Below are 461,373 nucleotides of genomic sequence, written 5' to 3'. Positions count from 1 at the left end.
TACTCCATCCCTCTGTTCGTGTATGGACAGGGGATCCCGACCATAAAAGAGGGCGCGCACCACGCGCTGGCGGAGACTCAAAACCTGAGCTGGCGGGTGACGCAGGCGGGGGGACAGCCTGCGCTGGAGGTCCGAAACCGGGGGGATGTCCATGTCAGGCTCAGCCAGGTCGCGCTTGAGCAGGGAGGGCAGAAACGCACGGTTGCGGAGGGATTACTGGGTTACGTCCTTCCGGGCAGCACCCGCAGCTGGCCGGTACCCGCTGGCGTTCGTCAGCCAGAGCGGATGAGCGCGCAGATTAATGCCAGGGACGCACAATGGCAGTCGACGCCCGTCAACTGAAGCCGGCGATGATGATACTGCTATGCGTCAGCTCCGCGACCCTGGCCGAGCCCGGTGACGACAGTTTACCGCCGCCTCCCCAGGCGCAGGCGATCAATGATGAAGCGGTTTTCCAGCTTTCTCTCGTGGTCAACCACTACGATACCGGCCTGGTGGTGCCCGTGACGCAGCGTAAAGGCGCGTTCTATATCTCGAGCGCCGATTTGCTGCGCGCGGGGCTGCCCCCGGCGCATGTTCCCGCCGGAGAGGTGAATCTTTCCTCGCTTGCCCAGGTTCGGGCGGAGTACGACAGCGCCGCGCAGCGCCTGCTGCTGACCGTTCCCCGCGACTGGGTGACGGCCCGGGTAACCCCTTTCAGCGCGCAAACGGCGCAGGCCAAACCGCACTACGGGCGCGGGGCGCTGCTGAATTACGATCTCTACACCAACCACACGGAACATATCGGCGGTCAGGCGTCGCTCTGGCACGAGTTCCGCTACTTCAACGAGAACGGCTCCTTTTCCTCCACCGGCTACGCGCGGGAAAATTTCAGCGGTAACGACGGCCAGCAGGAAGGGTATGTTCGCTATGACACGACCCTGCTGTTCACTAACGAAGATGACGCGATGAGCTGGAGCGTCGGGGATGTGATCAGCGATGCCCTGAGCTGGAGCTCCAGCGTGCGAATGGGTGGGGTAAGCGTCGGGCGGGATTTCTCCCTGCGTCCTGACCTGGTGACATGGCCGCTGCCCGAGTTCGCGGGGGAAGCCGCGGTTCCCACCTCGGTCGATCTCTTTATCAACGGCTATCGCTCCGGCTCAACCCAGCTTCAGCCGGGCCCCTTCACCCTGACTAATCTGCCCTATATCAACGGCGCCGGGGATGCGGTGCTGGTCACGACGGATGCGCTGGGGCGCCAGGTAAGCACTACGCTACCGTTTTACGTCACCAGCGACCTGCTTAAACAAGGGCTGAGCGACGGCGCCGTGACGCTGGGCGGCCTGCGGCGTAACTACGGTATCAAGAATTTTGACTACGGCTCCGCGGCAGGCAGCGGCTCGTATCGCTACGGGATGACGGACTGGCTAACGCTGGAGGGCCACGCGGAAGGGGCGCAGGAGCTGGCGCTGGGCGGCGCGGGGACGGTGATAAAACTCGGCCAGCTTGGCGTGGTGAATACCTCTTACTCGCAAAGCCGCATGCGCGGGGATGCTGGCGGGCAGATCAACTGGGGCTACCAGTACAGCACCAGCGCGTTTAGCGTCGCCACCCAGCACACGCGTCGCGACCGCGGCTTTGGCAACCTCGCCCTCTACGACCAGCCGACGGTGTATGACGAAAACGATAAACCCATCGCCAGCTTCAGCCGTAATACGGACCAGTATTCGCTGACCTTCAATCTGGGACAGTACGGCAACGTTGGTGCGGCCTGGATCGGCGTGGAGAGTTTTGACAGCCAAAAAACCGAGCTGCTCAATCTCTCCTGGAGCCGCAATCTGTGGGGGGCGAGCAGTATTTACCTGGCCGGCAGCCGGGATCGGCAGCGGGGAGACTGGACGGTCGCGCTGTCGCTGCAGGTGCCGCTGGGGGCGCGCGACAGCGCTGCCGTCACCGTTGAAAACACCCCGGATGCAGGCAGTACCCAGCGCATCAACTATAACCACTCCATGCCTTCTGACGGCGGGTTCAGCTGGAACATGGCCTGGGCCAACCAGTCAAGATCCAGTGATTATCAGCAGGGGACGTTGGGGTGGCGCAATAACAACATAGAGCTGCAGGGCGGCGGCTATGGCGAAAGGGACACCATGACCTGGTGGGGCGAGGCGATGGGTTCCGTTGTGCTGATGGACGGCGAGCTTTTTGCGGCGAATAAGATCAACGATGCGTTTGTGGTCATCAGTACCGACGGCCACCCGGACGTGCCCGTCAGCTATGAGAACCAGCCCGTCGGTAAAACTAATAACAACGGCTACCTGCTGGTGAGCGGGGTGTCGGCGTATTACCCGGCAAGCTACCGGATTGATACCCTGAACCTGCCGGCGGATACCCGTCTGAAAGAGACCGAGCGGCGAATCGCTATCCGCCGTCACAGCGGCTATCTGGTCGATTTCCCGATGGAGCAGGAGCGGGTGGCAAGCGTCATTCTGCATGATGCACACGGTCAGGCGTTGCCGGTGGGAAGCCAGGTCCGACGCGTCTCGCGCAGCAATGCGGTGGTGGGGTATGACGGCATCGCCTGGCTGGAAAATCTCAGCGATGTGAACCCGCTTGAGGTGATTACACCTGACGGAAAACGCTGCAAGGCTACCCTGACCGTGCGGGCCAATCCGGAGCACAAGCTGCAAACCTACGGTCCGCTGGTATGTCGGGAGGGGCCATGACGCGCCTGCTGCTGTTGATGCTGCTGCTTTTCTCCGGCGGCGGCTGGGCGGCGTGTACCGTCAGTACGGTTAATGCGTCGTTTGGCAGCGTCACCTCGTTCGCGCTCAGCGGAACCGGGGAGGTGGAAACCACCGGCAGGCTGGTGGTGGCGTGTGATACCGTGCTCAACGTCCTGACCAACGATTCGGTGACCCTGAGCTACACCGCGGCATCAGTGTCGGGCAACAGTCGCGCGACCATGAAACGTACGGATAATGCGGCCATTACGGACGTGATCCCCACCCGGCTGTGCGGATTATCGGCTTGTGCGAGCAGCAGCGAGGTACAGATAAGTAAAACGTATACCTGGAGCGGGAATACGCTGCTGGGGCTGCTGGGAACAAAGCAGTACAACATTCCGCTCTATTTACGCACCGTCGCCGGACAAAACGTCACTGCCGGTCCCTATCAGGTGCAGTTGACCTTCAGCATCAGCTACAGCGTCTGTGCCTTAGGTGTGGGAAGCCTTTGTACGAACCCCCAGACGGGAACCTCGACAACCACCATTCTGTTGGATATGACCGTTACCAACGACTGCAGCGCCATGACCACGCCAGATGTGAACTTCAACAGCGCGCCGCTGGTACAAAGTTTCCCCACCGTCTCGCAGGCGATTGCCGTCACCTGCACCAAAGGAAGTTCGTATACCATCGGCATTAATAACGGTGCCAACGCGCTGAACAACGTGCGGCGGATGGTGAGCGGCAGCAACACCATGAGCTACGACATCTATAAGGAAGCCACCACTAACCGCTGGGGCGGCAGCGGCAGCGAGCGCTGGTCCAGCGCGGTATCGTCACAGGTCAGTACTGACGGCTTACTGCGCACCTACAACTACACCGCGAAAGTCCTGACCAATCAGGCCACACCGTCCGCCGGAACCTATACCGATACGCTGATTGTCGACGTGGCGTTTTAACCCCGCGCTTTTCCCTTTCTCAAATGTAAAGTTCCTGTGGGCAGTGCCGATAACACCGTTAATAAATCTATGAGAAGGTGTTGTATGTTGAACCGTATCCGCGTTGTCACAATGCTCATGATGGTGCTGGTCATTTTCGCACTTCTTCAGCTTATTTCCGGCGGGCTTTTTTTCTCGTCATTAAAACAGAACCAGGACAGCTTCGCGGCCTCGAACGATCTCCGCTTGCAGCAGAGTGAGCTCACGTCGACGTGGGATCTGATGCTGCAAACGCGTATCAACCTGAGCCGCTCGTCCGCGCGCATGATGATGGATCCCAACAATCAGCAGAGCAGCGCGAAAACCGATCTGTTGAAAAATGCCCGTGCCACCCTCGCTGACGCCGCAAAACACTACGACGCCTTCAAGAAGATCGCCCCGCAGCCTGCTATGGAGCAGGTGAGCCAGAACATCGATGAAAAATACAATGCCTACCATACCGGTCTGACGGAGCTGATTCAGTTCCTGGAGAGCGGCAACATGGACGCCTATTTCGCGCAGCCTACGCAAGGGATGCAAAACGCACTCGGCGCGGCGCTGGGGGAATACGCGAAGACCAGCGGCGATCTCTATCACTCGGCCTTTACCGCAAGCCAGAATGACTACCGCTTTGCGAAATGGCAGATGGCCGTGCTGGCGCTGGCGCTGGTCATTGTGCTGGTGGCGGTCTGGTACGGCATTCGCCATATCCTGCTGAACCCTCTCGGCCGCGTCATTGCCCACATTCGTGAAATTGCCGGCGGGGACCTGACCAAAACGCTGACCGTTTCCGGGCGCAATGAGATCACCGAGCTGGCAAACAGCGTTGACCATATGCAGCGTTCGTTAATCGAAACCGTCGCCAACGTGCGCAACGGGTCGGAGGCTATCTATACCGGCACCAGCGAAATTGCGATGGGGAATAACGATCTCTCATCCCGTACCGAGCAGCAGGCGTCCGCCCTGGAAGAGACGGCCGCCAGCATGGAGCAGCTCACCGCGACCGTGAAGCAGAACGCCGATAACGCCCGCCAGGCGTCGCAGCTGGCAGAAAGCGCCTCCGAGACGGCGCAGCGCGGCGGTCGCGTGGTGGATGGCGTGGTGAAAACCATGCACGAAATCGCCGACAGCTCGAAGAAAATCGCCGACATCATCAGCGTCATCGACGGCATTGCCTTCCAGACCAACATTCTGGCGCTGAACGCCGCCGTGGAAGCGGCGCGTGCGGGCGAACAGGGACGCGGGTTTGCCGTGGTGGCCGGGGAAGTGCGTAACCTGGCCAGCCGCAGCGCCAACGCGGCAAAAGAGATCAAGTCGCTGATTGAAGATTCCGTCTCCCGCGTGGATACCGGCTCCGTGCTGGTGGAAAGCGCCGGGGAGACCATGAATGACATCGTGAATGCCGTCACCCGCGTGACGGACATCATGGGTGAAATCGCCTCTGCGTCTGATGAGCAGAGTCGTGGTATCGACCAGGTTGCCCTGGCGGTATCGGAAATGGATCGCGTGACACAGCAAAACGCCGCGCTGGTGCAGGAGTCCGCTGCGGCGGCCGCTGCCCTGGAAGACCAGGCGAGCCGTCTGAAGATGGCCGTCTCGGCGTTTCGTCTCGCTTCACTCGCTGGAAACACGGTCACCCCGCAGGCGACGTATCGCGCGCCAGCCGCTGAATCGGCTGTAAACCGTACGCGCACCGCGACGACCGGACAAGATGAAAACTGGGAAACATTTTGACTGACAATTAAACCGCGGCTGCTTGCCGCTTGATGGGAGCGTGGATGTTAAATCGTATTCGTATCTCGACCACACTGTTTTTGATTCTGATCCTTTGCGGTGTGTTGCAGGTTGGCAGTAACGGGTTGTCTTTTTGGGCGTTTCGCGATGGCTATCAGAATTTGCAGGAAGTTGAGGCGAGTAATCAGCAGCGCTCCGCACTGGCACAAACGCGTGCCGTGCTGTTGCAGGCAAGCACTGCGCTGAACAAGGCGGGAACCTTATCCGCGCTGAGTTATCCGCCGGATGACATTAAAGCGCTGATGGCGGCCGCGCGCGACAGCCTGAAGCAGGCTGACGCACAGTTTAAAGCCTTTACGGCGCAGGCCGCCGACAGCGAGAAAGAGAAAGCGCTGAAGGCCGCCATGAAGACGAACTTTGAACAGTGGTACAGCGATCTCGACCACCAGGCAACGTGGCTTGAGAACAACCAGCTTTCGGACTTTATGACCGCACCGGTTCAGGCGTCTCAGGCGGCGTTTGACGGCAGCTTTAACGCGTGGCAGCAGGATATTAACCAGTCTGTTCAGCGTGCCGGTGAACAGAGCCGTAGCAGCTATCACATGTCGGGCGTCATCTTTGCCGTGGTGGTGATCCTGGCAGGGCTGCTGACCGGCGGGGCACTGCTCTGGTCGCGCAGAATGATTGTGCAGCCGCTGGCAATCATCAGCAGCCACTTCGACAGCATTGCGAAAGGGGACCTGGCGCGTCCGGTAGCGGTGTTCGGCAAAAACGAAATTTCGGCGATCTTTGCCAGCCTGAAGGCGATGCAGAGTTCGCTGCGGGAAACGGTGAGCGACGTGCGGCAGGGCAGCTATGCCATGCACACCGGGATCTCCGAGATTGCGGCGGGTAACAACGATCTATCGTCCCGCACCGAGCAGCAGGCGGCCTCGCTGGCGCAGACGGCGGCCAGCATGGAGCAGCTGACCGCGACGGTAGGCCAGAACGCCGATAACGCGCGCCAGGCGTCCGACCTGTCAAAACAGGCGGCGATGACGGCGAAGAAAGGCGGCGACCAGGCCTCCCATGTCGCCAGCACCATGCAGGAGATTGCCACCAGTTCGCAGAAAATTGGTGACATCATCAGCGTGATTGACGGTATCGCGTTCCAGACCAACATTCTGGCGCTGAATGCCGCCGTTGAAGCGGCGCGTGCCGGTGAGCAAGGGCGCGGATTTGCGGTGGTGGCGGGGGAAGTGCGTAACCTGGCGAGCCGCAGCGCCAACGCGGCGAAAGAGATTAAGGTGCTGATCGAAGAGTCGGTCTCGCGCGTTCAGCAGGGCTCAACCCTTGTGGATACGGCGGCGAAAACCATGCACGAGATCGTCACCTCCGTGACGCGGGTGAACGACATCATGGGCGAGATTGCCTCGGCGTCGGACGAACAGCGTCGCGGCATTGAGCAGGTTGCCCAGGCCGTCAGCCAGATGGATCAGGTGACGCAACAGAACGCCTCGTTAGTTGAGGAAGCGGCAGCGGCAACCGATCAGCTGGCCGGCCAGGCCGATCGTCTGACCGGACTGGTCGCGGTGTTTAATGTGAAAGAGCACGTTGAAGCAGTAACAGAAGTCGGGCGGTCGCAGGCCGTGCCAGTTGTATCCTGAATGTAATTAAGAAGGCGCTATGACATCACCAATGCCCCCTGGGCAAACGTCATTACTGTTGCAGATGACACAGCGCCTCGCGCTGTCCGACGCGCATTTTCGTCGGATATGTCAGTTAATCTACCAGCGTGCGGGGATCGTGCTTGCGGATCATAAGCGGGACATGGTCTACAACCGTCTGGTGCGGCGCTTGCGCACGCTGGGGCTGGATGATTTTGGCCGCTATCTGAGCATGCTCGAGGCGAACCAGAACAGCGCAGAGTGGCAGGCTTTTATTAACTCGTTAACCACCAACCTGACGGCGTTTTTCCGTGAAGCTCACCACTTCCCGGTCCTGGCCGAGCACGCCCGCCGTCGCACCGGGGAGTATCGCGTATGGAGTGCGGCCGCCTCGACGGGTGAAGAGCCGTACTCGCTGGCGATCACCCTTGCTGACACCCTGGGCATGACGCCCGGGCGCTGGAAAGTCTACGCCAGCGATATCGATACCGAGGTGCTGGAGAAGGCGCGTAACGGCGTTTATCGCCAGGATGAACTGAAAACGCTGTCGCCGCAGCAGCTGCAGCGTTATTTCATGCGCGGGACGGGCCCGCATGAAGGTCTGGTACGCGTACGTCAGGAGCTGGCGAACTGCGTCGAATTCGCGCCCGTAAACCTGCTGGATAAGCAGTACAACGTGCCGGGGCCGTTCGACGCCATTTTTTGCCGTAACGTCATGATCTATTTTGATAAAACGACGCAACAGGACATTCTGCGTCGGTTTGTTCCGTTGCTCAAGCCTGACGGTTTACTGTTTGCCGGGCACTCGGAAAACTTCAGCAACCTCGCGCGTGAGTTTAGCCTGCGTGGGCAAACGGTATATGCGCTGAGTAAGGAAAAAGCATGAGTAAAATCAGGGTGTTGTCTGTCGATGATTCAGCGCTGATGCGTCAGATCATGACTGAAATTATCAATAGCCACAGCGACATGGAGATGGTGGCCACTGCGCCCGATCCTCTGGTAGCGCGGGATTTAATTAAAAAATATAACCCCGACGTGCTAACGCTGGATGTCGAGATGCCGCGCATGGATGGCATCGATTTCCTCGAAAAATTAATGCGGCTTCGGCCCATGCCGGTGGTAATGGTCTCCTCCCTGACCGGCAAAGGGTCGGAAATTACCCTGCGCGCGCTGGAGCTGGGTGCGGTGGATTTTGTCACCAAACCGCAGCTCGGCATTCGCGAAGGGATGCTGGCCTACAGCGAAATGATTGCAGAGAAGATCCGCACCGCGTCGCGTGCGAAGCTTGCCGCCCACACGCCGATGGCCGCGCCTGTGACCCTGAAGGCCGGTCCCTTACTCAGCTCGGAAAAACTGCTGGTGATTGGGGCGTCAACCGGAGGAACAGAGGCAATTCGCCATGTACTCCAGCCATTGCCGCTTTCAAGTCCGGGTATTCTGATCACTCAGCATATGCCGCCAGGCTTTACCCGTTCGTTCGCCGAACGCCTGAACAAGCTGTGCCAGATCAGCGTGAAAGAGGCGGAAGACGGCGAGCGCGTGCTCCCGGGACATGCCTATATCGCCCCGGGCGACAAGCATATGGAGCTGTCGCGCAGCGGCGCTAACTATCAAATCAAAATTCATGACGGACCGCCGGTTAACCGGCACCGTCCGTCGGTGGATGTGCTGTTTCATTCGGTGGCGAAACATGCGGGGCGCAACGCCGTTGGGGTGATCCTGACGGGGATGGGCAACGACGGTGCCGCCGGAATGCTTGCAATGCACCAGGCTGGCGCCTGGACGATTGCGCAGAATGAAGCAAGTTGTGTGGTGTTCGGCATGCCGCGCGAGGCCATCAATATGGGTGGCGTGAGCGAAGTGGTCGATCTTAGCCAGGTAAGCCAGCAGATGCTGGCGAAAATCAGTGCCGGACAGGCAATACGTATTTGACTCAGGAGTATTATTTTATGGCGGATAAAGAGCTTAAGTTTTTGGTTGTGGATGACTTTTCCACCATGCGTCGCATCGTGCGCAACCTGCTGAAAGAGCTGGGCTTCAACAACGTTGAAGAAGCAGAAGACGGCGTTGATGCGCTGAACAAGCTGCAGGCTGGCGGGTTTGGTTTTGTTATCTCCGACTGGAACATGCCTAACATGGACGGTCTGGAACTGCTGAAAACCATTCGTGCCGATGCGGGAATGGCGTCTATGCCGGTTCTGATGGTCACTGCAGAAGCGAAAAAAGAGAACATCATTGCCGCTGCACAGGCGGGCGCAAGCGGCTATGTGGTGAAGCCATTCACCGCGGCAACCCTGGAAGAGAAGCTCGGTAAGATCTTCGAGAAACTCGGCATGTGAGGTGATGGAAATGTTGCAACCTGCTATGAAACCCGTTGAAGAACACTCGCCGAGCGATATCATCGTCCGCATCGGCAGCCTGACGCGCATGCTGCGTGACAGCCTGCGCGAGCTGGGTCTGGATCAGGCGATTGCCGAAGCGGCGGAAGCCATTCCTGATGCCCGCGATCGTCTGGACTACGTTGTGCAGATGACCGCTCAGGCTGCTGAGCGTGCGCTGAACAGCGTTGAAGCGTCACAGCCGCACCAGGATGCGATGGAAAAGGGAGCGAAAGCGCTGAGCAAACGCTGGGACGAGTGGTTTGAGAACCCTATCGAGCTGGCGGATGCCCGCGAGCTGGTGACGGATACCCGTCAGTACCTGGGTGACGTGCCGGGCCACACCAGCTTCACCAACGCCCAGCTGCTGGACATCATGATGGCGCAGGATTTCCAGGACCTGACCGGTCAGGTGATCAAGCGCATGATGGATGTTATCCAGGAGATTGAGCGTCAGCTGCTGATGGTTCTGCTGGAGAACATTCCGGAACCGGCAGCCCGTCCAAAACGCGAGAACGAAAGCCTGCTCAATGGTCCTCAGCTCGACGCCAGCAAAGCGGGCGTCGTGGCAAGCCAGGATCAGGTCGACGACCTGCTGGACAGCCTCGGCTTCTGATTGCCAATTCCGCCTCAGGAGGTTTACGCCGCCTGAGGCGGTTTGCGACAAAATCACCGAAAAGAGCCCGAATAAACGGGCTTTTCCCGCCATTGGATTTCCGCTGCGCTGGCATGATACCCGTGACGTAATGGGCTGAGCATGCACTGTGGCAGAAGAGAACGACGACAAAACGGAAGCCCCCACACCCCACCGACTAGAAAAAGCGCGTGAGGAAGGGCAGATCCCCCGATCCCGAGAATTGACCTCCCTGCTGATCCTGATCGTAGGCGTGTGCATTATCTGGTGGGGCGGGGAGTCGCTTGCCCGCAAGCTGGCGGGAATGTTGTCCACCGGCTTACGCTTTGACCACAGCATGGTCAACGATCCGAATCTGATCCTCAGCCAGATTATTCAGCTTATTAAAGGGGCCATGGTCGCGCTGTTGCCCCTGATTACCGGGGTTGTGCTGGTCGCGCTGGTCTCTCCGGTGATGCTCGGCGGTCTGGTTTTTAGTGCCAAATCGCTGCAACCGAAATTTTCCAAACTGAACCCGCTGCCGGGCATTGCGAAAATGTTCTCTGCGCAGACCGGGGCTGAGCTGCTCAAAGCCGTGCTCAAATCGGTGCTGATGGGCAGTTCCGCGGGGTTTTACCTCTGGTACCACTGGCCGGAAATGATGCGTCTTATCAGCGAATCGCCGCTCACCGCGATGAGCAACGCGCTGAATCTGGTCGGGCTCTGCGCGCTGCTGGTGGTGCTGAGCATTATCCCGATGGTGGGTTTTGACGTGATCTTCCAGCTTTATACCCACTTCAAAAAACTGCGCATGTCACGGCAGGATATTCGTGACGAATATAAGCAGATGGAAGGTGACCCGCACGTGAAAGGGCGCATCCGCCAGATGCAGCGTGCCGTCGCCCGTCGCCGCATGATGGAAGATGTGCCGAAGGCCGACGTCATTGTTACCAACCCGACGCACTATTCCGTTGCGCTGCGCTACGACGAAAACAAAATGAGCGCGCCGAAGGTCGTCGCGAAAGGGGCTGGACTAATCGCACTGCGCATCCGGGAAATTGGCACAGAACACCGCGTGCCGATCCTCGAAGCCCCTCCGCTGGCGCGTGCCCTGTACCGCCATGCGGATATTGGACAACAGATCCCGGGACAACTCTACGCCGCCGTGGCGGAAGTGCTGGCCTGGGTATGGCAGTTGAAGCGCTGGCGTCTGGCCGGCGGTCAACGGCCTGTGAAACCTGAGAACCTTCCGGTGCCTGCCGCGCTGGATTTTATGAACGAGAAGGACACTGATGGCTAATCTGGTGGCAATGTTGCGCCTGCCCGGCAACCTGAAATCGACCCAATGGCAGATCCTTGCCGGGCCGATTCTGATCCTGCTAATTCTGTCGATGATGGTACTGCCGCTCCCGGCGTTCATCCTCGATCTGCTTTTCACTTTCAATATTGCGCTGTCCATTATGGTGCTGCTGGTGGCGATGTTCACCCAGCGTACCCTGGAGTTCGCCGCGTTCCCGACCATTCTGCTGTTTACCACCTTGCTACGACTGGCGCTGAACGTCGCGTCCACGCGTATCATCCTGATGGAAGGTCACACCGGTGCGGCAGCGGCAGGTAAAGTGGTGGAGGCGTTCGGCCACTTCCTGGTGGGCGGCAATTTCGCTATCGGCATCGTGGTGTTCGTTATCCTCGTTATCATCAACTTTATGGTTATCACCAAAGGTGCAGGGCGTATTGCGGAAGTGGGCGCGCGTTTTGTGCTGGACGGGATGCCGGGCAAGCAGATGGCGATCGACGCCGACCTGAACGCCGGTCTTATCGCCGAAGATGAAGCCAAAAAGCGCCGTTCGGAAGTGACGCAGGAAGCGGACTTCTACGGCTCCATGGACGGTGCGAGTAAGTTTGTGCGCGGTGACGCCATCGCGGGCATTCTGATCATGGTGATTAACGTGGTCGGCGGCCTGCTGGTGGGGGTATTGCAGCACGGGATGGACATGGGCCACGCGGCGGAGAGCTATACGCTGCTGACCATTGGTGACGGTCTGGTCGCGCAGATCCCGGCGCTGGTTATCTCCACGGCGGCGGGTGTGATTGTGACCCGCGTGAGTACCGATCAGGACGTTGGCGAGCAGATGGTTGGCCAGCTCTTCAGTAACCCGCGCGTGATGCTGCTGGCCGCTGCCGTTCTGGGTTTGCTCGGTCTGGTGCCGGGTATGCCAAACCTGGTGTTCCTGCTGTTTACGGCGGGCCTGCTGGGGCTAGCCTGGTGGATGCGCGGTCGTGAAACCAAACCGGCAGCGGAACCTGTTCCGGTAAAAATGCCGGAGAATACCCAGGCCGTCGAAGCGACCTGGAACGACGTTCAGCTGGAAGATTCCCTGGGCATGGAAGTGGGCTATCGCCTGATTCCGATGGTCGATTTCCAGCAGGATGGCGAGCTGCTTGGCCGTATCCGCAGCATCCGTAAAAAATTCGCGCAGGATATGGGCTTCCTGCCGCCGGTTGTTCACATCCGCGACAATATGGACCTGCCGCCCGCGCGCTATCGCATCCTGATGAAAGGTGTCGAAATTGGCAGCGGTGATGCCTATCCGGGCCGCTGGCTGGCGATTAACCCCGGCACCGCCGCAGGCACGCTGCCGGGCGAGCAAACCATCGATCCGGCCTTTGGCCTGGCCGCTATCTGGATTGAAAGTGCCCTGAAAGAGCAGGCGCAGATCCAGGGATATACGGTTGTTGAAGCCAGTACCGTGGTGGCGACCCACCTTAACCACCTGATTGGGCAATTCTCGGCGGAGCTGTTTGGCCGTCAGGAAGCGCAGCAGCTGCTGGACCGCGTCACGCAGGAGATGCCGAAGCTGACGGAAGATCTGGTCCCGGGCGTGGTGACGCTGACAACGCTGCACAAGGTGCTGCAAAACCTGCTCGAAGAAAAGGTGCCGATCCGCGATATGCGCACCATTCTGGAAACGCTGGCAGAGCATGCGCCAATCCAGAGCGATCCGCACGAGCTGACGGCTGTGGTGCGCGTGGCGCTGGGCCGCGCGATCACCCAGCAGTGGTTCCCGGGAACCGGAGAAGTGCAGGTTATTGGCCTCGATACACCGCTTGAACGTCTGCTGCTGCAGGCCCTGCAGGGCGGGGGCGGCCTGGAGCCGGGGCTGGCGGACCGTCTGCTGGCGCAAACGCAGGAGGCGCTGGCGCGTCAGGAAATGCTGGGCGCGCCGCCGGTGCTGCTGGTGAACCATGCGCTGCGTCCGCTGCTGTCGCGCTTCCTGCGTCGTAGCCTGAATCAGCTGGTCGTGCTGTCGAATCTGGAGCTGTCGGATAACCGTCATATCCGCATGACCGCGACGATTGGAGGAAAATAATGCGTAAATGGCTTTGGATTTTGCTCTTCCCGCTGGCGGCACAGGCTGGCGGGGAGGGGACCTGGCAGGCGAGCAGCATGGGGGTGACCCTCAGCAACCGGGGCGTCGCCATGTCCTCTAACCCGCTGTCGCCTTCTGACGGGGTTTCCGGTCAGATGGGCCTTGTGGTCTGGAACTACCGGCTGATTGGCCCAACCCCGGCCGGACTGCGGGTGCGCCTCTGTTCTCAGACGCGCTGCACGGAAATCGACGGCGAAAACGGCACGACACAGGCGTTCAACGGCGTACCGGCCATTGAACCTCTGCGTTTCATCTGGGAAGTGCCGGGCGGTGGACGCTTAATCCCGGCCCTGAAAGTACAGAGTAATTCTGTCATCGTGAACTACCGCTAACACCCTCTCTTTTCACCAGCCATCAGGCAATTCTGATGGCTGGCTCTCAAAATTGCCCTCGCCTTTTGAATAAATAGAAACGCTGTTTTATAAATCAGTGACGCGCGTGACGATACTCTTTGCATTTTTGCCATTCACCCGCCTGGTGATGGCAGAAACAGAAAGGTATCAACAGGCCGATGCATTTACTGTAGCCGTATAAAAGCTCCCGGATGAAGCTTGCTTGCAGGGAGTCTCCCAAAACTGATTAGGGTTGACGGCAATGAAAACACGTAAAATTGGACTCGCAAATTATCTTGCTTACGGGTCAGGCGATTTCCTCGGGGCGGGTACTACCGCCCTGACGGCGGCCTGGCTTTTATATTTCTATACCACCTTCTGCGGGCTCTCACCGATCGAAGCCACGTTCATCTTTGCCGCGGCAAGGGTGCTGGATGCCGTGGTTAGCCCGTTAATGGGCTTTTTAACCGATAACTTTGGTACGACCTGGCTCGGTAAGCGCTTCGGCCGTCGTAAATTCTTTATCCTGCTGGGGATTCCGTGCGTGTTCAGCTACTCGCTGATGTGGGTAGGGGACATGAGCTTCTGGTACTACCTGCTGACCTATCTGGTGTTTGATATTGTCTACACCATGATTCTGGTGCCGTACGAAACGCTGGTGCCGGAAATGACCGACGACTTTAAGCAGAAAACCAAGTTCTCCGGGGCGCGTATCTCTATGGCGCAGATGTCCGCCATTCTGGCCTCCTTCCTGCCGGGGATCCTGTTGACCCACTTCGGGAAAGACAACGCGGTTTCCTTCTTCTACGCAAGCCTGGTCTTCTCCGTGCTCTGCGCGCTGATGCTGACCTTCGTCTGGTTCTTCACCTGGGAACGCCCGCGCGAAGAGTGGTCTGAAGCGGCGCTGCGTGCTGAAGAAGAGAAGAAGAAACTGACGCTGGGGCAGAGCCTCAACCGCCTGTTCGTCGAGCTAAGCTCCACGCTGCGCATCAAGATTTTCCGTCAGCATCTGGGCATGTACCTCGGCGGCTATATCGCGCAGGACGTGTTTAATGCGGTATTCACCTACTACGTGGTGTTCGTGCTGATGCAGGAAGCGTCAATGGCGTCCAATCTGCTGGGCACGATGGCCATCTTCCAGTTCCTTGCGGTTATCGCCATGATCCCGCTGTGTATCCGCTTCGGGCCGGCACCGTCCTACCGCATGGTGGTGGTGCTGTTTGGTCTGGCATCAATTTCCTACGCCGTGCTCTATTACGCGGGTCTGAGCGACGTTTACTCTCTGCTGTTGCTGATCTCTGCGGTGGCCGGGCTGGGTCGCGGCGGTATCAACTACGTGCCGTGGAATACCTACACCTACATTGCTGACGTGGATGAAGTGATCACCGGCCAGCGCCGCGAAGGGATCTTCGCGGGCATCATGACCCTGACCCGTAAGGCGTCACAGGCCGGTGCGGTGATGCTGGTGGGCATTGTGATGCAGATGTCCGGTTTTGTCAGCGGTCAGAAAGTGCAGCCTGCGGAAGTGAGCCACACCATTTTGATGATCCTGAGCGTGGGCACCATCCTGGTGCTGTTCTGCGGCTTCCTCGTTTCCCTGCGCTTCAAGCTCAATTTGCAGACCCACAGCACGCTGCGCGAGGAGACCGCGAAAATGCGTGAGTGTGGTCATGCGATGCCTGAGTCAGCGACGCCACACGCCCGCGCCACCGTCGAGATGCTGGCCGGTATGCCTTATGAGTCACTGTGGGGCAATAACAACATCGGTTATCTGAATCGCAACAAGCCAGCGGCGCCTTCGCTGAAGGATCGCGCGGTACTGAATTCGACATACAACAGAGGTTAAGATAATGAAAGTTTGGCCTGTCAAACATAGCCCGTTACTGCGTCAGCCAGAGCGCTTTATCGCCCGGGACGAGCTGAAATCGCTGATTCAAAAAGTGACGCATAGCCTGGTCAATATCCACGACAAAACGGGTGAATTTTTGCTGCGGCTGGACGACGGGCGCGTGATCGACACCAAAGGCTGGGCCGGATGGGAGTGGACGCACGGCGTCGGCCTGTACGGTATCTGGCAGTATTACTGCCAGACCGGCGACGAAGGTATGCGAGACATCATCGACAGCTGGTTTGCCGACCGCTTTGCGGAAGGCGCGACCACCAAAAACGTGAATACCATGTCGCCGTTCCTGACGCTGGCCTATCGATACGAAGAGACCAAAAATCAGGCCTGGCTGCCGTGGCTGGAAAGTTGGGCGGAATGGGCGATGGCCGAGATGCCGCGCACTGAACACGGCGGGATGCAGCACATCACCCTGGCGGAAGAGAACCACCAGCAGATGTGGGATGACACGCTGATGATGACGGTGCTGCCGCTGGCGAAAATCGGCAAGCTGCTCAACAAACCGGAATACGTTGAAGAGGCGGTTTATCAGTTCCTGCTGCACGTGCAGAACTTGATGGACCGGGAGACCGGGCTGTGGTTCCACGGCTGGAGCTACGACGGTAATCACAACTTCGCCAATGCCCGCTGGGCGCGCGGCAACAGCTGGCTCACCATCGTCATCCCGGACTTCCTCGAGCTGGTGGATCTGCCGGAAAACAACGCCGTGCGTCGCTACCTGGTGCAGGTATTGAATGCGCAGATTGCCGCGCTGGCGAAATGTCAGGACGACAGCGGGCTGTGGCACACGCTGCTTGACGATCCACATTCGTATCTTGAGGCGTCCGCCACGGCAGGGTTTGCCTACGGCATTCTGAAAGCTGTGCGCAAGCGCTACGTTGGCGCGGAGTATGCCGAAGTGGCAGAAAAAGCCATTCGCGGTATCGTCAAGAATATCTCGCCGGAAGGCGAGCTGTTGCAAACCTCGTTCGGTACGGGGATGGGGAGCAATCTTGAGTTTTATCGCCAGATCCCGCTGACGTCGATGCCGTATGGGCAGGCGATGGCGATTCTCTGTTTGACGGAATATTTGCGAAAATACTTCTAATTAATATTGGCTGGAAAAAATCGCGTTCGATAATATCGGCGCGGTTTTTGTTTTAAAAAATATGAAAAATAAATAATTATCAATTATGTTAGTGCTTTATTTATTCAAGGTATTAATATTTTAGTAATAATATAAAATGTGACTGGGAGCGCAAAGTAAACTCTCATTAAGGCGTATTTTTAAATTGTGTTAGCGAATGCGCTAATACATAAAAATACAAGGAGATGTACTATGAGTAATGCCATGATGGGCGCTATTGTTATTACGCCTGCGGTTAATGAATCCGCTGATAAGATGTCGACTCAACAGCTTGAGATGTTTGAAACTGCGTTTAACAATTTTGACGGTGCCGGGTATAAGCCATTGATGTATGTGGGCCACCAGCTGGTAGCAGGGGAACTTCACAGCTATATTGCTGAACGCACCTTTATGCAGGCTCAGGGTGTCAAAAACTCTATCGCGAAAGTGATAATTTTTAAATCCCTTGATAATAATCTTGCTATTCACGCTATTACTGATATCTAACCAATAAGTTACTTCCATTTAAATAAGGATGTCATTATGTGGAAAGTTGCAAGCAAAAATGAATTTATTCCTTTAGATGCACCGGTCGCTGGATATGAAAATGGTGTACCTGGTATCGTCGGGCCGTCGCCATTATTTATCATTCGAGCCAAATACAAGGATGGCGTTCATCCAGGTAAATGGGTTCTGGGGAATACGGCCTGGATCCCATGGGGCGGAGCTGAACATATTTGTACTGATTTCGACATTTATACTGGCCCACTAAAATGGGTCGCGGTGAGTGGTAAAAAATTCCCACCAAATATGGTTGAGGCCGGGCGGGAAGATAACGGCGCACCGCTGTATGTGGCCCGTGCAAAATTTGAAAAAGGGTTGTTTGTTGGTAAAGCGGGTAGGCACTTGAGTAAAGGCTGCTGCATCGGCTACATGGGTAAAGAATACGAGCTGGACACATTCGAAGTTCTTGTTTGGGAATAATGATTGCCCGAAAAGAAAAAACCCGGCATTTGCCGGGTTTTTTGTATTACATGCGTTCTACGGTTTCGATACCCAGGGTATCCAGTCCCAGCTTCAGGGTCTTCGCCGTGAGCTGTGCCAGCTTCAGGCGGCTGTTGCGGACCGATTCGTTTTCCGCAGACAGAATAGGGCAGTGCTCGTAGAAGCCAGAGAACAGACCCGCCAGATCGTACAGGTAAGCACACATCACGTGCGGCGTTCCGTCACGCGCGACAACCGTCAGCGTCTCTTCGAACTGCAGCAGACGCGCCGCCAGCTGCGCCTCGCGATCTTCCGTGATGGTCACGGCAGCATTCGCCAGCGCGCTTTCGTCGATGTTTGCCTTACGGAATACGGAGAGCACGCGGGTGTAGGCATACTGCATGTAAGGCGCCGTGTTGCCTTCAAACGCCAGCATGTTATCCCAGTCGAAGATATAGTCGGTGGTACGGTTCTTGGAGAGATCCGCGTATTTCACCGCACCGATACCCACGGCGTTGGCCAGTTTTTCCAGCTCATCGGCAGGCATGTCCGGGTTCTTCTCGGCCACCAGACGGCGGGCGCGTTCCAGCGCTTCGTCCAGCAGGTCGGACAGCTTCACGGTACCGCCAGCACGGGTTTTGAACGGCTTGCCGTCTTTACCCAGCATCATGCCGAACATGTGGTGTTCCAGCGGAACGCAATCCGGCACGTAACCGGCTTTACGCACGATGGTCCACGCCTGCATCAGGTGCTGGTGCTGACGGGAGTCGATGTAGTACAGCACGCGGTCAGCATGCAGCGTTTCGTAACGGTATTTCGCGCAGGCGATATCGGTGGTGGTGTAGAGGTAGCCGCCATCCTTTTTCTGGATGATCACGCCCATCGGTTCACCTTCCTTGTTTTTGTACTCATCAAGGAACACAACCGTTGCGCCTTCGCTCTCAACCGCCAGGTGTTTGGCTTTCAGGTCGGCCACAATGCCGGGCAGCATTGGGTTATAGAGGCTTTCACCCATCACGTCGTCACGGGTCAGGGTGACGTTCAGGCGGTTATAGGTGAGCTGGTTCTGAGACATGGTGATGTCGACCAGCTTGCGCCACATCTCGAGGAAATACCGATCGCCGCCCTGCAGTTTTACCACGTAGCTGCGCGCGCGCTCGGCGAAGGCTTCGTCTTCGTCGTAGTGTTTTTTTGCTTCGCGGTAGAAGCCTTCCAGGTCCGCCAGCGCCATTTCACCCGCGTTTTCCTGCTGCTGTTTTTCCAGGTAAGCAATCAGCATGCCGAACTGGGTACCCCAGTCGCCCACGTGGTTCGCGCGGATCACCTTGTGACCGAGGAACTCGAGCGTGCGCACTGCGGCATCACCGATGATGGTGGAGCGCAGGTGGCCAACGTGCATCTCTTTCGCCACGTTCGGGGCAGAGTAGTCGATCACGACGGTCTGCGCCTCCGGCTGGGAAACGCCCAGACGGTCAGATTTCAGCGCCGCGTCAACGTGGCGTGCCAGGAACGCAGGCTCAAGGAAGATATTGATAAAGCCCGGACCGGCGATTTCGGTTTTGCTGGCAATGCCGGAAAGATCCAGATGCGTCAGTACCTGCTCAGCGAGCTGTCGCGGCGGCATGCCCAGTTTTTTAGCCACTGCCATCACGCCATTAGCCTGATAGTCGCCAAACTGTACTTTTGCTGACTGACGAACCTGCGGTTCGCAATCCGCAGGCGCACCTGCGGCAATCAGTGCCTGACTGACTTTTTCGGAGAGAAGAGCCTGAATATTCACCTGGATACCTTACGTTTTTGATGCGGGCTTACAACCGCCCGCGCCAGTTAAAGAATTTAGGGCGGGAGTATACTGCAAATGCCTTCTGGCGTCAGCATCGCGGGGCCTGAAGATTGCTCAGAATCCAGGCGGTGAAGGTGTGCATAATCATGCAGTCGCAAAAAGCCGGATTCTGCGGTTGGTCAAAACAGGTCAACAGAGTAAATTAGCGGCTTTGCGACACGAAAAGAGAGTGAATTATGGCGAACTGGCAATCCATTGACGAACTGCATGATATTTCCGCAGATTTACCGCGCTTCACCCAGGCGTTCACAGAACTTGCCACCCGTCTGGGTCTGGATATCGCACCGCTTGAGGCCGATCACATCTCTTTGCGCTGTCATCAGAATGCCACCGCCGAGCGCTGGCGTCGCGGGTTTGAGCAGTGCGGTGAGTTACTGTCCGAGAACATCATCAACGGTCGCCCCATTTGCCTGTTTAAACTCCATGAACCGGTGAGCGTGGCGCACTGGCAATTCACCGTGGTTGAACTGCCGTGGCCGGGTGAGAAACGCTATCCGCACGAAGGCTGGGAACATATCGAAATTGTTCTGTCGGGAGAGCCGGAGACGTTGAACGCGCGCGCGCTGGCTCTGCTTTCTGACGAGGGTTTAAGCAAGCCGGGAATTTTTGTGAAGACGAGTTCACCCAAAGGCGAGCGCGAGCGGTTACCTAACCCGACGCTGGCCGTCACTGACGGACAGGTCACGGTGAAGTTTCATCCGTGGACCATTGAGCAGATCGTTGCCAGTGAAGCGTAAGAGTTGTGAGTTCACGCCGGGACTGAAAACGGACGGCGTGGCATGATGGTTCGTTTAGTGGGATTTCAGGAGGATTAAATGGCGCTGCTGGAGATTTGTTGTTACAGCGTGGAGTGTGCCGTGACCGCGCAAAAGCACGGGGCTGACCGCATTGAACTGTGCGCGGCACCCAAAGAGGGCGGGCTGACGCCGTCCTTCGGCGTATTGAAGTCTGCCCGTCAGGCCGTCACCATTCCCGTTCACCCGATTATTCGTCCGCGCGGCGGTGATTTTTGTTACACGGCGGGCGAGTTCAGTGCCATGCTTGATGATATCGCGCTCGTTCGGGACCTGGGGTTTCCGGGGCTGGTGATCGGCCTGCTGGATGAAGACGGCAATATCGATCTACCGCGCATGCGTCAGATTATGAGCGCCGCACAGGGGCTGGCCGTCACTTTTCATCGCGCATTTGATATGTGTAAAGATCCGCTTCAGGCCTTTGAAACGCTTGCAGAACTTGGCGTGGCGCGCATTCTGACATCGGGCCAGCAGGCGTCAGCTGAAAAAGGACTGCAATTAATTACGGAACTAAAAGCACATTCCGGTGTTCCAATAATAATGGCGGGTGCGGGAGTCCGCGCCAGCAATCTGGAACGGTTTTTAAACGCCGGGGTAGAAGAGCTGCACAGCTCCGCGGGTAAATGGATACCTTCACCCATGCGTTATCGCAACACAGGATTGTCAATGTCGACGGATGCTGAAGCGGATGAGTATTCACGCTATGGCGTAGAGGGAGAGTCGGTTGCGGAAATGAAGTCGCTGATTGAGCGCCACCACGTGTAGCAACGTACCGATTTTTACCGCGCATCATGTCGCCCAATATGATGCTTGCTTGTACCAGGCCCCTGCAATTTCAACAGGGGCCTTTTTTTCTCCTTCATATTTCAAGCCGCAGCTGCGTTGGCCGCCTCGCTCACCCCGGTCACTTACTGATGTAAGCGCCCGGGGGGGCGCTGCGTTGCCGCCTTGCTGCAACTTGAACTATTTCGGAGAAAACGTGCTACGAGTAGGCCGGGTAAGGCGTAGCCGCCACCCGGCTAAAGGCTACGGCTTGGTCGCAATCAACACCGCGCGCATCGGGGCCGGATAGCCTTCGATGGTTTTGCTGTGGTCGGCCGGGTCGAGGAACTGCTCCAGCGATTCGGTGATCATCCAGTCGGTGCGGCGCTGTTCCTCAATTGAGGTCACGCTGACGTCGGCAATCCGCACATCCACAAACCCGCACTTCTCCAGCCAGTTCTTCAGCGCCAGCGCGGAAGGGATGAAGTAAACGTTGCGCATCTGCGCGTAGCGATCGCCCGGCACCAGAACGGCATGCTCATCGCCTTCAATCACCAGCGTTTCCAGCACCAGCTCGCCGCCGCTGACCAGCTGATCCTTCAATTGCCACAGGTGTTCAAGCGGAGAACGACGGTGATACAGCACGCCCATGGAGAAGACGGTATCAAACGCTTTCAGGGCAGGGAGCTGTTCAATGCCCAGCGGCAGCAGGTGCGCGCGCTGGTCGTTACCCAGCAGCTTGCGCACCGCTTCAAACTGGCACAGGAATAGCTGCATCGGGTCAATACCGACGGCCAGATGCGCGCCCGCGCCAATCATGCGCCACATGTGGTAACCGCTGCCGCAGCCCACGTCCAGAATGGTACGCCCGGTCAGGTCGGAAAGGTGGGGCAGAACGCGATCCCATTTCCAGTCAGAGCGCCATTCGGTATTGATGTTCACGCCGTAAAGTGAAAACGGCCCTTTGCGCCACGGCATCAGGTTACGCATCAGCGTTTCGATACGGTTGATCTGCCCGGCCGGAAGCGGCTCTTCGCTCTCGGCGGTTACGCTGTGCAGAAGATCCAGACGATGCGGGGTCAGTTCCGGCAGAAACTCCACCGCGTTTGACCACTGCTTTAACAGGCCGTGCTGCTGATCGCGCTGCCAGGCGGCAATCTGCGCGGGCAAGGTTTCCAGCCAGTGGGAGAGCTGGTTTTTGGCAATCAGCTGATAGAAGTTACTGAATTCGATCATGCGGATTCTCCCGCTTTTAGCGCCACCAGAGAGCCAAAGTTAAAGCACTGGAACCACAGTTCGCTGTGCTCAAACCCGGCTTTGCTCAGACGCGCTTTGTGGGTTTCTACGGAATCCGTCAGCATCACGTTTTCGAGCATACTGCGCTTCTGGCTGATCTCCAGCTCGCTGTAGCCGTTCGCCCGTTTGAAATCGTGGTGCATATTGAACAGCAGTTCACCAACCTCGGCATCTTCGAAGCTGAATTTCTCCGAGAGCACCAGCGCGCCGCCGGGATTCAGCCCCTGATAAATTTTATCCAGCAGCAGCTGGCGGTCTTCAGGCACCAGGAACTGAAGGGTGAAATTCAGCACCACCATCGAGGCGTTATTGATCTCAATCTCGCGGATATCACCTTCCACCACGTCCACCGGGACAGGGGCTTTGTACGCGTCAATATGGCGACGGCAGCGCTCAACCATGGCCGGTGAGTTATCGACGGCAATGATTCGGCAGCCTTCCTGGTGAATATTACGACGAACCGACAGCGTTGCCGCGCCGAGCGAGCACCCCAGGTCATAGACCTGCGTGCCGGGTTGAACGAAGCGCTCAGCCAGCATGCCGATCATAGAGATAATATTGGAATAACCGGGAACAGAGCGCTGGATCATATCCGGGAAGACTTCGGCTACCCGTTCATCGAAGGTCCAGTCGCCCAGGCTGGCGATAGGCGCGGAAAAAAGCGTGTCGCGATCTGACATAACGTAAAAATCCGGGAAAAATAAAGTGGCGTATTGTGCGCTAATGGAGGGAGAAAACCAACTCCCACGGCATATACCACAGGTTAGCTAGCACCATCAGCAAAAGCGAACACCAGGTCGCGCTCATGCCGGAACGACGCCAGCGGATTAAGCGGTGGTGAAAACCGTAATAGTGCATCAGGCGGCCAGCAATAAGAAGCAGGCCACAAATGTGCACCATCCAGGTTTCTGCGCCATTCATCTCCATAAACAGCAGCAGGATTAAGGCTGCGGGGATGTATTCGACCGCGTTGCCATGAATACGGATAGCGCTTTGTAGCTCTGAAAATCCGCCGTCACCGTAGGAGACACGGTACAGCGTTCTGAGGCGCACAACATCAAATGAAAACTTAATCAGCAGTAATGCACCTAACACCGCATACAGCGCGCTGACCATACAAACTCCCTGTTTTTGGCAGATGGCACTTCACTATGATAGGGGGTGATATCAGAAAAGAGAAGATTGTTGTGGGATGCCAGGGGCGCTGCCCACGGACGGCACCGCAGCCTGCAAGGCCTGCCACAGAGCATCGACCAGTTCGGGCGCCTGGGCGATATCCGGCGTGTGCAAAAAGAGATACGGCGTGGTGGAGTGTTCCCATTTCGCTAACGTTTGCAGCCAGACGGCGAACATCGCCTGATTTTGCTGCATGTTATCGCTGCCGATAAACCTGACCATTGGGTTATGTGCGGTGACAATGGCGTGGACCGGCACTTTCGGTTTTTTACGCTGCGCTTCGAGGATGGCTTCGCTATGGGGGACAGCGCTGTGCACCGGGCGGCTGTCGAGGATCACCCGGTTTACGGAACGCTCAAGCAGGCCGCGATTGAGCGCTTTTTCTGCTTCGCCCTTTGCAAAAAATTCAGGATGCCTGACTTCAACGCCGTAGGTGAACTCACGGGGCAGGACATCCAGAAACTGCCAGAGCGCAGGCAAATCGCGCGGGCCAAACGTGGCGGGTAGCTGGATCCAGTACTGACCGATGCGGTTCGCCAGCGGCGACATGCGCGTAAAAAATTCTTCGGTCAAATCGCCGCAGTTGCGCAGCGCGGCGTTGTGGGAAATGGTTGCCGGAAACTTGAAGCAGAAGCGGAAGTCGTCGGTCGTTTGTTCCCGCCAGCGCGCAACAATCTCGGCTTTGGGAAGCGCATACAGGGTGGTGTTGCCCTCGACACAGTTGAAGTGTCGGGCATACTCCTCAAGGCTGGTGATGCCAAGGCGCACCCATTTCGGGTGCGACCACTGGGGCAGGCCGACATACATCATAGCGCGCTGACAATCTCATCCGTGCTGCGCACGCGTCCGATGCGCGGGAATATATGGGTCATGCTGCCCTGATGCTGTTCCGCGGAGGCCGCGCTGCAGGCATCTTCGGCGATCACCAGGTTAAAGCCCAGCTCCCACGCGTTGCGGGCGGTAGACTCCACGCCGATATTGGTGGAAATGCCGCACAGGATGACGGTGTCGATGCCGCGACGGCGGAGCTGCAGTTCGAGATCGGTACCGTAAAATGCGCCCCACTGGCGTTTAGTCACTTCAATATCGCCGTCGCGTTTGCCGAGTGAGACCGGGTACGTCCACCAGTTTTCAGGCAGGGCGCGTGCAGGAGCCTGGGCATCAACGGGCTGTTTTAACGCTTCGGCGTAATCCGCAGACCAGCCGACGCGCACCATGACAACAGGCGCACCGCTGGCACGACATGTTTCCGCCAGGCGAGCGGCGCGGCTGACCACATCATCCGCGGTATGCGGGCCACCGGCGAAGGGCAGAATGCCTTCCTGTAAATCAATCACGACAAGTGCGGTTTTACTGGCATCAAGTGTTAACATCGTTACTCCCGTTAAATGAATCACTTCCAGACACCATACGACGTGATGGCCTGTTATTGGTCGGATAATTTTGTTAATTTTTGTGAGAATGCGCAATAAGAGTGCAGCAAACGACCGCCTGGCCGTGGTTCGCTCTTATCGTCCGGCGGAATTTCCAGTATAATAGCCGCCTTTTTTCATCCAGTTGTGACATACAGAAAGCTGCGACATAGTAGCCTGCATACCAGGCGACATTTAGCCTGCGGCTAATTAAGGGATATCTCATGCGTACAGAATATTGCGGGCAGCTGCGTCAGTCCCACGTCGGGCAGCAGGTAACCCTGTGTGGTTGGGTCAATCGTCGTCGTGATCTTGGTAGCCTTATCTTCATCGATATGCGCGACCGCGAAGGTATCGTTCAGGTGTTCTTCGACCCGGATCGCGCAGATGCGTTGAAGCTGGCCTCTGAGCTGCGTAATGAGTTCTGCATTCAGGTTACCGGCACCGTGCGTGCGCGTGACGAGAAAAACGTCAACGCCGACATGGCAACGGGTGCCATCGAAGTGCTGGCGTCCGATCTGGTGATTATCAACCGTGCAGAAGCGCTGCCGCTGGACTCCAACCACGTCAACACTGAAGAAGCGCGTCTGAAATACCGCTACCTGGATCTGCGTCGCCCGGAAATGGCTCAGCGCCTGAAAACCCGTGCGAAAATCACCAGCCTGGTGCGTCGCTTTATGGATGACCACGGTTTCCTCGACATCGAAACCCCGATGCTGACCAAAGCCACGCCGGAAGGCGCGCGCGATTACCTGGTCCCATCCCGCGTTCATAAAGGTAAATTCTACGCGCTGCCGCAGTCTCCACAGCTGTTCAAACAGCTGCTGATGATGTCCGGCTTCGATCGCTACTATCAGATCGTTAAATGCTTCCGCGACGAAGACCTGCGCGCTGACCGCCAGCCTGAATTTACCCAGATCGACGTGGAAACCTCCTTCATGACCGCCGAGCAGGTGCGTGAAGTGATGGAAGCCCTGGTGCGTAGCCTGTGGAACGACGTGAAAGGCGTTGAGCTGGGCGATTTCCCCATCATGACCTTCGCTGAAGCCGAGCGTCGCTACGGCTCCGACAAACCAGACCTGCGTAACCCGATGGAGCTGGTGGACGTTGCAGACCTGGTGAAAGGCGTTGAGTTTGCCGTATTCTCTGGCCCGGCTAACAATCCTAAAGGCCGCGTGGCGGCCCTGCGTGTACCGGGTGGTGCAGCACTGAGCCGCAAGCAGATCGACGACTACGGCAACTTCATCAAGATCTACGGCGCGAAAGGACTGGCCTATATTAAAGTGACCGAGCGTGCGAAAGGTCTGGAAGGTATCACCAGCCCGGTAGCGAAGTTCCTGAACGCCGACATCGTGGAAGCGATCCTTGAGCGCACCGGCGCGCAGGACGGCGACATGATCTTCTTCGGCGCAGACAACAAGAAAGTCGTGGCGGATGCGATGGGCGCGCTGCGTCTGAAGCTCGGCAAAGACCTGAGCCTGACCGACGAAAACAAATGGGCGCCGCTGTGGGTTATCGACTTCCCAATGTTTGAAGAGGACGGTGAAGGCGGCCTGACGGCGATGCACCACCCGTTCACCTCGCCAAAAGACATGACGGCAGCAGAGCTGAAAGCGGCGCCGGAAGACGCGGTCGCGAACGCCTACGATATGGTTATCAACGGCTACGAGGTGGGCGGCGGTTCCGTGCGTATTCACAGCGGCGAAATGCAGCAGACCGTGTTCGGCATCCTGGGCATTAACGAGCAGGAGCAGCGCGAGAAGTTCGGCTTCCTGCTGGACGCCCTGAAATACGGCACGCCTCCGCACGCGGGTCTGGCATTTGGTCTTGACCGCCTGACCATGCTGCTGACCGGCACTGATAACATTCGTGATGTTATTGCCTTCCCGAAAACCACTGCCGCAGCGTGTCTGATGACCGAAGCGCCAAGCTTTGCCAACCCGGCCTCTCTGGCCGAGCTGGGCATTGAAGTGGTCAAGAAGGAAGAGAAAAACTGATATGGCATATAAGCTTCCCGTTTCGGTCCTGGTGGTCATTTATGCAGAAGACACGAAGCGGGTGCTGATGTTGCAGCGGCGCGACGATCCTGATTTCTGGCAGTCGGTAACCGGCAGTCTGGAAGAGGGAGAAACCGCGTCGCAGGCCGCCGTGCGTGAAGTAAAGGAAGAGGTCACCATTGACGTTGCCCGCGAGCAACTGACCCTGAAGGACTGTCAGCGCACGGTGGAGTTTGAAATTTTTAGCCATTTACGTCATCGCTACGCGCCGGGTACCGAGCGCAATACGGAGTCGTGGTTCTGTCTCGCGCTCCCCCATGAACGGGAGATCGTGTTTACCGAACACCTGACCTACCGCTGGGTGAATGCGGCGGACGCCGCCGCACTGACCAAGTCGTGGAGCAACCGGCAGGCGATTGAAGAATTTGTAATTAACGCAGCCTGAGAAGGCGCGATTTTTGGAGAACTTTTTATGGCAGGTCATAGTAAGTGGGCCAACACCAAACACCGCAAAGCGGCACAGGATGCCAAGCGCGGTAAGATCTTTACCAAAATCATTCGCGAGCTGGTGACAGCAGCGCGTCTGGGCGGCGGCGATGCGGGTTCTAACCCGCGTCTGCGTGCAGCGATCGATAAAGCGCTGTCTAACAACATGACGCGTGACACCCTGAACCGTGCTATCGCACGTGGCGTGGGCGGTGATGAAGACGCGAACATGGAAACCATCATTTATGAAGGTTACGGCCCTGGCGGTACTGCGGTGATGGTTGAGTGTCTGTCTGACAACCGTAACCGTACCGTTGCGGAAGTGCGCCACGCGTTCACCAAAACCGGCGGCAACCTGGGCACTGACGGTTCCGTTGCTTACCTGTTCAGCAAAAAAGGCGTCATCTCCTTCGAGAAAGGCGATGAAGATGCGATCATGGAAGCGGCGCTGGAAGCCGGTGCGGAAGACGTTGTGACCTTCGATGACGGTGCTATCGACGTTTACACCGCCTGGGAAGAGATGGGTGCCGTGCGCGACGCGCTGGAAGCAGCTGGCCTGAAAGCGGACAACGCTGAAGTCTCCATGATCCCGTCCACCAAAGCGGACATGGATGCGGAAACGGCACCAAAACTGCTGCGTCTGATCGACATGCTCGAAGACTGCGACGACGTGCAGGAAGTGTATCACAACGGTGAAATCTCTGATGAGGTTGCAGCGACTCTCTAATGAGAGCGTATAAATCCGTTACGGGGGACGCGTGATGTCGATTATTCTCGGGATTGACCCAGGCTCACGCGTCACCGGTTATGGCGTTATCCGTCAGGTGGGACGCCAGTTAACCTACCTGGGCAGCGGCTGTATTCGTACCAAAGTTGACGATCTGCCGTCGCGCCTGAAGCTCATCTATGCGGGCGTGTCGGAAATCATCACCCAGTTTCAGCCGGACTATTTCGCCATCGAGCAGGTCTTTATGGCGAAAAACGCCGATTCGGCGCTAAAGCTCGGTCAGGCGCGCGGCGTTGCCATCGTCGCTGCCGTGAACCAGGATTTGCCGGTATTTGAATACGCGGCGCGTCAGGTCAAGCAGACGGTGGTGGGCATTGGTAGCGCGGAGAAAAGCCAGGTGCAGCACATGGTGCGTACCCTGCTGAAGCTTCCCGCGAACCCGCAGGCCGACGCCGCCGATGCGCTGGCGATTGCGATTACCCACTGTCACGTCAGCCAGAACGCGATGCAAATGAGCGAGTCGCGGCTTAATCTGGCGCGAGGCAGGTTACGATAATGAGAAATCAGGCTGGATAAACATCCAGCCTTTTTTTATTATGTCGGCAGTTAATTTCTCCCAGAACGCAGGAGCGTCACGTGATAGGCAGACTCAGAGGCATCATCATTGAAAAACAACCCCCGTTAGTGCTGCTGGAAGTGGGTGGCGTGGGCTACGAAGTCCATATGCCAATGACCTGCTTCTACGAGCTGCCGGACGCGGGCAAAGAGGCGATTGTCTTTACTCAGTTTGTGGTGCGTGAAGATGCCCAGCTGCTGTACGGCTTCAATAACAAGCAGGAACGGACCCTGTTCCGCGAGCTGATTAAAACCAACGGCGTCGGCCCGAAGCTGGCGCTGGCGATTTTATCCGGCATGTCTGCACCACAGTTTGTGAATGCCGTTGAGCGAGAAGATCCTGCGGCGCTGATTAAGCTTCCGGGCATCGGCAAGAAAACAGCAGAACGTCTGATTGTCGAGATGAAAGACCGCTTTAAAGGTCTGCATGGCGATCTGTTCACGCCGGCTGCCGACCTGGTACTGACCTCTCCTGGCGGCCCTGCTACGGATGATGACGCCGAGCAGGAAGCGGTTGCCGCGCTGGTGGCGCTGGGCTATAAACCTCAGGAGGCCAGCCGTATGGTGAGCAAAATTGCCAAACCGGATGCCAGCAGTGAAACCCTGATTCGCGAAGCGCTGCGCGCTGCATTGTGAGGTAAAGGATGATTGAAGCAGACCGCCTGGTATCGGCAGGCACAATTCAGGCAGAAGACGTGGTGGATCGTGCGATTCGCCCTAAGCTGCTTGATGAGTATATCGGCCAGCCGCAGGTTCGTTCCCAGATGGAGATTTTCATCCAGGCGGCAAAACTGCGCGGCGATGCGCTCGATCACCTGCTGATTTTTGGTCCTCCGGGTTTGGGGAAAACCACGCTGGCGAATATCGTCGCCAATGAAATGGGCGTCAACCTGCGCACCACCTCCGGCCCGGTGCTGGAGAAGGCGGGCGATCTAGCCGCGATGCTGACCAACCTCGAACCGCATGACGTGCTGTTTATCGATGAGATCCACCGCCTGTCACCGGTGGTGGAGGAAGTGCTCTATCCGGCGATGGAAGATTACCAGCTGGATATCATGATCGGCGAAGGCCCGGCCGCGCGCTCCATCAAAATCGATCTGCCGCCCTTTACCCTGATTGGCGCTACCACCCGCGCCGGGTCGTTGACCTCACCGCTGCGCGACCGTTTCGGCATCGTGCAGCGTCTTGAGTTTTACCAGGTGGCGGACCTCCAGCACATCGTTGGCCGCAGCGCCCGCTATATGGGGCTGGAGATGAGCGAAGAGGGCGCGTTTGAAGTGGCGAAGCGTTCCCGCGGTACGCCGCGTATCGCCAACCGCCTGCTGCGCCGCGTGCGTGACTTTGCCGAAGTGAAGCATGATGGCACGATTTCCGCCGAGATCGCCGCTCAGGCGCTGGATATGCTTAACGTCGATGCCGAAGGTTTTGACTATATGGACCGTAAACTGCTGCTGGCGGTGCTGGACAAGTTCTTTGGCGGCCCGGTCGGGCTGGATAACCTGGCGGCGGCTATTGGGGAAGAGCGCGAGACGATTGAAGACGTGCTGGAGCCGTATCTGATCCAGCAGGGCTTCCTGCAGCGCACCCCGCGTGGACGTATGGCAACGGTGCGGGCGTGGAATCATTTCGGCATTACGCCACCGGCAATGCCGTAATACATTGTTCCCTCTCCCTGTGGGAGTGTACGGTCCGGGGACATAGTGAACACTTGTTCGGGGACATGGTAGACACTTACAACTAAGGCATAAGAACCCGTTTATGGAGTCGCTTATGCCCTGGGATGCGAGAGATACCATGTCATTACGTACCGAGTTTGTTTTGTTCGCCTCGCAGGACGGGGCGAACATCCGTTCCCTCTGCCGTCGCTTCGGCATTTCACCTGCCACCGCCTACAAGTGGCTTCGCCGCTGGGCGGAGGAAGGTGCCGCCGGCCTTCAGGACCGGCCCCGCATACCGCACCATTCCCCGAACCGCTCATCTGACGACATCACAGCCCTGCTGCGCATGGCACATGACCGCCATGAGCGCTGGGGCGCACGCAAGATAAAGCGCTGGCTCGAGGACCAGGGGCACCGCATGCCCGCCTTCAGCACCGTCCATAACCTGATGGCCCGCCATGGCATGCTGCCGGGCGTTTCACCGGGCATTCCCCCCACGGGACGGTTCGAACATGACGCGCCGAACCGCCTCTGGCAGATGGATTTTAAGGGCCACTTTCCCTTTGGCGGCGGCCGCTGCCATCCGCTCACCCTGCTGGACGACCACTCCCGTTTTTCCCTGTGCCTGGCGCACTGTACCGATGAACGGCGCGAGACCGTGCAGCAGCAGCTGGTCAGCGTGTTTGAGCGTTACGGCCTGCCGGACCGGATGACGATGGACAACGGCTCACCGTGGGGAGACACCACCGGCACCTGGACGGCGCTGGAGCTGTGGCTGATGCGCCACGGTATCCGGGTGGGGCACTCCCGGCCTTATCATCCGCAGACGCAGGGCAAGCTGGAGCGTTTTCACCGCAGCCTGAAGGCGGAAGTACTCCAGGGGAAGTGGTTCGCAGACAGCGGTGAGCTGCAGCGCGCCTTCGACCACTGGCGCACGGTGTACAACCTTGAACGCCCGCACGAGGCGCTGGATATGGCGGTACCGGGCTCGCGGTATCAGCCGTCAGCGCGGCAGTACAGCGGCACCACAACGCCCCCGGAATACGACGAGGGCGTGATGGTCAGGAAGGTGGATATCAGCGGAAAGCTGAGCGTGAAAGGGGTAAGTCTGAAGGCAGGCAATGCGTTCAGGGGAGAGCGGGTCGGGCTGAAGGAGATGCAGGAGGACGGCCGCTACGAGGTGTGGTGGTACAGCACGAAAGTGGGGGTGATCGACCTGAAGAAAAAGTCGATCACCATGGGTAAAGGATGTTAAAAAGTGTTCACCATGTCCCCGAACACCTGTCTACCATGTCCCCGGACTGTACAGGGAGAGGGCCAGGGTGAGGGCATCAGCGCCCTCCATGTTAATTTGCGGTCCTCTTCATCATACTGAAGATAAACAGCACCGCCGCACTCAGCACCACGGACGGCCCCGCAGGCGTATCGTAGAACGCCGAGAAGGTTAACCCACCCGTTACCGCAACCATCCCGACGATAACCGCCACGCCCGCCATCTGCTCCGGCGTACGGGCAAAGCGACGCGCCGTGGCGGCAGGGATGATCAGCAGTGACGTAATAATCAGCGCGCCGACAAACTTCATCGCTACACCAATCGTTAACGCCGTCACCAGCATCAGCAGCAGTTTTACGCGCTGCAGCTTCACGCCGTCGACAAATGCCAGATCCGGGCTGACGGTCATGGCCAGTAAATTCCGCCACTGCCAGAGCAGAATAGCGAGCACCACCACCACGCCAATGGCGATAGAAATAAGATCTTCCGGCGTCACGGCCAGCAGGTCACCGAAGAGGTAGGCCATCAGATCCACGCGGATGTTCGACATCAGGCTGACCACCACCAGGCCCAGAGACAGGGCACTGTGCGCCATAATGCCAAGCAGCGTATCAATTGCGAGGTGAGGGCGCTTTTCCAGCCAGACCAGACCGGCGGCCAGCAGCAGCGTGACCACAATTACCGCGTAGAAGGGGTTCACATCCAGCAGCAGACCAAAGGCAACGCCCAGGAGAGACGCATGTGCCAGGGTATCGCCAAAATAGGACATTCTGCGCCAGACGACAAACGAGCCGAGCGGCCCCGCGGCGCAGGCAAGCATAATCCCGGCCAGCCAGCCGGGCAGTAACAGTTCAATCATGAGTGTCCATTTCCCCGACGCAGTACAATTCGTCCCTGTAAATCATGGCGATGATTATGATGATGGCGATAAATGCCCAGCTGTTCGGCGCCGCGAGGGCCAAACATGGAGATAAATTCCGGATGCATGGAGACGACTTCTGGCGTGCCGGAACAGCAAATGTGGTGGTTGAGACACAGCACTTCGTCGGTTTTTGCCATCACCAGATGGAGATCGTGAGACACCATCAGCACTGCGCAATCAAGCTCTCGACGTAGCTGGTCGATCAGATCATAAAGCGCAACCTGACCATTCACGTCCACGCCCTGAGTCGGCTCATCCAGCACCAGCAGCTGCGGGCTGCTCAGCAGCGCGCGGGCAAGTAAGACGCGCTGAGTTTCACCGCCGGACAGTTTTTGCAGCGGCGCATCGACAAGATGGCCCGCCTGCACGCGTTTCAGTGCCGGGAGAATATCGGCCTTACGTGTGCCGGGACGCAGACGCAGAAAACGGCTGACCGTCAGCGGCAGCGTGGCGTCGAGGTGAAGTTTTTGCGGCACATAGCCAATACGCAATTTTTCCTCGCGCTTGATCACGCCTTCATCGGGTGCGACCAGACCCAGCACCACGCGCACCAGGGTGGATTTGCCTGCGCCATTGGGACCGAGCAGCGTCAGAATTTTGCCGGGCTTCAGATCGAGCGACACGTCAGAGAGGACGCGGCGCTGCCCGAATGAGACCGAAATATTTTCAAGAGAAACCAATGTCGTCATGTCATTTTAAGCTTGAAGAAGTCAACGAATGTTATAATATCACATTCCACGCATTCACTACGATGATTAGTCGCATTATGTTACATAAAAATACGCTTCTTTTCGCAGCATTATCCGCTGCCCTTTGGGGTACAACCGCACAAGATGTTAACGCTGCGGTTGTCGCTTCGCTTAAGCCGCTTGGATTTATCGCCTCGGCCATTGCCGACGGGGTAACGGAAACCCAGGTTCTCCTCCCTGATGGTGCATCCGAGCATGACTATTCCCTGCGCCCGTCAGATGTAAAACGCTTACAAAACGCGGACTTAGTCGTCTGGATTGGCCCGGAAATGGAAGCGTTTATGCAGAAGTCAGCAAAACAGGTTGCTGGCGAAAAGCAGGTCGCGATTGCCGCACTCCCCGGCGTGAAACCGTTGCTCATGAAAGGGGCGGATGACGACGGCGACGAACATGACCATCATGCTGCAGACGGTGAAAAAGGTGATGGAGATCACCATCACGGCGAGTACAACATGCATCTTTGGTTATCCCCAGAGATAGCGCGGCTTTCAGCGGTTGCAATCCATGACAAATTAGTGGAACTTATGCCGCAAAGTCGAGCCAAACTAGACGCCAACCTGAAGGATTTTGAGGCACAATTAGCCGCAACCGATAAGCAGGTAGGTAATGAGCTCGCACCGTTGAAAGGTAAAGGGTATTTCGTTTTTCATGACGCCTACGGCTATTACGAAAAACATTACGGTTTGACCCCGCTGGGTCACTTCACCGTCAACCCTGAAATTCAGCCTGGTGCGCAGCGTTTACATGAAATCAGAACACAGTTGGTTGAGCAAAAAGCGACATGCGTTTTTGCTGAGCCACAGTTCAGGCCAGCGGTCGTAGAAGCCGTGGCCAGGGGAACATCCGTGCGCATGGGAACCCTTGACCCGCTAGGTACGAATATCCAGTTGAGCAAAGCGAGCTATTCGCAGTTCCTCAGCCAACTGGCGAACCAGTATGCGAGCTGCCTGAAAGGAGATTAACGAGGAAGTGAATACGTGCAACAGATAGCCCGCTCTGTCGCCCTGGCATTTAACAATCTGCCTCGACCCCACCGCGTTATGCTGGGGTCGCTTACAGTACTCACCTTAGCGGTCGCCGTCTGGCGGCCCTATGTTTACCACCCGAGTTCTGCCCCTATCATCAAAACCATTGAGCTTGAAAAGAGCGAAATCCGTTCTTTGCTGCCTGAAGCCAGTGAGCCTATCGACCAGGCGGCTCAGGAAGATGAAGCCATCCCGCAGGATGAACTGGACGATAAAACCGAGAACGAAGCGGGTATCCACGAATATGTTGTGTCAACCGGGGACACGCTGAGCAGCGTGCTGAACCAGTACGGCATCGACATGGGTAATATCAGCCAGCTGGCGGCTGCGGATAAAGATCTTCGTAACCTGAAAATCGGACAACAGCTCTCATGGACATTAACGGCGGATGGCGATCTCCAGCGTCTGACCTGGGAAATGTCCCGCCGCGAAACCCGCACCTACGATCGCACTGCAAACGGTTTCAAAATGACCAGCGAAATGCAGAAGGGCGACTGGGTTAACAGCGTTCTGAAAGGCACCGTGGGCGCGAGCTTTGTCTCCAGCGCGCGAGATGCAGGCTTGACCAGCGCTGAAATCAGCTCGGTGATCAAAGCCATGCAGTGGCAGATGGATTTCCGCAAGCTGAAGAAGGGCGATGAGTTCTCCGTCCTGATGTCCCGCGAAATGCTGGACGGCAAGCGCGAGCAAAGCCAGCTGCTGGGTGTACGTCTGCGCTCCGAGGGCAAAGATTACTACGCGATTCGTGCCGAAGACGGTAAGTTCTATGACCGCACCGGTACGGGCCTTGCGAAAGGCTTCCTGCGCTTCCCGACGGCAAAACAGTTCCGCGTCTCCTCGAACTTTAACCCGCGTCGTCTGAACCCGGTAACCGGGCGCGTCGCGCCGCACCGTGGCGTTGACTTTGCCATGCCGCAGGGTACACCTGTACTGGCGGTAGGGGATGGCGAAGTGGTGGTGGCCAAGCGTAGCGGTGCCGCCGGATATTATGTCGCGGTACGCCATGGTCGTACTTATACGACCCGCTATATGCACCTGCGTAAGCTGCTGGTCAAACCGGGCCAGAAGGTGAAGCGTGGTGACCGTATCGCTATCTCCGGCAATACCGGACGCTCTACTGGCCCGCACCTGCACTATGAAGTGTGGATCAACCAGCAAGCAGTGAACCCGCTGACGGCGAAACTGCCGCGCACCGAAGGCCTGACAGGTAAAGATCGTACTGATTATCTGGTGCAGGTGAAAGAGGTGATGCCGCAGCTGAGCCTAAACTAAGCTCTCTGTTTTTGTTAAAAAAGCCGGCGCACACTGACGCCGGCTTTTTCTTTTGTGCGTGGACGACTGCCTCGCTACACTATCTGAATAAAATTTTGCGTCATCAGACCCTGGATCCAGCATGGAAACCCAAAAAAACAATATTGAATACATTCCTGAGTTTGAAAAATCCTTCCGCCATCCGCGCAACTGGGGCGCCTGGCTTGGTGTTTACGCCTTTGCGGGGATGGCGATGCTGCCTGCCTCTGTTCGCGATCCCGTTCTCGGTAAAATTGGCCGTCTGGCCGGACGTTTAGGCAAGAGCGCCCGCCGCCGCGCGCAGATCAACCTCTACTACTGTTTTCCTGAGAAAAGCGACGCCGAGCGCGAGGCAATCATTGATGAGATGTATACCACCGCGCCGCAGGCAATGGCGATGATGGCGGAACTGGCGCTGAAAGGGCCGGATAAAATCGTCGATCGCGTTGACTGGAAAGGGCTGGACATCATCGAGGAGATGCGCCGCAACGACGAGAAAGTCATTTTCCTCGTCCCCCACGGCTGGGGCGTTGATATTCCGGCGATGCTCATGGCGTCTCAGGGTCAGAAAATGGCGGCGATGTTCCATAACCAGGGAAATAAAATCTACGATTTTGTCTGGAACACGGTGCGCCGTCGTTTTGGCGGACGTTTGCATGCGCGTAACGATGGCATTAAGCCCTTCATTCAGTCGGTACGTCAGGGGTACTGGGGCTACTATCTGCCGGATCAGGACCACGGCCCCGAGCACAGCGAGTTTGTTGATTTCTTTGCGACCTATAAAGCGACGCTCCCCGCGATTGGTCGCCTGATGAAAGTCTGTCGTGCTCGTGTGATCCCGCTATTCCCGGTCTATGACGGCAAAACGCATCGTCTGAGTATTGAGGTCCGTCCTCCGATGGACGATCTGCTCACCGCGGACGACCACACCATCGCGCGTCGAATGAACGAAGAGGTGGAAATACTGGTGGGGCCGCATGCCGAACAGTACACGTGGATACTGAAGCTGCTTAAAACGCGGAAACCGGGTGAAACAGAGCCCTATAAACGCAAAGAGCTTTATCCGCGGAAATAAAAAAAGCCCTCTCCAGATGGAGAGGGCTTTTTAACACAGACGTTATTACTCGACGGTCATAACGCGCGTGGTGTTGGTTGAGCCGATGGTGCTCATCACATCGCCCTGGGTCACAATGACGATATCACCGGACACCAGATAGCCTTTGTCGCGCAGCAGGTTTACGGCATCGTGTGCCGCCGCTACGCCGTCATTGGTGCTGTCGAAGTGAACCGGCGTCACGCCGCGGTACAGCGCGGTCAGGTTCAGGGTACGCTCGTGACGGGACATGGCGAAGATCGGCAGACCAGAGCTGATACGAGAGGTCATCAGCGCGGTGCGGCCAGATTCGGTCATGGTGATGATCGCGGTAACGCCCTTCAGATGGTTTGCCGCGTACATCGCAGACATCGCAATCGCTTCTTCCACGTTGTCGAACTGCACGTCCAGACGGTGTTTAGAAACGTTAATGCTTGGGATCTTTTCAGCGCCCAGGCAGACGCGCGCCATCGCGGCCACGGTTTCTGCCGGATACTGGCCCGCAGCGGTTTCCGCAGAGAGCATCACCGCATCGGTACCGTCCAGCACGGCGTTAGCCACGTCCATGACTTCTGCACGGGTTGGCATTGGGTTGGTGATCATAGATTCCATCATCTGAGTGGCGGTGATCACCGCGCGGTTCAGCTGACGTGCGCGACGAATCAGCGCTTTCTGGATACCTACCAGCTCAGGGTCGCCGATTTCCACGCCCAGGTCACCGCGCGCAACCATTACCACGTCGGACGCGAGGATCACATCGTCCATGGCATCCTGATCGCAAACGGCTTCCGCGCGTTCAACTTTAGCGACGATTTTGGCATCGCAACCTGCATCACGCGCCAGGCGACGCGCATAGTTCAGATCTTCGCCGCAGCGCGGGAAGGAGACGGCCAGGTAGTCAACGCCGATCAGCGCGGCAGTCACGATGTCCGCTTTGTCTTTATCGGTAAGCGCTTCAGCAGAGAGGCCGCCACCCAGTTTGTTGATGCCTTTATTGTTGGAGAGCGGGCCGCCGACGGTGACTTCGGTGAACACTTTCATGCCCTGAACTTCCAGCACCTTCAGCTGTACGCGACCGTCGTCGAGCAGCAGGATATCGCCAGGCACCACGTCAGCCGGCAGGCCTTTATAGTCGATACCGACTTTCTCTTTATCGCCTTCGCCTTTGCCCAGGTTGGCATCCAGCAGGAATTTGTCGCCGATATTGAGGAAAACTTTACCCTCTTTAAAGGTCGATACACGGATTTTTGGACCCTGCAAATCGCCGAGGATAGCCACGTGGCGGCCCAGTTTTGCTGCGATTTCACGCACTTTATCGGCACGTAATTTATGGTCTTCTGGCGTACCGTGAGAGAAGTTCATACGCACCACGTTGGCACCAGCGGCGATAATTTTCTCAAGATTATTATCGCGATCGGTGGCCGGGCCTAAGGTGGTTACGATCTTGGTTCTGCGAAGCCTTCTGGACATGTAATACTCCGTTGACTGAAACAACTTTGGTGTTGCGTGAACATTGAATCGGTCTTCATCTGCTGCAAGGCAGCGGAGAGTGGACCGAATGCCGTAAATCGTTACATCGTAATTATTGGTTACGTCTTCGTTATCAACTATCAGGGGACATCGCTCTTTATAAGCAATTCTTTATCAAAACGCGATTCCTTCAGCGCTTCCTTGACCCGCTTCAAGTTATCCCTGAATTTTGCGCCCCGACGTAAGGTAAAGCCGGTCGCCAGCACGTCAATCACGGTGAGCTGCGCCAGCCGGGAAACCATCGGCATATAAATGTCGGTGTCTTCCGGTACGTCAAGGGTGATCGCCAGCGTCGCCTCACGCGCCAGCGGCGTGCCTGCCGTGGTGAGGGCAATCACCATGGCATCGTTTTCACGGGCCAGCTGCGCCAGCTCTACCTGACTCTTGGTGCGGCCGGTATGCGAAATCAGTACCACGACGTCATCTTCACTGCAATTCATACAGCTCATGCGTTGCAGCACAATGTCATCGGAATAAATAACCGGGACGTTAAAGCGGAAAAATTTGTTCATGGCGTCATGCGCCACGGCCGCCGACGACCCGAGACCAAAGAACGCAATCCGCTTGGCCTGGGTGAGTAAATCCACCGCGCGATTCACGGAACTCATGTCCAGAGACTGGCGGACGTGGTCGAGCGAAGCCATAGCCGATTCAAAAATTTTCGCGGTATAGGCATCAACGCTGTCGTCTTCATCCACATTACGATTAACATAAGGGGTGCCGTTAGCCAGACTTTGTGCCAGATGCAGTTTAAAATCAGGGAAGCCGCGCGTTTCCAGGCTGCGGCAAAAGCGATTGACCGTCGGTTCGCTAACACCCGCTTCCTGTGCCAGAGCGGCGATGCTCGAATGAATCGCCTGAGCGGGGGAGGCGAGAATGACCTCGGCCACTTTTCGCTCGGATTTGCTAAGGTGTTCCAGTTGAAACTGGATTTTTTCCAGCATGTTCATGTTAACAGGACGCTCATGGGTGTAAACGATTTCATAAATTGATGAAATCGTGATTCGATTTAGCCGATATTACCCTTGTGGCTTCCATAAAGGGTAATAATCGACAAGATAATGTTGTTGTTTTTTTTCATTACTTGATCGGTGTCGGGTTTTGCCGTGACCCTGTTGCGCAAAGAAACGGCGGTTGTTGCGTCATTGCGCCGTCGTAATCCTCCAAAGGGGGAAAAATCGCGGTATCGCACGCGACGATAAGCGCTAATGGTTTCAGGAATGACGTAAAAGCAGTACAGTGCATCGTAATAAAATTACAACGATACCTGGCAGAAGTACCAGGTGATCCAACTGAGGAGAATGACATGGCGGTAACGCAAACAGCCCAGGCATGTGACCTGGTCATTTTCGGCGCGAAAGGCGACCTTGCACGCCGAAAATTGCTGCCTTCCCTGTATCAACTGGAGAAAGCGGGCCAAATTCATCCGGATACCCGTATCCTGGGTGTAGGGCGCGCCGACTGGGACAAGGACGCTTATACCAAAGTCGTCCGCGAGGCGCTCGAAACTTTCATGAAAGAAAAAATTGATGAAAGTTTGTGGGATACCCTGAGTGGACGTCTCGATTTCTGCAACCTGGACGTCAATGACGTCAGCGCGTTTACCCGCTTAGGCGCGATGCTGGATCAGAAAAACCGTGTCACCATTAACTATTTCGCCATGCCGCCAAGCACCTTCGGCGCCATCTGCAAAGGTCTGGGCGAAGCCAAACTGAACGCCAAACCGGCACGCGTCGTGATGGAGAAGCCGCTTGGTACGTCGCTGGCAACCTCGCGTGAAATTAACGACCAGGTGGGCGAGTTCTTTGAAGAGTGCCAGGTCTACCGTATCGACCACTATCTCGGTAAAGAGACGGTACTGAACCTGCTGGCGCTGCGTTTCGCTAACTCCCTGTTTGTGAATAACTGGGACAACCGCACTATCGACCACGTGGAAATCACCGTGGCGGAAGAGGTGGGGATTGAAGGCCGCTGGGGTTACTTTGACCAGGCTGGTCAGATGCGCGACATGATCCAGAACCACCTGCTGCAAATTCTGTGCATGATTGCCATGTCTCCACCGTCTGACCTGACGGCTGACAGCATCCGTGACGCAAAAGTGAAGGTGCTGAAGTCACTGCGCCGCATCGACCGCTCCAACGTGCGTGAGAAGACCGTTCGCGGCCAGTACACCGCCGGGTTTGCGCAAGGCAAAAAAGTGCCTGGCTACCTGGAAGAAGAGGGCGCGAACAAGTCCAGCAACACCGAGACGTTCGTGGCCATCCGCGTGGATATCGACGACTGGCGCTGGGCGGGGGTTCCGTTCTACCTGCGCACCGGTAAACGTCTGCCGGCCAAATGTTCCGAAGTGGTGGTTTACTTCAAAAACCCGGAACTGAACCTGTTCAAAGAGTCCTGGCAGGAACTGCCGCAGAACAAACTGACCATTCGTCTGCAGCCGGACGAGGGCGTGGATATCCAGATCCTGAACAAAGTGCCGGGCCTGGATCATAAACATAACCTGCAGACCACCAAGCTGGATCTGAGCTACTCCGAAACCTTCAACCAGACGCACCTGGCCGATGCTTACGAGCGTCTGCTGCTGGAAACCATGCGCGGTATCCAGGCGCTGTTCGTGCGCCGCGACGAAGTGGAAGAGGCGTGGAAATGGGTCGACTCCATCACCGAAGCCTGGGCTGCCGATCAGGATGCGCCAAAACCGTATCAGGCGGGGACCTGGGGACCTGTCGCGTCGGTTGCGATGATCACCCGCGATGGCCGCTCCTGGAACGAGTTTGAGTAAGATAATCCTCTAGCCCGAAAATGTTATTTTACCGGTAACATGATCTAACACAGCTAGTGGCACAATTTTCAACTTTTAAGCTCCGCGTGGATTCACCCGCGGAGCTTTTTTTATTACACTGCCGGAAGTGATTTTGCCCCTGAGCTCCGGACAGCAAGCGTTTCAGCGTTGTTAACAACTGCCATCGACTTTGTGAACTCCCGAGCCCGGACAGATAAATTAGAGGAGCTTTTATGAATCCGACATTGTTACGCGTAACACAGCGCATTATTGAGCGCTCGAAAGAGACCCGCTCGGCCTACCTCGCCCGGATTGAACAGGCAAAGCGCAACACCGTCCACCGATCTCAGCTGGCCTGCGGGAACCTGGCGCACGGCTTCGCCGCCTGCCAGCCTGATGATAAAGCGTCGCTGAAAAGCATGTTGCGTAACAATATCGCCATCATTACCTCCTATAACGATATGCTTTCCGCTCACCAGCCGTATGAGGTCTATCCCACAATCATCCGTAACGCGCTGCACAGCGTGAATGCCGTGGGTCAGGTGGCGGGCGGCGTACCTGCCATGTGCGACGGCGTGACGCAGGGGCAGGACGGCATGGAGCTGTCTCTGCTGAGCCGCGAAGTGATTGCGATGTCCGCGGCGGTGGGCCTGTCACACAACATGTTTGATGGCGCGCTGTATCTCGGCGTGTGCGACAAGATTGTCCCGGGCCTGGTGATGGCGGCGCTGTCGTTTGGCCACCTGCCTGCGATCTTCGTGCCGTCAGGCCCAATGGCGAGCGGTCTGCCGAACAAAGAAAAAGTGCGTATCCGCCAGCTGTACGCGGAAGGGAAAGCAGACCGTCAGGCGCTTCTGGAGGCGGAAGCCGCGTCCTATCATGCGCCGGGGACCTGTACGTTCTACGGTACGGCTAACACCAACCAGATGGTGGTGGAATTTATGGGGATGCAGCTTCCGGGCTCGTCCTTCATCCAGCCGGATGCGCCGCTGCGCAAGGCGCTGACCGAGGCCGCAGCCCGTCAGGTGACGCGTCTGACCGGCAACGGCAACGAATGGATGCCGATGGGCAAAATGGTCGACGAAAAAGTCATCGTCAACGGGATTGTCGCGCTGCTGGCAACCGGGGGGTCAACTAACCACACCATGCACCTGGTGGCCATGGCGCGTGCGGCGGGCATTCTGATTAACTGGGATGACTTCTCCGAGATCTCTTCCGTGGTGCCGCTGATGGCACGCCTGTACCCGAACGGTCCGGCGGATATTAACCACTTCCAGGCCGCAGGCGGCGTACCGCTGCTGATGCGCGAACTGCTGAAAGGCGGACTGCTGCATGAAGACGTAAATACCGTGGCGGGCTTTGGCCTTAAGCGCTACACCCAGGAGCCGTGGCTGAACAACGGCGAGCTGGACTGGCGCGAAGGGGCGATCGCGTCTCTTGATGCGCAGGTGATCGCTACCATCGACAAACCGTTCTCTCCTCACGGCGGCACCAAAGTGCTGAGCGGCAACCTCGGTCGCGCGGTAATGAAGACCTCTGCCGTACCGGAAGAGAACCAGATTATCGAAGCGCCGGCGGTGGTGTTTGAAAGCCAGCACGACGTGTTACCCGCCTTTGACGCCGGTCTGCTCGATAAAGACTGCGTGGTGGTGGTGCGTCACCAGGGGCCTAAAGCGAACGGGATGCCAGAATTACATAAACTTATGCCACCACTTGGTGTATTATTGGACCGCCGTTTCAAAATTGCGTTAGTCACCGATGGACGCCTCTCTGGGGCATCAGGTAAAGTGCCTTCAGCCATCCACGTAACGCCGGAAGCCTACGACGGCGGATTGCTGGCGAAAGTGCGCGACGGTGACACGATCCGCGTGAACGGCCAGACGGGCGAGTTAACCCTGCTGGTCGATGACGCCGAGCTGGCGGCACGTCAGCCCCATATTCCTGACCTGAGCGCATCGCGCGTGGGGACCGGACGCGAAATGTTCAGCGCGCTGCGTGAGAAACTCTCCGGTGCGGAGCAGGGCGCAACCTGTATTACGTTTTAAGACGACTTGATTTTAACGATCTGGCGAGAGAAAACTCTGATGAAAAACTGGAAAACAAGTGCAGAAGCAATCCTGACCACTGGCCCTGTCGTGCCGGTTATCGTGGTAAACAAGCTGGAGCACGCTGTACCGATGGCGAAAGCGCTGGTTGCGGGCGGCGTTCGCGTTCTGGAAGTCACCCTGCGTACCGCCTGCGCGATGGATGCTATTCGCGCGATTGCCAAAGAAGTGCCGGACGCCATCATCGGTGCGGGTACCGTTCTCAACGCGCAGCAGCTGGCAGAAGTGACCGAAGCGGGCGCGCAGTTCGCCATCAGCCCTGGCCTGACCGAGCCGCTGCTGAAAGCCGCCACTGAAGGCACCATTCCTCTGATCCCGGGCATCAGCACCGTCTCTGAACTGATGCTGGGCATGGACTACGGTCTGAAAGAGTTCAAATTCTTCCCGGCTGAAGCGAACGGCGGCACCAAAGCGCTGCAGGCGATTGCGGGTCCATTCTCTCAGGTACGCTTCTGCCCGACGGGCGGTATCTCTCCTGCCAACTACCGTGACTACCTGGCGCTGAAAAGCGTGCTGTGCATCGGTGGTTCATGGCTGGTTCCGGCGGATGCGCTGGAAGCGGGCGACTGGGATCGCATCACCAAACTGGCTCGCGAAGCGGTTGAAGGCGCGAAGCAGTAAGTTAATCGCAGCATGAAAAACGGGCCTTACGGCCCGTTTTTTTATCCTGCAACCTTGACGCTCGCAGCGGCCGCTTTCGCCCTCGCCACGGCGTCGTCAACGTTATCCCCGGTGGCTAACGCCACGCCAAGACGGCGGGTTCCGTCGATCTCCGGCTTGCCGAACAAACGTACCTGCAATCCTGCACCCACCGCCCCGTCGACGTTATCAAACGTGACGTTCTGGCTGGTTAACTGCGGCAGGATCACCGCCGAGGCGGCCGGGCCATACTGACGGACACCGCCGACTGGCAGGCCGAGGAACGCGCGCACGTGCAGGGCGAACTCGGAGAGATCCTGCGAAATCAGCGTCACCATGCCGGTGTCATGCGGGCGAGGGGAGACTTCGCTGAAAATCACCTCATCACCGCATACAAACAGCTCCACGCCGAACAGGCCATAGCCGCCCAGCGCCAGGACGGTTTTACGGGCGATCTCCTGAGCACGCTCCAGCGCCAGGGCGCTCATCTGCTGCGGCTGCCAGGACTCGCGGTAATCGCCATCCTCCTGACGGTGGCCAATCGGGTCGCAGAAATGGACGCCGTCAACGGCGCTGACGGTCAGAAGGGTGATTTCGAAATCAAACTTCACGACGCCTTCGACGATGACGCGACCGGCTCCGGCACGGCCACCCTGTTGAGCATAATCCCACGCGTTATCCAGGGTGCTGCTGTCGCGAATAAAGCTCTGTCCTTTTCCGGAGGAGCTCATCACCGGCTTAACGATGCACGGGTAGCCAATCTCCTCGACGGCCTTCAGGAATGCGGCCTTATCGCCAGCAAAACGGTAGCTCGAGGTGGGCAACCCCAGCTCTTCCGCCGCCAGGCGACGAATGCCTTCGCGGTTCATGGTCAGCTTTGCGGCTTTCGCGCAGGGCACCACGCGCTGGCCTTCCTGCTCCAGGGCGATCAGCGTATCGGTGGCAATCGCTTCAATTTCCGGTACGACAAAATCGGGTTTCTCGCGCGTAATCAATTCGCGAAGGGCATCGCCATCCAGCATGTTAATCACATAAGAACGGTGGGCGACGTGCATGGCGGGTGCGTCGGCGTAACGGTCTACGGCAATGACTTCCACACCTAAACGCTGGCACTCAATGGCGACCTCTTTCCCCAGCTCGCCCGATCCCAACAGCATCACTCGCGTCGCCGCAGGTCGCAGCGCAGTTCCTAAACGAATCATAACAATCCCCCTAAAAAAGTTGCGCGCAGTATAAACGAAAACGTTTGCGTATGTCTTGTGCACGGCTAAACGAGGGGGCAGAAATTTGCGCTTCTTTAGCCCGGCCAGACGTTTCCTGACGCCTGCTCGCTTACGCTGTGGAACATGTACACCGTTAAGTGAGGGAAACCATGTCTGGCTGGTTAAATCAACTGCAATCCCTGTTAGGGCAGAAAACATCGTCTGGCGAGCGGGACCTTAGCAAACTGCTGGTACCCGGGGCGCTCGGCGGGCTGGCAGGCCTGCTTGTCGCGAATAAATCCTCACGCAAGCTGCTGGCAAAGTATGGCACAGGCGCGCTGCTGGCCGGCGGCGGTGCCATCGCGGGCACCGTACTGTGGAATAAATACAAGGACAGGGTACGGACCGCGCACAGCGATGAGCCGCATTATGGCGAGCACACCTCGCCGCTGGATCTGCGTACCGAACGGCTCATTCTTGCGCTGGTTTTTGCCGCGAAAAGTGACGGACATATTGATGATAAAGAACGATCGGCGATCGAGCAGCAGCTGCGCGAAGCCGGTGTCGAAGAGAAGGGAAGGGTGCTGGTGGCGCAGGCGATAGAACAGCCGCTCGAGCCGCAGCGTCTTGCGCAAAGTGTGAAAAATGAGGAAGAGGCGCTGGAGCTCTATTTCCTCAGCTGTGCCGCCATCGATATCGATCACTTTATGGAGCGCAGCTACCTGAACGCCCTGGGCGATGCGCTAAAGATCCCTCAGGACGTGCGCGAGGGCATTGAGCGGGATATCCGGGAACAAAAACAGGCGCTACAGGGATAGCCTTCGCCGTCGCGACGCGGTTTCGCTTGCATCATGCGTGGGTTTTGCCAACCTTATAGGGTGTAAAACTTAAAAGAATGATGACATGCCACCGAAAGCCCGACGTACTCCTTATGCGATCACCAGGCATGGCGATACGCGTATAGACAACTATTACTGGCTGCGGGACGATTCGCGCTCCCGGCCAGAGGTACTCGACTACCTGCACGAGGAAAACGACTATGGCCGCAAGGTCATGTCCAGCCAGCAGACGCTTCAGGACCAACTGCTGAATGAAATGGTGCAGCGTATTCCTCAGCACGACATCTCCGCGCCCTGGACCAAAAACGGCTATCGCTATCGCCATATTTACGAGCCCGGCAATGAGTATCCCATCTACCAGCGTCAGTCGGTGTTAAGCGCCGAATGGGATGAGTGGGATATTCTGCTGGATGCCAACCAGCGCGCCGCCCACAGCGAGTTTTATACCCTGGGCGGCATGTCCATTTCGCCTGACAACGCGGTAATGGCGCTGGCGGAGGATTATCTCTCCCGTCGCCAGTACGGCCTGCGGTTTCGCAATCTGGACACCGGCAACTGGTATCCGGAAATGCTGGAAAACGTCTCCCCGGATTTTGTCTGGGCGAATGATTCCGAGACGGTTTACTACGTCAAAAAGCACGCGTCGACGCTGCTGCCTTATCAGGTGTGGCGACATACCGTGGGAACGGACTCCGCTGACGACGAGCTGGTTTATGAAGAGAAAGACGAAACGTTTTATGTCAGCCTGCATAAAACTTCCTCACGCCACTATGTGATTATCTTCCTTTCCAGCGCGACGACCTCGGAAGTTCTGCTGCTGGATGCCGAACTGCCCGATGCCCAGCCGCTCTGTTTCCTGCCGCGCCGCAAGGATCACGAATACAGCCTGGATCACTTCCAGCACAGCTTTTATTTGCGCTCCAATCGCGAGGGCAAAAACTTTGGTCTCTATAAAACCAAAGTGCGCGATGAGCGCAAGTGGGAGGTGCTTATCCCCGCGCGGGATCAGGTGATGCTCGAAGGGTTTACCCTGTTTACCGACTGGCTGGTGGTGGAAGAGCGTCAGCGCGGGCTGACCAGCATCCGTCAAATCAACCGTAAGACCCGGGAGGTGGTGGGGATTGCGTTCGACGACCCGGCCTATGTGACGTGGATTGGTTTCAACCCTGAACCCGAATCATCGCGGTTGCGCTACGGCTACTCATCCATGACCACGCCGGACACCCTGTTTGAGCTGGATATGGATACCGGGCAGCGCCAGGTGATTAAACAGACCGAGGTAAAAGGGTTTGAGTCCGAAAACTACCGGAGTGAGCACCTGTGGGTCACCGCCCGTGATGGCGTGGAGGTGCCGGTCTCTCTCGTTTACCATCGGGCACATTTCCTGAAAGGCAAAAATCCGATCCTGGTGTACGGCTACGGCTCGTATGGCTCAAGCATGGACGCCGATTTCAGCAGCAGCCGGTTAAGCCTGCTCGATCGCGGTTTTGTTTTCGCCATCGCCCATATTCGCGGCGGCGGTGAGCTGGGGCAGCACTGGTATGAAGACGGGAAATTCCTGAAAAAGAAAAACACCTTCAATGACTACCTCGACGTCTGCGATGCGCTGATTGAGCAGGGCTACGGGGATCCGCAGCTTTGCTTTGGAATGGGCGGCAGCGCGGGCGGAATGCTGATGGGGGCGGCGATCAACCAGCGGCCCGATCGCTTTAAGGGGATTGTCGCGCAGGTTCCGTTTGTCGATGTGGTCACGACCATGCTCGATGAATCCATTCCTCTTACCACCGGGGAATTTGAGGAGTGGGGGAATCCGCAGGATGAGATGTACTACCGCTATATGAAAGCGTACAGCCCGTACGATAACGTGGAGGCAAAAGCCTACCCGCATATGCTGGTCACCACCGGCTTGCATGATTCTCAGGTGCAATACTGGGAGCCAGCAAAATGGGTGGCAAAGCTGCGGGAGCTGAAAACCGATGACAATCTACTGCTGCTGTGTACCGATATGGATTCCGGACACGGGGGGAAATCGGGACGGTTTAAATCGTACGAAGGGGTTGCCCTGGAATATGCCTTCTTGATAGGCCTGGCGCAGGAGACGCTGCCAGGCCGTGCGGAGCGTTAGGCGTCGCCCAGATAATGTTTCAGCGTTAAGCGCAGCTCCGGGCTCATTCTGTCGAGGTTGTTATACAGCCAGCGCAGATAGCCCGGGTCTTTATCCGCCACCTCGGACACCGGCTTCCCTCGATATTTCCCAAAGGTAAACGTGGTCAGTAGCGCGGGGCGTCCGGTGATGGTTGCCATATCATCCGGCGTCCAGCCAGAGATATTCATAATATCAATCAGCAGCGCGGCGGTGATATAGCAGTCATACAGGGCGCGGTGATGGTGAAGCCCCTCAGGGGTACGGACGCTGAGCTTACGGGACTTGTACAGCGCCATGTTGCTGTATTTAATCCCCGGCCAGAGGCGACGCGCCAGCTTCATGGTACAAATCCATTCGCCCGGCATCTCAGGTAACACCCGGCGGTCAAAGCTGGCGTTATGCGCGACGTACCATGGGCTACCGTAGTAGTGCGGAATAATCTCTTCAATCCACGGCTTATCCGCCACCATCGATTCGGTAATGCGATGTATAGCCATCGCCTGAGGGCTGATGGGGCGATCGGGACGCACCAGATGGCTCATTGGGTTGACGATTTTACCGTCAACCACGTCGACAGAGGCCACTTCCACAATTCCGCCCTGAAGATCGCAAGTTTCGGTATCGATGACGCGCAGCATTGAAAACTCCTGAGCTTAAAACGCCTAGCCTAAAGGAATGATATCGCCTTGCCAACCCCGTCTGCTGAGCGTACCGGTCACCAGAAGCTCGCCTTTATCCGCGCGCACGATCAGCTGGCCTTTTTCATCCCACAGCGCGCTGCCGCCGCAGGCGTTTGCCATCAGTACCGCAATGGCATATTTATGCGCGAAGCGCTGCAGGGTACCGATGGACTGCCGCCAGCGGTTATCCCTTACTGACTGGCAGCTGGTGACAAGCGTGGCCCTGGGATCGAGATTGGGGGAATCGCCATGCGCATCAATGATGGTAAGGTGTTTATCCCCCGGCACCAGGCTGGCACCGTGACCTTGCGGGTAGAAAAGGATTCGGTGGCGAGCGGGCGTAAACAGCGCGAGGCCTTTCTGGCGCTGACCATTCCGCTCCAGGGGAATTCCGGCAATAACGGTAATCCGGTAAAAATGTGCCGCATTAAGCAGCGGTTCCAGCTGCGCGTCATCGGGCGGGGGAGGTAGCGTCGGCGCGCCTGAGCCCGTTAATGAGAGTTCAGGGAAGACCAGCAAATCACACCGCTGCCGTGCTGCTTCGGCGATGAAGCGCAGGTGGTGCGTAACATGGTCATCCACGCTCTGGTGCTGACCGCTATACTGGGCTGCCGCTATATTCCAATGTGACATCGTGACTTCCTTATACACTGAGTCGCAGAGATTTAAGAATACACCTAAATTTATCAGGGTTTTCTTATCCTGCCAGATTCCGCGTAAGGAAGTGTAACGACTCGTTAAGCTTATTTAACTTTTGGCTCGTACGGTAAACGGGAGAGGTTAACCGAGGCGAGACGGTGGGCGATTAATCTTTCGCGAAACCAGTCGCGCAGATGGGCGGGTTGTTCCCGTTCCACGACTTCAGCCACGATGGGCATGTTGTAACGCTCTTTAAACGCGACGCCAGCGGCAGCGAGATCGACATTCACTTTATCCATCTCGTCCTGCGGAAGGGCGGCCAGATTGATCTTCATTACCTTCTCCTTTTTATGCGGCGGCAACGTTACCGCGATTGCACGAAGATGACAAGCGGAGGCAGGATGATCCTCGACTCGTTTATTATACAGCGTTATTCTTTAGCTTACAGACATAACAAAAAGGAATGATTGCGATGGGTTTCTCCGCCTCCCGCGCGGTATGCGCACTGGTTTTTGTGGCCTCGACGATGATGACGCCCTCCGTGCTGGCACATGCACATCTTAAACAGCAGCTCCCGGCAGCAGACAGCGTAGTGACCGCACCGCAGGCACTTACGCTGAATTTTTCGGAAGGTATCGAACCTGGGTTTAGCGGTGTGGTGGTAACGGATGCGCAAAAGCAGGTCATCAAAACCGGAACCGCCGCGCGAGACGAAAAGAACAAGGCTCAGCTCACCGTTCCGCTGGAACAAACGCTGGCGTCAGGGACTTACCAGGTAGACTGGCACGTGGTCTCCGTAGACGGCCATAAAACCAAAGGCAGCTATCACTTTAGCGTGAAATAGCATGCTGGCGCTGTGTTATATCGGGGTACGCTTTATCCATTTTGGGGCGCTGATGCTGGTTTTTGGCAATGCGCTTTACAGCGTCTGGTTTGCGCCTTCCTCTCTCCACCGTCTGATGTCCCGGCGATTCCAGTCGCAGCAGAAAGTGGCGGCCTTAGTGGGCCTCGCGGCAGCATTCCTGATGTTTATGCTGCAGGGCGGATTGATGGGTAACGGCTGGGGAGATGTGTTTGCCCCGCAGGTCTGGTTCAGCGTGATGGGGACCCGGTTTGGTGGCGTCTGGCTGTGGCAAATGATCCTCGCGGCGATGATGGTCGGTGCGGCATGGCTTGCGCCGCTGAAAGGGTCGCGGCTGCTGCTGCTCGCATTGGGCCAGCTTATCCTGCTGGCTGGGGTAGGGCACGCGGCGATGAACGAGGGTCCGATGGGGGCGTTGCAGCGTCTAAATTATGCTTTTCACCTAATCTGCGCCGCAACCTGGGTTGGCGGATTACTGCCTCTGCTGTTCTGCATGCGCCTGGCGAAAGGACGGTGGCAGAATGCCGCCATCTTTACCATGATGCGCTTCTCGCGCGTGGGGCATTACGCCGTCGCGGGCGTGCTGCTCACAGGCGTGATAAATACGCTCATGATACTGGGTGTCCATATTCCCTGGCAGGCTGGCTACGTGCGGTTTTTGTTGTTCAAATGTGCGCTGGTGGCGTTGATGGTGGTAATTGCGCTGGCAAATCGGTATTTTCTGGTGCCACGGTTTCGTCCGGAAACCGGGCGAGCACAACAGATTTTTATCAGGATGACACAGGCAGAAGTGGTGCTGGGAGCGCTGGTACTGGCAACGGTCAGTCTGTTCGCCACCTGGGAACCCTTCTGACAAGGTTAAATATCATATGAAAAAGACAGTACTTTCTCTCATATTGCTGGCCTGCACGGGGAGCGCGCTTGCCGCCCCGCAGGTTATCACCGTTAGCCGTTTTGAAGTGGGTAAGGACAAATGGGCTTTCAATCGCGAAGAGGTGATGCTGACCTGCCGTCCGGGCCACGCGCTGTATGCGATCAACCCGAGCACGCTGGTGCAATACCCGTTAAATGATACCGCAGAGCAGCAGGTAGCCAGCGGTAAGAGCAGCGGCCAGCCGATTAGCGTTATTCAGATCGATGACCCGGCGCATCCGGGACAAAAAATGAGCCTGGCACCGTTTATCGAGCGCGCCGACAAGCTCTGCTAACGCTCAGGTTTCCAATAAAAAACCGCAGATGCTGGCGAAAGCACTGCGGTTTTTCACATTTTATGATGCTCTGGCGCTTTTTTTCCGACCGCTTTAGCTGTGGACTGGAAAACCTGGCGTCGTCATCTATTCTTAAAAGGCAAGGCGACTTAGCCTGCATTAATGCCAACTTTTAGCGCACGGCTCTCTCCCAAGAGCCATTTCCCTGGACCGAATACAGGAATCGTATTCGGTCTCTTTTTATCTGTATGTTTTTCAAAGCATTGTTCGGCGTTGACTCGAAATCACCCGAAACTTTCTCGAACTTTCCATATCCTGTCTAAACCATAACATACTCAGGACCGCGTGCGTCCAGGGTTTTTTGGGATCTTTGTTAAAATTTTGTGGCCGAGGGTTCGCTGAGCAAACGTCCTCTAAGAGCAAAAGGGCAGCCCGTAAGTTAAATAATGAATGCGCTGAATTTGTCTTTGTTGCGGACAATGTACTCCGGGAAGTTTTCAACCGTCAGCGCTTGCCTGATTAACGTTCTGTCGCGTCCCCAGATATCTTCCGCATTTTTAATGACCTTCATGATGTGTTCCGGGTTGTTAAACTCAGGAAGATCGTATTCAGTATGGGAAATGGTAGACATTTTTTCTGAGATGCGCTCCGGGGTCATCACCCATGAGAAATGCCAGCCACCATTTTCAATGATGCTGTTGTTAACCTTGAACCAGTTCCATTTTAGCCAGGACCAGCTTTTGACGCTTCGGGTGCGTTTAAGATTCCTGAATGATTCAGGTTCACCGCCAAAGAAATTAACGAGATTTTTATATTGGGTGGCTCTCGGTAATTTACATTTTCTTGGCGTGTTGTCAGTATTAAAAACCTGCAGGTTAAACTGATAATTATAGAAATTCTGATAAATAGTAGTGCACAGTTTTTTGGGATTTATCGATGCGACCACCCGAGGGGAAAATATCTCATCCACATCGGAAACTAAAATCAAATCATCATCGCTGGCCTGCGTCAAACCCTGCATGATAGCATTCCTCTGCGCGGCTTCATTTGCCCACGCATCCACTACCATGCCGTCTGGCAGCCCCGGAATGACCTCCCGAGCCGGATGTGATTCTTCAGCGGCTTTCGTAATCGGTTCTTTATCATGAACAACGTAAATAATTTTATCTTTAAATTGACTGTATTTATTTACGTCAAAATGCAGCTGCCTCTTTTTACCGGTAAAGGTATGCGTTGACTCAACGATAACGAAGCGATCGACAACGTCCGCTAGCGTGTTTAGCCTGATTTCGAGAAGCATATCTTCATCGTAATATAAGAAGCAGTCATAGATCATTACCGAAGTCCCTCATTCTTGCGCCGCATTGCGCTTTTCCCAACGCATTCGTCAGTTTCATTTCGCGCAATGCTAACTGAGCGCCCTCGCCCTGTGCAATAGTGGGCTGCTTTATCATTCCTCTTTTAAACAGAATGCATCCACTACGCAGTGAGCGAAAACGCCAGCCGGGCTTAAAAGTGGGACTTAACGGATGCCTCTATTTCATCGAGCAGCTCAAAGCGACGGCGGTATTCGGCACGTTTTTTACTGGCAATCTCTTCCAGGGATTTACGCTCCATGTGCAGCGGCAGCTGCCAGCAGAAGGCCGAAAGCTTTTTACCGTCCAGCGATCCCCAAAACTCATCGTAGCTGGCATGGAAATGGCGGCCTTTGCTCAGGCGATATCGCAACGCGCGGAAAACGTGTCCCTCGTCGCTGACGGCAAAAATCGCCCGGACAGAGGACTGCGCAGCCAGCTGGAAGAGGACTTCCATCAACACTCGTTTGGGGAACAGGCCGTGGCATGCGCGGGTGGCCTGTTTAATGACGTCTCGCGATACGCTGCGGCGGGGCCCCTGAAGGCCGCCGATGACCATCACTTGCTGACCATTGCTGCGCGCGACGCTGAAGGTCAGGCTGGCCAGCAGCGTATCCTCGTTGTCGCGTAGCCACAAGGTGCTTTCGCCCTCGCGCTCGGCTTTCCCCGCAGAGGAAGCATTGACCGTATAGGTTACACCGTCTTTAGCGTGGAACTGTACGACGGTTTGCTCCTGCGGGCTGGTCAGGGCCTGAGCGAGACCGCTCTCTTTCAGGCTATCAATCCAGTAGTAATGGTTGACGATAGCGTCGGCGCGATCGTTAGCCGTCAGGCCGCGCATCAGATACTGCCGGTGGGTCTTGCTGGGTAACGTAATCTGTGAGGCAAGCAGTTTGTCGAAATCGTCGCGCCCGGAAAGGGCCTCCAGCATGCGATGGGTAGAAGACCAGAACAGAAGCGAGCGTAAAAGGAACTTCAGGCGATATTCGCGTTTCCGCCAGATTGGCCCCGGCACGCGTTTGCCGTTCACCAGCTCGGAAATAATATTTGTGCGATGCGGATAAAAAACATCGTTATGCAGGTGCGTATTAGACACGTGAAGACCCCTCTTTTTTTTCTACCCTTATTCTAAAGAGCCAATAAAAAGGGATTAATAGCGCGAGGATCTTTATTTCTGTTTGGTTTACCGTTTGTTTCACTTCGTGAGGACCGCGCCTGTCTGTTGCCTTTTCTGCGGTGGCTATACTGTTAAAAGGAGGTCCTATGTATCAGCGAATTGAAGGTGGAATGTGGCGTCACGTCTGGGTTGTCAGCGATATACACGGTTGTTATCAGTGGCTTATGGATGAGCTTAAACGTCGTCACTTTAACCCGTATGAGGATTTGCTTATTTCTGTCGGGGATATGATCGATCGTGGCCCTGATAGCGTGAAATGCCTGCAGTTAATTCATGAAAAATGGTTTCGCGCCGTGCGGGGTAACCATGAGCAAATGGCTCTCGACAGTCTGGATAATAACGATTTTTCTCTCTGGACGATAAATGGCGGAATGTGGTTTGCGCAGCTTGAACGCGACCAGCAACAGCTTGCGCTGTCGTTACTCGAGGCCTGTCGGGAATTACCGCATATCATCGAGATAACCTGTGCGAACGGTCTGAATGTGATTGCCCATGCTGATTACCCGGCTGCAGAATACCGATGGCAAAAACCGGTTAGCGCCCAGCGCGTTTTATGGAACCGCGACAGGTTGATGGGATTTATGGTGGGCAAAGGGCAGGGCATCAGCGGCGCGGATCATTTCTGGTTTGGGCATACACCCCTCGACAGAAGGTATGATTTTAACAATCTTCACTACATTGATACGGGGGCTGTTTTTGACGGTTACTTTACGCTGGCTCAGTTGCAGTAATAAATAACCCGCCTTCGGGCGGGTTCTCTTTAGGTCAGGCAAGACGCATGACCCAGGCATCGGTTTTGCTATCGTAATGCTCACGGTAAAGGACAGAATGTTCGCCATCAAGTATTGCCGGGACGCTGGTGTCTGCATCCCATGCATCGAGCTGCATGCACAAATCCGGGTCGGATTTGCAGGGAATACTTAACGTTCGATCGCCCTGTGCTTCGCCGCGCAGCTCTGCGTCGTCGATCTCAAAAGCGCCAATACGCACGCTGGTTTTCGTCATAGTGCTCTCCGGGTCGGTTGTCAAAATCTGGTATGACCAGTGCGATCATCCATTTTTGATCGTAGACAAGGAGAGCAAAATCGCCAGTAAAAAAATGCGCTTTTTTTCAGCCCGTGCGATCGTTACCGGTAAACAAACGGCCGTCCCTAACCAGCTCGCGCGGATAGCTGTTTTTCAGCCTTGAGCCGACCTTTTTTGCCAGTCCCAGCGGGTATCCCTGATACGTCACTATCACTTCATCGCCTGATGGCGCGCTGTCCGGATAGACATCGCGACCACGGTACCACTCTTCGGCTTCCTGATGCGTCAGGGCAAAGGTATTCTCGCGTCCGGCAAGGGCGATAACGGCCTCATGCTGCCAGCGATACCCTTTGTTATGCACTTCCGCCAGGCGGATCCCGATTCGCGAAAAACGGACCTTTCCGATGAGTGGCTCGATCTCAGCCGGGAACAGCCATATCTCTTTATCACGCATCCAGAGATGCAGGCTCTCATCCCAGACCAGCCCAACCTTTTTGGCTGCGGCTTCAAGCTGTGCCGCATCGCGACCTTTAAGGGGGGCAAACGGGAAGTTGCCGACCTTGAATTTAGGTGCGGGCAGGGGAGCAACCGCCTGCGTTTTACGCAGACGCGCCACAAAGAACCCTTCGCAGTCGTAAATCTGCGGGAACACGTGAAGGAAACCCTCGGGGGTTACCGCCTCTTGTGCCGAGGCAAACAGATCGTTAAGCGGCAGAAACTCGACTGCATCCGGATAGTTCGCTTTCAACCACAGACAGACGTCTTCGTTTTCATCGCGGTTAAGGGTGCACGTTGAATAGACCAGCGTGCCGCCAGGCCGCAAAGCGTGAAATGCGCTCTCGATCAGCTCTCGCTGCGTGGCGGCGATCTCCAGATTGCTTTCCACGGACCAGTTCTTTAACGCATCGGGATCTTTACGCACCACGCCTTCGCCGGAGCAGGGGGCGTCCAGCAGAATGGCATCAAAAGCTTCCGGCAGGGCGGCGCCAAACACGCGTCCGTCGAAGTGCGTCAGGGCAACATTATGAATACCGCAGCGGCTGATGTTGGCATGCAGCACCTTCACGCGGCTGGCGGAAAACTCGTTGGCGAGGATCGCCCCGTGATTGCCCATCCGCGCGGCAATTTGCGTGGTTTTTGAGCCGGGCGCCGCGGCAACATCCATCACGCGCTCAGGCGCATTGCCATCGGCAAACAGGGCGGCAACCGGCAGCATTGAGCTGGCTTCCTGAATATAGAACAGACCGCTCAGATGTTCAGCGGTACTGCCCAGCGGCAGTGAGGCTTCGTCATCGCGTTCTATCCAGAACCCCTCGGCGCACCACGGTACCGGCGTAAGCTGCCAGCCGTACGGCGAGACCAGCGCCAGAAAATCATCAACGCTGACTTTCAGCGTGTTGACGCGAATGCTTCGGCGTAACGGACGCTGGCAGGCGGCGATAAAATCGTCAAACGACAGGTGAGAAGGAAGCGCCTCGCGCATCTGCGCCAGGAATTGTTCAGGAAGAAATACGGAGTTTTGAGCCACGGGCACACCACAGGGAAAAGTTCAGGCGCGCAGTGTAACATAAAGGCTCCGGTGCGTTGACACCGGAGCCTGTCGGATTAACGCGGCAGGGCGGTTCCCCACTCGCGCCACTCTTTCGGTTCGCTTTCGAGCAGCAGGAAGTGTTTACCCGGCTGCGCTTTTGGCGCCAGCGGCGTTCCCGGCGGCGTGGCAAACGCGATACCGCCGCGAATGAACTGGTTGAAGGTGCCGGTTTTCACCACGCCTCCCGTCAGGCCAAAGTCCAGAGAATAGCCGGATGCCAGCCAGAATACCGAGTTATTACGTACCAGGTGCTGATAGCGTTCGCTGATGCGCAACGCCACCATCACGCGGTCGGAGAGCGTACCGAGCGTCAGGCCCGTGACCGTACCCACTTCAATACCGCGGAACAGCACCGGGGTGCCGATGCTCAGCGAGCCCGCTTCCGGCACTTCCACCACGATGCTCAGGCCGCCAAGGTAGCGCGAGTCGGTGATCGTGGCTTCCTGCAGCTCGAAATCACGACGGGCATTGCCCTGGCCTGGCTCCACGTTGATGTACGGCTGCAGGATGGTGTCGAGATGCTCAACGCCCGCGGCCGAGATCTGCGGCGTCACCACCGAGAAGCGCGAACCCGTCCGGGCAAAGGTCTGCACATATTCCGGGTAAAGCACGGCGGTAGCCTGCACCTCGTTACGCGAGGTAATCAGCGTCAGCTTTTGGATCTGGCCGATATCAATGCCCAGATAGCGGATTGGCATGCCTTCCGCCAGCTTACCGGCATCAAACGCGTGCAGATTAATCTGTCCACCCACGGCACGTGCGGCGGTTTCGGACGGGAAGAGAATACGCTTATCACCTTTACGCAGATTCGCGCCCGCGCCGCTGAGGTTATCGAAGCTAATCGCCCCGCGCAGCGCGCGTGAGAGCGGGGAGGCCTGCACGGTCAGCCCGTTACCGTTAAGCTGAACTTTCGCGCCGCCTTCGGCCCAGAAGACGCTGTTTGGCGTCAGCAGCTTGCGGTACTCCGGCTTGATATGCAGTTCGATATCGAACGCGTCCGCACGCGGGCGAACGGTGATCACTTCCCCGACTTCAAACTTGCGATACAGCACCACGGATCCCGCCTGTACGTCCGGCAGCGTCTCGGCGCTCAGCGTCAGCGTGGTGGTAGGAAGATCGCTCAGGCTGTTTTCAATCGCTTTCTCCAGGTTGGCATACAGCGGATAGCTGTCGCGCACGGGGCCTTTATCGCCGGGCAGAATGCGGATACCGCCGTTAACCCATTCGCTGGCGCTGGCGCCGAGGAACTCCACGCCGTCCAGACCTACCTTCACGTCGACGCGACTGTTCACCACGAATTTGCTGTCACCGTGCACCAGATCGCTGTACTGCGGATCGATGGCGACCGAGAACGTCACGCCATCCGCGGAGAGCTTACGCTCCAGCACCTGACCGACCTGCACGCCGTGTAAAATTAACGGCTGTCCGGCTTCGATACCGTAACTTTCTGGCGCATTCAGCGTGACCGTCACCACGCCCGGCTTTTGCAGCAGGGCTTTATCCGCCGGGGCAATCACGAAGCTATTGCTGGGCTCACCTTCGCCGGGGATGAGCTCAAACGTATTTCCGGTCAACAGCGTGCTGAGGCTGGCATCGTTCAGAGAGAGCTTCGGACTGCGCATTTCGATACGCGTTTTCTCGCGCAGGAGATCGACCACGCTCGGGTCGACCGTCATTTCGCCGGTGACCGAACCGCCCGGGTTGAGCGTCATTTTGGTGAGCTGACCAACCTGCAGTCCCTGATACATCAGCGGCGTTGAACCCGCTTTTAGCCCTTTAGCATCGGGCAGGGCGAGTTTGACGATTACGCCGCGCTGGCTGTGCGCCAGGTCAGCGTACAATCCAAATGAATCATCAGCGGTGGCAGGGCTTGAGTTTTCCGGGGAGTCAAAGGCAATGGCGCCATTCACCAGCGCGGCCAGACTCTCCAGCTTCACTTTCGCACCGCTCAGGCTGAGGTCCGCATCCACGCCGGAGACGTTCCAGAAGCGGCTGCCTTTTTTCACCAGGTTGGTGAAGCGGCGCTCGATCAGCACGTCGATGGTGACGCCCTGTTTATTCGGGTTGATCGCGTAATCGTACACGCGGCCAACCGGGATTTTGCGGAAATAGACCAGCGAACCGCTGTTCAGAGAACCGAGGTCCGGCGCCTGGAGATGGATCATCAAATCGCCGTTATTGAGGCGGTACTTTGGCTGTGTATCCAGGGCAACAAAGTGATCCTGCGGCTCGCCTTTGCCTGGCATCATGCCGATATAGTTACCGCCCACGAGCGCATCCAGCCCGGACACGCCGGCCAGAGAGGCTTTAGGCGTCACCAGCCAGAACTGCGTTTCGCTGCGCAGGGCATCCTGCATGTCAGATTTAATACTGACCCGCACCTGAATCTTGTTCAGCCCTTTTCCAAGGGAGATGTCCTGAACCGTACCCACTTCAACCCCCTGGAAGCGAACGGGCGTTCGCCCGGCAACGATGCCGTCGGCGGTCTGGAAATCAATGGTGACTGTACTCCCGCGATCTTCATAGCTCGTCCAGATCAGCCAGCCTGCAATCATCAGGGCGATGACGGGCAGCAACCAGAATGGCGAAATGCGGCGTTTTGTTTTAATTCTCGCTTCAGTCGGCGAAGCGGGGGTTTCCTGACTCATGTGCATCCCAAAGTAAGCGGCTATCCAGCCATTCCACAGCAAGAATAGTCAATATCACCGCAGAGCCGAAATAAAAAGCCGCGGGTCCCATTGTAAAAGCAAGTAGCTGGTCGCGATTGATGAGCGACATCATCAGCGAAATCACGAACAGATCTAACATTGACCATCGGCCAATCCAGGTGACGAACCGCAGAAGCAGAATGCGGGTCCGTAAGCCTTGTTCACATTTAAAGTGAATGCTGATGAGCAGGGTAAACATCACCACCACTTTGGTAAAGGGAACCAGGATACTGGCAATAAAGACGATCGCTGCCACCCCGACGTTGCTGTGCGCAAGGGAGATAATCCCGGAGAGGATAGTATCCTCCTGACGCCCGCCATTCACGTAAATGATGGAAATCGGCAGCATATTGGCTGGGATCAGAAACACCAGGGAGGCGATCAGCGCGGCCCAGCATTTTTGCAGGCTGTTGTTGCGCCGCAGTCTCAACGGAATGTGGCACCGCGGGCAGCGTCCTCGCGTGTCGGGCAAGCCGGTATAGTGGCATCCCAGACAGACGCGCAGATTGTCGTCGGGACGCGTGGCGGGGCGCTGAGGGTAAAACCGTTCCCACAGCTGCTCAACGTTAAGGTGGATCAGCGTCAGGATGCTCAGCAATACCAGGCAGATGAAAGCAAAGAGCCCGATGCCGGGCTGCAAAAAGGCATAGTCCTGTACCTTTATTGACGCAACGCCCACGCCCACCAGATAAATATCCAGCATCACCCACTCTTTGAGCTTATCCAGCATCAGCAGCACCGGGCGAAGGTTCATGCCGAGAATATTGCCAAACCAAAGATAGGCAATGGCGGCGACCAGCACCAGCGGCGCGCCAACGGTGCAGAACAGCACCATGGCAGCGGTGATGGGATCGCCCTGACGGGTCATCTGCCAGATACCCTGCAGCACGTTGGCGTCAATACGTACCCCAAGCAGGTAGAGTTTCAGCAGCGGTTCGCTCCAGGCGAAGGGCATCAGCAGCAGCATGGTGACGGCCATGGCGGCGAGGCGGGTTAACGACCAGTCGCGACCATCACGAATTTTGGCGTCGCAGCGGGGACAAAAGGCACTTTGGTGCGATTTCATCTTCGGCAACATAAAAAGCGTATCGCACTGGGGGCAACGCTGATAATGTGCACGTGGCAAAGCTTCGCTTACCGTATGGACAGTTATCTTTCTTGTCGGCGTAATTTTGGTTGTTTTTAAGGCCATCAGCTGCGCACAAATAAGTATTGTTGAAAGTTATAATAACTCATGAATGGATTCATCTTGAGCATGAGCGCATTTAATGCTTATTTTAATAGGCTATGCGGTAAATTTGTAAGACAACTAAGTGATTGAATAATGAACAAAACAGAATTCTACGCGGATCTGAACCGCGATTTTAAGGCATTGATGGCGGGTGAGACCAGCTTCTTAGCCACTCTGGCAAATACTAGCGCATTGCTGTTTGAACGTCTCTCTGACGTGAACTGGGCCGGCTTTTACCTCCTGGAAGGTGAAACGCTGGTGCTTGGCCCGTTCCAGGGCAAACTGGCCTGCGTACGTATTCCGGTAGGGCGCGGCGTATGCGGCACGGCGGTGGCCGAGAATGAGGTCCAGCGTGTGGAAGACGTTCATGCGTTTGACGGGCACATTGCCTGTGATGCCGCCAGTAACTCTGAAATCGTTCTGCCGCTGGTGGTCAAAAATCAGATTATTGGCGTTCTGGATATCGACAGCACGGTCTTCAGTCGCTTTACAACCGAGGACGAACAGGGGCTGCGCGAGCTGGTGGCGAATCTGGAAAACGTACTCGCTGCAACCGATTATCAAAAATTCTTTGCGAGCGTCGCAGGATAATCAACGGATAACGTAGCATTTACTGATAGCGTCATTATAATGACGCCTGTTCATGCCTGCGCTTGTTGGCAACGTCCGTTGTAATCAGGAAATTTCATGGAAAATCAACCTAAGTTGAATAGCAGTAAAGAAGTTATCGCATTTCTGGCCGAGCGTTTCCCGCAGTGCTTCAGCGCGGAAGGTGAAGCTCGTCCCCTGAAAGTCGGTATTTTTCAGGATCTGGTGGCGCGTGTTGAAGGGGAAATGAACCTCAGCAAAACTCAGCTGCGTTCCGCCTTACGTCTTTATACTTCGAGCTGGCGTTACCTGTACGGTATCAAAGCTGGCGCGACCCGCGTGGATCTCGACGGTAACCCTTGTGGTGAGCTGGACGAGCAGCACGTTGAGCACGCGCGCAAGCAGCTTGAAGAAGCCAAAGCACGCGTTCAGGCACAACGTGCAGAACAGCAGGCGAAAAAACGCGAAGCCGCAGCGGCAAACGGCCAGGAAGAAGCGCCTCGTCGTGAGCGTAAACCACGCCCTGCGCCGCGCCGTCACGATAATAACGATCGCAAACCGCGTGCAGACAAACCAGCAGCAAAAGCCCCGCGTGCCCCTCGTGAAGAGCCGCGCCATACGCCGGTTTCTGACATTAACGCTCTGAGCGTAGGTCAGGCGCTGAAGGTAAAAGCGGGTAACAATGCTATGGACGCCACCGTACTGGAAATCACCAAAGATGGCGTTCGTGTACAGCTGACTTCTGGTATGTCAATGATTGTACGCGCAGAACACTTGTTGTTCTGAAACGGAGGCCAAGCCTGGCATGAACACTTTTTTTAAGCTCACCGCGCTGGCGGGCCTGTTTGCTATAACAGGTCACGCTTTTGCAGTGGACGATATCACGCGTGTTGATCAAATTCCGGTACTCAAGGAAGAGACGCAGCACGCGACGGTGAGCGAGCGCGTGACCTCACGTTTTACCCGCTCGCACTATCGTCAGTTCGATCTCGATCAGGCCTTTTCGGCCAAAATCTTTGACCGCTATCTGAACTTGCTGGATTACAGCCATAACGTTTTGCTCGCCAGCGATGTCGAGCAGTTCGCTAAGCGCAAATCCGAGGTGGGTGACGAGTTGCGTTCAGGCAAGCTGGATCTGTTCTACGATCTCTACAACCTGTCGCAAAAGCGCCGTTTCGAACGCTATCAGTACGCGCTGAAAGTGCTGGAACGTCCGATGGACTTCACCGGCACTGACACCTTTAATCTGGATCGCAGTAAAGCACCCTGGCCGAAAGATGAAGCCGAGTTGAATGCGCTGTGGGACGGTAAAGTTAAATACGACGAACTGAGTCTTAAGCTGACCGGCAAAGACGAAAAAGAGATCCGTGACACGCTGACGCGTCGTTACAAATTCGCCATTCGTCGTCTGGCCCAGACCAACAGTGAGGATGTCTTCTCGCTGGCCATGACCGCCTTTGCTCACGAAATCGATCCGCACACCAACTATCTCTCTCCGCGCAACACCGAACAGTTCAATACCGAGATGAGCCTGTCTCTGGAAGGTATCGGCGCGGTGCTGCAGATGGACGATGATTACACGGTGATCAATTCGATGGTCGCGGGTGGCCCGGCATCCAAAAGCAAAGCGATTAGCGTAGGCGATCGTATTGTGGGTGTAGGACAAACCGGCCAGAACATGGTCGACGTGATCGGCTGGCGTCTTGATGACGTGGTTGCGCTGATCAAAGGTCCGAAAGGCAGCAAGGTTCGTCTGGAAGTTCTTCCGGCTGGAAAAGGCACCAAAACCCGTATCGTTACCCTGACCCGCGAGCGTATCCGTCTTGAAGACCGCGCGGTGAAAATGTCGGTGAAAACCGTGGGTAAAGAGAAGGTAGGTGTTCTGGATATTCCTGGCTTCTACGTTGGGCTGACTGACGATGTGAAAGTTCAGCTGCAGAAGCTTGAAAAGCAGAACGTCAGCAGCATTATCATCGACCTGCGCAGTAACGGCGGCGGTGCGCTGACGGAAGCGGTTTCACTCTCTGGTCTGTTCATTCCATCGGGTCCTGTGGTTCAGGTGCGCGATAACAACGGTAAAGTGCGTGAAGATGCCGACAACGACGGTGTGGTCTACTATAAAGGCCCGCTGGTGGTCCTCGTTGACCGCTTCAGTGCTTCCGCGTCTGAGATCTTTGCCGCTGCAATGCAGGACTATGGCCGCGCGCTGATCGTCGGTGAGCCAACCTTCGGGAAAGGCACCGTTCAGCAGTATCGCTCTCTGAATCGTATTTACGATCAAATGCTGCGTCCGGAATGGCCTGCACTGGGCTCGGTTCAGTACACCATTCAGAAATTCTACCGCGTGAACGGCGGCAGTACGCAGCGTAAGGGCGTAACGCCGGACATCATGATGCCGACAGGCACGGAAGAGACGGAAACCGGCGAGAAGTTTGAAGATAATGCGTTGCCGTGGGACAGCATCAATGCCGCGACCTACGTGAAAGCGGGTGATATGACGCAATTTGGCCCTGAACTGCTGAAAGCGCATAACGACCGCATCGCGAAAGATCCGGAGTTCCAGTACATCATGAAGGACATTGCACGGTTCAATGCCCTGAAAGATAAGCGGAATATCGTTTCTCTGAACTACGCACAGCGTGAGAAAGAGAACAACGAAGACGATGCAACCCGCCTGGCGCGTATCAACGATCGCTTCAAGCGTGAAGGTAAGCCTCTGCTCAAGAAACTGGACGATCTGCCAAAAGATTACCATGAGCCGGATCCGTATCTGGACGAGACGGTGCATATCGCTCTCGACCTGGCGAATCAGGAAAAAGAGAAACCTGCCGTACAGCCCGCTCCGGCAAAATAATCACCCAACAGGCACAAGAAATTGTGCCTGTTTCTTTTTGTTCTTCATCCTTCCGTCAGCCAGATTTCCAATTGTGTAAAGTTGTGTCTTTCTGGTGACTTACGCCCGCCGGATGCTTGAAAATAGCCGCAATACCCATACGATGTGGGTAATCGCATAGTGCGTTTTGTTAAACTGAGGTAAAAAGAAAATTATGATGCGAATCGCGCTCTTCCTGCTCACCAACCTGGCGGTCATGGTGGTTTTCGGGCTCGTGCTAAGCCTGACAGGAATTCAGTCGAGCAGCGTTCAGGGTCTGTTGATTATGGCGCTGCTGTTTGGTTTTGGTGGCTCGTTCATCTCCCTGATGATGTCGAAGTGGATGGCACTGAAGTCGGTGGGTGGTGAGGTTATTGAACAGCCGCGTAACGATATGGAACAGTGGCTGATGAATACGGTGGCTCAGCAATCCCGTCAGGCCGGGATCGCCATGCCGCAGGTGGCGATTTATCATGCCCCGGACATCAACGCTTTCGCCACGGGCGCCCGTCGCGATGCGTCACTGGTTGCCGTCAGCACCGGATTGCTGCAGAACATGAGCCGTGACGAAGCCGAAGCGGTTATTGCCCACGAAATCAGCCATATCGCCAACGGTGATATGGTGACCATGACCCTGATTCAGGGCGTGGTGAACACCTTCGTGATCTTCATCTCCCGTATTCTGGCTCAGATTGCGGCAGGCTTTATGGGTGGCAACCGCGACGAAGGTGAAGAGAGCAACGGCAATCCGCTGATCTACTTCGCCGTTTCGATGGTTCTGGAACTGGTATTCGGTATTCTGGCCAGCATCATCACCATGTGGTTCTCCCGCCACCGTGAATTCCACGCGGATGCCGGCTCGGCGAAACTGGTTGGTCGTGAGAAGATGATTGCCGCGCTGCAGCGTCTGAAAACCAGCTACGAGCCGCAGGAAGCGAACAGCATGATGGCCTTCTGCATTAACGGTAAGTCCAAATCGCTGAGCGAGCTGTTTATGTCTCACCCGCCGCTGGATAAACGTATCGAAGCGCTGCGCAGTGGGGAATACCTGAAGTAACGCAAAGAACCTTAATAAGCCGGGCAGGAGAACACTCCGCCCGGCTTTTTTTATGCCTGAACCCTGGGTTGGGTCACGCGCAGGCCGCTGACAACCGCCGCGAGAGAGGCAAGGGCACCCGCGGTGAGAAGCGCAACATGGTTGCCGTTTTGTCCAGCGAGGTTAAACATCAGGGCGACCAGCGCCGCACCGCTGCTTTGCCCCAGAAGGCGCGCGGTACCCAGCATGCCGCTGGCACCTCCGCTGCGATGACGCGGCGCAGAGGTGATAATGGTGTGATTGTTGGGGGACTGGAACAGGCCAAACCCTGCGCCGCACAGGATCATACGCCAGATGATGTCCAGATCGGTTGGCGATGACGGTAGCAGAGCCAGCGCGAAAAGGCCTGTCGCCATCACCGCCAGCCCCAACGCTCCCAATAAACCGGCATGGACGCGTTCAATCAGGTAACCTGCCAGCGGCGCCATCACCATTGTCGCCAGCGGCCAGGGAGTTAACAGCAGGCCGGTCTCCACTTCTGAACGTCCTAGCACGCTCTGCAGAAAGAAGGGCAGAGAAACCAGAGCCAGCATCTGGGCGCAGAACGAGCAGACTGACGTGCAAATGGAGAGGGAAAAGAGGGGAATACGCAGCAGATCGACCGGCAGTAAGGGCACAGGGAGTGTGAGCTGGCGGCGAACAAAGAAGAAACCGATCGCCAGCAGGGCGATGAGCTCCGCGCCGGTAAGCATCAGAGACTGTCCCTGCGCAAAGCCGCTCAGCGCCGTAATCAGCAGGCCAAAGGTCAGGGCATTCATCACCGCACTCGCCACGTCGAAGCGCGGCATGGTGCTTTTAGGCCCGTTAGCGGGAAGAAAGCGCAGGGCAAAGAAGATGGCGATGATACCCAGCGGCACGTTAATGGCGAACAGCCATTGCCATGACGCAACGGAAAGGATCGCCGCCGCAATGGTAGGCCCGGCGGCGGAAGAGACGGCGACAATAAACGAGTTTATCCCCATGCCGCGCCCCAGATGACGCTGCGGATAAATTAAGCGGATCAACGCCGTGTTTACGCTCATGAGCGCCGCGCCGCCAAACCCCTGCGCAATGCGGGCAAGCGTCAGGGTATGCAGTGAATCTGAAAGGGCGCATAGCAAGGACGTGAAGGTGAAAACCACCAGACCGCACTGATACACCCGACGGTAACCGAACATATCGCCCAGGAAAGAGAACGAGAGCAGGGAAACCACAATCGCAATCTGATAGGCGTTAACAATCCATATCGAACTGGCGGGAGAGGCGTGCAGGTCGCTGGCGATGGTTGGCAGGGCGACGTTTGCGATTGCGCCGTCAAGGACGGCCATTGAGATACCGATAATGATGGTCGCTATAGCGCCATACCGCTGGGGTAAAGGCAGGCCATCGGAAAGGGTCTTTTCCATTAGGATTAAAAAAGCTCAGCGTGAAATTATTCTCAGGGTAACTATTTTAGCATTGTTACAGCCGCGATATGTCGCAGATTTGTAACGAAGTAAACGCGGATTGATTGCAGGTGACATGACGGGAACTTATAATAAAAACCGGTTCTGATTTTTATAAAACACTCTCTATGAGGTGGTAAATGGCTATTGCGGATTTGGATAAACAGCCAGATTCTGTTTCTTCCGTGCTGAAGGTGTTTGGCATCTTACAGGCGCTGGGAGAAGAGCGTGAAATAGGTATTACAGAGTTGTCGCAGCGCGTGATGATGTCAAAAAGCACCGTATATCGCTTTTTGCAAACCATGAAGTCGCTGGGCTACGTTGCCCAGGAAGGCGAATCTGAAAAATACTCTCTGACGCTGAAGCTGTTTGAGCTGGGTGCCCGTGCGCTACAAAACGTTGACCTGATCCGCAGCGCCGATATTCAGATGCGTGAAATCTCTCGCCTGACCAAAGAGACCATCCATCTCGGCGCGCTGGATGAAGACAGCATTGTTTACATCCATAAAATCGACTCCATGTACAATCTGCGCATGTATTCGCGCATTGGTCGTCGCAACCCGCTCTACAGTACCGCCATTGGTAAGGTTCTGCTGGCGTGGCGCGATCGTGAGGAAGTGAAGCAGATCCTCGAAGGCGTAGAATACAAGCAAAGTACCTCACGAACCATTACCAGCACGGACGCGCTGTTAACGGTGCTCGATCGCGTACGCGAGCAGGGGTATGGCGAAGATAACGAAGAGCAGGAAGAAGGGCTGCGCTGCATCGGCGTTCCGGTGTTTGACCGTTTTGGCGTGGTGATCGCGGGCTTAAGTATCTCCTTCCCAACCTTACGCTTCTCCGAAGAGCGTCTGCATGAGTATGTGGCTATTTTGCACACTGCCGCACGTAAGATTTCTGAACAGATGGGGTATCACGACTACCCGTTCTAATCTCTGTTTGCATAAAAAAACGCCGCAACAGATGCGGCGTTTTTTGTCGATCATTTACCCGGCTGATTAGCCATTATCAATCACGACGGATGTCTTACGCAGGACCGGACAGTGGGTTAAGCCCACGATCCCGCTTTCAGTATGCAGATATTGCGCAGTGCTCACGCCCTGTGCCGTTAAATATTTACACTGAATTCCTAACCCGGCTGCGTTCTCGGTGCTTCCCACAAGCACGCCATAACCCGTTAGCAGAAGGCCAATCCAGACAATGGCCAGTGCAACAATTGTTCGAATGATTAACCGCATCATTTCCTCTTTTATCGTTGTTATCATAATGCTAGCGTAAACGGTTTACGCGGCGAAACAAGTGCAGGAATCTGAAAAAAGCGCGATGGAGGCACAGTTAGTCCTTGTTTAAGATAAGCGTGATAACCTCGTTACATCAGGTCATTAGACGGAGTGTGGAGTGAAAAAAATACGCTGGGTAATTCTGATTATCGTGCTGATAGCGTGCGTGGTGTTATGGACGCAGACGATCAATGTGATGTGCGATCAGGATGTACAGTTTTTTAGCGGCGTTTGCGCAATCAATAAATTTATTCCGTGGTAACACGCATTTTTTCTCAAGGTGATTTCCTTCCTTCGCGCCAGTGGTAAAATAGACGTTTTTATTGAGGTGGTGAAATGGGTGAGTTACTGAATTCAGGGCTGCTGAATATAGCATCCCTGATGATTTCTTTGGTTGTTCTGCTTGTGGGGCTGGTCATTTGGTTTTTCGTGAACCGCGCCAGTTCCCGTACTAACGAGCAGATTGAACTGCTGGAAGCGCTGCTCGATCAGCAAAAACGTCAGAATGCGCTGCTGCGCCGTCTGTGTGAGGCTAACGAGCCGGAAGAGAAAGACGCGCCGAAAGACGTGGTCGCTGAAGATAACAAAGACGAAGACGACTTTATCCGCCTGGTGGCTGAGCGTTAATCTTTTGTCTGGGAGGTGGCTGTGGTCTGGAAAAATCCCTGGTATGACCCCTCCCTGAAACATCACACCCCGAACGGTTTTCGTAATACCGATCCTGTCGGACATCAGCCCGGCGATCTTGACCGCTGGCGTAAAGCGCGTAAAGAGGCCGGTTTACCGAAGCCGCCCGCGCTGGGTTATGAAGACTTTATCCACCAGTGGTGGCAACCGGTTGAGCTTACGAAATCTCATGAAGATGGGGTATGGTGGCTCGGACACGCGAGCGTGTTGCTGCAGCTGGACGGGAATATCCTCCTTACCGATCCGGTGTTTTCACGGCGCGCTTCTCCGCTCCCTTTCCTGGGACCACAGCGCAAAACGCCTCCCGCGCTGTCAGTCGAGCAACTTCATCAGCTTGATGCGGTCGTCATCTCCCATAATCATTACGATCATCTTGATGACGCGACCATTCGCCGTATCCTCAAACGCTTCCCCGACGTCAGTTTTTTTGTTCCGCTGGGGCTTGCCGACTGGTTTCGCCGCCAGGGGGCAAAACGCGTGGTTGAGCTCGACTGGTGGCAGAGTTTCACCTGGCAGGGGATGACGCTGACCGCCGTACCGGCACAGCACTGGAGTATGCGCACGCCATGGAACCGCAATCGCTCATTATGGTGCGGCTGGGTTATGGAAGGTCGACATCATCGTTTCTGGTTCAGCGGCGATACGGGGTATTCGCCCGAGCTGCTGTTGATACCTGAACGCCTGGGCCATATCGATGCTGCCGCGTTACCGATAGGTGCCTATGCCCCACGATGGTTCATGGCTGTCCATCATATGGATCCGCAATCCGCGGTGGCATTGTGGCAGCAGTTGGGTTGTCCGCTGGCGTTTCCCATTCACTGGGGCGTGTTTGAACTGGCAGATGAAGCCCTGGATGAACCTGTGCGGGAGTTAACTGACGCGCTAGATAATTTAGCACCAGTTAATCATTCTTTCAGGATACTGAAAATTGGCGAATATTTATCCTTATAAACGAAGCGATTAATTGTTGCATATATTCTGTATGTAAACGCGCGTAGAAATGTTTTATTTATATCGAAACGTTTTGCTTGCCTTCTTTTGATGCAGGTTCATAAAAATTTCATTATTTTGGTGCATAACGCTGTTTATTAACTGGTGCATTTTAATACAGTTGGGCGTGGGTTATTAACGGTGTTTTTTCTCTGAAACAATTTGGTCGCGTTACAATGATTTAAGCATAAGTTTTCACAAATTGTTCTAACTCAATCAAGACGTAAGATTTCTTTTCCCGGTTGCTGGACGCTTCGTTATGATTGAGCTATGTTAAAAAAGTCTTAGATTACAGCGGTTGTGAAAGCAATGCTGGGTCTTTGTTACGCAGCAGAGCTGTCTGTACGTGATGCGCATAATTGTGCAAAACCTGACAGGCACTGTTCGAATTTGTGCGGCGGATCGAGACATGTTTAAAAATGGCTTGCCATATTAAACATAGTGTGTGATAACACGTTTTGGGTCAAACGAGGTACAGTTCTGTTTATGTGTGGCATTTTCAGTAAAGAAGTCCTGAGTAAACACGTTGTCGTTGAATACCGCTTCTCTGCCGAACCTTATATTAGTGCCTCATGCAGTAATGTCTCAGTTTTATCTCAGTTAATGCCTGCGGGCTAAGAAAACACTCTAAGGAATTTTGCAAAATGGCAAAGATTAAAGGTCAAGTTAAGTGGTTCAACGAGTCTAAAGGTTTTGGTTTCATTACTCCTGCTGACGGCAGCAAAGACGTGTTCGTACACTTCTCTGCAATCCAGGGTAACGGCTTCAAAACTCTGGCTGAAGGCCAGAACGTTGAGTTCGAAATTCAGGACGGCCAGAAAGGCCCAGCTGCAGTTAACGTAACTGCTATCTGATCGAACCGCTGCTGACTGAAGCGCTTAGCACTTCATTCTCAGACATAAAGCCTCGCATAACGCGGGGCTTTTTTATGTCCCTTATCTTTCAAAATATTACCATTCGCGCTCTTGTTAGTAACTTGTTGCAAAGCTGCGAGGTTAGTAGCACTGTTTTGCCACCCTAAACCCATCTTTTCCCGTTAAATCAGGGCGTTGTTTAACAGTCCTGGGGTTCAGGTGAAGAATAAATTGATAACGACTGCCGGAAATTTCACGCCGGCGCGTTTTGTGCTGCTCTGTTTAGCTATTTTTTGTAGTCTGGCTTTTTTGCTGGGTCGCGTTGCCTGGCTGCAAATCATCAAGCCTGACAATCTGGTAAAGCAGGAAGATATGCGCTCCCTCCGGCAACTGGCGATTGATGCGCCGCGCGGGATGATAATGGATCGCGAAGGTCGCCCCCTGGCGGTGAGCGTGCCTGTCCGGGCCGTGTGGGCCGATCCTAAAACGGTGCTGGCAAAAGGAGGCGTTGGCGTTGACGAACGCTGGCAGGCGTTGGCAAACGCGCTGCATCTCTCCCTGGGCACACTCTCGGCGCGAATCAACGCCAACCCGCAGGGCCGTTTTATTTATCTTGCCCGTCAGGTCGATCCGGGCCAGGCAAAGTGGATCGATAAGCTCAACCTGCCCGGCATCAATTTACGTGATGAATCCCGCCGTTTTTATCCTGCCGGCCATGTGGCAGCGAACCTGATTGGCTTCACCAATATTGACGGGCAGGGTATTGAAGGCGTGGAAAAAAGCTTTAACACGCAGCTGACCGGCAAGGCGGGTGTGCGACAGGTCAGGGAAGACCGCTACGGACGCGTGGTTGAAAACCTGACGGAGGTGGCGCCCGCACCGGCGCATAACATCCAGTTAAGTATCGACGAGCGTCTGCAAACCATCACCGAAGATGCGCTCGATAATGCCGTGGCCTGGAACAAGGCCGAGTCTGGGGCATCAGTGCTAATTAATATCCCAACCGGGGAAATCCTCGCCATGGCGAGCTATCCGGATTTCAACCCCAATAACCGGGAAGGCGCGACGATAAACGATTTTCGCAACCGTGCGATCAGCGATACGTTCGAACCCGGCTCGACCGTCAAGCCGCTGGTGCTGATGACGGCCCTGCAGCAGGGGCTGGTCCAGCCGGACAGCGTGATTGACACGCACCCGTATACCCTCGACGGGCATCGTATCCGCGATGTGGGCTATTATCCTGAACTGACAATGACCGGGATCCTGCAAAAATCGAGCGACACCGGCGTGTCCCGGCTGTCCCTGGCAATGCCTGTCCAGCATCTTATTGATACCTATCGAAACTTTGGTTTTGGCACCAATACGGGGCTTGGCTTAACGGGGGAGAGCGCAGGGCTGCTGCCCCAGCGTAAATACTGGAGCCAGCTCGACCGCGCGACCTTCGCCTTCGGCTACGGGCTGATGGTGACGCCGCTCCAGCTGGCGCACGTCTACGCCACGATTGGCGGCTTCGGGCTTGAGCGACCTCTCTCGATTACGCGTATCGATCCACCCGTTATCGGGCACCGCGTCATGCCGGAAGAGATTGCGCACGAGGTGGAGCACATGATGGAGAGCGTTGCGCTGCCCGGCGGCGGCGGGGTTAAGGCCGCCGTTCGTGATTACCGGGTGGCGGTGAAAACCGGTACGGCGAAGAAAATTGACGACAGCGGGAAGTACGTCGATAAATACGTCGCCTATACTGCCGGCGTTGCGCCTGCCAGCGATCCGCGCTTTGCCCTAGTGGTGGTCATTAACGATCCGCAAAATGGCGCCTACTACGGCGGTGCCGTTTCCGCGCCTGTCTTCAGCGAGATTATGGGTAACGTGCTGCGTCTGGAGAATGTGAAACCTGACGGGTTACCGGCCGGTTCCGATCACCTTATCGTTATGCGTTAACCGGGCGTTTATAACCAGGGCGAATAGCGGTACACTTCGCCCTTTGATTATGCTCCGGAGTCACCATGTCCTTCAGTTGTCCCCTTTGCCACGCCCCCCTGACGCACACAGATAAAAGTTATACCTGTCCGCAGGGGCATCAGTTTGATATGGCAAAAGAAGGCTACGTGAATCTTCTGCCGGTGCAGCATAAGCGCTCCCGCGATCCTGGCGACAGTGCAGAGATGATGCAGGCGCGTCGCGCGTTTCTGGATGCCGCGCACTATCTGCCGCTGCGGGAGACCGTCGCGCAGATGCTGAATGACATTCTGCCGGATTCTGCCACCGCCATGCTCGATATCGGCTGCGGGGAAGGGTACTACACCGCCCGGTTTGCCGAGATTGCCCGTGAGAAGGGCGCGCTGACATTTGGTCTGGACGTGTCGAAAGTGGCCATTCGCGCGGCGGCAAAGCGTTACGCGGACGTGACGTTCTGCGTGGCATCCAGCCACCGGCTGCCGTTTGACGATGCCAGCATGGACGCTGTTATCCGCATTTACGCGCCCTGCAAGGCGGAAGAGCTGGCTCGCGTGGTGAAGCCGGGCGGATGGGTCGTCACCGTGACGCCAGGCCCGCGTCACCTGATGGAGCTGAAAGGCCTGATCTACGACGAAGTGCGTCTCCATGCCTCTCATTCTGAACAGCTGGCTGGTTTTAGCCTGAAGCAGGAGCAAAGCGTGGCGTATGAAATGACGCTGAAAGGGGAAGAGGCTACCGCGTTGCTGCAGATGACGCCGTTCGCGTGGCGGGCAAAACCGGAAGTATGGGAAGCGTTAGCTGCACACTTAACATTTCGCTGCCAGACGGATTTCAGTATCCACGTCTGGCAGCGCGAAGATTAACCGGCGAAGTGTGCCCAGAGGATCTGGGCACCAATGCCAATCAACACAATTCCCCCCAGGATCTCGGCGCGTTTACCCAGCAGCGGGCCGATAAACCGTCCAACCATCATGCCCAGCGTGGACATAATCAGCGTTGCGCAGCCGATGGCCAGCGCGGTGGCGATAATATTGACCTGCAGGAATGCCAGACCGACGCCAACGGCCATCGCATCAAGGCTGGTGGCAATGGCCGTGGTGACCAGCAGCCAGAACCCGTGGCGGTGCTGAGGTTCCTCGTCTTCTTCATCACCGCCGCGAAAACCTTCAATTACCATTCGACCACCGAGAAATACCAGCAGGACGAACGCAATCCAGTGGTTCCACTCCAGCACGAACTGGCTGGCGAGCATGCCAAGACCCCAGCCGATAAGCGGCGTCAGCGTTTCGATAGCACCGAAAATCAGGCCGGTACGCAGGGCTTCTGAGAACTTAGGTTTATGGAGCGTGGCGCCTTTTCCGATGGAAGCAGCAAACGCGTCCATGGACATGCCAAAAGCGAGGAGGATCGTAGCGGAGATATTCATAACAGCGTCCAGACCGGGGATATCCATATGACACATCACTGCCCCCAGTAAACAGCAGTTGATGTATCTATGGTCTCGCCTGATCGCGCCGCACATAAGATGTGCTGTAAGCGATCCGTACGCGCCACGTTTTTCAACGAGTATGTTGACACGTACATTTCCTGCGAGCAGGAAATCGGCTACTCCCCAACGACGGGCGCAACCTTAACATATTTTGAGAATATAAAACAACAATGAAGAGGCATTATTTAAAATGCTTAGTGATAACGATTTTCATTTGTCTTTAAGCGTGAAGATATCGTTAACAAATAGAGATCAAATTAACGGAGTGGATATAGCTTTGGCTATATTTCTTGCGCACGATAAACGCAGTATATAGCCATTGCTATATATATAACTTATTGAGTTTTAACGAGTAACTTGTATATCTTTTCCAGGTCGTCAATATTCTTCACCCGAACAAGCAGGCGACGTTGTTCTAATTGCATCACCAGCACACCGTCTTCGGATAAATTCATCTCTTTAATACGGTTATATTCTATCCACACATTGGCGAAGAAAAACCCGCGGGATTTAAAAATGATTTTCGGCGTGCGGATCCAGAACAGATAAACAGCCATTAATGCCAGCGCACATAATAACCATGTGGTTAATATTGCACCATGGCCGGTGACGTTATTGTAAATAAGAATAGCGATGAGACCCGCGAAGATAAACGCATCCACGCGCCCGCGTCGCAGAAGGGGAAGGGAGAGCAGCGTCTCGCCGTGACGGCGGGGCATGATGAACTCGTCATAGATCGCGTAAGCCAGAAGGGCAGCAATAAATAAAACCAGTACGATGTCCGTGACAGTCATTCATCCTCCAGATAAAAAAAACCGGGGGCAAGCCCCCGGCCTATAGCATTGAAACTTACAGACCCAGCAGGCCGACAGCGTAGCCCGCGATACCGATGACGAAGAAGCCAACGATAATCCACAGCGGGTTCACTTTCTTACGCAGCAGCCACATGCAGGCGAAGGTCAACAGCAGCGGTACCAGGCCAGGCATCAGCTGGTCCAGAATCGTCTGCACGGTGGTGACGCGCGTCTGTCCATCCTGCCCGGTGATGGTCGATACCACCAGCGGGATGTTCACGTGCGTCCACTTGTTAACCAGTGCCCCCATGACAAACAGGCCGAGGATTGACGCCCCCTCAGTCAGTTTCTGCAGGAAGCCGCCGCCCATGTCCTTAACGATATCTACCCCTTTACGGTAGCCGTAGGCCACACCGTAGTAGCGGGTCAGCAGGCGCACGGCGTTGAACAGGATGAAGAACAGCAGCGGGCCAAGCAGGCTGCCGCTCATCGCGATACCGGCACCCAGCGCCGCGAAGACCGGACGCACGGTACCCCAGAAGATAGGGTCACCGACACCGGCCAGCGGGCCCATCAGGCCGACTTTGATACCGTTGATAGCACCATCGTCAATCTCTGCGCCGTTCGCACGCTGTTCTTCCATCGCCAGCGTTACGCCCAGTACGGGGGCCGCAACGTAAGGATGGGTGTTAAAGAATTCCAGGTGACGCTTGATCGCCTGACGGCGCGCTTCGTTGTTTTCCGGGTACAGGCGTTTGATCGCCGGTACCATGGAGAAGCAGAAACCCAGCGCCTGCATACGTTCGAAGTTCCATGAACCCTGAAACAGGTTAGAACGGATGAACACGCCACGAATATCACCCGGAGTGAGTTTTTTCTCGGTGGTAGTTTTTGTCATATCAACCATTTCGCTCACCTGTTAGTCCAGTTCGTTATCGAGATCGTTGTTACCAGCAGCCTGCGCTGGGGCACCCGCGACGCGGTTGTATTTCGGGCTGAGCTGGATGTAGAGAATCGCCATCACCGCACCAATCACGCCCAGTGCAACCAGGTTGAAGTTGGTGAAGGCAGCGGTCACGAAGCCGAGGTAGAAGAACGGCATCAGGTAGCCTGCGCGCATCATGTTGATGACCATCGCATAACCGACGACCACGATCATACCGCCCGCGATGTTCAGACCGCCGGTGACCACTTCTGGAATGGCGTTCAGCATGCTCTGGACTTCACTGGTACCGACGGAGATCGCCACGATAACCGCCGGGATCGCGATACGCATCGCCTGCAGGAACAGGGATGAAACGTGGATCCACGACAGGGCCGTGAGGTTGCCGTTTTCGGCCGCCTTATCCGCCGCGTGCTGGAAGGCAACGGTGATAGTACGAACGATGATGGTCAGAACCTGGCCTGCTGCTGCCAGCGGGATCGCCAGGGCGATACCGGCACCAATACTCTGATGACCAGCAATAACCAGAACGGTCGAAATGATAGAGGCCAGCGCGGCATCGGGCGCAACCGCCGCGCCGATGTTCATCCAGCCCAGGGCGATCATTTCCAGGGTACCACCGATGATGATACCGGTTTTCATGTCACCCAGAACGGCCCCAATCAGCGTACAGGCCACCAGAGGGCGGTGGAACTGAAATTCATCAAGTACGGATTCCATACCCGCAATACATGCGACGACGAACACCAGCACAATCTGAAGAGTGGTAATCTCCATTGCACTTCTCCTATTACATAAGCTTTATGTGAGAACCGGCGCGGGCTTATTTCCCAACTTTGCCGATCAAATCCATCATTTTCAGTTTTTGATCCGTGGAGACCTTACGGGCTTCCAGTTCAATACCGCGCGCATTCAGCTTGTTGAATGCCTCGATATCTTTCGCATCGACTGAAATGGCGTTGTTGACCTGCGTTTTGCCCTGACGGAATGCCATACCACCAATGTTCACGGAGGTGATTTTCACGCCGCCTTCAACAATGCGCTCAACGTCTGTCGGGTTAGTGAACAGGAGCATCACGCGTTCACCCGCGTATTTCGGGTTGTTGTAAACGCGGATCATCTTGGCGACATCCACAACGTGCGCGGTAACGCCAGGAGGAGCTACCTGAGTCAGAAGGGTTTTACGTACGGTATCGGCGGCAACTTCGTCGCTGACCACGATAATGCGTCGAACGTTGGTCTCTTTGGTCCAGCGCGTGGCAACCTGGCCGTGGATTAAACGGTCATCAATACGCGCAAGGCCGATAACCATATAATCGTTCGGGCCCATCGGTTTTGCCGGTGCTGCCGCTTTTGGTGCCGCTGCAGGCGCAGGGGCGGGTTTTTCAACCGGCTGCGCTTTCAGGGCTTTTACCCCTTCGCGACCGGTTTCAACGGCCAGTGCCACCAGCTCATCGAACGCCGGATTGTCGTCGCGCGCCATGAAGGTTTCCACCAGCATGGGAATATTCACCCCGGCGACAACTTCATAGTGCTCTTTATCGACGACAATGCGGCTGGCGGCATTGAACGGGCTGCCGCCCCATGTATCAACGAGAAACAGCACGCCTTTGCTGGTATCCAGCTTCGCGAGTTGAGCGTTGTACTTCTCTATCAGCGTCTCGGCATTTTCACCGGGAACGAAATCGATCCAGCCGACGTTTTCCTGCTCGCCCAACAGCATCTCTGCCGTTTTGAGTAGCTGCTCAGCAGCCCAACCATGTGTGCCTATGACAATAGCAATGGTCACTTGCTACCTCCTTTTATTATCATTAATACGCCTGCCAGGCAGTCGTACTGAGAATCGTATTGGCGAACCGAATCGATTCAGATAAGGGTTAGAGTTCAAAAAAACTAAGACTTCCGCGAATTATTTTAGATAGTGAAAAAATAATTTATGTGATGAAGATCCGTAATTTAGCCACGCGTTACAGATTTATCTGTAGAGTAAAGCCGCTGTGTTACAGAACTTTGCAAAGGAACGTAAATCTTTGCTAAAAACACATTGTCTCTGATATGTTTAGCCTCCGTTTAATTGTTCAGGAGTATAGGGCTACAGCCCACTATATGGACCGTCACCGACGTCAGTCATCTACCAGGCCATTTCGCGCCTTATTCACCGGCGATCCTCGCCACGTATCGACTCTGTTTACCTCTGTTTTGCCCACGTTGAGTGGGGCACCGTTTCGTCATTCCTTTAGCAGGAGCTTGTCATGGAATTCTTAATGGACCCGTCAATCTGGGTGGGATTGCTCACGCTGGTGGTGCTGGAGATTGTTCTCGGCATTGATAACCTGGTGTTTATCGCCATCCTTGCGGACAAACTGCCGCCAAAACAGCGTGATAAAGCGCGCCTGATTGGTCTCTCGCTAGCGCTGGTCATGCGACTGGGGCTGCTCTCCGTCATCTCCTGGATGGTCACGCTGACCAAACCGCTGTTCTCCGTCATGGATTACACCTTCTCCGGGCGTGATTTAATCATGCTGATCGGGGGGATATTCCTGCTTTTCAAAGCGACGACAGAGCTACACGAGCGGCTGGAAAACCGTCAGCACGATGATGGGCACGGTAAAGGCTATGCCAGCTTCTGGGTGGTGGTGCTGCAGATCGTGGTGCTTGATGCGGTCTTCTCGCTGGATGCGGTGATCACGGCGGTCGGCATGGTGAATCATCTGCCGGTAATGATGGCGGCTGTCGTTATTGCGATGGCGGTAATGCTGCTGGCCTCGAAGCCGCTGACGCGCTTCGTCAACCAGCATCCAACGGTGGTGGTACTGTGTCTGAGCTTCCTGCTGATGATCGGCCTGAGCCTGGTGGCGGAAGGTTTTGGCTTCCATATTCCGAAAGGCTACCTGTACGCCGCGATTGGCTTCTCGATCCTGATTGAGCTCTTTAACCAGATTGCGCGCCGTAACTTTATTAAGCAGCAGTCGAATCAGCCGCTGCGCGCCCGTACCGCAGATGCCATTCTGCGCCTGATGGGCGGTCGTCGTCAGGTGAACGTCCAGTCTGATTCCGAAAACCACAACCCGGTTCCGGTCCCGGAAGGGGCGTTTGTGGAACAAGAGCGCTACATGATCAACGGCGTGCTCTCCCTGGCCTCCCGTTCGCTGCGCGGCATCATGACGCCGCGCGGGGAAATCAGCTGGGTTGATGCTAACCTGAGCGTGGATGAAATTCGCCAGCAGCTGCTCTCTTCACCGCACAGCCTGTTCCCGGTGTGTCGCGGTGAGCTGGATGAGATCATCGGCGTCGTGCGGGCGAAAGAGATGCTGGTGGCCCTGGAAGAGGGCGTCAACGTGGAAGCCGTTGCTGCCGCGTCGCCTGCGATTGTCGTGCCGGAAACGCTGGATCCTATCAACCTGCTCGGGGTGCTGCGCCGCGCTCGCGGTAGCTTTGTTATCGTCACCAACGAGTTTGGCGTGGTGCAGGGGCTGGTTACGCCGCTGGACGTGCTGGAAGCGATTGCCGGTGAATTCCCGGATGCCGACGAAACGCCAGAGATCGTAGCCGACGGTGAAGGCTGGCTGGTTAAAGGTACCACCGACCTGCACGCGCTCTCGCACACGCTGGGGCTGGAAAACGTGATCAACGATGAAGAAGACATCGCGACCGTTGCCGGTCTGGCGATCGCGGTTAACGGGCAAATCCCGCGCGTCGGAGATGTGATCGAGCTGGGGCCGCTGCACATTACGATCGTTGAAGCCAACGACTATCGCGTTGATATGGTTCGTATTGTTAAAGAACAATCAGCCCACGATGAAGATGAATAAGCCGGCTTAGCGCAGCGGCATTAAGGGCACGATGTGCCCGTTATGATGCGCTGGCGGGGGCGCGCCTCCCGCCAGCCACTTCGGAAAATCACGTAGCGGCATGGGCCGCGCATAGAAAAAGCCCTGCAGGACGGGCACACCATGGCGGCGCAAATAGCGCGCCTGCTCCTCTGTCTCGACCCCCTCAGCAACCAGTTCAATATTCAGCCGCTGACCCAGCGCAATAATCATATCCGTCACCGTCGAGTTCACGGCGTCGGTGCCGATGGCGGTGGTAAACGACTGGTCAATTTTCAGCACGTCCGGGTGCAGCTTTTCAAGCCAGGAGAGGGAGCTGTTGCCGGTACCAAAATCGTCGATGGCCAGCTTCACCCCTTTGCGATGCAGTTCGCGCACGATGCGATAGTCCGCATCCAGCAGCGCATCCCGTTCCGTGAGTTCAATCACCAGCTGCTGGTGCGGGAAGGCGCTGAACCAGAGGCGGTTCAGGTCCTGGATTAACATCGCGTGACGGAAATGGCTGGCGGCGACGTTAATACCGATGTGAAAACCGGCGTTGGCGGGGAAGTAGCCTATCTGGCGCACCGTTTCGGCGATGACATAGCGGGTCAGGGGGACAATCTGGTTATGTTCTTCTGCCAGAGGGATAAACACCTCCGGGGTGATCCAACCCTGACGCGGATTGTTCCAGCGCAGCAGGATCTCCACGCCGGTGCACGCCTGGGTACGGGCATTCACCAGCGGCTGGCAGAAAAGCTCAAATTCCCGCGCCGCAATGCCCATATCGATCTCCCACGTGAAGCTCATCCGGTTTGCCGTTGCCAGCCAGGCGAGATAGCCCAGCAGCAGGCTGAGCATCAGCCCCAGCGGCAGCTGGGCTGGCAGGCTTTTTAAGGCTAACTCTCCAGGACCTGGCCCGCTGACCGTAATGGTGAAAGGATTTCGGGTTGATGACTGCCGGAAAAGAGATCCCTCCTCATCAAAGGTCAGGCTGTCGCTGACGCGTTGTCCATAGCGCAGAAAGCGATCGCCCACGGTCAGCGCCACGTCATTGATGAGAGGGCGCTGGGGCTCGAGGATCATTTTGGCGATCAGATCGATATTGATGATTTCGATAACGCCAGCTTCACCATCCTGCGAGACGGGATACCACTGGACCAATATCGGGCTATCTTTAAGCAGCCACTGGTCGGTCGATAAAATCAGCTTAGCCGTGCTGGCGGGCAATTCTTTCAGGAAGTCGCGAACGGGCACGTTGCGGCTCCCGAAAATACTCGAGCAGTACAGGATTCCGTCGTTAATCAGGGCGATGGAGCGTACCGTCTGCAAAATGGCGGCCTGCTTTCGCAGCGCCAGGTGCGCCTGCGGGCAGGGCTGCCCCACCAGGGGTTGCAGCACGCTGCGGCGGTTCTCTAAAGAAAGCAGAACGTTATCAAGGGCGCGAACGGTGTGGCTGGTAAAATCGAGGATCCGCTGTTGGTTAACATTGCGCTGTGAAATAAAGCGAATGCCTAACGTCAGGATGAGCGTGAGGAGCGCAACCGTGACGCAGACGATAACGCGTTTTCGGCGATAGTTTTTAATGATCGTTTGTGCAGTTTGCATGAACGGTCGCCTGATAAGCCACCAGCCACAAAAGCCGGACGCAACAGTGAAAGTGTAGTGGGGAAAGCAGAAGGAGACGAGAAAGAAGAGGGAAATTCGCCCATCCGTTGCAGATGGGCGAAAGGCAGTATTAGTCGCACTGCACCTTAATGGCCAGGCCACCGCGGGACGTCTCGCGGTATTTCGCGTTCATGTCTTTGCCGGTTTCGTACATGGTTTCAATCACCTTATCCAGCGATACGCGAGGTTCACTGGTACGGCGCATCGCCATGCGTGAGGCGTTGATGGCTTTCACCGAGGCAATCGCGTTACGCTCGATGCACGGCACCTGAACCTGGCCCGCAACCGGGTCACAGGTCAGACCGAGGTTATGTTCCATACCGATTTCAGCGGCCACGCAGACCTGCTCAGGGCTTGCGCCCAGCAGCTCTGCCAGACCCGCCGCCGCCATGGAGCAGGCAACGCCGACTTCACCCTGACAGCCCACTTCAGCACCGGAAATGGAGGCGTTCATTTTGTACAGCGCACCGATGGCACCTGACGCCAGGAAATAGCGGATATAGATGTCCGGCGTCACGGGCTCAATAAAGTGATCGTAGTAGGCCAGCACTGCCGGAACGATACCGCAGGCACCGTTGGTTGGCGCCGTCACGACGCGGCCACCGGCGGCGTTCTCTTCGTTAACCGCCAGGGCAAACATGTTTACCCAGTCGACCACGTTCATCGGGTCGTTGGAGAACTTGTCCGTGGTCACCAGCATACGGCGCAGGGCGGAGGCACGACGCGGTACGCGCAGTGGACCCGGCAGAACGCCTTCGGTGTTCATCCCGCGATCGATACAGGCGCGCATGGTTTGCCAGACGTTCGCAAAATAGTCTTCAATCTCTTTTTTGCTGTGCAGGGCCAGTTCGTTCTGCATCACCATACCGGACAGGGAAAGACCGGTCTCTTTACAGTAACCCAGCATTTCAGTAGCCGATTTGAACGGGTACGGTACGTTGACGTCGCCGACGCTGTCTTTGCCAAAATGCTCTTCATCCACGATGAAGCCACCGCCGATGGAGTAGTACGTTTTGCTGTAAATCTCTTTTTCACCGCTATAAGCGTGAATGGTCATGCCGTTTTCGTGCAGCGGCAGGTTGTCGCTACGAAAACGCATGCCGTCATCCTGCGGGAAATCGACTTCCTGCTGGCCGTTTGCCAGCAGCAGGCGGCCGCGTGTTTCCACGTCGCGGATGAATGCCGGGATGGCATCAATATCAACGGTATCCGGCATATTGCCTGCCAGACCCATAATAATGGCGATATCGGTGTGGTGGCCTTTACCCGTTAATGACAGCGAGCCGTAAACATCCACGGCGACACGGGTAACGCGTTCCAGTAATCCTTTTTCGACCAGATCATCGACGAACTGTTTACCGGCCTTCATCGGGCCAACAGTATGGGAAGACGAAGGGCCAATTCCCACTTTGAACATGTCGAATATACTAATCACTTTCACACTCCTGACAGGGTTACCGGGGTTCCAGTAACGATGTTATAACTGCGCATAGTGTAAGAGGGAACACCGACCTCGGCTTAACTATTCACATGAATTAAACTAATGGTTAACGATGGGTTTTGCTAATAGCGCGACGCAGATCGCAAACCTGGCAGAAGAGGGCGGAATGTAAAGTATAGTCAAGGCTTCAGGCCGATTTGCAACGCCAGCTCACGAATAATGCCCGCCGTCATGCCCCAGACAAAATAATGCTGATACCAGGACAACCAGACCCGATGGTCGTGCCCGCGACGCTGAATATCCAGCGGGTGATAACGACTCAGTCGGAGGGCTTCATCCAGCGGCATTTCAAACACCGCAGAGACTTCATCGACGCTGGCGTGATACTGCAGGCCCGGCGGGATAATGCCCACCACCGGCGTGACCTGAAAACCGGTGACGCTGTCGACGGGGGGCAGCACGCCGATGACCTCCACAGCCTCCGGTGGAATGGCAACCTCTTCTTGCGCTTCCCGCAGCGCGGCGGCAATCAGCGAGGCGTCGGAGCTGTCTACGGCACCACCCGGAAAGGCGACCTGACCCGCGTGCTTACGTAAATGGGGAGAACGCTGGGTGAGCAGCAGGCCAGGCTGCTCGCGACGCACGACCGGGATCAGCACGGCCGCCTGTCGCTGATTCAGCGCCTCGCGGTTGACCTGCGGTCGTAATAGCTGAAAGCGAGATAAAAAGTCATCCAGCGTCAGGTTCTCTTTTTCCACCCGTGATTACTCCAGTTGTTTCAGGATACGGTTAACTTTATCAAAGGTTTCCTGATATTCCGCATCGACCTGGCTATCGGCGACAATGCCGCCCCCGGCCGAACAGTAAAGGTTTCCGTCGCAGGCGGTCAGCGTGCGAATGGTAATGCTGGTATCCAGCGTGCCGCACAGGCTGATATAGCCAATGCTGCCGCACCAGGCGTTGCGGCGCTGCGGCTCCAGCTCATCAATGATCTCCATCGCCCGCACCTTTGGCGCGCCGGTGATGGAGCCGCCCGGAAACGCCGCGCGCAGAAGATCGCAGGCCGTACGTGATGCCGGCAGCGTCGCGGTGATGGTACTGACCAGATGATGCACCGCCGGGAAAGGCTCGACGACAAACAGTTCCGGCACGCGCACGCTGCCCGGAACGGCCACCCGGCCAATGTCGTTACGCATCAGATCGACAATCATCAGGTTCTCGGCGCGGTCTTTCGGCGAGGCGGCCAGCTTTTCCGCCTGCTGGCGATCGGCGTCGGGATCGGCAAGACGCGGCAGGGTGCCTTTAATCGGACGGGTTTGAATCGTGCCCTCGGCCAGGTGAATAAAGCGCTCCGGAGACAGGCTGAGTATGGCCCCCTGTTCCAGACGGACAAACGCGCTGAACGGCGCCTTATTGCTGGCATTTAGGCGGGTAAACGCCTGCCACTCATCTCCCCGGTATGTCGCCTGGAAGCGCTGGGCGAGGTTAACCTGGTAGCAGTCACCGCTATGCAGATACGCCTGAACGCGCGCGAATTTTTCGGCATACTCCGCAGCGCTCATATTTGAGCGCCAGCCGGAGGTCAGCGTGAACGTCTGTGCCGGGGCAGGCTGCTGCGCCTCAAGCCACGCCCGGCGCGCCTGCACGTCACGATGGCTCAGCAGGGAAACCGTTTTTTTCTGGTGATCGACAATTAACGCCCAGTCATACAGCCCCACGGCCATGTCTGGCAGGGAAATATCAGCCTGCGCATGCTCCGGCAGCGTTTCGAAACGGCGGCCCAGGTCATAACCAAACAGGCCCAGCGCGCCCCCCTGAAAAGGGAGGTCCGGGTTTGGCGCGGCAGATAAGCCTAGCGCGTTAATGGCCTGCTGAAGCTGCACCAGCGGATCGTCCGTTAACGACAGGTCATCGGTTGTCAGCGTCTTTAGCGGATCGGCCACCAGAATATCGAAGCGGCTATAGGGATGGTCCGCATGGCCGGAATGCAGCAGCATCGCAAACGGAAGATGGCTCAGGCGGGCAAACCAGAATTCAGCGGCGTCTGCACGCCAGGGCAAGGTAATAACAGTGGGGAAGCGCATGTTCATGTGTGGCATACTACCGGGCAGCGTGAAATAATTAGCGCGAATAATTTAGCAGGAGTTGACGATGTTTGCAGGTTTACCTTCTCTCAGTCATGACCAACAGCAGAAAGCGGTTGAACGCATTCAGGAACTGATGTCCCAGGGGATGAGCAGCGGAGAGGCGATTACGGTTGTCGCTCAGGAGATTCGCGCCAGTCATTCCGGCGAGCGGATTGTGGCGCGATTCGAAGATGAAGATGAAGATCCAGAAGAGTAATCGGGCTTACACCGCCGCGATAATCTTGATCTCAACCTTATACTCCGGTTTCATCAGCGTGGCCTGTACGGTGCAGCGTACAGGCGCGTGACCTGCCACAACCCATGCATCCCAGGCTTTGTTCATCGCCGCGAAATCGTCTTTGTTTGCCAGGAAAATCGTCGCATCCAGAATGCGGGATTTGTCGCTGCCCTGTTTTTCCAGCACGGCGTCAATCTGCGCCAGGGTATTGGCCGTCTGCTCGAACGCATCCGCGTCCAGGTTAGCCGGTACGCCGGTGTAGTAAAGCGTCTGGTTATGGATCACCACATCAGACCAGCGGGCTTCGGCATCAATGCGCACAATTGTCATAAACGTTTCCTCGTTATTTTTCGTCGTCAGGCGGCAAGACTGCCATATTGTTCTCCTGTCGTCACTATTTGGGGTGGCACAGGAGAGGATGGGCTGACATAATCCCTGTGCAAAAATACAGTGAGAGAGCACCGTGGCAGACGATTTTTCCCCTGAAGGTCAATTAGCGCAGGCTATCCCCGGCTTCAAACCCCGTGAGCCTCAGCGTCAGATGGCGCACGCCGTTGCGCACGCCATCGATAAGGCTCAGCCGCTGGTGGTCGAAGCCGGAACCGGCACGGGTAAAACGTATGCTTACCTTGCTCCGGCGCTGCGCGCGAAGAAGAAGGTGATTATTTCCACCGGATCGAAGGCGCTGCAGGATCAGCTCTACAGCCGCGATTTGCCCACGGTGGCTAAGGCGCTGAAATACAAGGGGCGTCTGGCCTTGCTGAAGGGGCGCTCTAACTATCTCTGCCTGGAACGTCTTGAGCAGCAGGCGCTGGCGGGCGGCGACCTGCCGGTACAAACCCTCAGCGACGTCATTATCCTTCGCGCCTGGGCGAACCAGACCGAAGAGGGCGATATCAGCACCTGCGCGAGCGTGCCGGAAGATTCCCCGGCCTGGCCGCTGGTGACCAGCACCAACGACAACTGCCTCGGCAGCGACTGTCCGCTGTATAAAGACTGCTTCGTGGTGAAAGCGCGCAAAACGGCGATGGACGCGGACGTGGTGGTGGTGAACCACCATCTGTTCCTCGCGGATATGGTCGTCAAGGACAGCGGCTTCGGCGAGCTGATCCCGGAGGCGGACGTGATGATCTTCGACGAAGCCCACCAGCTTCCGGACATCGCCAGCCAGTATTTCGGCCAGTCGCTTTCCAGCCGCCAGCTGCAGGATCTGGCGAAAGATTTCACCATCGCTTACCGGACCGAACTCAAAGATACCCAGCAGCTGCAGAAGTGTGCCGACCGTCTGGCCCAAAGCGCGCAGGATTTCCGCTTACAGCTCGGCGAGCCGGGCTATCGCGGCAACCTGCGCGAGCTGCTGGCGGACAAAAACATCCAGCGCGCGCTGCTGCTGCTCGATGATGCCCTGGAACTCTGCTACGACGTGGCAAAACTGTCCCTCGGCCGTTCCGCGCTGCTGGATGCGGCCTTCGAACGCGCTACGCTCTATCGCGGGCGGCTCAAACGGCTGAAAGAGATTAACCAGCCGGGGTTCAGCTACTGGTATGAGTGCACCTCGCGGCACTTCACGCTGGCGCTCACGCCGCTGACGGTGGCGGATAAGTTTAAAGAGGTGATGGCGCAAAAACCGGGAAGCTGGATCTTCACCTCGGCAACCCTGTCGGTGAATGACGATCTACATCACTTCACGGAACGTCTTGGCATTGAGGAGGCGGAATCGCTGCTCCTGCCCAGCCCGTTCGATTACGAAAAACAGGCGCTGCTCTGCGTTCCTCGTAATCTGCCGCTGCCGAACCAGCCGGGTGCGGCGCGTCATCTGGCAGCGATGTTAAAACCGATGATCGAGGCCAACAACGGCCGCTGCTTTATGCTCTGCACCTCTCACGCCATGATGCGTGACCTCGCCGAGCAGTTCCGCGCTACTATGACCTTACCGGTGCTGCTGCAGGGCGAAACCAGCAAAGGCCAGCTGTTACAGCAGTTTGTCAGCGCCGGGAATGCCCTGCTGGTGGCAACCAGCAGCTTCTGGGAAGGGGTCGACGTGCGGGGCGATACGCTCTCGCTGGTGATCATTGATAAGCTGCCGTTTACCTCTCCGGACGATCCGCTGCTGAAGGCGCGCATGGAAGACTGCCGCCTGCGCGGGGGCGATCCGTTTGACGAGGTGCAGCTGCCGGACGCGGTGATTACCCTCAAGCAGGGGGTAGGGCGATTGATCCGCGACGTTACCGATCGCGGGGTGCTGGTCATTTGCGATAACCGGCTGGTGATGCGTCCTTATGGGGCAACCTTCCTCGCCAGCCTGCCGCCCGCGCCCCGGACGCGGGACATAAAACGCGCGGTGCGTTTCCTGGCAAACCCAACGGCGGAGTAATTTACCCCGGAGTGTGCTAAGATGCGCGCCATTTTGTGACTGACCCTTGCGAGAGCGCGACGACTGATGCGAATTCTGGCTATTGATACCGCGACAGAGGCTTGCTCTGTCGCTCTGTTGAACGACGGTGCTGTTTCTGCCCATTTCGAAGAGTGCCCACGGGAACACACCCAGCGCATTCTGCCCCTGGTAAAAGCCATTTTAACCCAGGGCAATACCTCCTTAACCGACCTCGACGCGCTGGCCTTTGGCCGTGGCCCTGGCAGCTTTACGGGCGTGCGCATCGGGATTGGGATTGCGCAGGGGCTGGCGCTGGGCGCTGAACTACCGATGATCGGCGTCTCTACCCTCGCCACCATGGCGCAGGGCGCATGGCGCATGACCGGGGCAACGCGCGTCCTGGCCGCAATAGATGCCCGCATGGGCGAAGTTTACTGGGCCGAATACACTCGCGACGAGCAGGGCGTGTGGCACGGTGAAGAGACGGAAGCCGTGCTTAAGCCGGAAGCGGTCACTGAACGACTGCAACAGCTCTCCGGTGAGTGGGCGACCGTCGGCACCGGCTGGCCTGCGTGGCCGGAGATGGCGAGCGGCACCGGCGTGACGCTGGTGGACGGCAACATGCTGCTGCCGGCTGCGGAAGATATGCTTCCGATTACCTGCCAGCTGCTCGCAGCAGGAAAAACCGTTGCCGTTGAACACGCGGAGCCGGTTTATTTGCGAAACACCGTTGCGTGGAAGAAACTTCCGGGCCGCGAGTGAATCTCAGTAACAGGAACTGAGAAAAAGGAGTCGCATCATGGCGGTTCAGACTAAAGTAGTACGCCTTATTATGGCAGGCGCGGTTGCCATAGCACTGAGCGGATGCGTTTCCGTTCCTGATGCGATTAAGGGCAGCAGCCCGACGCCACAGGAGGATCTGGTTCGGGTGATGAATGCGCCTGAGCTGTACGTTGGCCAGGAAGCGCGCTTTGGCGGTAAGGTCATCGACGTACAAAACCAGCAGGGGAAAACCCGTCTGGAGATCGCGACCGTTCCGCTGGACAGCGGCGCACGGCCGGTACTGGGTGAGGCCTCCCGCGGGCGTATCTATGCGGACATCAGTGGTTTCCTCGATCCGGTCGATTTTCGCGGACAGCTGGTGACCGTCGTCGGGCCGATTACCGGCGCCGTGCAGGGCAAAATCGGCAGCACGCCGTATAAATTTATGACCATGCAGGTCAACGGGTATAAACGCTGGCGGCTGGCACAGCAGGTGATCATGCCGCCTCAGCCGATGGATCCGTGGATGTGGGGTCCACATCCTTATCGTTACGGCTACCCGGGCTGGGGTTGGTACAACCCGGGTCCTGCACAGGTTCAGACGATCGTTACTGAGTAACTTACTGTTATTGTTAGAAAAGAGACAGCGGCTCAGCCGCTGTCTCTGTTTTTTTACGGATAAAACGAAAAAAAAGAGTGACGCGCTTCGCAACCTTAAATCTGAACAATTAATAAACTGGTACGCTGAGTTAATATAATGTTAACAAACTGTTTATTATCGTCATTGTGTCCAACTTCGCCCATACCCTGGAAAAAGTGGTCGACAAAACTCAGGTTAAACACGTCATCCTGACGCGCATGGGCGATCAGCTCTCCACCGCCAAAGGCACGCTGGTTAACTTTGTCGTCAAATACGTCAAACGTCTGGTGCCAAAATACCACCTGCCGGACGCCATCTCCTTCCGCCGCGCGCTGCATGCGGGCTACCGTATGCAGTATGTGAAACCCGAAGTGGTCGCGGAAGATCTTGCGTTTCTGCAATACACAGGCGGGACCACCGGCGTGGCCAAAGGGGCCATGCTTACCCACCGCAATATGCTGGCAAACCTTGAACAGGTGAACGCCACCTACGGGCCGCTGCTGCATCCGGGCAAAGAGGTGGTGATCACCGCGCTTCCGCTGTATCACATCTTTGCGTTGACCATGAACTGCCTGCTGTTTATTGAACTGGGTGGTCAGAACATCCTCATCACCAACCCGCGCGATATCCCGGGCCTGGTGAAAGAGCTGGCGAAATACCCGTTCACCGCTATGACAGGGGTAAACACCCTGTTTAACGCGCTGCTTAATAACAAAGAGTTCCAGCAGCTGGATTTCTCCACGCTGCATCTCTCTGCGGGCGGCGGCATGCCGGTTCAGCAGGCGGTCGCCGAGCGCTGGGTGAAGCTCACCGGCCAGTATTTGCTGGAGGGCTATGGCCTGACGGAATGTGCTCCGCTGGTCAGCGTTAACCCGCATGATATCGACTATCACAGTGGAAGCATTGGTCTGCCGGTTCCTTCCACAGAGGCCAAACTGGTCGATGATAACGATAACGAAGTTGCGCCGGGCGAGCCGGGCGAGCTGTGCGTCAAAGGTCCGCAGGTGATGCTGGGCTACTGGCAGCGCCCCGACGCGACCGACGAAATCATTAAAGACGGCTGGCTGCACACCGGTGATATCGCGGTGATGGATGACGAGGGCTTCCTGCGCATCGTCGATCGCAAGAAAGACATGATCCTGGTCTCCGGCTTCAACGTCTATCCGAATGAGATCGAAGACGTGGTTATGCAGCACAGCGGCGTGCTCGAAGTGGCGGCAGTCGGCGTCCCTTCTGGCAGCAGCGGCGAAGCGGTCAAGATATTTGTGGTCAAGAAAGACGCTTCACTCACGGAGGAGGAGCTGGTAACGTTCTGCCGTCGTCAGCTGACGGGCTACAAGGTGCCGAAGCTGGTTGAATTCCGCGATGAGCTGCCGAAATCCAACGTCGGAAAGATATTACGACGAGAATTACGTGACGAAGCCCGTGGCAAAGTAGACAATAAGGCCTGAGCTTCACGTTAATCGCCCAGACGCCGGTTAAGCCGGCGTTTTTTATGGGCGCAAACAAAAGAGAATCCGATTTGAATTACCAGATGATCACGACCAACGACGAGCTGGCTTCGCTGTGCGAAGTGACGCGCGACTTTCCTGCCATTGCTCTGGATACCGAGTTTGTCCGTACCCGGACCTATTATCCGCAGCTGGGTTTGATTCAGATGTACGACGGTAAACACGTCTCCCTGATCGACCCTCTCGGCATTACCGACTGGACGCCGATGCGTGACCTGCTGCTCGATACCGCCGTGACGAAATACCTGCACGCAGGCAGTGAAGATCTGGAAGTCTTTCTGAACACTTTTGGCATCATGCCCCAGCCGCTGATTGACACGCAGATCCTCGCGGCATTCAGCAATCGTCCGCTCTCATGGGGGTTTGCTGCCATGGTAGAGGAGTATACGGGCCTGACGCTGGATAAAAGCGAATCCCGTACCGACTGGCTGGCGCGTCCGCTAACCGAGCGTCAGCTGGAGTATGCGGCGGCAGACGTGTTTTACCTGCTGCCGATTGCCGGACAGCTGATGAAAGAGGCTGAAGCTTCCGGATGGCTGTCTGCGGCGCTCGACGAGTGTCGTATGACCCAGCAGCGCCGCCAGGAAGTGGTCGACCCGAAAGAGGCCTGGCGCGATATCAGCAACGCCTGGCAGCTGCGTACGCGTCAGCTGGCATGCCTGCAGCTGCTGGCAGACTGGCGCTTGCGTAAAGCGCGCGAGCGCGATCTGGCCGTTAACTTTGTGGTTCGCGAAGAACATCTCTGGGCGGTCGCGCGCTATATGCCGGGCAGCATGGGCGAGCTGGACAGCATTGGGCTTTCGGGCAGCGAGATCCGCTTCCACGGTAAAACCCTGCTGGCGCTGGTCGCAAAAGCGCAGGAGCTGCCGGAAGATGCGCTGCCGGAACCGCTGCTGAACCTGATGGATATGCCGGGCTATCGCAAAGCGTTTAAGGATATCAAAGCGCTGGTGCAGGACGTTGCAGCGGAACGCAAGCTGGGCGCTGAACTGCTCGCCTCACGTCGTCAGATTAACCAGCTGCTGAACTGGCACTGGAAGCTGAAGCCGCAGAGTGGCGTGCCGGAAATGATGGCGGGATGGCGCGGGAAATTGATGGCCGATCGCCTGAATACGCTGCTGGAAGGTTATCCGCGATAAAAAAATATGCCGGGCGATATACCCGGCATATTCCCCCGGTGGCGCTGCGCTTACCGGGGCTACGAAATCACAAATCTACGGACGCGACTCTTCCGCTTCCGGGAGCGTAACGTTCAGCTCCAGAATCGAAATATCCCCGTCTTTTTGTTCCAGCTGCACCGTGACCATCTCCGGGTCAATCTGCACATACTTGCAGATTACTTCCAGGATGTCCTTGCGCAGCTGCGGCAGGTAGTGAGGCTCGGCGTCGCTACGACGACGCTCCGCAACGATAATTTGCAGACGTTCTTTTGCGATGTTGGCGGTGTTCTTTTTCCGCGAGAGAAAAAAGTCCAGTAATGCCATAACTTATCCTCCGAACAGGCGTTTGAGGAAACCTTTCTTCTCTTCTTCAATGAAGCGGAAAGGACGTTCTTCTCCCAGCAGACGGTCAACGGTATCGGCGTAAGCTTTACCTGCATCTGCCAATGTATCAAGGATCACTGGCTCGCCCTGGTTAGACGCGCGTAACACGGACTGATCTTCCGGGATAACGCCCACCAGCTTAATGCGCAGGATCTCCAGCACGTCTTCCATGCTCAGCATGTCACCTTTGTTCACGCGGCCTGGATTGTAGCGGGTGAGCAGCAGGTGTTCTTTAATCGGGTCTTCGCCATTTTCCGCACGACGGGATTTAGAGGCGAGGATCCCCAGAATGCGGTCTGAGTCACGCACGGATGAAACTTCAGGGTTGGTGGTGATGATCGCTTCATCAGCGAAGTACAGCGCCATCAGGGCACCGGTTTCGATGCCGGCAGGGGAGTCGCAGACAATGAAGTCGAACTCCATTTTTTTCAGCTCATCAAGCACCTTTTCCACCCCTTCACGAGTCAGGGCGTCTTTGTCACGCGTCTGAGAAGCCGGAAGAATGTAGAGGTTCTCGGTGCGCTTGTCTTTAATCATCGCCTGGTTCAGCGTGGCATCGCCCTGAATGACGTTCACGAAGTCATACACGACGCGACGCTCACATCCCATGATGAGGTCGAGGTTACGCAGACCGATATCGAAGTCGATAACGATGGTTTTCTTTCCCTTCTGGGCCAAACCAGTAGCGATGGCCGCGCTGGAGGTGGTCTTGCCAACGCCTCCTTTACCCGAAGTAACAACAATAATGCGTGCCATAGAAATTCCTTGTTAAAAAGGGATCAATTCAACGGTTGAACGGTCAACGCGTCGTCTGCCAGAAGCAGGCGGGCCGCTTTGCCATAAAATTCGGCTGGGATCTTGTCGCTCAGCCAATATTCACCTGCGATGGACACCAGTTCCGCCGTCAGGTGAGTACAAAATATTTGCGCATCTCGATCGCCACTTGCACCTGCGAGCGCACGTCCACGCATCATACCGTATACGTGAATATTGCCATCTGCAATCAGCTCAGCGCCAGCACTGACGTGGCTTGTAACAATCAGATCACAGTTTGGTGCATAAATACGCTGACCGGAACGAACCGGCACATCAATCATTCGCGTTTTTGTGACGGTAGTAACGTTTTGCACCACAGGAGGGGGCGTTTGCACGGCAACGGGGGCCGCACGCGAGGCTTTTTCTTTGCCCTCATTCAGAAGAGGCAGCCCCGCACGCTCAATTTCCGCTTTCAGCTCAGTATCTTTGCAGCCGCTGATGCCCACGATACGCAGTCCGGTCGAGGAGACGGCCTGCTGGAGAAGTTTCCAGTTAACCGGAGCCTCAAGACCGCTGACGTTGATAACAACAGGGGCGTGCTTCAGAAAGGCGGGAGCCTGGGCGATTTTGTCTTCTAACGCCTGACGAATAACCTCGGGTTTTGCATCATGCAAATGTACCACTGATAAGGTGAAGCTACTGCCTTTAAGCTCGATGGGCGTGTTTGACATCCTGGCCTTACTCAATTTGCTATTAACCGCAACCACTCGCTGCGATATTCCGAAGAGTATCAGGCATGTTATAGTCAGGAGTATATTGAGGCAAGCAACCACCCATTAATTCAGAGTAAAAACATGTTTTGTGTGATCTACAGAAGTACAAGCCGTGACCAGACCTATCTTTATGTCGAAAAGAAAGACGATTTTTCACGCGTGCCTGACGAATTAATGAAGAACTTTGGCCGACCACAGCTGGCGATGCTGCTGCCGCTTGATGGTCGTAAGAAACTGATTAATGCCGATCTGGATAAAGTGAAAACGGCCTTAGCCGAGCAAGGCTATTATTTACAGCTTCCACCGCCACCCGAGAATTTATTAAAACAGCATCTTGAGGCGAACGGTAAAAAATAGTCTCAACTGTTTTTGGGCACAACACATCAACCGTTTAGGGGTCGACCATGTATCAACATCATAACTGGCAAGGTGCATTACTGGATTATCCCGTCAGCAAAGTGGTTTGCGTGGGCAGCAACTATGCAAAACATATTCAGGAGATGGGCAGCGCGACGCCAGAAGAGCCGGTCCTGTTCATTAAGCCTGAAACGGCGCTTTGCGATATCCGCCAGCCGCTGGCGCTGCCGCAGGGGCTGGGCTCGGTGCATCACGAAGTTGAGCTCGCCGTGCTGATCGGCGCGACGCTGCGCCAGGCCTCAGAAGAGCATGTTCAGAAAGCGATTGCCGGTTACGGCGTGGCGCTGGATCTCACGCTGCGTGACGTGCAGGGCAAAATGAAGAAAGCAGGGCAGCCGTGGGAAAAGGCCAAAGGGTTTGATAACTCCTGCCCCATCTCGGCGTTTGTTCCGGTGAGCGAATTTACCGGCGATCCGCAGGACACCCCGCTTAGCCTGAAGATTAACGGCGAGATCCGCCAGCAGGGCACCACCGCGGACATGATCCACAAGATTGTGCCGCTGATCGCCTACATGAGCCGCTTCTTTACCCTGAAACCGGGCGATGTGATCCTGACTGGAACCCCAGAAGGTGTTGGACCGCTGCTCAGCGGTGACGAGCTAGAGGTCGGTTTTAACGGCCTGTCGCTGAAAACCCGCGTGCTGTAACCCCATCTTGCCGCCTGAAGAGGGCGGCAAAACTTGCAACAACGTGCCAGACTCGTTATAAGGTGCGCTTCCTTTTGACGTGTGGACATCCTGATGAACGACATCCCTTTCTGGCAAAGCAAAACTCTCGACGACATGACCGATGCGGAATGGGAATCATTGTGCGACGGCTGCGGGCAGTGCTGCCTGCACAAGCTGATGGATGAAGATACGGATGAAATCTACTTCACCAACGTTGCCTGCAAGCAGTTAAACATTAAAACCTGCCAGTGCCGCAACTATGAGCGCCGGTTTGAATTTGAGCCTGACTGCATCAAGTTAACCCGGGATAATCTGCCAACGTTTGAATGGCTGCCGCATACCTGCGCGTATCGCCTGCTGGCGGAAGGGAAAGGTCTGCCTGACTGGCATCCGCTGTTAACCGGTTCAAAAGCGGCGATGCACGGTGAACGCATTTCTGTGCGCCACATCGCGGTGAAAGAGTCCGAGGTGCGTGACTGGGAAGACCACATCATGAACCACCCGACCCGTTGAGATTAAAAAACCCGCCGAGGCGGGTTTTTTATTGTGTTTGTGCGGCCTGATGCCCTCACCCCAACCCTCTCCCACGGGAGAGGGCGCAAACACTAAAAACGACAACCGAGGTTGCCGTTTTGCTTTTACCTTCCGAACAGATCGCGTTTCTTCGGTTTGAACGGCTGAGCGATCAGCACCAGCAGCGCCACGACGAAGTAGGCGGCAAAAATACCCACCAGCCACTGCGGCATCTCCAGCGTCAGGAATTCCCACTGACGAACGGAGCAGTCACCGGATGCGACAAACACCTGCGGCAGCCATTTGTCCAGCGGCAGCCAGCTCGGGAAGCGGGCGGCAAAATCACAGGTCATAAACGGTGACGGATGCAGTTGCATCATGGTGTGCTGCCAGGAGAGTTCAATCCCTTTCCAGGCGCTGTAGATCCAGATGGCAATACCGGCATAGCGAAGCGGCGATTTTGGGGCAATCGCGCCGACCAGGCCCGCACCCATAATGCCGAACAGCGCGCAGCGTTCATAAATACAAAGCACGCAAGGTTTCAGTCCCATTACGTGCTGGAACCACAGCGCGACCATTTCCAGCGCAAAGGCGGTCAGGGCCATTAACAACCACGCTCCGCGACCGCGGGAGCACTGGTTTAAAAATCTCAACATAATCATTTCCCTGGAACATGCTTAGAAAGCGCAGTGTAAACGAATTCGTTTTTCGCGCCACCTGTACCTGACGAAATAAAACGTAATTGGATGTTTATCGTGCGAAAAGGCAAACGGGCAGCGAACTGCCCGAGATGCATAGTTTACTGCGCCGCAAGTATACCCGCTTGTATCAACCATTGCGTACAGGGAATGAGGGTAATTTTGACGCAAAGCAATCCCACGATCGTGAGCACCAGCGTGTAGGGCAGCGCCATCCACACCATCCTGCCATAAGAAAGTCGTATGAGCGGCGCGAGGGCGGAGGTCAGCAGGAACAGGAAGGCGGCCTGGCCATTTGGCGTCGCCACCGACGGCAGGTTGGTGCCGGTATTGATTGCCACCGCCAGCAGCTCAAACTGTCCGGCGCTGATAACGCCTTGCTCCATGGCCGCTTTGGCCTCGTTGATGTAGACCGTCCCGACGAAGACGTTATCTGAGATCGACGAGAGCAGGCCGTTAAACAGGTAAAACAGCGACAGCTGAGCATCCGGTGACGCCCGTAATACAAAGGCAATAATCGGCGCGAACAGGTGCTGATCGATAATCACGGCCACGACGGCAAAGAACACCGCCAGCAGGGCGGTAAACGGTAGGGCTTCGGTAAACGCCTTGCCGATGGCATGTTCGTCCGTCACGCCGGTAAAGGTGGTGGCGAGAATAATGACCGACAGGCCAATCAGCCCCACTTCGGCAAGATGGAGCGCCAGCGCCGCGATAAGCCAGACGCCGATGATCCCCTGCGCAATCAGCCGTAGCGTCTCCTGGCGCGTCCGCTGGCTGCGGCTCTGCAGATCGAATTTATGCAGCTCCTGACGAACCGGCTCCGGGAGCTGCGCCCCGTAGCCAAAGAGGCGAAACTTCTCCACCAGCAGACAGGTCGCCAGACCGCAGATCAGCACCGGTACGCTCACCGGCGCCATTCTCAGGAAGAACTCACCGAAGTGCCAGCCCGCCGCTTTGGCAATGATCAGGTTTTGCGGCTCGCCCACCATGGTCATCACGCCGCCCAGCGCGGTACCGACGCCAGCATGCATCATCAGGCTGCGCAGGAAGGCGCGAAACTGCTCCAGTACGTCACGATTATGCGCATCGACGTGGCTGTCATCCTGCAAATCTTCACCCGGGCGAGAGGAGGCCACGCGGTGATATATACCGTAAAACCCAACCGCAACGCTTATCACCACCGCGACGACCGTTAGCGCATCCAGGAACGCCGACAGGAAGGCGGCCGCAAGGCAAAACGCCAGCGAGAGGAACATTTTCGACGGAATGCTGAGCAGCAGGCGCGTGAAGATAAACAGCAGCAGCTGTTTCATGAAGTAGATGCCCGCCACCATAAACATCAGCAGCAGCAGCACTTCGAGATTTGACGCCAGCTCAGCTTTGACATGCTCGGCGCTGGTCATGCCGATGACGACCGCCTCAAACGCCAGCAAACCGCCCGGCAGCAGGGGATAACATTTCAGCGCCATGGCCAGGGTGAAGATAAACTCCGCCACCAGCAGCCACCCGGCAATGAACGGGTTTACGCTAAAGAGGAGGGGGTTAACGACCAGAAACACCAGAAGTATAAGTTTGTACCAGTCCGGAGACTGGCCTAAAAAGTTGCGCCACAGCGCGCGCCCAAAAGAAATTTCCACGACAGACGTCCATCCCCGTCAAGTAAGACAAAACATCAGTATACGCAAAAATCGCGGCCTGGAGGCGGATAAGGCTGCATTGTAAATTTCACAAAAATGAAACGGCGATCCCTCTTTTCTCTCTTTGCCGTGCTACCTGCCACTGGCTGCCTCTGGTATGATGAGTCCAATTTGCTAAAGCTGTGTAATGGAAATCTCACTATGGTCATTAAGGCGCAGAGCCCGGCGGGTTTCGCGGAAGAGTACATCATTGAAAGCATCTGGAATAATCGTTTCCCTGCGGGGTCCATTCTTCCGGCTGAACGCGAACTCTCTGAACTGATTGGCGTCACTCGCACCACGCTGCGTGAAGTGCTCCAGCGGCTGGCGCGCGATGGCTGGCTGACGATCCAGCACGGCAAGCCGACGAAAGTAAACAACTTCTGGGAAACGTCCGGGCTGAACATTCTTGAAACGCTGGCGCGTCTCGACCATGAAAGCGTGCCGCAGCTCATTGATAATCTGCTTTCCGTTCGCACCAACATCGCGACGATCTTTATTCGTACCGCCTTCCGTCAGCATCCGGAAGACGCCCTTGCGGTGCTGGCCAGCGCGAACGAGGTGGAAGATCACGCCGATTCCTTTGCCACCCTCGATTACAACGTGTTTCGCGGCCTGGCGTTTGCCTCCGGCAACCCGGTGTACGGTCTTATCCTCAACGGTATGAAGGGGCTTTACACCCGCATCGGCCGCCACTACTTTGCCAATCCTGAAGCGCGTAGCCTGGCGCTGGGCTTCTACCATAAGCTGAGCAAGCTCTGTACCGAAGGCCTGCACGATCAGGTTTATGAGACGGTGCGCCGCTACGGTCATGATTCCGGTGAAATCTGGCACCGTATGCAGAAAACGCTGCCGGGTGATTTAGCGATTCAGAGTCGCTAAAGAAAAAACCTCTCATATGAGAGGTTTTTTTTGCCCGGTGGCGCTTCGCTTACCGGGCCTACAAAACCCGTAGGCCGGGTAAGGCGCAGCCGCCACCCGGCAAAAAACACTACAGCGTATTCAACCGCGCCGGGCAGCGTTCCAGCAGCTCGACGCTCCCGTCTTCATTCTGCTGCTCCAGCTGCACGTCAAAGCCCCACAGGCGATGCACATGCTTCAGCACCTCTTTACGCCCTTTATCCAGCGGCGCTCGATTGTGCGGGATATAGCGCAGCGTCAGGGAGCGGTCACCGCGCAAATCGACGTTCCAGACCTGAATATTCGGTTCAAGGTTGCTCAGGTTGTACTGGGAAGAGAGGCGAGAGCGGATCTCACGGTATCCCTCTTCGTTATGGATCGCGGAAATCTCCAGATAGTTGTTGCGGTCGTCGTCCAGCACGGTGAAGAAGCGGAAGTCACGCATGATCTTCGGCGACATAAACTGGCTGATGAAGCTCTCATCCTTAAAGTCGCGCATCGCAAAGTGCAGCGTTTCCAGCCAGTCAGAGCCGGCGATATCCGGGAACCAGTACTTGTCTTCTTCCGTCGGCGACTGGCAGATACGCTTAATATCCTGGAACATGGCAAAGCCAAGCGCATACGGGTTTATTCCGCTGTACCACGGGCTGTTGTAGGGCGGCTGGAACACCACGTTGGTATGGCTGTGGAGGAATTCCATCATGAACCGCTCGGTAACTTTCCCCTCGTCGTACAGATGGTTAAGAATGGTGTAGTGCCAGAAGGTCGCCCAGCCTTCGTTCATCACCTGCGTCTGCTTTTGCGGGTAGAAATACTGGCTCACCTTGCGCACGATGCGCAGGATCTCACGCTGCCACGGCTCCAGCAGCGGGGCGTTCTTCTCCATAAAATAGAGCAGGTTTTCCTGCGGCTCGGACGGGTAACGACGCGCTTCGGCGATCGTTTTTTCCTCCTCACGCTTCGGCAGGGTACGCCACAGCATGTTCACCTGGCTTTGCAGGTACTCTTCGCGGCTTTTCTGCCGGGCCTTCTCCTCCTGCAAAGAGATTTTCTGCGGACGCTTGTAGCGGTCCACGCCGTAGTTCATCAGCGCGTGGCAGGAGTCGAGCAGTTTTTCCACTTCGTCCACGCCGTAGCGTTCTTCGCAGTCGGTAATGTATTTACGGGCGAAGATCAGGTAATCCACGATGGAGCTGGCATCCGTCCAGCTGCGGAACAGATAGTTATTCTTGAAAAATGAGTTGTGCCCGTAGCAGGCGTGCGCCATCACCAGCGCCTGCATGGTAATGGTGTTCTCTTCCATTAAATAGGCGATGCACGGATTGGAATTAATGACGATCTCATACGCCAGCCCCTGCTGGCCGTGCTTGTACAGCCGCTCGGTTTCAATAAATTTTTTACCAAACGACCAGTGCGGATAGTTAATCGGCATCCCGACGCTGGAGTAGGCGTCCATCATCTGTTCGGACGTAATGACTTCAATCTGATGAGGATAGGTATCCAGACGATACAGCTTTGCGACCCGGTCGATTTCGGCGAGGTAAACATCCAGCAGCTCGAAGGTCCAGTCGGGTCCATCGCTCAGACGTGTGTTGTCCTTGTTCAGGGAATCAATAGTAGCCATTAGCGCGCCCTCGTTGTGGGTGCTCTCTCTGTCTGGAGAGCCTCCTTTCAAGCATAGATCAACGTGTTAAAAAGCGTGCTGGGGCAGAAATTTTTTCTTTGCGATTTCGCGTTTTTGATACGGCAAAAAAACGGTATGTCTCAGCATATTATGCTGGTTAAAAATAACGCGCAGCAGGAGATCCCAAATTAGCACTATCCCCTGATGCTGGGGGATGTGTGAGGTAAGTCACCATAAAAAAGTCGTATGTTGAATAATATTTTCAACTAGGTTATCAATCTGTAATTAGAAGATTGTTCTTTTGCACATAATGGAGTGGCTATGCGTGTTGTCATACTGGGAAGTGGTGTCGTTGGGGTAACCAGCGCCTGGTATTTAAGTCAGGCGGGACATGACGTAACCGTTATCGATCGTGAATCCGGTCCCGCGCTTGAAACCAGCGCGGCGAACGCCGGGCAAATCTCTCCGGGGTATGCGGCACCGTGGGCTGCGCCGGGCGTTCCGCTGAAAGCGATTAAATGGATGTTCCAGCGCCACGCGCCGCTGGCCATCAGCCTTGACGGCACGCAGTTCCAGCTGAAGTGGATGTGGCAGATGCTGCGCAACTGCGACACCCGCCACTACATGGAGAACAAAGGGCGCATGGTGCGCCTGGCGGAATACAGCCGCGACTGTCTGAAAGCGCTGCGCGCGTCGACGGGGATTGAGTACGAAGGCCGTCAGGGCGGGACGTTACAGCTGTTCCGCACCGAGCAACAGTACGAAAATGCCACCCGCGATATCGCCGTGCTGGAGGATGCCGGCGTACCGTACCAGCTCCTGGAAGCCAGCCAGCTTGGCCAGGTTGAACCGGCGCTGGCGGAAGTGGCGCATAAGCTGACGGGCGGCCTGCGCCTGCCGAATGACGAAACCGGTGACTGCCAGCTCTTTACGCAACGTCTGGCGCAAATGTGCGAGCAGGCGGGGGTGAAGTTCCGCTTCAACACCTCTGTCGACAAGCTGCTGTCGGAAGGGGAAAAGATTTACGGCGTGAAGTGCGGCGACGAGGTGATCAAAGCCGATGCCTACGTGATGGCGTTTGGTTCGTACTCCACCGCCATGCTGAAAGGCATTCTCGACATTCCGGTCTATCCGCTGAAGGGCTACTCGCTGACCATTCCGGTGAAAGAAGAGAGCGGCGCGCCGGTGTCGACCATTCTGGATGAAACCTACAAAATCGCCATTACCCGCTTCGATAACCGTATTCGCGTAGGCGGCATGGCGGAGATTGTCGGCTTCAACACCGAGCTGCTGCAGCCGCGTCGTGAAACGCTGGAGATGGTGGTGGGCGATCTCTTCCCGCGCGGAGGTTTTGTTGAACAGGCGACGTTCTGGACCGGCCTGCGTCCGATGACCCCGGACGGCACGCCGATCGTGGGCCGCACGCCGTATAAAAACCTGTGGACCAATACCGGACACGGCACGCTTGGCTGGACGATGGCCTGCGGATCGGGCCAGCTGCTGAGCGACCTGATTTCCGGGCGCACGCCGGCAATTCCGTTTGACGATTTAAGCGCCGCACGCTATCAATCGGGGTTTACGCCTTCGCGTCCACAGCATCTGCACGGCGCGCATAACTAAGGAGCTGTCATGTCCCGTCCTGTTCTGGCCCAGCTGAACCTGCAGGCCCTGAAGGATAATCTGCAAATTGTTCGTCGGGCGGCACCCGGTTCGCGCGTCTGGTCGGTGGTGAAAGCGAACGCCTACGGCCACGGTATCGACCGTATCTGGAGCGCGCTGAGCGCGACCGACGGCTTTGCGCTGCTGAATCTGGAAGAGGCCATTCTGCTGCGCGAGCGCGGCTGGAAAGGGCCCATACTGCTGCTGGAGGGCTTCTTCCACGCGGACGATCTGCCGCTGCTGGACAAGTATCGACTGACCACCAGCGTTCACAGCAACTGGCAGATTAAGGCGATTCAGGATGCGAAGCTCCATGCTCCGCTGGATATCTATCTCAAGGTGAACAGCGGCATGAACCGACTGGGCTTCCAGCCTGAGCGGGTGCATACGGTCTGGCAGCAGCTGCGCGGCATGAAGAACGTGGGCGAAATGACGCTGATGGCGCATTTTGCCGACGCGGAACAACCCGACGGAATTGCCGATGCCATGGTGCGCATTGAGCAGGCGGCAGAGGGGCTGGACTGCCCACGCTCGCTGTCGAACTCGGCGGCCACGCTGTGGCATCCCGAGGCGCACTACAACTGGGTGCGTCCGGGGATTGTTCTGTACGGTGCGTCTCCCTCAGGCCAGTGGCAGGATATCGCCAACAGCGGCCTGAAGCCGGTCATGACCCTGCGCAGTGAAATCATTGGCGTGCAGACGCTGAAGGCCGGTGACGCGGTGGGCTACGGCAGCCGCTACCGGGCAAAGGGCGAGCAGCGAATTGGCATCGTGGCGGGCGGCTATGCCGACGGCTACCCGCGCATCGCGCCGACCGGCACGCCGGTCTGGGTCGATGGGGTTCGTACGGGAACGGTGGGCACCGTATCAATGGATATGCTGGCCGTTGACCTGACGCCATGCCCGCAGGCGGGGATCGGTTCACCTGTGGAGCTGTGGGGTAACGAAATTAAGATTGATGACGTTGCTGCCGCGGCGGGCACGGTGGGGTACGAATTGATGTGCGCGCTGGCACCGAGAGTGCCGGTTGTGACGGTGTAACATATATTTATGTCGGGTGGCGCTAACGCTTACCCGACCTACAAAACCCTCGAACGTAGGCCGGGTAAGCGTTAGCGCCACCCGGCAAAAAACCGCTACTCCGTTTCCTCTTCCATCGGCCTGACGCCGACTTTTCTCACCGCGTTATCTTCTTTCTCCGCAACCGTCCAGATCATCCCTGCGAATTCTACCTGGTCGCCGACGACGGGGGCCGCCCCCAGCAGTTGTTGAATGATTTCCCCTAACGTTTGCTGCTTGTCGCGGTACTCCAGCCCTTCATCCAGGCCGTAAATCAGCGCCACATCGGCAAACTTGGCGCTGGCTTCCAGAATAAAATCGCCGAAGAAACGCTGATCTAGCGCCACCGGAGGGGACTGGCTGAACAGCTTGCCCAGCGCGGGCAGGTCGCGCTCGCGGCCAATGACGCAGAGAATATCCCCTTCGCGCAGGCGGGTGCTGCCGGTAGGATGCAGCAGGACATTATCGCGGAACAGGGCGGCAATGCGCGTTTCGGCCGGCATGTGCAAATCGCGCAGCGAGGCCCCCACGCACCATTTGTCGGCGCTCAGCTGATAGACGAACTGTTCCCACGGGTTCTCCGGGTGAATGTCGAGCCCCACGCGGGAGACCGGCCAGCCCACGGGAGGGACCACCACTTTGGCTTTTTTAGCCGCCCACCCGAGCGAGGTTCCCTGGAACAGCAGTGAAATCAGCACCACGAAGAACGCCACGTTAAAGAACAGCCGCGCGTTATCCAGACCGGCCATCATCGGGAACACCGCAAGGATAATCGGCACCGCGCCGCGCAGGCCCACCCAGCTGATAAACACACGCTCGCGCAGGTTGAAGCCGCGAAATGGCAGCAGGCCTGCAAATACCGACAGCGGACGGGCGAAGAAGATCATCCACGCGGACAGCAGCAGCGCCGGAACGGCGATCGGCAGCAGATCCGATGGCGTAACCAGCAGGCCCAGCACCAGGAACATGCCGATCTGCGCCAGCCAGGCCAGACCGTCAAAGTTCTGCAAAATGGCATGCCGGTTGCGAATAGGGCGGTTGCCCATCAGGAACCCGCAGAGGTAGACGGCGAGAATGCCGCTGCCGTCCAGCGCGGTGGTGACGGCAAAAATGAGGATACCGCCGCTCAGCGCCAGCAGGGGGTAAAGCCCCGCGGGCAGCGAGATGCGGTTGATCATCTGCTGTAACAGGTATCCCCCCGCGAGGCCGATAACAATCCCCAGCCCGAACTGCTGCAGGATATGCCAGACGAACATCCAGCTCAGGCCCGTCTCGTGCTGCTGGATCATCTCAATCAGGGTGATGGTGAGAAACACCGCCATCGGATCGTTACTGCCGGATTCAATCTCAAGCGTGGAGCCGACGCGTTCGTTAAGCCCTTTTCCGCCGAGCAGGGAAAATACCGCTGCCGCATCGGTTGAGCCCACGATGGCGCCAATCAGCAAACCTTCCATGATATTGAGATGGAAAAGCCACGCGGCCATCATTCCGGTGAGGCCAGAGGTAATCAACACGCCGACCGTGGCGAGCGACAACGCAGGCCCTAAGGCCACGCGGAAGGAGCTCGCCTGGGTGCGCATCCCGCCGTCCAGCAGGATCACCGCCAGCGCGAGGTTACTCACCATGTAGGCGAAGGGGTAGTTATCGAATGGGATACCGCCAATGCCATCAATGCCGGCGAGCATGCCGATGGCGAGGAAAATGACAAGAATAGGTATGCCGAGACGCGATGAAAATGAACTTAATAAAATACTGCTGGTTACAAGGACGGAACCCAAAATGAAAAGGCTGATTATCGCTGCGGCATCCAATGTTCTCTTACTCCCACCTCAATGTTAACGCTGTTACTAAAACCCTAACATATTAACAACGGCAACAGCGTTTTATTAAGGGGGTATAACGGCTTTTTTATGCCTTTATGACAGGATGGCCGCTGATGGTCAGCCGACTGCCGGAATCGTTGTGGATCAGGGAGGCGTGCGCCCCCAGCGCCAGGGTCACGGTTTGCTGCTCATGGCCGAAATCCAGACCGGTGATGACCGGAATATCCAGCCGCGAGCGAACGAAGTCGACCATGGTTTCAAGGGAGTAACCCGCGTCATAGTCATTCGGAGCAGAGCCGCTGAAGCTGCCCAGCACAATCGCGGACTGGCGTTCAAGAATACCGGCATGATAAAGCTGCAAGAGCATGCGCTCGACGCGGAACGGATGTTCGTTGATGTCTTCCAGCACCAGAATGCCGTCCTCGATTTGCGGCATCCACGGCGTGCCGATAAGCGAGACCAGCATCGCCAGGTTACCGCCCCAGAGCTGGCCTTCACACTCCCAGTGCGGTCCATTGCCTTGCCACTCCACGCTGTAGGTAGGGTTACGCAGCGCGCGCCAGAAGTGTTCCACGGTAAACGCATCCAGCTCCGGCGCGCCGAAGTTACCGGCCAGCATCGGACCGCTGAAGGTGATAACGTTATGCAGGGCCAGCAGCCCGAGCTGGATGACGGTGAAATCGCTGTGGCCGCAAATCAGCAGCGGATCGTGCTGCTGGCGCAGCGCCAGCCCCTGCCAGTCAATGCTCTCCAGCAGCCGGCTCGCACCGTACCCGCCGCGCACCGCAAGCACAATCCGGTTTTCGCCCGTCAGGTTCACCAGACTATTGATATCATTCAGCCTCTGCGCTTCAGTACCGGCAAAACGCTGCTGGCGGCGGGGGATAATCGTCTGATTTTCTACCTGATGACCCGACTCCAGCAAACGCTGAACGCCCCGCTGCGCCGCGTCCTGGTTAATGCAGTAGCCCGACGGCGCGATGAGATGAAACTGAGACATGGCAATTCCTTGCTGAATGAGAAACTAATTGTCTATATCATGCCGCTTATACGCCGCCTGCTTCAAGAGGCGGCGCACCGCGATGACCGGCTATAAGGATAGATGACGTGAAATTGAGATGGTTTGCTTTTTTGATTGTGTTGCTTGCTGGCTGTAGTTCAAAACATGATTATCAAAACCCACCCTGGAACCCGGAAGTGCCGGTGAAACGGGCCATGCAGTGGATGCCGATCAGTGAACAAGCCGGGAAGGCCTGGGGCGTCAGCCCGCGTCTCATCACGGCGATCATTGCGGTGGAGTCCGGCGGAAATCCTGCGCTTGTCAGCAAATCCAACGCGGTGGGCCTGATGCAGCTTAAAGCGTCAACGGCGGGGAAAGAGGTTTACCGCTATATGGGCTGGAGCGGCCAGCCGTCGACCAGCGAGCTGAAAAACCCGGAACGCAACATATCAATGGGCACGGCCTACCTGAGCATAATGGAGCATGGCGTGCTGAAGGGCATTAAGGATCCGGAGGTGATGCAATACGCGCTGGTGGTGTCTTACGTTAACGGTGCCGGCGCGTTGCTCAGAACCTTCTCCTCTGACCGCAAAGAGGCGATAGAAGAGATTAACGGCATGGACAAAGACGAATTCTTTGAACATGTGGCGAAAAATCACCCGGCACCACAGGCGCCTCGTTATATCTGGAAAGTACAGAAAGCGATGGATGCCATGTAATGCCGCAGACGGGCGGCGGTCACGCTGCCCGATTTTCCTTACAGAACTTTATTTGCGCGTTCCCGCGCCTCCCGCTCGAGAGAATAGATGATGCGCTGAAGCTCGCGCTCTGCGCCGGGCCCGACGTTCAGGAAACGGAAGCTCAGACGCGGCGTGGTGATGGTTTCATTTTTGCTGTCCACGACGGTACGGTCGCTGATGGCAATCAGCTGTGCATCGAAATAAAAGCGACCCCAGCCCCCCATATCCAGCTCAATTTGCGAAAACCGCATGCCCTCTACCAGGCCGTCGGGTTTCGGCGTATCCATCAGTGCGCCCATGCCGCCCAGCGACAGGTCGAAGAGGCGGAAGCGGATCTCTTTTTTGTCCGGCATTTTGGCCTTACAAAAATAGGCGGGATGGAGCGGGGCGCTGATGCGGAAATATTCACGACGCTGGACAAACCAGAGGTTGGTGGGAAGCGGGGTAGCAAAAGCAGGGAGTCCCTGGTATTCGCTCATTTCCAGCCGCGTCAGGACAAACTCCACTTTGGCACCCTGCGTTTCGGCCATTACCGCGACATTTTCCGCTTTCAGCGCCGCGCGGTTTTCATACTCCTGACTGCCTAAATCAATCACCAGCCGCTCCTGCGAGGCGTCAAGGATCTTGCTGATGAACTGATTATTCGACCAGCTGATGCGCAGCGGCACTTCACCTTTTTGCAGGTCGCGTAATACCCCTAATACAGCCAGCGGATTTTGCTTGAGGAACTGCTCACTGTAATGACTCACGCCGGATGGCTCCTTGATTGATGACAGACTGTCTTAGCGTTATCGGCAATCTGCAATGAAACTTAATACAAACCGGTGAGTTTTTTTTGCCTGTTTAAGCAAAGATAAGTCGGTGAGATGAAAATGGTTTTCCGGCGATGACCTATACTTAAGTTAGCTGTGCAGAAGGTTTTCTGCGCACGCGTTAAACCTGCAAGAGGGCATCGCTATGGGTATCATCGCCTGGATTATCTTTGGTCTTATTGCTGGCGCTATCGCTAAACTGATCATGCCGGGAAACGATGGCGGCGGCTTTATTTTGACCTGTGTACTCGGGGTCGTTGGTGCGGTTGTGGGCGGCTGGCTGGCGACGATGTTTGGTTTTGGAGGCAACATAAGTGGTTTCGACCTGCACAGTTTTCTGGTCGCTGTCGTGGGTGCCATTGTGGTGCTGGGCATATTCAGGTTACTGCGACGAGCATAAATTGACGTAAACGGCTCTCTGCGGAGGGCCGTTTTTTTGCCTGAGTATTGATTTGTTAATCTAAATGATAATAATTGTCGTTCCGTATTGCATCTAACAACAAGACGACATTATGAATACCTCACGCTTTACGCTTTGCGCCCTGGCAGGCGCCGTTACGCTGGCATTGCAGGTCCCGGCGTTCGCCGAAGAATCCACCATCGTCGTCACGGGCTCAGAGCAGGGCAGCGCGCTGCCGGCCTGGACGAACAGCGCTACGAAATCGGCCGTTGCCGAAAGTAAAACGCCGCAGGTCATCACGACCCTCTCTGCGCCGGAAATTGAAAAGCGTCACGCGAATTCGGTGAATGAAATCCTGCGCTATGCCCCGGGCGTCTCAACCGAGGTGCGGGGCAATACCTCCTACATGAGCGAATATAAAATTCGTGGATTTACCGTCGACCAGGAGTTCTACAACGGGCTGCAGCTGCCTTATAACGTCACCGGCAATACCAAAGCGCGCATCGATCCGCTGCTGATTGACAGTGTGGATATCCTGAAAGGCCCCTCATCGGTCCTTTACGGCGGCGGCTCGCCGGGCGGGCTGGTGAATATTCAAAGTAAAAAACCGCAGCGGGAAGCCCGAACCGAGATCGGCGTTAACACCGGAAACCGTAATCTGAAAGAGGGCTATCTCGATTCAACCGGGCAGATTGCCGACAGCGACTGGAACTACCGTCTGCTGGGCAAAGCCACGGAAAACGACGATCAGCCGCACACCACCCGGTATGAAAACTACCTGGTTGCGCCGTCCGTCACCTGGCAACCGGACAGCAAAACCCGCCTCACCCTGGACGCGCTGGCGCAAAACACCCCGAGCCTGACGCCGTCTAACCCGCTGCCGCTCGCCTACCTGCGCTCAAAATACGCGGGCAAGCGCGATTACGCCGGAGACGAATGGAGCGGGTTTAAGCAGCGTCAGTGGATGCTGGGCTACAGCTTTGAACATGAATTTGACAGCGGCTGGGGTTTTAACCAGAAGGCGCGCTATTTCGACGTCGATACCCACCAGCGCAGCGTCTACGCGACAGGGACGGGAAGCGAGGTGTATCAGCTCAACCGCTTTGCTTACACCACCGATGAAGACCTTAAGAGCTTCAACATCGACAACCAGGTGACCAAAACCGTTGCGCTGGGCGACTGGAAGCACCATCTGCTGGCCGGGTTTGACTATCAGAAGCTGAACTCCCATTTCCACTATCGCTACGCGTCGGCCACGCCGGGTATCGATATGCGTCATCCTGACTATTCGCAGATCGACGATAGCGCTCTTGGGCTGTATACCGCCCAGAAAAACCGCCTCAGCTATCAGCAGAACGGCTATTACTTACAGGATCAGGTAGAGTTTGGCGGCCTCAACCTGCTGGGCAGCCTGCGCTACGACGATTACCGCTCCGTCACCACCAACTACCTGCAAAACGGTGATAAAGCCTGGGTGTCGCAGGATCGCGTCACTAAACGCCTGGGTGCGCTTTACGCCTTCGATAACGGGATTTCACCATTTATCAGCTATTCAGAAGGTTTTGCGCCGGTGTCACCGCAGGGAACGCTCGTGGCGAAAGACGTCAAGCCGACCACCAGCAAGCAGGTGGAGGGCGGGGTGAAATATCTTCTGGCCGACTACGCCACCACCTTTACCGCCTCGGTGTTTAACATTCGTCAGAAAAATGTTGTCACCTCCGACCCGGGCTTCCTGAACTATCGTCAGACCGGGGAAGTGGAATCCAAAGGGGCAGAGCTGTCCGCCATCAGCCGTCCGACGGACAACCTGACGCTAATTGCCAACTATGCGTACACCCACGCGATCAACCGGGAAGATGACAAGTACAAAGGAAAACGTCCAACGCAGGTGCCGGAGAATGCCTTCAACCTCTGGGGGGATTACACCTTTGACAACACGCCGCTGAAAGGACTGATGCTGGGAGCGGGCGCACGCTACACCGGGCCGATGGAAATCTCTCCGGCAAACGATGCAGGAAAACTGGGCGGCACTACGCAGTACGATCTGGCGGCTTCCTACCGGATGGGCGAAATCCTGCCCTCGCTGGCGGGGCTAACGCTTAAGGCCAGCGCGCAGAACATCACCAATAAAGAGACGCTGACCTGCTACGACGCGACCAACTGCTGGATTGGGCGTGACAGGACGTATCAGCTAGGGGCGAGTTACAGTTTCTAAGTAACTCCCTGTGAGTTCAAAATGTAGGCCGGGTAAGGCGTAGCCGCCACCCGGCAATACACCCTTACTGCGCCGCAGCTTTCACCGGCGCAGCCTCATCATTCGCCGCAGGCTGATTCTCCGGCACGCTGTCGCACGGTTTTTCTTTCGGGCAGACCCGATCCAGCATTTTCAGCGTCACGCCGTTGCTCCAGCCGAAGCCATCCTGCAGCGGATATTCCCCGCCGCCGCCGCCCGTACCGGTTGTCGACACATCATATTTCTCGACCAGTTTCTTTTCCCGATCGTAAGTATGCTGAACGTTCTTCAGGAAGCGCCAGGTCACGTCCATCGAGACCTTCTCCTGGCCGTAGTTCTGCAGCCCTTCCGCGGCCACCCATTGCAGCGGGGCCCAGCCGTTTGGCGCATCCCACTGCTGGCCGCTGTTGACGGTGGTGGTCGCAATACCGCCCGGTTTCAACAGGCGCGATGAGGTTGCCGCGGCGACTTTATCGGCCCGCTCCTGCGCCGCCGCCTTCACGTAAAGCGGGAACAGGGCTGCCGCCGTGAGCTGATTGCGAACCTTCTTGCTCTTCAGATCGTAATCCGCGTACCAGCCCTCTTTATCATTCCACAGGTGGCTCTCGATGGCTTTCTGACGCGCCGTTGCCAGCGCCTCGTATTTGCTTGCGCTGGCGGCGTCGCCACTCTCCTGGCCTGCCCGCGCCAGCAGTTTTTCCATCTTGAACATCAGGGCGTTCAGATCCACGGGGACAATGCTGGTGGTCCGGATGGTGCCGAGCTTTTGCGGGTCGTCCATCCAGCGGGAGCTAAAATCCCAGCCCGAGGCCGCAGCGGAGCGCAGATCGCGGTAGATCTCGGTCGCAGGTCGGTTAGGGTTACTTTTGGCGGTATTCACATCGTCAAGCCAGGACTCCGGGCGCGGGGTATCGCGGTCGTCCCAGTAGCGGTTGAGGATAGCGCCGTCATCCAGCTTCACCACGCGCTTGTTATTCTGCCCCGGCTGAAGGGCATCGACGCCGTCCATCCAGTAGGCATACTCTTTCTCCATCTGCGGACGATACTTCTTCAGCGCATCGCTGTCGTGCGTTGCCAGCAGCTCCACCATCAGCGAGAAGAACGGCGGCTGGGATCGGCTCAGGTAATAGCTGCGGTTGCCGTTGGGAATGTGGCCGAAGGTGTCAATCTCATACGCAAAGTTATCCACCATGTCGCTGATTTTGTCCCAATGATCGCTCTCAGCCAGGCCCAGCATGGTGAAATAGCTGTCCCAGTAGTAGACCTCGCGGAAACGCCCGCCGGGCACAACGTAAGGTTTGGGTAACGGCAGCAGGGAATCCCATTTGTTGCTGGCTTTATCCGTGGTGCGCGTCAGTACGGGCCAGAGATCGTCGATGTGCTCACGTAAACTTTGTCCAGCAGGCGGAACATATTTTTCCCCTTCCGCAGGGAGCGTGAAGTTCATCTCGACAAAGTGGCGTAAGTCAAAGCTGGACTGCGTGTGCTGCATCCGATAGTCCGCCAGAATCATCAGCGGGTCGCTTTTGGGGACGGCATCAGCGAAGGTTTTCTGATCGGGAAACAGTTTGGCGCTTTGCACATCATTAAACAGGGGTCCCAGCAAAATATCGGGTGAGGCTGTCTGGGCTGCGGGGCTATCGTCGGCATAACCGAAAGTCGTTACGCCGAGCAGCGCGCCTCCTAACGCAAGGGGCAAGAACGCGGGGCGTAGTGTACGAGGTCTTATCATTAGTTCGTCTCCTGTCTTCACTAAACAGCGTGACCGCTGTTGTCAATCACCTGAAAACCTTAGACGAATATTGCTCGCTTCGCGTTAAAAATTGCTGGCCAGTCAAACCTCTTCCGGCGTCTGGCTGGCTTCCCGCAGCGTGCCGGGCGCATGCCCGATAATCCGCTTAAACGCCCGGCTAAATGCCGCCAGAGAGCCGTACCCCAGCCGCAGCGCGACGGTTTCAATCGGCTGATTTTCGTGGCGAATGTACTGGATGGCCAGCCGCATCCTCAGCTCGCTGAGATATTTTGCCGGGGTGGTTCCCGTTGCGGCCAGAAACCGTTCGGCGAACACGGAACGGGAGGTGCCCGCTTCTTTTGCCAGATCCGCCACGCTCCAGTTCAGGCCGGGCTGCTGGTGCATAGCGTAAATGGCCCGGCTCAGGCGCGGGTCGCGCAGAACCTGCACCCAGCCGGTGGCTTTACCACAGCCGCCTTCAACCCAGCCGCGCACGATTAACGCCGCCACCACGTCGGCCAGGCGCGCGAGGATCCCGGCGTACCCGGCCTGACGCGCCACGGATTCCCGCTCCATCGCCACCAGCAGCGGGTGGATCTCCGGCCAGGTGGACATCAGCCGGCTGACCATCATCACTTCCGGCATCGCCTTAATTAGCGGCTGCATCCCGCCCAGCTCAAAATCCATGCACCCGCTAAAGATGATGGTGTTCTCGCTTTCCGGGCAGGGCTCGCAGGTTATGGCGCAGACCGAGCTGCATATAGGCTCGCTGGGAAAGTCGCTGACCGGGGTAATGGTGGCCCGCTCGTCGGAGAGCAGGGCATGGGAATTGCCGCCAGGAATAAACAGGGCATCGCCGCTGCTCAGCTGAAAGGCCGCACCGCTCTCCATTCGCAGCAGGGCGCTGCCGTGGCTCACGAAATGAAACTGCGCTTTGCCGGGGGCGTGGTGGAACGCGACGCCAAACGGCGAGCTGGCTTCAATCCGCCGGTATTTCACCCCTGACAGGCGCATGCCGCGTAAAAGTTCGCTGATCAGATCGGGTGACTGTACGGTCATGGCGCAACTCCGGACGAATAATCAATAAGTGGAGATTATATGTCATAGATCGTCCAGGGTGAACCTTCTATGCTTTTGCGACAGTTGTCACATTTTTATAACGGGAGAAAAACAGATGAATTCATGTGTCGCGGCGAGCGAGGCGGTAGCGCCTGCAAAACCCGCCTGGCGGGCCGTATATTCACTGGGGCTGGGGGTGTTTGGGTTGATTACGGCAGAATTTCTGCCCGCCAGTCTGTTAACGCCGATGGCCGCGAGCCTGGGCGTGAGTGAGGGAATGGCCGGGCAGGCCGTCACCGCCACCGCGCTGGTGGCGCTGGTGACCGGGCTGCTGATTACGCCAGCCACCAAAAGTATCGACCGCCGCTGGGTGCTGATGTTTTTCTCGGTCCTGCAAATTATCTCCAGCCTGCTGGTGGCCTTTGCGCCGACTCTGCACGTGTTGCTGATGGGACGTCTGCTGCTGGGGGTAGCCATCGGGGGATTCTGGGCGATGTCGACGGCGACGACGATGCGTCTGGTTCCGGCGGATAAAGTGCCTAAGGCGCTGGCAGTGATCTTCTCCAGCGTATCGATTGCCACGGTGGTCGCGGCGCCGCTCGGCAGCTATCTGGGCAGCCTGATCGGCTGGCGCAACGTCTTTGTGCTCTGCATCCTGCCGAGCATGCTGGCGCTGCTGTGGCAGCTTTGGGTACTGCCGTCCATGAAGCCGGAGAGCAGCGGCAGCCTGAGTACGCTGTTCCGCGTGCTGCGTCGTCCGGGGATGATCGGCGGCATGCTGGCGACCATCCTGATCTTCAGCGGCCATTTTGCCTTCTTTACCTACCTGCGTCCGTTCTTGGAAACGGTGGGTCAGGCGAGCGTTGAGACCATTTCGCTGATCCTGCTCGGCTTTGGGCTGGCCAACTTTGTCGGCACCTCCGTTGCCGGGCATCTGCTGGCACGCAATCTGCGCCTGACGCTGGCGCTGGTGCCGTTCGCAATGGGCGTTCTCGCGCTCACGATGGTGGCGTTTGGTCATCTGGCTATGCTGGACGGGTTGCTGGTTGCGCTGTGGGGCTTTGCATTTGGTCTGGTTCCGGTGGGCTGGTCAACCTGGCTTGCTACCACCGTTCCGGATGAAGCCGAAAGTGCAGGAGGGCTGCTGGTGGCCTCAATTCAGCTGGCAATCAGTGCCGGTGCTGCCGGAGGCGGGGCGGTATTTGACCTCAACGGCGCCAGCGGCGTATTCGCGGGAAGCGGTTTCCTGCTGGTGATGGCGATGGTGATTGTGTTTATGGGTGTGAAAGTAAAAGCAGAGTGAGTGCTTTCCCTCTCCTTTGGGAGAGGGACTTAACGGGCGTCCATTGTTCTATGCTACCGCTCTTTCATTCCAGGTGTCTTTAAACATGATATTCCCATCGCAATATTTCCATTCAATCGATTCATAGCGAAGTTCGACTTCTTCCATATGTGCACTTGCGATACCGAGCGGGTGCAATACTGGCGAGATCCTCGTTATCTTTACGTTTTCCAGAGTGATATTGAAGTATTCGCGCTCAATACCGGCGTCATCAATTTTATACATTTTGATTAATGCACATTTGAATGTTTTGCCTGTACATACAGCACGAAATAAATAGGGTGTGATGCGATCTATTTCTTTTTCAAAGGTAATGGGAACATGAAGGCGCGTTCCTGTCAGTTTTCCCGTGTTGGAACTGGTGGGGATCCAGACGGAGTGATTAAACGATTTGAGTTCGGTAGAGCCCAATCTTGTAGGCATTAAACACTCGCCTAATACGGGAGCATTATTTTCGTCAGTAAACCATATATGTGCTGGTGTAGACATTTATTCATCCTTTGTTTTGTAACGAAATGCAATGAAGTAAACAACTAATACAATAATCCCAACGACTCGCAGTGCAATTTTTTCGTTTTCTATAAAACTCACTACGACAGCGCCAAGAATGATGGCGAATATTCCAGTGCCATACCAAAAAAAATCATCCATAATGTCTTGTAAGAAACTTTTTAAAAATTGTATCAAAATTTTTTTTATTGATTGCCACATTATCGCATCATTCTATTCAGCGCATCAGCAATTTCGCTATCGGATGCAGTGTTTAAGTTAAAATACCCGGCTTTCATTATCACCGGTTCAATAAGGAAATACATCATTTCCAGCTTTTCAACATATAGCGCATGGTAAAATAACGGTTGAAATTTTTTAAGTGTATTTGCGCTGTCTGCCGCATGCTGAACTATAGCGTAAAGGTTTAATACGGTAATTACACCTCCTGTGCTCAAACCAACCTTTTTCATAAATGCACTTTTTACGGCCGCGTTCATGTTATTACCATAACAGATGTATGACGTGACGGCATAAATCAAACCATTCTTAGATACTTGCTTTACTGAATAGTTTGTTGTAAATGGTATTAATTTTTCGAGAATGTTTTTTCTTTGAATAATGGATTTGTTCTGAAGCATCGTTTCAATATAAATCCTTACCATTCTAAAAATTACATCTCTATGCTTAACAAGTTCGGCGACTCCTGCTAAGAACCTCAAATCTTCCGAACCCAATTTTGTACAGACATCCTGATAATTGTCTGTAAAGCAAGACGTATAATAAAGCAATCGCGTGGTAGCATCACCAAGATTGTTTAAATATTCTATGGCACCATCCTTTACCCCCGCGACGGCACGATCGAGCCTTACTGCGAGATCTTTATCGGATCCAATTCTTTCTATAATTTCCTTGCTGTAGTACATAATAAGTCCCTGTTGTTTACAGGGTTTATCATGGTCTACGTTATCGTCTAAATAAAGTGATCGCACTCGCAATTTTAAAAGTAAAATAAAGAATAACCACCAACCTATTATTTAAGTTAATCGGTGCTTTTTTATAATTGATACGATGAATTGGAAAGCGTGGAATAAACGTAAGGTTATCTTGAATTATATATTCTGCGAGGCGTGGGGAGGTATTACTGAATGATGACATAATGTGTAGGCCGGGTAAGCGCAAGCGCCACCCGGCATCAAGGTATGGCTTACAGCCCTTTCTTATCCATCAGCACCGCCAAATCCACCAGTCGGTTAGAGAAGCCCCACTCGTTGTCATACCACGCCAGGATCTTCACCATATTCCCGCCAATCACCAGCGTGGAAAGCCCGTCGATAATTGAGGAGCGTGGGTCGCCCTGGTAATCGCTGGAGACCAGCGGCTCATCGCTATAGCCCAGAATGCCTTTCAGGGGCCCGCTGGCGGCAGCATTGCGGAACGCGTTATTCACCTCGTCGGCGGTCACGTTCCGGCTCAGCGTTACCGTCAAATCCACAATCGACACCACCGGTACCGGCACGCGCAGGGAGTACCCGGTCAGTTTGCCATCAAGAGAGGGGATCACTTTCCCCAGCGCTTTCGCCGCGCCGCTGGAGTAAGGCACAATCGACAGCGCCGCCGCGCGTGCGCCGCGCAGATCTTTCTCCGGCTGGTCGTGCAGCGCCTGGCTGTTGGTGTAGGCATGAGTGGTATTCATCAGGCCATGCTCAATCCCGAACTGCTGATGTAGCACCTGAGCGGCCGGTGCAAGGCCGTTCGTGGTGCAGCTCCCGTTACTCACCACAGCGTGTCGGGCGGGATCGTACTGCTCATGATTCACCCCCATCACAATCGTCAGGTCGTCGTTCTTCCCGGGAGCGGAAATAATGACGCGCTTAGCGCCGCCGTGGGTAATATGCACCGCCGCTTTTTCCCGCTCGGTAAAGAAGCCGGTGGCCTCAATCACCACGTCAGCGCCGACATCACGCCATGGGATATTCGCCGGATCGCGTTCGCTAAATACGGCGATCCGCTGCCCGTCTACCTGCAGCGCGCCGTCTGCCGCTTCAACGGGCGCGGGCAGCTTGCCCAGAAGGGAATCATGCTTCAGCAGGTGGGCGAGGGTTTTACTGTCCGTCAGATCGTTAATGGCCACAATCTGCAGATCCGGGTTACCCAGCGCAGCGCGCAGGAAATTACGTCCGATACGGCCGAAACCGTTAATACCGACCTTAACCATGGTGTACTCCTTATCTCTGTTGTCTGGAGTCACTGTAGGCGTCGGGCCGGTTGGCGTAAATGACAAAAAAGGATCAGATTACGCCATCTTGCGGCAGTGGAATCGCTGGCGGTACTCGCCGGGCGTGAGGTGAAGCTGTTTCTCAAAAATGCGGCGCAAATTAATGCTGGTGCCAAACCCGCTTTGCTCGGCAACGCGCTCAAGGGGATCCTGTGTCTGCTCAAGCAGCTGACGGGCCGCGGCCAGACGCGCCTCGGTCACGTAGCGGGCCGGAGAGACGCCCGCGTCGCGGGTAAACACGCGGGTGAAATTACGCGGGCTCATCGCCGCTTTCTCGGCCAGATTTTCCACGCACAGGTCGGCGGTGAGGTTCTGCAGGATCCAGGCTTGCAGTTCGCTTATCGGGCCCGATGCGCCAGGCTGCTGCAGGCTGTAACGGCTGAACTGCAGCTGGCCGCCGGGACGGCGCAGATACATCACCATATCCTGCGCCACGTCGCGGGCGAGGGTAAATCCGTAGTCGTCTTCCACCAGCGCCAGGGTCAGATCGAACCCGGAGCTCACGCCGCCGGAGGTCCAGATGGGGCCATCCTGAATATACAGCGGACCGCCTTCGACGTGGATAGCCGGATACTGCGTTTGCATCGTCTCCAGCAGCCGCCAGTGGGTGGTCGCGCGCCGACCGTCCAGCAAGCCGGTCTGGGCCAGCAGCATCGCGCCGCCGCAGATAGAGGCGACCCGTCGGGCATGCGGCGCAGCGAGGTGCAGCCAGTCCACCACCGCCGTGCTCTCCAGCTCGTTCATGCCGCGTCCGGTAATGATAATGGTATCCAGCGGTTCACGCGGATCCAGCTCCGGCAGACGATAGTCCGCCAGCAGATTCAGGCCGGACTGGCCGTGGATCACCTGGTGAGGCTGCGTGGTGGCGATAATAATCCGGTAGCGGGGGTGCGAAAGCCCTTCCGGATGCAGCCGGTTGGCCTGCATCAGAATGTCGGCGATACCGGCGGCTTCAAACAGCATGCCGCCGTCGGGAACGATAATCAGGATCTTCTTCATGTCCTGAAAAGTACCTTTATCACAGAATAAGTCAAGCGACGCGTACGCCCCACGTTTCTGGCAAAGCAAAGCGATTTAAGTTCTTTGTTATTTCAGGCGTTATCCCCGATCGTCAGAGAATTATCTCTGGCGAAACGGCGTCTGAAGGAATGAGTCAACGAAGCTCCCTCTATTTACATCCGCAACAACGCGAACAAATCCGCCATCTTGCATCGGGTTTTTTATGGCGAAGCGAACTGCCCACGTGGCTGTTGATCGTCTCTATTTATGCGGGCTGGTTTGCCACGCTGACCTTCTGGCAAACGCTCGGCCTGCTGCCCGCCACGCTGCTGCTGATCGGGTTTACCGCCTGGTTCATGTCCCTGCAGCATGAGCTGATCCACGGACACCCCACGCGTTTTGCCTGGCTCAACCAGCTGTTTGGCACGCTCCCGCTGGCGGTCTGGTATCCGTATGGCCTGTACCGGGACTCCCATCTTGCCCATCATCGCCACCATAGCCTGACCCATCCGGTGGATGACCCGGAGTCGTACTATTTTACCGACGAGAGCTGGGCGCGCTTTTCGCCGTGGCAGAAACGCGCGATCCGCGCCCGGAACACCTTCGCCGGGCGGCTGATGCTGGCGCCGCTGCTGGATATCCTTCAGACGCTGGGCAGCGCCGCGGCGGCGTTTCGTCACCTTCAGCTGCGGGCAATGACGATGTGGCTGGTTCACGTTTTGCTGCTGGTGGCGCTCTTCGCCTGGATGACGCATACCGGTTTTTCACCCGTCTGGTTCGTGCTGGCGGTCAGCTATCCGGCGCTGGCGCTGACCAAGATCCGATCGTTTTTCGAACATCGCGCGGCGGACGATCCCCTGGCGCGCTCCGTTATTAACGAGGCCGGGTTATTCTGGCGTGTACTGTTTTTGAATCTCAACTACCATTCAGTCCATCACGATCTGCCGGGCGTTCCCTGGTACGGGCTGAAGGCGATCTACCAGCAAAACCGGGAGGCGTACCAGCAGCGAAACCACGGTTTTCTCGTCAGGGGCTATGGTGAATGGCTGCGCCAGTTCTGGGTCAGACCCGTCGACGTCACCGTTCACCCCGGAAAACAACAGGGAGAAGGGTATGAGTAACCTGCTGGCGTTTCCCATGTATGCCGTGGATCGCGCCGACACCCGCGCCCTCTGGCTGGCGGTAAAGGGGCTGCTGGCTGCGCGCGGTGTGTCCGTCGATCGCGACCCCGGCTGGCCGGAGTCCGATCTCCTGACCCACTGGCAACAGCCTGCGCTTATCCTCAGCCAGACCTGCGGTTATCCGCTGGTCACGCAGCTCCCGGACGTGCAGGTGGTCGGCTGTTTTCACTACGCGGCACCGGGCTGCGAAGGGATCCAGTACCGCAGCTTTCTGGCGGTGCGCGAGGAGGATAGGCACCTGACGCTGGCGGATTTTCGCGGACGTCGTGCGGTCTGTAATTCCCCGGACTCGCAGTCCGGCTACAATGCGCTGCGAAAAAAAGTGGCTCCCCTGACCGCTGACGGTCCGTTTTTCGCGCAAACGTCCTTTAGCGGCAGCCATCGCCAGTCGCTGATTGATGTGAAACGCGGGGCAGGGGATATCGCGGCCATCGACTGCGTAACCTGGGCACTGCTGCAGCGCCATGAGCCGGAACGGCTTGCGGGGCTGGCGATCATTGACCGTACCCCGCTGACGCCGGGACTGCCGCTGATCACCTCGCATAACACCTCACCTGAAACGCTTAACGCCATTCGCGATGCGCTCCACGCGCTGGTCAGTTCACCGGAACATCTGGAGATTTGCGACGCGGTGCTGATCGGCGGTTTTAGCGAGGTGACGCGCGAAGCCTACGCCTCATTGACCGCGTGATAAATCTCCTGCGCGTCGGTAAAGCAGCGCAGCGCCAGCGAGGAGATGGGCTTCTGCCTGCGCATAATCAGGCCGACGGGAGCCTCAATGTTCGCATCGGCGATGGGGACAATCCTGAAATTGCCGTTCAGTGCTTCCAGCCCGTTGTTCAGCGGCATGACGGCGCAGCACACGCCGCTCTGAACCGCCTGAATGATCTGGAACGTGGAGTCGCTCTCGAAAACGGACGTCGGTTCGATGCCGGCAGATTTAAAGCTGGCCTCCATATGCGCCCGGTAGTGCATCCCTTTGGTCAGGAACCCCAGCGGAAAATCCGTCAGATCGTGCCAGGTCAGCGTTGCCTGGCCGAGCTGGAAATGGCGGACGTCGTGCAGCAGGCCCATCTTCGTTTTTGGCAGCTGGATAACGTCAAACAGGCTGGTGTCGATGCTGTTGAGGTAGCAAATTCCCAGCTCAAGCTGGTTGCGGCTGACGCCGTCGGCAATCTGCGCTGAGGACATGGAATAGAGGCTATAGGTCAGCTCCGGGTATTTTTGCGTCAGATGACGAATAAAAATCATCGGATCCACGCTCGCCAGCGGCACCATCCCCAGACGTAATTCGCCCACCACCAGGCCTTTGCACAGCGCGGCTTCCGCCTGTAACCCGTCGTGCGCGGCCAGCAGGGTGCGGGCCCACGCGAGGATGCGTTCACCCTCCGGGGTAAACCCTTCAAAGCGCTGCCCGCGCGCAATCAGCACCAGCCCCAGCTCCTCTTCCAGGCTGCGGATGCGCATGGAGAGGGTCGGCTGGGTGACGTTGCACTGCGAGGCCGCTTTACCAAAGTGCCGGGTCTCGTCGAGTGCGATTAAATATTTTAACTGTTTAATATCCATCATATTCTCTGCGCGAGCAGCCTTACAGCATGCGGATCTCTTTTGAGCGCAGGGTGATGCGAACCGGAACGGATTTATACGACGGCGTACCGCTGTCCTTATCCAGATAATCAAGCGGCACCAGCACGTTGGCCTCCGGGTAATAGGCGCCGACGGTGCCCGGTGCGATGCTGTACGCCACCACGGTAATGTCTTTCAGACGCTGAACGCTGCCGGGGAGGGCGGTTTCGATATCCACGCGGTCGCCGTGTTCCAGTCCTGACTGCGCCATATCGTCTTCGTTCATAAACAGCACGTCGCGGCGGCCAAACACGCCGCGGTAGCGGTCGTCCAGGGCGTAAATGGTGGTGTTGTACTGGTCATGGCTGCGCAGCGTGATCAGGCGCAGAACGTGCTCGCCTTCACCGCTGGCGTTCTCGTGAACGCCGTCGAACACCGAGAACATCGCTTTTCCCGTCGCCGTTGGCCAGATACGCTGCGTTGGCGGCAGCGGCATACGGAAGCCGCCGGGAACGCGGATCCGCGCGTTGTAGTTCTCAAAGCCTGGAATGGTCTGCTCAATCAGATCGCGGATCCGGTCGTAATCCTCAACCAGCGTTAGCCAGCCCACGCGGGTGTCCAGCAGGGTGGCTTTCGCCATGCCCGCGACGATAGCGGGTTCTGACCGAAGCAGCGGCGAGGCGGGTTTCAGCTTGCCGGACGAGGCATGCACCATCGACATGGAGTCTTCGACGGTAATGGACTGACGACCGGTGGCCTGGATATCCAGCTCGGTGCGGCCGAGACACGGAAAGATAAAGGTCTCTTTGCCCACCAGCAGATGGGTGCGGTTGAGCTTGGTGCCGACGTGCACGCTCAAATCCAGGTTACCCATCGCCGGAAAGCCCCGCTCGTGATCGGGCATCGCGACGGCAAAATTACCGCCGAGACAGATGAGTGCTTTCGCACGTCCGTCGATCATTGCCTGCGTGGCCTGCACCGCATCGTGTCCGTGGTGAGACGGCGGCTCAAAGCCGAAAACGTCCTTCAGACGGTTCAGGAAGGCCGGGGTAGGCTTCTCGCTGATCCCGACGGTTCGGTTCCCCTGAACGTTTGAATGGCCGCGCAGGGGGCAGATACCCGCGCCGGGCTTGCCGATATTCCCGCGCAGCAGCAGCAGGTCAGCGATCAGGCGGACGTTCGCCGTGCCTTTATTGTGCTGTGTAATGCCCATCCCGTAGGTAATGATGGTGGCATTTGATTTCGCATAGGCGTCGGCGACCTTCCCGAGCGCCGCCCGGTTCAGGCCAGACTCGCGCTCGATCTCGTCCCAGCGGGTTTGCGCGATATCGGCGGCGAAGTCCTCAATGCCCTGGGTGTGTTCGGCAATAAATGCGCGATCCAGCACGTCACCGCGTTCGGCCTCCATTTCGAGAAGGTGCTTGGCAATGCCTTTCAGCGCGGCGGCATCGCCCCCGGCCTTCACCTGGAAATAGGTCGAGGCGATATCCGTGGAGCCGTAGGTCGCCATTTCAATCACGCTTTGCGGGTCGGCGAAACGCTCCAGGGCACGTTCGCGCAGCGGGTTAAAGACGATAATCGGCACGTTGCGACGTGCCAGCTCGTGGAGCGTACCCATCATTCGCGGATGGTTGGTGCCGGGGTTGTGGCCGATGGAGATCACCAGCTCGGTCTTATCGAAGTCGTCCAGCGAGACGGTGCCTTTCCCGATGCCAATCGAGCGCGGCAAACCGACGCTGGTGGCCTCGTGACACATATTCGAGCAGTCGGGGAAGTTATTGGTGCCGTATTCGCGAGCGAACAGCTGGAACAGATACGCCGCTTCGTTGGAAGCTCGCCCGGAGGTATAGAACTCGACCTGGTCCGGTTCGAGCCCGCGCAATACTTCGCCGATGCGTTCAAACGCCTCGTCCCAGTCGACGGTCCGGAAGGTATCGCTTGCCCGGTCATAGCGCAGGGGATGCGTCAGTCGACCATAGCCTTCCAGTTCAAAGTCCGATTTTGCCAGCAGCGAGGAGACGCTGTTTTCGGCCAGAAACGCGGGGGTGACGCGTTTGCTGGTCGCTTCCCAGGTCACCGCTTTGGCGCCGTTCTCGCAGAACTGAAACGTCGATTTGTGTTCTTTATCGGGCCACGCGCAGCCTGGGCAGTCAAAACCGTCAGGCTGGTTGGTGCGCAGCAGCGTGGCGGGGGCATCAAGGGTATCCATTTGGGTACGTACCGCGATGGCCGTCGCTTTTAATGCCCCCCAGCCTCCGGCAGGACCGTCATAGTGTCGGATACCTGGCACTGAGCGTCTTTTCTTATTCATACCCACTCCTGATTTGTTCGGTCACGCACGTCTGAACCCATAGACAATAAGCGAAAGCAATGACGACCGGATGGCGATGCGCATGCGGTGCGGAAAGATGCTTTATCTTAAATTCTTTTATTACAGGGATTTATGGGAACTGACGTGTAAATATTTAAAGAAATTATAACGAATTTTTAGCATTTTAATAATAAATCTTATCTATCGACCGGTAGGCGAGATAGATGGCGGTGAGTAAGGAAGGATGTAGCACCGATAAAACTTCGAATGAAGCCTGCGAGCGGTAGAAATAGACAATGCTCGCGGCTGGCGGGGAATTGCGTGCATTTTTTGGTTGTGACAATGACGGGAAGGTTAACTCAGGCTTAATGATTGGTGGTTATATTTTATGCCTGACAGGGTAATTATCACATCGTGAAATATAAAGTTATTTTGTGCCGTGAAATTAACGTCGCGCTGCATAAGTGAAATAGGGACATTCATGGCGTAAAGTGCATTCAATATTAAAGATACCCTGTTAGTGCAACAAATAATTCATCGTCAATATATTCTGCTGACATCACCAATACGCCAATTCTACTAATTATGGTAGTGGCGATAATAGCAGTATTGCGTTAACGAAAGTGGTTCTCTTTTGTGTTTTTATTTTGTAAAACATCGTGTTATGTAGTTTTTCGATGAAAAAATAACGCCATTTAGGCTATGTAGGATTTTTTATTAGGATTAATCCTATAATCTACCGGCTGCTTCATTTACCAACAGTTACGTAACGGTAAATATTGAATTGATGCGAAGCTCATGTAAACTTGTTTACCGTTTGTCAAAATATGTCAGGAAGACGCTGGGCCTTATTCTGAAGGGCTCGTGCGGTAGCTATGCCCTTAAAATAGTAACGCCCCGAAAATATCCTGGCTATTTTAACAATAGCACTTAAGTCAAACTTCACTCCCTTATCTTCATCATCGAAATATCGCTACGGAAAAGCATATGAAAATGCGCGTACTGTTTTCACTTCTGTTTGTAATGGCGGTGGCGGGCTGTAAAGCGCCGCAGAAACCTGTGATCAACGACGATACGATCGAGACCAGCCAGGTCAACGGCGTAACCTTAACCCACCGTCACGCCGTTACGCCGCCGGCGGAATTCACGTCGGTTAACGAGCCGTATCGTGCCATGTATCCAGCCTCCCTGATGAGCCGTCCTGACTTCGGCGGCAAAGTTATCCGCAATCTCGAGACCGGAAAAACGTACGTGGTGCTGGGGCAGGTTGAACACTACTGGATGGCGCTTGCCGATGAAGGTAACGATCAGCTGATTGGTTACGTCCCGATGCGCGCCGTGATCAAGGCCGACCAGTACGACGCCGCCGTGCGTAAACAGGCCATTCGTCCAAAGGCGCGTAAAAAAGCGACCTGTGTCGATGTCGATGGCAACAGCAAAGCCTGCAAAGACAGCGCTAACGGTACCTGGATCCTGAACTAAACGGCTTTCATGAGCGCATTTTTATGAATAATAAAAATTTTCATAAGCTGTGGTTATTCTTTTACGCGGTGATTTTCGCCCTGGTCAGTGGTTGTACGTCGTCTTCACACAGCGACCCCTCCCGCTACAATCTGCAGTTTCAGGCTCATCCACAAATCAATGAATCTGCGCCGCTTAAGGTCCGGGTGCTGCTGCTGAAATCCGATGCGGATTTCATGTCCAGCGACTTCTACTCCCTGCAGAACAACGCGTCAGCCACGCTTGGCGCGAATCTGCTGAACAGCGACGTGTTCTTCCTGATGCCGGGACAGCTGTCCAAAACCCTCAGCGGGCAAAGCTCTCCGGAGGCCCGCTACATCGGCGTCATGGCGGAGTATCAGGTGCTGGATGGCAAAAAATGGCGCGTTTCACTCCCTCTGCCCGTGCCTGGCGAAAATCATATCTACCAGTTCTGGAAATGGTCCGCTGATGAACTTCAGGCCAACGTTTTTCTCGACGTGAACGGCATTCGGGTCATCAGCCAGTAACGCGCTTCAAAACAGGAAACACATCATCATGACGAAAGCAGAAAAGGTCGTCTGGACCGAAGGCATGTTCCTGCGTCCACACCATTTTCAGCGGACTGAAAGTTATCTGCTCAACCATGTTCGTGAATGGGGTGCGCTACAGCGGTCATATCTCTGGGGCTTTCTTGACGTTGAACTGGATGAAGCGATGCTTCGTCAGGGATGCATTGCCCTGAGCTACTGCAGCGGCCTGCTGCCGGACGGCACCTTTTTCCAGGTGCGCAACGGGCGAAACGGCCCTGCGCCGCTGAAAATTCCAGACAACCTCACCAACGAAAAGGTGGTGCTCGCGCTGCCGGTCCGTCGTGGCGAGAGAGAAGAGGTGATTTTTAGCGAAGAGCCGGCCTCGCTGGCGCGCTTCATCGCTTTCGAGCAAGAGGTGGAAGACGACAACGCCATGTCGGTGGGGGATGCCACCGTCCAGTTTGGTCGTCTGCGTCTGACCCTGATGCTGGAAAAAGACCTCACGGCAGAATGGACCGCCATCGGCGTGGCGTTTGTGACGGAGAAACGTAACGACAATCACGTGCGGCTCGACAACAGCTACATCCCGCCGATGCTCAACGCCAACAACAGCCCGCAGATCTACAGCATGATCAACGATCTGCACGGTCTGCTGGTGCAGCGCAGCCAGCAGATTGGCGGTCGTTTACGCCAGCCCGGCCGCTTTAATACCTCCGAACTGATTGAGTTCACGCTGCTGTCGCTGGTTAACCGTCATCTGGGCGAAGTATCTCATTTAAAAACCCTCCCGCTGCTGCATCCGGAAACGCTCTGGCGCAGCTGGCTGCCGTTTGCGACCGAGCTCGCCACCTGGACGTCCCAGCGTACCGCCGAAAGCGTGCTGCCGATTTACGATCATGACGATCTGGCTAACTGCTTCAGCAAGCTGATGCTGATGCTGCGTCAGGGGCTGTCGCTGGTGATGGAAGACCACGCGATTCAGCTGCCGCTTAACGAACGCTCTCACGGCCTGAACATCGCCACGGTGCCTGAAACCAGCATGGTGCGTGAGTTCGGCTTCGTGCTGGCGGTTAAAGCCAACGTGCCAGGCGAACACCTGCAAACCCATTTCCCGGCGCAGATGAAGGTCGCGCCGGTCTCGAAAATACGCGATCTGGTTCAGCTTCAGCTGCCGGGCATTATGCTGCGCGCCATGCCGGTCGCGCCGCCGCAGATCCCGTGGCATGCCGGCTACAGCTACTTTGAGCTGGAGAAGGGCAGCGAGCTGTGGCACGAGATGGATAAGTCCGGCGCATTCGCCCTGCATCTTGCAGGAGAATTCCCGGGGCTGGATATGGAGTTTTGGGCCATCCGTAGCCCGACAGAATAATAAAGCGAGCGCTTAATATGCAGGAACGACAGGACACCGGCAGTGATGCCGGGTTTACCGGAGCCAGTAGCAACAATCAGCTGGTGGCGGCCGCCAATCCGCTGCTCAACGCGATTCCGCAGATCCGTCATTCGGTCTCCCATGACGATCAGGTGGCGTTACGCCAGCGTCTGATCGATGAGATTCGCCGTTTCGAAGTCCGCTGCCAGCAGGCGGGGCTGCCCTACGAAGTGATCGTCGGGGCACGTTACTGCCTGTGTACGGCGCTCGATGAGGCCGCCGCGCTCACCCCCTGGGGCAGCAGCGGCGTCTGGTCAAGCAACGGTCTGCTGGTGACGTTCCACAACGAAACCTGGGGCGGCGAGAAGTTCTTCCAGCTGCTGGCGCGCCTGTCGCAGAACCCGCGCGAGCATATTCTGCTGCTGGAGATGATCAACTACTGCCTGCTGCTGGGCTTCGAAGGACGCTATCGGGTGCTGGACAATGGCCGCACCCAGCTTGAAACCATCAAGCAGCGGCTGTGGCAGATGATCCGCGGCGTGCGCGGCAGCTATCCGCCGCCGCTTTCTCCCCATCCGGAAGATCGTCCGGTGCTGCGCAAGCTCTGGCGGCCGATGGTTCCCCTGTGGGCCTGCGTGGCGCTGGCCGGGTTTATCGCCTGCCTGTTTTATATCGTGCTTAACTGGCGGCTTGGCGATAACACCAGCCCGGTGCTGGCGAAGATTTATCAGTCCCAGCTGCCGGAAACCACTATTCAGCAACCGGCCCGTCAGCTACCGGCGGTGCTGAACCTGCGCGGCTTCCTGAAGCCTGAAATCGAGGCTGGCCTGGTCGCGGTGAAAGACGAAGCGGACCGCAGCGTCGTTATCCTGAAGGGCGACGGGCTGTTTGCCTCTGCCTCTACCGTCGTGCGTGACCGCTATGAACCGGTCATCAACCGCATTGCGCAGGCGATGAATAACGTCAGCGGCAAAATTCTGGTGGTGGGCTACAGCGACAACGTGCCGATCCGCAGCGCGCGCTTTGCCTCTAACTATGAACTCTCTCTGGAACGCGCCCGCTCGGTACAGAAAATGCTGCAGGGAAGCCTCTCTCAGCCTGGCCGCGTGAAGGCGGAAGGGCGGGGCGAGATTAACCCGGTGGCGCCGAACACGACGCCTGAAAATCGCGCCCGTAACCGCCGTGTGGAAATTACTCTGCTGGTGTCGCCTGAAAACACTCAGGCTGAGCTGAACGGATTGCCGCAAGGAAACTAAGGATGCTGACTACACTTCTTTCCATCTTGACCAACCGCATTCTGTGGAGCTTCCTCGGCGTAACGGCGCTTGCGGCGGTGATCTGGATGATTGGTCCCCTGTTGTCCATCGTGGACACCCGACCGCTTGAGTCGGAACAGAACCGTATTATCAGCATTGCCGTGGTCTATCTGCTCTGGGCACAGGGCCACATTCTGCCGCGCCTGTACAATGCCTGGCTGAACCGCAAGCTGATGGACAAGCTCAAGGAGAATACCGCCAGCCCGGAAGCCGCGGATCCGCAGAAGCGGCTGAACAGCGAGGAGCAGATCCTCGCCAGCCGTTTTGATGAAGCCGCGCAGATGCTTAAAAAAGCGCACTTCAGCAAAGCGGGCCAGGGCGCCCAGTGGACGCAGCGCTTCAGCACGCAATATCTCTATCAGCTGCCGTGGTACGTCATTATCGGCGCGCCGGGCTCCGGTAAAACCACGGCGCTGGTCAACTCCGGGCTGCAGTTCCCGCTGGCCGATCGTTTCGGTAAGACCGCGCTGCGGGGCATTGGCGGCACGCGTAACTGCGACTGGTGGTTCACCAATGAGGCGGTGCTGCTGGACACGGCGGGCCGCTATACCACCCAGGAGAGCGAGCAGGTGCAGGACGCTGGCGAATGGCTGGAGTTCATGGGGTTACTGCGTAAGTATCGCCGCCGCCAGCCGATCAACGGCGTCATCATCACCATCAGCATTTCTGACCTGCTCACCCAGTCCGCCGAGGCGTCCCGCCAGCAGGCGGTAAACCTGCGTCAGCGTCTGTCCGAGCTGCATGAACAGCTGGGTATCCGCTTCCCGGTGTACGTGATGGTGACCAAGGCCGACCTGCTTAAAGGCTTCCGCGCCTGGTTTGCCGACTACGACAAAGCGCAGCGCGACCAGATCTGGGGCTTTACCCTGCCGTGGGAGCAAACCAAACACGCCGATTATGACCTGATGGGCAACTTCCAGCAGGAGTTTTCTCTGCTCCAGCAGCGCCTCGATGCCGGGCTGCCGGAAACCATGCTGAAAGAGCATGACGCGAAAACCCGCGCAGAAGCGTATCTCTTCCCGCAGGAGTTCGCCGCGCTGCGTCCGCTGCTGGCGGACTACCTGAGCACGGTATTCGCCCGCTCCAACTTTGAAACCGAGTTCTCTCCGCGCGGGATCTACTTCGCCAGCGGGACTCAGGAAGGCATGCCGTTCGACCGCGTGATGGGCGAACTGAACCGCGCGCTGTCGCTGCCGGAAGGGGGGGAGGCGGATAACTGGGATTCGGTCAGCAAAGAAGCGCCTATCCCGGGTGCTAAAGGTCAGAGTTTCTTCATTAAGAACCTGCTGCAAAACGTCATCTTCCAGGAAGCCGGGATCGCGGGCGAAAACCGCTGGTGGGAGCTGCGCAACCGGGCGGTGATCTGGTCCGGCTACGCGGCGCTGCTGGCCCTGCTGGCGATCCTCGGCGGGCTGTGGCTGACCAGCTATGCCAAAAACAAAACCTATCTGGCAGAGGTGGATGCGAAGGTGCCGCTGCTGGACCAGCAGAGCAAGGCGCTACAGAACCAGCCGCAGCGTGACCTGTTCGATCTGCTGCCGCTGCTGAATGGTCTGGTCGACCTGCCGAAAAGCGACGCGTTTGATGTGAACGATCCGCCTGTATCCCGCCGTATGGGGCTCTATCGCGGGGATGACGTCAGCGATGCCGCGCAGTCTCTGTACCAGAAAGCGCTGGATCAGATGCTGTTGCCTGCTGTCGCCATGCACATCACTACCTGGCTTCGCAACGACAACGGCAGCGATGTGGAATACAGCTATGAAGCGCTGAAAGCCTATCAGATGCTGTATCAGCCGAAGCACTATGACGGCAAATTCCTGCATTCGTGGGTGATGCTCAACCTGCAGCGGAATCTGCCGCAGAACGTCACGAAGGCGCAGCTGCAGCAGCTTGAATGGCACCTGACGCAGCTGCTGGAACCGAAAATTCAGGCCTCGCCGTACGCGCAGGATGAATCTCTGGTTGCCCGCGAAAGAGCGATGATCAACCAGCAGCCGCTCTCCACGCGCGTATACGGTCGTCTCAAACGCCTGCTGGAACATGATGACAACCTGAAGCCGGTCTCCCTTTCCGACCTGGGCGGACCGCAGAGCGAGCTGGTGTTTTCACGCAAAAGCGGCAAGCCGGTGAGCGAAGGCGTACCGGGTCTGTATACGCCGGACGGCTACTGGAAAAGCTTTAACGGCCAGATTGACAGCGTAACCACCGCCCTGCACGAGGACGACGCCTGGGTGCTGGGGGCCGCCACGGCGCAGGAAGATAAACAGCAGATCGATAACGCCGTGCGCCAGCTCTACATGCGCGACTTTATCGCTAACTGGGATCGCTTTCTCGCCGACATTCAGCTCAATAACAGCGCCGATCTTTCCCAGCGCATCAACACCGCGCGCCTGCTCTCCGGCGCAAACTCGCCGCTGCGCCGCCTGGTGCAGAACCTGAGCCAGGTCCTGACGCTGTCACGCAATGCGCCAGCGCCGGAAGATGCGGGTAAAGCGCAGGCGCAGAGCAACCGCGCCACCCGTACGCTGGAAGCCCTGTTCAGCAACAATGACGCTGCGCCGACCCAGGCCGCCGTGGTCACCCAGGCGCCGGAACAGCTGGTGACCGACCACTATGCGCCGATGATTGAGCTGGCGCAGCCGCTGGAGAAGGGCGGGAAGACCATCGTGTTTGATGATTTTCTCAAGCAGGTGGACGAGCTCTATCGCTACCTGACCGCCGTCCAGGACGCGGCCAACAGCGGTATGCCGGCACCGGGCGGCGAGGCGATCAGCCGTCTGCAGGCCAGCGCCGGTCGCCTGCCGGGCGGTCTGCAAACCATGTTCAGCAATATGGCGGTGGGCGCCAGCAGCGATACCCAGCGCCGTGACCTGGAAAACGTGCGTAAGCGGATTAACGTTGAGGTGGGCGGTTTCTGCCGTCAGGCGATTGCCGGTCGCTACCCGCTGGTGCGCAGCGCCAGCACCGAGGTCACCCCTGACGATCTCGCGCGCATGTTTGCGCCGGGAACCGGGCTGATGGACGCTTTCTTCCGCGACAATCTGACCAATAAAGTGGATACCACGCAGGCAAACTGGCGCTTTATGCCGGGCATCGACGGTAAAACGCTGCCGGGAAGTGAAGGGCTGCTGAGGCCGTTCCAGCAGGCCCAGTCGATTCGCGACGCCTTCTTTGCTAATGGCGCAACGACGCCGTCCTTCAAGGTGACGGTTCGCACCGTGCGAATGGATAACTCCATTCTGAACCTGACGCTGGACGTTGACGGCCAGCTGCTGCGCTACAGCCACGGTCCGCAGGCCGTGCAGATCATGAACTGGCCGGGGCCGGGCGGCACCAACCAGGTACGCATGCAGCTGGGGCTGGCTAACGGTAGCACGGCGACGCTGGTCACCAACGGCGCCTGGGCGCTCAACCGCTTCTTCGATAAAGCGAGCACCAGCCCGGGCGCGGGTAGCCTGAGCCGTCAGGCCACCTTCAGCGTCGACGGACATCAGGTCACGCTGGAGTTTGCGCCTAACAGCATTCGTAACCCGTTCCAGCTTCCCCGTTTCTCATGCCCATAACCGCAAGGACAGCCGTATGACGAATACCCCTGCGATGAACCGCTACAGCTGGTATGGCAAGTTACCCAGCGCCGGAGATTTTTTGCAGCGTCGCTTTCCTGACACTTTACAGCGCCAGTGGTCACACTGGTTCCAGGTCGGTCTGCTGGCCTGGCAGCAGGAAGAGCAGCGCAGCGGCGAGCGCCAGTTCCAGAAGGCGCCAGTCTGGAATTATGTGGTACCGCCTATGCTGGGCAGCCAGATGATCCAGATGGGCTGTCTGCTGCCCGGCCGCGACAGCGTTGGCCGACAGTACCCGGTTTGCCTTCAGCTGAGCTTCGCCCCGTCAGAGTGGTCGACCAGCCTGCTCAGCCAGGCCGAAAGCTGGTACCAGCAGATTGGGCGCCTGGGGCTGCACGCGGTGCGCAACAGTTTTTCCGCCTCGCAGCTGGATGAGATGCTGATGACCATTCCGGCGCCGCAGCCCGTCGAGCCGCAAAAGCGTTCCGACATCCTTGATGTAATTGGCTATGACGAGGATGGCCAGAGCACGCTGGGCTGGCCTCAGGCGGCGGAGTGTTTTGATCCGCTGCGTCAGACCAGCTACTGGTGGACCAACCGCTGCGACGGCTACCCGCTCTACACCCACGTGCACAGCGGTAACTTTACCGGGCAGCTTTTCACCCTGCTGTTCGACCCGGCAGGGGGCGCCCGTCCGGGGCGTCACGGTCTTTATCCGCCCATGTTTGAATAAGCAGGGATCTTATGAATATCGAAGAATTTCTCGCGCCAATAAGCCCCGAAAAACCCTGCGGTGAAAACCTGGAATACGACGCCGACTTCCAGATCATGAATCAGGCAAGTCTTGGGAAAGCGGAACAGCAGTTTGGCGACACCATTATCCCGGCAGAGCCCGCTGACTGGAACACGGTAGAAAAATTCGCCACCAGCCTGCTGACCCGCACCAAAGATCTTCGCGTACTGCTGGCGTTAACCCATGCCTGGACGCGCCGCCGCGGGCTTGCGGGCTACGCGGACGGATTATTGCTGGTGCAGGAGGCGATCGCCCGTTACTGGGAGACGCTCTATCCGCTGCTGGAAGAGTATGGCGAAACCGATCCGTTCTATCGCATTAACGCCCTGGCAGGGCTGAGCGATAAATCCGACCTCACCGTCGCCGTGCGAAACGCCTCGCTTCTGCGTTCAAACGGCGATGAAATTTCGCTCCGGGATGCCCAGGCGCTACTGGACGGCAGCAAGACGGAATGTCCGGACTATCCCGGCGGCCGTCCACGGCTGATTGATGAACTGGCCCGCGGCGACCAGCCGGGAACCGCAGCGGTTATCGTCATTAACGAACGTCTGCTGGCGATTCGCGAGCTGCTCACCGGGCATCTCGGTGAAAGCGGCGTGCCCGAGATGGAGCAGCTGCTGAAAACCGTCGGACTGGTCGCCAGCGCGTGTCAGGTGACCGACATCAGCAAGCTGCTGCCGAACCGTGAGGCGCAGGCAGAACCACAGGCCGAGCAGCAGTCGGCGGCAACGCAGCCCGCTCAGCCTGTCACCGACTGGCGAAGCGTGCAGGTCACCAGCCGCGCCGACGCGCAGCTGATGCTGGAAAAAGCGAAGCAGTATTTTGCGCAGTACGAACCGAGCCACCCCGCACCGCTGATGATTGAACGGGTGCAGCGGCTGTCAGAACTTAACTTTATGGACATTATTCGCGACCTGGCGCCAGACGGCGTTAACCAACTTGAAAACATCTTTGGGCGCCGCGAATAACGCGTCCAGGCATTATGACGACAGGCATGGAGCCTGCCGTTTCACCTTCACCGCGCATCTTTGATGGAGAACATCATGGCAATGAGTAACAGTGGGCAGAAATTCATCGCACGTAACCGTGCCCCCCGCGTGCAGATCGAGTACGACGTAGAGATCTACGGTGCAGAACGTAAGATTCAGCTGCCGTTTGTGATGGGCGTCATGGCCGATCTGGTCGGCAAACCGGTGGAAAATCTGCCGGCCGTCGACGAGCGTAAATTCCTCGAAATCGACATCGACAACTTTGACGAACGCATGAAGGCGCTGAAGCCGCGCGTGGCGTTCCAGGTGGATAACACCCTGACCGGCGAAGGCAAGCTCAACGTGGATTTGACCTTCGACAGCATGGACGACTTCCTGCCGGATGCGGTGGCCCGCAAGGTTGAGCCGCTGAACAAGCTGCTGGAAGCGCGTACCCAGCTCTCTAACCTGCTGACCTATATGGACGGCAAAAACGGTGCGGAAGAGCTGATCGCTAAAATTCTGCAGGATCCGACGCTGCTCAAATCCCTGAGCCAGTTGCCGAAAAATGACGAAAGCGCGAAAGGTAGCGAGGAATAATCGATGAGCAACCAGACTCAACAACATGAGCAGCAGGCGGGTCAGGCGTTCAGCCAGGATGAATTCAGCGCGCTGCTGAACAAAGAGTTCCGCCCGAAAACCGATCAGGCCCGTTCAGCCGTTGAAAGCGCGGTCAAAACCCTGGCGCAGCAGGCGCTGGAAAATACCGTCACCTTCTCCAATGATACCTACCGTACCATTCAGAACCTGATTGCCGGTATCGACGAGCAGCTGTCGCAGCAGGTGAACCAGATCATTCACCACGACGATTTTCAGAAGCTGGAAAGCGCCTGGCGCGGTCTGAGCTATCTGGTGAACAACACTGAAACTGACGAGATGCTGAAGATCCGCTTTATGAGCATCTCCAAGCAGGAGCTGGGCCGCACCCTGAAGCGCTTCAAGGGCGTGGGCTGGGACCAGAGCCCGATCTTCAAGAAAATCTACGAGCAGGAGTACGGTCAGTTCGGCGGCGAGCCGTTTGGCTGCATCGTGGGCGACTACTACTTCGACCACAGCCCGCAGGACGTTGAGCTGCTGGGCGAAATGGCGCGCATCGGCTCTGCGGCGCACTGTCCGTTTATCACCGGTACCGCACCGGGCGTGATGCAGATGGAGTCCTGGCAGGAGCTGGCTAACCCGCGCGACCTGACCAAGATCTTCCAGAACACCGAATACGCGGCCTGGCGTTCACTGCGTGAATCCGAAGATGCCCGCTATCTGGGGCTGGTGATGCCGCGCTTCCTGTCGCGCCTGCCGTACGGCATTCGCACTAACCCGGTCGACAGCTTTGACTTTGAAGAGCAGACCGACGGCGCGAACCACAACAGCTATTCCTGGGCGAACGCCGCGTACGCGATGGCCGCCAACATCAACCGCTCATTCAAAGAGTACGGCTGGTGCACCTCGATTCGCGGCGTGGAGTCCGGCGGGGCGGTTGAAAACCTGCCGTGCCACACCTTCCCGAGCGATGACGGCGGCGTGGACATGAAGTGCCCGACCGAGATCGCCATCAGCGACCGTCGTGAAGCCGAGCTGGCGAAGAACGGCTTTATGCCGCTGGTTCACCGCAAAAACTCCGACTTTGCCGCCTTCATCGGCGCGCAGTCGCTGCAGAAACCGGCGGAGTACCATGACCCGGATGCGACCGCTAACGCGCGTCTGGCCTCTCGTCTGCCGTACCTGTTCGCCTGCTGCCGCTTTGCCCACTACCTGAAGTGCATCGTGCGCGACAAAATCGGCTCCTTCCGCGAGCGCGAAGAGATGGAGCGCTGGCTGAACGACTGGGTCATGAACTACGTGGACGGTGACCCGGCTAACTCCTCTCAGGAGACCAAGTCCCGCAAACCGCTGGCGGCTGCGGAAGTGCAGGTTCAGGAAATTGAAGACAACCCGGGCTACTACGCCGCGAAGTTCTTCCTGCGTCCGCACTACCAGCTGGAAGGTCTGACCGTTTCCCTGCGTCTGGTTTCTAAACTGCCGTCGCTGAAGACGAAAGACGCGTAAAAGCGTCAGACTGCTGACAACGTGCGTTTAGTGAGTTTCGCCCGGCGGCGCTACGCTTGCACGGGCCTACGATGAAATGTGCAATCTATTGATATCGTTGCCCAATGTAGGCCGGGTAAGCACAGCGCCACCCGGCAAGAAAGACGGCTAAATTGTTAATGCTGTCCTTAACAGGTTCCAGAATAACGCACGGTAATAATGACTTCACATTCCTTCCGTTATTTCGAAGGAATGTAAGACTGTCAAATGACACGGGTCATTTGATGTGAGGCAGAGGTAAAATATGGACGGTTTTATTCAGCCCCATGCTTTCCTGTTTGCCATATAAGTGCTTTTTCGAAAGCAATATTGTTCATCCACGAAGAGTAGATATTATGGCTATTGATATGTTTCTGAAGGTCGAGGGTGTTACGGGCGAATCTAAAGATTCTAACCACACCGGCTGGACTGATATTACCTCCTTCTCCTGGGGCGCTTCCCAGCCGGGTAATATGAGCGTTGGCGGTGGCGGTGGTGCCGGTAAAGTTAACTTTAACGACCTGCACGTTAACGCGCTGATCGACAAATCCACCACAGCTGTACTGAAACACTGCGCTAGCGGTAAACACCTGACTAAAGTTGAACTGTCCGTCTGTAAAGCTGGCGGCCAGCAGGTGGAATACTCCCGCATTACGCTGGAAGATGTGCTGGTCACTTCTGTTCAGTACACCGGTGCAGACAACGGCGATACCGTTGGTGTGACCTATGCATTCCAGGCTGCGAAAGTCAAACAGCAGTACTGGGAGCAGACCACGTCTGGTGGTAAAGGTGCTGAAAGCAGCGCTGGCTGGAACATCAAAGAAAACAAAGAAGCGTAATAATAGTGGGCCCGAAAGGGCTCACTTTATCCTGAGCTTCTTATCAAGGAGAAATGAGATGTCTCAAATGCGTCCTGCTTTTGGCGCCGCCTGGAACCGATTCAGAGAAGTGAACGTAAACGTAGAACAGGTTGGCAAGTTATTGGGTGGAAAAGTTCAGCATAATATCGACGCCGGTATTTTTAAAAATGCGTGCCCAATACGTATGAGCTACGTCCTGAATTATTGTGGTATTCCGATTCCTTCTAATAGCAAATATGCGACAGTGACCGGAGACGACAAAAAGCGCTATATGTTCCGCGTTAAAGATATGATTGCATTTCTACCCACGGTACTGGGCAATGCAGATATGTCAGTCTCTTCCCCAACGCCTGCCCAATTTGCTGGCAAGCAAGGTATTATCATCTTTACCGGTCACGGCTGGAGCGATGCAACCGGGCATGTAACACTCTGGAATGGAAATATTTGCTCGGATGACTGTCATTTCCTTGGTTCTCCAGGAAATGGTTCATTTATTCCTACCAACGCAACATTCTGGAGCCTGAAATGAAACGTTTACTGCTGCTCGTGTTGGCATTAAATACCTCTGCTGTTTATGCCCAAACGCTGCCTGATATCAGCGCTTTTTCGCAGCAACAAATTTTTGAAAACTGGGTGCAAAACCGCTGTATCGGTAAGATTGCGGACAGCAAAGCCCTGAAAGCTGATGCAGAGGCCAGCGCCGCCGCCTGGCTCGAAGCAAGCAATCTCCCTTCTGAGAACTTTGAAAAAGCTGACAAGGTGATTGCTTCTCTACTGAAAGAGAAAGTGGGCGGCACTCAGCCGGGTCATTATCAGGTTTTGAAGTGCAGCTTAATCGCCAATAGCGACGCGATTCGTCCGCTCAAAACGCCAGAATAGAACAGATGGAATCGGCCCCAAACGCCGCCGTTCTCGTCCCGAGAGCGGCAGCGTTTGAGCGCTAATCATACCAGCAGGAATACGCCATGCGATTCACGATTATTTCTACGAAACCCGGTCATCAGCCGCCGCAAAGCAGCTGTGATTTTTACGCCCCGGGCGGCACCATTGGGCGCGGTACGGATAACAATCTGGTATTGCCGGATAATGACCGCACCATCTCTCGTCTGCAGGCCATTGTCCACGTTGACGCCCAGGGTGAATGCCGCGTGACCAACCGTGGCAGCGTCACCCGCGTGGTATTAAATGACATTCCGCTGGAGCGAGGGCGTCAGGTTGAACTGCAGGATGGCGACATTCTCGGTATTGATGACTACCGTATCGAAGTCACCGAACTGATCCACGATACCCAGCCCGTGAGCCGAATGGCGGCCAGCATGCATCAGCAGGCGCGTCCGACAGCCGCACCCGCGCCCGCTCCACAGCCGAAACCGGCGAGTGCCGCACCGCGCGGGAAGGCCGAGCCGACCGCCGTGCCAACGGAGATCTGGGATAGCCTGATGCAGGAGTTCTCCATCTCCGACAGCATCTCCAGCAACCGTACAAAACCGCAGCCTGCTGCATCGCACGATCCGTTCTCCCAGCCTGCGGCCCCGGAGCGTAACGCCGAAGATCCGCTGGCGATGTTCAACGACAGCGATCCAAAGCTCGAGCGTAAGAATGTTGACCCGGACACGCTGTTCAGCGACGAAGCGTTGTTCAAAAAAGAGAGTATTTTTGACGACGTCACCCCGTCAACGCTGGTGCCGCCGGGCGAGAATAGCCCCGTTAAGCCAGAGGAAGAGGCAACGGATGAGCTCGATCCGCTGGCTCTGTTTGGCGGTAAGGCCAGCGCGCCAGCCGCGCGTAATGACGACCCACTCGGGCTGATGGGCGGCGCGCCATTGACCCATCCGGATGACATTGTTGACGAAAAGCCTGCGCCAGTGCCTGAACCCGAGCAGAAAGAGGACGTGCTGGCCGATTCTCCGCTGTTCGCCCCCGAGCCGCAGGAAGAACCGCGTGCTGAAGAAGAGCCCGCGCGACCGGATTACGCAGGATTCACCATGCCAACGCCACAGGCCGTTGCGCGCAGCAGCGCTCAGACCCCGAAGGGCCGTCTGCGCATCGACCCGGTCAATAACGCCGCCGCCCCAACCGCCACGGCGAACAGCGGTGAGAAGGGCGAAGTGCTGCAGGGCGAGCTGCTGGAGGCGCTGCTGGAAGGGATGGGGCTGAGCGAAATGCAGCCCGTCCCGCAGTTTGACCGTGAAAACATGCGTCAGCTGGGGCAGATCCTCGGCATGTTCTCTCAGGGAACCGTGGCGCTGCTTTCTTCGCGCTCCATTCTCAAGCGCGGCGTGAAAGCCGATATGACCATGGTGCTGGACGATGCCAACAACCCGTTCAAGCTGTTGCCGACCGGCAAAACCGTGCTGATCCAGATGTTCGGCACCCCGATGCCGGGCTTTATGCCGCCGACAAAATCCGTGCGCGACGCGCTGATCGATCTGCAGGCGCACCAGCTGGGCATGATCTCCGGTATCCGCGCCATTATTGCCGCGATGCTGCAGTCCTTTAACCCGGAACAGCTGGAAGAGCAGGCGAAGCAGAACGGGATGACCTCTCGTCTGGCGCTTCCGGGCAGCCGCAAAGCCGCCCTGTGGGACTATTTTGTGCGCAGCTATGGCGAGACGGCTGGCGAGATTGAGGATGACTTCCACACCCTGTTCGGCGAGGCCTTCCTTCATGCGTACGACATGGAGGTGAATCAGTACAAAGACTCACAGAGCGGATCGGAAGACAAATGAATATCGCAACGGCTTCTCTCTCCCGCCAGGGGACGCGCGCCAGCAACCAGGATCAGACGGGAGAAACCATAGGGGAACGTTCAGCCTGCTTTGTCGTCTGCGATGGCATCGCGGGCCTGCCGGGCGGTGAGGTGGCTGCAGAGCTGGCCCGCAACAGCATCATCTCCCGCTTCGATGGCGACAAACATCTTAACGCGCAGCATATCCGCGACTACGTGCAGACGGCAAACCGCACTATCCTCAGCGAACAGCAGGCCGTGCAGGACTATCGCCGGATGGGCACGACGCTGGTCAGCCTGTTCATTGACCGCGATTACGGGCTGGCCTACTGGGCGCACGCCGGGGACAGCCGCCTGTACCTGTTTCGCCGGGGATGGCTGTGGCATGTGACCACCGACCACAGCCTGGTGCAGCAGATGAAAGATGCCGGGCACCAGACCGACAACCTGAACAGCAACCTGCTCTATCTGGCGCTGGGGATTGAAAACGGCGGGCCGGAAGCGAGCTACAGCGACGTGGTGCAGGTGGAAGACGGCGATGCATTTTTACTGTGCACCGACGGGTTCTGGCACGGCGTCAGCGAAGAGCAAATGAAGCAGTCGCTGCATATGGTCAATACGCCGCAGGAGTGGCTGACCTTAATGAACCAAATCATTCAAAAGAATGGCGAACAGGAGGGGAATGCTCAGGATAACTATACTGCCCTGGCGGTATGGATGGGCAACCCTCAGGACACCACTTTGCTGCACACCCTCTCTGACGCAGCACAATTTCTTCCCTGCGGAACTGATTAGACACACAAGGAACGATATGAAACTTTGGCTATCGGGTTTGGCACTTCTGGCGGTCACCTCCACCGCGCAGGCTGAGAATTTCCGCATCGTGCAGTCTCCTGCGCAGAAGCTGGATATCTGGATCGACAACATCAAAGACAACACGCCGCAGAGCTGGTGTAAGCCTGAGGTGGCGCTGCGAATCGTGGCGAACGGCAAGAAAGACGTCTCCGTGCTGGAGAACTTTGTGCCGCGTCTTGGCGCACTGCTGGAACACCAGTGCAGCAAAGTGAATAAACTAAGCTGGACGCTCAACGACCCGGCGGGTACCACGCTGGCGCAGGGCACGGCTGGCAAAGCGCAGGACTGGGCGCTGGTGGTGAAACAGGAGCAGGCCGCGCCTGCTGCGACCGTCACCGCAACCCCAGCCAGCGGCGCGTTGCTGCCGCCAGACCAGAACGTGGCATCCCGCACTGTTGCCGCTGACCGCACGCCGTGGCAGGAGTTTACCCTGCAGGACGGCTGCCACCTTCGGACCTTCTGGGAAGGCGGCGCGTCCGCTCCGGCACTCTTTATTCCGGATTCTGATACCACCCGCTGCGGTAACGGCAGCTGGCTGAGCGGACACACCGTTGTTTCGCAGTCCCGCAACGGCGGACAGAAAGAGATGGCGGTGACCTACATCCATGGCTTCCCGGTGACCGGACTGAATCAAAGCGCCGATCCTGAAAACGCGCTGATCACCTCCGTCAACAAAGAGCGCATGGTATTCAGCACGCCAAACAGCGACCAGAGCTGGATGATCCTGCCTTACGATAACGCCCTGAACAGCTGGAAAAGCAACGGCACCGTAGCGGTAGAGATTTCCCGTGAAATCGCCAGCGATGATGCAAAACTGCAGGCGCGCATCGCGGCGGTGAAAAAGACCTGGAGCGCCTGGGTCGCACCCGGCACGCCGCTGAATATCGTTCTGATTGACACCCTGCGTCCCCAGCTGCGCGATCCGGCCGTCGGCGCATGGCGCGCGGCGAATTAAGGAATGGCTATGAATACGCTCTATCAACGCCTGGCGGGCGAGTCGCTCAACGATGCGCTGGCGCGCCTTGAGGCTGAAATCAAAGCCCGTCCGGCGGATGCCGACCTTCGCGCCGCGTTCGTGCAGTTTTTAACCCTCAGCGGCAACTGGACGCGTGCGCTGACCCAGCTGAAAAGCTGGCTGGCGCTGAAGCCTCAGGCGAAGCCTACCGTCACGCTGCTGGAGCAATCCATTCAGGGCGAGCTGCAGCGCGCGCAGGTGATGGCGGGACAGGCGCGTCCGGCCATGCCTGAAGCCCAGTGGCCGTGGCTGACGGCTCTGGCCGCGGCGCTGAGCGAGGAGGGCGAGCGCGCCCGGGCGCTGCGTCTGGAAGCCCTCGATCGGGCTCAGGCCACCTCCGGCAACATTACCCTCGAAAATGAGGAGACGCAGACCTTTGACTGGCTGATGGATGGCGACGCCCGTCTCGGCCCGGTCTGCGAAACCATCGTGAACGGCCGCTATTTCTGGCTGCCGTTTAGCGCTATCGCGGAGATCCGTTTCCAGGCGCCTGCCAGCGTGACCGATCTGGTCTGGCGTCACGCGCTGGTGCGCCTGACCGACGGTACGGAGCAGGTGTGTCAGATCCCGGCGCGTTATCCTTTTGCTGCCGATGCCACTGATGCGGTCAAACTGGGCCGCACCACCGAATGGCAGCCGCTCGACGAAGACGGCACCCTTTACGAAGGTACGGGCCAGAAAGCCTGGCTGAGCGAGCAAAGCGAAAGCCCGCTGCTGTCCTTAAGCCTCGTGACGTTTGCGACGGATGGAGCCGATGAGTAATCCCGCTGGCGAAGGCGATCTGCTGCGCAGCGGCTGGCAAGCCCGCAGCAGGCAGGAGAAGGTGGGGGCGCGCGACAAAATGCAGCCCTCGCTGCTGGATCGCCTCACAGATAACGACCCGGAAAAAAAACGAGAGTCGGCCAACAGCAATCTGATCACCCACGCCGCGCTGCGCCGCAATGTCCTGCGGGATCTGCAGTGGCTGTTTAATACCATTAACCACGATGCCTCCGGCGATTTGAGCGCCTTGCCGCACGTGAACCGCTCGGTGGTCAACTTCGGCGTCGCGCCGCTGGCCGGAAAGAGAATGTCGGATATCGAATGGCACGATATCCAGCGCAAGCTCACCGAGGCGATCGTCAATTTTGAGCCGCGCATTTTGCCGCAGGGGCTGCAGGTCCGCTGCGTGTCGGATACCTCCTCGCTGGATCTGCACAACGTGCTCTCCATCGAGATCAAAGGGCGTCTGTGGTGTGTGCCGTACCCGCTGGAGTTTCTGTTTCGTACCGATGTCGATCTGGAAAACGGCCATTTTGAACTGAAAGATGCGGGGTAATCATGGAAAGTAAACTGCTCGAATACTACAACCGCGAGCTGGCCTACCTGCGCGAAATGGGGGCCGAGTTTGCCGAACGCTATCCTAAGGTCGCCGGGCGGCTGGGCATGCGCGGCATCGAAGTGGCGGACCCGTATACCGAACGTCTGATGGAGGGCTTCGCCTTCCTGACCTCCCGCGTGCAGATGAAAATGGACGCGGAGTTTCCGCGCTTCTCCCAGCGTCTGCTGGAGATGATTGCGCCTAACTATCTCGCGCCCACGCCGTCGATGGCGATCGCGGAGATTGAGCCCGACAGCAGCCGGGGCGACCTGAGCAAGGGCTTCATTGTGCCGCGCGGTACCATGATGGACAGCCTGGCGCTGAAAAAAACCGGCGTGACCTGCAGCTATACCACGGCGCACGAGGTCAACCTGCTGCCGCTGAAAATCGACAAGGTCGAGCTGGGCGGCGTGCCCGCCGATCTGCCGTTGGCACAGCTGGGGCTGAGCCAGCAGGGGATCAACAGCGCCTTACGGATCCGCATCGCCTGCGATGGCCCGCAAAACCTCGGGCACCTGGATTTCGACCGCCTGGAATTTTTCCTCGGCGGTCCGGATATTGAAGCGCTGAAGCTGCTGGAGCTGGTGATGGAGCACCACGCCGGGATCGTCTGTCAGACGGTCAGCCCGCAGCCGCAGCGACAGCTGCTGGCGTCGGATGCGCTGCGCCAGGAGGGCTTTGAGCCTGACCAGGCGCTGCTTCCGGACGATCTGCGTAACTTTGACGGCTATCGCCTGCTGCAGGAGTATTTCGCGTTTCCGGCCCGCTTCCGCTTCATCAGCCTCAGCGGTCTGAGCAAGCTCATCCAGCGCTGTGAAGGCGAAAAAGCCTTCGACATCTTCATTCTGCTGGATAAGTCGGATGAACAGCTGGAGCGCGTGGTCGATGCCAGCCATCTGGCGCTGCACTGTACGCCGGTCATCAACCTGTTCCCCAAGGTCGCGGCACGTCAGAAGCTGAATGAAGGCCAGCATGAATACCATCTGGTGGTGGATAACATCCGTCCGCTGGATTATGAAATTTACGCGGTCAAAAAAATCTTTGGCAGCGCGGACGGCCAGCGTGATGACCAGACGTTTCGTCCTTTCTGGAGCACCTGGAGCGGCGATGCGGGCAACTACGGGGCCTATTTTTCCCTACGCCGCGAACAGCGCGTGCTGTCCGAGCACGCCCTGCGCTACGGTACCCGCACCGGTTACATCGGTTCAGAGGTGTTTGTTTCGCTGGTGGATGAACAGCACGCCCCGTGGCAGGAAAACCTGCGCTATATCTCTGCCGAGGTGCTGTGCACCAGCCGCGACCTGCCGCTGATGCTGCAGCAGGAGCTTGGGCAGTTCATTATGGCCGACTCCATGCCGGTGAAATCCCTCACCCTGCGTAAAGGCCCAACGCCGCCGCGTCCGGCGCTGGCAGAAGGGTTCAGCACCTGGCGGCTCATCAGCCAGCTGCAGATGAACTACCTCAGCCTGATGGACAGCGAAAACGAAGAGGGTGCGGCCGCGCTGCGCCAGCTGTTAGGGCTGTACGCCAACCTGGCAGAAACGCCCGTTGCGCGTCAGGTGGAGGGGGTACGCCACTGCGTGCTGGAGCCGGTTCACCGCCGCGTGCCTGAACCCGGTCCGGTCGTTTTCGCCCGCGGGATCGGCATTACCCTGACTGTCGATGAGCGAGCCTTTTCCGGCGCCAGTCCGTGGCTCTTTGGCAGCGTAATGGAACGTCTCTTTGCCCGTCTGGTGTCCATCAACAGCTTTACGGAGTTCACCCTGAAGAGTCAGCAGCGCGGCGAGATTGGCTACTGGGCGCCGCGTATGGGTAAAAGGGCGTTGATATGAGTGACACTGCTGCACCGCTGCGCGTACATCGCCTGACCCGGCTGCCGGATGCGTTCTGGCACGGCGTCCGCGAGACGCCCTGGCGCTACGATCTGTTTCAGCTGTTAAGGCGCATTGATGCCCAGGGCGGCGAGCGCTACCCGCTGGGACGCGCGCCGCTGCCGAAATTTGAGCCGCTGCGCATCGGCCAGCAGCCGTCGATGAGTTTTGCGCCGTCGACGCTGGCCCAGGTACGTCAGCGGGAGGAAAGCGGGCTTCACGAGGTGTCTATCCTCAGCTTCGGCCTGTTTGGCCCAAACGGCCCGCTGCCGGTCCACATGACCGAATACGCCCGCGAGCGTATTTATCATCATCAGGACACCAGCCTCAGCGCGTTTGCCGACCTGTTCCATCACCGTCTGGCGCTGCTGTTTTACCGCGCCTGGGCGGATGCGCAGCCGGCCGTCTCTCTGGATCGCGCCGATAACAGGCGCTTTGAGGGCTACCTGGCGTCGCTGATTGGCATGGGGCAGCCGGGGCAGATGAACAAAGGTAGCCTGAGCTCGCATGCCCGCTTTACCCACGCCGGACACCTGACCCGCCACGGGCGGGATCCGGAGGGGCTGGAGAAGATCCTGCGCAACTATTTTAAAGCGCCGGTTAAGCTGGTGAGCAACGTACCGCAGTGGATGCCGCTCTCCACGCGCGAGCAGGCGCAGCTGGGAGCAGGACGCCGCATGCCGCGCATGGGTGAGTCCGCTTTTCTCGGCGTTGCGGTGCGCGACGTGCAGCATAAGTTTCGCATCGACATTGGCCCGCTGAGCGCGGAGGAGTACAACCGTTTTCTGCCGGGGGAAGCGTGGGTCACCGAGCTGCGCGACTGGGTGCGTCAGTACGCCGGGGTGGAGTTTGAATGGGAAACGCGGGTGATCCTGCATGAAGACGCGGTGCAGGGCACCACGCTCGGCAGCAATGGGCGATTAGGCTATAACACCTGGCTGGGCCTTCAGCCGCAGCCTGTCCCGCGTGGCGATCTGGTGTATTGCGCAGAGCGGTAATCCTTCCGTATACCGAATCATTGTTAATGGAAACTAACATGTCAGAAATTAGCCGTGCCGTGCTTTTCGGCAAACTGGATACGCTGTTATTTACCTCTCTGGAAAGCGCCACTGCGTTCTGCAAGCTGCGCGGCAACCCCTACGTTGAGCTGGTGCACTGGCTGCATCAGCTGATGCAGCAGCAGGATGGCGATCTGCAGCAGGTCATCCACCACTTTGCCCTTGATGAACAGCAGCTGACGCGCGATATCGTTGCCGCGCTGGATGTCCTTCCGCGCGGGGCGAGTTCCGTTTCCGATCTCTCCGAACATATCGACAGCGCCGTGGAGCGCGCCTGGGTCTTCGGCTCGCTGAAGTTTGGCGTCAGCCGCATTCGCGGCGGCCACCTGCTGATCGGCATGCTTAAAACCTGGAACCTGGCCAACGTCCTGAAAAGCATCTCATCGCAGTTCACCCGCCTTAACGTCGAGGTGCTGATTGAGCAGTTCGACGCCATCTGCGCCAACAGCAAAGAGACGCAGCAGGCCGCTGCCGCCGTCGATGCCCCGGCGGGTGCGGTACCGGCGGCGCAGGGGACGCTGGCCCAGTACGGTCAGGACCTGACCGCCCGCGCCCGCGAAGGGAAGATTGACCCGGTTGTCGGGCGCGACGAGGAGATCCGCCAGATGGTGGATATCCTGATGCGCCGCCGCCAGAACAACCCGCTGCTGACCGGGGAAGCCGGGGTCGGCAAAACGGCGGTGGTGGAAGGGCTGGCGCTGCGTATCGCCGACGGCGACGTCCCGGAGCCGCTGCAAAATATTCAGCTGTGGCTGCTGGATATCGGCATGCTGCAGGCAGGCGCAGGCATGAAAGGCGAGTTCGAGGCCCGTCTGCAGGCGTTAATCAATGAAGTGCAGTCCAGCGCCACGCCGATCATTCTGTTTATCGATGAGATCCACACCCTGATTGGCGCAGGCGGCCAGCAGGGGACCGGCGATGCGGCGAACCTGCTGAAGCCCGCCCTGGCGCGCGGTCAGCTGCGCACCATCGGGGCCACCACCTGGGCGGAATACAAAAAGTACATCGAGAAAGACCCGGCGCTGACCCGTCGTTTCCAGACGGTGCAGGTTTACGAGCCGGACGAAGCGAAAGCCATTCTGATGCTGCGCAGCACCGTGTCGCCGCTGGAGACTCACCATCAGGTGCTGCTGCTCGACGAAGCGGTCAGCGCGGCGGTGAAGCTGTCGCATCGCTACATCCCGGCGCGTCAGCTGCCGGACAAAGCCGTTGCGCTGCTCGACACCGCCTGCGCCCGCGTCGCGGTCAGCCAGAGCGCGCCGCCTGCGCAGCTCGAAGACTGCCTGCGCCACCTTGCCGCGCTGGACGTGGAGATTGAGATTGCTGAACGCGAAGCGCGCGTCGGTGCAGGTGACGCTGAGCGCGTAGCGACGTTACGCGTCGAACGCGACGCGTATGAAACAAAACGCGAAGCCCTGGCCCAGCGCTGGGAAGAAGAGCGCAGCCTGGTGCAGGAGATTATTCGCCTGCGCGCGGCGCTGTTCGCGGCGGGCGATGAAGACAGCGCCGAGCTGCGCGGCCAGCTGGCGGAGCAGCAGCAGGCGCTGAACGCCTTGCAGGGTGATGAACCGCTGCTGTTTGCGGCGGTGGATGAAAACGTGGTTGCCGCGGTGGTCTCTGACTGGACCGGGATCCCGCTGGGCCGAATGGTGAAAAACGAGATCGACGCGGTGCTCAACCTCGCCGACACGCTGAACCAGCGCGTTATCGGCCAGCGTCACGGTCTGGATCTTATTGCCCGCCGCGTGAAAACCTCGCGGGCGAAGCTCGACGATCCGAACAAACCGGTGGGCGTCTTTATGCTGTGCGGCCCGTCAGGCGTTGGTAAAACCGAAACCGCGCTGGCGCTCGCGGAATCCCTGTACGGCGGCGAGCAGAACGTTATCACCATCAACATGAGTGAGTTCCAGGAAGCGCACACCGTTTCCACCTTAAAAGGTGCGCCTCCGGGGTACGTAGGGTATGGTGAAGGCGGCGTGTTAACCGAGGCCGTGCGCCGCCGCCCGTACAGCGTGGTGCTGCTGGACGAAATTGAAAAAGCGCACCCGGACGTCCACGAAATCTTCTTCCAGGTCTTTGATAAAGGCTGGATGGAAGACGGCGAGGGGCGCCACATTGATTTCCGTAACACCATCATTATTCTGACCTCCAACGTTGGCACCGACCTGATTAGCGCCATGTGCGCCGATCCGGAGCTGATGCCGGAGCCTGAGGCGTTAAGCGGTGCCCTGCGCCAGCCGCTGCTGGAGGTATTCCCGCCGGCGCTGCTGGGCCGCCTGCTGGTGGTGCCGTACTACCCGCTCAGCGACGAGATGCTGGGGCAGATTGTTCGCCTGCAGCTCAAGCGCATTCAGCGTCGTCTGGAAGAGAATCACAGCATTATTTCTGAGTTTGACGACAGCGTGGTGGAACAGATTGTTCAGCGCTGTACCGAGGTGGAGTCTGGCGGCCGCATGGTGGACGCTATTCTGACCAACACCTTGCTGCCTCAGATGAGCCAGATATTACTTACCGCCAGCCGCAGCGACGAGCAGTACCGACGTCTGCACGTCACCTGCGAGCAGGGCGAGTTTCACTGTCAGTTTGCCGCGTAATAATCATCAAGAGAACTGTAAAAGATGACGGATAATGATAACAATCGGACTGTCCCAAACGCGCTCCCGGTCGGGTACCGCTTCAACGAGTTTGAAATCAAAGAGGTGATCGGCGGCGGCGGTTTTGGCATCGTCTATCGCGCGTGGGATCACCAGCTCGAACGCACTATCGCTATCAAAGAATTTATGCCTTCCTCGCTCGCGGTGCGCGGCGACGACATGACCCTGGTGCTGCGCAGCGAGCGCTTTGGCAAAGCGTTTTCCGCAGGCCTGAACAGCTTCATTCAGGAAGCCCGTCTGCTGGCGCGCTTTAACCACCCGAACCTGCTGCACGTCCTGCGCTTCTGGGTGCAAAACGATACGGCCTACATGGGGACGCTGTTTTACAGCGGCACTACGCTTTCGCGCCTGCGCGAAGAAAAGCCGGAGCTGATCAACGAAGCCTGGATCCGCCGCACGCTGCCGATGCTGTTCGGTGCGATCAAGACCATCCACAACGAAGGCTACCTGCACCGCGACATCTCTCTGGATAACATTCAGATCCAGGATAACGGCCTGCCGGTGCTGCTCGATTTCGGCTCCGCGCGACGCACCATCGGTAACCTCTCCGACGAAACGGAAACCATGCTGCGCCCGGGCTTTGCGCCGATTGAACAGTACACTGACGACAACGAAAGCGAGCAGGGCCCGTGGACGGATATTTACGCCCTCGGCGCGGTGCTGCGTACCCTGATTGTGGGCTCTCCGCCGCCGGTCAGCGTGGTGCGCTCGATTCAGGATACCTGCAAACCGCTGGTCGAGCTGATGCCGCAGGGCTATTCCATTCCGCTGCTGCAGGCCATCGACCGCGCGCTGGCGCTGCACATGGAGGACCGTCCGCAGTCAATCGACGAGTTCGCCGCGCTGATAGAGATGCCGGTCGCCGGGATCAACGACGTGCTGACGGCGAAAAAGCCCGGCACGATGCTGGTTCCGGTCGAAGACGAAAAACCGGCTTCGCTGCTCGACTGGCGTCGCTACAAGATCCCGGGCATGGTTGCCGCGGGCGTGCTGGTGGGTATTGTCGCCGGGGCGATGCTGTTCAGCGGCGGTAACGATGCACCTGAGCAGGCTGCACAGGCACCGGCGGAGACGCGCCCGGCTGAAACCGCCGCGAACGCGCCAGACGTGAAGCCGGAAACGGCGAAGGTTAGCGAGCAGGCGACGGCCCAACAGACTTCACCGCCTGTCGACACAAGCCCTGTTGCGTTGGTCTATATCCGCATCCTCGACGGCGAAACGCTGAAAGTGAACGGCGAGCCAAAAGCGTTGCGTCCGGCGACCAACGGTTATGCATCGCTCAAGCTGCCAGCCGGTGAGGTGAAGATTGAACTGCAGGGCAACGGAAGAACACGTGGCCAGACGCTGGATATCACCAAGCCGGGCACCTGGCTGGTGAATCCTTAGAATTACGCTCAGTCACAGATGCGAACCTCTTTTCTGAATCGCATAAGCTAGATGGAATAAAGATTATGCTCAACCGAATTACCGTTCAGCTCCCGGTGGAGGGGCTTCTGTTCTGGAAACTGACGGGCCGCGAGGCGATGTCCGAGTCGTTTGCGCTGACGCTGACCGTGCTCGGCACGGACGCGCGCATCGACCGCAGCAAGCTGCTGGGCCAGCCGGTCACGGTGACCATCCCGACGCAGAATCTGCTGACGTCCCGCTATGTCAACGGCAAGATTACCCGCGTGGCGGTCAGCGCCGTTGAGCTGACGGGCACCCGCTACGCGGTGTACCAGCTGACGGTGGAGCCGGACCTGTGGCCGATGAAGCGCGACCGTAACCTGCGAATCTTCCAGGGCCAGACGGTACCGCAGATTGTGAAAACCCTGCTGGATGAGCATCAGGTTAACGTTGAGGATAAACTCACCGGCAGCTACCGGGTGTGGGACTACTGCGTGCAGTATCAGGAGTCGAGCCTGGACTTCATCAGCCGCCTGATGGAGCTGGAGGGGATTGCCTATCACTTCCGCCATGAGGCCGACAAACACACCCTGGTGCTCACCGACGCTGCCACGCAGCATCAGCCGTTCAGCGGCTATGAGGTTATTCCTTACCACCAGACGCCGTCAGGCGGCAGCACGGACGAAGAGGGCATCAGCCAGTGGGCGCTGGAGGACAGCGTGACGCCGGGGATTTACAGCCTCGACGACTATGACTTCCGCAAGCCGAACGCGTGGCTGTTTCAGGCCCAGCAGAACCCGGCGTCGCCGAAGCCGGGCAGCATCGACGTGTACGACTGGCCGGGGCGCTTTGTGGATAAAGGGCACGGGGAGTTCTATGCCCGCATCCGTCAGGAGCGCTGGCAGGTTGAGCATCAGCAGATTCAGGCTACCGCGACGGCGGCGGGGATTGCGCCAGGGCACACCTTCACCTTAACCAACGCGCCGTTCTTCAGCGACAACGGTGAGTATCTGGTGACGGCGGCGGGTTACCACCTCGAAGAGAACCGCTACGCCAGCGGCGAGGGGGAGACCATTCACCGCACCGATTTCACGGTGATCCCGTCGGCGGTGGTGTACCGTCCGGCGCAGACCACGGCGTGGCCGCGAACCTACGGCCCGCAGACGGCGAAAGTCGTGGGGCCGAACGGCGAGAGTATCTGGACGGACAAATACGGTCGCGTGAAGGTGAAGTTCCACTGGGACCGCCTGGCGAAGGGCGATGACACCAGCTCCTGCTGGGTGCGCGTGTCGAGCGCGTGGGCGGGCCAGGGCTACGGCGGGGTGCAAATCCCGCGCGTCGGCGACGAGGTGGTGGTGGACTTTATCAACGGCGATCCGGATCGTCCGATTATTACCGGACGCGTGTACAACGACGCGAGCATGCCGCCGTGGGCGCTGCCGGCTGCGGCGACGCAGATGGGCTTTATGAGCCGCTCTAAGGGGGGCTCCGTGGACAACGCCAACGCCCTGCGCTTTGAGGACAAGGCGGGCGCAGAGCAGGTGTGGATCCAGGCCGAACGCAACATGGACACCAGCGTTAAAAATGATGAAACGCACAGCGTCGGCGGGGCGCGCAGCCATTACGTGAAGAAAAACGAGCTGCATCGCGTGGAAGCGAATCAAACCCAGGCGGTGAAAGGCGGAACCGAGATCCTGACGGGCAAAGGCAAGCTGGATGCGGCGGTGGAGCAGTATGTCATCGCTTCCGGGACGAAGCTGCGGCTGGTCTCAGGTGAAAGCGCGATTGAACTGAATGCTAACGGCAAGATTAACCTGATCGGCAAAGAGTTTAACTTCTTCGTGGAAGGGGATGGGTATATCACCACGGGCGGTAAGCTGCACCTGAATACCTCGGGAACCAAGCCGGGCACTACAGCACCGGGTTCTGAGCATAAAGGGGATATTGATGCGGCGGTGCAGGAGAAATTTGCGCCGGGAAAGGAGAGTAAGGCTGGTGTGGCTGCCAGCGCACCTGCCGAAACTTCTAAAAACGCTACGCCTCAAGCATCCAATGTTCCTTCAAGCGGATATGGAAAGGATGTTGATAGTCTTGTCGATAAATCACCTACTATGAAAAATGACATAGCTACGTTAAAGAAACGAGGCTGGACATTTGAAGAAGGTGAAGCAGGCAAGGGGACGTTTGCCAATCGTCAAAAGCGCGTTATTACCGTTGATAAAAATGAGCTCGGTAACCCGAATGCAGTCGTTCAGTCTCTGTCACATGAAAGTGGTCACGCTTTATATGAACCCAACATTGATTTTTCTTCGCGCGACGCCTATCTGAACAGCACACTCAGTGATGAAGGCGCTGCAACGTTGAACAATATCCGGGTCCAACGCGAAATCATAGCCAACAAGGGCGGGGATATCGGTATTGCAGGCAATCCAGCAAATCAGACACAATATAATCGTATCTATGATTCTCTCGAACGTGGGGCTATAAAGGAAAGTGAAGCGCGTACGCAGATAGGCCGTATCTTTGGCAAAGGCGAACAAACGTCTACCACAGGGCAATATTACGAAGATTATTATGGCGGTTGGTATGATAAAAATTATCCATAGTCTAAAAACGGGTGCGGTGCTTGCGGCTTTATTAACGACGGGAATGGCAGGTGGTAACATGCAGAAACAGGATCTTTGGCAGTTCATTTCAGAAATGAGCGCATCACTCAAAACGTTGTCCGTTAACAGTCTGGATAACGCTCCGTTATCATTCAAGCTAACGAAACAGAATGAATATATCAATTTCTACAATGCCGACGATATCAAACTGGCGGATGGAACGAACATTACTGCAATTGATTTACGTTTAAGTAAAGAAAGTGACGGTATGGCACCGTTACTGAATTTTTCACCGTCCGGCCAGTGCATCACTCTCGACACTGTTAAAAAACATTATCCGCAACTGACGTTAACTGATTATCCACGAGGCCGTTCGGAGAACGAAGTGACCAGTTATACAGCGGCAAAGGATATGAATGGACAAAAAGTAAGCTTCAGTTTCACGGTAAAAAAACCTGACTGCTTGGGTGGGGTCGCTATTAGCGCTGACTAAAATGCTTATTTCATTACTCACCGCTTTTTAAAGTGGTGAGTAGCATAATATTTATCCAGCAAATGACGATTAACGTGAAAAAACGCCTTTCTGTCTCTCTTTTTTTTACTCTCATGTCTACCTTTCTGAGCAGTTATGAAGTAGTGGCTCAGACTATGCCGCCCATTCTGGCTAAAGAGGATTTTTCTCTGCAGATAAAAGACCAGATTGTGGCACTGGGCGATAGATGGACTTCTGAGGTTGCGCGTAAAATTGCAGTTTCTGTGGAAGGTAGTTTTGTCGGTGAGGTTCCTTTTGACGGAACGAACTATAAATTCTACCAGCATCAGAAGACTGGTTTAAAAATATTCAGTTCCAATCTCTGGTGGGATAAAACCGAGCGAAGTGTTGACGATTATATTGTGGCGCAGATAACGCTAACTACTCCGGATGGCAAAACAGTTCGCGGGATCCATATTGGTTCAACAATAAATGAACTTGATAAAGCTTATGGTGGTGGCCATGTCGAAAATGACTCCGGGGAGCAGTGGGTTTCGTATGAATTGGGTAAGAAATTACTCTCTTTTGAGGTTAAGGACAGTAAGGTTGTAAAAATAACAATGAATTACGATAATGGTTCTTCAGAGTGATTTATGACCAAAAAATTTCTGGCAGTCGTATTGTTCACCGCTTTATTGGCAGGCGTCGTTGAAACGTCATATGCGATTGAATTATCGCAATACAATAAGCTCGAAACGGTAAGTCGCATCGTTAACGATAGCGAAGTGACAGACAATCTCAGGAAGACGCTGGGAAATCATTACCAGACCTTTATTGATAACTTTGATGTCTTCGGTGAACCGCATTCCACCCCAGGTGGCGGATTGTTTGTTGAGGGCTGGCTAAAGGATCTCTACCAGGAGAATGCGTCAGCGCTGGTCATCAATCCTGACGGAAAAATCTTTGCGGCCTGGGTGGTTCCGGAGTCGGACGTTATTCATTATCAGTCTTCTGATAAAAGCCCGGTTATTAATGCCGATATTCAGCAATGGGCTTCCAGATTCAATGCGAGGCATTTTGCAACGAACAGCCAATCAGGCCTCGCGTTTGACGGAGAATGGGCTGGCGAATACGAGAACGACTCAACGTTAACCCTGCGGTTAGCTGAATCAGGCAACCGTATCACCGGGTCTTATTGTTATATCTCCCAAAGAGGAAACCGCATAGATTGCCCGGAAGATGATGAGCGTAATCTTAGCGGTACGATCGCAGGCAATCGTGCCAACGTTGAGTTCAACTCATCGTTTGGCGGCGTAGGCGGACGGGCTGTTCTGGAAATAAAGGGGAGTGAAATGGAATGGCGTTTAGTGACTCCTCCTCAAAAAGGAAATTATTATGCTCCGCTGCGTTATACGTTGCGTAAAGCCGTTTCGGTTCATAGCGCTGAAACCAGAAAGCTCGACACCGAAAAGTTCTCTATTTCGCTGATAAACAAGTGCGGCCATTTTGATAGCGAATGTGACCAGATGGTTTATCTCGGCGTGCGCAAAAGCGATAACAGTACGATCTCCTTAAGGGGAAAAACGTTGCACGACTCCGCAGGTAAAATAATCGGCTCAACGTACAAGAATGGCGAGACCGTTTACACCGTGACGTATGCACCCGCGAAATTGGTTGTCAGCAAAGGCAGCCATGTTTTAGTCGAACAGTCAGGCCAGTGGCTTAAATAATAAAACAGCCAGCCAAAAGGCCAGCGTGGATTGGCCTTCTTGTTTCTCACCATATTAATCATCCCGAGTTCACTTATGAAATACACCCTCCAGGAAGGTTCGTTTTCCCTTTTTCCTGCTGCCTGGCAGGATAACAGCATGAACATTATTCGCGATGACGAAAGCGGGCTGTCCGTGGTGGTCAGTCGCGGCGTTATCCCTGATGGCAGCAACTATGAACAAGAGTTTCACCGCCAGTGGGATGTGCTGCGTCCTCAGATGGGCGAAATTGCCCAGAGCGAATTCCGGAACGTAAAGGCCGGGCCTGACGGAAAAATCAACGGGCTGGAAGTTGAGACGACGTTTGACCGTAACGGGCAGCGCCTGTGGCAAAAACAGCTGGCCATTCAGACGCCGGGCAAACCGGTACTGATGATTTTTACCCTTTCAGCACTCAGAGCATTCACCGAAGAGGACGAGGTGCGCTGGAGCGCGCTTAAGCAGAGTCTGACGCTAAACGACAACCGGAATGTGTAAGGCATGAGCGATAACAACGCGGCCCGTAAGGGCGACGAGATTATTCACTCCAGCATTTTTGCTGACATCACCAGCATCGTGGCGGAAGGTGCCGCCTATGCGGTGATCGGCGCGGCGGTAGGCGCAGCAGCAACCGTGGCGGCGCCATTGCTGGGGGCGGGGGCAGCGGCTGCAGGCGTGGCAGCAATTGGATCCAGCTGTCTGTTAAGCGGCATCATTGGCGGTGTGCTGGCGAACGTCGCGGGGATCACCGACGATATCAGCAACGCCGCTGAGGGATTAGGCAATGCGCTTTTTCCGCCGTCGCCTGCGGGTAAAATCACCACCGGTTCGAACAACGTTCTGACCAACGCAATCCCCGCCGCGCGCGCGGCGGGCACGCTGACGCCCGCCGATACACCGTCCCCTGAGCCACAGTCGCCGGGCAGCTTTGCCGATTACGCGGGCATGCTGCTTTCCGCCGCCGGACAGTTTGGCAGCGAAATGTGGCAGCCGAGCGTCGCCTCTGCCGCTGCGGGAACCTCGCCACTTGAAGAAGACAAGGTGGCGTGCGAAAAGCATTCCGGGCCGCAGTATCTGGCGGAAGGCTCTAAAAGCGTCTTTATCAACGGGCAGCCCGCGGTGCGTGCGAAAGATCGTACCACCTGCGAAGGCACCGTTTCCGACGACGTCTCCCCGAACGTGATCATCGGCGGGGACACCCTTACGGTCCGCGACATCAAAAGCGGTAAAACGCCGGGCCTGGCGCTAGGGATGATTGCGCTCTCCCTGCTGCGCGGGCGTCCGGGCAAGATCCTGAAAAACATGCCCTGCGCGCTGGCTTCAGCTGGCGGCGGGATGCTGGCCGATATGGCGGTCAACGCCGTGTTTGGTTCCTCGCACCCTGTTCATGCCGCCACCGGCGTGAAGGTGCTGAATGACGACGACGAACTCGATTTCTCGCTGCCGGGGCGCTTCCCGCTTCGCTGGCAGCGCAGCTACAACAGCCTGACCACCCGCGAAGGGCTGTTTGGACTGGGCTGGGCAACCACCTTTGACAGCTATCTGGCGCTGGAAGAAGACAACGCTACCTGGTTCGACGAAACCGGGCGCGAGCTGAGCTTCGAGCTGCCGCCTGTCGACCGCGCGTTTTACAGCATCAGCGAAGGCATCATTATCCGCCGTAATGAGAACGGCGACGTGGCGATTGCCGACGATGACGGTGCGGTATGGCGTCTGTACAAACCGACCCGGGCGAATCCATCCATCCTGCGTCTGGCCTCTCTCAGCGACGAATACGGCAACGCGCTGCTGACGGAGTGGGACGAGCAGGGCAGGCTGGTTGGTCTTCACGACGAGCCGCGGGTGATAGACGTTACCCTGCGCTATGAAGATGAACGATTCCCGCAGCGCGCTACCGCTGCCAGCCATTTCGACGGCAGCCAGACATGGCCGCTGATGCAGTGGGGCTACGACGCGCGCGGCCAGCTGGCGAGCGCGACGGATGCCTCCGGCGTGGTGACGCGTGAATACCGCTATAACGACCACGGCCTGATGGTCTGGCACCGGATGCCGGGCGGCCTGGAGAGCGAATATCGCTGGAAAAAATTCGACCACTGGCGCGTGGTGGAAAACCGCACCAGCACCGGCGACGGGTGCCGCTTTAGCTACGATTTAGCCGCCGGGCTGACGACCGTTGAGCACTACGACGGTCAGACGCGCCGCCACTACTGGAACGCGCAAAATCTGATTGTCCGCTACGTTGACGAGCGCGGTGAAAACTGGCGCTACGAGTGGGATGACAACGAACTTCTGACGCGTCGCATCGATCCGCTCGGAAACGCCGTCACCTTCGTCTACGACGAGATGGGAAACCGGGTTCAGGAGACCGACGCCGACGGCAATACCCGCACCACCGCCTGGCTGGAGCACCGCGCGCTTCCAGCGGCCATTATCGAAGCCGACGGCAGCGCCACCCGGTTCTGGTACGACGAACATCACGGGCTGAAGCGCGTGGTGGATCCGATGGGGCAGACTACGCAGCTGCGCCGGGACGCCTTCGGCCAGGTCATTGAAGAGGTTGATGCAGCCGGAAACAGCCGCTACCAGGAGTACAACGAGGCCGGGCAGATCGTTCGTGCGACGGACTGTTCCGGGCGTATTACCCGCTACCGCTATCATCCGCTGGGCTGGCTGGTGGCTGAAGTTAGCGCCGACGGTGAAGAGACCCGTTATCGCTACGACGCCGCAGGGCGTCCGGTACAGCTCGATCGTCCGGAAGGCTGGACGGAATCGCTCAAATGGAACGAACGTGGTCTGCCGGTGAAGCATGCGGGCGCTGACGGTAAAGAAAGTGAGTTCAGGTACGATGAGGCAGGGCGCTTAACCGCCACGCGTAACACTCTAGGCGAAGAGGTCCGTCGTCGCTGGGACAGCCGTGGGCGTCTGATTGCCCTGGAAAACGAAAACGGCGAAGCGTATCAGTTCCGCTGGGGCGCGGATTCGCTGCTGCTGGAAGAGATAGGGCTCGATGGCGTGGCCTCGCAGTATCGCTACGACGCCTGCGGACGCACGATAGCGCGCACGTTTGCCGCCGGTCATCCGGAGGCCATCACCCACGCCTTCGCCTGGAGCGCGAGCGGCCAGCTGGTCGCCCGTACCACGCCGGAAGGGCAGACACGCTACCGCTACACTCCTTCCGGGCTTTTAAGCCGGATAGGGCTGCATCCTGCGCTTTCAGCCGACGCGTGGACCACCGAGACAGAGCAGGAGCTCGCCTTTGACTATGACGCGCTTGGTCGCGTCACGCGCGAGGCGGGCGAGCACGGCGAGCTGGCGTGGGAGTATGACGCGCTGGGCAACCGCACCTCCGTCACGCTGCCCGACGGCCGCGAGCTGAAGCAGTTTTACTACGGCAGCGGGCATCTGCTCAGCATTGCTCTCGATAAGCTGTCGGTCTCTGATTTTACACGCGACGAACTCCACCGTGAGACCAGCCGCACTCAGGGGCTGCTGACCACCCGTAGCGAATACGACCGCCTTGGTCGGCTGCATCGCCGGGACGTCTTTACCGGCAATGCCCAGCGCCCGTCGCCGCGCCGCTGGTCCCGCCGCTGGGATTACGACTACCGCAATAACCTGGTGCGGGAAGAGCGGGACGATAATCCGTTCAGCTGGTACCGCTGGCAGTACGACAGCGCCGGGCGCCTGCTCGTTCAGGACGGCACGCTGCCCGGACAGGAGCAGTGGCGATGGGACGCTGCCGGTAACCCGCTCGAAGGGGCTGCTGAGAAGGTCACGCACAACCGCCTGACGCAGCTGAACGGCATTCGCTGGCGCTATGACATCCACGGCCGCACCGTGGAGAAAGATAACGGCCAGACCCGCTGGCACTACCGCTACGACGGCGAACATCGCCTGACGGAGGTCATCAGCCAGCCGCGGGACCGCAACAAGCCGCAGACGCAGGTCAGCTTCCGCTACGATCCGCTCGGGCGACGCATCAGCAAAACGCGACGCCAGATGCTGGGCGGACAGCCAACCGGCAAGCCGGTCACCACCCGGTTTGTCTGGGAAGGGTTCCGCCTGCTGCAGGAGGTGCACGGGGATGTGCCGCTCACCTACGTCTACAGCGATCAGGACAGCTACGACCCGCTGGCGCGTATTGATGGCGTTGATGCCCCTGAGATCTTCTGGTTCCACTGCCAGCCCAACGGCACGCCGGAGCGGATGACGGATATCGAAGGGCAGGTACGCTGGGAAGGCGTGAACAGCGCCTGGGGCAAGCTGCTGCGGGAAAGCGAGACGCAGGTATCAGGATATTCTCAGAACCTGCGGATGCAGGGGCAATACCTGGACCGTGAGACAGGGCTGCACTACAATCTGTTCCGGTATTATGACCCGGACTGCGGGCGGTTTACGCAGCATGACCCGATAGGGTTGGCGGGGGGGATTAACTTATATAAATATACTGTTAACCCTCTTACCTGGATAGATCCTCTGGGTTTAGCTGGTTGCACTTTAACAAAATCGAAGTCAAAAAATTACGAATACGTTTTAAAATTGAAACGCTCTGAATATCCTGCAACGTTTGGTCACATATCAGACGCGATCGATTTAGGACATGCAAAGGTTGTAACAATCCAACGAGGCTCTGCGAAAGCTAACAGGAAAACGAGTCTAAAAAATATCAAAACAAAGCCTGGTTATGATCGTGATGAATGGCCTATGGCGATGTTTAAAGAAGGCGGTGATGGCGCTAGCGTAAGATATATAGATCCTAGTGATAACCGTGGTGCAGGTTCAAGTATTGGTAATGTTTTATCAGAACTGCCAGATGGAACAAGAATAAAAGTCGAGGTAATATAATGAGTGATAAGAGCATGCAAACAGTAGATCTACTTATTTCGCATAGTCAAATATTGTTACGATCCCGAGATTATGACGAAAAGCTGAGTCAGTGGGGAAAAGGCAATGTTTCTCAAGGTGCTGTTCTACACAAGGATTATGTTATATTCGATCCATTACCAGAGGACGCGTTTGGAGCAAACGTCAATATCAAAATAGAGAATGCTTTTAAAATGGATGAAAATGCTCAGCGCTGTATTGTTGTGCCATTTTTCATTACGGATAAAGATAAGCTGCAAATCGCTTCTGCAACTGAGAAATTCGATTTAAATATAGATGTGAACGATAAGGTTTATTCACTCTTTTATGAGATTTGTGAAGGAGATGAAATTTACTATAATTTCACTCTTGTGCCGGCAAAAGAAGCTGTTGCTGCTAAGTTTTTGCTAGATGACCCTTGGGGAGGAATAAAAGATCATCCTCTCAAAGAAGGGGTTTTTTAAATTTAATATTAACCGGGAAATTTATCTCGGAAAAAAATCCACGCCTTGGCGTGGATTTTTTTTCATTCAAAACAAATCAGACGTTAAATAAGAAGTTCATCACATCGCCATCTTTAACGATGTAATCTTTCCCTTCCGCACGCATCTTGCCTGCTTCTTTCGCGCCTTGCTCACCTTTGTAGGTGATAAAGTCTTCAAACGCGATTGTCTGCGCACGAATAAAGCCTTTCTCAAAGTCGGTGTGGATCTTACCGGCCGCCTGAGGCGCGGTCGCACCCACAGGGATCGTCCACGCACGCACTTCTTTCACGCCAGCGGTGAAGTAGGTCTGCAGGTTCAGCAGCTCATAGCCTGCACGAATGACGCGGTTCAGGCCCGGCTCTTCCAGACCCAGCTCGGCCATGAACTCTTCACGGTCGGCGTCGTCCAGCTCGGCGATGTCGGATTCAACGGCAGCGCAAACCGCCACAACCACAGAACCTTCAGCCGCTGCGATTTCACGCACTTTGTCGAGGTACGGGTTATTCTCAAAACCGTCTTCGTTAACGTTGGCGATGTACATGGTTGGTTTCAGGGTCAGGAAGCTCAGGTATTTGATCGCCGCCTTGTCTTCTTCAGTCAGGTTTTTCAGCGCGCGCAGCATGCCCGCGTTTTCCAGCTGTGGCAGACATTTTTCTAGCGCAGCCAGTTCCGCTTTCGCGTCCTTGTCGCCGCCTTTGGCTTTCTTCTGCACGCGGTGAATCGCGCGTTCGCAGGTGTCGAGGTCAGAGAGCGCCAGCTCGGTGTTGATGACCTCGATGTCGTCAGCCGGATCCACTTTGTTGTTTACGTGGATGATGTTGTCGTTCTCGAAGCAGCGCACAACGTGGCCGATCGCTTCGGTTTCACGAATGTTGGTCAGGAACTGGTTACCCAGGCCTTCACCTTTGGATGCGCCTTTTACCAGGCCCGCGATGTCCACGAATTCCATGGTGGTTGGCAGAATGCGCTGCGGCTTCACGATTTCCGCGAGCTGGTCCAGACGCGGGTCCGGCATTGGCACAACGCCGGTGTTAGGTTCGATGGTACAGAACGGGAAGTTCGCCGCTTCGATACCCGCTTTGGTAAGCGCGTTAAACAGGGTGGATTTGCCCACGTTTGGCAGACCGACGATACCGCATTTGAATCCCATTTCTAAATCACCTTAATATCTTGATAATCAATCCGTTAACGTTAACCGATTGATGAAAAGTAAATAACTACGCCTATTATACACGTAACCCGCATGACGCGCGGTAAAAAAGCCGTATCGGGCGGATTATTGCGCTTTGAAAGCGTGCAAGCGGTTTGTCGCTTTGGTTAACCCATCTTTTAGCCAGATTTCGGTGCAGCGCGCCGCTTCGTCTACCGCCTCGTCAATCAGTTTCTGCTCAGAAACCGGGGGTTTACCGAGTACGAAACCGACAACTTTGCTTTTATCGCCCGGATGGCCGATTCCTACGCGCAAACGGTGGAAATTCGGGTTATTGCCCAGCTTGCTGATGATGTCTTTAAGACCGTTATGGCCGCCGTGCCCGCCGCCTAGTTTGAATTTTGCCACGCCGGGCGGGAGATCCAGCTCATCGTGGGCCACCAGAATTTCATCCGGATTGATGCGATAAAACGTTGCCATTGCCGACACGGCTTTACCGCTCAGGTTCATAAAGGTGGTGGGCACCAGTAAGCGAACATCCGCGCCAGCAAGGTTGATACGTGAGGTATACCCAAAGAATTTAGGTTCTTCACGCAGGGGAGCACGTAACCGCTCGGCCAGCAGATCGACGTACCATGCCCCGGCGTTGTGGCGGGTAGCCGCATATTCTGCGCCCGGGTTGGCGAGGCCGACAATCAGTTTAATCGTCACGATTCAATTCCTAATGGGTTCCAGATCTGGCGCGTAGTTTACTGTCTGGCGCGCCGCTTGACAAAATTCTGCGATCTTCTCAGCGAAATACGAATAATTTCTGATTTGAACAATTAGAATTTCAAGCTGTTCAAAGTCTTATTTGTAAACTTTTGTTTGGGAGTTATCTGTAATTGTGATCATTCACGCAACTCATAAAAGGGGCGTTGTCTATACTTTACACACAAGGATTAGGGGCTTTTCCCCTGACAACCCAAGGTTCCGGAGGTGACACATGAAACGCAAAAACGCTTCGTTACTCGGTAACGTGCTGATGGGATTGGGGCTGTTCGTGATGGTAGCCGGCGTGGGTTATTCAATTTTAAACCAGTTACCGCAGCTTGACCTCCCGCAATACTTTGCGCATGGCGCGATATTGAGCATCTTCGTTGGTGCGGTATTGTGGCTGGCAGGGGCTCGCGTGAGCGGCCATGAGGAAGTCTGTGACAAATACTGGTGGGTGCGCCACTACGATAAACGCTGTCGTCGCGACCAGCATAAGCACAGCTAGTGCTACGATAAAGAACGCCGAAACGGCTCCCGAGGGAGTCGTTTTTTTTTGCATCAAGGGTTGACCCTCACGTAACGTAAGGCTCCAGAGTGGCGCCACTGGCAAAGAAAAAGGAGCAGTTATGTTGATTCAGGTGGGTGAGCTGGCGAAACGTGCCGGGATCACCGTGCGGACATTGCACCACTATGAGCAAACAGGGTTGTTGCTGCCTTCTGCCAGAAGCGCGGCAGGTTACCGGCTTTACAACCTGGCGGATGTTCAGCGTCTGCACATGATCCAGGCGCTGGCAAAAGCGGGGCTGGAACTTGCTGAAATCAGGGATTTTCTGGAACAGGAGTCGCTGTCGTTAACCGAGTTACTCGATGCGCAAATCACGCTGCTGGATAAACAGCTGCGCAGCATACATACGCTGCGCGACCGTCTGGTGGAGCTGCGGACCGGGCTTATCGACGATGCGACGCCGGATCTGGAATCCTGGCTACAGACTCTGGAGTTAATGAATATGTACGATCGCTGGTTTAGCAAAGAAGAGTTACAGCAGCTGCCGTTTGCGGTGCAGAAGGATGCGCTGACGGCTATCTGGTCGGGGCTGGTTGCAGAGGCCAAAACGCTTCTGGAGCAACATATACCCGTTATGGACGCGCGAGCCATGGACCTGGCGACGCGCTGGATGGAACGTCTGGAGCAGGACACGGCGGGCAAGCCGGAGTTTCTCACCCGGCTGAACGAGATGCACAGCGTTGAACCGCAGATGCAGGTGCAGACCGGTATCACGCCTGAGATGACGGATTACATCACGCGCGCGTTTGCGGAATCTAAGCTCAGCATATGGGAGAAGTATCTCACTGCCGAAGAGATGGCCTATACCCGGGCACACTACTTTGACCGCATGATGGAGTGGCCGCCGCTGGTGGCGAAACTGCATCAGGCGCAGCGGGAAAATAGCGATCCTGCCTCGGAGGAGGCGCAAGAGCTGGCTGAAAACTGGCTGGTATTGTTCCAGTCTTACGCGGGCACGAACCCGGAGACCCAGCAAAAGTTTCGCACTGCCATGCAGCAGGAGGCGCACCTGATGAAAGGAACATGGATGACGCCTGCCGTGATTGCATGGCTCCAGCAGGCGATCGGGGTGATGATGCAGAGACGTTTCTCTGCATCAGGTCACTCACAGATCCGCTAACGCAGCTTCACGGTTAGGGTAGAAGGAGAGTCGGCCAGGGATAGGCTGCACGCCCGCGCGCGCCATGGTGCGCAGCGGCTGAAACTCCAGGTTACTCACCCGCAGCTCGCAGCCTTCCGGCAGACGTGCCACAAAGCGCTGGAAGGCATCCAGGCCGCCTGCATCCAGCACCGGTACAGCATCCCATTTCAGCACCACAACCCGTTTGCCCGCGATGCGGGACTCCAGATCGCTAAACAAACCTTCCGCCGCGGCGAAGAACAGCGGGCCAATCACGCGCAGCACCAGCACATCGTCAGGCACCTCGACGTTAACCGGGGAAAGGCGCGTCATCTGCGCGATGCGGCGCATAAACAGCAGGGACGCCAGCACGATCCCGACGCTGATGGCGATAACCATGTCGAACAGCACGGTCAGCGACATGCAGATCAGCATCACGATGATGTCGTCTTTCGGCGCGCGTCGCAGCAGGTTCACCACCTTATGCGCCTCACTCATGTTCCAGGCCACCATCAGCAGCAGGGCGGCCATGGCGGAAAGCGGCAGCCAGGAGAGCAGCGGGGCGAGGATCAGCAGAGCGAGGATCACCAGCACGGAGTGGATGACCGCCGAAACGGGTGAGGTTGCCCCCGCGCGCACGTTGGCCGCAGAACGGGCGATGGCTGCCGTTGCGGTAATACCGCCGAAGAACGGCGCGACGAGGTTGCCTAACCCCTGACCGACCAGCTCGCTGTTGGCTTTGTGTTTGGTGCCGGTCATACCGTCCAGAACGACGGCACAGAGCAGGGATTCAATTGCCCCCAGCATCGCCATAGAGAACGCGGCGGGAAGCAGGGCACGGAGGGAATCCCAGCTTAGGGTGAAGCTGGAGCCGGGCATGTCCCACGGGAGCACCAGCTGCGGTAACAGTTGCGGAATGCCGCTACCCTGTGAACCGTCCGCCAGAACATAGTGGAACTGTGAGCCGATAGTCGCGACATGGCCACCGAACATATTGACGAGGGCCATCACCGCGCAGCCCAGCAGCAGCGCGGGAAGGTGGCCCGGCAGACGGATCCCCAGACGAGGCCAGACGATCAGCGTGCCCAGCGTCACAATCCCAATGGCGGCGTCGCCCAGGTTGGCCGTCGGCAGCGCCATAAACAGCGCCCCTACTTTTTGCAGGTAGTGTTCCGGTACGTGGGGCATCTGTAGGCCGAGGAAGTCCTTGATCTGCATGGTTCCGATGGTGATACCAATCCCCGAGGTGAATCCCAGCGTCACGGAAAGGGGGATGTACTCGATCAGCCGCCCGAAGCGGGCCAGGCCAAACAGAATCAAAAAGACGCCGGACATCAGGGTGGCGACCAGCAGGCCTGCCAGACCAAACTGCTGCGAAACCGGGTAGAGGATCACCACGAAGGCGGCGGTCGGGCCGGAAACGCTGAAGCGTGAGCCGCCCGTCAGGGCAATGACGATCCCGGCAACGGCCGAGGTGTACAGGCCGTACTGCGGCGCAACGCCGCTGCCAATTGCCAGCGCCATCGCCAGCGGGATGGCGATAATGCCGACGGTGATCCCGGCAATCAGGTCACGGACAAAGCGTGACGAGGTGTACTTCTCTTTCCAGCAGGCGTCGATGAGGGCGCGAAAGGGCAGAACATGTGAGGAGGTTACGTTTTTCACAATTATCTATCATCCGTATGCGCATCATCTGTCATGTGAATGGCAGGTGAAGGAGGCATTAATCATACAAATAAAACCCAGAGACAAAAAAACCCGCCGCAGCGGGTTTTTCGGCCGTGTTCGATTAGTGTTCGAACATTGCTGAGATTGATTCTTCGTTGCTGATACGACGAATCGCTTCGGCCAGCATCCCGGACAGGGTCAACGTACGCACGTTTGGCAGGGCTTTGATCTCGTCGCTCAGTGGAATGGTATCGCATACCACCACTTCGTCAATGACGGAGTTGCGCAGGTTGTTTACCGCGTTACCGGAGAAGATCGGGTGAGTTGCGTAGGCGAACACGCGCTTAGCACCACGCTCTTTCAGCGCTTCAGCGGCTTTACACAGCGTACCGCCAGTATCGATCATGTCGTCAACCAGCACGCAGTCACGGCCAGCAACGTCACCGATGATGTGCATCACCTGAGAAACGTTAGCGCGCGGACGGCGTTTGTCGATGATCGCCATGTCGGTATCGTTCAGCAGCTTAGCGATAGCACGGGCACGTACCACGCCGCCGATGTCCGGAGAAACCACGATTGGGTTATCCAGGTTCAGCTGCAGCATGTCTTCCAGCAGAATTGGGCTGCCGAATACGTTATCAACCGGGACGTCGAAGAAGCCCTGGATCTGCTCTGCGTGCAGGTCAACGGTCAGTACGCGGTCAACGCCGACGCTGGACAGGAAGTCAGCGACAACTTTAGCGGTGATTGGCACACGTGCGGAACGGACGCGACGGTCCTGACGGGCATAGCCGAAGTAAGGGATTACAGCAGTGATACGGCCTGCTGAAGCGCGACGCAGGGCGTCGACCATAACAACCAATTCCATCAGGTTGTCGTTTGTTGGAGCACAGGTGGACTGGATGATGAAAATATCACCACCGCGTACATTTTCGTTAATTTGTACGCTGACTTCGCCGTCGCTAAAGCGACCTACGGCGGCGTCGCCGAGGGAAGTGTACAGGCGGTTGGCAATACGTTGTGCTAGTTCCGGGGTGGCGTTACCAGCAAAAAGCTTCATATCAGGCACGAGAAGAACCTCAGGCATGCGTCCAGTGGTGGATAGCGTTCGCCGCAAACTGTGCGGGCCAGGCAAATGCTATCCAGGCGGTGTATTAAAGAGCGCGATGCAACGTCTGGAACAGGGTGACGTTGTCACCGAAACTCAGTCTGCGCCAGAATGGCTTGCTGTAGGGGGGAGGTGTTCATCCCACGTGCTACAAAACCATGCAGCCAAACCGGCGCTTGCTCAAGCACCTGACGAGCGGCGGATTCGGTGTCAAATTCAGCAAAGACACAGGCCCCTGTGCCAGTCAGGCGCGACGGCGCGTATTCTAACAGCCAGGAAAGCACCGCATCAACCTCGCGAAAACGTTTTCTTGCGATATCCTCGCAATCGTTGCTGAATTCACAATTTAATAACGTTTCTATTGACCGAATCGGGGTATTCCTTTTCAGGTCAGGATCTTTAAAGATGACCGGGGTCGGAATGCTCACGCCAGGGTGGGCAACCAGATACCATTTCTCCGGCGGTTCAGCCGGGGAGAGGATCTCACCCACGCCCTCAGCAAAGGCCGCATGACCGCGAACAAACACTGGGACATCCGCTCCCAGCGTCAGGCCGAGGGCTGCCAGTTCGTCCTTCGACAGCCCGCAGTCCCAGAGATGGTTCAGCGCAACCAGCACGGTGGCGGCGTTGGATGAGCCACCGCCCAGACCGCCGCCCATCGGCAGGCGCTTCTCGATACGGATATCCGCACCGCTTCCCGCAGGCAGACGGCCCGATTCCGCCGCGGCTTTCATCAGCAGGCGCGAGGCGCGCACGATCAGGTTGTCCTCATGCGCCACGCCTTCCACCGGCGTTAGCAGGCAAATCTGCCCGTCCTGGCGCAGTTCAATGGAGATCGTGTCGCCATAGTCAATAAACTGAAACAGCGTCTGCAGGGTGTGATAACCGTCAGCACGCTGGCCGGTGATGTATAAAAACAGGTTCAGCTTTGCCGGAGAGGGCCAGTGGGTCATCATTTAACGATCCAGTTGTCCATTTTCAGCTTGATGCGCTGGCTGCCCTGAGTCAGTTCCATATTCGATGGCAGCGACGGTTTACTCTTACTGTCATAGGCGCTGTACACCACTTTCCAGGTTTTACCGTTCTGCGTGTAGTTCACCTGGCTCAGACGATACTGGTCGTCAAGGGTGTAGTCAGTTGCCTCACCCGGCAGGCCCAGGATCCACTGGCGCAGGCTGTTGAGCGGGATAGGCATCCCGGTCAGCTTGCCAATCATCTCTTCGGCATCGGTCGCGGTATAGTGCTGGCCTTTGTTATCGGTGATCTGCGCTTCACCCGGTTTCGCGATAAGCTCCAGCTCGGTGCTGCCCAGCGGGTTCAGCAGCAGCAGGCGATAGTTGTCCTGACCCGTCTGCTGCCAGAAGAAGCGGGCATAAACCTTTTGTTCGTCAGAGAGATAAGCGAAAGCGCCGCGGGTCTGGTACTGGTTCAAATTACGGATGTCCTGCTGGTGCTGACGCCACTGCGGTGAATCAGGGCTTTTGCCCGGGCCTTTTGGTTGGGTGACGGTACATGCGGTCAGAACCAGTGCTGCCAGCGGCAGCAGGCGAATCAGTCGGGTCATAATGAGGACAAATCCTTGAGAAACGTTGCAGTTATAACTGTTAATGCTAGCGTCGAAGGGGGCTACCGTCTACGTTCAAATTATCTCAAAGGGTTGTATCTACCCTAAATAATTCAAGCTGCATGAAGGCGGCAAGAGAGTGAATCCCCAGGAGCATAGATAACTATGTGATTGGGGTGAACGAGCGCAGCCAACGCGCATGCAGCTTGAAGTATGACGGGTATAAGCTATTACTCCGAAAGGGGGCAGTCCCTTTTATTGATCTCGCGCATCCTGTATGATGCGTTCTGCTAACCTTATTAACGCTGGTACTACTCCCGCTCAACATGACCCTATTAGCACTCGGCATCAACCACAAAACGGCTCCGGTTTCGCTGCGAGAACGCGTGACGTTTTCGCCGGATACGCTTGACCTGGCGCTGGACAGCCTGCTTGCACAGCCGATGGTGCAGGGTGGCGTGGTGCTCTCGACGTGCAACCGTACCGAGCTGTATTTAAGCGTGGAAGAGCAGGACAACCTGCATGAAGCGCTGATCCGCTGGTTATGCGACTACCACAATCTCAACGAAGACGAGCTGCGCAATAGCCTGTACTGGCATCAGGACAACGATGCCGTCAGCCACCTGATGCGCGTCGCCAGCGGGCTGGATTCGCTGGTGCTGGGCGAGCCGCAGATCCTGGGGCAGGTGAAAAAAGCGTTTGCGGACTCGCAAAAAGGGCACCTGAAGGCCAGCGAGCTGGAGCGCATGTTCCAGAAGTCGTTCTCCGTGGCGAAGCGTGTGCGAACGGAAACCGACATTGGTGCCAGTGCGGTTTCCGTTGCTTTCGCGGCCTGCACCCTTGCACGCCAAATCTTTGAATCCCTGTCTACCGTCACCGTGATGCTGGTGGGTGCGGGCGAAACCATCGAACTTGTGGCGCGCCATCTGCGCGAGCATAAAGTGAAAAAGATGATTATCGCTAACCGTACCCGCGAACGCGCGCAGGTGCTGGCGGATGAAGTGGGCGCAGAGGTGGTTGCCCTGAGCGACATCGATGAACGCCTGAAAGAGGCGGACATTATTATCAGCTCTACCGCCAGCCCGCTGCCGATTATCGGAAAAGGGATGGTGGAGCGTGCGCTGAAGTCCCGTCGCAATCAGCCGATGCTGCTGGTGGATATCGCCGTCCCGCGCGATGTTGAGCCGGAAGTGGGCAAGCTGCCTAACGCCTACCTCTACAGCGTGGATGACCTGCAAAGCATCATTTCGCACAACCTCGCCCAGCGTAAAGCGGCGGCGGTTCAGGCGGAAACCATTGTTGAGCAGGAAACCAGTGAGTTTATGGCCTGGCTGCGCGCGCAAAGCGTCAGCGAGACCATCCGCGAGTATCGCGGGCAGGCGGAGCAGGTGCGTGATGACCTGACTGCCAAAGCGTTAGCGGCCCTTGAACAGGGCGGTGACGCAAATGCAATTATGCAGGACCTGGCGTGGAAACTGACCAACCGCCTGATCCATGCACCAACCAAATCTCTTCAGCAGGCCGCCCGTGACGGGGATGATGAACGCCTGACCATTCTGCGCAACAGCCTCGGGCTGGAATAGCGCCCTATACCCATTTTCTAAGACAAGGTGCACTTACGCCTATGAAGCCTTCTATCGTCGCTAAACTGGAAGCTCTGCACGAGCGCCATGAAGAAGTACAGGCGCTGCTCGGGGATGCCGGGACCATCGCAGATCAGGAACGTTTTCGCGCGCTCTCGCGTGAATACGCGCAGTTAAGTGATGTTTCTAAATGCTTTACCGACTGGCGACAGGTTCAGGAAGATATTGAAACCGCGCAGATGATGCTCGACGATCCTGAAATGCGCGAGATGGCGCAGGAAGAGTTGCAGGACGCGAAAGCGCGTTCTGAAGAGATGGAGCAGCAGCTTCAGGTGCTTCTGCTGCCGAAGGATCCGGACGATGAGCGTAACGCGTTTGTGGAAGTGCGCGCCGGTACCGGCGGTGACGAAGCGGCCCTGTTTGCCGGGGATCTGTTCCGCATGTACAGCCGCTACGCCGAATCGCGTCGCTGGCGCGTGGAGATCATGAGCGCCAACGAAGGCGAACATGGTGGCTACAAAGAGGTTATCGCCAAGATCAGCGGCGACGGCGTGTACGGTCGTCTCAAGTTTGAATCCGGCGGTCACCGCGTGCAGCGCGTACCGGCCACCGAATCTCAGGGACGCATTCACACCTCAGCCTGTACGGTAGCGGTGATGCCGGAGCTGCCGGAAGCAGAACTGCCGGACATCAATCCGGCGGACCTGCGTATTGATACTTTCCGCTCCTCTGGCGCGGGCGGTCAGCACGTCAACACCACCGACTCTGCCATCCGTATTACCCACCTGCCAACCGGCATCGTCGTCGAATGCCAGGACGAGCGTTCACAGCACAAAAACAAAGCCAAAGCGCTGTCCGTGCTGGGCGCGCGTATCCACGCAGCTGAAATGGCGAAACGTCAGCAGGCGGAAGCGTCTACGCGTCGTAACCTGCTGGGCAGCGGCGATCGCAGCGACCGTAACCGCACCTATAACTTCCCGCAGGGCCGCGTAACCGACCACCGCATCAACCTGACGCTGTACCGTCTGGACGAGGTGATGGAAGGGAAGCTGGATATGCTGATCGAGCCTATCGTGCAGGAATACCAGGCCGACCAGCTGGCGGCACTGTCCGAGCAGGACTAATGGATTTTCAGCACTGGTTACGTGAGGCGGCCGGAGAGCTTTCAGAAAGCGAAAGCCCGAAGCGCGATGCCGAAATTTTGCTTGAGCATGTGACGGGTAAAGCCCGTACGTATCTGCTGGCTTTTGGCGAAACCGAACTGACCGCAGAGCAGGAAGCGCAGCTCGCCGCGCTGCTTGCCCGTCGTAAAACCGGCGAGCCGGTGGCGCACCTTGTCGGTGAACGTGAGTTCTGGTCGTTACCGCTGTACGTCTCGGCGGCGACGCTGATCCCGCGTCCGGACACCGAATGTCTGGTTGAGCAGGCGCTTGCGCGTTTACCGGCGGCGGCCTGCAGCATTCTCGATCTCGGTACGGGAACAGGTGCTATCGCGCTGGCGCTCGCCACCGAGCGGCCCGACTGCGCTGTGACGGCGGTGGACGTAATGCCCGACGCGGTGGCGCTGGCGCAGCGTAACGTGGAACGTCTCGGGCTCCGCAACGTGACGGTGCTGCAAAGCAGCTGGTTTGCCGCGCTGGAGAATCGCTCATTTACGATGATTGTCAGCAATCCTCCTTACATCGACGAACATGACCCGCACCTTGCCCAGGGAGATGTTCGCTTCGAACCGCTCACGGCGCTCGTGGCCGCCAACGCGGGATTAGCCGATCTTGATCACATTGTGACAACGTCACGGGAGCATTTACTTCCCGGCGGCTGGCTACTCGTGGAGCATGGCTGGACGCAGGGAGAAGCCGTGCGGGTACTGTTTACGCAAGCAGGTTACGCTGCAGTCGAAACCTGCTGCGACTACGGCGGCAACGAACGCCTGACTCTGGGGCAGTTGCTATGAAAACAGGCTATCTGCCATTTACTGATAAAGGCGCATGGCTGACTGAAAAGCTGTTTGGCGTTATCATCTACATCGTTTTGAGTTTTATCGCGCCTGAGCGTCATTGTTCGCTTAGTCGTTACTGGGGTAAGTCATGAGGTCCTTAGCCGATTTCGAATTTAATAAAGTGCCGCTTTGCGATGGCATGATCCTGATTTCTGAGATGATTCGCGACGATTTTACGTCGCAGTTTGTCTACGATGAGCTGGAGAATCTGGTCAGCCTGGCGCGTGAAGAGATTAATCAGGCTCGCCCGCAGGACTGGCAATTAGAGAAGCTGCTGGAGCTTTTCTACGGCGAATGGGGTTTCTGCGACACGCGGGGCGTATATCGTCTGTCTGACGCGTTATGGCTGGACCAGGTCTTAAAAAATCGTCAGGGCAGCGCCGTGGCGCTGGGCTCTATTTTGCTGTGGGTCGCGCACCGTCTGGATATTCCGCTGGTCCCGGTCATTTTCCCGACGCAGATGATCCTGCGTGCAGAGTGGCTGGACGGCGAAATGTGGCTCATTAATCCCTTCAACGGCGACACGCTGGATGAACATACGCTGGACGTTTGGCTGAAAGGCAATATCAGCCCGGTGGCTGAGCTCTTCAACGAAGATCTCGACGAGGCGGATAACGCCGAGGTCATTCGCAAGCTGCTGGATACGCTGAAGTCCGCGTTAATGGAAGAGCGTCAGATGGAGCTGGCGCTGCGCGCCAGTGAAGTGCTGCTGCAGTTCAACCCGGAAGACCCGTACGAAATTCGCGATCGCGGGCTGATCTATGCGCAGCTCGACTGTGAGCACGTGGCGCTGAATGATTTGAATTATTTCGTCGAGCAGTGTCCGGAAGACCCCATTAGCGAAATGATTCGTGCGCAGATCAACGCGATCTCGCACAAGCAAATTACACTGCATTAATCTTAATTCCGATTCACACCTGAATAAGGCGATCCTATGAAACAAAAAGTGGTTAGCATTGGTGATATCAAGGTAGCAAACGACCTGCCGTTCGTACTGTTTGGCGGCATGAACGTGCTGGAATCCCGCGACCTCGCCATGCGTATCTGCGAACACTACGTGACCGTGACCCAGAAGCTGGGCATCCCGTACGTGTTTAAGGCCTCTTTTGACAAAGCCAACCGCTCCTCCATCAACTCTTACCGTGGCCCGGGCCTGGAAGAGGGAATGAAAATTTTCCAGGAGCTGAAGCAGACCTTTGGCGTGAAAGTGATCACCGACGTGCATGAAGCCTCACAGGCGCAGCCGGTGGCAGACGTGGTCGACGTGATTCAGCTCCCGGCATTCCTGGCTCGCCAGACCGACCTGGTTGCGGCGATGGCGAAAACCGGTGCTGTTATCAACGTGAAGAAACCACAGTTCGTCAGCCCGGGTCAGATGGGCAACATCGTCGATAAATTTATCGAAGGTGGCAACGACAAGGTGATCCTGTGTGACCGTGGCGCTAACTTCGGTTACGACAACCTGGTTGTCGACATGCTGGGCTTCAGCGTGATGAAAAATGTCTCCGGCCAGTCTCCGGTGATTTTCGACGTGACCCACGCCCTGCAGTGCCGCGACCCGTTCGGCGCCGCGTCCGGTGGCCGTCGTGCCCAGGTGACCGAGCTGGCGCGTGCCGGTATGGCGACCGGCCTGGCAGGTCTGTTTATTGAAGCGCACCCGGATCCGGCAAATGCGAAATGCGACGGCCCATCTGCGCTGCCGCTGGATAAGCTGGAGCCGTTCCTGAAACAGATCAAAGCGATTGACGATCTGGTGAAGAGCTTCGACGAGCTGGATACCAGCAACTAATAAAAAACCCGCTTCGGCGGGTTTTTTTATGGGCATATTGCCGTGTGGCGCTGCGCTTACCCGGCCTACAAAACCCGTAGGCCCTGCAAGTGAAGCGCCGCTGGGCAAAAAGGCTACGCAAAAATCGTCATCAAATAGGCAATAAACAACGCCATATGCGCCGCGCCGTTCAGCACGTTGGTGCGTCCTGTGGAGAACGAAATCTGGCACAGCAGCAGAGAGGCGACCATCACAACCATCTCCGGCGCACCCAGCGCAAACTGCAGCTCGTTGCCCGTCATAAAGGCAATCAGCGTCACCACCGGGACGGTGAGTGAAATCGTCGCCAGTACGGAGCCGAAGAACAGGTTCATTGCGCGCTGCACCTGATTATTCAACACCGCTTTCAGCGCGCCCAGCCCTTCAGGGGACAGAATCAGCAGGGCCACCAGGAAGCCGGTAAACGCTACCGGCGCGTTCAGCTCGGTTAACAGCGTTTCCAGCGGGTTGGCATTCATCTTGGTGACCGCAATCACCGCAATCAGATGCACGATCAGCCAAACCGTATGCCATGCGCTGCTGTGGGCCGACGGCTTGCCGTGGTGCGGGTCATCATCATCGCCGTCATCTTCATGCTCGTACACAAACAGGCTCTGGTGCGTTTTGGTCTGAATCAACAGGAACACGCCGTACATGGCGGCTGAAATGAGCGCGACCAGCAGCGCCTGACCGGTAGAAAAATTCGCGCCCGGCAGCGCCATCGGGAAGACCAGTACGATAATAGCCAGCGGGAAGAGGGCAATCAGATACTGTTTGATGCCGAACAGGTTCATATACTGGGTCGCGAACTTGCGGCCGCCCAGCAGCAGAGAGAAGCCCACCAGGCCGCCCGTCACAATCATAATGATCGAGTAGAGCGTGTCGCGCATCAGCGTCGGCGCGGCATCGCCGGTTGCCATGAGCGCGGAAATCAGGCTGACTTCGAGAATCACGACGGAAAGGCTGAGAATTAACGATCCGTACGGCTCGCCCAGACGGTGGGCCAGGACGTCCGCATGGCGAACGACGCTAAACGCGCTGGTTAAGATGCCGACCAGGGCAAGAATATTGATACCAACCACCACTGGCAGTGACTGACTGCTTCCCCAGAAGAGCAGCACAGCCAGTGCCAGAACCGGGAAAATGAGTGACGTCTCCTTGTGGCGGGTCTTTACCGCCTCGTGTGTTGCTGTCATGTGCTTCTCCATCAATGCAGGTGCTTGTAATTATAGATAGATTTTTGAGGTCATTAAACTAACAGATCTCTGTTAAATACCCTTTATTTTTTACTTAATTTTACCCTTTGTCATAATTTTGTTTCTTGATGGGTAAAATGCAGAGTCTTTGTTTATTAGTCATTAAATAACAATGTATTAAAAATATAATGTCCTCATAAATTATTGCCGGGTGGCACCATGCCATATCGTCGTCCACACTTATCTCTTTAGCCAAAAGAGAGGTCAGTGATGCCCTATAAAACGAAACGCGAATTACCCGATAACGTGCAAAACGTGCTGCCCGCCCACACGCAGGATATCTACAAAGAGGCGTTTAACAGCGCATGGGATCAATACAAAGATAAGGACGATCGCCAGGATGATGCCAGCCGTGAAGAGACGGCGCACAAAGTCGCCTGGGCCGCCGTAAAACATGAATATGAGAAAGGAGACGACGATAAATGGCATAAAAAGAAATAGCCGTGAAATAATTCGCTGCCTTCATTTTGACTTTTCAGGCGGTTGAACTTCCGTTGTATTGCAACTGGTCCGCTAATTGCTTATCGTTATTTAACTGCTGGCAAAATGACCAGCACATAATGCCGGGAAGGCGAATTACAGATGTCGCAAGGAAGCATGCAGTGGCGGAGGTGTAAAGTGTTAACGCGTGATTTCTTAATGAAGGCAGATTGTAAGACGGCATTTGGTGCTATTGAGGAATCGCTTCTCTGGTCAGCTGAACAACGTGCGGCGTCACTCGCTGCCACGCTTGCCTGCCGCCCGGATGATGGCCCGGTATGGATTTTTGGCTACGGCTCCCTGATGTGGAACCCGGCTCTGGAATTTGTCGAATCGGCAACGGGCACGCTGCCTGGCTGGCATCGCGCATTTTGCCTGCGACTGACGGCCGGACGCGGCAGCGCGTGCCAGCCGGGGCGCATGCTTGCACTGAAAGAGGGCGGGCGCACCACGGGCGTGGCGTATCGCCTTCCGGATGCCACGCTGGAAGAGGAGCTCACGCTGCTCTGGAAGCGCGAGATGATCACCGGCTGCTATATGCCGAGCTGGTGCAAGCTGGAACTGGACGACGGTCGTACCGTCAATGCGCTGGTGTTTATTATGGACCCGCGCCATCCGCTGTATGAAGCGGATACTCGTACGCAGGTGATTGCCCCGTTGATTGCCGCCGCGAGCGGGCCGCTGGGCACCAACGCGCAGTATCTCTTCTCTCTCGATCAGGAGCTAACCCGCCTCGGCATGAAGGACGACTGTCTGAATGAGCTGGTGATGAAGGTGAAGGCGCTGCTGGAAGGGAACCCGCTCAACGGCACGCTGCGAGCAGGCTTTGCCTGATAATACGCCCGGCTCGCCGGGCGTTTAATCTTATGCGGCCACGTAGCTGACGGAATGCTCCAGCGACTGACTGTGGCTGTCGATCAGCACATCCCACGTGCCGGTATACGGCACGGTAAGCCACGCTTTATCATCCTGCACGGTCAGAATATCCGCCTGGGATTGTTTTTGTGCTTTCGCACTCATCAGATGAATACGACAGCGCTCTGAGCAACGCACCACTACCGTATCCCCGCCAAACAGTTTCAAACTTGTTTTTACCAGTGCCATTTTTTACCCCGTCGATTTTGCCCATCCCGAGCGTGATATTGTTCACAAATTACTCATTGCATAACACCAAAGCGGGGGGCGAGGGATGATGATTTTGATCAAAAAATGGCATAACGTTTAAACAAAAATGACAAAATGCCTGAAAGCATTCAGCTGGCGCGGGTTTTACCCGGTAAACCCGCGCCGAAATAAAATTAAATGCGGAAATGGCCAGCTGTTTCAGCAAGGTCGCCCGCCTGGCTCTGCAGGGCACCCGCGGCGGCGGCGGATTCCACCACCAGCTCGGCGTTCTGCTGCACCATGCGGTCGAGATGGGTCACCGCGTGGTTGATCTCGTGAATGCCTTTCATCTGCTCGCTGGTGGCGATGGAAATTTCGCGCATGATACCGGAGACGCTGCCGATGCTGGAGCGGATCTCATCCATGCTTTCCCCTGCCAGATGCACGTAGCGGGAGCCGGTTGCCACGCTGTCGGTGGTGGAATCAATCAGCGATTTGATCTCTTTCGCCGCCTGAGCGCTGCGGCTCGCCAGGTTACGCACTTCGCCGGCTACAACGGCAAACCCGCGCCCCTGCTCACCGGCACGCGCCGCCTCGACGGAGGCGTTCAGCGCCAGAATGTTGGTCTGGAAAGCAATGCCGTCAATTACGCTGGTGATATCGCCAATTTTTGCCGACGCGACTTCAATGGACTGCATGGTGCTGATTGCCTGCGATACCACCTCGCCGCCGCGCGCCGCGGCCGCAGAGGCTTTGCTCGCCTGATCGTTGGCTTCTGCTGCCGATTCATTCGACTGCGTCACGGAGGCGGTGATCTGCTCTACTGCGCTGGCCGTCTCGCGCAGGCTGGATGCCGCCTGCTCGGTGCGTCCGGAAAGATCCTGGTTACCTGCGGCAATCTCCTGCGCCGCGTTTTTCACCGATTCACTGGCATCCCGGAGCTGCACCATCACCACCGACAGCTTATCGCTGAAGGCGTTAAAGGCCTGGGCAATCTGCGCGACTTCGTCCTCGCCGCTGTCCGGCAGGCGCTGGGACAGATCGTTAGTCCCGTTGGCAATGTTGTGCATCGCGTCGCGAATGTCGGACAGACGCTTCAGCAGGCGGGCAATCAGGAAGTGAACAATGGCCGCGCTCAGGAGTGCCAGGATCACCAGCGAAATCGCCGATGCTTTGAGCAGGGAACGCATGCCGGAGGTGGCGTCACCATTGTCGAGCGCGACGACTAGCAGCCAGTTAGTGCCCGGTACGGCTGTCGCCACGAAGGTTTTTTCAGCGTCGTTCAGCGTTCCGTCAACCGGCGTACCGCTTTTCAGCGCAGCAAAATCAATGCCTTTGATCGTCTCAGCAAAGGGTTTGAGCGTCAGGGCCGGATCGTTAGCGGCAATCACGCTGCCGTCACTGTTCAGAAGCAACCCGCTGCTGGCCGGGGTTGGATGGATCCCGCGCACGTTAGCCACCACGCTGTCCATGGCCACATCGCCCGCCACCACCGCTTTCAGGGTGCCATTTTCTTTCACCGGCACGGCAAACGTCACCACCAGCTTACCGGTCCCCGCGTCAACGTAGGGTGCGGTGACAACCGGACCGTCCGTGCTGACCACCTGCTGATACCACGGGCGAATGGTCGGGTCATAATCCGCCGGGACGCCCGCCGGTTCAGAGAATTTCGCCGTTTTGCTGGCGTAGCCAACATAGACGTTGGTGAATCCACCCGCCTGCGCAAGCTGTTTAAACACCGGAACCGGATCGTCGCTCAGCGCAACGGTCTGCGCGGAGGCAATCACCGTCATCTTGCTTTTTACCCAGTCGGCAATCGCCATGTTATGGCTGGCGCTGGTGCTGGTCAGGATATCGCGCTGGGACTGCTGGTTATCCTGACGTGTGACCTGGAAGTTGATTACGGTATTAAGGAGGAGGGCGACGACCAGACAGCCTGCCGTCGCAACGATGATGCGTGCACGAATCGATCTGAACATAAGTGAAATACCTGCTGTGTTGTTTCCATGCCTATCGGCAACCCCGCAGGTAAACTTGATGCTGAAACCGCGTCCATAAGAAAATAATATTTTTACGAGTTTATTATTAAAAAGTTAATACTTTATCGGCGGTCAGGGTCCACTCCGCCAGCTCGACCAGCGTTCCGATTTCCACGCCATCAATCAGCGGCAGCGAGGTAATGCCGCGCCCGTCGGTGCAGGTCTTGCACAGCTTCACCGGCACGTTTTGCGCGGTCAGGATCTCCAGCATCTGCTGAATGTTATAGCCCTCTGCCGGTTTTTGACCCTTCAGCCCCGCGGTGACCGCGTCCGACATTAAAAAGAGCCGTAACGCCAGGTCGCTCTCTTTTTCACGAAGCGCAATGGCCAGGCGCAGGCTGTTAAAAAGGGATTCGCTGCCGTAGGCCGCACCGTTGGCGACGATCACAATCTTTTGCATGTTGACTCCTGTTCTTATAAAGGCACGAATAATATAGGGTTTACCGAGTTTACGCTGCTTGCAGCCGACAATAAACTTCAGGATATTCCTGAAATGTCCCGTAAGGCTGCAATTCTTTCCCAATGACGTTAAGGTAAGAGGGTCTTTAACAAAACTCAGGCGCAAATCCCGACGTTGATGGCTGTATCGTCCCGCATTCTTTTGCTGTTATTACTCCCCCTTCTTACGGCAGGAGCCGTTCACGGTGCGCCGAATTCCTTTATCCAGCAGGCACAACATCCGTTCGACAACAATGGGGACAGTTTGCCTGACCTCGGCATGGCGGCACCAACGGGCGAGGGGGAGAAGCACCTGGCCGAAATGGCGAAAGCCTTCGGTGAAGCAAGCATGACCGATAACAGTCTGACAACGGGCGAGCAGGCGCGTCAGTTTGCATTTGGTCAGGTGCGCGACGCGGTGAGCGGCGAAGTGAACCAGCAGATTGAATCCTGGCTTTCGCCCTGGGGTAACGCCAGCGTGAACTTGCTGGTAGATAACGATGGCAAATTTAACGGCAGCAGCGGGAGCTGGTTTATTCCCTGGAACGATAACAACCGTTATCTGAGCTGGAGCCAGCTTGGCCTGACCCAGCAGACGGATGGTCTGGTGAGTAACGCAGGAATCGGTCAGCGCTGGGTCGCCGGGAAATGGCTGCTGGGTTACAACACGTTTTACGATAACCTTCTGGATGAAAATCTGCAGCGTGCCGGACTGGGCGCGGAAGCGTGGGGGGAAAATCTGCGCCTGTCAGCCAACTATTATCAGCCCTTTGCCGGCTGGCGCGACCGCTCCGACGTCCAGGAGCAGCGCATGGCGCGCGGATATGACGTCACCGCTAAAGCCTGGCTGCCGTGGTTCCATCATCTCAATACCAGCGTCAGCTTCGAGCAATACTTTGGCGATAACGTCGACCTCTTCAATAGCGGAACCGGCTATCACAATCCGGTGGCGGTGAATCTGGGGCTTAACTATACCCCCGTTCCGCTGGTCACCTTGACCGCCGCGCATAAGCAGGGCGAAAGCGGCGTGAGCCAGAATAACCTCGGACTGAAGCTCAACTATCGCTTTGGCGTGCCGCTGGTTAAGCAGCTTTCCGCTGGTGAAGTTGCCGCCACGCGCTCCCTGCGCGGAAGCCGCTATGACTCGCCGGAGCGCAATAGCCTGCCGGTGATGGAGTTCCGCCAGCGTAAAACGCTGTCCGTGTGGCTGGCGACGCCACCGTGGGATCTGAAAGGGGGCGAGACCGTCATGCTGAAGCTTCAGGTTCGCAGTGCGAACGGCATTCGTCAGATCCACTGGCAGGGGGATACGCAGGCATTGAGCCTCACGTCGCCGGCTAAAAGCAACAGCAGCGACGGCTGGAGCGTGATTATGCCTGCCTGGGATGACCGTGAAGGGGCGACAAACCGCTGGCACCTGTCGGCGGTGGTGGAAGATGAGAAAGGCCAGCGCGTCTCGTCCAATGAGATCGCGCTGACCGTCGTGCAGCCGCTGGTCGCATTGCCGGACAACGACCCGCGCTGGAAGCTTCTGCCGGAGGAGTAATCCTTAAAAAATACGTTCCTGGTGCACCCACACCGCGGCTTCAACGCGGGATTTGAGCTTCATTTTCTTCAGCATATGCTTCACGTGCACTTTGACCGTGCTTTCGGTGATGTCCAGGCGGCGGGCGATCATTTTGTTCGGCAGCCCCTGAGCAATGAGTTTGAGAATATCGCGCTCGCGCGGGGTTAACTGGCTGACGTCACGGTCAGAGGTGGCGCGGTTGGCGCGCAGGCTGGCGGCCAGCACCGGCGTTAAGGCTTCGCTGAGAACCATCTCGCCCGCCGCGGCCTGCTGCAGCGCCTTAAGCAAGTCTTCCGGCTCCATATCCTTCAGCAGATAACCATCCGCCCCGCGCTTCAGCGCCGTGACCACATCCTCTTCATGGTTTGACACGCTAAAGACGACGATGCGCCCGGAAAGCGATTTTTCCCGCAGCTTGTCGAGGGTTTCCAGACCGTTCATGCCGGGCATATTCAGATCGAGCAGGATCAGATCGGGATCGAGGGATTCGGCAAGCTCAATGCCCTGTTCACCGTTGCTGGCTTCGCCAACCACGGTGATATCGGGTGCCATGCTGACCAGCTGTTTCACGCCAGTACGCAGCATCGGATGGTCGTCGATCAACAGGATGGATGCCGGTTCCTGATTAGTCATGGGTTTCTCCTTGAGCAGTTGTAAGCGGTTTCTCGGGAATAAAGGTGACGACAACTTCCGTGCCGCCCGTCTCTCTCCGGCGAACCTGGCAATCACCGCGCAGGCTTTGGGCGCGGTCTCGCATAATAATTAAACCATAGTGGTTAGTGCGTTCGGCATTTTCCGGCACGCCGCGGCCGTTGTCGTGAACCGTGAGCTTCACCTGATTGCCGTGCTGGCTAACGGTGACCGTTACCGCCGTCGCGCCGGAATGCTTGAGCACGTTGCTCAGCGCTTCACGGGCAATCTGCAGTAAATGTATGGCCTGGTGGGAGGGGACAAACCGCGGCGGCAGCTGGTAGTCCAGCTTCACCGGGAACCCCAGCCGGGCGCTAAATTCGTGACAGCTCGCTTCCAGCGCCGGGCGCAGGCCCGGCTCGGTCAGCTGCAGACGGAAGGTGGTCAGCAGCTCGCGAAGCTGTATCCAGGAGGTGTTCAGCTCGTTGCGGATCTGGCTGAGCAGCTGCTTATTGCTTTCCGGCATCTCCGCATCCTGCATCTGCAGGCAGCTCACCTGCATTTTCATACAGGAGAGCGACTGGGCGATAGAGTCGTGAAGCTCGCGGGCAATAGTCGCGCGCTCTTCCATGACGATCAGCTGCTGCTGCTTTTCCTGATGCCTGTCGAGTGCCAGCGTGGCCGTGAGCTGTTCGACCAGCGTATCAACCAGCTGCTGCTGGTCGTGGCTCAGGTGACGCCCGGCTGGTAACGTTGCCAGCAGAATACCGTACTGGGTGTGGCTGTCGGTCAGGCGCCACTTCAGGGTGGTGCCGCCGGACGTCAGCGGCGGCAGGCCGCGGGGGCAAAGATGGCAGCCTTTGTCATCGCAGGACATATCCGACTGGCAGGTAAATTCCTGGTGGTTATCTTCGTCTTCAACGTCGTAGACGCGCAGCTCAAGGTCGTGAAGCAGGGTCAGATTTTGCAGGCCGTTCAGTACCGGCGAGAGGCGTTCGCATAGCGGCACCTGCATGTGCAGACGACGGTTGGCCTGCCACAGGAAGGAGAGGATCTCGTTTTTCTGCTCAAGCCCGGCCGTTTTTTCCTGAACGCGCTGCTCCAGCACCGCGTAGCTCTCGGAGAGCTCTGCCGACATGGTGTTGAGCGCCTGGCCGAGCATGGCCATCTCGTTGCGCCCGCTGATGTGCGTGCGCTGGGTAAAATCGCGTGCGGTGACCGCGCGGGCCATTGCCAGCAGCTGTTTCCACGGGTTCAGCAGCCGCGCGCGGAGCCAGACGATGGTGAAAATCAGCAGCAGACCCATAAACAGCGCCATCGCGCGGTGCACCATCACCACCCGGTCGATGCGGAGTTCGGTGGTTTGGTCAAAAGAGGAGACCAGCGCATCAATGCGTGAGACGAACCCCGCCACGTCCTGCGCAACGGTTTCTGTGCTGCGCGCCTGCTTCAGCCCGGGCTCAAGCTGGGCGTGCCAGTAGCCCTGAAGGGCGTTAAGCTGGGACTGCTGACCGGCGCGGATGGCGGCGTTTTCCAGTTCGGGGCTGAAGACCGTGCGCTCCATTTCATCAATCAGGGGCCGATCGTCCTGCGTCAGGGGAACCGATGCCAGCAGGCGATAACTCTGCATGCGTAGCGAGCCTGCCTCGTTGATGGCATGCGCATTACCCTGTACTCCCTGTACCAGCCAGCCGGAGATCGCCATGCCGGTCACGCCGATGGCGGTGGACAGCAAAACGATAAGGGCTAGCTGATTCACGAGCGTCAGCGGAGATAAACATCTTTTTAACATAGAGGTGGCGTGCTCCTGACGTGGCCTGCTTGCAGGAATGGCGCTATTCTGGTGCATACCCTGGAGTATACCCATACCAATAAAGGATTACCCCTAAATTGCCAACGGAGTAGGGGGAAGGAGGTGGGGGTAGCCAGGAACCGTCAGTGCCGTGAAAAACCACGTCTTTTTTACCGAATTAGCCTACTCACTAAGGGTGAGGCCTTATTTTGCGCCGCAAAACCTCCCACTTTTCCTTTGATTTATATCAACTTACCGCCGCCCTAAAACCCTAATGTTTGCAGCATCATTCGAGAATCAGAGGTGTCTATGAGTCACTCATCCGCTCCCGAAAGGGAAAATGGTGCCGTTATTACAGACTGGCGTCCAGAGGATCCGGCGTTCTGGCAACAGCGCGGCCATCGTGTAGCAAGCCGGAATCTATGGATTTCCGTGCCCTGTTTGTTATTAGCGTTTTGCGTATGGATGTTGTTTAGCGCGGTGGCGGTCAACCTGCCGAAAGTTGGGTTTACGTTTACGACCGATCAGCTGTTCATGCTGACCGCGCTGCCGTCGCTGTCAGGCGCGCTGCTGCGTGTACCTTACGCGTTTATGGTGCCGGTATTTGGCGGTCGTCGCTGGACGGCGTTCAGTACGGGCATCATGATCGTCCCCTGCGTCTGGCTCGGCTTCGCGGTGCAGGATACCTCTACGCCGTTTAGCGTATTCGTGATTATCTCCCTGCTGTGCGGTTTTGCGGGCGCGAACTTCGCCTCCAGCATGGCAAACATCAGCTTCTTCTTCCCGAAAGCGAAGCAGGGCGGTGCGCTGGGCATTAACGGCGGTCTGGGGAATATGGGCGTCAGCGTGATGCAGCTCATTGCCCCGCTGGCGATCTCGGTCTCCATTTTTGCGGCCTTTGGCGGCGGTGGCGTTGAGCAGGCGGATGGTTCTTACCTCTATCTGCAAAACGCCGCCTGGATCTGGGTACCTTTCCTGGTGGTCTTCACCCTCGCAGCCTGGTTCTTTATGAATGACCTGTCCGCGTCGAAGGCGTCGCTGAGCGAACAGCTGCCGGTGCTGAAGCGTGGACACCTCTGGGTGATGGCGCTGCTGTATCTGGCCACCTTCGGCTCGTTTATCGGCTTCTCTGCGGGCTTCGCAATGCTGTCGAAAACGCAGTTCCCGGAGATTCAGATCCTGCACTTTGCCTTCTTCGGGCCGTTTATTGGTGCCCTGGCACGTTCGCTGGGCGGCATGGTGTCTGACCGTCTTGGCGGCACCCGCGTGACGCTGGTTAACTTCGTCGTGATGGCAATCTTCTGCGCGCTGCTGTTCCTCACGCTGCCCGTCGACGGACAGGGCGGTAACTTCATCGCCTTCTTCGGCGTGTTTATGGTGCTGTTCCTGACGGCCGGGCTGGGGAGTGCGTCTACCTTCCAGATGATCTCCGTGATCTTCCGTAAGCTGACGATGGATCGCGTGAAGGCGCAGGGAGGGAGCGAAGAGCAGGCGATGCGCGAAGCGGCGACGGATACGGCTGCGGCGCTGGGCTTTATCTCTGCCATCGGCGCGATTGGCGGCTTCTTTATCCCGAAAGCGTTTGGTATCTCTCTGGACCTGACCGGCTCACCGGCCGGCGCTATGAAAGTCTTCCTCGTCTTCTATATCGCCTGCGTTGTGATTACGTGGCTGGTATATGGCCGTAATACCAAGAAAAATAAGTAAGTGTGATTATCCGTTTACGCGGCCTTCGGGCCGCGTTTTTTTAGCCTGAATAATAGTTACAACATACTTACGGCTTTTACGGCAGACACCTGCGGTGACACTGCGATCGCCATCGCTTTGCAGGTGGGTCTACCCCTTAATACCTGAGATGTTAAATTTTGACTGGCTTTTTGTACGATAAAATAAAAATAACTTTATATTTCATATTGATAAGATTTTTTGGAAGATACCGCTTTGGTGGTATTCGGTATAACCCCTCGCCTGAAAGTCCCTCCTCGTCTTGATCGTTATCAATTCTCCCCCTCTTTCAGGGCGTTACCTTCGCTGCAAATCAGCAATGTCGATTTAGAGAGCCACAGGCTCCACACAGGAGATACCCGATGAGCAAATTTTTGGACCGGTTTCGCTACTTCAAACAGAAGGGTGAAACTTTTGCCGATGGGCACGGCCAGGTTCTGGATACCAACCGGGACTGGGAAGACGGTTACCGTCAGCGCTGGCAGCATGACAAAGTCGTCCGTTCGACCCACGGCGTGAACTGTACTGGCTCATGTAGCTGGAAGATTTTCGTAAAAAACGGTCTGGTGACCTGGGAAATGCAGCAGACCGACTATCCGCGCACCCGCCCGGATATGCCAAACCACGAACCGCGCGGCTGCCCGCGTGGCGCCAGTTACTCCTGGTATCTCTACAGCGCTAACCGTCTGAAATACCCTCTGATGCGCAAGCGCCTGATGAAGATGTGGCGTGAAGCGAAAGTGCAGCACAGCGATCCGGTGGATGCCTGGGCATCCATCATCGAAGACGCGGACAAAGCAAAAAGCTTCAAGCAGGCTCGCGGTCGCGGTGGTTTCGTTCGCTCCTCATGGAAAGAAGTGAACGAGTTGATTGCCGCCTCCAACGTCTACACCGTCAAAACCTACGGTCCTGACCGCGTGGCGGGCTTCTCGCCAATCCCGGCGATGTCGATGGTCTCTTACGCCTCCGGGGCGCGCTATCTGTCGCTTATCGGCGGGACCTGCCTGAGCTTCTACGACTGGTACTGCGACCTGCCGCCTGCGTCTCCGCAGACCTGGGGCGAGCAGACCGACGTGCCGGAATCCGCGGACTGGTATAACTCCAGCTACATCATCGCCTGGGGCTCTAACGTTCCTCAGACGCGTACGCCGGACGCGCACTTCTTTACTGAAGTCCGTTACAAAGGCACCAAAACCGTGGCGGTGACCCCTGACTACGCGGAAATCGCCAAGCTTTGCGATCTGTGGCTGGCGCCGAAACAGGGTACCGATGCCGCGATGGCGATGGCAATGGGCCACGTCATGCTGCGTGAATTCCATCTTGATAAGCCAAGCCAGTACTTCACCGACTACGTTCGTCGCTACACCGACATGCCGATGCTGGTCATGCTGGAAGAGCGTGAGGGCTACTATGCCGCTGGCCGTACGCTGCGCGCCGCCGATCTGGTGGATTCGCTGGGTCAGGAAAATAACCCTGAGTGGAAAACCGTTGCGTATAACAGCAACGGCGAGCTGGTGGCGCCAAACGGCTCTATCGGCTTCCGCTGGGGCGAGAAAGGCAAGTGGAACCTTGAGCAACGCAACGGCACCACCGGCGAAGAGACGGAGCTGCGCCTGAGCATGCTGGGCAGCCAGGACGAGATCGCTGAAGTCGGATTCCCGTACTTCGGCGGTGAAGGTTCAGAGCACTTCAACAAGGTTGAGCTGCAGAACGTTCTGATGCATAAGCTGCCGGTTAAACGCCTGCAGCTGGCCGACGGCTCAACCGCACTGGTCACCACCGTTTATGACCTGACCATGGCGAACTACGGTCTGGAACGCGGTCTGGGCGATGAAAACTGTGCAACCGGCTATGACGACGTGAAAGCCTACACCCCTGCCTGGGCGGAACAGATCACCGGCGTGCCTCGCGCGCACATTACCCGTATCGCACGTGAGTTCGCCGAAAACGCGGACAAAACGCACGGCCGTTCGATGATCATCGTCGGTGCAGGTCTGAACCACTGGTATCACCTCGATATGAACTATCGCGGACTGATCAACATGCTGATCTTCTGCGGCTGCGTCGGTCAGAGCGGCGGCGGCTGGGCGCACTACGTGGGCCAGGAAAAACTGCGTCCGCAGACCGGCTGGCAGCCGCTGGCGTTTGCCCTCGACTGGCAGCGTCCGGCACGTCACATGAACAGTACCTCCTACTTCTATAACCACTCCAGCCAGTGGCGCTACGAAACGGTCACCGCGCAGGAGCTGCTGTCGCCGATGGCGGATAAATCCCGCTACAGCGGCCACCTGATTGACTTCAACGTGCGTGCTGAACGCATGGGCTGGCTGCCGTCTGCGCCGCAGCTGGGCACTAACCCGCTGCGCATTGCGGAAGCGGCGAAGAAGGCGGGCATGTCGCCGGTTGATTACACCGTGAAATCCCTCAAGGATGGCTCAATCCGCTTCGCGGCAGAACAGCCGGAGAACGGTAAAAACCACCCGCGTAACCTGTTCATCTGGCGCTCCAACCTGCTGGGCTCGTCCGGTAAAGGCCACGAGTACATGCTGAAATACCTGCTCGGTACCGAAAACGGTATCCAGGGGAAAGATCTCGGCAAGCAGGGCGGCGTCAAGCCGGAAGAGGTGGAGTGGAAAGATAACGGTCTTGACGGCAAGCTGGATCTGGTTGTGACGCTCGACTTCCGTCTGTCCAGCACCTGCCTGTACTCCGACATCGTGCTGCCAACCGCGACCTGGTACGAAAAAGACGACATGAATACCTCGGATATGCATCCGTTTATTCATCCACTGTCTGCGGCCGTTGACCCGGCGTGGGAATCGAAAAGCGACTGGGATATCTACAAAGACATCGCGAAGAAATTCTCCGAAGTTTGCGTAGGTCACCTGGGTAAAGAGACCGACGTGGTGACGCTGCCAATCCAGCACGACTCCGCCGCCGAGCTGGCGCAGCCGCTGGACGTGAAGGACTGGAAAAAAGGCGAATGCGACCTGATCCCGGGCGTGACCGCGCCGCACATTATTCCGGTTGAACGTGACTACCCGGCAACCTACGAGCGCTTTACCTCTATCGGCCCGCTGATGGAGAAAATCGGTAACGGCGGGAAAGGGATCGCCTGGAATACCCAGAGCGAAATGGATCTGCTGCGCAAGCTCAACTACACCAAAGCGGACGGTCCGGCGAAAGGCCAGCCAATGCTGAACACGGCGATTGATGCGGCAGAGATGATCCTGACCCTGGCCCCGGAAACCAACGGCCACGTTGCCGTGAAGGCCTGGGCAGCGCTGAGCGAGTTCACCGGCCGTGACCATACGCACCTGGCGACGAATAAAGAGGAAGAGAAAATCCGCTTCCGCGATATTCAGGCGCAGCCGCGCAAGATTATCTCCAGCCCGACCTGGTCAGGCCTGGAAGATGAGCACGTGTCTTATAACGCGGGCTACACCAACGTTCACGAGCTGATCCCATGGCGCACCCTGTCAGGCCGCCAGTCGCTGTATCAGGATCACCAGTGGATGCGCGACTTCGGTGAAAGCCTGCTGGTCTACCGTCCACCAATCGACACCCGCTCCGTGAAAGCCGTGATGGGGGCGAAATCGAACGGTAACCCTGAGAAGGCGCTGAACTTCCTGACGCCGCACCAGAAGTGGGGTATTCACTCCACCTACAGCGACAACCTGCTGATGCTGACCCTGTCGCGCGGCGGTCCGATTGTCTGGATGAGCGAAGCGGACGCCAAAGATCTGGGTATTGAAGATAACGACTGGATCGAAGTGTTCAACAGCAACGGTGCCCTGACGGCGCGTGCGGTGGTGAGCCAGCGCGTACCGGCCGGGATGACCATGATGTACCACGCGCAGGAACGTATCGTTAACCTGCCGGGGTCAGAAATTACCGAGCAGCGCGGCGGGATCCACAACTCCGTGACCCGCATTACGCCGAAGCCGACCCACATGATCGGCGGCTATGCGCAGCTGGCCTACGGCTTTAACTACTACGGCACCGTAGGATCGAACCGCGATGAGTTCGTGGTGGTACGTAAGATGAAGAACATTAACTGGTTAGACGGCGAAGGTAATGACCAGGTACAGGAGAGCGTAAAATGAAAATTCGTTCACAAGTCGGCATGGTGCTGAATCTGGATAAATGCATCGGCTGTCATACCTGCTCGGTCACCTGTAAAAACGTCTGGACCAGCCGTGAAGGTATGGAGTACGCCTGGTTCAACAACGTGGAAAGCAAGCCGGGCACCGGCTTCCCGACCGACTGGGAAAACCAGGAGAAGTGGAAGGGCGGCTGGATCCGTAAAATCAACGGCAAGCTGCAGCCGCGCATGGGTAACCGCGCGATGCTGCTGGGTAAAATCTTCGCTAACCCGCACCTGCCGGGCATCGACGATTACTACGAGCCGTTTGACTACGACTACCAGAACCTGCACAACGCGCCGGAAAGCAAACACCAGCCGATCGCCCGTCCTCGCTCGCTGATCACCGGTCAGCGCATGGACAAAATAACCAGCGGTCCAAACTGGGAAGAGATTCTGGGCGGCGAGTTCGAGAAACGCGCCAAAGACCAGAACTTCGAGAACATGCAGAAGGCGATGTACGGCCAGTTCGAAAATACCTTCATGATGTATCTGCCGCGCCTGTGCGAGCACTGCCTCAACCCGGCGTGCGTGGCGACCTGCCCAAGCGGCGCCATCTACAAGCGTGAAGAAGACGGCATCGTGCTGATCGACCAGGACAAGTGCCGCGGCTGGCGTATGTGTATCACCGGCTGCCCGTACAAAAAAATCTACTTCAACTGGAAGAGCGGCAAGTCTGAGAAGTGCATCTTCTGCTACCCGCGTATCGAAGCCGGGATGCCAACCGTCTGCTCCGAAAGCTGCGTAGGCCGTATTCGCTACCTCGGCGTGCTGCTGTATGACGCGGACGCGATTGAAAATGCCGCGAGCACCGAGCACGAGAAAGATCTGTATCAGCGTCAGCTGGACGTCTTCCTCGATCCAAACGATCCGAAGGTGATTGAGCAGGCGCTGAAAGACGGCGTGCCGCAGAGCGTCATCGACGCGGCGCAGCAGTCTCCGGTGTACAAAATGGCGATGGACTGGAAGCTGGCGCTGCCGCTGCACCCGGAATACCGTACCCTGCCGATGGTCTGGTACGTGCCGCCGCTGTCGCCGATTCAGTCTGCCGCTGACGCGGGCGAACTGGGCAGCAACGGTATCCTGCCGGACGTGGAAAGCCTGCGTATCCCGGTTCAGTATCTGGCTAACCTGCTGACCGCAGGGGACACCCAGCCGGTCCTGCTCGCGCTGAAGCGTATGCTGGCGATGCGTCACTTCAAACGTGCGGAAACCGTAGACGGGGTTACCGATACCCGCGCGCTGGAAGAGGTCGGTCTGACCGAAGCGCAGGCGCAGGAAATGTACCGCTATCTGGCGATTGCCAACTACGAAGACCGTTTCGTGGTGCCGAGCAGCCACCGTGAACTGGCCCGCGAAGCCTTCCCGGAAAAAAATGGCTGTGGCTTTACCTTTGGCGACGGTTGCCACGGGTCAGACAGCAAATTCAATCTGTTCAACAGCCGCCGCATCGATGCTATGGATGTGACCAGCAAAACGGAGCCGCACCAATGATTGAACTCGTCATTGTTTCGCGTCTGCTCGAGTACCCGGATGCTGCGCTTGCGCAGCATCAGCAGGAACTCTTTGATGCACTCGCGTCATCTGAAAACCTGGATAAAGACGATGCCCAGAAGCTGGGCGTCTTCCTCCGCGATCTGCTCGCGCGCGACCTTCTGGATGCCCAGTCGGACTACAGCCAGCTGTTTGACCGTGGTCGTGCGACCTCGCTGCTGCTGTTTGAACACGTTCACGGAGAATCCCGCGATCGCGGTCAGGCGATGGTGGACCTGATGGCCCAGTACGAGCAGCACGGCCTGCAGCTCGACAGCCGCGAGCTGCCGGATCATCTGCCGCTGTATCTGGAGTACCTGGCGCAGCTGCCGAAAGAAGAGGCGCTGGGCGGTCTGCAGGACATCGCGCCGATCCTGGCGCTGCTCGGCGCGCGTCTTCAGCAGCGGGAGAGCCGCTATGCGGTGCTGTTCGATCTGCTGGTGAAGCTGGCCAACGCCGCGGTCGACAGTGAAAAAGTGGCGGAGAAAATTGCGGATGAAGCCCGCGATGATACGCCACAAGCGCTGGACGCGGTCTGGGAAGAAGAGCAGGTGAAATTCTTTGCTGACCAGAACTGCGGCGAGTCTGAAATCTCCGCTCACCAGCGTCGTTTTGCCGGCGCGATTGCCCCGCAATATTTGAATATCTCTAACGGAGGACGGCACTAATGCACTTCCTGAATATGTTCTTCTTTGACATTTACCCGTATATCGCGGGCACCGTGTTCCTGGTGGGAAGCTGGCTGCGTTACGACTACGGCCAGTACACCTGGCGTGCCGCCTCCAGCCAGATGCTGGATCGTAAAGGGATGCATGTGGGCTCTAATCTGTTCCACATCGGTATTCTGGGGATTTTTGCCGGTCACTTCCTGGGGATGCTGACGCCGCACTGGATGTATGAAGCGTGGCTACCGATTGAGGTGAAGCAGAAGATGGCGATGATCGCCGGCGGTGCCTGCGGCGTGATGACTCTGGTCGGTGGCCTGCTGCTGCTGAAGCGTCGTCTCTTCAGCCCGCGCGTGCGAGCGACCACTACTGCAGCGGACATCCTGATCCTCTCCCTGCTGATGGTGCAGTGCGCGCTCGGCCTGCTGACCATTCCGTTCTCGGCGCAGCATATGGACGGGAGCGAAATGATGAAGCTGGTCGGCTGGGCGCAGTCCGTGGTGACCTTCCACGGCGGAGCCTCCGCGCACCTGGACGGCGTGGCGTTTATCTTCCGCGTTCACCTGGTGCTGGGGATGACGCTGTTTGTGCTGTTCCCGTTCTCTCGTCTGGTGCATATCTGGAGCGCGCCGGTAGAGTACCTGACGCGCAAATACCAGATTGTACGCGCCCGTCGCTAATTCACCGTTTTGACACTCACCCCGCACTCGCGGGGTTTTTTTTCGCCCCAGCCCAGGTTGTTGCCCGCTGCAGCAAACAGGATCAGCGCGCCGCCCGCGAGCTGCGTCAGGTTCAGCGAGTGTCCGAACACCAGATTATCGACAACGATCGCCACCACCGGATAGATAAACGACAGGGAGCCGGTTATAGGCGTAGGCAGCTTCTGAATTGCGCTGTAGAGCAGCTGGTACATAATGCCGGTATGGACGATGCCCAGCGTCAGCAGGATCGGCCAGGGAAAATCACCGGAAAATGACGGCATGCTGGCAAACGGTAAAAGCATCACGACGCCCGTCAGCACCTGGATAAAGGCAATATGCTGCGGCGCAACGGATCTGAGTTTGCGGGCAATAATGGCCGTGACCGCATAGAAGAAAGCCGCAGCCATCGCCAGGCCGATTCCGGCGAGCCATTCACTGCCATGCGCGCCGGTCAGCTCGCTGGAGAGCAATATCACCACGCCGCCAAAGGCGAGGATCAGCCAGCCCCATTTCACGAGGCTGACACGTTCACCTAAAAACATTCCCATCAGGACCAGCATAAACGGCTGGGTGTTATAGACCACGGTCGAAAGACCAATGGAGATCCGCTCATAGGCTGCGAAGAGCAGCAGCCAGTTCACCACTAATGCCACGCCGCCGAGAATGGCCAGCAGCAGCGTGGTGCGGGTGAGGGGACTAAAGGGCTTTTGACTTACCCGGATAAAAATAAAAAGCGCTATTGCCCCGATAAGACAGCGCCAGAACACCACTTCCGTTACCGGCAGACCGCTGAGTAAAACAAACGCGCCGATAGAGCCGGAAATTAACATCGCCAGGCTCATTTGCCAGACGCCTTTATGTAAATCACGCATCATCCACCTCCAGATTAGTGACGTTATTGTCGAAAATAGCTGTCGGGTTTTACAGAGGTGAGATAAGGTTGAATACGTTAATGGCTTTTTAAAATTAGGTAAAAGCGATGGAATACCTTCTCGATGATATCGACCGACAAATTTTAGCCTGCCTGGTCGAGGATGCGCGCATGTCTTTGAAGGTGCTCAGCGGGCGCATCGGTCTGACTTCCCCCAGCACGGCAGAACGCCTGAAAAGGCTGGAAGAGCGCGGTGTGATTCAGGGGTATGGCGCACGGGTGAATCTGGCGGCGCTGGGGTATACGCTGCAGGCGCTGGTGCGCGTGCGGCCTTTGCCGGGGCTGTTGCATAAGGTGGATAAGTATATTCAGGCGATGCCGGAGTGTATTGAGAGCGACAAAGTCACCGGGGAAGATTGCTTTGTGATTAGGCTGGTGGTGCGATCGATAGAGCAACTGGATACGTTGCTGGACGGTCTGGCAGAGCATGCCCAGTGTAATACGTCGATTGTGAAAAGCTCGCCGGTGAAGCGCCGTTTGCCGCCGATGTAGGTTTTTGTCGCCGGGTGGCGGCTGCGCCTTACCCGGCCTGCAACGACGGATTCGGTTCAGTTTTATAATGATTTTTTTGGATTATTCGGGAAGTGATGGTGGTGGGGGAAGGATTCGAACCTTCGAAGTCGATGACGGCAGATTTACAGTCTGCTCCCTTTGGCCGCTCGGGAACCCCACCAGGGGTAATTCAAATTTTGATGTCGTGCTGAGAGATGGTGGTGGGGGAAGGATTCGAACCTTCGAAGTCGATGACGGCAGATTTACAGTCTGCTCCCTTTGGCCGCTCGGGAACCCCACCACGGGGTAATGCTTTTAACTGGCCTGCTTCCTGCTGGAAGCGGGGCGCATCATATCAAATGAGACGCCCCTGTAAAGCATTCCTTTAGGGAAATGAAGCTGTTTGCCTGCTTTTTATCCGTAAAGGCGCAAAGCTAATCAATTCATTTTCCGAAAGATTAAAGAATGATGGTTCTGTTGCCGTACACGAAGACCCGCTGCGCAAGCACCTGATACAGCGCACGACTCAATACGTTCTTCTCTACGTCACGCCCCGCACGCATCATGTCCTCGGCAGTGTAGGTGTGATCCACGTGAATCACGTCCTGCATGATGATTGGACCTTCGTCCAGGTTGTCATTCACGTAGTGCGCGGTCGCACCGATGATCTTCACGCCACGTTCGTACGCCTGGTGGTAGGGACGCGCGCCAATAAAGGCCGGCAGGAACGAGTGGTGAATGTTGATGATCTTGTTCGGGAAACGCGACACGAAGGATGGCGTTAACACGCGCATGTATTTCGCCAGCACCACGTAGTCCGGGCTATGCGCTTCAATGGCCTGTGCCATCAGATCGTCGTGTTCTTCGCGGGTATGGCCTTCGTGGCTCACCAGCTCGAACGGAATATCAAAACGCTCGACCAGCGTGCGCAGCGTCTCATGGTTGCCAATAACGGCAGCAATTTCAACGTCCAGACCGCCGTAGTTTGCTTTCATCAGCAGGTCGCCAAGGCAGTGTGCTTCTTTGGTCACCAGGATCACGATGCGGCGTCGACCTGCTGGGGTCAGTTCGCGCACGGAACCTTCAGGAAGCGCGCTGTCCAGATCGGCAAGCAGGGTGGTGTCGTTGAAAATACCTTCCAGCTCGGTACGCATAAAGAAGCGGCCGGTACGGTGGTCAACGAACTCGTTGTTCTGCACGATATTCAGTTCATGTTTGTAGCAAATGTTGGTAATTCGTGCGATCAGTCCTTTTTGATCGGGACAGATGGTGCGCAGAACTTTACGTTGTAATGATTGCATCGCCGGGAAATCCTGTTTGTATTTGCGAAGTCTGGGCTGTCAGGCATTACTGCCCGCAACACTTTTTAAATTTTTTACCTGAACCACATGGGCAGGGATCGTTACGACCAAACTGTGGGCGCGTTCCGTCAATATAATACCACTGCCCGCTTTCCTTTAAGAACCGGGAACGCTCGATAATGGCACCAGGTTTATTACTCTCGGTAAAACGGGCAACAAAGCTGACGTAACCTTCATCAGCATGACTGCCTGTTGCGGATTCATAGACGGTAAGGCCGAGCCACTGCGTGTTCGCGAACCCGGTTTCGATGTCCTGTCTGAATTCGTCAGCGTGGCAGGAGGGATGCCAGGTTTTGAGCAGGTAGTCTGCGTCTTTGATCACAAAAGCAGTGTACCGTGAACGCATGAGGTGTGACGGGTCTGGTGCAACCTGATCGCCAGACAGATATCGCTGGCAACATAGGCTATACTCCAGAGCGCTACCACAGGGGCAGAGTTGAGACACGATTCTCTTCCTGGAACAAAAAATAAAGGCGTTAAACGCTTCGGGTAGCACTATGTTAACTGAGCTATTGCGTTGACGCTATGTCAGGAATCCAGGGGAAGTAAAACAGGACTAATGAGAAAGGTTAAAATTGGACTGGCGCTGGGCTCAGGTGCAGCCCGGGGATGGTCACACATCGGCGTTATTAATGCCTTAAACAAGATGGGCATTGGCGTTGATATTGTCGCAGGGTGTTCAATAGGATCGCTTGTCGGCTCCGCTTACGCGTGCGGGAAGCTTCCGGAACTCGAGACGTGGGTGCGCTCCTTCAGCTACTGGGACGTGCTGCGTCTGATGGACCTCTCGTGGCAGCGTGGTGGGCTGTTGCGCGGCGAACGCGTATTCAACCAGTTCCGCCAGGTTATGCCTCTCGAAGACTTCACTGATTGTCAGATGCCCTTCGGTGCCGTCGCGACCAACCTCAGCACGGGTCGCGAACTCTGGCTGACCGAAGGGGATATTCACCTTGCCGTGCGTGCCTCCTGCAGTATGCCGGGGCTTATGGCGCCTGTGCCACACAACGGCTACTGGCTTGTCGACGGTGGCGTCGTGAACCCGGTCCCCATCTCTTTGACCCGTGCAATGGGGGCAGACATCGTGATTGCCGTCGATCTGCAGCACGACGCTCACCTGATGCAACAGGACCTCATGCCGGTCAATCTCCAGAGCGAAGATGCCGAAGGCGAGAAACTGGCCTGGCATGAGCGCCTGCGCGGAAGAATCGGGCGTATGGCCGCACGTCGCTCGGTTACCGCACCGACGGCAATAGAAATCATGACCACGTCAATCCAGGTACTGGAGAATCGCCTTAAGCGCAATCGTATGGCAGGCGACCCGCCAGATATTCTTATTCAACCCTACTGTCCGCAAATATCTACCCTTGATTTCCATCGGGCTGAGGCCGCCATCGCAGCGGGCTCGTTAGCCGTCGAAAAGAAAATGGACGAGTTGTTGCCTTTTGTGCAAGCAGCACGTTAAGCACCTTTTTTTGATTACTTCAGCAAAATCTGACAGGCGATAGTGCCGATAGCATGCCACTATTTAGTTACTGTCAGCCAGGGGAGGAACCATGACGCAGCCATTGGCCGGAAAACACATTTTGATTGTTGAAGACGAGCCCGTTTTCCGATCGCTACTGGAATCGTGGTTATCGTCGCTGGGAGCAATCACTTCTCTGGCTGAAGATGGTATCGACGCCCTGGAAAAAATGATCAGCATTACGCCCGATTTGATGATTTGTGACATTGCGATGCCGCGCATGAACGGGCTGAAGCTGGTTGAACATCTGCGCAACGAAGGCAACCAGACGCCGATTCTGGTGATCTCTGCCACAGAGAATATGGCGGATATCGCCAAAGCATTACGTCTTGGCGTACAGGATATTCTGCTTAAACCGGTCAAGGATCTGAACCGGCTTCGTGAAACGGTCTTAGCGTGCCTTTATCCCAATATGTTTAATTCCCGGGTAGAGGAAGAGGAGCGTCTTTTCCAGGACTGGGATGCCCTGGTGAGTAATCCACCTGCCGCAGCGAAACTGTTGCAAGAACTCCAGCCGCCCGTACAGCAAACTATTTCACACTGTCGCGTAAATTATCGCCAGCTGGTGGCGGCTGACCAGCCAGGACTGGTGCTGGATATCGCGCCTCTGTCTGATTCCGACCTTGCGTTTTATTCTCTGGATGTCACCCGGGCGGGGGATAATGGTGTATTAGCCGCGTTACTTCTTCGCGCGCTATTTAATGGTTTGCTGCAGGAACAGTTATCGCATCAGGGACAACGGCTGCCGGAGTTAGGCAGTTTACTCAAACAGGTAAACCAGCTTTTTCGCCAGGCCAATTTGCCCGGACAGTTCCCGCTGCTGGTCGGCTATTACCACAGCGGTTTAAAGAATCTGATCCTCGTTTCAGCAGGTCTCAACGCTTCACTGAATACCGGTGAACATCATATTCAGGTAAGTAACGGTGTGCCGCTTGGGACATTGGGAACGGCGTATCTTAATCAAATTAGCCACCGTTGTTCCTCCTGGCAGTGCCAAATTTGGGGCGCCGGGGGACGGCTACGCTTAATGTTGTCCACGGAATAAGCAATTGGATCTTAATTTTAAGATTGCTTTACCTGTGTTTTGCGGGGAGTGCTACTATCGCTGCCCAGTTTCATGCGTATTTATCCTAATTGATCGGCAACGCGTTCTTTTCAGACCCGGACTGCGGGGCGAGGCTGATATACTCAACGCGTTATTTATTGCATAAAAGTTCAAAACTTGAACAGCTCAGGAGAATTTGAATGGCTGCCCTAAATTCGAAAGTCAGAAAGGCCGTCATCCCGGTAGCGGGATTGGGGACCAGGATGTTACCAGCAACTAAGGCGATTCCTAAAGAGATGCTGCCTCTGGTTGATAAGCCATTAATCCAGTATGTCGTAAATGAATGTATCGCAGCCGGCATCACTGAAATTGTGCTGGTTACGCATTCATCAAAAAACTCTATCGAAAACCATTTCGATACAAGCTTTGAACTTGAAGCCATGCTGGAAAAGCGTGTTAAGCGTCAGCTGTTAGAAGAAGTTCAGTCTATTTGCCCGCCACACGTTACCATTATGCAGGTTCGCCAGGGCCTGGCTAAAGGTCTGGGCCACGCTGTTATGTGTGCGCATCCTGTTGTGGGTGATGAGCCTGTCGCGGTAATTCTGCCAGACGTTATTCTGGACGAATACGAATCCGATCTTTCTCAGGATAACCTGGCTGAGATGATCAAACGTTTCGACGAAACAGGCAGCAGCCAGATTATGGTTGAGCCTGTTGAAGACGTGACGGCGTACGGTGTGGTTGACTGCAAAGGCGTTAACCTTGAGCCGGGCGAAAGCGTGCCAATGGTAGGCGTCGTAGAGAAGCCTAAAGCCGACGTAGCGCCTTCAAACCTGGCCGTCGTAGGACGCTACGTTCTGAGCGCGGAAATCTGGCCTCTGCTGGCGAAAACGCCTCCAGGAGCGGGTGATGAGATCCAGCTGACGGATGCCATCGATATGCTGATCGAGAAAGAGACCGTTGAGGCTTACCATATGAAAGGTAAGAGCCACGACTGCGGTAATAAGCTCGGTTATATGCAGGCGTTTGTTGAATATGGTATTCGCCACAATACCCTTGGCGAAGAATTTAAAACCTGGCTCAAAGAGAGCGCTGGTTTTAAGAAATAAGCCAGGGCTGCAAATGTTCGAAACCGGTGAGGCGTTGCCCACCGGTTTTTTTATGCCCAAAACACCCTGGAATCAGCGTGGTTGTAAGCGTTGTGAAATAGCCGAATAACACGTTATGACAGAGTGTAAGGGGATGTTTGCGACAAATTTTGGTTAAAAAAAATCCCGCATTACGCGGGATTTTTCTGAATGTGGCGTGATTAATCCTTGATCAGGAAATCATCCAGCTGTTTACCTTGCTCATCCATGGCTTTCTTGATAACAGCAGGAGTACGACCCTGACCAGTCCAGGTTTTAGTTTCGCCGTTCTCGTCAACGTAGCTATATTTAGCAGGACGAGCAGCACGCTTGGCTTTGGTACCGGTTTTAGCGGCAGCCATGCTGTTCAGCAATTCATTTGGATCGATACCATCAGCAATCAGCATTTCACGATATTGCTGCAGTTTACGAGTACGCTCTTCGATTTCAGCAGCAGCAGCGCTTTCTTCTTCGCGACGTTCATTAACTACAACTTCTAATTTTTCCAGCATTTCTTCAAGCGTTTCGAGGGTGCATTCTCTTGCCTGCGCACGAAGAGTACGGATGTTGTTCAGAATTTTAAGTGCTTCGCTCATTGTAGTAATCTCAAACTTATAATGGGGGGTGGTTTGTTGACCTAATAATAGAGCCATAAATTCAGATGTGCAATAGCCAGGAATGTAAGGAATTCAAAAAATACTAAATAATGTCACTATTATTAATTACGCTAACTTAAATTTCATCACCCGACTGTCTCGCCTGTTATCACGTAAACCTGCTTAACCCGGTCGATTGCATCTTTTTTTTGTGACATTTACCGCAGGAATTATAGTTGCGGCGGATAAATATCAGCCTTTTGTATTAGTTCCCATCCGTGATGTTAAGACTGAAATAGTTAATAAATGGTGAATTTTAATGAACGGTGATTCCACTATAAAAAGAAGTGTTATGTTTGGCTGAACATATAACATATTGACCTGGCTGAATGCGTTTACTTCATGTTTTAACGGATTATTTTCGTAAACAGAAGGCGCTGAGCTCCGCGCTGAACCGCTTCCTCTGTGCGCTGTATCGCTGATGACCTGACAAAATATGGTACAATGACTCATCGGGAATATTACACATTGATTGGGGTTTTTACGGCCAATGGCACAACTTTATTTCTACTATTCGGCGATGAATGCCGGTAAATCCACCGCGTTGCTGCAATCCTCGTACAATTACCAGGAGCGCGGGATGCGTAGCGTTGTTTATACGGCGGAAATTGACGATCGCTTTGGCGCAGGGAAGGTGAGCTCCAGAATAGGGCTCTCGTCGCCTGCCAGGCTGTTTAACCCGAAAACCGATCTGTTTGAAGACATTCGCACAGAACATGCTGCTCAGCCCATTCACTGCGTCCTGGTAGATGAGAGCCAGTTTCTGACGCGTGAACAGGTTCACGCCCTTTCTGAAGTGGTTGATGAGCTCGATATCCCGGTGCTTTGTTACGGACTGCGCACGGATTTCCGCGGTGAGCTCTTTGCCGGGAGTCAGTATTTGCTTGCCTGGTCGGATAAACTCGTCGAACTGAAAACGATCTGCTTCTGCGGTCGCAAAGCCAGTATGGTGCTTCGTCTCGACCAGGCCGGAAAACCTTATGCAGATGGTGAGCAGGTGGTGATAGGCGGTAATGAACGCTACGTATCGGTATGTCGTAAGCATTATAAAGAAGCGCTGTCTGTAGGCTCGCTGACGGCGATCCAGCACGACAACAGGAAATAAGGTCAGCCTATTATTCAGACATAAAAAAACCCGCCATAAAGGCGGGTTTTTCATTTGCTGTCAGTTAAGCGCTTTTCTTCGCTTTCTTGTCAGCTTTGATGACAGGAACTTCTGTTTTCACAGCGGCAACGTCATTTTCTTTGAACTCACGACCGTAGAAGGTATCCAGCAGAATCTGTTTCAGCTCGGAGATCAGTGGGTAGCGCGGGTTAGCACCAGTACACTGGTCATCGAATGCATCTTCAGACAGCTTGTCTACGTGAGCGAGGAAGTCAGCTTCCTGAACGCCCGCTTCACGGATAGATTTAGGAATACCCAGTTCAGCTTTCAGGCTTTCCAGCCATGCCAGCAGTTTCTCAATCTTCGCAGCAGTACGGTCGCCCGGTGCGCTCAGACCAAGGTGGTCTGCGATTTCAGCGTAACGACGACGTGCTTGAGGACGGTCGTACTGGCTGAAAGCAGTCTGCTTGGTTGGGTTGTCGTTAGCGTTATAACGGATAACGTTGCTGATCAACAGGGCGTTCGCCAGACCGTGTGGAATGTGGAACTGAGAACCCAGCTTATGCGCCATAGAGTGGCAAACACCCAGGAAGGCGTTCGCAAACGCGATACCAGCGATGGTTGCTGCACTGTGAACGCGTTCACGTGCTACAGGGTTTTTAGACCCTTCGTTATAGGACGCTGGCAGGTTTTCTTTCAGCAGTTTCAGAGCCTGCAGAGCCTGACCGTCAGAGAACTCAGACGCCAGTACAGAAACGTAGGCTTCCAGGGCGTGAGTTACCGCATCCAGACCACCGAACGCACACAGTGACTTCGGCATTTCCATGACCAGGTTCGCATCAACAATAGCCATGTCTGGGGTCAGTGCATAGTCAGCCAGTGGGTATTTCTGACCTGTTGCATCGTCTGTTACAACCGCGAATGGTGTCACTTCTGAACCGGTACCGGAAGTCGTGGTTACCGCGATCATCTTCGCTTTTACGCCCATTTTCGGGAACTTGTAGATACGTTTACGGATGTCCATAAAGCGCAGCGCCAGTTCTTCGAAGTGGGTTTCAGGATGCTCGTACATGACCCACATGATTTTCGCGGCGTCCATTGGGGAACCACCACCCAGTGCGATAATCACATCTGGTTTGAAGGAGTTAGCCAGCTCAGCACCTTTACGCACAACGCTCAGGGTAGGGTCAGCTTCAACTTCAAAGAACACTTCAGTCTCAACGCCAGACGCTTTCAGCACAGAGGTGATCTGGTCAGCGTAGCCGTTGTTGAACAGGAAACGGTCAGTCACGATGAGCGCACGTTTGTGGCCATCAGTAATCACTTCATCCAGCGCGATTGGCAGTGAGCCACGGCGGAAGTAGATAGATTTCGGAAGTTTGTGCCACAACATGTTTTCAGCTCGCTTAGCAACGGTTTTCTTGTTGATCAGGTGTTTTGGACCAACGTTTTCAGAGATGGAGTTACCACCCCAGGAACCACAACCCAGAGTCAGGGAAGGTGCGAGTTTAAAGTTGTACAGGTCACCGATACCACCCTGAGAAGCAGGGGTGTTAATCAGGATACGTGCAGTTTTCATCATCTGACCGAAGTGAGCAACACGTTCTGGCTGGTTATCCTGGTCGGTGTACAGACAAGACGTGTGACCGATACCGCCCATGGCAACCAGCTTCTCGGCTTTCTCTACCGCGTCTTCGAAATCTTTCGCACGGTACATTGCAAGCGTTGGAGACAGTTTTTCGTGTGCAAACGGCTCGCTTTCGTCGACAACTTTCACTTCACCGATCAGGATTTTGGTTGTTGCCGGAACGGTAAAGCCTGCGAGTTCAGCAATTTTGTACGCTGGCTGACCCACGATGGCGGCGTTCAGCGCGCCATTTTTCAGGATGATGTCCTGAACCGCTTTCAGCTCTTTGCCCTGCAGCAGGTAGCCGCCGTGGCTGGCGAAACGTTCGCGAACAGCATCGTACACGGAATCAACAACAACAACAGACTGTTCAGATGCACAGATCACGCCGTTATCGAAGGTTTTAGACATCAGTACAGACGCAACGGCACGTTTGATGTCAGCGGTTTCGTCGATAACAACTGGGGTGTTACCGGCACCAACACCGATGGCCGGTTTACCGGAGCTGTATGCGGCTTTAACCATGCCAGGACCACCGGTCGCCAGGATCAGGTTAATGTCCGGATGATGCATCAGGGCATTGGACAGCTCAACGGAAGGTTGGTCGATCCAGCCAATCAGATCTTTTGGTGCGCCAGCAGCGATCGCCGCCTGCAGGACAATATCCGCAGCTTTGTTAGTCGCGTCTTTCGCACGTGGGTGTGGAGAGAAGATGATTGCGTTACGGGTCTTCAGGCTAATCAGTGATTTGAAGATAGCAGTAGACGTTGGGTTGGTAGTCGGAACAATACCGCAGATGATGCCGATAGGTTCAGCGATGGTGATGGTACCGAAGGTGTCGTCTTCGGACAGCACGCCACAGGTTTTCTCATCTTTATAGGCGTTGTAGATATACTCGGAAGCAAAGTGGTTTTTGATCACTTTATCTTCCACGATACCCATGCCGGATTCGGCAACGGCCATTTTAGCGAGAGGGATTCGAGCATCTGCAGCAGCCAGTGCGGCCGCGCGGAAGATTTTATCAACCTGTTCTTGGGTGAAATTGGCATATTCACGCTGGGCTTTTTTAACGCGCTCGACGAGTGCGTTCAGTTCAGCGATATTAGTAACAGCCATAATGCTCTCCTGATAATGTTTAAACTCTTTTAGTAAACCAGCGCTCGATACGTCACACAGTATAGACAGAGCCGATACGACTTGCGTAACACAAAGTAAAACAAAGAGTTACTTTCTGCGTCAGCACACTAATTTACTAAAAGAGCCTTACCTTAGCATCATCCCTTTTTGTCAGGCGATCTCCCTGGGGGCGTAACCAAGATTACTCACTTCTGAGTACGGAAATCATGATCTGCGTCAATTTTCCCCCAAGCTGATACCTTTCAGCAGGGTTATTTCGTTGAGATTTTTCCAGTGTTAAATAATTACGTAAGTATTGGAAGCGCCGCTATCATTGATTATACATATGTTTAACATCCTGAAATGATAACGTTTTGGCACAGATTTCGAGTGAAGTGTGCTAATAAAAAGGGTATCTTCAGCGCGATTTCTCATGACAAGTTGTCAGTCCCGGGCATGTGTATAAGCGGAGCAAAACGTGATCCAAACGCTCTTTGATTTTCCAACGTATTTTAAATTTTTTATTGGTTTGTTTGCCCTGGTCAACCCGGTGGGGATCATTCCTGTCTTCATTAGTATGACGAGTTACCAGACGGCGGCGGCCAGGAATAAGACCAACCTCACCGCTAACCTGTCAGTGGCTATCATATTGCTCACCTCCCTTTTTCTGGGTGACGCCATTCTCCAGCTCTTCGGGATTTCGATCGACTCTTTCCGCATTGCGGGTGGGATACTGGTCGTGACCATCGCCATGTCCATGATCAGCGGTAAGCTGGGCGAGGATAAACAGAACAAGCAGGAGAAGTCAGAAACCGCCATTCGCGAAAGTATTGGCGTGGTGCCGCTGGCCTTACCGCTCATGGCCGGCCCCGGTGCCATCAGTTCAACTATTGTCTGGGGCACGCGTTACCATAGCCTGATGCACCTGATTGGTTTTTCCGTCGCCATTGCGCTTTTCGCGCTCTGCTGTTGGGGCGTATTCCGCATGGCACCCTGGCTGGTGCGCCTGTTGGGGCAGACGGGCATTAACGTCATAACCCGTATCATGGGCCTGCTGTTGATGGCGTTAGGGATTGAATTCATCGTGACGGGTATTAAAAGCATTTTCCCCGGTTTGCTGCACTGATATTTCGTATGAAAGAACGGAGCGACGGCTCCGTTTTTTTTACGTCATTATCAGTAAATCCTATAACTAAAGTTGAAATGCTCACATATCATAATAAATTCTACTAATAATGTTCATTGCTTGTATTTCAACAAGTTATTAATTCCCCTAAAACCCGCCTGCGCAGAAAACCTGCGATCGCTCTGTTATTTTACTCACATGATACTCTGGGGCTTGCTGAGAGATAACCGAAATGATATTAGTAATTTCAACATTCCCCTAGATGAATGTGCTAAATAATAACCAGTTGTTAAATTTTTGTACAAAATCACTCGATGATAGCGCAGCGACGCGCTTGTAGAGAAAAATTTCTCTATCTTGTTGAATGCCATGCTTTTTTATAGGTATTCGATGTCCGGCAGGGCGGCCCTCAACGATGCGGTACTCACCGTAAAAGAGAATTGCTTAACAAATTTGCAAAATGTATTGGCGCGCGTTTACGCCATTTGATACTTTCCGGCCTAATATTTTGCAGCATAAAACAAGCAGATGAGAATTATTTTCATATGGTTCTCTTCTCAGATATCCAGCACAGGTCTCAAACAGGGGAGGCCTGTAAAGAATCGACGCAAGACGGCCATACGAGCGGTCAGTAATAAAAAAGTCGGTGATAGCAAGCAGTAAAAGAAGAACCTGACAGCAGCAAAAAAAACTCCTGCGCTGTACAGGCCCCAACAGGGGATTACACAGCTGGCGAAGGCCAGTCATTATAATGAGTGGAGTACCAACACAATGTCCATCATCACAAAAAAAAATCTGGTAGCGGCGGGGATTTTAACTGCGCTAATCACGGGCAACGCTGCAATGGCTGCGGACGTTCCTGCAGGTGTTCAACTGGCTGAGAAACAGACGCTGGTGCGTAACAACGGTGCGGAAGTTCAGTCTCTTGACCCGCACAAAATTGAAGGTGTTCCTGAGTCTAACGTTAACCGCGACCTGTTCGAAGGCCTGCTGGTGACAGACGTAGACGGCCACCCGGCGCCGGGTGTTGCAGAAAAATGGGAAAACAAAGATTTCAAAGTCTGGACCTTCCATCTGCGTAAAGATGCGAAATGGTCCGACGGTACACCGGTCACAGCCGAAGATTTCGTTTATAGCTGGCAGCGTCTGGCGAACCCAAACACCGCCTCTCCGTATGCGAGCTACCTGCAATATGGCCACATCGCCAATATTGATGACATCATCGCGGGCAAAAAGCCGATTACCGACCTGGGCGTAAAAGCGATCGATGCCAATACCTTTGAAGTGACGTTGAGCGAACCTGTTCCGTACTTCTATAAGCTGCTGGTTCACCCGTCCGTCTCCCCGGTACCAAAATCCGCCGTGGAAAAATTTGGTGAGAAATGGACGCAGCCTGCCAATATCGTAACCAACGGTGCCTATAAGCTGAAAGACTGGGTGGTCAACGAACGTATGGTGCTTGACCGTAACCCGCAGTATTGGGATAACGCGAAAACCGTCATTGACCAGGTGACCTACCTGCCAATCTCTTCCGAAGTGACTGACGTTAACCGCTACCGCAGCGGTGAAATCGACATGACCTATAACAACATGCCGATTGAACTGTTCCAGAAACTGAAAAAAGAGATCCCTAAAGAAGTTCACGTCGATCCGTACCTGTGCACCTACTACTACGAAATCAACAACCAGAAAGCGCCGTTCACCGACGTACGTGTCCGTACCGCGCTGAAGCTGGCACTGGATCGCGATATCATCGTGAACAAAGTGAAAAACCAGGGCGACCTGCCGGCGTACAGCTATACCCCTCCATACACCGATGGCGCAAAACTGACCGAGCCAGACTGGTTCAAACAGACTCAGGAACAGCGTAACGCCGAAGCGAAGAAACTGCTGGCCGAAGCGGGCTACACCGCAGATAAGCCGCTGACCTTCAGCCTGCTGTACAACACCTCCGATCTGCACAAAAAACTGGCTATCGCCGTCGCCTCGATCTGGAAAAAGAACCTGGGCGCGAACGTGAAGCTGGAGAACCAGGAGTGGAAAACCTTCCTCGACAGCCGTCATCAGGGCACCTTTGATGTGGCACGTGCTGGCTGGTGTGCGGACTATAACGAACCGACCTCCTTCCTGAACACCATGCTGAGCGACAGCTCGAACAACACCGCTCACTATAAGAGCCCGGCGTTCGACAAGCTGATTGGCGACACGCTGAAAACCACTGACGAAGCACAGCGTAAAGAACTGTACTCTCAAGCCGAGCAGCAGCTGGATAAAGATTCCGCGATCGTTCCGGTTTACTACTACGTTAACGCCCGTCTGGTGAAACCGTGGGTAGGTGGGTATACCGGCAAAGACCCGATGGATAATATCTACGTTAAAAACTTGTATATTATCAAGCATTAATGGCAATGAGTGGGGCGGGCGTGCTCGCCCCACGGTGTCTAACCAACGTCACATAATATAGGCACACGCCAGAAGGTACGGGCAATGTTGAAATTTATCCTACGTCGCTGTCTTGAAGCGATTCCAACGCTATTTATTCTCATCACGATTTCCTTCTTCATGATGCGCCTTGCGCCGGGAAGTCCATTTACCGGTGAGCGTACGCTGCCGCCTGAAGTCATGGCGAATATCGAAGCGAAATACCACTTGAACGATCCTATCTCGACCCAGTACTTCAATTACCTGAAGCAGCTGGCCCACGGCGATTTTGGACCGTCATTTAAATATAAAGACTATTCCGTTAACGACCTGGTCGCGTCCAGCTTCCCGGTTTCGGCTAAGTTGGGTGCTGCGGCATTTATTCTGGCCATCGTTTTCGGCGTCACCGCAGGCGTTATCGCCGCGCTCAGACAAAATACCAAATGGGATTATGCCGTAATGGGGGTGGCAATGACCGGGGTAGTGATACCCAGCTTCGTTGTCGCGCCATTACTGGTGATGATATTTGCCATCACGCTGAAGTGGCTGCCTGGCGGCGGCTGGAACGGCGGGGCATTGAAGTTCATGATTTTGCCGATGGTGGCATTATCTCTGGCGTACATCGCCAGTATCGCGCGTATCACCCGTGGTTCAATGATCGAAGTGCTGCACTCGAACTTCATTCGTACCGCGCGCGCTAAAGGGCTGCCGATGCGTCGGATTATCTTCCGCCACGCTCTCAAACCGGCGCTGTTGCCCGTGCTCTCCTACATGGGACCGGCATTCGTCGGGATCATCACCGGCTCTATGGTTATCGAAACAATCTACGGTCTGCCTGGCATTGGTCAGCTGTTCGTTAACGGCGCGCTCAACCGCGACTATTCGCTGGTACTGAGCCTGACGATTCTCGTCGGTGCGCTGACCATTCTCTTTAACGCTATCGTCGATGTGCTGTATGCCGTCATCGACCCGAAAATTCGTTACTAACGCTGGAGCACGCCATGATGTTGAGTAAGAAAAACAGCGAGGCGCTGGAAAACTTCAGTGAAAAACTGGAAGTAGAAGGTCGTAGCCTCTGGCAGGACGCGCGCCGTCGCTTTATGCACAACCGTGCAGCGGTTGCCAGTCTGGTTGTTCTGGTGATCATCGCGCTGTTTGTGACCCTGGCGCCGATGCTGTCGCAATTTACCTATTTCGACACCGACTGGGGCATGATGTCCAGCGCGCCGGATATGGAATCTGGCCACTATTTCGGCACGGACTCCTCGGGACGCGACCTGCTGGTGCGTGTCGCTATCGGTGGCCGTATCTCGCTGATGGTCGGTATTGCTGCCGCGCTGGTGGCGGTGATCGTGGGGACGCTTTACGGCTCACTTTCCGGCTATCTTGGCGGCAAAATAGACTCGGTAATGATGCGTCTGCTGGAAATCCTGAACTCCTTCCCGTTTATGTTCTTCGTCATCCTGCTGGTGACCTTCTTCGGCCAGAACATCCTGCTGATCTTCGTGGCCATCGGGATGGTGTCCTGGCTGGATATGGCGCGTATCGTTCGCGGCCAGACGCTGAGCCTCAAACGCAAAGAGTTTATCGAAGCCGCGCAGGTAGGCGGTGTATCTACCGGGAATATCGTGGTTCGCCATATTGTTCCTAACGTGCTGGGCGTGGTGGTGGTCTATGCCTCACTGCTGGTGCCAAGCATGATCCTGTTTGAATCTTTCCTGAGCTTCCTGGGTCTGGGTACACAAGAGCCACTGAGCAGCTGGGGCGCGCTGCTGAGCGATGGCGCAAACTCGATGGAAGTTTCACCGTGGCTGCTGCTTTATCCGGCGGGTTTCCTGGTCGTCACCCTGTTTTGTTTTAACTTTATCGGCGATGGCCTGCGTGATGCCCTCGACCCGAAAGACCGTTAAGGAGCGCCGTCATGACAATTATTGAAACGGCCACTGCGCCACAGGTGCAACAGCAGAACAATCTCCTGCTGGATGTGAAAGACCTCCGCGTGACCTTTAAAACGCCGGACGGGGATGTTACCGCCGTCAACGATCTCAACTTTAACCTGCGTGCGGGTGAAACGCTGGGGATCGTGGGTGAGTCCGGTTCCGGAAAATCCCAGACTGCCTTTGCGCTGATGGGCCTGCTGGCCTCTAACGGCGTGATTGGGGGATCTGCTAAATTCAACGGCCGTGAAATCCTCAACCTGCCGGAACACGAGCTGAACAAGCTGCGTGCTGAACAGATCTCGATGATTTTCCAGGATCCTATGACCTCGCTGAATCCGTATATGCGCGTAGGCGAGCAGCTGATGGAAGTCCTGATGCTGCACAAAGGCCTGGGCAAAGCGGAAGCCTTTGAAGAGTCGGTCAAAATGCTGGATGCGGTGAAAATGCCGGAAGCACGCAAGCGTATGCGCATGTTCCCGCACGAGTTTTCTGGCGGTATGCGTCAGCGCGTGATGATTGCGATGGCGCTGCTGTGCCGGCCAAAGCTGCTGATCGCCGATGAGCCTACCACCGCGTTGGACGTTACCGTTCAGGCGCAAATCATGACCCTGTTGAACGAGCTGAAGCGTGAGTTCAACACGGCGATTATCATGATCACCCACGACCTGGGCGTGGTGGCGGGCATCTGTGACAAAGTGCTGGTGATGTACGCCGGTCGTACCATGGAATACGGCAAAGCGCGCGATGTCTTCTATCAGCCTGCGCACCCGTACTCGATTGGTCTGCTGAATGCGGTGCCGCGTCTTGATGCGGAAGGGGAATCCCTCCTCACCATTCCGGGCAACCCGCCAAACCTGCTGCGTCTGCCGAAAGGCTGTCCGTTCCAGCCGCGCTGCCCGCACGCGATGGAAATCTGCAACAGCGCTCCGCCGCTGGAAGAGTTTGCACCAGGCCGTCTGCGCGCCTGCTTTAAGCCGCAGGAGGAGCTGGTATGAACGCATTAGATGAAAAACGCAACGTGCTGCTCGAAATCGCTGACCTTAAAGTGCATTTCGATATCAAAGACGGCAAACAGTGGTTCTGGCAGCCGCCTAAGACCCTGAAAGCGGTGGATGGCGTCACGCTGCGCCTGTACGAAGGGGAAACCCTGGGCGTGGTGGGAGAGTCCGGCTGCGGTAAATCGACCTTTGCGCGAGCCATTATCGGCCTGGTAAAGGCTACCGACGGAAAAGTGGCCTGGCTGGGTAAAGATCTGCTGGGCATGAAACCCGACGAGTGGCGCGAGGTGCGCAGCGATATCCAGATGATTTTCCAGGATCCGCTGGCGTCACTTAACCCGCGTATGACCATCGGCGAGATTATTGCCGAGCCGCTGCGGACCTATCATCCGAAGATGTCTCGTCAGGAAGTGCGCGATCGCGTTAAGGCGATGATGATGAAAGTCGGCCTGCTGCCTAACCTCATCAACCGCTATCCGCATGAATTCTCCGGCGGTCAGTGCCAGCGTATTGGTATTGCCCGTGCGCTGATCCTCGAACCGAAACTGATTATCTGCGATGAGCCGGTTTCCGCGCTGGACGTGTCCATTCAGGCCCAGGTGGTTAACCTGCTGCAGAAGCTGCAGCGCGAAATGGGGCTGTCGCTGATCTTCATCGCGCATGATCTGGCCGTGGTGAAACACATCTCTGACCGCGTGCTGGTGATGTACCTGGGTCATGCCGTGGAGCTGGGCACCTATGACGAGGTGTACCACAATCCATTGCACCCTTACACCAGAGCGCTGATGTCCGCGGTGCCGATCCCCGATCCCGACCTGGAGAAAAATAAAACCATCCAGCTTCTGGAAGGGGAATTACCCTCACCGATTAACCCGCCGTCGGGCTGCGTCTTCCGCACGCGCTGCCCAATGGCCGGGCCGGAATGTGCGAAAACGCGACCGGTTCTCGAAGGTAGTTTCCGACATGCGGTTTCCTGCCTGAAAGTAGACCCGTTATAATCGCAAGGGCTGACATGATGTCAGCCCTTATTTTTTGCGAGGTCACTGTGTCGCGTTTATTCACGTCAGCCCGTCGGCGGCTATATCATTTTTTATTCGATCCTGAAACGGTATCCGGACGACGCTTCGAAGGTCTTTGCGGTTTATTTGCGCTCCTCAGCGTGGTTGTCATCTTTATAGAATCAGGTGCCGGGACGCAATACCATCTGACGTTTGACGAATGGCATATCTTTGTCTGGCTCGAGCTGGCGATTACCCTGGTCTTCACCGCTGAATATCTCCTCAGAGTAATCGCCTGGCCCAACCCGGCCAGATATGTTTTCAGCTTCTGGGGATTTATCGATTTAGCCACCATCCTGCCGCTCTATGTGATGTGGCTTTGGCCGGAGATCAGCCTGAGCTATGTCTTTGCCTGGCGGGCGATGCGCGTGATTCGGGTATTACGTATTCTGAAATTACTGCGTTTTATGCCGTCATTACGCGTGTTCTGGAGTGCCATCGTCAGCGCGCGTCATCAGCTTATTCTGTTCTATTCGTTTATTGCCATCGTCATGATCGTTTTTGGCGCGCTGATGTATTTAATAGAAGGGCCGAAGTATGGCTTTACGACGCTCAATGCGTCCGTCTACTGGGCCATCGTGACCGTCACCACCGTGGGTTACGGTGATATCACGCCCCATACGCCACTGGGTCGCATTGTGGCATCAGTGCTGATTTTGATTGGCTATTCGGTGATTGCGATCCCGACGGGATTGATTACCACGCACATGAGCAGTGCCTTTCAGAGCCGCAAGCAGCAGCGCAAATGTCCTCATTGCCAGCAGGGCGAACATGAACACAGCGCGCGGTTTTGTTACCGCTGCGGCAGTGAATTGCCGGAGTAAATAAAAAAGGCTGCAATCGCAGCCTTTTTTATTATTCGCGCCAGAGTATATGGCACAGCTTGTGGTCTTTCTCACGACACAGCAGAACGCGCGCGAAGATATCGTTAATTTCGCCGCCGTCTTCATCGGCTAGCCCAATCACCACTTCGGCAAAGAAGTCAGGATTCAGGTCGAAATCCACATGCTCAGCCCAGTCTTCTGAAGGGTCGAACAATTCAGCGCCGCCGCGCTCTTCGAACTGCAGATTAAAGAGGATCACGTCTGCGGGATCGAGGTTATCAACCGCCAGTTCGAGAAAAATGTCATAGGCCTGCTCGAGCGTTTCGTCTTCGGTCAGGCGATTGTTCAGATCCATTTCCATGATGACTACCTGTTTAACATCGTTGGGCACGTTTTACAGCAACGGACTAAAGAAGTAAAACAGTCGTTCGGCAATTCTCTGCCACAGCGGACGTTTTACCCACAGTCTGGCATCCAGCAGCCGCGAGCGGGAGATATAATCATCCTGCACCGCGGCAAGATCGCCGCCAAAGCCGGCATCATCAATGACCAGCGTAATTTCAAAGTTTAGCCACAGGCTGCGCATATCCAGGTTGACCGTTCCCACCAGGCTCAGTTCACCGTCGACGAGAACGCTCTTGGTGTGGAGTAATCCGCCTTCAAACTGGTAAATTTTCACCCCGGCGGCCAGCAGTTCACTAAAGAATGCCCGGCTGGCCCAGCCTACCAGTAGGGAGTCATTTTTGCGCGGCAAAATGATGCTCACATCGACACCGCGCTGCGCGGCGGTACAGATCGCGTGCAGGAGGTCGTCGCTGGGGACAAAGTAGGGCGTCGTCATGATCAGGTATTCACGCGCCGAGTAGGTTGCCGTCAGCAGCGCCTGATGGATTAAGTCCTCCGGGAAGCCCGGCCCGGAAGCAATGGTATGAATGGTATGACCGCTGGCCTCTTCAAACGGCATAATGTTGCCGTCCGGCGGCGGCGGCAGGATACGCTTGCCGGTTTCAATCTCCCAGTCGCAGGAATAAACGATGCCCATCGAGGTGGCAATCGGCCCCTCCATTCGCGCCATCAAATCGACCCATTGACCTACGCCCGAGTCCTGCTTAAAGAAGCGCGGGTCAACCATGTTCATACTGCCGGTGTAGGCAATATAGTTATCGATCATGATCATTTTGCGATGCTGGCGAAGATCCATCCGGCGCAGAAACACGCGCAGGAGATTCACCTTTAACGCCTCAACCACCTCGATCCCGGCATTGCGCATCATGCCTGCCCAGGGGCTACGGAAAAATGCCACACTACCCGCCGAGTCAAGCATCAGGCGGCAATGAACCCCGCGCCGCGCGGCGGCCATCAGCGATTCAGCGACCTGGTCAGCCATCCCGCCGGGCTGCCAGATATAAAAAACCATCTCGATATTATGACGCGCCAGTTGAATATCACGGATTAACGCCTGCATGACGTCATCGGATGAGGTCAGCAGTTGCAGCTGGTTACCCTTCACACCGCCAATCCCCTGGCGGCGCTCGCACAGCTTAAACAGTGAGGAGGCGACGCTGCTGTTCTCCTCAGCAAAGATATGTTTGCAGGCTTTAAGGTCGTTCAGCCACTTTGCGGTTGAGGGCCACATGGCACGGGCCCGCTCGGCTCGGCGTTTACCCAGATGTAGTTCGCCGAAAGAGAGATAGGCAATAATTCCCACCAGCGGGAGGATATAAATGATCAGAAGCCAGGCCATGGCAGAGGGTACGGCTCTGCGCTTCATCAGGATGCGCAATGTCACACCCGCGATTAACAGCCAGTATCCCAAAATGACCAGCCAACTCACCACGGTGTAGAAGGTTGTCATAGGTAAAAAAATCCTTTTGAAAGCGTATTGTTATGAGTGTACGCATCAGGATTCATCTGGCAAATAAAAACGCCAGGTAAAAGCGCTGGTTTGCTGCCGGGTTGGGTTTATAATGGCCTTTCTTTTAGAGATAAAGTGTTAGTGAAAGAGTTGTAGACATGAAGCGCAGTAGAACAGAAGTAGGGCGCTGGCGCATGTTGCGACAGATGAGTCGTCGCAAGGCTCGTTGGCTGGAAGCACAATCCCGCCGCAATATGCGTATTCACGCCATCAGAAAATGTGGAATGACCCGGCACCGCAACGCGTTGCTGTTCGCAGTCCAGGATATCTGAAACCATGAGGGCACCGTAATGGTGCCCGCTGATTTTATAGCGTCTGATTTTTTGGGAATAGCGTATTTGCAGCGTTGTTCCTGCTGTGTTTAGCAAAAGGAGGGAGAAGTGTTTGCGGAGTTTGGCGTATTGAATTTCTGGACGTATGTTGTTGGTGCGTTTTTTATTGTGCTGGTGCCAGGGCCGAATACTCTGTTTGTGCTCAAAACCGGGATTGGTCACGGCGTTAAAAAAGGGTATCTCGCCGCGACAGGCGTATTTATCGGTGATGCGGTACTGATGTTTCTGGCCTGGGCGGGCGTCGCGGCATTAATCCAGACCACGCCGGTACTGTTTAATATCGTGCGTTATCTTGGGGCCTTCTACCTGCTCTGGCTGGGGGGCAAAATGCTCTGGTCGGTGGTGAACCGTCAAAAAAATGCCCATGAGAGCGGCCCTGAACCGGCCAGCATGATCATGAAACGTTCGCTGGTATTAAGCCTGACCAACCCCAAAGCGATTCTGTTCTACGTATCGTTCTTCGTTCAGTTCATTGACGTGAATGCACAGAGTACCGGTACTTCTTTCCTGATCCTCGCCACAACGCTGGAGTTAATAAGCTTCATGTACATGAGCTTCCTGATCTTCTCCGGCGCGTTTGTCACACGTTACCTGAAAACCAAAAAGAAACTGGCAAAGCTGGGGAACGGTTTGATAGGGCTGCTGTTTGTTGGATTTGCGGCGAGGTTGGCGTCGCTGCATTGATGGTTTGAAAGGCTCCTGAGGGAGCCTTTTTAAATGATTAGAACAAATTACCTACAGTCGTTGAAAATGGTACATAATTCGTTCAGGTTATAATTTTCTTTGTTTATAAACACATCTAATGGGATTTCAGGTTTCCCTAAAATAAATTTAGTATCACTTTTAGTATAAATGCCTATTATTTGCTGTCTGGGGGCCAAATGAGTAGCCGCATCAGATCGCAATAATTCATTAATTGATGGTCTGGTTTCATAAGGGATACAAAAAATAGACTCATTCGAAGCAATGATGAGAGGCGAATTGTCTTTATCAATCAAATCTTTTGTTGTGTTAGTATCAACAGGAACATTATTGCATGTGTTAAAATTGGCTAAGAGTTTTAGCTTTTTATTTTCTCCTTCCAGCTTATAAAAGTTCACTCCATATGGCATGGTTTGCTCCTGGATATTATCATTAATTCCTGTCTGGACATTAAGTGGTCCAGACGAAATGCCGATAAGTTTCTCAGTAAACAAAGGAGATACAACGTTGATTTCTCTGCGATTGAAAAGACCTGTTTCATTTATTTGGTACTGTACAGTACTATTACGAGTTAACTCATAACCACATAAGCCTTTTTTACTGTTGGATGTTATTGAACAATCATTTATATAAAAAAGAATATTATCTTCGGAAGTTACTTTTTGCGCGTTTAAGGCAAAGGCTTCAAAATAAATGTTTTTGATATTTTTATTCTTGTCAGCGGAACCGAAGAGAGGCCATTTATATTCTTGTTGACCAATTGTAAGTGTGCCATCTTTGAATGAGAATTTGTCATTCAGGGAAGGGTAATTCCATAGTGAAGACGAAAAACCTAGATAATCGCTGATATTTTTAGATTTTTCCCATGATTGCAATATCTGGCTTTTCTCATTGCGAAGTAAACTGTGACCAAATCCAAAATCAGGTTTATCAGCCGAAGAGATATCAAGTATAGTCGGCCAGACATCCAATAATGTTCCTGGTTTGGCGATTTTAGCGGGTTTAATACCTTTTTTAATAACAATAAAGTTGTTTCTACGCTTGTCCTGAATGCTGTCAAGTTCTTTACTGGCTGCGTTAGCCATCATCAAATGGTCTGAAACAAGAACAATCATTGTATTGTCAAAATGGTCTGAATTAATGATTTTTTTTATAAATGTACCAACAAGATAATCAGAGCAACTCGCTGATTTAAGCATCGGATTATTAATGGTAGCATTAATATGCCCATCACAGGCAGATAAATAGGTACCTGCTGGCGGGTGAGTGTTGACGGTTAAGAAAGAGAGGAGGAAATTACTTTTTGTGGCTGATAATTTCTCAAATTCATTATATACATGGTCAATGAGCGAATCATCATGAACACCCCATCCACTAATTTTATTTTCACCGACAACATGATGATTAAGTAAATATTGTTTATCATGTTGATAAAGCCAGCCATGTTGAGAAAAAAACTTATCCCCTCCAGCAAATTCTTTATCACTGCCACGTATAAATTCAGTAGTGTACCCGCTGTTTTTCAAATACGTTGCAATACAGTCGGCTCCAGCCAGGAAATGAGACATATTATTCGCTGAATTCCCCTGCGGGAGAACTAATGGGACAGCACATTGCGTATTGACCATTCCTGCCATTGTCCATCCCATACCAGGAATTTGCTGTATGTCCGTAAATTCAAGATATTGATCTGCAAGCCCACTAATGTTTGGAATATAATTAATACCATCAATGTTTCTCAGTGAACGCTCAAGGCTCTCAGCATATATAAAGACATAGTTGTACTTGCTTTTCATGTCGTAATCAATGCTATTATATTGCTTAGCCACGTTCATCCCATTCCCATAGGATAAATTTTGAAGAGAGTAATATATGTTTTGGGTGGCGTTCGATTTAAAAATAAAAAGTGAAAGAAATAAGGCGTATAATAAAGTAAATAATGGGGTGTTGCGGCGCGGTAGTTTGCTTCGGAATTTGAATGAAATAATTAATATTGCTATTGATATCGAAATAAATATACTGGCCGCAAAAATCTTAGGCAATATATCATCAATGGATGTTCCATGAATATTGCTTTTCAGGTGATAGTAAACTGCATCATTTACACCATTCCCGGTAAACATATCGGATATAAACCAAAAAGCAAATGTAAACAATGCAATAACTACAATTATTGATTTAATTCTGATAAATGCAGAATTAGAAAAACAAATGGCCAGCAATAATACTAAGAAGATATAATCCATAACGCAACTTTCTAAGTAAAAGAGATGGGGGGATTATATCTTTTTTCATTCAAAAAGGTAGTAGGGCAATGCAAAGTTAGTTTGCCGCCCTACATTTATACTACTGATTTAAAACACTTTCTTATACGGTCGAACCGTCACTTTCGCATACACACCTGCTGCAACATACGGATCTGCGTCAGCCCATGCCTGAGCGGTTTCCTGAGATTCAAACTCAGCAATCACGGTGGAACCGGCAAAACCGGCGGCGCCCGGATCGTTGCTGTCTACTGCAGGCATTGGGCCGGCGGTCAGTAAACGGCCTTCATCCTGGAGCAGCTGCAAGCGTGCCAGATGCGCAGGGCGCACGGCCTGGCGTTTTTCGAGCGAATCAGCAACATCTTCAGAGTAAATCACGTAAAACACGGCGAAGCTCCTTAACCGGTAAAAGTGTCAGTTACGTTATGTGAAAGGGCAAACGACTGCAATGTAAAATAAAAACAATGTTAATATCCTGACCTGAATGCGCCTTTTTTGGCCTCTCATGCGCTAAAGTTGCGTCAGAACAAAGTGTCTTATTGAATATGATTGCTATTTGCATTTAAAATCAGTGTTCGGTTTTTTAACGTTGATGATTATGACTTCGATGACCCTTGATTTACCTCGCCGCTTTCCCTGGCCGACGCTGCTTTCTGTCGTGATTCACGGTGCTGTTGTTGCGGGTTTGCTGTATACCTCGGTTCATCAGGTTATTGAAATGCCCGCGCCCGCGCAGCCGATTTCGGTGACGATGGTCTCGCCAGCGGATCTCGAACCGCCGCAGGTTGCCCCTCCGCCGCCACAGCCGGTGGCGGAACCAGAGCCAGAGCCCGAGCCTGTTCCGGCGCCACCGAAGGAAGCGCCGGTTGTGATCCACAAGCCTGAACCGAAGCCAAAACCTAAGCCGAAGCCAAAGCCGGTGAAGAAGGTCGAGGAGCGTCCAAAACGCGAAGAACGTCCGGTTGAACCGCGCGCGACCCAGACGGTCGAGAATGCGGCGCCTTCGCGTCCGGTGATGAATAACACCGCAACAGCGCCTAAGCCGACAGTCAGTGCCCCGGCGGGTCCGCGCGCGCTGAGTCGCAACCAGCCTCAGTATCCGGCGCGAGCGCAGGCCTTACGTATTGAAGGCCGCGTACGGGTAAAATTTGACGTCACTGCGGATGGCCGCGTGGATAACGTGGAAATCTTGTCCGCTCAGCCTTCTAATATGTTTGAGCGCGAAGTGAAATCGGCGATGCGCAGATGGCGCTATGAAGCCGGAAAACCGGGCAGCGGACTGATTGTGAACATTGTTTTCCGCCTGAACGGCGGGGCGCAGATGGAATAAAAAAAGCCTCCTGATGGAGGCTTTTTTTTGCCTGTCGATCAGGCCTGCGGAAGTTGGCGAGGTTTACCCTCGCTATCTACGGCGACATAAATAAACAGCGCTTCGGTGGCCTTATAACGCTGCCCAATAGGTTCAGAAGAGACTTTCTTAACCCATACTTCGATGTTGATTGAAATAGAGGTGTTGCCGCGTTTGACGCAGCGCGCGTAGCAGCAAACTACATCTCCCACCGCAACCGGGCGAAGGAAGGTCATGCCGTCCACTCGCACAGTCACCACGCGCCCGTGGGCAATCTCTTTTGCCAGAATTGCGCCGCCCATATCCATCTGCGACATCAGCCAGCCGCCAAAAATATCGCCATTGGCATTGGTGTCAGCGGGCATTGCCAGTGTGCGTAAAACCAGTTCGCCCTGCGGGGCGTTATTTGTTGTCATTGTTTTAACTCGTAACGGAAGACTTCAGGCGGGATGCTACTATGATTTCACAGCGGAGAGAATAGACCAGAACGCCTGTCGTTGACGTTCTGGTCAGTCGTTAATCAGTGCTTGTCGTCCTGCGGCATGTGGCGATAGATGTATACGCCGCTTAACAGCGTGAAGATAAGCGTCAGCGCGGTCAGGCCGAAGACCTTGAAGTTGACCCAGATATTCTGCGGCAGCCAGAAGGCGATATAGATATTGGCAAGACCACAGAGAATAAAGAAGACTGCCCAGGCGATATTCAGACGGGACCAGACTTCCTGAGGCAGCGTCAGCTCTTTGCCCAGCATGCGCTGGATCAGCGGCTTTTTCATGACCCACTGGCTGATTAACAATGCGCCCGCAAACAACGCGTAAATAACGGTCACTTTCCACTTAATAAATTCATCGTTGTGGAAGAACAGCGTAAGCCCGCCGAACACGGCGACCAGGACGAACGTTATCAGCGCCATTTTTTCGACTTTACGATAGCGAACCCAGCTGTAGATCAGTACAACAGCGGTCGCAACGATCAGCGCAGTGGTCGCGGCATAAATGTCATACAGCTTATAAAAAGCAAAAAAGACCACGAGCGGTAAAAAATCAAGAAACTGCTTCATTCTGTGATTCCATCTTCTGAGCGGGGCGGGAGGCTGCGATGCCCCCGCCTCAGGATTACTGACGAATTAACATATACAGGCGGAACAGATAGACCAGCAGTACCGCTGAAATCAGGTTGCTAAGCGTATTCGCCACTACCGCGCCAACATTTGGCGTTAATACCGCAAAATTCGGTGCAAACAACAGCAGGAGCGTTTTGGCGAGCAGCCAGCCGATCACGGCGGGAGCCACCAGACGCATATTAGCCCATGCCAGCCTGATGCTGCTGCGCATCGCGGTAAAAATCCCCATCTTATCCTGCACGACCATCACGGGCGCGAATGAGAGCACGATAGCCAGTAATACGCCCGGCACCACGACCAGCATAATTCCCATTTGCACCAGCAGGGTGGTTAAAAAGATCAGGATAAACAGCTTAGGTAAGACTGGCGCACTGGCACCAATCGCCCGTAAGGCGCTGACCCGGTGACCTGCCGATACTAGCTGAATCATCAGCAAAACGCCGCCCGCCAGAACCGCATTACCAATCAGGCCTGAGAACGTGGATGCGGCAGACGCCCGCAGCAGAATTTGCTGCTGTTCAGGGGTCATGTTTTGCACCAGTTCAAATAGTCCCACGCTTCCGGCAAGGTGGTCGCCCTGGCTCAGGCTGGCAATCTGTTCATCACTCGGTGAGAAGGCATGGCCCAGCACCACCGTGATAAAGGCACATAGCAACGCGATCAGTAAAAAGGTTATGAACTGATTGCGGAAAAAGTTTCCCGTGTCACGGTAGACAGACTTCGCCGTGATAGACATGCACTCTCCTTGAGTATTGCAGGTGTTAATTAGCCGGCAATTGTACACCGGATGCGCCTGCTGTGGCAGCATCAAGGCTTGTATGGAAAAGCATATCTTTGTAAAGCGGCGGTAATCCAACGCGCGCCCGGGCGCGATTGCAGGCTTCGTTGACCTGCCCATCTTCCCCCGACATGGCAAATTCCCGGCACGGGCTGGGCCGATCCTCATAGATGGAACACCGGGTAGAGACCCCGGGCTCACCCTGTAGCGCCATACAGCGGACCTGCTTTTGGTTAGTGCCGCTCATGCAGCGCAGAAAAGGCGTTAGCGGCTCTGTGAGATGAACCGGAACGGTACCGCCGCCATCGCTGGCTTCGGCCCAGTAGAAAGAGACTCGAAAATACGTACAACAGGCTCCGCACGTCATGCACGGGTTGATATCACTCATGGCACACCTGCTAAAGAAGAACGCATCAAATCAACTTGTAAGAGCGATAAATTATCCAGCCGCCAGAGGAAGAGCAAGAGGGGGAAAAGGGAAAATTTTGTAACTGTGAAATGCCAAAAATTGACATGGGAACAACTTATCGCTTTTGGATGCGTAACAAAAAATTAATCCAGATCAATGAATGTTAAGTTACTGGTTTTAATGTGATCTGTAGCAGATCACTTATTACTCATTTGTGAGTATATTCTCACCCGCGATTAAAACCACAACGATGGAGCGGATATGAAAAAATTAGCGGTGGCAGCCCTTGTATTAAGCAGTCTCTCTGGCGGCGCGTATGCGCATGAAGCAGGCGAATTCTTTATTCGTGCCGGTTCGGCTACGGTTCGCCCAACTGAAGGATCGGATAACGTGCTGGGTATGGGCGGTTTTAACGTCAGTAATAACACCCAGTTAGGGTTAACGTTCACCTATATGGCGACGGAAAACGTTGGTGTTGAGCTTCTGGCTGCAACGCCGTTCCGTCATCGCGTGGGTCTGGGCGCAACCGGTGATATCGCTACGGTTCACCATTTACCGCCAACGCTGATGGCGCAATGGTATTTTGGCGATGCCAGCAGCAAGGTGCGCCCTTATATTGGCGCCGGTGTGAACTACACCACCTTCTTTGACGAGAAGTTTAACGATACCGGTAAAGAGGCCGGTCTGACGGACCTCAGCCTAAAAGATTCATGGGGTATGGCGGGGCAGGTCGGTCTGGATTATCTGATTAACCGCGACTGGCTGATCAACGCCTCGGTCTGGTACATGGATATTGATACGGACGTACGCTTCAAGGCGGGCGGTCAGCAGCAGAGTATCAATACTCGCCTGGATCCGTGGGTGTTTATGTTCTCTGCGGGTTATCGTTTCTGATCCGCCGTCAAACTGGCCACAGGGTGGCCAGTTTGCTTTGCTCACTTCAAAACGACGGATAAACCGGCCGCTCATCAAGCTTTACGCAGTGCCTCAGGATCTTTTCCCCATCATATAAATAGCTGAAAGCGTCGCTGGACAGGGAATGAAAAAGAATATCGCCGTTGGCAAACGGGATAATTTCGGTATCACCCGCACGTTTATGTCCCGCACCGGTTTCAAAATGACCTTGCCATCGTTCCTGGGTATGGTCATAAACGTGCAGAATGACCTCGACAAGTCCTCTTTGCGGACAATTAAGGCGCAGGAAGGTAGAAGAGAAATTCAGGGACAGCGCATGGAAGGGAATCAATAAGGCGAAAACCAGTAAAGCTCGTAAATACATCAAACCGCGAAAACCTCCTTCAAAAGGGAAATGAGATTTTACTTAAGTCAAAAATTGCGTTTTTGCCGTGGATCAAGATGTCCTATAATTCAATAGGATAAAGGCCCCTTACGAGGCCCTTAGCGATCACTTCTGAATCAAATAGCGAATGGTCGGGCCATCCTGCTGGATATCCAGCACCGTGTAGCCGTGGTTTTTTGCATCCAGCGGAATGTTGTTAATGGACTGCGGGCAGTCGCTGACCACTTCCAGAATTTCCCCTTTCTTGAGCTGCGGTAGCGCTTCAAGCGTGGCAACAGCCGGATAAGGGCAGGGTTCACCGACCATATCCAGACGGTAATCGGGCACGATCTCTTTCATGCAGCATTCTCCTGGGTTTCTGTTTTAACACTCGCACGACGAAAGAAGCGTTTCTCCTGCGCGATAACCAGTAAAAAAGCGACCAGCAGCAGGGCGTAGGTAACGAGCAGGCCGCCGAGGGGGCCGAAGGTGCTCAGCAGGTTGACCTTGTCCCAACTCGTGGCAAGCGCCGGAGACAGATCGTCCCAGAAGTACGCCAGGATCGTCGAGCCGATAACATTCCCCAGTCCTACCCACCAGTAATGCACCTGACCTTCAACGGCGCGGTACATCCAGCCGGTTTCGCATCCGCCAGCCAGTACGATCCCGAAGCCGAACAGCAGGCCGCCAATGACCGCGTTAGGACCGGCCCACATGATTTTCGGTTCGACGCCGAGCTGAACATAGCTGAAGATACCGATGGCGCTGACCGCCATTCCGGCGATAATCGCCTTCGCCATCATCGTCCGACCGGTGATCCACATATCGCGAAACGCGGAGGTAAAGCAGATCTGCGCGCGTTCAATGAGCAGACCAAAACCCACGCCGAACAGCATCGCCAGGCCAAGTTTGGGCTGGTTCATCGCAGTGCACATTGCCCAAGCGACCATAGCAAAAAAGACCAGCATACCGAGGCGGAAACGGCGACGCGCCTGAGAGGGCTTTTGGGTTAACGGAGACGCTGCGCTGACTTTTGTCATTTTCACCGGAATGCGGAACAGCGGCAGCAGGGTGAATTTTGCGCCAAAGTAAGAGCCGATGGCCGTGGCGACAGCAAAAAACCAGGCGTGAAGCGAAAACTGAGGAATCCCCGTAAAGAAAGCGGCAAGGTTACAGCCCATCGCCAGACGGGCCCCAAACCCGGCAATGATACCGCCGACCACCGCCTGCATAATACGAATACGGCTTTTGGGCATACGCAACTTAACGTTGTTTGCCCACAGCGCCGCCGCGAAACAGCCGCCGAACATGCCGACGATCATCATCCCGTCGATGCGGGTAAGCGGTGTGCCGTCCAGATGAATGAGTTTAAAGTACCCCCACTCTTCGGTATGCACGCCAGCGAGCTGCAGCAATTGACCACCCCAGCGGGTGAACTCGCCGGTTACGGCCCAGAAGGTGCCGGTAATGCCGAAATAGTAGGTAGAGAGAATGCCTGCCGCGATAACGGCCGGAACGGGTGACCAGAACTTAACGAGGTAAGTCTGTTTGAAGTGTTGCCATGACATGAATAAGCCTCTGAACTCAGAAGGTGTAAGTGAATTTAACGGACTGGAATATATAACTTTTTTCCTTTCTCCAAAACCTCTCCAAAAAGTTTCTCCCAAATACCGACCTTTTTTATGACTTTTATCACTAAATCCTACGTCTTATCCCACGCGGATAAAGCGTCGTGAGGCGACTGAACAAGTGTTGAATAAATATTTAAATGGTTAATGTTATGTTAAGTCATGCTTGAATGGGATGTTGGCGTTTTCAATGGCGAAAACTGATTCTATAACTACCGATGAGTTCATGGTCATCCACCAGAGGTTATTCCGGATTTCAAAGACGTGGGGTGACTTATGGTTAACGTTATTTTTTTTACGTGCTGAAAGTTGTCGGGTCGTAAACATAAAGTATAGCGATATCAAAGATGACATATTGCATCTTGAGGCCACACCAAAATTTGAGTCGCGGACAATTAGACTGTGCAAGATACTGCGTCAGTTATTTAAGCAAAGAAAGGTATCTAACCCGCAGGATGTCTATGTTTTTCAGAGTAAATCCAATCGCGTGAAAGGGTATGCAAAGCCAGTTACAACGGTAGCGATGAACATCGCGCTAAAAGAGGCCGCCAGAGAAATTAGCAATAAAAACATTACCATGAAAAGCGCCCTGCAGGTAATGGGCTAATAAGGTGATAATGTCCCGAGCCGACGATTGTTAACCAGGTCTGGCTACTTTTAGCCAATCTCGGCAAAGCAGTGAAACGCGCAATTAAGTATTAGTGTGCTATTCATTACAATTAATATTAACGCGGAATAATATGTGTCGTGAAAATAAAAAAGTGAACCGTCTGGCTGAGATGCCAGACGGCAGAAGGATTATGCTTTACGCGTCGCCGCTTTCATTGCGGTCACAAATGCTTTCAGCTCGGCCAGCATCTGCTCGGGCTTGTCCACGTTCTTTTCGATGATCTTCACAATCGCGGAGCCGGAGATTGCACCTGCCGCCTTCGCGTCAATCGCTGCAGTGACCTGATCCGGGGATGAAATCCCGAACCCCTGCAGCGGAGGCGCGGCATGGTACTCGGCCAGCTTCTCCACCAGATGATGCAGCGGCAGTGCGGCTTTATTCTCGGCACCGGTCACACCAGCGCGGGAGAGCAGGTAGGTATACCCGCGTCCGTAAGAGGCAATCTGGCGCAGCAGTTCGTCATCAGCGTTCGGTGGGCAGATGAAAATCGGGGCGACGTTATGGCGCATTGCCGCCTGACGGAATGGAGCAGACTCCTCAACCGGCACGTCTGCCACCAGAACGGAGTCGACGCCCACGCGAGCGCACTCGGCGTAAAACTCATCGATACCGCGGTTGAACACCAGATTGGCGTACATCAACAGGCCAATCGGAATGGTCGGGTGCTTCTGGCGAATCGCCGCCAGCATCTCGAAGCACTGGGTTGGCGTCACGCCGGAGGCAAATGCGCGCAGCGTCGCGTTCTGGATGGTCGGGCCATCCGCCAGCGGGTCAGAGAACGGAATACCCAGCTCCAGCGCGTCGGCACCGGCTTCAATCAGGGTGTCGATAATCTTCAGCGACTGTTCCGGGCCCGGATCGCCCAGAGTGACGAAGGGAACGAACGCGCCTTCCTGGCGGGATTTCAGCTCTGCAAATACGTTATCGTAGCGTTCCATCAGATTTCCCCTCGTGCTTTCAGAATATCGTGAACGGTGAAGATATCTTTGTCACCGCGGCCGGAAAGGTTCACCACCAGCAGCTGTTCTTTTTCCGGGTTTTCTTTAATCATTTTCAGCGCATGCGCCAGCGCGTGCGAAGACTCCAGCGCCGGGATGATCCCTTCGCTGCGGCACAGCGTTTTAAAGGCTTCCAGCGCTTCATCATCGGTAATGGAGACATAGTCCGCGCGGCCGGTACTGTTCAGAAACGCATGCTGTGGCCCGACGGACGGGAAGTCGAGGCCGGCAGAAATAGAGTAAGACTCTTCAATCTGGCCCTCATCGGTTTGCATCATCGGGGATTTCATACCGAAGTAGATCCCCACGCGGCCATGCTTCAGCGGCGCGCCGTGTTCACCCGATTCAATGCCGTGACCGGCAGGCTCGACGCCAATCAGACCCACGCTGGTGTCGTCAATAAAGTCTGCGAACATACCGATGGCGTTAGACCCGCCGCCAACGCAGGCGATCACCGCATCCGGAAGGCGGCCCTCTTTTTCAAGGATCTGCGCTTTGGTCTCTTCACCGATCATGCGCTGGAATTCGCGCACGATAGTCGGGAACGGGTGCGGGCCCGCCGCGGTACCGAGCATATAGTGTGCGGTTTCATAGCTGCCGGACCAGTCGCGCAGCGCTTCGTTACAGGCATCCTTCAGCGTCGCGGAGCCGCTGTGCACAGGGATCACTTCCGCCCCCATCAGACGCATGCGGAAGACGTTCGGAGACTGACGCTCAACGTCTTTCGCCCCCATATAGATGCGGCATTTCAGGCCGAGCAGGGCGCTGGCAAGCGCAGAGGCCACGCCGTGCTGACCTGCGCCGGTTTCGGCGATGATTTCGGTTTTACCCATACGCTTCGCGAGCAGCGCCTGGCCCAGCACCTGGTTAGTTTTATGCGCGCCGCCGTGCAGCAGGTCTTCACGCTTCAGATAAAGCGTGGTTTTGGTGCCTTCCGTCAGGTTACGGCATTTGGTCAGCGCGGTCGGACGACCGGCGTAATTTTTCAGCAGGTCGGTAAATTCCGCCTGAAACGCCGGATCCTTCTGCGCGCTGACAAACGCTTCTTCCAGCTGGCGCAGTGCGGGCATCAGGATTTGCGGGACGTACATCCCGCCGAACTCACCAAAATACGGGTTAAGTAATGTCGTCATCTTCTCTTCCTTAATATGCACGCAGAGTTTTAAAAACCGAGGCCAGCTTGCTGGCATCTTTAATACCCGGTTGGGACTCTACGCCTGAATTGAAATCGAGGCCTGCGCAGCCGGTTTTGGCGGCTTCTACGCAGTTATCCGGGCTTAATCCGCCCGCCAGCAGGACGTTGTCCAGTTTTTCGCCGTTCAGCAGCGACCAGTCAAAACGCTGGCCGGTACCGCCCTGGCCGTTATCGAGGACGTATCTGTCCACATGGTTGAGGTTACGCGAGGGCAACGTATCGCCAACGCTTTGCGCTTTCCAGATCTGTACCTGTGGTGCCAGCGCGGCGCGCAGGGCATCAATGTAGCTCTGGTCTTCATCGCCGTGGAGCTGCACCGCACTCAGGGATAACGCGTCGGCTTTGGCCGCAACGTCTGCAATATCTGCGTTGCGGAAAACGCCCACGTAGCTGAGCGGAGCCGCTGCGATGACCTTACGCGCCCGTTCTTCGCTGACCGCGCGAGGGGAGGAATCGACAAAGATCAGCCCGCCGTAAATCGCCCCGGCTTCATACGCGGCCTGGGCATCCTGTTCACGGGTTAAGCCGCAGACTTTGTTTTCACCCAGCAGCACGCGGCGCACGGCAGCATTGAGATCGTCATGCTCCATCATGGCGGAGCCAATCAGGAAACCGTTGGCGAAGTGGCTCAGCTCGCGCACCTGGGCATAGCTGTTAATGCCGGATTCGCTGATCACCGTCACGCCAGAGCCCAGACGCGGCGCCAGCTGGCGGGTACGGTTCAGGTCAATGGACAGGTCGCGCAGATCGCGGTTGTTGATCCCGACCACTTTGGCTTCCAACGCAATCGCGCGTTCCAGCTCCTCTTCGTTGCTCACTTCGGTCAGCACGCCCATGTTCAGACTGTGCGCCACGGCGGAAAGCTGGCGATACTGCTCGTCGTTGAGCACCGAGAGCATCAGCAGGCAGGCGTCGGCCTGGTAAAAGCGCGCCAGCCAGATCTGATACGGGTCGATAATAAAGTCTTTGCACAGGATCGGCTGCGGCGCGATGCCGCTGACGATCGGCAGAAAATCGAAGCTGCCCTGAAAATATTTCTCATCCGTCAGCACGGAGATGGCTGACGCATGATGCTTATAAATGCCGGCAATACGCGCCGGGTCGAAATCGTCACGAATAACGCCTTTAGACGGGGAGGCTTTTTTGCACTCAAGAATAAACGCGGTGCGTGCACCCTGCAGGGCATCATAGAAACGACGTTGGCTTGGTACGACGTCATTCTGGAAACTGGCAAGCGGCTGCTGTTGCTTGCGGGCTTCCACCCAGATGGCCTTATCGGCAACGATTTTCGCTAAAACGGTCTGCATTCTTTACCCTCTTGCCGCAAGTGCGGTAACGCGATCGTAAGCTGCACCGGAGCGCAGTACATCCAGAACTTTTTGAACGTTAGCCTTCAGGTCTTCCTCACCGTGCAAACGCATCAGCATGGCGACGTTGGCAGCAACGGCGGCCTCATGAGCGACCTCTCCCTTACCTTGTAATAAGCGCGTCAGAATGTCACGGTTTTCTTCCGGCGTACCGCCAGCCAGCGCTTCCTGGTGATACGGCGCGAGGCCGAAGTCGGCAGCGTCCAGCTGATAGCTGAGGATTTCACCGTCGCGCAGTTCAGCCACCAGCGTCGGCGCATGAAGAGAAACCTCATCCATACCGCCGCTGTGCACCACGGCGGCACGTTGATAACCCAGCACGCGCAGCGTCTCGGCAATCGGCAGAACCAGTTCCGGGCTATAGACACCAATCAGCGCCAGCGGCGGGTGCGCCGGGTTGATCAGCGGGCCTAGCACGTTAAACAGCGTGCGGGTTTTAAGCTGCTGACGAACCGGCATCGCGTGGCGGAAACCGGTGTGATACTTCGGCGCAAACAGGAAGCAGACGCCCAGGTCATCCAGCGCTTCACGGGAACGCTCGGCGTTCATATCGAGATTAATACCGAATGCGGCGAGCAAATCGGAAGAGCCTGACCGGCTGGAAACGCTGCGGTTACCGTGTTTTGCGACCTTCAAACCACACGCCGCCGCCACGAAGGCGCTGGCGGTGGAGATATTGATGCTGTTACTGCCGTCTCCCCCGGTGCCGACAATATCGGCAAACTGATAGTCCGGGCGCGGGAACGGGGCGGCATTTTCCAGCAGGGCCGTAGCGGCACCGGCGATCTCCTGCGGGCTTTCGCCGCGCACCTTCATGCTCACCAGCGCGGCCGCCAGCTGTTCAGGTTTCAGCTCACCGCGAACCACAGCGGAGAAGAGCTGGTGGCTCTCCTGCTGGCTCAGGGTCTGCGCCTGGTACAGTTTTTCCAGAATCGGCTGCAGGGTATTGGTCTGCTCCAGCTTCTGTAACGCCCAGTCGAGCGTCTGCTCCAGCAGGCGGGCGCCGTGGGAGGTCAGGATAGATTCCGGGTGGAACTGCAGGCCGCAGACGCGGTCCGCATCGTGGCGCACCGCCATCACCATGCCTTCAAACGAGGCGTTGATGGTCAGCCCGGCTGGAATATTGCTGCCAACCAGCGAGTGATAGCGCGCGACCGGGAGCGGGTTCGGCAGCCCGGCAAACATTGCCTGGCCGTCATGTTCAATGCTGGACGCTTTACCGTGCAGGATCTCACCCGCCTGGCCAACGTAGCCGCCATAGGCTTCAACGATCGCCTGATGACCGAGGCAGATGCCGATAATCGGCAGCTTGCCGCGCATACGGGTCAGCAGCTCCGGCATACAGCCCGCTTCGCTCGGTGCGCCTGGCCCCGGAGAGAGCATCAGCACCGGGTTTTGCATGGTTGCCAGACGGTCAATCAGGGTCTGCGCCGGAACGTGGTTGCGATAGATAACGACGTTATGACCATTCGCACGCAGCTGATCTGCCAGGTTATAGGTAAAGGAGTCGATATTATCGAGCAGCAGAATGTCAGCCATCAGAAAATCTCCTGTGCATGGTGTGCGGTAGCAATGGCGCGAAGGACCGCACGGGCTTTACTGCGCGTTTCGTCAGCTTCAGACTGCGGAACAGAATCAAGGACAATCCCGGCACCCGCCTGGACGGTGGCAATACCGTCTTCAACATAGGCGGAGCGGATCACGATGCAGGTATCCAGGTCACCGTGGGCCGTGAAGTAACCCACCGCGCCGCCGTAGCTGCCGCGACGGCGTCCTTCGGCAGCGGCAATCAGCTGCATAGCGCGCACTTTCGGCGCGCCGCTCAGGGTGCCCATGTTCATGCAGGCGCGGTAGGCGTGCAGCACGTCGAGGTCGTGGCGCAGCTCGCCGACCACGCGGGAGACCAGGTGCATCACGAACGAATAGCGGTCGACTTTAGTCAGGTCCGCCACGTAGCGGCTGCCGGGGGTGCAAATGCGTGCCAGATCGTTACGCGCCAGGTCAACCAGCATCAGGTGCTCGGAGAGTTCTTTGTGGTCGGTACGCATTTCAAGTTCGATGCGGCTGTCCAGATCGCGATCCAGGGAGCCATCGGCGCGACGTCCGCGCGGACGGGTTCCGGCAATCGGGTAGATCTCAATCTGACGGCTGGTGGCATCGTACTTCAGCGAGCTTTCCGGCGAGGCGCCGAACAGCGTGAACTCGTTGTCCTGCATGAAGAACATGTACGGGCTTGGGTTGCTCTTTTTCAGCACGTCGTAGGCTGCGAGCGGCGACGGGCAGGGAAGGGAGAAGCGACGTGAAGGCACCACCTGGAAAATTTCCCCGGCGCGAATCGCCTTTTGCATCTGGCGAACCACGGCGCCGTACTGATCGTCGGTCTGGTTAACATCGCATGTCATTTTTTCCACCCGCTGCACCGGAAGTGCAGGCGGCGCTTCCGTCATCTGCTGCTGCAGTTGAGCGATGCGGTGCTCGAGACGGTTTTTCTCAGCGGGAGAGGACGTGAACAGGCTTGCCTGAATGCGGGTGTATTGCTTCTGGTGGTCGATCACCAGCAGGGTTTCAGCCAGATAGAAACAATAGTCCGGGCAGCGATTACCCTGCTCGGTTTCCGGCAAATCTTCAAATCCGGCGACCAGGTCGTAAGCAAACAGCCCACCAAAGAACATCGCCTCGCGCTCGTCTTCCGGAACGGTGACCAGGTTCTGCAGCAGGCGGAAGGCGTCGAAAACGGACAGGGAGCAGAGGCGCGCGTCTTCGTCCAGCAGCTGGCTCACCGGCGGGAAATGCAGAATGCGCATTTCTGGATGACGTTCGTTTTCAATGCCTGAAGGCAGGACGGCATCCAGCAGCGGCAGCAGCGATGCGCCATTGTCTGACAGTGCCTTGATTGTGACGGTGTCACCTAAAGCGGTAATGCGCAGCGCGCTGTCGACCAGCAGCAGGCTCTTGAGATCGTCCTTGCTGTCGATATCCGCAGACTCCAGCAGCAGCGTCGCCGGACGTGCACCGCAGACCTGATGAAACAGCGCGGTGGGGTTGTGGCGATAGGCCGCCTCGCAGGTCAGCAGTTCGAGGTGTGGTTTGGCTGTTTGCATGATTTTATTCTCATTTTCTGTTCAAAAAAAAGCCCGCTTGGAAGCGGGCTGGGTATCTGTTTGCATTTCGCAGACGCGTGACACTGCCCGAGGATCAGGAAGTACGCCACCAACCGTGCAGAGTGAAATGTGCTGTCATTTTCAGATACCTTTCTCGTGTGAACTTGCGTACTAGTTAACTAGTTCGATGGCAAGTTGTCAACCCTTGATTTCAGAATTTCGCGTTAAGTCGGTATCATGGTGTTTTCGGATGTCTCCAACCTGTTATGGGAAGTGCTTTGAGCGATACCACCTACGCCATTATTTATGATTTACACAGCCATACTCAGGCCTCTGATGGCCTGCTGACACCCGAAGCCCTGGTTCATCGTGCCGTTGAAATGCGCGTCGGCACGCTGGCGATAACCGATCACGATACGACAGACGCCATTCCGGCGGCGCGCGCCGAGATCGCCCGCAGCGGGCTGGCGCTGAATCTGGTTTCCGGCGTCGAGATCTCAACCGTCTGGGAAAACCATGAGATTCATATCGTTGGCCTGAACATCGATATAGACCATCCGGCACTGACTGCATTTTTGCAAGAACAAAAAACGCGCCGCACTCAGCGTGCAGAGATGATCGGCGAGCGTCTCGAAAAGGCGCATATTCCGGGCGCGCTGGAAGGCGCACAAAAGATGGCGAACGGCGGGGCGGTCACTCGCGGCCATTTCGCCCGTTTTCTGGTCGAAGCGGGGAAAGCGACAACCATGGCGGATGTTTTTAAAAAGTATCTGGCGCGCGGGAAAACCGGATACGTTCCGCCACAGTGGTGTACAATAAAACAAGCTATTGATGTGATTCATCATTCTGGCGGTAAGGCCGTGCTGGCCCATCCGGGACGGTATAATCTTTCTGCTAAATGGCTGAAAAGGCTGCTGGCACACTTTGCCGAATGCGGTGGCGAGGCGATGGAAGTCGCGCAGTGTCAGCAGGCGCCCAACGAGCGTGCGCAGCTCGCGACCTATGCCCGCCAGTTTGGCCTGCTTGGGTCACAGGGGTCTGATTTCCATCAGCCCTGCGCCTGGATCGAACTGGGGCGCAAGCTCTGGTTGCCCGCTGGCGTTGAGCCGGTCTGGCAGCTCTGGGAACAGCCGCAGCAAATTGAAGAGAGGGAAGTATGAGTCAGTTTTTCTATATCCATCCGGATAACCCGCAGCCACGTCTGATTAACCAGGCCGTGGAGATCGTCCGCAAAGGCGGCGTAATTGTCTACCCGACCGATTCAGGTTACGCGCTGGGCTGTAAAATTGAAGATAAAGGGGCGATGGAACGCATTTGCCGCATTCGCCAGCTGCCGGACGGCCATAACTTTACCCTGATGTGCCGCGATCTCTCTGAGCTGTCGACCTATGCGTATGTCGATAACGTGGCGTTCCGCCTGATTAAGAACAACACGCCGGGTAACTACACCTTCATCCTGAAGGGCACGAAGGAAGTACCGCGTCGTCTGCTGCAGGAAAAACGTAAAACCATCGGCATGCGCGTGCCTTCTAACCCGATTGCGCAGGCGCTGCTGGAAACCCTCGGCGAACCGATGCTTTCTACCTCGCTGATGCTGCCGGGAAGTGAATTTACCGAGTCCGACCCGGAAGAAATTAAAGATCGTCTGGAGAAGGTGGTCGAGCTGATTATTCACGGCGGCTATCTCGGCCAGCAGCCGACCACCGTGGTCGACTTAACCGAAGATGCACCGGAAGTGATTCGTGAAGGCGTGGGTGATGTAAAGCCTTTCTTGTAAATAAGGTTTTTAATGCCTGAAATTAAGGGAAGAGCGGAGGCTGGATCTCTCCAGCCTTTGGTGGTCATCTCACTTTTTTGAAGATGAGCAGGATCAGAGGGACGCATACAGCGAAACCAATGATAGAGGCTAAAGCCGAATCAGAGTGATTTTGCGAGAGCTCATTAACTAACCAGGTGCATTGAGAAGGGGTAAATTCTCCGCCCTGGCTCATTGTCTCTGAAAAGTTAAGAGCGAAGACAAGATCGAAATAAAGCACGATAACGTAATACGCTACGCAGATCAGCGCGATACTCATCCACCTGATCCAGAACTTTTTATTTATCATCGTAAGTGCTTCCCAATGAACCGCCTACTGTACCGCCTGAGTATGGGGATGTTGAGCCTACAACAGCAGCGGAATCGGCAGCAGCTTGTTGAATTTTTGCACTCCCTCCCATTGGTTGAGGTTTATTTTTCTCGGTGTTAGGGTACTGCTGTTTGAATGTATTAGTCATTTCGACAACGAGCATTGAGGAGAAGTCTGCACTCTTTGATTCAAGATAACTTTGCAGTGAAACCGGAATAGTAAAATCTTCTTCTATGTTGATTGGTAGCTGTGTTGTCGTGGATGTGTAACCGTGATCGAATAACTTTGAGCCAGCAAACTTGATCCCCTCAACTGAGTGGGTGGTACAGTTGCTACCAGTCACATCATACTTATCAATCGTGTGGCCTCTTCGCTTTGTACCGTCTTGCATGTTTGGCGTTTGAATTGGTGCTACACCGCCAATCCAAAGGTTTTCGAAGAATTTACGGGTTCTTTTAGAATCTGCATCATCAATGCGGAAAGCGCGAGCACCCATTTCATAAAGTTCGTATCGGTAATAATTACGCGCATCTTCATCTTGGAAAAAGTCTAAAATCCCATCCCCAGTGAAGGTACTTTTATCAGTGCGCCCATAGCGTCCATAGGTATATAGATAAATGCTGTTATTTTCATGCACCGAAACGAAAGCATGACCTGCACTTGTTGTTTCAATCCAGAGGTAAACGCCGTTAAGTAGCGGGTTATCTTCAGGCTTGCAGGGGTCAGCAAAGCTATTTTGCTTCTTCGCTGCCTGTTCATGTTGTTCAGGATCTGACTGTGGGAGAAATGTTGATGTAAGAATCTCTTCTGTGATACCTGAATGTTTCAACGATGAGAGAGTATCTTGTTCATAACAGTCGGGAATGGTAGGGATGAACCTGGCCTTGCACGGACAGGAACTGACGCTGTCCAGTGTTCCCGCCAGTCTTCTTCCATCGTTCCACATGTCAGATGTGCCACCCAATATTTTATATGTCCCCGGATGCTTGCCGCATGACACCTGGTCACCTTCTCGCGCTCCGGCTACACCATACCAAGTTAGCGTTTCATCCCCAGTCAGTATCTTCCCTTTGCAGGTAGTCTGATCACCTATCCGTAGATAGAAGCCCATTGCCATAAATCCCTCTACTTTGTATGAATATAACCAACCTGACTATTTTACACACAGTAATTTCATGAGCAATAATGTTCGAACGAAAGTAAATTATATCAATGCCCAATTCACGCTTTTGGGCAAGAGGGATGTTTCGGGAAACCGGGTTCGTACTCAAGAACCTGATCCAGCTTGCCAGTTGCTGGACTTAAACTAAAGAAACGTGAAGAAGCATTCCTAACGAAGTTAATGTAATATATCAGGCCACGTTTGTGTGGGTGTCCTAATTGTGATGCCCTTTAATGTAATAAGTACTTATATTACAATGAGATGCTTTTTAGCTGGCTCATTATTTCATAAAGTACACCAGACGCCTGTGAAGGCGACACCTGAGGAAGCTCAATGAGCGAGAAGTTACAGAAAGTGCTGGCGCGTGCCGGCCACGGCTCACGCCGTGAAATCGAAGCCATTATTGAAGCGGGCCGCGTGAGTGTGGACGGTAAAATCGCCACGCTGGGTGACCGCGTTGAAATCGTACCGGGGCTGAAGATCCGCATCGACGGTCATCTTATCTCCGTGAAAGAGTCTGCTGAACAAATCTGCCGCGTGCTGGCTTACTACAAGCCGGAAGGCGAGCTGTGTACCCGCAACGACCCGGAAGGTCGTCCGACGGTGTTTGACCGTCTGCCTAAACTGCGTGGCGCTCGCTGGATTGCCGTCGGTCGTCTGGACGTAAACACCTGCGGTCTGCTGCTGTTTACCACCGATGGTGAACTGGCAAACCGTCTGATGCACCCAAGCCGTGAAGTGGAACGTGAATACGCGGTGCGCGTATTTGGCCAGGTTGATGAGAATAAACTGCGCGATCTGTCGCGTGGCGTTCAGCTGGAAGACGGCCCTGCGGCGTTCAAAACCATCAAGTTTACCGGTGGGGAAGGCATTAACCAGTGGTACAACGTGACCCTGACCGAAGGCCGTAACCGCGAGGTGCGTCGTCTGTGGGAAGCGGTAGGCGTCCAGGTAAGCCGTCTTATCCGTGTCCGTTACGGCGACATTCTGCTGCCGAAAGGACTGCCACGCGGTGGTTATACCGAACTGGATTTGACCCAAACCAACTACCTGCGCGAGCTGGTCGGCCTGACGCCGGAAACCACCTCAAAAGTGGCGGTGGAAAAAGATCGTCGTCGCATGAAGGCGAATCAGATCCGTCGCGCGGTGAAGCGCCACAGCCAGGTGAGCAGCAGCCGCCGCTCCGGCAGCCGTAATAACAACGGTTAATATAAAAGCCCGGTCAACGCACCGGGCTTTTTTCGTTTAGTAATCAACGCCAATTTGCGCTTTGATGCCCGCATCAAACGCGTGTTTGACCGGGCGCAGCTCGCTGACGGTATCGGCCATCTCCAGAATATCCCGATGACACCCGCGCCCCGTGACGATAACCGTCTGGTGTACAGGACGGTTCTTCAGAGCATCCAGCACGGCTTCCAGCGGCAGGTAGTCGTAGGCGACCATATAGGTGATCTCATCCAGCAGAACCATATTCAGCGAGGGATCGGCCAGCATTCTCTTTGCATGCTCCCAGACGGCGAGACAGGCGGCGGTGTCCGTTTCCCGGTTCTGGGTATTCCACGTAAACCCGGTCGCCATGACCTGAAACTCGACGCCGTGAGGCTCGAGCAAATTCCGCTCGCCGTTAGGCCATGTGCCTTTAATAAACTGGATCACGCCCACTTTTTGCCCGTGACCGACGGCGCGTGTCGCCGTGCCGAATGCGGCGGTGGTTTTCCCCTTGCCGTTGCCGGTAAAGACGATGACGATCCCACGCTCGTCCTGTGCCGCCGCGACGCGCGCATCGACCTGTTCTTTCAGACGCTGCTGGCGCTGCTGATGACGTTCTTCACTCATTGCGAAATTCCTGGTTTACGGCCCGGCTGGGCGTCAAAGGTCATCCCTGTTTTGCGGCGGCTGTCGTCGCCCATCAGCCAGAGATAGAGCGGCATAATGTCTGCCGGGGTTTTCAGCTTCTGCGGATCTTCGCTCGGGAACGCGCTGGCGCGCATTTTGGTGCGCGTACCGCCCGGGTTAATGCAGTTTACCCGCAGATGGCGGCTCTGATACTCCTCCGCCAGCACCTGCATCATGCCTTCGGTTGCGAATTTTGATACGGCATAGGCTCCCCAGTTTGCGCGTCCCTCACGGCCAACGCTGGAAGAGGTAAAGACCAGGGACCCTGCTTCGGATTTCAGTAATAAAGGAAGCAATGCCTGTGTGAGGAAAAACGTACCGTTGACGTTGACCTGCATCACCTGCTGCCAGATATCAGGATCCTGTTCATCCATCGGACGCACTTCGCCTAACAAGCCGGCGTTATGCAGCACGCCGTCGAGTCTCGGATAGTGGGCGCTGATGCGCTGGGCTAACTCCTGGCACACCGCGGGCGTGCAGGTCAGCAAATCCAGTGTATACCACGGGGCCGGCGTGCCGCATACGGCCTCAATCTCCTGAGCGACGTTTTTCAGCTTTTCTTCGTTGCGCCCGATCAGAATGACGTTCGCGCCGTATTCGGCGTATGTCAGGGCCGCCTCGCGGCCAATCCCGTCGCTGGCACCGGTGACAAGAATAATCCGGTTTTGCAGCAGATTTTTTTGCGGTTGATAATGCACGGTGACTCCTCAGGCGACCGGTAACGCAATGGCGCCTTTATGATGACTTTTCGGCTTTATGCCCGAATTAGCCTAATAATTCAATCAGTCTACAGGACGCATTACTGTAAAATTAACAATTTGCAAATATTTAAACTCCAGACCGGGGATTCCTGAAGGCGGCTCGCAGAGGTAATGTCACGAGCGAGACGCATGGGCAGGGCTGTTGTACACTGCCGTGAAAGATTCGTGGTTAAATCAAGGTGGAACGCGTGGAATTACTTTCTCAATATGGGTTGTTTTTGGCCAAAATCGCGACGGTGGTGATTGCCATTGCGGTGGTTGCCGTTCTGATTGTCAACCTGACGCAGCGCAAGCGTCAGCGAGGGGAGTTACGCATCACCCGCCTGAGCGAGCAGTATAAAGAGATGCAGGAAGAGATGTCTCTGGCGCTGCTTGATAGTCATCAACAGAAACTCTGGCTGAAAGCGCAGAAGAAAAAGCATAAACAGGAAGCCAAGGCGGCAAAGGCAAAAGCAAAGCTCAATGCGCCGCAGGATAAGGCTGCTCCGCGTGTCTATGTGCTCGATTTTAAAGGCAGTATGGATGCGCATGAGGTTTCCTCTCTGCGGGAGGAAGTGACTGCCGTTCTGGCCGTGGCGACGCCGCAGGATCAGGTTGTCGTGCGTCTTGAAAGCCCGGGCGGGGTGGTTCACGGTTACGGGCTGGCCGCCTCACAGCTGCAGCGCCTGCGTGAAAAACAGATCCCGCTGACCGTGGCGGTGGATAAAGTGGCGGCCAGCGGTGGCTACATGATGGCCTGCGTGGCGGACAAAATTGTTGCCGCGCCGTTCTCCATTATTGGCTCGATCGGCGTGGTCGCGCAAATTCCGAACTTTAACCGCTTCCTGAAAAATAAAGAGATTGATATCGAACTTCACACGGCGGGTCAGTACAAACGTACCCTGACGCTGCTGGGAGAAAACACGGAAGAAGGGCGTCAGAAATTCCGTGAAGACCTCAACGAAACGCATCACCTCTTTAAAGATTTCGTGCACCGTATGCGTCCGACGCTCGATATTGAACAGGTCGCGACGGGGGAGCACTGGTACGGCGTCCAGGCGCAGGAGAAAGGGCTGGTGGATGACGTCGGAACCAGCGACGATCTGCTGCTCAACCTGATGGAAGGCCGGGAACTGGTGGGCGTGCGCTTTACCCAGCGTAAGCGACTCCTTGACCGCTTTACCAACAGCGCGGCAGAAAGCGCGGACCGCCTGCTGCTGCGCTGGCTACAGCGCGGACAGAAACCGCTGCTGTAAACAAAAACGCGAGGCATATGCCTCGCGTTTTGCATTAATCGACCAGGTGATATTTCTCGGAGAGCGTATGCGCCAGGTATTTGAACATGTTAAACACGGCGGTGCTTTTCGGGGTCGGCAACCCCTGTTCGTCAAGGAAGTATTCACCGCTGAAAATCAGCACGCCATTACGCTGCTCGACGCCGGTGGCTTCAATGCCCGCCAGCGTATCTTCATGGTCACGGATAAGCTTGTTTGCTTCGATAAGCAGAGAGGCTCGGTCAATAGGTTGGGTCGTATTCTGCATAATCCACTCCTTAAACAGTGACAATAGTCTACGCCGAGGGCGCTTTGGGGGCAAATTTTCCCTGTAATGTGAGGGGATAAGGTGCAGGGTCCCGGCTGGCGGGATTTGCTTTTGCATGCTAATAAAGTTGCGTAACGAATTTTATCAGGTAGAGTGTGCGCTTTCGTCATTCTGGCAACAGAATTGCTTGACATTCAACCGGGAATTCGTCACGAATTACACGAGATGTGAGAAAAATACCCGAAAACTCAATCACCTGGGCGTCTTTTCTTTAACGCCCGGTAAGACAAAGGGGTTGATATCCCCTGACGCAGTCGCAATATCATTGGCTCGTCGTCAGCGGAAGGGAAATCAACGTGCGGCGTATTCCTGGAAGAATTAAATTAGGTAAAGGTGAATATGGGTAAAGCTCTCGTCATCGTTGAGTCCCCGGCAAAAGCCAAAACGATCAATAAGTATCTGGGTAATGACTACGTGGTTAAGTCCAGCGTGGGTCATATCCGCGATTTGCCGACCAGTGGCTCAGCCAGCAAAAAGAGCGCAGACTCTACCTCCACCAAAGGGGCTAAAAAGCCTAAAAAGGATGAACGTAGCGCGCTTGTCAACCGCATGGGTGTGAACCCATGGCACAACTGGGATGCACAATATGAAGTGCTGCCCGGGAAAGAAAAAGTCGTTAACGAGCTGAAGCAGCTTGCTGAAAAAGCAGACCACATCTATCTCGCAACCGACCTTGACCGCGAAGGGGAAGCCATTGCGTGGCACCTGCGGGAAGTAATTGGTGGTGATGACAAACGCTACAGCCGTGTAGTGTTTAACGAAATTACGAAGAATGCGATTCGTCAGGCGTTTGAGAAGCCGGGCGAGCTGAATATTGACCGTGTAAACGCACAGCAGGCACGTCGCTTTATGGACCGCGTTGTGGGCTACATGGTTTCTCCACTGCTGTGGAAGAAGATTGCCCGTGGCCTGTCCGCAGGTCGTGTGCAGTCCGTCGCCGTGCGTCTGGTCGTTGAGCGTGAGCGCGAAATTAAAGCTTTCGTGCCGGAAGAGTTCTGGGAAGTTGACGCAAATGTGACCACGCCGGGCGGTGACGCTCTGCCGCTGCAGGTAAGCCATCACAACGATAAGCCTTTCCGTCCAGAAAACCGCGACCAGACCATGGCCGCCGTAGCGCTGCTGGAAAAAGCACGCTATCAGGTGCTGGAACGTGAAGACAAACCGACCAGCAGCAAGCCGGGTGCGCCGTTTATTACCTCTACGCTGCAACAGGCTGCAAGCACGCGTCTGGGTTATGGCGTGAAGAAAACCATGATGATGGCGCAGCGCCTGTATGAAGCGGGTTACATCACCTACATGCGTACTGACTCCACCAACCTGAGCCAGGACGCTGTTAATATGGTTCGCGGCTATATCAGCGACAATTTCGGCAAAAAATACCTGCCGGAAAGTGCGAATCAGTACGCCAGCAAAGAGAATTCCCAGGAAGCGCACGAAGCGATTCGTCCTTCCGACGTCTCCGTCCTCGCGGAATCGTTAAAAGATATGGAAGCGGATGCGCAGAAGCTGTATCAGCTGATCTGGCGCCAGTTTGTCGCTTGTCAGATGACGCCTGCGAAGTACGACTCCACAACGCTGACCGTCGGCGCGGGTGATTTCCGCCTGAAGGCGCGCGGTCGTATTCTGCGCTTCGACGGCTGGACGAAAGTGATGCCTGCGCTGCGTAAAGGTGATGAAGACCGGACGCTGCCAGCGGTGAACAAAGGTGACGAGTTGTCGCTTGTCGATCTGGTTCCGGCACAGCACTTCACCAAGCCGCCTGCGCGCTTCAGTGAAGCGTCCCTGGTGAAAGAGCTGGAAAAACGCGGCATTGGTCGTCCGTCGACCTACGCGTCCATCATCTCGACAATTCAGGACCGTGGCTACGTACGCGTTGAAAACCGTCGTTTCTATGCGGAAAAAATGGGTGAGATCGTCACCGACCGTCTGGAAGCTAACTTCCGCGAGTTGATGAACTACGATTTCACCGCGCAAATGGAAGACAGCCTCGACCAGGTTGCCAGCCATCAGGCGGAATGGAAAAAGGTACTCGACAGCTTCTTCAGCGACTTTACCGACCAGCTTGAAAAAGCGGAGAAGGATCCTGAAGAGGGCGGCATGCTGCCTAACCAGATGGTTCTGACCAGCATCGACTGCCCAACCTGCGGCCGCAAGATGGGGATCCGCACCGCAACCACGGGCGTGTTCCTTGGCTGCTCCGGCTACGCGCTGTCACCAAAAGAGCGCTGCAAAACCACCATCAACCTGGTGCCTGAGAACGAAGTTCTCAACGTGCTGGAAGGTGACGATGCGGAAACTAACGCTCTGCGTGCCAAACGCCGCTGCAAAAAATGCGGCACGGCTATGGACAGCTACCTGATCGATCCAAAACGTAAGCTGCACGTCTGCGGTAATAACCCAACGTGTGACGGGTATGAGATCGAAGAGGGTGAGTTCCGCATTAAAGGCTATGACGGCCCGATTGTGGAGTGCGAGAAGTGTGGCTCTGAAATGCACCTGAGAATGGGGCGTTTCGGTAAGTACATGGCCTGTACCAACGACGAGTGTAAAAACACGCGCAAAATTCTGCGTAACGGTGAAGTGGCTCCGCCGAAGGAAGATCCGGTTCCGCTGCCAGAACTGCCGTGCGAGAAATCCGACGCGTACTTCGTGCTGCGTGACGGCGCTGCGGGTGTCTTCCTCGCCGCCAACACCTTCCCGAAATCGCGTGAAACGCGCGCGCCGCTGGTGGAAGAGTTGCATCGCTTCCGCGATCGTCTGCCTGAGAAACTGCGTTATCTGGCCGATGCGCCACAGCAGGATCCGGAAGGCAACAAAACCGTGGTGCGGTTTAGCCGTAAAACCAAGCAGCAGTATGTTGCGGCCGAGAAAGAGGGTAAAGCGACCGGATGGTCAGCTTTCTTTGTCGATGGCAAATGGGTTGAAGGCAAGAAATAATCTTCCCTTACCGTAACTTACCTGTAAAAGGGCCGGATTTCCGGCCCTTTTTTATTGCCTTGTTATTATTTTTTGTTCCGTACTATACAGTCAGGCTATAAATGATATAGTGGTTATAGTTAACCTGTTTCTTATTATTAAATCGTCTTAATCGATTGACCGCATGCGCTAAATCGGATGGTCTGGCATGAAATTACAGCAGCTTCGTTATATCGTTGAGGTGGTGAATCATAACCTTAACGTCTCTTCAACTGCCGAGGGGTTATATACCTCGCAACCGGGCATCAGCAAACAAGTTCGTATGCTGGAGGATGAGTTAGGTATCCAGATATTTGCCCGCAGCGGTAAGCATCTCACTCAGGTGACGCCTGCGGGGCAGGAAATCATCCGCATTGCGCGGGAAGTCCTCTCCAAAGTCGATGCGATTAAGTCAGTGGCAGGGGAACACACCTGGCCGGATAAAGGTTCGCTGTATATTGCCACGACGCATACCCAGGCGCGCTATGCGCTTCCCGGTGTTATCAAAGGCTTTATCGAGCGTTATCCCCGCGTCTCTTTGCATATGCACCAGGGCTCGCCAACGCAAATTGCTGAAGCCGTTTCCAAGGGTAATGCAGACTTTGCCATCGCCACCGAAGCGCTTCACCTGTATGACGATCTGGTCATGCTTCCATGCTATCACTGGAACCGTTCTATCGTGGTGACTCCGGATCACCCCCTGGCGGGTAAAGGGTCGGTCTCTATCGAAGAGCTGGCGCAATATCCGTTGGTGACGTATACGTTTGGCTTTACCGGACGGTCCGAGCTTGATACGGCCTTTAACCGGGCAGGGCTAACGCCGCGCATTGTCTTTACCGCGACGGATGCCGACGTGATTAAGACCTATGTGCGGCTTGGTCTGGGGGTGGGCGTCATTGCCAGCATGGCGGTGGATCCGGTGTCGGACCCTGACCTGGTGCGTCTTGATGCGCACGATGTTTTCAGTCATAGCACCACCAAGATTGGATTCCGTCGCAGCACCTTCCTGCGCAGCTATATGTATGATTTTATTCAGCGCTTTGCCCCTCATTTAACGCGTGATGTGGTTGATACCGCCGTTGCATTACGCTCAAATGAAGATATTGAAGAGATGTTTAAAGACATCAAACTCCCCGAAAAATAATCACACCCGGTATCTTTCCCTTACGGAAAGATACCGAAATAACGCCTCAAAGCTAAATTAGAATTATCATCATCTACGCACTCCCTGTCATATAATGTCATTATCCATTTAACCTGTAAGGTTATAATGTCGTGAATTGGCGACAAAAGTAGAAACTAATTTACGCCTTCGCAAATTTTTCTTTTCAATTATTTATTTCTGGTCAAAAGATTGAATATTTCATACCTCCCGGTGCGTAAATTCACTGGCTTTTCGGCTAAAGTTTCTTTAGGATTTATCTCAACAGATGATTAATTGTACCAATTGTTTGGTCCTAAATGATAAGCGATATCGATTGTATGAGGTTAGCAATGCCTTCAGGAAGTGAAGAACCGCAAAGGGATCCTGCGCTCAAGCGTAAAGCCTGGCTGGCGGTCTTTCTCGTCTCTACCCTGTTTTGGGTGGTGGTTGCTCTCCTGGCCTGGAAATATTGGGGTTAAATATGGCAGTGACGGTACGTACAGAAACGGTAAAACAGATGTGTCAACATCGTGACAACGGCCACAGAGGGCGTAAAGCACCTGCGACTGTTGTACCCGCGTCCTGGAAACTGACGCCGCAGCAGCAAGCGTTTATTGATGTGTTCGCAGAAGACGAACCCAAAAAACAATAATTTAGTTAATTGCGTAATGATGCAAATAGTCTGAATATCGACTCTGCACTTTTGTACTCTTTAATAAATACACATCAGCAATATAGCACTGAGGACTTACCTCGGAACTTTTTATAAATAATGCCTGGTGTCCCTATGATGAATAACATGACGTCTCACAAATACTGGTCATGGATCGGCGTTTTTACCGTGTCGATTCTGTTCTGGAGTCAGCTCATCTGGTTGGCCCTCCACTAAATTGTAAAACCTCGCTGCGGCGGGGTTTTTTGTTTTCCCATTCTGGACCAATCCTAAATTTATCAATTTGGGTTGTTATCAAAACGTTACGACATCTTTGTGTTATCTTTAATTACGGCCCTGATGATTGTCGGGGCATCTCTGTGATTAAGGAGGAGCTTATGTCGTTAACCCTACGCGAAGCCAGTAAGGACACATTACAGGCAGAAAACAAAACCTGGCATTACTACAGCCTGCCGCTGGCTGCCAGAACGCTTGGGGACATTTCGCGTTTACCCAAGTCATTGAAAGTTTTACTGGAAAATCTATTGCGCTGGCAGGACGGTGACTCCGTCACCCTCGATGATATCCAGGCGCTGGCAGGGTGGCTTGAAAAAGCCCATGCCGACAGAGAAATCGCCTATCGCCCGGCAAGGGTGCTGATGCAGGACTTTACCGGCGTCCCTGCCGTCGTTGATTTAGCCGCGATGCGCGAGGCCGTTAAGCGTCTCGGCGGAGATACGGCAAAAGTGAATCCGCTTTCCCCCGTTGACCTCGTCATTGACCACTCCGTAACCGTTGACCGCTTTGGTGATGACGACGCCTTTGGCGAGAACGTGCGTCTGGAGATGGAGCGCAACCACGAGCGCTACGTGTTCCTGAAGTGGGGGCAGCAGGCGTTCAGCCGGTTTAGCGTAGTCCCGCCGGGTACCGGTATTTGCCACCAGGTTAACCTTGAATATCTGGGTAAAGCCGTCTGGAGTGAATTACAGGATAAAGAGTGGGTCGCCTATCCGGACACTCTAGTGGGCACGGACTCCCATACCACCATGATCAACGGCCTGGGCGTGCTCGGCTGGGGCGTCGGGGGTATCGAAGCGGAAGCGGCCATGCTCGGCCAGCCGGTGTCCATGCTTGTCCCTGACGTGGTGGGCTTCAAGCTCACCGGCAGGCTGTCTGAAGGCATTACCGCCACCGATCTGGTGCTCACCGTCACCCAGATGCTGCGTAAGCATGGTGTGGTAGGCAAGTTTGTCGAATTCTACGGAGACGGACTGGATTCGCTACCGCTGGCCGACCGCGCCACCATTGCCAATATGGCGCCGGAGTATGGCGCAACCTGCGGCTTTTTCCCCATCGATGAAGTCACGCTGGAATACATGCGCCTTAGCGGGCGCAGCGAAGAGCAGGTCGCGCTGGTGGAGGCCTATACCAAAGCGCAGGGCATGTGGCGAAACCCGGGCGATGAACCGGTCTTCACCAGCACGCTTGAACTCGATATGGGGAGCGTCGAGGCGAGCCTCGCCGGGCCGAAACGTCCGCAGGATAGGGTTTCGCTGAGTGACGTGCCAAAAGCCTTTGCCGCCAGCAATGCGCTGGAAGTGAACGTGGCGCAGAAAGACCATCGTCCGGTCGATTATGTTCTGAACGGACATCAGTATCAGCTCCCGGATGGCGCGGTGGTTATTGCCGCTATTACCTCCTGCACCAACACCTCGAACCCCAGCGTATTAATGGCGGCCGGTCTGTTGGCGAAAAAGGCGGTAGAGCTTGGGCTAAAACCTCAGCCCTGGGTCAAAGCCTCGCTGGCGCCGGGTTCCAAAGTGGTGTCGGATTACCTGGCGCAGGCCAAACTGACGCCGTACCTTGACGAACTGGGCTTTAACCTCGTGGGCTACGGCTGTACAACCTGTATTGGTAACTCCGGCCCGCTGCCTGAACCTATTGAAACGGCGATCAAGCAGGGCGACCTGACGGTAGGCGCGGTCCTGTCCGGCAACCGTAACTTTGAAGGGCGTATTCACCCGCTGGTGAAAACCAACTGGCTGGCCTCGCCGCCGCTGGTGGTCGCTTATGCCCTGGCAGGGAACATGAATATCAACCTGGTGACCGACCCGATTGGCCACGATCGCAAGAATGACCCTGTCTACCTGAAAGATATCTGGCCATCTTCGCGTGAAATCGCGCTGGCCGTTGAAAAGGTCTCAACCGATATGTTCCGCAAAGAGTATGCGGAGGTCTTTGAAGGCACGCCGGAATGGAAAACCATTAACGTTATTGGCTCAGATACCTATGACTGGCAGGATGACTCGACCTATATTCGTCTGTCGCCGTTCTTTGATGAGATGCTGGCCGAGCCGGCACCGCTTAAGGATATTCACGGCGCGCGCATACTGGCGATGCTGGGGGATTCTGTTACAACTGACCACATCTCTCCGGCGGGGAGTATCAAAGCCGATAGCCCGGCGGGTCGTTATCTGCAAAGCCGGGGCGTCGAACGTCGTGATTTTAACTCCTACGGATCGCGTCGCGGCAATCATGAAGTCATGATGCGCGGGACCTTTGCCAACATCCGCATTCGTAACGAAATGGTGCCGGGCGTAGAAGGGGGCATGACGCGCCATCTGCCGGGAACGGAAGTCGTTTCGATTTATGATGCGGCGGTCAAATATCAACAGGCAGGTACGCCGCTGGCGGTGATCGCCGGGAAAGAGTATGGTTCCGGCTCCAGCCGCGACTGGGCTGCGAAAGGTCCGCGTCTGCTTGGCGTTCGCGTGGTTATCGCCGAATCGTTCGAACGTATTCACCGCTCGAATCTGATCGGTATGGGGATCCTGCCGCTTGAGTTCCCGCAGGGCGTGACGCGTAAAACGCTGGGGCTGACCGGGGAAGAGCAGATTGAGATTAGCGGTCTGCAAAACCTGCAGCCGGGTAAAACGGTGCCGGTGAAGTTAACGCGGGCAGACGGGAAAACCGAGGTGCTGGACTGCCGGTGTCGTATTGATACGGCAACCGAGCTGACCTATTACCAGAACGACGGCATTTTACACTATGTGATTCGTAAGATGCTGGACTGATGAAACAAGCCCGGCACGCGTGCCGGGCTTTTAGCATCACTCTTTCAGCAGATGGCCCATCTTGGCGGCTTTGGTATCCAGGTAGTGGGCATTTTTCGGGTTACGGCCGACAATCAGCGGTACGCGCTCGACGATGTTGATCCCCGCTTCGGTCAGGATCTCCACTTTTTTCGGGTTATTGGTCAGCAGACGAACTTCGTCCACGCCCAGCAGCTTGAACATATCGGCGCACAGGGTGAAGTCGCGTTCGTCAGCGGCAAAGCCGAGCTGATGGTTTGCTTCAACCGTATCGTAGCCCTGGTCCTGAAGCGCGTAGGCGCGGATTTTATTCAGCAGACCAATATTACGGCCTTCCTGACGGTGATAAAGCAGCGCACCGCGTCCTTCTTCTGCAATATGAGACAGGGCGGCTTCCAGCTGGAAACCACAATCACAGCGCAGGCTGAACAGCGCGTCGCCGGTAAGACACTCTGAATGGACGCGGGAGAGCACCGGCGTCTGCCCTGAAATGTCGCCATACACCAGCGCGACATGATCTTGTCCGGTTGCCAGTTCTTCAAAACCCACCATCAGGAAATCGCCCCATGGGGTTGGCAGTTTGGCTTCTGCCACACGTTTAAGCTGCATGTGATTCTCCAGAGTAGGCTGACACGTTTCGTGCCTTTGCCCTGTTTTGCTTTCTGTATCAGTTCATTTTGCCACAAGCTCAGCAGGTTCGCCTAATCGGCACCATGCTATATGAACGTTAAACGCACGATCCGACATCTCCACCCGGAGGATTAATTTCAGTTATGATTGTGACGCTTAGCGAAAAAGGAGAAGACATGCTTTCAATCGCCAGACGTACGGCAGCAGGTGCGGCCATTTTACTGATTATGCCCCTGGCCGTATGGCTTTCAGGCTGGATGTGGCAGCCCGGGCAGAATGCTACGTGGCTTAAAACATTGTACTGGGTTACGGAAACGGTCACCCAGCCCTGGGGCATTATTACCCACGTCATCCTCTGCGGCTGGTTTCTGTGGTGCCTGCGCTTTCGACTGCGTGCGGCGCTGATGCTCTTTGCTATCCTCGGTGGGGCAATCGTTATTGGCCAGGGCGTGAAATCCTGGGTTAAAGATCGCGTTCAGGAGCCGCGTCCTTTTGTCGTCTGGCTGGAAAAAGCACACCATGTTCCGGTGGATGAGTTCTACACTTTAAAGCGTAAAGATCGCGGCGCGCTGGTGAAAGAACAGCTTGCGGAACAGGAAGATATACCAAAATTCCTGCGTAAACACTGGCAGAAAGAGACCGGGTTTGCGTTTCCTTCCGGTCATACCATGTTTGCGGCCAGCTGGGCGCTGCTGGGGGGCGGGCTGCTTTGGCCGAGGCGTCGCACGATCACCATCGCGGTGTTACTGGTTTGGGCGACAGGGGTAATGGGTAGCCGCTTGCTGCTGGGGATGCACTGGCCGCGGGATCTGGTGGTCGCCACGCTGATCTCATGGCTGCTGGTGACGCTGGCCACCTGGCTTGCTGAACGATTCTGCGGCCCGCTAACGCCACCGCCGGAAGAGAAAGAAGAAATAGCCGAAAGGGACCAAACGGACGCCTGACGGTTGATATTCCGTATTTTGCCCATAGATCCATGACCTGCGCGTCACTTTTTCCGTTTCGCGCTCGTCGCTAAAATGGTAGTTTATAAGGCTGATTGCGGTGAGTTGAACACACTTTATTCGCTTGAACCACATAACGGGAAGTAATGTGAAATATTTACTCATTTTCTTACTGGTATTGGCGATTTTTGTCATTTCAGTCACGTTGGGTGCACAAAACGATCAGCAGGTGACGTTTAACTATCTGCTGGCTCAGGGTGAGTATCGCGTCTCCAGCCTGCTGGCGGTCTTATTTGCTGCCGGCTTTGCCATTGGCTGGCTGGTTTGCGGTCTGTTCTGGTTGAAAGTCCGTGTTTCTCTTGCGCGCGCTGAACGTAAAATTAAGCGACTCGAAAATAACATTGCCCCTGCGTCTGACATCCCGGAAAGCTCTGGTGTGCCGGTCGTGAAGGAATAATCGACTATGCTGGAGTTGTTGTTTCTGCTTTTGCCTGTAGCCGCAGCCTATGGCTGGTATATGGGCCGCAGAAGTGCGCAACAAACAAAACAGGATGAGGCCAACCGTCTCTCCCGCGACTACGTTGCGGGGGTGAACTTCCTTCTGAGCAATCAGCAGGACAAAGCGGTAGACCTGTTCCTCGATATGCTGAAAGAGGATACGGGGACGGTTGAAGCGCATCTCACCCTGGGTAACCTGTTCCGCTCGCGCGGCGAGGTCGATCGCGCCATTCGTATTCACCAGACCCTGATGGAAAGCGCCTCGCTGACCTACGATCAACGTCTCCTTGCGGTGCAACAGCTGGGGCGGGATTACATGGCCGCAGGGTTGTACGATCGCGCAGAAGATATGTTCGCGCAGCTGGTGGACGAAACAGATTTCCGCATCGGCGCGCTGCAGCAGCTCCTGCAGATTTATCAGGCCACCAGCGACTGGCAGAAAGCCATTGATACCGCCGAACGTCTGGTGAAGCTGGGTAAAGATAAGCAGCGCGTTGAGATAGCCCATTTCTACTGTGAGCTTGCGCTTCAGCAGATGGGCAACGACGACATGGATAAAGCCATGGCGCTGCTGAAGAAAGGCGCCGCCGCGGACCGCAACAGCGCGCGAATCTCCATCATGATGGGGCGCGTCTTTATGGCGAGTGGCGACTACGCCAAAGCCGTTGAAAGCCTGCTGCGGGTAATCGACCAGGACAAAGAGCTGGTCAGTGAAACGCTGGAAATGCTGCAAACCTGCTATCAACAGCTCGACAAGCAGGAAGAGTGGGTAGCATTCCTGCGTCGTTGCGTGGAAGAAAATACCGGTGCCACCGCTGAGCTGATGCTCTCAGACGTTGTTGAGCAGTATGAGGGAAGCGACACCGCGCAGGTTTATATTACGCGTCAGCTGCAGCGTCATCCGACCATGCGGGTGTTCCATAAGCTGATGGACTACCACCTGAACGATGCTGAAGAAGGGCGCGCCAAAGAGAGCCTGATGGTGCTGCGCGACATGGTTGGCGAGCAGGTGCGCAGCAAGCCGCGCTATCGCTGCCAGAAGTGTGGTTTTACCGCGTATACGCTCTACTGGCACTGTCCTTCCTGCCGCGCCTGGTCCACCATCAAGCCAATTCGTGGCCTGGACGGGCAGTAATTTTTTAAAACACTTCATTTTAGTTACAACATACTGATAGCTTTTACCACATGCCGTACATCGTGCAGTTTGCTGGCCTGGCAGGCGCGTAAATGGATCCTGTCAATTTGCGGCGTCGGCAGGTAGAATGCTGGCCGTTTATCTGTTCCGCGCCGCTGCGCGCCCATAGACGAAAAGGGCTGGTCATGACGTCTGTTACATCCTCCACTTCCCGCGTAATTACGGATTCTCCTGTTGTTGTTGCGCTTGATTACAATAAGCGTGACGCCGCACTGGCGTTTGTCGACGGCATTGACCCTCGCGACTGCCGTCTGAAAGTTGGCAAAGAGATGTTCACGCTGTTTGGACCGCAAATCGTTCGCGATCTGCAGCAGCGCGGCTTTGACGTTTTCCTCGATCTCAAATTCCACGATATCCCGAATACCACGGCGCACGCCGTTGCCGCAGCCGCAGAGCTGGGCGTATGGATGGTCAACGTCCATGCATCGGGTGGGGCCAGAATGATGACGGCCGCCCGTGAGGCGCTCCTGCCGTTCGGTAAAGATGCGCCGCTGCTGATTGCGGTCACCGTGCTGACCAGTATGGACGAAAACGATTTACGCGACCTGGGCGTGACGTTGTCACCCGCCGAGCATGCCGAACGTCTCGCGCGTCTGACGCAGCATTGCGGCCTGGATGGCGTTGTTTGCTCCGCGCAGGAAGCGGTACGCTTTAAGTCAGAGCTAGGGAAAGATTTTAAACTGGTCACGCCGGGGATCCGCCCTGCAGGCAGCGACGTGGGCGATCAGCGCCGCATTATGACGCCTGAGCAGGCGCTGGCTGCTGGCGTTGACTACATGGTCATCGGGCGTCCGGTGACGCAGTCTGCGAATCCGGCTGAGACGCTTAAGGCTATCAACGCATCGCTGAAAAAGGGGGCGTAATGACCGATTCCAACAGCCGTCTGGTCTATTCAACCGATAGCGGGCGTATAGACGAACCGAAAGCGAAAGTGGAACGTCCTAAGGGAGACGGCATCGTTCGGATCCAGCGCCAGACCAGCGGGCGAAAAGGAAAAGGGGTTTGCCTTATCTCCGGCATTGACCTGGATGATGCTGAACTGACAAAGCTGGCGGCCGAGTTGAAAAAGAAATGTGGCTGCGGCGGTGCCGTGAAAGACGGCATTATTGAAATCCAGGGTGATAAGCGCGATTTAATAAAATCTCTGCTGGAAGCCAAAGGGATGAAAGTCAAACTGGCAGGCGGCTAAAATAAATGAGCCACGGCAAATGCCGTGGCTCGTGTTATATACGTGCGTATGTCAGACCTGAAATGCGTTCAAATATCGCAATACCGGGGAAGGCTTAGATAATAATTATTTGCCAACCTGGTGACCGATAATACCACCGACAGCAGCGCCACCTAATGTACCCAGCGTACTACCATCCGTTAATACTGCACCACCGAGAGCACCGGCACCGGCACCAATAGCGGTGTTACGGTCACGTTTAGACCAGTTAGAGCACGCGCTCAGGGACATTGCTACAGTGATTGCCAGAACAGCGGCGGCTAATTTTTTGCTGGTTAAGGTCATAATACTTTCTCCTGAATTATCGATTCACGGAAAGATGTACACGTTAAGTATAGACGAATCGAATACTTAATTCTGTTCTCCGTGAAAGCTGGTCGCGCAGGCGTTACGTAATCACGCAGGTGATAGTCACTTCCTGTTATATCGCTAACATTAATTTTACGACTTTAATGCAGGTTAAACAGGTAAAAACTCTTAAAGAAGTACCAGGAATCATCTCAGAGAAAGAAGGGCGTGTGCGCCCGAAATTCGGGCGCGGAGGGGACTCAGGCGGTCGTTTTAATAATATTGACGATCAGTCCGTCATCTTCCAGCTTATTACGGTGCGCGTCGCTCAATCTTTCGTCGGTAATCACGCGGCTAAAGCGTGAAACGGGGCCCATCGTATAAGGGTGAACGGCGCCAAATTTAGAACTGTCGGTGAGCACAATGGCTTCACACTCTTTTTCCAGCACGGCATTCACGACGTCAGAGCGCATCATATCCCGGCCGGTAAAACCCGTCTCCGGCTGCCAGCCGTCAATTCCGATGAAGGCCTTGCTGAAATGAACCTGCTGGACATACTGACGGGTCAGCGGGCCTACCATGCTTTCACTTTTTTTCTGGTAAATACCGCCGAGCAGAATCACCTCGCAGCGCGTCTCTTTGAGCAAATGCGCGATATAGCTGCTGACGGTGATGATAGTAACGTCCTTTTGATCGGCAAGCGTGCGCGCCAGAAGGGCATTACTGCTGCCGTTTTCAATAAAGACGGTCTCGCCGTTGTTCACCAGGGACGCGGCAAACTCCGCCAGTTCACGTTTGAGCGCGTAGTTATTCATCATGCGCGTCTCAACGTCATCGCTGTCCAGCGGGACAGCATATCCGTGCGCGCGACGCAGGTAGCTCTGTTTTTCCAGCAGATTAAGATCCTGACGGATTGTGACTTCAGACACGCCGGTGGTTTTAGCGAGATCGACTACGCTTACGCGTCCCTGATCGATGACCATCTGCAAAATGAGTTGTTGTCGGGAATTCATAGCATCCATTTAATAAAGCGAAACGAGGTCGGAAACGGTGGGATTAAACTTCCCACGGCGCTTTTGGCTGTCTGTTTTCAGGCGCATTGTCAGCACCATTCTGAGCAAGAAGTTCAGACTTCAGGATCTCGAGATTACGGATAGCAGAGTGATAATCGCCCGCCACCAGGATATCCAGCACGGTATCAATTCGTTGTGCTACAGCTTGTGCGTCAATAGTCGACATAATCTCACCCCAGGCGCGAAAAGTTAATATTTTCAATGATGCAGAAATTAGGATCAAAAGAGAAGGGAAAAAATGCAATAACTAAATTACATAAACGTAAGTGATAAATTTATTCCCCCTCATGCAGCGGGCTTATTGAGTGGATTAGTCTAAAACTGCGCGCAAGGCGCTTTTTTATAAGAGGAATTAGACTATGACAGTTATCAATCAGCCTACCTGCACACTGTTTACCGATACTGAACGGTTCACGCAGCTGTCAGGGTATTACGAGGCGGAGCGACACACGGTCTGGATGATGCTGCGGGCTCAGCCACGCCCTTGCTTTAACCATGCGTTAATTGAGGAGATCATGAACTTTTCATGGCTGGTACGCCAGTCTGGTTTTGCGGTTGATTTTTGGGTAACCGGTTCGCTGGTTCCTGAAATGTACAATGTGGGCGGTGATTTACAGTTCTTCGTTGAGTGCATTCAGAACGGACGTCGGGAAGCGTTACGGGCGTACGCTCGCGCCTGCGTTGATTGCGTCCATGCGGCCTCACGGGGGTTTGATACGGGGGCCATCTCTCTGGCGATGGTCGAAGGCAGTGCGTTAGGAGGCGGGTTTGAGGCCGCTCTGGCGCACCATTTCGTCCTGGCTCAGCGCGATGCCCGTCTGGGTTTCCCGGAGATTGCCTTCAACCTGTTTCCGGGTATGGGGGGATATTCCCTGGTTGCACGCCGTTCAGGCATGAAACTGGCGGAGGAACTCATCTACAAAGGGGAATCCCATACGGCTGAATGGTACGAACAGCACGGGCTGGTGGATGTCCTGTTTGAGCCCGGACAAAGCTATGTCTCCACCCGAACCTTCATCGATACGCTGCGGCCAAAACTGAATGGCGTAAGGGCGATGCTGCGCGCCCGTACGCGCGTTCTGCAATTGCCCCGCAGTGAACTGATGGACATCACGGAAGACTGGGTAGATGCCGCTTTCTGCCTGGAGCCGAAAGATATCGCCTACATGGAGCGTCTGGTCACGCTGCAAAACCGCCATCATGCGGCGGGCTTGCGTAAAGCCAGTTAACGTTGATTTCGCGCTTGATATCGTTTTAGCCATCGCTCGAATGCGGCAGCGGGCATCGGCTTAGCAAATAGAAAACCCTGCCGTTCGTTGACGCCGTTCTTGGTGAGAAAGGCGTCTTCTTTTGCACTTTCCACACCTTCGGCAATCACCTGCAGATTTAACGCCTGCGCCACCGCGACGATAGCGCGCACCAGAGACTGGGAGATGGACTGCTTATGAATATCCCTGACAAAAGATTGATCGAGTTTAATGGCGTCGATGGGAAAGCGGGCCAGTTGAGAAAGGGAAGAGTAGCCGGTGCCAAAATCATCCAGATGAATTTGCGCCCCGAGTCGGCTGAACTGCTGGATCACGGACAGCGCCAGCTCTTCGTTCTCAATAAGGCAGCTTTCGGTTAATTCGACGTCGACAGGGCAGTATTCAAAATTCAGATCCTTCAGCGCCTGCTTTAAGTCACTGAAGATGGTCTGGTCGGCCAGCTGGCGCGCAGAGACGTTCACCGCCACGCGCAGGTTTATTCCCTTATCGCGCCATTTCGCCACCTGGCGAACCACGTCGAGCATCACCCAGCGGCCCAGGGGCACAATCAACCCCGACTCCTCGGCATAAGAGATAAACTCCAGCGGCGGAATCAAACCGCGCTCTGGCGATTGCCAGCGGACCAGCGCTTCGAGGCTTCTGACTTCCCCGCGCCAGGTTATTTTCGGCTGATAGTGGATCAGAAGCTGATCGTTATCCAGGGCCTTACGCAGGTTGGTATCCAGCCAGAGATACTCAAATACGCGCTGGTTCATCTCGGGGGAGAAGACGCAGAACTTGCCCCGACCGTTCTCTTTGGCGGTGTACATGGCGGTATCGGCGTTACGAATGACGTTTTCCCGGTCGTTCCCATGCTGCGGGGCGAGGGCGATACCCAGGGAGCAGCCGGTATAAATCTCAATCAGCCCGATTCGGAACGGCTGTCGTAGACGGGTTAAAATGCGCGATGCCATCGCCTCCAGAGAGCCCTGCGAGGTATTGGTGGCCATGACGATAAACTCATCACCGCCAAGTCGCGCCAGCACCTGCTCCTCGTCCAGACAGCTTAAAATGGCGAGGGCGACGGCCTGTAACAGCTGATCGCCAAACATATGACCGTAAGCGTCGTTGACCTTTTTAAAATTATCCAGATCGAGATACACCACGCCCACCTGCGTGTCGCCGCGGTTATCGATGGCGTCAGAAATCAGGTCGTGGATCGCATTGCGGTTTGGCAGGCCGGTGATGGTATCGGTATTGGCCAGCACGCGCAGCCGCTCCTGAGCGCGGCGCTCCTCGGTAATATCGGTCCCGGAACAGATAAGGAAAATTTCATTTTTACCGCTGCCGCTGTGCACGAATTTGTTTCTGAACAGAAACAGTCGCTGCCCTTTACGCGTTTTGATCCAGCGTTCGACTTCGTAGGAGCTGCCGTTGCGAAAAAAACCGGTGATATTGCGCTTTGAAGCGGCCGCTTCGCTGCGGCTCATAAACAGTTTAAACACGTTCTGGCCAATGACTTCCTGCTCTTTCAGGCCGGTGTACTCTTCGCTAAGCCGGTTAAAACGCTGGATATTGCCGTGCCGATCGAGAATAACAATGACGGAGTTGGCCTCTGAGACAACCTGTTCCGCGAATGAGAGTCCCTGAGCCAGATCGCGCGCCACGGAGGGCGTATCGTTCCAGGCGGAAGCGGTTCCGGCCCACTCGTTACGGGTAATTTTACGGCCCACAAGATGAACCGGAACCTCTTCCCCGTACAGGGAGAGCGACATTGAAATGCTTGAGGTAATAACGGTTAAATGACGGATGAGATCGGCCTGTTCATCGTCCAGCGCCACGACCTGAGTGACATCGGCATTTTCGCTGGTGGAAAGGTGCAGAGCGTTGCTGTCGGCTGACAAGCGCCACCACGGGCTGTGAGTTCCCATGTAGCGAAACAGCAAATTCTGCTCCAGATCGTCCATCATGTTTTCTCCCGCAGCTTTCATTAGCGCACAAATTATTCATTTGCTGTCGACTTTTCCGTTGAGAAACAGCGGCAAAACCGAAGTGAACTTATTGTTTTTCCCTGTTTTCTTATAATAAAACGAGACAGGTTAAAAAGGATACTGAGCGTATAAAAATTCACGTAACCGAATATAACAACACTCTTTTACTGTAGATAATTATGGCGGGTTTGGGCGAAGGGATGCTGAAAATAGTAAGGAAAAATAATGATTTTGTGGCGGGGATAAAAAGAAAAATTGTCGGCCCTTCCGGAAAGGAAAGGGCCGACAATTGAACCGGTTATCAGGCGACAGGACGCGCGATAATACTGCGGGTTTCCATGCGAACTTCGGCGATAGTGACGTCAATCACGTCGGTGACTTTGTAAACTGTTTCACCTTTAATTTGCACGGTACCGTTTTCCTGGCTACAGACCATTTCGTCACGAACCGCGTGCAGGAACGGCGCAGGAATAAACGCGACAGCACCGTTATCGACCAGGCGGACGCGCATGCCCCCGCGGCTGATATCAATGATCTCTGCGGCGAAACGGGTATCCGTACCGGCTTTATCCTGCAGGAAGCGTGCGTACAGCCAGTCTCCAACGTCACGTTCTGCCATGCGGTTCAGACGGCGGCGATCGGCCATCTGCAGCGTGGTGTCCTCCTGCGGACGGGCAATGGTTTCACCTTTGATAATCGCTTTCAGCAGACGGTGGTTAACCATATCGCCATACTTACGGATTGGCGATGTCCAGGTGGCGTAAGCTTCGAGACCAAGACCAAAGTGCGGGCCCGGCTCGGTACTGATTTCCGCGAATGACTGGAAGCGGCGAATGCGGCTGTCCAGGAAGCCCGACGGCTGCGCGTCCAGTTCGCGGCGAAGCTTGCAGAAGCCCGGCAGCGTCAGCACTTCTTCCGGATCGACGTGCACATCGTGATTCTTCAGCAGGGCCGCCAGCGCTTCGGTATTCGCCGGATCAAACCCGGTGTGAACGTTGTAAATGCCAAAGCCCAGCTTGTCGCGGAGCACGCGTGCGGCACAGATGTTGGCGGAAATCATCGCCTCTTCAACGATGCGGTTCGCAATGCGTCGCGGTTCGGCCACGATGTCCAGCACTTCGCCTTTCTCGCCCAGCACAAAGCGATAGTCCGGGCGGTCTTTGAACACCAGCGCGTGGGTTTTACGCCACTCGCCGCGGTTCAGGCAGATGCGATGCAGCAGACGGATTTGCGCGGCAATGGCGTCGGATTCAGGTTTCCAGCTACCGGTATTTTCAAGCCAGTCGGAGACGTTATCGTAGGCCAGCTTGGCTTTCGATTCGATAGTGGCGGCAAAGAACTCGATATCGTCTTCAATCGCGCCATCTGCGGCGATGATCATGCGGCAGGCAAGCACCGGACGCACTTCATTTGGACGCAGCGAGCAGAGGTCGTCTGACAATTCGCGCGGCAGCATCGGAATGTTGAAGCCCGGCAGGTAGTTGGTGAAGGCACGGATTTTCGCCGCGTCATCCAGCTTGCTGCCTTCGGCAATCCAGGCGGTTGGATCGGCAATGGCCACGGTCAGATGCAGTTTGCCATCGGCGCTCTCTTCAGCGTACAGCGCGTCATCCATATCTTCTGTGCTGGCGCTGTCGATGGTGACAAACTCCAGCGCGGTGAGATCGCGGCGCGTCAGACCTTCGTCCTGCATCTCAGTCGCTACGCCGTTCGGCGCTTCTTTTTCAAGATTATGGCGTGCCAGCGTGACCCACCATGGTACGAAATGGTCGGCGCCAAAGGTGATGAACTGGGTCAACTCAGCATAAAAACCGCGATCGCCTTTCAGAGGATGACGGCGCATTTCTGCTACGGCCCAGTCACCCTCTTTAAAATCATGCTCAACGCCACGGGCGGCGCGGCAGGGAATGGCATCTTTCAGCAGGGGATGATCCGGCACGATAGAAAGACGATCGTTTTTTCCCTGCACCTTACCCACAAAACGGGTCAGGAACGGCTCGATCAGTTCTTCCGGCTCGGCAGACTCTCGGTCCTTCTCGGTATGAATGACGGCCATGACGCGATCGCCATGCATCACTTTCTTCATCTGCGGTGGCGGAATGAAGTAGCTTTTCTGCGCGTCAACCTCAAGGAAGCCAAAGCCCTTTTCCGTGGCTTTTACGACCCCTTCTGCACGCGGCGTCTGGGAATGCAGTTGCTGTTTAAGCTGCGCTAGCAGCGGGTTGTCCTGAAACATAATGTTCTATTTTCGTAGCCATTGAGCGGCTGACAGTTTTACGCGATTCTCACTGTCTCAGCAAGCGGTCTTTGGGTAATTAGTATGGTTATTCCTCTTTACCAAACGCGACTTTCAGACGATTGAGCCAGCCGTCAAACGCACTCTGGGTAAGCAGCGTGATGGCATGTTCGCCGGAGAGTCCTTGATCCGTGAGAGGGGTAAACTGCGCGGCGCTGAAGCGGTCCGGAGAGCGTGTCAGCAGTTCAACAGCAGCCGAAAGTGCGGGGGACGTCAGCGGGATCTCTTCGCGGGTGTTTACCAGGATCTCTCCGGTCAGGTCGAGCAGCGACGGCTCGTGGCAAAGGACCGGCGTCAGCGCCTCCAGCGCGGGTTCTGCCTGCCAGCGAGACAGCGACTCAAGCTGATGCGCACTCGCATAGCGCAGCTCGACGACGGGCAAAAGCGGCACCCACGCGGCGTGGCGCGTAGGCAGCGTGTGCGGCTGAATATGATGGCCTGGCAGCCAGCGAACAGGCTGTCCCAACAGCGCCTGAAAAATCGCGACGACGCGCGCCTGAAATCCGATAAACCCGATAATCTGGTTTATCACCACGATGTCATACGTTGACAGGCCCACCTCATCAAGCTGGTTCTGCGCTTTATCATCAATGACATCAGGGGAGCTGGCGAGCTGGCGAGCATACTGCGTAATTTGCGCCAGACGTCGGTTACTTTCGCGGGAGGAGTCCGGGCCTGGAAGCGGGGCGAGGAGGGCGGCGTAATGGTTACAGAGCCGCTGAACGCCACAGGCCTGTGCGACCGTTAACGCGGTACTGAGTCGATCGTAGGCGCTGAGCGTATGCAGGCGGTTCACGGGAATCGAGAGCGGAAACAGCTGGTGGCATAAGTCTCTGGCAGGGGTAAACCAGCCAGAACAGGCGGCGACAATCTCATCAGGCAAGGCTAAATCGAGCAAAAAACGATCGTCGACGTTAGCGGCTTCGGGCACCAGAGGCAGAACATCCGTCTGCGCGTGGTTCGACTGGGTTTCGTGATACCAGTGGCCTTTGCCGGAAAAACGGCGTTGTTCCATGTGCGTTCCTTGATCTCAAAATGGCGATCAATATCCTGGCGTAAGGCAGATAAAGGGAAAAATATTGTTAGGTGATAACAAATAGCAGAACGGAATAACGAAGGGGTGGCGCGGGGGGAAAACTCTCTTCCCGGGCGGGAAGAGAGCCACAGCTTATTTAATTTCCAGCTCGTTCATTGCAGCGATGTTGAAGCCGCCGTCAACGTGAACCACTTCGCCGGAGATACCAGCGGAAAGGTCAGAGCACAGGAATGCTGCAGAGTTACCCACATCTTCAATGGTAACGGTACGACGAATCGGGGTAACCGCTTCGCAGTGTGCCAGCATTTTACGGAAATCTTTAATACCGGAAGCGGCCAGGGTGCGGATAGGACCTGCAGAGATGGCGTTAACGCGCACGCCTTCAGGACCCATTGCGTTCGCCATGTAGCGTACGTTTGCTTCCAGAGACGCTTTAGCCAGACCCATAACGTTGTAGTTAGGGATAGCACGTTCAGCGCCCAGGTAGGACAGGGTCAGCAGGGCTGCGCCCGGGTTCAGCATCGCGCGGCAGGATTTCGCCATCGCCACGAAGCTGTAGGAGCTGATGTCGTGAGCGATTTTGAAGCCATCACGGGTAACCGCGTTCACGTAGTCGCCGTCCAGCTGGTCGCCAGGAGCGAAGCCAATGGAGTGAACGAAACCGTCGAATTTCGGCCATGCTTTTGCCAGTTCAGCAAACATGCCGTCGATGCTTTCGTCTTGTGCAACGTCACATTCCAGAACAATGCTGGAACCCAGCTGCGCGGCAAACTCTTCAACACGGCCTTTCAGCTTGTCGTTCTGGTAGGTGAACGCCAGCTCAGCGCCTTCGCGATGCATTGCCTGTGCGATGCCGTATGCGATGGACAGTTTGCTGGCAACGCCAGTTACCAGAATGCGCTTACCGGAAAGAAAACCCATAGCTTTAATCCTTATATTCATTGCTTATTTTGCCTTGTAATTCATAGCGTTACAGGCAGTATTTCAAAATCATTCGAAATTAGCTCGAAATTATAGCCCACTCACAGCCCCTTGTGTCACGATATTTCTCGCACTTCTCCGAAGACGCCTGCCCCGAAGAATGCACCGCGGACTCGCGGGGGCTCAAAATTTCAGCATTCGTCCAGTATATCACCCGGCAACAGCTTCGCCTCATCCAACCAGAGAAGGAGCGCGATTCCACCAGGGGTTTCACGCTTTCCTGATGTTGTCGACGAAACGCGCAATGACGATAAAGAAAACCGGTACGAAGAAGATCGCGAGAAGCGTACCGCTAATCATGCCGCCAAATACGCCGGTACCGATGGCATGCTGCGTACTGTCGCTCGCACCGCTGGCCAGCATCAAGGGAACAACCCCTAAGGTGAAGGCTAACGATGTCATCAGAATGGGGCGCAGGCGCTGGCTGGCGGCATGAACGGTTGCCGCCAGCAGGGGCTGCCCCTGGCGATGGAGCTGCCTGGCAAATTCAACAATCAAAATGGCGTTCTTGGCCGACAGGCCGATAAGCGTAATCAGGCCGACCTTGAAGAAAACGTCATTCGTCATGCCGGCAACAGACACCGCGATCACCGCGCCGATAAGACCCAGCGGAACGACCAGCATGACCGCAAAAGGAATAGACCAGCTCTCATACAGCGCGGCGAGAACCATAAATACGACAAGTATCGACAGGACGATAAGGCCCGGAAGCTGAGACTCCGATTTTCTCTCCTGCAATGAACTCCCGGCCCACTCGCCCGCCATGCCCTGAGGTAAATCTCTGGACAAACTCTCCATAACCTTCATTGCGGTGCCGCTGGACTCTCCCGAGGCCGCATTTCCGGTAATGCGAATAGCAGAATATCCCTGGTAACGCGTCAACTGCTGTGGCGCAACGTTCCAGGAAAGCGTGGCAAACGTCGATACCGGTACCATCTGACCCATCCGGTTTTTCACAGATAACGTCAGTATCTGCTCAGGCTGCATTCGGTAGGGCGCATCGGCCTGAATGATCACCTGCTGAACGCGGCCGCTATTCGTATAGTCATTGACGTAATTTGAGCCCAGGGTGACGGAGAGCGTCTGGTTGATTTCATCAAATGAGACGCCCATCGCTTCCGCCTTTTCTCTGTCCACCTGGAGCGCGAGGCTTGTTCCTTCCGGAAGACCGTCTATATACACGTCACTCAGTTCAGGACGTTCATTGGCTTGCAGGACCAGCGCGTCGGCAGCGCGCTTTAACGCCTCGTAGCCCAGTCCCGCGCTGTCCTGCACGTACCAGGTGAAGCCCGAGGAAGTGCCCATATCCGAAATGGCCGGCGGGAGCAGGCTCATCGTGACGGCATCAGTGACGTTCGCCATGCTGGCCTGTATATGGTCGGCTTCATCCTGGGCCGTCGAGCCCTGCCGGTTTTTCCAGTCCTTCAGCGTGGTGAAGGCCATAGCCGAATTCGGCCCTGAACCTGAAAACCCAAACCCCAGAATCATAATGTTGCTTTCAATATCCGGCCGGGCCGCAATTTCCTCTTCAAATTTTTTTACCACGTTGAGGGTGCGCTGCATCGTGGCATCAGAAGGCAGCTGGATTGAGGACATAAAGTAGCCCTGATCTTCCTCCGGCAGAAAGGACGACGGTAGCGAAGACAATCCCAAAAACAGCGCAGCGCAAAGCGCAACGTACAGGAGCAGCATACGTCCGGTTCGCTTCAGAACGGCTCCCAGCCCGGCTTCGTAACAGACGGTGAGCGAACGGAAGCGCGCGTTAAACCCGGTCGCGAACCGTCCACTTCCGCTCTCTCCTGCCTTGTGCGGCTTGAGTAACGTTGCGCACAGGGCGGGCGTCAGCGTCAGGGCAAGAAACGCGGACAGCAGTATGGAGACCGCCATGGAAATACAAAATTGTCGGTAGATAATCCCGACGGATCCTTCGGCAAACCCCATGGGGATAAAGACGGCGGTTAGCACCAGCGTGATCCCTATAATCGCCGGGGTGATTTCCTGCATGGCTTGCCGCGTGGCGTCACGCGGGGACAGGCTTTTTTCCTCCATCAGCCGTTCAACGTTTTCTACGACCACGATGGCATCATCAACGATAATCCCTATCGCCAGCACCATGCCGAACATCGTCAGAATATTGATGGAGTATCCGCTCAACAGCATCACCGTGAAGGTGCCAAGAAGTGCGACGGGAGCAACAATCGCCGGGATAAGCGTACAGCGTATCTTGTGCAAAAACAGCAGCATAACCAGGAAGACGAGGATCATCGCTTCCACAAATGTCTGAACAACCTTCACGATAGACAGTTTCACAAACGGCGCGGTATCGAAGGGAACCGTAAACGCCATTCCGTCGGGTAACACCCGGGAAAGCTCGTCGATGCGCGCGCGCACGCCTGAAGCCGTACTCATTGCGTTGGCGCCTGGCGAAAGCTGAATTGCCGCCGCCGTTGCGGGCACGCCATTTTCGCGAATACCAAAGGCGTAGCTTTGCAGGCCAGATTCAATCCGTGCAATGTCGGACAGTTTCAGGCGGGCGCCGGATGCGTCAGATTTCAGGGTGATATTCCTGAACGCCTCTACCGAGGAGAGTTGTCCCTTTACGGTGATGGGATACGTTACCGCTTGTCCTTCAGATGCTGGCTCATCTCCCGTTTTACCGGGCGAAACCAGGGCATTTTGCTGGCCAACGGCGGTAAGAACATCGCTCACCGAAAGCCCATAGCTATGGAGCTTCATGGGATCCAGCCAGATGCGCAGCGCTTTTTCGCCGCCAAACAGCTGAACTTTCCCTACGCCGGGCACGCGACGAAGCTCGTCACTGACGTTTCTGGCAAAATAGTCGCTTAAATCGGCTTCCTCAAATTGACCCATCGTGGACTTCAGCCCCACCATCATTAAAAAGCCAGAATTAGCGGCCTCGACGTTAATGCCGTTTTGTCTTACCGCCTGAGGCAGACGAGGCTCGACGATCTTAATCTGATTCTGCAGGTCCATCTGCGCCAGCTTGATGTCCGTGCCCGGTTTAAACGTGACGGTAATCGATGCCGAACCGGTTGTGTCACTGGATGATTCAAAGTAGAGCAAATTATCTACGCCAGAGATTTCGCGCTCGATTAACGACACCACCGACGTATTCATGATATCGGGGCTGGCCCCCGGGTAACTGACGGAAATAATGATTCCCGGCGGTGCCACCGCCGGATACTGCGCAACCGGTAAACGGGGAATAGACAGGAGTCCCGCCAGAACGATAAAAAGCGCCACTACCCAGGCGAAAACGGGGCGTTCGATAAAAAAATGAGGCATTGAGTTATTTTGTGCAAAAGAGTGAGGTAGAGACTCTACCGCGCGCCTGTTTAGCGGACATGGGCGGTTTATGGAGGACGTGTGGAGCAGCGGCTCAAATCATTCTCATAATGAGGTACAGCGGTGCTCCGCCAAAAAAAATGATCAAATAACACTCGTAGTAAAAGACCAGATCCTCGATATCGGGCATCGCGTTTAACAGCACGGTGAACGTAATAATGAGATAAACAAAAATCACTATTAGCCAGAAGGCGATGACAAGCAGCTCAGTCAACGCGCCAGCTTTATTTTGTATTATCAGAGAGACCACCGACAATGCGATGCAGCCATAGATAATGGGTGAAGAGAGCAGCGTCGAGGCGACTTTTTCATCCATTCTGTGCACCAGCACCAGCCAGGTATAAAGTAATCCCCACGACAGCAGCAGAAACAGGGAATATATACCCAGTTTTTTAGGAGAGAAATATTTTGAAAGTTCCATGTTCATTATTTCAGCCAACTTCATAAAATCTTTAAGAAACAGTGGTAATTTGCAACGCGCAATGCACAAAGGGTTATGCCTCAATAGCGATTATGAGCGGACATTGTCGAGTCTTTATTGACTGAATGTGTAGGCTGTGTGGAGAAATAACCGGGCATTTAAATTACCCGGGAAATTTTCGTGACCACGGCACTTTTTCGCGGAGGCTGTGTCTTATTGTGCTAAAGATATCTGATAGCGTGCTCAAAGGGATTTCACCCACGGAGATAAAATGCACAAAAATACGCTGATTCTTATTGTTGAAGATGAAGACGAAATCGCCGATATACTGATGAGCTACTTAGAGCGTTCGGGAATGAAAACGCTCAGAGCCAGGCAGGGCGAACAGGCCATAACGCTCAATCGCCTCCATAAACCGGATCTCATATTGCTGGACATTCACCTGCCCGTATGTGACGGCTGGAGCGTACTTACCACGCTTCGTCAGGAAAGTTCTGTCCCCGTCATCATGGTTTCCGCTCTCGATCAGGATGTCGATAAGCTCATGGGGCTGAGGCTGGGAGCGGATGATTACGTGATCAAACCCTTCAACCCTTCTGAGGTTGTCGCACGGGTTGAGGCGGTGCTGCGCAGGACAAAAACTGCGCTTCAGCAGTCGGGTTCCCTGCCGCTCAGAACGCCCTTTATTACGGTCTATCCGGATGACTTCTACGTGGAAGTCACCGTGGGCGAAGAGGTTATCTCCCCGGTATTAACGACGACCGAATTTAAATTACTTACCTGGCTGATGCGATATCCGCGAAAGGTCTGTTCCCGCGAAGAGTTACTCAACGCGTGTCTGCCGGAAGGTGACGCGCTCGACAGAACGGTCGACAGCCATATGAGCAAGCTGCGTAAAAAACTGGAGCTTGCCGGTCTTTACGGTGTTCCCGAGAGCATCAGAGGCATGGGCTACCGGCTTGGGGAAAAGAAATGAACAGAGAGTCTGTCCTGAGTCGTCAGATCTTAACGTATATGCTGTTGCTGACGTTTACGATAATTGCTATCGCCATACTGGGCTCCTGGTTTTTTTACTCCTTTATTCTGGATCACCTCCCGGGCGGCCCTGCTGCGGGCGATGACGAGCAGATGACGATGTGGGACTGGGCATGGATTGGGACCGCGACTACGATCAGTATGATTATTGCCCTCTTTTTCACGGTCAAGCTTTCATCGCGAATACTCACCCCGCTAAACGCGGTAGCGTCCAGCCTGAAAAGGATTTCTCAGGGCGATCTGGATGCCAGGGCATTTTGCGCCAGTTCCCGGCTGGGTGAGATCAATCACCTTGTGATGGATTTCAATGAAATGGCTGAAAAGTTACAGACGCTGGATATTCAGAGAAAATCCTGGAATGCCGCTATTGCGCATGAGCTGAGAACGCCGGTCACTATTTTACGCGGACGGCTTCAGGGGTTGGTTGACGGTGTTTTTACCCCGGACCCGGTGCTGTTTAATAATCTTCTCAAACAGACGGAAGGGTTAACCCGTCTGATTGAAGATCTCCGGGTTGTCAGTTCGGATGGCGGGGCGGGATACACGCTGTACCAGTCCCGCACGGATCTAAAAGGGACAATACAGAATGCACTCGATACATTTATGCCCGAGTTCAACCGTAAGGCATTTACCGTCAATACAGAACTGAGGGAGCAGCAATGCGTATTCGATCCGTTACGCATCAATCAGTGTCTGACCGTTTTATTTGACAATGCCTTACACTATTCAACCTCGCGCAAACTCATCGTGAAAAATGGCGTTTCTGATAAAGGCAATTATATCCTTATTCAGGACGGGGGACCGGGCATCCCCAGAGAGTTTCATGATTTCTTATTTCAGCCCTTTCAGCGCGATAATGGCGCCAGACGTGTGAACCCGGAAGGCTGTGGTTTGGGCTTGTCGGTGGTAAAAGCCATCATGCTGGCGCATGGTGGCGATGTTACCTATACCTTATCGACGCAAAACCACTCGATATTTAAGCTCACCTGGCCCGACTCGTGAGTTTCAGCGGCAGGTCAAATGCGCCTGCCGGCGATAAATGCCATATTTTTCCTAACTTAGCATCCCATTCCTGCGGGGTAATTGTCAGTTTACCGCGTCTCGGGCTTAAGGTTATTTCACTGAAATAGATTTCATCTTTCTTTAGCATCAGGTCAACGCGGCAGTAGTCAATTCCATCCGCCAGCTCCTGGGACGCCAGCAATGCCTGTCGGAACAAGACCGGTTCGTCAGGATCTGCTGAAGTATTCGGATATTCCATCTGGAAGGGTTGTAAGTTCCAGTGCCTGTCATAAACGTTGATAAAACCGTTGCCGTTATCATCCGTAAAATCCGCTTCAACATAGTGGGCAACGCCGTGAAAGCAATGGATCCTCAGCATTTCGGGCGTAGTGTTCCTGTCAGCATCATCGAAGAGATCGACGAACGGCTCGCAAAGTATACTCGGTGTAATGTTTTTGTACTGCCATTCGCGCGTGGTGTAGTACAAATTTTTCTTTAACGCGAGGCTCAGCTTTTTACACGCTTCCCTGACATTAAATTGCGCTTTATTTGTACATATTATTGTGCTGCCGCTGTCATGGTTGCACTTAAGGACGAATTTATCAGGGAGTACTGAAAAATCAATCTGCGACGGCCGGGAATACACACCAATTAATGGCACCGTTTTCACGCGCTTTGTTCTGGAGGAAACGTATGCCCGAACGGCGAGCTTATCGGCGAGCATCGTGTAGAGGTTATTATGGTCATAAACCAGACGATGACATATTTTTTCACTCAACGTCGTGGGTGATTGAATGTCAGGGGTTTTCCCGGATGTTTTCTTAAGCCTGACCGTATGAAAGTGCAGGTCCGTCATTAAAAATGAACGGCATTTTCTGATGAGATACTCGGTATATTTTAGAACGTAAGTGGTGGTGTCCATTTCTTCTCCTCCGTAATGTCCGGACATTCTGGAGAAGAACTGTTGATTTATTTTGCGTAGAATATGGAGCAGGCGTGGAGAAGAAAAAATTAAAGGATTAAACAGCGTGTAAAAGCTATTTAACCCTTATTGAACCGTGCAACGTTTGTTTAACGGTCTTTGCGCCATGCATCGGCGGTTAATGCTTCACCGAAATGACCGGCTATCAGTCGTTTCGTCAGCTCATGAAGCGGGGAGGCCATCACATCTGCCGTGCTGCCGCGCTCGACAACTTCACCCTGGTGCATGACCATCACCTGATCGCTGATGTGCTTCATCATTCCCAGATGTTGGGTGACGTAGATATACGAGATCCCCTGTTTTTCCTGCAATTCCAGCATCAGGTTAATCAGCTGTGAGCGCATCGACATATCCAGCGAGGCAAGCGCTTCATCCGCAATGATCACTTTTGGCCGCAAAATCAATGCACGCGCCAGACCCAGACGCTGTTTCTGGCCGGGGGCCAGCATATGCGGGTAGTAGCTTTCGTGATCCGGTAACAGGCCAACCATACGCAGGGTTTCAAATACGCGCTTACGGCGCGCCTCCGGCTCCAGGTCGGTGTTCAGACGCAGCGGAAAATCGAGGATCTGCGAAATGCGCTGGCGCGGATTAAGCGAGGTAGACGGATCCTGGAAGATCATACGGATGCGCTGGCTGCGGAAAGAGTAATCGCCGAACGTCAAAGGATGATCGTCAATCAACACTTCGCCTGCAGTCGGTTCAACCATGCCGGCGAGCATTTTCGCCAGGGTGGATTTCCCGGAACCGTTCTCGCCGATGATCGCCAGGGTCTGTTTTTCACGCAGCGTAAAGCTCAGCGGCTTCACCGCGTCGACAGTTTGACGATGAAACAGCCCCGTGCGGTAGCGAAAGGTCTTACTCAGGTTGCGAACTTCCAGTAAGGTTTCAACCATTTCACTCTCTCTCCATGTTCAGCGGGAAATGACAGGCGTAAAGATGATTTTTGGCCCCGGTTAGGCGCGGCGTCTCGATACATTTACGCTGAGCATAAGGGCACCGCGGACCCAGACGACAGCCTATCGGCAGGGATTCCAGCAGCGGAATCGCCCCCGGCAGGGTATTCAGGCGGCTTTTATGCGGCATGGCGCTGCCAAAATCCGGAATGGCGCGGATGAGCGCCTGCGTATACGGATGATGCGGGGCGTTAATCAGATCTTCACTCGGCGCGGTTTCGACCGTTTGCCCGCAGTACATCACGTCAATTTTATCCGCCCATTTGCTGAGCATTTGCAGGTCGTGGCTGATCAGCAAAATGGTGGTGTTGTTATTCTGGTTGAGGCGCGACAGCAGGCGGAAAATTTGCGCCTGCGTGGTGGGTTCCATCGCGTTGGTGGGCTCATCCGCAATCAGCAAACGCGGCTGATTTGCCAGCGCGATGGCAATCATCACTTTCTGACATTCGCCGTCGGTCAGCTCATAAGGGAAGCTGCGCATCGCATCTTTGTGATCTTTAATCCCAACGCGGTGTAAAAGCTCGATGGCGCGGCGCTTGCGCCAGCCAACGCGTTGCCACCAGCGGCCTTTATAGGTCCAGCCGGGAATGTTCTGCATGAGCTGTTTACCTACGCGTTCGGACGGGTCGAGACAGGACTGCGGTTCCTGGAAAATCATCGAGACGTTATGCCCGACCAGCTTACGCCGCTCGCGGGGGGAGAGGCGCAGCAGATCGATATCATCAAAACGCATACGGTCTGCGGTCACGCGCCAGTTGTCTTTCGCCACGCCGCAGATAGCCTTGGCTATCAGGCTTTTGCCAGAGCCGGATTCACCTACCAGCCCGCGAATTTCACCCTCCGCGAGGGTGATGCTGATGCGATCGACGGCTTTAACCCAGCCTTCACCGGTTTTGAATTCGATGGTGAGGTTGCGAATATCAAGAAGCGGCATTATTGCACCCCCGCGTTAATTGCACGGCGAATACCGTCGCCCAGCAGGTTGATGAGCAGCACGCTCACCATAATGGCCGCACCCGGCAGCATGACCGTCCACGGTGCCACGTAGATGAGTTCCAGCGCGTCGCCGAGCATCGCACCCCATTCGGGCGACGGCAGCTGTGCACCGAGGTCGAGGAAGCCGAGCGCCGCGATGTCCAGGATCGCCATCGACAGGGCGCGGGTGATCTCGGTGACCAGCCCGGCGGCGATGTTAGGCAGCACGGCAAACCACAGAATGTTGAAGGTCGTCGCGCCGTCCAGACGCGCGGCGACGACGTACTCTTTTTCCAGCTCATCATGCACCATGCTGTAAACCGAGCGCACGATGCGGGGCAGGATAGCCAGCCAGACGGCGAACATGGCATGCGACAGATGCGGACCGGCAAAGGCAACAACTATGATTGCCAGCAGCAGGGACGGAATCGACAGCAGCGTATCCAGAATGTGGTTAAGTACCGCCGAACGCAGGCCGTGCGTGGATCCCGCAAAAATACCGAGCGCCAGCCCACAGATCGTTGCCGCGAGCGTCACCACAAAAGCGCCGCCCACCGTCGGGGCTGCACCGCTCAGCAGTCGGCTCAACACGTCACGTCCGAGGTCGTCCGTTCCCAGGAAGAAAGAGACTTCGCCGTAGCGCGACCAGGACGGCGGAAGCAGCTGATAGCCAAGGAACTGCTGGTCGATGCCGTACGGCGCAAACCACGAGCCAAAGACGCAAAGCAACGCCAGGCCGGCACAGCCGTAAAGGCCGATCATTGCCGTGGTATCACCATAGAATTTACGCCACACGGTGCGCAGCACACCGGGCGTGCGCTTTTCACTGTATACGCTATCGTAAGGCATACCATTCCTTATGCTTCAATGGGTTGGCCATGGCACCCAGAATATCGGACAACACGTTAACAATAATGACCAGCGAACCAATCACCATCACACCCGCAGAAATAGCGGCGTAGTCCTGCTGGCGGATGGCGTTAATCAGCCATCGCCCGAGGCCTGGCCAGCTAAAGACCATCTCTGTGATCATGGCCAGCGTCAGCATGGTGGAAAATTGTAATCCCAGACGCGGAATAACCGGCGGCAGCGCGTTGTGCAGGACGTTGCGGCGCAGTATGGTCAGGCGTGACAACCCGCGCGTGGCGGCGGCTTTGACGTAGTTCTGGTCAAATACCTCAATAGTGCTCAGGCGCATCAGGCGGATCACTTCGGTTGTTGGCGCAACCGCCAGCGTCAGCACCGGCAATACCATATGGCGCAGGGCGCTGACGATCATCTCATGGCGCCACATCGAGTCGGACAGCCACGCGTCGATGATGGCAAAACCCGTCACCGTTTTAACCGTATAGAGCAGGTCAAAACGACCCGAAACCGGCAGCCAGCCCATCGTCAGCGAGAAGAACAGCGTCAGCAGCAGCGCCAGCCAGAATACCGGGATGGAGAAGCCGAACAGGGCGAGGGCGCTGATAAACTTATCCTGCCATTTATTGCGATAGATGCCGGCCAGCATGCCCACGGGGATCCCGACCATCAGGGCAAAGCCGAAGGCCAGAATGCAGAGTTCCATCGTGGCCGGGAACACCTCTTTCAGCTGCTCGGAAATCAGCTGTCCGTTAATGCTGGACACGCCGAAATCCCAGTGCAACAGCCCGTTAAACCAGAAGAGCCAGGCATCCCACAGGGACGACCCCTGGAGCGGGGCGTGGGGCGTGAAATAGCTCAGGCTGAAGCCGACAAAGTTCAGGAAAAAGAGCGTCACCAGCAGCAAAAGGAGCCGACGTAAGGTAAAAATAATCATGGTTTTTTCACCTCTTGTTCTTTTTCACGCGACACGCCGGCGAACGAGGCGTTGCCGAACGGACTCAGCACCAGACCTTTAATATCATAACGATAGGCCTGAAGACGCAGGGAAGAGGCCAGCGGCAGCACCGGCAGTTCCTGGGCGAGGATCTTCTGCGCTTCATCATAGGCGTCAATACGTGAGGCCAGCTGCTGGGAAGCCAGCGCTTTTTGCAGCACGGCGTCAAACTCCCGGTTACACCAGTGGGCGTAGTTGGTCTGCGAGTTTATCGCCGCACAGCTCAGCAGCGGCCGGAAGAAGCTGTCCGGATCGTTACTGTCGGTCGCCCAGCCGGTCAGGGTTAAATCATGATTCATGTCCATCAGGCGCGCCTCCTGGAAACGGCCCTCAACCGGTACGATGATCACCTTAACGCCTACCTGCGCCATATCCGCCTGCAGCAGTTCGGCGGTCTTGAGAGGGCTGGGGTTCCACGCCTGGGAACTGGTTGGCACCCAAAGCTGCAGCGTCAGGTTTTCCGCTCCCAGCGCCTTCAGCTGCTCACGCGCTTTTGCCGGATTGTATTCCGTAATTTTAGCTTCACCGTCATAGGCCCACGAGGCGCGCGGTAAAATTGAGGCGGCGGTTTCCGCCGTGCCGTAGTAGATCGACTGCATCAAACGCTGGTTGTTAATCGCCAGCGCCAGAGCGTGACGTACTGCAGGGTTATTCAATGGCGGCTTATCCGTGTTAAAGGCCAGATAAGCGATATTCATGCCGGGGCGCAACGTCAGACGCAGGCGCGGATCGTCGCGCAGAATGGTGAGCTGGCTGGCCGCGGGCCAGGCGAGCACGTCACATTCCCCGGTGAGCAGTTTCGACAGACGTCCTGTTCCACCTGAACCGAGATCGACCACCACCTGCGGCATCAGCGGGGTGCCGCGCCAGAAATGCTCATGGCGCTGCAGGCGAATATACTGCCCGGCGCGGTATTCGGCCAGCTGGAACGGACCGGTGCCGACCGGCTGACGATCGAGTAACTCCTGGCGATCTTTTTTCGTCAGGTTCGCGGCGTACTCAGCGGACATGACCGACGCATAGTGGGTCGCCAGGTGCCAGAGGAAGGAGGCATCCGGGCGCGTCAGCGAAAATTCTACCGTGCGATTATCCAGCTTGCGCACGCTCTTGACGGTGTCGGCAAACTGCAGGCTGTCGAAATAGGGGAAGTTGCTGCCGTTAACGTTATGCCACGGGTGGTTGCGGTTAAAGATGCGCTGGAAGGTGAAGACCACGTCATCTGCGTTCAGCTTGCGCGTGGGGGTAAACCACGGCGTGCGCTGAAACGCGACGTCATCGCGCAGGTGAAAACGGTAGGTTGCGCCGTTATCCAGCACTTCCCAGCTTTCCGCAAGCTCAGGCACCAGACGGTAGGTGTACGGGTCAACATCCAGCAGACGGTCGTAAAGCTGCGCGGCCAGGGTATCCACGATCAGGCCGCTGCCCGCTTTTTGCGGGTTGAAGGTATCCACCTGGCCGCTTACGCAATAGACGAAGCCGCTGTCACGAATGTCAGGCTGCGGAGTTAGCCCGGGCGCGGCAAAGGCCAGGCTGCTAAACAGACCGAGTGCAAAAAAGGACGATAAAACCAGACGCATAATTTTTAAGGTTTTTAGGTTCGATCTGCAAAGTGTATCGCACTTACGCCTGCTTCGTAAAAATGTCTGCGGGTAAGTGCTGATATTGTCAGCGCATTTGATGCTTTTTAAGCAATGCCCTTAACTGATGGTAGGTCAGACCCAGCAGTTCAGCCGCCCGTTTCTGGTTATATTTCGCCGTCTTCAGGCTTTGCTCCAGCAGCTGTTTCTCCTGGTCGTTCTGGAACTGGCGTAAATCAAGGGGGAGAGTAGGGAGATCGCCTGAAGACGTTGGTGCGGACAGCGGCGGCACGCTGCGCTGGAAAGGATCGATAATGATGTTGTCCAGCTCCGTCTCGCTGCTGCCGTGACGATAGACGGAACGCTCCACGACGTTTTTCAGTTCGCGGATATTTCCCGGCCAGTGGTAAGCAAGCAGTGTTTCCTGTGCATAATCGCTGAAGCCGGGGAACAGCGGCAGCCCGAGCTCGCGGCACATCTGAATCGCAAACTGGTCTGCCAGCAGCATGATGTCGCTTTTGCGCTCGCGAAGCGGAGGAAGCTGAACGACGTCAAAGGCCAGGCGGTCAAGCAGGTCGGCACGGAATTTCTCCTCCGCCACCATCTCCGGCAGGTTGGCGTTCGTGGCGCACACCAGGCGCACGTTTACCTGCAGCGGCTGGCTACCGCCGACGCGCTCCAGCTCGCCGTACTCAATCACGCGCAGCAGTTTTTCCTGCACCAGCATGGGCGCGGTGGCCAGTTCATCAAGAAACAGCGTACCGCCGTCGGCGCGCTCAAAGCGCCCGGGATGGCGCTTCTGGGCACCGGTAAACGCGCCCGCCTCATGGCCGAAGAGCTCGGTGTCGAGCAGGTTTTCATTCAGCGCCGCGCAGTTTAGGGAAATGAAGGGGCCGTCCCAGCGCCCGGATAAATAGTGCAGACGGTTGGCTATCAGCTCTTTCCCCGTTCCGCGTTCACCGACGATAAGCACCGGTTTGTTGAGCGGCGCCAGGCGAGAGACCTGTTCCAGCACTTCAAGGAAACTGTTTGCTTCACCGAGTAAATTGTCTTTGTATCCAGGCATGATGAAATTAACCACTCCTTAGCGATATTCACCAGGGAAGGATAGTTCTTCACTGCACGAAAATCAATCAGTGTCAGTGAAATCAACAAGATAAAAAGTTGGCATGATGTTTGTATTATCTCTACAGCAGGGCATAGCCCGATAACAGAACTATGAGGATTAGATTATGGGTATTTTTTCTCGTTTTGCCGACATCGTGAACGCCAACATCAACTCGCTGCTTGAGAAGGCGGAAGATCCGCAGAAGCTGGTACGCCTGATGATTCAGGAGATGGAAGACACGCTGGTTGAAGTGCGTTCTACCTCCGCCCGCGCGCTGGCGGAGAAAAAACAGCTTACGCGTCGTATTGAACAAGCTACCGCTCAGCTGAACGAATGGCAGGAAAAAGCGGAACTTGCGCTGCGCAAAGATAAAGAGGATCTGGCCCGTGCGGCGCTGATCGAAAAACAGAAGCTGGCCGATATGGTCGCGACGCTCGAGCATGAAGTGACGCTGGTGGACGACACGCTCACCCGTATGAAGAAAGAGATTGGTGAGCTTGAAAACAAACTGAGCGAAACCCGCGCGCGTCAGCAGGCGCTGACCCTGCGTCACCAGGCGGCAAGCTCTTCCCGCGACGTGCGTCGTCAGCTGGACAGCGGTAAGCTTGATGAAGCGATGGCGCGTTTTGAATCGTTTGAACGTCGTATCGACCATATGGAAGCCGAAGCCGAAAGTCACGGCATCGGTAAGCAGAAGTCGCTGGATCAACAGTTCGCCGACCTGAAGGCCGATGATGAAATCAGCGAGCAGCTGGCGGCACTGAAAGCCAAAATGAAGCAAGACAACCAATAATAATTCCTGCGGCACCTGAGCGTGCCGCATCGTAAGACAAGGAGTACACATGAGCGCGCTTTTTCTGGCCATTCCCCTGACAATTTTCGTGCTGTTCGTTTTGCCGATTTGGCTGTGGCTGCACTACAGCAACCGTTCTTCACGTGGCGAACTTTCCCAGAGTGAACAACAGCGTCTGGTACAGCTCTCCGATGAGGCGAACAAAATGCGCGAGCGCATTCAGGCGCTGGAAGCCATCCTGGATGCTGAACATCCAAACTGGAGGGACCGTTAATGTCTGGACTGAATCTGAACAAAAAGTTGTGGCGTATTCCACAGCAGGGCATGGTGCGCGGCGTTTGTGCCGGGCTGGCTCATTATCTTGACGTGCCGGTCAAACTGGTGCGCGTGGTCACGGTGCTATCGATCTTCTTCGGTCTGGCGTTTATTACCCTGGTGGCATACATCGTCCTGTCGTTTGTCCTTGACCCGATGCCGGAAGGAGAACTGGCTGCGGAAGGTGCCCCTACCAGCAGCGATCTTCTCAATGCGGTTGATGAGCAACTCGCCGCCGGTGAGAAGCGGCTACGGGAAATGGAGCGCTATGTCACGTCGGATACCTTTACGCTGAGAAGTCGTTTTCGTCAGCTTTAAGAGAGAGATGAGATGAAACAACACTGGCAACAGGCCGGTCAGAAGGTAAAACCCGGCCTGAAAATCGCAGGTAAATTGGTCCTGCTGACCGCGTTACGGTTTGGCCCGGCAGGTGTGGCGGGTTGGGCGATAAAATCCGTTGCCCGCAAGCCGGTCAGAATGGTGCTGGCCGTGGCGCTCGAACCGCTGTTGCAAAAGGTGGCAAAACGGCTTTCTCGCCGCTACTTATCCCAATAATTCCCGCCGGCGTTAGCCCTTTCCCTTCCGGGAGAGGGACTGGCGACGGTTAACCGCATTTCTCTTTTCCCTTGGCTTTCTTTGCGGCAGCTCACAATATTGCGCTGAGCTGCTTTGCAAACACCTTTTTCTCCTTCCTGGTCCGTTGACAGATATTTTTCATGGGAGTAGATTGCCACTTCGTGGGACCGCTACCATGGAAAATGAAATGAAGACAAAAATTAAAGAGCTCATTAATCTTATTTACGGGGAAACATTTTCTGAAGCCCATCTTAATGCGATGCTGGAAAATATTGGAAAGGCCGCTTCAGTTATTACAGAAAAACGTAAGATGGCCTGGGATGAAAAAGATGTTGTTCTGATTACCTATGCCGATCAGTTTTCAGCTAAAGGGGAGAAGGCGCTGCCGGTTTTTACACGTTTTTATAACAAATGGCTTTCTCATTCTTTTTCTCATGTCCATCTCTTGCCTTTTTATCCGTGGTCTTCGGACGACGGATTTTCTGTTATTGATTATCATGAGGTTGCACCTGAAACGGGTGCGTGGCGAGATGTTGCTGAGTTAAAACAGTCAGCCAGCTTAATGTTTGATTTCGTCTGCAACCATATGTCCGCCAAAAGCAAATGGTTCGCTAATTATCTGAAGCAAACGCCTGGATATGACGATTTCTTTATTTCTGTCGATCCTGAAACAGACTTATCTGCGGTGACGCGTCCGCGTGCCTTACCGCTTCTTACGCCTTTCACGCTGCATGATGGCAGCGTGCGGCACCTGTGGACCACCTTCAGCGAGGACCAGGTTGACCTCAATTTCGCCTCTCCGCAGGTGCTGATCGCGATGGTGGACGTGCTGCTGCATTACCTGATTGAAGGGGCGCGGTACATTCGTCTGGATGCTGTGGGCTTCATGTGGAAAATACCCGGAACAAACTGCATCCACCTTGAGCAAACCCACCAGCTCATCCAGCTTTTCCGCGCTATTACCGAGGCTGTCGCCCCGGGGACGGTGATAATCACCGAGACGAACGTTCCGCATAAAGATAACGTTGCTTACTTCGGTGACGGTGAAAATGAAGCGCAGATGGTGTATCAGTTCTCATTGCCCCCGCTGGTACTGCATGCGGTGCATAGTCAGAACGTACGGACGCTGAGCCAGTGGGCGGCGTCGCTGACGCTGCCTTCCGCGAATACCACCTGGTTTAACTTCCTGGCCTCGCATGACGGGATTGGTCTTAATCCGCTACGCGGCATTTTACCTGAGTCGGAAATCCTCTCGCTTGTGGAGAAACTCCAGGCTGAAGGGGCGTTAGTTAACTGGAAAAATAACCCGGATGGGACACGCAGTCCTTATGAAATTAATGTGACCTATCTGGATGCATTAAGTACGCGTGACAGTCTTGATAGCCATCGGATTGCCCGGTTTATTCTGGCGCATGCCGTCCTCTTAAGCTTCCCCGGCGTGCCCGCGGTTTATATCCAGAGTATTCTCGGCTCGCGTAATGATTATGCAGGTGTTGAACGCCTGGGATACAACCGCGCGATAAATCGTGAGAAATACGCTGCGGGACAAATTGATAGCGTGCTTGAAGATAAAAATAACCTGCGTTCTCAGGTCTATTTCTCGTTAAGCCAGTTAATCGCGCTGCGTCGGGCGGAAAAAGCATTCCATCCTGACAGTGAGGCTTATTTTAGTGCGTCAGGTGAACATGTTTTAAAAATCGTTCGCGTGGCGAGTTGTGGCGAGAAAATAACGGCGCTGTTTAATTTCAGTGATGGCATTCAAACGGTGGAATCGGATATTCAATCCGGAACGGAGTTGATTGCCGGAAAAGATATTACAGATAAAACGCTGACCCTACATCCATGGCAGGTGTTGTGGATTAAAGAAAACTAAAAAGGACCTTAAAAATGAAAATGCCCAAAATTGTGCTGATATCAGCACTGGTTTCGTGCGCCCTGTTATCGGGCTGTAAGGATGACAAAAAGTCTGCTGTCACCATCGAGTTTATGCACTCATCGGTCGAACAGGAGCGCCAGGCGGTTATCACGAAGCTGATCGAAAAGTTCGAGAAAGAGAACCCCGGCATCACGGTGAAACAGGTGCCGGTAGAAGAGGATGCCTATAACACCAAGGTCATTACGCTCGCCAGAACGGGCGCGCTGCCCGAGGTGATTGAAGTCAGCCATGACTACGCGAAAGTCATGGACAAAGAACAGCTGCTGGATCGCAAGGCTATCGGTGAAGCCATTAAAGCGGTAGGTGAAGACACCTTCTATGACGGCATTTTGCGTGTTGTTCGTACAGAGGACGGTTCTGCCTGGACGGGTGTGCCAGTCAGTGCCTGGCTTTCCGGCGTCTGGTATCACAAAGATGTGCTTGCTGCGGCGGGTATCCAGGAGCCCCATAACTGGGAACAGCTGCTGAAAGCTAGCCAGAGCCTTAACGACCCGGCCAAAAAACGTTACGGCATTGCGCTGCCCACCGCGGAAAGCGTGATGACAGAGCAGGCATTCTCCCAGTTTGCGCTTTCCGGCGGCGCGAACGTTTTTGATGTCAAAGGGAACGTCGACATCGAAACCCCTGAAATGGCAAAGGCCCTGGCGTTTTATAAATCCCTGGCCGCGACCACCATGCCGGGTTCAAACGACGTCATGGAGATCAAAGATGCCTTCATGAACGGGTCTGCGCCGATGGCGGTTTACTCCACCTACATCCTGCCGGCGGTATTCCATGACGGAAACCCTGCCAACCTGGGCTTCGTCGTCCCAACAGAAACCTCTTCTGCTGTTTACGGCATGGTCACGTCGCTGACGATTACCACCGGTCAAACCGAAGAGGAAACTCAGGCGGCTGAAAAGTTTGTCACCTGGATGGAGCAGGCTCAAAACGCAACCGACTGGGTCATGATGTCGCCGGGCGCGGCACTGCCGGTGAACAAGCTGGTGGTGGGCACCGATACCTGGAAAAACAACGATGTGATTAAAGCGTTTGGGCAGTTGCCTTACGAACTGATTGCGCAGTTCCCGAACGTGCAGGTCTTTGGCGCCGTGGGCGACAAAAACTTCACGCGCATGGGCGATGTAACCGGGTCCGGCATCATCAGTTCCATGGTGCACAACGTCACGGTAGGGAAACACGATCTCAGCAACACGCTTAGTGACAGCCAGAAGCGACTGACTGATCTGATTTCACAACGATAGGAGCGCTCTGCGGAAGGAAATTATGAAGACGTTGTTTTCTGGTCGTTCAGATATGCCTTTCGCCATGCTGCTGTTGGCCCCCAGCCTGATTTTGCTGGGGGGCCTGGTGGCCTGGCCAATGATTTCCAATATTGAAATCAGTTTCTTACGTCTGCCGCTTAACCCGCGTATTGATGCGGTATTCGTCGGGCTCGATAACTACATCCGCATTCTCGGTGATGCTGCTTTCTGGCACTCCCTGTGGATGACGTTCTGGTACACCGCGCTGGTCGTGCTCGGCAGTACCGGGCTGGGGCTTGCCGTCGCCATCTTCTTTAACCGGGAGTTTCGTCTGCGGAAAACGGCGCGTTCGCTGGTGATCTTATCCTACGTAACGCCGTCCATTTCGCTGGTGTTTGCCTGGAAATACATGTTCAACAACGGCTACGGCATTGTGAACTACCTCGGCGTTGACCTGCTGCATCTGTATGACCAGGCGCCCCTGTGGTTCGACAATCCTGGCAGCAGCTTTGTACTGGTGGTGCTGTTCGCCATCTGGCGTTACTTCCCGTACGCGTTCATTTCGTTCCTAGCGATTTTGCAGACCATTGATAAGTCGCTGTATGAAGCGGCGGAAATGGACGGCGCGAATGCCTGGCAGCGTTTTCGAATCGTTACGCTGCCCGCGATTATGCCGGTGCTGGCAACGGTGGTGACGCTCCGCACTATCTGGATGTTCTACATGTTTGCGGATGTCTACCTGTTGACTACCAAGGTCGATATTTTGGGCGTCTACCTCTACAAAACGGCATTCGCTTTCAATGATTTGGGTAAAGCTGCGGCAATTTCCGTCGTGCTGTTCGTGATCATCTTCGCGGTGATTCTGCTGACCAGAAAAAGGGTAAACCTCAATGGCAACAAATAAACGCGTACTGAGCCGCATTGGTTTTTATTTGGGGCTGGCGGTATTTCTGGTCATCACGCTGTTCCCGTTCTTCGTGATGCTAATGACGTCGTTTAAGAGCGCGAAAGAGGCGATATCGCTTAACCCGACAATATTGCCGCAGGCGTGGACGCTTCAGCATTATGTCGACATCTTTAACCCGCTGATCTTCCCGTTTGTGGATTACTTCCGCAACAGCATGGTCGTGTCGCTGACCTCCTCGGTAATTGCCGTATTCCTCGGCACGCTGGGGGCTTACGCCCTGTCCAAACTGCGTTTTAAGGGCCGCACGACGATCAATGCGAGTTTTTACACCGTCTACATGTTCTCCGGGATATTGCTGGTAGTGCCGCTGTTCAAAATCATCACCGCCCTTGGGATCTACGACACCGAGCTGGCGCTGATTATCACCATGGTGACCCAAACGTTACCGACTGCGGTGTTCATGCTGCGCAGCTATTTCGACACCATCCCGGACGAAATCGAAGAAGCCGCGATGATGGACGGCCTGAACCGCCTGCAAATCATCTTTCGCATCACCGTGCCGCTGGCGATTTCCGGGCTCGTATCGGTGTTTGTCTACTGCTTCATGGTGGCGTGGAACGACTACCTGTTTGCGTCCATTTTCCTGTCCAGCGCCAGCAATTTCACCTTGCCGGTCGGGCTGAACACGCTCTTTAGCACGCCAGATTATATCTGGGGTCGCATGATGGCGGCATCGCTGGTGACGGCGCTTCCGGTGGTCATTATGTACGCCCTGTCTGAACGTTTTATTAAAAGTGGTTTGACCGCCGGTGGCGTGAAGGGCTGAGGCGGCCAATTTTAACAAGGAGTCAGTCATGAAAAAATTAGTTGCGACAGCGCCACGCGTGGCGGCGCTGGTGGAATATGAAGATCGTGCTGTGGAAGCACATGAAGTGAAAATTCGCGCCCGCTTTGGCGCGCCGAAACACGGTACCGAAGTGGTGGATTTCCGCGCCGCCAGTCCGTTTATTGACGAAGAGTTCAACGCGGAGTGGCAGATGTTTACCCCTCGTGAAGAGGGGGCGGCTCGCGGGATCGAATTCGGTAAGTTCCAGCTGGGCAACATGATTGTTGGCGACATCATCGAATGCGGTGATGACGTCACTGAATACCAGATCGGCGACAGCGTCTGCTGCTACGCACCGCTGCAGGAGACGGTGATCGTTAACGCGGTTAACAACTACAAGCTGCGCAAAATGCCGCAGGGTGCCTCCTGGAAAAACGCCGTTTGCTACGATCCGGCGCAGTTCGCCATGAGCGGCGTGCGTGATGCCAACGTCCGCGTGGGCGACTTTGTGGTCGTAGTCGGTCTGGGGGCCATCGGGCAAATTGCGATTCAGCTGGCGAAAAAAGCCGGGGCGTCCGTTGTAATCGGCGTCGATCCTATCGAACACCGCTGCGAGATCGCGCGCCGTCATGGCGCGGACCACTGTCTGAACCCAATCGGCACCGATGTCGGTCTGGAAATCAAAAAGCTGACCGGCAAGCAGGGCGCGGACGTGATCATCGAAACCAGCGGCTTTGCAGATGCGCTGCAGTCCGCGCTGCGCGGACTGGCCTACGGCGGCACCATCTCCTACGTAGCCTTCGCAAAACCGTTCGCGGAAGGCTTTAACCTTGGCCGCGAAGCACATTTCAACAACGCGAAGATTGTCTTCTCCCGCGCCTGCAGCGAACCCAACCCGGACTACCCGCGCTGGAGCCGCAAGCGTATTGAAGAGACCTGCTGGGAACTGCTGATGAACGGCTATCTGAATTGTGACGATCTGATCGACCCGGTCGTGACCTTCGCCACCACCCCGGAAAGCTACATGACGTATGTCGATCAGCACCCGGAACTCAGTATCAAAATGGGCGTCACTTTTTAAGCTAAGGACAGCAAATCATGAAGATCGCAACACAAAACCAGGCCTTTTTCCCAACCAACATCATGGAAAAATTCGAGTACATCAAAGAGATGGGCTTTGATGGTTACGAAATTGACGGCCGCCTGCTGGTGGAAAACCTCGACGACGTAAAAGCCGCTATTAAAGCCACCGGTCTGCCGGTGACGACAGCCTGCGGTGGATACGATGGCTGGATCGGTGATTTCATCGAAGAGCGTCGTCTGAACGGATTAAAGCAGATTGAACGCATTCTGGAAGCGCTGGCTGAAGTGGGCGGCAAGGGCATTATCGTGCCTGCCGCGTGGGGGATGTTTACCTTCCGTCTGCCGCCAATGACCTCTCCACGCAGCCTGGACGGTGACCGCAAAGCGGTGAGCGCCTCCCTGCGCTGGCTGGATGAGGTGGCGGCGCGCACCGGAACAACCGTCTACCTGGAGCCGCTAAACCGCTACCAGGATCATATGATCAACACCCTGGCTGACGCGCGTCGCTATATCGAAGAGAACGGCCTGAAGCACGTGCAGATCATCGGCGATTTCTATCATATGAACATCGAAGAAGACTCGCTGACGGACGCGCTGCATCAGAACCGCGATCTGCTGGGCCATGTGCACATTGCAGATAACCACCGCTATCAGCCGGGAAGCGGCAGCCTCGATTTTGCCAGCCTGTTCGACCAGCTGCGTGCCGATAACTATCAGGGATACGTGGTGTATGAATGCCGTGTTCGCGCCGAGGATCCGGCTCAGGCATACCGAGACTCACTCACTTATCTGCGTGAGTGCTAAGGATGACGAGCGTGATGAGTGCTTCTACACCTTCGCCTCTGCGCGTTGCCATCATTGGCGCCGGGCAGGTCGCGGATAAAGTGCATGCCTCGTATTACGCTACGCGCAGTGATGTTCAGATGGTGGCTGTCATGGACAGCCATCCTGAACAGGCTCGGGCGTTTGCGGAACGTCATGGTATTTCCTCGGCATGGCAGGATGCGCGAGAGATGCTCGAGGCGGTTAAGCCGGATGCGGTGAGCGTCTGTTCGCCTAACCGGTTCCATTTCGAGCACGTCATGGCCGCGCTGGAAGCGGGCTGCCACGTGATGTGTGAAAAACCACCGGCTATGACGCCGCAGGAGGCCGATCGGATGCGCATGGCCGCGCGCAAGGCGGGAAAAGTGCTGGCGTATGATTTTCACCATCGTTTTGCGCTCGATACGCACCTGCTGCGTGAGGCTGTGACGAAGGGGGCGCTGGGAGAAATTTATTACACCACGGCGCAGGCGCTACGGCGCTGCGGGGTTCCAGGCTGGGGCGTCTTTACCAATAAAACGCTACAGGGCGGTGGGCCTCTGATTGATATCGGCATCCATATGCTAGACGCCGCAATGTATGTTCTGGGTTTCCCGGCGGTAAAACGGGTGACCGCACACAGCTTCCAGAAGCTGGGAAACCGTAAAAGCAGCGGCCAGTTTGGCGAGTGGGATCCCACGCAGTTTACCGTGGAAGATGCCCTGTTTGGCACCATTGAGTTCTGCAACGGCGGCATTCTGCGTCTGGACACGTCGTTTGCGCTCAACATCCGCGAGCAGTCGATCATGAACGTCGCATTCTGCGGTGAGAAGGCGGGGGCAACGCTGTTCCCGGCGCACATCTACAGCGACGAAGCCGGTGATTTAGTCACCCTCACGCAGCGTGAAGAGGCTGACGACCAGCGTCATATGCGCAGTATGGATGCCTTCGTACGCCATGTGTTGGGAGAGCCCGTGATGATCGCTGATGCGGAGCAGGGGCTGGTTATCCAGCAGCTTGTCGCCGCGCTGTATGAATCAGCAGAAACAGGGGAAAGCGTGACGTTATGCTAAACGTGTCTGTATTAACCGACCCGGGCTTTTGTCCACACAGCCTGAATAAATACGCCTCCATCATGGCCTGTGGTAATGGCTACATGGGGATCCGGGCTGCGCACGAAGAAGATTACACCCAGCAAACCCGAGGCATGTATCTTGCGGGTCTCTATCATCAGGCGGGTCGTAACGAAACCACTGAGCTGATCAATCTGCCGGATATCTCCAGTATTGATGTTGAGCTGGATGGCGTCAATTTCACGCTCCTGTCAGGCGAAATTCTTGAGTGGCAGCGCGAGCTGGCATTTGCCAATGGCGAACTTCGTCGCAGCGTCGTCTGGCGCTCGCCTGACGGGAAACGCTATCGTCTGGAAAGTCGTCGTTTTGTGTCGCTGGACCAGTTGCCCTTAGTGGCCATGCAGCTTTCGATTACACCGCTTGATGCCGCCGCGCAGGCCGTGCTGAAAACCGGCATTGATGCAACGCAAACGAACAGCGGCAGACAGCATCTGGATGAAATGTCGGTCAGAGTGTTCGACCAGCAATACATGCAGGGTGTATATGAAACGCAGGACCGTGCGTCAGAAGTTGTTGTTTCGGCGTTTTGTCAGCTCTCAGCGAAGAGCGACAGCTGTTTCACCGCCAAAAATCGTCGTCTCAGCGTTCATCATTCGCTGACGATTGCGATGGGTGACACTGTCACGCTCGAGAAAATCGTCTGGCTGACGCATCGCAGTGATAAAGCGCTGTCGCAGGCCTCTTTCGCCCGCAACGCGCTGGCCGATCTTAAGGTCTGTGCGGCAAGAGGCTACGACGCGTTGCTTGAGAGCTCATCGTATGCCTGGGAAGAGGTATGGCGTGACGCTCGGGTGGAAGTGGACTCTACGGAGTATCAGGATCAGATGGCGCTGGATTACGCCGTCTGGCACTTGACGACCATGACGCCTGCCCATGATGAGCGAAGCAGTATCGCCGCCAAAGGGCTGACGGGCGAGGGGTATAAAGGCCACGTCTTCTGGGATACCGAAATTTTCCTGCTGCCTTTCCATCTGTTCACCCGCCCGAAGATAGCTCGCAGCCTGCTTCGCTATCGCTGGCTTAATCTCTCAGGCGCACGGGAAAAAGCCCGTCGCAACGGCTGGCCCGGCGCGTTGTTCCCATGGGAAAGCGCCGCCAGCGGCCTGGAAGAGACGCCGGAGTTCGCGGCTATTAACATCCGAACCGGCACGCGCCAGAAGGTAGCCTCCGCGCTGGCGGAACACCACATCGTGGCGGACATTGCCTGGGCCGTCGTCGCTTACTGGCAGGCGACACACGATGATGCCTTTATGCGAAGTGAAGGCCTGACGCTGCTGATGGAAACCGCTGCGTTCTGGATGGGCCGCGCTACGGAAATCAATGGTCGTCTCGAAATCCATGACGTCATCGGACCGGACGAATACACCGAGCATGTGAACAACAACGCGTATACCAACTATCTTGCCTGGCACAACGTCGCCTGCGCTCGACGGTTTATGGCGATGTTTGGGCGCGAGGATGACGGTTTTACGCAGAATGCCACACGGTTCCTGACGCGCTTATGGCTACCGGAGGCCGATGCAGACGGTGTGATCCCCCAGGATGATACCTTCATGGCAAAACCTGCCATCGATCTGAGCCGCTACAAAGCCAAAGCGGGTAAGCAGACCATTCTGCTCGATTATTCCCGCGCGGAAGTTAACGAGATGCAAATCCTTAAGCAGGCCGATGTGGTGATGCTTAATTATCTACTGCCGGAGCGGTTTACCCCGCAGCAGTGTGCCACCAATCTGGCGTTCTACGAGCCCCGCACGATCCATGATTCGTCGCTGAGCAAGGCCATTCACGGCATTGTGACCGCCCGCTGCGGTGAGACCGAAGGTGCCTACGCCTTCTGGCGTGATGGCGTCGCCATTGACCTTGGGGACGACCCGCACAGCTGCGATGACGGGATTCACGCTGCTGCGACCGGCGCTATCTGGTCCGGCGTCATTCAGGGCTTTGCCGGTATGCAGATAGTGGAAGGAGAACTGCACCTTGCGCCCCGGTTGCCGGCCCACTGGCGAAGACTTGCTTTCCCCCTGCGCTGGCGGAACGCAACGCTGCACTTTACGTATGAAAACGAGGTTTTAACCATTGAAGCTTCGGCACCGGCCACGCTGACGCTGTGGGGCAAAACGCTTCACGTGTCGGGGCATAAAGTTTGCGCCTATAAGGACTTTCTTGCATCTGTAAATGGGACCGCTACCACGGAGGTGCGCCATGACGCTTAAGGCTGTTGTATTCGATCTGGACGGTGTGATCACCGATACCGCACACCTCCACTTTTTGGCCTGGCGTGCAGTAGCGGAGGAGATCGGCATTACCTTCGATGAAGTCTTTAACGAACAGCTGAAGGGGATAAGCCGCATGGATTCCCTTCAGCGCATCCTGAAGCATGGCGGGAAAGAGGGGACGTTTAGCGATGAGCAGTGCCTCGCGCTGGCGACGAAGAAAAACGCGCTCTATGTCCAGTCTCTGGCGTCACTGACGGAAGATTCTCTGCTTCCCGGTATTCGCGACGTGCTGGCGGATATCCGTGCGGCGAACGTCAAAATTGGACTCGCCTCCGTTTCACTGAATGCCCCTGGCATATTGCGTGCCCTTGGCATTCAGCACGCGTTTGATTTTTGCGCTGATGCTTCCCTCATTGTCTGTTCGAAGCCGGACCCGGAGATCTTCCTCGCCGCCTGTGCTGGCCTGAATGTGCGTCCTGAAGAGGCCATGGGTATCGAAGATGCACCTGCAGGCGTTGAGGCGATCAACGCGGCGGGAATGCTGTCGGTTGGGATTGGATCTGGCCTGAACCATGCGGGATTACAACTTCATTCAACGCGGGAACTGACCTGGAAATGCCTGACCGAGTTTTGGGCATCCCGGACGTATTGATAAGGAATTAACAATGGCTCAACTGTCTCTGAAACACATTCAGAAAATCTATGATAACCAGGTCCACGTGGTTAAGGATTTCAATCTCGAAATCGAAGACAAGGAGTTCATCGTCTTCGTCGGGCCTTCGGGCTGCGGTAAATCCACGACGCTGCGTATGATTGCCGGTCTGGAGGAGATCAGCGCGGGGGAACTGGTCATTGACGGGGTGTGCATGAATGACGTTCCCGCCAAGTCTCGCGATATTGCGATGGTGTTCCAGAACTATGCGCTTTATCCGCATATGACGGTCTACGACAACATGGCGTTTGGCCTGAAGATGCAAAAAATTGCGCCTGCGGTTATCGAAGAACGCGTTAACTGGGCGGCTCAGATCCTCGGATTACGCGAGTACCTCAAGCGTAAGCCGGGCGCGCTGTCCGGTGGCCAGCGTCAGCGCGTGGCGTTAGGCAGGGCGATCGTGCGCGAGGCGGGCGTGTTCCTGATGGATGAACCGCTCTCCAACCTCGATGCCAAGCTTCGCGTGCAGATGCGGGCTGAAATCAGCAAGCTGCACCAGAAGCTCAACACCACCATGATTTACGTGACCCACGATCAGACGGAAGCCATGACGATGGCGACCCGCATCGTTATCTTAAAAGACGGCATTATTCAGCAGGTCGGTGCACCGAAGCAGGTGTACAACGAACCGGCAAACATGTTTGTCGCGGGGTTCATTGGATCGCCTGCCATGAACTTCATTCGCGGCGCTATCGACGACCGCTATTTCGTCACGGAAACGCTGCGTCTTGAGATCCCGGAAGACACGCTCGCTTCACTGAATGCCGCAGGGTATCAGCGCAAAGCCGTGGTCTTTGGGATCCGCCCGGAAGATATTCTCGCGCTGCAGAGCCGAGGTGAAAACATCGCGGCGAAAGTCAGCGTAGCCGAACTGACCGGCGCGGAGTTCATGCTCTACGCCACCGTTGGCGGCCATGAGCTGGTTGTTCGCGCTGGCGCCGCGAATGATTATGCCGCTGGGGATAATATCGACATCCAGTTCGATATGAATAAGTGCCATTTCTTCGACGCTGAAACCGAAGCGGCTATTAGATAAGAAAGGTGTTCGCCGGAAATGCAAATTTCCGGTTTTTTTGTTTGTTACTTATAAAGGGAATATTTAATGGGTACTCTACTAAGAAGTGCTGCGCTCGTTCTGTGCGCAGGGGTTAGCTGTGCACAAGCATCAGAAACAGCTAAACAGTGGGAATTTAATATTGGTGCAATGTATGAAATCGAAAACGTCGAGGGGCAGGGCGACGATAAAGATGGATTATATGAACCTTCCGTGTGGTTTAATGCAACCTGGGATGCGTGGACTATTTCATTGGCGATGTATCAGGAGGGGCCGGTTGATTACAGCAGCATGACCCGTGGAACCTATTTTGACCGTCCTGAATTTGAATTACGCTATCGTTTTATCGGAACCGATGATTTTACTTTCGGTCTGACCGGCGGTTTCCGAAATTATGGCTATCACTTTAAAGATGAACACGGTGCCAAAGACGGCAGCGCGAATATGCAGCGCTACAAAGTTCAGCCTGACTGGGATATTAAATTAACCGACGACTGGCGTTTTGGCGGCTGGTTTGCCATGTATCAGTTTGCTAACGATCTGGAAAAAACCGGCTATGCTGACAGCCGCGTTGAAACCGAAACGGGCTTTACCTGGACCATTAACGAAACCTTTGCGGCTAAAGTGAATTACTATTTAGAGCGCGGTTTCAATATGGACAGTTCCCGTAATAACGGCGAGTTTTCGACCCAGGAAATTCGTGCCTATCTGCCCATTTCGTTAGGCCAGACCACCCTGACGCCTTATACCCGCCTGGGGCTTGATCGCTGGTCGAACTGGGACTGGCAGGACGATCCTGAGCGTGAAGGACACGATTTCAACCGACTCGGTCTCCTCTACGCTTACGATTTCAACAATGGTGTATCCATGACGCTGGAATACGCCTATGAGTGGGAAAACCACGATGAAGGCGACAGCGACCGCTTCCACTATGCGGGGGTTGGCGTAAACTACGCGTTCTGACCGGGGGCACGCCAGGGGCACTACGCCCCTGGTTTTAGCGAAGGGATGCAGCCAACAAAAAGTGGGTATCAACCAGCACTTTTTGCGGGGCGGGCTGACCGGCAATACGCCTGAAAAGAAGATCGCAGCTCTCTTCCCCCAGCTTACGGGTGGGGATATCAAAGCCGCCAGGTGCGGGCGTTAAAATGAGAGACAGCATCGGGTCACTGTATCCGGCTATCACCACCTGCTCCGGGATCATCAGATTTAACTCATCCGCCGCGCGATAGAGGCTGAGCAACTTCATGCTGTCGGTAGCAAATACCGCATCAGGCGGCGTGGGTGACGACAACATTTCCAGAGCCGCCGCAAGCGCGCTCTCATGCGTATAACCGCCATCCCTGATCCAGTCCGGGTTAATGGCGATATGGTGCTTTTCCAGACTGGCTTTATAACCCGCCAGACGATCGATAGAAACATGATAATCAAGCGGCGCATGCAGGCAGGCAATTTTTCGGCGACCGTTTTTTATAAAGGTTTCGGTCAGCGTGGCGCTGTCATGGAAATTATCCGTGTCGACGGAATAAATATTCTGATACTCACCTTCAACTTTGCCGATAACCACTACCGGTACGCCATACGCATCCAGCGTGGTGAAAAAGGATTCATTTGCCGGTGAGCTCAGCATAATGATCCCTTTGATCATCTTCTGTTTTATTTTACTCACACATTTCAGCAGATCGTCTTCGCTGCTTTTTGAGGTCTGTAAAATAACGTCAAAACCTTCTTCTTCCGCTTTTGCCGTAATGGCATGAAGGACATCGGAGAAAAAAGGATTACCGGCGGTGGTTTTGGTTGAACGGGTAGAAATAACCATAATGGCATCGAAGCCTGAAGAGGTCAGGGCGCGGGCCAGTTTGTTGGGCTGATAATTTAATTCGTCAATCGCCTTCAGCACTTTTTCACGCGCTTCGGGAGAAATATTCGTTTGTTTATTCAGAACGCGGGAAACGGTTGATTTCGATACGCCCGCAACCCGTGCGATATCATAGATGGTGGGTGACATACACCTTACTCACTCCGGACTGACAGCAATGTCGTTCATCTTACTGGAGAGAAAACGGCAATAGCAATAAATAAGAATTGATAATCAACGATCTGCCCCCATTTATTGTATTCTGAAGCCATGCATTCAAGGCTTCCAGGCAACGAAGGACGGCGATGAAGCGACTTAAAAACGAAATCAATTCACTGGTGAACCGCGGCGTTGACCGTCATCTGCGTCTGGCCGTGACGGGGCTGAGCCGCAGCGGTAAGACGGCGTTTATCACCGCGATGGTAAACCAGCTCCTGAACCTGCACGCCGGGGCGCGTCTGCCGTTGCTTAGCGCGGTGCGGGAAGAGCGCCTGCTGGGCGTGAAGCGCGTACCACAGCGTGATTTTGGTATTCCACGCTTTACCTATGACGAAGGGCTGGCGCAGCTCTACGGCGATCCGCCCACGTGGCCGACGCCGACGCGAGGGGTCAGTGAAATTCGCCTCGCGCTGCGTTTTCGCTCGAATGAATCCCTGATGCGCCACTTCAAGGATACTTCCACGCTGTACCTGGAAATCGTCGATTACCCAGGCGAATGGCTGCTCGACTTGCCGATGCTGGCGCAGGATTACCTCAGCTGGTCCCGCCAGATGACGGGCTTGTTGCAGGGACAGCGCGCCGGGTGGTCGGCCAAATGGCGACAGCTGTGCGAAGGCTTAGACCCGCTTGCACCGGCAGATGAGAACCGTCTGGCCGCCATTGCCGAAGCCTGGACGGCGTATCTGCATCAGTGCAAGCAGGAAGGGTTGCACTTCATTCAGCCGGGGCGTTTCGTTCTGCCGGGTGATTTAGCGGGCGCCCCTGCGCTTCAGTTCTTCCCCTGGCCGGATGTGGATGGGGTGGGCGAGTCGAAGCTGGCGCAGGCCGACAGGCACACTAACGCCGGGATGCTGCGCGAGCGTTACAATTACTACTGTGAAAAAGTGGTCAAGGGATTTTATAAAAACCACTTTTTGCGATTTGACCGTCAGATTGTGCTGGTGGATTGTCTGCAGCCGCTCAACAGCGGGCCGCAGGCCTTCAACGATATGCGCCTTGCGCTGACGCAGCTGATGCAAAGTTTTCACTACGGCCAGCGGACGCTGTTTCGCCGTTTATTCTCTCCGGTGATCGACAAGCTGCTCTTTGCGGCCACGAAGGCCGATCACGTCACGGTCGACCAGCATGCCAATATGGTGTCGCTGCTGCAGCAGTTGGTGCAAGACGCCTGGCAAAACGCCGCCTTCGAAGGGATCGGCATGGATTGCCTTGGCCTCGCGTCCGTGCAGGCGACGCAAAGCGGGCTGATTGACCTTAACGGCGAGAAAATACCGGCATTACGCGGGAACCGGCTCAGCGACGGTGAACCGCTTACCGTGTATCCGGGCGAAGTGCCTGCGCGGCTGCCGGGTCAGGCCTTCTGGCAGAACCAGGGCTTCCAGTTTGAAGCCTTCCGCCCGCAGGCAATGAGCGTCGATCGGCCATTACCCCACATCCGTCTGGATGCGGCGCTGGAGTTTTTGATTGGAGATAAATTGCGATGACGGAACCGTTAAAACCGCGCATAGACTTTACCGGAACGCTTGAGCAGGACCCTCAGGAAGCGTTCAAAACCGCGCAGACGTTCAGCGGCACGCAGGCTGATAACTTTGCCCCGGCCCTGACTGAGGAGCCTGGCATCGAGGAAGGTCCGGCAGAGGCGGTTGTGGAAGCCGCTCTGCGTCCAAAACGCAGCCTGTGGCGCAGGATGGTCACCGCCGGTCTGGCGCTGTTTGGCGTAAGCGTGGTTGGGCAGGGCGTGCAGTGGACGATGAATGCCTGGCATACTCAGGACTGGGTCGCGCTGGGCGGATGTGCCGCGGGCGCGCTGATTGTGGGGGCGGGCATCGGATCGGTTGCCACCGAGTGGCGTCGGCTCTGGCGATTGCGCCAGCGCGCGCACGAGCGTGATGAAGCGCGGGATCTGCTCCACAGCCACGGCACCGGGAAAGGTCGCGCATTCTGTGAAAAGCTGGCCAGCCAGGCCGGAATCGATCAGTCGCATCCGGCGCTTCAGCGCTGGTATGCCGCTATCCATGAAACCCAGAATGACCGGGAAGTGGTGACGCTCTACTCCCATATGGTTCAGCCGGTGCTGGATGCCCAGGCGCGACGGGAGATCGGCCGCTCTGCGGCGGAATCCACCCTGATGATTGCCGTCAGCCCGCTGGCGCTGGTCGATATGGCCTTTATCGCCTGGCGCAACCTGCGCCTGATCAACCGTATTGCAAACCTTTACGGTATAGAGCTGGGTTATTACAGTCGACTCAGGCTGTTCAAACTGGTCCTGCTCAACATCGCGTTTGCCGGGGCGAGCGAGCTGGTGCGCGAAGTGGGCATGGACTGGATGTCGCAGGATCTGGCGGCGCGTCTTTCTGCTCGTGCCGCCCAGGGTATCGGCGCGGGATTATTGACGGCGCGGTTGGGGATTAAAGCAATGGAGGTCTGCCGTCCGCTGCCGTGGATTGATGGCGATAAACCCCGGCTGGGGGATTTCAGGCGTGAGCTGATCGGCCAGCTCAAAGAGACGCTCAATAAAAAACCTGCTCCGTGAGGTTTTGTTCACTTATCGTGCTGGCTGTCAATATTTGTTGACAGCCATCTTCCGGATCGCCGTGTTCTGACATATCATTTTACTGTTATTGGCTTAAAACGGTGAATTTCCCATGCGTCTTGAAGTCTTCTGTGAAGACCGTCTCGGTCTGACCCGCGAATTACTCGATCTTCTTGTTTTACGTAGCATTGATTTACGTGGCATTGAGATCGATCCTGTCGGGCGAATTTACCTCAATTTTGCCGAAATTGAATTTAATACCTTCAGCAGCCTGATGGCGGAAATCCGCCGTATCGCTGGCGTTACGGATGTACGCACCATTCCCTGGATGCCCTCTGAGCGTGAGCACCTGGCGCTGAGCGCGCTGCTGGAAGCCATGCCAGAGCCGTTCCTCTCCCTGGATTTGAAAAGCAAAGTTGAGCGCGTTAACCACGCGAGCTGCCAGCTTTTCGCGCAGAGCCAGGAAAAGCTCAGCAATCATAACGCCGCGCAGCTGATCCCCGGCTTTAACTTCCAGCGCTGGCTGGACAGCAATCCGCAGAACACGCTTAGCGAGCATGTGGTGATTAACGGGCAGAATTTCCTGATGGAGATCACGCCGGTCTATCTGAAAGGGGAAGGGAATACCCGCGTGTTGACCGGGGCGGTGATCATGCTGCGCTCGACGCTACGCATGGGCCGTCAGCTGCAGAACCTCTCCAGCCAGGACGTTGGCGCGTTCAGCCAGATTATTGCCGTCAGCCCGAAAATGCGCCACGTGGTTGATCAGGCGCGCAAGCTCGCAAGCCTGACCGCGCCGCTGCTGATTACCGGAGATACCGGCACCGGGAAAGACCTGCTGGCTCACGCCGTGCATCTGGCGAGCCCGCGTGCGGCTAAGCCTTATCTGGCACTTAACTGCGCCTCTATTCCGGAAGATGCCGTTGAGAGCGAGCTGTTTGGTCACGCGCCGGAAGGCAAGAAAGGGTTCTTCGAGCAGGCTAACGGCGGCTCCGTGCTGCTGGACGAGATCGGCGAAATGTCGCCTCGTATGCAGGCTAAGCTGCTGCGTTTCCTGAACGACGGAACGTTCCGCCGCGTCGGTGAGGATCACGAGGTGCATGTGGACGTACGCGTCATTTGCGCCACCCAGAAAAACCTGGTTGAGCTGGTGCAAAAGGGGATCTTCCGCGAAGATCTCTATTACCGCCTCAACGTCCTGACGCTGAATATTCCACCGCTGCGCGATTGTCCGCAGGACATCATGCCGCTAACGGAGCTGTTTGTCGCCCGCTTTGCCGACGAGCAAGGGGTGCCGCGTCCGAAGCTGTCTGCCGATCTCGGTACGGTGCTCATGCGCTACGGCTGGCCGGGCAACATTCGCCAGCTCAAAAACGCCGTTTATCGTGCGCTGACCCAGCTTGAAGGCTACGAACTGCGTCCGCAGGATATTCTGTTGCCCGATTACGACGCGGGGACGGTGTCTGTCGGCGAAGAGGCGATGGAAGGTTCGCTGGATGATATCACCAGCCGTTTTGAGCGCTCGGTGCTGACGCAGCTGTACCGCAGCTATCCCAGCACCCGCAAGCTGGCAAAACGGCTTGGCGTCTCCCACACCGCGATCGCGAACAAGCTGCGCGAATACGGTTTGAATCATAAGAAAGGCGACGAATAAAAAAAAGCCTCTGCAAAGAGGCTTTTTACGTTACGTTTATTCCTTCGCCATCGGCGTGTTAACGATTTCTGTTTTTGTCTCTCCCTGAATCGACGCAATCCTGCTTTCGACGTCTTTCACCTGCTGCGGGCTGTGCAGCAGGGTATAGGTCAGATCAAACTGCGCGCTGGCACCGGGCTGCAGCTGCTTAACCCGCTTCTGCTCGCGTTCAATCGTAACGGGGTAGGCGTAGCTGGTACCTGGCTCAATGCCCGTGACGTAGCCCTGCTTCAGCGTGTCGGTGTTCTTCCATAAGGTCAGCACGGGCAGCTGGCGGGTATCAAACTGGATTGACGCGCCTTTATCTCCGGCTTTATTGACCACCGCCGCGAGCGTTTCGTGGTTATTGTCCGCGAGCGGTTTAATGTTAAAGACCATCTCATCAAAGCCTTTTGTCGGCCCGGCATAGGTTTGCCAGTCGTTAACGCCCGCTTTAGCGTAGTCATTGAATGGGCTCACGCTCACCGCTGGCGCAAGGAAACGGGCGCCTTCTTCGAGGATCGGCGTGCCGAAGTTGCTGTGATAGATGATTTGGTAATCATGAGGGTAATCAGCATGGTTTGTCAGAACATCATGCAGGCTGAACTGGTTGGTTCCGGGAACGTAGCGCAGTTCGGTCATGGTTTGCAGATCCGCTTTTTTAAACGTGCTCTCTTTGATCAAACCGCGAACGCGGATCTCATGCGGGGCGGCATCCGCAATTTCAACCTCGACCTGCGAAACGGGGGTATTACCGGCCCTGCCGTGGAGGGTGTAAATTTGCCCGTCCGCGGTGACCGGGTGCCCGGTCCACTCATAGCCACAGCGCACCATCATCTCGTTGAAACCATCCAGCCAGCCAAGGCCGTTGCGGCTTTCAAGATTGATATATGCCGGATTAACGACCTCTTTAACGGGTGAATTCCAACCGAGTCGGGTGCCAAAGCCCTCTACATGCAGAAGGTTCATCCCACGGGTTGGGCTCAGGGTAATGGTCAGGCCATCTTTGCTGCTAATAATGATGACTTTGCTGCCTTCCTGTTTACCGCCGTGCAAGACTTTTTGCTCAATGCTGAACGTTTGGTCTTTAACTTTCAGCTCATCGCTGGAAATCTTCCAGTTTCCTTTCTCTACGCTGCTTTCAGCGCTAGTCAGCACCCAGGTCTTGGCCGCTGCATGGCCAGAAATCAGTACCGCAAGGAGCGTAAAAGCGAATTTAATCTTCATATATTATCCTTTTTGCTGAAACGATTATTTTCTTTCGTAAGCAAATCTAATGTTTAGACAAAAAGGGAAATGTGATGTGCTTCACTGGGGATGAAAATAGGGAGTTTTAACGATTATTATGCGTTATTGATCACGCTCATGTTACATATTGTCTAAGTTATTGCATGATTAATGTGACTTGCGCGTATTTGTGCTTTAACGATTCAGCTTTGACGCAATAAAAAACCCCGCCGCGGCGAGGTTGAGAATAAGTTGTATAGAATGCTAAGTACTTATTATGCTTTCAGCACGTCCAGCGCGGCAGTGTAGTCCGGCTCGGTGGTGATTTCGTTAACCAGTTCGCTGAAGACGACGGTGTCGTTTTCATCAAGAACCAGTACAGCACGTGCTGCCAGACCTTTCAGTGGACCTTCCGCGATGCTGACGCCGTATTTCTCGAGGAAATCTGCGCTGCGCAGGGTGGAGAGGGTAATCACGTTGCTCAGGCCTTCGGCACCGCAGAAACGGGACTGGGCAAACGGCAGGTCAGCGGAAATGCACAGCACAACGGTGTTGTCCATTTCAGTCGCCAGCTGGTTGAATTTACGCACGGATGCGGCACAAACGCCGGTATCAATGCTTGGGAAAATGTTCAGCACTTTGCGTTTACCCGCAAACTGAGCCAGTGTGACGTCAGACAGATCTTTAGCCACCAGAGTAAAAGCCTGCGCTTTGCTGCCAGCCTGCGGAATGGAACCTGCAACAGCAACCGGGTTGCCCTGGAAATGAACGAGTTGTGACATAGATATCTTCCTGTTTACATATAGTTAACGTCGTGGCTAGTGTATGCCATCAGCGGATAACACGGCAAACCAAATTTTTCGCCTTTCCGGGCCGCAAGGAGTCAGTGATGAGAAGCGTTAAGGTCTATGAAGAAGCCTGGCCATTGCATACCCCGTTTGTGATCTCCCGCGGCAGCCGAAGTGAAGCCAGCGTGGTCGTGGTTGAAATCGAAGAAGAGGGGGTGAAAGGCGTCGGGGAATGTACGCCTTACCCGCGCTACGGAGAAAGTCCATCGTCGGTGATGGCGCATATCATGACCCTGGTGCCTGACCTGCAAAAAGGGCTCACGCGCGAGGCGATACAGCAGCGTTTACCCGCCGGGGCAGCGCGTAACGCCGTCGACTGTGCGCTCTGGAGCCTTGAGGCCGCTAAGCAGCAACAATCGCTGACGACTCTGCTGGGCGTGGCGCTGCCGGAGTCCGTCGTGACGGCGCAAACGGTCGTGATTGGTGAGCCGGAGCAGATGGCCGCCAGCGCAAAAGCGCTCTATGACGCCGGGGCCACGCTGTTAAAGGTGAAGCTCGACGATCGCCTGATCAGCGAGCGGATGGTCGCCATTCGCTCGGCGGTGCCCTCGGCCACGCTGATTGTTGACGCCAACGAGTCGTGGCATCCCGAGGGGCTTGCCGCACGATGCCAGCTGCTGGCCGACCTGGGCGTGGCGATGCTGGAGCAGCCTCTGCCAGCGAAGGATGATGCGGCGCTGAAGAATTTTATCCATCCGCTGCCCGTCTGCGCGGACGAGAGTTGCCATACCCGCGAGAATTTGAGCGCGCTTAAGGGCAGCTATGAGATGGTCAATATCAAGCTCGACAAGACCGGCGGGCTGACAGAAGCGCTGGCCCTGGCGGCGGAAGCGCAGGCGCAGGGCTTTTCCCTGATGCTGGGATGCATGCTCTGCACATCCCGGGCGATCGGCGCGGCGCTGCCGCTGGTCAATCAGGTCCGTTTTGCCGATCTGGACGGCCCGACGTGGCTGGCGGTTGACGTTTCACCTGCGCTTAATTTTACCAGCGGCGTGCTTCATCTCTGAGGCTGCCAGCGAAGAAGCTCCATCATCGCTTTCAGGTAAATTTCGCTGGCTTCGTCGGAGGATATCGGCGGGAATTCAGCGGTGATGCAGGGCAGGCTTAAATCGGCGCACCAGCTTCCAAAGGACCCGGGGGTTTCATAACCCACGCTGGTGACGAGCGGCAGGGCGAAAGCCTGCGCCAGCCACGCGCCCAGTTCGGAGTGACGCGGATCTTCAATACAGGCCAGCGGATCGTGGAAGGAGACAACCCATGCGGGGTGGATCTTATGGATAAGCTGGCACAGCGCCTGCGTTTCAGGCTCGGAACCGGGCTTGTCGCCCGTCAGCAGCACCACGTCCCGCTCCTCGGCGGAGCTGTTCCAGCGATAAACCGTTTCTCCTGCGCGCCAGTTTGCCGCCGGGAAATTACGGTTCAGGTCGACCCCCCTCGCATTCGCCCGTAGTCCAAGCTGACAGCCATCCGGATTCACGGCAAGAATCACATGATGGCGTCGCAGTGAAGGCGTCAGCGTCCGCAGCGCGCACGAAAGCGTGACGATGGACGAGTTCTCATCTCCGTGCGTGCCGGCAATGACCAAACCGCTGCTGCGATCGGCATCGGGCGCCGGGAACCAGATTAGCGATGCGCCTAAAAATGAGCGGCCATATTGCTCAGCGCCCGGCGGAAAGGCGCCGCGCTCCGCTCGTGGTCGGGTGATTGCCATACGAAATCCTGATAAAGAAGTCTCTACTGGCAGTGTTGTGCAAAACTCGCTGTTAATCAAATAGTTTCCGTGAAGGCTGAGAATTGCCTCAAATCACTATTCCGGACGAAGGTATTTGCATTTCTCTGTTTCGAAACAAATAATTACGCATCTGCTTGTTACCTGAATTCATTAAAGGGGATCTTATGAAGCATCCTGTTTCGCGTCTCTGTGCTGCACTTTACCTGTGCGGACTCTCTACACTCTCGTACGCTGCTGATGTGCCACAGGGCACGGTACTGGCGCAAAAACAGGAGCTGGTCAGGCATATTAAAGACGAACCGGCTTCGCTCGATCCGGCAAAAGCGGTGGGATTACCCGAGATTCAGGTGATTCGCGATCTTTTCGAAGGGCTGGTAAATCAGAACGAGAAAGGGGAACTGACCCCGGGCGTGGCGACGCGCTGGCAGAGCAACGATAACCGTATCTGGACCTTCACCCTGCGTAACAACGCGAAATGGTCTGACGGTACGCCCGTCACCGCGCAGGATTTCGTCTACAGCTGGCAGCGTCTGGTTGACCCGAAAACCACGTCTCCGTTTGCCTGGTTTGCAGCGCTGGCGGGTATCAACAACGCTCAGGCCATTATCGATGGTAAAGCGGCGCCTGACACCCTGGGCGTGACGGCGGTGGATGCCAGGACATTACGCGTCCAGCTGGACAAACCGCTACCGTGGTTTAGCAACCTGACGGCAAACTTTGCCTTCTATCCGGTGCAAAAAGCGAACGTTGAAAGCGGCAAAGAGTGGACGCGTCCGGGCGCCCTGGTGGGCAATGGCGCATACGTCCTGAACGACCGCGTGGTGAATGAAAAACTGGTTGTCGTTCCGAATACCCACTACTGGGACAATGCGAAAACGGTCCTGAAAAAAGTGACTTTTATTCCAATTAATCAGGAATCATCCGCCACCAAGCGCTATCTGGCGGGGGATATTGATATCACCGAATCGTTCCCGAAAAATATGTATCAGAAGCTCCTGAAGGACATTCCGGGACAGGTGTATACGCCGCCTCAGCTCGGGACCTATTACTATGCGTTTAACACGCAGAAGGGCCCGACCGCCGATGCCCGGGTTCGTCTCGCGCTGAGCATGACTATCGATCGCCGCATTATGGCGGAAAAAGTACTGGGCACAGGCGAGAAGCCGGCCTGGCATTTCACGCCTGACGTGACGGCAGGTTTCACGCCGGAACCTTCACCGTTCGAGCAGATGTCCCAGCAGGAGCTGAATGCGCAGGCGAAAACCTTGCTTCAGGCCGCAGGCTACGGTCCTCAGCGTCCGCTGAAGTTGACCCTGCTGTACAACACCTCGGAAAACCACCAGAAAATCGCCATTGCGGTGGCGTCCATGTGGAAGAAAAATCTCGGTGTGGATGTCAAACTGCAAAACCAGGAGTGGAAAACCTATATCGACAGCCGTAATACCGGCAATTTTGATGTGATCCGCGCGTCATGGGTAGGTGATTACAACGAGCCCTCGACCTTCCTGTCCCTGCTGACCTCAACCCACAGCGGCAATATCTCGCGTTTCAATGAACCGGCCTACGATAAAATTATCAACCAGGCAACGCTGGAAACCACGGCGAAAGCGCGTAATACGGACTACAACATGGCGGAGAAAATCCTCATGGAGAAAGCGCCCATCGCGCCAATTTACCAATACACCAATGGTCGCCTGATTAAGCCCTGGGTGAAAGGTTATCCCATCAATAACCCGGAAGACGTGGCGTATAGCCGGACGATGTATATTGAGAAGCACTGATGTTTACGAGTCCACTTCTCTAAAATCCAGAACTGGCGCGGAGTTCAGCGCCAGTTGCCCCTTCTGATGCTCTCCCGCCACAACAAAAAGCGGTACTTTCCTGACGATATTCACTGCTGATAATTGCATGAGTTGAAAATCGCCGTCTACACTTGAAAAAATAATATCCTGTGTCCTACGCATTTAAAACGAGCAGCAAACTCCAGTGAGGTCAACATGTCTGTCACCAACAGAGATTTGCGCGATCTTGTCGAAAAACAATTAAAATATACCCTATGTGTTAGCTTAGATAAGGCTACCAACGGCGATATATTCAATGCTGTTGCGCTGGCGGTGCGGTATTTTCAGCAAGATCACTTTCTTGATAGTCAGGCCCGTCAGCGCGCGGAAAAGAAAAAGCGCGTTTATTATCTCTCAATGGAATTTTTACTCGGGCAGTCATTACGCAATAATCTGATGAACATGAATTTGTTAGATGATATGCGTCAGGTTGTCAATGAACTCGGATTTGATTTCGATAATATTTTTGATGAAGAACCCGATGCGGCACTTGGGAATGGGGGGCTGGGGCGCCTGGCCGCCTGCTTCATCGATTCTATGGCTACGTTAGATATTGCTGCTTCAGGGCATGGTATCAAATACGAATATGGTTTATTCAGGCAGACGTTTGAGAATGGTCAGCAAGTCGAACATCCGGATGACTGGCATTCCAGGCACTCCCCATGGCTGGTTGAACACCATAGCCAGGCAATGCTGATCCCTATTGGCGGTTTTATTGAACACGCAGATGATGCCAATGGCAATTACAATCCAATGTGGATGGGATGGAATACCATCGTGGGCATCCCTAATGATTATTTCGTTTCTGGTTACAGAGGTAGTACCACAAATAAACTTCGGTTATACAGTGCCGTAGCCTCTAATTCCTTCAATATTCATATATTTAATCATGGCGATTATATAAAAGCAGTCAGTGAAAAAATTGCATCTGAAAATATTTCAAAAATACTCTATCCTTCTGATGAAATTCTCTCAGGCAAGGAGCTACGGCTTACCCAAGAGTATTTTCTTGTGGCATGTACTTTGCGTGATATTTTGCGTGAATATGCTGAAACTGAAACGGACATTTCGTTACTGCCGAAGCATGTTGCTATCCAGCTTAATGATACGCATCCCGCGCTGGCTGTTGTAGAGCTGATGAGGATGTTGGTAGATGAATATAGTCTTCCCTGGCAACAGGCCTGGGATATTACACAGAAAACCTGTGCATACACGAACCACACGTTGATGCCCGAAGCGCTGGAAACCTGGCCTGTGGCGCTGTTTGAAAAACTGTTGCCGCGACACCTGCAGATTATTTTTGAGATTAACCATCGTTTTCTTGATGATATCGCCTCCCGTTGGCCGGATAAACCGCATTTGTTGGCTTCCTTGTCTCTGTTTTCGGAGGATAACGATAAGAGAATCAGGATGGCAAATTTGGCCATCGTCGGGAGCCACTCTGTAAATGGGGTGGCGTTACTCCATTCCGAGCTTATCAAAACACACCTTGTCCCTGATTTTTACTTCATAACGCCAGATAAATTCATTAATCAGACCAACGGAATCACGCCGCGCAGATGGCTACAGCAGGCGAATACTCATCTCGCCGCATTTCTGAATCAACAACTAGGCACCCGATGGCCAACGGATTTACATCTGCTTCGCCAGTTGGAGAAACACGCAGATGATACGGGCATTATCGACCAAATTCGCGGCATTAAATTCAAAAATAAATCCACGCTGAGCCAGATCGTGTCACAGCGTTATGGGATTATGTTGGACCCAATGGCCATGTTTGACTGCCAGGTAAAACGCATTCACGAGTACAAACGTCAGTTGCTGAATATTTTGCATGTTATTTCACTCTATATTGATATCAAAGATAATGGGAGAACCATAGCGCCTAAAGTGCATCTCTTCGCAGGGAAAGCGGCTCCGGGCTATCGAATAGCAAAGCTAATTATTCAGTTAATTAATACTGTCGCGAATAAAATCAACAGCGATACACGTATTGCCGGGCAGTTGAAAGTCGTTTTTCTTGAGGATTACAAGGTTTCGTTAGCTGAAAGGATCATTCCGGCTACAGATCTTTCGGAGCAAATTTCTACTGCAGGTACTGAGGCATCGGGTACCAGTAACATGAAGTTTGCGTTGAATGGTGCATTAACAATGGGCACGTACGATGGTGCGAATATTGAAATACTTGATGCGGTAGGGGCGGAAAACTTCTATCTTTTTGGCGCTATTGCTGAAGATATCAATAAAATACGTTACAATGGTGAAAATAACCATTTTTATAACCAAAGTAATCCGCGAATGATGCGTATTGTGGACACGCTTACCTCTGGCGAGTTTACCTCCGATCGAGAACTTTTCGCACCTTTACACCATATGCTGACTACAGCCGATAATTATTGCCATCTGCTGGATTTTGACAGCTATAGCCAAACTCAACATCAGGCGATGACGGATTATGAACATCCGCATCAATGGCATCGAAAAGCATTGCTAAATATCAGCCGAATGGCGGAGTTTTCGAGTGATAGAACCATTCAGGGCTATGCAAGAGATATCTGGGGAATAAATTGCTGATGGTTATTTTCCAGGTATCTTTCGGGAGCGATGTCGGTGATTTAATAAGCTAGCATGCTGCAGCAAATACCGAGGGTGATTATGAACTTTGAAATATATAGTGAAAAAGGCGTACAGATAGTTGTTCCACTGGTTCGCCGGTTGGATACTTCTGTCGAGTTGGCCTTCAAGCAGCAGGTGCTGGAGGTTATTGAAAAGAACAATAAAAAGGTATTGCTGGATTTCAGTCACGTAGATTTTATTGACAGCAGTTGTCTCGGCGCACTGGTGTCGATACTCAAGAGTTTAAACGGCAAAGGTGAACTGGTGCTGTGTTCGCTCAATAGCAACATACATGACCTCTTTAAGTTGACCAGAATGGATCGTATTTTCTCCATCAAGGATAATCGGCAGGATGCATTGCTGATGTTGATGGACTGATATCACAGCGCTTTTTGGTGAAGCATGATGGATTTTTTGCCAACGATTAAAATGAGAACTGGCGCATTCTCGCGCCAGTTCTGCAAAACATGCCCGCTTAGCTGCCGTTATGAGTGGCCTGATGCTCGGTATCTATGATTCTAACAGCGCATTAAACTTCGCCAGCCACTGCGGATGCGCGGGCCAGGCGGGAGCCGTCACCAGGTTGCCGTCTACATGGGCCTGATCGATGCCGATAGTGGCGTAGTGTCCACCCGCGAGGCGTACCTCAGGCGCACAGGCCGGATAGGCGCTACAGGTTCGCCCTTTCAGGATACCCGCGGCAGCAAGCAGCTGTGGGCCGTGACACACTGCGGCAATCGGCTTACGCGCGGCGTCAAATGCCTGCACCAGCTTTAACACGTCCTCATTTAGCCGCAGATACTCGGGCGCTCTCCCTCCGGGGATGAGTAGCGCGTCGTAATCCTGTTCCTTGACGGTGGAAAAATCGGCGTTGAGGGTAAACCGGTGCCCCGGTTTTTCGCTATAGGTTTGGGCTCCGTCAAAGTCATGGATTGCCGTCATGATGTAGTCGCCCTTCGGTTTGTCGGGGCAGACCGCATCCACCTGATGGCCAATCATCTGCAAAGCCTGAAAAGGCACCATGGTTTCGTAATCTTCGGCGTAATCGCCAACCAGCATCAGGATCTTCTTGCTCATCATTCCTCACCTTTTTTAATAAAGATGATTAAGATATAGCCTGGCATGGCTGAATTGCCGGAAATAAAAAAGCCCGTCAGAGCACGGGCAACATAAGCAAATGAATAAGTGATTCGTTATCAACATTGTTGGAGGATAACGCTGCGCATTTTACGCGGCAGTAAGGGAAGCAGATACCTGACATATTCGGTAGGTGAAACAAGCGATTAAACGTGCGTTACGTTGCGTCGAAGGTCGGGTAAAGGCTATTTTCAAGAAATTCGACGAGATACCAGATCTCACCGCTAAAAATAAACCAGAAGCCCAATATAATAAGGAGTAAAATAATTAAGGTGAGTATTATTTCGGTTTTTCCCATTGCAGCTTTAACCCACCTGAAGCTAATTGATTCGAGGTGGGCATTGTAGCGGGGCTTTCCTGGATACTCCAGTTTCATGCAGCAAGGACTTTATTGCGTCCATCATTTTTAGCGCGATATAGCGCATCGTCCACACGCTTAAACAGCTCGTCAATATTCTCTCCCTGCTCGTGCCGCGCCACGCCAATGCTGACGGTAAAGCGCGGCAAGCCCGGGATCGTAATGCGGGCAACGGCTGCACGGACTGACTCGGCAATCTGCAACGCGGTATCGAGAGAGGTATGGGGCAGCAGGATGACGAACTCTTCACCCCCCCAGCGAAACACCAGATCGCCCTCTCGACTGCAGGCTTCCAGCGTTCGCGAGAGGGCGATAAGCACCTCATCGCCTTTCAGATGACCGAACAGATCGTTAATGTTTTTGAAATGGTCGGTATCCACCAGCAGCAGGCTAAATTGCTGCTGCGCAGGAAGTTTATTCAGGTTGCTTTGATCGGTAATCGCGTAGAACTGCCGCCGGTTGAGTAGCCCGGTCATGGAGTCACGTAAGGCCGCATGTTCCAGCTCCTGCTCCAGCCTTTTTTGCTCGGTGATGTCGTGGATGATGCACAGCATCAGCTTGTCACCGTAGATCTCAATGGGCCCGGCATACGTCTGAACGTGGCGGGTGGATCCATCGGCAAGGCGGTGAACAAAATTGAGCGGCTTATGTCCGCCGGGCAGCGCGGCAATCGCAGTCATAATGGGCATCACATCACGCCCCAGGGTATTGATTTCCCAGGTATGTTTACTGCACATATCATCATGTGAATAACCATAAAAATTGAGCGCGGCCAGATTGGCATCGACTATTTGACCATCGCGGGCAGGATCGATTAGCAGCATCGGGGCGCTGTTGGTCAGAAAAAAGCGCGCATAAAAACCCTGTTTTTTCCGCTGGTAGTTGGCGGAACGGCTGGCTTTCAAACCTGAGAGTATTTGTGGGGAGATCCCCTCGAAAACAATCACATCTCCCCAGGGAGCGTAGTGGGCAAGCGAGAGACGACAGGTTAACGGCGTATTCTGTCCATCCCGGCTTAGCGTCCAGATTTCGACGATCTCCTGCTCTGTTTTCAGCTCAGGAACATACATCGACAGGAGGGTTTGCGCACTGGCAGAGTAGATCCCTTTGCGCAGGTCATCGATCGTTTTATCCCCCATGATCTGCGTTGCGGCCACATTCGCAAAAATGATCTGTTCCGACACGGGTGAAATGAGCCACACGGGTGTTTTAATTACATTCAACGCATCAAAACAAGGTTGCGACATAGGCATTTCCTGTTCATCGGCACGCTGGGGCCGACAGTCATGACAGAATTGACTCGCGTGTACTCCTTTGAAACATACTCTACAAAATCCCGTCAGGCATGGTTTTTTTGTGAAGCAAATGCATGTTCCGAATGAATTTTACCAATTGGTATAATTTGCTTGTCGGAGTTTATTTGCAGAAGCAGCCACGGCACCTGTTCGGCAGGCAAGGGTCGGGAAAAAAGGTATCCCTGCAGGTAATCGCAGCCGAGACGGGTGAGGACCGCCTGCTGTTCCTCCGTTTCGATCCCTTCTGCCACCACATTCATCTCCATGGTCCGGGCGATACTGATGATGGTTTCAACCAGCTTGTAGCTTTTTTCATTTTCCAGCATCGAGGTCACAAAGCTTCTGTCGATCTTGAGTTCTTTAGCCGGCAGCACGCTCAGCATCAGCAGGTTGGAATAGCCCGTACCAAAATCATCAATCGAGACGACGATCCCCGCATGATTAAACGCATTGAGCAACTCAATGCTGCGGTCGAGATTTTTAAGCGCGGTGCTCTCCGTTACCTCAAGGATCAGCCGCGACGGAGACAGGTTATATTTTTCCAGCATCGACGAAATGATATGGAAAATGTCCGGCTGTTCGAACTGGACGGGGGATAGGTTGAGCGACAACGTCCACTGGCTGAACCCTTGTTCAGTCCAGAAATGAAGCTGTCGGCATGCCGCTTCAATGGCCCAGTTACCTACCGGAATAATTAAGCCTGTTTGTTCCAGCGAGGGGATAAAAAGATTAGGCAGTACAACGCCTTGCTCAGGATGTCGCCAGCGCAGAAGGGCTTCAAAACCGTGAATGGTTTTCTCTCCCGCATGCCAGGTTGGCTGGTACCACAGTTCAAACTGATCGCGTTCAAGCGCCTGAGAGAGCTCCTGCAGGAAACCGGGTTTCGCCGGGATCGCCGTTGACATCTCGGCCCGGTAAATCGCCCAGCCGTTGCGGCCATCTTCTTTGACATGATGTAAGGCTGCATCCGCCTTGAGCTTCAGCTCGTGCAGCGTTTCGCCATCCTGAGGATAGAGGCTGACGCCCGCGCTAATCGTCGTGCTTAACGTATGTCCGCAGATAGACAGGGGGCGTCGTACATCCCCGAGCAACGAGGTGAGCAGGGCGTTGAGCTTGTCGTCATCACATTCAGGCACCAGCAGGATAAAGGCGTCTCCTCCCAGCCTTGCCAGGGTCATCTCACGCGTGAGTCGGGCCGTGATGCGCTGCGCGACGGTGATCAATAGCTCATCACCGACGCTGTGACCCCACGTGTCGTTAACGCGCTTGAAGTGATCGACGTTCAGGAAAATAACGGCAAATGGCTTCTTGCTCAGCAGCGCGCTGCGCAGACAATCCTGCATGCGGAGATCCATCTGGTGGCGGTTTGCGAGCCCGGTGAGCGCGTCAAAACGCGCCTGTAGCTCAAGCTGGCGGTTGAGCTGCTGCAGATTATCCGTCAGCCGGCTGGTGCGCCGGTGAGAATCGATAAGTGAAATGAGCAACATCACGCCGAGCAGGCAGAGCGTGGTGACTGAAACCCAGATGGATAACCCCAGCTCGCCAATCCCACCGGGGAGGGTGTGCGCCATTTCCTGAAACTGCGCGGCGCTCATGCCGGTATAGTGCATCGCGCAAATCGCGGCGCCCATAACGAAAGCCGCGAGAAGGCGATCGATAAAGACGCCTTTTTGTTTATCCCGCAGACGGAAAGCCAGCCACAGCGCGGTGCCGGAGGCAACAACGGCAATAACCACGGATACCGCCACAATGCGGCGATCCCAGATGATGCTGTCCAGCATCAGGGCCGCCATACCGATATAGTGCATAGACACCACGCCAGCGCTCAGGATTGCCGTGGCGAGGATCAGTCGTAAGGGAGAACGTTTTTTGCCCGTGACGGCAATATTAAGGGCCGTGGCTGAAGCAACCACCGCGACGCCCAGTGACGCAAGGGTTAACCAGAGGTCGTAGCTCATCATCATGGGCATTTGCATCGACAGCATGCCGATAAAGTGCATTGACCAAATGCCAATGCCTAGCGTAACCCCACCGGCAATGCGCCAGAACAGGGCAGCCTTGCGGCTGGAAAGGGGGATCTTTCCGGCGCTGTCCAGCGCCACAAAGGAGGCGATAAACGCCACCAGATAAGAGATAGCGATTAACACAGGGTCCCACGATATATTGAGCATTATGCAATCCCACGCCTGAGAGGGTCACCGATTTCGCCTGCCGGGTACATCTTTATTGGGCAACGAACATGCGCATTCAAACCATATTAGTTATTTATCGTGAACTATGACCAGTCATATTAAAACTCTAAAACTTATTAAGAATATAAAATATATTCTATTTGTTAATGTATTAAGCATTGCTAAACAAAAACGAATAACAGTAGCAAAGCTCCTTAAATATGAGGGCGATCGTATCGTCTCACCGCGGGCGATACTATCGCTTAAGATGGCTGGAGACCAGTATCACAGCATCCTGCGCAGAACATTTTCACTAATACGCTCTTTTTATCTGACTTAAGACAAATCTCAGGATGCTAACGGCGAAACCAAAAACAAGCGTCGTTTGCGATGAAAAACTTCTGAGCCAATGCTATAAGTCTTAATGCCGACCAAAATATAAAATGTGGGTATTATCATGCTAAAAGATATTAGTGTCAGGACCTTTATTATTGGGTTCCTTTTATCTCTTTTTTTTGTGAATGCAGGTGTCGTTGTTCTATTTTCCAGCAATGCTTCTCTCTTTATTTCGCTTAATGTCATCAACTTCGTTGCGCTATTTTTGCTCTGGGTCTATATGACGAAGTATCTTGTGACGCCGATCAATACGGTGAAGAAAAGTATTGAAGAGGTGACAGCAGGTAACCTTGGCGTCTCTATCCCTGAGTTTGGCAACAACTGTGCGGGCCGACTCATCCCGGGGATCAATAGCCTTTCCGGCAACATTGCAACGCTGGTGCGCGAGATCAGGGCGTCATCGCAAACCGCCATGACCTTATCGGATCAGCTCTCGACACGGAGCGCTCAGCTTTCGGTGAAAACCGAGCAGCAGTCTGCGTCTTTAGTGCAAACCGCAGCCAGCATGGAGCAAATGGCCGCGAGCACCAGGAACAATGCCGATAACACCCGCCTGGCGAGCGAGCAGGCCACGGTGGCGACGTTACAGGCGCGCAAGGGCGGCGAGCTGATGGGGCAGGTCGCCAGCAATATGCAGTCTATTACCGAATGCGCACAGCAGATGACGGAGATTATTTCGCTCATTGACGGCATTGCGTTCCAGACGAATATTCTGGCGCTTAACGCGGCCGTTGAGGCGGCAAGGGCGGGCGATCACGGAAAGGGGTTTTCTGTCGTCGCGGAAGAGGTAAGACACCTGGCGCACCGCAGCGCAGAGGCCGCAAAGAATATCAAAACGCTGATTGACGTCACCAGCAATAACGTCACCCAGGGGGCCAGCGTTGTGTCACAGGCAGAGAAAAATATGCATGAAATCGTGACCGGCTCGGGGAATGTCAGCCGGTTAATGGACGACATTTCCGCATCGACGTCAGAGCAGGAGAAAGGAATCTCTCAGATTACGCTGGCGCTATCGGAGCTGGAGCGGGTCACGCAAAGTAACGTGGCAATGGCAGAAGAACTCAACGGCTCCTCTGACGTACTGCGCAATCAGGTGATTGAGCTACAGGCCCGAACGCGCAATTTCAGACTCGACCCGGGTTCCTCTTCCTTATCATCTACCGGCTCGCCATCCTTCCTTCAGCGGCCAGAGCACTCGCTCTGAAAACCCGCAATCATGTCACCGCTTTTCTTGCCGGGTGGCGCTGCGCTTACCCGGCCTACACTCTGCAACAATATCAATACATTACCCCCTTCACAGTAGGCCCGCGCAAGCGTAGCGCCGGCGGGCGAAACGCACGGCATGTACATTTCCTGAACGATATCAGCGCGATGGGATACATAGTTGTTGCTTAACCCCTGATGAAAGCTAGACTGACACCGAAAGAGCTAAAAAGGTGGAGGCGCGGTGGAAAGCATTAAAGGATCTGAACTTAACGTTCCGGACGCAGTTTTTGCATGGGTGCTGGACGGTCGCGGCGGTGCGCGACCGCTGGAAGATAATGATGTGATCGACAGTGCGCATCCCTGCTGGCTACATCTGAACTACACCCATACGGACAGCGCGGACTGGCTGGCCTCGACTCCGCTCCTGCCTAACAACGTGCGCGATGCGCTGGCGGGTGAAAGCCTGCGGCCCCGCGTGAGCAGAATGGGTGACGGTACGCTGATCACCCTGCGCTGTATTAACGGCAGCACGGATGAGCGTCCGGACCAGCTGGTTGCGATGCGTGTCTACATGGACGATGGGCTGATTGTCTCCACCCGGCAGCGTAAAGTCCTCGCGCTGGATGACATCGTCAACGATCTGAAAGAGGGCACCGGGCCGGTCGACTGCGGCAGCTGGCTGGTGGACGTCTGTGACGCTCTTACCGATCATGCGAGCGAGTTTATTGAAGAGCTTCACGACAAAATCATCGACCTGGAAGATAACCTGCTCGATCAGCAGATCCCGCCGCGCGGTTTTCTGGCCCTGTTGCGTAAGCAGTTGATTGTGATGCGCCGCTATATGACGCCGCAGCGCGACGTGTATGCGCGTCTTGCCAGCGAAAGACTCACCTGGATGAATGACGATCAGCGACGCAGAATGCAGGATATTGCCGACAGGCTTGGGCGCGGGCTGGACGAGATTGATTCCTGTATTGCCAGAACGGCGGTGATGGCGGACGAAATCGCGCAGGTGATGCAAGAGTCGCTGGCGAGAAGAACCTATACGATGTCCCTGATGGCGATGGTCTTTTTACCCAGCACATTTCTTACCGGGCTGTTTGGCGTGAACCTGGGCGGTATCCCGGGCAATGCCTATCGCTATGGCTTTACCGCGTTTTGCGTCATGTTAGTTGTTTTGATTGGTGGTGTTGCATGGTGGTTGCATCGTAGTAAATGGCTGTAAATTTACGCTTTTTTGTTCTTTTACCGGGATCAAAACGCTCTTTTAATTGAGCGAAGTCAATAAACATCTACCCCGTAAGGTGCAATATTACTCCCGCAGGTGAATGCAACGTCAAGCGATGGGCGTTGCGCTCCATATTGTCTTACTTCCTTTTTTGAATTACTGCATAGCACAATTGATTCGTACGACGCCGACTTCATAGTCGGCTTTTTTTTGCCTCCTGATTCTCAGCGTCTACCCTAAAAGGGACGACAGCAAATTCTGGAGGGAATGATGAGCATCCTGAACGCTCTGCTACTGCAACAATCGCGTCAATCCGATCCTATCCCCAGCGATCCGGTGCCAATGCCCGATCCCATCCCGCGCCCGCAGCCGATGCCCGACCCGCCGCCGGATGAAGAACCGATTAAATTGTCGCATCGGACCGCGAGATCTGCGAGGATACGCGCCATCTGACCGCAAAGATGACCACGAGAGACTACTGTGACCGCTTTTTCTACCCTGAATGTTCTGCCCGCCGCCCAACTCGATAACCTCAACGAGTTGGGATACCTCACGATGACGCCTGTTCAGGCGGCCGCGTTGCCCGCCATCCTCGAGGGCCGTGACGTGCGCGTGCAGGCGAAAACGGGCAGCGGGAAGACGGCGGCATTTGGCCTTGGCCTGTTGCAGCACATTGATGCGGCGCTTTTTCAGACCCAGTCTCTGGTGCTATGCCCGACCCGCGAACTAGCAGACCAGGTTGCGGGTGAACTGCGTCGCCTGGCGCGTTTCCTGCCCAACACCAAGATTTTAACCCTCTGTGGCGGACAGCCGTTCGGCGCGCAGCGTGACTCACTCCAGCATGCGCCGCACATTATAGTCGCCACGCCCGGACGCCTGCTGGATCACCTGCAAAAAGGCACCGTCTCACTGGACGCGTTACAAACGCTGGTGATGGATGAGGCAGACAGGATGCTGGATATGGGCTTCAGCGATGCGATTGACGAGGTGATCCGTTTCGCACCGGCCGATCGCCAGACGCTGCTGTTCTCTGCGACCTGGCCGGACGCTATCGCCGCCATCAGCGGGCGCGTGCAGAAAGATCCACTCACCATTGAAATCGACAGCGTAGATGCGCTGCCCGCTATCGAGCAGCAGTTCTTTGAAACCTCGCAGCAGGGGAAAATCCCGCTCCTGCAGAAATTGCTGAGCCAGCATCAGCCTGCATCCTGCGTGGTGTTCTGTAATACCAAAAAAGACTGTCAGTCGGTCTGTGATACCCTCAATGCCGCCGGGCAGAGCGCATTGTCGCTGCATGGCGATCTGGAACAGCGCGATCGCGATCAGACGCTGGTTCGATTCGCTAACGGCAGCGCCCGTGTTCTTGTCGCAACCGACGTCGCTGCGCGCGGTCTGGATATTAAATCCCTTGAACTGGTGGTGAACTATGAGCTGGCGTGGGATCCTGAAGTGCATGTGCACCGTATTGGCCGTACCGCACGAGCAGGGAACAGCGGTCTGGCGATCAGCCTCTGCGCGCCGGAAGAGGCGCAGCGCGCCAACATTCTCTCTGAGATGCTACAGATTAAGCTGAACTGGATGAATGCCCCTGCTGGCGTCCGCCTGGTGCCGCTGGAAGCCGAAATGGCGACGCTGTGTATTGATGGCGGTAAAAAAGCCAAGATGCGTCCAGGTGACGTATTAGGCGCGCTGACCGGGGATGTGGGTCTGGACGGAGCGGATATCGGTAAGATTGCGGTCCATCCGGCGCATGTCTACGTAGCAGTTCGCCAGGCGGTGGCCCATAAGGCATGGAAGCAGCTGCAGAACGGGAAAATTAAGGGTAAAACCTGTCGCGTACGCCTGCTGAAATAAAGAATTAAGCGTCTCAGAAGGTATTTCTGAGACGCTACTCGCTTACTTCACTTCAAGCACGTTCAGACGCAACTCTTCAAACTGACTATCATCTTCTTCCGGCTGCCAGCCGGCTGGCTGCATGGGAATATCTTCCCGGTCAAACGCCAGGTCGCCGCCATTCACCACGTCTGAGTCATGGTTGATGCCTTTAAAGTCGAACAGTTCAACATCCGCGAGATGGGAAGGGACAACGTTCTGCATCGCGCTAAACATGGTTTCGATACGACCCGGATAACGCTTATCCCAGTCGCGCAGCATGTCGCCAATCACCTGACGCTGCAGGTTCGGCTGAGAACCGCAAAGGTTACATGGAATGATCGGGAATCCTTTAGCCTGAGAAAAACGCTCAATGTCTTTTTCACGACAGTAGGCAAGCGGGCGGATCACAATGTGTTTGCCGTCATCGCTCATCAGCTTAGGCGGCATGCCTTTCATCTTGCCGCCGTAGAACATGTTGAGGAACAGCGTTTGCAGGATATCGTCGCGGTGATGGCCTAGCGCAATTTTGGTCGCGCCCAGCTCCGTCGCGGTACGATACAGAATGCCGCGGCGCAGACGAGAGCAAAGTGAGCAGGTGGTTTTCCCTTCCGGGATTTTCTCTTTCACAATGCCGTAGGTATTTTCTTCGACGATTTTGTACTCAACGCCCAGCTTCTCGAGGTATTCCGGCAGAATATGCTCCGGGAAACCCGGCTGTTTCTGGTCAAGGTTGACCGCCACCAGCGAAAATTTCACCGGTGCACTTTGCTGAAGATTACGCAGGATCTCCAGCATGGTGTAGCTGTCTTTACCCCCTGACAGGCAAACCATGATGCGATCGCCTTCTTCAATCATGTTGAAGTCTGCAATGGCTTCGCCCACGTTACGGCGCAGTCGCTTTTGCAGTTTGTTCAGGTTGTATTGCTCTTTTTTGTTAATCTCTTGATTCTCTTGCATTTAGTACTACCTTCGGAGCCAGCAGGGGCAAAAATTGTATGCCGCGTATGGTACGGATTCCGGCGGCGAATACCAGCACGTTTTACAGCGGGGTTATATCTGGCGTTGCTACGCGCTGTCAGCGTGCGCTGTGGTTTCAAGACCTATAGCATCTTACTCGTCCTGGTTTTCCATATTTGTTATATGACGGCAGGGAACTTATATGGCATAAGACTATTAAACGATTATCAAAAGGAAAGACGTTATGTCGCTTTATGACCTCAAAACTGAAGCACTTGCATTACCGGAGACCTGGCACTCTCAAGTATTAGGCCGCATTGGAACTGCGAATCTCAAAGTTTTACGAATGGATGAACGCTCAGTGATTGAAGAGGTTCATGAGTATGACGAGGGGCTACTGGTCATTGATGGACGTCTGGAGCTGAGCGTGAAAGGTAAAAAAATCTCTGTAACGTCTGGACAGCTTTATGTAGCCAAAGCTGGCAATCCCCATACTGTAGAAACAGGCAGTTTTGGCACACTGGTTATCATTGATTTACCAGAAGCGGAAGTGGGCTCACTTTAAGCGCGGCTTGCGATGAGGTCACAGATTGTCAGGATTGTTCGACGTGCTAATCCAAACTTTAATCAAACTCAACGTTATCAACCCCATCACAACGGCAACAGTGGTTACTACAATATAAGATGTCATAAAATAATCTTTTCTGGTAAAGGTCTTCATTCGACTCATTTCTTTTGCATTAGTTCCTGCAAAGAGCAAAATTTTAATGAAAAGAAGTGTCGGGTTTTAGTCTGTGTTATGTAAATAAAAGCGAGGAGGGGTGTGATTATAGGTTTTAAAAAAACGCCTGCATTTAGCAGGCTTTAATAGTAAGACCTTTTTATTATTTTAATTCAAAAGATAAATCCTAAAGGTGCTCTCTGAAAATACTGGCGATTTTACTGAGATTTAGCCGGAAACGCATATCACAAATGGTTTTTTGCGGCATCAAGTATCTTCTGAGAGGTGAGTTCTCTATCAGAGGCAACGTAGACAAAGCTGCGATCTCCGGTTAAAGATGGGAAACCAGCAGACATAATCTGAAGGTATATTTCTTCTCCATCCGGATACTCCTGCCTTACGGACGTAACGCCTTGTTGTACCGTGACAACTTTACCAGGCTTCCCATTGAAAAAAACGATGACATTCTTCATAAACCACCCTGTGTTTTTTGAGAACATACGAAAACTAAAGCAAGCATTTTTTAGCTTTAACGTGTATTGTGGCAGTCCGTAAAATCAGGAGATGCCTATGTCTGGACGTAAAAATACACAATCCCATCGAAATCATTTAGTCAAATGTTCATGCCCAAATTGCTCTAAAGATTCAGAGCATAGTTTTAATCGCGTGCAAAAGGGCGCTCAACTTGTCTGCCCGTACTGCCACGCTTTGTTTAAATCTACTCAACGATTCTAAACCAAAGTAGCCGACAAAATGAGTTAGCTTTGAGTTTTAGACCATTCATGCAGCAGTTCTGTACTTCATCACATTGGTAGCGCACTCGTTAAGAAAATATGCTGGCTGTTGATTAGAATAACAGTCATATTATCCAGGGCCCGTTTACTTAAGACAGCTTTTTGGTAATCACGGGCCATTGATAATATTATCTATCCAGAAGAATGACATTGGCAGCAGCAGGGCCTTTATCGCCGCTCAGAATCGCAAATTCGACCTTCTGGCCTTCAAATAGTGTATTAAAGCTTTCTCCCTGCAGGGCAGAGAAATGAACAGAAACATCCTTACTGCCATCAAGTGGGGAGATAAAACCAAAGCCTTTATCTTCATTAAACCACTTAACCAGACCTTGAATTCTTGAAGACATAAATACTCCTTTTAAAGACTCTTTAAATGATAAGAAGTGACAAAACGTATGGACTCAAAAGGAGGGGATATCAGCGATAGCGCCTGGTTATGAGGACTGCCTGGTAAAATAGTGTATTCGGTATTGCATCGAACTAACTAAATCATTAAGGCACGGACTGAGTTGATAAGCAAACGTTATTTTAGCCATCCGGGCGGCTGTCTTGGCGCGCTTCCAGTCACGTTGAATCTGGTTCAATTCTCGATAAAAAGTCGTCGGCTTGATGTTCGCCTTTGCGAATCCGGGGCACGAAAAAGGGCTGCGCGCATTGACCTTGTGAATATATTTTGATTAGGCTATGTGTGTCCAGCACCACGCTTTTTCTTAAAATTTTTATCCCATTGGAAGGGTTTTACGTGTTCAAGCTTAATTCATCTCTACTGGCCATTCTCCTGCTGTCAGGTTGTAGTTCTGATCTGGTTCTCAGTCCACCTCAACGACCCGAATACAAGGCTATGCCAGAAATAACCCAGTCTGTGACGCCATCACAGCAGCGTGCAATCATGGCTGGCGAGAGGCCTGACTGGTCAGAAAGAACGCCAGTCAACGCTACAAAGCGCTATTAATAAAAACGTCTCCGCAGGGCTGCCATTCGGTGGCCTTTTTGTTTCCCCTCGATTATGTCGTTTCTTGCGCCGTGGGAGCAGAATAACTATTCGGGTCTGAACGAAAATTTTCGACGCCTGACATGGTAATTATTACGTTATCTACCATGCTTAAGACGATGACAATTCAATCACTTCAGCATCGTTGAAGCGGTTACTTTACTTTAACCGAGAACCCTAAATGCGCCATGCATCTATCCCCGTAGCTGCAGCCACGGCAATATTTTTGCTGGGCGTTTTTATCATCAATTTACAGGTTTGGTATTCTGCACGGGCTGACAGCCTTGCAGGGGCGCACTATGTTGTGCGGAACATGAATGTCATTCTTAAAGAGGCCCGTCATGCAACTCAGCTGGCGAAGCAACTTGCTGAGAATGAGTGTGATGCTGAAGGACAATATCGGCTCGGCACCGAGGCTGCATTACAGCCTCACCTCAGAACGATCATTATTCTGAAAAATGATGCGGTCTGGTGCTCTTCTTTACCAGGAAACCGCGTGTTGTTGGTCAACAGCGCGGTGCTACCAGAATCATCATTGCTGCTCGTCCCTGCGGGAAGTACCGTCAACGGCCTGCCTGTGCTCTTATACCAGACAAATCACGCCGGAAGTCGAATCATCGTAAGCATCAGCGATAGCCATATCCGGGGTGCACTGGATATGCCATTAAATGGCGTTGAATATTCACTTCGAGTAGGCAATACCCTTTTGGGTATGTCAGGTGATGTGGTGACGGCAGGCCATTCGAAGAAAGAGGTATTGACGGTAAAAGCCTCTAATTATCCTTACGAGATACAGTTTAACTCTCCAGTCCTTTTCAGCCTTAAGAGATTATTTAATCGAGCCGGCGGCGTGGTGTTATTCCTGCTGATAATATCGTCTCTTTCTGCTTATATACTTCAGCGATATCTGTCAAAAGATGTTTCACCAGAAGAATCACTGCGTACCGCCATTTACAGAAATGAAATTACGCCCTATTACCAACCCGTTGTTAGCGGCAGGGAGGGAACTTTGCGAGGTGTGGAAGTGCTGGCCAGATGGAAGCATCCGCAGTCAGGATTTATTTCTCCCGCATCCTTCATTCCTCTTGCTGAAAAATCGGGTTTAATTATTCCTCTGACTCAGAGCCTAATGAAACAGGTTGCTAAACAAATGAACTCTATTTCAACATTGCTGCCAGAAGGGTTTCATATAGGGATTAACTTCAGCGCTTCTCATATCGTTGCGTCCACCTTTATGGAAGAGTGTCTCCACTACAAACACAGTTTTATTCAACAGGATCTTAACCTTGTTATTGAGGTAACCGAGCGCGAACCGCTCCACATCGATGAACATCTCGTCAGGACGCTGAATGAGCTGCATAACAACGGATTTGCCATTGCGCTGGATGATTTTGGCACGGGATATTCCGGTCTATCGTACCTGCAAGAACTGCATATTGATTACATTAAAATCGACCAAAGTTTTGTTGCCAGGGTTAACGCCAATGAGGACTCAACCCTGATCCTGGATTCGGTACTGGAACTGGCAAAAAAACTTTCAATTAGTATTGTGGCGGAAGGGGTTGAGACACAAGATCAACTTGATTACCTCATCCGCAATAACATCCGTTTTTTACAGGGGTTCTTCTTCTACAAACCTCTACCTTACAAGGAACTGGTCAAAGTCCTCTTGTCGAAGCCTAAAGTTAAAGTGAGGGTGGAGTGAGGTTTATCCAGCACATGACTAAGATAGGGTATAATGCGTCTTCCAAAACCGCTCAACAATCCAGTGACGCATTCAATGACCCTCAATCGCTTTTGTTACTTACTCTTGATTTTCGCTGCGATCGGCAGCCTTTTATCGTCGAATCCTGTGGTCGTGTGGTTTCTGCTGATCAATGTGCTGACGATAGTCATATATGGTGCCGATAAAATGGCGGCGCGTAAGGGGATGCGCAGGGTTCCGGAAGCGACGTTGCTGGTATTTGGCGTGACCGGAGGCTGGCCTGGCGCCATTGCGGGGCAACAGCTCTTTCGCCATAAAACCCAAAAGCAGCCTTTCAAGACCTATTTTTTCATCAGCATTGTCGTCAGCATCGCCGTGATGGCGGCGGTTTACCATTTATCGGCTTATTCTCCCTTATATTAATCCCTCGGTTACTGCCAATAGTAGTAGGACTATTCTTAAGTTGTTGCTGTTTTTTGCGCAATCTGAATAATACGTGCAACAACACGGACGACAACATCCCATGAAAATAGAATCTATGATGCTGGCAGTGCTGGTGGTCTTTTCTGCGCCTTCCTGGTCCGCTTTTCAGGAGCGGGAATATAATACCTGGTATATGAAAAATGCGGTGCTCTACGATATGACGCAGACCTCGGCAGGTTATCCCGTCCTGGTGAGCGTATCCCAGCCTGGAAGGAAATCCGCTAATTTGCTCGTGTCATATATTACGGAAGGACGCTGTGGTGAGAATAATCTGCCGCTAAATGTGAATGGTAAAGTGCTGCCCGCAAAATATAATTGTGTCCAGATAGGGCAAAACAGAATTGAGCATTTTTCAGTGGTGGATGCGGAAAGCGTCAATGGCATGGTGATGCACCTGAAATCTGATTTCACTATTCTCCTGCAAAATGATATTAAAATTTGGGCGGCAAATATCAAAACGCCAAAATATGGACTGGCACCGAGATTCTAACTATGAAATGCCTGTATTACGACAGGCATTTTTTTGGGATGTAACGCAATCATTTCTAAGTTAATAGTTTTAATGCATTACTAATCAATATAAAGGGTAAGTGGCCCTGGTTTTTTACGTATTTAAATGGACTGTATGCTAAACGGTACAAAACCGCATAAATAATCCTTTCTGACGTTATGGATAAAGCGCATTACCAGACTTACGCTTGCTAGCGGCGTTTTAGTTGTTCAACACATCCTTACTGGTAAGGAGCAGAAAATGTCGCAACGTAATAGTCTGGATTTACTAAGCCGTAAAGAAGGAATGTGTCTGTTAGAGCAAAGCATGGGTTTTGTCTGGCAGGCAGCGCTTCGGGCGGTCGCGGTATTAGGCGTCGCAGATCGTCTGGTTGAAGGAAAAAAATCCGTCAAGCAGCTGGCGAAGGAGTTGAATGTTGACGTCGACTATCTTCATCGAATCATGCGATTATTGTCCTCTCGTGGAGTTTTCAACGAATTATCTGAAGCTGAATACAGTCTCAGCCATTCAGCACAATTCCTCTGTTCTGAGCATGAATTTTCCTTGCGCGCGGCGGTGCTCATGCTAACAGACCAAACATTCTGGCAGCCAGCGGCTAAAATGGATGAGATATTGCAAGGCAAACCTGTTTTTAACGAATTGTTTGGTAAGCCTTTTTACGACTACTGGCAGCATGACGATAGGGGGCCTGACAGCAACGTTTTTCATGCCGGTATGGCCTCTATGTCATCCGTAGAGAATGAAGTCATCGCAGATAGCTATTCATTCCCTCAAAACGCTGTCGTTGCCGATATCGCCGGTGGGCTGGGTAATTTATTGCTGACCGTTTTACGTCGAAATCCGACCTTAACGGGGATCCTTTTCGATCAAAAAGACGTGCTTGAGCGGAATAGACTGCACCTGTTAAAGGATAATCGTCGATGGGAGACCGTTGAGGGCAGCTTTTTTGAAGCCTGTCCTGTAGCGGACATTTACCTGCTTAAGTATATTTTGATGGATTGGCCTGATGAGAAGGCCATTCAGATCCTTCAATGCTGCAGAAAAGCTATGAAAGAAAACGCCCGACTATTAATTTTTGAGCCGCTTATTAAAAAAGAAAATAATGAGCTGGGACGATTCGAAATTGACCTTCTTCTGTTAACAAGCTTTGATGGGGGGCGGGCACGAACAGAGTCTGCGTATCAGGCCTTGTTTGAGCAGACCAATCTGAAGTTGAACAAAATAATAGACACCCATTCGTATCTGTCGATTTTAGAAGTCGTACCTGTCTGAACTGTTTAAATAATATTCACAGAGCATGTGCCCAGCATTCCGTTTTACCGTATTCCTGCTACGCTTGTTTGTTGTACCAGGAGCATGAATATGAAAAACAAAGATGAACAAACCGGATTAGTGGGGCTGGCCATTGGAGCCGCCGTTATTGGGCTGGTTTCAGCGCAAAAACCGATCCACCGCAATAGTATTGTCGATGAGCTGGTCAGGCTCGGGAGGCAAAAAGGCGATGGTGTAGAAGACGAGGTTTTCGTGAAAGCCGCCGAGCTGGTGAGAAAAGGGGTATAGCCCATGGCTGAAAGACGTAATGCGAAGTGCCATTGCGGCGCGGTGGCATTCACCGTTGAGCTTACCGATGGCCTGAACACCGCGCGGCGCTGCAGCTGTTCTTTTTGTCGAATGCGAGGCGCGGTCGTCGTCTCTGCGCCGCTGTCGGGGATTACGGTGACCAAAGGTGAGGATAAGCTCACCGAGTATCGCTTTAACACGGGAACGGCACGGCATTTCTTTTGCTCGGTGTGCGGAATTTACACGTTCCACCAGCGGCGTTCTAATCCTAATGAATACGGCGTGAACGTCGCCTGTTTTGAAAGCGTTTCTCCGTTTGATTTCCCGCAGATAACCGTGATGGACGGCGTCAACCATCCCACGGATGGGGAAAGTGGAGTATTTGGCTATCTCACTTTTCGCGAGAAAGGGAAAGAGCAGGCATGATTGCCGCCTGGCCACTCTTTAATCAGCCTGGCTATAGTGGAAAGTGGTTATCTGAAACAGGAGAAACTATGCTCTGTGTTGAAAAAGACGATCCGCGTGAGGCCCCTGAATCAGGTGATAAAAAGCCTCAGCCTGTGAAAAAATAACGCGAGGTATGCGTTTACCCGCCACCGGCACTGCTGGTGGCTTTTTGTTTCCAGGGAACGCGGTTAACCGCCATCCAGGTGGTTTAACACTGTGCCGAGATGCCCGACAATATCACCAAAATCAAAAATTAACGCCATCCACAGCACGGCTAAAAGGGTAAGTACGGCAAGGGATACACGACCAAACAACGCTGTAATCCTTAGTGACGAAAGGGCTATCACCTGAGTTTAACCAGCTTTCTTTCAACTTACCCTCAACCAATCCCTTTCTGAAACTGTCTTTTGTGACGGACTTCAAAAAATGGGTGAGCCCGCATCATAATGCGGGCTCGGATAATCAGAACTGGTAAACCAGACCTAACGCTACTACGTCATCGGTGCCGATGCCGTTGTTTTTGTAGAAGCTGTCATCTTCATCCAGCAGGTTGATTTTGTAATCAACGTAGGTGGACATGTTTTTGTTGAAGTAGTAGGTCGCGCCTACGTCAGCGTATTTAACCAGATCCCGATCGCCCTGACCGTTGCCCAGGTCCTTACCTTTAGACTGCAGGTAGGAAAGGGTTGGACGCAGGCCGAAGTCAAACTGGTACTGTGCGGTCACTTCGAAGTTCTGGGTTTTGTTCGCTACGGCGTCGGTGTTATCACCATACGGGGTCATATTGCGGGTTTCAGAATACATTGCCGCCAGGTAGATGTTATTGGCGTCATATTTCAGACCCGCAGTCCATGCATCCGCTTTGTCACCACCCGCTGTGGTATTCATCACCTGCTCGTTGGTACGGTCAGAAGAGGTGTAGGCGGCACCCGCAGTAATCCCCATGCCGAAGTCATAGGTAGTAGAGATACCGAAGCCATCACCATTCTCGTGACGCGTGTCGCGACCGTTGTTGGTGCCTTCCTGATTGTTGCTGGCATCTTCATTTTTGCCCTGATACTGCAGTGCAAAGTTCAGACCCTGCACCAGACCATAGAAGTCGGTGTTACGGTAGGTTGCCACGCCGTTTGCGCGGCCCGTCATGAAGTTGTCAGCTTTGGTATAAGAGTCGCCACCGAACTCAGGCAGCATATCGGTCCAGCCTTCCACGTCGTACAGCACGCCATAGTTACGACCGTAATCGAAGGAACCGTAGTCGCCCACCTTCACACCGGCGAAGGCCAGACGCGTCCAGGACTGGTTATCAGACCCTTCGGTGTTGTTGGCCTGAATGTTGTATTCCCACTGCGCGTAGCCGGTCATCATGTTGTTGATCTGGGTTTCGCCTTTGAAGCCCAGACGCATATAGGTTTGATCTCCGTCAGCGCCTTTATCGTCGGAGAAATAGTGCAGACCATCTACTTTTCCGTACAGATCTAATTTGTTACCGTCTTTATTATAAATTTCTGCTGCATGTGCAGAGCCAGCCATTAACAGAGCCGGAATCATCAGAGCCAGTACTTTTCTTTGCATTGTGATATTCCTTTGCAGTTGTTTTTATTTAATTACCTGTTGAACTTTCAGAATGAGAAAGTTGTCTCATGCTAAATCACTCCTGTGTAAGAGTAATAAAGTATAATTGTTACGAACTAAGTAAAATCTAAACCGAATAAATCGGCGGAAATGATCATTGATTTGATGAATGATTTAAAGGTAAGTATATTAAATTGAAATTATTAATCAGGCGTTAATTAAGGTAATCTTCTTGGTGTTATATGCCTTTAAGATGATTCATCCATAATTAACGTGAATGCTATTAAGGAAACTTAATAGATATTCATTGATTATCTGGATTCGCCCGGTGTGAATACGCCGGGCTTTTTTTATGGCAAAAAAATGCCCGGACAGGCCGGGCAGAGGAACTAGTCGCTGGTCGGTTTTTCGGCTTTACCCGCCATTTGCGCCAGGAAGTCATAGCGTTTTTGCAGGTCAGCAGCGGCGTCTTTCCAGAGCTGTTCGGCCACTTCCGGCTGCTGCGCGTTAAGGCGACGGAAGCGCTGTTCCTGCATTAACGTCTCGGCCAGAGCATCTGAAGGCGGACGCGAATCCAGCGCCAGCGGTAATTTACCCTCGTCAGCACGACGCGGGTCGAACCGGTACAGCGGCCAGAAGCCGGTCGCGGTGAGCTGACGCATCTGGTCGTGGCTGAGCGCCAGGTCGTAGCCATGCTCTTCGCAAGGGCTGTAGGCAATGATCAGCGACGGGCCTGGATACGCCTCCGCTTCCTGAATGGCTTTTACCGTCTGGTTAAGCTGGGCTCCCAGCGAGATTTGCGCGACGTATACGTGACCGTACATCATCATGCTCACACCGAGATCTTTGCGCGCCTTGCGTTTACCGTGTTCACCGAATTTCGTCACGGCGCCTAACGGCGTGGCTTTCGATGCCTGCCCACCGGTATTGGAATAACACTGCGTATCCAGAACCAGGATGTTGACGTTTTCGGTCAGGCTCAACACGTGATCCAGTCCGCCAAAGCCGATGTCGTAGGCCCAGCCGTCGCCGCCAATCAGCCAGATAGATTTTTCGACCAGGGCGTCAGCGTCGGTCAGCAGCTGTTCAGCTCCCGCCACACCCTGAAGCACGCGACGCAGCTCGGCAACCTGCTCACGACGTTCTTCTGGCGTCGCGTCCGCATGAAGCGCGTCATTGAGCTCAGCAGGGATCTGCCCGGCAAACTGCTCCAGCAGGCGCATCACGCGCGCGCGGTGCTGATCGACGGTCAGGCGGAAGCCCAGTCCGAATTCGGCGTTATCCTCGAATAACGAGTTTGCCCACGCCGGACCGCGACCATTCGCGTCGGTGGTGTACGGAGTGGAAGGCAGATTACCGCCATAAATTGAGGAACAGCCGGTTGCGTTGGCAATCAGCATCCGGTCACCGTACAGCTGGGTAAGCAGCTTGATATACGGCGTCTCACCGCAGCCGGAGCAGGCCCCGGAGTACTCAAACAGCGGCGTAATCAGCTGTGACGTACGAATATCAATACGTTCCAGTTTGCTACGATCGATTTCCGGCAGATTCAGGAAGAAGTCATAATTGACCTTCTCCTCTTCAACGTGCTCCAGACGCGACATCATATTGATGGCTTTGATCTCCGGATCCTGCCTGTCTTTCGCCGGACAGACCTCGACGCACAGGTTACAGCCGGTGCAATCTTCCGGCGCGACCTGCAGAACGTATTTCTGTCCGCGCATATCACGAGATTTCACATCCAGGGAATGCAGGCTGGCCGGCGCGGCTTCCATCTCTTCCGGTGACACCACTTTGGCGCGAATAGCAGAGTGCGGGCAGGCCGCAACGCAGTGGTTGCACTGGGTACACAGCTCTTCTTTCCAGATGGGGATCGCTTCGGCAATGTTACGTTTTTCCCAGCGCGTGGTGCCCATCGGCCAGGTGCCATCCGGCGGGAGCGCAGAGACGGGCAGGGCATCGCCCAGACCGGCCAGCATCGCCGCCGTCACGGTCTTAACGAAATCAGGCGCCTCATCGGACACCACCGGAGGGCGATTCGGACTTGCGGCATTCACCGGCTGCAGATGCACCTCGAACAGCGATTCGCGCGCCAGCGCCAGCGCCTGCCAGTTTCGCTCGACCAGTTCCTGGCCCTTGCTGCTGTAGCTTTTGGCAATCGCACCCTGCAGTTCCACCAGCGCGCTGTCGCCCGGCAGGATATTGGTCAGGTGGAAGAAGGCCATTTGCATTACGGTATTAATACGCGCAGCAAGGCCACATTCTCGGGCAATTTTTGCGGCGTTGACCACATAGAAACGGGCTTTTTTCTGGTTCAGCACCGCCTGAACTTCCTGCGGCAGCCGCGCCCAGACTTCGTCCGCGCTGTAAGGCGTATTGAGGAGGAAAATACCGCCGGGCTTCAGGCGCTCGGCCATCTGGTATTTATCGATAAACTGCAGCTGGTGGCAGCCGACAAAGTCCGCCTGAGAAATAAGATACGCGGAGCGGATGGGCTGTTCGCTCACGCGCAGGTGGGAAACGGTCAGGCCGCCTGCTTTTTTGGAGTCGTAAACGAAGTACCCCTGGGCGTACCACGGCGTTGAGTTGCCGATGATTTTGATGTTGTTTTTGGTCGCGGAGACGCTGCCATCGCTGCCCAGACCATAGAACAGCGCCTCAAGTTTGGCGGTCGAGGGCAGGGTATTTTCCGGCAACGACAGGGACAGGTTTGTCACATCATCATAAATGCCGACGGTAAAGCGCGGCTTGGGCTTCGCTTCGCTTAACTCGTTGAATACCGCCAGCACGCAGTCCGGCCCAAACTCCTTGGAGGACAAACCATAGCGACCCCCGATTACGCGCGGCAGCGTTTCACGTTCGCCCTGATTAAAGGCTTCTGCCAGGGCGGTCATCACATCCAGATAGAGGGGTTCCGCCTGTGCGCCAGGCTCTTTGGTACGGTCGAGCACCGCCACAGCGCGGGCGCTTTCAGGCAGAGCCGAAAGCAAATGTTTAGCCGAGAACGGACGATAGAGACGCACTTTAAGCACGCCAACTTTTTCGCCGCGCGTCAGCAGCTCGTCAACCACCTCTTCACAGGTCCCAATGGCTGACCCCATCAGCACAATGACCCGTTCCGCCTGCGGATGGCCGTAGTACTCAAACGGTTTGTACTCACGGCCGGTCGCGGCGGCAAAGTCATTCATTGCCTGCTCAACATGGTCGTAAACCGCGTTGTACCAGGGGTTCGTGGCCTCGCGGGACTGGAAATAGGTATCCGGGTTCGCCGATGTCCCGCGAATAACCGGGTGTTCAGGATTCAGAGCCCGGGCGCGATGCGCGTCGATTTCCGCCTGCGGCAGCAGATTCAGGATAGTATCGTCGGCCAGCGGGACGATTTTGTTGATTTCGTGAGAGGTGCGGAAACCATCAAAGAAGTGAATAAACGGCACGCGGCTTTTGAGCGTGGCGATATGCGAAATTAAGGCAAAGTCCTGCGCTTCCTGAACGCTGCTGGCGCATAGCATCGCGCAGCCGGTCTGGCGCACGGCCATCACGTCAGAGTGATCGCCAAAGATAGAGAGCGCGTGGGTGGCAACGGTACGCGCGGCAACGTGCAGAACGAAGGGCGTCAACTGACCGGCGAGTTTGTACAGCGTTGGGATCATTAACAACAATCCCTGAGAAGAGGTAAACGACGTGGAAAGCGCGCCGGTCTGAAGCGCACCGTGTACCGTGGCAATCGCCCCGGCTTCAGACTGCATTTCAACCACTCTTGGGACATCGCCCCAGACGTTTTTTAACCCGTTACCCGCCCATGCATCTGCCTGCTCGGCCATGGTAGAACTTGGCGTAATCGGGTAGATGGCGATAACTTCACTGGTGCGAAACGCGACTGAGGCAACTGCACCATTACCGTCAATAGTTTGCATAGGACAACACCCTTACATTGCGCAAAAAATAGGGGTCTGTATTACGGCAACAAACCCTGAATATTATCTGTGTATTCTAGCAAATGCAGGATTTAACGATTTTCGCTTTTGTGTCCTTGGTATTCTCTCCATCAATGAGTAGATCAAACTTTTGGCGAAAAAATTGCGAGAAATTGTTTCTGGAGCGCATAAATACGCACTTCCGCTCTCGACGACACGGGATGTGATGCCTATTATGCATAGGTTTCGCATTATTCATGGGGGAGAGAGCATGCGCTCAGCATTTTTGGTAGGGTGTGCCGCATTATTGTTGTCGGCATGTAGCAGTGAGCCAGTCCAGCAGGCAACGGCAGCCCACGTGGCGCCGGGAATGAAGGCGGCGATGTCCAGTTCTGGCCAGGCCAACTGCGCAATGATTGGCGGTTCGCTGTCTGTCGCCCGCCAGCTTGATGGTTCTGCTATTGGGATGTGCGCTTTGCCAAACGGCAAACGCTGTAGTGAACAGTCGCTTGCCGTTGGAAGCTGCGGTAACTACTGATTATTCTGCACGCTTAAACATCAGCGTTTTATCGGCTGTCGCCAGGGTTAACTGGTCCTCAGTCAGGTCGACCTGCGCCCCTTTGCGCAGCATGTCGCCGATGGCCTGATCCAGCTCATTCAGCTGCGGTTCAGTACAGAGCTTGCGCGTCATGGCCAGCGTTTTAACCTTAAGCTCGCCTTCGGACAATTTCCCCTGTCCGTTGAAGCGGTTACACATCTGGCCAGAAACGCTGATGTTATTAACCAGGCTGATATCTGGCAGCGCGCTAAAACCAATCTCAGGTTGCGTTGTCGAGGTCTTTACGGCCTTACCGTTTACATTTTCCAGCACAAAGCGGTGGTTTTTAAGTTGCTCCGGCTGTACGGAGGCTTTACCCGGATTAACGCACCCGGTAAGGACAAGACTAATAACACTTAACGCAATGAGCTTTTTCATTTTTCTTCTCAAACTATAAATACTGTGAATCTTTCCAGTGTAACGATACTCTGCCGTGCGTTAATGGGGTTTATCTGAAAGTGCGGGGGTAAGTACCGGGCAACGCAGCGGTTGCCCGGAATGGCGTTAATGCGATTTAAACCCAGCCGCCGTCATCAGCATACGGAAGAGCATACTGACAGCAGCCAGCGCCAGTACGCTGCCTCCCCAGATAACGGCCAGCCACAGTAATCTTTTCCAGACCGGTTGTTGCATCAGTGATAACCCTCCCCATGCTGAACTTTGCCGCGAAATACGTAGTAGCTCCAGAAGGTGTAGACCAGAATAACGGGAATGATCAACAGCGCGCCCACCAGCATAAAGCCCTGGCTTTGAGTCGGTGCGGCGGCCTGCCACAGGGTGATCGACGGCGGAATGATATGCGGCCAGATGCTGATCCCAAGCCCGCTAAAGCCGAGGAATATCAGCCCCAGCGTCAGGATAAACGGACGGCTATGGCTGTCGGGATTATTCAGGCAGCGCCACTGGTACAGGCTAAAAATCACCACCAGGGCGGGGACCGGCAGCAGATAAAACAGATTCGGCAGCGTAAACCAGCGCGCAGCGATGGCCGGTTGCGCCAGCGGCGTCCAGAGGCTGATCGCCGCGATAAACGCCAGCAGCACGATTAACAGCGTTTTCGAAACCTCACGCATCCGCTGCTGCAGCGCGTTTTCGCTTTTCATCACCAGCCAGGTAGAGCCTAACAGCGCGTAAGCCACCACCAGCCCCGCGCCGCAAAACAGGTTAAACGCGGTAAACCAGTCAAAGGGGCCGCCGGTATAGGCCCGACCGGTGACGGTAAAGCCGTTAATGACGGCGCCTACCGTCACGCCCTGGGTAAACGTTGCCAGAATTGAACCGCCTATAAACGCCTTATCCCAGAAGGGGCGGTGGGCCGGTGTGGCTTTAAAGCGAAACTCAAATGCCACCCCGCGGAAAATAAGTCCGATCAGCATTAACGTCAGCGGAATGGTGAGAGCATCAACGATCACCGCATACGCCAGCGGGAATGCGCCGAACAGCGCGGCACCGCCAAGCACCAGCCAGGTTTCATTTCCGTCCCAGACCGGCGCGACGCTGTTGACCATCACGTCGCGATCGTCGGCGTTTTGCGTTGCCGGGAACAGAATACCGATCCCCAGATCAAAACCGTCCATCACGATATACATCAGCGTGGCAAAGACGATAATGACAAACCAGATAATGGAAAGATCGATACCCATTATGGCTGCTCCTTATGTTCAGTTGTGACGGCAGAAAGCGGGCGCGCCGGACGTCCGTCGGACTCGGTGGCGAATGATTCATGCGGCTGCGGGCCTTTTCGAATGAGGCGCACCATATAGCTGTAACCCACGCCGAATACCGAGGTATAGACGACGAAGAAGGCCAGCAGGCTAACGCTCATGTGCAGGTCACCGTGGGCAGACACCGCATCCTTCGTTCGCTGGAGTCCGTAGACCACCCACGGCTGGCGGCCCACTTCGGTAGTGATCCACCCGGCCAGGATGGCAATCAGCCCGGTTGGCCCCATCAGCAGCGCAAACCACAGGAAAGGGCGCGACGAATACACGCGTTTTTTGTAGCGCAGCCAGAGTGCCGTCACCCCGAGCAGCAGCATCAGCATGCCCAGGCCCGCCATAATGCGGAATGACCAGAAGACGATGGTGGAATTCGGACGGTCTTCCTTCGGAAACTCTTTGAGGGCCGGAACCTGTTTATCCAGGCTGTGCGTCAGGATAAGGCTCCCCAGCGCCGGGATCTCCAGCCCAAAGCGGGTGCGCTCCTGTTCCATATCCGGCCAGCCAAACAGCAGCAGCGGGGTAGGCTCACCCGGCGGATTTTCCCAGTGGCCTTCAATGGCGGCAATCTTGGCGGGCTGGTGCTTTAAGGTGTTTAACCCGTGCATATCGCCAACCATGGCCTGGATGGGGGCGACAATCAGCGTCATCCACAGCGCCATCGAAAACATCGCGCGGATAGCAGGGGTATTATTCCCGCGCAGCAGATGCCATGCCGCCGATGCGCCCACAAACAGGGCGCTGCTCAGGAATGCGGCTATCGACATATGCAGCAGGCGGTAAGGGAAGGAGGGGTTAAACACCACGGCGAACCAGTCCACCGGTACCACCTGACCGTTGACGATCTCGTAGCCCTGCGGGGTTTGCATCCAGCTGTTCGACGAGAGGATCCAGAAGGTGGAGATAATGGTGCCCAGCGCCACCATGCAGGTGGCGAAGAAGTGCAGACCCGGCCCGACCTTGTTCCAGCCAAACAGCATCACGCCGAGGAACCCGGCTTCGAGGAAGAAGGCGGTGAGCACTTCATAGGTCAGCAGCGGGCCGGTAATGCTGCCCGCAAACTGTGAAAATCCGCTCCAGTTGGTGCCAAACTGGTAGGCCATCACCAGCCCGGAGACCACGCCCATGCCAAAGTTGACGGCAAAAATCTTCGACCAGAAATGGTACAGCGAGCGCCAGACCGGATTTTTTGTTTTCAGCCACAGCCCTTCGAGTACGGCAAGATAGCTTGCCAGGCCGATGGTGATGGCCGGGAAAATAATGTGAAAGGATACGGTAAAGGCAAACTGTATCCGTGCAAGGTGAAAAGCATCCAAACCAAACATGCAAAACTCCGCGATGTAATTATGTCGATGCCATTCTAAGCCGCGCCAGCTCTGGGTTGCAGAAACAGACCTGTGTTATTTATCTATAACAGTTCTCTTGCCTGCCTGTGTGGTTGCTCGTGTTGGGCGGTAATATTTCCGCCCAGGAGAGGTTCATTTTCGTAATGCCCAGAGGTAAATCAACATGGCATTGAGCAAAAATGAAAAGATGAAAAGCAATAGTGTATAGCTTTCACTCCATTCAAGTTCAGTTACAAAGCCAAAATGTCTGGTGAAGAGACGATAAAGTAATACATCGGGCATGAAGAAACATACAAGGGAGTAAATAACAAACAGCATCAATGTTTCAATAACCCAGGTCAGGACATGCTTTTTTGCATTCATCAATATACCTGTATTGTTCCAAGTGCATCTAAGCCAGCAGCAACTTTAAACGTGCCGGATGCTAGCAGACCATGCATCAGTATTCTGTAATGGGAGTGATTTGGTAACGTAATACATCCATTACTAATTCCGGACTGTCCCGCAGGGTGTAACCGAAAAGAACCGCGTTCAACATTATTGATAAAAGTTCTGTCGTCAATGTGAGTATCATGGCGGTAAAGAGCAAACCAAAAGTCACGGTTTGAACCGCTTTCTAACCCTTTGATTGCGTCATGCCAATGAGTACCAAACCCGCCTCGTGGACGTGTTACGATATAATAAAGCCCTGGGGGTAAGGGGCCCACCTCAGGAGTCGCAACGGCATCAGGATTATTTCTGTTATTCCCCGAGTTTCCTGAATACGCGGGGAAAAAGCCTAAGCCAGGGCAGTTCAAAGTGGAAAGCTGATAGCCATTCAAATGAAAAGTACACCGAATCATCTGTCTTTCCACTCGTCAGAAAAAATAATATTACCGTCGCAGTGCTTCCAGGTTATTTTTTCGTAACGCAGTGCGACACTTTCCAGATGGTTATGTTTCTCTGTTGCCGGGTTTTTAACGTCGTGCATGAGTGGACATATAGATACCACCTTGACATTCTCTAGCTGCATATTGAAGTATTCAACCTCCTGCCCGGAATCGCTGATTTTATACCACTTAAATTCCGCACTTTTCAGCGTCTGACCTTTTGCAACGGCTTTGTAGAGATAGGGGCTGGAACTGTCGAATTCCTTCTCAAAAACGAGGGCTGAATGAATACGGGTACCAGTAATTTTCCCCGTCATGTTATCTGTTGGCAGATGCAGTCCATGACCGAATCCCAACACCTCAATACTTCCTTCCCGATCTTGTACATCAACAGCGCCTTTGATATCTGCGCCGCCATCATCTTTCAGCCAAAGGTATGCTGGAATGGCCATCTCAAACTCCTTTTTTCATTAACAATTCGTGTTTAACGAATGTTAATACTCCCTGTGAGTTCAGGTTATTAGGCAAAAAGTGTCATGCAAAATATTTATATTTCATTGATTTATAAGTATTTTATTTGTAATTGACCTAACCTATAGTTAGTGCCAGCCTTAGTGTTTCTGAATAAAAACTGTATTTTTATGATTTTTACGCATAAAACCGCTTGTCTTGTCGTCTGCGTCGTGCGTTAATGGTCTTCTGGTTTTGAGTCCAAATAAATATCTGACGTAGTTTTATAAAGCAGTTCTCATCACGTTGTGCCTCTCCGCAGCCTCTCTTGGGTCTTTATCTACTTTCCGATTCGTTTTGTTTAAAACCATTATTGCCCAATCGGCCCATTAGTAATTTACGTTTTACGTTTCAGGAGAATCCTATGACTTCTTATATTCATTTTCGCTGCCCATGCTGTCATGGCTCGCAGTACCGTACCTCAGTCTTTGACATGTCTGAGAAAAACCCACTCGGCGCGAAATGCATCTTTTGCAAATCGTCGATGATTACGCTCGATCACCTGGCCGCTGCGCGTCAGGCGCAAAGCCACGTTACCGAGTACCGTAAGTAATTCATTTCGCGAACTATAACAGTTAGCTAAATCTTCTCTTTTTCTCCTGCTGATATACACTGTCGGTCATAAGGAGAATCTGATGAAAAAATACCAGCGTCTGGCGCAACAAATTATCTCGCAGATTGAGCTTGGCGTATGGCTGCCGGGCGATAAGCTGCCTTCGCTGCGAGAGCAGGTGGCGAGCAGCGGCATGAGTTTTATGACCGTTGGCCACGCGTATCAGATGCTGGAAAGTCAGGGGCGCATTGTCGCCAGACCGCAGTCGGGCTATTACGTTGCCTCGCGCCCGACTGCACAACAGCCTGCTCCACCTGCCCAGGTGATGCGTGACGAAGTGGTGGATATTAACACCTACATCTTCGACGTCTTACAGGCCAGCCGCGACCCGTCCGTAGTTCCTTTTGCCTCCGCGTTTCCCGATCCCCGACTTTTCCCGCTGCAGCAGCTCAACCGCTCGCTGGCGAACGTCAGCAAAACCGCGACGGCGATGAGCGTGATTGAGAACCTGCCGCCGGGTAACGTCGATCTTCGCCACGCCATTGCTCGTCGCTACGCGCAGCAGGGAATGAACATCTCCCCGGAAGAGATCGTGATCACCGCAGGCGCGCTTGAAGCGCTCAATCTCAGCCTGCAGGCGGTGACCGAGCCGGGCGACTGGGTGATAGTCGAAAACCCGTGTTTCTACGGCGCGCTGCAGGCGCTGGAACGCCTGAAGCTTAAAGCGTTGTCGATTGCGACGGATGTCCGCGAGGGGATTGACCTGAATGCCCTTGAACAGGCGCTGAATGAGTACCCGGTTAAAGCCTGCTGGGTCATGACCAACAGTCAGAACCCGCTTGGCTTCACGCTGAGCGCGGAGAAAAAAGCGCAGCTTGTGGCGCTGTTAACGCAGCACAATGTCCCCCTAATTGAAGACGATGTCTACAGCGAGCTCTATTTTGGCCGCGAAAAGCCGCTCCCGGCGAAAGCATGGGATCGTCAGGACATGACGCTGCACTGCTCGTCCTTTTCAAAATGTCTGGTGGCCGGTTTTCGCATCGGCTGGGTCGCGGCAGGAAAACACGCGCGACGCATCCAGCAGCTGCAGCTGATGAGCACGCTCTCAACCAGCTCTCCCGTGCAGCTGGCGCTGGTGGATTACCTGGCGACTAAACGCTACGACGCCCATCTGCGTCGACTGCGGCGTACGCTCGCCGAGCGAAAGCAGCAGGCCTGGCAGTCTCTTCTGCGCCATATGCCTGCCGGCGTCAAAATCCACCATAACGACAGCGGCTACTTTTTATGGCTGGAGCTTCCGGCGCAGCTGGATGCGGGGCTGCTGAGCGAAAAAGCCTTAACGCACCACATCAGCATTGCCCCCGGAAAGATGTTTTCCACCTCTGACGCATGGACACCGTTCTTTCGTTTTAATACCTCCTGGGCCTGGGGAGAGCGAGAAGAGCAGGCGGTCATTCAGTTAGGAAAATTAATTAGCGCGATGCTGGAATAAACTTTTCTGCGTTATTTAAATAATCAATTCTTATCCTGATGACGGCACGGCGAATATTTCGCGGTGCCCAGTCATAGGAAATCTGCATAGCGTCTCTCGCGGCTAACTCCTTGTCTATAATCCAGTTAACAGGGAATGCGCCCTCGGTCACACCTTGATGAAATTTCCTGAAGCCGTACGGTGCGGCGCATTTGCGCGGTCTACGTTTAATAAGGGAGATATTTTTACGGCACGGCTGCCGCTAAATTTCATTGCGACAGGAGTAACTCTTATGAGCAAACATTTTGCCCGCAGCAGCCTGTGCGCGCTCGGCATGACTATCATGACAGCGCAAGCCGCAGAACCACCAAAGGCCATCGGCGACGGGGAAGGTCGGCTGGATATTATCGCCTGGCCGGGATACATCGAACGCGGACAGACGGATAAAAATTATGACTGGGTCACCCAGTTTGAAAAAGAGACCGGGTGTGCGGTCAACGTCAAAACGGCGGCCACGTCGGATGAAATGGTCAGCCTGATGGCGAAAGGGGGATATGACCTGGTTACCGCCTCGGGTGATGCCTCCCTGCGCCTGATCATGGGGAAACGCGTTCAGCCCATTAACCCCGACCTCATCCCCAACTGGAAAACCCTCGACGCGCGGATTGTGAAAGGGGAATGGTTTAACGTCGGCGGTAAAGTCTACGGCACGCCGTATCAGTGGGGGCCAAACCTGCTGATGTACAACACCAAAACCTTCCCGACGCCACCGGACAGCTGGAGCGTGGTCTTTACCAAACAGGATCTGCCTGACGGTAAAACCAACCTGGGACGCGTGCAGGCGTACGACGGCCCGATTTATATCGCCGATGCCGCGCTGTTCGTTAAAGCCACGCAGCCGCAGCTGGGGATCAAAGACCCTTACCAGCTCACCGAAAAACAGTATGCCGCCGTGCTCAAGGTGCTTCGCGACCAGCATGCGCTGATCCACCGTTACTGGCATGACACCACCGTCCAGATGAGCGACTTTAAAAATGAAGGCGTCGTGGCCTCCAGCGCCTGGCCGTATCAGGCGAATGCGCTGAAGGCTGAGAACCAGCCCATTGCTACCGTCTTCCCGAAGGAGGGGGTGACCGGCTGGGCGGACACCACCATGCTGCACGCGCAGGCAAAACACCCGATGTGCGCCTACAAATGGATGAACTGGTCGCTGACGCCTAAAGTGCAGGGCGATCTGGCGGCATGGTTTGGCTCCCTGCCCGTGGTTGCAGAAGGGTGTAAGGCCAGCACGCTGCTGGGTGATAAAGGCTGCGAAACAAACGGTTATAACGAGTTCGACAAAATCTTGTTCTGGAAAACCCCCATCGCAGAAGGCGGCAAATTTGTCCCTTACAGCCGCTGGACGCAGGATTACATCGCCATCATGGGCGGTCGTTAATTGCCCGGGAGCAGAACATGACGTACGCGGTAGAGTTTAACAATGTTTCCCGTCTGTACGGCGACGTACGGGCGGTGGATGGGGTCACCATTGCTATTCGTGACGGAGAGTTTTTCTCCATGCTGGGGCCTTCGGGCTCCGGCAAAACCACCTGCCTGCGTCTGATTGCCGGCTTTGAGCAGCTGTCAGGCGGCACGATTTCTATCTTCGGCAAAGAGGCGAGCGCGCTGCCGCCGTGGGAGCGGGATGTGAACACCGTCTTTCAGGACTACGCGCTGTTCCCGCATATGTCGATCCTCGACAATGTCGCCTACGGGCTGATGGTCAAAGGCATCGACAAGAAAAAACGCCATACGCAGGCCCGTGATGCCCTGGAAAAAGTGGGCCTGAGCTTTGCGGTTGCCCGCAAACCTTCGCAACTTTCTGGCGGCCAGCGGCAGCGTGTCGCCATCGCCCGCGCGCTGGTCAATGAGCCGCGCGTCCTGCTGCTGGACGAACCCCTGGGTGCGCTCGATCTCAAACTGCGTGAACAGATGCAGTTCGAGCTGAAGAAGCTTCAGCAGGAACTCGGTATCACCTTTATTTTTGTCACCCACGATCAGGGCGAGGCCCTTTCCATGTCAGACCGGGTGGCGGTGTTCAATAACGGGCGCATCGAGCAGGTGGACACCCCGCGCGATCTCTACATGCGTCCGCGCACGCCGTTTGTCGCCGGTTTTGTCGGCACCTCTAACGTCTTCGATGCGGGCCTTGCGCAGAAAATATGCGGCATGGAAGGCAGCTATTCCCTGCGTCCGGAACATATTCGCCTTGATGAGGGCGGAGACGTTCAGGTACAGGGCATCGTGCAGGCCGTTCAGTATCAGGGGGCGGCCACGCGGCTGGAGCTGAAACTCGCCGATGGTGCCAAGCTGCTGGTGAGCCAGGCTAATCTCAGTGAAACCTCGCCGCTGAGCGGCATTGCGCCGGGGCAGGCCGTCACGGCGTCGTGGTCACGCGAGGCGATGATTCGCCTGCTCGAGGAGAGGTGAAATGGATATGAGCGTTGCGCATCCTCCCGCCTCGCGCGGCCGCTTAAGCCGCATGACGGCGCTGTTCTGGCGTAAACCGTCGCTCGGCCTGTTCCTGCTTCTGCTCGCGCCGCTGATGTGGTTTGGCATCGTCTATTTAGGATCGCTTCTGACCCTGCTGTGGCAAGGGTTCTACACCTTTGACGATTTCACCATGGCCGTCACGCCGGATCTGACCCTGGCGAACATTCAGGCGCTTTTCAACCCGGCCAACTACGACATCATCCTGCGCACGCTAACGATGGCGATTGCGGTGACGATTGCCAGCGCCATCCTGGCATTCCCGATGGCGTGGTACATGGCGCGATACACCCACGGCAAGTGGAAAGCGTTTTTCTATATCGCTGTAATGCTGCCAATGTGGGCGAGCTACATCGTCAAAGCCTACGCCTGGACGCTGCTGCTGGCGAAGGACGGGGTGGCGCAGTGGTTTCTCAACCATATGGGGCTGGAGCCGATCCTGACCTCACTCCTTACGCTCCCGGCGATTGGCGGCAACACCTTGTCCACCTCCGGGCTGGGACGGTTTCTGGTCTTCGTCTACATCTGGCTGCCGTTTATGATCCTGCCGGTCCAGGCGGCGCTGGAACGCCTGCCTGCCTCGCTACTGCAGGCCTCAGCCGACCTTGGCGCGCGTCCTCGCCAGACCTTCCGCTATGTCGTTCTGCCGCTGGCGATCCCGGGTATTGCGGCAGGCTCAATATTCACCTTTTCCCTGACGCTGGGGGATTTCATCGTTCCACAGCTGGTGGGGCCGCCGGGCTATTTCATCGGCAATATGGTTTATTCTCAGCAGGGGGCTATCGGCAATATGCCGATGGCCGCCGCGTTCACGCTGGTACCCATCGTGCTGATTTCACTCTATCTGGCGTTCGTGAAACGTCTGGGAGCATTCGATGCACTCTGAACGCGCACCGCTGTTCCTGAAAGTGGCAGCCTGGGGAGGCGTCATCTTCCTGCACTTCCCGCTGCTGATTATCGCGACCTATGCCTTTAACACCGAAGACGCGGCCTTCAGCTTTCCGCCGCAGGGGCTGACGCTGAAGTGGTTTAGCGTGGCCGCGGGGCGCGGCGATATTATTGAATCCGTGACGTTGTCACTTCAGATTGCGTCGCTATCCACCGCAATTGCCCTTGTGCTTGGCACGCTTGCTGCAGCGGCGCTGTGGCGAAGCGAGTTTTTTGGCAAGAATGCGATCTCACTGCTGCTGCTGTTGCCAATTGCGTTGCCGGGGATCATCACCGGCCTGGCGCTGCTGACCGCATTCAAAACGATCGACCTTGAGCCGGGGTTTTTCACCATCGTGGTCGGACACGCCACCTTTTGCGTGGTGGTGGTGTTTAACAACGTAATTGCCCGGTTCAGACGCACCTCCTGGAGCCTGGTGGAAGCGTCGATGGATCTCGGGGCCGACGGATGGCAAACCTTCCGCTATGTGGTGCTGCCCAATCTGGGTTCCGCGCTGCTGGCCGGAGGAATGCTGGCGTTTGCCCTGTCGTTTGACGAGATAATCGTCACAACGTTTACGGCGGGACACGAACGCACGTTACCGCTGTGGTTGCTCAATCAGCTCGGTCGTCCGCGCGACGTGCCGGTCACTAACGTCGTTGCGCTGCTGGTGATGCTGGTGACAACTATCCCCATTCTGGGAGCCTGGTGGCTAACCCGCGACGGTGAGAACATCGCCGGCAGCGGGAAATAACAGTGAATTCAACAGGAAAATGCTATGCAAACACAACTGCTGATAGAGGGAAAACTGGTAACCGGAGAGGGAGAAAAACAGCCGGTCTATAACCCGGCCACTGGAGAGCTCCTGCTGGAAATTGCTGAGGCGTCAGCGGCTCAGGTCGACGCGGCGGTTCAGGCGGCCGACCATGCTTTTGTGGAGTGGGGACAAACCACACCGAAAACCCGTGCCGAGTGCCTGCTGAAGCTGGCGGATGCGATTGAAGCGCATGGGGAGGACTTTGCCCGGCTCGAATCCCTCAACTGCGGCAAGCCGCTGCACTGTGCTCTGGGCGATGAAATTCCGGCGGTGGTCGACGTTTTCCGTTTCTTTGCCGGGGCCGCCCGCTGTCTGAACGGGCTGGCCGCCGGGGAGTACCTTGACGGCCACACGTCTATGATCCGCCGCGATCCGGTGGGCGTGGTTGCCTCTATTGCCCCCTGGAACTACCCGCTGATGATGGCAGCCTGGAAACTGGCGCCCGCCCTGGCGGCAGGTAACTGCGTAGTGATTAAGCCCTCCGAGATCACGCCGCTGACCGCGCTGAAGCTGGGAGAGCTGGCAAAAGATATCTTCCCGGCAGGCGTTCTGAACGTCCTGTTTGGCCGGGGGAAAACGGTCGGCGATCCGCTTACCGGACATGAAAAAGTTCGTATGGTCTCGCTGACCGGTTCGATTGCTACCGGGGAACATATCATCGGCCATACGGCGTCCTCCATTAAACGTACCCACATGGAGCTGGGCGGTAAAGCGCCGGTTATCGTCTTTGATGATGCCGACCTGGATGCGGTTGTCGAAGGGGTGCGGACGTTTGGTTTCTACAATGCCGGGCAGGACTGTACGGCCGCCTGCCGTATTTATGCCCAGAAGGGCATTTATGCCGCGCTGGTGGAAAAGCTGGGCGCAGCGGTCGCCAGCCTTAAAATGGGTGCGCCGGAGGATGCCTCGACCGAACTGGGCCCGCTCAGCTCGGCCGCCCATCTTTCACGCGTCTGTAAGGCCGTCGATGACGCGAAAGCGCTCGGCCATATCCGCGTCGTCACGGGCGGGAGCAAAAAAGAGGGGGCAGGCTACTACTTCCAGCCAACCCTGCTGGCGGGGGCAAAACAGGACGACGCCATCGTTCAGCGCGAGGTGTTTGGCCCCGTGGTGAGCGTTACCGAGTTTGACGACGAGGCGCAGGTGCTGGCCTGGGCGAACGATTCGCAGTATGGACTGGCATCATCGGTCTGGACCAAAGACGTGGGCCGCGCCCATCGCCTGAGTGCGCGCCTGCAGTACGGCTGCACCTGGGTGAATACCCATTTTATGCTGGTGAGCGAAATGCCGCACGGCGGCATGAAATTATCCGGCTACGGCAAAGACATGTCGGTCTACGGGCTTGAGGATTATACGATTGTCCGGCATGTGATGATCAAACATTAAGCCCGTCATGCCTGGTCGCATTCGCGGCCAGGCGTTCGCCACGCCCGCCATGAGTGTTATGCAAGATACTCAATTGTTATTATCCATTAATTTTAAGTGGTTATTCTGTAACGAAAAAACTTGATCTGTATCAACATATGACGCATATTGCGTGCGGTTATTTTTTCGGCTCTGGTATACAGAATGACGTTGTATCAAAAGATGTTGGTTTTTTACGCAATCATGGCTTCCATCTGCGCATTAATTACCTGGTTCCTCTCCAAAGACCGCAAACGTATCCGCCTGCTCAGCGCTTTTCTGGTGGGGTCAACCTGGCCAATGAGCTTTCCCGTTGCGCTGCTGGTCTCGCTTTTCTGAAGCACGCTTCCATTTTTAAAAGATGAATATGGCATTCCAGATACGATAACTGTATAAATACACAGTGCATCGTAAAAGGAGTGCTTATGAACAGTTTTTACTCGCAGCAGGCCGGCTGTACCGTGCGCTGGCATGACCTGCCCGGCACCGGCGATCCCGTGGTGTTCATTCACGGGCTGGGCTGCGCCTCTTCCTATGAATATCCCCGTGTCGTTCATGACCCGCTGTTTGGCGCGCGCAGAGCGATTCTCATCGATTTGCCCGGCAGCGGCTACAGCGACAAGCCTGAGCACTACAGCTATAAAACCACCGACCAGGCGCACGTTGTGGCGGAACTGATTGACCACCTTCAACTGGATGCCTTCTGGTTATACGGACACAGCATGGGCGGCAGCATCGCTATCGAAACGGCGGGGCTGCTGGCCTCGCGCGTGAAGGGGCTGATGGTGTCAGAGCCCAATTTTCATGCGGGGGGAGGGATGTTTAGCCGGTCTATTGCAGCGCAAACCGAGCAGCAGTTTCTGAACCAGGGCTATGACGCCATGCTCAGCGCGGAAAAAACGGCGTGGGCGGGGTGTCTGCGGAGCAATGCGCCGTATGCCGTCTGGCGGGGCGCATCGAGCCTGGTGGCGGGCGTTGAGCCCGAATGGGAAGCGCTGTTCCTGTCACTTCCTTGCCCGGTAACGTTGATTTTCGGCGAGCTGTCTCTGCCGGATGACGATGTGGATAATCTGAAGCAAAAGGGCGTTGAGGTAAAAATTATCCCTGCGGCGGGGCATTCAATGTCATGGGAAAACCCGTCTGCGCTGGCACAGACCTTAGCCGGGTGTATGACGGAGTGATGAGCGCAAAAGTTTCGCCCGGCGGCGCTACGCTTGCACGGGCCTACAACGATGAAGAGTGTAGGCCGGGTAAGCGGCAGCGCCACCCGGCAAGAAATGCGGCTACATTGTTAATCAGTGTTTAGCGTAATAATGCGTGCAAGGCCTGACGAGCGTCAGGCTGAACATCATGCGGGTGCTGGTAATCAATGTTCTCTATCGCGCGGCTATAGAGGGCGACCAGCCAGTCGTAAACGTACGCGGTAGCCGCATGCACAGGCTGTTCCCCCAGTCGCATCAAGCGGGGCTCAGCGCTGCTGACCACCGGCGTAACGAAGATTGCCTGGCCCTTGCGGATGCGGCTTGCCGGACGTACCGCCACGGGCGTCTGGTCGTAACCCAGCCAGCCAATGAAATTGCCCATCACGGCATGCAGCTGTGCAGCGCTGCTTTTATCCGCTTCGACGATACGCTGAAGCTGTTGAGGCAGTTCAAGCCGGTAGCTGGTGACCACCAGGACATCTGCGATTTGCTGTAACACCGCAGGTTCCAGCCCAAGACGGACGGCCGCGGCCTCATTGCGGCTCCACTGGCGCAGATGATTTATCCAGACTCTGTGCGCCAGTCGCGCTTTGTCTTTTGTCTGGAACAGGCCGTTGCTTTCCTGCGCATTCTCGGCAAACAGGTCAATGGTGTCCGTAAACAGCCCGTTCACCTGCTCCTCGCGAGGCTGCTGAACGGCGAGCAGCGTTTCAAAGGCTTTCAGCGGCGGCAGCAGGCCTTCAAGCAGCTCACCGTGGCGGGCGGCGCTATTTTGCAGCGTGCGCACCATGCTTTCGGCCTGAGCACGTCTTGTCCCCGGTTCCTCAACCAGCGGCGCAAGATAGCTTTGCATCAGCGATGAGAGCTCCTGTCGCAGCAGGCCTTTCAGCGTGCTGAGACGCTTGTGTCGCTGCGCGGGCAGCGTGGCCTGAGAGAGCCACTCGATGACGCGCTGCATGCTGTGGCTGTCCAGCGCCTGCAGCGTGCCCCAGCGTAAACCCGGCTTTCCGAGCAGATGCTGTACGGCTTCATCGAGATTCTGCCGGGTGGTAAAGCGGGCGTCATGGGGGGTAATCGCCCACACCAGACCCGGAAGGGCAGACTCTTCAGCAGGCTGCGTCTCCTTCACCCATTTCATCAATACTTTTGCTTTTTTGGCCGTCTGTTCGTGCTGCGCCGTCGCATTACAAATCACCAGCACATCAGGCTGAAGCTGCTGACGGTAATGCTCGAGCAGCCACTGGGATTTCGCCTGGCGTAGCGGGTCGGCACGGTTATCTTCAAAAACCGGAATATCAATAATATCGATGTTATCCAGCGTGCCGTTCTCAACCGGCAGCACCAGCTCGCGGGTCAGGAAGGCCAGCACATCAACGGGGATGCTGATGGCGTTAAGCATTTCACCGCTGTTCAGCGGATGAAGCAGCGTCTCCTGCGCGTCCTGAAGGTCTAACGTGCCGTCGTGCGTCAGGAACCCTTCACCCGGCAGCCCAAAGCTGTCCACCAGCAGGCTAAGCGGGGCAGCAAGCTCACCGGCATGGCTGGTCTGGTGCAGCACATGGGCCAGTTTTAACCACTGCTGGGTCAACTCCTGCTGCTCGCCCCACAGCAGCGACCAGACGCTGGCCCGCGTGCTGAGATCGAGCGATGGTACCAACTGGGCAAATTCATGCCACAGGGCATCGTCAATTTGCTGTTTCGCGGCGGGTACGGTGCTTTGCCAGAAGCGGGCAATCGCACCCACTTCCTGACCCGTGATGCCGGGCACGCCCTGCGGCTGGCGCAGCCCGCGCCATTTCTCCAGACGTGTTTCAATGACCGCCTTATCCACGGCGCGCATCTGCGGATGGAGGGTCGTGCGGGCAATAAACAGCTGTACCAGCTCGGCCTCGGTGACCAGACGCAGACGCAGCGGGAACGCCTCATCAGCCACCTCCGGGTTATCCCGGGTGAAGCGGACGGCCATGTTGGTGAGGGCATGTCCCGGATTGATATGCGAAAAATAGTCAAAGGTGCGCTGGCCCGGCGTCACGTTCAGGCGTCCATTACCGCTGCCGCACAGAGACAACAGCAGATGTGCTTTCGCGCTCTGCGAATGACCGTAAAGCCCAATGCTGCTCTGGCGGGACATGGCGCGTTCAATGGCCTGCTCCCGCGCCTGCGCCGCGTTGATGCGAGCAAGCAGGGCGTCAGCATCGTTATCCAGCACAGGGGCGTTCAGGCGCGTCTCATTAATCCACCCGATTAAGGCCTGAGTGGTGGTCGTCGTCGCTGTCATTTCAGGTATACGCTCCCGCTGTCGATCCAGTAGTGGCTACCGCTGTGTCGGCGATCGGCCAAAGTATTCAGTTTGAAGGTTAATGCGTCAGGCGCAACCGGCGTGCCGTCCTGCAGCCAGGCATCGCTCAGCTCGAAGGCCTCCGGGCCTTCCTGCTTGCTGCCGCCGCAGAGTTTAAGCCGCACGTTCAGCACGCCGTCACCGGCAATGGCTTTCGCCAGTTCAGCCGAGTTAATGCTGAGCGTGTAGAGCGGCGTGGCGGGCCAGCGCGCGTTCGCCAGCTGGCGGAAGCCGAGAGTGACGTTACCGCGCAGCGGGAAGTGCAGGCGTGCGTCGAGCTTCGCGCCGGGTTTATCAAGATCGATATCCTGATACCAGACGTTTTCCTCGCGCAGGGTATTGACGGTGTTATCCAGCACGCCGAGATACCGCACGGTTGAATACGCGCCAATGTCCGCGGCTTTAAAGTTGAAGCGCGGCAGACGCAGGTCGAGCGCCAGGCTGCAGAGCATGGCCCCCACCGCGGCCGTCGATTTCGGGTTGCCAATGCGCCCCTGCTGGCTGAACGGATACCACTCGTGCACCTGGTATTTATCCAGCCAGACGATGCGGTTGACCGGCACCGGCTGCAGATGACGAATGAGCGCCTGAACGCCAGGCAGGCAGCCGGGGCGCCCGGTGATCAGCAGAATATCGCAGCTGTAATGGGATATCGCCTCACACACCGCGTGAAGCGGCGAGGCCAGCGTAAACTGCCCGCCGAGCATCGCATCCTGCATTTCGCGGAAATTCACGTGCAGCGGCACGGCGAAGAGGTCAAACGCGTCTGAACCCGCCGGCAGGGCATGATCGATCGCCTGCTGCAGGTAATTCATCACGTTACGGGTCGGCTTCTGCGGAAGGAGATCGCCAAAGGTGGCATGCAGACCGGCCAGCGGATCGTCAACGTCGCTCGATTCCCACGCGGCAAGAATGGCATGGCCAATTGGCATAAAGAGCTGAAGCGCCGTTTGCTGGCGGAGTACGGCCTGGGTATCAATGCGTCCGGAGTCGCCGAACAGCGACGCCATCAGCAGCGAGGCGTCCGCGATGCCGGATTTCTGCAGCTGCGTTTGCAGGGCAGGCAGCACGTAGCGCTGAATCACGTCCAGAAGCGTATCGTCACCCGCAACCTTAAAGCCTTCGCGGAACAGCAGCTGTGGGGTGATCTTGACGTTATTGCCGGAACCGTCATCCAGCTGATAATGGGTGATCGCCATATCCGTTGTGCCGCCGCCGATGTCGATGGACGCGACGCGCAGCGCGCGGCCCGGCTGGCTACCCGGCTCAGGCTCACGGTCCGGGCGAGCCAGGGACGCGAAGAAGGCTTCGGTCTGACCGCCAAAGCGGGAGATCGCTTCGTTATACAGCCAGACCAGTTGACCACAGCTGGCTTCATCCCACTCCATCTGGATTTCAGGCACCGGCACCACGCTTTTATCCTGCTGTTTGCGGGTGACAAAGTCCTCATCCTGCGGGTGCCATCCCATCGCTTTCCAGACGATGGCGATGGCTTCAAACATGCGGCGACGGAAAATCTCGCGCTCCTGCTTTGGCATGGCCGAGGGCAGCGTCAGGATCAGGGTGCGCAGCTGGCGCGGCGACGCCGGGAAGCCCAGACGCAGGCGCGTGGCGACACTGTTGATCTGCCCCAGCGCCTGCGCCAGCAGCTCGCAAAGCATGTGCGTCATCAGGGTGCTGCGGCTGTACTGCGGCGAGAAGACCGGCAGCCGCTCGTCCTGCGGCAGCGTGAAGAGCGGCTCTCCGTCATCGTTCATCAGGTTCATCAGCGGAAACGCGGTGGCAAGCGGTTCACGCTGGGTTTTGCTGTTCATCTGGCTAAAGCGCCAGTCCTGTACGACCGGCGTTTCATCCCACAGATAGCGGCGCGGGCTGGAGATGCCGCTATTGCCTTCCGTTCCCAGACGCTGCATCGCCAGCTTGCGGGCTTCATCGCCGACGCGAACAATCGACGGCCAGACAAAGGCGTCTTCGCGACCGCTTTCAACCGAGAAGTGCTGCTTGCCAAAACGCGCTTCCGAAAACTCGAGACGGCTGGTGAACAGCGGCTCGTTCAGGAACTGCGGCTCGCTTAACGAGCGTACCTGCAGCTCGGCGGTCTGGCGCAGTCCATCGTTGGCGTCGCCGTGGTCTTCAATAATGACGCCGCAGGTGTGGGTATTGCCCACGTCGAGGATCAGGTCGACCGGAATGGCAGGCGTGCTGAGCGTGTGGGTAACAAATTTCACTTCCGGCACGGTAAGCTGTTCACCGAGCATGGTCATCAGGTTGAGCCAGTGGGCCTGATATTCAAAACCGCGCATCGCCTGCTGGAGATCGCGTTCCGAGCGGTTTTCAACGCCGTCGGCATACTGGGTAAATGCCTCGCGCAGCCAGCCGTCAATCCAGGTCTGGTCGAGGAAACTTTCGACCTCATTGTCTCGCCAGGCCAGCGCGAAACGGGTCCCGTTCAGAATATCGTTTTCAACCGGAGACAGGGCGGACGTGGCGTGTTCAGCTATCTGGCTGTCGAGGGCGAGGGTGACGCGGTGCGTATTGCCTGCCGTATCGGGTGTATCCAGCCTGCGCACCTGAACGCGGGCCCAGTTATCCGGCCCCTCAACAAAGGTTCGCGGTGGGTTGAAGCGCAGGAACGGAACCGGAAGCCAGACGCCGTCCAGCACCGTCAGAGACTGATGCAGCGGGATGGTGGTTTCCGGTTTGACCACTTCAGGCTGCCCGCCGTTCGTCCCCGGCACGGTATAACGTCCGTTGACCAGGTCGAAATCGAGTCGCAAAAGCGGGCCGTTCGCGGTTTTACGTACGAAGCGCCCGTTGCTGGCGGTGTCCTGCGGCGTCAGACCGAAATCAAGGAACTGCACGCCGCTGTTGGCAATAAGCGTGACGCTTTGTTTATAGTCGCAAAGATTAACCAGCATAGGATCAGGCACCTGCTTTCTTGAACGTCAGAGGGACGACGGTATTGGCATCATAACGGGCGCGACATTCTGCGATATCGCTGGCGCCTGCTTTACAGGCAACCTCCGGCATCGGGTAGCGGGAGCCGTCGGTGCAGCGGGCAGTACCGCGACTTTTAATCATCAGCTCGCCGTTGCTGTGCAGCCCGGAGAAGACCTCCGCGCGGCAGACAACGTTGTCGCCATGGACAACCCGGGCGAAACCTTTGTTGTTCTGAATTTGATAGCGCATTGACGGCGGCTTGCCGGTGACCGGATCTTTCACGTCGAGAACCGCACGCCAGGTGCCGTTCAGGAAACGCGTCGATCCCGCTTTTACCTGATTCGCTTCCATTACCATGGCATCTTTCGGGATGGCGACAATCACCACCGGGGCGGGCTGTGGCGCAGGAACGGGTGCAGGCTCTTTTTCTTTGCTTGCCAGGACCTCAGCCTGATGCAGCGGTAACTTCATTGCCAGCGGCTCAACCGCTTTGATCGGCTTAGGCGCAATCTCGACGGGCACAGGCGCGGGCGCCGGGGCGGGCTCAGCGGAAGGCGACTGTTTTGGCCACAGCAGCGGTGCGGCAACGGCGGCAACGATCGCGACGGCAACCGGCAGCGTCCACAGGGGAACGCGGCGCTTTTTCGCGACGATCGGCACAGCCTGTTCCTGAACGGGTTGCGCCACGACCGGGGCTGGCTCTGGCTCATACAGGTCTTCCGGCGTAATGCGCACCACCGTGGAAGGGGCGATCAGCGGCTCGTCGGCGTGTTCAAAGGCCACGACCGGTTCTGGCTCGGGTTCTGGTTCAGGATCTTCAATGACAACGGGGGTAGGCTCAGGGACCAGCGATTCACGCAGGCAGTCGAGGACATCATCGCGCGCATTCTCGTTCAGGTTTACAAACCCCCAGAAGCTGATGACCGGCTTTCCGTCCACCAGAAAGAGGAAGTTTTCACCCGGGAACTGAAACGCCTTCGACAGCAGAGAACCAAAAAGCTGCTGCGCGGTTTTGGGGGACTGGAGGCATTTCTTGCTTAACGACTCGACGCTGGCCAGCGTGTTTTCCAGATAGCGCAGGGCGCGATAACGGTCATCTTCATCGGCCGCTTTCCAGCTGGTTACGCTCCCTTCCACAGGGGAATACCAGTCCACGCGGTCACCGCTGTCGTTGACCTGAGGAATAGCCAGACAGTCGACGATGGCCTGTTGTTTGCGCAACCGGAGCGCTTCCCGGATTTGTAACGCTGATTCAAAAACGGCTTGTCCGCCGCCGCCAACGGCCTGAAAGTCATCCAGGTTACCGCTGCGTAAAAGAGTTTTTGCCACGATTTGATCCCATATACTTCTTCACACCGTTACTTTAACGAAACGAGGAAGCAACCAAACGGGGGAAGAGACGCTAAAAGGGCCGATTTCTTGCGGCATAGAAAGTGACGGTTGTGCTTGACGAATAATGGCCCTTAAGGCAAATCACGGTTTAGGGCGCTGGCGGTTAAAACAGCAAAAAACGCGGCTTTAGAATAACCTGATAGTGTTTCGTTATTTGCCAGGTCAAACCGCCTGTGCTGTTATTACTGTCTTATATAATAAAACTGTCAGGGTTATAACCATGTCTACAGGGAAAACACTGCTCGCCCTTGCGCTGAGCGCTCTTCTACCAGCCGGTGCCGCATGGGCGGCAAACAACGACACGCTTATTTACTGTTCTGAAGCGTCCCCGGAGTCCTTCAACCCGCAAATCGCCAGCTCTGGCCCGTCATTTGTGGCCAGCTCTCAGGTGCTGTACAACCGCCTGATCAATTTCGACCCGGTGAAAAACACCCCGGTCCCGTCGCTGGCAGAGTCCTGGACGATTTCACCGGACGGCAAGATCTATACCTTTGCGCTGCGCAAAGGGGTGAAGTTCAACAGCAATAAATACTTCAAACCGACGCGCGACTTTAACGCCGATGACGTTATTTTCTCGGTCATGCGTCAGAAAGACCCTAAACACCCGTACCATAATGTGTCGCAGGGCAACTACGAATACTTTAACGATGTCGGGCTCGATAAGCTGATTCAGGACGTTAAAAAGGTCGACGATTATCACGTTCAGTTTACCCTCAGCGAGCCCAACGCCGCGTTTCTGGCCGACTGGGGGATGGATTTCGCCTCCATTCTCTCTGCCGAATACGCCGACGCGATGCTGAAAAAAGGCACGCCTGAAAACGTAGACACCTGGCCGATTGGTACCGGGCCTTATGTCCTGCAGCAGTACAAGGTGGATTCGCTGATCCGCTATGTTGCTAACCCGAACTACTGGGAAGGCGAAGTGCCGACGAAGCATCTCATCTTCTCCATTACGCCAAATGTGGAAACCCGCCTGGCGAAGCTGCAGACCAACGAGTGCCAGATTATTCCTGCGCCGTCCCCGGTTCAGTTTGACGCGATCAAGAACAACAAAGACCTGACTCTGCATTCGGTCGATGCGCTGAACGTCGGCTATCTGGCGTTTAATACCGAGAAAAAACCGTTTGATAACGTGCTGGTGCGTCAGGCGCTTAACTACGCGACCGACAAGAAGGCTATCGTCAATGCGGTCTTTATGGGTTCCGGTACGGTGGCAAAATCGCCGATCCCGCCAAATATGCTGGGCTTTAATAAAGACCTGAAGGACTACAGCTACGATCCAGAAAAAGCGAAAGCGCTGCTGAAGCAGGCGGGCCTGGAGAAGGGGGCGGAAGTCACGCTGTGGTCAATGCCGGTTCAGCGTCCGTATAACCCGAACTCGCGTCGTATCGCGGAGATGATCCAGAGCGATTGGGCCAAAGTCGGCGTGAAGGCCAAAATTGTCTCTTACGAGTGGGGTGAATATCTCTCCGGGATGCGTAAAGGCGAACATGACTCCGCGCTGTTTGGCTGGATGTCCGATAACGGCGATCCGGACAACTTTGCCGACGTGCTGCTGGGCTGTAACAGCATTAAAACAGGCTCCAACGCCGCGCGCTGGTGCGATAAGGGTTATGATGCTCTGGTGCAAAAAGCGAAGCTGACCAGCAGCCCGGCCGAGCGCGCGAAACTCTACGGCCAGGCTCAAGAGATTTTCTACCAGCAGGCGCCGTGGATCGCACTGGCAAACGGGAAAACGTTCTATGCAACCCGCAGCAACGTGACCGGATACAGCGTGAGCCTGATGGGCAGCGATTTCTCCAAAGCGAAGCTGAACTAAGCCTTTTATCGCCGGGTGGCGGCTACGCCTTACCCGGCCTACATTTGGAACCCTTAGGCCCGGTAAGCGTAGCGCCACCGGGCACATAACAAGGAGTGACAATGTCACATTTAAACGACGTTACCGCCCGTGTGGATGCCGCCATAGAAGAGAGCGTGATTACCCACATGAATGAACTGCTGATTGAATTAAGCGATGACGCAGAGCTCAGCCGTGAAGATCGCTACACCCAGCAGCAGCGGCTGCGTACCGCGATTTCACACCACGGTAAGCAGCATAAAGAAGAGATGGACGCGCGTGAGGAACAGCTGACCAAAGGCGGCACCATACTGTAACGATCAAAACTGGCGTCGCGCCACCAGCCAGGCCCCGACGACCAGCATCACAGCGCCGCACGCCGGGCCAATCAGGGCGCGAAGCGGAACGCCGTGGCTCCTCAGCACGTCCATCACCAGCCCGCCAATCAGCTGGCTTGCCACCAGCACGGCGATAGTCGTCGCCGCGCCAACGTTCTGATACCCGCTAATGCTGGCAAAAACGAAAAACGACCCCAGCAGCCCTGGTATAAGCGTCCACCAGCGTACCGTTGCGGCCAGTTCGCTAAACCCGGCGAAGCCCTGTTTCAGCAGCAGAATGCTGACAAATAGCACAATGCCGACCAGGGAGTTCAGCAGCATCGCGATAAGAATAGTGGAGGAGGACTGGGTGATACGCACCATTAAGGTGTTTTGCACCACCAGACCTATTCCCGCCGCCACCAAAAACGCCAGCGTCAGTGACTGATTCATGGGATGGCGTCCGGATCGCTGCGCTCGTCCAGCTGAAGCTGCATAAAGGTTAAGTCTAGCCAGCGGCCAAACTTGGTCCCCACCTGCGGCATCTGCCCCGTTGTCACAAAACCGAGCGTTTCATGGAGATGAATCGAGGCATGGTTTTGCGCTTCAATACCGGCCACCATCACGTGTTTACCAATGGTGCGGGCCTCGTTAATCAGCGCGTTCATCAGCGTGCGGCCAATGCCCTTGCCCTGATGATCCGGGTGGACATAGACCGAATGCTCAACCGTATGGCGAAAGCCGTCGAAGGCGCGCCAGTCGCCAAAAGAGGCGTAACCGGTAATCGCACCGTTTTCTTCACTCACCAGAACCGGGTAACCCGCGAGCGTGCGCGCCTCAAACCACGCGATGCGGTTATCGGTATCGACGGTTTTATCGTTCCAGATCGCGGCAGTATGCAGCACCGCGTGGTTGTAGATTTCTCCTATCGCGGCGCAGTCTTCTTTGCAGGCATGACGAACGATCATGATTAACCCTCTGTGTGTTGTTCACTATAGTATTACGTTATTCCTACGATATTACACAATGGCATTGCCCGAACGCTACGGCATAAGCCATATTTTTTTGTTATCAAAAGCCCATTGAAATGCCGTTCATACACTATAGTATGACGTCATGAACACCATAACAGACACGATGAATCAACGGATTAGCGCAAGAATTCGCCTTGAACGCGAGTCTCGCGGATGGTCCCTGAGCGAGCTTGCTGACCGGGCAGGGGTCTCGCGCGCGATGATCCACAAGATAGAACGCGGAGACAGTAGCCCGACGGCCACCTTGCTTGCCCGACTTTCCGGCGCGTTTGGCATCAGCATGTCCACGCTCATTGCCCGGGCCGAAATGCAGGAGGGCAAGCTGCTGCGCCTTGCAAACCAGCCCGTCTGGCGAGATCCACAGACGCACTACCTCCGCCGCCATGTTTCTCCCCGTACCGATCTGCCCATCGACCTTGTTCAGGTTGAACTGCCTGCGGGCAGCGATGTTCCTATGCCTGCATCTTCTTACGCGCTGGCACGTCAGCTTATCTGGCTCCAGTCCGGTGAGCTGGTGTTTCAGGAGGGCGATACCCGGCACGAGATGCACGCCGGAGACTGTCTCGAGCTGGGGCCGCCAAATGACTGCCGGTTCATCAACGAAACGAATGAAACCTGTATCTATCTGGTCGTACGGCTTAACCAGTCTGCCTCGTAATGCTAATGCGATAACGCCGATCGTGAGCCAGGCTGTAATGACATGTGTACCAGAAGGAGATCCCGATGAATCAACCTGTTTCGCAAAATCGCCGCTGGGTACTGGCCTCTCGTCCACAGGGCGCGCCGGTCGCGGAAAATTTTCGTCTCGAAACGCAGCCTGTTCCAGCACCCGCTGAGGGGCAGCTTTTGCTGCGCACCGTCTGGCTGTCGCTGGACCCGTACATGCGGGGCCGCATGAGCGATGCGCCATCCTATTCACCGCCGGTTGAGCTGGGCGCGGTGATGGTGGGGGGAACGGTCAGCCGCGTTGAACAGTCAAATCATCCCAACTTCAAAGCCGGAGAGTGGGTGCTGGGCTATAGCGGCTGGCAGGAGTATGAACTCTCAGACGGCAGCGGCCTGGTGAAGCTGGGCGAAAATCCGTCACACCCTTCCTGGGCGCTGGGTATTCTGGGCATGCCGGGCTTTACCGCCTATATGGGATTGCTGGATATCGGACAGCCAAAAGCGGGTGAAACGCTGGTGGTCGCCGCGGCGACAGGCCCGGTTGGCGCGACCGTCGGGCAGATCGGCAAAATTAAAGGTTGCCGGGTGGTCGGCGTCTCCGGTGGCGCTGAAAAATGCCGCCATGCCGTTGAGGTTCTCGGGTTTGACCTGTGTCTGGATCATCACGCGGCCGATTTTGCCGAACAGCTGAAGCGTGCCTGCCCGAATGGGATTGATGTCTACTATGAAAACGTCGGCGGGAAAGTGTTTGACGCCGTGCTGCCATTACTGAATACCTCCGCGCGCGTGCCGGTGTGCGGCCTGGTGAGCGGCTACAATGCGACGGGCCTGCCCGAGGGGCCGGATCGCCTGCCGCTTCTGATGGCGACCATCCTGAAGAAACGCATTCGTATGCAGGGCTTTATCATCGGTCAGGACTACGGGCACCGCATTAAAGAGTTCCAGGACGCGATGGGACGCTGGGTGCAGGAAGGCAAAATTCACTATCGTGAACAGGTCACGGACGGGCTGGAGAATGCGCCCGAGGCGCTGATTGGCCTGCTTGAAGGGCGTAACTTCGGCAAAGTCGTGATTCGCGTCGCGAGTGACAATAAATAAAACAGCATTATGGCGGGGTTTCCCGCCATATTTATTTGTGAAGATACGATATATTGTCTTTAATTAATGGACATGGCATTTCGCGCCCGCATCCCGGATGGGCCCGAAACCAATAAAAAACAAACTTTGCTTTTTTTGATGTTTTTACGTACTTCCCACCACCAGGCATGACGATACAGGATATATCGGACCAGCGTCGTTTTATTAAAACTGGCGTTTAAAAATAGCATTAAGTTTTAGCTACAGGAATTGAACATGCTTGATTTGGATCACTTAGAAAAAGCCCAAAGGATCAGTCTTACCATGCAAGTTGAACTCAGTTTGAAAGGCGCGTTAATTACGGGCTCCCTCAAACCTGGGGCACGACTGATTACGAAAGAGATCGCCGATAAATTAGGAACCAGTATTACCCCAGTTCGCGAGGCGCTTTTGCGTCTGGTGTCATCAGGGGCGTTACACGCCACGCCCGCGCAGGCATTTCTGGTTCCGGAGGTGACGCTGGAGCGTTATAACGAGATTAACGCCATCAGAAAACAGCTTGAGCCGATGGCGGTCGCCGCAGCATGCCAGAATATGTCAGAAGGCAAGCTGGAGGCGTTGCGCAAAATGTCAGAGGCATTCCATGAGGCCATGCGCAACGGAAACGTTCAGCAGGCGCTTCATGCAAATCGCGTCTTCCGCTTTACGCTTTATCAGTATGCGGAAATGCCGACGCTTAATGCCTTAATTGAACAGCTCTGGGTGCGCATCGGGCCCTGTATGAACTATCTGCATCAGGAGCTTAACGACATCAAAGCGTCGACATATCACTATGACGAACTCCTTTCCGCCCTTGAGCGAAGAGATGTTGCTGCCTGCCAGAAGGCGATTGATAAGGTGATTGATGAAGCGAATTTGCTTTTACAGCGACAATATTTTAACTGAGAGATTATTTAACAGAGCGACTATATACCGCACCTAATTATTTATCTGGTGAATAACTCCTGATGGCAATAAGCCATCAGGAGAGTTATTTCATTAATAAAATAAACGTTTCTTTTTGCTTACTCGAAGCGATAAGAGACCGACAGCCCGACCCCGTAGTTACGGCCTGGTGCTGGTTCGTAATAACGACCGTTGGACTCGTTGACAATAACCGAGCCCGCGTACTCTTTATCGAACAGGTTATCGACGCGGCCAAAGACGTCCATGCCCCAGTTGCCGTAGTTGAATTTATACCCGGTGTTCAGCCCGACCACCGTATACGATGGCGCTTTCGCCGTGTTCTCGTCGTCGGCCATGATATCGCTCATGTAGCGCACGTCAGAACCCGCGTACCAGCCTTCTTCAGGCTGCCAGCCAAACGAGGCGTAGCCCATGTTGCGGGCGATGCCCGGCATACGATTACCGTTACAGTCTGCGTCGCTGCAGACGTTGGTGCGGTAGGTCGCGTCCAGGTAGGTCCACGCCAGCTTCAGCTTCCAGTTCTCAGCAAACTGCTGGTCGAGGGAGACTTCCACGCCCTGACGACGGGTTTTACCGGCGTTTTTATAGCTGGTACGTCCGCCAGAGCTGGCATCCACCACGATCTCATCATCCGTATCGGTGCGGAACAGGGCAGCGGTCAGCAGGCCATTGCCGATGCGCGTTTTGCTGCCCACTTCGTACGTGTTGTTGGTGGACGGCTTAAGGCCAATGTTCAGACCGCCCTGGTTATCGGCACGATAGGAGAGTTCGTTGATGGTTGGCGTTTCGAATCCACGCCCTGCGGCAGCGTAAAGATTCCATGCGTCCGTCACCGCATACTTCACGGAGCCTGCCGGGAGCCACTTGTGATAGCTCGCGTCACCGCTGTCATCGCCGTTGCCCGGCGTAACGTAATGGTCGTTGGAATCAAACCAGACCGAGCTGTAGCGCACACCCGCATCCACCGACAGCTTCTGCGTCAGCTGCCAGCTGCTTTGCAGGTAAGGATCGACGTTCCACATCAGGTTACGTTCGTTTCGACGCTTGTCACCCTTCACGCCATAATCCGGTACGCCGTTGTTCATCACGAAGTTCTCGTATCCGCGACGATCTTCGCTCAGGTTTTCGTAGTTCAGGCCGGTGGTAAACGTCACCGGCACCAGCAGCTCGCCGCGGTGCGTCCAGCGGGTATCGATGCCCTGATAATGACGCTGCATATCAATCACCCCGCCGGAGTGGGAGGCTTTTAGCTGCGGCTGATAGGGAATCGACTGGTACTGCGTCATTTCACGCTCACCGGCGTACATCATCACGCTAAGGTCGTCCTGCGCGCTGAGCTGGCGATCGTAGCGCAGACCGGCCTGAGTCTGCTTGATGGTCTTGCGGGTGTTGTACTGATCGCCGCGCGGAGACTGACGCGGATTATTCTGCCACTCCTGATAGCTCAGCCCGCCCGGATCGTTGGCCTTCATGTCCACGCTGTTGAAAATCAGCGTCAGCTTGCTGACGTCATCAATACGCACGCCCAGCTTTGCATTAGCCAGATTCTTCCGCGCGCCGCTGTGGTCACGGTAGCCTTTGGTGGTGAAGCGGGTGGTGGAAACGGTGTAATCCACATCGCCCGCGTGGGTGCCGTCACCCATCGCACCGGTGGCCTTCATGCCGTAGCGCCAGGTACCGTAGCTGCCGTAATAGCTGCTGGCTTCAATGGTCGGCGGCTGCTGCCCGGTCTGGGTGTTGATGTTAATCACGCCGCCAGAGGCGTTGCCGTACAGGGCAGAGAAGGGGCCGCGCAGCACTTCAACGCTCTCCACGCTGGAGAGATCGATGTTGGAGGTCTGGCCCTGTCCGTCCGGCATAGTGGCAGGGATACCGTCGACGTACATACGGATACCGCGCACGCCAAACGTTGAGCGGGCGCCAAACCCGCGCATTGAAAGCTGGAGATCCTGAGCATAGTTCTGGCGGTTCTGAATTTGCAGTCCCGGGACGCTGCCGAGGGATTCAGACAGGTTGATGCGAGGCGCGGCGTGGCGCATGTCATCGCCGTTGACGACGCTGACCGCGGCCGGGGTATCCAGCTCCGATACGGTTTGCGGCGTAGCGCTGACGATCATGGTCTGTTCCTCCGCGCTCATTGCGGTTAGCGGCGCGAAAGTAACGGGAACCAGCAGCAGCGGGAGAGAGGCCTTACGGGCAGAAATGATTTTCATGAATAAAACCGGTTGTGGTGTATAAACGAACCAAATGGAACATGTCCATACATGTTAAAGGTTTTGTAAATGTTTTGAAAACTATAACCGCACATTGCGTTAATGAAAGGCGAGACGCGAAAGAAAAACTCCACATTCCCCTCATTAATGATTACTATTCTCATTATCAAAAGGCAATGCCATGACGTTGTCTGTCGGAAGTGATGTCAGCGGAAACCCCTCTTTTCAGAAAAGGAATTGTTATGTCTTTACGTCATCTGTGCTCGCCGCGTCTGAGCCTGTCACTGCTGTCTGCCACTTTACTGCTTGCCGGAACGTTCCAGGTGCATGCCGCCGAAGAGGTGCTGCGTAAAGCGGTGGGCAAAGGGGCGTATGAAATGGCGGTCAGCCAGCAGGAAAATGCGCTGTGGGTGGCGACGTCGCAAAGCCGTAAAACCGATAAGGGCGGGGTTATCTATCGCCTTGATCCGGTCACGCTGGACGTGACGCAGGCGATTCATAGCGATCTCAAACCCTTTGGCGCCACTCTCGACGGCGCGACGCAAACCCTGTGGTTTGGCAACACCATCAACGGGGCGGTGACGGCCATCGATGCGAAAACGGGCGACGTGAAAGGGCGTCTGGTGCTCGATAATCGCCAGCGCAGTGAAACCGTCAAACCGCTGCAGCCGCGCCAGCTGGTGGCGGATGACGCGAGCAACACGATTTACATCACCGGTGTCGGCAAAGAGAGCGTGATTTGGGTGGTGGATGGCGCAACGCTGAAGCTGAAAGAGACCATTGCCAATACCGGTACCTATAGCACCGGCCTGGCGCTGGATGCGCAGGCGAAACGCCTCTATACCACGAATGCGGACGGCGAGCTGGTAACCATTGATACGGCCACGAACAAAATCCTGAGCCGTAAAAAAGTGCAGGATGACGGTAAAGAGCACTTCTATCTGAACCTGAGCCTCGACGCTGCCGGTCAGCGTGCCTTCCTGACCGATTCAAAACAGCCTGAAGTGCTGGTGGTGAGCCTGAAAGACGGCAGCGTAATGGAGAAGATCGCCGCGCCGGAATCCCTGGCAGTCCTGTTTAACCCGGCCCGCAATGAAGCCTACGTGACGCACCGCGAAGCGGGCAAGGTGAGCGTGATTGACGCGAAAACCTACAAGGTGACCAAAACGTTCGACACGCCGGTTTACCCGAACAGCCTGGCGCTCTCTGCGGATGGTAAAACGCTGTATGTGACGGTGAAACAGAAGTCGACCCGCCAGCAGGAAGCCACTCAGCCTGACGACGTCATTCGTATCGCGCTGTAAGGTGGGAACTGCCCGGTGGCGCTGCGCTACCGGGCCGACAAAACCATGAAAAGTAGGCCGGGTAAGGCGAAGCCGCCACCCGGCTTTTTTATTAACGCGAGGTTTCTTCTACCAGCGGCGCGTCGTGTTTTTCATCATCGTGATGAACTGGCGCGGTGCTGTGGATCTCGTGAACGCGCTTACGCACGCCGAACCAACCGGCAATCAGCAGCACGGCCAGCAGCGGAATGGTCGCGATGGTGTAGGTACCGTTCGGGTAGTCGAACGCCATCAGCACCAGCACGCTGAACAGGAACAGCAGGGTGAGCCAGGAGGTCACCGGTGCGCCCGGCATCTTGAAGCTCACATCAGCCGCTTTGCCTTCTTTGATCGCTTTGCGCAGACGCATCTGGCAGACCACAATAAAGGCCCAGGAGGCGATAATCCCCAGTGCAGCCACGTTCAGAACGATCTCAAATACGCGGGACGGCACTAGATAGTTCAGGAACACGCCAAAGACGTAAACCACCAGCGTTGCCAGAATCCCCGCATAGGGAACCTGCTGCTTGCTCATCTTCGACATGAACTTCGGCGCGGAACCGCCCATCGACATAGAGCGCAGGATACGACCGGTAGAGTAAAGGCCGGAGTTCAGGCTGGAGAGCGCTGCCGTCAGAACCACGATGTTCATGATGCTGCCAACGTAAGGTACGCCCAGCTTAGAGAAGAAGGTCACAAATGGACTCTGACCCGCCTGATAGGCAGTCCATGGCAGCAGCAGAACCAGCAGCACCACGGAACCGACGTAGAACAGACCGATACGCCAGATCACGCTGTTGATGGCTTTTGGCACCATCGTCTGCGGATCTTTACATTCACCTGCTGCGGTGCCCACCAGTTCGATGGAGGCGAAGGCGAACACGACGCCCTGAACCAGCACCAGCGCAGGCAGCAGACCGTGCGGGAAGAATCCGCCGTTATCGGTTATCAGGTGGAAGCCGGTGGCATTGCCGTCCAGCGGCTTGCCGCTGCCGAGGAAGACGGTACCCACGACCAGGAAAATCACAATGGCCAGCACTTTTACCAGTGCAAACCAGAACTCCATCTCCGCGAACCACTTCACGCCGATCATGTTCATGGTGCCGACAATAGCCAGCGCGCCAAGCGCAAAGACCCACTGTGGAACGTCACCGAACGCGCCCCAGTAGTGCATGTACAGCGCAACGGCGGTGATATCGACAATACCGGTCATCGCCCAGTTGACGAAGTACATCCAGCCCGCAACGTAGGCCGCTTTTTCACCGAGGAATTCACGGGCGTAAGAGACGAAGCTTCCGCTGGAAGGGCGATGCAGTACCAGTTCGCCCAGCGCGCGTAGAATGAAGAAAGAGAAGATCCCGCACACCAGATAGACCAGGGCGAGAGCCGGGCCAGCCATTTGCAGACGCGCACCAGCACCTAAAAACAGACCCGTTCCGATAGCGCCGCCGATGGCGATCATTTGAACCTGACGGTTGCCCATCGCTTTGTGGTAGCCCTCTTCGTGGGAGTTCAACCAGCGACGTTTAGCAGCATGATGATCGGCTGCGCTTTTATTGCTTGTTTTCATTGAGTTACCTGTTTGCCTGTCTGAACCATTATCGTGATAGTCCTGCCTGGCAGAGCGCAATACAAACGATTGCTTCTGCGCAAACACATGTCGCCTTCCCAGTCATTCTGCGTATGGATAAGGCGAAACATGGCGAGGCATCCTACCTGCAATTCATAAGCGACGCAAAATATAACCGTGCCGAAAGTGATGCACGTCGAAGGAAATCGTGTGGTCAGAGCAGACGGCGATCACAACACGCTGAATCGTGGTGAGTTTTTAGACAAAACAGTTGGCGGGTTGATTATTTAATCATCAGATTTTCTTAATTATTACCAGGTGGTCAAGATTTTGATTGCTGCAGAGCATCTAGCAGTAACCTGAAAGCGGTAGTGTGCTGGCGACGGCTCGGATAATAAAGGTGATACCCCTCGAAAGTTGGGCACCACGCTTCAAGGACCCTGACCAGCCGTCCGTCACTCAGCGCTCCCAGAACCGACGCCTCCGGTACGTATGCGAGTCCGAGTCCACTCTCAGCGGCGTCGATGCGCTGCGACAGGTTGCTCAGCGTAAGCTGCCCCTCAACCCGCACGCGAAGCTCGCGCCCGTCGCGTTCAAATTCCCAGTGATACAATCCCCCGCGCGTGGGCAGGCGCATATTGATACAGCGGTGGTCAGCGAGCTGCTCCGGCGTCTGCGGAACGCCAAAGCGTGCCAGATAATTCGTGGAACCAACCACGGCCATGCGCATATCCGGCGCGATCCGTACCGCAATCATATCTTTTGCCACCTGTTCACCCAGGCGAACTCCCGCGTCGAAACGGCCATCCACGATATCCGTCAGGCCGTTATCTACCGTCACTTCGACGTTAATCTCAGGATACTGCACCATAAACGCCTTCAGTACCGGCCAGAGTACGACGTCCATCGCATGCTCGCCGGCGACGATGCGGATAGCGCCGGCGGGTTTGTTGCGCGCGCTGCGAAGCGCCGTGAGCTCCTGCTCAATCTCCAGCAAATGCGGGCTTAGGCGCGCAAAGAGCTGCTCACCTGCCTGGGTGGGAACAACGCTGCGGGTTGTGCGGGTTAAAAGGCGAACGTCGAGCCGCGCTTCAAGCTTGCGCATGGCATGGCTTAGTGCCGATTGCGAGACGCCCAGCTGCGCCGCTGCGCGCGTAAAGCTGCGCTCGCGGGCGACTACCATAAAAGAGAGCAGGTCGTTGAAATTATCTTTTAGCATTGCGATTGCCTCTATTTATGAATTTCAATCATATTTCCTATCTGATTATGCACCCTAATACTCCGGATTGCTTTGCGCTACTGTTAACGCAACAGTAAATGAGGAGCATAAGATGAAAATTATCCGCAGCGGGTCATTACCTTCAGTACGAGGACCGGAAGCCTGGTTCACCGGCACCGTCCGCATTGACGCGCCATTTCAGGCGAGCGAACCTGCCAGCGTCGGCGGGGCAACCGTAACCTTTGAGCCGGGCGCGCGCACCGCGTGGCATACGCATCCCCTTGGGCAAACGCTGATTGTGACGCAGGGGCGCGGCTGGTTACAGGAGTGGGGCAAAGAGGCGGAAGTATTGAATCAGGGGGATATCGCCTGGATCCCACCCGGCGTAAAGCACTGGCACGGCGCAAGCGCGCAAACGGCGATGACGCATATTGCCATCGCCGAATCCGTTAACGGCAGCCCGGTAGCCTGGCTGGAAAAAGTCACCGACGAGCAGTATCCGAACGGCTAACCGCCAAAAACGGCAATCGCCTGCTGCAGGCGCGTCGTGCGCTGCGTCAGGTGATTCGCGGCGTGAGCGACGTTATCCACCATCCCCGTATTGTTGTGGGTCATTGCGCCGATACGGGAGATGGATGCGTTGATGAGCGTCAGCGCCTGGGTTTGCTCCTGCGTGGCGTGGCCGATCTCCTTAATCAGGGAGGAGACCCGCAGCACGTTGTCGATCATAACCGTCAGCTGCGTTTCGGTCTGTTCCACTTTTTCCACGCCAGCGTTGACGCTGGCGACGTTTTTCTCAATCAGCGCTTTGATCTCTTTCGCCGCCGTCGCGGAGTGCTGCGCAAGATTGCGCACCTCGGCCGCCACCACGGCAAAGCCGCGCCCGGCTTCACCTGCGCGCGCCGCTTCCACGGCAGCATTCAGTGCAAGAATGTTGGTCTGGAAGGCGATACGATCGATAACGCTGATAATATCGACGATCTGGCTGTTATCCTGCGATACGGATTGCATCATACCGATGGTCTCTTTCATCATCGCTTCGCCGCAGTGGGCGCTGTCGCGGGTGCGATCCGCCATCTCCGTGGCTTCTTTCGCGGTTTCTGCCGTCTGCTTCACCGCGCTGGCGATCTCTTCCACCGCCGACGCGGTTTGCTGCAGAAAGTCTGCGGTCTCTTCTGAACGCGTCTGCAGCGCTGCACCTTCTTTCGCGACCTGCTGGCTGATGGTGCCAATCCCGCTGATTTGCGCCCCGACGTCATCGACCAGCGAATTCAGGTTCAAACCTGATTGATTGACCAGGCGCATCATCAGCCCGATGTCATCGATCCTGTCAAAATGGTAATAGTCCGTTTTACGCCCTGAAACCACGCGCTGCATCTGCTGTACAATAGATTTAACCGGCCGGGCGATCTGCGCATGAAGATAATAAGCCAGGGAAGTAAACAGCAGTACCAGACTCCCCGACTGCACAACTTTATCAGGGAATAAATACACCGCCAGGCAGGAGAGTAACGCCGTCGTCGCAATACCAAGATGGATTCGTTTGCCGGTGCTGAGACATTTAAAAAGCGACATAAACGAAAATAAACCGCGCCGAACCAGTAATCCTTTATAAAAGCGGTAATGTTTTAATTCGTTATTACGCACTTTTGCATACAGCTTTTCACTGGCCGCGATCTCTTCCCGCGCGGGTATATTTCGCACGGAAATATAGCCCGTCAGGGATCCACCCTGCCAGACCGGCGTCACGTTAGCCCGCACCCAGTAATGATCGCCATTATGGCGACGGTTCTTCACCAGCCCCGTCCAGGTCTCACCTTGCTGCAGGGTAAACCACATGTCGCCAAAGGCTTCGGCAGGCATATCGGGATGGCGGATGAGATTATGCGGCTCACCCAGAAGATGCTCTTCTTTATATCCGCTGGCTTCAATAAAAGTGGAATTAGCATAGGTAATATGACTTTTTGTATCGGTGGTCGACATTAACGTCGAACCATCGTTAAGCAAATACTCGTTTTGTGTAACGGGAGTGTTACGCCTCATGAGTAACTCCATGATGATGTGCAAGAATAATAAAGTCCGGAAAACGCTCCGGTAAGATGAATGTGATTATTTTTTATAACTGTCCGTTGCTTATTCTCTCTGAAATTCTGACCGCCTGAAATACCCGCTGTTCATTATTTTTAATCTGTTAACGCTAGCGAATGTAATAAAAATGAAAATATTTTCAGGGGCGTTTTTGTGGGGCGCTGCAAATAAATGACATAAGCCAAATTGAAAGAGGGAGATCGCCACCCCGATAAAATTGCCAAGCTGAAATAGCGTTTCGTTAACAGGATGAAAACGCTATCATTTGGTCAGTTTTCGTTAACACAGTGAGGCTGAGGTGAAAATTAACGTCATCGGAACCAGCGGGAGCGGAAAAAGCACGCTGGCGAAGCAGATTGCGACCGAACTGGCTATTCCCTATATCGAGATGGACAGACTCTACTGGCGACCCGACTGGCAGGGAACGCCGGACGATGTGTTTCAGGAAAAGCTGGAGCAGGCGCTACAGGCGTCGCCAGACTGGGTGCTCGACGGCAACTATAACCGCACGCGGCCCGTTAAATGGCGCAATGTAGACGTTGTGGTGTGGGTGGATTATGGGTTTGCCCGCACCCTCTGGCAGGCCGTCAACAGGGCAATCAAACGGGCCTGGCATAAACACGAGCTTTGGCCCGGAACCGGGAACAAAGAGAGTTTCCGGCGCGCGTTCTTCAGTAAAGAGTCCATTCTCATCTGGACGATGAAAACGTGGCGTAACAACCGCACGCGTTATGAAGCCGATCTGCAAAACCCGCAATATGGGCATATTCGTTTTGTCCGTATTACCCGCCGCGGGCAGGCGGAAACGCTGATTGCCGCCTTAAAGTCTTATTCTTAGCATGGTTTTATATATCTGATTTCCGGCAAACTAAATGTAAATTAATTGTTTCTCAGTGGTGAAATGCGCCTTTAATAATGTCGACATGTTAAGTCAAACGAGAACGCAACATGTCATGGCGAATCAGCATTCTGGATAAAAGCCCCATCGCTGAAAACGAAACGGCTGCCGATGCACTGGCGCGTACGCTGGCGCTGGCGCAGCAGGCAGAAAATCTGGGCTATCACCGCTTCTGGATTGCCGAACACCACAATACTCCCCATCTTGCCAGCCCCTCACCGGAGCTGCTGATTGCCTGGATCCTCGGGCAGACAACGCGCATCCGCGTCGGATCCGGCGGCGTGATGCTCCAGCACTACAGCCCTTATAAAGTCGCTGAGAATTTCAACGTGCTGGCCGCGCTGGCGCCCGGGCGCGTGGATCTCGGCGTCGGCAAAGCCCCCGGCGGTTTACCGCTCTCAACGCGTGCGCTGCAGCAGGGCTTGAATCAAGAGGAAAAGGGCAGCTTCGCCGAACAGCTGGCCCAGCTCGATCGCTGGATCCGTCCTGAACATCCGTCAACTGAGGATGCCGTCCGCGCCACGCCTCTGCCGCCGTCGCCTGCAGAACGTTTTCTGCTGGGCGCGAGTACCGATAGCGCGCTGCTGGCCGCCAGGCTCGGCTGGCACTTTGTTTTTGCCGCGCATCTGAACGGTGACCCGGAACTGCTGCGCGAGGTGGTATCGACCTGGCGTAAGAGCAGCACGCGGGACGTAATTGTGGCGGTACAGGCGATTGTCGCGCCGACGCAGGCCGAGGCAGAAGCCCTGGCGCAAAAGGTCGAAGTGTGGGGCGTTGAGCTGGCAAACGGCCAGCGCGTCACCGTGGCCAGCGAAGAGCAGGCCTACGCCTTTGCGCGTCAGGCGGGCAGCGAGCCGGTGCGCATTGCACGCCGGGCGCAGTCGCTGCTGGCCGGTACGGCTGAGTCGGTCCTGGAACAGCTTAACGCGCTGCACCAGCAGTGGGGCATTGACGAATTTATCATCGACACGCCGGTAGCGGAGGGAGCAACGCGCGTCGCGTCGCTGCGCCTGCTTGCCGAGGCGCGTCTTAACAGGGAGGTCACCGTATGAGCTTTGGCGAACAGCTGATTGCCTGGCGTCGCGAGCTGCACCAGAACCCGGAGCTTTCCGGCCAGGAAGTGGAGACCACGACGCGCCTGCGCCAGTGGCTGACGAATGCCGGGATTACCCCGCAGCCTTATGACCTGTCTACCGGACTGGTGGCGGAAATCGGCTCGGGCAGCAAACTGATTGCGCTGCGGGCGGATATCGACGCTCTGCCGATTGAAGAGCGCAGCGGCGTGCCGTTTAGCTCCCAGCGTGCAGGCGTAATGCATGCCTGCGGGCACGATATCCACACCAGCGTGATCCTCGGCGCCGCGTTGAAGCTGAAAGAGCGGGAAGCATCGCTTAACGGCCGGGTGCGGATCCTGTTTCAGCCTGCCGAAGAGAACTTTGGCGGTGCGAAGAGCATGGTGCGGGCCGGTGCCCTGCGCGACGTCAGCGCCATCTTCGGCATGCATAACGAGCCCGGCCTGCCGGTCGGTGAGTTCGCTACCCGCGGCGGGCCGTTTTATGCCAACGTCGATCGCTTCGTGATCCGCATTACCGGTAAGGGCGCGCACGCCGCACGTCCGCACGAAGGCAACGACGCGATTGTGCTGGCGAGCCAGCTGGTGACGGCGCTGCAAAGCGTCGCCAGCCGCAACGTCAATACGCTGGATTCGGTGGTGCTGAGCGTGACGCGCATTGCGGGCGGTAACACCTGGAACGTGCTGCCGGAAAGCGTCGAGCTGGAAGGCACGCTGCGCACCCATCGCACGGAGGTGCAGCAGAACGTGAAAGCCCGCGTGGGTGAAATCGCCGCCGGGTTTGCCAGCGCCTTTAGCGCGCAGATTGATATCACCTGGTATGCCGGGCCCACCGCGCTGGTGAATGACGAGCGCTGGGCCGATTTCGCCACCTCGGTCGCCCGGGACGCTGGATACGAAACCCGACACGCCGAGCTGCATATGGGCGGGGAAGATTTCGCGGTCTATCTGCAGCAGATCCCGGGGGCGTTTGTCAGCATCGGCAGCAACAGCCCGTATGGTTTACATCATCCGGCCTTCAATCCGGATGAAGCCTTAATTGAGCCCGCTGCCCGCTATTTTGCAGAGCTTGCGGAAAAAGCCCTGCAACACGTTTAATTCTTAAGAGGTGAATATGTCTGCACATCGTCAACTGCGGCTGGGGACCATTTTGCATGGTGCATCCGGAAATATGTCCGCCTGGCGTCACCCTGAGGCCGTCGCCGATGCCAGTATCAATTTTGATTTCGTCAAAGCGACGGCGTTAAAGGCGGAGGAGGGCAAACTCGATTTTTTATTCGTTGCCGACGGTCTCTATATCAACGAGAAATCGATCCCGCATTTTTTAAACCGCTTTGAACCGCTGACGGTGTTATCCGCTCTCGCCAGCATCACCTCGCGCCTGGGGCTGGTGGGAACTTTATCCACCTCCTACAGCGAGCCCTTCACCACGGCGCGCCAGTTCGCCAGCCTCGATCACCTCAGCAATGGACGCGCGGGCTGGAACGTAGTGACTTCGCCGCTGGAAGGGTCAGCAAAGAACTTTTCCCGTGAAAAACACCCCGAGCATGCGCTGCGCTACCGGATTGCGGATGAGTATCTCGACGTGGTGAAAGGGCTGTGGGATTCCTGGGAGGGCGACGCCTTTGTGCGTAATAAGGAGAGCGGTCAGTTCTTTGATTCGGCCAAACTGCATACCCTCGACCACCACGGTGATTTCTTCCAGGTCGCCGGCCCGCTGAATATTGGGCGTACGCCACAGGGACGACCGATTGTCTTTCAGGCGGGCGCGTCGGACGACGGGAAAAAGCTGGCGGCGAAACATGCCGACGCCATTTTTACCCATCACGAAACCCTCGACGAAGCGAAAGCCTTTTACCGCGACGTGAAGCAGCAGCTGGAAATTAACGGACGCCGCGCGTCAGATTTACATATTTTCCAGGGCGTCAGCGTGATTGTGGGTAAAGACGCCGATGACGTGGAAAACCAGTATCAAACCACGGCGGCGCTGGTGTCGATTAACGATGCCCTCAACTACCTCGGGCGTTATTTTGAACATCACGATTTCAGCCAGTATCCGCTCGACGAGCCGTTCCCGGATATCGGCGACTTAGGCAAAAACAGCTTCCGCAGCACCACCGATGAAATTAAGCGTAATGCCCGCGAGCGCAATTTAACCCTGCGTCAGGTAGCGCTGGAAGCCGCCTCGCCGCGTCCGCGCTTTTCCGGCACGCCGGAAGAGGTGGCAGACGGTCTGCAGGCCTGGTTTGAAGGCTATGCCGCAGACGGCTTCATCATTCAGGGCGGTACGCCGGATACCTTCCCGCGCTTTGTTGACCAGGTGGTGCCTGTTTTACAGGCGCGCGGCCTGTTCCGTACCGACTACCCGGGCACCACGCTGCGCGAAAGTCTGGGCTTAGACGAACCTAAAAACCAGTTCACACAACAATAAAAGAGAACCCCGCTATGCAGAAAACATCGCTTATTCTGGCGCTCGCGCTGGCCTTTACCCCTGCCGTCTGGGCAGAGAATGTGAATATTAACGGCACCGGCGTGAGCATCGAGGCCAATAAAACGCCGGTTAATACCGTCAAAAATGGAGAGGCGGTGGCACAGCTGCCGAAAGATTATCGCTTCGCCGTGCCGGGGAAATTTACCGTGGCGGTGGCGGGCCTCAATCAACCGCCGCTGACGGTGTTTTCCGATGACAACAAAACGCTGCTGGGGAGTGAAGTGGACGTCGCCCGCCTGGTCGCTGACAGCCTGGGGCTGGAGCTGAACGTGGTGCCGACCTCCTGGGAAGACTGGCCGCTGGGCGTGGCCTCCGGGAAATATGATGCCGCCATCAGCAACATCACCGTCACCAAAGAGCGTAAAGAGAAGTTTGACTTTGCCACCTACCGTAAAGATTCCCTCGGGTTCTACGTGAAATCAAGCAGCCCGATCAAGTCGCTTGAGAAGGCTGAGGACATCGCCGGGCTGCGGATTATCGTTGGCTCCGGCACCAACCAGGAGGCCATCCTGCTCGCATGGAACGCCGAAAACCTGAAGAAGGGGCTGAAGCCCTTTACCCCGATCTATACCAAAGACGATGCGGCACAAACGCTGGCGCTGCAGTCCGGACGCGCGGATGCGTACTTTGGCCCGAACGTGATCGGCGCGTGGAAAGCGGCGCTGAACGGGAAAACCAAACTGGTGGGTAGCGTCGACGGCGGCTGGCCGAAGGCGGCGCACATTGCCGTGACGCTGAAAAAAGGCAGCGGGCTGGTTGAGCCGGTGCAAACCGCGCTAAACGGCGTCATCAAAAACGGCGATTACGACAAAGTGCTGAACCGCTGGGGGGAAGGGGTTGAGCGCATTCCTCAGTCAGAAGTGAACCCGGCTGGCCTGGGCGATTAAGGAGGCGTGATGAGCGAACGATTTCGTGATGTTTCCCCGGAAGATGCCGAGCTTCAGCCCATCATTGAGGGGCTGTTCGGCGAATATGCCGCCCGTTACGGGGACTACTTCTCTAAAGACGCGGAAGTGGAACTCACCGAGTGGTATTTAGCGCCGCAGGGGCTGTTTATCGTGCTGGAGCGCGACGGGAAGATTATCGCCACCGGCGCGTACAAACCTTTCGACGAACGCACCGCGGAAATCAAACGCATCTGGACGGACAAAACCCTGCGTCAGCAGGGGCTTGCCGGGCGCGTGGTGCAGGAGCTTGAGCGCAGGGCGGTGCTGGCAGGATATAGCCAAATCTACCTGACAACCGGTTTTCGCCAGCCGGAAGCGGTCAGGCTTTATCTCAGCCAGGGCTATCAGCCGCAGTTCGATCTGAACCGGGATCCGGAAGAGTACAGCCAGCCGCCGTTTGACGGTCGGCTGCGCTTCACTAAAACGCTTGTACGCGAAGCGTTCAGTAAAACCGCATGAGGAACGACGATGAGCAACGTTGAAACCATTAAGGTGGTCCCGGCGCGTTATCCGCTGCGGACCGTCGGCGCCGCGGTGGCGCTGTTTGTCCTGGCGGTCGTGATTCAGTCCGTGGCCTTTAACCCGCGCTGGGAGTGGGCGGTGTTCGCCCGCTGGTTCTTTGACCCGGTGATCCTGGAAGGCGTAGGGCAGACCCTGCTGCTGACCCTGATTGGCACCGCGCTGAGCGTGGTGTTGGGCGGCATGCTGGCGCTGGCGAGACTGTCCTCGTCGTGGCTTCTGAGCAGCCTGGCGTGGGCCTACATCTGGCTGTTTCGATCGCTGCCGCTGATTGTGGTGCTGATCGTTCTGTACAACTTTTCCTATCTCTACGACACGCTCTCTCTCGGCGTGCCGTTCACCGGCATCACCTGGGGCAGCTTTGAAACCATCAACGTGCTGGGGCAGTTTTCTACCGCCGTGGTGGGGCTAACCCTGGTGCAGAGCGCCTATACCGCCGAGATCATTCGCGGCGGATTCCTCGGGGTCGACCACGGGCAGTACGAGGCCGCCGCCGCGCTCGGCCTCCCGGCCTGGCGCCGCACGGTGCGCATCATTTTGCCTCAGGCGCTGCGCACCATTCTGCCGTCGGGGTTCAATGAAATCATCAGCCTCGCCAAGGGCACGGCGATGGTGTATGTCCTGGCGATGCCGGAACTGTTCTATACCATCCAGATGATCTACAACCGCACGCAGGAGGTGATCCCGCTGCTGATGGTCGGTGCCGCCTGGTACCTGGCGATCACAACCGTCCTGTCCGCTATCCAGTATGGCGTCGAGCGCGCGCTTGCCCGCAGCGAACGCCGCTCTGCCGTTAACCAGAACCGTGCCACCCGTCGTACCCGTTCCGTCACCACCACGCCAGCACAGGAGCCCGTCCATGCAAGCCTCTCCTGAAGGACATATTTCGATTACCGGCGTCAGCAAGTTTTTTGGCCGCCATAAGGCGCTCGACAACGTTTCGCTTGAGATCCCGCCCGGGTCCGTGACGGTCATCCTCGGGCCGTCCGGCTCCGGTAAATCGACGCTGCTGCGCACCATTAATCACCTGGAGCGCGTCGACGAAGGCTTTATCCAGATTGACGGGGATTACATTGGCTATCGTCGTCAGGGCGATAAGCTCTATGAGCTGAAGGAGAAGGAGATCCTCAAACAGCGCGTCAACGTGGGCTATGTGTTCCAGAACTTCAATTTGTTTCCGCATCTCACCGTGCTGGAAAACCTGATAGAGGCGCCCATCGCGCACAAAAAGCTCAGCAAAAAAGAGGCGGTGGAAAGGGCGTACAGCCTGCTGGACGTGGTTGGGCTGCGGGATAAAGCCGATGCCTGGTCACGCCATCTTTCCGGCGGTCAGCAGCAGCGTATTGCCATTGCCCGCGCGCTGGCGCTGCGTCCCCGCGTGATGCTGTTTGATGAACCCACCTCGGCGCTGGATCCGGAGCTGGTAGGGGAAGTGCTGGACGTGATCAAAAAGCTGGCCCGGTCCGGCACCACGCTGGTGGTGGTGACCCACGAGATCGGCTTTGCCCGGGAAGTGGCGGATCAGGTGGTGTTTATGGTCGACGGAAAAATCGTCGAGCAGGGAAGCAGTGACGAGGTATTAAACCGTCCGTCACATGCGCGAACGCGCCAGTTTCTCTCCAAAGTCTTGTAAGGAGTGCCAATGAAATATGGACTTCTGGCGGGGCTGTTCTTCACGACGGCGAGCCACGCCAGCATTGATTTGAAAGCCAACGAACAGCCGCTGCCGGTGACGGTGGATCGGCAGGCCGTGGCGAAGATCCCCGCCAATTATAAATTCGTTGAGCCGGGTACGCTGACGGTTGCCGTTTCGGCGTTGAATTCTCCGCCGCTGGCGCTGCTGGCCAGCGATAACCGTACGCGCATTGGCAGCGATCCGGATATCGCCCGTCTGCTGGCGGGCAGCCTGGGGCTAAAGTTGAAGCTGGTGCCGACGGCGTGGGAAGACTGGCCGCTGGGGATCGCCTCCGGGCGCTACGACGTGGCGCTGGTGAACATTGCGGTGACCGAACAGCGTAAAGAGAAGTTTGATTTTGCGACCTACCGCGTCGATTCGCTGGCTTTTTCGGTGAAATCCACCAGCGAGATCCAGTCAATCAAAAGCGCGGAAGATCTGGCAGGGAAAAAGGTGATTGTTGGCTCCGGTACGAATCAGGAGCGCATTCTGCTGGGCTGGAACGAAGAGAACAAAAAGGCGGGGCGGACGCCTGCGCTGCCGGTCTATCTCCACGACGATGCCTCGGGCAATCTCTATATTCAGTCCGGCAGGGCGGATGTGTTCTTTGGCCCTCAATCGGTTTCAGCCTACAAAGCGGCGCTCACCGGCAAAACCCGCGTTGTCGGTTTAGGGCCGAAAAAAGCCTATGTCGCGACCACCACCAAAAAAGGCAATGAGCTGGTGTACGCGCTGCAGGCCGCGCTGGACGGCGCGATTAAGCGCGGAGATTACCAGAAGGTGCTGGCGCGCTGGGGCGAGCAGGGGGAAGCGGTGGTGCAGTCGGAGGTCAACCCGCCTGGGATAACCTACTAATGGTGCTCTACACTTAGGGTTTTCATCCCGCAGGGGGCAACATGATTAAACTCTATGGCGTACCCGGCTGGGGCTCGGCAATCGGTGAAGTGATGCTAACCCTGGCTGATATCCCTTATCAATTTATCAACGTGGACGGGTTTGACCAGCCCGGTCCGCAGCGTGAGCTGCTGCAAAAGCTCAACCCGCTGTGTCAGGTACCCACGCTGGAGCTGGAAAATGGCGCCATCATGACCGAAACGGCGGCGATTGCCCTGATGGTGCTCGACAGATGTCCCGATCTCGCCCCGCCCGTGGGGCAGGCCGAACGCCAGCAGTTTCAGCGTCTGCTGATCTGGTTTGTGGCCAACGTCTATCCCACGTTTACGTATGCGGACTATCCCGAGCGCTGGGTGCCGGACGCGCCGGAACAGCTGCAGAAAAACTGCATTGAATACCGGAAGTCCCTCTATTTGTGGTTCGAAACTCAGCTCAAGGCCGCACCGTTTGCGTTGGGTGAACCGCTGACGCTGCTGGACGTGTATATCGCGGTGGCGCGCACCTGGGGGCCACGCCATGACTGGTTTGCGGCCAATACGCCGAAACTGACGGCCATCGCAGATACCGTATGCCAGCTGCCGGAACTGCACAAGGTGTTAAAGGCCAACGGTATTATCTGATAACGTGGAGCCACGACTCACAACTGGAAGCCTGCATATGCCACACGTAGATATCAAATGTTTTCCCCGCGATTTGAACGACGAACAAAAAACCGCACTGGCCGAGGATATTGCTGAGGTCATTATTCGCCATTTCAACAGCAAAGACAGTTCGGTGTCCGTTGCGTTGAATCAGGTGGATCCTGAGGACTGGAAAGCGCAGGTCTGGGATACCGAAATAGGGCCGAAGCTGGACGAGTTAATCAAAAAGCCAGGCTATTCAATGTAAGCTCAACTGCCGGGGGGATCGCTCCTTCCCGGTTTTTCCCCGCCTCGCCTTCCCGCTTTTCGCAAAAATCGATAAAAATGCGTTTTGTCTTATCCGTTACACTTTACGTTTCTGACTGACAGCTCATCAATCCTTAGGAAAGATCTCCAACAGAATCAGTTAAGGACAGACACGTTAAAGGATAATTTTCTCATGACAAAATTACCCCGTTTTTCACTCGCCTTTCTTCATCCCCGTTACTGGCTAAGCTGGGCCGGCATTGCCGGACTGTGGCTTATCATGCTGCTCCCTTATCCGCTGTTGTTCAGCATCGGTCATGGCCTTGGTCGACTGGCAATGCGCCTGCTTCCGCGCCGCGTCGAGATTGCCCGCCGCAACCTTGAGCTTTGTTTTCCGGAGATGAAAAAGGATGAACGCGAGTCATTGCTGCAGCGTAATTTTGAATCGGTAGGAATGGGGGTGATCGAAACCGGAATGGCATGGTTCTGGCCTGCATGGCGGGTGCGGAAATGCTTTACGGTGACGGGTTATGAGCACATGGAAAAGGCCAGGGCGCAAGGAAAGGGCGTGGTGCTGGTGGGGATGCATTTTCTGACGCTTGAGCTGGGCGCGCGGATATTTGGCATGCTTAACCCCGGTATTGGGGTGTATCGTCCCAACAATAATGCGCTGCTGGACTGGCTTCAGACGCGCGGACGCCTGCGCTCAAATAAAACCATGCTCGATCGTCATGATTTAAAGGGGATGATCCGCTCGCTGAAGCAAAATGAGATTTTGTGGTACGCCCCGGACCATGACTATGGCAAAACCAATAGCGTCTTTGTGCCGTTTTTTGCGGTTCCGGATGCCGCCACGACCGCGGGTAGCTATATGCTGGTCAAAAGCGCTAAGCCTGCCGTCATTCCCTTTGTGCCGCGCCGCAGGGCGGACGGCACCGGCTACGAACTGATTATTCTGGAGGATATCAGCGAGGCGCTGCAGGGGGGAGATAAAGAATCTGTTGCGACGCAGATGAACAGGGCGATTGAGCAGGCGGTACGGATGGCGCCAGAACAGTATATGTGGCTGCACCGGCGCTTCAAAACGCGTCCTGAAGGTCAGCCTGACCGGTATGCCCGCCGCAAGAGCGTGGCACCACGGGCTGATATCCTGTCCGCCGCCGATCTTTCCGACCGGTCAGGCGTCCAGCACTAAGGCAGCAAACCTGCCCTCACCGTGCAATGAGGGCAGGCGCGAGATTTACAGCGCAGACCTGCGGTACGGCGCGTAGTCCGCCTGCCACCAGGTCTTCTCGATACGCGCCATCAGCGTCTCATCATCTATCGCCGGAGCCATGCCCTGTTCAATCGCGGCTCGGGCGACTGCGACGGCAATCTGGCGTGAGACCGTTTCAATCTGATCTACCGGCGGCAGCAATCCGCCTTTTTCCGTGGTGACCAGCGGAGACTGCGCGGCCAGGCTGCGGCTTGCTGCCATCAGCATCTCTTCCGTCACCCGGCGTGCGTTACAGGCCAGCACGCCCAGCCCCAGGCCCGGGAAAATATAGGCGTTGTTACACTGGGCGATCTCGTAGTGCGCATTCTCCCAGAATACCGGGGCGAACGGGCTGCCGGTGGCCACCAGCGCGGCACCCTGAGTCCAGGCGATAAGATCCTGCGGCTGGGCTTCCGCCCGCGAGGTCGGGTTCGAGAGCGGCATGATGATTGGGCGCGGACAGTGGCGATGCATCTCTTTGACAATCTCTTCGCTGAACAGCCCCGGCTGGCCTGAAACGCCGATCATCACCGTAGGATGCGCGTTCTTCACCACGTCCAGCAGGGAAATATTCTTCGCGTCTACCTGCCAGCTGCAAACGGCGTCGCGCGCGGTAAGCAGGTTTTTCTGGAAATCGAGCAGGTTAGTCATGTCGTCGGTCAGCAGGCCGAAGCGGTCGACCATAAAGATCCGGCTGCGCGCTTCCGGCTCGCTCAGGCCGTCATCCACCATCAGCGCCACAATTTTTTCAGCTATCCCGCATCCGGCAGAACCGCTGCCCAGGAAGACCACGCGCTGGTCGCGAATGCGCGTGCCCGCCGCATGCGCCGCCGCCATCAGCGTACCGGCGGTGACGGCGGCCGTGCCCTGGATATCATCATTGAAGCAGCACAGCTGGTCGCGGTAGCGCTGGAGCAGCCTGGTGGCGTTTTTCTGCGCGAAGTCTTCAAATTGCAGGAGAACATTGGGCCAGCGCGCTTTAACGGTGCTGACAAACATATCCATAAACTCAGCATACTGATCGTCGCTGATGCGCGGATGACGCCAGCCCATGTACATCGGGTCGTCGAGGTGCTGCTGATTATTGGTGCCGACATCCAGCATAATCGGGAGGGTAGAGGCCGGATGGATCCCCCCGCAGGCGGTATACAGCGACAGCTTACCAATTGGGATGCCCATTCCGCCGATACCCTGATCGCCAAGCCCTAAAATACGTTCCCCGTCCGTCACCACAATCACGCGAACGTCGTTGCGCGAAAAACTTTGCAGCATCTCATCAATACGATGGCGGTTAGGCCATGAAATAAACAGGCCGCGCGCGCGTCGATAAATCGTGGAGAAATGCTCGCAGGCTTCACCGACCGTCGGGGTATAGATAATCGGTAACGTCTCTTTCAGATGCAAACGCAAGAGGTTATAAAAGAGCGTTTCATTGGTGTCCTGGATATTTCGCAGGTAAACATGACGCGAAATATCGCTTTTAAAATGACAGAACTGCACCCAGGCGCGCTCGGTTTGTTCTTCAATAGTTTCAACGTTGTGCGGCAATAGTCCATGCAGATTAAAATTGTCACGCTCTTCTTTGATAAATGCGAGCCCCTTATTTAACAGCGGATTTTCCAGCAATACGGCCCCATTATAGGGGGTGTACAGAACTTCTTTCCGGGACATGGTTAACTCCTGAATTTTTTTAATAAAACAGATTAAGAGATGAAATAGATCATAATGCCTTCGGTCACGACCCCGACGGCAGTGCCAATTAATATGGAAGAGGATGCGGTATCAATATAGGTATCGCTGCGTAAAGCAAACATCCCCGCGGCAATAGCGGAAGGCGTTGCGCCAATAATGACGACCTGCTGCAGTAAGGTATGGCTCAGGCCAAAGGCGATCCCTGCGGCGGCCATCATTGCCGGCTGAATCAGGTTTTTAATACTGATATTGGTAAATGTCTGCACATTCAGTTTTGGACGCTCGCCGTAAAACAGCAGGCCGAGGGCAAACAGGGACAGTCCGCCTGAAACCTTTCCAACCATCTCAATAGGCATGCTGAGAATAGAAGGAATTTGCACACCGGCCAGACTGAGCAAGACGCCGGAGACCGGGATCCAGACGATTGGATTGCGTGCCGCTTTGATGAGGTTTTGCACGATCATCGCGCCCGGGTGCAGCGCCTCCAGGCCATCATGTCCGTTTTTATCACCCATACGAATCAGGACGATAGTCAGGGGGATCATGATAACGCTGGTAATAATGTTGCCGATCAGCACACCGATAAATCCTTCCGGCCCAATCAATACCGCCAGGACCGGTGCGCCAAAGTAGGCCATATCAGGAAAGGCGCAAACCAGAGACTGAATGGCGCTGGTTTTGATATCGTGACGAAAAACGTAGCGTGAAATAAAAAGCGTCAGTAAATACGACCCCATTAAACCGACAACTAAAACGGCCATAAAGGTCAGGTTCTTAATTTTATTGGGGTCGGTATGCAATGCACCAATAAAAAGATGGAAAGGAAGGGCGAAACGAATCACCACGGTTGCCATGACGTTTGCATCTTCACGCCGGGAATATCCCAGCTTTCCACTTAGCCATCCAAGTAACATTATAAAGACGAGCGGAAACAGTGACTGTAATAGTAATGAAGGCATAGTATTTCCTGTAGGGAATTTTATGTGTTTTATTGCAGCGCTAATCTAGCGCTTAGATAGCAGGGCAGGAGTGACAAGGGTCACACTCTCTCTGGTTTTATTAATTTCAAAAGATTGCATTAACCGTCACGAATACTTTAGTTACTTAATGATGAATTAAGTTATTTAAAGGGAAAGGGTAGTGTTGTTCACATTTCTCTCCGATACCTCATGTTAATTTCACCCTGAGTCTGTTTTTAGAAAAGGCCATCTACGTCATTATTTATATTTAAGAACATTTTTTCGTATCAGGAATAGTTTCAGTTATTCCTTTCTCTGTATATCCGAACACAATTTTCAGGTGATTATATGAAAGATAATCCTGTACCGACTTCTGAGCTGTCTACCTCGCGTTTTGCCTTTGGGCTCAACAATACCGAGGTGGGCACGGTCCCTTTGATGCTGTTCGTCGGGATTGCCGCCATTGTGGCGACGTCCGCCTGGGCAGGGCTGCTGCCGAAAAATATGATAGGTGGACTCGCGGTCATCATGACCCTTGGTTTCGCGTTTGCCAAAGTGGGGCGTCAAATCCCGGTGCTGAAGGATATCGGCGGCCCGGCGATCCTGTGCCTGATGGTGCCCTCCGTGCTGGTCTATTTTGGCGTATTCGGGAAACATACCCTTGATACCGTGCATCTGCTTATGAAAGAGGCGAATCTGCTCTATTTCGTCATCGCCTGCCTGGTGGTCGGCAGTATTCTGGGGATGAACCGGGTGCTGCTAATCCAGGGGATGATGCGCATGTTTGTTCCGCTGGTGGCGGGAACATGCATGGCCGTGCTAAGCGGCCTCATTGTAGGCTCACTGTTTGGTTATACGCCTTACCACACCTTCTTCTTCATCATTGTGCCCATCATTGGCGGCGGGATTGGCGAGGGGATTTTGCCGCTGTCCCTGGCCTATTCGGCAATACTGGGGCAGACGCCGGATGTCTACGTTGCGCAGCTGGCACCCGCTGCGGTCGTCGGGAATATCTTCGCCATTATTTGTGCGGGCTCGCTGGCGCGTCTCGGCGCGAAACGTCCTGCGCTTTCGGGAAATGGCATGCTCACGCGAAGTAAAGACGACGCCAGCCTGTTTGCCGGGGCGCAAAGCACGCAGCAGACGGATTTTCATCTGATGGGGGGCGGATTACTGATGGTGTGCGCGTTTTTCATCGTCGGCGGATTGTTTGAAAAACTGGTACACATTCCCGGCCCGGTGCTGATGATCCTGATTGCCGTTCTGTGTAAGTACTTCAGGGTGATCCCGGCCTCAATGGAGCAGGGCGCGCACAGTTGCTATAAATTCGTCTCGGCTGCGCTGGTCTGGCCGCTGATGATCGGCCTCGGAATGTTATACGTGCCGCTTGAGAGCGTGGTATCGGTCTTCTCGGTGGGATACGTGGTGGTATGCGGTTCGGTTGTGATTGCGATGGCGCTGAGCGGCTACTTTATCGCGTCGCGTCTGAATATGTATCCTGTGGAAGCGGCCATTGTGACCTGCTGCCACAGCGGGCTGGGCGGAACGGGGGACGTGGCCATTTTGTCCGCGTCTAACCGGATGTCGCTCATGCCGTTCGCGCAGATCGCCACCCGCATCGGCGGCGCGTCGACGGTGATTTTCGCCACGCTGCTGATGGGCTGGATTATGGCGCGCTGATCCGAAACGTCAGGATACTGAATCGCAACGACATTTTCAGGATGTCGCTGCGGTTCAGTCCTTTATAAATATCACCGTACTGTATAGAATTACCGCATCCACAGCGACGGGATACCACACGATGACCGGAAGAGTTGATTATCAGATTGAAAAATATCTCCTTACCGAAGCCGCCGAGCCGGAGCGTCTAACGCGCCAGTGGGCAGAGGTAATGGAGGAGTGTCGTGAGCAAAAGTCCGGTGCAGAGGAGCGGCTGCGCCTCGCGTTGCTTAATGTGGATTACGTCACCAGCTTCGAGCTGCCCTTCAGGCTGCTTCTTACCCGTGCGCCCCAGCTGATAGACGTTGTCAGAAAAGAGCTTCAGCTCAGCCAGAAAAATGTTCTGTTTAACGGCAAGCGCTTTGGCTGCGTCTATAGCCTGAAAAGGGATCTCGACGGAATACCTGACGAGTTTACCTATCAGCTGAAAACGCGGATCCAGCGAAGTGACGCGACGGGATGTAATGAATTACCTTACAGGCAAATTGCCCAGCAGGTTAAAGCCCCCCGCGAACGACTTAAGCTGGCGCTGGAAAATGGGTTAGCGGTAACGGCACTCGACGGGCTTTTCTGGTTTGGCATTCAGCGCATTGCGGCGGATGTACAGAGGTTAAGGAAAATGGGCGTGAGGATTGTGACGTCTGAGACCGAGGTCTTCGATACGCTTACAAAGACCAGCCGACGGATCCCTGTTTATAGCCTTGCTCGCCCTGAATGAGTATTCGCCGCTGACCTTCGACGGCCTCAAACATGACGGAAAATTGCGGCCAATTTTTTTACAGCGTCTTCTATTTCCCTCTCCGTGTAAGCGGCAAATCCCATTAAAAAACCGGTGGACGCGGGGGGACCTGCATATAAATCGGTAAGCCCAAGTATATCAACACCCGCGCGGCGGGCGGCGGTGGCTATCTCTTTCTCGGATATTCCGTGCTTCAGGTGACAAGGCATTTGCATCCCCCCCGCTGGCGTTTCACAGGCAACATACTCGGAAAGATACGTTTCTATCATGCTTGCCAGCGTGTTGCGACGAGCAACGTAAATACTCCGCATCTTTCGAACATAGGCGCCAAAATGGCCTCCCTCCAGAAATTTAGCCAGCGTCAGCTGGGTTATTGAGGCGGTGTGACCATCCATTAACGTCCTCGCCATGGTAAAGGGCTCTATCAGTTCTGAGGGAACGATGATGTAGGCAATTCGCAGCCCGGGGAAAAGAGACTTGGTGAACGTGCCGATATAAATTGTCCGGTTGTACGTATCAAGCCCCTGAAGACTGGCCATAGGCTTACCTTCGTAGTGAAACTCACTGTCATAGTCATCCTCAATGATCCAGGCTCCGTAACGGTTTGCCCATTTAACAACTGCCAGCCGTCGGTCAAGAGAGAGCGTCACCCCGGTAGGGTACTGATGAGACGGCGTAAGGTAGATCGCCCTGGCTGGCTCGGTCAGAGAATTAAGACCGTCAACCGAGATGCCTTTTTCATCAAGAGGAACCGGAATACAGCGAAGTCCTGCAGCCTTGAACGCTTTGTGTGCCCCTTGATAGGAGGGATCTTCAATGACAATGCCATCCCCGGCGTCCATCAGCACGTGGGAACAGAGCGCAAGCGCCTGTTGAGAACTTGTCAGAACGATGACCTGTTCTGCCCTCGCACGCGTTCCGCGCTCAAGGTTGACATATTCCGCAATGGCCCGTCGCAGGCGTTCTATACCCTGTGGTGGACTTTGCTCTAACGCCTGGTGCTGAAACTCCTTCATGACCTGTCGCTGAAGACGCTCCCAGATCGGAATGGGAAACATGCGGGTTTCAGGAATGCCGGGCGCAAGGGGGCGAGGGGCGGAAAACTCGCGGATCCCGCCGCTTTCATAAACGGTATTTCCCCGGACGCTGAGTTTTGCTTTTCGTATCTCAGCGGTTGGCTGAAGCTGTCGAGGACGGGGTTTTAAAAAACGCGCGCTGGAAGAGACGAAGCTCCCTCTGCCCGTTTGTCTCTCAATAAAACCTTCGGCATGCAGGCTGGAGTAGGCCGCTTCTATGGTATCCCGGGAAACGCTGAGAGAAGCCGCCAGCGCGCGTGAGGCAGGAAGGGCCTTACCGTGAGAGAGTACCCCTTCCAGTATCAGCGTCCGTATTGCTCTCTGGATCCTTTCATGAAGGGGTAGCGATCCGTTAGCGGGGTCGATAATCCATGCCTTAACCGTTTCAAGCTGTGCGTGCTTAAACATTACGTTGTCCACTTTCCCTCTGCGTCTCTTAATTCTAAAGCAATATTACACGCAGCAGGATGAAAAATTGGTCTGCCTTGATGGCGAGAATTGGCGGGGCAAAACGTGCCATTCAGCGAATACACTCTTCCTGAAACGAATAAACGGGTGAGAGAAGAGGCACTATGAATAATACGAGCGTGACAATTGAGGCAGTTAAAGAACGTGATTTTGAAAGCTGGATGCCGCTGTGGGGAAAATATCAGGCGTTTTACAACGTCGATCTGTCCGGGGCCATTACTGAACGAACCTGGCAGCGATTTTTCAGCCCCGTTGAGCCGCTATACTGCGTGGTGGCGCGATGTAATGGAGACATAGTGGGTTTTGCGCATTATCTCTTTCACCGTTCGACCTGGGCTGAGAGCGATTACTGCTACCTCGAGGATTTATACGTCTGCGAAGCCGTCAGGGGCAAACACATTGGCAAACAGTTAATAGAATATGTTCAGAGAGAAGCCAGAAAACATCATGCCACTCATCTTTACTGGCATACGCATGAAGCCAACTATCGCGGGCAACGATTGTACGACTGGATTGGCAAAAAAAGTGGAATGATTGAATATCGTATGCAGGTAAGATAAATCCCTTAGCTGACGTAATGCCCCTGACATCTTTACGGGGCATTTTCAGGGGAAACGGGCTTGTCCTTACGATTTAGCCTGTAAAAGTATCGCCATCAGCCCCGGAAAGCGGGCATCCAGATCCTCTCTTCGCAACGAAATCATGTTTTCTCGTCCCTGCGGGCGCTGCCAGATCACGCCGCTGTCGCGCAGTACGCGCCAGTGATGGGTCATCGTGGATTTCACCACATCTTCCGGGCGCAGCGCGTTACAGCTGAGTTCGCTGCCATCGGCCAGCCGGCGAATTATCGACAGCCGGAGCGGGTTGCCGAGGGCAAACAGCACATTTTCCAGCAGTATTTGTTCAGTTTCAGGGTGGTTTGGGATCATCGTTTTCCTGCGTTTGGCGTCAGATTGAGCTATATCAACAATAGGTCAACCGTTAAAAAATAGTTCGATAATACTCGTACAATAGGACTATTATAGCAAACGAACGAATGCACGACCATCCTGGTCGTCACAGACAAGTCATAAGACTTAAGGAAATATCATGCCCCGACCCATCCCACTCGAACGTTATCGCAACATCGGTATCTCCGCGCATATCGATGCCGGTAAAACCACCACCACGGAGCGCATCCTGTTTTATACCGGGATGAGCCACAAGCTGGGTGAAGTACACGATGGCGCGGCAACCACTGACTGGATGGCGCAGGAGCAAGAGCGCGGGATCACGATTACCTCCGCGGCGGTAAGCTGCTTCTGGCCGGGTATGGACAGAGGATATGAACCGCACCGGATCAACATCATCGACACCCCGGGGCACGTGGATTTCACCATTGAAGTGGAACGTTCCATGCGCGTACTTGACGGTGCCGTGATGGTGTATGACTCCGTGGGCGGCGTGCAGCCGCAGTCGGAAACCGTCTGGCGTCAGGCCAATAAATATCACGTTCCGCGACTGGCCTTCGTCAACAAAATGGACCGTCCGGGCGCTGATTTCTTCCGCGTCGTACGCATGATGCAGGAACGCCTGAAGGCCAACCCGGTGCCGATTGTCATCCCGGTGGGTGCCGAAGATCATTTCACCGGCGTGGTGGACCTCATCAAGATGCGCACCATTCTGTGGGACGATGCGACGCAGGGCATGGTATTTACCTACGCGCCCGTGCCGGATGATTTAGTCAGCACCGCCCGGGAATGGCGGGAGAAAATGGTCTCTGCGGCGGCGGAAGCCAGCGACGATCTGATGGATAAATACCTGGAAACGGGCGAGCTCGACGAAGCGGAAATCATCAGAGGTCTGCGTATTCGCACCATCTCGGGCGAAATCCAGCCGATGCTGTGCGGCAGCGCGTTCAAGAATAAAGGCGTACAGCGCATGCTCGACGCGGTGATTGAACTCATGCCGTCGCCGCTGGACGTGCCGGCCATTGATGGCGTGGATGAAAAAGGGCAGCACGCGGAGCGTCATCCAAGCGATGATGAGCCGTTCTCCGCCCTGGCGTTCAAGCTGATGAGCGACCCGTACGTCGGGCAACTGACCTTTATCCGCGTGTACTCTGGCGTGCTGCGCAAAGGCGACGCGGTGTACAACCCGGTAAAAGGGAAGAAAGAGCGTATCGGGCGTATCGTGCTGATGCATGCCAACGATCGCCACGAGGTGGACGAACTGCGCGCCGGGGATATCGCGGCCTGCGTTGGGCTGAAAGATGTCACGACCGGCGACACGCTGACCGACCCTAATGCCGTCATCACGCTTGAACGCATGGAGTTCCCGGATCCGGTGATTTCTCTGGCGATCGAGCCGAAAACCAAGGCCGATCAGGAGAAAATGGGGATTGCCTTGCAGCGTCTGGCGGCGGAAGATCCGTCTTTCCGCCTGCATACTGACGAAGAGTCCGGCCAGACCATTATCTCCGGGATGGGTGAGCTACACCTCGAGATTATCGTTGACCGCATGAAACGTGAGTTTGGCGTCGAGGCGAACATCGGTCGTCCGCAGGTGACCTACCGTGAAACCCTGCGTAAAGCGGTGAAGGATATCGAAGGCAAATTTGTCCGTCAGTCCGGCGGTAAAGGGCAGTACGGCCATGTGGTGCTGAGCCTGGAGCCGCTGGAGCCTGGAAGCGGTTTTAAATTTGAAGATGCCACCAAGGGCGGCGTGGTACCGCGCGAGTATATCCCGTCCGTTGAGAAAGGGCTGCGGGAAGCGATGAACAGCGGCGTGCTGGCGGGCTATCCGGTCGTCGATGTCAAAGCGACGCTGACGTTTGGCTCATATCACGACGTCGACTCCTCGGAGATGGCGTTCCGCATGGCGGCGATCCTCGGCTTCAAAGAGGGTGCCCGCAGGGCGGATCCGGTGATTCTCGAGCCGATCATGCACGTGGAGGTGGAAACACCGGAAGAGTACGCCGGTAACATTATGGGCGATCTCTCTTCCCGCCGCGGCATGGTGCAGGGGATGGCAGAGCAGTACGGAAGCCAGATTATTCGTGCAGACGTGCCGCTGTCAGAGATGTTTGGTTATGCCACGACATTGCGCTCGATGTCGCAGGGTCGCGCGACGTATACGATGGAGTTCCATCATTTTGCGGAAGCACCGCGGAATGTTGCGGATGAGATTATTTCACGACGTGCGAAGTAATTAATTAATTGCACACGGTAGCCGCTGGGCTATCGTGTGCTTTTTCCTCTGCAACAGAGGGCGTTTCCTTTCATATCACGTTTTTACTTTATCAGCGTGGCCGAGCGAACTTTCCATACGCCTTTTTCCTGAATGAGACAATCTGCTACAACGTGATCTTGTTTCTTCCCAAACGCGATATAGACGTTTGTGCAAACGGCATCAAAATCAGAATGTAAGACGGTTATCTGATTCCAGTCTTCATCCCAATCCTGCGATTTGATGAACATATCCGCATCTGGCATATCTTTTTCGTTACTGTCGCCAGAGTACATTTCTTTAATTGCTGCAAGGGTTCCTGAGGCTACGTATTCGTTCAAGATGTCTGGATTAAGTACTGGCGGTTTGTTCTGTTCTAACTGCGCGATATACCATTTATTGAATTTAGGCGCCGCCTGGCCCGGTGAAGAGACGCTATCTGCGACCGCGAATGGAGACACAGCGAAAAGAAAAAAACAGAGTGTTTTCATTAGTCATGCCTGAACAGTTCGTAATGGGGCTGTATATTTCGATAAGCCTGTCCGGGATACAGAGTGCGTTGTACAAAATCGCTTATCCACTGCTGACAATCGTAGATGCAAACGTGCCCGCTATCGTGACCCACAATATTTTGGATAACGGCTACGTCACCGGCATGAGGTTGATCGTTTACCAGGCGGAATCCAGCGTTGACCAATGTACGCCCCATGTCTTTTGCCAGACGCGTATTGGGGATTTTTAATCTTCCACCCGTTCTGATCGCTTCGGTGACGTAGTGAGCACAATAATCCGTGCTCTTCGGTTGGGCATGTGATTTGGCATACGAGATTGCGCCATCTTTATTCCATGTCATTGATATTTCCTTAACGCGAGAGTGCTAATGCAGCAACTCAGGAAATATCCTCCGTTTTAAAACACAATAGTAAACATAAAATGCCATAGAAATTTACTATAATTCAGTAGGATATGATTAAGTAAATCAATCCAGCGCCTTCACCATCTTCCCGCTCGCCACAAACGTCCCGGCTCCAAGATGATGGAGGGTATTCAGCTTATCCTCGTCAAACTGCCAGCGTCCGGCGACAAACGCGCGTTCATCGGCTGCCGCTGAAACCACTTCCCCAAACAGCGTATCGTATTTTTCTGCCGCCGAGGTGACGGGTAATAAACGACACTCCATCCATGCCAGACATTTTTCTTCAATCACCGGCAGGCCAAGTTCAGGACCGTTAACGACCGGGATCCCGTAGCAGTTGAATTTGTCTTCATCGCGCCCGCTGACGCTACCGACCGCGTATGTCCAGTTGGCCGCCGCCACGCCGGGGATGACGATGCCAAATTTCCCGCTGCGTTCAATCAGCTCACGTGACCAGGTACTTTTATCTACTACTATTGCGATACGCGGCGGCTCAAACTCAACGGGCATTGACCATGCGGCGGCCATCACGTTGCGTCTGTCGAGACTTTCATCCCGACTGGTGATAAGCACAGTTGGACCGTGGTTCAGCAGACGGCTGGCGTGACGTAATTCAACAGGTCGAAAGTGGCTCATTAGGATCTCCTCATCTACACCGATGAGTATGACGAAAAAGCACGGAAATCAAAGTGAGTGCGTAAAATTAGTTTATAAACAGAACATCACAATCAAAGGAAACTGATTCATGTCCCCATTCCTGACCGCCTATTTCGCCCGCATCGGCTGGACGCAACCGACACGAGTGGATATCGACACCCTGCGCGCGCTGCATTTACATCACAACTGTGCGATCCCTTTTGAGAATATTGATGTCGTTCTGCCGCGCGAAATCCAGCTTGACGATCGGTGCCTGGTCGACAAGCTGGTCGCCGCACGTCGCGGAGGGTACTGCTTTGAGCAAAACGGCCTGTTCGAACGCGTATTGCGCGAGGTCGGGTTTACGGTGCGTAGCGTGCTGGGACGCGTGGTATTAGCGAGTCCGCCGCAAATGCCCCCGCGCACGCACCGCCTGCTATTGGTCGAGCTTAACGGTGAGCGCTGGATTGCCGATGTTGGCTTTGGCGGCCAGACGCTGACGGCGCCGATTCGTCTGCTCGCCAGTGAAGAACAAGAGACGCCGCACGGGCTTTATCGACTGCTGAGCGAGGGTAATGACTGGGTGCTGCAGTTCCGTCACCACGAGCACTGGCAGTCCATGTATCAGTTTGACCTGACAACGCAGTATTTCAGTGATTACGTGATGGGGAATTTCTGGTCGGCGCACTGGCCGCAGTCGCATTTCCGTCATCATCTGTTGATGTGTCGCCATCTGCCTGACGGCGGCAAGCTGACGCTGACTAACTTTAACTTTACCCACTGGCAGAGTGGCCATGTGGAGGAGCAGATCCACCTGCCGGATGCAAAGGCGCTTTACCAGCTGATGCAGGAACGCTTTGGACTGGGCGTTGACGATGCAAAGCACGGATTTTCACTGGCGGAGCTCACGGCCGTGATGGCGGGTTTTGAGACGCAGGGAAAATAACGCACTTCGCTATCGGCCGCGAAACTCGCGTCGATAGCGGGAAGGTGAGGTATTGAGCAAATTGTGAAAGTGACGGCGTAAAGAGGTCGTCGAGGGAAAACCGACGCGCTCGGCAATGTCATCCACCGGCTGGTCGGTTTTTTCGAGATAGCGCTGTGCGACGATGATGCGCTGGTTGAGCAGCCAGCGCGAAAAACTTTCCCCCGTGGTTTGCTGGAACCGCCGGGTAAAACTGCGTCGGCTCATGCAGGCTTTCTCCGCCACGCAGTCCAGCGTGAGTGCGAGCTGAAGATTCTCCGTCGCCCAGGCCAGCGCATCGGTGAAATAATCCCCGCGACGCGTATTCTGAACCGGCAGCTCGACATACTGCCGCTGTCCGCCTTGGCGGTGCGGCGGTACAACCAATAAGCGCGCCACGCCGTTTGCCACTTCGGCACCCCATGCCTGACGCACCAGATGCAGGCAGCAATCAATACTCGCCGCCGTTCCCGCAGAAGTGACAACGTCACCATCATCAATATAAAGCACGTCTTTATCCATCTGCACGGAGGGATAGAGGCGCTGAAAATCAGCCGCCCATCGCCAGTGCGTTGTCGCAGGACGATGTTCCAGTAAACCGGCGGCGGCAACCACAAATGCGCCCATGCACAAACCCACAATGCGTGCCCCCGCAGCATGGGCCTTTTGCAGCGCCAGCAGGAGGTCGGGATCCGGGGCTCGCTCGGGAACATCCCAGCTTGGGACGATCACCATATCCATTCCGGCCAATGCATCCAGCCCGCGTTCAACAACGATAGAAAATCCGGCATTCGTCTTCAGTACGCCGGGCATCGTGGCGCAAACAACAAGCTGACAAAGAGGCTCGCCTTGTGGCGTAAGCGCTTTCTCAAACACGGCATACGGCACCGAAAGGTGAAAAGGGATGATGCCATCAAATACCACAATACCAATTTTCAACGTCATAAGAGCCTCCATGTGCCAGCCAGTATAGAAGTCTGGCTGGCGACAGGGATCAAGTCAGGTCTTATTTTGTGACCGGCAGTGCCATAACGTCTTTGGTGGTCATTACTTCAGCGAATACATCGGCCACACCGGCTATTGCCGCCCGCTGCAGCGTTTTGTGATCCACCACGCCGCCCTGGCCGTCATCCAGATCGCGCGTTGCGGTTGCATCTTCAGGAATAATCACGCTGTAACCCAGCGGTACAGCGTCACGCGCGGTCGACGAAATGCACATGTGCGTCATCAGGCCAATCACAATCACCTTTTTAATCCCTTTTTTCTTTAATTGCGCATCCAGATCGGTGCCAACAAAAGAGCTCGGGGTCGCTTTGGTGATAATGGCGTCTTGCGCTGAAGGTTGCAGATCTTTATGGAACTGCGCATAGACAGATCTTTCGGCAAACAGCGGGCTGTCTTTCGGCCCCATATGACGAACGAAGTAGACCGGTATCCCTTGTTGGTGGGCATAGGTGACCAGTTTTTGACTGTTTTGCAGCACGTTTTCACCATCTGGTATCACCATCTGACCGTGAAAATCTTTTGATGCGTAATATTCGTTTTGAATATCCACCACGATTAACGCAGTTTCAGACGTCGATAAGGAAGGGGTAGCTTCTGCGCCCGTCATCGCGCGAATGGTTTTGGTATTCATGCGGGTTGTCTCCTGCGCGGTAGCATAAGTGGAAAATGCGCTCATCATGCCGATCATCACTGCCGTACGAAAAAATGGTTTCATCACGATAACTCCCTCTGTGTTGTGTTCGGGAGCCATTATTCCTCAGCGTCTCCAACCGCAGGAGTGACCTGAAGAACCAATAACGGTACTTTTGGGCCAAATTACTGCGTAAACTTGCTGATCCAGGGGCTGTTGTTTTCACCAGACCAAAGTTGCACAAGCATCTCTCTGAATTTTTCCGCAGCCGGGCTGAGCGGCGTTTCACGGCGTTGGACCAGCCCCAGCGTACGCCGTATGACGGGTTCAATCAGCGGACGGCTGACAAGGACATGATGTTCGTCGGTCGGCATCGCCAGGCTGGGAACGACAGACACGCCAAGGCCCGCTTCCACCATCCCCAGCGACGTTGACAGATGACGCACTTCATAAAACCAGTTCGGTTTCCAGGCCATTTTCTCGAACGCCTGATCGATAAGCGATCGGTTCCCGCTGGAGCGCCTTACTCCAATCAGCTTCATGCCCGCCAGATCGTCCCATGTCACCAGCGGTTTTTTCGCCAGCGCGTTGTCACGTCGGCATGCCAGAACAAAGGGTTCATTCACCAGCGGCGCAAAATCGATATTTGGATGTGTGACGTTTATCATATTTATGCCGAAATCTGCGTCGCCATTTAACACCGCTTCGAGACAATCGCTGGCACTGTGCTCAAGTATGCGGATACGGATGTTTGGGTAGTCATTGTTATAATCACGTATCACTGAAGGCAGAAAATAGAACGCGGCGGTAGGGATACAGGAAACGGTAATAACCCCTGCCTGATGCGTCGCCATCTCTTTAATACTCAGGATCGCGCTTTCATAAAAATCGATTAAATTCTTTGCCTTAGGTAAAAATTCCCTTCCCACGGTTGTGAGCTTGACGCTGCGCGTGGACCGTTCAAACAGCGTGGTCCCCAGACTCTCTTCGAGCTTCTGAATTCTGCGTGTTAAAGCTGGTTGTGAAATGTGAAGAAATTGCGACGCTTTTGTAAAACATCCGATTTCTGCAATTTTTACAAACGCTTGTATTCCCTGTAATTCATGCTGCATATCCGCACCCGATTATTGCTTGCCTATACCCACGGTAACGCAAGGGCTATTAATACGCAAAGCGTATTAATCCTGCTTTTTTTGACATTAGAGTTATCAACGGGAGTGTGAAAACCTTATTGCGTTCCTGATAAACGCGAAATGAGAAAAAGACATGTTAAAGATCCCTTGCGTATTAATGCGTGGCGGTACCTCAAAAGGCCCGGTCATTCTGGCCAGCGATCTGCCTGCGGAAACCGAAGCGCGTGACGCGGTTTTACTCAGCCTGATGGGTGCAGGCCATGAACTCGAAATTGACGGCATAGGCGGTGGAAGCCCGCAAACCAGTAAGGTGGCGATCGTCAGTGCTTCCGACAGCCCGGACGCGGATGTGGATTACTTATTCGCCCAGGTGATGGTGAACGAACGTCGCGTCGATACCACGCCAAACTGCGGCAATATGCTCTGTGCCGTCGGCCCCTTTGCCATTGAAAAAGGGCTGGTGAAGGCGCAAAGCCCGGTGACGACGGTGCGTATCCGCAATCTCAACACCGGAACGCTGGTCGACGCAGAAGTACAAACGCCTGAGCATCGCGTCGTGTATGAAGGCGATACACAGATCGACGGTGTGCCGGGTACAGCGGCACCGATTGGCTTAACCTTCCTGAATTCTGCGGGGTCGAAAACCGGGAAACTGCTGCCAACGGACAGCGTGACAAACGTGTTCGACGGTATCGAAGTCACCTGTATTGATATGGCGATGCCGATGGTCCTGATTGACGCGTCGGCGCTGGGCAAAACAGGCGGGGAGTCACCGGCAGAATTAGATGGCGACAGGGCGTTTAAGGAAAGGCTGGAGAACCTGCGCCGTCAGGCTGGCGCGGCGATGGGGTTAGGGGACGTGTCAAACAAGGTGATCCCTAAACCGGTTCTTCTCAGCCGCGCGCGTAACGGCGGAACGCTTCAGGTGCGCTATTTCATGCCGCATACCTGCCATAAATCACTGGCGATTACCGGCTCGATTGGTATCTCAACCGCGACGCTTATTGAAGGTTCCGTCGCCGCAAAAATTGTTGCCGATCGTCCAAAGGAACGCTTTACCAACATTATTGATATTGAACACCCCAGTGGAAAAATATCCGTATCGCTGCTGAGGGACGGAAATAATATCGAAAATACACGGGCAGCGGTTATTCGCACGTCGCGAAAATTATTTGAAGGCGTCGTTTGCGTGCCAGAAAAAATGCTCTCTGAAGTTGATTGATTAAAGTCTGAACTAAAAAACTTTCCATCTTAAAAAATACATTCTGTACCTTAACTATAATACTGAGGTTATTATGGCGTTAACGCATGCTAACAATACCCTGAACGCGCCCGAACCGGTAAAAGCCAGCGCAAATATTCGCGTGATTCTGGCCCTGGCATTATCCGGACTTGCGGAACTAGCTTCGTTGTTTTTTATTCAGCCACTGCTCCCGATGCTTGCTGTGGAATATAATGTCCCGGTCAGCCAGGTGAGTATTATCTTATCCGCAGAAACGGCATTGCTGGCAATTGGGCTTCTGTTTACCGGGACGTTATCCGATCGCTATGGCAGGAAGCGGTTAATTATCGTCTCCCTCCTGCTGGGCGGCATTCTGACGCTACTCTGCCCGCTGGTGGAATCCTGGGCGATGCTGGTGGCGCTGCGTGCGGTGATTGGTCTGGCGCTGAGCGGCATCGCGGCGGCGGCAACCGCCTATATCAGTGAAGAGGTCGCCCCGGTGGCGGCAGGCATCGTAACGGGATATTTTGTCTTTGGTAATTCGATGGGCGGTATGTCCGGGCGTATTGTTGCCAGCCAACTGATCGATCACGTTTCAATCAATATCATCTTTTACGGGTTTGCGGTCAGCCTGATTGCGGTTGCCATTCTGGTGAAGTTCCTGCTGCCAGAATCGAAGAACTTCACGCCTACGCAGAGTCTGAACGTGATGCGCATGGTAAAAGGGGCGGCCTCGCATTTCAAAAACAAAAATCTGGCGCTGGCGTTTGTCATCAGCTTCATTATCTTCGGCGCATTTACCTCACTTTATAACTATCTGGCCTTCTTCCTGAAAGGCGAGCCGTTCCATATTTCACCGGCAAACGCGGGTCTGCTCTCCTTTAGCTTCGCCCTGAGTTTCTTTACCGCTCCGCAGGCAGGTCGCTTATCGGCGAAATATGGCGCCATGAAAGTCCTCCGCGTGCTGTTCCTTATAATGGCCTTAGGGATGCTGCTGACGCTGACGTCAAATGTCGTCACCTTTATTGTTGGGGCTGTGATTTTTACCGGCTGTTTCTTCGGCTGCCACTCTATCGGTTTAAGCTGGGTCAGTAAAAACGCAACGCATGCAAGAGGCCAGGCCGTCGCGCTCTATTTATTCTTCTACTACATGGGCGGTTCGGTTATTGGATTTATCAACGGTTTTGTCTTCCACTCAATGGGCTGGCAGGGAATGACCGGATTTATTCTGGCATTACTGGGCGTGGGCGTTGTGGTGGCAACGTATCTGGCATCTGGCAATAAACAGGTGCTGGTTCCAGCGCAGTCAGCTGATTAAATAGCATGGCAATGTGTTCACGCCTCCGGGCGTGAACACAGAATGAGTACGTCTATCAAACGGGTATTATTATGAAATTAGCAAGCTATATTCATCAGGGCCGTAAAAGTTACGGGATTTATACACAGTCCGGCATTATCGATCTGGGTAATAAAATCGGCCATCACTATGCGACTTTAAAAGACCTTCTGCAATGGGATGCGGTTGACGTCGCCAGGCAATATCACGATTGCCCTGTGGATATGATGCCTGAAGACATTACCTTCCTGCCCGTGATTGAAGAGCCGGGAAAGATTTTCTGCGTTGGGATGAATTACGCTGAAAAAAGAAAAGAATTTGCCGAGACGAATAATGCCCCCACGCTGTTTATCCGCTTTCCTGATTCCCAAACCGGACATGCGCGGCCGGTTTTAAAACCGATTCTCTCCAGCGAGTTTGATTACGAAGGCGAGCTGGCCGTGATCATCGGTAAACCCGGCACCCGAATTGACGTCAATAACGCGCTTAGCCACGTCGCAGGCTACAGCTGCTACATGGATGGTTCCGTCCGCGACTGGCAGCACGCCTGGTTCACCGCCGGTAAAAACTGGAAGCAAACCGGTGCCTTCGGCCCGTATATGACCACGGCGGATGAGATCCCCGATCCTCACGCATTGACCATCCACACCTGGCTGAACGGCATGCTGGTCCAGAATGACTCCACCGGCAGCATGATACACAAAGTGGCAGATCTCATTGCCTATATCAGCACGTTCACCTCCCTCAGCGCCGGGGACGTCATCATTACCGGCTCGCCCGGCGGCGTCGGGAAAAAACGTAATCCGCCTCTGTTTATGCGCGATGGCGATCGCGTCGAAGTCGAAATCGAAAACGTTGGCCGCCTGATGAACACCATCGTGGAAGCGCAACCCCAGCAGCAAGAATTAACCGTCTAGACGCTCAGGAGAGAGACGATGTACACCGCCACTACGCCAGAATTTGAGGTGATTAAAGCCGGTAACGCTCAGGCCAGAGAGGAGGTAGCCCGCTTCCTGGCCCGCAACGGTTTAGGCATTGATAACGATATTGAGCAATTTATCGTTGCGCGCTATCAGCGTCAGCTTGTCGCCTGCACCGGCATTGCGGGTAATACGCTGAAATGCATCGCCGTGGATGCCGGGTGGCGGGGCACGTCGTTAAGCCTGACGTTAATTCATGAGGCCGAACTGCTGGCGGCACAAAACGGCGAACATCAGCTCTTTCTTTTTACCTGCCCGGATAACGTAAGGTCATTTCGCGGATGTGGGTTTTATCCCCTGGTGACGATCGAGAACTGTGCGGCGTTAATGGAGAATACGCCGGTCGGTATTCATCGTTACTGCAGCCAGCTGCGTCGCCATCATTTCATGCCGGGGCAAAACATTGGCGCGATTGTGATGAACGCGAATCCGTTCACCCTGGGCCATCAATATCTTATCGAGCATGCGGCCAGCCGGTGCGACTGGCTGCATGTTTTCGTGGTGCAGGAAGATGTCTCCGCTTTTTCGTTTAAAGAACGATTTGCGATGGTCAGAGACGGATCGCGGCATCTGCAAAATGTCACTGTGCATCCGGGGTCGGCATACATTATTTCTCGCGGCACATTCCCGGGCTATTTCTTAAAAGATAAGCAGGTCATCGATAAAGCCTACGCCGCCATTGATCTGATGCTTTTCAGAAATTACATCGCCCCCGCGCTGAATATTAATCATCGTTTTGTCGGTACCGAACCGTTCTGCCCGTTAACCGCGGGATATAACCGGGCGATGCACCGCTGGCTGGAAGACGAAACGTCTTCAGCGGCGCGTATCAGCGTACACGAAATAGAAAGAAGAACGGATGGCAATAATGTGCCGGTGTCGGCTTCAGCCGTTCGTCGTTTATTAAATGAAAACAAACTCTCTGCCGCCAGCCGCATGGTGCCGGCCACCACGCGCGCGTTTCTGAATAAAGAGGTACAGCATCAGCCCTGTTTATCCGAACCGATGTCGGCAGCGGTTTAACCGCGTTATCACAGGAAAATTGATATGAAAATTGTGCAAGCCGCAATGGCGGGAACGCTGGAGTCCAGCGACCTGATGGTCAAGGTCAGTCCCGTCGAGAGCGGGCTGGATGTGGTCATCCAGAGCGAAGTGTATAAGCAATTTGGTGACCGAATTACTGAGGTTGTCAATGAAACCCTGGCCGCGTTCAACATCGAGCAGGGGCTTGTCGTTATTGATGATAAAGGCGCGCTGGACTGCGTGATCCGCGCCCGCGTGCAGGCTGCTCTGCTCAGAGGAATGGCCCGGGAAGACATTGCATGGGAAACGTTATAATGAAAAAGTTACGCCGCAGTATGTTATTTATTCCCGGTTCAAGTGCCGCCATGCTTTCAACGGCATTTATCTATAAACCTGATTCCATAATGTTTGATCTGGAAGATGCCGTCGCGCTAAAAGAAAAAGACAGCGCCCGTCTTCTGGTATTCCATGCCCTGCAACACCCGATGTACAACGATATTGAAACCGTTGTCAGAATTAATCCGCTGAATACGCCTTTTGGATTAAAAGATCTGGAAGCCGCCGTCAGGGCGGGTGTCGATGTCATTCGTTTACCCAAAACCGATTCCCCGGAAGATATTCATCAGCTTGAACGTGAAATCGTCCGCATTGAAGAAACCTGCGGACGTCCCGTTGGCTCAACGAAATTAATGGCGGCGATAGAATCTGCCGTTGGCGTGATTAACGCTGTCGCGATTGCGAAATCCTCCGACCGCCTGATGGGTATTGCGCTGGCCGCCTTTGACTACGTGATGGATATGCAAACCGAGCGGGGCGACGGGACAGAGCTGTTCTATGCCCGCTGCGCCGTATTACATGCCGCGCGCGGAGCCGGTATTGACGCCTTCGACGTGGTGTACGCCGATGTGAACGACGAGGCCGGTTTCCTGAAGGAAGTGGATCTCATCCGCCGGATGGGCTTCAACGGTAAATCGCTGATTAACCCGCGACAAATTGAAATTCTTCACAACGCCTACGCGCCAACGCAGGAAGAGGTGGATTACGCAGAGCGCGTGCTTGCCGCCGCAGAAGAGGGGGAACGCAACGGACTGGGGGTGATTTCGCTGAACGGCAAAATGATCGATGCGCCAATCATCAACCATGCCCGCGTCGTGATCGAACGCAAAAATGCCTCCGGCATTCGTCAGTAACCCCCTTTACCGCAAGCGACAGGATGAAAAATGAAAAACCAAACTGAAACCCTGCACCACATTCCTGGCTCTCGCCGTGAGTACGTCGCCTTCAGCGGCGCTAACGCGACGACGCCTTATCTTGCTGACAGCCAGCAAAAGTATCAGCGCAAACTGTTTACCAGCGTGGACGATGTGCTGGCCCGCTGCGATCTTCATGACGGCATGACCGTCTCTTTTCATCACGCCTTTCGCGAAGGGGATAAGGTCATCAATTACGTGATGGACAAGCTGGCCCAGCGCGGCCTGAAAGGCATCACGCTCGCGTCAAGCTCATTAATGTCCTGCAATACGCCGCTTATTGAGCACATTCGCAATGGCGTGATCGGCAAAATCTACACCTCCGGGATGCGCGGCGAACTGGCGGATGCGATTTCGCACGGGCTGATGGACGAGCCGGTGCAGATCCACTCCCACGGCGGGCGGGTTAATTTGATTCAGCAGGGCGAAATAGCCATTGATGTCGCGTTTCTGGCGGTCTCGTGCAGCGATGAATACGGCAATGCCAGCGGCAACGGCGGTACATCGCAGTGCGGCTCTCTCGGCTATGCGATGGTCGACGCGAAATATGCCAGAAAGGTGGTCTTGCTCACCGAGACCCTGAAGCCGTTCCCCAACCTGCCAGCCAGTATCGATCAGGATCAGGTTGACTATGTTGTGCAGATTGAGAGCGTCGGCGACCCGGCAAAAATCAGCGTCGGTGCCGCCAGGGTGACCAGCAATCCGCGCGAGCTAATGATTGCACGCTCTGCCGCCGACGTTATCGAACACTCCGGCTATTTCCGCAACGGCTTTTCCATTCAGACCGGCTCAGGGGCGGCGTCAACCGCCTGCACGCGGTTTATGGAAACCCGTATGCGCAAGCACAATATTGTCGCCCGCTTCGCGCTCGGCGGGATCACCGGCAGCATTGTCGATCTGCATCAGAAAGGGTTAATTGAAAAGGTCCTCGATACGCAAAGCTTTGACGGCGCGGCTGCAGCCTCGATGGCGGTCAATCCCGACCACGTGGAGATCTCCACCAACGTTTATGCGAACCCGGCCGCAAAAGCCGCCTGCTGCGACAGGGTGGACGTGGTGATCCTCAGCGCGCTGGAGGTGGATACCCAGTTCAACGTTAATGTCCTGACCGGCTCCGACGGCGTGATGCGCGGCGCGTCGGGCGGACACTGCGACGTCGCCGCGGCGGCAAATCTCACCATCGTGGTTGCCCCGCTGATCCGCAGCCGCATTCCTACCGTCGTCAGGCAGGTCACCACCCTGGTGACGCCGGGCGAAAGTATTGACGTTTTGGTTACCGATCACGGTATTGCCGTTAACCCGGCGCGCCCGGAAATTCGCGAACGCCTGATTAACGCCGGGCTGGCCGTTGTCGACATCGACGCGTTGTATCAAAAGGCGCTGCTCATCTCGGGTGAACCTAAGCCTGTTGAGTTCACTGACCGTATCGTCGGCGTGGTGCGCTACCGCGACGGCAGCGTGATCGACGTGGTTCGCCAGGTGAAGGAGTAATCGTCATGACGGATAAAGCCTCGAACGCGAAAGTCTCTCTGGAACAGGTAATGAGCGCCAGAGAGCAGCGAGCCCGTCGGCAGCAGGCGTGGCTGTTTCAGTCGGAACATACGGTTGTATCCGTCACGCTGGTCTGGCCGGGGGAGGTGAAGGATACCGACCTGGCCAGGCGGGTGATGGCCGCCGCGAATCAGGCGCTCGGCGAGGTATTCCGCACCCATCAGTGGACGGTCTGCCGGCATCAGATCCTGCAGCCGGCCACCGGCCCCGAAGCGCTCTGGTCGGTGTCGGCTCCCGCGTGGATGATAAAACACGTCACGGCGCATCTTGAGGATAACCATCCTCTGGGGCGCCTGTGGGACATCGACGTGTTTTGTCCGAAAACGGGACTGCTGAAAAGAAACGCCATCCAGCAGCCGATGCGCAGTTGCTTTATCTGTCATGAATCGGCCCACGTTTGCTCGCGCGCGCGGCGTCATTCGCAGGCCGAACTCGCGCGCGTAATCGAGGAGTTAACCGATGACTACTTCGCTTGCCAGATGTAAAGCGCCAGACGTTCAGCGCACCTTCGCTGAGCTGGCTGCCGAGGCCATGTATCGGGAAATTCGCTTAACCCCGAAGCCGGGTCTGGTGGATCGCGTAAACAGCGGGGCGCATAGGGACATGGATTTTGCGCTGTTCATGGCCAGCATCGCGGCGATTGCCCCATGGTTCTCAACCTTCTTTCACGTTGGCAGAGAGACGGCTCGTCTTGCTGGCCCGCAAACGCTGCGGGCCATAAGACCGACCGGCCTGGCCTGCGAGCAGGCGATGTTTAACGCCACTGGTGGGGTGAATACCCATAAAGGCGGGATCTTCTCGCTGGGGCTGCTGTGCGCCGCGGCGGGACGTCTGACGCAAAGGGATGAAACGCTCACGCAGCGCGGTTTATGCCGTGAGACCCGCATTATCTGTACCGGCATCGTTGAGCAGGAGCTGAAAACCAACGGCATCGCCAGAACGAAGGGCGAGCAGCAGTTCCAGGCATACGGCTTTACCGGGGCGAGAGGGGAAGCGGCCAGCGGTTTTATGACCGTCCGCCAGGCGGGTCTCCCGCACCTGAACAAGGCGTTACGTCAGGGCGAATCCGAAGACGTGGCGCTCTTAAGGATGCTGCTGGGTTTGATGGCCGCGAATCCGGATACCAACTTGGTTTCCCGAGGGGGAATAGAAGGGCTGAATTACGCCAGACGCTATTCGAGGCGGTTATTAAAAATAAGACGTCTCCCGGCGGATAAATTGGTTAACGCGCTGCTCAGAATGGACGCGGAATTTATCAAACGCAATTTAAGCCCCGGCGGTAGCGCCGATCTTATTTCCGTTGGCTGGCTATTGTCGCAGTTTCCACCCGAATAATCGCGAATAGCGTAACAGGAAAACGTCATGATTGAACAACGCCTGCAGCAGCTCAGTAAGGTTTACACCCTTGTTCTGGTCCCGGGTCTCAGAGACAGCGATGAACATCACTGGCAAAGCTGCTGGGGGCGGCGTTTTCCCTTCTGGAAACGGATCCAGCAGAAAAACTGGTTAGAGCCCGATATCGAAAACTGGGTCTCGGCCATTACCCGCGAGCTGGCAGTGTGCCCGCTGCCCGCCATTCTCGTCGGCCACAGCTTTGGCGCGCTGGCGTCCTGTCGGCTGCTGCAAACGCGGCGGGTAAACGTAGCCGGGGTGGTGATGGTCGCACCGGCAGAGCCTGCTTTTTTCGGACTTGAAGAGGCCATTCAGCCAACGCCATTACCCGTCCCCTGCATCATATTTGCCAGCCGAAACGATCCTCTGATGCCTTTTGCGCGCGCTCACTATTGGGCTACGCGCTGGCGCGGCCATCTCATCGATATCGGTGAGGCCGGACATATTAATTCTGAGTCCGGTTTTGGCGAATGGCCGTATGGACTCGAACGATTAACAGAATTTTGCGAACAACTTTAGCTTTAACAGGAGAACCTATGTTAGATGATTATCATCAGCACCAGAACGCGCGCGCTGAGTCGGGTATTCCGGCGAAACCGTTAACGGCGGAACAAACCGAAGCACTTATTCATCGTTTAATAAATGATGTGTCCGCACATCATCCACAATTATTGGCTTTATTAACCCACAGCGTCCCGCCGGGCGTTGATCCCGCTGCTAAGCTAAAAGCCGATTTTTTATTTAAGGTGGCGTTGCAGGAATACCGTGTAAACGGGCTTTCTCCCGACGCGGCCACAGCGCTGCTGGGGTCCATGCAGGGTGGCTATAACGTCCAGCCGCTGATTGAGCTTCTTGACCATCCGAACCTCGCGCCGCTGGCCGCCGAGCAGCTTTCTTCTACCATCCTGATCTTTGAAAAATTCAGCCAGGTGGAAGCCAAAGCGAAGAGCGGCAACGTCCGGGCAAAAGAGGTGCTTCAGTCCTGGGCAAATGCCGAATGGTTCACGCGTCGTCCGGCCATGCCTGAAAAAATTACCCTGAAGGTGTTTAAGGTTGCCGGTGAGACCAATACCGACGATTTGTCTCCGGCACCGGAGGCGTGGTCACGTCCTGATATTCCGCTGCACGCGCTCTCCATGCTCAGTAACGTCAGGGAAGGGGTAACACCTGATGAACCCGGCGCACGTGGCCCTTTGCGCCAGCTGGCAGAACTGAAAGCGTCGGGCTGGCCGCTGGCGTACGTCGGTGACGTCGTGGGGACCGGATCCTCACGTAAATCCGCCACCAACTCCATCCTGTGGCACATCGGGAACGATATTCCGTACGTGCCGAATAAACGTAACGGCGGGTTTGTGTTTGGCGGTAAAATCGCCCCTATTTTCTTCAACACCCTGGAAGATTCCGGCGCGCTGCCGGTAGAGATGGATGTCTCCGCGCTGACGACCGGGATGCTGATCGATCTTTACCCGTACAAGGGCGAAATTCGTGAGACAGAAAGCCAGCGGCTGGTGACGACCTTTACCCTTAAAACCGAGGTGCTGCTGGACGAAGTGCGCGCCGGCGGGCGGATCCCGTTGATTATCGGACGCAGCCTGACGGCGAAAGCGCGGGAATCGCTGAAGCTTGAGCCTTCAGCGGTATTCCGCACGCCCGCTTCACCTGCGCCATCCGCAACCGGCTTTACGCTGGCGCAGAAAATGGTGGGTAAAGCCTGCGGCGTGGCGGGGATCCGCCCGGGACAGTATTGCGAGCCAAAAATCACTACCGTCGGTTCTCAGGACACCACCGGCGGGATGACGCGCGACGAGCTGACCGACCTTGCCTGCCTCACGTTTTCAGCCGACCTGGTGATGCAGTCTTTCTGCCACACCTCTGCGTACCCTAAGCCGGTAGATGTCCAGCTCCATGAAACCCTGCCGCAGTTTATCACTCGCCGGAATGGGGTGGCGCTTAAGCCGGGCGACGGCATCATCCACTCCTGGCTTAACCGCATGCTGCTGCCGGATACGGTAGGCACGGGTGCCGACTCCCATACCCGCTTTCCGCTGGGTATCTCCTTCCCGGGCGGCTCCGGGCTGGTGGCGTTTGCCGCCGCAACCGGCATCATGCCGTTGGATATGCCTGAATCGGTGCTGGTGCGCTTTACGGGCGAGATGCAAAAAGGGATCACCCTGCGCGACCTGGTGCATGCCATTCCGCTCTACGCCAGAAAGCAGGGGCTGCTGACGGTCGAGAAAAAGAATAAGCGCAACGTTTTCTCGGGCCGGATCCTCGAAATTGAAGGCCTGGAAGCATTAAGCGCAGAGCAGGCGTTTGAACTGGCTGACGCCTCCGCCGAACGGTCCGCCGCCGCGTGCGTTATGCGCCTGGCGGAAGAGAATGTCGCGCAATATCTGCGCTCCAATGCGGCTCTTCTGCGCTGGATGGTTAAGCAGGGGTATCAGAACGCCGCCACGCTTGAACGACGCATTGCTGAAATCGAGGCGTGGCTGGCTAACCCGTCGCTGCTCCGCGCCGATCCTGACGCGGAATATGCGGCAGTGATTGAGATCGATCTCAATGAAATCACCGAGCCGGTGGTCTGTGCCCCGAACGATCCGGACGATGCCCGGCTACTTTCGGAGGTTGCCAGCACTCCTGTTGAAGAGGTGTTCATTGGCTCCTGCATGACAAACATCGGTCACTTCCGCGCTGCGGGTGAAATCATGGCTGGTGCCAGCGAAAACCAGGCGCGCCTGTGGCTCGCACCGCCGACAAAAATGGATGCCCAACAGCTCTCCCGCGAGGGCTATTTTAATCAGTTTATTAAAGCAGGGGCGAGAATCGAGCCCGCGGGCTGCTCCCTGTGCATGGGGAACCAGGCGAGGGTGCGTGAGGGGAGCAGCGTGGTATCAACGTCCACCCGAAATTTCCCGCATCGTCTGGGAACGAATGCGAAAGTATTCCTTGCCTCAGCTGAATTAAGCACCGTCGCGGCCATGCTCGGGAAAATGCCAACCGTTGAAGAATATTTTAGCTATACGGATAAACTTCACGACGCGCATGAAAATATCTATCGCTATCTCAGTTTTGATACTCTGACCGAATATCAGCCCAGGGAAGGTGATAATATCAATATTGCTAGCGTGTCACTGTAAGTTATTTATTTGATAAATGCATTTAATCGGTGGAGGCTTCTCTCAGGAGCGGTCTCCGCTATTCAGGGACCCTTTTCTCATGGGTGAGATATGCTTAATTCCAATGTTTTAAAAACAATCTTACTTGCCGTAATAATATTATTATCAATATTTATTCCTCCGCCTGATGGATTAACCAAAGAGGCGTGGATACTGGCAGGCATATATCTGTCCGCTATCGTTGGGCTGGTCATTAAACCGTATCCCGAACCCGTCATCATGCTGGTCGCGGTGGCATTAACCTGTTTTACCGTAACAAAATTCCCGGATTCTCCAGTGAAATCAATGGATGTCCTGAGCGGATACGCCTCCGGTACGACCTGGCTGGTGTTTAGCGCCTTTACGCTGAGCGCGGCCTTTGTCACTACGGGTCTCGGGAAACGGCTTGCCTACTGGTTCATCCTCAAGTTTGGCAGCACGACGCTGAGGCTGGGGTATGTGACCGCCTTGCTGGATTTGGTGCTGGCACCCGCCACCCCATCAAATACCGCGCGGGCAGGCGGCGTGGTTTTTCCTATTATTAACAGCATCGCGACGGTATTAGGCTCGACACCAAAAGAGACACCGTGCAGGGCTGGGCGTTATTTAATGGTCAATGTCTATATGGTGACTAAAACGACCAGCTATATGTTTTTAACGGGCTTTGCCGGAAACGCGTTAGCGCTACAGCTAATTTCAGATATCTTCCATATTCATATTAGCTGGATCGGCTGGATGCTGGCAGGGGCCCCGCTGGGGTTATTGATGCTGTGTATCATTCCCTATATTTGCTACCGAGTTGCCTCCCCGGAAATTAAACATATTGATAATGTCGCCATTGCGACCAACGGCCTGCAAAGCCTCGGGGCAATGAGCATCAAAGAGAAGGGGCTGGTGGTAATTTTTATCTCCGCGTTATTAGGCTGGATTTTCTCTCGTCACCTTGAGCTAAATGAATCCGCCGTCGCTATTATCGCGATGGGGGCAGCGCTGCTGTTTAATATTATCGGCTGGAGCGACGTACAGAAAAACAAAGGTGGCTGGAATACTCTGATGTGGTACGGGGGCATCATCGGTCTTAGCGCCACGCTGAGCAAGGAGGGATTTTTCCGCTGGCTGGCTGATTTCCTGTCAGCGCACCTCGATTTTCTCAGCGCGGGGAACATGACCATCGTTATTATCGTGTTTCTCAGCGTGCTGGTTCGCTATTTCTTTGCCTCCGGCGGAGCATACGTCGCGGCGATGGTGCCGGTCTTTGCCACCGTGGGGCTGGTCACCGGAACGGCACCCGTTCTGCTTGCCCTCGCCATTCTGTTTTCCAACTCCTATGGGGGTTGCATCACGCACTATGGCGGCGCGGCGGGGCCGATTATCTTCGCCGCTGGGTATAACGACATCAGGTCATGGTGGACCATCGGTACGCTCGTGGCGCTGTGCACGTTTTTAATCCACATGTTCCTCGGCATTCCCTGGTGGGGTTTCCTGATGCAGCACGGCATGCTGCAGTCTTAACAGACCGGGAGTAGACAAAAGGTAGGCCGGGTAAGGCGTCGCCGCCACCCGGCAACCTCACTGCTTAGACGGGGTGTTAAACAACTCGAGCGTGATTAATGTATCAAGATGGTTGTTAAACGCGGCTTCGTCCATTTCTGGCATATTTAAGATATACATTCCGTCGAGGCCGCACACCAGACCAATCAAGCGCCAGGCAATATTTTCCGCCCGATCGCCCGGATTCAATTCTCCGGCCTCCGTTCCCGCTTTGATAAGCGCCACCGTTTCCTGGTGCCACATCTCCATGGTCATCACATAGGCGGCCTTGATTTCAGCATCACGGCTGGCGAGGATCTGCGCTTCACGCCACAGGCGAATATAGGGCTCAAACCTTCCGTCATCGCTGCCGAGCATGCCATGAAGCTGCTCCCGCCATCCGGCCTGTTTACCCGCGACATCCGCATCCAGCAGCTCGCGAATTAACCGTACGAAGGCCAGCGATTTTAGCTCTCCGCCGGACGTAAAGTGATGATGCACCTGGCCGGTGGCGACCCTGGCCTCGGCGGCAATACGGCGTACCGTCATGGCCGCCAGTCCTTCAGCCAGCGCCACGCGCATGGCGGCCTGTAAGATGGCTTCCCGCCGTTCATCCTTGCTCAGATATCGCATGTTTACTCACTCTCAATGGGAATGAAACGAGTGTAACAAAAAGCTGGACATGCGTTCAACTTTACGTAGGATCGCATCCTGGACATGTGTCCATGTTTTAAAAGAAAAGGAAATTTATGTTTCGTCAGTGGTTAGCGTTAGTGATTATCGTGCTGGTGTATATCCCGGTGGCGATCGACGCGACGGTGCTGCACGTGGCGGCGCCGACATTGAGCATGACGCTGGGTGCCAGCGGCAATGAATTGCTGTGGATCATCGATATTTACTCGCTGGTGATGGCGGGAATGGTGCTGCCGATGGGCGCCCTGGGTGACCGCATTGGTTTTAAGCGATTGCTCATGATTGGCAGCACGCTGTTTGGCCTGTCGTCGCTGGCGGCAGCGTTTGCCCCGTCAGCAGGGTGGCTGATTGCGGCGCGCGCCTCGCTGGCCATCGGTGCGGCGATGATTATTCCGGCTACGCTGGCTGGTATCCGCACCCTGTTTATCGACGCGCGGGATCGTAATATTGCGCTCGGCGTCTGGGCAGCGGTGGGGTCCGGTGGTGCGGCGTTTGGTCCGCTGATTGGCGGTATGCTGCTTGAGCATTTTTACTGGGGATCGGTGTTTTTAATCAACGTGCCGATCGTGCTGGTGGTGGTTTCGCTGGCCGCGCGTTTTGTGCCTCCTCAGCAGGGCCGCCCGGAGCAGCCGCTGAATATTAGCCATGCCATTATGCTGATTGTGGCGATTTTGCTGCTGGTCTACAGCGCGAAAACCGCGCTAAAAGGCGCCCTGTCACCGTGGGTAGTCGCGTCCGCGCTGGTGACCGGCTCGGTGCTGCTGTTTATCTTCGTGCGTATTCAGCTTCGCGCTCGCGTACCGATGATCGACATGCGTCTGTTCTGCCATCGCATCATTTTGAGCGGCGTGGTGATGGCGATGACCGCCATGATTGCCCTGGTCGGTTTTGAGCTGCTGATGGCTCAGGAGCTGCAGTTTGTTCATGGCTTTACGCCGTTTGAAGCGGGAATGTTCATGCTGCCGGTGATGGTCGCCAGCGGGTTCAGTGGTCCGATCGCGGGTGTGCTGGTCGGGCGTTTGGGGCTACGCATCGTCGCCGCCGGCGGAATGGGGCTCAGCGCCGTCAGCTTTATCGGCCTGTCGATGCTCGACTTCAGCACGCAGCAGTGGCAGGCGTGGGGACTGATGGTGCTGCTCGGCTTCAGTGCCGCCAGCGCGCTGCTGGCCTCGACCTCGGCAATTATGGCGGCCGCGCCGAAAGAGAAAGCCGCCGCCGCAGGGGCAATTGAAACCATGTCCTACGAACTGGGGGCCGGGCTGGGGATCGCCATCTTTGGTCTGCTGTTGACCCGCAGCTTCTCGGCGTCAATTGACCTGCCGCAAGGGCTGAATGCCTCGCTCGTCGATAAAGCCTCGTCATCCATTGGTGAGGCGATGAAGGTGGCGCAGGATCTGACCCCGACGCTGGCGGAGTCGGTGATTGAGGCGGCGAAAAGCGCGTTTATCACCTCGCACAGCGTGGCGCTGGGCAGCGCGGGCGGAATGCTGCTGCTGCTGGCAGTGGGGATCTGGTTTAGCCTGGCAAAGGCCAAGCCGCAGTAATACAGGGCGAGCGGTTGGCGCGAGCGGGGCAGATGGGCTATGTTTTTTATAGGATTATCTGACTCTTGCTGGAAAATATGAGCCCTCGCCACAGCAGTGAACCGTCCCAACCGCTCTCCCGGTTAACCCTGCTTGCAGGGGGGGCGCTGGGCGTCGTTTTTGGTGATATCGGCACCAGCCCGCTTTATACCTTCCGGACGGTGCTTTCGCTCTCTGAGCATGACCCTACGCCCGGCGTCATACTGGGCCTGCTCTCGCTCATTACCTGGACACTCATCCTGGTGACATCCATAAAATATGCCGCCTTCGCCATGCGAATTGATAATCATGGCGAGGGGGGCATCATGGCCTTGATGTCGCTTCTGGTGGAGAAAGGCAAAGGCGGGCGCTGGGTCATTTTTGCCGCTCTGATTGGCGCAGCGCTCATTTACGGTGACGGCGCGATAACCCCGGCGATCTCCGTGCTTTCTGCTCTGGAAGGGCTGGAGATGGTGATCCCTGAGTCCCAGCCGTACATATTACCCCTGACGGTGGCGGTTTTGCTGGCGCTGTTTCTTATCCAGCCTTTTGGTACCGCCCGCATAGGGAAAATATTTGGCCCGGTGATGGCGCTGTGGTTTTTAGCGATTGCTGCGCTGGGCGTGCGGGGGATCGTCCAACACCCCTCGGTACTGCTGGCCCTCAATCCTGCGTACGGCATCGCGTTTTTGTTTTCGAACGGGTACACCAGTTTCCTGGTCCTGGGGGGCGTTTTTCTCTGCGTGACGGGTGCCGAGGCCCTGTATGCAGACATGGGGCATTTTGGTAAAAAGCCGATCTGGCTTGCCTGGTACGGTATCGTCTTTCCTTCGCTGCTGCTCAACTATGCTGGCCAGTCAGCGCTGATTCTGGCCGGTGCCGACAGCAAGCAAAACCTTTTCTACACGCTCTGTCCGCCCGTGCTCCAGGTTCCGCTCATCGTTCTTGCCGCGCTGGCGACGATCATCGCCAGTCAGGCGATTATTACCGGCGCGTTTTCCATGACGCGCCAGGCCATTCAGCTTGGCTGGCTACCCCGATTACGCATCAAACAGACGGCGGCAGAAAGCTACGGTCAGATTTATATCGGAATCATAAACTGGCTGCTGATGGTGGTGACCATCGGGCTGGTGGTGTTCTTCAAATCCTCCGATAAGCTTGCCGCTGCGTACGGGATCGCCGTGTCGTTAACCATGCTGATGACCACGGGGCTGTTGTTTGTGGCGATGCGGGAAGTGTGGCGCTGGAGCCTGGCCAGCAGTGCGGTTATTGCCCTCTGCTTCCTGGTGATTGATGCCACCTTCTTGTTTGCCAATCTGATTAAGGTCCTGGAAGGCGGCTATATTCCGCTGCTGATGGCCGCAGCGATTTGTACGGTGATGCTGATCTGGCACCGCGGCGTTAAGGCGGTATCCGCATCGGTGGGCGAGAAGGGCGTCAGCGTGGATGCGTTCTTTGCCCAGCTTCAGCAAAAGACGGTGCCCAGGGTGGCGGGCGCCGCCGTCTTTTTGACCCGTACGCAGAACAATATCCCGCCGGTCATGCGCTGGCATGTCGCGCGAAACCGGGCGCTACAGCAGGATGTGTTGTCGCTGACCATTGATATTCTGAATGTGCCCTATGTGGGGGAAGAGCAACGTATCAGGGTAGAGCAGCGCGCGCCGGGCTACTGGCACGGCGTGGCGCAGTATGGCTTTATGGAACACCCGGACATCCCGCGTTTGTTGCAGGGTGTCAGCGAGATTAACGCGCTTTTTGCCACGGATGACGCCACCTGGTATGTCGGGCATGAAACCATTGTGGCAGGCGAGGGTGAGGCAGGCATGGCGGCCTGGCAAAGGCACATATTTGCTTTTATGAAGCGCAACTGCACGCACGTCATCAACCACTATCACCTTCCCAGCGATCGGGTTGTCGAAATTAGCCGACGCGTTGCCGTGTAGATTCTGGCGAAAGCAGAGGTCCTCTGCTTTCGCACCGTTCTATCTCTCAAGGGACGCAGACAGGACGCTATGCAATAACACATTCGCCCCTTTCTCCGACCACTCCGGCAGGATCCTTTCCGCTTCGTTATGGCTGACGCCTTTCACGCAGGGGATAAAGATCATGCTGGCGGGCGCAATTTTGCTGACATAGCAGGCGTCGTGTCCCGCACCGGAGACCATCGGTTTCGACGTATAGCCCAGTGCCGCTACGGCCTTCTCCGTACGAGCCAGGCATTCGGCATCAAACGCGATGGGCGCGTAGTCAAAAATGCGTTCAACGGCAGCAGCGACGCCGCGCAGTCTCAGGCTTTCAGCCACCTTATGCAGCGCCGCTTCCATGGTCTCCAGCGCCTGCTGCGCCGGATGGCGAAACTCAACGCTGCATTCCACGCGAGACGGCACGACGTTGCGCGAGTTTGGCGTAACCTTTGCCATACCGATCGTCGCGCGTCCGTCCGGCGCATGCCGATAGCCAATCTCTTCAACCTTCAGCGCCAGCTCGGCAAAGGCGGTCAGCGCGTCGCGGCGGCTGTGCATCGGCGTCGTGCCCGCGTGGGCGGCGAATCCGTCCAGCGTCAGGGTAAACCAGCGCTGGCCCATTGCCGCGCGGACTAACCCGATATCGATGGCTTCATCTTCCAGGATCGGGCCCTGTTCGATGTGCAGTTCGTAGCAGGCGTGAACGGGAAACGCGCGGGCAGAGGCTTCACCCCGGTAGCCAATGCTCTCCAGCGCTTCGCCCACGGTAATGCCATCGTTATCCGCGCGGGCATGGGCGTACGCTTCGCTAAATTGCCCCGTCCAGACCCCTGAAGAGAGCATGGCTGGCGCAAAGCGCGCACCTTCTTCGTTAGTCCAGTTTACCAGCACAACGTCACGTTCAGTCTCAACGTGACGATCGTTAAGGGTTCGCAGCACCTCCAGCCCGGCCAGCACGCCGTAAACTCCGTCGTAGTTACCGCCCAGCGGCTGGGTATCCACATGTGAACCCGTCATGACCGGGGCAAGCTGCGGGTTTTTCCCCGGTCGGCGGATAAACATATTGCCCATGCTGTCGACGTCGCAGGTGAAACCCGCGTCCAGCGCCCAGTCGCGCAGCAGGTTACGCGCAATACGATCTTCCTCGCTCAGTGCCAGACGGGTCACGCCACCGGCGGGCGTGCCGCCGATCTGCGCCATCATCTCAAGCGTTGACCACAGCCGTTCGGCGTTGATGCGGATCATGTCTTGTCCTTACTGCTGCGGTAGCGGAAATCACAGCACGAACCGCCCTGCATGATGGTGGTCGTGCGGGTCAGCTTCACGTCCGGCGCATAGCCAACGATGAATTTTTCATCGCGCGCGCAGGAGAGCAGATGACCGATCTCGCCCAGCCCCATTTCGTGATACATCTCCGCGTAGCGGCAGCGGGTCACGTTGTAGTTGTACTGCTGGTCGTCGGCGTCGATCACCTTCACGTCAAGCGCGTTATCTTTTTCCCACAGATACTGCAGGGCGATGAAACTCTTGACGTCCGCGCCGTTGGGTTCTTTGCTGGCAAACGCTTTGCCTGCGTCAATCGCGGCCTGCTCAATAGCCTCGCCAATGACCGCCTGGGCGCGGGTTTTCCCTATCTCGCGCACCAGGATTTCATAAATTGGCTTAATAATTTCTGCTTCAATTTTGCGGCGGGCGAGAATGCCCAGCTCGTTATTATCACTCATCACATTGCCCTCACTGCGTTACTTCGCTTTTGCGCCACCCAGCACGGTCTGTGGCTGCCATTTGCCATCGACAACTTTGTAAACGGTGAAAGACGGCGATTTCAGGTTACCTTCTTTATCAAACGCGATCTGTCCGGTGACGCCGGAGTAGCTGATGGCGCGCAGGGCGGGCAGATAGTCGGACGGCTCAACGGAGTTTGCTTTTTCCATCGCCGCAACCAGCACGCGGGTGGCGTCATAGGCGAACGGAGCGTGCAGTTCGATATGGGTGTGGTAGCGTGATTGGTACGCGTGCTCGAATGCCTTTCCACCCGGCATCTGGTCAACGGGCAGACCCGGCTCCAGCGCGACCACGCCTTCGCCTTCTTTCTGCGCCAGCTGCAGGAACGTCTGGCTGACAAATCCGCCTGCGCCCATCAGGGTGGCGTTCATGCCCAGCTGTTTGATTCGACGCGCCAGCGGTGCGGCCTGGCTGTCGACGCCGCCGAAGAAGATCAGATCGGCGTTTTTACTGCGAATAGCGGTCAGCACGGCGCTGAAGTCCACCGTTTTGTCATCAACGTACTGACGATCGACAACCTTCACGCCCTGCGCTTCAAGCGATTTAATAAACTGGTCCGCCAGACCCTGACCAAAGGCGGTACGGTCGTCGATCACCGCAATACGTTTGGCTTTCAGCGTATTAACCGCGTACTGACCGGCAAACTGACCGCCGTCGTCGTCATGGCCCATCACGCGGAAGCTGGTATCAAAACCCTGTTTGGTATAGGCGTGACCGGTCGCGACCGGTGCCACCTGTGCGATGCCCGCATCGTGATAGATACGTGCGGCAGGAATGCTGGTACCGGTGTTCCAGTGACCGACAACGCCCGCCACGCCGCTATCCACCAGACGCTGCGCCACGGCCACGGCGGTGCGCGGGTCGGACTGATCGTCTTCGGACTGCAGTTTGAAGGTCACCGCTTTGCCGCCGATGGTCGGGTGCTGCTTGTTAATGTCGTCAATTGCCAGCTGCGCGCCGTTCTCCAGATCTTTACCGATACGGGCGGAGGGGCCGGTGAGCGGGCCTGCCAGACCGATAACCACGGTTTCACCGTCGGCTGCCCACGCGGCCGTCGAGGCAAAACTGCCGAGAAGGATAGCGGCGCTAAGCGCACTGATTTTTACTGTTTTCATTGTATTTCCCTGATGTTGGCTGGTGTTGTTAAACGGGCATTTCGCCCAAATAAATCTGTGCAATCTGGTCGTCATTGAGCAGCGCTTTCGATTTGCCATGATGAACAATGCTGCCGCTGTCCATCACCCACGCGCTGTCGGTGACTTCCAGCGCGAGACGGGCGTTTTGTTCGATGAGCAGCAGGGCAACGCCGCGCTCGCGAAGGCCGGCAATGACGGTAAAAATGTTTTCGACCATCTTCGGCGCAAGGCCCATAGAGGGTTCGTCGAGGATCAGCAGCCGCGGGCGGCTGAGCAGGGCACGGTTAAGGGCCAGCAGCTGTTGTTCTCCGCCGGAAAGCAGGCCGGCAAGCTGATGCTGGCGTTCTCCCAGGCGCGGGAAGCGTTCGAAAATGGCGTTCATTTCTTGCTTAACGGTGACAGTGTCACGCCTGAGCCAGGCGCCCATCTGCAGGTTTTCCAGCACCGTCATTCGGGAGAAGATCCCGCGTCCTTCCGGGACCATGACCAACCCGTCGCGGAGCAGGGTTTCGGGCTTATGCTTACGTACCGCTTTACCGTTGAACTCAATACTGCCGCTAAAGCTTTCCAGCCCGGTAATGGCGCGCACGGTGGAGCTTTTCCCCGCGCCGTTAGCGCCGATCAGCGTAGCCTGTTCGCCCTCGTGCAGGGTAAAAGAGACATCGCGTACGGCCTGAATGCCGCCGTAATGCACGTCCACACGTTCCACTTTCAGTAATTCAGACATGGGCGTTGCCTCCAAGCCAGGCGGCGATCACTGCCGGGTCGCGACGCACGCTCTCCGGCGTGCCGCTGGCGAGCGTTTTACCGTAATCAAGCACCGTCAGGCGATCGCAGATGCCCATTACCAGCTTGACGTCATGTTCAATCATCAGCAGGGTTTTGCCGTCATCGCGCAGGCGGATAAGCAGCTCGCCGAGCGCCACTTTTTCCGCTGCGTTCATCCCGGCGGCGGGTTCGTCCAGCGCCAGCAGCAGCGGTTCCGTTGCCAGCGCGCGGGCAATCTCCAGACGGCGCTGATGGCCATAGGCCAGATCGCAGGCGCGGTAGTGCGCAAACTTCGCAATGCCGGTGTATTCCAGCCAGTGCCAGGCCAGCTCCCGGGTCTGCGTTTCTTCCGCGCGAGCGCGCTTGTGGCGACTCAGCGCGGCCCACAGGCCGTTGCGGGTGCGCACGTGGCGACCCACCATCACGTTTTCCAGCACCGACATGTCGTTAAAGAGGCGCACGTTCTGAAAGGTGCGCGCAATCCCGGCGGCGGTGACTTTCTCAATATGCTTTGGGAAATAGGGCTTATCGGCAATTGAAAATTCACCGCTGTCCGCCGGATAAAGCCCGGTGATCAGGTTAAAACAGGTGGTTTTTCCCGCCCCGTTAGGACCAATCAGGCCGTAGATCTCACCCTTGTTCACGGCGATCGAAACGTCATCCACGGCGGTAAGCCCGCCGAAGCGTTTGGACATGTTGCGAACGGTTAACAGACTCATGTATTCACCTCCTTGTGGCGTACCGGCCAGATCCCGGCAGGACGCACCAGCATGACCAGCACCAGCGCCAGGCCGTAGAACAGCTGACGCAACACTTCCGGGTCAATCAGTACCGTACCGAATAGCGCCTGCTGAACCGGGGCTGCCTGACTGCGCAGCAGTTCCGGCAGGGCGGTAAGCAGTATCGCGCCGAGGATCACGCCCGGAATATGTCCCATTCCGCCCAGCACCACCATCGCCAGCACGGCAATGGATTCCTGTAACGTGAAGGATTCCGGGGAGACAAAGCCCTGAAACGCGCCGAACAGGGCACCCGCCACGCCGCCAAACGAGGCACCCATCGCAAAGGCCAGCAGCTTATAGTTACGCACGTTGATGCCCATCGCTCGGGCCACATCCTCATCTTCACGAATGGCGTGCCAGGCGCGACCAATACGGGAATGCTGCAGGCGCAGGCAGACAAAAATAATCGCCACAATCACCAGCATCAGCAGGTAGTACCACAGCCACAGGGCGGGCACTTTGAAACCAAACCAGTGGTATACGCCGCTAAACTTCAGGCCGAACAGATTCAGCGTATCCACCCCGGTAATGCCCTTTGCACCGTTGGTGATGTTCACCGGACGGTCGAGGTTACGCATCAGGATGCGGATGATTTCGCCAAAGCCGAGGGTCACTATCGCCAGATAGTCCCCGCGCAGCTTCAGCGTAGGAGCCCCCAGTAAAATGCCGCAGACCGCAGCGACGAGCGCAGCCAGCGGAATAATCAGCAGATATGACGTGTGCAGTCCGTTCGGGAACCAGACGCCGAGGACAGGAAACACCTCCAGCAGGTGTGGCGAGGCCATCAGTGCAGCGAGATAGGCCCCGACCGCGTAAAAGGCGATAAACCCCATATCCAGCAGGCCGGTATAGCCCACCACAATATTGAGCCCCAGCGCCAGCATGATGTAGAGCAGGGCGAAGTCGATAACGCGCACCCAGTAGTTGCCGCCAAGCTGCGTGGCCACCACGGGCGCAAGCAGCAGCGCGAGGCAAAACAGGACCATGCCTGACCAGAATTTGCGCGGCACCGCCGGGGTTTGTAGTTGAAGAGTAGTCATCTTTTTCCTTACGCCCTGTGCGCTACGCGCTCGCCCAGCAGGCCTGCCGGACGGAAGACCAGCACCAGAATCAGGACCATGAAGGCAAAAACGTCCTGATAGTTGCTGCCAAAGACGCCGTGGGTCAGTTCCCCCAGATAACCTGCGCCCAGCGCTTCGATAATGCCGAGCAGGATCCCGCCAATCATGGCGCCACGAATGTTACCAATGCCCCCCAGCACGGCGGCGGTAAAGGCTTTGATCCCGGGCAAAAAGCCCATTGAGAAGCTAGCGTTGCCGTAGTTGCTGGCCATCATGACGCCTGCCAGCGCGGCAAATACGCCGCCAATGGCGAACGTCAGGGTAATAATGGCATTGGGGTTAACCCCCATTAGCGTGGCCACGCGCGGGTTTTCCGCCACGGCGCGCATGCCGCGGCCCAGGCGGGTGTATTCCACCAGCAGCCATAGCCCGGTCATTACCGCTAGCGCCAGCGCCACGGTAACAATGCCGGTGACGGTCACAATGGCAGGGGGATGCAGTTCGCTTCCTGACGTCACGGCGATCGGCTCCATGGGCAGGATCTGCGGGAACATCAGCGGGTTGCGCGTCCAGATAATCATCGCCACGGTTTGCAGCAGGACCGAGACGCCGATACCCGAGATAAGCGGTGCCAGGCGCGGGGCGTTGCGCAGTCGGCGGTAGGCAAAGCGCTCCACGGCCATTGCCAGCAGGGCGCAAACGGCCATGGCAATCGCCAGGGCAGCGCCAAGCTGCAGCAGCAGCGGCATGTGCGGAAAGGTGGCGTTCAGGGCGTTAATGGCGGAAAGCGTGGTGAGCGCACCGACCATCAGAATATCGCCGTGAGCAAAGTTAATAATGCGCAAGATGCCATACACCATGGTATAGCCCAGCGCGATCAGCGCGTAAATGCTTCCCAGCATCACGCCATTGATCAGTTGTTGTATGAGTGTATCCAACGTCTGTACCCGCAAAGTGCTCTTTCTGCGGCTACCATCCGATAAATGAATTAAATTGTAAAATACACATATATTATTTCTTATGATAAACCGGTATTGCTTTATCTTAATGATTTATATAAAGATAATATAATGGCGTTCCCGGCTAAAAAGCCTAAAGAAATCAACATATGAATAAAACAGAACAATCGGCGGGTTTGTCTGCGTATGCAGACAGTCGCCTGGCAAACGATCCGCCGCTTCGGGCTGTCCGTGCCTTTGAGGCCATCGCCAGGCTGGGCAGCGTCACGCTGGCCGCGCAGGAGCTGGATATCTCACCGTCAGCGGTCAGTCATCAGCTCAAGGTGCTTGAAGGGTATCTGCAAATGCCCCTGACGGAGCGTCAGGGGCGCAGGCTGGTGCTGAGCCAGCACGGACGTGAATATTACCGCTCGATCCGTGCGGCGTTTAACGTGCTGCGCCAGGCAACGGAGCATCTGGCTGGGCAGGCGCAAACGCGTCAGGTCACCATCAGCCTGATCCCGCTTTTTGGCATGGGGTGGTTTATCCCGCGTCTGCCTGATTTCATGCGTGCCAACCCGCAGACCGAGATCAACGTTGTGTATGCCAATCATCGTAACTATCTGAGCGATGCCTCGGACATGTCGATTCGTTTTGGTAACGGTCAGTGGGCGGGCTATCAGAGCGAAAAGCTGATTTCCGGACAGATGGTGCCGGTGTGCAGCCGCGCGTTTTTGCGCATTCATGGCCATATCGACACGCCTGAGCAACTGCTGCAAATGCCGCTGCTGCATGATGAGGAGCGCACCACATGGCCGCAGTGGTTTCTGCTGCAGGGGGTAAAACGCCCTCTCCGGCGCAGCGGCCCTCTGTTTGAAGACGGGCTGTTAACGCTGGCGGGCGTGCAGGCCGGGCTGGGCTGCGCGTTGATGCGCGAGCCGCTGATCGCACCTTATCTTGAGAGCGGCGAGCTGGTGAAGATATTTGACTTATCCATTGATGACGGGCGCGACTATCACCTCTGCGTTCGTTCAGATACAGAGATGACCGAGGACGGTAAACTGCTGCAAAACTGGCTGCGTCGGGCGGCGAGCGGGGAGTCGTGAGCAGGGTAAAAGAGACAGATAAAAAAAAGCCAGCTTATTCAGCTGGCTTTTGTACAGACAAGGTTTAGAACTGGTAGGTCAGACCCAGCGCAACGATGTTGTCGGTACCGATGCCTGCCTGGCGAGTGAACTGGTTGTCGTCGAGCAGGTTGATTTTGTAATCCACGTAGGTGGACATGTTTTTGTTAAAATAGTAGGTCGTGCCAACATCGATGTATTTAACCAGATCCTGGTCGCCGAAGTTTTCGATGTCTTTACCTTTAGACTGCAGGTAAGCGATGGATGGGCGCAGGCCAAAGTCGAACTGATACTGAGCCACAACTTCGAAGTTTTGCGCCTTGTTTGCAAAACCGTAGATGTCGCTGCGGTTACCGTTAGAGGTACCGAAACGGGTTGCGTTATAGGTCTGAGAGTACTGCGCAGCAAGGTAAATGTTGTTTGCGTCGTATTTCACACCACCGCTGTACACTTCAGCGCGGTCGCCTTCACCATATACGCCAGCAGCATTCTGGTCAGCGGTACGACGTGAAGAGGACATTGCGCCACCTACGCTGAAGCCTTCGCCCAGGTCGTAAGTCAGGGACGCGCCGTAGCCGTCACCGTTCTGGTTCAGCAGGCTGCGACCGCTGGTGTTTTCACCGCTTACGCTGCCGTTTTTGCCCTGGTACTGCAGAGCAAAGTTCAGGCCGTCAACCAGACCAAAGAAGTCCTGGTTACGGTAGGTCGCAACGCCGTTTGCACGAGACTGCAGGAAGTTGTCGGCACCATAGGTGTCACCGCCGAATTCTGGCAGAACGTCTGTCCAGGAGGTCACGTCGTAAATTACGCCGTAGTTACGACCGTAATCAAAGGAGCCTGCTTCAGCAAACTTCAGGCCGGCAAACGCCACACGGGTCCAGGACTGGTTGTCACCTTCGTCTTTGTTACCCTGAATCTGGTATTCCCACTGGCCGTAGCCGGACAGCTGATCGTTAACCTGGGTTTCGCCCTTGAAGCCGATACGCATGTAGGTTTTATCGCCATCTGCGCCAGCGTCATCAGAGAAATAGTGCAGACCTGTTACTTTACCGTACAGATCCAGCTTGTTACCGTCTTTGTTGTAAATTTCGGCAGCGTTAACAACGCCTGCTGCCAGCATGGAAGTGACTGCCACTGCAACTAATTTAAGTTTCATCTTAAATGTTCCTTATAATTTTTTTCGGTATTTCCTGAACCACTGTGAACGATTTCTAAACGAGGCTGCTCGTCAATGGCATGCTATTTTTAAAAATCTTGTAGTCTTATTTCAATAATAAGTTTCAAAATATTAGAGATAATTTCAATTAGTGTGATCTCGATCGTGTGAAAAGGCGATTATTCAAACAAAGCGACCGAATTTTATACGAATAATAATTATGTTATCTGCGGGACTATTGCCATCGCTATAATTTCTGCGAGTTTTAGTATATAGGGTTAGATTTCGGTATTCCCGATGCGTTGAGGGGGTGAGTATTAGTGTTTTGGCTTAATAACAGTGGGTTAGATGAAGGTCGTGACGTATATTGCGAATATTCCCAAGAAAGTGTCAGGATTGAATTATTGCACTCAATGCTATCCATGGTGTTAATATTCAATATTGACTAATTTCATTCTGTTGTCAGTTTGTGTCAATTATCTTGTTAGCCGTTTACAGAAGGCGTCAAATATAAACCGAATTTAAACGGACACCCTATTATTATGATAAATATTCTGAGGTGCGATCACGTTTTAAATTTATGTTAATTATGTTGCCGGGCTGAAATTTCCCCGGCCGTTGGAGAAAGCATTATTGTCTTGTTGCGTACCAGCAGAGCAACGACCCGGCGCAGACCATCAGCGCGCCTTGCCAGAACGAGAATGAGAGGGGGGAACTCAGCACTGCGGCGGCAAGCGCGGCTGAGAGGACAGGGGTAAAATACGATATGGCAGCCAGTACCGTGATGTTACCGTGAAGGATGCCAATATTCCATGCGGCATATCCAAACCCAAGCGCGATACCGCACATGACGAGTTTCACCACCACCGGAAGCGTGAACACCATCTCGGGCTGATCGCTCATGGCATATTTCACCCACAGGCTCAGCGCGGTCAGCAAAACAAACAGGGTGATGCCGTTTTGTCCTTTCGCAAATTTGCTGGTGACCGTGCAGTAGGCGGCCCAGATAAATGCCCCGGCAAACGCCAGCCCGTAGCTCAGCGGGCTCGAAACAATATTGCGGGTTATTTCATCAAGATGTAAACCCTGTTCACCGCCCAATACCCAGCAGACGCCCAGCAATGAGACGGCTAAACCGGGGATCACCCACAGGGTTGATTTCTGTCCGTTGAACAAGATGGCAAACACAATGGTCAGGCTTGGCCAAAGATAATTGACCATGCCCACTTCAATAGCCTGCGAGCGCGTTGCGGCATAGCCCAGCGACAGCGCCAGGCATATTTCGTAGCTGACAAATAAAACGCTGCCGGCAATTAGATAGCGGGGTGAAAACCGCCTGATATCAGGAAATCCTACCGTAACCAGACACAGTAATCCGCTCAGCGTGTAGATCATCGCCGCACCGCCTACCGGGCCCAGCCCCTCACTCACGCTGCGAATAAGGCCGACCATGGTGCTCCATAACAGTATTGCCGCCAGCCCAATAAGCGTTGCTCTTTTTCTGTCCATTACTTCGCCATTGCAATAAAAATCAAAGGAAAAATGTATCGCATTACGCCTGTCGCTGTCGTGAATTATTCTCTTAAGCCGTTAATCAAAAAGGGGTAATGAAATATTGCAGGGGTGACTATTAAGGGGGGGAAGGCTGATGACCTTGATTTGACGCAAAAAAAACAGGGGGTTTGCTGTTAGTTTGCGGCGCGAAGTCTTTTCAGATAACGAGGACAACAATGGACGTCAGCCGCAGACAATTTTTTAAAATCTGCGCGGGCGGTATGGCCGGAACAACGGCAGCCATGCTGGGATTTGCTCCCAAAATGGCGCTGGCTCAGGCACGCAACTATAAGCTGCTGCGCGCGAAAGAGATCCGTAACACCTGCACATACTGCTCCGTAGGTTGTGGGCTTTTGATGTATAGCCTGGGCGATGGCGCGAAGAACGCCAGAGAAGCGATTTACCATATTGAAGGGGATCCGGATCATCCGGTGAGCCGCGGAGCGCTGTGCCCGAAAGGGGCGGGGCTGCTGGACTATGTGCACAGCGAAAATCGCCTGCGCTACCCGGAATACCGCGCGCCGGGTTCTGATAAATGGGAGCGTATCTCCTGGGATGAGGCCTTCTCCCGTATTGCCAAATTAATGAAAGCCGACCGCGACGCCAACTTTATAGAAAAGAACGCGCAGGGCGTAACGGTTAACCGCTGGCTTTCCACCGGGATGCTTTGCGCGTCTGCGGCGAGTAATGAAACCGGCATGCTGACGCAAAAATTTGTGCGCTCTCTCGGCATGCTGGCGGTAGACAACCAGGCGCGCGTCTGACACGGACCAACGGTAGCAAGTCTTGCTCCAACATTTGGTCGCGGTGCGATGACCAACCACTGGGTTGATATCAAAAACGCTAACGTCGTGGTGGTGATGGGCGGTAACGCCGCAGAAGCCCATCCGGTGGGATTCCGCTGGGCGATGGAAGCGAAAAACAACAACGATGCGACGCTTATCGTCGTCGATCCGCGCTTTACGCGTACGGCATCGGTGGCCGATATCTATGCGCCAATCCGCTCCGGCACGGACATTACGTTCCTGTCTGGGGTACTGCTGTACCTGATCGAAAACAACAAAATTAACGCGGAATACGTTAAGCACTACACCAACGCGAACCTGCTGGTGCGGGATGATTTTGCCTTCGATGACGGGCTGTTTAGCGGCTATGACGCCGAAAAACGCCAGTACGATAAAACATCCTGGAACTATCAGTTCGACGAAAACGGCTATGCGCTGCGTGATGAAACGCTGACGCACCCGCGCTGCGTGTGGAACCTGCTGAAGCAGCACATTTCCCGCTACACGCCGGACGTGGTGGAAAACATCTGCGGCACGCCGAAAGCGGACTTCCTGAAGGTGTGTGAAGTGCTGGCCTCAACCAGCGCCGCAGACAGAACTACGACGTTCCTGTACGCGCTGGGCTGGACGCAGCATACCGTCGGCGCGCAGAACATCCGCACCATGGCGATGATCCAGCTGCTGCTCGGCAACATGGGCATGGCGGGGGGCGGCGTGAACGCGCTGCGCGGTCACTCCAATATTCAGGGGCTCACCGACCTTGGTCTGCTCTCAACCAGCCTGCCGGGCTACCTGACGCTGCCGTCTGAAAAGCAGGCGGATCTGCAAACGTATCTTGAGGCGAATACGCCAAAAGCGACGCTGCCGGATCAGGTGAACTACTGGAGTAACTATCCGAAGTTCTACGTCAGCCTGATGAAATCCTTCTACGGCGATGCTGCGCAGAAGGAGAACGACTGGGGCTTTGAGTGGCTGCCGAAGTGGGACCAGGCTTACGACGTCATCAAGTACTTCAACATGATGGATAAAGGCAACGTCACGGGCTATATCTGCCAGGGCTTCAACCCGGTGGCCTCCTTCCCGGACAAAAACAAAGTCGTTCGCAGCCTGAGCAAGCTGAAGTACATGGTGATTATCGACCCGCTGGTGACCGAAACCTCGACGTTCTGGCAGAACCACGGCGAATCAAACGATGTCGATCCGGCGTCGATTCAGACCGAAGTGTTCCGCCTGCCGTCTACCTGCTTTGCGGAAGAGGACGGCTCCATTGCTAACTCTGGCCGCTGGCTGCAGTGGCACTGGAAAGGTCAGGACGCTCCGGGCGAAGCGCGTAACGACGGCGAGATCCTGGCCGGGATTTACCATCGCCTGCGCGAAATGTACCGCACCGAAGGCGGCAAGGGCGCTGAGCCGCTGCTGAAAATGAGCTGGAACTATAAGCAGCCCGATCGTCCTGAGTCTGAAGAAGTCGCCAAAGAGAACAACGGCGTGGCGCTGGCGGATCTCTATGACGCTAACGGTAACCTGGTGGCGAAGAAAGGCCAGCTGCTGAACAGCTTCGCGCTGCTGCGCGACGACGGCGCGACGGCGTCGTCCTGCTGGATCTACACCGGCAGCTGGACGGAGCAGGGCAACCAGATGGCCAACCGCGACAACGCCGATCCGTCCGGTCTGGGCAATACGCTGGGCTGGGCATGGGCGTGGCCGCTGAACCGTCGCGTGCTGTACAACCGCGCGTCTGCAGACGTAAACGGCAGGCCGTGGGATCCGAAACGCATGCTGATCCAGTGGAACGGGGCGAAGTGGACGGGGAACGATATCCCGGACTACAACACCGCCGCGCCCGGCAGCAACACCGGGCCGTTTATCATGCAGCCGGAAGGGCTGGGACGCCTCTTTGCCCTCAACAAGCTGGCAGAAGGGCCGTTCCCGGAACACTACGAGCCGATGGAAACGCCGCTGGGCACCAACCCGCTGCACCCGAACGTGATCTCCAGCCCGGTGGTGCGCATCTACGAAGACGACGTCCTGCGCTTGGGCAAAAAGGACAAGTTCCCGTATGTCGGGACGACCTACCGCCTGACCGAGCATTTCCATACCTGGACCAAGCACGCGCGGCTTAACGCTATCGCGCAGCCGGAACAGTTTGTGGAGATCAGCGAAACGCTGGCGAAGGCGAAAGGTATTGCCAACGGCGACCGCGTGAAGGTGAGCAGCAAGCGCGGCTTTATTCGCGCGGTGGCGGTGGTGACCCGTCGTCTTCAAAGTCTGAACGTGCATGGTCAGCAGGTGGAGACCGTTGGTATCCCGCTGCACTGGGGCTTTGAGGGCGTGGCGCAGAAAGGCTACATCGCCAATACCCTGACGCCAAACGTCGGCGATTCAAACTCGCAAACGCCGGAGTACAAGGCGTTTCTGGTCAACATCGAGAAAGCGTAAGGAGCGATTCAATGGCGATGGAAACACAAGACGTTATCAAACGCTCCGCGACTAACCCGATAACGCCCGCGCCCCGCGCGCGGGACTACAAGGCAGAGGTCGCCAAGCTTATCGACGTCTCCTCCTGCGTGGGCTGCAAGGCCTGCCAGGTGGCGTGCTCGGAGTGGAACGATATCCGCGACGAGGTTGGGCACTGCGTCGGGGTCTACGACAATCCGGCGGATTTGAGCGCCAAATCCTGGACGGTAATGCGCTTTAGCGAAACCGAGCAGAACGGCAGGCTGGAGTGGCTCATCCGCAAAGACGGCTGTATGCACTGTGAAGATCCGGGCTGCCTGAAGGCGTGCCCGTCTGCCGGCGCGATTATTCAGTACGCTAACGGGATCGTCGACTTCCTGCAGGACAACTGTATCGGCTGCGGGTACTGCATCGCGGGCTGCCCGTTTAATATCCCGCGCCTCAATAAAGAGGATAACCGGGTATACAAATGCACCCTGTGCGTGGATCGCGTCAGCGTTGGGCAGGAGCCTGCCTGTGTGAAAACCTGTCCGACCGGGGCTATCCACTTCGGCACCAAAAAAGAGATGCTGGACGTGGCGCAGGCGCGTGTGGACAAGCTGAAAGCGCGCGGCTACCAGAATGCGGGTGTTTATAACCCGCAGGGCGTGGGCGGTACGCACGTGATGTATGTGCTGCACCACAACGACCAGCCGGAGCTGTACCACAACCTGCCGAAGGATCCGGCGATCGATACGTCCATCAACCTGTGGAAAGGGGCGCTTAAACCGCTCTCCGCGGCGGGCTTTATCGCTACCTTTGCGGGGCTGATTTATCACTACATCGGTATCGGGCCAAACAAAGAGGTGGATGACGACGAGGAGGAGCATCATGAGTAAGTCGAAAATGATAGTGCGCACGAAGTTTGTTGACCGCGCCTGTCACTGGACGGTGGTGATCTGCTTCTTCCTGGTAGCGGTGTCGGGGATTTCGTTCTTCTTCCCGACGCTGCAGTGGCTGACCGAAACCTTCGGTACTCCGCAGATGGGTCGCATTCTGCATCCGTTCTTCGGCGTGCTGATTTTCGTGGTGCTGATGTTTATGTTCGTGCGCTTTGTCCACCATAACATCCCGGACAAGCAGGATATCCCGTGGGTGAAAGGGATCGTCGAAGTCCTGAAGGGGAACGAGCATAAAGTTGCGAAGGTGGGGAAATACAACGCCGGGCAGAAGATGATGTTCTGGACCATCATGAGCATGATTTTTGTGCTGCTGGTGACCGGGGTGATTATCTGGCGTCCGTATTTTGCGCAGTATTTCCCGATTCAGGTAATTCGCTACGCGCTGCTGATCCACGCCACGTCGGCCATCATCCTGATCCACGCTATCCTGATCCATATGTATATGGCGTTCTGGGTAAAAGGATCGATTAAAGGGATGATTGAAGGGAAGGTGAGCCGTCGCTGGGCGCAAAAACACCACCCGCGCTGGTATCGTGATGTGGAACGTCTGGAAGCGAAACAGGAAAGTACGGAAGGGTTGAAGTGAGCCCTGCGCCGTCGGCTTTGCCCGGCGGCGCTGCGCTTGCCTACCTGGCAGGCCTTAAGTCATGTATTTGTCAATAAACGATCAATTGCCGCTATAACGTCATGACGGGCGTTACGTAAATTACAAACAAAGTCTTTAGGGTCGATTTTTTGATTATTAATATTCGTGATCATTGGCGAATAAATCAGAAACGTTTCAAAATCGATATTAACGACTGGAGCCAGCTGGCTCTGCCATAACGGTAACCTATTATTTCTCGCTAGCGGTACGATTACGCGTGTGGCAAGATCGTCGTAGCAATCATCCTGAATAAGCATGTAGTAAGGAAGTCTGTCCCGAGTTGCCGCAGACGTATTACGATAAACATTAAATTGTCTCAGCATTAAAGCACCCTGAAAAAATCATCATCAGTAATCGTTCCATGTTTCTCTACAAACTCATTCATTGCCTGTATAAATGCACGATCTTCTTCGGAAGGCTGATGCCGTCTGGCAGAGCGTTGTTCTGCATGGCACAAGGGCTTACGCGATGTGATGTTCTGGCCCGGTTTTGTTTCTGCGGTATGTTTCATCATTAGCTCCTTTGTTGGTGCGGTTATTATCAACCGCAGCCAACAAAAAACAATACTGTACCCCCTGGTAATCTGCATTCTGCGAGGCGTATTCCAGTAATTTCAGAACCGCTCCTCCACATACCGGAACGGGTATTTTGTGGGTTTGACTTTACCAATTTTGCGTTTCGGTAAATCCACCTTGTCTACGTGTATTTCTTTATAGGGGATCTGCGAAAGCAGGTGCGAAATAATATTCAGGCGCACGCGTTTTTTATCTTCTGAACGCGCCACAAACCACGGCGCCCAGGCGGTATCTGTGGCTTCAAACATCGCGTCGCGCGCGAGGGTATACTGGTCCCACAGGTTAAAGGATTTAATATCCATCGGCGATAGCTTCCAGATTTTACGACCATCGTTAATACGGTCGCGCAGGCGGCGCTCCTGCTCTTTCGGCGTCACCTCCAGCCAGTACTTCAGCAGGATAATACCGGCATCGACCATCGCTTTTTCCATGACCGGTGTGCCGTCCAAAAATTTCTCCACCTGTTCCTCAGTGCAGAATCCCATTACCCGTTCGACACCCGCGCGGTTATACCAGCTGCGATCGAATATCACGATCTCGCCTGCCGAAGGCAGATGCGGCACATAGCGCTGGAAGTAGAGCTGGCTTTTTTCTTTATCAGTTGGGGCAGGCAGCGCAACAACACGAAACACGCGAGGGCTGACGCGCTCGGTGATTGCTTTAATAGTACCGCCTTTACCGGCGCCGTCGCGTCCTTCAAAAACAATACACACTTTGAGACCTTTGGCGACGACCCACTGCTGGAGCTTAACCAGTTCCACGTGCAGGCGACGAAGCTCTTTTTCGTACTCTTTAGTCTTCAGCACGGGGTTAACCGCGCTATCTACGCTCGCTTTGGTCACGGTCACTGCTTTGGTTTTATTCTGTTTTGCGTTTCCCATGATAATCCTCATCTCCGGATCGGGTGATGTGCTTAGAAGGAACTAACACTTTGAAGTGTAATGCTGACCTGCAACCTTCGCGGGAATTTTTGACATATGTGTCTGATAAGCGAGTTTCTCTTCTACAGGTAACGGGTTAGAATGATGAATGATACTGTATGAATAAACAGGTGGGTGTGATGGCATTGATTTTTGAGGGCGAAAAAATCGGTCGTACTCGTTTTACCGGCGAGAAAATAGAGAATGCAATCTTTCGTAACTGCGACTTTTCAGGCACGGATTTAACAAGCACGGAGTTTATCGGCTGTCAGTTCTATGACCGGGAAAGCCAGCAGGGCGGTAAATTTACTCGGGCGCAGCTTAAAGATGCCATTTTCAAAAGCTGCGATTTATCGATGGCGGATTTCAGGCATTCGAATGCCTTAGGCATCGAAATTCGTGAATGCAGGGCGCAAGGGGCTGATTTTCGCGGGGCCAGTTTTATGAACATGATCACTACGCGTACCTGGTTTTGCAGTGCTTACATAACAAAAAGCAACCTGAGCTATGCCAATTTTTCGAAGGTGGTCCTGGAAAAATGCGAGTTGTGGGAAAACCGCTGGAACGGTGCGCAAATACTCGGTGCCACCTTCAGCGGCTCGGATCTGTCGGGGGGCGAGTTCTCCTCTTTTGACTGGCGAGCGGCCAATTTTACCCACTGCGATCTGACCAACTCAGAGCTGGGTGAACTGGACGTGCGCGGGATTGATTTGCAGGGTGTCAAACTGGACAGCTATCAGATTTCCCAGCTGATGGAGCGGCTTGGCATCGTGGTTTTGGGCTAGCGGTATTCACAACCTTACCTGAATTAATGGATTAACCTGTCAGCCAACGGATTTGAACTGGCTCACCATACAAGATTATTCAATAATGCCCGTCGCGAGTGATTAACCAGTGGTTGAAGTATGAAAAAGACAATTTTTTCGTTGGCACTTGGCACATTTGGCCTCGGGATGGCTGAATTTGGCATTATGGGCGTGCTCACCGAACTGGCACATGACACCGGTATTTCGATTCCCTCCGCCGGGAATATGATCTCGTTTTATGCTTTCGGTGTGGTGATTGGTGCCCCGATTATGGCGCTGTTCTCAGGCAAGTTCTCATTAAAAACCACGCTGCTGTTTCTGGTGGCGATGTCCGCTGTCGGCAACGGTCTGTTTACGTTCTCCACGTCGTACTTCTGGCTGGCGCTGGGACGGCTGATTTCCGGTTTTCCGCATGGGGCCATTTTTGGCGTCGGGGCGATTATCCTGTCTAAAATTGCGCCGCCGGGTAAGGTGACGGTCGCGGTGGCGGGAATGATCGCCGGTATGACCGTGGCGAACCTGGTGGGCGTTCCGCTGGGGACCTGGCTCGGGCACCAGTTCAGCTGGCGCTATACCTTTTTTCTGATTGCCGTGTTCGATGCGCTGGTGATCCTCTCGGTTCTGCTCTGGGTGCCGGACATCCGCGACACGTCAGAAATCAAATTGACCGAGCAGTTCCACTTTCTGAAAAAACCAGAACCCTGGCTGATTTTTGCCGCCACCATGTTTGGCAACGCCGGGGTGTTCGCGTGGTTCAGCTTTGTTAAGCCGTTTATGGTCAACGTCTCCGGTTATTCAGAAGGGATGATGACGGCCATCATGATGCTGATGGGGCTTGGCATGGTGTTGGGCAATCTGCTGAGCGGTAAGCTCTCGGGGCGTTTTAGCCCGCTGCGCATTGCGGCTACCACCGACATGGTGATTGTCGCCTCGCTGCTGCTGCTTTTCGCCTTTGGCGAACTGAAAACGGCCTCGCTGGTCATGGGCTTTATCTGCTGTGCCGGGCTGTTCGCACTCTCTGCACCGCTGCAAATTCTGCTTCTGCAAAATGCGAAGGGCGGTGAGATGCTGGGGGCGGCAGGGGGGCAGATGGCGTTTAATCTCGGCAGTGCGATTGGCGCGTATTTTGGCGGGATGATGATTACCTTCGGCTTTAGCTGGCGTTACGTCACGCTGCCGGCGGCAATACTCTCTTTCTCGGCCATGAGTGCGCTGCTGATCTACGGCCACCTGCGGGCCAGACGGGCTCAGGCTAACGCTCGCGCGCTAGCCTGACCGGTTTCAGGCAAGCCAGGGCTCACCCAGGGTCAGCATCAGGCGGTTGGCCCAGGCGAAGAACGCGGCGGACTGCACCAGATCAAGCTGCGCCAGGGTATCCAACCCCTCTTTTTCCAGCGCGGCAAGGTGCAGCGGCGTGGCGGCAGGCGGCGTGACCGACAGCGCCGCCGCAAAATCGATTTCCGCCTGCCAGCGTGCGGATTGCCCCTCGCTCAGAGACCGCCCCGGCCTCACGGCCAGCAGGGCCTCTACCGCCGCGTCATCCTTTGACAGCTGGCTGGCTTTACGCGCATGGACAGATGCGCAATAAATGCAGCCGTTGATTTTACTGGCTACCGTTGCGGCCAGCTCGCGCTCGGCGCGCGGCAATCCCCCCGATGTATAAAAAATTCCTTTATCCGTCAACGTGCGCTGTTCAAGCACCGGCAGGTTGCGCCCCAGCAGGCGGAAGTAGTCGGAATCGGTATGGCCAAATTTCGCCAGGATGGCAACCTCATCGTCACGGAAGTCCGCCAGCGGTTTGGCTGCTATCCACGGTTCCCATCCCAGCTCCTGCTGGGTAAACGCGACGGGGGCCGACTTCCCGGTGACCGTTGTTGCGGTCGTGTGCCAGATGCCTGCCGCCACCGGCGCATCGCTTTTGGCGACGGGCTTGTCGTTCAGCAGCCGCAGCCCGGTGATGAGTCGGCTCTGGAAGCTCACAAACGCGACGAGCTGTGCCAGGGTTACAATGCCTTCCTTGCTCCATCCCGCCTGGGTCAGCGCCCTTAACGCTGTGGGCGTCGCTTCGACGGGGGAGAACGTCAGCAGCCGCGCAAAATTCAGCGCCGGGGTCAGGCGTTCTGAGGTGGGGTCGGCCAGGCCAAACCCCGCATAGTGTGCGGCCAGCGCCTCCGCGCTGTGCCACCTGGCGACTTTAGCCGCCACGGCGAAGCGCTCGTCGAGGGCAAAATCACCATCCTGCTGGCTAAACAGGATTTCATAGCTGCCCTGCGCGTGGCGCGTGGCGGCATCACGCGTGGCGCGCGCCTCTGCCAGAGGGGAACCGGGTTTAATTTCCGCCAGCTCGGCGAGAATGTCCTGACTTAATGACATAGGTGTCTCCTCAAAGTATGTGGGGGGCAATGCGTTCGGCGATCAGTTCGATGGACCGCAGCGTGTCGCGATGCGTAGGTTCGACCGAATGGACCTGGAATGAGATATCCGTGGCGCGCCTGAGAATGGAATCAGCATTCAGCGAATGCAGCACCGTATCGGGCGAACCAATATGGGCGTCGAACTGACGGCGATAATCAGTGACGCTGTCACCTTTTACAATGTGCCCGGCAGCGCGATGCTGCTCGGCTTGTTTGGTAAGACCCGGCGTTGCGACCCTGAGCGCATAGTCGTCGCTGTCGGCGACGAACGCCGTACGGGAGGCCAGGATACGCGGTGCGATGCCCGCCGGCAGCGCATCGAGGTAGGCATCCACAATCGGGTTCTGGATCTCGTCGAGCGTTAAATCCAGCCGATCTGCCGGGCGCGGCTGCGTGCGCGAGAGCATTAAACCGTGTCCGGCCTGCGCGGCGCGAACGGCTCCGTCAACAGAGAAGGTGGCAATCCAGATGCGTTCAGCAAGCTGTGGCGCTGGCGGGTAAAGGTGGTTATCCGGATGGGTCAGCGAATCCCCGCGCCAGGCGCTTTGGATCACATGCAAATGGTCAGCAAAGGCCGCGCCGCGCTCCTCAAACGTCAGGCCGAACGGCAGAAATGAGGTCGGTGTGCCGCCCGATCCAAAACCGACTTCAAGACGGCCATCGGCGAGTAAATCGAGCACGGCGGCATCTTCTGCGACGCGCAGCGGGTTTTCCATCGGCAGGGTGATGATGGCCGTGCCCAGGCGGATGGTTTCGGTATGCGCGGCGACGTGCGCCAGAAACAGCAGCGGCGACGGCAGGCCGCCTTCACTTTCGTGAAAGTGGTGCTGCGCGATCCAGGCGCTGTCAAAACCGTGGCGTTCGGCGTGGCGGATCTGTTCAGTTGCCAGACGATAGCGCTCCTTCGGCGTAGCGTCGTCAAGCAGGCGGGTGAAAAATCCCAGGCGTTTTCGCGTCATGCGAACTCCTCCGTAGCGGGTGAAAAATGGGGAATGGCGTCAATCAGCTCGCGGGTATAATCGTTCTGCGGCGACGCGAATAAGGTTCCGACGTCACCCTGTTCGACCACCTGACCGCTGCGCAGCACCGTGACGCTGTGGGCGATCCGGCGCACGGTAGACAGATCGTGCGTGATAAAAAGGTAGGTCAATCCCAGCTGCTGCTGCAGCTGCTGGAGCAGAGCCAGAATCTGCGCCTGCACGGTGACGTCCAGCGCAGAGGTGGCTTCGTCCAGCACCAGAATGGTCGGCTCGAGGATCAGCGCCCGGGCGATGGCAACGCGCTGACGCTGTCCGCCTGAAAGTTCCCGGGCGGTGCGGCTCAGGAGTTCGACGGGCAGGGCAACCCGCTGCGCCACTGTCTCCACCTGGACCTTTCGCTCCGCCTTACCGAGGCGAGAAAAGTTCTTCAGGGGCTCTTCGATGATCTCGAACAGCGTCTGACGCGGGTCGAGAGAGGCAAACGGGTTCTGGTAGACAAACTGGATCTTCTGGCGCAGCTGACGGCGGGCCTCGCGGCTGAGCGCGGTGGCATCAATATCATCAATGATGACCTGCCCGCTGTCGGCCTGTTCAAAACCGAGCAAAATACGGGCGAGGGTGGTTTTCCCGGAGCCCGATTCACCAACCAGCGCATGCGTACTGCCGCGCCTGACGTCAAACGTCACCCGATCCAGCGCCTGAAGCTGATGACCTTTGCCGAGGGAGAATTGTTTGCTGATGGCGCGGGCGCGAATGGCCGGTGACGCGAGCGGGCGGCCGGCCACCGGGGCGATGGTCAGGCGCTGGCCCTGGAGATCGCTCAACAGCTGGCGGGTGTAGGCGTGCTGCGGTGTGCGCACGATATCGGCAGTGCTGCCATGCTCCTGAACCTCGCCATCGCGAAAGACCAGCAGCCTGTCCGCGCGCTGTGCGGCCAGCGCCAGATCGTGGGTGACAAACAGAACGGCGGTACCCGATTCCCGGCGCAGGATATCCAGCAGATCGAGAATGCGTTTTTGCACCGTCACATCCAGCGCGCTGGTGGGCTCATCGGCAACGATCACATCCGGGCGCAGGGCAATGGCGATGGCAATCAACACGCGCTGTTTCATTCCGCCGGAGAGCTGATGGGGATACTGCGTCATGCGCTGTTCGGGGTGGCTCAGGCCGACCTTTGTCAGCAGGGCGAGCACCTGCTCGTCGCGCTGGGCGCGGGTCACTTTCTGGTGTAGCTGAATGATTTCTCCGACCTGCGCACCGATGGTTTTCACCGGGTTGAGCGAATTACCCGGATCCTGCGGGACCAGGCTAATTCGCGCCCCGCGAAGGGTATCGAGACGCTTCGCGGACCATCGGCTAATCTCCTCGCCGTTGAGCGATATTTTTCCCGCATCGCGCCGGGCGTTGTCAGCCAGCAGACCAATGATCGCCTGTGCCGTGGTCGTTTTACCGGATCCGGATTCGCCGACAAACGCCAGCATTTCCCCTCGCCCGAGCGTGAAGCTGACGTTATGCACCACCTCTCGCCACTGGCGCGCGGTACGGTAGCTGATCGTCAAATTTTCCACTGAGAGAACGGTCATTAGCGACCTCCGCTGAACTGTTGGCTGATACGGTTGGTGGCCAGCACCACGGCGATGACGACGACGCCGGGGAAGGTGGTTAGCCACCAGGCGGTAGAGAGATAGTTACGGCCTTCGGCAATCAATAAGCCCCATTCCGGCACGGGCGGCGGGGTGCCGTAGCCGAGAAAGCTCAGCGTGGAGAGCGCCAGGATGGCCTGACCAAACTGCAGCGTGGCATAGGCGAGGACGGCGGTTAACGCGTTGGGCAGGATGTGTCTCCACAGCACGGCGAAAAACGTCCCGCCGCTGCCAAACGCCGCCTCGACGTAATCCGTGTGCCGGATGCGCACGACTTCACCGCGCGCGAGGCGGGCGAAGCTGGCAATAGAGGCCACGCCTACGGCAATCGCGGCGTTAACGGTGCCAAACCCGAGAAGAATAATCACCGTCAGCGAGAGCAGCAGAGACGGGATGGACAGCAGCACGTCGACGAAGCGCATCAGCAGAGACTCGACGCGTCCAGCGAACGCCCCGGCAACCACCCCTAAGCCCGTGCCGACCACCAGACCCATCGTCACGGCGGCCAGCGCCGCGCTCAGGGAATGTGACGCGCCATAAATAATACGCGTGTAAACATCGCGGCCAAGCTGATCGGTGCCGAGCCAGTGTCCCGCCTGCGGCGCCAGGCGTTGTGCCCCAGCGATGCCCTCAATCGGGCTGTAGTGGGTTAACAGGCCGGGCGCCACGGCGGCAAACGCGGCGAGAATAATCACCCCCCATGCCAGCCACAGTCCCGGTTGCCATTCCATTCCCTGCCAGGCTGGAACGCGTTTTCGCGCGGCGGCAGCGTAATCGACCAGACTCATGATGCACCTCCGGTAACGGTTTGCAGGCGGGGATCCAGCAGCGGCATCAGCAGATCCACCAGCAGATTGATCAGGACAAAACCCAGGGCGGAAATCATCACTACCGCCTGAAGTACGGCGATATCCTGGTTATTCACCGCCTGCTGGGTCAGCTGTCCGAGCCCGCTGCGGCCAAAAACGGTTTCCGTGATCAGCGCCCCGGCAATCAGCTCGCCCAGCAGCAGCCCGGCAATGTTCAGGACCGGCAGCAGGGCGTTGCCGGTAACGTGACGCCACAGGACGGCGGTTTCACTCAGCCCTTTGGCACGGGCGACGGCGACAAACGGCTGCGTCGCAACCTGGTCCAGACTGCGCATCAGAATTTGTGCCAGCGGGGCGGAGATCGGGATCGCGACGGTCACGATCGGCAGGATCAGTCCCTGAAGCGGCGTCGGGTTAATCACCGGGATCAGCCGCAGCTGAAAAGAAAAGAGCTGGATGAGGGCAATCCCCAGCCAGAACGTGGGTAAGGAGATAAACAGGACCGGCAGAGACTGGAGGGAATTGCTCAGCCAGCGCAGACCCGGCAGACGCGATGCAAAGGCCAGCGCAAACGCCAGCAGGACCGCGAGTACAAACGCGGGCAGGGCGAGACTCAGGGTATCCGGCAGATTGCTGGCAATCAGCTCGCTGACCGGCACCCCTGCCTGTAACGAATAGCCGAAATCCCCGCGCAGCATCGCCAGCAGCGTGTGGCCGTATTGCTGCCACAGCGGGCTGTCCGCGCCGTAGGCCACGCGCATCTCCTCGATTTGCGCCGGGCTTAAGCCCAGGTCCGGGTTCTGAAATTTAATCAGCACCGCGTCGCCCGGCAGCACCTGGAGCAACACGAACGAGAGGGTAAAGGCGGCCCACAGTACCAGCAGCCCGTGCCCAAAGCGTTGAAGAAGTGCGTGGCGCATCGTCAGCTCCTCAGTGTTTCTCAATCCACGCGCCGTAGAACGACGGGCGGCCTACCGCTTCAAAATTGACGCCTTTCAGCCACGGCGCACCGGCAAAGACCTGCGGCTCTTCAAAAATCGGAATGACGTAGGCGTTATCCAGCAGGTAACGCTGGGCGTCCCCCGCCAGCTGCAGGCGTTTTTGCGGATCGACCTCAGCCGAAATGTTCACCAGCAGTTCATTCAGCTTGTCGTCGCGGAAGTTTTTGACCTTGTCGCTGGATCCGCCTTTTTGCAGCAGCGCGTCGCGGTTTGCCGGGTAGAACATGCTTTTCACCACGTCAGGATCGGCGCGGCCTACTTCTGAGACGGTTAACGGGGTTTTCAGCGGGTCAAGGTTATCCAGCGTGCGGCTGCCTGCGTCACCGGCTTTGACGCTCAGCACCACGCCCACCTGTCGCCACTGCTGGGCAACCAGCTGGAGCACCTCTTTGTTTTGCGGCTGTGGCAGGGATTCATACACCGTCAGTGCCAGACGTTGGCCGTCTTTGGTGCGGATCCCGTCGCCGCCTGCTTTCCAGCCCGCGTCGTCCAGCAGATGGTTAGCTTTTGCCGGGTCAAAGGTCAATTTGTCGCTGAGGTCGACGAAGCCTGCGGCGGAATCGGCAATCACTGACTTCGCCTGCGGATAGTTGGCCGAGAAGAGGGTCTCGACCACCTGTTTTGCATTGGTGGCACGCAGCAGCGCCTGGCGTACGCGAATATCGGAGACCAGCGGGTTATCCGGGCGGAAGCTGATGCTGTCATTCACCCCGCGCGTCGGGGCGGCGTAGATCTTATAGCCCTGGTCTGTCGCCTGCTTTTCGTCATACGCCTGCACCTGGCGAATAAAGTCGGCCTGACCGGCCAGCAGGGCGCCCACGCGCACGCTGTCTTCCTGGGTGACAATAAACTTGATGCCATCAAGATTTGCTGGCCCCTGTTGCGCCAGGTTTTTCGGTCCCCACTGATAGTCTTTGCGCGCTTCGAGCGTCACTTCACGGCCCAGCTTCTCGTCCTTCACCACAAACGGGCCGGAGCCAATGATATGGCGGGCATCCCCCAGCTCTTCGAAGTTGCGCTTCAGCGTGCTGAGCGAGACCAGACCCGAGCCAATGGTGGCGGTGCCTTGCAGGAACCCCGGCGACGGTTTTTTGAAGTAGAACTTCACGGTCAGCGGGTCGATGACTTCGCTACGATCGTAGTTATTGATCACTTCTGACACCGGCAGGCGCTGCGCCTTATTGCCTAAACCGTAGGTATCAAAATTTTTCGCCACCGCGTTCGCGTCCAGCGGCGTGCCGTCGGAGAAGGTGATGCCGGGACGTAGTTTAAAGGTGTATTCGGTTTTATCGGCGTTGGTGGTCCAGCTTTCTGCCACCCAGGGTTCCACCTGCAGCGTCTTTGGGTTCTGCCACGTCAGTTTGTCGGTGATTTGATTCAGAATGCCGCCGTTCGGGTAAAAGCCACCGGCAGGCGGATAGAGGTTGGTGTGTGCCTGTTGCTCCAGATAAATCAGCGTACCGCCTTTGACGGGCGCATCTGCTGCCCAGGCTGCGGTTGTCGCCAGAATCAGCGCCGTCAGCAGAGGCAGACGAAATGGGGTTTGCATGGTGAATTCCTTTGTTATCTTCTTGTTAGCGTCGGATTCATCATCGGGCGCGGGGGAAAGCAAGGGAACAAAGGAATTAAGATAAGGATTGCCGGAAACTGAAAATAAAAAAACGCCCCGTTAGCGGGGGGCTAAACGAATTTCGCCAGCGGGTCGGCGGCGGCAAATGCGACCGTTTTGTCTGCTGCTGGCGGATAGATCAGCTCGTTCGTGATGGCGATTTTGATCTTCTTCGCCTCGTCGCGGACGGATTTGACGGCCTGTTCCCAGCCCTCGGTATAGACCGCGCCCCACGCGCCTAAATCCAGGCAGGTTACATAGTTCACCTGACGATAAGGATATGGTGCGATGTTTAGCAGGCTGGCCGCCGCGTTGTGTCCGGCAAATTTTCCAAGCTGGATCGCGTGCTGGCAGGTCATCAGCGCCGTGTTGCCCGCATCGTCCGTTTTGGCGTGCGCCATGTCGCCCGTTGCATAGATGTCCGGATGGGCTGGAACCTGCAACGACTCGGTAACGATAAGCCGCCCCTGGTTGTCACGTTCGCCGTCAATCTGCTGGCTGAGGGGGTTGGCCTCAACGCCTGCCGTCCAGACCACGGTAGAAGCGGCAATACGTTCGCCATTTTTTAAGGTAACGCCGTTTGCGTCGATGGTTTCCACTTCACTGTTAAGACGCCATTCAACGCCCAGCTCGCGGCTTGCGTCTTCAATGGTCTTGCGCAAGGCTTCGCTGTAACGTCCACCGATAACTGCACCGCGTTCAACTACGATAACTTTAATCCTTGTTTCGTCACCTAATCGATAACGAAGCCGGGCAGGGAGCTCGGTCGCCAGCTCAATGCCGGTGAAACCGCCGCCACAGACCACAACGGTGTTACGTTCCGGGGAGGCAAGCCGTGAAGCCAGTGAATCCAGGTGCTGCTCAAATACCAGCGCCGATTCCAGCTGGTCGATATCAAATGCGTATTCGGCAAGGCCGGCAATGGAAGGGCGTTTGGTCTGGCTACCCGTCGCCAGCACTAAACGTTCGTAAGCCACCGAGGATGTTATCCCCTGATTATCACGCCATATCACCGTTTTTTCATGAGTATCAATATGTTCTGCGCTTCCGGCAATGAACTCAATATCCAGCTCAGCGAACAGTTCGGTCAGCGGCGCGACCAGCGTTGAGACCTTTTCTTCATAGAAGCGTGGGCGAACGCGCAGCTCAGGAACCGGTGCCAGCACGGCAATCTTAAGATTGTCTTTTCCTTCCAGCGCCGAGAGGCGAGCGGCACTGACCGCAGCCCACATACCGGAAAAGCCGCTACCCACAATTAAAATCTGCTTTTTCATACTCGATCCTTTTGATCGCCAGGCTGTGTACCTGACATAACTGCCACTATACTTGTCGGAGTTAACTGCGACAACTTCTTTCTGAGTTAAAAATCGTTATAATGGCCTGAACAGCAAACTGGGGTTAACCATGGCGTTTTACAGTTCCGGTGTGGAATACGGCATTCACAGCCTGATGTGCATGGTGGATGCGAAGGGTAATGAGCGGGAAATGAGCGTCAGGGAGATGGCTGCCCTTCAGGGCGTGCCGTACGATTATCTCGGTAAAATATTCACCCGCTTGTCGCGAGCCGGTCTGGTCATCAGTACGGAAGGCAAGGGTGGGGGCTTTCAGCTGGCGCGCCCGGCGGAACTGATCACCGTGCTGGACGTAACGCACGCCATCGACGGCGAGAAAAATATGTTTGAGTGCAGGGAGATACGCCAGCGGCTGGCCGTGTTTGATGAAACGCCGCCTGCCTGGGTATGTGACGGTCCGTGCGGGGTACGTTCGGTGATGGACAGCGCGCAGCAGCGAATGGAAGAGGAGTTAGCCCGACATACCATTCTCGATCTGGCGCGCAAAATGTATCGAAAAGCACCGGACACGTTCCAGATTGAGGTCCAGGAGTGGATTTCGGACCGGCGTTCGTCGTAACAGAAGGCCGGGTAGGGCAAAGCCGTTACCCGGCGATAGTTTTTTACGAGCGGAGATCAATGACCATACGGCCGCGGATCTGGCCCTGTTCCATCTCTTTAAAGATAGCGTTGATGTCCTCCAGCGGGCGCATCGTGACTTTCGGTACGACCTTACCTTCAGCGGCGAACTGGAAGGCTTCCTGCAGATCCTGACGGGTGCCGACCAGCGAACCCACTACCTGAATGCCGTCCAGCACCAGACGCGGAATGTCGAGGCTCATCGCTTCCGGCGGCAGGCCAACCGCGACCACGCGGCCACCGGCACGCACGGCATCAACGGCTGAGTTGAATGCTGCTTTTGCGACGGCAGTGACGACTGCGGCATGCGCGCCGCCCGTTTTCTCCTGCACAATTTTCGCGGCATCTTCGCTGCGGGAGTTGATGGTTAAATCCGCACCCATGCTGGCCGCCAGCTTCAGCTGTTCGTCGTTAACGTCAAGGGCGATGACTTTGGCGTTAAAGACGTTTTTGGCGTACTGCAGCGCGAGGTTACCCAGTCCGCCCAGACCATAGATTGCAATCCACTGGCCCGGTTTGATGCCAGAGACCTTCACCGCTTTGTAGGTGGTCACGCCGGCGCAGGTGATGCTGCTGGCCGCCGCCGAATCCAGGCCGTCCGGCACTTTTACCGCGTAATCCGCGGTGACTATGCACTCTTCCGCCATCCCGCCGTCAACGGAGTAACCGGCGTTTTTCACATCGCGGCACAGGGTTTCGTTGCCGCTATTACAGTATTCGCAGTGACCACAGCCTTCAAAAAACCAGGCTACGCTTGTGCGGTCGCCGACTTTCAGCGACTTCACGCCAGGGCCGACTTCTTTTACGATACCAATCCCTTCGTGGCCCAGGATAACCCCAGTTTTATCGCCGAAATCACCGTTCTTCACGTGGAGGTCGGTATGGCATACGCCACAGCACTCCATCTTCAGCAGGGCTTCCCCGTGCTTAAGCGGGCGTAAAGTTTTTTCGGTGACGTTGACCTGATGATCCTGAGTGACAACAGCAGCCTTCATGTGTATCTCCTTGTTCATGATAAGAATCTGCATAGCAGGTGTAGTACCCCTTAAGGATTAATACATTAGCCTGGTAATGCAAGGCTGCGGCAACATAATGTCATCATTTGATTCGATTTCAGATTAAGAATACGGTGTTCCTCTAATAATTTAGGGGGAAAATACTGGCCCGACGAGAGATACTCGCCGGGCGCAGCGTTACAGCTGTGCTTCTATCTCCTCAATCTCTTTACGCCATTGTGCCTGCAGCTGCGGCTTTTGATGCTTCGGCTTACGCGCCAGATCGTCTTCCAGCAGCGCTTCCAGCGCGACCAGCCGTTCGAGCAGATCGTCATACGGCGAGGATTGAACCGTCTCGGCATCCATGACTGGCGCGGCGGTGGTCACCAGCCCTGCGCTTTCACGCAGGCGCTCAAACACCGCTTCTGCATCGTGCCACTCGCTCAGCTTTCCCTCTTCAATCAGCCAGAAACGGTTGCAGCTTTGGCTAATTAGCTGGCGATCGTGGCTGACCAGCAGCACGCCGCCTTCGAACTGCTGGAGGGTTTGCGCCAGCGCCTCTTTGCCTTCTATGTCGAGGTGGTTGGTCGGCTCATCCAGCATCAGCAGGCTATAGCGGGCAAGCGTCAGGCCTACAAACAGCAGGCGCGAGCGTTCGCCACCGCTGAGCGTGCTGACCGTTTGCCCGTGACGCGCCCACGGGAAACCCGCGCTTATCAGCGCCATTTTGCGGTTCTGCGGATCCGGCGCGAAAGGCTCCAGCGCGTCGAGCAGCGTGGCGTCATCCGGCAGCTGATGAAGCGTCTGGTCGTAATAGCCTGGCGACACGCGCGGATGGATTTTCAACCCGCTGTCTGCGGACTCATCGGCAAACTGTTGCCAGATAAGCCTCATCAGCGACGATTTGCCGCAGCCGTTACGACCGACAATCGCCACGCGATCGCCACTTTTTAGCCGCGCCATGTCGATGTTAAACAGCGGCGGTAGCCCGGGCGCAGGCGGGACGCTGAGGTTTTCCATCTCCAGCAGACGGTCTGCCCGCAGCGCGTCGCCGCGCAGGGTTAACGTCCACGGGCTGCCTGCCGTGAGCGCCGTCTGGCTCTCCCTCAGCCGTTCGACCTGTTTTTCCATCTGTTTGGCTTTGCGGGCCAGGTCTTCGTTGTCGTAAACCTTGCCCCAGGTCGCCAGACGCTTCGCGCTGGCGGTCACTCGGTCGATCTCCTTTTGCTCCGCCTTGTGGCGCTGCACGTCGCTTTCATCCTTTGCTTCAAGCGCCTTGCGGGCGGCCGTGCAGGGAAGGGCGAAGTAGTGCAGCGTTTTATCGCGCAGGATCCAGCTGCCGTTGGTGACGGCGTCCAGCAGCTGTCTGTCGTGCGAGACCAGCACGAAGCTGCCTGACCAGTTCTGTAAAAAGTGCTCCAGCCAGAGCATGGTCGGCAGGTCCAGGTGGTTGCTGGGTTCATCAAGCAGGAGCAGGTCCGGTTCGTGAATCAGCGCCCGCGCCAGCAGCAGGCGGGTGTGCTGACCGCCGCTCAGCGTGGCGGATTGCAGTGTCATATCCTGCGGCGTGAAGCCCATGCTTGCCAGCAGCGTTTCGGCTTTCCAGCGCAGGCTATCGCGCTCGGCTATAGGCAGCTGTGCGAGTACGGCATCCAGCATGGTCAGTGGGAAAATGGCGTCCGGGAGATGTTGCTCCACGCGCGCCATCAGGCAGTGTCCGGCCAGCGCTACCGTTCCGGCGGCGGGGGAATCGGTGCCGTCCAGCACCTTCAGCAGCGTGCTTTTTCCGCAGCCGTTGTCGCCCAGCAGGCCAATGCGGTCGCCTTTTTTCAGCGTAAAGGAGAGTGAGTCGAAGAGCGTGCCAAACGCCGTATCAACACGTAAAGATTGTGCAGTGAGTAAAGTGCTCATTGTTGCTTACCCAAGAGTTACAGGCATGTTCATGCCTCGTCAAACATCGCTGACGATAACTCAGTAAGCCCGAGAGAAGGGATTTCAGGGGTTGGTGTCTTCGCTCAAGCAGAAGTTATCGCAGCACGATACCGATAACGCTTGAGCTGGTGCGATCACCAAATGTATGTGAAACATTGAAAATTTCACGATACAGCATAATTGGCCTCCTTATATATTCAGCGAGTTAATGGATGAATGGAGTGTAGCGGGGGGAAGGGGGTTTGGCTAGGGGGTATTCAATGGTGCGGTCTGATGCCCTCACCCTAACCCTCTCCCACAGGGAGAGGGAAAACACCCCGCCCGCAGGCCCGGTAAGCGAAGCGCCACCGGGCGATTGGGCCGCACCGCGAAGGAAACGGTCAAAGCGAATTAAATCGAGGTACGGCGATAGCTACGGTATTCAGGCTTCCAGAAGTTGTCGTCGATAGCCTGCTGCAGCGCGTCGGCAGAGGTTTTCACCGCCACGCCCTGCTGCTGCGCCATTTTACCTACCGCAAACGCGATGGCGCGCGACACCTTGTGAATGTCTTTCAGCTCCGGCAGCACCAGCCCTTCACCGTTGTTGACCAGCGGCGAGTAGCCCGCGAGGGTTTCGCTCGCCGACATCAGCATTTCGTCGGTAATGCGGGATGCGCCGGACGCGATCACGCCCAGACCAATGCCCGGGAAGATGTACGAGTTGTTGCACTGGGCAATCGGATAGGTTTTATCCTTCCACACCACCGGATCGAACGGGCTGCCGGTCGCGACCAGCGCGTTACCTTCGGTCCAGGCGATAATGTCCTGCGGCGTCGCTTCCACGCGGGAGGTCGGGTTGGAAAGCGGCATCACGATAGGGCGCTCGCAGTGCTTGTGCATCTCGCGAATGATCTCTTCGGTAAAGAGCCCGGTTTGCCCGGAAACGCCGATCAGAATATCCGGCTTCACGTTGCGCACTACGTCCAGCAGGGAAAGGACTTCGTTGTCGGTATCCCAGTTTTTCAGGTTCTCACGTTTCTGCACCAGCTTGGTCTGGAACGGCAGCAGGTTTGGCATGCCGTCGGTCAGCAGGCCGAAACGGTCAACCATAAAGACGCGGGAGCGGGCCAGCTCTTCGCTTAAGCCTTCACGCTGCGTCTGGGCGATAATCTGCTCGGCGATACCGCAGCCCGCAGAGCCTGCGCCCAGGAAGACGATTTTCTGGTAGCTCAGCTGGCTGCCGGCTGCGCGGCTGGCGGCGATAAGCGTACCCACGGTCACGGATGCGGTGCCCTGGATGTCGTCGTTAAAGGAGCAGATTTCATCGCGATAGCGGTTCAGCAGCGGCATCGCGTTTTTCTGCGCAAAGTCTTCAAACTGCAGCAGAACGTCCGGCCAGCGGTGCTTCACCGCCTGGATGAAGTCGTCGACAAACTGATAGTACTCGTCGTCGGTAATGCGCGGATGGCGCCAGCCCATATAGAGCGGATCGTTGAGCAACTGCTGGTTGTTGGTCCCGACGTCCAGCACCACCGGCAGGGTATACGCCGGGCTGATGCCGCCGCAGGCGGTGTAAAGAGAGAGCTTACCGATTGGGATCCCCATCCCGCCAATGCCCTGGTCGCCGAGGCCGAGAATACGTTCGCCGTCGGTCACCACAATCACTTTGATATTGTGGTTCGGCACGTTCTGCAGAATATCGTCCATGTTGTGACGGTTCTGATAGGAGATGAATACCCCGCGTGAACGACGGTAGATCTCTGAGAAACGCTCGCAGGCCGCACCCACCGTCGGGGTGTAGATCACCGGCATCATCTCTTCGAGATGGTTTTGCACCAGGCGGTAGAAGAGGGTTTCATTGGTGTCCTGAATGTTGCGCAGGTAAATGTGCTTGTCGATTTCGGTTTTGAAACCCTGATACTGGATCCACGCGCGCTCCGCCTGTTCTTCAATGGTTTCAACCACTTCGGGCAGTAAACCCAGCAGGTTAAAGCTGCTGCGCTCTTCCATGCTGAAGGCGCTGCCTTTGTTGAGCAGGGGGAATTCGAGTAAAACCGGTCCAGCGTATGGGATGTATAAGGAACGATGTTTTTTCAGTTTGTTGTCCATGTCACTCACTCTTTTTATGAAGATCCGTCCCTGACACTGCTGTTTGTCATCTTTCTGGCCTGTGCGATGGGGTGCGGTCAGGCGGTATTATAAAGGAGCTAAATATTAATTACCGCAACACATAAACAAAAACACCACCGGGATTACCGATGGTGTTCTGGATCTCAGTCTGGAACTTACTTGCCTGCGTGGCGTTTTCTGCCGGTGGCGTGCGTGACCTGCGTTTCGTGGTCGCCTTCAATCACCACCTTACGCTGATTTGAAAGCTTGTAGTTCAGTCCCAGAATATGGCGTGCCTGACGGTTCGATTTCATGTTAACTCCTCAATCCTGTTGATAGTTTTAAGGACCAGTTTGCTTACGCAAACGAAATGTAACCCCTTAGGTTGCAGATCCAGCTTAGCAGGTTTTTACAAGGGTGCGTTTTGCCCGCTGACAACGTAGTTAATAGTCTGCTGGTAGATGTCACTGAGGATGTCATTATCCGTGGATTCCACCCATTTGGTCAGTTCCATCAAAATGTCATCTTCAGTCACAGCACCGTGCTCGGCGTGAAGACCCTGCGCAATCGCGTTAACGAGTTCAGGTTGTGCTGCTGCAGTATTAGCCGGGTAATAAGTAAACATGCTGCCTCCGTGTCGTTGTCTGTTTAATGGTACGGCTCGCAAAAAATTTAATTCATAAACAGAATGGCAAATATTTTCCCGGTTGTGGCTCAGATTCATCTTAGAAATAAAAATGACATAAGTGCATGCTTTTATGTGCTTTTAAAAGGTGTGGCTATATCGACGGGTAACGGCGGGGATATTTTGGCGATGCTCCTGCCATCACGGAAATATAGCAGGAGCAGATTTTTACATTACCACTTCATTTCGCCGGTATTCACCTTCGCGCTTAATTCCAGCGAGCTCTCTTCCGCCAGGCCCGGATACTGTTTTTTCAGGGTGCTGATGACGCCTGCGGAATCTTTATGCGCGGATAAGGCCTTGTCAAAGCGCTGCAGATAGTCGCGGGTAAAATCAATCGCGCCAGTCCCGGCAGGTGGCGTGCCAAGATAGTGGCCCGGGATCACACGCTCTGGCTTGTGCGCGGCCATCTTCACAAGGGTTTCCTGCCACTGCTTGCGGCTTTCCGGCGTCTGGGTGTCTGCCGTCCAGACGTGAATGCCCCAGGCTACCCCGGTGCCGCCGAGGATCGTTTTCGCTGACGGGATCCATACATAGGCCGCGTAGCTTTCCGGCTGCTCGATATCGATTTTTTCCCCGTCAACCATGAACGTGGTGGAGGCAAGCACCTGCGGGACGACCAGCTCCGTTGGCGCGCCGTCTTTCATCTGCGGGCCCCAGAAGGCGAGCTTGGCGTCTTTGGTGGCTTTAATATGGTCAACCACGTGCTGCGTGGCCACCACTTTGGCATTCGGGAAGGCTTTGACCAGCGGCTGCAGGCCAAAATAGAAATCCGGATCGCCAGAGGTAATCACAATCTTATTCAGGGTTTTACCGCTGCGGCGAATTTTCTCTACCAGCGCTTCGCCATCCTTCACGCTGAACTGCGCGTCAAACAGCACCGCTTCCTTCGGGCCGGAAACCAGCGTGGAGGAGACCGCGAAAATGCCTTTATCCTGTGGGTTATAGGTATCAATGGTCAACGGCGCAGCAAAAACAGCCGGCGTGATAAGGGTGGAAAGCAGGGCAAGGTGAGTGAGTTTCATGCTGTTGTCTCTGTTGTTCAGGAATGTGTCTATTGTACGGATATTCGTATTTGCCAGAATTCCTGAAACAAGACATGCTTAGTTTCATAAATCGAGCAAATGGAGCTTTTATGGATCGCGTTATCGCCGCTCAGGTCTACAACCGGATATGCGAGCTGGGCAGTTTGAGCGCGGCGGCCCGCGCGTTGGGCATTTCCCGACCGATGGTGAGCCGCTACCTTGAACAAATGGAGAAGTGGGCGGGAACGCGGCTGGTAAACCGCTCCACGCGCAAGCTGACGCTGACCGCGGCAGGGGAAAAGGTGCTGCAAAAAACGCGGACGCTCTCGCAGATTTCGCAGGAAATTGAAGGTCAGTCTGAGAAAGATCTCCCGTCCGGCACGCTGCGGGTGGCCTGCGCGCACTTTACCGCCATGCACCTGATTGCGCCGGTACTGCCCGGCCTGCTCTCGCGCTACCCGCAGCTGCGCATTGAGCTGGACGTGAATAACCACCCGGTCAGCCTGGTGGGAGAGCGCATTGATGTCGCCGTGCGCATTACCGACAACCCCGAACCCGGCATGATTGCACGCCGGCTGGGGGAGTGTCGCTCGGTGCTCTGCGCCTCGCCGGACTATCTTGCGCAGCACGGTACCCCCGTCAGCCCCGAAGAATTAGCGCAGCACAACTGCCTGCACTACAGCTTTTTCGCCGGGCAGTCCTGGCACTTCCTGACGCCGGAAGGTGAAAGCCTGAGCGTGGCCGTCAGCGGCAACCTGAGCGCCAGCATCTCTTCGCTGTTGATGGACGCGGCGATTAAGCACTGCGGTATCGCCATGCTGCCGGAGCGCGAAGCGTCTGCCGCGCTGGAACAGGGATTACTGGTGCCGGTGCTGGATACCCTGGAGCCGAAACCGCTTGCCATCCATGGCATTTATCAGTCACGGGAATACCAGCCTGCCGCGCTGCGCGTGTTTCTCGACGAACTGTCGCGCTACCTGGCATAAGAGGGGATTACTTCGCCTTTAGCCAGGGAGACGCCGTGCTCCAGAATATAATATCGGCACCGAGATAACTTTCGCCGAAGCGGACAAATTCCGCTTTGGTGAACGGTTTTCCGGTCTGAGGATCCTTATAGGTCAGGGTCGGTTCCTGAACCGCCATGGCGATGAGCGGCAGCGTCTGTTTATTTTTATGGAAGAAGGGATAGGCATTCTTCATGTGCGCCTTGCGGTTGGGAACAATGTCCGGCCCGCCCAGACCGACACTGTTGGCGCTGGCATACGCAAACAGACGCCCCATGTAGTTGTGGTCATTATCCCATTCGCACGGCCAGAAGTTCACGTATTGCACCACGTGTGATTTCTGAAAAGCCTTTCGTGCAAAGGCCAGGTTTTCCATTTCACCCGCGAAATAGCTGTCGCAGGTAAACCCGGCGGGGGGATTTTTTTCGTCGATATCAATGGCGGTTTCGGGCAGGTTTACCCCATACACCTCGCCATCAAAGCGCTTCGCGAGGGCGGCCAGCAGCGCCTGATAGCGCTCGCGCACGGCAGGATCCCACTGACGCGCCACCCATCCTGAACCGACTGGCTTGCCTTCGCCGGGGTTATCGAACTGCGGCGCAATCCCGCCGCCATATCGCTTATCGTGCATCAGATAGTCCGGCACGTAGCGGGCGTCCGGCTCAAAGAAACGATCCTGGATTTGAATAAACAGCTTTTTTCGGGCGGCCTTAACGCGCGCCAGATCCTGCTCAATCCGCGAGAAGTCATAGCTGTCCTTCTCGGGTTCCAGCAAGCGCCAGTTGTAAACGATCTGCACGCCGCCGATATCGCTTCGCGCAACAAGCGGAAACGCCGCGTCGAGATCGCCCGAGCTGGTATAGATAAAGTTCTCCGGCGTTTTTGCCAGTGATGAAAGCGACAGAGCCAGCGTGGTTACGGCAACGGCCATCCTGAATTTTAGCGCCATATCATTATCCTTTTTGTCGGTACAGCAGGTGAAAGTCCTGGAATTGTCTGTGTTCCAGGGTGGGCCAGATGCGTAGTCTATACTTAACCCTTTGTAAGCCAAAAGGAGAGCAAGAATGACTATTCATAAGCACGGTTCGGCACACTGGTCTGGCGACATTAAGCGCGGAAAAGGAACGGTTTCCACCGAGAGCGGCGTTCTCAATCAACAGCCTTATGGTTTCAATACCCGCTTTGAGGGTGAAAAGGGGACCAACCCCGAAGAATTGATTGGCGCGGCACATGCGGCCTGCTTCTCAATGGCGCTGTCGCTGATGCTTGGGGAAGCGGGCTATACCGCCGACTCTATTGATACTACGGCGGACGTCTCTCTGGATAAAACCGACGGCGGCTTTGCCATCACTAAGGTTGCCCTGAAAAGCAAAGTGACCGTTCCCGGCATCGCCCCCCAGCAGTTCGATGGCATTATTCAGAAAGCAAAAGCGGGCTGTCCGGTATCGCAGCTCCTGAAAGCCGAGATTACCCTGGACTATAAGCTTAACTAAGCCCCAGCCGGGTTCGCGCCCGGCTACCCCTTCAGCGCGGCGGGGAACACCTCCGCCAGCCAGGCGATAAAGACCTTCAGTCTGTGCGTCAAATGCCGGTTCTGCGGGTAAACCACATGAAACGGATAGGCGGCAGGGCGCCAGTCGCCCAGGATCGCCGTCAGCGTTCCCGCCTGCAAATACGACTTTGCCGAATACTCAAAGGTCTGAACGATCCCCAGCCCCGCCGCGGCAGCAGCCAGATGGGCATTACTTTCATTGACGCCGAAATAGTGCGGAATGTTGATTTCCAGCGCCTCGCCGTTCTGTCTGAAGCGAAACGGAAATGCCCGCCCGGTGACGGGCGAAAGGTAGCTGATCAGCTTGTGCCCGTTGCACAGCTCCTGCGGATAGGCCGGTACGCCATGATTTTTCAGGTAACCCGGCGTCGCGCAGGTGACCATCTCGGCGTTACCGAGATGGCGGGCGATGAGGGTCGAGTCGTCCAGCGGCCCGCCGCGGATCACGCAGTCTACGTTACCGCTGATGAGATCGACCGGCCGGTCGGCCACGCCAAGGTCGATGCGGATATCCGGGTAGCGCCGCATAAATTCCGGCAGCAGGGGGATGAGCACGTCCCGGGCGGTGGAGCCGCCCACGTCAACCCGCAAATGCCCTTTTGGCGTCGCGCGGGAAATGCGAAACGAGGTGTCGATATCTTCGATATCAATCAGCACCCTGAGCGCTTTTTCATAGTATTCCATCCCTTCAGGCGTCGCGACTACCCGGCGAGTCGTCCGGTGCAGGAGACGTATCTCCAGGTGCGACTCTAGCGATTTAACCAGCTTGCTCAGCGTGGCGATCGGCATATTCAGCGAGTCCGCCGCGCGGGTAAAACTGCCTGACTCCACGACCCGCGTAAAAGCGCGCATCGCCATGAGCTGGTCCATGATGACCTCTGATTATTTCTGTGGGTGAATAGTCATTTTCATTTTTGCCTGTTTTTCACTAATGCCGCAAGGGCTAAAGTTTGTCCAACGCAAACCCAACAAAAGGTAAATGACATGAACACGACTCTCTCAGGAAAAATCGCACTGGTCACCGGCGGCAGCACCGGTATTGGTCTTGCCACGGCGCAGGAGCTGGCGGCTCAGGGTGCGAAGGTATACATCACCGGGCGTCGCCGGGCCGAGCTGGACGCGGCGGTGGCTGAAATTGCTTCAACCGCGGTAGGCATTCGCGCGGACGTCTCTAAGCTTGCCGATCTAGATGAGGTCTATGCCCGGATAGCAAAAGAAGAAGGCCGTCTTGATATTCTGTTCGCCAACGCCGGTGGCGGCGATATGCTGCCGCTGGGCGCGATCACCGAAGAGCAGTTTGACCGGATTTTCGGCACTAACGTTCGCGGAGTGCTGTTTACGGTGCAGAAGGCGCTGCCGCTGTTATCCGCCGGATCGTCGATTATTCTGACCGGCTCGACGGTGTCCATTAAAGGGACGGCCAACTTCAGCGTCTACAGCGCCAGTAAGGCCGCCGTGCGCAACTTTGCCCGCTCCTGGGCGCTGGATTTGCAGGGCCGCGGGATCCGCGTCAACGTGGTGAGCCCGGGGCCAATCAAAACGCCGGGTCTCGGCGATCTGGTGCCAGAAGAACACCGTCAGGGGCTGTACGACGTGCTGGCCGCACAGGTACCGCTGGGGCGTTTAGGCGCGCCGGGTGAGGTGGGTAAAGCGGTGGCGTTTCTGGCCTCCGACGCGGCCAGCTTTATTAACGCCACCGAGCTGTTCGTGGACGGCGGGATGGCCCAAATCTAATCCAGACTGCGCCAGCAGCGGACGTTACGGCCCTCGCGTGAGGGCTGTAACGGCTGGGGACGCTCACACCCCTGCGTTGCCATCGGACAACGGTCGCGGAAAAAACAGCCTTCGGGCAGATGACGGTTGCCGGGAAGCTCCGTTTTGCGTAACGCCAGATTTTCATCCAGCGGTTCACCGGTGCGGGGAACCGAGTCGAGCAACAGACGGGTATAGGGATGGCGCGGCTCGCCAAGCACCTGCGCGGCGCTGCCCAGCTCCACAATCTGCCCGAGGTACATCACCGCCACCCGGTCGCTCATGTGTCTGACCACCGAGACGTTATGCGAAATTAACACGTAGGTCAGATTACGCTGCTGCTGCAGGTTCACCAGCAGGTTGAGGATTTGCGCCTGCACGGAGATATCCAGCGCGCTGGTGGGTTCATCCAGCACGATAATATCGGGGTCGGACGACAGCGCCCGGGCGATGGCAATGCGCTGGCGCTGCCCGCCGGAGAAGGCGTGCGGAAGCCTGTTGAGATATTCCGGGCGAATGCCAACCTGCAGCGCCAGATCCTCCGCCAGCTGACGGCGCACGCGCTCGCTGCTGCGTTTCTGCACCCACACCGGCTCGGTGATGATGCGCCAGACCGGCAATCGCGGGTCGAGCGAAGAGAGCGGATCCTGAAACACCATCTGCATGCCGCCCGCGTGGTGCGCCCGCTGGCATGCGCCGGTGCTGGGCTTAAGCATGCCCATCAGCAGCTGGGCCAGCGTGCTTTTCCCGCAGCCGGATTCCCCAACAATGCCCAGCGTTTCCCCCCGACGGATCTGAAGATCGAGCCCGTTGAGGGCATGTACCTGTTCCGTTACGCGCCCCAGCCAGTTTTTGCGCGCCGCAAAGTTCACGTGCACGCTATCCAGTTCCAGCAGTACATCAGACATGGTGTTTCTCCCGTTGTGGGTACCAGCAGGCAGCCTGTTGGCCTTCTGCGCCATTGGGCTGTAAGCGCGGCGTTTCGCTGCATTTCGCCCCAGCGGCAAAGCAGCGCTCTCGGAAGGCGCAACCCTGCGGAAGCTGGCTGAGGTTGGGCACCGTGCCGGGGATGGCGGGAAGCAGAGCGCGCGGCTCGCCGTTTTCCGGGGCGCACTGCAGCAGGCCGATGGAATAGGGATGCACGGGGCGGTGGATCAGCGTTTGCGTGGCACCGCTCTCGATCACGCTGCCCGCATACATCACGTACATTCTGTCGCAAAGCTGCGACACCACGGCCATATCATGGCTGATAAACAACACCGAGGTACCGCTGGCCCGCGCCTTATGCTTCAGCAAGCGCAGCACCTGGAGCTGGACGGTAACGTCCAGCGCGGTGGTCGGCTCGTCGGCGACGATCAGCTCCGGCTCGCAGGAGAAGGCAAGGGCGATCATCACCCGCTGGCGCATGCCGCCGGACAGTTCAAACGGATAACGCTCCATGACCTGCTTCGCGTCCGGGATTTGCATCTCTTCCAGCAGGGTAATCGCCTTCTGCTGCGCCTCGCGCCGCGAAAGCGTCTGATGCTGGCGGATCACCTCCACCATCTGTTTGCCAATCCGCCGCGTCGGGTTGAGGGCTGTCATGGGCTCCTGAAAAATCATTGCCACTCGTGCTCCGCGCCACTGTCTAAGCTGCTTCTCGGACGCCGTCAGGACGTTTTCGCCGAGTAACTTCACCTGACCGTGATGAATGCGGTAGCTCCCTTCCGGCAGCAGCCGCATGGCGAGCATGGCGGTCACGGATTTACCCGACCCCGACTCGCCCACCACGCCGACAATTTCGCCCCTGCCGATCTCCAGCGAGACGTGGTTCAGCGCGTGGACCTCACCGCGAAAAATCGGGAAGCTCAGATGCAGGTCTTCAATACGTAATACCGGTTCGGTCATTACTGTTTTCCTCCCGACTTCGGATCCAGCAGATCGCGGATACCGTCGCCAAACAGGTTAAAGCCCACGGCGGTAATTAAAATCGCCGCACCGGGAAAGGCGCAGTACCACCACTGGTCCAGGACGTAGTTACGGCCCACGGCCACCATCGCCCCCCATTCGGCGGTCGGCTGCTGCGCGCCCAGGCCAATAAACCCCAGCGTGGCGGCCATCAGAATGGCGCTGCCGATGTCCAGCGAAGCCTGCACAATCAGCGGCGGCAGGGCGTTGCGCAGGATATGCCAGCGGATCAAATGCCAGCGGGACGCGCCAAAGGTGCGGGCGGCCTGGACGTAGGTAAACTGGCGCACCACCAGGGTTTGCCCGCGCGCCAGGCGGACGTAAAACGGGATGCGGACAATCGCAATCGCCAGCATGGCGTTAAACAGGCTCGGACCGAGCGCGGCGGCCAGCGCCATGGTCAGCACCAGGGAGGGAATGGAGAGCATAATGTCCATCACCCGCATGATAATGGCGTCGCCGCGCCCGCCCAGTACGCCGGACAGACAGCCCAGCAGTGAGCCAATGCCGCCCGCAATCACCACGACCGCCAGCCCGGCGGTAATCGACTGCTGGCTGCCCGTCAGCACGCGGCTGAACAGGTCGCGTCCTACCTCATCGGTACCAAACCAGTGTTGCGCAGAAGGCGCCTGCAGGCGGGCGGTCAGATCCAGCGCGTTCGGGTCATGCGGCACAATCCACGGTGAGGCCACCATCAGAAAGAGCATCGCAATCATAATGACGCCGCCAACGATCGTGAGCGGGCCTTGACGCAGCATCCAGAACAGCTTTGCCCAGTTGATGCGTTGTCTGGCGGTTTTAACCGGGACGGGCGTTTCCTGCGTTAACATCATTCGGCACCTCCGCGCCCGATTCGCGGGTCAATCCACAGGTAAAGCAGATCGACCACCAGATTAACCAGCACGTAGGCCAGCGAAACGACGACGGCAAAGCCCATTACGGCAGGGAAATCGAGCGCCTGAATGGACGTCACCACCCAGGCGCCCATGCCCGGCCAGGCAAAGACGGTTTCGGTCAGCACGGCGCCGTAAAGCAGATCGCCCAGCGCCAGCCCGAGGACGGTGATGGACGGGATCATCGCATTGGGCAGGGCGTAGCGCAGGACGATGTACCAGCCGGGCAGGCCGCTGGCGCGCGCGGTGCGGATGTAGTCCTCGCTAAGCTGCTCCAGCATCGCCGAGCGAACCTGGCGCGCCACAATCCCCAGGTGAACAAACGCCAGCGTCAGCGAGGGCAAAATCAGGTGCTGAAGCGCGTTGAAGAACACCTCACCGTTGCCCTCCAGCAGCGCGTCCAGCAGATAAAATCCGGTGACGTGCGTCGGGGGATCGAGCCAGTCGTCCAGCCTGCCGCCGCCCGGCAGAATCTGCAGGTGCCCGTAGAACAGTACGATGACGCCCAGCCCAAGCCAGAAGGCAGGCGTGGAGATCCCGGTCATCGCCATTAAACGCACCAGGTGATCGAGCCAGCGGTTGCGGTACACCGCCGATAAAATCCCCAGCGGCACGCCGATGACCAGCGCCAGCAGCAGAGAGCAAAAGGCCAGCTCCAGCGTGGCGGGGAAAAAGGCCTTCAGATCTTCGGCGACCGGACGCCCGGTACGGATGGATGTGCCTAAATCGCCGTGCGCCAGAGCGTCCACGTAGCGGCCAAACTGTATATACAGCGGCCGATCCAGCCCTAGCTGCTGGCGGATGTTCTGCACGATTTCGTCGCTGGCGCGATCGCCGGCCAGCAGACGGGCCGGGTCGCCGGGGATCAGGTGTGAAATAATAAAGGTGATAATACAGACACCGGCCACCACCAGGATTAACCCCCAGCAGCGCTGGCGCACGATGCTCCAGAACGTCATACACTTTCCCCCGGCGAGAACCGTTATTTACTCATGGTGGCGATGTTGAACACCTGCTCGAGCATCGGATTAAAGGTGAAGCCTTTGACCTCTTTGTTCATCGCCAGCTGGTAGTTCTTCTGGAACAGATAAACGTAGGCCGCCTCGTCGATGACCACCTTTTGCGCCTGCTGGTAATCTTTGGTGCGTTCCGCCTGATCGGTCGTTTTCAGCGCGGCCTGCAGCAGGGAATCAACCTCTTTGTTCTCATAGAACGAACGGTTGCCCGGCAGCCCTTTTTTGTCCGATTCGAACCAGTAGTTCATGAACATGTACGGGTCGGCAAAGTCCGGGCTCCAGTTGCCGATGGCAATGTCGTAATCGCCTTTTCCGACACGGTCGCGCATGGTGGCATTGGCCAGTTTTTCCAGCTTGACGTTAATGCCGATCTTGCCAAGGCTGGCCTGAGTGGAAAGGGCGATCGGCTCCCAGTTCGGGTCGTTATCCGAGTAGAGGAAGGTCAGGCTGGCGGGTTTGTCTTTGACCTTCTCCAGCGCCGCTTTGGCTTTGGCCTCATCGAAGCTGTACTGCATTGCCGTGGCGTCAAAGCCCCACATGCCTTCCGGGATTGGGCCGCGCATCTGCTTGCCGTTGCCGCTCAGAATGCCTTTTACCATCCCCTGGTAATCCGTCGCCCAGGAGATGGCCCGGCGTAAATCCACCTGATTGAGCGGCGCTTTACCGTTGTTGAGATAGAGGTAAGTCACGCGCAGGGAGGGGTATTCCGCGACGGCGACTTTGCCTTCCTGCTTCAGAGCCGCAAGCTGATCGACCGGCAGGGCGTCAGCAATGTCCAGATCGCCGCGGGAAAGCTGCAGTCGGCGCGAGGCGCTTTCACCGATAATTTTCACCGAGACGCGCTTAAAGTGCGGCTTCTCACCCTGCCAGTGGGGGTTAGGCACCAGGATCAGCTGCTGGCCTTTCTGCCAGCTTTTGAGCATAAACGGGCCGGAACCGGCGGTGTTTTGCGCCAGAAAACCGCGCGCATCGTCCGCCGCATTGGCCTTCAGCACCGCCGGGTTAATGATGGACGCCCCGTCGTTTGCCAGCGTATAGAGGAAAGGCGCGAACGGCTGGCTGAGGGAGAACTTCACCGTATGGTCATCGACGGCATCAATTTTCAGGTCTTTCGGGAAGGCTTCAGACGGCCCCTGGCCGAGCTTCAGCAGGCGCTCAAAGGAGAGTTTTACCGCTTCCGCGGTGACCGGCGTGCCGTCAGAGAATTTCGCGTTATCCGCCAGGGTAAAGGTCCACTCCTTCTGGTCGTCGGACGCCTTCCAGCCCGTCGACAGATCGCCTTCCACCTCGGTAGAGCCTGGCTTGTATTTGACCAGACGCTGGTAGGAAGGATAGGTGACGGTCCAGTCGTTGTTATCAATGGTGATGGCAGGGTCGAGCGTTTGCGGGTCGGCGGCTTTGCCGATCGCCAGCATGTCTTTCGGGACGGCAGCCAGCGCCAGCGGTGCGCTCAGGGCCAGCGTGGCGGCGATCAGAGTCGAAATAAGCGATGTTTTCATGGCAGTGCTCCAGGTTTAAAGAGAGGTGTGCGTCAGTGGAAAACAGGCAAAACGGTCGTCTAGCAGCGGGTAGCTGGCGGCATTCGGCAGTTCGAAGTGCCACCATTCGCTGCTGATACCCACAAAACCGCCGCCGAACATGATGGCGTTCAACAGCAGACGGTTGCGCTGGGCGTGCGGCGGCACGGAGGGGTGATACGGATGCGATCGGTCATGCATTTCGTCAAAACCTGCCCCCATATCCAGCACGGCGTTATGTTCATCCATCAGGGTGACGTCGATGGCCGTACCGCGGCTGTGATTGGAGCCAATCGCCACGTCGACCACATATTCCGGGTTCGGGCAGGCATCCCACAGCTGAGCCTGCGCCTGCTGCGGTCGATAGGCGTCGTAGACCACCAGCTTCAGCCCGGCCAGGGAGGCAATGCTGATGGCTTTTGCCAGCGCGGTGGCCGCGTCGCTATGCAGCAGGCACAGCGCCTCCTGATAGATCGGGCGGCCGGTGATGTTGTCGGCGGTGGCGTACTTCAGATCGATATGCAGCGTGGGAAACGTCTTCGCCACATCAATCAGTTCACTCTCTTCGGGCATAGCTCCGCTCCTTTAGCGTTCGAATTGACCAAATTCTTGTTGTAATTGTCGGTTGACCGCCAGTCGTGCCGGGAGCGCGTCACCCAGCGCTTCCGCCACGCCCGACAGCAGCAGGTTGAACAGGCAGCTCACGGGGGCAAGTGAATCCCAGAAATGACCGGTATCGGTTTTCACCTGCAGTAAATCAATCGGGTAATCCCGCGCCCAGGGGCACCAGATGTCGGTGATTAAGGCCAGCGGAATGCCTTTCTCGCTGGCGACGCGGCAGTACTGGCGGGCCATCGAGGAGTAGGTGCGCGTGTCGGTCAGCACAACGTACGGGTGCGAAAACCCCGAGTTCAGGGATTCTACCCAGCTGCCGGACGCCCCCTCCGAATAGCTCACCCGCGGGCGGAGGTACTCAAGGTGGCTGAAGAAGGCGTTGGCAATCCCTCGCGTGGACTGGATCCCCAGCACAAACACCGCGTCAGCGTGGGCGAGGTTGTGCACCACCTGACGGAAGGCGTCCGTTTGCGCCAGCTGGTATACCTGCGTGATGGCATCTACTTCCAGCGACAGGGCATGCTGAAGGCGGCTGGAAAGGGGGCGCTGCTGCTGCCAGGAGTCCAGCCGCTCGTTCATGCCCCAGGGCTGATACGGATCGCGCAGGCTCTTTTTGGCATCTTCCAGGTTGCGATACCCCAGCTTGCGCAGGAAGCGTCCGACGGTAATACCGCTGGTTCCGCTCGCCTGACCCACGCTCTCAGCCGTTTCAAACGGGATTTGCGCGGCGTGCGCCAGCAGCCAGCTTCCGACCCGCTTTTCGCTGGGCGTGAGCTGGCTGAACGTCGCTTCGATACGGCTCAACATCTCAGGTTTCGTCGTCATACCGCCTCGCTGTTAACAGGCTGTCAATGGCTGAGTTTGTGTTACCTGGTTAACAATGCATGACGCGTGCCATGTTCACAGGGCGGGTTAAACCCGCTGTGCAGTAAACTTCATGCAATAATTGTTTAACCAATGATCAACATTTGTGCAGCGTAGTTCACTTTTGGTGCACTGTCTGACGCGGCAGGTATGAATTTGGTGAATACGTCAGTCCGTTCACATTTTTGATAAGATAGATGTACTGAGAACATAAAAGGGATCCCGGCATGGCAAATCTGCCCTGGCGAGTCAGCGTGCGCCTGATGACGCTTGCAAAGAAAATAGGGATGGTCGTAGGGATCGTACTGGTCGTCCTGCTGGCGGTTAGGGTCTATCTCTCGCAGCAGGGACCGGAACTGCACCTCTGGCATACCTGGCGGGCCGACGAGATGTCCGTGCGCGAGATGGATAACGCCAATTTTGCCGGGTATATCGCCCGGGAAAACACCATTTTCGCCGATCTCGACCGCGCGGTGACGGCGAAAACAGAGGGGGAGGAACGTTCGCCGTTAAACCGCTTTTATCGCCAGAGCCTGGTGTGGCCCGGTCAGTTTGCTCCCGATGCCAACCGCTCGTTTGTGCTGATGCCTGCCGGAAAGCCCCGCGGCGCGGTAGTGCTGCTGCACGGTTTGACGGACTCGCCTTACAGCGTCAGACGCCTTGCGGTGAACTATCAGCAACGCGGTTTTGTCGCGATAGTCCCGCGCCTGCCCGGGCACGGCACCGCGCCCGGCGCGCTGACCGACGTTGACTGGGAGATGTGGCTGGCGGCGACGCGTCTTGCGGTGCGGGAAGCCACGCGTCTGGCGGGTGAGGCAGTGCCGCTGCATCTGGTGGGCTACTCTAACGGCGGGGCGCTGGCGATGAAATATACCCTCGATGCGCTGGACGCGCCTGCGCTTCGTCGACCGCAGCAGGTAATACTGCTCTCACCGATGATCGGCGTGACGGCTTTTGCGCGCTTTGCCGGTTTCGCCGGGCTACCGGCGCTGCTGCCGGCGTTTGCTAAAGCGGCGTGGCTGAATATCGCGCCGGAATATAACCCGTATAAATATAATTCGTTCCCGGTGAACGCCGCCCGGCAGTCATGGCTGCTGACGAAGGCCCTGCAGGAGCAAATTGGCCGCGCGGTGCGGGAGAACAGGCTGGCGAATTTGCCGCCGGTGCTGGCGTTCCAGTCGGTGATGGATTCTACGGTCAGCACCCGCGCGGTGGTGACCGGCCTGTTTGACCAGCTTCCGGCAAACGGCAGCGAGCTGGTGGTGTTTGACATCAACCAGGCGGCGAGCTTCCGTCCGCTGTTCAAACCGTCGTCGTGGACGGCCACCTCGGCGCTGCTGCCGGTTGCGCAGAGACGTTACGGTGTCACGATTATTACCAATGCGGACGCACACAGCTTCTCGACGGTAGCGAAAATCACCCCGGCCGGCAGCACCCGGGAGACGGTCGTGCCGTTGGCGCAGGCCTGGCCGCAGGATGTCTATTCGCTGTCGCATGTTGCGGTGCCGTTCCCGCCGGATGACGATCTCTATGGCCGTGAGCCTGGGGTAAAAAACCGCTACGGCATCAGCCTGGGGACAATTGCGCTCTGGGGCGAAACCTCCGTATTGAGCGTCGGAAAAGAGGCGCTGATGCGGGTCACCTCGAACCCGTTTTACGACTATATGCAGGAGAGGATTAACAGCCGGATCGGGGACGCGGAAAAGTAACGTTCCCCTGTGGTGTGAATATGTTAGGTCGCATTGATTAAGTATGTTAAATAATAGCTTCAAGGCACCTCTCTTTCTCATTGGAACCTATTTTTGTGCTGACGACTCTGATTTACCGAAGCCAGTTGAATTTATCCCGCCCCTCCACCGAGCTGCGGGAGCTGGTGGATCGCGCCAGAGGCCGTAACGCAAAACTGAACATTACCGGTGTACTCCTTGCTAAAGGGAGCGACGTTCTGCAAATCCTGGAAGGGTCGGAAGAGAGTGTGGTTAAGCTTTTCCATACCATCCGTGAGGACAAGCGGCACAGTGGGGTGGTTGAACTGATGCGGGATTACGGCCCGCGCAGACGCTTCGAAAACGTCGGGATGTTGCTGTTCGATCTGCAGACTCAGTCGCCGAAAGAGGTGCTGCAGTCGGTTCTGCATTACAGCAAGCTGGACAGCTATCTCACCTCCGACGATCGGGTGTTCAAATTTATTCAGACGTTTATTATGGGCAAACGTCCGGCCCCGTCGGGCGGGCGCTACGTCCCTGAAAAATGGACGCTGTCACCCGAGGCGTTACCCTTTGGCGAACGCCTGGGGCTGATGGCCAACCAAACCTGTCAGTTCGCGCTCCAGCCCATCGTTGAGCCCTCGGAAGGGAAGATCAGCTCGCTGGAAGCCCTTATTCGCGGCAACGACGGCGGCAGTCCGGAGCACTTCTTCAGCACCCTCGACCCGGACAAACTCTACGAAGTCGATCTCCAGACGAAAGCGTATGCCTTTGCGCTGGCGGAAAAGCTGGGGATTGGCAGCCATAAAATTGCGGTCAATCTGCTGCCGATGTCGCTGGTGAATGTCCCCGACGCAGTGGAATTTCTGGTCGATCAGATTAAAAAACATGGTCTTCAGCCGGAGCAGGTGGTGATCGAAATCACTGAAAACGAGATGATCTCCGGACTTAACCAGTTCAACAGCGCCATTAAGCAGCTTCGCGGCGAGGGTGTGGGTCTGGCGATCGATGATTTTGGTTCCGGCTATGCCGGTCTTTCGCTGCTGACCCGCTTCCAGCCGGATAAAATTAAGATTGACAGGGAGATAGTCAGCGATATCCACCTCAGCGGCCCGAAGCAGGCGATTGTGCGCTCCATCGTCAGCTGTTGCTCCGATCTCGAAATTACCCTGGTGGCCGAAGGGATCGAGAAGATAGAGGAGTGGTGCTGGCTCGAGTCTGCCGGTATCCGCCGTTTCCAGGGCTTTCTGTTTGCCCGTCCGCAGATTAACGGCGTCGGTGATATTCACTGGCCGCATCTGGTGCGTTAAGCCAAATTTCCTTCCCGTTATTTCCCCTTCGCCCTGCCTGTGCTTAAATAGCTAAAACGGTTTAACATAGTTTAGCTGAGAGGGTTACATGAAAAAAATCTGGGTACTTGGCGATGCGGTAGTGGATTTGCTGCCTGATGGAGAAGGCAGATTACTGCAGTGTCCCGGCGGCGCACCCGCAAACGTTGCGGTCGGCATTGCCCGGCTGGGCGGCCAGAGCGCCTTTATCGGCAGGGTTGGCGACGATCCTTTCGGACGTTTTATGTCTAAGACATTAGCCGACGAGCGGGTTGACGTGAAGCATATGCGCCTTGATCCGGCGCACCGCACCTCAACGGTGGTGGTCGATCTGGATGACCACGGCGAACGCTCGTTTACCTTTATGGTGCGCCCGAGCGCCGATCTGTTTCTGGAACCTGCCGATCTGCCGACGTTCAGCGCCGGAGAGTGGCTGCACGTCTGTTCCATCGCGTTAAGCGCAGAGCCGAGCCGTTCCGCGACGTTTGAGGCGATGACCGCCATTCGCAAGGCGGGCGGCTACGTCAGCTTCGACCCCAATATTCGCCCGGACCTCTGGCCGGATGAGAACGCGCTGCGCCGCTGTCTGGAGCAGGCCCTGCAGAGCGCAGACGTGGTGAAACTCTCTGTCGAAGAGCTGGCATTTTTAACCGGCGATGTGCCGGTAAGCGTCGGTCTGAACGCGCTGATGGCGCGCTGCCCGGCGCGTCTGGTGCTGGTCACCCAGGGAAAAGAGGGGGTGATCGCCTGGCATGACGGCACCGTGAAACACTATCCGGCAACCCCCGTTCAGTGTGTTGATACGACCGGAGCGGGCGATGCCTTCGTCGCCGGACTGCTCTACGGCCTGGCTGCCGGGCAGGACCTGACGCCCGTCATCGCCTTAGCCCAGCGCTGCGGCGCGTTAGCCACTACCGCCAAAGGAGCAATGACCGCATTGCCCTGGCAGCACGATCTGTAATTCCTTCCTTCACTGGCCGCCATCCGGCGGCCTGAATTGTCGCCTCGATCACACTTACTAAAACGGTTTAGCAAAAAAGATTGCCGATCCAAAATTCAGAGGTTTAGTATCAGCAACCTAAACCGGTTTAGCAATTTAGCACGTTTAATGACTTCTTTTAGGGATGCGACAAAATGTATAAAAAACGCAGACTTGCCGTGATGATAGGCATGCTGGCCGGAAGTACCTCTGTTTTTGCCCAGACGGATATGACAAGTATCGAAGCGCGTCTTGCCGCGATGGAGCAGCGACTCCAGGCTGCGGAAACGCGTGCGCAGGTGGCTGAGAAGCGCGCCACCGATGCAGAACAAAAAACGCAGCAGCTGGTTGCCGCCCAGCAGCAGACGCAAACCACAACCCAGGCGGTGGCGCAGCGCACCACCGCGCTGGAGAAGAAGGCGGATCAAAGCAGCGGATTTGAGTTCCACGGCTACGCCCGTTCGGGCCTGCTGATGAACGATGCGGCCTCCAGCAGCAAAAGCGGTCCTTATCTGACCCCGGCCGGTGAAACCGGCGGTGCGGTAGGGCGTCTGGGTAACGAAGCAGACACCTACGTTGAGCTGAACCTGGAGCACAAGCAAACCCTGGACAACGGGGCGACTACGCGCTTCAAAGCGATGCTCGCCGACGGTCAGAGAACCTATAACGACTGGTCAGCCGACACCAGCGATCTCAATATTCGCCAGGCCTTCGCGGAGCTGGGCAATCTGCCTGATTTTACCGGCGCGCTGAAGGGCAGCACCTTCTGGGCGGGTAAACGCTTTGACCGCGACAACTTTGACATTCACTGGCTGGATTCCGACGTGGTGTTCCTCGCCGGTACCGGCGGCGGCGTCTATGACGTGAAGTGGAACGATTCGCTGCGCAGCAACTTCTCGATCTACGGCCGCAACTTCGGCAGCGTGGAGCAGACCGACAATAACGTTCAGAACTATATCCTCAGCATGAACCACTTCGCCGGACCGTTCCAGCTGATGGTGAGCGGCCTGCGGGCGAAGGATAACGACGACCGTAAAGACACCAACGGCGATCTTATCAAAACCGATGCCGCCAATACCGGCGTTCATGCCTTGGTTGGGTTGCACAACGAGAGCTTCTACGGCCTGCGGGAAGGGACCGCCAAAACGGCGCTGCTGTACGGTCACGGGCTGGGTGCGGAAGTGAAAAGCATCGGCTCCGACGGCGCGCTGCTGCCTGAGGCGGATACCTGGCGCTTCGCAAGTTACGGTGTCACGCCAATCGGCGGTGGCTGGAGCGTTGCGCCCGCCGTGCTGGCGCAGAGCAGTAAAGATCGCTACGTCAAGGGCGACAGCTATGAGTGGGTGACGCTCAACACCCGTCTGATTAAAGAGGTGACGCAGAACTTCGCCCTGGCGTTTGAGGGAAGCTATCAGTACATGGATTTAAGTCCGGAAGGTTATAAGGACCGCAACGCCGTTAACGGCAGTTTCTACAAGCTGACCTTTGCGCCGACGTTAAAAGCGAGCAAAATCGGCGATTTCTTCAGCCGTCCGGAGCTTCGTCTGTTTGCCACCTGGATGGACTGGAGCAGCAAACTGGATCATTACGCCAGCGATGATGCCTTTGGCAGCAGCGGCTTCAACGCCGGCGGGGAATGGAACTTTGGGGTCCAGATGGAAACCTGGTTTTAACCCATCACGCTCCCGCCTGGCGGGAGCGTTTCGCACATCATAAAAAAGAAGTCAGGCAGAGGTATCTATGGATTTTAATCAAATCGCCCGCGAGCTCATTCCGCTGCTCGGTGGCAAGGAAAATATCGCCAGCGCGGCGCACTGCGCAACGCGTCTTCGTCTGGTGCTGGTTGATGACGCGCTTGCCGATCAGCAGGCGATCGGCAAGGTCGACGGCGTAAAAGGCTGTTTTCGTAACGCCGGGCAGATGCAGGTGATTTTTGGCACGGGCGTGGTCAACAAGGTTTACGCCGCGTTTATTCAGGCGGCGGGGATTAGCGAATCCAGTAAGTCTGAGGCCGCGGATCTGGCGGCGCGCAAGCTGAACCCGTTCCAGCGCATTGCCCGTCTGCTCTCCAATATCTTTGTCCCGATCATTCCCGCGATTGTGGCATCCGGTCTGCTGATGGGCCTGCTCGGCATGGTGAAAACCTACGGCTGGGTCAATGCGGATAACGCCATCTACATCATGCTGGACATGTGTAGCTCCGCGGCGTTTATCATTCTGCCTATTCTGATTGGTTTTACCGCCGCGCGGGAATTTGGCGGCAACCCGTATCTCGGCGCGACGCTGGGCGGCATTCTGACGCACCCGGCGCTGACCAACGCCTGGGGCGTGGCCTCCGGCTTCCACACCATGAACTTCTTCGGTCTTGAGATCGCGATGATTGGCTATCAGGGCACGGTATTCCCGGTGCTGCTGGCCGTCTGGTTCATGAGCATCGTAGAGAAAAACCTGCGCCGCGCGATCCCGGACGCGTTAGACCTGATCCTGACGCCGTTCCTCACCGTCGTTATCTCCGGCTTTATCGCCCTGCTGATTATCGGCCCGGCGGGGCGCGCCTTAGGGGATGGTATCTCCTTCGTTCTGAGCACGCTGATCGCCCACGCGGGCTGGCTGGCCGGGCTGTTGTTCGGCGGGCTTTACTCGGTGATTGTGATCACCGGTATTCACCACAGCTTCCACGCGATCGAAGCCGGGCTGCTGGGTAACCCGTCGATTGGCGTGAACTTCCTGCTGCCTATCTGGGCCATGGCGAACGTGGCGCAGGGCGGCGCCTGTCTGGCGGTGTGGTTCAAAACCAAAGATGCCAAAATCAAAGCCATTACCTTACCGTCGGCGTTTTCTGCAATGCTGGGCATCACCGAAGCGGCCATTTTTGGTATCAACCTGCGCTTCGTGAAACCGTTTATCGCCGCGCTGATTGGCGGCGCGGTGGGCGGGGCCTGGGTGGTCTCAGTCCATGTCTACATGACCGCCGTTGGGTTAACCGCTATTCCGGGGATGGCCATCGTGCAGGCCAGCTCGCTGCTCAACTATATTATCGGTATGGTGATTGCCTTCGGCGTGGCGTTTACCGTTTCACTGCTGCTGAAATATAAAACGGACTCTGAATAATGACGTTACCTTCCCGCTGGCCTGCAATCCTGCAGGCCGTTATGAAAGGTCAGCCGCGGGCGCAGGCGGATAGCCACTATCCGCAGTGGCACCCCGCGCCGGTGACGGGGCTGATGAACGATCCCAACGGGTTTATCTGGTTTGCCGGCCGCTACCACCTGTTCTATCAGTGGAACCCGCTGGACTGCGAGCATCGGTTTAAATGCTGGGGGCACTGGAGCTCTGCGGACCTGGTGCACTGGCGGCACGAGCCGCTGGCGCTGATGCCCGACGAAGCGTATGACCGCAACGGCTGCTACTCCGGTAGCGCCGTGGATAACCAGGGCGTCCTGACCCTGTGCTACACCGGCAACGTCAAGTTTGATGACGGCAGCCGCACGGCCTGGCAGTGCCTCGCCGTGGAACAGCCGGACGGGACCTTTAAGAAGCTGGGTCCTGTGCTGGCGCTGCCGGAAGGCTACACCGGCCACGTGCGCGACCCGAAGGTGTGGCAGCACGACGGGGAGTGGTACATGGTGCTCGGCGCGCAGGATGTGCAAAAGCGCGGCAAGGTGCTGCTGTTTAAATCAGCCGATTTGCACGCCTGGGCGTCCTGCGGGGAAATCGCCGGTCACGGGGTCAACGGTCTGACGGATGCGGGGTATATGTGGGAGTGTCCGGACCTGTTCGCGCTCGACGGAACGCACATCCTGATCAGCTGTCCGCAGGGGCTGGCGCGCGAGCCGCATCGCTATCTTAACACCTATCCGGCTACCTGGATGAGCGGGGCGTTTGACTATGCAAACGCCGCATTCGATCACGGCGATCTGCACGAGCTGGACGCGGGCTTTGAGTTTTACGCTCCGCAAACGACGCTGGCGGAAGACGGGCGACGCATTTTGATCGGCTGGATGGGCGTACCGGACGGGGAAGAGATGCTTCAGCCAACCCGGGCGCACGGCTGGATGCACCAGATGACCTGCCCGCGTGAATTACGCTATCGCGACGGCAGGCTCTGGCAGACCCCGGCGCGCGAGCTGGCGGCGCTGCGCGAAGATGAGCAACGCTGGCAGGGACGCGCCAGCGAGGCGCCAGGCCTGGACGCGACGCGCCTGGAGTTTGAGCTGAGCGCATCGCAGGTGAATGTCGATTTTGGCGGCGCGCTGCGCCTCACGGTCGATGAGCAGGGTATACGGCTTGAACGCGCGAGCCTGAAAACCGGTGAAACGTTGACCCGCTACTGGCAGGGCGACGTCACTCATTTGCGCGTTCTGTGCGACCGCTCCAGCGTTGAAATCTTCATCAATCACGGTGAAGGGGTGATGAGCAGCCGCTATTTTCCTGACCATCCGGCCCGGGTGCGATTCGAAGGTGCGTCCGATATCACATTACGCTACTGGTCGCTGCGCGCCTGCATGATAGAATGAGGGTTTTGGCAGCCGGATCTAAGTCGTTGTGAGAAAAACAAAACGCGTCACCATTAAAGACATCGCGGAGCTGGCGGGTGTGTCAAAAGCCACCGCCAGCCTGGTCCTGAACGGGCGCAGCAAAGAGCTCCGCGTGGCGGAAGAGACGCGCGAGCGCGTGCTGGCGATTGCAAAAGAGCACCACTATCAGCCCAGCATTCACGCCCGGTCGCTGCGCGATAACCGCAGCCACACCGTTGGTCTGGTGGTCCCGGAAATCACCAACTACGGTTTTGCCGTCTTTTCTCACGAGCTGGAAACGCTGTGCCGCGAGGCGGGCGTTCAGCTGCTGATCTCCTGCAGCGATGAAAACCCGGGGCAGGAGACGGTGGTGGTGAACAACATGGTGGCACGTCAGGTGGACGGGCTGATTGTTGCCTCCAGCATGCTTAACGATGCGGACTACCACAAGCTGAGCGAGCAGCTGCCCGTTGTTCTGTTTGACCGCCACATCAACGACAGCGCGCTGCCGCTGGTCATCACCGATTCCATTACCCCAACGGCGGAACTGGTGGCCGACATTGCGCGCCAGCATCCTGATGAGTTCTACTTCCTCGGCGGGCAGCCCCGTCTATCCCCGACGCGTGACCGTCTGGAAGGGTTTAAGCAAGGGCTGCGTGATGCCGGTGTGGAACTGCGCCCCGAGTGGATCATTCACGGCAACTATCACCCGAGCTCCGGGTACGAGATGTTTGCTGAACTCTGCGCCCGTCTGGGTCGTCCGCCGAAAGCGCTGTTCGCCGCCGCCTGCGGGCTGCTGGAAGGGGTGCTGCGCTATATGGGCCAACATAACCTGTTGCAAAGTGATATCAGGTTAGCCAGTTTTGACGATCACTATCTCTACGATTCGCTGACGATCCCCGTGGATACCATTCGCCAGGATAACCGTCAGCTGGCGTGGCACTGCTTTGATTTGATTAGTAAATTGATTGAGGGCGAGACCCCGGAACCGCTGCAGCGGAAACTGGATGCTACCCTGCAGCGACGCTATAAGTCAGCGAAATAGCCCGACTTGATACTTCAATAACTTTAATTAATTTAAGTTTTGGAACGGCCGATAACCATAAGGAATAATTTTCCTTGAGGTATTGGTTTATGTCGTTGAAAAAGTCGTCCCTGATCGTCCTGTTCTCACTGCTTTTCTTCTTTGTTGTCAGCACTGTGACCAGCGTTGGCCTCATCATTAAAAGTAATAATTCCCTGGATAACGTCAACAAAGAGATCCAGGTTGTGCTGTCCATTATTGACCCGATCAACCATAGCCGTACGCTGCGCGTTCGGGTGATGGAGTATGTGAAGATGGTGGAAGCGGGCAACGCGGCGGACGGGGCTGCAAAGCTAGCCGCCGTGAAAGAGGCGCTGACCAAAGCGGACCACGCCTTTGCGGCCTTTATGGCTTCGCCGCGTCTGACGGATGAAGCGCCGCTGGTAAGTGCCTATCAGGATGCCTGGCAAAACTACCGCAACCAGGGACTGGCGCCGCTGATCGATGCCGCCGAGGCGCACGATGTCGCCAAATTTAACGCGCTGATCCCGGAAGTCTCCCGTCTTGACCGTCAGTACGAGATCGTTCTCGACCAGGTCCTTTCCGTCCACCAGAAATACGCCAAAAGCCTGAACGAAGATGCGAGCAGTAACTTCGTCTCTGGCCTGGCGATCGTTGCCGCTATCGCCAGCCTGTTTGTGGTGGTGATTGTCGCCGTCAGCCTGCTGATGAAGCGCTTTGTCTTTGCTCCGGTAAACCTGGCGCGCGAGCACTGCAGCCAGATTGCTGCAGGCAAGCTGGATATTCCGGTGCCGGTCAAGGGGAGCGCACATAACGAAATCGATCATCTCATGAGCTCGATGGAGCAGATGCGTCAGGCGCTGCTTGCGACCATCGCCCAGGTGCGCGACGCGAGCCATACCGTAACGCACGCGGCGCAGGAGATTGCCTCCGGGAATATCGACCTGGCGTCACGTACCGAACAGCAGGCTTCCGCGTTAACCCAGACGGCGGCCAGCATGGAAGAGCTGAGCGCGACGGTGGCGAACAATACCGACAACGTTTACCAGGCCGGAAAACTGGTGCAGGACGCGGTGAAAAATGCCCACACCGGCGAAGCGGTAACCCGCGAAGTCATCGACACAATGAATACCATCGCAGCGAACTCGAAGCGAATCGAAGACATTACCAGCGTGATTAACAGCATAGCCTTCCAGACCAACATTCTGGCGCTGAACGCGGCGGTTGAAGCGGCGCGCGCCGGAACGCAGGGTCGCGGCTTTGCGGTCGTGGCTAGCGAGGTACGCACCCTCGCGCAGAAAAGCGCGGTGGCGGCCAAGGACATCGAGAGCCTGATTGCGCAGTCGGTTTCCAGCGTGAAAAACGGTGCGGAACTGGTCAGCCGTTCGGGCGAGGTGATTGACTCGATTATTTCATCGGTGAATAAAGTGAATACGCTGATGGAGCAGATCTCCGTCGCCTCTGAAGAGCAGAGCCGCGGGATTAGTCAAGTCGGGCAGGCGGTGACCGAGATGGATGGCGTGACCCAGCAGAACGCCGCGCTGGTGCAGCAGTCCGCGGCAGCAGCGGCCTCGCTGGAAGAGCAGGCGCAGCAGCTTTCGCGGAGTATTTCGAGTTTTAGTTTGCCGGTGCAGGCTTGATAGATGGTAGGAGGCTCCCTGGGGAGCCTTTTATCTATTTAGTGTGTGAAAATTTCTAAGTCGCTTCCCCATTAGGTCAGCTTTTAGACCTACTAGAACTGTTTTAATACCACTTGTTATATTTCACATATATCGCAGAAATAGCAATCACCCAAACGAAGCTGAGTAAAGCAGCATGCCCTGGTACAAACCGTACAAATAGATATATCCCAATTACAATAAGCAACGCAGGGACCAGATAAAAAAATGACTTCAAAAGCCATAAGATTGCTTTCTTCATTTCCTCAGTATCTCGCACAAAGCGTCACCTATCACTTGCTCGTTATTATCCCCGGAGTTTACCTGGTAGATGATTTCAGACATTTGCGGCTCGATTAAGAAATATAACATCTCAATATTTTCTTTATAAAGCGCCTGATAGTACTGAGGATCCTGAAATTTGAGTCGATTAGCTGCAGATGCAGCTACCTGAGCCTTTGAGTAAAGCGTGGCACCATTAACAAACCATGTCGAGAATGAGTTAACAAGCCTGATGTGATTTTGCTTGAAATCTCTGCTGTTGATGATCAGATTCGCAAGGGTAAAGGAGAGGGCTAACTTGCTGGCTTTAGCCGATGCATGTTCGGCGGCTTTTCCCAATAAGTTATGGATATTAGCGATTAGGTCCTTGCTTTTTTGTTCGCCCAGTCTATTGAGAGTTTTCCTAAAATAGATTTCAACCATGTCTAAAGTAACATCTTTTCGGTTGTAAATTTCACCTAAGGCAAGGACTAAGCGTTTGTCTTCACGCCAGGTATCACGGCAAGCGTTACGATAATATTCGTCTGGCATCAGGCATGCACCGTAGCTAACCAGTCGCTGTGTGCCCTGTTTCACCTTTTCCAGGGTTGCCATATGGTCTTCATGCATGTCTCGAAGTGAATTTGTTAGTGCAATAGCTAACTGTTTATTCGACTGCATTTTAAGTTGCAAATAGTTTTGTGCCATTTTATATAACCTTGCAGTATCATTACCTTATTATCATTGATCATGTTTGATAGAGGGGCAACAACGAAAATGGGAAAGCGCAAGGGTGCTCTGGTTTATGTCCTAACCGTCATTATATTTTTGCTTATTATTCCTGAGATCATTCTGCGCGCATGCACGTCCGAGCAACTTGGCCGTATCAGCGACTTTACCAGTATAGGTGGCTTGTTAAATCCACTTTTATCCTTGCTCATCTTCCTCGCACTGGTGTCGATCATACTGGCAGTCATCGTTATCGCATTCGTTAAGCGAATATTTCGAAAAAAGTGATGGCCTGAAGGAGACTCATAGCGCCCGCCAGCTGTAACTGCTATGAGTCCAAATCCGACAGCACAAATTTTTTATTCACCCCAGCAATATTTCCCTACCTCATCCGTCTACCTCATTACAAGCCATAATCAGTTACTGTAAAAGAGGTAAACATCATGAGAGATTTTGATATGCACGGCAGAGGTCACGGGCGCGGATTTGGTCGCCACCGCATGGGTAAGGGCTTAGTCATCGGCGCGGTGATTTTCATCGTGCTCGGCCTGCTGGTGATGACCCTGTGGAACGCCTTGCTCCCGGCCATCCTCGGCGTTAAGGCCATCGGATTCTGGCAGGCGCTGGGCATTCTGGTGCTGAGCCGCATTCTGTTTGGGGGTTTAGGTTTCCGCCCGGGGATGTTTGGCGCGCACCGCCGGATGCACGAGCGCTGGATGAACATGACGCCCGAGCAGCGCGAGGCGTTTATTCAGCAGCGCCGCGAAGGGTTTGGTCGCCACGGACGCGGCCACTGCGGCTGGCACGGTCATCGTGACGATAAGCGCGACGACGCCACGCCAAAAGCGCCGGAAGCGGAGTGAGCGAAATGAAAGCCGGGGAGGCGGGCGGATCCATGCTGATGTCGGCGCTTAATGCCTGCCGCGCCCGGCTGAAAGCCTTCATTCGCGGACGGACCACCGTTCGCGATGATGCCGACGACATTTTGCAGGAAGTGACGTATCAGCTGATGAAAGTGGAGCAGCCGGTCGAAAATGTCGCTGCCTGGCTGTTCCGCGCGGCGCGTAACGAGATGACCGACCGGGCGCGTAAAAAGCGCGAGGTCTCACTCTCCGGCTATTTTACGGGCGAAGACGAAGAGGGTTTCCCGGAAGACGAGCTGGCCGAAACCCTGTTCGGCGTCACGCACACGCCGGAAGAGGAGTATCTCAAAACGCTGCTGTGGGAAGAGCTGGGGCAGGCGCTGTCTGAACTGCCGCCGCCGCAGCGCGAGGTGTTTGAAAAAAACGAACTCCACGGTTACAGCATTAAAATGCTGGCAGAGGAGACCGGCGCCAGCGAACAGGCGCTGTTATCCCGCAAGCACAAGGCGGTGCTGTTTCTGCGTACGCGTCTGCGGGACGTCTACGACGCGCTGTCGGGCGAATAGCGGTGGCAGACAAAACCTTACACTTCCGACACTTGTAGATTCATCACTATCGTTTATGATCGGGGCGTCTTGTTACTCTGGAATGTTATGCGCAACCGTCAGCTCCTCGGAAAATGGCTTTTGATCGTCACCTGTCTCGCGATGGCGCTTTGCCTCGTGCAGCGTGCGGTGATGCTCAACCATTTTTTACAGGGACTGGATCCGCAAATTTCTCTGAGTGCAGATGCCCCGGCTCAAAGCAGCAGCACCGAACAACCCGGCCCGTCGCCTTGTCAACTTGGCGCACACTCGCTGCTCTGCGCCCAGCCGCTGTTCTTCGACGGCGCGCTACCGGCCATTATTATCTTCTTCGCGCTGCTGCAGCTGTTTACGCAAGGGCGGGCATTGGCTCCCGCAGAACAGCCCGTACAGGCGCCGCCTCCCCGAATACACCTTAAAAACTGCGTTTTCCGTGAATGAAAATCATCGTCCTCACACGATAATTTTCACTGTTCACGGAGTAAAACATGGTTAACCTCTTCAGGGGATTTGTCTTCCTGTGGCTGTCCTGCATTGGCATTGTCCATGCGGCGGACACAGGCTGGCAGGTTTCCCCACAAAACGATCACGCCCGCATCCGCTTTCAGGCGGAGAGGGAACAAACGCACATTAAAGGCCTGCTCACCGTTGAGCTGAAGCCCGGCTGGAAAACCTACTGGCGATCGCCGGGCGAGGGCGGCGTGGCGCCGAAAATCAGCTGGCCCGAAGGCGTGACGGATAGCTGGTCCTGGCCGGTCCCGTCGCGCTTCGATATCTCCGGCATGACGACGCAGGGCTATCACGATAAGGTCACTATCCCGATCGCGCTCGACGGAGTGAAGGGTGACGCGCTCGACGGAACGCTCACGCTCTCGACGTGCAGTAACGTCTGCCTGCTGACGGACTACCCGCTGCATCTCGATTTTACCCAGCCGGTGGATGAGAGCTTCCGTAGCGAGTTCGAGCAGGCGATGCTCACCGTGCCCGGAACGTCTGGCGTATCCACGGATCTTTCCGCCTGGCTCTCTGGCGACAAGCTGGTGATTACCGGCACGATGGACGGGAGGTGGGATAATCCGGGGATCTACTTTGACCCGCTGGAGGGTGACATTCTTCCCGGCGAGCCGGTCATTAAACACGACGGCAATACCCTTCGGGTGACGGTTCCCGTGACCGACGAATGGGGTGATAAACCCGCCTCGCTGGAAGGCAAAACGCTGTCGTTTGTGCTGACCAGTGGCGGTCACGCGCAGCAAACCACCATGACCGTTGGCGAGACGCCATCTACGTCTTCTGCGCCTGAAGGGATGGGCAAAATGGTGCTCTTTGCTCTTCTGGGCGGGCTGATCCTCAACCTGATGCCCTGCGTGCTGCCGGTGATGGGGATGAAGCTTAACAGCATCCTGCTGTCGGGATCGGACAGGCGCGCGATCAGGCTGCGCTTTCTGGCCACAAGCGCCGGGATCCTCACCTCCTTTATGCTGTTGGCGGGGATGGTGACCGCGCTGAAGCTGGCCGGGGCGTCGCTGGGGTGGGGCATTCAGTTCCAGAACCCGTGGTTTATTGGCCTGATGGTCGCCGTCACCTTCCTGTTTGCGCTGAACTTGTTTGGCGTGTTTGAGATGCTGCTGCCTTCTGCCGCCACGGGACGGCTGGCGACGGCAGGGGGATCGGGG

General features: G+C 55.6%; 428 protein-coding genes, 2 tRNA genes, 5 pseudogenes and 1 other annotated feature (2 of these 436 running past the window's edge). Of the genes and pseudogenes, 251 read left to right on the top strand and 184 right to left on the bottom strand.

The genetic code is table 11. The features are described 5' to 3' along the window. The 16 genes from AC2TE5_RS13885 to AC2TE5_RS13810 form a co-directional block, all read left to right on the top strand. Positions 1-342, top strand: partial view of a fimbrial biogenesis chaperone gene (locus tag AC2TE5_RS13885; RefSeq protein WP_213327882.1) — the final stretch only. The gene continues 414 nt to the left of window position 1, outside the view; 342 of the gene's 756 nt are visible here — the last part of the coding sequence; its start codon lies off the left edge, out of view; the stop codon is at positions 340-342. Beyond that, a complete protein-coding gene (locus AC2TE5_RS13880; protein ID WP_484611835.1) occupies positions 318-2,702 on the top strand; it encodes a fimbria/pilus outer membrane usher protein in 2,385 nt (794 codons plus the stop codon). Before AC2TE5_RS13885 ends, AC2TE5_RS13880 begins: the two co-directional genes overlap by 25 nt. Beyond that, entirely contained in the window at positions 2,699-3,661 is a 963-nt protein-coding gene (locus AC2TE5_RS13875) for a Csu type fimbrial protein (protein WP_484611834.1), read from the top strand. The genes AC2TE5_RS13880 and AC2TE5_RS13875 overlap by 4 nt, the downstream gene beginning before the upstream one ends. Positions 3,662-3,745: 84 nt before the next feature. Next, positions 3,746-5,413 (top strand): methyl-accepting chemotaxis protein II, encoded by a 1,668-nt coding sequence (gene tar, locus AC2TE5_RS13870; RefSeq protein WP_484611833.1) that lies wholly within the window; start codon positions 3,746-3,748, stop codon positions 5,411-5,413. Positions 5,414-5,457: 44 nt separating this feature from the next. Next, positions 5,458-7,059, top strand: a complete 1,602-nt coding sequence (gene tap, locus AC2TE5_RS13865) for a methyl-accepting chemotaxis protein IV (RefSeq protein WP_484611832.1) — start codon at positions 5,458-5,460, stop codon at positions 7,057-7,059. A gap of 19 nt (positions 7,060-7,078) precedes the next feature. Then, positions 7,079-7,945, top strand: a complete 867-nt coding sequence (gene cheR, locus AC2TE5_RS13860) for a protein-glutamate O-methyltransferase CheR (RefSeq protein ID WP_023312253.1) — start codon at positions 7,079-7,081, stop codon at positions 7,943-7,945. Beyond that, on the top strand, positions 7,942-8,991 hold the full coding sequence (locus AC2TE5_RS13855) for a protein-glutamate methylesterase/protein-glutamine glutaminase (RefSeq protein WP_063143692.1): 1,050 nt from the start codon (positions 7,942-7,944) through the stop codon (positions 8,989-8,991). Before cheR ends, AC2TE5_RS13855 begins: the two co-directional genes overlap by 4 nt. A 17-nt stretch (positions 8,992-9,008) precedes the next feature. After that, positions 9,009-9,398, top strand: coding sequence for a chemotaxis response regulator CheY (gene cheY / locus AC2TE5_RS13850; protein ID WP_008500431.1), 390 nt, complete (start codon positions 9,009-9,011; stop codon positions 9,396-9,398). Between the two features lie 10 nt (positions 9,399-9,408). Beyond that, on the top strand, positions 9,409-10,053 hold the full coding sequence (gene cheZ, locus AC2TE5_RS13845) for a protein phosphatase CheZ (RefSeq protein WP_023312251.1): 645 nt from the start codon (positions 9,409-9,411) through the stop codon (positions 10,051-10,053). A gap of 148 nt (positions 10,054-10,201) precedes the next feature. Then, a complete protein-coding gene (gene flhB / locus AC2TE5_RS13840; protein ID WP_213327878.1) occupies positions 10,202-11,350 on the top strand; it encodes a flagellar biosynthesis protein FlhB in 1,149 nt (382 codons plus the stop codon). Continuing rightward, entirely contained in the window at positions 11,343-13,421 is a 2,079-nt protein-coding gene (gene flhA / locus AC2TE5_RS13835; RefSeq protein WP_024909680.1) for a flagellar biosynthesis protein FlhA, read from the top strand. The genes flhB and flhA overlap by 8 nt, the downstream gene beginning before the upstream one ends. Beyond that, entirely contained in the window at positions 13,421-13,813 is a 393-nt protein-coding gene (gene flhE / locus AC2TE5_RS13830) for a flagellar protein FlhE (RefSeq protein ID WP_213327877.1), read from the top strand. Before flhA ends, flhE begins: the two co-directional genes overlap by 1 nt. Before the next feature lie 262 nt (positions 13,814-14,075). After that, positions 14,076-15,659, top strand: coding sequence for an MFS transporter (locus AC2TE5_RS13825; RefSeq protein ID WP_213327876.1), 1,584 nt, complete (start codon positions 14,076-14,078; stop codon positions 15,657-15,659). Positions 15,660-15,663: 4 nt separating this feature from the next. Next, positions 15,664-16,803, top strand: a complete 1,140-nt coding sequence (gene bglB / locus AC2TE5_RS13820) for a beta-galactosidase BglB (protein WP_484611831.1) — start codon at positions 15,664-15,666, stop codon at positions 16,801-16,803. Between the two features lie 231 nt (positions 16,804-17,034). Then, a complete protein-coding gene (locus AC2TE5_RS13815; RefSeq protein ID WP_484611830.1) occupies positions 17,035-17,328 on the top strand; it encodes a hypothetical protein in 294 nt (97 codons plus the stop codon). 36 nt (positions 17,329-17,364) lie between these two features. After that, positions 17,365-17,805 carry a DUF3421 domain-containing protein gene (locus AC2TE5_RS13810; protein WP_484611829.1) on the top strand — a complete coding sequence of 147 codons (441 nt, stop codon included), beginning with the start codon at positions 17,365-17,367 and terminating at the stop codon, positions 17,803-17,805. Between the two features lie 46 nt (positions 17,806-17,851). On the opposite strand, the gene argS is transcribed toward AC2TE5_RS13810, so the two are convergent. Further along, on the bottom strand, positions 17,852-19,585 hold the full coding sequence (gene argS, locus AC2TE5_RS13805) for an arginine--tRNA ligase (protein WP_213327874.1): 1,734 nt from the start codon (positions 19,583-19,585) through the stop codon (positions 17,852-17,854). Positions 19,586-19,824: 239 nt separating this feature from the next. On the opposite strand from argS, the gene AC2TE5_RS13800 reads away from it, so the two are divergent. Next, positions 19,825-20,385, top strand: a complete 561-nt coding sequence (locus AC2TE5_RS13800) for a VOC family protein (RefSeq protein ID WP_484611828.1) — start codon at positions 19,825-19,827, stop codon at positions 20,383-20,385. Positions 20,386-20,463: 78 nt separating this feature from the next. Beyond that, positions 20,464-21,207, top strand: a complete 744-nt coding sequence (gene cutC / locus AC2TE5_RS13795) for a copper homeostasis protein CutC (protein WP_484611827.1) — start codon at positions 20,464-20,466, stop codon at positions 21,205-21,207. A gap of 261 nt (positions 21,208-21,468) precedes the next feature. Here cutC and cmoB read toward each other — a convergent pair whose 3' ends face one another. From cmoB to AC2TE5_RS13770, 5 genes are read right to left on the bottom strand one after another with little or no spacing between them, the layout of a single operon-like run. Then, positions 21,469-22,440 (bottom strand): tRNA 5-methoxyuridine(34)/uridine 5-oxyacetic acid(34) synthase CmoB, encoded by a 972-nt coding sequence (gene cmoB / locus AC2TE5_RS13790; RefSeq protein WP_121424203.1) that lies wholly within the window; start codon positions 22,438-22,440, stop codon positions 21,469-21,471. Next, complete coding sequence (gene cmoA, locus AC2TE5_RS13785) at positions 22,437-23,180, bottom strand: carboxy-S-adenosyl-L-methionine synthase CmoA (RefSeq protein ID WP_032647795.1); 744 nt, start codon at positions 23,178-23,180, stop codon at positions 22,437-22,439. The genes cmoB and cmoA overlap by 4 nt, the downstream gene beginning before the upstream one ends. Before the next feature lie 40 nt (positions 23,181-23,220). Continuing rightward, a complete protein-coding gene (locus AC2TE5_RS13780; protein WP_021240443.1) occupies positions 23,221-23,616 on the bottom strand; it encodes an MAPEG family protein in 396 nt (131 codons plus the stop codon). A 51-nt stretch (positions 23,617-23,667) separates the two neighbouring features. Beyond that, a complete protein-coding gene (locus tag AC2TE5_RS13775) occupies positions 23,668-24,486 on the bottom strand; it encodes a DUF72 domain-containing protein (protein WP_484611826.1) in 819 nt (272 codons plus the stop codon). Continuing rightward, on the bottom strand, positions 24,483-25,049 hold the full coding sequence (locus AC2TE5_RS13770) for a hydrolase (protein ID WP_121424197.1): 567 nt from the start codon (positions 25,047-25,049) through the stop codon (positions 24,483-24,485). The genes AC2TE5_RS13775 and AC2TE5_RS13770 overlap by 4 nt, the downstream gene beginning before the upstream one ends. Before the next feature lie 263 nt (positions 25,050-25,312). Here AC2TE5_RS13770 and aspS point away from each other — a divergent pair, with 263 nt between their 5' ends. The 7 genes from aspS (at position 25,313) to AC2TE5_RS13735 (ending at position 31,826) form a co-directional block, all read left to right on the top strand. After that, positions 25,313-27,085, top strand: coding sequence for an aspartate--tRNA ligase (aspS, locus tag AC2TE5_RS13765; protein WP_484611825.1), 1,773 nt, complete (start codon positions 25,313-25,315; stop codon positions 27,083-27,085). A gap of 1 nt (position 27,086) precedes the next feature. Then, on the top strand, positions 27,087-27,530 hold the full coding sequence (gene nudB / locus AC2TE5_RS13760) for a dihydroneopterin triphosphate diphosphatase (RefSeq protein ID WP_484611824.1): 444 nt from the start codon (positions 27,087-27,089) through the stop codon (positions 27,528-27,530). A gap of 27 nt (positions 27,531-27,557) precedes the next feature. Beyond that, positions 27,558-28,298: a YebC/PmpR family DNA-binding transcriptional regulator gene (locus tag AC2TE5_RS13755; protein WP_010432574.1), complete on the top strand. Its 741-nt coding sequence runs from the start codon at positions 27,558-27,560 to the stop codon at positions 28,296-28,298. Between the two features lie 34 nt (positions 28,299-28,332). Beyond that, positions 28,333-28,854 carry a crossover junction endodeoxyribonuclease RuvC gene (ruvC, locus tag AC2TE5_RS13750; protein ID WP_003859749.1) on the top strand — a complete coding sequence of 174 codons (522 nt, stop codon included), beginning with the start codon at positions 28,333-28,335 and terminating at the stop codon, positions 28,852-28,854. A gap of 80 nt (positions 28,855-28,934) precedes the next feature. Further along, the gene (gene ruvA, locus AC2TE5_RS13745) at positions 28,935-29,549 is read left to right on the top strand and encodes a Holliday junction branch migration protein RuvA (RefSeq protein WP_023312236.1); all 615 of its coding nucleotides are present in this window, start codon (positions 28,935-28,937) and stop codon (positions 29,547-29,549) included. Positions 29,550-29,557: 8 nt separating this feature from the next. Continuing rightward, positions 29,558-30,568, top strand: a complete 1,011-nt coding sequence (ruvB, locus tag AC2TE5_RS13740; protein WP_213327868.1) for a Holliday junction branch migration DNA helicase RuvB — start codon at positions 29,558-29,560, stop codon at positions 30,566-30,568. A 115-nt stretch (positions 30,569-30,683) separates the two neighbouring features. Beyond that, positions 30,684-31,826: an IS481 family transposase gene (locus AC2TE5_RS13735; protein WP_484611823.1), complete on the top strand. Its 1,143-nt coding sequence runs from the start codon at positions 30,684-30,686 to the stop codon at positions 31,824-31,826. 91 nt (positions 31,827-31,917) lie between these two features. Here AC2TE5_RS13735 and znuB read toward each other — a convergent pair whose 3' ends face one another. Then, positions 31,918-32,703 (bottom strand): zinc ABC transporter permease subunit ZnuB, encoded by a 786-nt coding sequence (znuB, locus tag AC2TE5_RS13730; protein ID WP_484611822.1) that lies wholly within the window; start codon positions 32,701-32,703, stop codon positions 31,918-31,920. After that, the gene (gene znuC, locus AC2TE5_RS13725; protein WP_023312233.1) at positions 32,700-33,455 is read right to left on the bottom strand and encodes a zinc ABC transporter ATP-binding protein ZnuC; all 756 of its coding nucleotides are present in this window, start codon (positions 33,453-33,455) and stop codon (positions 32,700-32,702) included. Before znuC ends, znuB begins: the two co-directional genes overlap by 4 nt. A 77-nt stretch (positions 33,456-33,532) precedes the next feature. On the opposite strand from znuC, the gene znuA reads away from it, so the two are divergent. The 3 genes from znuA to lpxM all read left to right on the top strand — a co-directional run bounded on the left by znuA (position 33,533) and on the right by lpxM (position 36,905). Beyond that, a complete protein-coding gene (znuA, locus tag AC2TE5_RS13720) occupies positions 33,533-34,477 on the top strand; it encodes a zinc ABC transporter substrate-binding protein ZnuA (RefSeq protein WP_193941540.1) in 945 nt (314 codons plus the stop codon). Between the two features lie 15 nt (positions 34,478-34,492). Next, the gene (gene mepM, locus AC2TE5_RS13715; protein WP_484611821.1) at positions 34,493-35,812 is read left to right on the top strand and encodes a murein DD-endopeptidase MepM; all 1,320 of its coding nucleotides are present in this window, start codon (positions 34,493-34,495) and stop codon (positions 35,810-35,812) included. A gap of 121 nt (positions 35,813-35,933) precedes the next feature. Further along, positions 35,934-36,905 carry a lauroyl-Kdo(2)-lipid IV(A) myristoyltransferase gene (gene lpxM, locus AC2TE5_RS13710; protein WP_213327865.1) on the top strand — a complete coding sequence of 324 codons (972 nt, stop codon included), beginning with the start codon at positions 35,934-35,936 and terminating at the stop codon, positions 36,903-36,905. 45 nt (positions 36,906-36,950) lie between these two features. On the opposite strand, the gene pyk is transcribed toward lpxM, so the two are convergent. Next, the gene (pyk, locus tag AC2TE5_RS13705; protein ID WP_008500455.1) at positions 36,951-38,393 is read right to left on the bottom strand and encodes a pyruvate kinase; all 1,443 of its coding nucleotides are present in this window, start codon (positions 38,391-38,393) and stop codon (positions 36,951-36,953) included. Positions 38,394-38,533: 140 nt separating this feature from the next. Then, positions 38,534-39,403: a MurR/RpiR family transcriptional regulator gene (locus AC2TE5_RS13700; RefSeq protein WP_023312229.1), complete on the bottom strand. Its 870-nt coding sequence runs from the start codon at positions 39,401-39,403 to the stop codon at positions 38,534-38,536. A 356-nt stretch (positions 39,404-39,759) separates the two neighbouring features. Between AC2TE5_RS13700 and zwf the strand changes: the two genes are divergently transcribed. The 3 genes from zwf (at position 39,760) to kdgA (ending at position 43,961) form a co-directional block, all read left to right on the top strand. After that, the gene (gene zwf / locus AC2TE5_RS13695; protein WP_023312228.1) at positions 39,760-41,235 is read left to right on the top strand and encodes a glucose-6-phosphate dehydrogenase; all 1,476 of its coding nucleotides are present in this window, start codon (positions 39,760-39,762) and stop codon (positions 41,233-41,235) included. A gap of 233 nt (positions 41,236-41,468) precedes the next feature. Continuing rightward, positions 41,469-43,280 (top strand): phosphogluconate dehydratase, encoded by a 1,812-nt coding sequence (edd, locus tag AC2TE5_RS13690; RefSeq protein ID WP_484611820.1) that lies wholly within the window; start codon positions 41,469-41,471, stop codon positions 43,278-43,280. A gap of 39 nt (positions 43,281-43,319) precedes the next feature. Further along, positions 43,320-43,961 (top strand): bifunctional 4-hydroxy-2-oxoglutarate aldolase/2-dehydro-3-deoxy-phosphogluconate aldolase, encoded by a 642-nt coding sequence (gene kdgA, locus AC2TE5_RS13685; protein WP_014884307.1) that lies wholly within the window; start codon positions 43,320-43,322, stop codon positions 43,959-43,961. 41 nt (positions 43,962-44,002) lie between these two features. Here the strand turns inward: kdgA and purT are convergent, their stop codons facing one another. After that, a complete protein-coding gene (gene purT / locus AC2TE5_RS13680; RefSeq protein ID WP_213327862.1) occupies positions 44,003-45,181 on the bottom strand; it encodes a formate-dependent phosphoribosylglycinamide formyltransferase in 1,179 nt (392 codons plus the stop codon). A 170-nt stretch (positions 45,182-45,351) separates the two neighbouring features. Between purT and AC2TE5_RS13675 the strand changes: the two genes are divergently transcribed. Beyond that, on the top strand, positions 45,352-45,999 hold the full coding sequence (locus AC2TE5_RS13675; RefSeq protein WP_023312225.1) for a tellurite resistance TerB family protein: 648 nt from the start codon (positions 45,352-45,354) through the stop codon (positions 45,997-45,999). 85 nt (positions 46,000-46,084) lie between these two features. Then, positions 46,085-48,145: an oligopeptidase B gene (gene ptrB, locus AC2TE5_RS13670; protein WP_484611819.1), complete on the top strand. Its 2,061-nt coding sequence runs from the start codon at positions 46,085-46,087 to the stop codon at positions 48,143-48,145. Here the strand turns inward: ptrB and exoX are convergent. The 3 genes from exoX to AC2TE5_RS13655 all read right to left on the bottom strand — a co-directional run bounded on the left by exoX (position 48,142) and on the right by AC2TE5_RS13655 (position 49,820). Further along, complete coding sequence (gene exoX / locus AC2TE5_RS13665; protein WP_010432611.1) at positions 48,142-48,804, bottom strand: exodeoxyribonuclease X; 663 nt, start codon at positions 48,802-48,804, stop codon at positions 48,142-48,144. The genes ptrB and exoX overlap by 4 nt on opposite strands. A 24-nt stretch (positions 48,805-48,828) precedes the next feature. Then, positions 48,829-49,479 (bottom strand): nitrilase-related carbon-nitrogen hydrolase, encoded by a 651-nt coding sequence (locus AC2TE5_RS13660; RefSeq protein ID WP_484611818.1) that lies wholly within the window; start codon positions 49,477-49,479, stop codon positions 48,829-48,831. Positions 49,480-49,589: 110 nt separating this feature from the next. Beyond that, entirely contained in the window at positions 49,590-49,820 is a 231-nt protein-coding gene (locus AC2TE5_RS13655; protein WP_013096102.1) for a DNA polymerase III subunit theta, read from the bottom strand. A 137-nt stretch (positions 49,821-49,957) separates the two neighbouring features. On the opposite strand from AC2TE5_RS13655, the gene yobA reads away from it, so the two are divergent. Genes yobA through AC2TE5_RS13640 form a run of 3 tightly spaced genes read left to right on the top strand, consistent with a single transcriptional unit; the run spans position 49,958 to position 51,555 of the window. After that, complete coding sequence (gene yobA, locus AC2TE5_RS13650) at positions 49,958-50,329, top strand: CopC domain-containing protein YobA (RefSeq protein ID WP_213327858.1); 372 nt, start codon at positions 49,958-49,960, stop codon at positions 50,327-50,329. A 1-nt stretch (position 50,330) separates the two neighbouring features. Beyond that, positions 50,331-51,200, top strand: coding sequence for a copper homeostasis membrane protein CopD (gene copD / locus AC2TE5_RS13645; RefSeq protein WP_484611817.1), 870 nt, complete (start codon positions 50,331-50,333; stop codon positions 51,198-51,200). Between the two features lie 16 nt (positions 51,201-51,216). Continuing rightward, the gene (locus AC2TE5_RS13640) at positions 51,217-51,555 is read left to right on the top strand and encodes a YebY family protein (RefSeq protein ID WP_213327856.1); all 339 of its coding nucleotides are present in this window, start codon (positions 51,217-51,219) and stop codon (positions 51,553-51,555) included. Between the two features lie 439 nt (positions 51,556-51,994). Here AC2TE5_RS13640 and AC2TE5_RS13635 read toward each other — a convergent pair whose 3' ends face one another. Next, positions 51,995-52,891, bottom strand: coding sequence for a glycosyltransferase family 17 protein (locus AC2TE5_RS13635; RefSeq protein ID WP_484611816.1), 897 nt, complete (start codon positions 52,889-52,891; stop codon positions 51,995-51,997). A gap of 173 nt (positions 52,892-53,064) precedes the next feature. Then, positions 53,065-54,006, bottom strand: a complete 942-nt coding sequence (locus AC2TE5_RS13630) for a VirK/YbjX family protein (protein ID WP_213327854.1) — start codon at positions 54,004-54,006, stop codon at positions 53,065-53,067. 167 nt (positions 54,007-54,173) lie between these two features. Here AC2TE5_RS13630 and pphA point away from each other — a divergent pair, with 167 nt between their 5' ends. After that, positions 54,174-54,818 (top strand): protein-serine/threonine phosphatase, encoded by a 645-nt coding sequence (gene pphA, locus AC2TE5_RS13625; RefSeq protein WP_213327853.1) that lies wholly within the window; start codon positions 54,174-54,176, stop codon positions 54,816-54,818. Positions 54,819-54,852: 34 nt separating this feature from the next. Here the strand turns inward: pphA and AC2TE5_RS13620 are convergent, their stop codons facing one another. The 4 genes from AC2TE5_RS13620 to yebS all read right to left on the bottom strand — a co-directional run bounded on the left by AC2TE5_RS13620 (position 54,853) and on the right by yebS (position 60,604). Beyond that, positions 54,853-55,092 (bottom strand): YebV family protein, encoded by a 240-nt coding sequence (locus tag AC2TE5_RS13620; RefSeq protein ID WP_008500472.1) that lies wholly within the window; start codon positions 55,090-55,092, stop codon positions 54,853-54,855. 106 nt (positions 55,093-55,198) lie between these two features. Beyond that, a complete protein-coding gene (gene rsmF / locus AC2TE5_RS13615) occupies positions 55,199-56,641 on the bottom strand; it encodes a 16S rRNA (cytosine(1407)-C(5))-methyltransferase RsmF (RefSeq protein WP_484611815.1) in 1,443 nt (480 codons plus the stop codon). Between the two features lie 77 nt (positions 56,642-56,718). After that, positions 56,719-59,352, bottom strand: a complete 2,634-nt coding sequence (locus AC2TE5_RS13610; protein WP_484611814.1) for a PqiB family protein — start codon at positions 59,350-59,352, stop codon at positions 56,719-56,721. Continuing rightward, entirely contained in the window at positions 59,321-60,604 is a 1,284-nt protein-coding gene (gene yebS, locus AC2TE5_RS13605; RefSeq protein WP_213327850.1) for a membrane integrity lipid transport subunit YebS, read from the bottom strand. The genes AC2TE5_RS13610 and yebS overlap by 32 nt, the downstream gene beginning before the upstream one ends. A 132-nt stretch (positions 60,605-60,736) precedes the next feature. On the opposite strand from yebS, the gene AC2TE5_RS13600 reads away from it, so the two are divergent. From AC2TE5_RS13600 to htpX, 4 genes are all read left to right on the top strand, one after another. Continuing rightward, on the top strand, positions 60,737-61,234 hold the full coding sequence (locus tag AC2TE5_RS13600) for a GAF domain-containing protein (RefSeq protein WP_213327849.1): 498 nt from the start codon (positions 60,737-60,739) through the stop codon (positions 61,232-61,234). A gap of 96 nt (positions 61,235-61,330) precedes the next feature. After that, positions 61,331-62,017 (top strand): RNA chaperone ProQ, encoded by a 687-nt coding sequence (proQ, locus tag AC2TE5_RS13595; RefSeq protein WP_023336085.1) that lies wholly within the window; start codon positions 61,331-61,333, stop codon positions 62,015-62,017. Between the two features lie 19 nt (positions 62,018-62,036). Beyond that, a complete protein-coding gene (gene prc, locus AC2TE5_RS13590) occupies positions 62,037-64,085 on the top strand; it encodes a carboxy terminal-processing peptidase (RefSeq protein WP_213327848.1) in 2,049 nt (682 codons plus the stop codon). 193 nt (positions 64,086-64,278) lie between these two features. Beyond that, the gene (htpX, locus tag AC2TE5_RS13585) at positions 64,279-65,160 is read left to right on the top strand and encodes a protease HtpX (RefSeq protein ID WP_063433478.1); all 882 of its coding nucleotides are present in this window, start codon (positions 64,279-64,281) and stop codon (positions 65,158-65,160) included. A 50-nt stretch (positions 65,161-65,210) separates the two neighbouring features. Here htpX and AC2TE5_RS13580 read toward each other — a convergent pair whose 3' ends face one another. Further along, positions 65,211-66,584: an MFS transporter gene (locus tag AC2TE5_RS13580; protein ID WP_213822416.1), complete on the bottom strand. Its 1,374-nt coding sequence runs from the start codon at positions 66,582-66,584 to the stop codon at positions 65,211-65,213. A gap of 179 nt (positions 66,585-66,763) precedes the next feature. Here AC2TE5_RS13580 and kdgR point away from each other — a divergent pair, with 179 nt between their 5' ends. Then, the gene (gene kdgR / locus AC2TE5_RS13575; RefSeq protein WP_023312208.1) at positions 66,764-67,555 is read left to right on the top strand and encodes a DNA-binding transcriptional regulator KdgR; all 792 of its coding nucleotides are present in this window, start codon (positions 66,764-66,766) and stop codon (positions 67,553-67,555) included. Between the two features lie 66 nt (positions 67,556-67,621). Here the strand turns inward: kdgR and AC2TE5_RS13570 are convergent, their stop codons facing one another. After that, the gene (locus AC2TE5_RS13570; protein WP_121424153.1) at positions 67,622-67,861 is read right to left on the bottom strand and encodes a YobH family protein; all 240 of its coding nucleotides are present in this window, start codon (positions 67,859-67,861) and stop codon (positions 67,622-67,624) included. A 160-nt stretch (positions 67,862-68,021) separates the two neighbouring features. Between AC2TE5_RS13570 and mgrB the strand changes: the two genes are divergently transcribed. From mgrB to rlmA, 7 genes and pseudogenes are all read left to right on the top strand, one after another. Then, on the top strand, positions 68,022-68,165 hold the full coding sequence (gene mgrB, locus AC2TE5_RS13565) for a PhoP/PhoQ regulatory lipoprotein MgrB (RefSeq protein ID WP_006175995.1): 144 nt from the start codon (positions 68,022-68,024) through the stop codon (positions 68,163-68,165). 74 nt (positions 68,166-68,239) lie between these two features. Then, a complete protein-coding gene (locus tag AC2TE5_RS13560; protein ID WP_096150307.1) occupies positions 68,240-68,530 on the top strand; it encodes a YebO family protein in 291 nt (96 codons plus the stop codon). 21 nt (positions 68,531-68,551) lie between these two features. Next, positions 68,552-69,541 (top strand): MBL fold metallo-hydrolase, encoded by a 990-nt coding sequence (locus AC2TE5_RS13555; RefSeq protein WP_484611813.1) that lies wholly within the window; start codon positions 68,552-68,554, stop codon positions 69,539-69,541. Positions 69,542-70,066: 525 nt separating this feature from the next. After that, positions 70,067-70,211 (top strand): annotated as a pseudogene (locus AC2TE5_RS13550) (DUF2627 domain-containing protein). A gap of 13 nt (positions 70,212-70,224) precedes the next feature. Further along, positions 70,225-70,434 carry a transcription antiterminator/RNA stability regulator CspE gene (gene cspE / locus AC2TE5_RS13545; RefSeq protein WP_001062678.1) on the top strand — a complete coding sequence of 70 codons (210 nt, stop codon included), beginning with the start codon at positions 70,225-70,227 and terminating at the stop codon, positions 70,432-70,434. Positions 70,435-70,653: 219 nt separating this feature from the next. Further along, a complete protein-coding gene (gene ftsI, locus AC2TE5_RS13540) occupies positions 70,654-72,372 on the top strand; it encodes a peptidoglycan glycosyltransferase FtsI (protein WP_484611812.1) in 1,719 nt (572 codons plus the stop codon). 65 nt (positions 72,373-72,437) lie between these two features. Beyond that, positions 72,438-73,253, top strand: coding sequence for a 23S rRNA (guanine(745)-N(1))-methyltransferase (rlmA, locus tag AC2TE5_RS13535; protein ID WP_484611811.1), 816 nt, complete (start codon positions 72,438-72,440; stop codon positions 73,251-73,253). Here rlmA and mntP read toward each other — a convergent pair. From mntP to manX, 5 genes are all read right to left on the bottom strand, one after another. After that, entirely contained in the window at positions 73,250-73,816 is a 567-nt protein-coding gene (gene mntP, locus AC2TE5_RS13530) for a manganese efflux pump MntP (protein ID WP_032642447.1), read from the bottom strand. The two genes, rlmA and mntP, sit on opposite strands and share 4 nt — an antisense overlap. Positions 73,817-74,214: 398 nt before the next feature. Continuing rightward, positions 74,215-74,673: a DUF986 family protein gene (locus AC2TE5_RS13525; protein ID WP_213822420.1), complete on the bottom strand. Its 459-nt coding sequence runs from the start codon at positions 74,671-74,673 to the stop codon at positions 74,215-74,217. 55 nt (positions 74,674-74,728) lie between these two features. Then, on the bottom strand, positions 74,729-75,580 hold the full coding sequence (locus tag AC2TE5_RS13520) for a PTS mannose transporter subunit IID (RefSeq protein WP_006810994.1): 852 nt from the start codon (positions 75,578-75,580) through the stop codon (positions 74,729-74,731). A gap of 12 nt (positions 75,581-75,592) precedes the next feature. Beyond that, positions 75,593-76,393, bottom strand: coding sequence for a PTS mannose transporter subunit IIC (gene manY / locus AC2TE5_RS13515; RefSeq protein WP_008500490.1), 801 nt, complete (start codon positions 76,391-76,393; stop codon positions 75,593-75,595). A gap of 46 nt (positions 76,394-76,439) precedes the next feature. Then, a complete protein-coding gene (gene manX / locus AC2TE5_RS13510; RefSeq protein WP_032658500.1) occupies positions 76,440-77,405 on the bottom strand; it encodes a PTS mannose transporter subunit IIAB in 966 nt (321 codons plus the stop codon). A 266-nt stretch (positions 77,406-77,671) separates the two neighbouring features. Between manX and AC2TE5_RS13505 the strand changes: the two genes are divergently transcribed. Together AC2TE5_RS13505 and yoaE are read left to right on the top strand one after the other, a co-directional pair. Further along, positions 77,672-77,881: a protein YoaL gene (locus AC2TE5_RS13505; protein WP_071994519.1), complete on the top strand. Its 210-nt coding sequence runs from the start codon at positions 77,672-77,674 to the stop codon at positions 77,879-77,881. Then, positions 77,869-79,428 (top strand): TerC family protein, encoded by a 1,560-nt coding sequence (gene yoaE / locus AC2TE5_RS13500; RefSeq protein ID WP_213327842.1) that lies wholly within the window; start codon positions 77,869-77,871, stop codon positions 79,426-79,428. Before AC2TE5_RS13505 ends, yoaE begins: the two co-directional genes overlap by 13 nt. Before the next feature lie 6 nt (positions 79,429-79,434). Here yoaE and AC2TE5_RS13495 read toward each other — a convergent pair whose 3' ends face one another. The 4 genes from AC2TE5_RS13495 to pabB all read right to left on the bottom strand — a co-directional run bounded on the left by AC2TE5_RS13495 (position 79,435) and on the right by pabB (position 84,624). Then, positions 79,435-81,033, bottom strand: a complete 1,599-nt coding sequence (locus AC2TE5_RS13495) for an EAL domain-containing protein (protein WP_213327841.1) — start codon at positions 81,031-81,033, stop codon at positions 79,435-79,437. 130 nt (positions 81,034-81,163) lie between these two features. Next, the gene (gene sdaA / locus AC2TE5_RS13490) at positions 81,164-82,528 is read right to left on the bottom strand and encodes an L-serine ammonia-lyase (RefSeq protein ID WP_484611810.1); all 1,365 of its coding nucleotides are present in this window, start codon (positions 82,526-82,528) and stop codon (positions 81,164-81,166) included. A 185-nt stretch (positions 82,529-82,713) separates the two neighbouring features. Next, positions 82,714-83,292 carry a CoA pyrophosphatase gene (locus AC2TE5_RS13485; protein ID WP_063143821.1) on the bottom strand — a complete coding sequence of 193 codons (579 nt, stop codon included), beginning with the start codon at positions 83,290-83,292 and terminating at the stop codon, positions 82,714-82,716. A 6-nt stretch (positions 83,293-83,298) separates the two neighbouring features. Then, the gene (pabB, locus tag AC2TE5_RS13480; protein WP_484613343.1) at positions 83,299-84,624 is read right to left on the bottom strand and encodes an aminodeoxychorismate synthase component 1; all 1,326 of its coding nucleotides are present in this window, start codon (positions 84,622-84,624) and stop codon (positions 83,299-83,301) included. Positions 84,625-84,685: 61 nt separating this feature from the next. On the opposite strand from pabB, the gene AC2TE5_RS13475 reads away from it, so the two are divergent. Then, positions 84,686-84,877, top strand: a complete 192-nt coding sequence (locus tag AC2TE5_RS13475) for a YoaH family protein (protein WP_213327840.1) — start codon at positions 84,686-84,688, stop codon at positions 84,875-84,877. Between the two features lie 6 nt (positions 84,878-84,883). Here AC2TE5_RS13475 and AC2TE5_RS13470 read toward each other — a convergent pair whose 3' ends face one another. Beyond that, the gene (locus AC2TE5_RS13470) at positions 84,884-85,228 is read right to left on the bottom strand and encodes a RidA family protein (protein WP_008500498.1); all 345 of its coding nucleotides are present in this window, start codon (positions 85,226-85,228) and stop codon (positions 84,884-84,886) included. Between the two features lie 133 nt (positions 85,229-85,361). Between AC2TE5_RS13470 and yoaA the strand changes: the two genes are divergently transcribed. The 5 genes and pseudogenes from yoaA (at position 85,362) to rnd (ending at position 91,324) form a co-directional block, all read left to right on the top strand. Then, positions 85,362-87,272 (top strand): DNA repair helicase YoaA, encoded by a 1,911-nt coding sequence (gene yoaA, locus AC2TE5_RS13465; RefSeq protein ID WP_063430657.1) that lies wholly within the window; start codon positions 85,362-85,364, stop codon positions 87,270-87,272. 66 nt (positions 87,273-87,338) lie between these two features. Then, complete coding sequence (gene tsaB / locus AC2TE5_RS13460) at positions 87,339-88,034, top strand: tRNA (adenosine(37)-N6)-threonylcarbamoyltransferase complex dimerization subunit type 1 TsaB (protein ID WP_484611809.1); 696 nt, start codon at positions 87,339-87,341, stop codon at positions 88,032-88,034. A 37-nt stretch (positions 88,035-88,071) separates the two neighbouring features. Then, positions 88,072-88,653 carry a Slp family lipoprotein gene (locus AC2TE5_RS13455; RefSeq protein WP_484611808.1) on the top strand — a complete coding sequence of 194 codons (582 nt, stop codon included), beginning with the start codon at positions 88,072-88,074 and terminating at the stop codon, positions 88,651-88,653. A gap of 158 nt (positions 88,654-88,811) precedes the next feature. Beyond that, positions 88,812-90,125: pseudogene (locus tag AC2TE5_RS13450) on the top strand (AMP-binding protein); the annotation flags it as partial. 71 nt (positions 90,126-90,196) lie between these two features. Beyond that, entirely contained in the window at positions 90,197-91,324 is a 1,128-nt protein-coding gene (gene rnd, locus AC2TE5_RS13445) for a ribonuclease D (protein WP_484613342.1), read from the top strand. A 75-nt stretch (positions 91,325-91,399) separates the two neighbouring features. Here rnd and minE read toward each other — a convergent pair whose 3' ends face one another. Genes minE through minC form a run of 3 tightly spaced genes read right to left on the bottom strand, consistent with a single transcriptional unit; the run spans position 91,400 to position 93,216 of the window. Beyond that, positions 91,400-91,669, bottom strand: coding sequence for a cell division topological specificity factor MinE (minE, locus tag AC2TE5_RS13440; RefSeq protein ID WP_008500504.1), 270 nt, complete (start codon positions 91,667-91,669; stop codon positions 91,400-91,402). A gap of 3 nt (positions 91,670-91,672) precedes the next feature. Next, positions 91,673-92,485: a septum site-determining protein MinD gene (gene minD, locus AC2TE5_RS13435; protein ID WP_121424130.1), complete on the bottom strand. Its 813-nt coding sequence runs from the start codon at positions 92,483-92,485 to the stop codon at positions 91,673-91,675. 23 nt (positions 92,486-92,508) lie between these two features. Continuing rightward, positions 92,509-93,216 carry a septum site-determining protein MinC gene (gene minC / locus AC2TE5_RS13430; RefSeq protein WP_032658477.1) on the bottom strand — a complete coding sequence of 236 codons (708 nt, stop codon included), beginning with the start codon at positions 93,214-93,216 and terminating at the stop codon, positions 92,509-92,511. Positions 93,217-93,339: 123 nt separating this feature from the next. Between minC and AC2TE5_RS13425 the strand changes: the two genes are divergently transcribed. The 3 genes from AC2TE5_RS13425 to AC2TE5_RS13415 all read left to right on the top strand — a co-directional run bounded on the left by AC2TE5_RS13425 (position 93,340) and on the right by AC2TE5_RS13415 (position 94,856). Beyond that, a complete protein-coding gene (locus AC2TE5_RS13425; RefSeq protein WP_032658474.1) occupies positions 93,340-93,615 on the top strand; it encodes a YcgL domain-containing protein in 276 nt (91 codons plus the stop codon). Positions 93,616-93,662: 47 nt separating this feature from the next. Continuing rightward, positions 93,663-94,322, top strand: a complete 660-nt coding sequence (locus AC2TE5_RS13420) for a fumarylacetoacetate hydrolase family protein (RefSeq protein ID WP_032658472.1) — start codon at positions 93,663-93,665, stop codon at positions 94,320-94,322. Between the two features lie 93 nt (positions 94,323-94,415). Further along, positions 94,416-94,856, top strand: a complete 441-nt coding sequence (locus AC2TE5_RS13415; RefSeq protein ID WP_024909872.1) for a YcgN family cysteine cluster protein — start codon at positions 94,416-94,418, stop codon at positions 94,854-94,856. A gap of 125 nt (positions 94,857-94,981) precedes the next feature. Here AC2TE5_RS13415 and dsbB read toward each other — a convergent pair whose 3' ends face one another. Beyond that, positions 94,982-95,512 carry a disulfide bond formation protein DsbB gene (gene dsbB, locus AC2TE5_RS13410; RefSeq protein WP_024909807.1) on the bottom strand — a complete coding sequence of 177 codons (531 nt, stop codon included), beginning with the start codon at positions 95,510-95,512 and terminating at the stop codon, positions 94,982-94,984. A gap of 143 nt (positions 95,513-95,655) precedes the next feature. Beyond that, entirely contained in the window at positions 95,656-97,194 is a 1,539-nt protein-coding gene (gene nhaB, locus AC2TE5_RS13405; RefSeq protein ID WP_484611807.1) for a Na(+)/H(+) antiporter NhaB, read from the bottom strand. Between the two features lie 201 nt (positions 97,195-97,395). Between nhaB and fadR the strand changes: the two genes are divergently transcribed. Further along, positions 97,396-98,115: a fatty acid metabolism transcriptional regulator FadR gene (gene fadR, locus AC2TE5_RS13400; RefSeq protein ID WP_484611806.1), complete on the top strand. Its 720-nt coding sequence runs from the start codon at positions 97,396-97,398 to the stop codon at positions 98,113-98,115. A gap of 109 nt (positions 98,116-98,224) precedes the next feature. Here fadR and AC2TE5_RS13395 read toward each other — a convergent pair whose 3' ends face one another. Continuing rightward, positions 98,225-99,757, bottom strand: a complete 1,533-nt coding sequence (locus AC2TE5_RS13395; protein ID WP_023293929.1) for a SpoVR family protein — start codon at positions 99,755-99,757, stop codon at positions 98,225-98,227. 321 nt (positions 99,758-100,078) lie between these two features. Here AC2TE5_RS13395 and AC2TE5_RS13390 point away from each other — a divergent pair, with 321 nt between their 5' ends. Beyond that, positions 100,079-101,377: a D-amino acid dehydrogenase gene (locus tag AC2TE5_RS13390; RefSeq protein ID WP_063143835.1), complete on the top strand. Its 1,299-nt coding sequence runs from the start codon at positions 100,079-100,081 to the stop codon at positions 101,375-101,377. Between the two features lie 9 nt (positions 101,378-101,386). Further along, positions 101,387-102,457, top strand: a complete 1,071-nt coding sequence (gene dadX / locus AC2TE5_RS13385; RefSeq protein WP_484611805.1) for a catabolic alanine racemase DadX — start codon at positions 101,387-101,389, stop codon at positions 102,455-102,457. Between the two features lie 95 nt (positions 102,458-102,552). Here dadX and AC2TE5_RS13380 read toward each other — a convergent pair whose 3' ends face one another. Both AC2TE5_RS13380 and ldcA read right to left on the bottom strand, forming a co-directional pair. Further along, complete coding sequence (locus AC2TE5_RS13380) at positions 102,553-104,286, bottom strand: potassium/proton antiporter (protein ID WP_023336053.1); 1,734 nt, start codon at positions 104,284-104,286, stop codon at positions 102,553-102,555. Positions 104,287-104,383: 97 nt separating this feature from the next. Continuing rightward, positions 104,384-105,298: a muramoyltetrapeptide carboxypeptidase gene (ldcA, locus tag AC2TE5_RS13375; protein WP_252030244.1), complete on the bottom strand. Its 915-nt coding sequence runs from the start codon at positions 105,296-105,298 to the stop codon at positions 104,384-104,386. Positions 105,299-105,405: 107 nt separating this feature from the next. Between ldcA and emtA the strand changes: the two genes are divergently transcribed. Continuing rightward, positions 105,406-106,017: a membrane-bound lytic murein transglycosylase EmtA gene (emtA, locus tag AC2TE5_RS13370; protein ID WP_063143839.1), complete on the top strand. Its 612-nt coding sequence runs from the start codon at positions 105,406-105,408 to the stop codon at positions 106,015-106,017. A gap of 38 nt (positions 106,018-106,055) precedes the next feature. On the opposite strand, the gene ycgR is transcribed toward emtA, so the two are convergent. Beyond that, the gene (gene ycgR, locus AC2TE5_RS13365) at positions 106,056-106,787 is read right to left on the bottom strand and encodes a flagellar brake protein YcgR (protein ID WP_193940724.1); all 732 of its coding nucleotides are present in this window, start codon (positions 106,785-106,787) and stop codon (positions 106,056-106,058) included. Between the two features lie 208 nt (positions 106,788-106,995). On the opposite strand from ycgR, the gene AC2TE5_RS13360 reads away from it, so the two are divergent. Together AC2TE5_RS13360 and AC2TE5_RS13355 are read left to right on the top strand one after the other, a co-directional pair. Next, positions 106,996-107,250, top strand: coding sequence for a GlsB/YeaQ/YmgE family stress response membrane protein (locus tag AC2TE5_RS13360; RefSeq protein WP_008502662.1), 255 nt, complete (start codon positions 106,996-106,998; stop codon positions 107,248-107,250). 112 nt (positions 107,251-107,362) lie between these two features. Further along, a complete protein-coding gene (locus tag AC2TE5_RS13355) occupies positions 107,363-109,465 on the top strand; it encodes a TonB-dependent siderophore receptor (protein WP_484611804.1) in 2,103 nt (700 codons plus the stop codon). Positions 109,466-109,529: 64 nt separating this feature from the next. Here AC2TE5_RS13355 and AC2TE5_RS13350 read toward each other — a convergent pair whose 3' ends face one another. Beyond that, positions 109,530-111,215: an alpha,alpha-trehalase gene (locus tag AC2TE5_RS13350; protein WP_484611803.1), complete on the bottom strand. Its 1,686-nt coding sequence runs from the start codon at positions 111,213-111,215 to the stop codon at positions 109,530-109,532. A gap of 102 nt (positions 111,216-111,317) precedes the next feature. Further along, positions 111,318-112,274, bottom strand: coding sequence for an AraC family transcriptional regulator (locus AC2TE5_RS13345; RefSeq protein ID WP_484611802.1), 957 nt, complete (start codon positions 112,272-112,274; stop codon positions 111,318-111,320). Positions 112,275-112,389: 115 nt separating this feature from the next. Here AC2TE5_RS13345 and AC2TE5_RS13340 point away from each other — a divergent pair, with 115 nt between their 5' ends. Beyond that, on the top strand, positions 112,390-113,577 hold the full coding sequence (locus AC2TE5_RS13340; protein WP_484611801.1) for an MFS transporter: 1,188 nt from the start codon (positions 112,390-112,392) through the stop codon (positions 113,575-113,577). A 48-nt stretch (positions 113,578-113,625) separates the two neighbouring features. On the opposite strand, the gene AC2TE5_RS13335 is transcribed toward AC2TE5_RS13340, so the two are convergent. The 5 genes from AC2TE5_RS13335 to AC2TE5_RS13315 form a co-directional block, all read right to left on the bottom strand. Next, entirely contained in the window at positions 113,626-114,105 is a 480-nt protein-coding gene (locus AC2TE5_RS13335; RefSeq protein ID WP_484611800.1) for an Hcp family type VI secretion system effector, read from the bottom strand. Next, a complete protein-coding gene (locus AC2TE5_RS13330; protein ID WP_484611799.1) occupies positions 114,106-114,327 on the bottom strand; it encodes a hypothetical protein in 222 nt (73 codons plus the stop codon). Then, positions 114,327-115,031, bottom strand: coding sequence for a hypothetical protein (locus AC2TE5_RS13325; RefSeq protein WP_484611798.1), 705 nt, complete (start codon positions 115,029-115,031; stop codon positions 114,327-114,329). The genes AC2TE5_RS13330 and AC2TE5_RS13325 overlap by 1 nt, the downstream gene beginning before the upstream one ends. A 281-nt stretch (positions 115,032-115,312) precedes the next feature. Further along, positions 115,313-116,323: a type I glyceraldehyde-3-phosphate dehydrogenase gene (gap, locus tag AC2TE5_RS13320; RefSeq protein ID WP_063143848.1), complete on the bottom strand. Its 1,011-nt coding sequence runs from the start codon at positions 116,321-116,323 to the stop codon at positions 115,313-115,315. 78 nt (positions 116,324-116,401) lie between these two features. Continuing rightward, positions 116,402-117,382 carry a GlxA family transcriptional regulator gene (locus tag AC2TE5_RS13315; protein ID WP_213327828.1) on the bottom strand — a complete coding sequence of 327 codons (981 nt, stop codon included), beginning with the start codon at positions 117,380-117,382 and terminating at the stop codon, positions 116,402-116,404. Positions 117,383-117,531: 149 nt separating this feature from the next. On the opposite strand from AC2TE5_RS13315, the gene AC2TE5_RS13310 reads away from it, so the two are divergent. Then, the gene (locus AC2TE5_RS13310) at positions 117,532-118,503 is read left to right on the top strand and encodes a fatty acid desaturase (protein ID WP_484611797.1); all 972 of its coding nucleotides are present in this window, start codon (positions 117,532-117,534) and stop codon (positions 118,501-118,503) included. After that, positions 118,496-119,254 (top strand): phosphate/phosphite/phosphonate ABC transporter substrate-binding protein, encoded by a 759-nt coding sequence (locus AC2TE5_RS13305; RefSeq protein ID WP_213327826.1) that lies wholly within the window; start codon positions 118,496-118,498, stop codon positions 119,252-119,254. The genes AC2TE5_RS13310 and AC2TE5_RS13305 overlap by 8 nt, the downstream gene beginning before the upstream one ends. Here the strand turns inward: AC2TE5_RS13305 and AC2TE5_RS13300 are convergent. Then, complete coding sequence (locus AC2TE5_RS13300; RefSeq protein WP_484613341.1) at positions 119,233-120,129, bottom strand: LysR family transcriptional regulator; 897 nt, start codon at positions 120,127-120,129, stop codon at positions 119,233-119,235. The genes AC2TE5_RS13305 and AC2TE5_RS13300 overlap by 22 nt on opposite strands. Before the next feature lie 22 nt (positions 120,130-120,151). Beyond that, positions 120,152-122,440, bottom strand: a complete 2,289-nt coding sequence (locus tag AC2TE5_RS13295) for an FdhF/YdeP family oxidoreductase (protein ID WP_484611796.1) — start codon at positions 122,438-122,440, stop codon at positions 120,152-120,154. Positions 122,441-123,427: 987 nt separating this feature from the next. On the opposite strand from AC2TE5_RS13295, the gene AC2TE5_RS13290 reads away from it, so the two are divergent. The 28 genes from AC2TE5_RS13290 to comJ all read left to right on the top strand — a co-directional run bounded on the left by AC2TE5_RS13290 (position 123,428) and on the right by comJ (position 158,522). Then, entirely contained in the window at positions 123,428-123,922 is a 495-nt protein-coding gene (locus AC2TE5_RS13290; protein WP_213327824.1) for an SH3 domain-containing protein, read from the top strand. 23 nt (positions 123,923-123,945) lie between these two features. Next, a complete protein-coding gene (gene tssJ, locus AC2TE5_RS13285; RefSeq protein WP_047652274.1) occupies positions 123,946-124,449 on the top strand; it encodes a type VI secretion system lipoprotein TssJ in 504 nt (167 codons plus the stop codon). A 28-nt stretch (positions 124,450-124,477) separates the two neighbouring features. Beyond that, on the top strand, positions 124,478-125,821 hold the full coding sequence (gene tssK / locus AC2TE5_RS13280) for a type VI secretion system baseplate subunit TssK (protein WP_024909829.1): 1,344 nt from the start codon (positions 124,478-124,480) through the stop codon (positions 125,819-125,821). Between the two features lie 17 nt (positions 125,822-125,838). Further along, positions 125,839-127,077: a DotU family type VI secretion system protein gene (locus AC2TE5_RS13275; protein ID WP_023336032.1), complete on the top strand. Its 1,239-nt coding sequence runs from the start codon at positions 125,839-125,841 to the stop codon at positions 127,075-127,077. A gap of 2 nt (positions 127,078-127,079) precedes the next feature. Next, complete coding sequence (tssM, locus tag AC2TE5_RS13270) at positions 127,080-130,700, top strand: type VI secretion system membrane subunit TssM (RefSeq protein ID WP_159514397.1); 3,621 nt, start codon at positions 127,080-127,082, stop codon at positions 130,698-130,700. A gap of 16 nt (positions 130,701-130,716) precedes the next feature. Beyond that, complete coding sequence (gene tagF, locus AC2TE5_RS13265; protein WP_024909832.1) at positions 130,717-131,433, top strand: type VI secretion system-associated protein TagF; 717 nt, start codon at positions 130,717-130,719, stop codon at positions 131,431-131,433. 11 nt (positions 131,434-131,444) lie between these two features. After that, the gene (tssA, locus tag AC2TE5_RS13260) at positions 131,445-132,461 is read left to right on the top strand and encodes a type VI secretion system protein TssA (protein ID WP_484611795.1); all 1,017 of its coding nucleotides are present in this window, start codon (positions 131,445-131,447) and stop codon (positions 132,459-132,461) included. A gap of 75 nt (positions 132,462-132,536) precedes the next feature. Beyond that, positions 132,537-133,061, top strand: coding sequence for a type VI secretion system contractile sheath small subunit (gene tssB / locus AC2TE5_RS13255; RefSeq protein ID WP_008502644.1), 525 nt, complete (start codon positions 132,537-132,539; stop codon positions 133,059-133,061). Positions 133,062-133,064: 3 nt separating this feature from the next. Next, positions 133,065-134,564, top strand: coding sequence for a type VI secretion system contractile sheath large subunit (gene tssC / locus AC2TE5_RS13250; RefSeq protein WP_484611794.1), 1,500 nt, complete (start codon positions 133,065-133,067; stop codon positions 134,562-134,564). 374 nt (positions 134,565-134,938) lie between these two features. Continuing rightward, on the top strand, positions 134,939-135,421 hold the full coding sequence (locus AC2TE5_RS13245; protein ID WP_063143858.1) for an Hcp family type VI secretion system effector: 483 nt from the start codon (positions 134,939-134,941) through the stop codon (positions 135,419-135,421). Positions 135,422-135,479: 58 nt separating this feature from the next. Next, the gene (locus AC2TE5_RS13240) at positions 135,480-135,971 is read left to right on the top strand and encodes a type VI secretion system amidase effector protein Tae4 (RefSeq protein WP_213327820.1); all 492 of its coding nucleotides are present in this window, start codon (positions 135,480-135,482) and stop codon (positions 135,969-135,971) included. Then, a complete protein-coding gene (locus AC2TE5_RS13235) occupies positions 135,968-136,321 on the top strand; it encodes a T6SS amidase immunity protein Tai4 family protein (protein WP_484611793.1) in 354 nt (117 codons plus the stop codon). The genes AC2TE5_RS13240 and AC2TE5_RS13235 overlap by 4 nt, the downstream gene beginning before the upstream one ends. Positions 136,322-136,407: 86 nt before the next feature. Further along, on the top strand, positions 136,408-138,171 hold the full coding sequence (gene tagH / locus AC2TE5_RS13230) for a type VI secretion system-associated FHA domain protein TagH (RefSeq protein WP_484611792.1): 1,764 nt from the start codon (positions 136,408-136,410) through the stop codon (positions 138,169-138,171). Then, positions 138,168-138,965 carry a PP2C family protein-serine/threonine phosphatase gene (locus AC2TE5_RS13225; protein WP_014884226.1) on the top strand — a complete coding sequence of 266 codons (798 nt, stop codon included), beginning with the start codon at positions 138,168-138,170 and terminating at the stop codon, positions 138,963-138,965. Before tagH ends, AC2TE5_RS13225 begins: the two co-directional genes overlap by 4 nt. 16 nt (positions 138,966-138,981) lie before the next feature. After that, positions 138,982-139,980, top strand: a complete 999-nt coding sequence (locus AC2TE5_RS13220) for a hypothetical protein (protein WP_484611791.1) — start codon at positions 138,982-138,984, stop codon at positions 139,978-139,980. 9 nt (positions 139,981-139,989) lie between these two features. Continuing rightward, entirely contained in the window at positions 139,990-140,802 is an 813-nt protein-coding gene (locus AC2TE5_RS13215) for a type VI secretion system accessory protein TagJ (RefSeq protein ID WP_484611790.1), read from the top strand. After that, positions 140,795-141,358 (top strand): type VI secretion system baseplate subunit TssE, encoded by a 564-nt coding sequence (gene tssE, locus AC2TE5_RS13210; RefSeq protein WP_213327815.1) that lies wholly within the window; start codon positions 140,795-140,797, stop codon positions 141,356-141,358. Before AC2TE5_RS13215 ends, tssE begins: the two co-directional genes overlap by 8 nt. Positions 141,359-141,360: 2 nt before the next feature. Further along, entirely contained in the window at positions 141,361-143,232 is a 1,872-nt protein-coding gene (gene tssF, locus AC2TE5_RS13205) for a type VI secretion system baseplate subunit TssF (protein ID WP_484611789.1), read from the top strand. Continuing rightward, positions 143,229-144,269: a type VI secretion system baseplate subunit TssG gene (gene tssG, locus AC2TE5_RS13200; protein ID WP_484611788.1), complete on the top strand. Its 1,041-nt coding sequence runs from the start codon at positions 143,229-143,231 to the stop codon at positions 144,267-144,269. The genes tssF and tssG overlap by 4 nt, the downstream gene beginning before the upstream one ends. Before the next feature lie 38 nt (positions 144,270-144,307). Next, entirely contained in the window at positions 144,308-146,923 is a 2,616-nt protein-coding gene (gene tssH, locus AC2TE5_RS13195; RefSeq protein WP_484611787.1) for a type VI secretion system ATPase TssH, read from the top strand. 24 nt (positions 146,924-146,947) lie between these two features. Beyond that, entirely contained in the window at positions 146,948-148,369 is a 1,422-nt protein-coding gene (locus tag AC2TE5_RS13190; RefSeq protein WP_484611786.1) for a serine/threonine protein kinase, read from the top strand. Between the two features lie 65 nt (positions 148,370-148,434). Further along, on the top strand, positions 148,435-150,975 hold the full coding sequence (locus AC2TE5_RS13185; protein ID WP_484611785.1) for a type VI secretion system Vgr family protein: 2,541 nt from the start codon (positions 148,435-148,437) through the stop codon (positions 150,973-150,975). Next, a complete protein-coding gene (locus AC2TE5_RS13180; protein ID WP_257260959.1) occupies positions 150,944-151,468 on the top strand; it encodes a hypothetical protein in 525 nt (174 codons plus the stop codon). Before AC2TE5_RS13185 ends, AC2TE5_RS13180 begins: the two co-directional genes overlap by 32 nt. A gap of 74 nt (positions 151,469-151,542) precedes the next feature. Beyond that, a complete protein-coding gene (locus tag AC2TE5_RS13175; RefSeq protein ID WP_073000758.1) occupies positions 151,543-152,097 on the top strand; it encodes a hypothetical protein in 555 nt (184 codons plus the stop codon). 3 nt (positions 152,098-152,100) lie between these two features. Then, the gene (locus tag AC2TE5_RS13170) at positions 152,101-153,177 is read left to right on the top strand and encodes a hypothetical protein (protein WP_484611784.1); all 1,077 of its coding nucleotides are present in this window, start codon (positions 152,101-152,103) and stop codon (positions 153,175-153,177) included. Between the two features lie 75 nt (positions 153,178-153,252). After that, entirely contained in the window at positions 153,253-153,693 is a 441-nt protein-coding gene (locus AC2TE5_RS13165) for a DcrB-related protein (RefSeq protein WP_159514385.1), read from the top strand. A 3-nt stretch (positions 153,694-153,696) separates the two neighbouring features. Next, complete coding sequence (locus AC2TE5_RS13160) at positions 153,697-158,040, top strand: RHS repeat-associated core domain-containing protein (RefSeq protein WP_484611783.1); 4,344 nt, start codon at positions 153,697-153,699, stop codon at positions 158,038-158,040. Continuing rightward, a complete protein-coding gene (gene comJ, locus AC2TE5_RS13155) occupies positions 158,040-158,522 on the top strand; it encodes a competence protein ComJ (protein ID WP_484611782.1) in 483 nt (160 codons plus the stop codon). Before AC2TE5_RS13160 ends, comJ begins: the two co-directional genes overlap by 1 nt. A gap of 76 nt (positions 158,523-158,598) precedes the next feature. On the opposite strand, the gene ychF is transcribed toward comJ, so the two are convergent. Both ychF and pth read right to left on the bottom strand, forming a co-directional pair. Beyond that, entirely contained in the window at positions 158,599-159,693 is a 1,095-nt protein-coding gene (gene ychF / locus AC2TE5_RS13150) for a redox-regulated ATPase YchF (RefSeq protein WP_023312134.1), read from the bottom strand. A 126-nt stretch (positions 159,694-159,819) separates the two neighbouring features. Continuing rightward, the gene (gene pth, locus AC2TE5_RS13145; RefSeq protein ID WP_213327806.1) at positions 159,820-160,404 is read right to left on the bottom strand and encodes an aminoacyl-tRNA hydrolase; all 585 of its coding nucleotides are present in this window, start codon (positions 160,402-160,404) and stop codon (positions 159,820-159,822) included. Between the two features lie 274 nt (positions 160,405-160,678). Between pth and ychH the strand changes: the two genes are divergently transcribed. Beyond that, the gene (gene ychH, locus AC2TE5_RS13140) at positions 160,679-160,954 is read left to right on the top strand and encodes a stress-induced protein YchH (RefSeq protein WP_032656663.1); all 276 of its coding nucleotides are present in this window, start codon (positions 160,679-160,681) and stop codon (positions 160,952-160,954) included. A 121-nt stretch (positions 160,955-161,075) separates the two neighbouring features. Beyond that, a complete protein-coding gene (locus tag AC2TE5_RS13135; RefSeq protein ID WP_484611781.1) occupies positions 161,076-162,134 on the top strand; it encodes a MerR family transcriptional regulator in 1,059 nt (352 codons plus the stop codon). Here the strand turns inward: AC2TE5_RS13135 and dauA are convergent. The 4 genes from dauA to lolB form a co-directional block, all read right to left on the bottom strand. Then, positions 162,120-163,799 (bottom strand): C4-dicarboxylic acid transporter DauA, encoded by a 1,680-nt coding sequence (dauA, locus tag AC2TE5_RS13130; protein ID WP_211137652.1) that lies wholly within the window; start codon positions 163,797-163,799, stop codon positions 162,120-162,122. The genes AC2TE5_RS13135 and dauA overlap by 15 nt on opposite strands. Before the next feature lie 124 nt (positions 163,800-163,923). Then, a complete protein-coding gene (gene prs / locus AC2TE5_RS13125; protein ID WP_003856663.1) occupies positions 163,924-164,871 on the bottom strand; it encodes a ribose-phosphate diphosphokinase in 948 nt (315 codons plus the stop codon). A gap of 125 nt (positions 164,872-164,996) precedes the next feature. Next, complete coding sequence (gene ispE / locus AC2TE5_RS13120) at positions 164,997-165,866, bottom strand: 4-(cytidine 5'-diphospho)-2-C-methyl-D-erythritol kinase (RefSeq protein ID WP_484611780.1); 870 nt, start codon at positions 165,864-165,866, stop codon at positions 164,997-164,999. After that, on the bottom strand, positions 165,863-166,474 hold the full coding sequence (lolB, locus tag AC2TE5_RS13115) for a lipoprotein insertase outer membrane protein LolB (RefSeq protein WP_484611779.1): 612 nt from the start codon (positions 166,472-166,474) through the stop codon (positions 165,863-165,865). Before lolB ends, ispE begins: the two co-directional genes overlap by 4 nt. Positions 166,475-166,800: 326 nt before the next feature. Between lolB and hemA the strand changes: the two genes are divergently transcribed. The 6 genes and pseudogenes from hemA to kdsA all read left to right on the top strand — a co-directional run bounded on the left by hemA (position 166,801) and on the right by kdsA (position 171,845). Beyond that, positions 166,801-168,057: a glutamyl-tRNA reductase gene (gene hemA, locus AC2TE5_RS13110; protein ID WP_023335999.1), complete on the top strand. Its 1,257-nt coding sequence runs from the start codon at positions 166,801-166,803 to the stop codon at positions 168,055-168,057. Positions 168,058-168,098: 41 nt separating this feature from the next. Next, the gene (gene prfA, locus AC2TE5_RS13105; RefSeq protein WP_023335998.1) at positions 168,099-169,181 is read left to right on the top strand and encodes a peptide chain release factor 1; all 1,083 of its coding nucleotides are present in this window, start codon (positions 168,099-168,101) and stop codon (positions 169,179-169,181) included. Next, on the top strand, positions 169,181-170,011 hold the full coding sequence (prmC, locus tag AC2TE5_RS13100) for a peptide chain release factor N(5)-glutamine methyltransferase (protein WP_484611778.1): 831 nt from the start codon (positions 169,181-169,183) through the stop codon (positions 170,009-170,011). The genes prfA and prmC overlap by 1 nt, the downstream gene beginning before the upstream one ends. Further along, positions 170,008-170,103 (top strand): annotated as a pseudogene (locus AC2TE5_RS13095) (siroheme synthase); the annotation flags it as partial. The gene prmC and the pseudogene AC2TE5_RS13095, both read left to right, overlap by 4 nt. Before the next feature lie 41 nt (positions 170,104-170,144). Further along, positions 170,145-170,954, top strand: a complete 810-nt coding sequence (gene sirB1 / locus AC2TE5_RS13090; RefSeq protein WP_023312124.1) for an invasion regulator SirB1 — start codon at positions 170,145-170,147, stop codon at positions 170,952-170,954. Positions 170,955-170,990: 36 nt separating this feature from the next. Then, on the top strand, positions 170,991-171,845 hold the full coding sequence (kdsA, locus tag AC2TE5_RS13085; RefSeq protein WP_029741601.1) for a 3-deoxy-8-phosphooctulonate synthase: 855 nt from the start codon (positions 170,991-170,993) through the stop codon (positions 171,843-171,845). Positions 171,846-171,958: 113 nt separating this feature from the next. Here the strand turns inward: kdsA and chaA are convergent, their stop codons facing one another. Further along, a complete protein-coding gene (gene chaA / locus AC2TE5_RS13080) occupies positions 171,959-173,059 on the bottom strand; it encodes a sodium-potassium/proton antiporter ChaA (protein ID WP_213327801.1) in 1,101 nt (366 codons plus the stop codon). Between the two features lie 270 nt (positions 173,060-173,329). Here chaA and chaB point away from each other — a divergent pair, with 270 nt between their 5' ends. Next, positions 173,330-173,560 (top strand): putative cation transport regulator ChaB, encoded by a 231-nt coding sequence (chaB, locus tag AC2TE5_RS13075; protein WP_484611777.1) that lies wholly within the window; start codon positions 173,330-173,332, stop codon positions 173,558-173,560. A 177-nt stretch (positions 173,561-173,737) separates the two neighbouring features. After that, positions 173,738-174,433 (top strand): gamma-glutamylcyclotransferase, encoded by a 696-nt coding sequence (locus tag AC2TE5_RS13070; protein WP_484611776.1) that lies wholly within the window; start codon positions 173,738-173,740, stop codon positions 174,431-174,433. Positions 174,434-174,463: 30 nt separating this feature from the next. On the opposite strand, the gene AC2TE5_RS13065 is transcribed toward AC2TE5_RS13070, so the two are convergent. The 3 genes from AC2TE5_RS13065 to AC2TE5_RS13055 form a co-directional block, all read right to left on the bottom strand. Beyond that, positions 174,464-174,703, bottom strand: coding sequence for a DUF1883 domain-containing protein (locus AC2TE5_RS13065; RefSeq protein WP_013096243.1), 240 nt, complete (start codon positions 174,701-174,703; stop codon positions 174,464-174,466). Positions 174,704-174,897: 194 nt separating this feature from the next. Beyond that, positions 174,898-176,682 (bottom strand): methyl-accepting chemotaxis protein, encoded by a 1,785-nt coding sequence (locus AC2TE5_RS13060; protein ID WP_484611775.1) that lies wholly within the window; start codon positions 176,680-176,682, stop codon positions 174,898-174,900. A 106-nt stretch (positions 176,683-176,788) separates the two neighbouring features. Further along, positions 176,789-177,142, bottom strand: a complete 354-nt coding sequence (locus AC2TE5_RS13055; protein ID WP_213327799.1) for a DsrE/DsrF/TusD sulfur relay family protein — start codon at positions 177,140-177,142, stop codon at positions 176,789-176,791. A gap of 177 nt (positions 177,143-177,319) precedes the next feature. Between AC2TE5_RS13055 and AC2TE5_RS13050 the strand changes: the two genes are divergently transcribed. Continuing rightward, positions 177,320-178,726 (top strand): YchO/YchP family invasin, encoded by a 1,407-nt coding sequence (locus tag AC2TE5_RS13050; protein WP_484611774.1) that lies wholly within the window; start codon positions 177,320-177,322, stop codon positions 178,724-178,726. A 3-nt stretch (positions 178,727-178,729) separates the two neighbouring features. Here AC2TE5_RS13050 and narL read toward each other — a convergent pair whose 3' ends face one another. Together narL and narX are read right to left on the bottom strand one after the other, a co-directional pair. Next, positions 178,730-179,380 carry a two-component system response regulator NarL gene (gene narL, locus AC2TE5_RS13045; RefSeq protein ID WP_008499531.1) on the bottom strand — a complete coding sequence of 217 codons (651 nt, stop codon included), beginning with the start codon at positions 179,378-179,380 and terminating at the stop codon, positions 178,730-178,732. Further along, entirely contained in the window at positions 179,373-181,169 is a 1,797-nt protein-coding gene (gene narX / locus AC2TE5_RS13040) for a nitrate/nitrite two-component system sensor histidine kinase NarX (protein WP_213327797.1), read from the bottom strand. Before narX ends, narL begins: the two co-directional genes overlap by 8 nt. 309 nt (positions 181,170-181,478) lie before the next feature. On the opposite strand from narX, the gene AC2TE5_RS13035 reads away from it, so the two are divergent. The 5 genes from AC2TE5_RS13035 (at position 181,479) to narI (ending at position 189,916) form a co-directional block, all read left to right on the top strand. Beyond that, positions 181,479-182,876 (top strand): NarK family nitrate/nitrite MFS transporter, encoded by a 1,398-nt coding sequence (locus AC2TE5_RS13035; RefSeq protein ID WP_484611773.1) that lies wholly within the window; start codon positions 181,479-181,481, stop codon positions 182,874-182,876. 380 nt (positions 182,877-183,256) lie between these two features. Continuing rightward, positions 183,257-187,000: a nitrate reductase subunit alpha gene (locus AC2TE5_RS13030; protein WP_484611772.1), complete on the top strand. Its 3,744-nt coding sequence runs from the start codon at positions 183,257-183,259 to the stop codon at positions 186,998-187,000. Continuing rightward, positions 186,997-188,532 carry a nitrate reductase subunit beta gene (gene narH / locus AC2TE5_RS13025; RefSeq protein WP_023312109.1) on the top strand — a complete coding sequence of 512 codons (1,536 nt, stop codon included), beginning with the start codon at positions 186,997-186,999 and terminating at the stop codon, positions 188,530-188,532. The genes AC2TE5_RS13030 and narH overlap by 4 nt, the downstream gene beginning before the upstream one ends. Continuing rightward, positions 188,529-189,239, top strand: coding sequence for a nitrate reductase molybdenum cofactor assembly chaperone (gene narJ, locus AC2TE5_RS13020; protein WP_484611771.1), 711 nt, complete (start codon positions 188,529-188,531; stop codon positions 189,237-189,239). Before narH ends, narJ begins: the two co-directional genes overlap by 4 nt. Continuing rightward, positions 189,239-189,916 carry a respiratory nitrate reductase subunit gamma gene (gene narI / locus AC2TE5_RS13015; RefSeq protein WP_023312107.1) on the top strand — a complete coding sequence of 226 codons (678 nt, stop codon included), beginning with the start codon at positions 189,239-189,241 and terminating at the stop codon, positions 189,914-189,916. Before narJ ends, narI begins: the two co-directional genes overlap by 1 nt. On the opposite strand, the gene AC2TE5_RS13010 is transcribed toward narI, so the two are convergent. Then, positions 189,913-190,809 carry a DMT family transporter gene (locus AC2TE5_RS13010; protein WP_311392601.1) on the bottom strand — a complete coding sequence of 299 codons (897 nt, stop codon included), beginning with the start codon at positions 190,807-190,809 and terminating at the stop codon, positions 189,913-189,915. The two genes, narI and AC2TE5_RS13010, sit on opposite strands and share 4 nt — an antisense overlap. Before the next feature lie 107 nt (positions 190,810-190,916). On the opposite strand from AC2TE5_RS13010, the gene AC2TE5_RS13005 reads away from it, so the two are divergent. Next, positions 190,917-191,360, top strand: a complete 444-nt coding sequence (locus tag AC2TE5_RS13005; RefSeq protein ID WP_063439151.1) for an Lrp/AsnC family transcriptional regulator — start codon at positions 190,917-190,919, stop codon at positions 191,358-191,360. Positions 191,361-191,456: 96 nt separating this feature from the next. Here the strand turns inward: AC2TE5_RS13005 and AC2TE5_RS13000 are convergent. The 4 genes from AC2TE5_RS13000 to AC2TE5_RS12985 form a co-directional block, all read right to left on the bottom strand. After that, positions 191,457-191,541: transfer RNA gene (locus AC2TE5_RS13000), tRNA-Tyr, on the bottom strand. 35 nt (positions 191,542-191,576) lie between these two features. Further along, positions 191,577-191,661: transfer RNA gene (locus AC2TE5_RS12995), tRNA-Tyr, on the bottom strand. A 157-nt stretch (positions 191,662-191,818) separates the two neighbouring features. Next, entirely contained in the window at positions 191,819-192,661 is an 843-nt protein-coding gene (purU, locus tag AC2TE5_RS12990) for a formyltetrahydrofolate deformylase (protein WP_193940688.1), read from the bottom strand. A 46-nt stretch (positions 192,662-192,707) separates the two neighbouring features. After that, on the bottom strand, positions 192,708-193,166 hold the full coding sequence (locus AC2TE5_RS12985; RefSeq protein WP_484611770.1) for a YchJ family protein: 459 nt from the start codon (positions 193,164-193,166) through the stop codon (positions 192,708-192,710). Positions 193,167-193,280: 114 nt separating this feature from the next. On the opposite strand from AC2TE5_RS12985, the gene rssA reads away from it, so the two are divergent. The 3 genes from rssA to galU all read left to right on the top strand — a co-directional run bounded on the left by rssA (position 193,281) and on the right by galU (position 196,397). Then, a complete protein-coding gene (gene rssA, locus AC2TE5_RS12980; RefSeq protein ID WP_484611769.1) occupies positions 193,281-194,183 on the top strand; it encodes a patatin-like phospholipase RssA in 903 nt (300 codons plus the stop codon). A gap of 91 nt (positions 194,184-194,274) precedes the next feature. Continuing rightward, positions 194,275-195,288, top strand: a complete 1,014-nt coding sequence (gene rssB, locus AC2TE5_RS12975) for a two-component system response regulator RssB (RefSeq protein WP_121424027.1) — start codon at positions 194,275-194,277, stop codon at positions 195,286-195,288. A gap of 200 nt (positions 195,289-195,488) precedes the next feature. Next, complete coding sequence (galU, locus tag AC2TE5_RS12970; protein WP_121424025.1) at positions 195,489-196,397, top strand: UTP--glucose-1-phosphate uridylyltransferase GalU; 909 nt, start codon at positions 195,489-195,491, stop codon at positions 196,395-196,397. Between the two features lie 200 nt (positions 196,398-196,597). Here the strand turns inward: galU and hns are convergent, their stop codons facing one another. Continuing rightward, entirely contained in the window at positions 196,598-197,011 is a 414-nt protein-coding gene (gene hns, locus AC2TE5_RS12965) for a histone-like nucleoid-structuring protein H-NS (protein WP_008502781.1), read from the bottom strand. 550 nt (positions 197,012-197,561) lie between these two features. Between hns and tdk the strand changes: the two genes are divergently transcribed. After that, the gene (tdk, locus tag AC2TE5_RS12960) at positions 197,562-198,176 is read left to right on the top strand and encodes a thymidine kinase (protein ID WP_213327792.1); all 615 of its coding nucleotides are present in this window, start codon (positions 197,562-197,564) and stop codon (positions 198,174-198,176) included. A 64-nt stretch (positions 198,177-198,240) separates the two neighbouring features. On the opposite strand, the gene adhE is transcribed toward tdk, so the two are convergent. Further along, positions 198,241-200,919 (bottom strand): bifunctional acetaldehyde-CoA/alcohol dehydrogenase, encoded by a 2,679-nt coding sequence (adhE, locus tag AC2TE5_RS12955; protein WP_213327791.1) that lies wholly within the window; start codon positions 200,917-200,919, stop codon positions 198,241-198,243. 478 nt (positions 200,920-201,397) lie between these two features. Here adhE and AC2TE5_RS12950 point away from each other — a divergent pair, with 478 nt between their 5' ends. The 7 genes from AC2TE5_RS12950 (at position 201,398) to AC2TE5_RS12920 (ending at position 209,286) form a co-directional block, all read left to right on the top strand. Then, the gene (locus AC2TE5_RS12950; RefSeq protein WP_023312098.1) at positions 201,398-202,045 is read left to right on the top strand and encodes a YchE family NAAT transporter; all 648 of its coding nucleotides are present in this window, start codon (positions 201,398-201,400) and stop codon (positions 202,043-202,045) included. Between the two features lie 771 nt (positions 202,046-202,816). Next, positions 202,817-204,448: an oligopeptide ABC transporter substrate-binding protein OppA gene (oppA, locus tag AC2TE5_RS12945; protein WP_484611768.1), complete on the top strand. Its 1,632-nt coding sequence runs from the start codon at positions 202,817-202,819 to the stop codon at positions 204,446-204,448. Positions 204,449-204,532: 84 nt separating this feature from the next. Next, positions 204,533-205,453, top strand: a complete 921-nt coding sequence (gene oppB / locus AC2TE5_RS12940) for an oligopeptide ABC transporter permease OppB (protein WP_008502786.1) — start codon at positions 204,533-204,535, stop codon at positions 205,451-205,453. 14 nt (positions 205,454-205,467) lie between these two features. Then, on the top strand, positions 205,468-206,376 hold the full coding sequence (oppC, locus tag AC2TE5_RS12935; RefSeq protein WP_023312096.1) for an oligopeptide ABC transporter permease OppC: 909 nt from the start codon (positions 205,468-205,470) through the stop codon (positions 206,374-206,376). 11 nt (positions 206,377-206,387) lie between these two features. After that, complete coding sequence (gene oppD / locus AC2TE5_RS12930; protein ID WP_029741727.1) at positions 206,388-207,401, top strand: ABC transporter ATP-binding protein; 1,014 nt, start codon at positions 206,388-206,390, stop codon at positions 207,399-207,401. Further along, positions 207,398-208,402: a murein tripeptide/oligopeptide ABC transporter ATP-binding protein OppF gene (gene oppF / locus AC2TE5_RS12925; RefSeq protein WP_023312094.1), complete on the top strand. Its 1,005-nt coding sequence runs from the start codon at positions 207,398-207,400 to the stop codon at positions 208,400-208,402. The genes oppD and oppF overlap by 4 nt, the downstream gene beginning before the upstream one ends. A 14-nt stretch (positions 208,403-208,416) precedes the next feature. After that, positions 208,417-209,286, top strand: a complete 870-nt coding sequence (locus tag AC2TE5_RS12920) for an ion transporter (protein ID WP_183078901.1) — start codon at positions 208,417-208,419, stop codon at positions 209,284-209,286. 31 nt (positions 209,287-209,317) lie between these two features. On the opposite strand, the gene AC2TE5_RS12915 is transcribed toward AC2TE5_RS12920, so the two are convergent. Together AC2TE5_RS12915 and cls are read right to left on the bottom strand one after the other, a co-directional pair. Continuing rightward, entirely contained in the window at positions 209,318-209,647 is a 330-nt protein-coding gene (locus AC2TE5_RS12915; protein ID WP_006810881.1) for an HI1450 family dsDNA-mimic protein, read from the bottom strand. A 33-nt stretch (positions 209,648-209,680) separates the two neighbouring features. Further along, positions 209,681-211,141 carry a cardiolipin synthase gene (cls, locus tag AC2TE5_RS12910; RefSeq protein ID WP_193940684.1) on the bottom strand — a complete coding sequence of 487 codons (1,461 nt, stop codon included), beginning with the start codon at positions 211,139-211,141 and terminating at the stop codon, positions 209,681-209,683. A 158-nt stretch (positions 211,142-211,299) separates the two neighbouring features. Here cls and AC2TE5_RS12905 point away from each other — a divergent pair, with 158 nt between their 5' ends. Both AC2TE5_RS12905 and leuE read left to right on the top strand, forming a co-directional pair. Continuing rightward, positions 211,300-211,473: a YciY family protein gene (locus AC2TE5_RS12905; RefSeq protein ID WP_484611767.1), complete on the top strand. Its 174-nt coding sequence runs from the start codon at positions 211,300-211,302 to the stop codon at positions 211,471-211,473. 108 nt (positions 211,474-211,581) lie between these two features. Continuing rightward, complete coding sequence (gene leuE, locus AC2TE5_RS12900; RefSeq protein WP_023312092.1) at positions 211,582-212,217, top strand: leucine efflux protein LeuE; 636 nt, start codon at positions 211,582-211,584, stop codon at positions 212,215-212,217. Between the two features lie 47 nt (positions 212,218-212,264). Here the strand turns inward: leuE and AC2TE5_RS12895 are convergent, their stop codons facing one another. Further along, positions 212,265-214,481 (bottom strand): phosphoglycerol transferase I, encoded by a 2,217-nt coding sequence (locus tag AC2TE5_RS12895; RefSeq protein ID WP_484611766.1) that lies wholly within the window; start codon positions 214,479-214,481, stop codon positions 212,265-212,267. A 108-nt stretch (positions 214,482-214,589) separates the two neighbouring features. Beyond that, positions 214,590-214,886 carry a YciI family protein gene (locus AC2TE5_RS12890; protein ID WP_032656697.1) on the bottom strand — a complete coding sequence of 99 codons (297 nt, stop codon included), beginning with the start codon at positions 214,884-214,886 and terminating at the stop codon, positions 214,590-214,592. Between the two features lie 220 nt (positions 214,887-215,106). On the opposite strand from AC2TE5_RS12890, the gene tonB reads away from it, so the two are divergent. Then, positions 215,107-215,829: a TonB system transport protein TonB gene (gene tonB, locus AC2TE5_RS12885; RefSeq protein WP_193940732.1), complete on the top strand. Its 723-nt coding sequence runs from the start codon at positions 215,107-215,109 to the stop codon at positions 215,827-215,829. A gap of 38 nt (positions 215,830-215,867) precedes the next feature. On the opposite strand, the gene yciA is transcribed toward tonB, so the two are convergent. The 4 genes from yciA to AC2TE5_RS12865 form a co-directional block, all read right to left on the bottom strand. Next, the gene (gene yciA, locus AC2TE5_RS12880) at positions 215,868-216,263 is read right to left on the bottom strand and encodes an acyl-CoA thioester hydrolase YciA (RefSeq protein WP_023335966.1); all 396 of its coding nucleotides are present in this window, start codon (positions 216,261-216,263) and stop codon (positions 215,868-215,870) included. 104 nt (positions 216,264-216,367) lie between these two features. After that, the gene (locus AC2TE5_RS12875) at positions 216,368-216,907 is read right to left on the bottom strand and encodes a septation protein A (protein WP_023312088.1); all 540 of its coding nucleotides are present in this window, start codon (positions 216,905-216,907) and stop codon (positions 216,368-216,370) included. Between the two features lie 55 nt (positions 216,908-216,962). Further along, positions 216,963-217,706, bottom strand: a complete 744-nt coding sequence (locus tag AC2TE5_RS12870; protein WP_094934670.1) for a YciC family protein — start codon at positions 217,704-217,706, stop codon at positions 216,963-216,965. 25 nt (positions 217,707-217,731) lie between these two features. After that, on the bottom strand, positions 217,732-218,136 hold the full coding sequence (locus tag AC2TE5_RS12865) for a YkgJ family cysteine cluster protein (RefSeq protein ID WP_484611765.1): 405 nt from the start codon (positions 218,134-218,136) through the stop codon (positions 217,732-217,734). A gap of 282 nt (positions 218,137-218,418) precedes the next feature. Between AC2TE5_RS12865 and ompW the strand changes: the two genes are divergently transcribed. After that, positions 218,419-219,051 (top strand): outer membrane protein OmpW, encoded by a 633-nt coding sequence (ompW, locus tag AC2TE5_RS12860; RefSeq protein WP_023312086.1) that lies wholly within the window; start codon positions 218,419-218,421, stop codon positions 219,049-219,051. Between the two features lie 46 nt (positions 219,052-219,097). Here ompW and AC2TE5_RS12855 read toward each other — a convergent pair whose 3' ends face one another. The 3 genes from AC2TE5_RS12855 to yedE all read right to left on the bottom strand — a co-directional run bounded on the left by AC2TE5_RS12855 (position 219,098) and on the right by yedE (position 221,004). Continuing rightward, positions 219,098-219,436, bottom strand: a complete 339-nt coding sequence (locus AC2TE5_RS12855; RefSeq protein WP_071995940.1) for a hypothetical protein — start codon at positions 219,434-219,436, stop codon at positions 219,098-219,100. A 126-nt stretch (positions 219,437-219,562) separates the two neighbouring features. Then, on the bottom strand, positions 219,563-219,796 hold the full coding sequence (gene yedF, locus AC2TE5_RS12850; RefSeq protein ID WP_003856774.1) for a sulfurtransferase-like selenium metabolism protein YedF: 234 nt from the start codon (positions 219,794-219,796) through the stop codon (positions 219,563-219,565). Next, positions 219,793-221,004 carry a selenium metabolism membrane protein YedE/FdhT gene (gene yedE / locus AC2TE5_RS12845; RefSeq protein ID WP_484611764.1) on the bottom strand — a complete coding sequence of 404 codons (1,212 nt, stop codon included), beginning with the start codon at positions 221,002-221,004 and terminating at the stop codon, positions 219,793-219,795. The genes yedF and yedE overlap by 4 nt, the downstream gene beginning before the upstream one ends. Positions 221,005-221,254: 250 nt before the next feature. On the opposite strand from yedE, the gene AC2TE5_RS12840 reads away from it, so the two are divergent. Then, positions 221,255-221,671, top strand: coding sequence for a hypothetical protein (locus tag AC2TE5_RS12840; protein WP_213327758.1), 417 nt, complete (start codon positions 221,255-221,257; stop codon positions 221,669-221,671). A gap of 191 nt (positions 221,672-221,862) precedes the next feature. Here AC2TE5_RS12840 and trpA read toward each other — a convergent pair whose 3' ends face one another. The 6 genes from trpA to trpL all read right to left on the bottom strand — a co-directional run bounded on the left by trpA (position 221,863) and on the right by trpL (position 228,534). Next, positions 221,863-222,672, bottom strand: coding sequence for a tryptophan synthase subunit alpha (trpA, locus tag AC2TE5_RS12835; protein ID WP_023312082.1), 810 nt, complete (start codon positions 222,670-222,672; stop codon positions 221,863-221,865). Then, a complete protein-coding gene (gene trpB / locus AC2TE5_RS12830; RefSeq protein ID WP_032656715.1) occupies positions 222,672-223,865 on the bottom strand; it encodes a tryptophan synthase subunit beta in 1,194 nt (397 codons plus the stop codon). Before trpB ends, trpA begins: the two co-directional genes overlap by 1 nt. Before the next feature lie 10 nt (positions 223,866-223,875). Then, positions 223,876-225,234 (bottom strand): bifunctional indole-3-glycerol-phosphate synthase TrpC/phosphoribosylanthranilate isomerase TrpF, encoded by a 1,359-nt coding sequence (gene trpCF / locus AC2TE5_RS12825; protein ID WP_484611763.1) that lies wholly within the window; start codon positions 225,232-225,234, stop codon positions 223,876-223,878. Between the two features lie 3 nt (positions 225,235-225,237). Then, positions 225,238-226,833: a bifunctional anthranilate synthase glutamate amidotransferase component TrpG/anthranilate phosphoribosyltransferase TrpD gene (gene trpD, locus AC2TE5_RS12820; RefSeq protein WP_159514355.1), complete on the bottom strand. Its 1,596-nt coding sequence runs from the start codon at positions 226,831-226,833 to the stop codon at positions 225,238-225,240. After that, complete coding sequence (locus AC2TE5_RS12815) at positions 226,833-228,395, bottom strand: anthranilate synthase component 1 (RefSeq protein ID WP_484611762.1); 1,563 nt, start codon at positions 228,393-228,395, stop codon at positions 226,833-226,835. Before AC2TE5_RS12815 ends, trpD begins: the two co-directional genes overlap by 1 nt. Before the next feature lie 23 nt (positions 228,396-228,418). Continuing rightward, positions 228,419-228,513 (bottom strand) — a sequence feature (Trp leader region). Beyond that, complete coding sequence (trpL, locus tag AC2TE5_RS12810; protein ID WP_106993556.1) at positions 228,490-228,534, bottom strand: trp operon leader peptide; 45 nt, start codon at positions 228,532-228,534, stop codon at positions 228,490-228,492. It overlaps the preceding feature by 24 nt. Before the next feature lie 139 nt (positions 228,535-228,673). On the opposite strand from trpL, the gene rnm reads away from it, so the two are divergent. Together rnm and AC2TE5_RS12800 are read left to right on the top strand one after the other, a co-directional pair. Continuing rightward, on the top strand, positions 228,674-229,555 hold the full coding sequence (gene rnm / locus AC2TE5_RS12805) for an RNase RNM (RefSeq protein WP_252030169.1): 882 nt from the start codon (positions 228,674-228,676) through the stop codon (positions 229,553-229,555). After that, positions 229,552-230,172 carry an L-threonylcarbamoyladenylate synthase gene (locus AC2TE5_RS12800; RefSeq protein ID WP_003856793.1) on the top strand — a complete coding sequence of 207 codons (621 nt, stop codon included), beginning with the start codon at positions 229,552-229,554 and terminating at the stop codon, positions 230,170-230,172. Before rnm ends, AC2TE5_RS12800 begins: the two co-directional genes overlap by 4 nt. Positions 230,173-230,236: 64 nt before the next feature. Here the strand turns inward: AC2TE5_RS12800 and AC2TE5_RS12795 are convergent, their stop codons facing one another. Both AC2TE5_RS12795 and AC2TE5_RS12790 read right to left on the bottom strand, forming a co-directional pair. Beyond that, positions 230,237-230,500 carry a hypothetical protein gene (locus AC2TE5_RS12795; RefSeq protein ID WP_213327755.1) on the bottom strand — a complete coding sequence of 88 codons (264 nt, stop codon included), beginning with the start codon at positions 230,498-230,500 and terminating at the stop codon, positions 230,237-230,239. After that, a complete protein-coding gene (locus tag AC2TE5_RS12790; RefSeq protein WP_484611761.1) occupies positions 230,490-231,638 on the bottom strand; it encodes a PAAR domain-containing protein in 1,149 nt (382 codons plus the stop codon). The genes AC2TE5_RS12795 and AC2TE5_RS12790 overlap by 11 nt, the downstream gene beginning before the upstream one ends. A 378-nt stretch (positions 231,639-232,016) precedes the next feature. On the opposite strand from AC2TE5_RS12790, the gene rluB reads away from it, so the two are divergent. Further along, positions 232,017-232,892 (top strand): 23S rRNA pseudouridine(2605) synthase RluB, encoded by an 876-nt coding sequence (rluB, locus tag AC2TE5_RS12785; RefSeq protein ID WP_023312076.1) that lies wholly within the window; start codon positions 232,017-232,019, stop codon positions 232,890-232,892. 36 nt (positions 232,893-232,928) lie between these two features. On the opposite strand, the gene cobO is transcribed toward rluB, so the two are convergent. After that, positions 232,929-233,519: a cob(I)yrinic acid a,c-diamide adenosyltransferase gene (cobO, locus tag AC2TE5_RS12780; RefSeq protein ID WP_024907116.1), complete on the bottom strand. Its 591-nt coding sequence runs from the start codon at positions 233,517-233,519 to the stop codon at positions 232,929-232,931. Next, on the bottom strand, positions 233,516-234,277 hold the full coding sequence (locus tag AC2TE5_RS12775; RefSeq protein WP_213327743.1) for a YciK family oxidoreductase: 762 nt from the start codon (positions 234,275-234,277) through the stop codon (positions 233,516-233,518). The genes cobO and AC2TE5_RS12775 overlap by 4 nt, the downstream gene beginning before the upstream one ends. 251 nt (positions 234,278-234,528) lie before the next feature. Here AC2TE5_RS12775 and sohB point away from each other — a divergent pair, with 251 nt between their 5' ends. Beyond that, entirely contained in the window at positions 234,529-235,575 is a 1,047-nt protein-coding gene (gene sohB / locus AC2TE5_RS12770; protein ID WP_484611760.1) for a protease SohB, read from the top strand. A 34-nt stretch (positions 235,576-235,609) separates the two neighbouring features. On the opposite strand, the gene AC2TE5_RS12765 is transcribed toward sohB, so the two are convergent. Beyond that, entirely contained in the window at positions 235,610-235,861 is a 252-nt protein-coding gene (locus AC2TE5_RS12765) for a YciN family protein (protein ID WP_023312072.1), read from the bottom strand. 399 nt (positions 235,862-236,260) lie between these two features. Between AC2TE5_RS12765 and topA the strand changes: the two genes are divergently transcribed. From topA to acnA, 5 genes are all read left to right on the top strand, one after another. Further along, positions 236,261-238,858 carry a type I DNA topoisomerase gene (gene topA / locus AC2TE5_RS12760; RefSeq protein ID WP_484611759.1) on the top strand — a complete coding sequence of 866 codons (2,598 nt, stop codon included), beginning with the start codon at positions 236,261-236,263 and terminating at the stop codon, positions 238,856-238,858. A gap of 187 nt (positions 238,859-239,045) precedes the next feature. Next, positions 239,046-240,020 carry an HTH-type transcriptional regulator CysB gene (cysB, locus tag AC2TE5_RS12755; RefSeq protein WP_024907120.1) on the top strand — a complete coding sequence of 325 codons (975 nt, stop codon included), beginning with the start codon at positions 239,046-239,048 and terminating at the stop codon, positions 240,018-240,020. A 338-nt stretch (positions 240,021-240,358) separates the two neighbouring features. Further along, positions 240,359-240,499, top strand: coding sequence for a YmiA family putative membrane protein (locus tag AC2TE5_RS12750; RefSeq protein ID WP_213327741.1), 141 nt, complete (start codon positions 240,359-240,361; stop codon positions 240,497-240,499). Positions 240,500-240,810: 311 nt separating this feature from the next. Beyond that, a complete protein-coding gene (gene ymiC / locus AC2TE5_RS12745) occupies positions 240,811-240,909 on the top strand; it encodes a small membrane protein YmiC (RefSeq protein ID WP_032623144.1) in 99 nt (32 codons plus the stop codon). Positions 240,910-241,070: 161 nt separating this feature from the next. Further along, positions 241,071-243,746 (top strand): aconitate hydratase AcnA, encoded by a 2,676-nt coding sequence (gene acnA, locus AC2TE5_RS12740; RefSeq protein WP_484611758.1) that lies wholly within the window; start codon positions 241,071-241,073, stop codon positions 243,744-243,746. 36 nt (positions 243,747-243,782) lie between these two features. Here acnA and ribA read toward each other — a convergent pair whose 3' ends face one another. Continuing rightward, the gene (gene ribA, locus AC2TE5_RS12735; protein WP_213327739.1) at positions 243,783-244,373 is read right to left on the bottom strand and encodes a GTP cyclohydrolase II; all 591 of its coding nucleotides are present in this window, start codon (positions 244,371-244,373) and stop codon (positions 243,783-243,785) included. A 197-nt stretch (positions 244,374-244,570) separates the two neighbouring features. Here ribA and pgpB point away from each other — a divergent pair, with 197 nt between their 5' ends. The 5 genes from pgpB to yciH all read left to right on the top strand — a co-directional run bounded on the left by pgpB (position 244,571) and on the right by yciH (position 248,220). Further along, the gene (gene pgpB / locus AC2TE5_RS12730; protein WP_484611757.1) at positions 244,571-245,338 is read left to right on the top strand and encodes a phosphatidylglycerophosphatase B; all 768 of its coding nucleotides are present in this window, start codon (positions 244,571-244,573) and stop codon (positions 245,336-245,338) included. 148 nt (positions 245,339-245,486) lie between these two features. Then, positions 245,487-245,795 (top strand): LapA family protein, encoded by a 309-nt coding sequence (locus AC2TE5_RS12725; RefSeq protein ID WP_023312067.1) that lies wholly within the window; start codon positions 245,487-245,489, stop codon positions 245,793-245,795. Positions 245,796-245,801: 6 nt separating this feature from the next. Beyond that, positions 245,802-246,971 (top strand): lipopolysaccharide assembly protein LapB, encoded by a 1,170-nt coding sequence (lapB, locus tag AC2TE5_RS12720; protein WP_023312066.1) that lies wholly within the window; start codon positions 245,802-245,804, stop codon positions 246,969-246,971. A 185-nt stretch (positions 246,972-247,156) separates the two neighbouring features. Beyond that, positions 247,157-247,894 carry an orotidine-5'-phosphate decarboxylase gene (gene pyrF, locus AC2TE5_RS12715; RefSeq protein WP_484611756.1) on the top strand — a complete coding sequence of 246 codons (738 nt, stop codon included), beginning with the start codon at positions 247,157-247,159 and terminating at the stop codon, positions 247,892-247,894. Further along, positions 247,894-248,220: a stress response translation initiation inhibitor YciH gene (gene yciH, locus AC2TE5_RS12710; protein WP_063145056.1), complete on the top strand. Its 327-nt coding sequence runs from the start codon at positions 247,894-247,896 to the stop codon at positions 248,218-248,220. Before pyrF ends, yciH begins: the two co-directional genes overlap by 1 nt. 105 nt (positions 248,221-248,325) lie before the next feature. Here yciH and osmB read toward each other — a convergent pair whose 3' ends face one another. The 3 genes from osmB to AC2TE5_RS12695 all read right to left on the bottom strand — a co-directional run bounded on the left by osmB (position 248,326) and on the right by AC2TE5_RS12695 (position 249,786). Beyond that, complete coding sequence (osmB, locus tag AC2TE5_RS12705; RefSeq protein WP_008501216.1) at positions 248,326-248,544, bottom strand: osmotically-inducible lipoprotein OsmB; 219 nt, start codon at positions 248,542-248,544, stop codon at positions 248,326-248,328. A 263-nt stretch (positions 248,545-248,807) separates the two neighbouring features. Beyond that, entirely contained in the window at positions 248,808-249,560 is a 753-nt protein-coding gene (yciT, locus tag AC2TE5_RS12700) for a DNA-binding transcriptional regulator YciT (protein ID WP_023312063.1), read from the bottom strand. Positions 249,561-249,603: 43 nt separating this feature from the next. Next, on the bottom strand, positions 249,604-249,786 hold the full coding sequence (locus tag AC2TE5_RS12695; protein ID WP_024907126.1) for a YciZ family protein: 183 nt from the start codon (positions 249,784-249,786) through the stop codon (positions 249,604-249,606). A 193-nt stretch (positions 249,787-249,979) separates the two neighbouring features. On the opposite strand from AC2TE5_RS12695, the gene AC2TE5_RS12690 reads away from it, so the two are divergent. Next, a complete protein-coding gene (locus AC2TE5_RS12690) occupies positions 249,980-250,849 on the top strand; it encodes a crotonase/enoyl-CoA hydratase family protein (protein ID WP_023335940.1) in 870 nt (289 codons plus the stop codon). On the opposite strand, the gene pdeR is transcribed toward AC2TE5_RS12690, so the two are convergent. From pdeR to crrC, 6 genes are all read right to left on the bottom strand, one after another. Next, positions 250,846-252,837 carry a cyclic di-GMP phosphodiesterase gene (pdeR, locus tag AC2TE5_RS12685; protein WP_484611755.1) on the bottom strand — a complete coding sequence of 664 codons (1,992 nt, stop codon included), beginning with the start codon at positions 252,835-252,837 and terminating at the stop codon, positions 250,846-250,848. The genes AC2TE5_RS12690 and pdeR overlap by 4 nt on opposite strands. Before the next feature lie 322 nt (positions 252,838-253,159). Next, positions 253,160-255,094, bottom strand: a complete 1,935-nt coding sequence (locus tag AC2TE5_RS12680) for an exoribonuclease II (protein WP_484611754.1) — start codon at positions 255,092-255,094, stop codon at positions 253,160-253,162. Between the two features lie 88 nt (positions 255,095-255,182). After that, positions 255,183-256,169 (bottom strand): CMD domain-containing protein, encoded by a 987-nt coding sequence (locus AC2TE5_RS12675; protein WP_484611753.1) that lies wholly within the window; start codon positions 256,167-256,169, stop codon positions 255,183-255,185. A 153-nt stretch (positions 256,170-256,322) separates the two neighbouring features. Beyond that, positions 256,323-257,111 carry an enoyl-ACP reductase FabI gene (fabI, locus tag AC2TE5_RS12670; protein WP_003856831.1) on the bottom strand — a complete coding sequence of 263 codons (789 nt, stop codon included), beginning with the start codon at positions 257,109-257,111 and terminating at the stop codon, positions 256,323-256,325. A 270-nt stretch (positions 257,112-257,381) separates the two neighbouring features. After that, a complete protein-coding gene (locus tag AC2TE5_RS12665; RefSeq protein ID WP_484611752.1) occupies positions 257,382-260,477 on the bottom strand; it encodes a multidrug efflux RND transporter permease subunit in 3,096 nt (1,031 codons plus the stop codon). 94 nt (positions 260,478-260,571) lie between these two features. Beyond that, positions 260,572-260,982 (bottom strand): colistin resistant protein CrrC, encoded by a 411-nt coding sequence (crrC, locus tag AC2TE5_RS12660; RefSeq protein WP_080352820.1) that lies wholly within the window; start codon positions 260,980-260,982, stop codon positions 260,572-260,574. 247 nt (positions 260,983-261,229) lie between these two features. Here crrC and AC2TE5_RS12655 point away from each other — a divergent pair, with 247 nt between their 5' ends. Together AC2TE5_RS12655 and AC2TE5_RS12650 are read left to right on the top strand one after the other, a co-directional pair. After that, positions 261,230-261,934, top strand: a complete 705-nt coding sequence (locus AC2TE5_RS12655) for a response regulator (RefSeq protein ID WP_484611751.1) — start codon at positions 261,230-261,232, stop codon at positions 261,932-261,934. Next, the gene (locus AC2TE5_RS12650) at positions 261,931-262,995 is read left to right on the top strand and encodes an ATP-binding protein (protein ID WP_484611750.1); all 1,065 of its coding nucleotides are present in this window, start codon (positions 261,931-261,933) and stop codon (positions 262,993-262,995) included. The genes AC2TE5_RS12655 and AC2TE5_RS12650 overlap by 4 nt, the downstream gene beginning before the upstream one ends. Here the strand turns inward: AC2TE5_RS12650 and AC2TE5_RS12645 are convergent. From AC2TE5_RS12645 to pspF, 7 genes are all read right to left on the bottom strand, one after another. Next, positions 262,976-263,917 carry an ATP-grasp fold amidoligase family protein gene (locus tag AC2TE5_RS12645; protein WP_484611749.1) on the bottom strand — a complete coding sequence of 314 codons (942 nt, stop codon included), beginning with the start codon at positions 263,915-263,917 and terminating at the stop codon, positions 262,976-262,978. The genes AC2TE5_RS12650 and AC2TE5_RS12645 overlap by 20 nt on opposite strands. Positions 263,918-264,066: 149 nt before the next feature. Then, on the bottom strand, positions 264,067-264,873 hold the full coding sequence (gene sapF / locus AC2TE5_RS12640; protein WP_023312051.1) for a putrescine export ABC transporter ATP-binding protein SapF: 807 nt from the start codon (positions 264,871-264,873) through the stop codon (positions 264,067-264,069). A gap of 1 nt (position 264,874) precedes the next feature. Beyond that, entirely contained in the window at positions 264,875-265,867 is a 993-nt protein-coding gene (gene sapD / locus AC2TE5_RS12635; RefSeq protein WP_023335931.1) for a putrescine export ABC transporter ATP-binding protein SapD, read from the bottom strand. Then, a complete protein-coding gene (gene sapC / locus AC2TE5_RS12630; protein WP_023335930.1) occupies positions 265,867-266,757 on the bottom strand; it encodes a putrescine export ABC transporter permease SapC in 891 nt (296 codons plus the stop codon). The genes sapD and sapC overlap by 1 nt, the downstream gene beginning before the upstream one ends. Then, positions 266,744-267,709: a putrescine export ABC transporter permease SapB gene (gene sapB / locus AC2TE5_RS12625; protein ID WP_213327728.1), complete on the bottom strand. Its 966-nt coding sequence runs from the start codon at positions 267,707-267,709 to the stop codon at positions 266,744-266,746. The genes sapC and sapB overlap by 14 nt, the downstream gene beginning before the upstream one ends. Further along, positions 267,706-269,346 (bottom strand): ABC transporter substrate-binding protein SapA, encoded by a 1,641-nt coding sequence (gene sapA / locus AC2TE5_RS12620; RefSeq protein WP_159514335.1) that lies wholly within the window; start codon positions 269,344-269,346, stop codon positions 267,706-267,708. Before sapA ends, sapB begins: the two co-directional genes overlap by 4 nt. An 88-nt stretch (positions 269,347-269,434) precedes the next feature. Beyond that, the gene (gene pspF, locus AC2TE5_RS12615; RefSeq protein ID WP_213327727.1) at positions 269,435-270,412 is read right to left on the bottom strand and encodes a phage shock protein operon transcriptional activator; all 978 of its coding nucleotides are present in this window, start codon (positions 270,410-270,412) and stop codon (positions 269,435-269,437) included. Positions 270,413-270,578: 166 nt separating this feature from the next. Between pspF and pspA the strand changes: the two genes are divergently transcribed. The 15 genes from pspA (at position 270,579) to AC2TE5_RS12540 (ending at position 285,013) form a co-directional block, all read left to right on the top strand. Then, positions 270,579-271,247, top strand: coding sequence for a phage shock protein PspA (gene pspA / locus AC2TE5_RS12610; RefSeq protein ID WP_029740507.1), 669 nt, complete (start codon positions 270,579-270,581; stop codon positions 271,245-271,247). A gap of 49 nt (positions 271,248-271,296) precedes the next feature. Next, positions 271,297-271,521 (top strand): envelope stress response membrane protein PspB, encoded by a 225-nt coding sequence (gene pspB / locus AC2TE5_RS12605; protein ID WP_023312045.1) that lies wholly within the window; start codon positions 271,297-271,299, stop codon positions 271,519-271,521. Continuing rightward, on the top strand, positions 271,521-271,880 hold the full coding sequence (pspC, locus tag AC2TE5_RS12600) for an envelope stress response membrane protein PspC (RefSeq protein ID WP_023617934.1): 360 nt from the start codon (positions 271,521-271,523) through the stop codon (positions 271,878-271,880). Before pspB ends, pspC begins: the two co-directional genes overlap by 1 nt. Before the next feature lie 12 nt (positions 271,881-271,892). After that, a complete protein-coding gene (pspD, locus tag AC2TE5_RS12595) occupies positions 271,893-272,117 on the top strand; it encodes a phage shock protein PspD (RefSeq protein ID WP_023312043.1) in 225 nt (74 codons plus the stop codon). Positions 272,118-272,313: 196 nt separating this feature from the next. Further along, on the top strand, positions 272,314-274,011 hold the full coding sequence (locus tag AC2TE5_RS12590; protein ID WP_484611748.1) for a sugar phosphorylase: 1,698 nt from the start codon (positions 272,314-272,316) through the stop codon (positions 274,009-274,011). A gap of 14 nt (positions 274,012-274,025) precedes the next feature. Continuing rightward, the gene (locus AC2TE5_RS12585) at positions 274,026-275,318 is read left to right on the top strand and encodes an ABC transporter substrate-binding protein (protein ID WP_484611747.1); all 1,293 of its coding nucleotides are present in this window, start codon (positions 274,026-274,028) and stop codon (positions 275,316-275,318) included. A gap of 22 nt (positions 275,319-275,340) precedes the next feature. Continuing rightward, positions 275,341-276,222 (top strand): carbohydrate ABC transporter permease, encoded by an 882-nt coding sequence (locus AC2TE5_RS12580; RefSeq protein ID WP_028013373.1) that lies wholly within the window; start codon positions 275,341-275,343, stop codon positions 276,220-276,222. Then, positions 276,209-277,051, top strand: coding sequence for a carbohydrate ABC transporter permease (locus tag AC2TE5_RS12575; RefSeq protein ID WP_194399381.1), 843 nt, complete (start codon positions 276,209-276,211; stop codon positions 277,049-277,051). Before AC2TE5_RS12580 ends, AC2TE5_RS12575 begins: the two co-directional genes overlap by 14 nt. Positions 277,052-277,079: 28 nt before the next feature. Beyond that, entirely contained in the window at positions 277,080-278,132 is a 1,053-nt protein-coding gene (ycjQ, locus tag AC2TE5_RS12570) for a D-guloside 3-dehydrogenase (protein ID WP_484611746.1), read from the top strand. Between the two features lie 17 nt (positions 278,133-278,149). After that, positions 278,150-278,938, top strand: coding sequence for a 3-dehydro-D-guloside 4-epimerase (ycjR, locus tag AC2TE5_RS12565; RefSeq protein ID WP_484611745.1), 789 nt, complete (start codon positions 278,150-278,152; stop codon positions 278,936-278,938). Between the two features lie 11 nt (positions 278,939-278,949). Beyond that, entirely contained in the window at positions 278,950-280,008 is a 1,059-nt protein-coding gene (ycjS, locus tag AC2TE5_RS12560) for a D-glucoside 3-dehydrogenase (RefSeq protein WP_484611744.1), read from the top strand. Beyond that, positions 280,002-282,281 (top strand): glycoside hydrolase family 65 protein, encoded by a 2,280-nt coding sequence (locus AC2TE5_RS12555; protein WP_484611743.1) that lies wholly within the window; start codon positions 280,002-280,004, stop codon positions 282,279-282,281. The genes ycjS and AC2TE5_RS12555 overlap by 7 nt, the downstream gene beginning before the upstream one ends. Continuing rightward, positions 282,271-282,936: a beta-phosphoglucomutase gene (gene pgmB, locus AC2TE5_RS12550; RefSeq protein WP_484611742.1), complete on the top strand. Its 666-nt coding sequence runs from the start codon at positions 282,271-282,273 to the stop codon at positions 282,934-282,936. Before AC2TE5_RS12555 ends, pgmB begins: the two co-directional genes overlap by 11 nt. A gap of 13 nt (positions 282,937-282,949) precedes the next feature. Beyond that, positions 282,950-284,032, top strand: coding sequence for an ABC transporter ATP-binding protein (locus AC2TE5_RS12545; protein WP_484611741.1), 1,083 nt, complete (start codon positions 282,950-282,952; stop codon positions 284,030-284,032). Positions 284,033-284,098: 66 nt separating this feature from the next. After that, positions 284,099-285,013, top strand: a complete 915-nt coding sequence (locus AC2TE5_RS12540; protein WP_484611740.1) for an OmpG family monomeric porin — start codon at positions 284,099-284,101, stop codon at positions 285,011-285,013. Between the two features lie 34 nt (positions 285,014-285,047). On the opposite strand, the gene AC2TE5_RS12535 is transcribed toward AC2TE5_RS12540, so the two are convergent. After that, positions 285,048-286,058 (bottom strand): LacI family DNA-binding transcriptional regulator, encoded by a 1,011-nt coding sequence (locus AC2TE5_RS12535; RefSeq protein WP_484611739.1) that lies wholly within the window; start codon positions 286,056-286,058, stop codon positions 285,048-285,050. Between the two features lie 155 nt (positions 286,059-286,213). Between AC2TE5_RS12535 and AC2TE5_RS12530 the strand changes: the two genes are divergently transcribed. The 3 genes from AC2TE5_RS12530 (at position 286,214) to tyrR (ending at position 290,314) form a co-directional block, all read left to right on the top strand. After that, on the top strand, positions 286,214-287,611 hold the full coding sequence (locus tag AC2TE5_RS12530; RefSeq protein WP_023312030.1) for a YcjX family GTP-binding protein: 1,398 nt from the start codon (positions 286,214-286,216) through the stop codon (positions 287,609-287,611). Further along, positions 287,608-288,660, top strand: a complete 1,053-nt coding sequence (locus tag AC2TE5_RS12525; protein WP_484611738.1) for a TIGR01620 family protein — start codon at positions 287,608-287,610, stop codon at positions 288,658-288,660. The genes AC2TE5_RS12530 and AC2TE5_RS12525 overlap by 4 nt, the downstream gene beginning before the upstream one ends. Before the next feature lie 112 nt (positions 288,661-288,772). Continuing rightward, complete coding sequence (gene tyrR, locus AC2TE5_RS12520; protein ID WP_023312028.1) at positions 288,773-290,314, top strand: transcriptional regulator TyrR; 1,542 nt, start codon at positions 288,773-288,775, stop codon at positions 290,312-290,314. Positions 290,315-290,350: 36 nt separating this feature from the next. Here the strand turns inward: tyrR and AC2TE5_RS12515 are convergent, their stop codons facing one another. Together AC2TE5_RS12515 and tpx are read right to left on the bottom strand one after the other, a co-directional pair. Then, on the bottom strand, positions 290,351-291,559 hold the full coding sequence (locus AC2TE5_RS12515; protein WP_252030136.1) for an aldose 1-epimerase family protein: 1,209 nt from the start codon (positions 291,557-291,559) through the stop codon (positions 290,351-290,353). Between the two features lie 275 nt (positions 291,560-291,834). Further along, entirely contained in the window at positions 291,835-292,341 is a 507-nt protein-coding gene (gene tpx / locus AC2TE5_RS12510) for a thiol peroxidase (protein WP_023335907.1), read from the bottom strand. Positions 292,342-292,448: 107 nt separating this feature from the next. Between tpx and ycjG the strand changes: the two genes are divergently transcribed. After that, a complete protein-coding gene (gene ycjG / locus AC2TE5_RS12505) occupies positions 292,449-293,414 on the top strand; it encodes an L-Ala-D/L-Glu epimerase (protein WP_213327714.1) in 966 nt (321 codons plus the stop codon). Here ycjG and mpaA read toward each other — a convergent pair. Beyond that, on the bottom strand, positions 293,405-294,118 hold the full coding sequence (gene mpaA / locus AC2TE5_RS12500) for a murein tripeptide amidase MpaA (RefSeq protein ID WP_484611737.1): 714 nt from the start codon (positions 294,116-294,118) through the stop codon (positions 293,405-293,407). The genes ycjG and mpaA overlap by 10 nt on opposite strands. Before the next feature lie 185 nt (positions 294,119-294,303). Here mpaA and AC2TE5_RS12495 point away from each other — a divergent pair, with 185 nt between their 5' ends. The 3 genes from AC2TE5_RS12495 (at position 294,304) to AC2TE5_RS12485 (ending at position 298,974) form a co-directional block, all read left to right on the top strand. Beyond that, positions 294,304-295,920, top strand: a complete 1,617-nt coding sequence (locus tag AC2TE5_RS12495) for an ABC transporter substrate-binding protein (RefSeq protein ID WP_213820878.1) — start codon at positions 294,304-294,306, stop codon at positions 295,918-295,920. Between the two features lie 216 nt (positions 295,921-296,136). Continuing rightward, positions 296,137-298,554 carry a glycogen/starch/alpha-glucan phosphorylase gene (locus AC2TE5_RS12490; RefSeq protein WP_484611736.1) on the top strand — a complete coding sequence of 806 codons (2,418 nt, stop codon included), beginning with the start codon at positions 296,137-296,139 and terminating at the stop codon, positions 298,552-298,554. 81 nt (positions 298,555-298,635) lie between these two features. Continuing rightward, positions 298,636-298,974 (top strand): STAS domain-containing protein, encoded by a 339-nt coding sequence (locus AC2TE5_RS12485; protein WP_213327710.1) that lies wholly within the window; start codon positions 298,636-298,638, stop codon positions 298,972-298,974. Between the two features lie 132 nt (positions 298,975-299,106). On the opposite strand, the gene AC2TE5_RS12480 is transcribed toward AC2TE5_RS12485, so the two are convergent. The 4 genes from AC2TE5_RS12480 to AC2TE5_RS12465 all read right to left on the bottom strand — a co-directional run bounded on the left by AC2TE5_RS12480 (position 299,107) and on the right by AC2TE5_RS12465 (position 303,557). Continuing rightward, positions 299,107-299,673: a DJ-1/PfpI family protein gene (locus tag AC2TE5_RS12480; RefSeq protein WP_213328013.1), complete on the bottom strand. Its 567-nt coding sequence runs from the start codon at positions 299,671-299,673 to the stop codon at positions 299,107-299,109. 217 nt (positions 299,674-299,890) lie between these two features. Continuing rightward, positions 299,891-300,031 carry an Ecr family regulatory small membrane protein gene (locus AC2TE5_RS12475; protein ID WP_484613340.1) on the bottom strand — a complete coding sequence of 47 codons (141 nt, stop codon included), beginning with the start codon at positions 300,029-300,031 and terminating at the stop codon, positions 299,891-299,893. Between the two features lie 74 nt (positions 300,032-300,105). Beyond that, positions 300,106-301,338 carry a sensor domain-containing diguanylate cyclase gene (locus AC2TE5_RS12470; RefSeq protein WP_484611735.1) on the bottom strand — a complete coding sequence of 411 codons (1,233 nt, stop codon included), beginning with the start codon at positions 301,336-301,338 and terminating at the stop codon, positions 300,106-300,108. Between the two features lie 92 nt (positions 301,339-301,430). After that, entirely contained in the window at positions 301,431-303,557 is a 2,127-nt protein-coding gene (locus AC2TE5_RS12465) for a putative bifunctional diguanylate cyclase/phosphodiesterase (RefSeq protein ID WP_484611734.1), read from the bottom strand. A gap of 457 nt (positions 303,558-304,014) precedes the next feature. Here AC2TE5_RS12465 and AC2TE5_RS12460 point away from each other — a divergent pair, with 457 nt between their 5' ends. From AC2TE5_RS12460 to dbpA, 4 genes are all read left to right on the top strand, one after another. Then, positions 304,015-305,157 carry a methyl-accepting chemotaxis protein gene (locus AC2TE5_RS12460; protein ID WP_213327707.1) on the top strand — a complete coding sequence of 381 codons (1,143 nt, stop codon included), beginning with the start codon at positions 304,015-304,017 and terminating at the stop codon, positions 305,155-305,157. Positions 305,158-305,400: 243 nt separating this feature from the next. Beyond that, on the top strand, positions 305,401-306,384 hold the full coding sequence (gene zntB / locus AC2TE5_RS12455) for a zinc transporter ZntB (RefSeq protein WP_213327706.1): 984 nt from the start codon (positions 305,401-305,403) through the stop codon (positions 306,382-306,384). A gap of 273 nt (positions 306,385-306,657) precedes the next feature. Beyond that, positions 306,658-306,840 carry a proline-rich small protein YnaL gene (gene ynaL, locus AC2TE5_RS12450; protein WP_071787463.1) on the top strand — a complete coding sequence of 61 codons (183 nt, stop codon included), beginning with the start codon at positions 306,658-306,660 and terminating at the stop codon, positions 306,838-306,840. 27 nt (positions 306,841-306,867) lie between these two features. After that, a complete protein-coding gene (gene dbpA / locus AC2TE5_RS12445; protein WP_484611733.1) occupies positions 306,868-308,241 on the top strand; it encodes an ATP-dependent RNA helicase DbpA in 1,374 nt (457 codons plus the stop codon). A 42-nt stretch (positions 308,242-308,283) separates the two neighbouring features. Here the strand turns inward: dbpA and ttcA are convergent, their stop codons facing one another. Next, complete coding sequence (gene ttcA, locus AC2TE5_RS12440) at positions 308,284-309,219, bottom strand: tRNA 2-thiocytidine(32) synthetase TtcA (RefSeq protein ID WP_121423904.1); 936 nt, start codon at positions 309,217-309,219, stop codon at positions 308,284-308,286. 35 nt (positions 309,220-309,254) lie between these two features. Next, positions 309,255-309,323 (bottom strand): annotated as a pseudogene (locus AC2TE5_RS12435) (hypothetical protein); the annotation flags it as partial. Between the two features lie 140 nt (positions 309,324-309,463). Here AC2TE5_RS12435 and AC2TE5_RS12430 point away from each other — a divergent pair. Further along, the gene (locus AC2TE5_RS12430; protein ID WP_484611732.1) at positions 309,464-309,784 is read left to right on the top strand and encodes a cupin domain-containing protein; all 321 of its coding nucleotides are present in this window, start codon (positions 309,464-309,466) and stop codon (positions 309,782-309,784) included. 18 nt (positions 309,785-309,802) lie between these two features. Here AC2TE5_RS12430 and AC2TE5_RS12425 read toward each other — a convergent pair whose 3' ends face one another. Beyond that, positions 309,803-309,910, bottom strand: coding sequence for a YnaM/YnfT family protein (locus tag AC2TE5_RS12425; RefSeq protein ID WP_353511636.1), 108 nt, complete (start codon positions 309,908-309,910; stop codon positions 309,803-309,805). A gap of 275 nt (positions 309,911-310,185) precedes the next feature. Then, positions 310,186-310,413 (bottom strand): hypothetical protein, encoded by a 228-nt coding sequence (locus AC2TE5_RS12420; RefSeq protein ID WP_029741521.1) that lies wholly within the window; start codon positions 310,411-310,413, stop codon positions 310,186-310,188. A 91-nt stretch (positions 310,414-310,504) separates the two neighbouring features. Here AC2TE5_RS12420 and AC2TE5_RS12415 point away from each other — a divergent pair, with 91 nt between their 5' ends. Further along, on the top strand, positions 310,505-310,675 hold the full coding sequence (locus tag AC2TE5_RS12415; RefSeq protein ID WP_306432126.1) for a YnfU family zinc-binding protein: 171 nt from the start codon (positions 310,505-310,507) through the stop codon (positions 310,673-310,675). Positions 310,676-310,862: 187 nt separating this feature from the next. Here AC2TE5_RS12415 and AC2TE5_RS12410 read toward each other — a convergent pair whose 3' ends face one another. Beyond that, on the bottom strand, positions 310,863-311,081 hold the full coding sequence (locus tag AC2TE5_RS12410) for a cold shock domain-containing protein (protein WP_047647596.1): 219 nt from the start codon (positions 311,079-311,081) through the stop codon (positions 310,863-310,865). A gap of 825 nt (positions 311,082-311,906) precedes the next feature. Here AC2TE5_RS12410 and AC2TE5_RS12405 point away from each other — a divergent pair. The 7 genes from AC2TE5_RS12405 (at position 311,907) to AC2TE5_RS12375 (ending at position 316,556) form a co-directional block, all read left to right on the top strand. Continuing rightward, positions 311,907-313,430, top strand: a complete 1,524-nt coding sequence (locus AC2TE5_RS12405) for an EAL domain-containing protein (protein WP_484611731.1) — start codon at positions 311,907-311,909, stop codon at positions 313,428-313,430. Positions 313,431-313,505: 75 nt separating this feature from the next. Next, positions 313,506-313,853, top strand: a complete 348-nt coding sequence (locus AC2TE5_RS12400; protein ID WP_213328010.1) for a DUF1294 domain-containing protein — start codon at positions 313,506-313,508, stop codon at positions 313,851-313,853. 100 nt (positions 313,854-313,953) lie between these two features. Further along, positions 313,954-314,403: a hypothetical protein gene (locus AC2TE5_RS12395; RefSeq protein ID WP_484611730.1), complete on the top strand. Its 450-nt coding sequence runs from the start codon at positions 313,954-313,956 to the stop codon at positions 314,401-314,403. A gap of 261 nt (positions 314,404-314,664) precedes the next feature. Next, positions 314,665-315,696, top strand: coding sequence for a methyltransferase (locus tag AC2TE5_RS12390; protein WP_484611729.1), 1,032 nt, complete (start codon positions 314,665-314,667; stop codon positions 315,694-315,696). Positions 315,697-315,786: 90 nt separating this feature from the next. After that, complete coding sequence (locus AC2TE5_RS12385) at positions 315,787-315,984, top strand: hypothetical protein (protein ID WP_023312007.1); 198 nt, start codon at positions 315,787-315,789, stop codon at positions 315,982-315,984. A 3-nt stretch (positions 315,985-315,987) separates the two neighbouring features. Next, positions 315,988-316,410: a GFA family protein gene (locus AC2TE5_RS12380; protein ID WP_484611728.1), complete on the top strand. Its 423-nt coding sequence runs from the start codon at positions 315,988-315,990 to the stop codon at positions 316,408-316,410. 68 nt (positions 316,411-316,478) lie between these two features. Further along, a complete protein-coding gene (locus AC2TE5_RS12375; RefSeq protein ID WP_223239581.1) occupies positions 316,479-316,556 on the top strand; it encodes a hypothetical protein in 78 nt (25 codons plus the stop codon). Between the two features lie 337 nt (positions 316,557-316,893). On the opposite strand, the gene ompC is transcribed toward AC2TE5_RS12375, so the two are convergent. Then, positions 316,894-318,003, bottom strand: coding sequence for a porin OmpC (gene ompC, locus AC2TE5_RS12370; protein ID WP_484611727.1), 1,110 nt, complete (start codon positions 318,001-318,003; stop codon positions 316,894-316,896). A 389-nt stretch (positions 318,004-318,392) separates the two neighbouring features. Beyond that, positions 318,393-321,917, bottom strand: a complete 3,525-nt coding sequence (gene nifJ / locus AC2TE5_RS12365) for a pyruvate:ferredoxin (flavodoxin) oxidoreductase (RefSeq protein ID WP_484611726.1) — start codon at positions 321,915-321,917, stop codon at positions 318,393-318,395. Between the two features lie 271 nt (positions 321,918-322,188). Between nifJ and AC2TE5_RS12360 the strand changes: the two genes are divergently transcribed. Then, positions 322,189-322,455: a putative hemolysin gene (locus AC2TE5_RS12360; protein ID WP_032658293.1), complete on the top strand. Its 267-nt coding sequence runs from the start codon at positions 322,189-322,191 to the stop codon at positions 322,453-322,455. Here the strand turns inward: AC2TE5_RS12360 and hslJ are convergent, their stop codons facing one another. From hslJ to AC2TE5_RS12330, 6 genes are all read right to left on the bottom strand, one after another. Continuing rightward, entirely contained in the window at positions 322,456-322,893 is a 438-nt protein-coding gene (gene hslJ, locus AC2TE5_RS12355; RefSeq protein ID WP_121423880.1) for a heat shock protein HslJ, read from the bottom strand. Positions 322,894-323,019: 126 nt separating this feature from the next. Beyond that, positions 323,020-323,148, bottom strand: coding sequence for a DUF2474 domain-containing protein (locus AC2TE5_RS12350; protein WP_045354196.1), 129 nt, complete (start codon positions 323,146-323,148; stop codon positions 323,020-323,022). Beyond that, positions 323,148-324,158: a cytochrome d ubiquinol oxidase subunit II gene (gene cydB, locus AC2TE5_RS12345; protein ID WP_148241787.1), complete on the bottom strand. Its 1,011-nt coding sequence runs from the start codon at positions 324,156-324,158 to the stop codon at positions 323,148-323,150. Before cydB ends, AC2TE5_RS12350 begins: the two co-directional genes overlap by 1 nt. Further along, entirely contained in the window at positions 324,158-325,558 is a 1,401-nt protein-coding gene (locus tag AC2TE5_RS12340; RefSeq protein WP_032647488.1) for a cytochrome ubiquinol oxidase subunit I, read from the bottom strand. Before AC2TE5_RS12340 ends, cydB begins: the two co-directional genes overlap by 1 nt. 383 nt (positions 325,559-325,941) lie before the next feature. Beyond that, entirely contained in the window at positions 325,942-326,421 is a 480-nt protein-coding gene (locus AC2TE5_RS12335) for a DUF2778 domain-containing protein (RefSeq protein ID WP_484611725.1), read from the bottom strand. Continuing rightward, a complete protein-coding gene (locus AC2TE5_RS12330; protein ID WP_262769719.1) occupies positions 326,418-326,900 on the bottom strand; it encodes an Hcp family type VI secretion system effector in 483 nt (160 codons plus the stop codon). The genes AC2TE5_RS12335 and AC2TE5_RS12330 overlap by 4 nt, the downstream gene beginning before the upstream one ends. Positions 326,901-327,322: 422 nt before the next feature. Here AC2TE5_RS12330 and ymcF point away from each other — a divergent pair, with 422 nt between their 5' ends. The 9 genes from ymcF (at position 327,323) to AC2TE5_RS12285 (ending at position 335,841) form a co-directional block, all read left to right on the top strand. Further along, positions 327,323-327,511, top strand: a complete 189-nt coding sequence (gene ymcF, locus AC2TE5_RS12325) for a cold shock small protein YmcF (RefSeq protein ID WP_023335881.1) — start codon at positions 327,323-327,325, stop codon at positions 327,509-327,511. An 82-nt stretch (positions 327,512-327,593) separates the two neighbouring features. Then, positions 327,594-329,003, top strand: a complete 1,410-nt coding sequence (locus AC2TE5_RS12320) for an aminotransferase-like domain-containing protein (RefSeq protein WP_213327655.1) — start codon at positions 327,594-327,596, stop codon at positions 329,001-329,003. Between the two features lie 271 nt (positions 329,004-329,274). Further along, the gene (gene ydcS / locus AC2TE5_RS12315) at positions 329,275-330,420 is read left to right on the top strand and encodes a putative ABC transporter substrate-binding protein YdcS (RefSeq protein ID WP_484611724.1); all 1,146 of its coding nucleotides are present in this window, start codon (positions 329,275-329,277) and stop codon (positions 330,418-330,420) included. A 17-nt stretch (positions 330,421-330,437) separates the two neighbouring features. Continuing rightward, entirely contained in the window at positions 330,438-331,451 is a 1,014-nt protein-coding gene (locus AC2TE5_RS12310) for an ABC transporter ATP-binding protein (protein ID WP_484611723.1), read from the top strand. 7 nt (positions 331,452-331,458) lie between these two features. After that, positions 331,459-332,397, top strand: coding sequence for an ABC transporter permease (locus tag AC2TE5_RS12305; protein ID WP_484613339.1), 939 nt, complete (start codon positions 331,459-331,461; stop codon positions 332,395-332,397). Beyond that, complete coding sequence (locus AC2TE5_RS12300) at positions 332,387-333,193, top strand: ABC transporter permease (protein WP_047060978.1); 807 nt, start codon at positions 332,387-332,389, stop codon at positions 333,191-333,193. Before AC2TE5_RS12305 ends, AC2TE5_RS12300 begins: the two co-directional genes overlap by 11 nt. Positions 333,194-333,217: 24 nt before the next feature. After that, positions 333,218-334,642 carry an aminobutyraldehyde dehydrogenase gene (patD, locus tag AC2TE5_RS12295; RefSeq protein WP_484611722.1) on the top strand — a complete coding sequence of 475 codons (1,425 nt, stop codon included), beginning with the start codon at positions 333,218-333,220 and terminating at the stop codon, positions 334,640-334,642. A 183-nt stretch (positions 334,643-334,825) separates the two neighbouring features. Continuing rightward, positions 334,826-334,999, top strand: a complete 174-nt coding sequence (locus tag AC2TE5_RS12290; RefSeq protein ID WP_013096478.1) for a GhoT/OrtT family toxin — start codon at positions 334,826-334,828, stop codon at positions 334,997-334,999. Between the two features lie 86 nt (positions 335,000-335,085). Next, the gene (locus AC2TE5_RS12285) at positions 335,086-335,841 is read left to right on the top strand and encodes an alpha/beta fold hydrolase (protein ID WP_484611721.1); all 756 of its coding nucleotides are present in this window, start codon (positions 335,086-335,088) and stop codon (positions 335,839-335,841) included. A 121-nt stretch (positions 335,842-335,962) separates the two neighbouring features. Here the strand turns inward: AC2TE5_RS12285 and AC2TE5_RS12280 are convergent, their stop codons facing one another. Genes AC2TE5_RS12280 through AC2TE5_RS12270 form a run of 3 tightly spaced genes read right to left on the bottom strand, consistent with a single transcriptional unit; the run spans position 335,963 to position 342,469 of the window. Next, positions 335,963-338,140, bottom strand: coding sequence for a virulence factor SrfC family protein (locus AC2TE5_RS12280; RefSeq protein WP_484611720.1), 2,178 nt, complete (start codon positions 338,138-338,140; stop codon positions 335,963-335,965). Further along, complete coding sequence (locus tag AC2TE5_RS12275) at positions 338,137-341,118, bottom strand: virulence factor SrfB (protein WP_484611719.1); 2,982 nt, start codon at positions 341,116-341,118, stop codon at positions 338,137-338,139. The genes AC2TE5_RS12280 and AC2TE5_RS12275 overlap by 4 nt, the downstream gene beginning before the upstream one ends. 4 nt (positions 341,119-341,122) lie before the next feature. Continuing rightward, positions 341,123-342,469 carry an SrfA family protein gene (locus AC2TE5_RS12270; RefSeq protein ID WP_484611718.1) on the bottom strand — a complete coding sequence of 449 codons (1,347 nt, stop codon included), beginning with the start codon at positions 342,467-342,469 and terminating at the stop codon, positions 341,123-341,125. Between the two features lie 283 nt (positions 342,470-342,752). Here AC2TE5_RS12270 and AC2TE5_RS12265 point away from each other — a divergent pair, with 283 nt between their 5' ends. Beyond that, positions 342,753-344,351, top strand: a complete 1,599-nt coding sequence (locus AC2TE5_RS12265; RefSeq protein WP_484611717.1) for an ABC transporter substrate-binding protein — start codon at positions 342,753-342,755, stop codon at positions 344,349-344,351. 101 nt (positions 344,352-344,452) lie between these two features. Continuing rightward, on the top strand, positions 344,453-344,686 hold the full coding sequence (locus AC2TE5_RS12260) for a YdcY family protein (RefSeq protein ID WP_182400666.1): 234 nt from the start codon (positions 344,453-344,455) through the stop codon (positions 344,684-344,686). 3 nt (positions 344,687-344,689) lie between these two features. Here AC2TE5_RS12260 and AC2TE5_RS12255 read toward each other — a convergent pair whose 3' ends face one another. Next, positions 344,690-345,139: a DMT family transporter gene (locus AC2TE5_RS12255; protein ID WP_213327644.1), complete on the bottom strand. Its 450-nt coding sequence runs from the start codon at positions 345,137-345,139 to the stop codon at positions 344,690-344,692. Further along, positions 345,136-345,654, bottom strand: coding sequence for a GNAT family N-acetyltransferase (locus tag AC2TE5_RS12250; RefSeq protein ID WP_159514293.1), 519 nt, complete (start codon positions 345,652-345,654; stop codon positions 345,136-345,138). Before AC2TE5_RS12250 ends, AC2TE5_RS12255 begins: the two co-directional genes overlap by 4 nt. A gap of 148 nt (positions 345,655-345,802) precedes the next feature. Here AC2TE5_RS12250 and AC2TE5_RS12245 point away from each other — a divergent pair, with 148 nt between their 5' ends. The 3 genes from AC2TE5_RS12245 to AC2TE5_RS12235 all read left to right on the top strand — a co-directional run bounded on the left by AC2TE5_RS12245 (position 345,803) and on the right by AC2TE5_RS12235 (position 348,408). Next, entirely contained in the window at positions 345,803-346,378 is a 576-nt protein-coding gene (locus tag AC2TE5_RS12245) for a helix-turn-helix domain-containing protein (protein WP_023311983.1), read from the top strand. Positions 346,379-346,443: 65 nt separating this feature from the next. Continuing rightward, positions 346,444-347,484, top strand: coding sequence for an NADP-dependent oxidoreductase (locus tag AC2TE5_RS12240; protein ID WP_484611716.1), 1,041 nt, complete (start codon positions 346,444-346,446; stop codon positions 347,482-347,484). Between the two features lie 255 nt (positions 347,485-347,739). Continuing rightward, on the top strand, positions 347,740-348,408 hold the full coding sequence (locus AC2TE5_RS12235) for a GntR family transcriptional regulator (protein ID WP_213328009.1): 669 nt from the start codon (positions 347,740-347,742) through the stop codon (positions 348,406-348,408). Positions 348,409-348,527: 119 nt separating this feature from the next. On the opposite strand, the gene pqqU is transcribed toward AC2TE5_RS12235, so the two are convergent. Then, complete coding sequence (gene pqqU / locus AC2TE5_RS12230; protein ID WP_484611715.1) at positions 348,528-350,642, bottom strand: TonB-dependent receptor PqqU; 2,115 nt, start codon at positions 350,640-350,642, stop codon at positions 348,528-348,530. Between the two features lie 242 nt (positions 350,643-350,884). On the opposite strand from pqqU, the gene yncE reads away from it, so the two are divergent. Then, positions 350,885-351,946 (top strand): 7-bladed beta-propeller protein YncE, encoded by a 1,062-nt coding sequence (gene yncE, locus AC2TE5_RS12225; protein WP_484611714.1) that lies wholly within the window; start codon positions 350,885-350,887, stop codon positions 351,944-351,946. Between the two features lie 91 nt (positions 351,947-352,037). Here the strand turns inward: yncE and ansP are convergent, their stop codons facing one another. Together ansP and AC2TE5_RS12215 are read right to left on the bottom strand one after the other, a co-directional pair. After that, positions 352,038-353,534, bottom strand: coding sequence for an L-asparagine permease (ansP, locus tag AC2TE5_RS12220; protein ID WP_047651051.1), 1,497 nt, complete (start codon positions 353,532-353,534; stop codon positions 352,038-352,040). A 322-nt stretch (positions 353,535-353,856) separates the two neighbouring features. Continuing rightward, complete coding sequence (locus AC2TE5_RS12215; RefSeq protein WP_484611713.1) at positions 353,857-354,753, bottom strand: LysR family transcriptional regulator; 897 nt, start codon at positions 354,751-354,753, stop codon at positions 353,857-353,859. A 112-nt stretch (positions 354,754-354,865) separates the two neighbouring features. Here AC2TE5_RS12215 and AC2TE5_RS12210 point away from each other — a divergent pair, with 112 nt between their 5' ends. Next, the gene (locus AC2TE5_RS12210) at positions 354,866-355,264 is read left to right on the top strand and encodes a (R)-mandelonitrile lyase (protein WP_484611712.1); all 399 of its coding nucleotides are present in this window, start codon (positions 354,866-354,868) and stop codon (positions 355,262-355,264) included. Here the strand turns inward: AC2TE5_RS12210 and AC2TE5_RS12205 are convergent. After that, the gene (locus AC2TE5_RS12205) at positions 355,261-356,796 is read right to left on the bottom strand and encodes a methyl-accepting chemotaxis protein (protein WP_484611711.1); all 1,536 of its coding nucleotides are present in this window, start codon (positions 356,794-356,796) and stop codon (positions 355,261-355,263) included. The genes AC2TE5_RS12210 and AC2TE5_RS12205 overlap by 4 nt on opposite strands. A gap of 343 nt (positions 356,797-357,139) precedes the next feature. Here AC2TE5_RS12205 and AC2TE5_RS12200 point away from each other — a divergent pair, with 343 nt between their 5' ends. The 11 genes and pseudogenes from AC2TE5_RS12200 to AC2TE5_RS12150 all read left to right on the top strand — a co-directional run bounded on the left by AC2TE5_RS12200 (position 357,140) and on the right by AC2TE5_RS12150 (position 367,419). Beyond that, on the top strand, positions 357,140-357,679 hold the full coding sequence (locus AC2TE5_RS12200) for an AAA family ATPase (protein ID WP_484611710.1): 540 nt from the start codon (positions 357,140-357,142) through the stop codon (positions 357,677-357,679). A gap of 110 nt (positions 357,680-357,789) precedes the next feature. Further along, the gene (locus AC2TE5_RS12195; protein WP_213327638.1) at positions 357,790-358,791 is read left to right on the top strand and encodes an LLM class flavin-dependent oxidoreductase; all 1,002 of its coding nucleotides are present in this window, start codon (positions 357,790-357,792) and stop codon (positions 358,789-358,791) included. Continuing rightward, positions 358,788-359,909 (top strand): M20 peptidase aminoacylase family protein, encoded by a 1,122-nt coding sequence (locus AC2TE5_RS12190; RefSeq protein WP_159514284.1) that lies wholly within the window; start codon positions 358,788-358,790, stop codon positions 359,907-359,909. Before AC2TE5_RS12195 ends, AC2TE5_RS12190 begins: the two co-directional genes overlap by 4 nt. A gap of 16 nt (positions 359,910-359,925) precedes the next feature. Next, positions 359,926-362,189 (top strand): annotated as a pseudogene (locus AC2TE5_RS12185) (NtaA/DmoA family FMN-dependent monooxygenase). A gap of 9 nt (positions 362,190-362,198) precedes the next feature. Then, positions 362,199-362,708, top strand: coding sequence for a GNAT family N-acetyltransferase (locus AC2TE5_RS12180; protein WP_008501765.1), 510 nt, complete (start codon positions 362,199-362,201; stop codon positions 362,706-362,708). 9 nt (positions 362,709-362,717) lie between these two features. Next, positions 362,718-363,644: an amino acid ABC transporter permease gene (locus tag AC2TE5_RS12175; protein WP_484611709.1), complete on the top strand. Its 927-nt coding sequence runs from the start codon at positions 362,718-362,720 to the stop codon at positions 363,642-363,644. Beyond that, positions 363,628-364,401 carry an amino acid ABC transporter ATP-binding protein gene (locus tag AC2TE5_RS12170; RefSeq protein ID WP_023335851.1) on the top strand — a complete coding sequence of 258 codons (774 nt, stop codon included), beginning with the start codon at positions 363,628-363,630 and terminating at the stop codon, positions 364,399-364,401. Before AC2TE5_RS12175 ends, AC2TE5_RS12170 begins: the two co-directional genes overlap by 17 nt. A gap of 9 nt (positions 364,402-364,410) precedes the next feature. Further along, entirely contained in the window at positions 364,411-365,298 is an 888-nt protein-coding gene (locus AC2TE5_RS12165) for an ABC transporter substrate-binding protein (protein WP_484611708.1), read from the top strand. Positions 365,299-365,339: 41 nt separating this feature from the next. After that, entirely contained in the window at positions 365,340-365,957 is a 618-nt protein-coding gene (locus tag AC2TE5_RS12160) for a glutathione S-transferase family protein (protein ID WP_484611707.1), read from the top strand. Positions 365,958-365,994: 37 nt separating this feature from the next. Further along, on the top strand, positions 365,995-366,225 hold the full coding sequence (pptA, locus tag AC2TE5_RS12155) for a tautomerase PptA (protein ID WP_223560643.1): 231 nt from the start codon (positions 365,995-365,997) through the stop codon (positions 366,223-366,225). A gap of 192 nt (positions 366,226-366,417) precedes the next feature. Further along, entirely contained in the window at positions 366,418-367,419 is a 1,002-nt protein-coding gene (locus tag AC2TE5_RS12150; RefSeq protein ID WP_213327629.1) for a Kdo(2)-lipid IV(A) acyltransferase, read from the top strand. A 45-nt stretch (positions 367,420-367,464) separates the two neighbouring features. On the opposite strand, the gene AC2TE5_RS12145 is transcribed toward AC2TE5_RS12150, so the two are convergent. After that, the gene (locus AC2TE5_RS12145) at positions 367,465-369,150 is read right to left on the bottom strand and encodes an NAD-dependent malic enzyme (RefSeq protein ID WP_484611706.1); all 1,686 of its coding nucleotides are present in this window, start codon (positions 369,148-369,150) and stop codon (positions 367,465-367,467) included. A gap of 32 nt (positions 369,151-369,182) precedes the next feature. After that, positions 369,183-370,130 carry an AEC family transporter gene (locus AC2TE5_RS12140; RefSeq protein WP_024909596.1) on the bottom strand — a complete coding sequence of 316 codons (948 nt, stop codon included), beginning with the start codon at positions 370,128-370,130 and terminating at the stop codon, positions 369,183-369,185. Between the two features lie 348 nt (positions 370,131-370,478). On the opposite strand from AC2TE5_RS12140, the gene AC2TE5_RS12135 reads away from it, so the two are divergent. Both AC2TE5_RS12135 and AC2TE5_RS12130 read left to right on the top strand, forming a co-directional pair. Beyond that, complete coding sequence (locus AC2TE5_RS12135) at positions 370,479-371,810, top strand: 2-hydroxycarboxylate transporter family protein (RefSeq protein ID WP_133549126.1); 1,332 nt, start codon at positions 370,479-370,481, stop codon at positions 371,808-371,810. 121 nt (positions 371,811-371,931) lie between these two features. Then, a complete protein-coding gene (locus tag AC2TE5_RS12130) occupies positions 371,932-372,567 on the top strand; it encodes an ECs1377 family protein (RefSeq protein WP_213327627.1) in 636 nt (211 codons plus the stop codon). Positions 372,568-372,593: 26 nt separating this feature from the next. Here AC2TE5_RS12130 and pdxR read toward each other — a convergent pair whose 3' ends face one another. Beyond that, a complete protein-coding gene (gene pdxR / locus AC2TE5_RS12125) occupies positions 372,594-374,072 on the bottom strand; it encodes a MocR-like pyridoxine biosynthesis transcription factor PdxR (RefSeq protein WP_484611705.1) in 1,479 nt (492 codons plus the stop codon). Between the two features lie 164 nt (positions 374,073-374,236). Here pdxR and AC2TE5_RS12120 point away from each other — a divergent pair, with 164 nt between their 5' ends. Next, positions 374,237-374,692 (top strand): GNAT family N-acetyltransferase, encoded by a 456-nt coding sequence (locus AC2TE5_RS12120; protein ID WP_213327625.1) that lies wholly within the window; start codon positions 374,237-374,239, stop codon positions 374,690-374,692. 66 nt (positions 374,693-374,758) lie between these two features. Here the strand turns inward: AC2TE5_RS12120 and AC2TE5_RS12115 are convergent, their stop codons facing one another. Continuing rightward, on the bottom strand, positions 374,759-375,061 hold the full coding sequence (locus AC2TE5_RS12115; RefSeq protein WP_024909591.1) for an ArsR/SmtB family transcription factor: 303 nt from the start codon (positions 375,059-375,061) through the stop codon (positions 374,759-374,761). Positions 375,062-375,221: 160 nt separating this feature from the next. Here AC2TE5_RS12115 and fusA point away from each other — a divergent pair, with 160 nt between their 5' ends. Next, positions 375,222-377,321 carry an elongation factor G gene (gene fusA / locus AC2TE5_RS12110; RefSeq protein ID WP_484611704.1) on the top strand — a complete coding sequence of 700 codons (2,100 nt, stop codon included), beginning with the start codon at positions 375,222-375,224 and terminating at the stop codon, positions 377,319-377,321. Between the two features lie 83 nt (positions 377,322-377,404). Here fusA and AC2TE5_RS12105 read toward each other — a convergent pair whose 3' ends face one another. From AC2TE5_RS12105 to AC2TE5_RS12095, 3 genes are all read right to left on the bottom strand, one after another. Then, positions 377,405-377,830 carry a DUF3828 domain-containing protein gene (locus AC2TE5_RS12105; RefSeq protein ID WP_484611703.1) on the bottom strand — a complete coding sequence of 142 codons (426 nt, stop codon included), beginning with the start codon at positions 377,828-377,830 and terminating at the stop codon, positions 377,405-377,407. Further along, positions 377,830-378,192 carry a CHAP domain-containing protein gene (locus tag AC2TE5_RS12100; RefSeq protein ID WP_484611702.1) on the bottom strand — a complete coding sequence of 121 codons (363 nt, stop codon included), beginning with the start codon at positions 378,190-378,192 and terminating at the stop codon, positions 377,830-377,832. The genes AC2TE5_RS12105 and AC2TE5_RS12100 overlap by 1 nt, the downstream gene beginning before the upstream one ends. A 126-nt stretch (positions 378,193-378,318) precedes the next feature. Next, the gene (locus tag AC2TE5_RS12095) at positions 378,319-378,891 is read right to left on the bottom strand and encodes a flavin reductase family protein (RefSeq protein ID WP_248237736.1); all 573 of its coding nucleotides are present in this window, start codon (positions 378,889-378,891) and stop codon (positions 378,319-378,321) included. Positions 378,892-379,000: 109 nt separating this feature from the next. Here AC2TE5_RS12095 and nhoA point away from each other — a divergent pair, with 109 nt between their 5' ends. Then, positions 379,001-379,837 carry an N-hydroxyarylamine O-acetyltransferase gene (gene nhoA, locus AC2TE5_RS12090; protein ID WP_484611701.1) on the top strand — a complete coding sequence of 279 codons (837 nt, stop codon included), beginning with the start codon at positions 379,001-379,003 and terminating at the stop codon, positions 379,835-379,837. Positions 379,838-379,846: 9 nt separating this feature from the next. On the opposite strand, the gene AC2TE5_RS12085 is transcribed toward nhoA, so the two are convergent. The 3 genes from AC2TE5_RS12085 to AC2TE5_RS12075 all read right to left on the bottom strand — a co-directional run bounded on the left by AC2TE5_RS12085 (position 379,847) and on the right by AC2TE5_RS12075 (position 382,603). Further along, positions 379,847-380,800 (bottom strand): GlxA family transcriptional regulator, encoded by a 954-nt coding sequence (locus AC2TE5_RS12085; protein ID WP_484611700.1) that lies wholly within the window; start codon positions 380,798-380,800, stop codon positions 379,847-379,849. Positions 380,801-380,861: 61 nt separating this feature from the next. Beyond that, positions 380,862-381,575 carry an isochorismatase family protein gene (locus tag AC2TE5_RS12080; RefSeq protein WP_484613338.1) on the bottom strand — a complete coding sequence of 238 codons (714 nt, stop codon included), beginning with the start codon at positions 381,573-381,575 and terminating at the stop codon, positions 380,862-380,864. A 101-nt stretch (positions 381,576-381,676) separates the two neighbouring features. Further along, complete coding sequence (locus tag AC2TE5_RS12075; protein ID WP_484611699.1) at positions 381,677-382,603, bottom strand: LysR family transcriptional regulator; 927 nt, start codon at positions 382,601-382,603, stop codon at positions 381,677-381,679. Between the two features lie 154 nt (positions 382,604-382,757). On the opposite strand from AC2TE5_RS12075, the gene AC2TE5_RS12070 reads away from it, so the two are divergent. The 12 genes from AC2TE5_RS12070 to AC2TE5_RS12015 all read left to right on the top strand — a co-directional run bounded on the left by AC2TE5_RS12070 (position 382,758) and on the right by AC2TE5_RS12015 (position 396,045). Beyond that, the gene (locus tag AC2TE5_RS12070; protein WP_213327620.1) at positions 382,758-383,846 is read left to right on the top strand and encodes a 4-oxalomesaconate tautomerase; all 1,089 of its coding nucleotides are present in this window, start codon (positions 382,758-382,760) and stop codon (positions 383,844-383,846) included. Positions 383,847-383,919: 73 nt separating this feature from the next. Further along, on the top strand, positions 383,920-385,164 hold the full coding sequence (locus AC2TE5_RS12065; protein ID WP_484611698.1) for an MFS transporter: 1,245 nt from the start codon (positions 383,920-383,922) through the stop codon (positions 385,162-385,164). 71 nt (positions 385,165-385,235) lie between these two features. Continuing rightward, positions 385,236-386,099 (top strand): fumarylacetoacetate hydrolase family protein, encoded by an 864-nt coding sequence (locus AC2TE5_RS12060; RefSeq protein WP_484611697.1) that lies wholly within the window; start codon positions 385,236-385,238, stop codon positions 386,097-386,099. Positions 386,100-386,117: 18 nt separating this feature from the next. Next, entirely contained in the window at positions 386,118-387,185 is a 1,068-nt protein-coding gene (gene citC, locus AC2TE5_RS12055; protein WP_484611696.1) for a [citrate (pro-3S)-lyase] ligase, read from the top strand. A gap of 24 nt (positions 387,186-387,209) precedes the next feature. Next, a complete protein-coding gene (citD, locus tag AC2TE5_RS12050) occupies positions 387,210-387,500 on the top strand; it encodes a citrate lyase acyl carrier protein (RefSeq protein ID WP_023335831.1) in 291 nt (96 codons plus the stop codon). Continuing rightward, positions 387,500-388,375: a citrate (pro-3S)-lyase subunit beta gene (gene citE / locus AC2TE5_RS12045; RefSeq protein WP_042713724.1), complete on the top strand. Its 876-nt coding sequence runs from the start codon at positions 387,500-387,502 to the stop codon at positions 388,373-388,375. The genes citD and citE overlap by 1 nt, the downstream gene beginning before the upstream one ends. A 30-nt stretch (positions 388,376-388,405) precedes the next feature. Next, positions 388,406-389,926 carry a citrate lyase subunit alpha gene (citF, locus tag AC2TE5_RS12040; RefSeq protein ID WP_484611695.1) on the top strand — a complete coding sequence of 507 codons (1,521 nt, stop codon included), beginning with the start codon at positions 388,406-388,408 and terminating at the stop codon, positions 389,924-389,926. A gap of 5 nt (positions 389,927-389,931) precedes the next feature. Then, positions 389,932-390,471: a citrate lyase holo-[acyl-carrier protein] synthase gene (gene citX / locus AC2TE5_RS12035; RefSeq protein ID WP_484611694.1), complete on the top strand. Its 540-nt coding sequence runs from the start codon at positions 389,932-389,934 to the stop codon at positions 390,469-390,471. After that, positions 390,446-391,321 (top strand): triphosphoribosyl-dephospho-CoA synthase CitG, encoded by an 876-nt coding sequence (citG, locus tag AC2TE5_RS12030; protein ID WP_484611693.1) that lies wholly within the window; start codon positions 390,446-390,448, stop codon positions 391,319-391,321. Before citX ends, citG begins: the two co-directional genes overlap by 26 nt. 27 nt (positions 391,322-391,348) lie before the next feature. Then, positions 391,349-391,897, top strand: coding sequence for an RBBP9/YdeN family alpha/beta hydrolase (locus tag AC2TE5_RS12025; RefSeq protein WP_121423833.1), 549 nt, complete (start codon positions 391,349-391,351; stop codon positions 391,895-391,897). A 17-nt stretch (positions 391,898-391,914) separates the two neighbouring features. Beyond that, entirely contained in the window at positions 391,915-394,515 is a 2,601-nt protein-coding gene (acnB, locus tag AC2TE5_RS12020; RefSeq protein WP_484611692.1) for a bifunctional aconitate hydratase 2/2-methylisocitrate dehydratase, read from the top strand. Positions 394,516-394,605: 90 nt separating this feature from the next. Then, entirely contained in the window at positions 394,606-396,045 is a 1,440-nt protein-coding gene (locus tag AC2TE5_RS12015; protein WP_484611691.1) for an anion permease, read from the top strand. A gap of 57 nt (positions 396,046-396,102) precedes the next feature. Here the strand turns inward: AC2TE5_RS12015 and AC2TE5_RS12010 are convergent, their stop codons facing one another. After that, positions 396,103-396,696 (bottom strand): TetR family transcriptional regulator, encoded by a 594-nt coding sequence (locus AC2TE5_RS12010; protein ID WP_484611690.1) that lies wholly within the window; start codon positions 396,694-396,696, stop codon positions 396,103-396,105. Positions 396,697-396,812: 116 nt separating this feature from the next. Here AC2TE5_RS12010 and AC2TE5_RS12005 point away from each other — a divergent pair, with 116 nt between their 5' ends. Beyond that, a complete protein-coding gene (locus AC2TE5_RS12005) occupies positions 396,813-398,300 on the top strand; it encodes an MFS transporter (RefSeq protein WP_213327609.1) in 1,488 nt (495 codons plus the stop codon). 77 nt (positions 398,301-398,377) lie between these two features. Then, the gene (locus tag AC2TE5_RS12000; RefSeq protein ID WP_484611689.1) at positions 398,378-400,261 is read left to right on the top strand and encodes a potassium transporter Kup; all 1,884 of its coding nucleotides are present in this window, start codon (positions 398,378-398,380) and stop codon (positions 400,259-400,261) included. Between the two features lie 39 nt (positions 400,262-400,300). Here AC2TE5_RS12000 and AC2TE5_RS11995 read toward each other — a convergent pair whose 3' ends face one another. From AC2TE5_RS11995 to AC2TE5_RS11965, 7 genes are read right to left on the bottom strand one after another with little or no spacing between them, the layout of a single operon-like run. Beyond that, the gene (locus tag AC2TE5_RS11995) at positions 400,301-401,527 is read right to left on the bottom strand and encodes a Zn-dependent hydrolase (protein WP_484611688.1); all 1,227 of its coding nucleotides are present in this window, start codon (positions 401,525-401,527) and stop codon (positions 400,301-400,303) included. Further along, on the bottom strand, positions 401,524-402,006 hold the full coding sequence (locus tag AC2TE5_RS11990; RefSeq protein WP_032656897.1) for an L-2-amino-thiazoline-4-carboxylic acid hydrolase: 483 nt from the start codon (positions 402,004-402,006) through the stop codon (positions 401,524-401,526). The genes AC2TE5_RS11995 and AC2TE5_RS11990 overlap by 4 nt, the downstream gene beginning before the upstream one ends. Positions 402,007-402,024: 18 nt before the next feature. Continuing rightward, complete coding sequence (locus AC2TE5_RS11985; RefSeq protein WP_213327606.1) at positions 402,025-403,182, bottom strand: branched-chain amino acid ABC transporter substrate-binding protein; 1,158 nt, start codon at positions 403,180-403,182, stop codon at positions 402,025-402,027. Positions 403,183-403,210: 28 nt separating this feature from the next. After that, positions 403,211-403,930 (bottom strand): ABC transporter ATP-binding protein, encoded by a 720-nt coding sequence (locus AC2TE5_RS11980; RefSeq protein ID WP_484611687.1) that lies wholly within the window; start codon positions 403,928-403,930, stop codon positions 403,211-403,213. Beyond that, the gene (locus tag AC2TE5_RS11975; RefSeq protein ID WP_121423824.1) at positions 403,923-404,690 is read right to left on the bottom strand and encodes an ABC transporter ATP-binding protein; all 768 of its coding nucleotides are present in this window, start codon (positions 404,688-404,690) and stop codon (positions 403,923-403,925) included. Before AC2TE5_RS11975 ends, AC2TE5_RS11980 begins: the two co-directional genes overlap by 8 nt. Continuing rightward, entirely contained in the window at positions 404,687-405,793 is a 1,107-nt protein-coding gene (locus AC2TE5_RS11970; RefSeq protein WP_484611686.1) for a branched-chain amino acid ABC transporter permease, read from the bottom strand. Before AC2TE5_RS11970 ends, AC2TE5_RS11975 begins: the two co-directional genes overlap by 4 nt. 8 nt (positions 405,794-405,801) lie before the next feature. Further along, entirely contained in the window at positions 405,802-406,752 is a 951-nt protein-coding gene (locus tag AC2TE5_RS11965; protein WP_213327602.1) for a branched-chain amino acid ABC transporter permease, read from the bottom strand. A gap of 170 nt (positions 406,753-406,922) precedes the next feature. On the opposite strand from AC2TE5_RS11965, the gene AC2TE5_RS11960 reads away from it, so the two are divergent. After that, the gene (locus tag AC2TE5_RS11960; RefSeq protein ID WP_484611685.1) at positions 406,923-407,858 is read left to right on the top strand and encodes a LysR substrate-binding domain-containing protein; all 936 of its coding nucleotides are present in this window, start codon (positions 406,923-406,925) and stop codon (positions 407,856-407,858) included. 64 nt (positions 407,859-407,922) lie between these two features. On the opposite strand, the gene AC2TE5_RS11955 is transcribed toward AC2TE5_RS11960, so the two are convergent. Further along, the gene (locus AC2TE5_RS11955; protein WP_033145646.1) at positions 407,923-409,032 is read right to left on the bottom strand and encodes a porin OmpC; all 1,110 of its coding nucleotides are present in this window, start codon (positions 409,030-409,032) and stop codon (positions 407,923-407,925) included. Between the two features lie 630 nt (positions 409,033-409,662). Continuing rightward, a complete protein-coding gene (yddG, locus tag AC2TE5_RS11950; protein ID WP_484611684.1) occupies positions 409,663-410,541 on the bottom strand; it encodes an aromatic amino acid DMT transporter YddG in 879 nt (292 codons plus the stop codon). Between the two features lie 221 nt (positions 410,542-410,762). On the opposite strand from yddG, the gene fdnG reads away from it, so the two are divergent. From fdnG to fdnI, 3 genes are read left to right on the top strand one after another with little or no spacing between them, the layout of a single operon-like run. Continuing rightward, a complete protein-coding gene (gene fdnG / locus AC2TE5_RS11945; protein ID WP_484611683.1) occupies positions 410,763-413,810 on the top strand; it encodes a formate dehydrogenase-N subunit alpha in 3,048 nt (1,015 codons plus the stop codon). Between the two features lie 11 nt (positions 413,811-413,821). Next, positions 413,822-414,706, top strand: coding sequence for a formate dehydrogenase subunit beta (gene fdxH, locus AC2TE5_RS11940; RefSeq protein WP_484611682.1), 885 nt, complete (start codon positions 413,822-413,824; stop codon positions 414,704-414,706). Then, complete coding sequence (fdnI, locus tag AC2TE5_RS11935) at positions 414,699-415,355, top strand: formate dehydrogenase-N subunit gamma (protein ID WP_257261214.1); 657 nt, start codon at positions 414,699-414,701, stop codon at positions 415,353-415,355. Before fdxH ends, fdnI begins: the two co-directional genes overlap by 8 nt. A 59-nt stretch (positions 415,356-415,414) precedes the next feature. Here the strand turns inward: fdnI and AC2TE5_RS11930 are convergent, their stop codons facing one another. From AC2TE5_RS11930 to ppk2, 3 genes are all read right to left on the bottom strand, one after another. Continuing rightward, on the bottom strand, positions 415,415-415,738 hold the full coding sequence (locus tag AC2TE5_RS11930; RefSeq protein ID WP_484611681.1) for a CcdB family protein: 324 nt from the start codon (positions 415,736-415,738) through the stop codon (positions 415,415-415,417). Continuing rightward, positions 415,738-415,929, bottom strand: a complete 192-nt coding sequence (locus tag AC2TE5_RS11925; RefSeq protein ID WP_484611680.1) for a type II toxin-antitoxin system CcdA family antitoxin — start codon at positions 415,927-415,929, stop codon at positions 415,738-415,740. Before AC2TE5_RS11925 ends, AC2TE5_RS11930 begins: the two co-directional genes overlap by 1 nt. Positions 415,930-416,028: 99 nt before the next feature. Further along, positions 416,029-416,871 (bottom strand): polyphosphate kinase 2, encoded by an 843-nt coding sequence (ppk2, locus tag AC2TE5_RS11920; RefSeq protein ID WP_484611679.1) that lies wholly within the window; start codon positions 416,869-416,871, stop codon positions 416,029-416,031. A gap of 179 nt (positions 416,872-417,050) precedes the next feature. Here ppk2 and AC2TE5_RS11915 point away from each other — a divergent pair, with 179 nt between their 5' ends. Together AC2TE5_RS11915 and araJ are read left to right on the top strand one after the other, a co-directional pair. Next, positions 417,051-417,695 carry a QnrE family quinolone resistance pentapeptide repeat protein gene (locus AC2TE5_RS11915; protein WP_213328007.1) on the top strand — a complete coding sequence of 215 codons (645 nt, stop codon included), beginning with the start codon at positions 417,051-417,053 and terminating at the stop codon, positions 417,693-417,695. 120 nt (positions 417,696-417,815) lie between these two features. Beyond that, positions 417,816-418,991, top strand: a complete 1,176-nt coding sequence (araJ, locus tag AC2TE5_RS11910) for an MFS transporter AraJ (protein ID WP_213327597.1) — start codon at positions 417,816-417,818, stop codon at positions 418,989-418,991. Positions 418,992-418,997: 6 nt separating this feature from the next. Here araJ and AC2TE5_RS11905 read toward each other — a convergent pair whose 3' ends face one another. The 7 genes from AC2TE5_RS11905 to AC2TE5_RS11875 form a co-directional block, all read right to left on the bottom strand. Then, positions 418,998-420,089: an alkylhydroperoxidase domain protein gene (locus AC2TE5_RS11905; RefSeq protein ID WP_213327596.1), complete on the bottom strand. Its 1,092-nt coding sequence runs from the start codon at positions 420,087-420,089 to the stop codon at positions 418,998-419,000. A gap of 10 nt (positions 420,090-420,099) precedes the next feature. Continuing rightward, the gene (locus AC2TE5_RS11900) at positions 420,100-421,089 is read right to left on the bottom strand and encodes a putative FMN-dependent luciferase-like monooxygenase (protein WP_213327595.1); all 990 of its coding nucleotides are present in this window, start codon (positions 421,087-421,089) and stop codon (positions 420,100-420,102) included. After that, complete coding sequence (locus AC2TE5_RS11895; protein ID WP_213327594.1) at positions 421,086-422,693, bottom strand: dipeptide ABC transporter ATP-binding protein; 1,608 nt, start codon at positions 422,691-422,693, stop codon at positions 421,086-421,088. Before AC2TE5_RS11895 ends, AC2TE5_RS11900 begins: the two co-directional genes overlap by 4 nt. Continuing rightward, positions 422,693-423,541 (bottom strand): ABC transporter permease, encoded by an 849-nt coding sequence (locus AC2TE5_RS11890; protein WP_213327593.1) that lies wholly within the window; start codon positions 423,539-423,541, stop codon positions 422,693-422,695. The genes AC2TE5_RS11895 and AC2TE5_RS11890 overlap by 1 nt, the downstream gene beginning before the upstream one ends. Further along, entirely contained in the window at positions 423,538-424,482 is a 945-nt protein-coding gene (locus tag AC2TE5_RS11885) for an ABC transporter permease (protein WP_335243785.1), read from the bottom strand. The genes AC2TE5_RS11890 and AC2TE5_RS11885 overlap by 4 nt, the downstream gene beginning before the upstream one ends. Positions 424,483-424,492: 10 nt before the next feature. Beyond that, complete coding sequence (locus AC2TE5_RS11880; RefSeq protein WP_484611678.1) at positions 424,493-426,112, bottom strand: TIGR04028 family ABC transporter substrate-binding protein; 1,620 nt, start codon at positions 426,110-426,112, stop codon at positions 424,493-424,495. Positions 426,113-426,243: 131 nt separating this feature from the next. Next, positions 426,244-427,446: an NAD(P)/FAD-dependent oxidoreductase gene (locus AC2TE5_RS11875; RefSeq protein WP_484611677.1), complete on the bottom strand. Its 1,203-nt coding sequence runs from the start codon at positions 427,444-427,446 to the stop codon at positions 426,244-426,246. 130 nt (positions 427,447-427,576) lie between these two features. On the opposite strand from AC2TE5_RS11875, the gene AC2TE5_RS11870 reads away from it, so the two are divergent. Next, a complete protein-coding gene (locus AC2TE5_RS11870) occupies positions 427,577-428,083 on the top strand; it encodes an RrF2 family transcriptional regulator (protein WP_029740891.1) in 507 nt (168 codons plus the stop codon). Positions 428,084-428,126: 43 nt separating this feature from the next. Here the strand turns inward: AC2TE5_RS11870 and adhP are convergent, their stop codons facing one another. The 6 genes from adhP to AC2TE5_RS11840 form a co-directional block, all read right to left on the bottom strand. After that, a complete protein-coding gene (gene adhP, locus AC2TE5_RS11865; RefSeq protein WP_213327589.1) occupies positions 428,127-429,137 on the bottom strand; it encodes an alcohol dehydrogenase AdhP in 1,011 nt (336 codons plus the stop codon). 198 nt (positions 429,138-429,335) lie between these two features. Next, the gene (locus AC2TE5_RS11860; RefSeq protein WP_484611676.1) at positions 429,336-431,048 is read right to left on the bottom strand and encodes an ABC-F family ATP-binding cassette domain-containing protein; all 1,713 of its coding nucleotides are present in this window, start codon (positions 431,046-431,048) and stop codon (positions 429,336-429,338) included. 411 nt (positions 431,049-431,459) lie between these two features. Then, positions 431,460-433,157, bottom strand: a complete 1,698-nt coding sequence (locus AC2TE5_RS11855) for an NAD-dependent malic enzyme (protein ID WP_159514237.1) — start codon at positions 433,155-433,157, stop codon at positions 431,460-431,462. A gap of 176 nt (positions 433,158-433,333) precedes the next feature. Further along, positions 433,334-433,471, bottom strand: coding sequence for a stationary-phase-induced ribosome-associated protein (gene sra / locus AC2TE5_RS11850; RefSeq protein ID WP_008501714.1), 138 nt, complete (start codon positions 433,469-433,471; stop codon positions 433,334-433,336). A 95-nt stretch (positions 433,472-433,566) separates the two neighbouring features. Next, complete coding sequence (gene bdm, locus AC2TE5_RS11845; RefSeq protein ID WP_013096534.1) at positions 433,567-433,782, bottom strand: biofilm-dependent modulation protein; 216 nt, start codon at positions 433,780-433,782, stop codon at positions 433,567-433,569. A 233-nt stretch (positions 433,783-434,015) separates the two neighbouring features. After that, positions 434,016-434,867: a Vmh family MBL fold metallo-hydrolase gene (locus tag AC2TE5_RS11840; RefSeq protein ID WP_213327587.1), complete on the bottom strand. Its 852-nt coding sequence runs from the start codon at positions 434,865-434,867 to the stop codon at positions 434,016-434,018. Between the two features lie 110 nt (positions 434,868-434,977). On the opposite strand from AC2TE5_RS11840, the gene AC2TE5_RS11835 reads away from it, so the two are divergent. Beyond that, entirely contained in the window at positions 434,978-435,853 is an 876-nt protein-coding gene (locus tag AC2TE5_RS11835; protein WP_484611675.1) for a LysR family transcriptional regulator, read from the top strand. Positions 435,854-435,860: 7 nt separating this feature from the next. Here the strand turns inward: AC2TE5_RS11835 and AC2TE5_RS11830 are convergent, their stop codons facing one another. Further along, a complete protein-coding gene (locus tag AC2TE5_RS11830; protein WP_484611674.1) occupies positions 435,861-436,820 on the bottom strand; it encodes a hypothetical protein in 960 nt (319 codons plus the stop codon). Positions 436,821-436,935: 115 nt separating this feature from the next. Here AC2TE5_RS11830 and AC2TE5_RS11825 point away from each other — a divergent pair, with 115 nt between their 5' ends. Beyond that, positions 436,936-437,364, top strand: a complete 429-nt coding sequence (locus AC2TE5_RS11825; protein WP_023311893.1) for an OsmC family protein — start codon at positions 436,936-436,938, stop codon at positions 437,362-437,364. 23 nt (positions 437,365-437,387) lie between these two features. On the opposite strand, the gene AC2TE5_RS11820 is transcribed toward AC2TE5_RS11825, so the two are convergent. Beyond that, a complete protein-coding gene (locus tag AC2TE5_RS11820) occupies positions 437,388-438,293 on the bottom strand; it encodes a LysR family transcriptional regulator (protein WP_484611673.1) in 906 nt (301 codons plus the stop codon). A gap of 114 nt (positions 438,294-438,407) precedes the next feature. Between AC2TE5_RS11820 and AC2TE5_RS11815 the strand changes: the two genes are divergently transcribed. Then, positions 438,408-439,157 (top strand): SDR family NAD(P)-dependent oxidoreductase, encoded by a 750-nt coding sequence (locus AC2TE5_RS11815; RefSeq protein WP_484611672.1) that lies wholly within the window; start codon positions 438,408-438,410, stop codon positions 439,155-439,157. On the opposite strand, the gene AC2TE5_RS11810 is transcribed toward AC2TE5_RS11815, so the two are convergent. Genes AC2TE5_RS11810 through AC2TE5_RS11780 form a run of 7 tightly spaced genes read right to left on the bottom strand, consistent with a single transcriptional unit; the run spans position 439,154 to position 445,988 of the window. Beyond that, entirely contained in the window at positions 439,154-440,083 is a 930-nt protein-coding gene (locus AC2TE5_RS11810) for an oligopeptide/dipeptide ABC transporter ATP-binding protein (RefSeq protein WP_484611671.1), read from the bottom strand. The genes AC2TE5_RS11815 and AC2TE5_RS11810 overlap by 4 nt on opposite strands. After that, entirely contained in the window at positions 440,076-441,062 is a 987-nt protein-coding gene (locus AC2TE5_RS11805) for an ABC transporter ATP-binding protein (RefSeq protein ID WP_484611670.1), read from the bottom strand. The genes AC2TE5_RS11810 and AC2TE5_RS11805 overlap by 8 nt, the downstream gene beginning before the upstream one ends. Further along, the gene (ddpC, locus tag AC2TE5_RS11800; RefSeq protein ID WP_484611669.1) at positions 441,062-441,955 is read right to left on the bottom strand and encodes a D,D-dipeptide ABC transporter permease; all 894 of its coding nucleotides are present in this window, start codon (positions 441,953-441,955) and stop codon (positions 441,062-441,064) included. Before ddpC ends, AC2TE5_RS11805 begins: the two co-directional genes overlap by 1 nt. Further along, positions 441,952-442,974 carry an ABC transporter permease gene (locus tag AC2TE5_RS11795; RefSeq protein ID WP_032656950.1) on the bottom strand — a complete coding sequence of 341 codons (1,023 nt, stop codon included), beginning with the start codon at positions 442,972-442,974 and terminating at the stop codon, positions 441,952-441,954. Before AC2TE5_RS11795 ends, ddpC begins: the two co-directional genes overlap by 4 nt. A gap of 23 nt (positions 442,975-442,997) precedes the next feature. Next, positions 442,998-444,530 carry an ABC transporter substrate-binding protein gene (locus AC2TE5_RS11790; protein WP_484611668.1) on the bottom strand — a complete coding sequence of 511 codons (1,533 nt, stop codon included), beginning with the start codon at positions 444,528-444,530 and terminating at the stop codon, positions 442,998-443,000. A 15-nt stretch (positions 444,531-444,545) separates the two neighbouring features. Continuing rightward, the gene (gene ddpX, locus AC2TE5_RS11785) at positions 444,546-445,121 is read right to left on the bottom strand and encodes a D-alanyl-D-alanine dipeptidase (protein WP_059346793.1); all 576 of its coding nucleotides are present in this window, start codon (positions 445,119-445,121) and stop codon (positions 444,546-444,548) included. 12 nt (positions 445,122-445,133) lie between these two features. Further along, entirely contained in the window at positions 445,134-445,988 is an 855-nt protein-coding gene (locus AC2TE5_RS11780; protein WP_063142718.1) for a MurR/RpiR family transcriptional regulator, read from the bottom strand. 266 nt (positions 445,989-446,254) lie between these two features. Between AC2TE5_RS11780 and AC2TE5_RS11775 the strand changes: the two genes are divergently transcribed. From AC2TE5_RS11775 to AC2TE5_RS11740, 8 genes are all read left to right on the top strand, one after another. Next, a complete protein-coding gene (locus tag AC2TE5_RS11775; protein ID WP_484611667.1) occupies positions 446,255-447,736 on the top strand; it encodes an alpha/beta hydrolase in 1,482 nt (493 codons plus the stop codon). 95 nt (positions 447,737-447,831) lie between these two features. Then, positions 447,832-449,043: a diguanylate phosphodiesterase gene (locus AC2TE5_RS11770; protein ID WP_213327578.1), complete on the top strand. Its 1,212-nt coding sequence runs from the start codon at positions 447,832-447,834 to the stop codon at positions 449,041-449,043. A gap of 88 nt (positions 449,044-449,131) precedes the next feature. Continuing rightward, positions 449,132-450,022 carry an aminoimidazole riboside kinase gene (locus AC2TE5_RS11765; protein ID WP_213327577.1) on the top strand — a complete coding sequence of 297 codons (891 nt, stop codon included), beginning with the start codon at positions 449,132-449,134 and terminating at the stop codon, positions 450,020-450,022. Between the two features lie 173 nt (positions 450,023-450,195). Continuing rightward, positions 450,196-451,713 carry a carbohydrate porin gene (locus tag AC2TE5_RS11760; RefSeq protein ID WP_198885517.1) on the top strand — a complete coding sequence of 506 codons (1,518 nt, stop codon included), beginning with the start codon at positions 450,196-450,198 and terminating at the stop codon, positions 451,711-451,713. A 67-nt stretch (positions 451,714-451,780) separates the two neighbouring features. Then, on the top strand, positions 451,781-453,151 hold the full coding sequence (locus AC2TE5_RS11755) for a sucrose-specific PTS transporter subunit IIBC (protein WP_024909534.1): 1,371 nt from the start codon (positions 451,781-451,783) through the stop codon (positions 453,149-453,151). Beyond that, positions 453,151-454,557: a sucrose-6-phosphate hydrolase gene (locus AC2TE5_RS11750; RefSeq protein ID WP_213327576.1), complete on the top strand. Its 1,407-nt coding sequence runs from the start codon at positions 453,151-453,153 to the stop codon at positions 454,555-454,557. The genes AC2TE5_RS11755 and AC2TE5_RS11750 overlap by 1 nt, the downstream gene beginning before the upstream one ends. A 28-nt stretch (positions 454,558-454,585) precedes the next feature. Beyond that, positions 454,586-455,602: a LacI family DNA-binding transcriptional regulator gene (locus tag AC2TE5_RS11745; protein ID WP_032643129.1), complete on the top strand. Its 1,017-nt coding sequence runs from the start codon at positions 454,586-454,588 to the stop codon at positions 455,600-455,602. Between the two features lie 89 nt (positions 455,603-455,691). After that, the gene (locus AC2TE5_RS11740) at positions 455,692-457,242 is read left to right on the top strand and encodes a methyl-accepting chemotaxis protein (RefSeq protein WP_484611666.1); all 1,551 of its coding nucleotides are present in this window, start codon (positions 455,692-455,694) and stop codon (positions 457,240-457,242) included. Positions 457,243-457,518: 276 nt separating this feature from the next. Here AC2TE5_RS11740 and AC2TE5_RS11735 read toward each other — a convergent pair whose 3' ends face one another. After that, positions 457,519-458,229, bottom strand: coding sequence for a hypothetical protein (locus tag AC2TE5_RS11735; protein WP_484611665.1), 711 nt, complete (start codon positions 458,227-458,229; stop codon positions 457,519-457,521). Between the two features lie 464 nt (positions 458,230-458,693). On the opposite strand from AC2TE5_RS11735, the gene AC2TE5_RS11730 reads away from it, so the two are divergent. The 4 genes from AC2TE5_RS11730 to AC2TE5_RS11715 all read left to right on the top strand — a co-directional run. Next, positions 458,694-459,113 (top strand): hypothetical protein, encoded by a 420-nt coding sequence (locus AC2TE5_RS11730; protein WP_024909528.1) that lies wholly within the window; start codon positions 458,694-458,696, stop codon positions 459,111-459,113. Between the two features lie 5 nt (positions 459,114-459,118). Continuing rightward, on the top strand, positions 459,119-459,679 hold the full coding sequence (locus AC2TE5_RS11725; RefSeq protein WP_484613337.1) for an RNA polymerase sigma factor: 561 nt from the start codon (positions 459,119-459,121) through the stop codon (positions 459,677-459,679). An 87-nt stretch (positions 459,680-459,766) separates the two neighbouring features. Beyond that, positions 459,767-460,138, top strand: coding sequence for a hypothetical protein (locus AC2TE5_RS11720; RefSeq protein ID WP_045356147.1), 372 nt, complete (start codon positions 459,767-459,769; stop codon positions 460,136-460,138). Positions 460,139-460,185: 47 nt separating this feature from the next. Beyond that, positions 460,186-461,373: the 5' portion of a protein-disulfide reductase DsbD family protein gene (locus AC2TE5_RS11715; RefSeq protein WP_484611664.1), read on the top strand. 837 nt of this gene lie beyond the right edge of the window; only the first 1,188 of its 2,025 coding nucleotides appear in the window; its start codon is at positions 460,186-460,188; its stop codon lies beyond the right edge, outside the window.

The organism is Enterobacter sp. N5-15 (assembly GCF_057221635.1).
This window is presented reverse-complemented; position numbering and strand designations above follow the sequence as displayed.

Coding starts and splice junctions, on each gene's coding strand:
- AC2TE5_RS13880 (WP_484611835.1), top strand. CDS start 318: ATGGCAGTCGACGCCCGTCAACTGAAGCCGGCGATGATGATACTGCTA.
- AC2TE5_RS13875 (WP_484611834.1), top strand. CDS start 2,699: ATGACGCGCCTGCTGCTGTTGATGCTGCTGCTTTTCTCCGGCGGCGGC.
- tar (WP_484611833.1), top strand. CDS start 3,746: ATGTTGAACCGTATCCGCGTTGTCACAATGCTCATGATGGTGCTGGTC.
- tap (WP_484611832.1), top strand. CDS start 5,458: ATGTTAAATCGTATTCGTATCTCGACCACACTGTTTTTGATTCTGATC.
- cheR (WP_023312253.1), top strand. CDS start 7,079: ATGACATCACCAATGCCCCCTGGGCAAACGTCATTACTGTTGCAGATG.
- AC2TE5_RS13855 (WP_063143692.1), top strand. CDS start 7,942: ATGAGTAAAATCAGGGTGTTGTCTGTCGATGATTCAGCGCTGATGCGT.
- cheY (WP_008500431.1), top strand. CDS start 9,009: ATGGCGGATAAAGAGCTTAAGTTTTTGGTTGTGGATGACTTTTCCACC.
- cheZ (WP_023312251.1), top strand. CDS start 9,409: ATGTTGCAACCTGCTATGAAACCCGTTGAAGAACACTCGCCGAGCGAT.
- flhA (WP_024909680.1), top strand. CDS start 11,343: ATGGCTAATCTGGTGGCAATGTTGCGCCTGCCCGGCAACCTGAAATCG.
- flhE (WP_213327877.1), top strand. CDS start 13,421: ATGCGTAAATGGCTTTGGATTTTGCTCTTCCCGCTGGCGGCACAGGCT.
- AC2TE5_RS13825 (WP_213327876.1), top strand. CDS start 14,076: ATGAAAACACGTAAAATTGGACTCGCAAATTATCTTGCTTACGGGTCA.
- bglB (WP_484611831.1), top strand. CDS start 15,664: ATGAAAGTTTGGCCTGTCAAACATAGCCCGTTACTGCGTCAGCCAGAG.
- AC2TE5_RS13815 (WP_484611830.1), top strand. CDS start 17,035: ATGAGTAATGCCATGATGGGCGCTATTGTTATTACGCCTGCGGTTAAT.
- AC2TE5_RS13810 (WP_484611829.1), top strand. CDS start 17,365: ATGTGGAAAGTTGCAAGCAAAAATGAATTTATTCCTTTAGATGCACCG.
- AC2TE5_RS13800 (WP_484611828.1), top strand. CDS start 19,825: ATGGCGAACTGGCAATCCATTGACGAACTGCATGATATTTCCGCAGAT.
- cutC (WP_484611827.1), top strand. CDS start 20,464: ATGGCGCTGCTGGAGATTTGTTGTTACAGCGTGGAGTGTGCCGTGACC.
- cmoB (WP_121424203.1), bottom strand. CDS start 22,440: ATGATCGAATTCAGTAACTTCTATCAGCTGATTGCCAAAAACCAGCTC.
- cmoA (WP_032647795.1), bottom strand. CDS start 23,180: ATGTCAGATCGCGACACGCTTTTTTCCGCGCCTATCGCCAGCCTGGGC.
- AC2TE5_RS13780 (WP_021240443.1), bottom strand. CDS start 23,616: ATGGTCAGCGCGCTGTATGCGGTGTTAGGTGCATTACTGCTGATTAAG.
- AC2TE5_RS13775 (WP_484611826.1), bottom strand. CDS start 24,486: ATGATGTATGTCGGCCTGCCCCAGTGGTCGCACCCGAAATGGGTGCGC.
- AC2TE5_RS13770 (WP_121424197.1), bottom strand. CDS start 25,049: ATGTTAACACTTGATGCCAGTAAAACCGCACTTGTCGTGATTGATTTA.
- aspS (WP_484611825.1), top strand. CDS start 25,313: ATGCGTACAGAATATTGCGGGCAGCTGCGTCAGTCCCACGTCGGGCAG.
- nudB (WP_484611824.1), top strand. CDS start 27,087: ATGGCATATAAGCTTCCCGTTTCGGTCCTGGTGGTCATTTATGCAGAA.
- AC2TE5_RS13755 (WP_010432574.1), top strand. CDS start 27,558: ATGGCAGGTCATAGTAAGTGGGCCAACACCAAACACCGCAAAGCGGCA.
- ruvC (WP_003859749.1), top strand. CDS start 28,333: ATGTCGATTATTCTCGGGATTGACCCAGGCTCACGCGTCACCGGTTAT.
- ruvB (WP_213327868.1), top strand. CDS start 29,558: ATGATTGAAGCAGACCGCCTGGTATCGGCAGGCACAATTCAGGCAGAA.
- AC2TE5_RS13735 (WP_484611823.1), top strand. CDS start 30,684: ATGCCCTGGGATGCGAGAGATACCATGTCATTACGTACCGAGTTTGTT.
- znuB (WP_484611822.1), bottom strand. CDS start 32,703: ATGATTGAACTGTTACTGCCCGGCTGGCTGGCCGGGATTATGCTTGCC.
- znuC (WP_023312233.1), bottom strand. CDS start 33,455: ATGACGACATTGGTTTCTCTTGAAAATATTTCGGTCTCATTCGGGCAG.
- znuA (WP_193941540.1), top strand. CDS start 33,533: ATGTTACATAAAAATACGCTTCTTTTCGCAGCATTATCCGCTGCCCTT.
- lpxM (WP_213327865.1), top strand. CDS start 35,934: ATGGAAACCCAAAAAAACAATATTGAATACATTCCTGAGTTTGAAAAA.
- pyk (WP_008500455.1), bottom strand. CDS start 38,393: ATGTCCAGAAGGCTTCGCAGAACCAAGATCGTAACCACCTTAGGCCCG.
- AC2TE5_RS13700 (WP_023312229.1), bottom strand. CDS start 39,403: ATGAACATGCTGGAAAAAATCCAGTTTCAACTGGAACACCTTAGCAAA.
- zwf (WP_023312228.1), top strand. CDS start 39,760: ATGGCGGTAACGCAAACAGCCCAGGCATGTGACCTGGTCATTTTCGGC.
- edd (WP_484611820.1), top strand. CDS start 41,469: ATGAATCCGACATTGTTACGCGTAACACAGCGCATTATTGAGCGCTCG.
- kdgA (WP_014884307.1), top strand. CDS start 43,320: ATGAAAAACTGGAAAACAAGTGCAGAAGCAATCCTGACCACTGGCCCT.
- purT (WP_213327862.1), bottom strand. CDS start 45,181: ATGATTCGTTTAGGAACTGCGCTGCGACCTGCGGCGACGCGAGTGATG.
- AC2TE5_RS13675 (WP_023312225.1), top strand. CDS start 45,352: ATGTCTGGCTGGTTAAATCAACTGCAATCCCTGTTAGGGCAGAAAACA.
- ptrB (WP_484611819.1), top strand. CDS start 46,085: ATGCCACCGAAAGCCCGACGTACTCCTTATGCGATCACCAGGCATGGC.
- exoX (WP_010432611.1), bottom strand. CDS start 48,804: ATGCTGCGCGTCATCGATACCGAAACTTGCGATCTTCAGGGCGGAATT.
- AC2TE5_RS13660 (WP_484611818.1), bottom strand. CDS start 49,479: ATGTCACATTGGAATATAGCGGCAGCCCAGTATAGCGGTCAGCACCAG.
- AC2TE5_RS13655 (WP_013096102.1), bottom strand. CDS start 49,820: ATGAAGATCAATCTGGCCGCCCTTCCGCAGGACGAGATGGATAAAGTG.
- yobA (WP_213327858.1), top strand. CDS start 49,958: ATGGGTTTCTCCGCCTCCCGCGCGGTATGCGCACTGGTTTTTGTGGCC.
- copD (WP_484611817.1), top strand. CDS start 50,331: ATGCTGGCGCTGTGTTATATCGGGGTACGCTTTATCCATTTTGGGGCG.
- AC2TE5_RS13640 (WP_213327856.1), top strand. CDS start 51,217: ATGAAAAAGACAGTACTTTCTCTCATATTGCTGGCCTGCACGGGGAGC.
- AC2TE5_RS13635 (WP_484611816.1), bottom strand. CDS start 52,891: ATGATCTATGACTGCTTCTTATATTACGATGAAGATATGCTTCTCGAA.
- pphA (WP_213327853.1), top strand. CDS start 54,174: ATGTATCAGCGAATTGAAGGTGGAATGTGGCGTCACGTCTGGGTTGTC.
- AC2TE5_RS13620 (WP_008500472.1), bottom strand. CDS start 55,092: ATGACGAAAACCAGCGTGCGTATTGGCGCTTTTGAGATCGACGACGCA.
- AC2TE5_RS13610 (WP_484611814.1), bottom strand. CDS start 59,352: ATGAGTCAGGAAACCCCCGCTTCGCCGACTGAAGCGAGAATTAAAACA.
- yebS (WP_213327850.1), bottom strand. CDS start 60,604: ATGGCCTTAAAAACAACCAAAATTACGCCGACAAGAAAGATAACTGTC.
- AC2TE5_RS13600 (WP_213327849.1), top strand. CDS start 60,737: ATGAACAAAACAGAATTCTACGCGGATCTGAACCGCGATTTTAAGGCA.
- proQ (WP_023336085.1), top strand. CDS start 61,331: ATGGAAAATCAACCTAAGTTGAATAGCAGTAAAGAAGTTATCGCATTT.
- prc (WP_213327848.1), top strand. CDS start 62,037: ATGAACACTTTTTTTAAGCTCACCGCGCTGGCGGGCCTGTTTGCTATA.
- htpX (WP_063433478.1), top strand. CDS start 64,279: ATGATGCGAATCGCGCTCTTCCTGCTCACCAACCTGGCGGTCATGGTG.
- AC2TE5_RS13580 (WP_213822416.1), bottom strand. CDS start 66,584: ATGGAAAAGACCCTTTCCGATGGCCTGCCTTTACCCCAGCGGTATGGC.
- kdgR (WP_023312208.1), top strand. CDS start 66,764: ATGGCTATTGCGGATTTGGATAAACAGCCAGATTCTGTTTCTTCCGTG.
- AC2TE5_RS13570 (WP_121424153.1), bottom strand. CDS start 67,861: ATGCGGTTAATCATTCGAACAATTGTTGCACTGGCCATTGTCTGGATT.
- AC2TE5_RS13560 (WP_096150307.1), top strand. CDS start 68,240: ATGGGTGAGTTACTGAATTCAGGGCTGCTGAATATAGCATCCCTGATG.
- cspE (WP_001062678.1), top strand. CDS start 70,225: ATGGCAAAGATTAAAGGTCAAGTTAAGTGGTTCAACGAGTCTAAAGGT.
- rlmA (WP_484611811.1), top strand. CDS start 72,438: ATGTCCTTCAGTTGTCCCCTTTGCCACGCCCCCCTGACGCACACAGAT.
- mntP (WP_032642447.1), bottom strand. CDS start 73,816: ATGAATATCTCCGCTACGATCCTCCTCGCTTTTGGCATGTCCATGGAC.
- AC2TE5_RS13525 (WP_213822420.1), bottom strand. CDS start 74,673: ATGACTGTCACGGACATCGTACTGGTTTTATTTATTGCTGCCCTTCTG.
- AC2TE5_RS13520 (WP_006810994.1), bottom strand. CDS start 75,580: ATGGTTGATATGACAAAAACTACCACCGAGAAAAAACTCACTCCGGGT.
- manY (WP_008500490.1), bottom strand. CDS start 76,393: ATGGAGATTACCACTCTTCAGATTGTGCTGGTGTTCGTCGTCGCATGT.
- AC2TE5_RS13505 (WP_071994519.1), top strand. CDS start 77,672: ATGTTTAGCCTCCGTTTAATTGTTCAGGAGTATAGGGCTACAGCCCAC.
- yoaE (WP_213327842.1), top strand. CDS start 77,869: ATGGAATTCTTAATGGACCCGTCAATCTGGGTGGGATTGCTCACGCTG.
- AC2TE5_RS13495 (WP_213327841.1), bottom strand. CDS start 81,033: ATGCAAACTGCACAAACGATCATTAAAAACTATCGCCGAAAACGCGTT.
- pabB (WP_484613343.1), bottom strand. CDS start 84,624: ATGAACATGCGCTTCCCCACTGTTATTACCTTGCCCTGGCGTGCAGAC.
- AC2TE5_RS13475 (WP_213327840.1), top strand. CDS start 84,686: ATGTTTGCAGGTTTACCTTCTCTCAGTCATGACCAACAGCAGAAAGCG.
- AC2TE5_RS13470 (WP_008500498.1), bottom strand. CDS start 85,228: ATGACAATTGTGCGCATTGATGCCGAAGCCCGCTGGTCTGATGTGGTG.
- tsaB (WP_484611809.1), top strand. CDS start 87,339: ATGCGAATTCTGGCTATTGATACCGCGACAGAGGCTTGCTCTGTCGCT.
- AC2TE5_RS13455 (WP_484611808.1), top strand. CDS start 88,072: ATGGCGGTTCAGACTAAAGTAGTACGCCTTATTATGGCAGGCGCGGTT.
- minE (WP_008500504.1), bottom strand. CDS start 91,669: ATGGCATTACTGGACTTTTTTCTCTCGCGGAAAAAGAACACCGCCAAC.
- minD (WP_121424130.1), bottom strand. CDS start 92,485: ATGGCACGCATTATTGTTGTTACTTCGGGTAAAGGAGGCGTTGGCAAG.
- minC (WP_032658477.1), bottom strand. CDS start 93,216: ATGTCAAACACGCCCATCGAGCTTAAAGGCAGTAGCTTCACCTTATCA.
- AC2TE5_RS13425 (WP_032658474.1), top strand. CDS start 93,340: ATGTTTTGTGTGATCTACAGAAGTACAAGCCGTGACCAGACCTATCTT.
- AC2TE5_RS13420 (WP_032658472.1), top strand. CDS start 93,663: ATGTATCAACATCATAACTGGCAAGGTGCATTACTGGATTATCCCGTC.
- AC2TE5_RS13415 (WP_024909872.1), top strand. CDS start 94,416: ATGAACGACATCCCTTTCTGGCAAAGCAAAACTCTCGACGACATGACC.
- dsbB (WP_024909807.1), bottom strand. CDS start 95,512: ATGTTGAGATTTTTAAACCAGTGCTCCCGCGGTCGCGGAGCGTGGTTG.
- fadR (WP_484611806.1), top strand. CDS start 97,396: ATGGTCATTAAGGCGCAGAGCCCGGCGGGTTTCGCGGAAGAGTACATC.
- AC2TE5_RS13395 (WP_023293929.1), bottom strand. CDS start 99,757: ATGGCTACTATTGATTCCCTGAACAAGGACAACACACGTCTGAGCGAT.
- AC2TE5_RS13390 (WP_063143835.1), top strand. CDS start 100,079: ATGCGTGTTGTCATACTGGGAAGTGGTGTCGTTGGGGTAACCAGCGCC.
- dadX (WP_484611805.1), top strand. CDS start 101,387: ATGTCCCGTCCTGTTCTGGCCCAGCTGAACCTGCAGGCCCTGAAGGAT.
- ldcA (WP_252030244.1), bottom strand. CDS start 105,298: ATGTCTCAGTTTCATCTCATCGCGCCGTCGGGCTACTGCATTAACCAG.
- AC2TE5_RS13360 (WP_008502662.1), top strand. CDS start 106,996: ATGGGTATCATCGCCTGGATTATCTTTGGTCTTATTGCTGGCGCTATC.
- AC2TE5_RS13355 (WP_484611804.1), top strand. CDS start 107,363: ATGAATACCTCACGCTTTACGCTTTGCGCCCTGGCAGGCGCCGTTACG.
- AC2TE5_RS13350 (WP_484611803.1), bottom strand. CDS start 111,215: ATGATAAGACCTCGTACACTACGCCCCGCGTTCTTGCCCCTTGCGTTA.
- AC2TE5_RS13345 (WP_484611802.1), bottom strand. CDS start 112,274: ATGACCGTACAGTCACCCGATCTGATCAGCGAACTTTTACGCGGCATG.
- AC2TE5_RS13340 (WP_484611801.1), top strand. CDS start 112,390: ATGAATTCATGTGTCGCGGCGAGCGAGGCGGTAGCGCCTGCAAAACCC.
- AC2TE5_RS13335 (WP_484611800.1), bottom strand. CDS start 114,105: ATGTCTACACCAGCACATATATGGTTTACTGACGAAAATAATGCTCCC.
- AC2TE5_RS13330 (WP_484611799.1), bottom strand. CDS start 114,327: ATGTGGCAATCAATAAAAAAAATTTTGATACAATTTTTAAAAAGTTTC.
- AC2TE5_RS13325 (WP_484611798.1), bottom strand. CDS start 115,031: ATGTACTACAGCAAGGAAATTATAGAAAGAATTGGATCCGATAAAGAT.
- gap (WP_063143848.1), bottom strand. CDS start 116,323: ATGGTTAAGGTCGGTATTAACGGTTTCGGCCGTATCGGACGTAATTTC.
- AC2TE5_RS13315 (WP_213327828.1), bottom strand. CDS start 117,382: ATGAAGAAGATCCTGATTATCGTTCCCGACGGCGGCATGCTGTTTGAA.
- AC2TE5_RS13310 (WP_484611797.1), top strand. CDS start 117,532: ATGAGTCAACGAAGCTCCCTCTATTTACATCCGCAACAACGCGAACAA.
- AC2TE5_RS13305 (WP_213327826.1), top strand. CDS start 118,496: ATGAGTAACCTGCTGGCGTTTCCCATGTATGCCGTGGATCGCGCCGAC.
- AC2TE5_RS13300 (WP_484613341.1), bottom strand. CDS start 120,129: ATGGATATTAAACAGTTAAAATATTTAATCGCACTCGACGAGACCCGG.
- AC2TE5_RS13295 (WP_484611796.1), bottom strand. CDS start 122,440: ATGAATAAGAAAAGACGCTCAGTGCCAGGTATCCGACACTATGACGGT.
- AC2TE5_RS13290 (WP_213327824.1), top strand. CDS start 123,428: ATGAAAATGCGCGTACTGTTTTCACTTCTGTTTGTAATGGCGGTGGCG.
- tssJ (WP_047652274.1), top strand. CDS start 123,946: ATGAATAATAAAAATTTTCATAAGCTGTGGTTATTCTTTTACGCGGTG.
- tssK (WP_024909829.1), top strand. CDS start 124,478: ATGACGAAAGCAGAAAAGGTCGTCTGGACCGAAGGCATGTTCCTGCGT.
- AC2TE5_RS13275 (WP_023336032.1), top strand. CDS start 125,839: ATGCAGGAACGACAGGACACCGGCAGTGATGCCGGGTTTACCGGAGCC.
- tssM (WP_159514397.1), top strand. CDS start 127,080: ATGCTGACTACACTTCTTTCCATCTTGACCAACCGCATTCTGTGGAGC.
- tagF (WP_024909832.1), top strand. CDS start 130,717: ATGACGAATACCCCTGCGATGAACCGCTACAGCTGGTATGGCAAGTTA.
- tssA (WP_484611795.1), top strand. CDS start 131,445: ATGAATATCGAAGAATTTCTCGCGCCAATAAGCCCCGAAAAACCCTGC.
- tssB (WP_008502644.1), top strand. CDS start 132,537: ATGGCAATGAGTAACAGTGGGCAGAAATTCATCGCACGTAACCGTGCC.
- tssC (WP_484611794.1), top strand. CDS start 133,065: ATGAGCAACCAGACTCAACAACATGAGCAGCAGGCGGGTCAGGCGTTC.
- AC2TE5_RS13245 (WP_063143858.1), top strand. CDS start 134,939: ATGGCTATTGATATGTTTCTGAAGGTCGAGGGTGTTACGGGCGAATCT.
- AC2TE5_RS13240 (WP_213327820.1), top strand. CDS start 135,480: ATGTCTCAAATGCGTCCTGCTTTTGGCGCCGCCTGGAACCGATTCAGA.
- AC2TE5_RS13235 (WP_484611793.1), top strand. CDS start 135,968: ATGAAACGTTTACTGCTGCTCGTGTTGGCATTAAATACCTCTGCTGTT.
- tagH (WP_484611792.1), top strand. CDS start 136,408: ATGCGATTCACGATTATTTCTACGAAACCCGGTCATCAGCCGCCGCAA.
- AC2TE5_RS13225 (WP_014884226.1), top strand. CDS start 138,168: ATGAATATCGCAACGGCTTCTCTCTCCCGCCAGGGGACGCGCGCCAGC.
- AC2TE5_RS13220 (WP_484611791.1), top strand. CDS start 138,982: ATGAAACTTTGGCTATCGGGTTTGGCACTTCTGGCGGTCACCTCCACC.
- AC2TE5_RS13215 (WP_484611790.1), top strand. CDS start 139,990: ATGAATACGCTCTATCAACGCCTGGCGGGCGAGTCGCTCAACGATGCG.
- tssE (WP_213327815.1), top strand. CDS start 140,795: ATGAGTAATCCCGCTGGCGAAGGCGATCTGCTGCGCAGCGGCTGGCAA.
- tssF (WP_484611789.1), top strand. CDS start 141,361: ATGGAAAGTAAACTGCTCGAATACTACAACCGCGAGCTGGCCTACCTG.
- tssG (WP_484611788.1), top strand. CDS start 143,229: ATGAGTGACACTGCTGCACCGCTGCGCGTACATCGCCTGACCCGGCTG.
- tssH (WP_484611787.1), top strand. CDS start 144,308: ATGTCAGAAATTAGCCGTGCCGTGCTTTTCGGCAAACTGGATACGCTG.
- AC2TE5_RS13190 (WP_484611786.1), top strand. CDS start 146,948: ATGACGGATAATGATAACAATCGGACTGTCCCAAACGCGCTCCCGGTC.
- AC2TE5_RS13185 (WP_484611785.1), top strand. CDS start 148,435: ATGCTCAACCGAATTACCGTTCAGCTCCCGGTGGAGGGGCTTCTGTTC.
- AC2TE5_RS13180 (WP_257260959.1), top strand. CDS start 150,944: ATGGCGGTTGGTATGATAAAAATTATCCATAGTCTAAAAACGGGTGCG.
- AC2TE5_RS13170 (WP_484611784.1), top strand. CDS start 152,101: ATGACCAAAAAATTTCTGGCAGTCGTATTGTTCACCGCTTTATTGGCA.
- AC2TE5_RS13165 (WP_159514385.1), top strand. CDS start 153,253: ATGAAATACACCCTCCAGGAAGGTTCGTTTTCCCTTTTTCCTGCTGCC.
- AC2TE5_RS13160 (WP_484611783.1), top strand. CDS start 153,697: ATGAGCGATAACAACGCGGCCCGTAAGGGCGACGAGATTATTCACTCC.
- comJ (WP_484611782.1), top strand. CDS start 158,040: ATGAGTGATAAGAGCATGCAAACAGTAGATCTACTTATTTCGCATAGT.
- ychF (WP_023312134.1), bottom strand. CDS start 159,693: ATGGGATTCAAATGCGGTATCGTCGGTCTGCCAAACGTGGGCAAATCC.
- ychH (WP_032656663.1), top strand. CDS start 160,679: ATGAAACGCAAAAACGCTTCGTTACTCGGTAACGTGCTGATGGGATTG.
- AC2TE5_RS13135 (WP_484611781.1), top strand. CDS start 161,076: ATGTTGATTCAGGTGGGTGAGCTGGCGAAACGTGCCGGGATCACCGTG.
- ispE (WP_484611780.1), bottom strand. CDS start 165,866: ATGATGACCCACTGGCCCTCTCCGGCAAAGCTGAACCTGTTTTTATAC.
- lolB (WP_484611779.1), bottom strand. CDS start 166,474: ATGACCCGACTGATTCGCCTGCTGCCGCTGGCAGCACTGGTTCTGACC.
- hemA (WP_023335999.1), top strand. CDS start 166,801: ATGACCCTATTAGCACTCGGCATCAACCACAAAACGGCTCCGGTTTCG.
- prfA (WP_023335998.1), top strand. CDS start 168,099: ATGAAGCCTTCTATCGTCGCTAAACTGGAAGCTCTGCACGAGCGCCAT.
- prmC (WP_484611778.1), top strand. CDS start 169,181: ATGGATTTTCAGCACTGGTTACGTGAGGCGGCCGGAGAGCTTTCAGAA.
- sirB1 (WP_023312124.1), top strand. CDS start 170,145: ATGAGGTCCTTAGCCGATTTCGAATTTAATAAAGTGCCGCTTTGCGAT.
- kdsA (WP_029741601.1), top strand. CDS start 170,991: ATGAAACAAAAAGTGGTTAGCATTGGTGATATCAAGGTAGCAAACGAC.
- chaA (WP_213327801.1), bottom strand. CDS start 173,059: ATGACAGCAACACACGAGGCGGTAAAGACCCGCCACAAGGAGACGTCA.
- chaB (WP_484611777.1), top strand. CDS start 173,330: ATGCCCTATAAAACGAAACGCGAATTACCCGATAACGTGCAAAACGTG.
- AC2TE5_RS13065 (WP_013096243.1), bottom strand. CDS start 174,703: ATGGCACTGGTAAAAACAAGTTTGAAACTGTTTGGCGGGGATACGGTA.
- AC2TE5_RS13060 (WP_484611775.1), bottom strand. CDS start 176,682: ATGTTCAGATCGATTCGTGCACGCATCATCGTTGCGACGGCAGGCTGT.
- AC2TE5_RS13055 (WP_213327799.1), bottom strand. CDS start 177,142: ATGCAAAAGATTGTGATCGTCGCCAACGGTGCGGCCTACGGCAGCGAA.
- AC2TE5_RS13050 (WP_484611774.1), top strand. CDS start 177,320: ATGGCTGTATCGTCCCGCATTCTTTTGCTGTTATTACTCCCCCTTCTT.
- narL (WP_008499531.1), bottom strand. CDS start 179,380: ATGACTAATCAGGAACCGGCATCCATCCTGTTGATCGACGACCATCCG.
- narX (WP_213327797.1), bottom strand. CDS start 181,169: ATGTTAAAAAGATGTTTATCTCCGCTGACGCTCGTGAATCAGCTAGCC.
- AC2TE5_RS13035 (WP_484611773.1), top strand. CDS start 181,479: ATGAGTCACTCATCCGCTCCCGAAAGGGAAAATGGTGCCGTTATTACA.
- AC2TE5_RS13030 (WP_484611772.1), top strand. CDS start 183,257: ATGAGCAAATTTTTGGACCGGTTTCGCTACTTCAAACAGAAGGGTGAA.
- narH (WP_023312109.1), top strand. CDS start 186,997: ATGAAAATTCGTTCACAAGTCGGCATGGTGCTGAATCTGGATAAATGC.
- narJ (WP_484611771.1), top strand. CDS start 188,529: ATGATTGAACTCGTCATTGTTTCGCGTCTGCTCGAGTACCCGGATGCT.
- narI (WP_023312107.1), top strand. CDS start 189,239: ATGCACTTCCTGAATATGTTCTTCTTTGACATTTACCCGTATATCGCG.
- AC2TE5_RS13010 (WP_311392601.1), bottom strand. CDS start 190,809: ATGCGTGATTTACATAAAGGCGTCTGGCAAATGAGCCTGGCGATGTTA.
- AC2TE5_RS13005 (WP_063439151.1), top strand. CDS start 190,917: ATGGAATACCTTCTCGATGATATCGACCGACAAATTTTAGCCTGCCTG.
- purU (WP_193940688.1), bottom strand. CDS start 192,661: ATGCAATCATTACAACGTAAAGTTCTGCGCACCATCTGTCCCGATCAA.
- rssA (WP_484611769.1), top strand. CDS start 193,281: ATGAGAAAGGTTAAAATTGGACTGGCGCTGGGCTCAGGTGCAGCCCGG.
- rssB (WP_121424027.1), top strand. CDS start 194,275: ATGACGCAGCCATTGGCCGGAAAACACATTTTGATTGTTGAAGACGAG.
- galU (WP_121424025.1), top strand. CDS start 195,489: ATGGCTGCCCTAAATTCGAAAGTCAGAAAGGCCGTCATCCCGGTAGCG.
- hns (WP_008502781.1), bottom strand. CDS start 197,011: ATGAGCGAAGCACTTAAAATTCTGAACAACATCCGTACTCTTCGTGCG.
- tdk (WP_213327792.1), top strand. CDS start 197,562: ATGGCACAACTTTATTTCTACTATTCGGCGATGAATGCCGGTAAATCC.
- adhE (WP_213327791.1), bottom strand. CDS start 200,919: ATGGCTGTTACTAATATCGCTGAACTGAACGCACTCGTCGAGCGCGTT.
- oppA (WP_484611768.1), top strand. CDS start 202,817: ATGTCCATCATCACAAAAAAAAATCTGGTAGCGGCGGGGATTTTAACT.
- oppB (WP_008502786.1), top strand. CDS start 204,533: ATGTTGAAATTTATCCTACGTCGCTGTCTTGAAGCGATTCCAACGCTA.
- oppC (WP_023312096.1), top strand. CDS start 205,468: ATGATGTTGAGTAAGAAAAACAGCGAGGCGCTGGAAAACTTCAGTGAA.
- oppD (WP_029741727.1), top strand. CDS start 206,388: ATGACAATTATTGAAACGGCCACTGCGCCACAGGTGCAACAGCAGAAC.
- oppF (WP_023312094.1), top strand. CDS start 207,398: ATGAACGCATTAGATGAAAAACGCAACGTGCTGCTCGAAATCGCTGAC.
- AC2TE5_RS12920 (WP_183078901.1), top strand. CDS start 208,417: ATGATGTCAGCCCTTATTTTTTGCGAGGTCACTGTGTCGCGTTTATTC.
- AC2TE5_RS12915 (WP_006810881.1), bottom strand. CDS start 209,647: ATGGAAATGGATCTGAACAATCGCCTGACCGAAGACGAAACGCTCGAG.
- cls (WP_193940684.1), bottom strand. CDS start 211,141: ATGACAACCTTCTACACCGTGGTGAGTTGGCTGGTCATTTTGGGATAC.
- AC2TE5_RS12905 (WP_484611767.1), top strand. CDS start 211,300: ATGAAGCGCAGTAGAACAGAAGTAGGGCGCTGGCGCATGTTGCGACAG.
- AC2TE5_RS12895 (WP_484611766.1), bottom strand. CDS start 214,481: ATGGATTATATCTTCTTAGTATTATTGCTGGCCATTTGTTTTTCTAAT.
- tonB (WP_193940732.1), top strand. CDS start 215,107: ATGACCCTTGATTTACCTCGCCGCTTTCCCTGGCCGACGCTGCTTTCT.
- yciA (WP_023335966.1), bottom strand. CDS start 216,263: ATGACAACAAATAACGCCCCGCAGGGCGAACTGGTTTTACGCACACTG.
- AC2TE5_RS12875 (WP_023312088.1), bottom strand. CDS start 216,907: ATGAAGCAGTTTCTTGATTTTTTACCGCTCGTGGTCTTTTTTGCTTTT.
- AC2TE5_RS12870 (WP_094934670.1), bottom strand. CDS start 217,706: ATGTCTATCACGGCGAAGTCTGTCTACCGTGACACGGGAAACTTTTTC.
- AC2TE5_RS12865 (WP_484611765.1), bottom strand. CDS start 218,136: ATGAGTGATATCAACCCGTGCATGACGTGCGGAGCCTGTTGTACGTAT.
- ompW (WP_023312086.1), top strand. CDS start 218,419: ATGAAAAAATTAGCGGTGGCAGCCCTTGTATTAAGCAGTCTCTCTGGC.
- AC2TE5_RS12855 (WP_071995940.1), bottom strand. CDS start 219,436: ATGTATTTACGAGCTTTACTGGTTTTCGCCTTATTGATTCCCTTCCAT.
- yedF (WP_003856774.1), bottom strand. CDS start 219,796: ATGAAAGAGATCGTGCCCGATTACCGTCTGGATATGGTCGGTGAACCC.
- yedE (WP_484611764.1), bottom strand. CDS start 221,004: ATGTCATGGCAACACTTCAAACAGACTTACCTCGTTAAGTTCTGGTCA.
- AC2TE5_RS12840 (WP_213327758.1), top strand. CDS start 221,255: ATGGCGAAAACTGATTCTATAACTACCGATGAGTTCATGGTCATCCAC.
- trpA (WP_023312082.1), bottom strand. CDS start 222,672: ATGGAACGCTACGATAACGTATTTGCAGAGCTGAAATCCCGCCAGGAA.
- trpB (WP_032656715.1), bottom strand. CDS start 223,865: ATGACGACATTACTTAACCCGTATTTTGGTGAGTTCGGCGGGATGTAC.
- trpCF (WP_484611763.1), bottom strand. CDS start 225,234: ATGCAGACCGTTTTAGCGAAAATCGTTGCCGATAAGGCCATCTGGGTG.
- trpD (WP_159514355.1), bottom strand. CDS start 226,833: ATGGCTGACATTCTGCTGCTCGATAATATCGACTCCTTTACCTATAAC.
- AC2TE5_RS12815 (WP_484611762.1), bottom strand. CDS start 228,395: ATGCAAACAGCCAAACCACACCTCGAACTGCTGACCTGCGAGGCGGCC.
- AC2TE5_RS12800 (WP_003856793.1), top strand. CDS start 229,552: ATGAGTCAGTTTTTCTATATCCATCCGGATAACCCGCAGCCACGTCTG.
- AC2TE5_RS12795 (WP_213327755.1), bottom strand. CDS start 230,500: ATGATAAATAAAAAGTTCTGGATCAGGTGGATGAGTATCGCGCTGATC.
- AC2TE5_RS12790 (WP_484611761.1), bottom strand. CDS start 231,638: ATGGCAATGGGCTTCTATCTACGGATAGGTGATCAGACTACCTGCAAA.
- rluB (WP_023312076.1), top strand. CDS start 232,017: ATGAGCGAGAAGTTACAGAAAGTGCTGGCGCGTGCCGGCCACGGCTCA.
- cobO (WP_024907116.1), bottom strand. CDS start 233,519: ATGAGTGAAGAACGTCATCAGCAGCGCCAGCAGCGTCTGAAAGAACAG.
- AC2TE5_RS12765 (WP_023312072.1), bottom strand. CDS start 235,861: ATGCAGAATACGACCCAACCTATTGACCGAGCCTCTCTGCTTATCGAA.
- topA (WP_484611759.1), top strand. CDS start 236,261: ATGGGTAAAGCTCTCGTCATCGTTGAGTCCCCGGCAAAAGCCAAAACG.
- cysB (WP_024907120.1), top strand. CDS start 239,046: ATGAAATTACAGCAGCTTCGTTATATCGTTGAGGTGGTGAATCATAAC.
- AC2TE5_RS12750 (WP_213327741.1), top strand. CDS start 240,359: ATGAGGTTAGCAATGCCTTCAGGAAGTGAAGAACCGCAAAGGGATCCT.
- ymiC (WP_032623144.1), top strand. CDS start 240,811: ATGAATAACATGACGTCTCACAAATACTGGTCATGGATCGGCGTTTTT.
- acnA (WP_484611758.1), top strand. CDS start 241,071: ATGTCGTTAACCCTACGCGAAGCCAGTAAGGACACATTACAGGCAGAA.
- ribA (WP_213327739.1), bottom strand. CDS start 244,373: ATGCAGCTTAAACGTGTGGCAGAAGCCAAACTGCCAACCCCATGGGGC.
- pgpB (WP_484611757.1), top strand. CDS start 244,571: ATGCTTTCAATCGCCAGACGTACGGCAGCAGGTGCGGCCATTTTACTG.
- lapB (WP_023312066.1), top strand. CDS start 245,802: ATGCTGGAGTTGTTGTTTCTGCTTTTGCCTGTAGCCGCAGCCTATGGC.
- pyrF (WP_484611756.1), top strand. CDS start 247,157: ATGACGTCTGTTACATCCTCCACTTCCCGCGTAATTACGGATTCTCCT.
- yciH (WP_063145056.1), top strand. CDS start 247,894: ATGACCGATTCCAACAGCCGTCTGGTCTATTCAACCGATAGCGGGCGT.
- osmB (WP_008501216.1), bottom strand. CDS start 248,544: ATGACCTTAACCAGCAAAAAATTAGCCGCCGCTGTTCTGGCAATCACT.
- yciT (WP_023312063.1), bottom strand. CDS start 249,560: ATGAATTCCCGACAACAACTCATTTTGCAGATGGTCATCGATCAGGGA.
- AC2TE5_RS12695 (WP_024907126.1), bottom strand. CDS start 249,786: ATGTCGACTATTGACGCACAAGCTGTAGCACAACGAATTGATACCGTG.
- AC2TE5_RS12690 (WP_023335940.1), top strand. CDS start 249,980: ATGACAGTTATCAATCAGCCTACCTGCACACTGTTTACCGATACTGAA.
- pdeR (WP_484611755.1), bottom strand. CDS start 252,837: ATGATGGACGATCTGGAGCAGAATTTGCTGTTTCGCTACATGGGAACT.
- AC2TE5_RS12680 (WP_484611754.1), bottom strand. CDS start 255,094: ATGTTTCAGGACAACCCGCTGCTAGCGCAGCTTAAACAGCAACTGCAT.
- AC2TE5_RS12675 (WP_484611753.1), bottom strand. CDS start 256,169: ATGGAACAACGCCGTTTTTCCGGCAAAGGCCACTGGTATCACGAAACC.
- fabI (WP_003856831.1), bottom strand. CDS start 257,111: ATGGGTTTTCTTTCCGGTAAGCGCATTCTGGTAACTGGCGTTGCCAGC.
- AC2TE5_RS12665 (WP_484611752.1), bottom strand. CDS start 260,477: ATGCCTCATTTTTTTATCGAACGCCCCGTTTTCGCCTGGGTAGTGGCG.
- crrC (WP_080352820.1), bottom strand. CDS start 260,982: ATGAAGTTGGCTGAAATAATGAACATGGAACTTTCAAAATATTTCTCT.
- AC2TE5_RS12655 (WP_484611751.1), top strand. CDS start 261,230: ATGCACAAAAATACGCTGATTCTTATTGTTGAAGATGAAGACGAAATC.
- AC2TE5_RS12650 (WP_484611750.1), top strand. CDS start 261,931: ATGAACAGAGAGTCTGTCCTGAGTCGTCAGATCTTAACGTATATGCTG.
- AC2TE5_RS12645 (WP_484611749.1), bottom strand. CDS start 263,917: ATGGACACCACCACTTACGTTCTAAAATATACCGAGTATCTCATCAGA.
- sapF (WP_023312051.1), bottom strand. CDS start 264,873: ATGGTTGAAACCTTACTGGAAGTTCGCAACCTGAGTAAGACCTTTCGC.
- sapD (WP_023335931.1), bottom strand. CDS start 265,867: ATGCCGCTTCTTGATATTCGCAACCTCACCATCGAATTCAAAACCGGT.
- sapC (WP_023335930.1), bottom strand. CDS start 266,757: ATGCCTTACGATAGCGTATACAGTGAAAAGCGCACGCCCGGTGTGCTG.
- sapB (WP_213327728.1), bottom strand. CDS start 267,709: ATGATTATTTTTACCTTACGTCGGCTCCTTTTGCTGCTGGTGACGCTC.
- sapA (WP_159514335.1), bottom strand. CDS start 269,346: ATGCGTCTGGTTTTATCGTCCTTTTTTGCACTCGGTCTGTTTAGCAGC.
- pspF (WP_213327727.1), bottom strand. CDS start 270,412: ATGCCTGGATACAAAGACAATTTACTCGGTGAAGCAAACAGTTTCCTT.
- pspA (WP_029740507.1), top strand. CDS start 270,579: ATGGGTATTTTTTCTCGTTTTGCCGACATCGTGAACGCCAACATCAAC.
- pspB (WP_023312045.1), top strand. CDS start 271,297: ATGAGCGCGCTTTTTCTGGCCATTCCCCTGACAATTTTCGTGCTGTTC.
- pspC (WP_023617934.1), top strand. CDS start 271,521: ATGTCTGGACTGAATCTGAACAAAAAGTTGTGGCGTATTCCACAGCAG.
- pspD (WP_023312043.1), top strand. CDS start 271,893: ATGAAACAACACTGGCAACAGGCCGGTCAGAAGGTAAAACCCGGCCTG.
- AC2TE5_RS12590 (WP_484611748.1), top strand. CDS start 272,314: ATGGAAAATGAAATGAAGACAAAAATTAAAGAGCTCATTAATCTTATT.
- AC2TE5_RS12585 (WP_484611747.1), top strand. CDS start 274,026: ATGAAAATGCCCAAAATTGTGCTGATATCAGCACTGGTTTCGTGCGCC.
- AC2TE5_RS12580 (WP_028013373.1), top strand. CDS start 275,341: ATGAAGACGTTGTTTTCTGGTCGTTCAGATATGCCTTTCGCCATGCTG.
- AC2TE5_RS12575 (WP_194399381.1), top strand. CDS start 276,209: ATGGCAACAAATAAACGCGTACTGAGCCGCATTGGTTTTTATTTGGGG.
- ycjQ (WP_484611746.1), top strand. CDS start 277,080: ATGAAAAAATTAGTTGCGACAGCGCCACGCGTGGCGGCGCTGGTGGAA.
- ycjR (WP_484611745.1), top strand. CDS start 278,150: ATGAAGATCGCAACACAAAACCAGGCCTTTTTCCCAACCAACATCATG.
- AC2TE5_RS12555 (WP_484611743.1), top strand. CDS start 280,002: ATGCTAAACGTGTCTGTATTAACCGACCCGGGCTTTTGTCCACACAGC.
- pgmB (WP_484611742.1), top strand. CDS start 282,271: ATGACGCTTAAGGCTGTTGTATTCGATCTGGACGGTGTGATCACCGAT.
- AC2TE5_RS12545 (WP_484611741.1), top strand. CDS start 282,950: ATGGCTCAACTGTCTCTGAAACACATTCAGAAAATCTATGATAACCAG.
- AC2TE5_RS12540 (WP_484611740.1), top strand. CDS start 284,099: ATGGGTACTCTACTAAGAAGTGCTGCGCTCGTTCTGTGCGCAGGGGTT.
- AC2TE5_RS12535 (WP_484611739.1), bottom strand. CDS start 286,058: ATGTCACCCACCATCTATGATATCGCACGGGTTGCGGGCGTATCGAAA.
- AC2TE5_RS12530 (WP_023312030.1), top strand. CDS start 286,214: ATGAAGCGACTTAAAAACGAAATCAATTCACTGGTGAACCGCGGCGTT.
- AC2TE5_RS12525 (WP_484611738.1), top strand. CDS start 287,608: ATGACGGAACCGTTAAAACCGCGCATAGACTTTACCGGAACGCTTGAG.
- tyrR (WP_023312028.1), top strand. CDS start 288,773: ATGCGTCTTGAAGTCTTCTGTGAAGACCGTCTCGGTCTGACCCGCGAA.
- AC2TE5_RS12515 (WP_252030136.1), bottom strand. CDS start 291,559: ATGAAGATTAAATTCGCTTTTACGCTCCTTGCGGTACTGATTTCTGGC.
- tpx (WP_023335907.1), bottom strand. CDS start 292,341: ATGTCACAACTCGTTCATTTCCAGGGCAACCCGGTTGCTGTTGCAGGT.
- ycjG (WP_213327714.1), top strand. CDS start 292,449: ATGAGAAGCGTTAAGGTCTATGAAGAAGCCTGGCCATTGCATACCCCG.
- mpaA (WP_484611737.1), bottom strand. CDS start 294,118: ATGGCAATCACCCGACCACGAGCGGAGCGCGGCGCCTTTCCGCCGGGC.
- AC2TE5_RS12495 (WP_213820878.1), top strand. CDS start 294,304: ATGAAGCATCCTGTTTCGCGTCTCTGTGCTGCACTTTACCTGTGCGGA.
- AC2TE5_RS12490 (WP_484611736.1), top strand. CDS start 296,137: ATGTCTGTCACCAACAGAGATTTGCGCGATCTTGTCGAAAAACAATTA.
- AC2TE5_RS12485 (WP_213327710.1), top strand. CDS start 298,636: ATGAACTTTGAAATATATAGTGAAAAAGGCGTACAGATAGTTGTTCCA.
- AC2TE5_RS12480 (WP_213328013.1), bottom strand. CDS start 299,673: ATGAGCAAGAAGATCCTGATGCTGGTTGGCGATTACGCCGAAGATTAC.
- AC2TE5_RS12475 (WP_484613340.1), bottom strand. CDS start 300,031: ATGGGAAAAACCGAAATAATACTCACCTTAATTATTTTACTCCTTATT.
- AC2TE5_RS12470 (WP_484611735.1), bottom strand. CDS start 301,338: ATGTCGCAACCTTGTTTTGATGCGTTGAATGTAATTAAAACACCCGTG.
- AC2TE5_RS12465 (WP_484611734.1), bottom strand. CDS start 303,557: ATGCTCAATATATCGTGGGACCCTGTGTTAATCGCTATCTCTTATCTG.
- AC2TE5_RS12460 (WP_213327707.1), top strand. CDS start 304,015: ATGCTAAAAGATATTAGTGTCAGGACCTTTATTATTGGGTTCCTTTTA.
- ynaL (WP_071787463.1), top strand. CDS start 306,658: ATGAGCATCCTGAACGCTCTGCTACTGCAACAATCGCGTCAATCCGAT.
- ttcA (WP_121423904.1), bottom strand. CDS start 309,219: ATGCAAGAGAATCAAGAGATTAACAAAAAAGAGCAATACAACCTGAAC.
- AC2TE5_RS12430 (WP_484611732.1), top strand. CDS start 309,464: ATGTCGCTTTATGACCTCAAAACTGAAGCACTTGCATTACCGGAGACC.
- AC2TE5_RS12425 (WP_353511636.1), bottom strand. CDS start 309,910: ATGACATCTTATATTGTAGTAACCACTGTTGCCGTTGTGATGGGGTTG.
- AC2TE5_RS12420 (WP_029741521.1), bottom strand. CDS start 310,413: ATGAAGAATGTCATCGTTTTTTTCAATGGGAAGCCTGGTAAAGTTGTC.
- AC2TE5_RS12415 (WP_306432126.1), top strand. CDS start 310,505: ATGCCTATGTCTGGACGTAAAAATACACAATCCCATCGAAATCATTTA.
- AC2TE5_RS12410 (WP_047647596.1), bottom strand. CDS start 311,081: ATGTCTTCAAGAATTCAAGGTCTGGTTAAGTGGTTTAATGAAGATAAA.
- AC2TE5_RS12405 (WP_484611731.1), top strand. CDS start 311,907: ATGCGCCATGCATCTATCCCCGTAGCTGCAGCCACGGCAATATTTTTG.
- AC2TE5_RS12400 (WP_213328010.1), top strand. CDS start 313,506: ATGACCCTCAATCGCTTTTGTTACTTACTCTTGATTTTCGCTGCGATC.
- AC2TE5_RS12395 (WP_484611730.1), top strand. CDS start 313,954: ATGAAAATAGAATCTATGATGCTGGCAGTGCTGGTGGTCTTTTCTGCG.
- AC2TE5_RS12390 (WP_484611729.1), top strand. CDS start 314,665: ATGTCGCAACGTAATAGTCTGGATTTACTAAGCCGTAAAGAAGGAATG.
- AC2TE5_RS12385 (WP_023312007.1), top strand. CDS start 315,787: ATGAAAAACAAAGATGAACAAACCGGATTAGTGGGGCTGGCCATTGGA.
- AC2TE5_RS12380 (WP_484611728.1), top strand. CDS start 315,988: ATGGCTGAAAGACGTAATGCGAAGTGCCATTGCGGCGCGGTGGCATTC.
- AC2TE5_RS12375 (WP_223239581.1), top strand. CDS start 316,479: ATGCTCTGTGTTGAAAAAGACGATCCGCGTGAGGCCCCTGAATCAGGT.
- ompC (WP_484611727.1), bottom strand. CDS start 318,003: ATGCAAAGAAAAGTACTGGCTCTGATGATTCCGGCTCTGTTAATGGCT.
- nifJ (WP_484611726.1), bottom strand. CDS start 321,917: ATGCAAACTATTGACGGTAATGGTGCAGTTGCCTCAGTCGCGTTTCGC.
- AC2TE5_RS12360 (WP_032658293.1), top strand. CDS start 322,189: ATGCGCTCAGCATTTTTGGTAGGGTGTGCCGCATTATTGTTGTCGGCA.
- hslJ (WP_121423880.1), bottom strand. CDS start 322,893: ATGAAAAAGCTCATTGCGTTAAGTGTTATTAGTCTTGTCCTTACCGGG.
- AC2TE5_RS12350 (WP_045354196.1), bottom strand. CDS start 323,148: ATGCAACAACCGGTCTGGAAAAGATTACTGTGGCTGGCCGTTATCTGG.
- cydB (WP_148241787.1), bottom strand. CDS start 324,158: ATGGGTATCGATCTTTCCATTATCTGGTTTGTCATTATCGTCTTTGCC.
- AC2TE5_RS12340 (WP_032647488.1), bottom strand. CDS start 325,558: ATGTTTGGTTTGGATGCTTTTCACCTTGCACGGATACAGTTTGCCTTT.
- AC2TE5_RS12335 (WP_484611725.1), bottom strand. CDS start 326,421: ATGATTCGGTGTACTTTTCATTTGAATGGCTATCAGCTTTCCACTTTG.
- AC2TE5_RS12330 (WP_262769719.1), bottom strand. CDS start 326,900: ATGGCCATTCCAGCATACCTTTGGCTGAAAGATGATGGCGGCGCAGAT.
- ymcF (WP_023335881.1), top strand. CDS start 327,323: ATGACTTCTTATATTCATTTTCGCTGCCCATGCTGTCATGGCTCGCAG.
- AC2TE5_RS12320 (WP_213327655.1), top strand. CDS start 327,594: ATGAAAAAATACCAGCGTCTGGCGCAACAAATTATCTCGCAGATTGAG.
- ydcS (WP_484611724.1), top strand. CDS start 329,275: ATGAGCAAACATTTTGCCCGCAGCAGCCTGTGCGCGCTCGGCATGACT.
- AC2TE5_RS12310 (WP_484611723.1), top strand. CDS start 330,438: ATGACGTACGCGGTAGAGTTTAACAATGTTTCCCGTCTGTACGGCGAC.
- AC2TE5_RS12305 (WP_484613339.1), top strand. CDS start 331,459: ATGAGCGTTGCGCATCCTCCCGCCTCGCGCGGCCGCTTAAGCCGCATG.
- AC2TE5_RS12300 (WP_047060978.1), top strand. CDS start 332,387: ATGCACTCTGAACGCGCACCGCTGTTCCTGAAAGTGGCAGCCTGGGGA.
- patD (WP_484611722.1), top strand. CDS start 333,218: ATGCAAACACAACTGCTGATAGAGGGAAAACTGGTAACCGGAGAGGGA.
- AC2TE5_RS12290 (WP_013096478.1), top strand. CDS start 334,826: ATGACGTTGTATCAAAAGATGTTGGTTTTTTACGCAATCATGGCTTCC.
- AC2TE5_RS12285 (WP_484611721.1), top strand. CDS start 335,086: ATGAACAGTTTTTACTCGCAGCAGGCCGGCTGTACCGTGCGCTGGCAT.
- AC2TE5_RS12280 (WP_484611720.1), bottom strand. CDS start 338,140: ATGACAGCGACGACGACCACCACTCAGGCCTTAATCGGGTGGATTAAT.
- AC2TE5_RS12275 (WP_484611719.1), bottom strand. CDS start 341,118: ATGCTGGTTAATCTTTGCGACTATAAACAAAGCGTCACGCTTATTGCC.
- AC2TE5_RS12265 (WP_484611717.1), top strand. CDS start 342,753: ATGTCTACAGGGAAAACACTGCTCGCCCTTGCGCTGAGCGCTCTTCTA.
- AC2TE5_RS12260 (WP_182400666.1), top strand. CDS start 344,453: ATGTCACATTTAAACGACGTTACCGCCCGTGTGGATGCCGCCATAGAA.
- AC2TE5_RS12255 (WP_213327644.1), bottom strand. CDS start 345,139: ATGAATCAGTCACTGACGCTGGCGTTTTTGGTGGCGGCGGGAATAGGT.
- AC2TE5_RS12250 (WP_159514293.1), bottom strand. CDS start 345,654: ATGATCGTTCGTCATGCCTGCAAAGAAGACTGCGCCGCGATAGGAGAA.
- AC2TE5_RS12245 (WP_023311983.1), top strand. CDS start 345,803: ATGAACACCATAACAGACACGATGAATCAACGGATTAGCGCAAGAATT.
- AC2TE5_RS12240 (WP_484611716.1), top strand. CDS start 346,444: ATGAATCAACCTGTTTCGCAAAATCGCCGCTGGGTACTGGCCTCTCGT.
- AC2TE5_RS12235 (WP_213328009.1), top strand. CDS start 347,740: ATGCTTGATTTGGATCACTTAGAAAAAGCCCAAAGGATCAGTCTTACC.
- pqqU (WP_484611715.1), bottom strand. CDS start 350,642: ATGAAAATCATTTCTGCCCGTAAGGCCTCTCTCCCGCTGCTGCTGGTT.
- yncE (WP_484611714.1), top strand. CDS start 350,885: ATGTCTTTACGTCATCTGTGCTCGCCGCGTCTGAGCCTGTCACTGCTG.
- ansP (WP_047651051.1), bottom strand. CDS start 353,534: ATGAAAACAAGCAATAAAAGCGCAGCCGATCATCATGCTGCTAAACGT.
- AC2TE5_RS12215 (WP_484611713.1), bottom strand. CDS start 354,753: ATGCTAAAAGATAATTTCAACGACCTGCTCTCTTTTATGGTAGTCGCC.
- AC2TE5_RS12210 (WP_484611712.1), top strand. CDS start 354,866: ATGAAAATTATCCGCAGCGGGTCATTACCTTCAGTACGAGGACCGGAA.
- AC2TE5_RS12205 (WP_484611711.1), bottom strand. CDS start 356,796: ATGAGGCGTAACACTCCCGTTACACAAAACGAGTATTTGCTTAACGAT.
- AC2TE5_RS12195 (WP_213327638.1), top strand. CDS start 357,790: ATGTCATGGCGAATCAGCATTCTGGATAAAAGCCCCATCGCTGAAAAC.
- AC2TE5_RS12190 (WP_159514284.1), top strand. CDS start 358,788: ATGAGCTTTGGCGAACAGCTGATTGCCTGGCGTCGCGAGCTGCACCAG.
- AC2TE5_RS12180 (WP_008501765.1), top strand. CDS start 362,199: ATGAGCGAACGATTTCGTGATGTTTCCCCGGAAGATGCCGAGCTTCAG.
- AC2TE5_RS12175 (WP_484611709.1), top strand. CDS start 362,718: ATGAGCAACGTTGAAACCATTAAGGTGGTCCCGGCGCGTTATCCGCTG.
- AC2TE5_RS12170 (WP_023335851.1), top strand. CDS start 363,628: ATGCAAGCCTCTCCTGAAGGACATATTTCGATTACCGGCGTCAGCAAG.
- AC2TE5_RS12165 (WP_484611708.1), top strand. CDS start 364,411: ATGAAATATGGACTTCTGGCGGGGCTGTTCTTCACGACGGCGAGCCAC.
- AC2TE5_RS12160 (WP_484611707.1), top strand. CDS start 365,340: ATGATTAAACTCTATGGCGTACCCGGCTGGGGCTCGGCAATCGGTGAA.
- pptA (WP_223560643.1), top strand. CDS start 365,995: ATGCCACACGTAGATATCAAATGTTTTCCCCGCGATTTGAACGACGAA.
- AC2TE5_RS12150 (WP_213327629.1), top strand. CDS start 366,418: ATGACAAAATTACCCCGTTTTTCACTCGCCTTTCTTCATCCCCGTTAC.
- AC2TE5_RS12145 (WP_484611706.1), bottom strand. CDS start 369,150: ATGTCCCGGAAAGAAGTTCTGTACACCCCCTATAATGGGGCCGTATTG.
- AC2TE5_RS12140 (WP_024909596.1), bottom strand. CDS start 370,130: ATGCCTTCATTACTATTACAGTCACTGTTTCCGCTCGTCTTTATAATG.
- AC2TE5_RS12135 (WP_133549126.1), top strand. CDS start 370,479: ATGAAAGATAATCCTGTACCGACTTCTGAGCTGTCTACCTCGCGTTTT.
- AC2TE5_RS12130 (WP_213327627.1), top strand. CDS start 371,932: ATGACCGGAAGAGTTGATTATCAGATTGAAAAATATCTCCTTACCGAA.
- pdxR (WP_484611705.1), bottom strand. CDS start 374,072: ATGTTTAAGCACGCACAGCTTGAAACGGTTAAGGCATGGATTATCGAC.
- AC2TE5_RS12120 (WP_213327625.1), top strand. CDS start 374,237: ATGAATAATACGAGCGTGACAATTGAGGCAGTTAAAGAACGTGATTTT.
- AC2TE5_RS12115 (WP_024909591.1), bottom strand. CDS start 375,061: ATGATCCCAAACCACCCTGAAACTGAACAAATACTGCTGGAAAATGTG.
- fusA (WP_484611704.1), top strand. CDS start 375,222: ATGCCCCGACCCATCCCACTCGAACGTTATCGCAACATCGGTATCTCC.
- AC2TE5_RS12105 (WP_484611703.1), bottom strand. CDS start 377,830: ATGAAAACACTCTGTTTTTTTCTTTTCGCTGTGTCTCCATTCGCGGTC.
- AC2TE5_RS12100 (WP_484611702.1), bottom strand. CDS start 378,192: ATGACATGGAATAAAGATGGCGCAATCTCGTATGCCAAATCACATGCC.
- AC2TE5_RS12095 (WP_248237736.1), bottom strand. CDS start 378,891: ATGAGCCACTTTCGACCTGTTGAATTACGTCACGCCAGCCGTCTGCTG.
- nhoA (WP_484611701.1), top strand. CDS start 379,001: ATGTCCCCATTCCTGACCGCCTATTTCGCCCGCATCGGCTGGACGCAA.
- AC2TE5_RS12085 (WP_484611700.1), bottom strand. CDS start 380,800: ATGACGTTGAAAATTGGTATTGTGGTATTTGATGGCATCATCCCTTTT.
- AC2TE5_RS12080 (WP_484613338.1), bottom strand. CDS start 381,575: ATGAAACCATTTTTTCGTACGGCAGTGATGATCGGCATGATGAGCGCA.
- AC2TE5_RS12075 (WP_484611699.1), bottom strand. CDS start 382,603: ATGCAGCATGAATTACAGGGAATACAAGCGTTTGTAAAAATTGCAGAA.
- AC2TE5_RS12070 (WP_213327620.1), top strand. CDS start 382,758: ATGTTAAAGATCCCTTGCGTATTAATGCGTGGCGGTACCTCAAAAGGC.
- AC2TE5_RS12065 (WP_484611698.1), top strand. CDS start 383,920: ATGGCGTTAACGCATGCTAACAATACCCTGAACGCGCCCGAACCGGTA.
- AC2TE5_RS12060 (WP_484611697.1), top strand. CDS start 385,236: ATGAAATTAGCAAGCTATATTCATCAGGGCCGTAAAAGTTACGGGATT.
- citC (WP_484611696.1), top strand. CDS start 386,118: ATGTACACCGCCACTACGCCAGAATTTGAGGTGATTAAAGCCGGTAAC.
- citD (WP_023335831.1), top strand. CDS start 387,210: ATGAAAATTGTGCAAGCCGCAATGGCGGGAACGCTGGAGTCCAGCGAC.
- citE (WP_042713724.1), top strand. CDS start 387,500: ATGAAAAAGTTACGCCGCAGTATGTTATTTATTCCCGGTTCAAGTGCC.
- citF (WP_484611695.1), top strand. CDS start 388,406: ATGAAAAACCAAACTGAAACCCTGCACCACATTCCTGGCTCTCGCCGT.
- citX (WP_484611694.1), top strand. CDS start 389,932: ATGACGGATAAAGCCTCGAACGCGAAAGTCTCTCTGGAACAGGTAATG.
- citG (WP_484611693.1), top strand. CDS start 390,446: ATGACTACTTCGCTTGCCAGATGTAAAGCGCCAGACGTTCAGCGCACC.
- AC2TE5_RS12025 (WP_121423833.1), top strand. CDS start 391,349: ATGATTGAACAACGCCTGCAGCAGCTCAGTAAGGTTTACACCCTTGTT.
- acnB (WP_484611692.1), top strand. CDS start 391,915: ATGTTAGATGATTATCATCAGCACCAGAACGCGCGCGCTGAGTCGGGT.
- AC2TE5_RS12015 (WP_484611691.1), top strand. CDS start 394,606: ATGCTTAATTCCAATGTTTTAAAAACAATCTTACTTGCCGTAATAATA.
- AC2TE5_RS12010 (WP_484611690.1), bottom strand. CDS start 396,696: ATGCGATATCTGAGCAAGGATGAACGGCGGGAAGCCATCTTACAGGCC.
- AC2TE5_RS12005 (WP_213327609.1), top strand. CDS start 396,813: ATGTTTCGTCAGTGGTTAGCGTTAGTGATTATCGTGCTGGTGTATATC.
- AC2TE5_RS12000 (WP_484611689.1), top strand. CDS start 398,378: ATGAGCCCTCGCCACAGCAGTGAACCGTCCCAACCGCTCTCCCGGTTA.
- AC2TE5_RS11995 (WP_484611688.1), bottom strand. CDS start 401,527: ATGATCCGCATCAACGCCGAACGGCTGTGGTCAACGCTTGAGATGATG.
- AC2TE5_RS11990 (WP_032656897.1), bottom strand. CDS start 402,006: ATGAGTGATAATAACGAGCTGGGCATTCTCGCCCGCCGCAAAATTGAA.
- AC2TE5_RS11985 (WP_213327606.1), bottom strand. CDS start 403,182: ATGAAAACAGTAAAAATCAGTGCGCTTAGCGCCGCTATCCTTCTCGGC.
- AC2TE5_RS11980 (WP_484611687.1), bottom strand. CDS start 403,930: ATGTCTGAATTACTGAAAGTGGAACGTGTGGACGTGCATTACGGCGGC.
- AC2TE5_RS11975 (WP_121423824.1), bottom strand. CDS start 404,690: ATGAGTCTGTTAACCGTTCGCAACATGTCCAAACGCTTCGGCGGGCTT.
- AC2TE5_RS11970 (WP_484611686.1), bottom strand. CDS start 405,793: ATGACTACTCTTCAACTACAAACCCCGGCGGTGCCGCGCAAATTCTGG.
- AC2TE5_RS11960 (WP_484611685.1), top strand. CDS start 406,923: ATGAATAAAACAGAACAATCGGCGGGTTTGTCTGCGTATGCAGACAGT.
- AC2TE5_RS11955 (WP_033145646.1), bottom strand. CDS start 409,032: ATGAAACTTAAATTAGTTGCAGTGGCAGTCACTTCCATGCTGGCAGCA.
- yddG (WP_484611684.1), bottom strand. CDS start 410,541: ATGGACAGAAAAAGAGCAACGCTTATTGGGCTGGCGGCAATACTGTTA.
- fdxH (WP_484611682.1), top strand. CDS start 413,822: ATGGCGATGGAAACACAAGACGTTATCAAACGCTCCGCGACTAACCCG.
- fdnI (WP_257261214.1), top strand. CDS start 414,699: ATGAGTAAGTCGAAAATGATAGTGCGCACGAAGTTTGTTGACCGCGCC.
- AC2TE5_RS11930 (WP_484611681.1), bottom strand. CDS start 415,738: ATGCTGAGACAATTTAATGTTTATCGTAATACGTCTGCGGCAACTCGG.
- AC2TE5_RS11925 (WP_484611680.1), bottom strand. CDS start 415,929: ATGATGAAACATACCGCAGAAACAAAACCGGGCCAGAACATCACATCG.
- ppk2 (WP_484611679.1), bottom strand. CDS start 416,871: ATGGGAAACGCAAAACAGAATAAAACCAAAGCAGTGACCGTGACCAAA.
- AC2TE5_RS11915 (WP_213328007.1), top strand. CDS start 417,051: ATGGCATTGATTTTTGAGGGCGAAAAAATCGGTCGTACTCGTTTTACC.
- araJ (WP_213327597.1), top strand. CDS start 417,816: ATGAAAAAGACAATTTTTTCGTTGGCACTTGGCACATTTGGCCTCGGG.
- AC2TE5_RS11905 (WP_213327596.1), bottom strand. CDS start 420,089: ATGTCATTAAGTCAGGACATTCTCGCCGAGCTGGCGGAAATTAAACCC.
- AC2TE5_RS11900 (WP_213327595.1), bottom strand. CDS start 421,089: ATGACGCGAAAACGCCTGGGATTTTTCACCCGCCTGCTTGACGACGCT.
- AC2TE5_RS11895 (WP_213327594.1), bottom strand. CDS start 422,693: ATGACCGTTCTCTCAGTGGAAAATTTGACGATCAGCTACCGTACCGCG.
- AC2TE5_RS11890 (WP_213327593.1), bottom strand. CDS start 423,541: ATGAGTCTGGTCGATTACGCTGCCGCCGCGCGAAAACGCGTTCCAGCC.
- AC2TE5_RS11885 (WP_335243785.1), bottom strand. CDS start 424,482: ATGCGCCACGCACTTCTTCAACGCTTTGGGCACGGGCTGCTGGTACTG.
- AC2TE5_RS11880 (WP_484611678.1), bottom strand. CDS start 426,112: ATGCAAACCCCATTTCGTCTGCCTCTGCTGACGGCGCTGATTCTGGCG.
- AC2TE5_RS11875 (WP_484611677.1), bottom strand. CDS start 427,446: ATGAAAAAGCAGATTTTAATTGTGGGTAGCGGCTTTTCCGGTATGTGG.
- AC2TE5_RS11870 (WP_029740891.1), top strand. CDS start 427,577: ATGGCGTTTTACAGTTCCGGTGTGGAATACGGCATTCACAGCCTGATG.
- adhP (WP_213327589.1), bottom strand. CDS start 429,137: ATGAAGGCTGCTGTTGTCACTCAGGATCATCAGGTCAACGTCACCGAA.
- AC2TE5_RS11860 (WP_484611676.1), bottom strand. CDS start 431,048: ATGAGCACTTTACTCACTGCACAATCTTTACGTGTTGATACGGCGTTT.
- AC2TE5_RS11855 (WP_159514237.1), bottom strand. CDS start 433,157: ATGGACAACAAACTGAAAAAACATCGTTCCTTATACATCCCATACGCT.
- sra (WP_008501714.1), bottom strand. CDS start 433,471: ATGAAATCGAACCGTCAGGCACGCCATATTCTGGGACTGAACTACAAG.
- bdm (WP_013096534.1), bottom strand. CDS start 433,782: ATGTTTACTTATTACCCGGCTAATACTGCAGCAGCACAACCTGAACTC.
- AC2TE5_RS11840 (WP_213327587.1), bottom strand. CDS start 434,867: ATGAAACTCACTCACCTTGCCCTGCTTTCCACCCTTATCACGCCGGCT.
- AC2TE5_RS11835 (WP_484611675.1), top strand. CDS start 434,978: ATGGATCGCGTTATCGCCGCTCAGGTCTACAACCGGATATGCGAGCTG.
- AC2TE5_RS11830 (WP_484611674.1), bottom strand. CDS start 436,820: ATGGCGCTAAAATTCAGGATGGCCGTTGCCGTAACCACGCTGGCTCTG.
- AC2TE5_RS11825 (WP_023311893.1), top strand. CDS start 436,936: ATGACTATTCATAAGCACGGTTCGGCACACTGGTCTGGCGACATTAAG.
- AC2TE5_RS11820 (WP_484611673.1), bottom strand. CDS start 438,293: ATGGACCAGCTCATGGCGATGCGCGCTTTTACGCGGGTCGTGGAGTCA.
- AC2TE5_RS11815 (WP_484611672.1), top strand. CDS start 438,408: ATGAACACGACTCTCTCAGGAAAAATCGCACTGGTCACCGGCGGCAGC.
- AC2TE5_RS11810 (WP_484611671.1), bottom strand. CDS start 440,083: ATGTCTGATGTACTGCTGGAACTGGATAGCGTGCACGTGAACTTTGCG.
- AC2TE5_RS11805 (WP_484611670.1), bottom strand. CDS start 441,062: ATGACCGAACCGGTATTACGTATTGAAGACCTGCATCTGAGCTTCCCG.
- ddpC (WP_484611669.1), bottom strand. CDS start 441,955: ATGATGTTAACGCAGGAAACGCCCGTCCCGGTTAAAACCGCCAGACAA.
- AC2TE5_RS11795 (WP_032656950.1), bottom strand. CDS start 442,974: ATGACGTTCTGGAGCATCGTGCGCCAGCGCTGCTGGGGGTTAATCCTG.
- AC2TE5_RS11790 (WP_484611668.1), bottom strand. CDS start 444,530: ATGAAAACATCGCTTATTTCGACTCTGATCGCCGCCACGCTGGCCCTG.
- ddpX (WP_059346793.1), bottom strand. CDS start 445,121: ATGCCCGAAGAGAGTGAACTGATTGATGTGGCGAAGACGTTTCCCACG.
- AC2TE5_RS11780 (WP_063142718.1), bottom strand. CDS start 445,988: ATGACGACGAAACCTGAGATGTTGAGCCGTATCGAAGCGACGTTCAGC.
- AC2TE5_RS11775 (WP_484611667.1), top strand. CDS start 446,255: ATGGCAAATCTGCCCTGGCGAGTCAGCGTGCGCCTGATGACGCTTGCA.
- AC2TE5_RS11765 (WP_213327577.1), top strand. CDS start 449,132: ATGAAAAAAATCTGGGTACTTGGCGATGCGGTAGTGGATTTGCTGCCT.
- AC2TE5_RS11760 (WP_198885517.1), top strand. CDS start 450,196: ATGTATAAAAAACGCAGACTTGCCGTGATGATAGGCATGCTGGCCGGA.
- AC2TE5_RS11755 (WP_024909534.1), top strand. CDS start 451,781: ATGGATTTTAATCAAATCGCCCGCGAGCTCATTCCGCTGCTCGGTGGC.
- AC2TE5_RS11750 (WP_213327576.1), top strand. CDS start 453,151: ATGACGTTACCTTCCCGCTGGCCTGCAATCCTGCAGGCCGTTATGAAA.
- AC2TE5_RS11740 (WP_484611666.1), top strand. CDS start 455,692: ATGTCGTTGAAAAAGTCGTCCCTGATCGTCCTGTTCTCACTGCTTTTC.
- AC2TE5_RS11735 (WP_484611665.1), bottom strand. CDS start 458,229: ATGGCACAAAACTATTTGCAACTTAAAATGCAGTCGAATAAACAGTTA.
- AC2TE5_RS11730 (WP_024909528.1), top strand. CDS start 458,694: ATGAGAGATTTTGATATGCACGGCAGAGGTCACGGGCGCGGATTTGGT.
- AC2TE5_RS11725 (WP_484613337.1), top strand. CDS start 459,119: ATGAAAGCCGGGGAGGCGGGCGGATCCATGCTGATGTCGGCGCTTAAT.
- AC2TE5_RS11720 (WP_045356147.1), top strand. CDS start 459,767: ATGCGCAACCGTCAGCTCCTCGGAAAATGGCTTTTGATCGTCACCTGT.